This is a genomic window from Jeongeupia sp. USM3 (genome assembly GCF_001808185.1).
Taxonomy (GTDB): domain Bacteria; phylum Pseudomonadota; class Gammaproteobacteria; order Burkholderiales; family Chitinibacteraceae; genus Jeongeupia.
In genome coordinates this window covers 2,078,900-2,528,776 of the sequence record NZ_CP017668.1, presented here as the reverse complement: position 1 = coordinate 2,528,776, position 449,877 = coordinate 2,078,900, and the positions used below count along the sequence as shown (strand labels likewise).

At 66.0% G+C, this 449,877-nt stretch carries 423 protein-coding genes, 5 tRNA genes, 2 other RNA genes, 1 pseudogene and 1 riboswitch (2 of these 432 only partly in view); of the genes and pseudogenes, 192 read left to right on the top strand and 239 right to left on the bottom strand.

Annotated elements, in window-relative coordinates:
• From BJP62_RS11925 to BJP62_RS11915, 3 genes are all read left to right on the top strand, one after another.
• A protein-coding gene (locus BJP62_RS11925) for an FMN-binding negative transcriptional regulator (protein ID WP_070532669.1) crosses the window boundary here: on the top strand, nt 1-97 show its 3' portion. The gene continues 488 nt to the left of window position 1, outside the view; the window shows 97 of its 585 coding nt (coding positions 489-585); the start codon falls outside the window, past its left edge; it ends in the stop codon at nt 95-97.
• Nucleotides 98-257: 160 nt separating this feature from the next.
• Nucleotides 258-959, top strand: a complete 702-nt coding sequence (gene aqpZ, locus BJP62_RS11920; protein ID WP_070529863.1) for an aquaporin Z — start codon at nt 258-260, stop codon at nt 957-959.
• Nucleotides 960-1,224: 265 nt separating this feature from the next.
• Entirely contained in the window at nt 1,225-2,103 is an 879-nt protein-coding gene (locus BJP62_RS11915) for a phosphoribosylaminoimidazolesuccinocarboxamide synthase (protein ID WP_070529858.1), read from the top strand.
• Nucleotides 2,104-2,160: 57 nt separating this feature from the next.
• Here the strand turns inward: BJP62_RS11915 and wrbA are convergent, their stop codons facing one another.
• Nucleotides 2,161-2,763: an NAD(P)H:quinone oxidoreductase gene (wrbA, locus tag BJP62_RS11910; RefSeq protein WP_070529857.1), complete on the bottom strand. Its 603-nt coding sequence runs from the start codon at nt 2,761-2,763 to the stop codon at nt 2,161-2,163.
• Nucleotides 2,764-2,946: 183 nt separating this feature from the next.
• On the opposite strand from wrbA, the gene BJP62_RS11905 reads away from it, so the two are divergent.
• Nucleotides 2,947-3,567: a hemolysin III family protein gene (locus BJP62_RS11905; RefSeq protein ID WP_070529856.1), complete on the top strand. Its 621-nt coding sequence runs from the start codon at nt 2,947-2,949 to the stop codon at nt 3,565-3,567.
• A 1-nt stretch (nt 3,568) separates the two neighbouring features.
• On the opposite strand, the gene BJP62_RS11900 is transcribed toward BJP62_RS11905, so the two are convergent.
• Both BJP62_RS11900 and BJP62_RS11895 read right to left on the bottom strand, forming a co-directional pair.
• Entirely contained in the window at nt 3,569-4,813 is a 1,245-nt protein-coding gene (locus tag BJP62_RS11900) for a hypothetical protein (RefSeq protein ID WP_070529854.1), read from the bottom strand.
• A gap of 234 nt (nt 4,814-5,047) precedes the next feature.
• Nucleotides 5,048-6,172 carry a diguanylate cyclase gene (locus BJP62_RS11895; protein WP_070529851.1) on the bottom strand — a complete coding sequence of 375 codons (1,125 nt, stop codon included), beginning with the start codon at nt 6,170-6,172 and terminating at the stop codon, nt 5,048-5,050.
• A gap of 126 nt (nt 6,173-6,298) precedes the next feature.
• On the opposite strand from BJP62_RS11895, the gene BJP62_RS11890 reads away from it, so the two are divergent.
• Nucleotides 6,299-7,243, top strand: coding sequence for a carbohydrate kinase family protein (locus tag BJP62_RS11890; protein ID WP_070529849.1), 945 nt, complete (start codon nt 6,299-6,301; stop codon nt 7,241-7,243).
• Nucleotides 7,244-7,291: 48 nt separating this feature from the next.
• Here the strand turns inward: BJP62_RS11890 and BJP62_RS11885 are convergent, their stop codons facing one another.
• The 5 genes from BJP62_RS11885 to BJP62_RS11865 all read right to left on the bottom strand — a co-directional run bounded on the left by BJP62_RS11885 (nt 7,292) and on the right by BJP62_RS11865 (nt 11,887).
• Nucleotides 7,292-8,089 carry a sulfite exporter TauE/SafE family protein gene (locus BJP62_RS11885; RefSeq protein WP_205700892.1) on the bottom strand — a complete coding sequence of 266 codons (798 nt, stop codon included), beginning with the start codon at nt 8,087-8,089 and terminating at the stop codon, nt 7,292-7,294.
• Nucleotides 8,083-8,538: an EVE domain-containing protein gene (locus tag BJP62_RS11880; RefSeq protein WP_070529847.1), complete on the bottom strand. Its 456-nt coding sequence runs from the start codon at nt 8,536-8,538 to the stop codon at nt 8,083-8,085. The genes BJP62_RS11885 and BJP62_RS11880 overlap by 7 nt, the downstream gene beginning before the upstream one ends.
• Complete coding sequence (locus tag BJP62_RS11875; protein ID WP_205700891.1) at nt 8,535-8,834, bottom strand: YkgJ family cysteine cluster protein; 300 nt, start codon at nt 8,832-8,834, stop codon at nt 8,535-8,537. The genes BJP62_RS11880 and BJP62_RS11875 overlap by 4 nt, the downstream gene beginning before the upstream one ends.
• A 43-nt stretch (nt 8,835-8,877) precedes the next feature.
• A complete protein-coding gene (locus BJP62_RS11870; protein WP_070529844.1) occupies nt 8,878-9,639 on the bottom strand; it encodes a TSUP family transporter in 762 nt (253 codons plus the stop codon).
• Between the two features lie 70 nt (nt 9,640-9,709).
• On the bottom strand, nt 9,710-11,887 hold the full coding sequence (locus tag BJP62_RS11865; RefSeq protein ID WP_168163834.1) for a mechanosensitive ion channel family protein: 2,178 nt from the start codon (nt 11,885-11,887) through the stop codon (nt 9,710-9,712).
• 211 nt (nt 11,888-12,098) lie between these two features.
• Between BJP62_RS11865 and BJP62_RS11860 the strand changes: the two genes are divergently transcribed.
• Nucleotides 12,099-12,830, top strand: coding sequence for a glutathione peroxidase (locus BJP62_RS11860; protein WP_070529841.1), 732 nt, complete (start codon nt 12,099-12,101; stop codon nt 12,828-12,830).
• Between the two features lie 311 nt (nt 12,831-13,141).
• Nucleotides 13,142-14,530 carry a dihydrolipoyl dehydrogenase gene (locus tag BJP62_RS11855; RefSeq protein WP_070529840.1) on the top strand — a complete coding sequence of 463 codons (1,389 nt, stop codon included), beginning with the start codon at nt 13,142-13,144 and terminating at the stop codon, nt 14,528-14,530.
• 648 nt (nt 14,531-15,178) lie between these two features.
• Here BJP62_RS11855 and BJP62_RS18100 read toward each other — a convergent pair.
• A complete protein-coding gene (locus tag BJP62_RS18100) occupies nt 15,179-17,305 on the bottom strand; it encodes a peptidoglycan DD-metalloendopeptidase family protein (protein WP_083300889.1) in 2,127 nt (708 codons plus the stop codon).
• A gap of 6 nt (nt 17,306-17,311) precedes the next feature.
• Nucleotides 17,312-19,948, bottom strand: coding sequence for a type VI secretion system Vgr family protein (locus tag BJP62_RS11845; protein WP_070529833.1), 2,637 nt, complete (start codon nt 19,946-19,948; stop codon nt 17,312-17,314).
• A 214-nt stretch (nt 19,949-20,162) separates the two neighbouring features.
• On the opposite strand from BJP62_RS11845, the gene BJP62_RS11840 reads away from it, so the two are divergent.
• The 3 genes from BJP62_RS11840 to BJP62_RS11830 all read left to right on the top strand — a co-directional run bounded on the left by BJP62_RS11840 (nt 20,163) and on the right by BJP62_RS11830 (nt 22,798).
• Nucleotides 20,163-21,353, top strand: a complete 1,191-nt coding sequence (locus tag BJP62_RS11840) for an MFS transporter (protein WP_070529832.1) — start codon at nt 20,163-20,165, stop codon at nt 21,351-21,353.
• 13 nt (nt 21,354-21,366) lie between these two features.
• Nucleotides 21,367-22,308: a GlxA family transcriptional regulator gene (locus BJP62_RS11835; protein ID WP_070529831.1), complete on the top strand. Its 942-nt coding sequence runs from the start codon at nt 21,367-21,369 to the stop codon at nt 22,306-22,308.
• A 115-nt stretch (nt 22,309-22,423) separates the two neighbouring features.
• Nucleotides 22,424-22,798 carry a hypothetical protein gene (locus tag BJP62_RS11830; RefSeq protein WP_070529830.1) on the top strand — a complete coding sequence of 125 codons (375 nt, stop codon included), beginning with the start codon at nt 22,424-22,426 and terminating at the stop codon, nt 22,796-22,798.
• Here the strand turns inward: BJP62_RS11830 and BJP62_RS11825 are convergent.
• Nucleotides 22,790-24,283, bottom strand: a complete 1,494-nt coding sequence (locus BJP62_RS11825; protein WP_070529829.1) for a YifB family Mg chelatase-like AAA ATPase — start codon at nt 24,281-24,283, stop codon at nt 22,790-22,792. The genes BJP62_RS11830 and BJP62_RS11825 overlap by 9 nt on opposite strands.
• Nucleotides 24,284-24,421: 138 nt before the next feature.
• Here BJP62_RS11825 and BJP62_RS11820 point away from each other — a divergent pair, with 138 nt between their 5' ends.
• Genes BJP62_RS11820 through BJP62_RS11810 form a run of 3 tightly spaced genes read left to right on the top strand, consistent with a single transcriptional unit; the run spans nt 24,422 to nt 26,585 of the window.
• Nucleotides 24,422-25,456 carry a sensor histidine kinase gene (locus tag BJP62_RS11820; RefSeq protein ID WP_083300888.1) on the top strand — a complete coding sequence of 345 codons (1,035 nt, stop codon included), beginning with the start codon at nt 24,422-24,424 and terminating at the stop codon, nt 25,454-25,456.
• Entirely contained in the window at nt 25,422-26,171 is a 750-nt protein-coding gene (locus BJP62_RS11815) for a LytTR family DNA-binding domain-containing protein (RefSeq protein ID WP_070529828.1), read from the top strand. Before BJP62_RS11820 ends, BJP62_RS11815 begins: the two co-directional genes overlap by 35 nt.
• Nucleotides 26,172-26,585 (top strand): DUF2721 domain-containing protein, encoded by a 414-nt coding sequence (locus BJP62_RS11810; protein WP_070529827.1) that lies wholly within the window; start codon nt 26,172-26,174, stop codon nt 26,583-26,585.
• A 21-nt stretch (nt 26,586-26,606) separates the two neighbouring features.
• Here BJP62_RS11810 and BJP62_RS11805 read toward each other — a convergent pair whose 3' ends face one another.
• From BJP62_RS11805 to BJP62_RS11785, 5 genes are all read right to left on the bottom strand, one after another.
• Nucleotides 26,607-26,945 carry an antibiotic biosynthesis monooxygenase gene (locus BJP62_RS11805; protein WP_070529826.1) on the bottom strand — a complete coding sequence of 113 codons (339 nt, stop codon included), beginning with the start codon at nt 26,943-26,945 and terminating at the stop codon, nt 26,607-26,609.
• Between the two features lie 57 nt (nt 26,946-27,002).
• Nucleotides 27,003-27,377: a diacylglycerol kinase gene (locus tag BJP62_RS11800; RefSeq protein WP_070529825.1), complete on the bottom strand. Its 375-nt coding sequence runs from the start codon at nt 27,375-27,377 to the stop codon at nt 27,003-27,005.
• 19 nt (nt 27,378-27,396) lie between these two features.
• On the bottom strand, nt 27,397-28,140 hold the full coding sequence (locus BJP62_RS11795; protein ID WP_070529824.1) for a BPSS1780 family membrane protein: 744 nt from the start codon (nt 28,138-28,140) through the stop codon (nt 27,397-27,399).
• 215 nt (nt 28,141-28,355) lie between these two features.
• Nucleotides 28,356-29,549 (bottom strand): acetate/propionate family kinase, encoded by a 1,194-nt coding sequence (locus tag BJP62_RS11790; RefSeq protein WP_070529823.1) that lies wholly within the window; start codon nt 29,547-29,549, stop codon nt 28,356-28,358.
• Nucleotides 29,550-30,893, bottom strand: coding sequence for a bifunctional enoyl-CoA hydratase/phosphate acetyltransferase (locus BJP62_RS11785; protein WP_070529822.1), 1,344 nt, complete (start codon nt 30,891-30,893; stop codon nt 29,550-29,552).
• Between the two features lie 170 nt (nt 30,894-31,063).
• Between BJP62_RS11785 and BJP62_RS11780 the strand changes: the two genes are divergently transcribed.
• The gene (locus BJP62_RS11780) at nt 31,064-31,510 is read left to right on the top strand and encodes a hypothetical protein (protein ID WP_070529821.1); all 447 of its coding nucleotides are present in this window, start codon (nt 31,064-31,066) and stop codon (nt 31,508-31,510) included.
• 68 nt (nt 31,511-31,578) lie between these two features.
• On the opposite strand, the gene aroG is transcribed toward BJP62_RS11780, so the two are convergent.
• From aroG to BJP62_RS11760, 4 genes are all read right to left on the bottom strand, one after another.
• Nucleotides 31,579-32,649, bottom strand: a complete 1,071-nt coding sequence (gene aroG / locus BJP62_RS11775) for a 3-deoxy-7-phosphoheptulonate synthase AroG (RefSeq protein ID WP_070529820.1) — start codon at nt 32,647-32,649, stop codon at nt 31,579-31,581.
• A 146-nt stretch (nt 32,650-32,795) separates the two neighbouring features.
• Nucleotides 32,796-33,242: a Fur family transcriptional regulator gene (locus BJP62_RS11770; RefSeq protein ID WP_070529819.1), complete on the bottom strand. Its 447-nt coding sequence runs from the start codon at nt 33,240-33,242 to the stop codon at nt 32,796-32,798.
• 2 nt (nt 33,243-33,244) lie between these two features.
• The gene (dksA, locus tag BJP62_RS11765) at nt 33,245-33,661 is read right to left on the bottom strand and encodes an RNA polymerase-binding protein DksA (RefSeq protein WP_070529818.1); all 417 of its coding nucleotides are present in this window, start codon (nt 33,659-33,661) and stop codon (nt 33,245-33,247) included.
• A 160-nt stretch (nt 33,662-33,821) separates the two neighbouring features.
• The gene (locus tag BJP62_RS11760; protein ID WP_070529817.1) at nt 33,822-34,136 is read right to left on the bottom strand and encodes a c-type cytochrome; all 315 of its coding nucleotides are present in this window, start codon (nt 34,134-34,136) and stop codon (nt 33,822-33,824) included.
• 115 nt (nt 34,137-34,251) lie between these two features.
• Between BJP62_RS11760 and BJP62_RS11755 the strand changes: the two genes are divergently transcribed.
• The 16 genes from BJP62_RS11755 to queC all read left to right on the top strand — a co-directional run bounded on the left by BJP62_RS11755 (nt 34,252) and on the right by queC (nt 46,921).
• Nucleotides 34,252-35,130, top strand: a complete 879-nt coding sequence (locus tag BJP62_RS11755) for an energy transducer TonB (protein WP_083300887.1) — start codon at nt 34,252-34,254, stop codon at nt 35,128-35,130.
• The gene (gene ruvC, locus BJP62_RS11750) at nt 35,130-35,651 is read left to right on the top strand and encodes a crossover junction endodeoxyribonuclease RuvC (RefSeq protein ID WP_070529815.1); all 522 of its coding nucleotides are present in this window, start codon (nt 35,130-35,132) and stop codon (nt 35,649-35,651) included. Before BJP62_RS11755 ends, ruvC begins: the two co-directional genes overlap by 1 nt.
• A gap of 283 nt (nt 35,652-35,934) precedes the next feature.
• Nucleotides 35,935-36,534 (top strand): Holliday junction branch migration protein RuvA, encoded by a 600-nt coding sequence (gene ruvA / locus BJP62_RS11745; RefSeq protein ID WP_070529814.1) that lies wholly within the window; start codon nt 35,935-35,937, stop codon nt 36,532-36,534.
• Between the two features lie 98 nt (nt 36,535-36,632).
• Nucleotides 36,633-37,238: a phosphatase PAP2 family protein gene (locus tag BJP62_RS11740; RefSeq protein ID WP_070529813.1), complete on the top strand. Its 606-nt coding sequence runs from the start codon at nt 36,633-36,635 to the stop codon at nt 37,236-37,238.
• Nucleotides 37,235-38,275 carry a Holliday junction branch migration DNA helicase RuvB gene (ruvB, locus tag BJP62_RS11735; protein WP_070529812.1) on the top strand — a complete coding sequence of 347 codons (1,041 nt, stop codon included), beginning with the start codon at nt 37,235-37,237 and terminating at the stop codon, nt 38,273-38,275. Before BJP62_RS11740 ends, ruvB begins: the two co-directional genes overlap by 4 nt.
• Nucleotides 38,276-38,341: 66 nt before the next feature.
• Nucleotides 38,342-38,746, top strand: coding sequence for a hypothetical protein (locus BJP62_RS11730; RefSeq protein ID WP_070529811.1), 405 nt, complete (start codon nt 38,342-38,344; stop codon nt 38,744-38,746).
• Nucleotides 38,747-38,874: 128 nt separating this feature from the next.
• Nucleotides 38,875-39,306, top strand: a complete 432-nt coding sequence (locus tag BJP62_RS11725) for a hypothetical protein (protein ID WP_070529810.1) — start codon at nt 38,875-38,877, stop codon at nt 39,304-39,306.
• Between the two features lie 104 nt (nt 39,307-39,410).
• Nucleotides 39,411-40,064 (top strand): protein TolQ, encoded by a 654-nt coding sequence (gene tolQ / locus BJP62_RS11720; protein WP_374749752.1) that lies wholly within the window; start codon nt 39,411-39,413, stop codon nt 40,062-40,064.
• A 43-nt stretch (nt 40,065-40,107) separates the two neighbouring features.
• Nucleotides 40,108-40,494: an ExbD/TolR family protein gene (locus BJP62_RS11715; protein ID WP_083300885.1), complete on the top strand. Its 387-nt coding sequence runs from the start codon at nt 40,108-40,110 to the stop codon at nt 40,492-40,494.
• Nucleotides 40,491-41,354, top strand: a complete 864-nt coding sequence (locus BJP62_RS19215) for a TonB family protein (protein WP_070529807.1) — start codon at nt 40,491-40,493, stop codon at nt 41,352-41,354. Before BJP62_RS11715 ends, BJP62_RS19215 begins: the two co-directional genes overlap by 4 nt.
• Nucleotides 41,355-41,362: 8 nt before the next feature.
• Entirely contained in the window at nt 41,363-42,661 is a 1,299-nt protein-coding gene (gene tolB / locus BJP62_RS11705; RefSeq protein ID WP_070529806.1) for a Tol-Pal system beta propeller repeat protein TolB, read from the top strand.
• 117 nt (nt 42,662-42,778) lie between these two features.
• Complete coding sequence (gene pal, locus BJP62_RS11700) at nt 42,779-43,318, top strand: peptidoglycan-associated lipoprotein Pal (RefSeq protein WP_070532658.1); 540 nt, start codon at nt 42,779-42,781, stop codon at nt 43,316-43,318.
• 99 nt (nt 43,319-43,417) lie between these two features.
• On the top strand, nt 43,418-44,137 hold the full coding sequence (gene ybgF, locus BJP62_RS11695; protein WP_070529805.1) for a tol-pal system protein YbgF: 720 nt from the start codon (nt 43,418-43,420) through the stop codon (nt 44,135-44,137).
• A gap of 94 nt (nt 44,138-44,231) precedes the next feature.
• Entirely contained in the window at nt 44,232-44,879 is a 648-nt protein-coding gene (gene queE / locus BJP62_RS11690) for a 7-carboxy-7-deazaguanine synthase QueE (RefSeq protein WP_070529804.1), read from the top strand.
• Between the two features lie 31 nt (nt 44,880-44,910).
• Nucleotides 44,911-46,245, top strand: coding sequence for a chloride channel protein (locus BJP62_RS11685; RefSeq protein WP_083300882.1), 1,335 nt, complete (start codon nt 44,911-44,913; stop codon nt 46,243-46,245).
• Nucleotides 46,238-46,921 carry a 7-cyano-7-deazaguanine synthase QueC gene (gene queC / locus BJP62_RS11680; RefSeq protein WP_070529803.1) on the top strand — a complete coding sequence of 228 codons (684 nt, stop codon included), beginning with the start codon at nt 46,238-46,240 and terminating at the stop codon, nt 46,919-46,921. Before BJP62_RS11685 ends, queC begins: the two co-directional genes overlap by 8 nt.
• 167 nt (nt 46,922-47,088) lie before the next feature.
• On the opposite strand, the gene rpoH is transcribed toward queC, so the two are convergent.
• The 5 genes from rpoH to ftsY all read right to left on the bottom strand — a co-directional run bounded on the left by rpoH (nt 47,089) and on the right by ftsY (nt 51,533).
• Nucleotides 47,089-47,949, bottom strand: coding sequence for an RNA polymerase sigma factor RpoH (rpoH, locus tag BJP62_RS11675; RefSeq protein ID WP_070529802.1), 861 nt, complete (start codon nt 47,947-47,949; stop codon nt 47,089-47,091).
• Between the two features lie 322 nt (nt 47,950-48,271).
• Nucleotides 48,272-49,168: a permease-like cell division protein FtsX gene (ftsX, locus tag BJP62_RS11670; protein ID WP_070529801.1), complete on the bottom strand. Its 897-nt coding sequence runs from the start codon at nt 49,166-49,168 to the stop codon at nt 48,272-48,274.
• 13 nt (nt 49,169-49,181) lie between these two features.
• On the bottom strand, nt 49,182-49,835 hold the full coding sequence (ftsE, locus tag BJP62_RS11665; protein ID WP_070529800.1) for a cell division ATP-binding protein FtsE: 654 nt from the start codon (nt 49,833-49,835) through the stop codon (nt 49,182-49,184).
• A gap of 46 nt (nt 49,836-49,881) precedes the next feature.
• A complete protein-coding gene (locus BJP62_RS11660; RefSeq protein ID WP_070529799.1) occupies nt 49,882-50,361 on the bottom strand; it encodes a GNAT family N-acetyltransferase in 480 nt (159 codons plus the stop codon).
• On the bottom strand, nt 50,361-51,533 hold the full coding sequence (ftsY, locus tag BJP62_RS11655) for a signal recognition particle-docking protein FtsY (protein WP_070529798.1): 1,173 nt from the start codon (nt 51,531-51,533) through the stop codon (nt 50,361-50,363). The genes BJP62_RS11660 and ftsY overlap by 1 nt, the downstream gene beginning before the upstream one ends.
• 67 nt (nt 51,534-51,600) lie before the next feature.
• On the opposite strand from ftsY, the gene rsmD reads away from it, so the two are divergent.
• From rsmD to BJP62_RS11640, 3 genes are all read left to right on the top strand, one after another.
• A complete protein-coding gene (gene rsmD / locus BJP62_RS11650; protein WP_070529797.1) occupies nt 51,601-52,152 on the top strand; it encodes a 16S rRNA (guanine(966)-N(2))-methyltransferase RsmD in 552 nt (183 codons plus the stop codon).
• 89 nt (nt 52,153-52,241) lie between these two features.
• Complete coding sequence (locus BJP62_RS11645; protein ID WP_070529796.1) at nt 52,242-52,493, top strand: YfhL family 4Fe-4S dicluster ferredoxin; 252 nt, start codon at nt 52,242-52,244, stop codon at nt 52,491-52,493.
• 166 nt (nt 52,494-52,659) lie between these two features.
• On the top strand, nt 52,660-53,724 hold the full coding sequence (locus BJP62_RS11640) for a hypothetical protein (RefSeq protein WP_070529795.1): 1,065 nt from the start codon (nt 52,660-52,662) through the stop codon (nt 53,722-53,724).
• On the opposite strand, the gene BJP62_RS11635 is transcribed toward BJP62_RS11640, so the two are convergent.
• Nucleotides 53,721-54,935 (bottom strand): multifunctional CCA addition/repair protein, encoded by a 1,215-nt coding sequence (locus BJP62_RS11635; RefSeq protein ID WP_070529794.1) that lies wholly within the window; start codon nt 54,933-54,935, stop codon nt 53,721-53,723. The genes BJP62_RS11640 and BJP62_RS11635 overlap by 4 nt on opposite strands.
• A 97-nt stretch (nt 54,936-55,032) precedes the next feature.
• Between BJP62_RS11635 and cysK the strand changes: the two genes are divergently transcribed.
• The 3 genes from cysK to BJP62_RS11620 all read left to right on the top strand — a co-directional run bounded on the left by cysK (nt 55,033) and on the right by BJP62_RS11620 (nt 57,393).
• Entirely contained in the window at nt 55,033-55,965 is a 933-nt protein-coding gene (gene cysK / locus BJP62_RS11630; RefSeq protein ID WP_070529793.1) for a cysteine synthase A, read from the top strand.
• A gap of 91 nt (nt 55,966-56,056) precedes the next feature.
• Complete coding sequence (locus tag BJP62_RS11625; RefSeq protein WP_070529792.1) at nt 56,057-56,347, top strand: hypothetical protein; 291 nt, start codon at nt 56,057-56,059, stop codon at nt 56,345-56,347.
• A gap of 95 nt (nt 56,348-56,442) precedes the next feature.
• Entirely contained in the window at nt 56,443-57,393 is a 951-nt protein-coding gene (locus BJP62_RS11620) for an IS481 family transposase (RefSeq protein WP_070529791.1), read from the top strand.
• An 8-nt stretch (nt 57,394-57,401) separates the two neighbouring features.
• On the opposite strand, the gene BJP62_RS11615 is transcribed toward BJP62_RS11620, so the two are convergent.
• The 11 genes from BJP62_RS11615 to BJP62_RS11565 all read right to left on the bottom strand — a co-directional run bounded on the left by BJP62_RS11615 (nt 57,402) and on the right by BJP62_RS11565 (nt 69,010).
• Entirely contained in the window at nt 57,402-58,535 is a 1,134-nt protein-coding gene (locus BJP62_RS11615) for a M14-type cytosolic carboxypeptidase (RefSeq protein ID WP_070529790.1), read from the bottom strand.
• 76 nt (nt 58,536-58,611) lie between these two features.
• Entirely contained in the window at nt 58,612-59,574 is a 963-nt protein-coding gene (locus tag BJP62_RS11610; RefSeq protein WP_070529789.1) for a Gfo/Idh/MocA family protein, read from the bottom strand.
• Nucleotides 59,575-59,678: 104 nt separating this feature from the next.
• On the bottom strand, nt 59,679-60,365 hold the full coding sequence (locus tag BJP62_RS11605; RefSeq protein WP_070529788.1) for a glycoside hydrolase family 16 protein: 687 nt from the start codon (nt 60,363-60,365) through the stop codon (nt 59,679-59,681).
• A gap of 112 nt (nt 60,366-60,477) precedes the next feature.
• Entirely contained in the window at nt 60,478-61,116 is a 639-nt protein-coding gene (gene metW / locus BJP62_RS11600; RefSeq protein WP_070529787.1) for a methionine biosynthesis protein MetW, read from the bottom strand.
• Complete coding sequence (locus BJP62_RS11595; protein WP_070529786.1) at nt 61,113-62,273, bottom strand: homoserine O-acetyltransferase; 1,161 nt, start codon at nt 62,271-62,273, stop codon at nt 61,113-61,115. Before BJP62_RS11595 ends, metW begins: the two co-directional genes overlap by 4 nt.
• 53 nt (nt 62,274-62,326) lie before the next feature.
• A complete protein-coding gene (locus tag BJP62_RS11590; protein ID WP_070529785.1) occupies nt 62,327-63,352 on the bottom strand; it encodes a glycosyltransferase family 9 protein in 1,026 nt (341 codons plus the stop codon).
• The gene (locus tag BJP62_RS11585) at nt 63,349-64,518 is read right to left on the bottom strand and encodes an O-antigen ligase (RefSeq protein ID WP_070529784.1); all 1,170 of its coding nucleotides are present in this window, start codon (nt 64,516-64,518) and stop codon (nt 63,349-63,351) included. Before BJP62_RS11585 ends, BJP62_RS11590 begins: the two co-directional genes overlap by 4 nt.
• Nucleotides 64,518-65,567, bottom strand: a complete 1,050-nt coding sequence (locus BJP62_RS11580) for a glycosyltransferase family 9 protein (RefSeq protein ID WP_145927190.1) — start codon at nt 65,565-65,567, stop codon at nt 64,518-64,520. Before BJP62_RS11580 ends, BJP62_RS11585 begins: the two co-directional genes overlap by 1 nt.
• Before the next feature lie 22 nt (nt 65,568-65,589).
• Nucleotides 65,590-66,702, bottom strand: coding sequence for a glycosyltransferase (locus tag BJP62_RS11575; protein WP_070529782.1), 1,113 nt, complete (start codon nt 66,700-66,702; stop codon nt 65,590-65,592).
• A complete protein-coding gene (locus tag BJP62_RS11570; RefSeq protein ID WP_070529781.1) occupies nt 66,699-67,889 on the bottom strand; it encodes a glycosyltransferase family 4 protein in 1,191 nt (396 codons plus the stop codon). Before BJP62_RS11570 ends, BJP62_RS11575 begins: the two co-directional genes overlap by 4 nt.
• Nucleotides 67,886-69,010, bottom strand: a complete 1,125-nt coding sequence (locus BJP62_RS11565; RefSeq protein WP_070529780.1) for a glycosyltransferase family 4 protein — start codon at nt 69,008-69,010, stop codon at nt 67,886-67,888. The genes BJP62_RS11570 and BJP62_RS11565 overlap by 4 nt, the downstream gene beginning before the upstream one ends.
• A gap of 17 nt (nt 69,011-69,027) precedes the next feature.
• Between BJP62_RS11565 and BJP62_RS18470 the strand changes: the two genes are divergently transcribed.
• Nucleotides 69,028-69,282: a hypothetical protein gene (locus BJP62_RS18470; protein ID WP_145927189.1), complete on the top strand. Its 255-nt coding sequence runs from the start codon at nt 69,028-69,030 to the stop codon at nt 69,280-69,282.
• A gap of 5 nt (nt 69,283-69,287) precedes the next feature.
• Here the strand turns inward: BJP62_RS18470 and asnB are convergent, their stop codons facing one another.
• Genes asnB through BJP62_RS11535 form a run of 6 tightly spaced genes read right to left on the bottom strand, consistent with a single transcriptional unit; the run spans nt 69,288 to nt 76,422 of the window.
• On the bottom strand, nt 69,288-71,108 hold the full coding sequence (gene asnB, locus BJP62_RS11560; protein WP_070529779.1) for an asparagine synthase (glutamine-hydrolyzing): 1,821 nt from the start codon (nt 71,106-71,108) through the stop codon (nt 69,288-69,290).
• 1 nt (nt 71,109) lies between these two features.
• Nucleotides 71,110-72,093 (bottom strand): glycosyltransferase family 9 protein, encoded by a 984-nt coding sequence (locus BJP62_RS11555; protein ID WP_070529778.1) that lies wholly within the window; start codon nt 72,091-72,093, stop codon nt 71,110-71,112.
• Nucleotides 72,090-73,187, bottom strand: coding sequence for a glycosyltransferase family 4 protein (locus tag BJP62_RS11550; RefSeq protein ID WP_070529777.1), 1,098 nt, complete (start codon nt 73,185-73,187; stop codon nt 72,090-72,092). Before BJP62_RS11550 ends, BJP62_RS11555 begins: the two co-directional genes overlap by 4 nt.
• A 19-nt stretch (nt 73,188-73,206) precedes the next feature.
• Complete coding sequence (locus BJP62_RS11545; RefSeq protein WP_205700890.1) at nt 73,207-74,343, bottom strand: glycosyltransferase family 4 protein; 1,137 nt, start codon at nt 74,341-74,343, stop codon at nt 73,207-73,209.
• Complete coding sequence (gene rfaQ / locus BJP62_RS11540) at nt 74,340-75,425, bottom strand: putative lipopolysaccharide heptosyltransferase III (RefSeq protein WP_070529776.1); 1,086 nt, start codon at nt 75,423-75,425, stop codon at nt 74,340-74,342. The genes BJP62_RS11545 and rfaQ overlap by 4 nt, the downstream gene beginning before the upstream one ends.
• Nucleotides 75,418-76,422 (bottom strand): NAD-dependent epimerase/dehydratase family protein, encoded by a 1,005-nt coding sequence (locus BJP62_RS11535; protein ID WP_070529775.1) that lies wholly within the window; start codon nt 76,420-76,422, stop codon nt 75,418-75,420. Before BJP62_RS11535 ends, rfaQ begins: the two co-directional genes overlap by 8 nt.
• A gap of 79 nt (nt 76,423-76,501) precedes the next feature.
• Between BJP62_RS11535 and BJP62_RS11530 the strand changes: the two genes are divergently transcribed.
• Nucleotides 76,502-77,257, top strand: coding sequence for a glycosyltransferase family 2 protein (locus tag BJP62_RS11530; RefSeq protein WP_070529774.1), 756 nt, complete (start codon nt 76,502-76,504; stop codon nt 77,255-77,257).
• A 28-nt stretch (nt 77,258-77,285) separates the two neighbouring features.
• On the opposite strand, the gene msbA is transcribed toward BJP62_RS11530, so the two are convergent.
• The 19 genes from msbA to mraZ form a co-directional block, all read right to left on the bottom strand.
• Nucleotides 77,286-79,022, bottom strand: a complete 1,737-nt coding sequence (gene msbA, locus BJP62_RS11525; RefSeq protein WP_070529773.1) for a lipid A export permease/ATP-binding protein MsbA — start codon at nt 79,020-79,022, stop codon at nt 77,286-77,288.
• 191 nt (nt 79,023-79,213) lie between these two features.
• Nucleotides 79,214-79,936, bottom strand: a complete 723-nt coding sequence (locus tag BJP62_RS11520; protein WP_070529772.1) for a 16S rRNA (uracil(1498)-N(3))-methyltransferase — start codon at nt 79,934-79,936, stop codon at nt 79,214-79,216.
• Between the two features lie 6 nt (nt 79,937-79,942).
• Nucleotides 79,943-80,128 carry a hypothetical protein gene (locus BJP62_RS11515; RefSeq protein ID WP_070529771.1) on the bottom strand — a complete coding sequence of 62 codons (186 nt, stop codon included), beginning with the start codon at nt 80,126-80,128 and terminating at the stop codon, nt 79,943-79,945.
• Nucleotides 80,129-80,149: 21 nt separating this feature from the next.
• The gene (gene lpxC / locus BJP62_RS11510; protein WP_070529770.1) at nt 80,150-81,064 is read right to left on the bottom strand and encodes a UDP-3-O-acyl-N-acetylglucosamine deacetylase; all 915 of its coding nucleotides are present in this window, start codon (nt 81,062-81,064) and stop codon (nt 80,150-80,152) included.
• 166 nt (nt 81,065-81,230) lie between these two features.
• On the bottom strand, nt 81,231-82,397 hold the full coding sequence (gene ftsZ, locus BJP62_RS11505) for a cell division protein FtsZ (RefSeq protein WP_070529769.1): 1,167 nt from the start codon (nt 82,395-82,397) through the stop codon (nt 81,231-81,233).
• 48 nt (nt 82,398-82,445) lie between these two features.
• Nucleotides 82,446-83,699: a cell division protein FtsA gene (gene ftsA, locus BJP62_RS11500; protein WP_070529768.1), complete on the bottom strand. Its 1,254-nt coding sequence runs from the start codon at nt 83,697-83,699 to the stop codon at nt 82,446-82,448.
• Between the two features lie 50 nt (nt 83,700-83,749).
• Nucleotides 83,750-84,568 (bottom strand): cell division protein FtsQ/DivIB, encoded by an 819-nt coding sequence (locus tag BJP62_RS11495; RefSeq protein WP_070529767.1) that lies wholly within the window; start codon nt 84,566-84,568, stop codon nt 83,750-83,752.
• Nucleotides 84,569-84,770: 202 nt separating this feature from the next.
• Nucleotides 84,771-85,682 (bottom strand): D-alanine--D-alanine ligase, encoded by a 912-nt coding sequence (locus tag BJP62_RS11490; protein ID WP_070529766.1) that lies wholly within the window; start codon nt 85,680-85,682, stop codon nt 84,771-84,773.
• Between the two features lie 10 nt (nt 85,683-85,692).
• On the bottom strand, nt 85,693-87,099 hold the full coding sequence (murC, locus tag BJP62_RS11485) for a UDP-N-acetylmuramate--L-alanine ligase (protein WP_070529765.1): 1,407 nt from the start codon (nt 87,097-87,099) through the stop codon (nt 85,693-85,695).
• Entirely contained in the window at nt 87,096-88,148 is a 1,053-nt protein-coding gene (murG, locus tag BJP62_RS11480) for an undecaprenyldiphospho-muramoylpentapeptide beta-N-acetylglucosaminyltransferase (RefSeq protein WP_070532652.1), read from the bottom strand. Before murG ends, murC begins: the two co-directional genes overlap by 4 nt.
• A 134-nt stretch (nt 88,149-88,282) precedes the next feature.
• Complete coding sequence (gene ftsW / locus BJP62_RS11475; protein WP_070529764.1) at nt 88,283-89,470, bottom strand: putative lipid II flippase FtsW; 1,188 nt, start codon at nt 89,468-89,470, stop codon at nt 88,283-88,285.
• A 4-nt stretch (nt 89,471-89,474) separates the two neighbouring features.
• Nucleotides 89,475-90,878 carry a UDP-N-acetylmuramoyl-L-alanine--D-glutamate ligase gene (gene murD / locus BJP62_RS11470; protein ID WP_070529763.1) on the bottom strand — a complete coding sequence of 468 codons (1,404 nt, stop codon included), beginning with the start codon at nt 90,876-90,878 and terminating at the stop codon, nt 89,475-89,477.
• Between the two features lie 8 nt (nt 90,879-90,886).
• A complete protein-coding gene (gene mraY / locus BJP62_RS11465) occupies nt 90,887-91,972 on the bottom strand; it encodes a phospho-N-acetylmuramoyl-pentapeptide-transferase (protein ID WP_070529762.1) in 1,086 nt (361 codons plus the stop codon).
• A gap of 2 nt (nt 91,973-91,974) precedes the next feature.
• A complete protein-coding gene (murF, locus tag BJP62_RS11460) occupies nt 91,975-93,339 on the bottom strand; it encodes a UDP-N-acetylmuramoyl-tripeptide--D-alanyl-D-alanine ligase (protein WP_236943603.1) in 1,365 nt (454 codons plus the stop codon).
• Nucleotides 93,336-94,832, bottom strand: a complete 1,497-nt coding sequence (locus BJP62_RS11455; RefSeq protein ID WP_070529761.1) for a UDP-N-acetylmuramoyl-L-alanyl-D-glutamate--2,6-diaminopimelate ligase — start codon at nt 94,830-94,832, stop codon at nt 93,336-93,338. The genes murF and BJP62_RS11455 overlap by 4 nt, the downstream gene beginning before the upstream one ends.
• Nucleotides 94,820-96,700 carry a penicillin-binding protein 2 gene (locus BJP62_RS11450; RefSeq protein ID WP_236943602.1) on the bottom strand — a complete coding sequence of 627 codons (1,881 nt, stop codon included), beginning with the start codon at nt 96,698-96,700 and terminating at the stop codon, nt 94,820-94,822. The genes BJP62_RS11455 and BJP62_RS11450 overlap by 13 nt, the downstream gene beginning before the upstream one ends.
• A 4-nt stretch (nt 96,701-96,704) precedes the next feature.
• The gene (gene ftsL / locus BJP62_RS11445) at nt 96,705-97,007 is read right to left on the bottom strand and encodes a cell division protein FtsL (protein ID WP_070529760.1); all 303 of its coding nucleotides are present in this window, start codon (nt 97,005-97,007) and stop codon (nt 96,705-96,707) included.
• Nucleotides 97,004-97,927 (bottom strand): 16S rRNA (cytosine(1402)-N(4))-methyltransferase RsmH, encoded by a 924-nt coding sequence (rsmH, locus tag BJP62_RS11440; RefSeq protein WP_070529759.1) that lies wholly within the window; start codon nt 97,925-97,927, stop codon nt 97,004-97,006. Before rsmH ends, ftsL begins: the two co-directional genes overlap by 4 nt.
• Complete coding sequence (mraZ, locus tag BJP62_RS11435) at nt 97,924-98,349, bottom strand: division/cell wall cluster transcriptional repressor MraZ (RefSeq protein ID WP_236943601.1); 426 nt, start codon at nt 98,347-98,349, stop codon at nt 97,924-97,926. The genes rsmH and mraZ overlap by 4 nt, the downstream gene beginning before the upstream one ends.
• Before the next feature lie 248 nt (nt 98,350-98,597).
• Between mraZ and BJP62_RS18700 the strand changes: the two genes are divergently transcribed.
• Nucleotides 98,598-98,765: a hypothetical protein gene (locus BJP62_RS18700; protein ID WP_168163833.1), complete on the top strand. Its 168-nt coding sequence runs from the start codon at nt 98,598-98,600 to the stop codon at nt 98,763-98,765.
• 71 nt (nt 98,766-98,836) lie between these two features.
• Nucleotides 98,837-99,751, top strand: coding sequence for a protein-methionine-sulfoxide reductase catalytic subunit MsrP (gene msrP / locus BJP62_RS11430; RefSeq protein WP_070529757.1), 915 nt, complete (start codon nt 98,837-98,839; stop codon nt 99,749-99,751).
• 7 nt (nt 99,752-99,758) lie between these two features.
• Here the strand turns inward: msrP and BJP62_RS11425 are convergent, their stop codons facing one another.
• From BJP62_RS11425 to glnK, 3 genes are all read right to left on the bottom strand, one after another.
• Nucleotides 99,759-100,235, bottom strand: a complete 477-nt coding sequence (locus BJP62_RS11425; protein ID WP_070529756.1) for a YcnI family protein — start codon at nt 100,233-100,235, stop codon at nt 99,759-99,761.
• Between the two features lie 116 nt (nt 100,236-100,351).
• Entirely contained in the window at nt 100,352-102,118 is a 1,767-nt protein-coding gene (amt, locus tag BJP62_RS11420) for an ammonium transporter (protein WP_145927188.1), read from the bottom strand.
• 27 nt (nt 102,119-102,145) lie between these two features.
• Nucleotides 102,146-102,484 carry a P-II family nitrogen regulator gene (gene glnK, locus BJP62_RS11415; RefSeq protein ID WP_070529755.1) on the bottom strand — a complete coding sequence of 113 codons (339 nt, stop codon included), beginning with the start codon at nt 102,482-102,484 and terminating at the stop codon, nt 102,146-102,148.
• A 254-nt stretch (nt 102,485-102,738) separates the two neighbouring features.
• On the opposite strand from glnK, the gene BJP62_RS11410 reads away from it, so the two are divergent.
• Nucleotides 102,739-102,999 carry an accessory factor UbiK family protein gene (locus BJP62_RS11410; RefSeq protein ID WP_070529754.1) on the top strand — a complete coding sequence of 87 codons (261 nt, stop codon included), beginning with the start codon at nt 102,739-102,741 and terminating at the stop codon, nt 102,997-102,999.
• Between the two features lie 300 nt (nt 103,000-103,299).
• Here BJP62_RS11410 and rnpB read toward each other — a convergent pair.
• The 4 genes from rnpB to BJP62_RS11390 all read right to left on the bottom strand — a co-directional run bounded on the left by rnpB (nt 103,300) and on the right by BJP62_RS11390 (nt 105,692).
• An RNA gene (gene rnpB / locus BJP62_RS11405) (RNase P RNA component class A) lies at nt 103,300-103,790 on the bottom strand.
• 9 nt (nt 103,791-103,799) lie between these two features.
• Nucleotides 103,800-104,279 carry a hypothetical protein gene (locus BJP62_RS11400; protein ID WP_070529753.1) on the bottom strand — a complete coding sequence of 160 codons (480 nt, stop codon included), beginning with the start codon at nt 104,277-104,279 and terminating at the stop codon, nt 103,800-103,802.
• On the bottom strand, nt 104,276-105,322 hold the full coding sequence (gene pyrC, locus BJP62_RS11395) for a dihydroorotase (RefSeq protein WP_070529752.1): 1,047 nt from the start codon (nt 105,320-105,322) through the stop codon (nt 104,276-104,278). The genes BJP62_RS11400 and pyrC overlap by 4 nt, the downstream gene beginning before the upstream one ends.
• 142 nt (nt 105,323-105,464) lie before the next feature.
• On the bottom strand, nt 105,465-105,692 hold the full coding sequence (locus BJP62_RS11390) for a sulfurtransferase TusA family protein (protein ID WP_070529751.1): 228 nt from the start codon (nt 105,690-105,692) through the stop codon (nt 105,465-105,467).
• A 95-nt stretch (nt 105,693-105,787) separates the two neighbouring features.
• On the opposite strand from BJP62_RS11390, the gene BJP62_RS11385 reads away from it, so the two are divergent.
• The 8 genes from BJP62_RS11385 to BJP62_RS11350 all read left to right on the top strand — a co-directional run bounded on the left by BJP62_RS11385 (nt 105,788) and on the right by BJP62_RS11350 (nt 113,656).
• A complete protein-coding gene (locus tag BJP62_RS11385; protein ID WP_070529750.1) occupies nt 105,788-106,444 on the top strand; it encodes a response regulator transcription factor in 657 nt (218 codons plus the stop codon).
• Nucleotides 106,441-107,721, top strand: a complete 1,281-nt coding sequence (locus BJP62_RS11380; protein ID WP_070529749.1) for an ATP-binding protein — start codon at nt 106,441-106,443, stop codon at nt 107,719-107,721. The genes BJP62_RS11385 and BJP62_RS11380 overlap by 4 nt, the downstream gene beginning before the upstream one ends.
• Before the next feature lie 138 nt (nt 107,722-107,859).
• Entirely contained in the window at nt 107,860-108,108 is a 249-nt protein-coding gene (locus BJP62_RS11375) for a hypothetical protein (RefSeq protein WP_070529748.1), read from the top strand.
• A 282-nt stretch (nt 108,109-108,390) separates the two neighbouring features.
• Complete coding sequence (locus BJP62_RS11370; protein WP_070529747.1) at nt 108,391-109,344, top strand: cation diffusion facilitator family transporter; 954 nt, start codon at nt 108,391-108,393, stop codon at nt 109,342-109,344.
• Between the two features lie 39 nt (nt 109,345-109,383).
• Entirely contained in the window at nt 109,384-109,953 is a 570-nt protein-coding gene (locus tag BJP62_RS11365; protein WP_070529746.1) for a CNP1-like family protein, read from the top strand.
• A gap of 11 nt (nt 109,954-109,964) precedes the next feature.
• The gene (locus BJP62_RS11360; RefSeq protein ID WP_070529745.1) at nt 109,965-111,122 is read left to right on the top strand and encodes a sugar diacid recognition domain-containing protein; all 1,158 of its coding nucleotides are present in this window, start codon (nt 109,965-109,967) and stop codon (nt 111,120-111,122) included.
• 118 nt (nt 111,123-111,240) lie between these two features.
• Nucleotides 111,241-112,500, top strand: coding sequence for a GntP family permease (locus tag BJP62_RS11355; protein ID WP_236943600.1), 1,260 nt, complete (start codon nt 111,241-111,243; stop codon nt 112,498-112,500).
• Between the two features lie 13 nt (nt 112,501-112,513).
• On the top strand, nt 112,514-113,656 hold the full coding sequence (locus tag BJP62_RS11350) for a glycerate kinase (RefSeq protein WP_070529744.1): 1,143 nt from the start codon (nt 112,514-112,516) through the stop codon (nt 113,654-113,656).
• Nucleotides 113,657-113,703: 47 nt separating this feature from the next.
• Here the strand turns inward: BJP62_RS11350 and BJP62_RS11345 are convergent, their stop codons facing one another.
• The 7 genes from BJP62_RS11345 to BJP62_RS18465 form a co-directional block, all read right to left on the bottom strand.
• Entirely contained in the window at nt 113,704-113,934 is a 231-nt protein-coding gene (locus BJP62_RS11345) for a DUF4287 domain-containing protein (RefSeq protein WP_070529743.1), read from the bottom strand.
• A 25-nt stretch (nt 113,935-113,959) separates the two neighbouring features.
• The gene (locus tag BJP62_RS11340) at nt 113,960-114,427 is read right to left on the bottom strand and encodes an OsmC family protein (RefSeq protein WP_070529742.1); all 468 of its coding nucleotides are present in this window, start codon (nt 114,425-114,427) and stop codon (nt 113,960-113,962) included.
• Nucleotides 114,428-114,511: 84 nt separating this feature from the next.
• A complete protein-coding gene (locus BJP62_RS11335; RefSeq protein ID WP_070529741.1) occupies nt 114,512-115,054 on the bottom strand; it encodes an NUDIX hydrolase in 543 nt (180 codons plus the stop codon).
• Between the two features lie 122 nt (nt 115,055-115,176).
• Nucleotides 115,177-115,554, bottom strand: coding sequence for a VOC family protein (locus tag BJP62_RS11330; RefSeq protein ID WP_070529740.1), 378 nt, complete (start codon nt 115,552-115,554; stop codon nt 115,177-115,179).
• 216 nt (nt 115,555-115,770) lie between these two features.
• Nucleotides 115,771-116,151, bottom strand: a complete 381-nt coding sequence (locus tag BJP62_RS11325) for a VOC family protein (protein WP_070529739.1) — start codon at nt 116,149-116,151, stop codon at nt 115,771-115,773.
• A gap of 76 nt (nt 116,152-116,227) precedes the next feature.
• Entirely contained in the window at nt 116,228-116,578 is a 351-nt protein-coding gene (locus BJP62_RS11320; RefSeq protein ID WP_083300880.1) for a hypothetical protein, read from the bottom strand.
• A gap of 81 nt (nt 116,579-116,659) precedes the next feature.
• Nucleotides 116,660-117,022, bottom strand: a complete 363-nt coding sequence (locus BJP62_RS18465; protein WP_145927187.1) for a hypothetical protein — start codon at nt 117,020-117,022, stop codon at nt 116,660-116,662.
• Here BJP62_RS18465 and BJP62_RS18460 point away from each other — a divergent pair.
• Nucleotides 117,021-117,218, top strand: coding sequence for a hypothetical protein (locus BJP62_RS18460; protein WP_145927186.1), 198 nt, complete (start codon nt 117,021-117,023; stop codon nt 117,216-117,218). The two genes, BJP62_RS18465 and BJP62_RS18460, sit on opposite strands and share 2 nt — an antisense overlap.
• Nucleotides 117,219-117,365: 147 nt before the next feature.
• On the opposite strand, the gene BJP62_RS18455 is transcribed toward BJP62_RS18460, so the two are convergent.
• The 6 genes from BJP62_RS18455 to proB form a co-directional block, all read right to left on the bottom strand.
• Nucleotides 117,366-117,779: a hypothetical protein gene (locus BJP62_RS18455; RefSeq protein WP_145927185.1), complete on the bottom strand. Its 414-nt coding sequence runs from the start codon at nt 117,777-117,779 to the stop codon at nt 117,366-117,368.
• A gap of 146 nt (nt 117,780-117,925) precedes the next feature.
• Nucleotides 117,926-118,348: a hypothetical protein gene (locus BJP62_RS18450; RefSeq protein ID WP_145927184.1), complete on the bottom strand. Its 423-nt coding sequence runs from the start codon at nt 118,346-118,348 to the stop codon at nt 117,926-117,928.
• 182 nt (nt 118,349-118,530) lie between these two features.
• Nucleotides 118,531-118,977 (bottom strand): GNAT family N-acetyltransferase, encoded by a 447-nt coding sequence (locus tag BJP62_RS11310; RefSeq protein ID WP_070529737.1) that lies wholly within the window; start codon nt 118,975-118,977, stop codon nt 118,531-118,533.
• A gap of 204 nt (nt 118,978-119,181) precedes the next feature.
• Entirely contained in the window at nt 119,182-119,535 is a 354-nt protein-coding gene (locus BJP62_RS11305) for an MmcQ/YjbR family DNA-binding protein (RefSeq protein ID WP_070529736.1), read from the bottom strand.
• A gap of 261 nt (nt 119,536-119,796) precedes the next feature.
• Nucleotides 119,797-120,327 (bottom strand): hypothetical protein, encoded by a 531-nt coding sequence (locus BJP62_RS18445; protein WP_145927183.1) that lies wholly within the window; start codon nt 120,325-120,327, stop codon nt 119,797-119,799.
• Between the two features lie 113 nt (nt 120,328-120,440).
• Entirely contained in the window at nt 120,441-121,556 is a 1,116-nt protein-coding gene (gene proB / locus BJP62_RS11295) for a glutamate 5-kinase (RefSeq protein WP_070529734.1), read from the bottom strand.
• Between the two features lie 340 nt (nt 121,557-121,896).
• On the opposite strand from proB, the gene BJP62_RS11290 reads away from it, so the two are divergent.
• Genes BJP62_RS11290 through BJP62_RS11280 form a run of 3 tightly spaced genes read left to right on the top strand, consistent with a single transcriptional unit; the run spans nt 121,897 to nt 123,702 of the window.
• Entirely contained in the window at nt 121,897-122,517 is a 621-nt protein-coding gene (locus BJP62_RS11290; RefSeq protein ID WP_070529733.1) for a sulfite oxidase heme-binding subunit YedZ, read from the top strand.
• Nucleotides 122,486-123,256, top strand: coding sequence for a threonine/serine exporter family protein (locus BJP62_RS11285; protein WP_070529732.1), 771 nt, complete (start codon nt 122,486-122,488; stop codon nt 123,254-123,256). The genes BJP62_RS11290 and BJP62_RS11285 overlap by 32 nt, the downstream gene beginning before the upstream one ends.
• Nucleotides 123,253-123,702 carry a threonine/serine exporter family protein gene (locus tag BJP62_RS11280; RefSeq protein ID WP_070529731.1) on the top strand — a complete coding sequence of 150 codons (450 nt, stop codon included), beginning with the start codon at nt 123,253-123,255 and terminating at the stop codon, nt 123,700-123,702. Before BJP62_RS11285 ends, BJP62_RS11280 begins: the two co-directional genes overlap by 4 nt.
• Nucleotide 123,703: 1 nt before the next feature.
• Here BJP62_RS11280 and BJP62_RS11275 read toward each other — a convergent pair whose 3' ends face one another.
• The 3 genes from BJP62_RS11275 to BJP62_RS11265 form a co-directional block, all read right to left on the bottom strand.
• A complete protein-coding gene (locus BJP62_RS11275) occupies nt 123,704-124,096 on the bottom strand; it encodes a DUF1641 domain-containing protein (RefSeq protein ID WP_083300877.1) in 393 nt (130 codons plus the stop codon).
• Between the two features lie 22 nt (nt 124,097-124,118).
• Nucleotides 124,119-125,309 carry an NAD(P)/FAD-dependent oxidoreductase gene (locus BJP62_RS11270; protein WP_070529730.1) on the bottom strand — a complete coding sequence of 397 codons (1,191 nt, stop codon included), beginning with the start codon at nt 125,307-125,309 and terminating at the stop codon, nt 124,119-124,121.
• A 95-nt stretch (nt 125,310-125,404) separates the two neighbouring features.
• Complete coding sequence (locus BJP62_RS11265; RefSeq protein ID WP_070529729.1) at nt 125,405-126,340, bottom strand: LysR family transcriptional regulator; 936 nt, start codon at nt 126,338-126,340, stop codon at nt 125,405-125,407.
• A 110-nt stretch (nt 126,341-126,450) separates the two neighbouring features.
• Here BJP62_RS11265 and BJP62_RS11260 point away from each other — a divergent pair, with 110 nt between their 5' ends.
• From BJP62_RS11260 to BJP62_RS11250, 3 genes are all read left to right on the top strand, one after another.
• A complete protein-coding gene (locus BJP62_RS11260; protein ID WP_070529728.1) occupies nt 126,451-127,683 on the top strand; it encodes a D-amino acid dehydrogenase in 1,233 nt (410 codons plus the stop codon).
• Nucleotides 127,684-127,699: 16 nt separating this feature from the next.
• The gene (locus tag BJP62_RS11255) at nt 127,700-128,053 is read left to right on the top strand and encodes a RidA family protein (RefSeq protein ID WP_070529727.1); all 354 of its coding nucleotides are present in this window, start codon (nt 127,700-127,702) and stop codon (nt 128,051-128,053) included.
• A 183-nt stretch (nt 128,054-128,236) separates the two neighbouring features.
• Nucleotides 128,237-129,139: a transporter substrate-binding domain-containing protein gene (locus BJP62_RS11250; RefSeq protein WP_070529726.1), complete on the top strand. Its 903-nt coding sequence runs from the start codon at nt 128,237-128,239 to the stop codon at nt 129,137-129,139.
• A 636-nt stretch (nt 129,140-129,775) separates the two neighbouring features.
• Here BJP62_RS11250 and BJP62_RS11245 read toward each other — a convergent pair.
• Both BJP62_RS11245 and BJP62_RS11240 read right to left on the bottom strand, forming a co-directional pair.
• Complete coding sequence (locus BJP62_RS11245; protein ID WP_070529725.1) at nt 129,776-131,164, bottom strand: DUF2252 domain-containing protein; 1,389 nt, start codon at nt 131,162-131,164, stop codon at nt 129,776-129,778.
• A gap of 25 nt (nt 131,165-131,189) precedes the next feature.
• Nucleotides 131,190-132,212, bottom strand: a complete 1,023-nt coding sequence (locus tag BJP62_RS11240; protein WP_070529724.1) for an adenosine deaminase — start codon at nt 132,210-132,212, stop codon at nt 131,190-131,192.
• Between the two features lie 174 nt (nt 132,213-132,386).
• Here BJP62_RS11240 and BJP62_RS11235 point away from each other — a divergent pair, with 174 nt between their 5' ends.
• Nucleotides 132,387-133,175, top strand: coding sequence for an SDR family NAD(P)-dependent oxidoreductase (locus tag BJP62_RS11235; RefSeq protein WP_070529723.1), 789 nt, complete (start codon nt 132,387-132,389; stop codon nt 133,173-133,175).
• A gap of 21 nt (nt 133,176-133,196) precedes the next feature.
• Here the strand turns inward: BJP62_RS11235 and BJP62_RS11230 are convergent, their stop codons facing one another.
• A complete protein-coding gene (locus BJP62_RS11230) occupies nt 133,197-133,934 on the bottom strand; it encodes a dienelactone hydrolase family protein (protein ID WP_070529722.1) in 738 nt (245 codons plus the stop codon).
• A gap of 261 nt (nt 133,935-134,195) precedes the next feature.
• On the opposite strand from BJP62_RS11230, the gene BJP62_RS11225 reads away from it, so the two are divergent.
• Entirely contained in the window at nt 134,196-136,427 is a 2,232-nt protein-coding gene (locus BJP62_RS11225; RefSeq protein WP_070529721.1) for a glycosyltransferase, read from the top strand.
• Between the two features lie 53 nt (nt 136,428-136,480).
• Here BJP62_RS11225 and BJP62_RS11220 read toward each other — a convergent pair whose 3' ends face one another.
• The 4 genes from BJP62_RS11220 to ptsG all read right to left on the bottom strand — a co-directional run bounded on the left by BJP62_RS11220 (nt 136,481) and on the right by ptsG (nt 140,394).
• Nucleotides 136,481-137,368, bottom strand: coding sequence for a Rho-binding antiterminator (locus BJP62_RS11220; protein ID WP_070529720.1), 888 nt, complete (start codon nt 137,366-137,368; stop codon nt 136,481-136,483).
• 39 nt (nt 137,369-137,407) lie between these two features.
• Nucleotides 137,408-137,731, bottom strand: coding sequence for an arsenate reductase (glutaredoxin) (arsC, locus tag BJP62_RS11215; protein WP_070529719.1), 324 nt, complete (start codon nt 137,729-137,731; stop codon nt 137,408-137,410).
• Nucleotides 137,728-138,525 carry a 5'-methylthioadenosine/S-adenosylhomocysteine nucleosidase gene (locus BJP62_RS11210; protein WP_070529718.1) on the bottom strand — a complete coding sequence of 266 codons (798 nt, stop codon included), beginning with the start codon at nt 138,523-138,525 and terminating at the stop codon, nt 137,728-137,730. The genes arsC and BJP62_RS11210 overlap by 4 nt, the downstream gene beginning before the upstream one ends.
• A 105-nt stretch (nt 138,526-138,630) precedes the next feature.
• Nucleotides 138,631-140,394 carry a PTS glucose transporter subunit IIBC gene (gene ptsG, locus BJP62_RS11205; RefSeq protein WP_070529717.1) on the bottom strand — a complete coding sequence of 588 codons (1,764 nt, stop codon included), beginning with the start codon at nt 140,392-140,394 and terminating at the stop codon, nt 138,631-138,633.
• A gap of 25 nt (nt 140,395-140,419) precedes the next feature.
• Between ptsG and BJP62_RS11200 the strand changes: the two genes are divergently transcribed.
• On the top strand, nt 140,420-140,641 hold the full coding sequence (locus tag BJP62_RS11200; RefSeq protein WP_145927182.1) for a hypothetical protein: 222 nt from the start codon (nt 140,420-140,422) through the stop codon (nt 140,639-140,641).
• Here BJP62_RS11200 and ptsP read toward each other — a convergent pair.
• The 7 genes from ptsP to ylqF all read right to left on the bottom strand — a co-directional run bounded on the left by ptsP (nt 140,638) and on the right by ylqF (nt 146,821).
• Complete coding sequence (gene ptsP / locus BJP62_RS11195) at nt 140,638-143,187, bottom strand: phosphoenolpyruvate--protein phosphotransferase (protein ID WP_070529715.1); 2,550 nt, start codon at nt 143,185-143,187, stop codon at nt 140,638-140,640. The genes BJP62_RS11200 and ptsP overlap by 4 nt on opposite strands.
• A gap of 207 nt (nt 143,188-143,394) precedes the next feature.
• Entirely contained in the window at nt 143,395-144,000 is a 606-nt protein-coding gene (locus tag BJP62_RS11190) for a 5-formyltetrahydrofolate cyclo-ligase (RefSeq protein WP_070529714.1), read from the bottom strand.
• A 14-nt stretch (nt 144,001-144,014) separates the two neighbouring features.
• Nucleotides 144,015-144,212, bottom strand: a non-coding RNA gene (ssrS, locus tag BJP62_RS11185) — 6S RNA.
• A 64-nt stretch (nt 144,213-144,276) separates the two neighbouring features.
• Entirely contained in the window at nt 144,277-144,582 is a 306-nt protein-coding gene (locus BJP62_RS11180; RefSeq protein WP_070529713.1) for a cell division protein ZapA, read from the bottom strand.
• A complete protein-coding gene (gene zapB, locus BJP62_RS11175; protein ID WP_070529712.1) occupies nt 144,579-144,779 on the bottom strand; it encodes a cell division protein ZapB in 201 nt (66 codons plus the stop codon). Before zapB ends, BJP62_RS11180 begins: the two co-directional genes overlap by 4 nt.
• A gap of 39 nt (nt 144,780-144,818) precedes the next feature.
• Nucleotides 144,819-145,652 (bottom strand): cobalamin-binding protein, encoded by an 834-nt coding sequence (locus BJP62_RS11170; protein WP_070532624.1) that lies wholly within the window; start codon nt 145,650-145,652, stop codon nt 144,819-144,821.
• A gap of 239 nt (nt 145,653-145,891) precedes the next feature.
• Complete coding sequence (ylqF, locus tag BJP62_RS11165; RefSeq protein ID WP_070529711.1) at nt 145,892-146,821, bottom strand: ribosome biogenesis GTPase YlqF; 930 nt, start codon at nt 146,819-146,821, stop codon at nt 145,892-145,894.
• A 339-nt stretch (nt 146,822-147,160) separates the two neighbouring features.
• On the opposite strand from ylqF, the gene BJP62_RS11160 reads away from it, so the two are divergent.
• Nucleotides 147,161-147,655, top strand: coding sequence for a peroxiredoxin (locus BJP62_RS11160; protein WP_083300875.1), 495 nt, complete (start codon nt 147,161-147,163; stop codon nt 147,653-147,655).
• A 57-nt stretch (nt 147,656-147,712) separates the two neighbouring features.
• On the opposite strand, the gene BJP62_RS19040 is transcribed toward BJP62_RS11160, so the two are convergent.
• The 11 genes from BJP62_RS19040 to BJP62_RS11105 all read right to left on the bottom strand — a co-directional run bounded on the left by BJP62_RS19040 (nt 147,713) and on the right by BJP62_RS11105 (nt 157,238).
• Nucleotides 147,713-148,090: a type IV pilin protein gene (locus tag BJP62_RS19040; protein ID WP_070529710.1), complete on the bottom strand. Its 378-nt coding sequence runs from the start codon at nt 148,088-148,090 to the stop codon at nt 147,713-147,715.
• Nucleotides 148,091-148,102: 12 nt separating this feature from the next.
• The gene (locus tag BJP62_RS11150) at nt 148,103-148,597 is read right to left on the bottom strand and encodes a PilX N-terminal domain-containing pilus assembly protein (RefSeq protein WP_070529709.1); all 495 of its coding nucleotides are present in this window, start codon (nt 148,595-148,597) and stop codon (nt 148,103-148,105) included.
• Between the two features lie 7 nt (nt 148,598-148,604).
• Nucleotides 148,605-149,360 (bottom strand): PilW family protein, encoded by a 756-nt coding sequence (locus tag BJP62_RS11145; protein WP_070529708.1) that lies wholly within the window; start codon nt 149,358-149,360, stop codon nt 148,605-148,607.
• On the bottom strand, nt 149,357-149,869 hold the full coding sequence (pilV, locus tag BJP62_RS11140; RefSeq protein WP_145927181.1) for a type IV pilus modification protein PilV: 513 nt from the start codon (nt 149,867-149,869) through the stop codon (nt 149,357-149,359). The genes BJP62_RS11145 and pilV overlap by 4 nt, the downstream gene beginning before the upstream one ends.
• Complete coding sequence (locus tag BJP62_RS11135; RefSeq protein ID WP_070529706.1) at nt 149,866-150,384, bottom strand: GspH/FimT family pseudopilin; 519 nt, start codon at nt 150,382-150,384, stop codon at nt 149,866-149,868. Before BJP62_RS11135 ends, pilV begins: the two co-directional genes overlap by 4 nt.
• On the bottom strand, nt 150,381-153,482 hold the full coding sequence (locus tag BJP62_RS11130; protein ID WP_083300873.1) for a PilC/PilY family type IV pilus protein: 3,102 nt from the start codon (nt 153,480-153,482) through the stop codon (nt 150,381-150,383). Before BJP62_RS11130 ends, BJP62_RS11135 begins: the two co-directional genes overlap by 4 nt.
• 409 nt (nt 153,483-153,891) lie before the next feature.
• Nucleotides 153,892-155,166 (bottom strand): glutamate-1-semialdehyde 2,1-aminomutase, encoded by a 1,275-nt coding sequence (gene hemL / locus BJP62_RS11125; protein ID WP_070529704.1) that lies wholly within the window; start codon nt 155,164-155,166, stop codon nt 153,892-153,894.
• A gap of 146 nt (nt 155,167-155,312) precedes the next feature.
• A complete protein-coding gene (locus tag BJP62_RS11120; RefSeq protein ID WP_070529703.1) occupies nt 155,313-155,774 on the bottom strand; it encodes a CYTH domain-containing protein in 462 nt (153 codons plus the stop codon).
• 14 nt (nt 155,775-155,788) lie between these two features.
• Entirely contained in the window at nt 155,789-156,211 is a 423-nt protein-coding gene (locus BJP62_RS11115) for a CopD family protein (protein ID WP_070529702.1), read from the bottom strand.
• Nucleotides 156,211-157,044, bottom strand: coding sequence for a M48 family metallopeptidase (locus tag BJP62_RS11110; RefSeq protein WP_070529701.1), 834 nt, complete (start codon nt 157,042-157,044; stop codon nt 156,211-156,213). Before BJP62_RS11110 ends, BJP62_RS11115 begins: the two co-directional genes overlap by 1 nt.
• Nucleotides 157,045-157,073: 29 nt before the next feature.
• On the bottom strand, nt 157,074-157,238 hold the full coding sequence (locus BJP62_RS11105) for a rubredoxin (RefSeq protein ID WP_070529700.1): 165 nt from the start codon (nt 157,236-157,238) through the stop codon (nt 157,074-157,076).
• A gap of 63 nt (nt 157,239-157,301) precedes the next feature.
• On the opposite strand from BJP62_RS11105, the gene BJP62_RS11100 reads away from it, so the two are divergent.
• The 4 genes from BJP62_RS11100 (at nt 157,302) to BJP62_RS11085 (ending at nt 160,319) form a co-directional block, all read left to right on the top strand.
• A complete protein-coding gene (locus tag BJP62_RS11100) occupies nt 157,302-158,123 on the top strand; it encodes a hydroxymethylpyrimidine/phosphomethylpyrimidine kinase (RefSeq protein ID WP_070529699.1) in 822 nt (273 codons plus the stop codon).
• Between the two features lie 112 nt (nt 158,124-158,235).
• The gene (locus tag BJP62_RS11095; protein WP_070529698.1) at nt 158,236-159,171 is read left to right on the top strand and encodes a GyrI-like domain-containing protein; all 936 of its coding nucleotides are present in this window, start codon (nt 158,236-158,238) and stop codon (nt 159,169-159,171) included.
• Entirely contained in the window at nt 159,171-159,743 is a 573-nt protein-coding gene (locus BJP62_RS11090) for a chloramphenicol phosphotransferase CPT family protein (RefSeq protein ID WP_070529697.1), read from the top strand. The genes BJP62_RS11095 and BJP62_RS11090 overlap by 1 nt, the downstream gene beginning before the upstream one ends.
• Before the next feature lie 72 nt (nt 159,744-159,815).
• Nucleotides 159,816-160,319, top strand: a complete 504-nt coding sequence (locus BJP62_RS11085; protein WP_070529696.1) for a DUF1993 family protein — start codon at nt 159,816-159,818, stop codon at nt 160,317-160,319.
• Between the two features lie 39 nt (nt 160,320-160,358).
• Here BJP62_RS11085 and BJP62_RS11080 read toward each other — a convergent pair whose 3' ends face one another.
• Together BJP62_RS11080 and parC are read right to left on the bottom strand one after the other, a co-directional pair.
• The gene (locus tag BJP62_RS11080; RefSeq protein ID WP_070529695.1) at nt 160,359-160,874 is read right to left on the bottom strand and encodes a M15 family metallopeptidase; all 516 of its coding nucleotides are present in this window, start codon (nt 160,872-160,874) and stop codon (nt 160,359-160,361) included.
• Nucleotides 160,874-163,234: a DNA topoisomerase IV subunit A gene (gene parC, locus BJP62_RS11075; RefSeq protein ID WP_070529694.1), complete on the bottom strand. Its 2,361-nt coding sequence runs from the start codon at nt 163,232-163,234 to the stop codon at nt 160,874-160,876. The genes BJP62_RS11080 and parC overlap by 1 nt, the downstream gene beginning before the upstream one ends.
• A gap of 207 nt (nt 163,235-163,441) precedes the next feature.
• On the opposite strand from parC, the gene BJP62_RS19185 reads away from it, so the two are divergent.
• The gene (locus BJP62_RS19185; RefSeq protein WP_083300871.1) at nt 163,442-164,350 is read left to right on the top strand and encodes a methyl-accepting chemotaxis protein; all 909 of its coding nucleotides are present in this window, start codon (nt 163,442-163,444) and stop codon (nt 164,348-164,350) included.
• Between the two features lie 9 nt (nt 164,351-164,359).
• Here BJP62_RS19185 and BJP62_RS11065 read toward each other — a convergent pair whose 3' ends face one another.
• The 5 genes from BJP62_RS11065 to BJP62_RS11045 all read right to left on the bottom strand — a co-directional run bounded on the left by BJP62_RS11065 (nt 164,360) and on the right by BJP62_RS11045 (nt 170,407).
• Nucleotides 164,360-164,833, bottom strand: a complete 474-nt coding sequence (locus BJP62_RS11065) for a GNAT family N-acetyltransferase (protein WP_083300870.1) — start codon at nt 164,831-164,833, stop codon at nt 164,360-164,362.
• The gene (locus BJP62_RS11060; RefSeq protein WP_070529692.1) at nt 164,830-165,735 is read right to left on the bottom strand and encodes a phosphotransferase; all 906 of its coding nucleotides are present in this window, start codon (nt 165,733-165,735) and stop codon (nt 164,830-164,832) included. The genes BJP62_RS11065 and BJP62_RS11060 overlap by 4 nt, the downstream gene beginning before the upstream one ends.
• A gap of 148 nt (nt 165,736-165,883) precedes the next feature.
• On the bottom strand, nt 165,884-167,857 hold the full coding sequence (parE, locus tag BJP62_RS11055; RefSeq protein WP_070529691.1) for a DNA topoisomerase IV subunit B: 1,974 nt from the start codon (nt 167,855-167,857) through the stop codon (nt 165,884-165,886).
• Between the two features lie 320 nt (nt 167,858-168,177).
• Nucleotides 168,178-169,533: a tRNA uridine-5-carboxymethylaminomethyl(34) synthesis GTPase MnmE gene (gene mnmE / locus BJP62_RS11050; RefSeq protein ID WP_083300869.1), complete on the bottom strand. Its 1,356-nt coding sequence runs from the start codon at nt 169,531-169,533 to the stop codon at nt 168,178-168,180.
• The gene (locus BJP62_RS11045; RefSeq protein ID WP_070529689.1) at nt 169,523-170,407 is read right to left on the bottom strand and encodes an AraC family transcriptional regulator; all 885 of its coding nucleotides are present in this window, start codon (nt 170,405-170,407) and stop codon (nt 169,523-169,525) included. Before BJP62_RS11045 ends, mnmE begins: the two co-directional genes overlap by 11 nt.
• A gap of 114 nt (nt 170,408-170,521) precedes the next feature.
• Between BJP62_RS11045 and BJP62_RS11040 the strand changes: the two genes are divergently transcribed.
• Complete coding sequence (locus BJP62_RS11040; RefSeq protein WP_070529688.1) at nt 170,522-171,166, top strand: HAD-IA family hydrolase; 645 nt, start codon at nt 170,522-170,524, stop codon at nt 171,164-171,166.
• A 66-nt stretch (nt 171,167-171,232) separates the two neighbouring features.
• Here the strand turns inward: BJP62_RS11040 and yidC are convergent, their stop codons facing one another.
• Genes yidC through rpmH form a run of 4 tightly spaced genes read right to left on the bottom strand, consistent with a single transcriptional unit; the run spans nt 171,233 to nt 173,644 of the window.
• Nucleotides 171,233-172,888 carry a membrane protein insertase YidC gene (yidC, locus tag BJP62_RS11035; RefSeq protein ID WP_070529687.1) on the bottom strand — a complete coding sequence of 552 codons (1,656 nt, stop codon included), beginning with the start codon at nt 172,886-172,888 and terminating at the stop codon, nt 171,233-171,235.
• Between the two features lie 15 nt (nt 172,889-172,903).
• Nucleotides 172,904-173,128: a membrane protein insertion efficiency factor YidD gene (yidD, locus tag BJP62_RS18085; protein ID WP_083300868.1), complete on the bottom strand. Its 225-nt coding sequence runs from the start codon at nt 173,126-173,128 to the stop codon at nt 172,904-172,906.
• The gene (rnpA, locus tag BJP62_RS11030; protein ID WP_070529686.1) at nt 173,125-173,490 is read right to left on the bottom strand and encodes a ribonuclease P protein component; all 366 of its coding nucleotides are present in this window, start codon (nt 173,488-173,490) and stop codon (nt 173,125-173,127) included. Before rnpA ends, yidD begins: the two co-directional genes overlap by 4 nt.
• 19 nt (nt 173,491-173,509) lie before the next feature.
• Nucleotides 173,510-173,644 (bottom strand): 50S ribosomal protein L34, encoded by a 135-nt coding sequence (rpmH, locus tag BJP62_RS11025; RefSeq protein WP_070529685.1) that lies wholly within the window; start codon nt 173,642-173,644, stop codon nt 173,510-173,512.
• Between the two features lie 236 nt (nt 173,645-173,880).
• Here rpmH and dnaA point away from each other — a divergent pair, with 236 nt between their 5' ends.
• The 3 genes from dnaA to gyrB all read left to right on the top strand — a co-directional run bounded on the left by dnaA (nt 173,881) and on the right by gyrB (nt 179,225).
• The gene (gene dnaA / locus BJP62_RS11020; RefSeq protein ID WP_070529684.1) at nt 173,881-175,275 is read left to right on the top strand and encodes a chromosomal replication initiator protein DnaA; all 1,395 of its coding nucleotides are present in this window, start codon (nt 173,881-173,883) and stop codon (nt 175,273-175,275) included.
• A gap of 220 nt (nt 175,276-175,495) precedes the next feature.
• Nucleotides 175,496-176,602, top strand: coding sequence for a DNA polymerase III subunit beta (dnaN, locus tag BJP62_RS11015; RefSeq protein ID WP_070529683.1), 1,107 nt, complete (start codon nt 175,496-175,498; stop codon nt 176,600-176,602).
• 211 nt (nt 176,603-176,813) lie between these two features.
• The gene (gene gyrB, locus BJP62_RS11010) at nt 176,814-179,225 is read left to right on the top strand and encodes a DNA topoisomerase (ATP-hydrolyzing) subunit B (RefSeq protein ID WP_070529682.1); all 2,412 of its coding nucleotides are present in this window, start codon (nt 176,814-176,816) and stop codon (nt 179,223-179,225) included.
• A 188-nt stretch (nt 179,226-179,413) separates the two neighbouring features.
• Here gyrB and BJP62_RS18435 read toward each other — a convergent pair whose 3' ends face one another.
• The 5 genes from BJP62_RS18435 to BJP62_RS10995 are packed head-to-tail and all read right to left on the bottom strand — an operon-like array spanning nt 179,414 to nt 188,889.
• Complete coding sequence (locus BJP62_RS18435; RefSeq protein ID WP_145927179.1) at nt 179,414-181,237, bottom strand: hypothetical protein; 1,824 nt, start codon at nt 181,235-181,237, stop codon at nt 179,414-179,416.
• Between the two features lie 28 nt (nt 181,238-181,265).
• Nucleotides 181,266-183,689, bottom strand: coding sequence for an ATP-binding protein (locus BJP62_RS18080; protein WP_083300867.1), 2,424 nt, complete (start codon nt 183,687-183,689; stop codon nt 181,266-181,268).
• Nucleotides 183,690-183,709: 20 nt separating this feature from the next.
• Nucleotides 183,710-184,543 (bottom strand): phosphoadenosine phosphosulfate reductase family protein, encoded by an 834-nt coding sequence (locus BJP62_RS11005; protein WP_070529681.1) that lies wholly within the window; start codon nt 184,541-184,543, stop codon nt 183,710-183,712.
• On the bottom strand, nt 184,515-187,973 hold the full coding sequence (locus tag BJP62_RS11000; RefSeq protein ID WP_070529680.1) for a hypothetical protein: 3,459 nt from the start codon (nt 187,971-187,973) through the stop codon (nt 184,515-184,517). The genes BJP62_RS11005 and BJP62_RS11000 overlap by 29 nt, the downstream gene beginning before the upstream one ends.
• The gene (locus tag BJP62_RS10995; protein WP_070529679.1) at nt 187,966-188,889 is read right to left on the bottom strand and encodes a DUF4007 family protein; all 924 of its coding nucleotides are present in this window, start codon (nt 188,887-188,889) and stop codon (nt 187,966-187,968) included. Before BJP62_RS10995 ends, BJP62_RS11000 begins: the two co-directional genes overlap by 8 nt.
• Nucleotides 188,890-189,481: 592 nt before the next feature.
• On the opposite strand from BJP62_RS10995, the gene BJP62_RS10990 reads away from it, so the two are divergent.
• Complete coding sequence (locus BJP62_RS10990; RefSeq protein WP_070529678.1) at nt 189,482-190,462, top strand: IS481 family transposase; 981 nt, start codon at nt 189,482-189,484, stop codon at nt 190,460-190,462.
• 427 nt (nt 190,463-190,889) lie between these two features.
• Nucleotides 190,890-191,501 carry a bifunctional 2-polyprenyl-6-hydroxyphenol methylase/3-demethylubiquinol 3-O-methyltransferase UbiG gene (locus tag BJP62_RS18070; protein WP_145927178.1) on the top strand — a complete coding sequence of 204 codons (612 nt, stop codon included), beginning with the start codon at nt 190,890-190,892 and terminating at the stop codon, nt 191,499-191,501.
• Nucleotides 191,502-191,618: 117 nt separating this feature from the next.
• Here BJP62_RS18070 and BJP62_RS18430 read toward each other — a convergent pair whose 3' ends face one another.
• A complete protein-coding gene (locus BJP62_RS18430; protein WP_168163832.1) occupies nt 191,619-192,518 on the bottom strand; it encodes a hypothetical protein in 900 nt (299 codons plus the stop codon).
• Between the two features lie 732 nt (nt 192,519-193,250).
• Between BJP62_RS18430 and BJP62_RS10980 the strand changes: the two genes are divergently transcribed.
• The 12 genes from BJP62_RS10980 to BJP62_RS10935 all read left to right on the top strand — a co-directional run bounded on the left by BJP62_RS10980 (nt 193,251) and on the right by BJP62_RS10935 (nt 209,067).
• Complete coding sequence (locus tag BJP62_RS10980) at nt 193,251-193,889, top strand: TnsA endonuclease N-terminal domain-containing protein (RefSeq protein WP_070529676.1); 639 nt, start codon at nt 193,251-193,253, stop codon at nt 193,887-193,889.
• Complete coding sequence (locus tag BJP62_RS10975) at nt 193,870-195,831, top strand: Mu transposase C-terminal domain-containing protein (protein WP_070529675.1); 1,962 nt, start codon at nt 193,870-193,872, stop codon at nt 195,829-195,831. Before BJP62_RS10980 ends, BJP62_RS10975 begins: the two co-directional genes overlap by 20 nt.
• A gap of 2 nt (nt 195,832-195,833) precedes the next feature.
• A complete protein-coding gene (locus tag BJP62_RS10970; RefSeq protein ID WP_070529674.1) occupies nt 195,834-196,868 on the top strand; it encodes a TniB family NTP-binding protein in 1,035 nt (344 codons plus the stop codon).
• Entirely contained in the window at nt 196,868-198,844 is a 1,977-nt protein-coding gene (locus BJP62_RS10960; RefSeq protein WP_083300863.1) for a TniQ family protein, read from the top strand. The genes BJP62_RS10970 and BJP62_RS10960 overlap by 1 nt, the downstream gene beginning before the upstream one ends.
• A 148-nt stretch (nt 198,845-198,992) precedes the next feature.
• A complete protein-coding gene (locus BJP62_RS18065) occupies nt 198,993-199,814 on the top strand; it encodes a WYL domain-containing protein (RefSeq protein WP_083300862.1) in 822 nt (273 codons plus the stop codon).
• Nucleotides 199,799-201,247 (top strand): Wadjet anti-phage system protein JetA family protein, encoded by a 1,449-nt coding sequence (locus tag BJP62_RS18695; protein WP_168163831.1) that lies wholly within the window; start codon nt 199,799-199,801, stop codon nt 201,245-201,247. The genes BJP62_RS18065 and BJP62_RS18695 overlap by 16 nt, the downstream gene beginning before the upstream one ends.
• Nucleotides 201,240-201,911 (top strand): DUF4194 domain-containing protein, encoded by a 672-nt coding sequence (locus tag BJP62_RS10950; protein ID WP_070529670.1) that lies wholly within the window; start codon nt 201,240-201,242, stop codon nt 201,909-201,911. The genes BJP62_RS18695 and BJP62_RS10950 overlap by 8 nt, the downstream gene beginning before the upstream one ends.
• The gene (locus tag BJP62_RS18050; protein ID WP_083300858.1) at nt 201,898-204,423 is read left to right on the top strand and encodes an ATP-binding protein; all 2,526 of its coding nucleotides are present in this window, start codon (nt 201,898-201,900) and stop codon (nt 204,421-204,423) included. Before BJP62_RS10950 ends, BJP62_RS18050 begins: the two co-directional genes overlap by 14 nt.
• Nucleotides 204,424-204,476: 53 nt before the next feature.
• Nucleotides 204,477-205,310: an SbcC/MukB-like Walker B domain-containing protein gene (locus tag BJP62_RS10945; RefSeq protein ID WP_168163830.1), complete on the top strand. Its 834-nt coding sequence runs from the start codon at nt 204,477-204,479 to the stop codon at nt 205,308-205,310.
• The gene (locus BJP62_RS10940) at nt 205,307-206,503 is read left to right on the top strand and encodes a Wadjet anti-phage system protein JetD domain-containing protein (protein WP_070529668.1); all 1,197 of its coding nucleotides are present in this window, start codon (nt 205,307-205,309) and stop codon (nt 206,501-206,503) included. Before BJP62_RS10945 ends, BJP62_RS10940 begins: the two co-directional genes overlap by 4 nt.
• Nucleotides 206,504-206,782: 279 nt before the next feature.
• Complete coding sequence (locus tag BJP62_RS18425; protein WP_145927175.1) at nt 206,783-207,046, top strand: hypothetical protein; 264 nt, start codon at nt 206,783-206,785, stop codon at nt 207,044-207,046.
• Nucleotides 207,047-207,108: 62 nt separating this feature from the next.
• Nucleotides 207,109-209,067: an RNA-binding domain-containing protein gene (locus BJP62_RS10935; protein WP_070529667.1), complete on the top strand. Its 1,959-nt coding sequence runs from the start codon at nt 207,109-207,111 to the stop codon at nt 209,065-209,067.
• Nucleotides 209,068-209,120: 53 nt separating this feature from the next.
• Here the strand turns inward: BJP62_RS10935 and BJP62_RS10930 are convergent, their stop codons facing one another.
• The 3 genes from BJP62_RS10930 to BJP62_RS10920 form a co-directional block, all read right to left on the bottom strand.
• On the bottom strand, nt 209,121-209,597 hold the full coding sequence (locus tag BJP62_RS10930) for a peptidylprolyl isomerase (RefSeq protein WP_070529666.1): 477 nt from the start codon (nt 209,595-209,597) through the stop codon (nt 209,121-209,123).
• A 122-nt stretch (nt 209,598-209,719) separates the two neighbouring features.
• Nucleotides 209,720-211,918: an OsmC domain/YcaO domain-containing protein gene (locus BJP62_RS10925; protein WP_070529665.1), complete on the bottom strand. Its 2,199-nt coding sequence runs from the start codon at nt 211,916-211,918 to the stop codon at nt 209,720-209,722.
• 390 nt (nt 211,919-212,308) lie between these two features.
• Nucleotides 212,309-213,301 (bottom strand): cyclase family protein, encoded by a 993-nt coding sequence (locus BJP62_RS10920; protein ID WP_083300857.1) that lies wholly within the window; start codon nt 213,299-213,301, stop codon nt 212,309-212,311.
• A 119-nt stretch (nt 213,302-213,420) separates the two neighbouring features.
• Here BJP62_RS10920 and BJP62_RS10915 point away from each other — a divergent pair, with 119 nt between their 5' ends.
• Complete coding sequence (locus BJP62_RS10915; RefSeq protein WP_070529664.1) at nt 213,421-214,311, top strand: LysR family transcriptional regulator; 891 nt, start codon at nt 213,421-213,423, stop codon at nt 214,309-214,311.
• A 111-nt stretch (nt 214,312-214,422) separates the two neighbouring features.
• Here the strand turns inward: BJP62_RS10915 and BJP62_RS10910 are convergent, their stop codons facing one another.
• Nucleotides 214,423-215,670: a DEAD/DEAH box helicase gene (locus BJP62_RS10910; protein WP_070529663.1), complete on the bottom strand. Its 1,248-nt coding sequence runs from the start codon at nt 215,668-215,670 to the stop codon at nt 214,423-214,425.
• A 251-nt stretch (nt 215,671-215,921) separates the two neighbouring features.
• On the opposite strand from BJP62_RS10910, the gene BJP62_RS10900 reads away from it, so the two are divergent.
• Nucleotides 215,922-216,800, top strand: a complete 879-nt coding sequence (locus tag BJP62_RS10900; protein WP_070529661.1) for a DMT family transporter — start codon at nt 215,922-215,924, stop codon at nt 216,798-216,800.
• Nucleotides 216,801-216,897: 97 nt separating this feature from the next.
• On the opposite strand, the gene BJP62_RS10895 is transcribed toward BJP62_RS10900, so the two are convergent.
• The 3 genes from BJP62_RS10895 to BJP62_RS10885 form a co-directional block, all read right to left on the bottom strand.
• Nucleotides 216,898-217,392 (bottom strand): GNAT family N-acetyltransferase, encoded by a 495-nt coding sequence (locus BJP62_RS10895; RefSeq protein WP_070529660.1) that lies wholly within the window; start codon nt 217,390-217,392, stop codon nt 216,898-216,900.
• Between the two features lie 18 nt (nt 217,393-217,410).
• On the bottom strand, nt 217,411-218,649 hold the full coding sequence (locus tag BJP62_RS10890) for an MFS transporter (protein ID WP_070529659.1): 1,239 nt from the start codon (nt 218,647-218,649) through the stop codon (nt 217,411-217,413).
• Between the two features lie 227 nt (nt 218,650-218,876).
• Nucleotides 218,877-219,653, bottom strand: coding sequence for an exodeoxyribonuclease III (locus BJP62_RS10885; protein WP_070529658.1), 777 nt, complete (start codon nt 219,651-219,653; stop codon nt 218,877-218,879).
• Nucleotides 219,654-219,798: 145 nt separating this feature from the next.
• Between BJP62_RS10885 and pyrE the strand changes: the two genes are divergently transcribed.
• The 11 genes and pseudogenes from pyrE (at nt 219,799) to ppgK (BJP62_RS10835) (ending at nt 231,928) form a co-directional block, all read left to right on the top strand.
• Complete coding sequence (gene pyrE, locus BJP62_RS10880) at nt 219,799-220,440, top strand: orotate phosphoribosyltransferase (protein WP_070529657.1); 642 nt, start codon at nt 219,799-219,801, stop codon at nt 220,438-220,440.
• Nucleotides 220,441-220,467: 27 nt separating this feature from the next.
• Nucleotides 220,468-221,052 carry a DUF4124 domain-containing protein gene (locus BJP62_RS10875; RefSeq protein WP_083300856.1) on the top strand — a complete coding sequence of 195 codons (585 nt, stop codon included), beginning with the start codon at nt 220,468-220,470 and terminating at the stop codon, nt 221,050-221,052.
• A gap of 86 nt (nt 221,053-221,138) precedes the next feature.
• A pseudogene (gene ppgK / locus BJP62_RS19025) lies at nt 221,139-221,873 on the top strand (polyphosphate--glucose phosphotransferase); the annotation flags it as partial.
• 61 nt (nt 221,874-221,934) lie between these two features.
• The gene (locus BJP62_RS10870) at nt 221,935-222,375 is read left to right on the top strand and encodes a substrate-binding domain-containing protein (RefSeq protein WP_070529655.1); all 441 of its coding nucleotides are present in this window, start codon (nt 221,935-221,937) and stop codon (nt 222,373-222,375) included.
• Nucleotides 222,376-222,794: 419 nt separating this feature from the next.
• Nucleotides 222,795-224,075: a carbohydrate porin gene (locus tag BJP62_RS10865; RefSeq protein ID WP_070529654.1), complete on the top strand. Its 1,281-nt coding sequence runs from the start codon at nt 222,795-222,797 to the stop codon at nt 224,073-224,075.
• Between the two features lie 184 nt (nt 224,076-224,259).
• Entirely contained in the window at nt 224,260-225,879 is a 1,620-nt protein-coding gene (locus BJP62_RS10860) for an alpha-glucosidase (protein ID WP_083300855.1), read from the top strand.
• 1 nt (nt 225,880) lies between these two features.
• Nucleotides 225,881-226,990 (top strand): ABC transporter ATP-binding protein, encoded by a 1,110-nt coding sequence (locus tag BJP62_RS10855; protein WP_070529652.1) that lies wholly within the window; start codon nt 225,881-225,883, stop codon nt 226,988-226,990.
• 119 nt (nt 226,991-227,109) lie between these two features.
• Nucleotides 227,110-228,306 carry a maltose/maltodextrin ABC transporter substrate-binding protein MalE gene (gene malE / locus BJP62_RS10850; RefSeq protein WP_070529651.1) on the top strand — a complete coding sequence of 399 codons (1,197 nt, stop codon included), beginning with the start codon at nt 227,110-227,112 and terminating at the stop codon, nt 228,304-228,306.
• Nucleotides 228,307-228,412: 106 nt separating this feature from the next.
• Nucleotides 228,413-229,933: a maltose ABC transporter permease MalF gene (malF, locus tag BJP62_RS10845; RefSeq protein WP_070529650.1), complete on the top strand. Its 1,521-nt coding sequence runs from the start codon at nt 228,413-228,415 to the stop codon at nt 229,931-229,933.
• 10 nt (nt 229,934-229,943) lie between these two features.
• Nucleotides 229,944-230,834, top strand: a complete 891-nt coding sequence (gene malG / locus BJP62_RS10840) for a maltose ABC transporter permease MalG (RefSeq protein WP_070529649.1) — start codon at nt 229,944-229,946, stop codon at nt 230,832-230,834.
• A 290-nt stretch (nt 230,835-231,124) separates the two neighbouring features.
• On the top strand, nt 231,125-231,928 hold the full coding sequence (gene ppgK / locus BJP62_RS10835; RefSeq protein WP_070529648.1) for a polyphosphate--glucose phosphotransferase: 804 nt from the start codon (nt 231,125-231,127) through the stop codon (nt 231,926-231,928).
• 136 nt (nt 231,929-232,064) lie between these two features.
• Here the strand turns inward: ppgK (BJP62_RS10835) and BJP62_RS10830 are convergent, their stop codons facing one another.
• From BJP62_RS10830 to bcsA, 6 genes are all read right to left on the bottom strand, one after another.
• Nucleotides 232,065-233,186: a BamA/TamA family outer membrane protein gene (locus BJP62_RS10830; RefSeq protein ID WP_070529647.1), complete on the bottom strand. Its 1,122-nt coding sequence runs from the start codon at nt 233,184-233,186 to the stop codon at nt 232,065-232,067.
• A gap of 4 nt (nt 233,187-233,190) precedes the next feature.
• The gene (locus BJP62_RS10825) at nt 233,191-234,171 is read right to left on the bottom strand and encodes a hypothetical protein (RefSeq protein ID WP_145927174.1); all 981 of its coding nucleotides are present in this window, start codon (nt 234,169-234,171) and stop codon (nt 233,191-233,193) included.
• A gap of 84 nt (nt 234,172-234,255) precedes the next feature.
• A complete protein-coding gene (locus BJP62_RS10820) occupies nt 234,256-235,881 on the bottom strand; it encodes an SPOR domain-containing protein (RefSeq protein WP_070529646.1) in 1,626 nt (541 codons plus the stop codon).
• The gene (locus BJP62_RS10815) at nt 235,878-236,855 is read right to left on the bottom strand and encodes a glycosyl hydrolase family 8 (RefSeq protein ID WP_168163829.1); all 978 of its coding nucleotides are present in this window, start codon (nt 236,853-236,855) and stop codon (nt 235,878-235,880) included. The genes BJP62_RS10820 and BJP62_RS10815 overlap by 4 nt, the downstream gene beginning before the upstream one ends.
• Complete coding sequence (locus BJP62_RS10810; RefSeq protein WP_070529645.1) at nt 236,852-239,065, bottom strand: cellulose biosynthesis cyclic di-GMP-binding regulatory protein BcsB; 2,214 nt, start codon at nt 239,063-239,065, stop codon at nt 236,852-236,854. Before BJP62_RS10810 ends, BJP62_RS10815 begins: the two co-directional genes overlap by 4 nt.
• Entirely contained in the window at nt 239,065-241,377 is a 2,313-nt protein-coding gene (gene bcsA, locus BJP62_RS10805) for a UDP-forming cellulose synthase catalytic subunit (protein ID WP_236943599.1), read from the bottom strand. The genes BJP62_RS10810 and bcsA overlap by 1 nt, the downstream gene beginning before the upstream one ends.
• 246 nt (nt 241,378-241,623) lie before the next feature.
• On the opposite strand from bcsA, the gene mnmG reads away from it, so the two are divergent.
• From mnmG to glmU, 14 genes are all read left to right on the top strand, one after another.
• Complete coding sequence (gene mnmG / locus BJP62_RS10800; protein WP_070529644.1) at nt 241,624-243,528, top strand: tRNA uridine-5-carboxymethylaminomethyl(34) synthesis enzyme MnmG; 1,905 nt, start codon at nt 241,624-241,626, stop codon at nt 243,526-243,528.
• A gap of 8 nt (nt 243,529-243,536) precedes the next feature.
• Nucleotides 243,537-244,193: a 16S rRNA (guanine(527)-N(7))-methyltransferase RsmG gene (rsmG, locus tag BJP62_RS10795; protein WP_070529643.1), complete on the top strand. Its 657-nt coding sequence runs from the start codon at nt 243,537-243,539 to the stop codon at nt 244,191-244,193.
• Between the two features lie 20 nt (nt 244,194-244,213).
• Entirely contained in the window at nt 244,214-244,999 is a 786-nt protein-coding gene (locus BJP62_RS10790; RefSeq protein ID WP_070529642.1) for a ParA family protein, read from the top strand.
• A 27-nt stretch (nt 245,000-245,026) separates the two neighbouring features.
• Complete coding sequence (locus BJP62_RS10785) at nt 245,027-245,878, top strand: ParB/RepB/Spo0J family partition protein (protein WP_070529641.1); 852 nt, start codon at nt 245,027-245,029, stop codon at nt 245,876-245,878.
• Between the two features lie 202 nt (nt 245,879-246,080).
• Entirely contained in the window at nt 246,081-246,452 is a 372-nt protein-coding gene (locus tag BJP62_RS10780) for an ATP synthase subunit I (RefSeq protein WP_070529640.1), read from the top strand.
• Nucleotides 246,453-246,454: 2 nt separating this feature from the next.
• A complete protein-coding gene (gene atpB, locus BJP62_RS10775) occupies nt 246,455-247,249 on the top strand; it encodes a F0F1 ATP synthase subunit A (RefSeq protein ID WP_070529639.1) in 795 nt (264 codons plus the stop codon).
• 84 nt (nt 247,250-247,333) lie between these two features.
• Nucleotides 247,334-247,615, top strand: coding sequence for a F0F1 ATP synthase subunit C (atpE, locus tag BJP62_RS10770; protein ID WP_070529638.1), 282 nt, complete (start codon nt 247,334-247,336; stop codon nt 247,613-247,615).
• Between the two features lie 45 nt (nt 247,616-247,660).
• Entirely contained in the window at nt 247,661-248,131 is a 471-nt protein-coding gene (locus BJP62_RS10765) for a F0F1 ATP synthase subunit B (RefSeq protein ID WP_070529637.1), read from the top strand.
• Between the two features lie 7 nt (nt 248,132-248,138).
• Complete coding sequence (locus BJP62_RS10760) at nt 248,139-248,675, top strand: F0F1 ATP synthase subunit delta (protein ID WP_070529636.1); 537 nt, start codon at nt 248,139-248,141, stop codon at nt 248,673-248,675.
• A 10-nt stretch (nt 248,676-248,685) separates the two neighbouring features.
• Nucleotides 248,686-250,227: a F0F1 ATP synthase subunit alpha gene (atpA, locus tag BJP62_RS10755; RefSeq protein WP_070529635.1), complete on the top strand. Its 1,542-nt coding sequence runs from the start codon at nt 248,686-248,688 to the stop codon at nt 250,225-250,227.
• A 29-nt stretch (nt 250,228-250,256) separates the two neighbouring features.
• On the top strand, nt 250,257-251,126 hold the full coding sequence (gene atpG, locus BJP62_RS10750) for a F0F1 ATP synthase subunit gamma (RefSeq protein ID WP_070529634.1): 870 nt from the start codon (nt 250,257-250,259) through the stop codon (nt 251,124-251,126).
• Nucleotides 251,127-251,165: 39 nt separating this feature from the next.
• Nucleotides 251,166-252,545, top strand: a complete 1,380-nt coding sequence (atpD, locus tag BJP62_RS10745; protein ID WP_070529633.1) for a F0F1 ATP synthase subunit beta — start codon at nt 251,166-251,168, stop codon at nt 252,543-252,545.
• 11 nt (nt 252,546-252,556) lie between these two features.
• A complete protein-coding gene (locus BJP62_RS10740; protein WP_070529632.1) occupies nt 252,557-252,985 on the top strand; it encodes a F0F1 ATP synthase subunit epsilon in 429 nt (142 codons plus the stop codon).
• Between the two features lie 138 nt (nt 252,986-253,123).
• Complete coding sequence (gene glmU / locus BJP62_RS10735) at nt 253,124-254,497, top strand: bifunctional UDP-N-acetylglucosamine diphosphorylase/glucosamine-1-phosphate N-acetyltransferase GlmU (protein ID WP_070529631.1); 1,374 nt, start codon at nt 253,124-253,126, stop codon at nt 254,495-254,497.
• On the opposite strand, the gene BJP62_RS10730 is transcribed toward glmU, so the two are convergent.
• Nucleotides 254,498-255,400, bottom strand: a complete 903-nt coding sequence (locus BJP62_RS10730; RefSeq protein ID WP_070529630.1) for a YihY/virulence factor BrkB family protein — start codon at nt 255,398-255,400, stop codon at nt 254,498-254,500. It abuts the gene before it with no gap.
• A gap of 267 nt (nt 255,401-255,667) precedes the next feature.
• On the opposite strand from BJP62_RS10730, the gene ychF reads away from it, so the two are divergent.
• The gene (ychF, locus tag BJP62_RS10725) at nt 255,668-256,759 is read left to right on the top strand and encodes a redox-regulated ATPase YchF (protein ID WP_070529629.1); all 1,092 of its coding nucleotides are present in this window, start codon (nt 255,668-255,670) and stop codon (nt 256,757-256,759) included.
• Between the two features lie 58 nt (nt 256,760-256,817).
• Here ychF and BJP62_RS10720 read toward each other — a convergent pair whose 3' ends face one another.
• A complete protein-coding gene (locus BJP62_RS10720) occupies nt 256,818-257,726 on the bottom strand; it encodes a carbohydrate kinase (protein ID WP_070529628.1) in 909 nt (302 codons plus the stop codon).
• Between the two features lie 176 nt (nt 257,727-257,902).
• On the opposite strand from BJP62_RS10720, the gene BJP62_RS10715 reads away from it, so the two are divergent.
• The 4 genes from BJP62_RS10715 (at nt 257,903) to BJP62_RS10700 (ending at nt 261,626) form a co-directional block, all read left to right on the top strand.
• Nucleotides 257,903-258,577: an OmpA family protein gene (locus tag BJP62_RS10715; RefSeq protein ID WP_070529627.1), complete on the top strand. Its 675-nt coding sequence runs from the start codon at nt 257,903-257,905 to the stop codon at nt 258,575-258,577.
• Between the two features lie 135 nt (nt 258,578-258,712).
• Complete coding sequence (locus BJP62_RS10710) at nt 258,713-258,985, top strand: oxidative damage protection protein (RefSeq protein ID WP_070529626.1); 273 nt, start codon at nt 258,713-258,715, stop codon at nt 258,983-258,985.
• A 73-nt stretch (nt 258,986-259,058) separates the two neighbouring features.
• On the top strand, nt 259,059-261,137 hold the full coding sequence (gene ppk1, locus BJP62_RS10705; RefSeq protein ID WP_070529625.1) for a polyphosphate kinase 1: 2,079 nt from the start codon (nt 259,059-259,061) through the stop codon (nt 261,135-261,137).
• A 21-nt stretch (nt 261,138-261,158) separates the two neighbouring features.
• On the top strand, nt 261,159-261,626 hold the full coding sequence (locus tag BJP62_RS10700) for a histidine phosphatase family protein (protein ID WP_070529624.1): 468 nt from the start codon (nt 261,159-261,161) through the stop codon (nt 261,624-261,626).
• Between the two features lie 309 nt (nt 261,627-261,935).
• On the opposite strand, the gene BJP62_RS10695 is transcribed toward BJP62_RS10700, so the two are convergent.
• The 5 genes from BJP62_RS10695 to BJP62_RS10675 all read right to left on the bottom strand — a co-directional run bounded on the left by BJP62_RS10695 (nt 261,936) and on the right by BJP62_RS10675 (nt 266,467).
• Nucleotides 261,936-263,129 (bottom strand): heme biosynthesis HemY N-terminal domain-containing protein, encoded by a 1,194-nt coding sequence (locus tag BJP62_RS10695; protein ID WP_070529623.1) that lies wholly within the window; start codon nt 263,127-263,129, stop codon nt 261,936-261,938.
• On the bottom strand, nt 263,126-264,160 hold the full coding sequence (locus BJP62_RS10690) for a uroporphyrinogen-III C-methyltransferase (RefSeq protein WP_070529622.1): 1,035 nt from the start codon (nt 264,158-264,160) through the stop codon (nt 263,126-263,128). The genes BJP62_RS10695 and BJP62_RS10690 overlap by 4 nt, the downstream gene beginning before the upstream one ends.
• Nucleotides 264,157-264,852 (bottom strand): uroporphyrinogen-III synthase, encoded by a 696-nt coding sequence (locus BJP62_RS10685; RefSeq protein WP_257785868.1) that lies wholly within the window; start codon nt 264,850-264,852, stop codon nt 264,157-264,159. Before BJP62_RS10685 ends, BJP62_RS10690 begins: the two co-directional genes overlap by 4 nt.
• Before the next feature lie 79 nt (nt 264,853-264,931).
• The gene (hemC, locus tag BJP62_RS10680; RefSeq protein WP_083301054.1) at nt 264,932-265,861 is read right to left on the bottom strand and encodes a hydroxymethylbilane synthase; all 930 of its coding nucleotides are present in this window, start codon (nt 265,859-265,861) and stop codon (nt 264,932-264,934) included.
• Between the two features lie 150 nt (nt 265,862-266,011).
• Nucleotides 266,012-266,467 (bottom strand): Lrp/AsnC family transcriptional regulator, encoded by a 456-nt coding sequence (locus tag BJP62_RS10675; RefSeq protein WP_070529619.1) that lies wholly within the window; start codon nt 266,465-266,467, stop codon nt 266,012-266,014.
• Between the two features lie 128 nt (nt 266,468-266,595).
• Here BJP62_RS10675 and BJP62_RS10670 point away from each other — a divergent pair, with 128 nt between their 5' ends.
• On the top strand, nt 266,596-266,889 hold the full coding sequence (locus BJP62_RS10670) for a DUF1127 domain-containing protein (protein ID WP_168163828.1): 294 nt from the start codon (nt 266,596-266,598) through the stop codon (nt 266,887-266,889).
• Between the two features lies 1 nt (nt 266,890).
• On the opposite strand, the gene BJP62_RS10665 is transcribed toward BJP62_RS10670, so the two are convergent.
• The 4 genes from BJP62_RS10665 to BJP62_RS10650 all read right to left on the bottom strand — a co-directional run bounded on the left by BJP62_RS10665 (nt 266,891) and on the right by BJP62_RS10650 (nt 272,003).
• Complete coding sequence (locus BJP62_RS10665) at nt 266,891-268,198, bottom strand: dicarboxylate/amino acid:cation symporter (protein ID WP_070529617.1); 1,308 nt, start codon at nt 268,196-268,198, stop codon at nt 266,891-266,893.
• A 261-nt stretch (nt 268,199-268,459) separates the two neighbouring features.
• Entirely contained in the window at nt 268,460-269,803 is a 1,344-nt protein-coding gene (locus tag BJP62_RS10660; protein WP_070529616.1) for a sigma-54 dependent transcriptional regulator, read from the bottom strand.
• Entirely contained in the window at nt 269,800-271,623 is a 1,824-nt protein-coding gene (locus BJP62_RS10655; RefSeq protein WP_070529615.1) for an ATP-binding protein, read from the bottom strand. The genes BJP62_RS10660 and BJP62_RS10655 overlap by 4 nt, the downstream gene beginning before the upstream one ends.
• Nucleotides 271,620-272,003, bottom strand: coding sequence for a hypothetical protein (locus tag BJP62_RS10650; protein ID WP_070529614.1), 384 nt, complete (start codon nt 272,001-272,003; stop codon nt 271,620-271,622). The genes BJP62_RS10655 and BJP62_RS10650 overlap by 4 nt, the downstream gene beginning before the upstream one ends.
• Before the next feature lie 146 nt (nt 272,004-272,149).
• On the opposite strand from BJP62_RS10650, the gene BJP62_RS10645 reads away from it, so the two are divergent.
• Nucleotides 272,150-272,677 (top strand): hypothetical protein, encoded by a 528-nt coding sequence (locus tag BJP62_RS10645; RefSeq protein WP_145927172.1) that lies wholly within the window; start codon nt 272,150-272,152, stop codon nt 272,675-272,677.
• A 45-nt stretch (nt 272,678-272,722) separates the two neighbouring features.
• Here the strand turns inward: BJP62_RS10645 and polA are convergent, their stop codons facing one another.
• Nucleotides 272,723-275,515 carry a DNA polymerase I gene (gene polA, locus BJP62_RS10640; RefSeq protein WP_070529612.1) on the bottom strand — a complete coding sequence of 931 codons (2,793 nt, stop codon included), beginning with the start codon at nt 275,513-275,515 and terminating at the stop codon, nt 272,723-272,725.
• Between the two features lie 76 nt (nt 275,516-275,591).
• Between polA and BJP62_RS10635 the strand changes: the two genes are divergently transcribed.
• The 4 genes from BJP62_RS10635 (at nt 275,592) to BJP62_RS10620 (ending at nt 279,221) form a co-directional block, all read left to right on the top strand.
• The gene (locus BJP62_RS10635) at nt 275,592-276,326 is read left to right on the top strand and encodes a TIGR00730 family Rossman fold protein (protein WP_070529611.1); all 735 of its coding nucleotides are present in this window, start codon (nt 275,592-275,594) and stop codon (nt 276,324-276,326) included.
• Between the two features lie 65 nt (nt 276,327-276,391).
• Nucleotides 276,392-276,757, top strand: a complete 366-nt coding sequence (locus tag BJP62_RS10630; protein ID WP_070529610.1) for a DUF2782 domain-containing protein — start codon at nt 276,392-276,394, stop codon at nt 276,755-276,757.
• Nucleotides 276,758-276,837: 80 nt separating this feature from the next.
• Nucleotides 276,838-277,776 carry a homoserine kinase gene (locus BJP62_RS10625; protein ID WP_070529609.1) on the top strand — a complete coding sequence of 313 codons (939 nt, stop codon included), beginning with the start codon at nt 276,838-276,840 and terminating at the stop codon, nt 277,774-277,776.
• 62 nt (nt 277,777-277,838) lie between these two features.
• Nucleotides 277,839-279,221 (top strand): FAD-binding oxidoreductase, encoded by a 1,383-nt coding sequence (locus BJP62_RS10620; RefSeq protein ID WP_070529608.1) that lies wholly within the window; start codon nt 277,839-277,841, stop codon nt 279,219-279,221.
• Between the two features lie 177 nt (nt 279,222-279,398).
• Here the strand turns inward: BJP62_RS10620 and BJP62_RS10615 are convergent, their stop codons facing one another.
• From BJP62_RS10615 to gloA, 4 genes are all read right to left on the bottom strand, one after another.
• Entirely contained in the window at nt 279,399-280,196 is a 798-nt protein-coding gene (locus BJP62_RS10615) for an inositol monophosphatase family protein (protein ID WP_308417864.1), read from the bottom strand.
• A 167-nt stretch (nt 280,197-280,363) separates the two neighbouring features.
• Entirely contained in the window at nt 280,364-282,766 is a 2,403-nt protein-coding gene (locus BJP62_RS10610) for a phosphoketolase (protein WP_236943598.1), read from the bottom strand.
• Between the two features lie 277 nt (nt 282,767-283,043).
• Nucleotides 283,044-284,444: a sodium:proton antiporter gene (locus BJP62_RS10605; protein ID WP_070529607.1), complete on the bottom strand. Its 1,401-nt coding sequence runs from the start codon at nt 284,442-284,444 to the stop codon at nt 283,044-283,046.
• 35 nt (nt 284,445-284,479) lie between these two features.
• A complete protein-coding gene (gene gloA / locus BJP62_RS10600; protein WP_070529606.1) occupies nt 284,480-284,869 on the bottom strand; it encodes a lactoylglutathione lyase in 390 nt (129 codons plus the stop codon).
• Between the two features lie 175 nt (nt 284,870-285,044).
• Here gloA and BJP62_RS10595 point away from each other — a divergent pair.
• The 3 genes from BJP62_RS10595 (at nt 285,045) to BJP62_RS10585 (ending at nt 286,978) form a co-directional block, all read left to right on the top strand.
• Nucleotides 285,045-285,120, top strand: a tRNA-Lys gene (locus tag BJP62_RS10595).
• A 48-nt stretch (nt 285,121-285,168) separates the two neighbouring features.
• Nucleotides 285,169-285,244: transfer RNA gene (locus BJP62_RS10590), tRNA-Lys, on the top strand.
• A 78-nt stretch (nt 285,245-285,322) separates the two neighbouring features.
• On the top strand, nt 285,323-286,978 hold the full coding sequence (locus tag BJP62_RS10585) for an LTA synthase family protein (RefSeq protein WP_070529605.1): 1,656 nt from the start codon (nt 285,323-285,325) through the stop codon (nt 286,976-286,978).
• 649 nt (nt 286,979-287,627) lie between these two features.
• Here the strand turns inward: BJP62_RS10585 and BJP62_RS10580 are convergent.
• From BJP62_RS10580 to BJP62_RS10570, 3 genes are read right to left on the bottom strand one after another with little or no spacing between them, the layout of a single operon-like run.
• A complete protein-coding gene (locus BJP62_RS10580; RefSeq protein WP_070529604.1) occupies nt 287,628-288,524 on the bottom strand; it encodes a Dyp-type peroxidase in 897 nt (298 codons plus the stop codon).
• The gene (locus tag BJP62_RS10575) at nt 288,521-289,099 is read right to left on the bottom strand and encodes a YqiA/YcfP family alpha/beta fold hydrolase (RefSeq protein ID WP_070529603.1); all 579 of its coding nucleotides are present in this window, start codon (nt 289,097-289,099) and stop codon (nt 288,521-288,523) included. The genes BJP62_RS10580 and BJP62_RS10575 overlap by 4 nt, the downstream gene beginning before the upstream one ends.
• Entirely contained in the window at nt 289,099-290,073 is a 975-nt protein-coding gene (locus BJP62_RS10570) for a quinone oxidoreductase (RefSeq protein ID WP_070529602.1), read from the bottom strand. The genes BJP62_RS10575 and BJP62_RS10570 overlap by 1 nt, the downstream gene beginning before the upstream one ends.
• 270 nt (nt 290,074-290,343) lie before the next feature.
• Here BJP62_RS10570 and BJP62_RS10565 point away from each other — a divergent pair, with 270 nt between their 5' ends.
• The 3 genes from BJP62_RS10565 to BJP62_RS10555 all read left to right on the top strand — a co-directional run bounded on the left by BJP62_RS10565 (nt 290,344) and on the right by BJP62_RS10555 (nt 293,513).
• On the top strand, nt 290,344-292,341 hold the full coding sequence (locus BJP62_RS10565) for a ribonucleoside triphosphate reductase (RefSeq protein ID WP_070529601.1): 1,998 nt from the start codon (nt 290,344-290,346) through the stop codon (nt 292,339-292,341).
• Nucleotides 292,342-292,510: 169 nt separating this feature from the next.
• On the top strand, nt 292,511-292,696 hold the full coding sequence (gene nrdD / locus BJP62_RS10560; protein WP_070529600.1) for an anaerobic ribonucleoside-triphosphate reductase: 186 nt from the start codon (nt 292,511-292,513) through the stop codon (nt 292,694-292,696).
• A 70-nt stretch (nt 292,697-292,766) separates the two neighbouring features.
• Entirely contained in the window at nt 292,767-293,513 is a 747-nt protein-coding gene (locus tag BJP62_RS10555) for an anaerobic ribonucleoside-triphosphate reductase activating protein (protein WP_236943597.1), read from the top strand.
• A 715-nt stretch (nt 293,514-294,228) separates the two neighbouring features.
• On the opposite strand, the gene BJP62_RS10550 is transcribed toward BJP62_RS10555, so the two are convergent.
• Nucleotides 294,229-295,920: a SulP family inorganic anion transporter gene (locus tag BJP62_RS10550; protein WP_070529599.1), complete on the bottom strand. Its 1,692-nt coding sequence runs from the start codon at nt 295,918-295,920 to the stop codon at nt 294,229-294,231.
• Nucleotides 295,921-296,362: 442 nt separating this feature from the next.
• Between BJP62_RS10550 and katG the strand changes: the two genes are divergently transcribed.
• Nucleotides 296,363-298,552: a catalase/peroxidase HPI gene (katG, locus tag BJP62_RS10545; RefSeq protein WP_070529598.1), complete on the top strand. Its 2,190-nt coding sequence runs from the start codon at nt 296,363-296,365 to the stop codon at nt 298,550-298,552.
• 201 nt (nt 298,553-298,753) lie between these two features.
• The gene (locus tag BJP62_RS10540; RefSeq protein ID WP_070529597.1) at nt 298,754-299,917 is read left to right on the top strand and encodes a nitronate monooxygenase family protein; all 1,164 of its coding nucleotides are present in this window, start codon (nt 298,754-298,756) and stop codon (nt 299,915-299,917) included.
• A gap of 168 nt (nt 299,918-300,085) precedes the next feature.
• On the opposite strand, the gene BJP62_RS10535 is transcribed toward BJP62_RS10540, so the two are convergent.
• Nucleotides 300,086-300,161: transfer RNA gene (locus BJP62_RS10535), tRNA-Thr, on the bottom strand.
• Between the two features lie 167 nt (nt 300,162-300,328).
• Here BJP62_RS10535 and BJP62_RS19245 point away from each other — a divergent pair.
• From BJP62_RS19245 to BJP62_RS18025, 5 genes are all read left to right on the top strand, one after another.
• Nucleotides 300,329-300,829, top strand: coding sequence for a prepilin-type N-terminal cleavage/methylation domain-containing protein (locus BJP62_RS19245; RefSeq protein ID WP_070529596.1), 501 nt, complete (start codon nt 300,329-300,331; stop codon nt 300,827-300,829).
• A gap of 74 nt (nt 300,830-300,903) precedes the next feature.
• Entirely contained in the window at nt 300,904-302,595 is a 1,692-nt protein-coding gene (locus tag BJP62_RS18030) for a phosphoethanolamine transferase (protein WP_236943707.1), read from the top strand.
• A 22-nt stretch (nt 302,596-302,617) separates the two neighbouring features.
• Entirely contained in the window at nt 302,618-303,229 is a 612-nt protein-coding gene (locus BJP62_RS10520) for a fused MFS/spermidine synthase (RefSeq protein ID WP_070529594.1), read from the top strand.
• Nucleotides 303,229-303,870, top strand: a complete 642-nt coding sequence (locus BJP62_RS18415; protein ID WP_145927170.1) for a hypothetical protein — start codon at nt 303,229-303,231, stop codon at nt 303,868-303,870. The genes BJP62_RS10520 and BJP62_RS18415 overlap by 1 nt, the downstream gene beginning before the upstream one ends.
• Nucleotides 303,855-304,745: a spermidine synthase gene (locus BJP62_RS18025; RefSeq protein ID WP_168163827.1), complete on the top strand. Its 891-nt coding sequence runs from the start codon at nt 303,855-303,857 to the stop codon at nt 304,743-304,745. The genes BJP62_RS18415 and BJP62_RS18025 overlap by 16 nt, the downstream gene beginning before the upstream one ends.
• Before the next feature lie 25 nt (nt 304,746-304,770).
• On the opposite strand, the gene cysN is transcribed toward BJP62_RS18025, so the two are convergent.
• The 17 genes from cysN to pyk all read right to left on the bottom strand — a co-directional run bounded on the left by cysN (nt 304,771) and on the right by pyk (nt 328,240).
• Entirely contained in the window at nt 304,771-306,213 is a 1,443-nt protein-coding gene (gene cysN, locus BJP62_RS10505; RefSeq protein WP_070529591.1) for a sulfate adenylyltransferase subunit CysN, read from the bottom strand.
• 171 nt (nt 306,214-306,384) lie between these two features.
• Nucleotides 306,385-307,311 (bottom strand): sulfate adenylyltransferase subunit CysD, encoded by a 927-nt coding sequence (cysD, locus tag BJP62_RS10500; RefSeq protein ID WP_070529590.1) that lies wholly within the window; start codon nt 307,309-307,311, stop codon nt 306,385-306,387.
• A gap of 302 nt (nt 307,312-307,613) precedes the next feature.
• The gene (gene rsfS, locus BJP62_RS10495) at nt 307,614-307,985 is read right to left on the bottom strand and encodes a ribosome silencing factor (RefSeq protein WP_070529589.1); all 372 of its coding nucleotides are present in this window, start codon (nt 307,983-307,985) and stop codon (nt 307,614-307,616) included.
• Between the two features lie 7 nt (nt 307,986-307,992).
• Nucleotides 307,993-308,628 carry a nicotinate-nucleotide adenylyltransferase gene (nadD, locus tag BJP62_RS10490; protein ID WP_070529588.1) on the bottom strand — a complete coding sequence of 212 codons (636 nt, stop codon included), beginning with the start codon at nt 308,626-308,628 and terminating at the stop codon, nt 307,993-307,995.
• A gap of 197 nt (nt 308,629-308,825) precedes the next feature.
• Nucleotides 308,826-310,082 carry a glutamate-5-semialdehyde dehydrogenase gene (locus BJP62_RS10485; RefSeq protein WP_070529587.1) on the bottom strand — a complete coding sequence of 419 codons (1,257 nt, stop codon included), beginning with the start codon at nt 310,080-310,082 and terminating at the stop codon, nt 308,826-308,828.
• Between the two features lie 381 nt (nt 310,083-310,463).
• Complete coding sequence (locus BJP62_RS10480; RefSeq protein ID WP_070529586.1) at nt 310,464-311,237, bottom strand: serine protease; 774 nt, start codon at nt 311,235-311,237, stop codon at nt 310,464-310,466.
• A 69-nt stretch (nt 311,238-311,306) separates the two neighbouring features.
• On the bottom strand, nt 311,307-311,870 hold the full coding sequence (locus tag BJP62_RS10475) for a hypothetical protein (protein WP_070529585.1): 564 nt from the start codon (nt 311,868-311,870) through the stop codon (nt 311,307-311,309).
• A 164-nt stretch (nt 311,871-312,034) separates the two neighbouring features.
• A complete protein-coding gene (locus tag BJP62_RS10470) occupies nt 312,035-313,336 on the bottom strand; it encodes an ATP-binding protein (RefSeq protein WP_070529584.1) in 1,302 nt (433 codons plus the stop codon).
• A gap of 288 nt (nt 313,337-313,624) precedes the next feature.
• A complete protein-coding gene (rstA, locus tag BJP62_RS10465; protein ID WP_070529583.1) occupies nt 313,625-314,350 on the bottom strand; it encodes a two-component system response regulator RstA in 726 nt (241 codons plus the stop codon).
• Nucleotides 314,351-314,393: 43 nt separating this feature from the next.
• Nucleotides 314,394-315,764 (bottom strand): exopolysaccharide Pel transporter PelG, encoded by a 1,371-nt coding sequence (gene pelG / locus BJP62_RS10460; RefSeq protein ID WP_070529582.1) that lies wholly within the window; start codon nt 315,762-315,764, stop codon nt 314,394-314,396.
• Nucleotides 315,764-317,284, bottom strand: a complete 1,521-nt coding sequence (pelF, locus tag BJP62_RS10455; protein WP_070529581.1) for a GT4 family glycosyltransferase PelF — start codon at nt 317,282-317,284, stop codon at nt 315,764-315,766. The genes pelG and pelF overlap by 1 nt, the downstream gene beginning before the upstream one ends.
• The gene (locus BJP62_RS10450; protein WP_070529580.1) at nt 317,281-318,255 is read right to left on the bottom strand and encodes a lipopolysaccharide assembly protein LapB; all 975 of its coding nucleotides are present in this window, start codon (nt 318,253-318,255) and stop codon (nt 317,281-317,283) included. The genes pelF and BJP62_RS10450 overlap by 4 nt, the downstream gene beginning before the upstream one ends.
• The gene (locus BJP62_RS10445; RefSeq protein WP_145927169.1) at nt 318,252-319,580 is read right to left on the bottom strand and encodes a PelD GGDEF domain-containing protein; all 1,329 of its coding nucleotides are present in this window, start codon (nt 319,578-319,580) and stop codon (nt 318,252-318,254) included. The genes BJP62_RS10450 and BJP62_RS10445 overlap by 4 nt, the downstream gene beginning before the upstream one ends.
• Nucleotides 319,564-320,127, bottom strand: a complete 564-nt coding sequence (locus BJP62_RS10440) for a penicillin-binding protein activator LpoB (RefSeq protein ID WP_070529578.1) — start codon at nt 320,125-320,127, stop codon at nt 319,564-319,566. Before BJP62_RS10440 ends, BJP62_RS10445 begins: the two co-directional genes overlap by 17 nt.
• Nucleotides 320,128-320,316: 189 nt before the next feature.
• Nucleotides 320,317-323,967 (bottom strand): tetratricopeptide repeat protein, encoded by a 3,651-nt coding sequence (locus BJP62_RS10435; RefSeq protein WP_070529577.1) that lies wholly within the window; start codon nt 323,965-323,967, stop codon nt 320,317-320,319.
• The gene (locus tag BJP62_RS10430) at nt 323,936-326,659 is read right to left on the bottom strand and encodes a bifunctional glycoside hydrolase 114/ polysaccharide deacetylase family protein (protein WP_070529576.1); all 2,724 of its coding nucleotides are present in this window, start codon (nt 326,657-326,659) and stop codon (nt 323,936-323,938) included. Before BJP62_RS10430 ends, BJP62_RS10435 begins: the two co-directional genes overlap by 32 nt.
• 150 nt (nt 326,660-326,809) lie before the next feature.
• Nucleotides 326,810-328,240, bottom strand: a complete 1,431-nt coding sequence (gene pyk, locus BJP62_RS10425; protein ID WP_070529575.1) for a pyruvate kinase — start codon at nt 328,238-328,240, stop codon at nt 326,810-326,812.
• Between the two features lie 316 nt (nt 328,241-328,556).
• On the opposite strand from pyk, the gene BJP62_RS10420 reads away from it, so the two are divergent.
• Nucleotides 328,557-330,722 (top strand): cellulose biosynthesis cyclic di-GMP-binding regulatory protein BcsB, encoded by a 2,166-nt coding sequence (locus BJP62_RS10420; RefSeq protein ID WP_070529574.1) that lies wholly within the window; start codon nt 328,557-328,559, stop codon nt 330,720-330,722.
• On the opposite strand, the gene BJP62_RS10415 is transcribed toward BJP62_RS10420, so the two are convergent.
• A complete protein-coding gene (locus BJP62_RS10415) occupies nt 330,723-331,400 on the bottom strand; it encodes an isochorismatase family protein (RefSeq protein WP_070529573.1) in 678 nt (225 codons plus the stop codon). It abuts the gene before it with no gap.
• Nucleotides 331,401-331,458: 58 nt separating this feature from the next.
• Nucleotides 331,459-332,325 carry a pirin family protein gene (locus BJP62_RS10410; RefSeq protein ID WP_070529572.1) on the bottom strand — a complete coding sequence of 289 codons (867 nt, stop codon included), beginning with the start codon at nt 332,323-332,325 and terminating at the stop codon, nt 331,459-331,461.
• A gap of 120 nt (nt 332,326-332,445) precedes the next feature.
• On the opposite strand from BJP62_RS10410, the gene BJP62_RS10405 reads away from it, so the two are divergent.
• Nucleotides 332,446-333,354, top strand: coding sequence for a LysR family transcriptional regulator (locus BJP62_RS10405; protein ID WP_070529571.1), 909 nt, complete (start codon nt 332,446-332,448; stop codon nt 333,352-333,354).
• 53 nt (nt 333,355-333,407) lie between these two features.
• Here the strand turns inward: BJP62_RS10405 and BJP62_RS10400 are convergent.
• From BJP62_RS10400 to BJP62_RS10390, 3 genes are all read right to left on the bottom strand, one after another.
• Nucleotides 333,408-333,483: transfer RNA gene (locus BJP62_RS10400), tRNA-Ala, on the bottom strand.
• Between the two features lie 58 nt (nt 333,484-333,541).
• On the bottom strand, nt 333,542-336,283 hold the full coding sequence (gene secA / locus BJP62_RS10395) for a preprotein translocase subunit SecA (RefSeq protein ID WP_070529570.1): 2,742 nt from the start codon (nt 336,281-336,283) through the stop codon (nt 333,542-333,544).
• 149 nt (nt 336,284-336,432) lie between these two features.
• Nucleotides 336,433-337,317 (bottom strand): M23 family metallopeptidase, encoded by an 885-nt coding sequence (locus tag BJP62_RS10390; RefSeq protein WP_070529569.1) that lies wholly within the window; start codon nt 337,315-337,317, stop codon nt 336,433-336,435.
• 27 nt (nt 337,318-337,344) lie between these two features.
• On the opposite strand from BJP62_RS10390, the gene BJP62_RS10385 reads away from it, so the two are divergent.
• Both BJP62_RS10385 and BJP62_RS10380 read left to right on the top strand, forming a co-directional pair.
• On the top strand, nt 337,345-337,791 hold the full coding sequence (locus BJP62_RS10385) for a DciA family protein (protein ID WP_070529568.1): 447 nt from the start codon (nt 337,345-337,347) through the stop codon (nt 337,789-337,791).
• A gap of 290 nt (nt 337,792-338,081) precedes the next feature.
• Nucleotides 338,082-338,906, top strand: coding sequence for an undecaprenyl-diphosphate phosphatase (locus tag BJP62_RS10380; protein WP_070529567.1), 825 nt, complete (start codon nt 338,082-338,084; stop codon nt 338,904-338,906).
• Between the two features lie 37 nt (nt 338,907-338,943).
• On the opposite strand, the gene cyoE is transcribed toward BJP62_RS10380, so the two are convergent.
• From cyoE to BJP62_RS10360, 4 genes are read right to left on the bottom strand one after another with little or no spacing between them, the layout of a single operon-like run.
• Nucleotides 338,944-339,846 carry a heme o synthase gene (cyoE, locus tag BJP62_RS10375; RefSeq protein ID WP_070529566.1) on the bottom strand — a complete coding sequence of 301 codons (903 nt, stop codon included), beginning with the start codon at nt 339,844-339,846 and terminating at the stop codon, nt 338,944-338,946.
• A complete protein-coding gene (locus BJP62_RS10370; protein ID WP_083301050.1) occupies nt 339,809-340,819 on the bottom strand; it encodes a heme A synthase in 1,011 nt (336 codons plus the stop codon). Before BJP62_RS10370 ends, cyoE begins: the two co-directional genes overlap by 38 nt.
• Complete coding sequence (locus BJP62_RS10365; protein ID WP_070529565.1) at nt 340,807-341,301, bottom strand: hypothetical protein; 495 nt, start codon at nt 341,299-341,301, stop codon at nt 340,807-340,809. The genes BJP62_RS10370 and BJP62_RS10365 overlap by 13 nt, the downstream gene beginning before the upstream one ends.
• A complete protein-coding gene (locus tag BJP62_RS10360; protein ID WP_168163826.1) occupies nt 341,298-341,969 on the bottom strand; it encodes an SURF1 family cytochrome oxidase biogenesis protein in 672 nt (223 codons plus the stop codon). The genes BJP62_RS10365 and BJP62_RS10360 overlap by 4 nt, the downstream gene beginning before the upstream one ends.
• Here BJP62_RS10360 and BJP62_RS10355 point away from each other — a divergent pair.
• Nucleotides 341,968-342,165: a DUF2909 domain-containing protein gene (locus BJP62_RS10355; protein WP_070529563.1), complete on the top strand. Its 198-nt coding sequence runs from the start codon at nt 341,968-341,970 to the stop codon at nt 342,163-342,165. The genes BJP62_RS10360 and BJP62_RS10355 overlap by 2 nt on opposite strands.
• Here the strand turns inward: BJP62_RS10355 and BJP62_RS10350 are convergent.
• The 6 genes from BJP62_RS10350 to coxB are packed head-to-tail and all read right to left on the bottom strand — an operon-like array spanning nt 342,162 to nt 346,580.
• Nucleotides 342,162-343,031 carry a cytochrome c oxidase subunit 3 gene (locus BJP62_RS10350; RefSeq protein ID WP_070529562.1) on the bottom strand — a complete coding sequence of 290 codons (870 nt, stop codon included), beginning with the start codon at nt 343,029-343,031 and terminating at the stop codon, nt 342,162-342,164. The two genes, BJP62_RS10355 and BJP62_RS10350, sit on opposite strands and share 4 nt — an antisense overlap.
• The gene (locus BJP62_RS10345; RefSeq protein WP_070529561.1) at nt 343,028-343,213 is read right to left on the bottom strand and encodes a DUF2970 domain-containing protein; all 186 of its coding nucleotides are present in this window, start codon (nt 343,211-343,213) and stop codon (nt 343,028-343,030) included. The genes BJP62_RS10350 and BJP62_RS10345 overlap by 4 nt, the downstream gene beginning before the upstream one ends.
• Nucleotides 343,210-343,710, bottom strand: coding sequence for a cytochrome c oxidase assembly protein (locus tag BJP62_RS10340; protein ID WP_070529560.1), 501 nt, complete (start codon nt 343,708-343,710; stop codon nt 343,210-343,212). Before BJP62_RS10340 ends, BJP62_RS10345 begins: the two co-directional genes overlap by 4 nt.
• Entirely contained in the window at nt 343,707-343,808 is a 102-nt protein-coding gene (locus BJP62_RS19015; protein ID WP_236943596.1) for a cytochrome oxidase small assembly protein, read from the bottom strand. Before BJP62_RS19015 ends, BJP62_RS10340 begins: the two co-directional genes overlap by 4 nt.
• Nucleotides 343,801-345,444: a cytochrome c oxidase subunit I gene (ctaD, locus tag BJP62_RS10335; RefSeq protein ID WP_070529559.1), complete on the bottom strand. Its 1,644-nt coding sequence runs from the start codon at nt 345,442-345,444 to the stop codon at nt 343,801-343,803. The genes BJP62_RS19015 and ctaD overlap by 8 nt, the downstream gene beginning before the upstream one ends.
• 23 nt (nt 345,445-345,467) lie before the next feature.
• Complete coding sequence (coxB, locus tag BJP62_RS10330) at nt 345,468-346,580, bottom strand: cytochrome c oxidase subunit II (RefSeq protein ID WP_083300839.1); 1,113 nt, start codon at nt 346,578-346,580, stop codon at nt 345,468-345,470.
• A gap of 222 nt (nt 346,581-346,802) precedes the next feature.
• On the opposite strand from coxB, the gene BJP62_RS10325 reads away from it, so the two are divergent.
• The gene (locus BJP62_RS10325) at nt 346,803-347,570 is read left to right on the top strand and encodes a DUF2189 domain-containing protein (RefSeq protein ID WP_070529558.1); all 768 of its coding nucleotides are present in this window, start codon (nt 346,803-346,805) and stop codon (nt 347,568-347,570) included.
• A gap of 45 nt (nt 347,571-347,615) precedes the next feature.
• On the opposite strand, the gene BJP62_RS10320 is transcribed toward BJP62_RS10325, so the two are convergent.
• From BJP62_RS10320 to BJP62_RS10300, 5 genes are read right to left on the bottom strand one after another with little or no spacing between them, the layout of a single operon-like run.
• Complete coding sequence (locus tag BJP62_RS10320) at nt 347,616-348,887, bottom strand: FAD-binding oxidoreductase (RefSeq protein ID WP_070529557.1); 1,272 nt, start codon at nt 348,885-348,887, stop codon at nt 347,616-347,618.
• An 11-nt stretch (nt 348,888-348,898) separates the two neighbouring features.
• On the bottom strand, nt 348,899-350,359 hold the full coding sequence (locus tag BJP62_RS10315) for an NAD-dependent succinate-semialdehyde dehydrogenase (protein WP_070529556.1): 1,461 nt from the start codon (nt 350,357-350,359) through the stop codon (nt 348,899-348,901).
• 31 nt (nt 350,360-350,390) lie between these two features.
• A complete protein-coding gene (gabT, locus tag BJP62_RS10310) occupies nt 350,391-351,674 on the bottom strand; it encodes a 4-aminobutyrate--2-oxoglutarate transaminase (protein ID WP_070529555.1) in 1,284 nt (427 codons plus the stop codon).
• A 47-nt stretch (nt 351,675-351,721) separates the two neighbouring features.
• Nucleotides 351,722-353,050: a glutamine synthetase family protein gene (locus tag BJP62_RS10305; RefSeq protein ID WP_070529554.1), complete on the bottom strand. Its 1,329-nt coding sequence runs from the start codon at nt 353,048-353,050 to the stop codon at nt 351,722-351,724.
• Nucleotides 353,047-353,799 (bottom strand): gamma-glutamyl-gamma-aminobutyrate hydrolase family protein, encoded by a 753-nt coding sequence (locus tag BJP62_RS10300; protein ID WP_070529553.1) that lies wholly within the window; start codon nt 353,797-353,799, stop codon nt 353,047-353,049. Before BJP62_RS10300 ends, BJP62_RS10305 begins: the two co-directional genes overlap by 4 nt.
• Before the next feature lie 331 nt (nt 353,800-354,130).
• Here BJP62_RS10300 and BJP62_RS10295 point away from each other — a divergent pair, with 331 nt between their 5' ends.
• Together BJP62_RS10295 and BJP62_RS10290 are read left to right on the top strand one after the other, a co-directional pair.
• The gene (locus BJP62_RS10295; protein ID WP_070529552.1) at nt 354,131-355,597 is read left to right on the top strand and encodes an aldehyde dehydrogenase family protein; all 1,467 of its coding nucleotides are present in this window, start codon (nt 354,131-354,133) and stop codon (nt 355,595-355,597) included.
• Nucleotides 355,598-355,675: 78 nt separating this feature from the next.
• Nucleotides 355,676-355,751, top strand: a tRNA-Met gene (locus BJP62_RS10290).
• Between the two features lie 86 nt (nt 355,752-355,837).
• On the opposite strand, the gene msrA is transcribed toward BJP62_RS10290, so the two are convergent.
• From msrA to BJP62_RS18020, 11 genes are all read right to left on the bottom strand, one after another.
• Nucleotides 355,838-356,335, bottom strand: a complete 498-nt coding sequence (gene msrA, locus BJP62_RS10285) for a peptide-methionine (S)-S-oxide reductase MsrA (RefSeq protein ID WP_070529551.1) — start codon at nt 356,333-356,335, stop codon at nt 355,838-355,840.
• A 1-nt stretch (nt 356,336) separates the two neighbouring features.
• Nucleotides 356,337-356,777 (bottom strand): peptide-methionine (R)-S-oxide reductase MsrB, encoded by a 441-nt coding sequence (msrB, locus tag BJP62_RS10280; protein ID WP_070529550.1) that lies wholly within the window; start codon nt 356,775-356,777, stop codon nt 356,337-356,339.
• 94 nt (nt 356,778-356,871) lie between these two features.
• Nucleotides 356,872-357,606 carry a LytTR family DNA-binding domain-containing protein gene (locus BJP62_RS10275; protein ID WP_070529549.1) on the bottom strand — a complete coding sequence of 245 codons (735 nt, stop codon included), beginning with the start codon at nt 357,604-357,606 and terminating at the stop codon, nt 356,872-356,874.
• A complete protein-coding gene (locus BJP62_RS10270) occupies nt 357,603-358,652 on the bottom strand; it encodes a sensor histidine kinase (protein ID WP_070529548.1) in 1,050 nt (349 codons plus the stop codon). Before BJP62_RS10270 ends, BJP62_RS10275 begins: the two co-directional genes overlap by 4 nt.
• 4 nt (nt 358,653-358,656) lie before the next feature.
• Complete coding sequence (locus tag BJP62_RS10265; protein ID WP_070529547.1) at nt 358,657-359,895, bottom strand: hypothetical protein; 1,239 nt, start codon at nt 359,893-359,895, stop codon at nt 358,657-358,659.
• Nucleotides 359,892-360,563: an outer membrane lipoprotein-sorting protein gene (locus BJP62_RS10260; RefSeq protein ID WP_236943594.1), complete on the bottom strand. Its 672-nt coding sequence runs from the start codon at nt 360,561-360,563 to the stop codon at nt 359,892-359,894. Before BJP62_RS10260 ends, BJP62_RS10265 begins: the two co-directional genes overlap by 4 nt.
• Before the next feature lie 415 nt (nt 360,564-360,978).
• Nucleotides 360,979-362,373 carry an ABC transporter permease gene (locus BJP62_RS10255; RefSeq protein ID WP_070529545.1) on the bottom strand — a complete coding sequence of 465 codons (1,395 nt, stop codon included), beginning with the start codon at nt 362,371-362,373 and terminating at the stop codon, nt 360,979-360,981.
• Between the two features lie 18 nt (nt 362,374-362,391).
• Nucleotides 362,392-362,781: a DUF2306 domain-containing protein gene (locus tag BJP62_RS10250; protein WP_070529544.1), complete on the bottom strand. Its 390-nt coding sequence runs from the start codon at nt 362,779-362,781 to the stop codon at nt 362,392-362,394.
• Complete coding sequence (locus tag BJP62_RS10245) at nt 362,778-363,488, bottom strand: ABC transporter ATP-binding protein (protein ID WP_070529543.1); 711 nt, start codon at nt 363,486-363,488, stop codon at nt 362,778-362,780. The genes BJP62_RS10250 and BJP62_RS10245 overlap by 4 nt, the downstream gene beginning before the upstream one ends.
• Before the next feature lie 195 nt (nt 363,489-363,683).
• The gene (locus BJP62_RS10240; RefSeq protein WP_070529542.1) at nt 363,684-364,526 is read right to left on the bottom strand and encodes a methylated-DNA--[protein]-cysteine S-methyltransferase; all 843 of its coding nucleotides are present in this window, start codon (nt 364,524-364,526) and stop codon (nt 363,684-363,686) included.
• 697 nt (nt 364,527-365,223) lie between these two features.
• Nucleotides 365,224-367,551, bottom strand: coding sequence for an extracellular solute-binding protein (locus tag BJP62_RS18020; RefSeq protein ID WP_168163824.1), 2,328 nt, complete (start codon nt 367,549-367,551; stop codon nt 365,224-365,226).
• Nucleotides 367,552-367,833: 282 nt separating this feature from the next.
• Here BJP62_RS18020 and pncB point away from each other — a divergent pair, with 282 nt between their 5' ends.
• On the top strand, nt 367,834-369,057 hold the full coding sequence (pncB, locus tag BJP62_RS10230) for a nicotinate phosphoribosyltransferase (protein WP_070529541.1): 1,224 nt from the start codon (nt 367,834-367,836) through the stop codon (nt 369,055-369,057).
• Between the two features lie 76 nt (nt 369,058-369,133).
• Here pncB and BJP62_RS10225 read toward each other — a convergent pair whose 3' ends face one another.
• On the bottom strand, nt 369,134-369,724 hold the full coding sequence (locus BJP62_RS10225; RefSeq protein WP_070529540.1) for a nucleoside triphosphate pyrophosphatase: 591 nt from the start codon (nt 369,722-369,724) through the stop codon (nt 369,134-369,136).
• Nucleotides 369,725-370,028: 304 nt separating this feature from the next.
• Here BJP62_RS10225 and BJP62_RS10220 point away from each other — a divergent pair, with 304 nt between their 5' ends.
• Nucleotides 370,029-370,403: a hypothetical protein gene (locus BJP62_RS10220; protein WP_070529538.1), complete on the top strand. Its 375-nt coding sequence runs from the start codon at nt 370,029-370,031 to the stop codon at nt 370,401-370,403.
• Between the two features lie 81 nt (nt 370,404-370,484).
• Here the strand turns inward: BJP62_RS10220 and fosX are convergent, their stop codons facing one another.
• From fosX to rlmH, 3 genes are read right to left on the bottom strand one after another with little or no spacing between them, the layout of a single operon-like run.
• A complete protein-coding gene (gene fosX / locus BJP62_RS10215) occupies nt 370,485-370,892 on the bottom strand; it encodes a FosX/FosE/FosI family fosfomycin resistance hydrolase (RefSeq protein ID WP_070529537.1) in 408 nt (135 codons plus the stop codon).
• Nucleotides 370,893-370,906: 14 nt separating this feature from the next.
• On the bottom strand, nt 370,907-371,548 hold the full coding sequence (locus BJP62_RS10210; RefSeq protein ID WP_070529535.1) for a glutathione S-transferase family protein: 642 nt from the start codon (nt 371,546-371,548) through the stop codon (nt 370,907-370,909).
• Nucleotides 371,549-371,550: 2 nt separating this feature from the next.
• Nucleotides 371,551-372,021, bottom strand: coding sequence for a 23S rRNA (pseudouridine(1915)-N(3))-methyltransferase RlmH (rlmH, locus tag BJP62_RS10205; protein WP_070529534.1), 471 nt, complete (start codon nt 372,019-372,021; stop codon nt 371,551-371,553).
• A 52-nt stretch (nt 372,022-372,073) separates the two neighbouring features.
• Here rlmH and BJP62_RS10200 point away from each other — a divergent pair, with 52 nt between their 5' ends.
• The 3 genes from BJP62_RS10200 to BJP62_RS10190 all read left to right on the top strand — a co-directional run bounded on the left by BJP62_RS10200 (nt 372,074) and on the right by BJP62_RS10190 (nt 376,060).
• Entirely contained in the window at nt 372,074-372,814 is a 741-nt protein-coding gene (locus tag BJP62_RS10200) for a pseudouridine synthase (protein WP_236943593.1), read from the top strand.
• 96 nt (nt 372,815-372,910) lie between these two features.
• Complete coding sequence (locus BJP62_RS18855) at nt 372,911-374,860, top strand: glycoside hydrolase family 19 protein (protein ID WP_083300836.1); 1,950 nt, start codon at nt 372,911-372,913, stop codon at nt 374,858-374,860.
• Nucleotides 374,861-375,028: 168 nt separating this feature from the next.
• Nucleotides 375,029-376,060, top strand: coding sequence for a zinc-dependent alcohol dehydrogenase family protein (locus BJP62_RS10190; protein WP_070529530.1), 1,032 nt, complete (start codon nt 375,029-375,031; stop codon nt 376,058-376,060).
• 1 nt (nt 376,061) lies between these two features.
• Here BJP62_RS10190 and BJP62_RS10185 read toward each other — a convergent pair whose 3' ends face one another.
• Nucleotides 376,062-377,246: an MFS transporter gene (locus BJP62_RS10185; protein ID WP_070529528.1), complete on the bottom strand. Its 1,185-nt coding sequence runs from the start codon at nt 377,244-377,246 to the stop codon at nt 376,062-376,064.
• A gap of 102 nt (nt 377,247-377,348) precedes the next feature.
• On the opposite strand from BJP62_RS10185, the gene BJP62_RS10180 reads away from it, so the two are divergent.
• Nucleotides 377,349-378,227, top strand: coding sequence for a LysR substrate-binding domain-containing protein (locus BJP62_RS10180; RefSeq protein ID WP_070529527.1), 879 nt, complete (start codon nt 377,349-377,351; stop codon nt 378,225-378,227).
• Nucleotide 378,228: 1 nt separating this feature from the next.
• Nucleotides 378,229-378,798, top strand: a complete 570-nt coding sequence (gene cobU / locus BJP62_RS10175; protein WP_070529525.1) for a bifunctional adenosylcobinamide kinase/adenosylcobinamide-phosphate guanylyltransferase — start codon at nt 378,229-378,231, stop codon at nt 378,796-378,798.
• 150 nt (nt 378,799-378,948) lie between these two features.
• Here cobU and BJP62_RS10170 read toward each other — a convergent pair whose 3' ends face one another.
• Nucleotides 378,949-379,377, bottom strand: a complete 429-nt coding sequence (locus tag BJP62_RS10170) for a GNAT family N-acetyltransferase (RefSeq protein ID WP_070529523.1) — start codon at nt 379,375-379,377, stop codon at nt 378,949-378,951.
• Nucleotides 379,378-379,556: 179 nt separating this feature from the next.
• On the opposite strand from BJP62_RS10170, the gene BJP62_RS10165 reads away from it, so the two are divergent.
• A complete protein-coding gene (locus tag BJP62_RS10165; RefSeq protein ID WP_070529521.1) occupies nt 379,557-379,751 on the top strand; it encodes a DUF3079 domain-containing protein in 195 nt (64 codons plus the stop codon).
• 39 nt (nt 379,752-379,790) lie between these two features.
• Here BJP62_RS10165 and BJP62_RS10160 read toward each other — a convergent pair whose 3' ends face one another.
• The 5 genes from BJP62_RS10160 to BJP62_RS10140 are packed head-to-tail and all read right to left on the bottom strand — an operon-like array spanning nt 379,791 to nt 382,765.
• Nucleotides 379,791-380,054 carry a hypothetical protein gene (locus tag BJP62_RS10160; RefSeq protein ID WP_070529518.1) on the bottom strand — a complete coding sequence of 88 codons (264 nt, stop codon included), beginning with the start codon at nt 380,052-380,054 and terminating at the stop codon, nt 379,791-379,793.
• A 30-nt stretch (nt 380,055-380,084) separates the two neighbouring features.
• A complete protein-coding gene (cobS, locus tag BJP62_RS10155) occupies nt 380,085-380,831 on the bottom strand; it encodes an adenosylcobinamide-GDP ribazoletransferase (protein WP_070529517.1) in 747 nt (248 codons plus the stop codon).
• The gene (locus BJP62_RS10150; protein WP_070529516.1) at nt 380,825-381,427 is read right to left on the bottom strand and encodes a histidine phosphatase family protein; all 603 of its coding nucleotides are present in this window, start codon (nt 381,425-381,427) and stop codon (nt 380,825-380,827) included. The genes cobS and BJP62_RS10150 overlap by 7 nt, the downstream gene beginning before the upstream one ends.
• Nucleotides 381,424-382,464 carry a nicotinate-nucleotide--dimethylbenzimidazole phosphoribosyltransferase gene (gene cobT, locus BJP62_RS10145; RefSeq protein ID WP_070529514.1) on the bottom strand — a complete coding sequence of 347 codons (1,041 nt, stop codon included), beginning with the start codon at nt 382,462-382,464 and terminating at the stop codon, nt 381,424-381,426. Before cobT ends, BJP62_RS10150 begins: the two co-directional genes overlap by 4 nt.
• Nucleotides 382,465-382,513: 49 nt before the next feature.
• Nucleotides 382,514-382,765, bottom strand: a complete 252-nt coding sequence (locus BJP62_RS10140) for a hypothetical protein (RefSeq protein WP_070529512.1) — start codon at nt 382,763-382,765, stop codon at nt 382,514-382,516.
• A gap of 63 nt (nt 382,766-382,828) precedes the next feature.
• Nucleotides 382,829-383,020: riboswitch (cobalamin riboswitch) on the top strand.
• A gap of 141 nt (nt 383,021-383,161) precedes the next feature.
• Between BJP62_RS10140 and BJP62_RS10135 the strand changes: the two genes are divergently transcribed.
• Entirely contained in the window at nt 383,162-384,982 is a 1,821-nt protein-coding gene (locus BJP62_RS10135; protein WP_070529510.1) for a TonB-dependent receptor domain-containing protein, read from the top strand.
• Nucleotides 384,983-385,048: 66 nt separating this feature from the next.
• Here the strand turns inward: BJP62_RS10135 and BJP62_RS10130 are convergent, their stop codons facing one another.
• Entirely contained in the window at nt 385,049-385,657 is a 609-nt protein-coding gene (locus BJP62_RS10130; RefSeq protein ID WP_070529508.1) for a GGDEF domain-containing protein, read from the bottom strand.
• Between the two features lie 76 nt (nt 385,658-385,733).
• Here BJP62_RS10130 and waaC point away from each other — a divergent pair, with 76 nt between their 5' ends.
• The 10 genes from waaC (at nt 385,734) to BJP62_RS10080 (ending at nt 397,383) form a co-directional block, all read left to right on the top strand.
• The gene (gene waaC, locus BJP62_RS10125; protein WP_070532590.1) at nt 385,734-386,696 is read left to right on the top strand and encodes a lipopolysaccharide heptosyltransferase I; all 963 of its coding nucleotides are present in this window, start codon (nt 385,734-385,736) and stop codon (nt 386,694-386,696) included.
• Nucleotides 386,693-387,961 carry a lipid IV(A) 3-deoxy-D-manno-octulosonic acid transferase gene (gene waaA / locus BJP62_RS10120; RefSeq protein WP_070529506.1) on the top strand — a complete coding sequence of 423 codons (1,269 nt, stop codon included), beginning with the start codon at nt 386,693-386,695 and terminating at the stop codon, nt 387,959-387,961. Before waaC ends, waaA begins: the two co-directional genes overlap by 4 nt.
• A gap of 98 nt (nt 387,962-388,059) precedes the next feature.
• Entirely contained in the window at nt 388,060-390,678 is a 2,619-nt protein-coding gene (locus BJP62_RS10115; protein WP_083300834.1) for a bifunctional diguanylate cyclase/phosphodiesterase, read from the top strand.
• Between the two features lie 104 nt (nt 390,679-390,782).
• Nucleotides 390,783-392,504, top strand: coding sequence for an arylsulfatase (locus tag BJP62_RS10110; RefSeq protein WP_070529502.1), 1,722 nt, complete (start codon nt 390,783-390,785; stop codon nt 392,502-392,504).
• Nucleotides 392,504-393,469 (top strand): formylglycine-generating enzyme family protein, encoded by a 966-nt coding sequence (locus BJP62_RS10105; protein WP_070529500.1) that lies wholly within the window; start codon nt 392,504-392,506, stop codon nt 393,467-393,469. Before BJP62_RS10110 ends, BJP62_RS10105 begins: the two co-directional genes overlap by 1 nt.
• Nucleotides 393,470-393,488: 19 nt before the next feature.
• Complete coding sequence (locus tag BJP62_RS10100) at nt 393,489-393,836, top strand: 2Fe-2S iron-sulfur cluster-binding protein (RefSeq protein ID WP_236943592.1); 348 nt, start codon at nt 393,489-393,491, stop codon at nt 393,834-393,836.
• A 98-nt stretch (nt 393,837-393,934) separates the two neighbouring features.
• Complete coding sequence (locus BJP62_RS10095; RefSeq protein ID WP_070529497.1) at nt 393,935-394,948, top strand: sulfate ABC transporter substrate-binding protein; 1,014 nt, start codon at nt 393,935-393,937, stop codon at nt 394,946-394,948.
• Nucleotides 394,949-395,154: 206 nt separating this feature from the next.
• Nucleotides 395,155-395,790 (top strand): peroxiredoxin, encoded by a 636-nt coding sequence (locus BJP62_RS10090; RefSeq protein ID WP_070529496.1) that lies wholly within the window; start codon nt 395,155-395,157, stop codon nt 395,788-395,790.
• Between the two features lie 188 nt (nt 395,791-395,978).
• Complete coding sequence (locus BJP62_RS10085) at nt 395,979-396,791, top strand: EAL domain-containing protein (protein WP_070529494.1); 813 nt, start codon at nt 395,979-395,981, stop codon at nt 396,789-396,791.
• Nucleotide 396,792: 1 nt separating this feature from the next.
• Nucleotides 396,793-397,383, top strand: a complete 591-nt coding sequence (locus BJP62_RS10080; RefSeq protein WP_070529492.1) for an alpha/beta hydrolase — start codon at nt 396,793-396,795, stop codon at nt 397,381-397,383.
• 6 nt (nt 397,384-397,389) lie between these two features.
• Here BJP62_RS10080 and BJP62_RS18850 read toward each other — a convergent pair whose 3' ends face one another.
• Nucleotides 397,390-397,638 (bottom strand): hypothetical protein, encoded by a 249-nt coding sequence (locus tag BJP62_RS18850; protein ID WP_205700887.1) that lies wholly within the window; start codon nt 397,636-397,638, stop codon nt 397,390-397,392.
• Nucleotides 397,608-398,867 (bottom strand): PLP-dependent aminotransferase family protein, encoded by a 1,260-nt coding sequence (locus BJP62_RS10075; protein ID WP_205700886.1) that lies wholly within the window; start codon nt 398,865-398,867, stop codon nt 397,608-397,610. The genes BJP62_RS18850 and BJP62_RS10075 overlap by 31 nt, the downstream gene beginning before the upstream one ends.
• 123 nt (nt 398,868-398,990) lie before the next feature.
• On the opposite strand from BJP62_RS10075, the gene BJP62_RS10070 reads away from it, so the two are divergent.
• The 3 genes from BJP62_RS10070 (at nt 398,991) to BJP62_RS10060 (ending at nt 404,137) form a co-directional block, all read left to right on the top strand.
• Nucleotides 398,991-400,640: an amidohydrolase gene (locus BJP62_RS10070; RefSeq protein ID WP_070529491.1), complete on the top strand. Its 1,650-nt coding sequence runs from the start codon at nt 398,991-398,993 to the stop codon at nt 400,638-400,640.
• Nucleotides 400,641-400,707: 67 nt separating this feature from the next.
• Nucleotides 400,708-402,399: an MFS transporter gene (locus tag BJP62_RS10065; RefSeq protein WP_070529489.1), complete on the top strand. Its 1,692-nt coding sequence runs from the start codon at nt 400,708-400,710 to the stop codon at nt 402,397-402,399.
• 124 nt (nt 402,400-402,523) lie between these two features.
• A complete protein-coding gene (locus tag BJP62_RS10060) occupies nt 402,524-404,137 on the top strand; it encodes an MFS transporter (protein WP_070529487.1) in 1,614 nt (537 codons plus the stop codon).
• Between the two features lie 109 nt (nt 404,138-404,246).
• Here the strand turns inward: BJP62_RS10060 and BJP62_RS19240 are convergent, their stop codons facing one another.
• The gene (locus BJP62_RS19240) at nt 404,247-405,716 is read right to left on the bottom strand and encodes a methyl-accepting chemotaxis protein (RefSeq protein WP_070529485.1); all 1,470 of its coding nucleotides are present in this window, start codon (nt 405,714-405,716) and stop codon (nt 404,247-404,249) included.
• Between the two features lie 233 nt (nt 405,717-405,949).
• Between BJP62_RS19240 and ssuE the strand changes: the two genes are divergently transcribed.
• The 8 genes from ssuE to BJP62_RS10015 all read left to right on the top strand — a co-directional run bounded on the left by ssuE (nt 405,950) and on the right by BJP62_RS10015 (nt 413,357).
• Entirely contained in the window at nt 405,950-406,546 is a 597-nt protein-coding gene (gene ssuE / locus BJP62_RS10050; protein WP_070529484.1) for an NADPH-dependent FMN reductase, read from the top strand.
• 97 nt (nt 406,547-406,643) lie between these two features.
• Entirely contained in the window at nt 406,644-407,576 is a 933-nt protein-coding gene (locus BJP62_RS10045) for a sulfonate ABC transporter substrate-binding protein (RefSeq protein ID WP_070529481.1), read from the top strand.
• Between the two features lie 5 nt (nt 407,577-407,581).
• Complete coding sequence (locus BJP62_RS10040) at nt 407,582-408,511, top strand: sulfonate ABC transporter substrate-binding protein (RefSeq protein WP_070529479.1); 930 nt, start codon at nt 407,582-407,584, stop codon at nt 408,509-408,511.
• Between the two features lie 23 nt (nt 408,512-408,534).
• Nucleotides 408,535-409,686: an FMNH2-dependent alkanesulfonate monooxygenase gene (gene ssuD, locus BJP62_RS10035; RefSeq protein ID WP_070529478.1), complete on the top strand. Its 1,152-nt coding sequence runs from the start codon at nt 408,535-408,537 to the stop codon at nt 409,684-409,686.
• Between the two features lie 11 nt (nt 409,687-409,697).
• Entirely contained in the window at nt 409,698-410,468 is a 771-nt protein-coding gene (gene ssuC, locus BJP62_RS10030) for an aliphatic sulfonate ABC transporter permease SsuC (RefSeq protein WP_070529476.1), read from the top strand.
• Nucleotides 410,469-411,065: 597 nt separating this feature from the next.
• Nucleotides 411,066-411,869: an aliphatic sulfonates ABC transporter ATP-binding protein gene (gene ssuB, locus BJP62_RS10025; protein WP_070529474.1), complete on the top strand. Its 804-nt coding sequence runs from the start codon at nt 411,066-411,068 to the stop codon at nt 411,867-411,869.
• Between the two features lie 108 nt (nt 411,870-411,977).
• Complete coding sequence (locus BJP62_RS10020) at nt 411,978-412,193, top strand: molybdopterin-binding protein (protein ID WP_070529472.1); 216 nt, start codon at nt 411,978-411,980, stop codon at nt 412,191-412,193.
• Nucleotides 412,194-412,256: 63 nt separating this feature from the next.
• Nucleotides 412,257-413,357 carry a porin gene (locus tag BJP62_RS10015; RefSeq protein WP_070529471.1) on the top strand — a complete coding sequence of 367 codons (1,101 nt, stop codon included), beginning with the start codon at nt 412,257-412,259 and terminating at the stop codon, nt 413,355-413,357.
• Nucleotides 413,358-413,403: 46 nt separating this feature from the next.
• On the opposite strand, the gene BJP62_RS10010 is transcribed toward BJP62_RS10015, so the two are convergent.
• On the bottom strand, nt 413,404-414,465 hold the full coding sequence (locus tag BJP62_RS10010; RefSeq protein ID WP_070529469.1) for a hypothetical protein: 1,062 nt from the start codon (nt 414,463-414,465) through the stop codon (nt 413,404-413,406).
• Nucleotides 414,462-415,856 (bottom strand): diguanylate cyclase, encoded by a 1,395-nt coding sequence (locus tag BJP62_RS10005; RefSeq protein WP_070529467.1) that lies wholly within the window; start codon nt 415,854-415,856, stop codon nt 414,462-414,464. The genes BJP62_RS10010 and BJP62_RS10005 overlap by 4 nt, the downstream gene beginning before the upstream one ends.
• Nucleotides 415,857-416,111: 255 nt before the next feature.
• On the opposite strand from BJP62_RS10005, the gene BJP62_RS10000 reads away from it, so the two are divergent.
• From BJP62_RS10000 to BJP62_RS09985, 4 genes are all read left to right on the top strand, one after another.
• Nucleotides 416,112-417,119, top strand: a complete 1,008-nt coding sequence (locus BJP62_RS10000; protein ID WP_070529465.1) for a sulfate ABC transporter substrate-binding protein — start codon at nt 416,112-416,114, stop codon at nt 417,117-417,119.
• 160 nt (nt 417,120-417,279) lie between these two features.
• A complete protein-coding gene (gene cysT / locus BJP62_RS09995; protein WP_070529464.1) occupies nt 417,280-418,113 on the top strand; it encodes a sulfate ABC transporter permease subunit CysT in 834 nt (277 codons plus the stop codon).
• A 76-nt stretch (nt 418,114-418,189) separates the two neighbouring features.
• On the top strand, nt 418,190-419,068 hold the full coding sequence (cysW, locus tag BJP62_RS09990; protein ID WP_083300833.1) for a sulfate ABC transporter permease subunit CysW: 879 nt from the start codon (nt 418,190-418,192) through the stop codon (nt 419,066-419,068).
• A gap of 11 nt (nt 419,069-419,079) precedes the next feature.
• Nucleotides 419,080-420,126, top strand: a complete 1,047-nt coding sequence (locus tag BJP62_RS09985) for a sulfate/molybdate ABC transporter ATP-binding protein (protein ID WP_070529460.1) — start codon at nt 419,080-419,082, stop codon at nt 420,124-420,126.
• A 131-nt stretch (nt 420,127-420,257) separates the two neighbouring features.
• Here BJP62_RS09985 and BJP62_RS09980 read toward each other — a convergent pair whose 3' ends face one another.
• A complete protein-coding gene (locus BJP62_RS09980; RefSeq protein ID WP_070529458.1) occupies nt 420,258-420,533 on the bottom strand; it encodes a hypothetical protein in 276 nt (91 codons plus the stop codon).
• Nucleotides 420,534-420,793: 260 nt separating this feature from the next.
• On the opposite strand from BJP62_RS09980, the gene BJP62_RS09975 reads away from it, so the two are divergent.
• The gene (locus tag BJP62_RS09975) at nt 420,794-421,198 is read left to right on the top strand and encodes a YidB family protein (RefSeq protein WP_070529456.1); all 405 of its coding nucleotides are present in this window, start codon (nt 420,794-420,796) and stop codon (nt 421,196-421,198) included.
• A gap of 216 nt (nt 421,199-421,414) precedes the next feature.
• On the opposite strand, the gene BJP62_RS09970 is transcribed toward BJP62_RS09975, so the two are convergent.
• From BJP62_RS09970 to BJP62_RS09955, 4 genes are read right to left on the bottom strand one after another with little or no spacing between them, the layout of a single operon-like run.
• Complete coding sequence (locus tag BJP62_RS09970) at nt 421,415-422,443, bottom strand: glycosyltransferase family 2 protein (RefSeq protein WP_070529454.1); 1,029 nt, start codon at nt 422,441-422,443, stop codon at nt 421,415-421,417.
• Nucleotides 422,433-422,828: a GtrA family protein gene (locus tag BJP62_RS09965; protein ID WP_070529453.1), complete on the bottom strand. Its 396-nt coding sequence runs from the start codon at nt 422,826-422,828 to the stop codon at nt 422,433-422,435. The genes BJP62_RS09970 and BJP62_RS09965 overlap by 11 nt, the downstream gene beginning before the upstream one ends.
• 22 nt (nt 422,829-422,850) lie before the next feature.
• Nucleotides 422,851-424,905, bottom strand: a complete 2,055-nt coding sequence (locus BJP62_RS09960) for a DUF2298 domain-containing protein (protein WP_070529451.1) — start codon at nt 424,903-424,905, stop codon at nt 422,851-422,853.
• Nucleotides 424,902-426,920: a DUF2298 domain-containing protein gene (locus BJP62_RS09955; protein WP_070529449.1), complete on the bottom strand. Its 2,019-nt coding sequence runs from the start codon at nt 426,918-426,920 to the stop codon at nt 424,902-424,904. Before BJP62_RS09955 ends, BJP62_RS09960 begins: the two co-directional genes overlap by 4 nt.
• 307 nt (nt 426,921-427,227) lie before the next feature.
• Here BJP62_RS09955 and BJP62_RS09950 point away from each other — a divergent pair, with 307 nt between their 5' ends.
• Nucleotides 427,228-427,488, top strand: a complete 261-nt coding sequence (locus BJP62_RS09950; protein ID WP_070529447.1) for a YkgJ family cysteine cluster protein — start codon at nt 427,228-427,230, stop codon at nt 427,486-427,488.
• A gap of 45 nt (nt 427,489-427,533) precedes the next feature.
• On the opposite strand, the gene BJP62_RS09945 is transcribed toward BJP62_RS09950, so the two are convergent.
• The 5 genes from BJP62_RS09945 to BJP62_RS19180 all read right to left on the bottom strand — a co-directional run bounded on the left by BJP62_RS09945 (nt 427,534) and on the right by BJP62_RS19180 (nt 431,999).
• Nucleotides 427,534-429,663: a TonB-dependent siderophore receptor gene (locus BJP62_RS09945; RefSeq protein WP_083300830.1), complete on the bottom strand. Its 2,130-nt coding sequence runs from the start codon at nt 429,661-429,663 to the stop codon at nt 427,534-427,536.
• Nucleotides 429,664-429,721: 58 nt separating this feature from the next.
• The gene (locus BJP62_RS09940) at nt 429,722-431,287 is read right to left on the bottom strand and encodes a PepSY domain-containing protein (RefSeq protein ID WP_070529443.1); all 1,566 of its coding nucleotides are present in this window, start codon (nt 431,285-431,287) and stop codon (nt 429,722-429,724) included.
• Nucleotides 431,288-431,548, bottom strand: coding sequence for a hypothetical protein (locus tag BJP62_RS09935; RefSeq protein WP_145927164.1), 261 nt, complete (start codon nt 431,546-431,548; stop codon nt 431,288-431,290).
• On the bottom strand, nt 431,545-431,796 hold the full coding sequence (locus tag BJP62_RS09930; RefSeq protein ID WP_070529439.1) for a hypothetical protein: 252 nt from the start codon (nt 431,794-431,796) through the stop codon (nt 431,545-431,547). Before BJP62_RS09930 ends, BJP62_RS09935 begins: the two co-directional genes overlap by 4 nt.
• A 68-nt stretch (nt 431,797-431,864) precedes the next feature.
• Complete coding sequence (locus tag BJP62_RS19180) at nt 431,865-431,999, bottom strand: hypothetical protein (protein ID WP_257785843.1); 135 nt, start codon at nt 431,997-431,999, stop codon at nt 431,865-431,867.
• 87 nt (nt 432,000-432,086) lie between these two features.
• Between BJP62_RS19180 and BJP62_RS09925 the strand changes: the two genes are divergently transcribed.
• From BJP62_RS09925 to BJP62_RS09910, 4 genes are all read left to right on the top strand, one after another.
• Nucleotides 432,087-432,707 (top strand): transcriptional regulator, encoded by a 621-nt coding sequence (locus BJP62_RS09925; protein ID WP_070529437.1) that lies wholly within the window; start codon nt 432,087-432,089, stop codon nt 432,705-432,707.
• A gap of 59 nt (nt 432,708-432,766) precedes the next feature.
• Nucleotides 432,767-434,104 carry an amino acid permease gene (locus tag BJP62_RS09920; protein WP_083300829.1) on the top strand — a complete coding sequence of 446 codons (1,338 nt, stop codon included), beginning with the start codon at nt 432,767-432,769 and terminating at the stop codon, nt 434,102-434,104.
• Between the two features lie 61 nt (nt 434,105-434,165).
• The gene (locus BJP62_RS09915) at nt 434,166-435,452 is read left to right on the top strand and encodes a serine dehydratase subunit alpha family protein (RefSeq protein ID WP_070529435.1); all 1,287 of its coding nucleotides are present in this window, start codon (nt 434,166-434,168) and stop codon (nt 435,450-435,452) included.
• A gap of 76 nt (nt 435,453-435,528) precedes the next feature.
• Nucleotides 435,529-435,915, top strand: a complete 387-nt coding sequence (locus BJP62_RS09910; RefSeq protein ID WP_070529434.1) for a Rid family detoxifying hydrolase — start codon at nt 435,529-435,531, stop codon at nt 435,913-435,915.
• A gap of 45 nt (nt 435,916-435,960) precedes the next feature.
• On the opposite strand, the gene BJP62_RS09905 is transcribed toward BJP62_RS09910, so the two are convergent.
• Both BJP62_RS09905 and BJP62_RS09900 read right to left on the bottom strand, forming a co-directional pair.
• Complete coding sequence (locus BJP62_RS09905; protein ID WP_070529432.1) at nt 435,961-436,551, bottom strand: glutathione S-transferase; 591 nt, start codon at nt 436,549-436,551, stop codon at nt 435,961-435,963.
• The gene (locus tag BJP62_RS09900) at nt 436,548-438,182 is read right to left on the bottom strand and encodes an EAL domain-containing protein (protein WP_205700885.1); all 1,635 of its coding nucleotides are present in this window, start codon (nt 438,180-438,182) and stop codon (nt 436,548-436,550) included. The genes BJP62_RS09905 and BJP62_RS09900 overlap by 4 nt, the downstream gene beginning before the upstream one ends.
• Before the next feature lie 233 nt (nt 438,183-438,415).
• On the opposite strand from BJP62_RS09900, the gene BJP62_RS09895 reads away from it, so the two are divergent.
• The 10 genes from BJP62_RS09895 (at nt 438,416) to BJP62_RS09850 (ending at nt 448,935) form a co-directional block, all read left to right on the top strand.
• On the top strand, nt 438,416-439,567 hold the full coding sequence (locus BJP62_RS09895; RefSeq protein ID WP_070529431.1) for an imelysin family protein: 1,152 nt from the start codon (nt 438,416-438,418) through the stop codon (nt 439,565-439,567).
• Between the two features lie 166 nt (nt 439,568-439,733).
• Nucleotides 439,734-441,131 (top strand): di-heme oxidoredictase family protein, encoded by a 1,398-nt coding sequence (locus BJP62_RS09890; protein ID WP_070529429.1) that lies wholly within the window; start codon nt 439,734-439,736, stop codon nt 441,129-441,131.
• 17 nt (nt 441,132-441,148) lie between these two features.
• Nucleotides 441,149-442,150: an imelysin family protein gene (locus BJP62_RS09885; protein WP_070529426.1), complete on the top strand. Its 1,002-nt coding sequence runs from the start codon at nt 441,149-441,151 to the stop codon at nt 442,148-442,150.
• Nucleotides 442,150-443,241, top strand: coding sequence for a DUF1513 domain-containing protein (locus BJP62_RS09880; protein ID WP_070529424.1), 1,092 nt, complete (start codon nt 442,150-442,152; stop codon nt 443,239-443,241). Before BJP62_RS09885 ends, BJP62_RS09880 begins: the two co-directional genes overlap by 1 nt.
• A gap of 112 nt (nt 443,242-443,353) precedes the next feature.
• Nucleotides 443,354-444,088 carry a MotA/TolQ/ExbB proton channel family protein gene (locus BJP62_RS09875; protein ID WP_070529422.1) on the top strand — a complete coding sequence of 245 codons (735 nt, stop codon included), beginning with the start codon at nt 443,354-443,356 and terminating at the stop codon, nt 444,086-444,088.
• Nucleotides 444,088-444,501: a biopolymer transporter ExbD gene (locus BJP62_RS09870; RefSeq protein WP_070529420.1), complete on the top strand. Its 414-nt coding sequence runs from the start codon at nt 444,088-444,090 to the stop codon at nt 444,499-444,501. Before BJP62_RS09875 ends, BJP62_RS09870 begins: the two co-directional genes overlap by 1 nt.
• 307 nt (nt 444,502-444,808) lie before the next feature.
• Nucleotides 444,809-445,666: a fructosamine kinase family protein gene (locus BJP62_RS09865; protein ID WP_070529418.1), complete on the top strand. Its 858-nt coding sequence runs from the start codon at nt 444,809-444,811 to the stop codon at nt 445,664-445,666.
• Nucleotides 445,667-445,714: 48 nt separating this feature from the next.
• Nucleotides 445,715-447,790, top strand: a complete 2,076-nt coding sequence (locus tag BJP62_RS09860; RefSeq protein ID WP_070529417.1) for a site-specific recombinase — start codon at nt 445,715-445,717, stop codon at nt 447,788-447,790.
• On the top strand, nt 447,753-448,358 hold the full coding sequence (locus tag BJP62_RS09855; protein ID WP_205700884.1) for a 2OG-Fe(II) oxygenase: 606 nt from the start codon (nt 447,753-447,755) through the stop codon (nt 448,356-448,358). Before BJP62_RS09860 ends, BJP62_RS09855 begins: the two co-directional genes overlap by 38 nt.
• A gap of 70 nt (nt 448,359-448,428) precedes the next feature.
• A complete protein-coding gene (locus BJP62_RS09850) occupies nt 448,429-448,935 on the top strand; it encodes a glycine zipper 2TM domain-containing protein (protein WP_070529414.1) in 507 nt (168 codons plus the stop codon).
• A 59-nt stretch (nt 448,936-448,994) separates the two neighbouring features.
• Here the strand turns inward: BJP62_RS09850 and BJP62_RS09845 are convergent, their stop codons facing one another.
• On the bottom strand, nt 448,995-449,877 hold the 3' portion of the coding sequence (locus BJP62_RS09845; protein WP_070529413.1) for a Na/Pi cotransporter family protein. It continues 806 nt past the right edge of the window; only the last 883 of its 1,689 coding nucleotides appear in the window; its start codon lies off the right edge, out of view; the stop codon is at nt 448,995-448,997.

Below are 449,877 nucleotides of genomic sequence, written 5' to 3'. Positions count from 1 at the left end.
GTCGCAGAACCGCAGCGAGGCCGACCGCCGCAATATTGCCGACCGTCTCGGCGACGCCGAGCTCGCGGCGATGGTCAGGCAAACGCTCGGTGCCTGACCGGCGCGCCTGTCGAGCGCGACGACCCGCCCCATGGCGACAGCAAGGTAAAAATCACAATCATGTCAGGATAAATCTGACAGATCAGTCAACATAATTGGCCTATCTTGTTTCCCTTCGCGGCGCGCCTGATCGCGTCCACTGACAACAAGGGGGAAACATGTATCCGCTCAAGAACCGCATGGCTGCGGAATTCATCGGCACGTTCTGGCTCGTGCTCGGCGGCTGCGGCAGCGCCGTGCTCGCCGCGGCCTTTCCGCAGCTCGGGATCGGCTTTGCCGGCGTCGCGCTCGCCTTCGGCCTGACCGTGCTGACGATGGCGTACGCGATCGGCCACGTCTCCGGCTGTCACCTGAACCCGGCGGTGTCGCTCGGCCTCGTCGTCGCCGGCCGCTTTCCGGGCAAGGAGTTCGTGCCCTATGTGATCGCCCAGGTCCTCGGCGGGATCGCCGCCGCCGCGGTGCTGTATGCGATCGCCAGCGGCAAGGCCGGCTTCGATCTGGCCGGCGGCTTCGCGTCGAACGGCTACGGCGCACACTCGCCGGACGGCTACAGCCTGACGGCGGCGCTGGTCTGCGAAGTGGTGATGACCGCCATGTTCCTGTTCGTGATCCTCGGCGCGACCGACAAGCGCGCACCGGCCGGCTTCGCGCCGATCGCGATCGGTCTGGCACTGACCCTGATCCACCTGATCAGCATTCCGGTCACCAACACCTCGGTGAACCCGGCGCGCAGCACCGGCGTCGCGCTGTTCGCACAAGGCTGGGCGATCGACCAGCTGTGGCTGTTCTGGGTCGCGCCGCTGGTCGGTGCGGCAATCGCCGGCGTGGTCTATCCGCTGGTGGCCGGCAAGAGCGAGTAAGAACGGCCACCCTGCCGGCTGCGCTCGCTTGCCGTACTACGCGTACTGTCTGCCAGCACCGTTTCACTGGGTTTGCGCCCGGCAGGAAGTGCCCTTGGGGCATTAGCCGCTCCAAGCGCGGCGCCCTTGCCCACGCCCCGACGGCCCCGCCCTCGGGGCGTTTTGCCGTCCCGGCCCGCGCCGTCTCCGGCCGGGCGGCATGCGGCACCGGCCGGAATCGGGCAAAATACGGCTTTTGCCGCCGAGCCCGCGCCAAGGAAACATGATGTCCAGCATCACCTCCACCGACCTCAAGAGCCTGAAGAAGATCTACTCGGGCAAGGTTCGCGACCTGTACGAAATCGATGCCAAGCGCATGCTGATGATCGCAACCGATCGCCTGTCGGCGTTCGACGTGATCCTCGAGGAGCCGATTCCGGAGAAGGGCAAGATCCTCACCGCGATCTCGAACTTCTGGTTCGACAAGTTCAAGGCTCTGGTGCCGAGCCACTTCACCGGCGAGCGCGCCGAGGACGTCGTCAGCTTTGAGGACCTGCCGCAGGTCGAAGGCCGCGCGGTCGTGGTCAAGCGGCTGAAGCCGGTGCCGGTCGAGGCGGTCGTGCGCGGCTATCTGGCCGGTGGCGGCTGGAAGGACTACAAGGCGACCGGCGCGGTCAGCGGCATTGCGCTGCCGGCCGGTCTGGTCGAGGCGCAGCAACTGCCCGAGCCGATCTTCACCCCGAGCACCAAGGCCGCCGTCGGCGACCACGACGAGCCGATCTCGTTCGAACAGACCGCCGACCTGATCGGCCCGGAACTCGCCGCCAAGGTGCGCGACACCGCGATCCGGCTCTACAAGGCCGCGGCCGAATTCGCCGCCACCCGCGGCATCATCATCGCCGACACCAAATTCGAGTTCGGCCTCGACGACGACGGCACGCTGTGCCTGATGGACGAGGCGCTGACGCCGGATTCGAGCCGCTTCTGGCCCGCCGACCAGTACCGGCCGGGCAGCAACCCGCCGTCGTACGACAAGCAGTTCGTCCGCGACTGGCTCGAGAGCACCGGCTGGAACAAGCAGCCGCCGGCCCCGGCCGTGCCGCGCGACGTCGCCGAGAAGACCGCCGCCAAGTACCGCGAAGCGCTCGACAAGCTCACCGCCTGACCGGCTCGGACGACAAAAAGCCCCGTGACCGACGGGGCTTTTTTCATCCCGGCAAGGTCACGCCGTCAGCTTCTTCGCAAGCCCGGCGACGTGACGCCCCTGGAAGCGGGCAATGTCTAGTTCGTTGGCCGACGGAGCACGACTGCCGTCGCCGCCGGCGAGGGTGCTCGCACCGTAGGGGCTGCCGCCGGTGATCTCGTCCATCCTGGTCAGCCCGGCGCACGAGTAAGGCACGCCGACGATGACCATGCCCTGGTGCAGCAGCGTGGTGTGGAACGAGGTGATCGTCGTTTCCTGGCCGCCGTGCTGGGTGCCGGTACTGGTGAACACGCTGCCGATCTTGCCGATCAGCCCGCCGCTCATCCACAGGCCGCCGGTCTGGTCGAGGAAGTTGCGCATCTGCGCACACATATTGCCGAAGCGCGTCGGCGTGCCGAAGATGATCGCGTCGTAGTCGCCAAGCTCACCCGGCGACGCGATCGGCGCAGCCTGGTCGAGCTTGGCGCCGGCCTTTCTGGCCACCTCTTCGGGCACCAGGTCGGCGATGCGCTTGAGCGTCACCTCGACGCCGGCGACTTCGCGCGCGCCCTCGACGACGGCCTGCGCCATCGTTTCGATATGGCCGTACATCGAGTAGTACACCACCAGGATCCTGGTCATTGCGTTCTCCGTTCGGGCAGGGTTCGAACCAGCTTAGAGCCTGTTCATGATCTTAGAACCGCCGGCGCGACTTTGCGGGCCGCAAGCGGCCGTGCAAGGGACGGGGGCGCCGGCGGTCGTGGGAATTTCCACGGTGCAGCGTCATCGCCAGCGGTTATGCTCTCGGCTTCGACCGGAGGAACCATGTACCGCGGTGAACGTTTCAACAGCTACAGCCACCTGCTCGGCACGCTGCTCGCCATCACCGGCCTCGTCGTGCTCGTCGTCGTCGCCAGCCTCTACGGCAATGCCTGGCAGATCGTCAGCGTCAGCATCTACGGCGCGACGCTGGTCCTGCTCTACGGCGCATCGACGCTCTACCACTCGATCCGCCACCCCGGCGCCAAGAAGGTGCTGCAGAAATTCGACCACTGCGCGATCTACCTCTTGATCGCCGGCAGCTATACGCCGTTCTCGCTGGTGACGCTGCGCGGCCCCTGGGGCTGGGCGCTGTTCGGCATCAGCTGGGGGCTGGCGCTGATCGGCATCGTCCAGGAGCTGCTGATCGGCAAGCGCACGCGCGTGTTCTCGCTGATCATCTACGTGCTGATGGGCTGGCTGATCCTGATCGCGATGAAGCCGCTGGAAATGGCCCTGCCGGCCGGCGGCATGGCGTGGCTCGTCGCCGGCGGCGTGATCTACAGCGTCGGCATCGTCTTCTTCGTCCTCGACGAGAAGATCCGCCACGGCCACGGCATCTGGCACCTGTTCGTGCTTGCCGGCAGCATCTGCCACTTTTTCAGCATCCTGCTCTACGTCGCCTGATTCACAGGAAGAAACGCAGCGTCGCCGTACCGTAGACGAAAACGACGGCGGCCACCGCATAGAGCGCGCCGGTCAGCGCCTGCACGGTCGGAGGATCGTCGTCGCGGTACAGCAGCAGCAACGCGAACGGGATCATCATGTAGCGCTGCTCGATCAGCCACGACGGCAGCAAGGCCAGCACGCTGAACAGCGCGATCACGTACAGCTCGGGCCGGCGCTCGGCCCGCGCCAGCCAGTCGAGCGCAGCCAGCGCGATCGGCGCGAAGAACAGCAGCTTGACCGGCAGCGACGACGACAGCAGCGTCAGCAGGCCGTTGCGCAAAAAGTACTCGGGCTGGATCGCGTTGTACGGGTGGCTGTTCTGGAATCCGAACAGGTAAACCACCAGCAGGCCCGCCAGCAGCAGCGGCACGAAGCCGTGCCGGCGCGCGTACGCGAGCGTCGCGGGCAGCTGGGCGATCACGCTGGGCAGGAAGAAGATCGCGTACAGCAGCAGCATGAAGAACACATTGCCGGCAAACAGCCCGGAGAGCTGGTGCGCGCCACGATCACCGACCGCGACGCCGCCGTTCCAGAGCACGAAAACGGCAAAGCCGGCCAGCACCAGGCCGTAGACGCCGCCGCCGGCCAGATGCCTGTTCAGCGTGTCGCGGCACCAGCGAAAACCGCTGTCCCGGCAGTAGGCCAGCACCGGCACCGCCAGCAGCCAGACGACGTTCTGCTGCCGCACGCAGATGCTCAGGCCCAGCACCAGTGCCGCCGCGATGCCCCGGCCGCGCAGCGCCAGCCACAGCCCGCCGGACACCAGCAGCAGCGACAGCACGTCGGTATACGCGAGATAGAAGTACGGCAGAAAGATCGGGAAGAACGCGAACTGCACGAGCCGCTGCGGCGACAGCGCACCGAAGCGCTCGCGCAGCAGCAGGGCGTAGACGAGCACCAGCATGACGCCGAACAGCGTGCTGATGCCGCGCACCGCCGCGAGCGAGTACGCGCCGAGCGGCCAGCTCAGTGCCGCGACCAGCAGGTGGTAGCCGGGAATCGTCGTCAGCCGCGGATCGACGCTGAATTCGCCGAGCAGGAAACGGCGGATCTGCGCCTCGTGGACGACCTCGTCGCCGACGATGACGCCGTTGCGGCAATACAGGTAGGCCAGCGCAATGATCAGGCACAGCATCAGCGCATGGCGGCGGCGTTCCGAGTGCAGCACCGCCAGAAGGCGTTGCCGCGGTTCGCTTGCTTGCATCGGGTCACTCCATTCGTTGGGCCGCGACAATGCCAATGGCATTGACGCGGAGTGACCGACAATCTAAACAAGCCGGGCCGTTTTCCACAGGCCGCAGCACCGCGACATGCGGCGATGGCGACGGCCGGCCGTTCCTGGCCGGCGGACGTACGCCGCGGCGCCCCCGGTGTTGGTGCAATGCATCAAACGACACCGCCCGCAAAAGCGGGCGGTGTGGTGATGGCTGGCGCGCGATCAGGTCCGCGCGACCATGAAGCCCGATGCCGGGCCGTCGGTCGCCGGGCGCAGCCGCGACTGCGCCTGGCCGTACAGCACCGGGAAGTCGGCGCCGTCATTCGGGTACATTGTCAGGCTGACGCCGGCCGACACGCGGATCGCGATGTCGTCGTAGTCCGAAACGATGGTCGTCAGCGCTTCGCGCAGCTCCATCAGCAGCGTCTGCAACTCGGCCTCGTCGCGGTGCGGCGCCAGGATGCAGAAGCTGTCGCCGCCGATCCGGCCGAGGCTGTCCTCGGGACGCAGGTGGCTGCGCAGTGCCGCCGCGCAGGTCCGCAGCACGTGGTCGCCGCCGGCGTGGCCGTAGCGGCTGTTGATCGCGTGCATCCGGTCGATGTCGACCAGCAGCAGGCCGAGCGTACGCTCGTGCTTGCGCGCGCGGCGTAGCTCGCGCAGGCAGATTTCCTCGAAACCGCGGCGGTTCAACGCCCACGTCAGCACGTCGTAACGCGCCAGCCGCGCCAGCCGGCCGCGCAGCTTCTGCGCCACCAGCTGCGGCCACAACAGCGCCTGAACCAGACCGAACAGCATGCATTCGAGCACCAGCGCCTCGCCACCGGCCCACCAGCCCGGCTGGCCGAAGGCCCAGAGGAACAGCGCGGCCAGCCAGTAGCCGGCGTGCAGCACGCACGCCGCCGCCAGCACCAGCCGCGGCCCGCCGGCACGCTCCTCGGCGAACGGGATGCGCAGCAGCTGCAGCCGCAGCACCGCCAGCGGCACGATCGCGACCGACAGTGCCAGCATCACCGGCACTTCGCTGCCGAACAGGCGCTGCCAGGCGACACCGAACAGAAAGGCAAGCAGGGCACAGCCGATCGCCGGTGCCCAGTGCGGCGTCCTGAGCAGGTGGCGGCGCAGTGCAACGTTGACGAGCGCCTCGGCAAACGCCCATGCGGCGACGGCGAGCGGCGCCATGCCGAGCGCGGCGAGCAGCGCGGTCAGCCCGGTCAGCGCACCGGCCAGCGCCAGCGGCCCGAGGCCGGATTCATGCTGGCTGTTGCCGAGCAGCACCAGCTGGCCGGTGACGAGCAGGCCCAGCGCCAGAGCAGCAAACACCAGTAGATTGGACAGGGAAATCAGCATGAAATAAAAAGTCCTACAGGAGCTGCAAGCTTAACAAAGCGGCCATTGCCGGGGAACCCGGCACGACGAACCGGCCACCGCCGCCGACAGGTGGCATAATCGGCGCGTTTTCAAACGGGAAATGCCATGTCCACCTTGATTTGCGGCTCGGTTGCCTATGACACCATCATGGTGTTTCAGGATCAATTCAAGCGCCACATCCTGCCCGACCAGATCCATATGCTGTCGGTGTCGTTCCTGGTGCCGGAAATGCGCCGCGAATTCGGCGGCTGCGCCGGCAATATCGCCTACTCGCTGAAGCTGCTCGGCGGCGATCCGCTGCTCATGGCGACCGTCGGCAGCGATTTCGGCCCGTACGCACAGCGGCTCGACAACCTCGGCATCGCCCGCACCCATGTGCGCGAGCTGCCCGAGCAGTTCACCGCACAGTGCTTCGTCACCACCGACCTCGACGACAACCAGATCGCCGCCTTCCACCCCGGCGCAATGGGGCTGGCGCACCTGAACCGGCTCGAGCATGTCGAGGTCCCGGTCGAGCTGGCGATCATCGGCCCGGACAGCAAGCAGGCGATGACCGAGCGCGCCGAGCAGCTCGCCAGCGCCGGCATTCCGTTCATCTTCGACCTCGGCCAGGCTTTCCCGCTGTTCGACGGCGACGAGCTGCGCCGGATGATCGAGCTGGCGACCTATTTCGCCGCCAACGATTACGAGGCCGAAGTCATCTCCCAGCGCACCGGCCTGTCGCTCGGGCAGATCGCCGGCCAGCTCAAGGCGCTGGTCGTGACCCGTGGTGCCGAGGGTGCGCACGTCTACGCCGACGGCGTGATCCACGAGATCCCGCCGGTCAAGGCTGCGGCCGTCGTCGACCCGACCGGCTGCGGCGATGCATTCCGCGCCGGCCTGCTCTACGGCATCGTCCACGGCTGGGACTGGCCGGCCACCGGCCGGCTGGCCTCGCTGCTCGGCGCGCTGAAGATCGCCCAGCGCGGCGCGCAGAACCACCGGTTCACCGCCGAGTCGATTGCCGCCGATTATCAGGCGGCATTCGGCGCGCCGTGGCCGGGGCAGTAAGCAAGTCGCGATGAACAACGCCACCCTCGGGTGGCGTTGTTCATGGTGTCAGACCAGAGTCAGCAGCATCTTTGTCGCCAGCACGATCAGCAGCGCGGCAAAGCACTTCTTCAGCACCGGCACCGGCAGCCGGTGCGCCAGCGCCGCACCGACCCTGGCCATCGGGAAGCTGGCGATGACGATGCCGGCGAGCGCCGGCAGGTAGACGAAGCCGGCGCTGCCCGAAGGCAGGTCGAACGCGCCCCAGCCGCTGGCGACATAGCCGGCGGCGCCGGCGAGCGCGATCGGCAGCCCGATCGCCGCCGACGTGCCGATCGCTTCGCGCACCGGCACATTGCACAGCGTCATGAACGGCACCGACAGCGAGCCGCCGCCGATGCCGACCCAGCTCGATACCGCGCCAATCACCCCGCCGACGCCGCCCATCCCCGTCCTGCCGGGCAGGCCGCGGCTCGGCTTGGGCTTGAAGTCGGCGAGCATCTGCGCACCGACCAGATAGGCGAAGCCGACGAAGAACCACTTGAGCGCCACGCCGGAAAACTGCCCGGCCAGCTGCGCGCCGACAAAGGTGCCGACGACGATGCCCGGCGCAATCGCCCGGAACACCGGCCAGCGCACCGCGCCGCGCGCCGCGTGGGCGCGCAAGCTCGCGACCGACGTGAACACGATCGTCGCCAGCGAGGTGCCGAGCGCCAGATGCTGCTGGTGCGTTTCGGGCAGGCCGATCAGGTGGAACACGAACAGCAGCCCCGGCACGATGACGAGGCCGCCGCCGACGCCAAGCAGGCCGGCAAGCAGGCCGGCGACGACGCCGAGCGCCAGGCAGGCGAGCAGCGCGATCAGCATCCGATCAAGGCCCTGATCACCGTCCACTCGGCTTCGGTCACCGGCGTGATCGACAGCCGGTTGCCACGCTTGAGTACCTGCATTCCGGCCAGCTCCGGCTGGGCGCGCATCGCATCGATGCCCAGCAGCCGGCCCTTGGCGACGAAACGCACGTCGACCTGCTGCCAGCGCGGCGCCTCGGGCGTCGATTTCGGGTCGTGGTACTTCGATTCGGGGTCGAACTGGGTCGGGTCGGGATAGGCGCTGCGGCAGACTTCGGCAAGCCCGGCGACGCCGGGTTCGGCGCAGCTCGAGTGGTAGAACAGCACGCCGTCGCCGACGGCCATCGCGTCGCGCATGAAGTTGCGCGCCTGGTAGTTGCGCACGCCGTACCAGCCGACCTGGCCCAGCCGCTGCAGGTCGTCGATGCCGACATCGTCGGGTTCGGATTTCATCAGCCAGTAGTTCATGTTTCTCCCTCGCGCCGGACGGTGAGCAGCGGAATGAGCTTGCGCTGCTCGAGGCAGTCGTGATCGCCCAGTTCGTACTCGCGGCAGATCAGCGGCCGCACCGCGTAGATCGAGCACCGCATGGTGTTTCTATCCAGTGCGGCGCACCAGCCGTCGTCCGCCCGGCGCAGCACTTCGCCGCCCCAGTCGTCGCCGGCGATGAATTGCGGCGGTACGTCGTCGTCGCCGGCGAGCAACAGCACCTCCAGCCGGCAGCAGCAGGCCTTGCAGGTACTGCAGGAAAGGTCATCGCTCATCGGCCCCATTGTACGGGGCTGCGGCGCGGCACGCGCAGCCTGGCTACCGGATCATGTCCCACGACAGCTTCGCGAGCAGCACCAGCGCCAGCGTCAGGAACAGCCGGCGGATCCAGGTATTGCCGCCCTTGAGCGCCAGCACGCTGCCGACCTGCGCACCGGCGATATTGGCGATCGCCATCGGGATCGCGTAGCCGAACAGCACGAGCTTGGCCGGGATGAAGAACGCCAGCGAGGCGAAATTGGTCGCCAGGTTGACGACCTTGGCCGACGCCGACGCGCGGACGAAGTCGAAATGGAAACAGCGGACGAACAGGAAGATCAGGAAGGAGCCGGTGCCGGGACCGAAGAAGCCGTCGTAGAAGCCGATCGCCATGCCGATCGCCATGCCGATGAACAGGTCGCGCCGGGTGAGCGGCCGGCCGGCATCCTCGCCGCCGAATGCCGGCTTGAACCAGGTGTAGGCGAGCATCAGCGCCAGCAGCACCGCGACCATCGGCCGCACCGAGTCGGCCGGCAGCAGGTGGATCGCCCGGGCGCCGAGGTAGGCGCCGGCAAAGGCCGCGGCAGCGCTCGGCAGCAGCACGTGCCAGTCGAGCTTGACCCGCCGGGCGTAGCGCCACGTTGCCGACAGCGTGCCCATCGCCGCGGCGAACTTGTTGGTGCCCATCAGCATCGCCGGCAGTTCGCGCGGCAGGATGGTGAACAGCCCGGGAACGAGGATCAGCCCGCCGCCGCCGACGGCGGCGTCGATCATCCCGGCGATGAACGCCAGCGGCAGCAGGAACAGCAGCTCTTCGGGCATGAGGGGCGGCGACCGGAAGCAAAATCGTATTGTGAATTAGTTCCGTCCCGCACCGGAATGGGGCCAAGCCCTAATCCGCGGCGGGCGGCGGCGCCACCGGCGGCGGGTCGAAGTGCACGTCCATCTGCGGGAACGGCATGCCGATGCCCTTCTCGTCGAACTTCCTTTTCAGCCGCAGGTTGAATGCCCGCGCAACGTCCCACTGCGACAGCGGCCGGGTCTTGAACCGCGCGCGGACGATGACGGCGCTGGCGTCGAAGCGGTCGAGCCCCTGCACCTCGATCGGCGCCAGCAGCTCGCGCCGCCAGCGCGCGTCGCCGCGCATTTCGGCGCCGACCTCGCGGACCGTCTTCATCACCAGATCGAGGTCGGCGTCATAGCCGACACCGATATCGAACACCGCGTAGGAAAACTCGCGGGCGTAATTGGTCACGCTGGCGATCTGGCTGAACGGCACCGAGTGAACGGCGCCCTTGGCGTCGCGCAGCTTCACCGTGCGAATCGTCAGCCCCTCGACCGTGCCGGCGTGACCGCCGACGTCGATGTAGTCGCCGACGGCGATCGTATCCTCGATCAGGATGAACAGCCCGGTGATCAGGTCCTTGACCAGCGTCTGCGCGCCGAAACCGACCGCGAGGCCGATGACGCCGGCGCCGGCGATCAGCGGGGTCACGTCGATGCCGAGGTTGGCCAGCGACAGGATCGTCGCCACCACCAGGATCGTGCCGAGGATGGCGTTGCGGAACAGCGGCAGGATGGTGCGGGCGCGGGTGCTCGCCGACTTGCCCTTGCGGTTGCCGCCGCCGTTCATGCTTTCGTCGATCAGCGTATCGAGCAGGATCCACAGCAGCCAGGCGACCAGCACCGTCATCGCGATGCCGCCGAAGATGTCGTCGAGCGTCCGGCCGCGCAGCTTCAGCGCGCCGATCTCGAACAGCGACAGCCCCCACAGCCGGGTGAACAGCTCGGCAAACACCAGCCACAGCCCGGCAAGGCAGAGGTTCTGGCCGAACGCCAGCAGCCGGCTCAGATACGGTGAACGGCGGCGGTGCCGGCGCGCGCGCGATGCGGCGAACCGGCGCTGCAGGAAGGTCGAGACGAGGAAGGTGCCGAGCATCAGCAGGATGCTCAGCGCGGCGCTGTTGAGCGTGTTCTCGAGCCGGCCGGCGTTGACCAGCGTCTTGAACGCCGACAGCACGCACAGCAGCAGCACCGGCAGGTGCCAGAGCGCGGCGACGAACTGCAGCGTCTCGGTCAGCGCCTTGCCGGCATGGCGGTGCGAATACGGCCGGTTCTGGATCAGGTGGCCGATCGGCCGGCGGAAGGCGACCGCATAGGCGGCGGTCAGCACGATCGTCGCCAGATCGGCCTGCGCCGCCAGCAGACCGGCGAGGTTCGGCCCGAACTCGATCTTGATCGCCGGATTGCCGAAGGCATCGGCCAGCGCCGCCGCCATGCCGATCAGCAGCAGCAAGTGCCGGCTCCGCACGATCAGCACCCGCACCGCCGGCCGGCGCAGCCCGGTGGCTCGCAGCGAGAACAGCAGCACGCACAGCGCCGAGAACAGCGCGCCGGCCAGGATCGCATAGGCGAGCAGCATCGCCAGCAGGCCGCCGAGCGTGGTCTTCAGGTGGACGAGATAGAGCGTCAGCGCGAACGCCAGCGCCCACGGCGCGATGCGCTGCCAGACGAACAGCAGCAGCTCGCGGGTGCGCGGGTGCGCCGGCAGTTCAGCGCCCAGCCCCAGCACCTTGCCGATGCGCCGGCCGATCCAGCCGAACGCCAGCGCCGTCGCCATCCAGATGCCCAGCGCCAGCGCGAAGTCGCCGGAAAAGCGCCACGGGTCGATGGCCTGCTCGGCGATGCGCTGGCGCAATTCGCCGGCACTATTACCGATCAGCGCGCGCCAGCGCAACAAAGGCCGGAATCCGCTGTCGAACTGGTTTCTCAACACATCTATTTGCGCATTGAACCAGCCCAGCATCCCACCCTTTTCAGCCTCGGGCAGCGACGCGGCAACGGCACTCGCCGACGTCCGCAGCGCGCGCAGCTCGGCGATCAGCGCCTGCCGCTGCGAGTCGTTCTCGAGCGTCCGGATCACCGTGTCGAGCGAGGCATCGAGCTCGGCCGTCGCGACTGCCGACGCCGCCGATGCAGCCGGCTGCGCCGTGCGCCCCGGCAGTACCGCTGCCTGGCTTGCCATGGACAGGAACAGACAGAGTATCGCCAGCCAGTTCAATACCCGCACGGGCACTCCTTGCGATCGGATCAAGCGCCGATGATCCCACCGGCCGGCCGCCGGCGAAAGCGACGGATGCACGACGATCCGGCTTCGACTTGATAGCAATCAACAATCGATTTGTTGAAATCATTAAATTAGACGTATCGTAACAAGGTCAGGATACTTCACCCATCGCTGCACGACGCAGCCTACCCGCCTCAACAACAGGAGTTTAGACATGCTGCAAAACCGTGAAGGTCAACGCGTCCCCAACGTCACTTTCCGCGTCCGCGAAAACAATGAATGGAAGGACGTCACCACCGACGACCTCTTCAAGGGCAAGACCGTGGCGCTGTTCTCGCTGCCGGGTGCGTTCACCCCTACTTGCTCCTCCACCCACCTGCCGCGCTACAACGAACTCGCTCCGGCGTTCCGCGAAAACGGCGTCGACACCATCCTCTGCGTCTCGGTCAACGACACCTTCGTGATGAACGAATGGGCCAAGGATCAGGAAGCGCAGAACATCGTGATGGTGCCGGACGGCAACGGCGAGTTCACCGAGGGCATGGGCATGCTGGTCGACAAGATGGATCTCGGCTTCGGCAAGCGCAGCTGGCGCTACTCGATGCTGGTGAAGGACGGCGTGGTCGAGAAGATGTTCATCGAGCCGCAGAAGGAAGGCGACCCGTTCGAAGTCTCCGACGCCGACACCATGCTCGACTACATCAACCCGAAGGCCAAGAAGCCGGATCAGGTCGTGGTGTTCTCCAAGGTCGGCTGCTCGTTCTGCGCCAAGGCCAAGGCGCTGCTGACCGAGCACGGCTACGACTACGTCGAAGTGCCGCTGGACAACAAGATCCGCGGCAAGGCACTCGGCGCCGTCTCGGGTTCGATGACCGCCCCGCAGGTGTTCATCAACGGCAAGCTGATCGGCGGCCACGAACAGGTCGAGCGTTTCCTCGCCAAGTAATGGCATCGCCCGGACATCGCTCCGGGCGTTCTCGCCGCTTTTCACGGGCCGGCACCGCCGGCCTGTGCCGCCCCACAGCGGCTCATGCCCCAGGGGCGCATCCTGCCGGGCGCAAATCCGGCGCAGCGGTGCTGGCAAGGCGTACGCACACGTCCCGCAGGGGCTCCCTGCGGTCGCCACAGTCCGCGTCGTACCGCAACGCAAGTACAAGTCTGCAGGATCGTCCCCTTAGTCGGCGAACCTGATGGGGTTGCCCCAGCCTCATCCGGTACGACGATTGACCCGACCCGAATAATGATAAGGAGCGCTGTATGAATACGATCGCCATCGACGTTGCCATCCTCGGTGCCGGTACCGCCGGCCTCGCCGCCTACCGTGCCGCCAGGGCCGCGGGCAAGACCGCGCTGCTGATCGAGGGCGGCCCCTACGGCACCACCTGCGCCCGCGTCGGCTGCATGCCGTCCAAACTGCTGATCGCCGCCGCCGAAGCCGCGCACGAGCTGCGTCACACCGCGCCGTTCGGCGTCCGCGTCGACGGCGACATCGTCATCAACGGCCGCGACGTGATGGACCGGGTCAAGCGCGAACGCGACCGCTTCGTCGGCTTCGTGCTCGAAAGCGTCGACGGCATCCCCGCCGCAGACAAGCTGCGCGGCTACGCCCGCTTCGTCGACAACCTGACGCTGCAGGTCGACGACCACACCACGGTGAAAGCCGGCCGCGTCGTTATCGCCACCGGCTCCAGCCCCAGCATCCCCGAGCCGTTCAAGGTCTTCGGCGACCGCCTCGTCGTCAACGACGACGTGTTCGGCTGGGACGCGCTGCCGCGCCGCGTCGCCGTGTTCGGCCCCGGCGTGATCGGCCTCGAACTCGGCCAGGCGCTGGCCCGGCTCGGCGTCATCGTCCGCGTCTTCGGCGCCCGTGGCGGCGTCGGACCGCTGAGCGATCCGGCAATCCGCGACTACGCCCGCACTGCCTTCCAGCAGGAGTTCTACCTCGATCCGGACGCGAAGATCGAAGCGATGGCGCGCGATGGCGACGAAGCGGTGATCTCGTATGTGAACCTGAATGGTGAAACCGTCACCGAGCGTTTCGACTACGTGCTCGCCGCCACCGGCCGCAGCCCCAACGTCGCCGGCCTCGGGCTGGAAAACACAGGCCTTGAACTCGACGCGCGCGGCGTGCCGCTGTTCGACCGCGACACGCTGCAATGCGGCAACAGCCCGGTGTTCATCGCCGGCGACGCCAACAACATCCTGCCGCTGCTGCACGAAGCCGCCGACGAAGGCAAAACCGCCGGCAGCAACGCCGCCAGCTACCCGGACGTCAAGCCCGGCCTGCGCCGCGCGCCGATCGCCGTCGTGTTCAGCGACCCGCAAATCGCCATGGTCGGCGCCCGCTTCGCCGACCTCGAACCTGGGTCATTTGTCACCGGCGAAGTCAGCTTCGAAAACCAGGGCCGCAGTCGGGTGATGCTGAAAAACCGCGGGCTGATGCACGTCTACGCCGACAAGACCACCGGCCGCTTCCTCGGCGCCGAATGGACCGGCCCGCGTGCCGAAAACATCGCCCATACGCTGGCGTGGGCGGTGCAGATGGGGCTGACGGTCGAGCAGATGCTGGAGATGCCGTTCTATCACCCGGTGGTGGAGGAAGGGGTGAGGACTGCACTAAGGGACGTAGCGGCGAAATTGGTATAAAAAAAACGGCGGGATATTCCGCCGTTTTTTGACAATACAATTACAACTGTCAAAATATTCTTTGATTTATCACTACTCGCATTTTCTAATTGATTTAACCGCATTGCGATATGGTCTAAATACTGCATCCGTTATAACCGGTTTTGATACCGTCGCGAGTTCCTCGTAAGCAACCCCCCCCCCAGCACAGCGATATCGACCCCTGGACCAATAATTCTTGCGTTATAACAAAGACCTTGGCCAGTTAATCCATTTCGATATTCGACAGAACATTGGCTAACGGCCTCGTATATGATAAATCTATCTAGTTTAGATGCCATTGCAGGAGTGGCTGCACTACTTTTCACTCCGCCAACATACCAAAATTCTGGGTCTGCCCCTGACAAATCAATTTCATCCTTACTTGGCCTACTGATATTTGGACTAAATTCATCAACCAGTCCAAACTCAATAATCGGCCTAAAAGCCAATGACGTCCCCAAATAATAAAATCTGTAACCAGACTCACCACCACCCTTTCCAACCTTCTTCCACAACTTTGAATTCAAATTCAAAGAAATCCCAGAGTAGCAAGGAACAATGTTATTGTTTTTTGCACATACAGATCCCGAGATGAGCACCAAATACACCACCATCATTGCCAACAGCCTATTTGGCATCGAGTACGACCTCCGAAATTCTTTTTGTTTGCTTGATGCGCTCATCCAATCCATTTTCAAATCCATTCAAAGCCATCGTAACTTTTTTTATTGCAACATCAGTAACATCGTTAGCTGAAATTAACTTGTTCATAGAGCGATAGCCAGCCCGTGCAGCACCTCGATCCCAGTAAAATCCACCTGCGTCTATGCAGTTATTGGGAACTGTGCTGAGTCTTTGTGGATCTGATATGTCGGCGATATCCTTATAATTCAAGGTGTGCCAAGCTAACGCTTGCTGCAATGACACACGTCGCCACCCTCTATATATCCAGTACCCGTTGTGATTCAATCGACCAGTCAACTGCTTCATACCACGACCTCGATACTTCACCCCATCTGGAGCTGGGCCGTTTGCCAAGTTTGCGTTATTGTTATACTTGTGAAACCACTTATCATTTATGTCGCTATAAAATCCATTCGTTTCTGGTTGAACACTAGGATGATTTGGATTTCTTGAAGGCGTTACGGATGTTTCCTGCATACGCGCTAGAAAAAAAGACTCAACAGCTCCTTGACCCAAAAAATGCGTCAATCTTGTTTTATTACTCGACACTAAATATTTAGAAACAACCCAATTTATCGCAACTCTATACTTCTCTTTTAATGCGGCTGGATCCGGCGTCTCACTCTTGTTGTATAAGGCATCTGGATACACCCGTGCCAATTCAGCTGAACTCAACCAAGAGCATTTTCTGAAAATTTCTATAAATGCGGCGGGATGAAAATGCCAATGTACATTTTCGATACCCAAACCGGCTTCCTCCCAGAAGCATAAGCTCTCAATATGAGCACAAAAGCCTAAGTATTCCGCTTCATCCATGGGCTTATCGAGCAGATCACTCTTTTTCTTGAGCCAACGGTAGCGTGCATCTACCGAGTTCTTTTCCCATTCGGTAGGAAACTTGCAAATAGAGTGTCTCAAGAGTTTATTTATTGTTTCGTTATTTAGCGCAGCTTGCACCTGTGCAGAATTTAGTTTTTTCTCTTTGTTGGTTATCCAGTCACTAATTTTCGATGAGTTGCATTGACTATCGGGCGTCGAATCATCATCAACCAAGTTCCATCCAAGCCAGTGAGGAAAATCAGCATCGCTAAATTTTGTAACCCCAACATTATTAATATTGGCCCAGCCAGATCCTCCGGGATAACTTATTTTTCGCCAATGTGGAACTGTTCCCGCCAGAATAGAAGTTTCATGTAATGAATTGATAACCCGACCAAAACGCAACAATTCATACGCTGCACTTGGTGCAATATTATTTGCATCTGCCAGCTTTGTTGCCTTCTTGTGAATATTGTACTCGTATTCTTTATCTCCATCCGGCAATATCTCTCCAACTGATTGAAAACCACTAGGGGCCTGCTGATTTTTTTGACGAGTATGCATATTGCATGCGCCTTTATCAAAACTCATGCTAATCCATAAAGGGTCGGTAGAAGTGTACGTAGGGGCACCTATGCCATCCTTTGCATTCCAACCCGGATCGTTGGCAAAGAATTTTGTACCCACAGGCAAATAGAAATGGATATCGCCATAGACAATATGGCTGCGTCCGTCTTTACTTATATCAAGCAAACCGGAAGTTCGACCCACTATTCTTTTTAAATTTTTGTCATCACAAATCACTTCCAAATGCATGGCATTCTTGCCATTACATACACCCACACTCCCCAAGATATCTTTACGATTAACAGGTTGCTTTTTCTTCAGGAATACTTGTTTTAGGTGCATGTAAATCGAATAATATTCGATACCCCCTTCAGGTCCTTCGCCAATCTCTGTTTTATGTTTTATCACGACACAACCGTTGTTCGTCGCGCCCTCATACTTCAACGGGGCTTGATCTGCATCTTTGGATTCTCTGACAAAAACAACCTCGCCATCAGCGATCGCGCGAACAGGCTCCGCCTTGCCACCAGCATCGGTATGTGCAATATGTTGTCCGCCATGCCAAGCCAGCTTATCGGAAATAGGGTAGTTTCCGCCGGACGAAAGCGGCATTAATGCCTCCAGCCATGCATGGTCCGGGGTGGTTCCTTGAGCAATTTTTAAAATTGGTGGACTGATAATCATTGTTCACTACTCGGAAAATATAAATTTGCCAGATGGCTTAAAATCACTAATTGGGTAATTCGGAAGCGGAACATTCAAATTGGCAGGCCCACTGAAGCTGTGATCGGCTCCTTTCACATCCACCTTCCCCGGGCAGTGAATCTCGATATTTCCGCCCTTGAGCCGGATGTAGCCGCCCCCCGCCGTTAGCAGGATTTCCTCGCCGGCCACGACGTGGATGTTCTGGTTCGCGGTCTGCTGGATGTCCTTGGCCGCGTTGATCTCGACATTGTCGCTCTGCGCCTGAACCTGCACCTTGCCTTTGGCGGCAATCAGCTTCAGTGCGATCTGGTCCTTCACACCACTGACAAACAGGCTGATGTGCTCCCCGACGTTGTGCAGCCAGCGTCTTCCTGAAGTCTGCTGGGTGTCGCGCTGGGCGATCAGGTCGAGGTTGCTGCCGGCAGCGATGGCCTGGCTGTTCGGGGTGGTCTGGGCGAGGCCGGCCGGGGCGCTGATGACAATCAGCGGCTGTTGGCCGGCTTGGTCGCCACTTTTGTCTTTGCCGGTATTCGTGCCGTTGGCCCAGTTCTTCAGCGCTTCCTTGAGGTGGTGCAGGTGGCCCTGCTGGATCTTGCTGGCCTTGGCGTTGTTCTTGATCGTTTCGGGGCCGGTTTCGACGGTATCGGCGAGCTGGTGGGTGGCGACGTCGCCGAGGCTGCTGGCGAGCTCGAACGCGGCGTCGAGCTGCGATTGGGCTTGGGATCGGTCGAGCTGGTTGCCGCCGGCACCGTTGGCGGCTTCAGTCGTGATCAAGAGGCCGTTGGCGGCGCGGATCGCGCCGTGCCGGTCGGTGCGCAGCTCGAAGCCTTCGCCGCGGGGCGTGCCCTTGCCGTCGGAACGCGGGTGGATCAGGAAGCCCTGGTTGAGCTGGGTCTTGCCGTGTTCGGAGCTGAGCTTGGTACGGACTTCGCCCAGGGTATCGTCGAACAGCAGTTCGCCGTACTGACCGCCACCGTGTTCCTTGGTCTTGATGCCGGAGAGGGTCTTGTTCGCAGGCAGTGAGCCGGCACCGCTGAACGCCGGGACCGGGTGACTGCCGTTGTAGACGACGCCGGTGACCAGCGGCCGGTCGATGTCGCCTTCGAGGAAGTCGACCAGTACTTCCTGACCGACGCGCGGAATGAACTGGTGCCCCCAGCCGGCACCGGCCGAGGGCATGGCGACGCGCAGCCAGCAGCTGCTCTTGTCGTCGAGGTTCGCGCCGTACTCGGGGTGTTCGGCTTGCCGCTGCCAGTGGAACTGCACCTTGATGCGGCCGAGCTCGTCGGTGTGGACTTCGCCGGCCGAGTTTGAGTCGGCGGAACCGCCTTGGGGCCCGACGACGGTGGCAGTCTGCACGCCGCGGCTGGTCGGTTTGCCGTGTGGTGCATAGTCCGGCGTCAGCGGGATGCCGCGGCGCTGGGCGTCGAAGTCGGTGCGGAACGGCGCGTCGTTGGCCGGGTTGGTCGTTTCTGCCGGGCTGCCCAGCACGGCTTTGGAGAGCTGGCTGACCAGATCGCCGGGCAGGTTGTTGCGCGCCTGTACCCGTTGGCGGGTAATGGTGAATTGTCGGTCTTCCGGCGCATCGAAGTCGTGCGCCGGGTGGTTGTCGAGCTGGAACCATTCGCCGACGTTGAACTGCCTTACCGTGCCTTCGCCGCTGAACTGCTTGCTGGCCTTGTCGTTGGCCTGCTGGCGCAGCTGGGCATAACGGCCGAGGTCTTCGCCATCGCTGCCGTAGTACAGCGTTTGCGGATCGTAATCTTCAAGGCTCTGGCTGGCCTGACGAGCGCCGTCGCCGTGGTCGATCGCACTGTCGTCGTCGGCCGTCAGCGTGCTGACCGGCTTGTAGTCGAAGCTGGCGAGGCTGACCTTGCTGGTGCCGAGCTGGCGTTTGGAGTCCCAGCCGGTGATGGTGTCGTCGGCTTCGGTCGCGTCGGCGCGATGGAAGCGCACCTTTGACTGTGCCGCGGCGTCGAGCTGGTATGGATCGTCGAAGCCGATCAGCGTCGTCACCGGCACTTCACCGCCGGCAAAACCGAAGCGGTAGGCAATGCCTTCTTCAGCCAGTAATCGGCTGACGAAATCGAGGTCCGATTCGCGATACTGCAGACAATACGACCGAGGCGGATAGGTCTTGGCCAGATCGAACTGCAGCGCGAAGCTGGCCGCCAGCAGCGGATTGTTCGCCTGGTGCTCGGCGACGATCGCCTTGACGATGTCGGGAACCGAAAGCGACTGGAACACCCGGCTGGTCTTGCGGTGCCGCAGCAGTGCCAGCGGCGGTTCGATCGTCAGGCCGTAGCGGGCAAAACCGCCGTCCGAACCCAGCGACTTCACCTTGGTGACCACCCCGGTCAGCACCTGCGTGCCACCGTCGGCGGTGTGGATGTCGACCTCGACCGCTAGCCCGAGCAGCGACTTCAGCTCCAGCCCGGCATCGGCCGACAGGCACTCCAGCGTGTAGACGTACGGCTTGCTGAGTTCGGCCTCGCCCTCGAGCACGTGCGGCAGCAGCGTCTCCGGCACCGGGCCGCGGCCTTCGGCGAAGTGCAGCGACAACAGGCGCTGGTCCTGGTTGAACGCGGCGGCGAACGACGCGAGCAGGCTGGAAAGGTCCATCAGGGTGGTCGCAAGTGAAGGGTAAGCTTGCGATTATCGGTAATGCTGATTTTTTTCGTCAATCAGATAAAGACGAACGAAAGCATTTGCAGATGAGCAGTAAGTACAATCCGGCAGGCATGACCGGCTCCACTGGCAGGATTTGATGCACACTTGTCATATCCGCCAACCGGGTGGGTGCCACACTGGCCGCATCCATCCACAGGAGCCCACCATGTCCGAGCCCCGCCACAATGTCCGCACGCTGGCGATCTGCCAGGGTCTGTACACCGCCGCGATCTCGATCGACCTGACGCTGACCGGGCTGGCCGGCTACGCGCTCGCCGCAGACAAGCGCCTGGCGACCTTGCCGTTCACGATCATCATCGTCACCGCCGCGCTGACGGCGCTGGTCGCCGCATCGCTGCTGAAGAAGCTGGGGCGACGGCGCGGTTTCGTCATCGGCGCCGCCGCCGGCATGCTCGGCGGGCTGATTTCGGCGCTGGCGATGTTCCGCCACGATTTCGTGCTGTTCTGCGTCGGCACCGCCGGCATCGGCGTGTTCCAGGCATTCGCGCAGTACTACCGGCTGGCGGCGGCCGACGAATCGCAAGGCGACGCCAAGGCGCGCGCGATCGCGACGGTGATGACCGGCGGCGTGCTCGCCGCGCTGTTCGGCCCGCTCTTGGCCAAGAGCGCACAGGGCTGGTTCGCCGCGGTGCCGTTTGCCGGCGCCTACCTGCTCGCCGCAGCGCTGGGGCTGGCGTCGCTGCTGTTGCTGCTGCGCTACCGCGAGCCGGTGCACGACGGGGCCGAAGCCGTCGTGCACGAACCGCCCCGCCCGCTGCGCGACATCGTCGGCCAGCCGGTCTTCGTCGCCGCGATCGCCAACAACCTGATCGCCTACGCGGTGATGGTCTGCGTGATGACGGCGACGCCGCTGGCGATGCTGGCCTGCGGCTTCAACGTCGCCGACGGCGCCGGCGTGATCCAGTGGCACATGCTCGGCATGTTCGCGCCGGCCTTCGTCTCGGGCCGGCTGATCGGCCGCTTCGGCGTGCTGCCGGTATCGCTGTCGGGCGCCATGCTGCTTGCCGCCAGCGCGGTGCTCGGCCAGGCGTCGACGTCGCTGCCGGCGTTCTACGTCGCGCTGATGCTGCTCGGCGTCGGCTGGAACTTCATGTTCGTTGCCGGCACCACCCTGCTGGCGCAGTCGTACCGGCCGAGCGAGCGCGCCCGCACGCAGGGTAGCAGCGAGTTCGCGACCAGTTGCGCCGCCGCGATCGGCTCCTTCATTGCCGCACCGTGGCTGCAGCGCTACGGCTGGAGCGCGCTGAATGCCGCGGTCCTGCCCTTGCTGCTCGTCCCGGTGCTGGCGACGCTGTACTGGCGCTTCGCACCGCGACCGGCCGCCGCGGCCGCCTGACGAGGTCCGCGCCATGACCCGCCACGTCGTTTTCGTTCTCTACCCCGACGTCAACGTGCTCGATGTTGCCGGGCCGCTCGAAGTGTTCTCGCAGCCGGGGCGCAACGGCTTCGTCACACCGGCGCCGTACCGGACCACGCTGGCGTCGGTCGACGGCGGCCCGGTCAGGAGCTCGGCCGGCGCCGAGTTCGCGACGGTGAAACTCGATTCGCTCGCCGGCATCGACACACTGATCATTCCCGGCGGCCAGCCGAGCGCGCCGGCGGTATCGAAGGCACTGCACGCGTGGGTGCCGCAGGTACGCCGCGTTGCCAGCGTCTGCACCGGCGCACTGATCCTCGCCGCCGCCGGCGTGCTGACCGGCCGCCGCGCCACCACGCACTGGCAGTACGCGGCACAGCTGCAGGCGATCGACCCGGGCATCGCCGTCGATACCGATGCGATCTACATCAACGACGGGCCGGTCTGGACATCGGCCGGCATTTCCGCCGGCATCGATCTGGCACTGGCGCTGGTCGAGGCCGACCTCGGTCACGCGGTGGCGATGCGCGTCGCCAAGCAGATGGTCGTCTTCCTCAAGCGGCCGGGCGGCCAGTCGCAGTTCAGCGCCGCACTGGCCGCACAGAGCCGCGATGCCGGCTTTGCCGAGCTGATCGCCTGGATCACCGCACACCCCGGCGCCGACCTGCGCGTCGATGTGCTCGCGGAACGGATGAACATGAGCCCGCGCAGTTTCGCGCGCCATTTCGTCGCCGCAACCGGCCAGACCCCGGCCGCCGCGGTCGAAGCGCTGCGGCTCGACGCAGCGTGCAGGCTGCTGACCGAGACGGCCCTGCCGCTGAAGCGCGTAGCGCTGGATGCCGGGCTCGGCGATGCGCAGACGCTGCGGCGCGTGCTGCTGCGGCATCGCGGCGTCAATCCGCAGGACTACCGCCAGCGTTTCGGCTGCACCTGAGCGCGCGGCAAGATCGCGCCGGCCTGCGCAGAATCAAGGCGGCACCGGTAGTAATACCGCAACCTCCGTCGGCTAGGATTTGTCTACCGTCAAACCCCAACAAGAGGAGTCCGCGATGCAAGCACTTGCCAGCGCCATCGGCCACGGCCGGCTGCAGGCCGTCATCGACGACTTCGTCGACACCCTGAAACGGCATCCGTGGTTCGCCGCGATCAACGACCGGATACCCGAGTTCGAAACCCTGCGCCGCAAGCTGCTGGCGTTCTGGTACGCGGTACTCGACGGCGAAAGCTACCGCTTGCCGCCGGCACTGCCGCATTTTGCGGCCATCGACGACCATCCGGTCAGCGAATGCGAATGGCAGACCGTCAACGCCCTGTTCGCCGCGTCGATCGACCGCCATCTTCCCCCGCACCTGGCCGAGCCGTGGCGCCTGCGGCTCGACCTGCTCGCCCAGTCGCTGCCGCTGAGCCGCAAGCCATCATCCTAAGCCGCGCCGGTACTGCACCGCCTCGGCAATGTGTGCCGCCGCGATTGTCTCGGCACCGGCGAGGTCGGCGATCGTCCGCGCCACCCGCAGCACCCGGTGGAAGGCCCGCGCCGACAGCTTGAGCCGGCTCAGCGCCGCCTGCAGCATCGCGCGGCCCGCCTCGTCCATCGCGCAATGGACGTCGATGTCCTTGCCGGCCAGCGCCGCATTCGCCTTGCCCTGCCGGGCCGCCGCGCGCCGGTAGGCGCGATCGGTACGGCCGCGCACCACCTCGCTGGCCTCGCCGTCGGGCGCCGCCAGCAAGGCCGTGTCGGGCAGCGCCGGCACCTCGACGATCAGGTCGATCCGGTCCAGCAGCGGCCCGGACAGCCGGCCGCGGTAGCGCGCCAGCTGTTCCGGGGTGCAGCGGCACGCCTTCTGCGGATGGCCCAGATAGCCGCAAGGGCACGGGTTCATCGCCGCAACGAGCTGGAAGCGCGCCGGAAAACACGCCGAATGCGCGGCCCGGGCGATGTGGACCTCGCCGGTTTCGAGCGGTTCGCGCAGCACCTCGAGCACCTTGCGGTCGAACTCGGGCAGTTCGTCCATGAACAGCACGCCGTGGTGCGCCAGCGAGATTTCGCCGGGCTGCGGCACGCTGCCGCCGCCGACCAGCGCCACCGGCGACGAAGTGTGGTGCGGGCTGCGGAACGGCCTCAGCCCGAAACGGCGGACGTCGAAGCCCGACCGCGACAGCGATTGCACCGCGGCGATGTCGATCGCCTCGTCGGCGTCCAAGGCCGGCAGCAGGCCGGGCAGGCGCTGCGCCAGCATCGACTTGCCGGTACCGGGCGGGCCGACCAGCAGCAGCGAATGCCGGCCGGCCGCGGCGATCTCGAGCGCGCGGCGCGCCTGCACCTGGCCGCGGACGTCGACCAGGTCGGGCTGTGGCTCGGCGGCAACGGCCTGCACGGCGACGGCCGGCGCCAGCGCCTCGCCGGTCGCGAAATGGCGGCACACCTGCAGCAGGTGTTCGGCGGCGAGCACGGTCGCCCCCGGATACAGCGCGGCCTCGCCCGCGCAGCCCGCCGGTACGATCAGCGTCCGCCCGGCCTGCGCCGCCGCACGGGCCAGCGCCAGCGCGCCGCGCACCGGCCGCAGGTCGCCGGCCAGGCCGAGTTCGCCGGCGAACTCGTAACCGGCCAGCCGCTCGGCCGGGATCTGCCCGCTGGCGGCGAGCAGGCCGATCGCGATCGGCAGGTCGAACTGGCCCGACGACTTCGGCAGGTCGGCCGGCGCCAGGTTGACGGTGATCCGCCGCGCCGGAAATTCGAAACCGGCGACGCTCAGGGCCGCACGCACGCGCTCGCGCGCCTCGCGGACCTCGGCGTCGGGCAGGCCGACCAGGGTGCACGCCGGCAAGCCGTTGGCGAGGTGGACTTCGACGGTGACCGGCTGCGCAGCAAGGCCGAGCAGCGCACGGCTGTGGATCAGGGCAATCGACATCGGAACATTCCGGAATGGCTACAGGATTTCGCGCGGATTCGACCGACGAGCGGTACAGGCCGACCGCAAAGCAGGCAAAAAACCGACGAACGGCGGGTTTCGTTATAGTTGAAGCTTTCGTGCCCGTGCCAAGTCCTTGTGAGCGCCCAAACCGTCATCGACGAGTTGCCCGACTTCCGCTCGCCCAGCGTGATGTTGCACGCCCTCGTCTACTCGCACCTGCTGCTGCTGCTGCACACACTGGCCGACCTGCCGCGCTGGACGCACTGGAGCATGCGCGTCGCCAATTCGGCGATCTGGGTCGAGCTGGTGCTGCTGCCGTCGCTGGCGATCCTCGCCGGGCTGGCGCCGACGCTGGCGCGGCTGCCGTACCGGCTCGGCGTATCCATCGTCTGTGCCGTGACGGTCGGCTGCGGCTGGATCGGCCGTGCGCTGCTGATGCCGATCCAGTCGCAGCCGAACGCGCAGTTCGCCCCCGAGCTGATGATCCTGCTGTCGACGCTGGGCTTTCTGTGGCTGTTGCAAATGCGCCACCGCGCGCTGGTGCCGCGACTGGCCGAGGCGCGGCTGTCGGCACTGCAGGCGCGCATCCGGCCGCACTTCTTTTTCAACAGCCTCAACGCGGTACTGTCGCTGATCCGCTACGAACCGGCCAAGGCCGAAGAGGCGCTGCAGGACATCGCCGACCTGTTCCGCGTGGTGATGAAGGACAACCGCAAGCTGGCGCGGCTGGTCAGCGAGGTCGAGGTCGCCGAGCGCTACCTGAACATCGAGATGATCCGCCTCGGCAACCGGCTGCAGGTCGACTGGCAGATCGACGACATGCCCGAGAATGCCGCAGTGCCGCCGCTGGTGTTGCAGCCACTGCTCGAAAACGCCATCTATTATGGGGTCGAGCCCCTGCTCGAACCGCCGCCGATCCAGATCCGCATCACCCAGACGCGCGAACGCGTCCACCTGATCGTCCGCAACGCCTTGCCCGGCAACACGGTGCGCGTGCGCGAAGGCAACGGCATGGCGCTGGAAAACATACGCGAACGACTGCTGCTGCACTTCGATACCGAGGCCAGCCTCACGACCGAAGCCGGCAGCGACTATTATCAAGTACACATCTTGCTGCCCTACCGGGAGATTTTGCATGACGACGCCGCTGCGCCTTTTTCTCGTCGATGACGAACTGCCGGCCCTGCGCCGATTGCAGGACGTGCTGGTCGACTGTGCAGACGAGTGCCCGCACGAGATCGTCGGCACCGCCACCAACGGCATGTCCGCGCTGAGCCAGCTGACCGACGCCGACGCAGACGCCGCCATCATCGACATCCAGATGCCGCAGATGAGCGGGATCGAGCTGGCCCGCGAGCTGCAGTCGCAGGAGCATCCACCGGCGGTGATCTTCGCGACGGCGTTCGAGGAATACGGCGTCGCCGCGTTCGAGGTCCGCGCAATCGACTACCTGCTCAAGCCGATCCGCCGCGAGCGGCTGATCGAGGCGCTCAAGCGTGTCGACCAGGCGCGGCAGGCGCGCAGCGAAGCGGCGCCGTCGTCGCACGCGCGCAGCCACTTCAGCGTCACCGAACGCGGCCGGCTGCACCTGATCCCGGTGTCCGACGCGCGCTACCTGAAGGCCGAGCAGAAATACATCACGCTCAAGACCCGCGAGCGCGAATACCTGCTCGAGGACTCGCTGACCCGGCTCGAGGAAGAATTCGGCAGCCAGTTCGTCCGCATCCACCGCAACTGCCTGATCGCGACCGACGCCCTCGCCGGTTTCGAGCGCGCGGCGTCGAACGGCGGCGAAACGCACTGGGTCGCGGTGCTCAAGGACCTGCCCGAGCGGCTCGCGGTCAGCCGGCGCCAGCAGCACGTGATCAAGGACTTCAAGAAGTAGATGGATGAACTGAGTCTGGCGACGCCGTCGCTGCTGTTCCCGGCGATTTCGCTGCTGATGCTCGCGTACACCAACCGCTTCCTCGCGCTGTCGACGATCATCCGCCAGCTTTACGACACCCACCGGCGCAATCCGCACGTCAACAACCTGCGCCAGATCGGCAACTTCCGTCGCCGCGTTGCGCTGATCCGCGGCATGCAGGCCTTCGGCGTCGTCAGCCTGTTGTCGTGCATCGTCTCGATGGTGCTGGTGTTCTTCGGCCACGCCGGGCCGGCGCAATTCCTGTTCATCGCCAGCCTGGCACTGATGGTGCTCTCCCTGCTGCTGTGCCTGGCCGAGGTGCTGATCTCGGACGCCGCGCTGAACATCCTGCTGCAAGACATCGAGCAGGACTTGCGCAGGCTCGACCGCTAGGACCGGCTGCGTTCGCAGGCCCTAGGCCGGCAAGGGGTTCATGATTGCGGCCGGATGGTCGGCAAAATGGCCATCGCCATAGGCGCGAACCACCTCGGCGATCACGACCTGAAATCCCCTGTACCAGCGCCGGTACTGGCGTTTGGCCTCGATGTGCTGCGGATCGCGCATCAGCGCCTGCAAGCCGCCCAACGCGTGCCAGTAGTAGACGACGCACGTGCGACCGTTGTACGGATTTTCCCAGTACTCCTCGCCGGCGAAGTCCGGGTGTGCGCGCGCTGCCGCTGCGATCAGCGGGTCGAGCCGGTCGAACTCGGCGTCGTACTGCTGCTTTTCGAAAATGAAAGTGCTCGAATACACGACGCGCTCCGGGCAAAAGCGCGCAGTGTATCCATTTCATCGGTCGTCAGTAAAAAATCAGCGACCGAACAGCGCCAGCCCCCACATCAAGGCCAGGTTGACCAGGCAGACGAGCTGCGCCGCGCTGCCCAGATCCTTGGCGCGCTTGGCCAGATGGTGCTTTTCAAGCGAAGTGTGGTCGACGGCGGCCTCGATCGCCGAGTTGAGCAGTTCGACGATCACCGTCAGCACATGGCTGCCGACGACGACCGCGCGCGCCCATGCCGGCAGCGGCAGCGCGAAGGCGGCGACGATGCCGGCCACCGCCAGCATCGACACCTGCCGGAACGCCGCCTCGTTGCGCCAGCCGGCGCCGAGGCCGTCGAGCGAGTAGCCGAGCGCGTTGACCACGCGCGAAAACCCGCGCTTCCCCTTGAACGGACTTTCCTTCATTCCCTGCTCCAGCAAGCGATCAGCGCGTTTCGAACACGTCGGCGTAGGCGGTGTAATTGGTCAGCAGCACGACCGGTATCAGCACGATCAGCCCGAGCATCATCGGGATCATCGCGACGATCGCCAGCCCGGTGAGGATGGCCGACGCCAGCAGCACCGGCTGCCAGTTGCGCCAGAAGCCGACCAGCGACAGCTTCATCGCTTCGCCGGCCGGGATGCCGTGCAGCATCACCAGCGCCGGGGCGAAGAAATAGCTGCTGTAGACGACGAGCATGCCGATCAGCCCGAGCAGCACGACCAGCCAGCCGGTGCCGCCGATCTCGGGCTGGTCGGTCAGCGTCTTGGCATTGCGCCACGCCTCGAAGGTTTCGGTCAGGCCGAACACATAGAGCAGCGCCACCAGCAGCAGCGCGACGATCATCACGCCGATCAGGTAATACAGGCCGACACGCAGCAGCTCGCGCGGGCGCTGGCGGAAGCCGGCGAAGACGTCGCCGATCTCGGGCGTCCGTCCTTCCCTTGCCCCCTGCGCCGCCCACATCAAGCCGCCGAGCAGCACCGGCGTCAGCACGGTCGAGACGACATTGACGAAGGGCAACAGCGACAGGCCCATGACGATGACGACGAAGACCAGCGAGATCAGCAGCCACTGCAGCCAGTTGGCACGGAACAGCTGCGCGGCGTCGACGATCCAGCGCCAGCCCTGGCCGACGGGCAGGCGGCGTGCTTCGGGCGCGCTGTCGATGACGATTTCGTTTTCCATGGTCTCTCCTTGTTGTTTTGCGGCGCCGTGGGCGCGGGCTTCACCAGACCGTGTGCGGCCGGGCTTTGTTCCCAGTTTAAGGGGAGTTGCCGCGACAGTCCGCAGGGATGCGACCAGCCTGCGGTCAGTGTGGCGGGCAATGATGTAATCACGATGAAACCCGCAAGCGCAAAAAAGCCGGCGAACGCGTCGCCGGCCGTGTGCTGCGATGCCGGTCAGCCGGCGATGCAGGCGCGCGAGGCGCGGGCGATCACCAGTTCCTCGTTGGTCGGGATCACGTAGACGGCGACCTTGCTGTCCGGCAGCGAGATCCGGCGCGGTTCGCCCGAGCGGATCTTGTTGGCGGCCTCGTCGATCTCGACGCCGAGCCAGCGCAGCTGGCGGCAGACGGCAAGACGCACGTCGGCGCCGTTCTCGCCGATGCCGGCGGTGAACACCAGCGCGTCGAAGCCCTCGAGCGCGGCGGCGAGCGATGCCGCCTCACGCGCAACCTTGCTGACGAAGTAGGCGATCGCCAGCTTGGCGCGGTCGGTGCCGCTGTTTTCCAGGTCGCGCATGTCGCTCGAGATGCCCGACAGGCCCAGCAGGCCCGATTGCTTGTACAGCAGGTCTTCGATCTGCTTGGCGTCCATCTTCAGATGGTTGATCAGGTGCAGCACGACGCCGGCGTCGATCGAACCGGTGCGCGTGCCCATCGGCAGCCCTTCGAGCGCCGTGAAGCCCATCGTCGACGCGATGCCCTTGCACGCCTGCAGCGCGGCCATCGACGAACCGTTGCCAAGGTGGGCGACGACAGTGCGGCCTTCGGCCGCCTTGGTATCGACCTGCGGCAGCACGCTGGCGATGTAGTCGTACGACAGACCGTGGAAACCGTAGCGGCGGATGCCTTCCTTGACCGAGAACTCGTACGGCAGCGCGTACAGCTGGTTCAGCTCGGGCTGGCCGGCGTGGAAGGCGGTGTCGAAGCAGACGACCTGCGGCACGTTCGGCAGCAGTTCGGCCATGATCTTGATCGGGGTGATGTTGTGCGGCTCGTGCAGCGGCGCCAGCGGGATCAGCTTCTCCAGTTCGGCGATCACTTCCGGCGTCACCAGTTCCGGCTTGGAGAAACGCGTGCCGCCGTGGACGACGCGGTGGCCGATCACGCCGATCTTGCGGCCGGCGGTCACGGTCTCCAGCCACTTGAGGATGTGGCGCAGCGAGGTGTCATGGCTCTTGGGCAGGTCGGCCGGCAGGTCTTCGTCGACGAGCTTCTTGTCGGCCGCATCCTTAGCGGTGAAGTGCGGCGTCACGTAGATGCCTTCCATCTGGCCCTTGTACAGCAGCACCGGGTCGGCCGGCGAGTTTTCGAACAGCGAGAACTTGATGCTCGACGAACCTGCATTGATGACGAGGAGAAGATCGTTCATTTAATGGCTTCCTTTGGCATGCGCCACCAGCGCCATGACGGCGGCAGAGGCAAGACGGGACTTCACATCGTCGGCACGGCTGGTCAGCACGATCGGAACGCGCGCTCCCAGCACGATGCCGGCGGCTTCGGCCCCGGCGAAATAAATCATCAGCTTGGCCAGCATGTTGCCGGCCTCGATATCGGGCACGATCAGCACGTCGGCCTCGCCGGCGACCGGCGACTCGATGCCCTTGGCCTGCGCCGCCAGCTTCGAGACGGCGTTGTCGAACGCCAGCGGCCCGTCGAGCACCGCGCCGGTGATCTGGCCGCGGTCGGCCATCTTGCACAGCAGCGCCGCATCGAGCGTCGACGGCATCTTGTCGTAGACCGTCTCGACCGCCGACAGCAGCGCGACCTTGGGCCGCTCTATGCCCAGCACGTGCGCGAGGTTGATCGCGTTCTGCGTGATGTCGACCTTGGCACCCAGATCCGGCGCGATGTTGATCGCCACGTCGCTGACCAGCAGCGGCCGGCCGTACGCCGGCACGTCCATCACGTAGACGTGCGACACGCGCTTGCCGGCACGCAGCCCTTCCTTGGCCATCACCGCGCGCATCAGCTCGTCGGTGTGCAGCTTGCCCTTCATCAGCGCCTGCGCCTCGCCGCTGCGGCACAGCGCGACGGCGGCTTCGGCCGAGGCGACGCTGTGCTCGGTATCGACGATGCGCAGGCCGGCAACGTCCAGCCCCTCGTGGTCGGCCACGGCGCGGATCTTCGCTTCCGGACCGACGAGGATGGGCGTGATCAGCCCCGCTTCGTACGCCTCGAGCGCGCCACGCAACGAGGCGTCGTCGGTCGGATGCGCCACGGCGGTCGGCACCGGCGGCAGCTCGGCGGCACGGGCGCGCAGATTACTGAAGACGTGGTACTGGCGCAATGTAAGTTGTGGCGGTTCGTCGAAGCGGTTTTCGCGCCTCACCGTCGGCGGAATCAGCGTGATCGGCCCCGACGCGATCACCTCGCCGTCCTGGTTCTCGCAGCGGCAATCGACCACGACCTGCCGGCTAGCCGGATCCTTTTCCTGCACCGTCAGCGAAATCGACAGCGTGTCGCCGTCGCGGATCCAGCCGAACGACTGCATCGAATGCCCGGCCAGGATCGAACCGTTGCCGGGAAAGAAATTCGTCGCCGTCGACGACAGCAGCGAGAACGCACCGATCGCCGGCGCCTGCAGCCTGCCGCCGATCTCGCGCGAACCGGCGATCAGCGCGAACAGGGTAAGATCGCCGGGCTTGACCACGTGCGTGCGCGTGTAGCGCATGCCGGGCTCGATATCGTCGAAGAGGATGTTTTCCTGGGTCATCGGGCTATCCTGTCTGGCGGGGTGGGAATGCGAATATGCCCACATCGTAGAAAGGTCGTTGTTGCACTGCAATTACAATTGATCCGTCGCCCACGTTAATGACAGAACCATTGACCCATCTTGGCCCAGATCAAGGGCTGCCGGGGTCCGGCCGCGTAGATATTCCCACCATGAGCACCGAGAGCACGACCCATCTGATCTGCGCACCGGACTTCGACGACCCGGCGACCGTCGCCGCACTGTGCGCGAGCCCCGGTGCGCACGTCGACGCCGACGCGGTACTGCTGACGCTGCGGCAAGGCGACGGCAGCGAGCGGCATGTCGGCGCACCGGACGCCGGCACGCTGGCCTGCTTCACCGTCGCCGTCGGCGACCCGGTCCAGCCCGGCGAACTGGTCGCGCTGATGGACATCGTCGAGGCGCCGACCGGCTGGCTGTTCCCGCCGGCCGGCACGGTGGCCGCGGACACGCCCGACACCGACTGGCTGACCGTCTCGACCGCCGCTGCGCGGCTGGCGGCGCGGCTCGGCGTCGATCTGGCCGAGCTGCCGGCCGGCGACCGCATCGACGTCGCCGACGTCGAACACTACGTGCGCGAGCGGCTGGCGCGGCGCTGACCCCGCGGCATCGGCCAGAATGCAAAAACGCCCCGCAATGCGGGGCGTTTCGTCGGTAGCGTAAGCAGTCAGGCGCCGAGCTTGGCCAGCGCACGGCGGCGCAGTACGGCCTCGGACAGTTCGGCCAGCGAGGCTTCGGTGTCGGGCCAGCCGATGCAGGCATCGGTGATCGACTGGCCGTAGCACAGCTCCTTGCCGTCGACCTGGTCCTGGCGGCCTTCGACCAGGTGCGATTCGATCATCACGCCGAAAATCGCGGCGTTGCCCTCGCCGATCTGCGTGGCGACGTCGGCCGAAACTTCCATCTGCCGACGGTAGTCCTTGCGGCTGTTGGCGTGGCTGAAGTCGATCATCACCTTCTGCGCCACGCCGGCGGCGGCGAGGTCGGCCATCGCGGTACGGACGTGGTTGGTGTCGTAGTTCGGTTCCTTGCCGCCGCGCAGGATGATGTGGCAATCCGGGTTGCCGGCGGTGGCGACGATGGCCGAGTGGCCCATCTTGGTCACCGAGAGGAAATGGTGCGGCTGGCCGGCGGCACGGATCGCGTCGATGGCGATCTTCATATTGCCGTCGGTCCCGTTCTTGAAGCCGACCGGGCACGACAGGCCGCTCGACAGCTCGCGGTGCACCTGCGACTCGGTCGTCCGCGCACCGATGGCGCCCCAGCTCATCAGGTCGGCCATGTACTGCGGCGTGATCATGTCGAGGAACTCGCCGGCGGTCGGCAGACCGGTGTCGTTCAAATCGAGCAGCAGCTTGCGGGCAATGCGCAGGCCGTCGTTGATGTTGAAGCTGCCGTTCAGGTACGGGTCGTTGATCAGGCCCTTCCAGCCGACGGTGGTGCGCGGCTTCTCGAAGTAGACACGCATCACCACCTCGAGCGTGCCGCTGAACTTTTCACGCAGCTTCAGCAGCTTCTGGCCGTACTCGAGCGCGGCCCGGGTATCGTGGATCGAACATGGCCCGACGATGACGAGCAGCCGGTCGTCGCTGCCTTCGAGGATGTTGTGGATCGCCTGGCGCGATTCGAATACCGCGGCCGACGCGGTCTCGGTGACCGGGTATTTTTCCAGCACCGCCACGGGCGGCAGCAGTTCTTTGATCTCGCGAATACGGACGTCGTCGGTCTGGTAATGCATGGTGGATCCCTGAGCGTGGCGGCACGCTGGCCTTGATGCAGCGCGGTATTTTTTGTGGAACGCTTAGGGTAGCGCCTTCGCCATGGCCGAACAAGGGCGTTGCAGCCGAAACAGGGAAAGGCCCGACACTGGTCTTCGGGACGCGGTCAGCGCGGTTCGCGGCAGTCGGCGCAGACGCCCTTGATGGTGATCTCGAGCGCCTCGGCGGCAAAGCCCTGCGGCAGCGCGACCGGCAGGTCGGTGCGGAACGATTCGATGCAGTAGAAACGGCCGCAGACACGGCAGTGGAAGTGGGCGTGACGGTGTTGCACCGTCGCGACCGAGAAGCGCCAGACCCGGTCGTCGCCGGCGAGCTTGTGGGCCAGCCCTTCGTCGGTCAGCCACTCGAGCACGCGGTAGACGGTAACCCGGTCGATCACCGGGTCGAGGCGCTCGACGACATCGAGATGCGACAAGGGCCGCTGCGCCGACAGCAGCGTCGACAGCACGCGCAGGCGCGGCGTGGTGGCGCGGGCGCCGGTCCGGGCGATCAGCTCGCGCGCCGGGTCGAGCGTGTCGGCCTCGGCGGCGGGCGGCACGGCCCGCACGCTCATGCTCAGTCGGCGAACTGCTTTTTCATCCGCTCGCGGCGCTCCTGCGCTTCGAGCGACAGCGACGCGGTCGGCCGCGCCAGCAGCCGGCCAAGGCCGATCGCTTCGCCCGTGTCCTCGCAGTAGCCGTAGGAGCCGTCGTCGAGCTTCTTCAGCGTCGACTCGATCTTCATCAGCAGTTTGCGTTCGCGGTCGCGGGTGCGCAGTTCGAGCGCGTATTCTTCCTCGAGCGTCGCGCGGTCGGCGGGATCCGGCGTCGCTTCCTGCTCCTGCAGGTTCTGGCTGGTCTGGCTGGCGTTGGCCAGCAGCTCGGCCTTGTTCTTCAGCAGCAGTTCCCGGAAGAACTCGAGGTGATCCGGGTTCATGTAGTCCTCTTCCGGACCGTTCCAGCTGAGGATGTCTTTCTCGGTGAGTTTGGCCATCGTCGTACTCGCTTATTCTAGAACCCAGCGGCGCGGCCGCTTACAAAGACATGACGCGCCAAATGGGCAGGCAGCTTAATCAAGTCGAGTGTCCATTGCAATAAGACATTTTATTGCCACACAACGTTCGCGCCCAGGACATGGCGCGGTCTGCCGGCGCTTATTTCTGCGCCAGTATCCACTGCACGATCACCTTGAGATCGGCGTCGCTGATCTGTTGCGGCGGCATCGCCACCGGCCCGCCCCACTTGCCCTTGGTGCCGGCGCGCACTTCCTGCATCAGCATCGCCTCGGCACCCTTCTGGCCGCGGTAACGCGCGGCGACGTCCTTGTACGACGGGCCGACGATCTTGTGATCGACGGCGTGGCAGCCAAGGCAGTTGTACTTTGCGATCAGTTTGCTGCCATCCACGGCGGCAAGAACCGGGGTACAGGACAGCGCCAGCAGGATGGAAACGATACGAACGGGCTTCACGGCAGAGACCTTGCACGGTTGTCTTATCAGAGCATCTTAGCAACAGCCAAAACGCTTGGATACTGGGGCCCATGCTACACTCGGCCGGTTTATTCAACGGGGTTCGGGCTGGCGCATGGATCGCATGCAACGCTTCATGACGACGGCGATGCTGCTGTCGCTACTGACGCACGCGGTGGCGATCTTCGGCATCAAGTTCGTCATGCCCGAAATCAACCGGCATTTCTCCGAACAGCCGCTCGAAGTCGTGCTCGTCAACCAGCACACCGAGACCGCGCCGAGCAAGGCCAAGGTCCGGGCGCAGGAAAACGTCGACGGCGGCGGCAATACCGACGCCAAGCTGCACGCCGCCAGCCCGCTGCCGGTGCTGAGCAACCGGGCGTCGGTCGAACTGCAGCAGCAGTTGTCGAAGCAGCAGCAGCTCGAGGCGCAGCAACAGGCACTGCTCGCGAAGTTGCGTGCCGGCGGCCTGCTGGCAGCGCCGACCCGGCAGGCCGACCAGCACGACAATACCGAGGCCCGTGCCGGGCAGAACGACAAGCCGGCGCAGGTCGCGCGCGCGCTGTCGGGCATCGCCGGGCGGATCGAGCAGCAGGTCAGCGCCTACGAGGAGAAGCCGCGCAAGGCCTTCATGACGACGCCGGCGATCAAGGCTGCCACTGCGGTCTGGGAAGACCAGTGGCGCCAGACGATCGAACGCATCGGCACCCTCACCTACCCGAGCGACGGCGCCGGCAACAAGCTCTACGGCAGCCTGCAACTATCGGCCGAGATCAACACGGACGGGACGCTGCGTGCCAGCAAGGTCGAGCGCTCGTCGGGCAATCGGCGGCTTGACGACGCCGCGCTGAGAATCCTCCAGCGCGCGGCGCCGTTTGCCCCCCTGCCCAAGGGGCTGCGCGACGGCGTCGGCCAGCCGGCGACGGTGCTGGTGATTTACCGGACCTGGACCTTCGGCCGCAACGACACGCTCAAGTCAACGGTCGCGCAATAATGCGCATCCTCGGCATCGACCCGGGCTCGCGGATCACCGGGTTCGGCCTCATCGACGTCAGCGGCCAGAGCCGGCAATACGTCGCTTCGGGCTGCATCAAGACCGGCGGCGGCAGCCTGCCCGAACGCGTCCGGGCGCTGCTCGACGGCCTCGCCGAGGTCGTCGCGACCTACCACCCCGAGATCGCCGCGGTCGAACAGGTCTTCGTCAACGTCAACCCGGCGTCAACGCTGATGCTCGGCCAGGCGCGCGGCGCCGTACTGGCGGCGCTGGTGCATGCCGAGCTGCCGATCGCCGAATACACCGCTCTGCAGGTCAAGCAGGCCGTGGTCGGCAACGGCCACGCCGGCAAGGACCAGGTCGGCCAGATGGTGCAGCGGCTGCTGCGGCTGTCGGGCGTGCCGCAGGCCGATGCGGCCGATGCGCTCGCGGTCGCATTGGCACACTCGCAGCATGCCGGCGGTGCGGCGGCGCAGCTCGCCAAGCTCGGGCTGACGGTCAAGCGCGGCCGGCTCGCCTGACCCCGTCCCGCTGGGCCACTGCGGCGGCGCATTTCGTCCTCGTCCGATGCGCTGGACCCCGCAAGGGGCTGCCTGTCGGGGCGTCCTCACGGACCACATGCCCGTTCCGGTTTCGCCCAGGGAGACTGCCTGCGGGATGTCCTCGCTTCGGGCGGAAACGCACTGTCTTGCCTCGTTCGCCCACTGGAACAGGCGCCGATCCGCTCAAGGCAAATGCAACGATCGTTCTATAAAATGACCGGCGACGTTATACTGCGCCTTTGCGTCTGACCGAGCCCGCACGATGATCGCCCGCCTGACCGGAACCCTGATCGAGAAACAACCGCCGACGCTGGTCGTCGATGTCGCCGGCGTCGGCTACGAGCTCGACGTGCCGATGAGCACGCTCTACGTGCTGCCGGCGATCGGCGGCCGGGTCGAACTGTTCACGCACCTGGTCGTGCGCGAGGATGCGCAGCTGCTGTACGGCTTTGCCAGCCGCGCCGAGCGCGACCTATTCCGCCACCTGATCCGGATCAGCGGCATCGGCGCCAAGATCGCGCTGGCCATCCTCTCGGGCATGAACAGCGACGAGCTGGCGCTGGCCGTCGCCGGCGAGGATGTCACCCGGCTGTCCAAGGTGCCCGGCATCGGCAAGAAGACCGCCGAGCGGCTGATCCTCGAACTCAAGGGCAAGCTCGGCAGCCTGCCGACCAGTTCGGCCGTCGCGGCCAGGCTGCCGACGCCGCTGTTCGGCGACGGCCCGTCCGGCGACATCGTCAACGCGCTGCTGGCGCTCGGCTACAACGAGCGCGAAGCGGGCGCCGCGCTGAAAACGCTGCCCGACGACGTCGACGTCAGCAACGGCATCCGCCTGGCGCTGAAGGCGCTGGCCAAGCTGTAAGTCGCCTGGTTCCGTCCGGGCCGTGTCATTTTCTGCGTTTCATGCCGGCAGCCGACACCGTTAGGCTCCGTGCTTTGTCGTCATCGACCGGGTTTCCGATGTCCTTCCGCCACCTCGGCCTCGCCGCCGCCGGCCTTGCCGTTTTCCTGCTGGTGCTGGGCCTGCTCGGCACGCCGCTGCAGCAGCATTTCGACGCCACGCTCTCGAACTGGCTCTACGACCGCCAGCCGGTACTGGCCGCACGGCTGCTCGGCTGGACCGGCAGCTTCTGGGGCTCGCTGGCGATCGCGATCGCCGCCGGCCGGCTGCTGCGTGGATCGGGCCGGATCGCCTGGCCGGGCCTGCCGCTGCTGCTGCTCGCGAGCTGGCTCGTCAATGCGGCGATCAAGTTCGGCGTCAACCGGCCGCGGCCGCAGCTCGAGCACCTGATGTCGGTGCACGGGCCATCGTTTCCGAGCGGCCACGCGATGGCGGCGATGACGCTGTTCGGCGCACTCGGCTGGCTGCTGGCGCGACGCCGGCCATCCGGCCGTGTCGCGATTGCACTCGCCGCCGCCGCGCTGGTGCTTGCCGGCGGGCTGGCACGGCTGGTGCTCGGGGTACACTACGGCAGCGACGTGCTCGCCGGCTATGCGGTCGGCACCGTACTGCTGGCCGTCTACTTCCACCTCGGCGCAAACGCGCCGGCGAGACCGTACCGATGATCGAAACCGACTCCCTTTCCGCCCTGCCGCCCGAACGTGTCGTCACCGCCAAGACGGTGTCGCAACAGGAGGAACAGCTCGAGCGCGCGCTGCGGCCGAAGCTGCTCGACGAGTATGTCGGCCAGAAGAAGGCACGCGGCCAGCTGGAGATCTTCATCGAGGCGGCCAAGAAGCGCGGCGAAGCGCTCGACCACGTGCTGCTGTTCGGCCCGCCGGGGCTGGGCAAGACCACGCTGGCGCACATCATCGCCCGCGAGCTGGGCGTCAGCCTGCGCCAGACCTCGGGACCGGTGCTCGAGCGCGCCGGCGACCTGGCGGCGATCCTGACCAATCTCGAACCGCACGACGTGCTGTTCATCGACGAAATCCACCGGCTCAGCCCGGTGGTCGAGGAAATCCTCTATCCGGCACTCGAGGACTTCCAGATCGACATCATGATCGGCGAAGGCCCGGCGGCGCGCTCGGTCAAGCTCGACCTGCCGCCGTTCACCCTCGTCGGCGCGACCACGCGCGCCGGCATGCTGACCAACCCGCTGCGCGACCGCTTCGGCATCGTCGCCCGGCTCGAGTTCTACACCGCCGACGAGCTGACCCGGATTGTCGAGCGCTCGTCCAGCCTGCTCAATGTCGAGATGGATGAAGGCGGCGCCTTCGAGGTCGCCCGCCGCTCGCGCGGCACGCCGCGGATCGCCAACCGGCTGCTGCGCCGGGTGCGCGACTTTGCCGAGGTGAAGCACGACGGCAAGGTGACCCGTGACGTCGCCGACGCGGCGCTGCAGATGCTCGACGTCGACCACGCCGGCCTCGACGTGATGGACCGCAAGCTGCTCTCCGCGGTGATCGAGAAGTTCGGCGGCGGCCCGGTCGGCCTCGACAACGTCGCCGCGGCGATCGGCGAGGCCAGCGACACGATCGAGGACGTGCTCGAGCCCTATCTGATCCAGCAGGGCCTGCTGCAGCGCACGCCGCGCGGCCGCATCGCCACGTCGTCGGCCTACCTGCACTTCGGGCTGAATCCGCCGGGCGAGGCCGGCTGACACCGGTCAAGGCACGACTTACACTCCGCCTGCGCGATCCCTTGATCGCGCCACATGGAGAACACAATGAAAAACATCCTCTGCGCGCTCGGTCTCGCGATCGGGCTCGCCGCCCCCGCCTGGGCCGACATCCTGCGCGACCCGCCGAAGATCGAGATCGCCGCACCGGCCAATGCCGAGCAGGTCAGGACCGCGATCATTACCGCCGCAACCAAACGCAAATGGCAGGCCAGCGAAGTGGCGCCGGGCCGGATCGAGGCGTCGATCACCGTCCGCGGCCGGCACATGGTCAAGGTCGCGATCGCCTACGACAGCCAGAGCGTGGCGATCCGCTATCTCGACAGCGCCGACATGGACTACGAGGCCGCCGAGGGCCGGAGCTATATCCACGGCAACTACATCAAATGGACCGAGACGCTGGCCGGCGACATCCGCAAGCAGCTCGCCGCCAGCCAGATCGCCGTCAACTGATCCGCCGCCGGCAACGCCGGTCGGTGTGAATTTTTCCGGCGCCGCATGACGAACGTGAGTTTCCTCACATCGGGACTTAAATCGGGGTCTCCAAGCGCTTACAATTGCAGCGACACTTGGAGACCTCAATGAAACACATCCTCATTGCCCTGTGCCTGCTGCTCGGCCTGTCCGCCCCCGCACTGGCGCGGCAGGGCCTGATGCAGGATCCGCCCAAGCTCGCCATCACCCAGAGTCTCGATGCCGACCAGGTAAGGTCGGCCATCGTCGCCGGCGCCGCCAGCACCAAGTGGCAGACCCGCGACGTCGCGCCGGGCCGGATCGAGGCGACCCTCGACGTCGGCAGCGGCAAGCACATCGCCAAGGTCACGATCGAATACGATACCCAGACGGTGCAGATCCGTTACCTCGACAGCTTCAACCTCAAGTACGAGACCGTGAGCGACGGCCGGGTCTTCATCCACCCGAACTACAACAAGTGGACGGCCTCGCTGGCAGCAGCGATCCGCAGCCAGCTGAACCAGCAGGCCCAGACCGTCACCACGCCGCTGGCGCAGTAAGAACCTGTTCACGCGCGAACGGAACTCGCGCAGCCCGACGGGGACGAACCCGTAAGCCGCCCTGCCAAACCCCAACCCCGGTAAAACCGATGCCCAATCAAGACCTGTCGATTCTCGAACTCGTGCTGCACGCCAGCCTCGTCGTCCAGCTGGTGATGGCGATCCTGGTGCTGCTGTCGCTGATGAGCTGGTGGCACATCTTCAGCAAGTATTTCACCGTGTCGAAGGCCGCCAAGGCCAGCGAACTGTTCGAAGACCGCTTCTGGAGCGGCTCGGACCTGAACGCGCTGTTCGAGCAGACCAAGCGCGGTCACTCGGTCGGGATGGAGAAGATCTTCATCGCCGGCTTCTCCGAATTCCTCAAGCTGCGCCAGAAGGGCGGGATGGAGCTGTCCGACGTGATGGAGGGCACCCGCCGCGCCATGCGCGCCGCCTGCCAGCGCGAGCTCGACTGGCTCGACAAGCACACGTCCTTCCTCGCCTCGGTCGGCTCGGTCTCGCCGTACATCGGCCTGTTCGGCACGGTCTGGGGCATCATGCACGCGTTCCGCGGGCTGGCGAACGTCGGCCAGGCGACGCTGGCAACCGTCGCCCCGGGCATCGCCGAGGCGCTGGTTGCCACCGCCATCGGCCTGTTCGCGGCAATTCCGGCCACCGTCGCGTACAACCGCTTCGCCCACGACGTCGACGCGCTGGCCAACCGCTTCGACACCTTCATCGAAGAGTTCTCCAACATCCTGCAGCGTCAGGCTCGTTAAGGGGAGCCCGATCATGGCCAGAACCCGAAGACCGCGCCGTTCGATGAACCAGATCAACGTCGTGCCGTACATCGACGTGATGCTGGTGCTGCTGGTGATCTTCATGGTCGCGACGCCGATGATGCAGGCGCCCGGCGTCGTCAACCTGCCCACGGTCGGCAAGTCCGATCAGGAAGCCAGCGTCGAGCCGCTGCGCGTCGAGATCGGCGTCGAGGGCGAGCTGACGCTGTCGGACGCCGGCAAGAGCGAGACCGTCGCCGATGCGCAGGCGCTCGTTGCGCTGGTGCAGGACAAGCTGGCCGCCAAGGCCGACCGGCCGGTGGTGATCGCCGGCGACAAGTCGGTCCGCTATGAAACCGTGATGGCGACGATGGACGCGCTCAAGGCCGCCAACGTCGCCCGTGTCGGCCTGCTGGTGCGCCCGAAGTGACCGACCATCGCCAACGCCACCCCGAGGAGCGCCGGACGCTGGCCTTCGTGCTGGCCGCGGCCGTGCACGTGCTGTTCGCGCTGTTCCTGATGGTGTCGGTGCAATGGCAGACCAAGAAGCCCGAACCGGTCGAGGTCGAGCTGTGGGGCGGCCCGCCGCCGGCGCAGCAGCCGGTGCGCGAGGACGTCAAACCGCAGCCGAAGGCCGAACCGACCCCGCCGCCGGTCAAGCCCGACCCCAAGCCCGAACCCCAGCCGGACAAAAAGGCCGACATCGCGGTCGACAAGGTCAAGCCGACGCCCAGGCCGACACCGACCCCTGCACCGAAGCCGACGCCGCAACCCACGCCGACGCCCGCTCCAAAACCCACGCCGGCGCCCAAGCCGACGCCCGAGCCGAAGAAGGCCGAAACCAGGCCCGAGAAGCCCAAGGCCAGGCCGCAGTCGGAGTTCGACCAGTTGCTCAGTACCAGCAACAACACTCCGAGTGCCGGCGCCAAGCCGGGCGGCAAGGGCAGCAACCCGAACGCAACGGTCAATACCGGCCCGGGCAGCGGCAGCGGCACGAGCCCGATCGCCGGCAAGGGGCTCGGCGACTACAACAACAAGGTCGGCCAGCTGATCCGTTCCAAGCTGGTCTACCCGGACGACAAGGGCAATCCGACCGCGGTGCTGAAAATCAGCGTACTGCCCGACGGCAGCATCAGCAACGTCAGCGTCAGCCGTTCCAGCGGCGTTGCCGCCTACGACGACGCGGCGCGGCGCGCGGTGCTGGCACTCGGCAAGATGCCGCCGCTGCCCGAAGGCCAATCGTTCTCGACCCACCGCGAGTGGACCATCAATTTCCGCCTGAAAGACTGAGGAGCCGTATGCCTACCTTCCAGACCCCGCTGCAGCGCCTGACCGCCTGGCTGTTCGTTGCCGCGGCGCTGCTGTTCACGATGATGCAGGCGCGCGCCGCCGACAACATGACGATCGAGGTCGTCGGCGCCGGCGCCAGCCAGTACCCGATCGCGATCGCGCCGTTCCAGTCCGAGCAGACGCTGCCACAGGGGCTGACGCCGGTCGTCGCTGCCGACCTGACCCGCTCGGGCCTGTTCAAGGTCATCGGGGCCGGCGATCTCGCGCCGGTGCCGTACGCGCCCGAGCAACTGAACCCGGCACTGCTGGCCGGCCGTGGCGCGCAGACCGCGCTGATCGGCAGCGTGGTGCCAAACGGCGACAGCTTTACCGTCAAGTTCTGGCTGGTCGACCTGTCGAACAAGAACGTGCTGCTCGCGCACCAGCTGAGCGCCCGTGTCGGCCAGTCGCGCCGCGTCGCGCACCAGATCGCCGACATGGTCTACCAGAAACTGACCGGCGAACCCGGCGCGTTCAACTCGCGCATCGCCTACGTCGTCAAGCGCGGCAAGCGCCACGAGCTGCAGGTGTCCGACGCCGACGGCTACAGTGCGCAGACGGTGCTCGCCAGCAACCAGCCGATCATGTCGCCGAAATGGTCGCCCGACGGCGGCCGCCTCGCCTACGTGTCGTTCGAGGAGCAGAAGCCGATCGTCTACGTGCAGGATCTCGCCAGCGGCAAGCGCTGGAAAGCCGCGGCGTTCAAGGGTTCGAACTCGGCGCCGGCGTGGTCGCCGGACGGCCGCCAGCTCGCCGTGGTGCTGACCAAGGATTCGGGCAGCCAGATCTACCTCGTCAATGCCGACGGCAGCAACCCGCGCCGGCTGACCAACACCGGCGACATCAATACGGAACCTTCGTTCACGCCCGACGGTCGGAGCATCGTGTTCACGTCGGACCGTGGCGGCAGCCCGCAGATCTACCGGATGCCCGTCTCGGGCGGCGGTGGCGAGCGGCTGACGTTCCAGGGCGCGTACAACGCGTCGGGCAAGGTCAGCCCGGACGGCAAGTCGATGGCGCTGATCACCCGCACCGGCAAGGGCTTCCAGGTCGCGGTGATGGACATGGCCAGCCGGCAGATCCAGGTGCTGACCGATACCGGCTCCGACGACTCGCCGAGCTTCGCCTCGAACGGCCGGATGATCCTGTACGAAACCGGTGCGCGCGGCACGCTCGCCGCGGTATCGGTCGACGGCCGGATCAAGCAGCGCCTGAAGGCGCAGAACGGCGACGTGCGCCAGCCGGCCTGGGGACCGCTGCTGCGCTGATGTCCGCCGGGAATCGGGCTGGCGGGAATCTTTCCGTCGCCCCTGAACCGGCTTTCCCCTATGCTGGCCGCATGTATCGCGGCGTTTAGCCACCCCCAACCCGACAGGGAGATGAAGATGAAGAAAGTTGCACTGTCCGTCCTGATGACCGCCCTTCTGGCGGCGTGCTCGAGCACGCCGCCCGCAGATCCGAACGCCGGCAAGACCACGGCGCCGGTCACCGGCAGCGAGACCAAGCCGGCAACCGTCGACCTGACCCAGGGCAGCGACCTGAACAAGGGCAACAACCCGCTGACCGATCCGAACAACATCCTGTCGCAGCGCCGCGTCTACTTCGACTTCGACTCCTTCGTCGTCAAGTCGGACTACCAGGCACAGCTGGCCGCGCACGCCAAGTACCTGCTGGCGAACAAGGATGCCAAGCTGATCATCCAGGGCAATACCGATGATCGCGGCACCGCCGAGTACAACCTCGCGCTGGGCCAGAAGCGCGCCGAAGCGACCAAGAAGGTGCTCGCTGCGCTGGGCGTGCCGGAATCGCAGCTCGAAAGCGTCAGCTTCGGCGAGGAAAAGCCGCTGGAGCAGGGCCAGACCGAGGCCGCCTGGTCGCGCAACCGTAACGCCAACCTTGTCTACAAGGGCGAATCGGCGCAGTAAGCCTGCGCCCGGGCGGCCTTGTGCCGCCCGGCAAAACCGCCTAGGCTAGCCGGCGTCGCCACGATGCCGGCTTTGTTCATTCTAAAGACGCCACCTGCCATGAAACGCCTTGTCGCCCTGATCGCCTTCGCCTTTGCCACCACCGCCCACGCCGGCCTGTTCGACGACAACGTCGCGCGCCAGCAGATCTCGGACCTGCAGCAGGACAATGCCAAGCAGAACACGCGGCTGAACCAGCTCGAGGCCAGCAACAAGCAGATGCTCGGCCTCCTGGGCCAGATCGAGTCGCTCAAGCAGGACATTGCCAACCTGCGCGGCCAGATCGAGGTGCTGCAGTTCAACCAGGATCAGGCGGGCAAGCAGCAGAAAGACCTGTTCACCGACCTCGATACCCGGGTCCGCAACATCGAGCAGGCCAAGCAGCAGCAGAAGGCCGACGCGCAGCAGGCCAACCAGCAGTCGCTCGACAGCGCGATCGCGCTGTCCAAGTCCGGCAAGCACAAGGATGCCGTCGCCGCGCTCAAGCAGTTCGTCACCGCCAACCCGGGCGACCCGAACGTGCCGACCGCGCAATACTGGATGGGCAACAGCTACACCGCGCTCAAGGATTACAAGAACGCGCGCTTCGCCTATGCCGAAATCGTCAACAAGGCGCCCGACCACGCGCTCGCACCCGACGCGCTGTTCGGCCTCGCCGTGTGCGCCAACGCCCAGGGCAACAAGAAGGAGGCCCGTGGCTTCCTGCTGCAGCTGATCGAGAAGTACCCGCAGTCGGAAAAGGCCGAGACGGCCAAGAAGGCCCTCGTCAGCGTCAACTGACTTCATCACCGCAGCGGCCCGGCCGCTGCCGTTTCCGCCGGACAATCCGGTCTGGAAACCAACCGCCGGATTGTGAATCCGGAATGGAACCGCCATGAACCCCGCTACGCTCCGGATCACCGAGATCTTCTATTCCTTGCAGGGCGAGACCAGCCGTCTCGGCCTGCCGACCGTTTTCGTCCGCCTGACCGGCTGTCCGCTGCGCTGTGGCTATTGCGACAGCGCCTACGCCTTCCACGGCGGCAAGACCATGGGCTTCGACGACATCCTGTTTGAGATCGCCCGTCATGGCGCCAGTACCGTCTGCGTCACCGGCGGCGAGCCGCTGGCGCAGAAGCACAGCCTCGCCTTCCTGACCGCCTTGTGCGACGCCGGCTACAGCGTCAGCCTGGAGACCAGCGGTGCGCTGCCGATCGAGAACGTCGATCCGCGCGTGTCGCGCATCCTCGACATCAAGACGCCGGGCTCGGGCGAACTGGCCAGGATGCACTGGGCCAACCTCGACGCGCTCAGGCCGGGCGACGAGGTCAAGTTCGTGCTCTGCGACCGCAGCGACTACGAATGGGCGCGCGATCTCGTGCGCGAGCGCAAGGTCAACGACCTTGCCCCGGTGCTATTCTCGCCGGTATGGGAAACGCTGCCGCCGGCCGATCTGGCGGCATGGGTGCTCGAAGACCGTCTGCCGGTGCGGATGCAGGTGCAGCTGCACAAGATACTCTGGGGCGAAAAGCCCGGCGTCTGATTCTCCCCAACCCAACGCAACGGGAGCACACATGACCGTCAATCTGACGCTGAAACGCTGGCTGGTGCGCTTGCGGCACCTGCCGCAACGCAGCCGCGGCACGATCGCGCTGTGGATCGGCGCAGCCGCCGTCGGCGTGCTTGCGGTGATGCTCGCCAAGGCCGCCGAATGGGCGTTCGCCGGCTTCGATACGCTGACGACGCGCTGGTTCTGGTGGCCCTTCATCTCGCTGCCGCTCGGCGGCATGGCCATCGTCTGGCTGATGCGCCGGATCGGCCCCGGCGCCGAGGGCAGCGGCATCCAGCAGGCGATGGCGGCGCTGCACGTCGCCGACCAGCCCGAAATCGCCGGCAAGCTCGTCAACCTCAAGCTCGCCGCGACCAAGTTCGTCTGCATCGTCGCCGGGCTCGGCTCGGGCTTCGTGCTCGGCCGCGAAGGCCCGACGGTACAGATCGGCGCGAGCATCATGTACGCCTGCCGCAAGCTGTTCCCGCTCGGCGATGCCGCTTTCCGCCGGCAGCTGATCCTCGCCGGCGGCGCCGCCGGCATCGCCGCGGCGTTCAACACGCCGCTGGCCGGCATCGTCTTCGCGTTCGAGGAGCTGGCGCGCTCGGTCGAGGAAAACACCAGCGGCAAGATCCTCGGCGCGGTCATCCTCTCCGGGGTGGTGTCGATGGCCTTTCTCGGCAGCTACACCTATTTCGGCCACATCAAGGTGCCCGGCTTCAGCCTCAGCATCCTGCCGCCGCTGCTGCTGATTTCGGTCGTCGGCGGCCTGCTCGGCGGCGCCTTCTCGTGGCTGTGCGTCAATCCGACCCGCTGGCTGCCCGATCGCGTGCAGCTGGTCCGCGCCACGCGTCCCTACCTGTTCGTCGCCTGCTGCGGCCTGCTGATCGCCGTCTGCGGTCTGGCGGCGCCGATCTTCGGCAGCGGCGCCGAAGTCACCAGCAAGGTCGTCGCCGGCGAGGCGACGCTGGCGTGGTACTACCTGCCGCTGAAGTTCATCGGCCTGCTGTCGACCTATCTGACCGGGCTGCCGGGCGGCATCTTCGCGCCGTCGCTGTCGCTCGGCGCCGGTCTGGGCAGCTGGTTCCTGCCCATGGTCGATCCGGCATCGCACATCAAGCTGGTCGCGATCGGCATGACCGCGGTGCTGGCCGCCGTGACCCGGGCGCCGCTGACGTCGGCCTTCATCCTGATGGAGATGACCGATGGCCACGAGATGGTGATCTCGATCATGGCGACGGCGATGATCGCGTCGACCGTCGCCCGCATCTTCAAGACCAACTTCTATCACGACCTCGCCGAGCGCGCGCTCGCCGCCGTCGCACCCATGCCTGTTCTGGAGCACAAGAAACATGACTAGACCCGCCGTGATCCTGCTGTCGGGCGGCCTCGATTCCGCCACCTGCCTGGCCATCGCCAGGGACCAGGGCTTTGCACCGTACTGCCTGTCGTTCAACTACGGCCAGCGCCACAATGCCGAGCTGAAGGCCGCCGAACGCGTCACCAGGGCGCTCGGCGCCGTCGAGCACCGCGTCGTCACCATCGACCTGGCGAGCTTCGGCGGTTCGGCGCTGACCGATGCGAACATCGCCGTCCCCGAAGAAGCGCCGCAGCAAGGCGAGATCCCGCTGACCTACGTGCCGGCGCGCAATACCATCCTGCTGTCGTACGCGCTGGCGTGGGCCGAGGTGCTCAAGAGCGACGACATCTTCATCGGCGTCAACGCCGTCGACTATTCGGGCTACCCGGACTGCCGGCCCGACTACATCGCCGCCTACCAGGCGATGGCACGGCTGGCGACGCGCACCGGCGTCGAAGGCTCGCCGCTGACGATCCACACGCCGCTGATTTCGCTCTCGAAGGCCGAAATCGTCCAGACCGGCACCCGGCTCGGCGTCGATTACGGCCTGACCGTGACCTGCTATCAGGCCGATGACGACGGCCGCGCCTGCGGCGTCTGCGATGCCTGCCGGCTGCGCCGCGAGGGCTTTGCCGTCGCCGGCCTGCCCGACCCGACGCGCTACCGGCCGGCCTGATTCCGGCCGCAGCGCAAAACAAAAGGGCACCCGAGGGTGCCCTTTTCATTGCTGCATTTCGTGTAAACGGTCAAAAATCCAGCATAGCGATGCTGGCAAGGCGCGAGAGGCTCAGACAACGAGTACGGCAAGCGAGGGCAACGCGGCCGGCAGGATTTTTCATCCGTTTACGCAGCCACCGGCAGCAGCGCCCCGCGCATCTTCTGCAGTGCCTTGACCTCGATCTGGCGAATCCGCTCGGCCGAAACGCCGTACTCGGCGGCCAGCTCGTGCAGCGTCAGTCCCTTGCCTTCGTCGGCCAGCCAGCGCGTTTCGACGATGCGGCGGCTGCGCGCGTCGAGCGTCTCAAGCGCTTCGCGCAGGCCGTCCGACTGCAGCCGGTCGTGCGCGCGGCGCTCGATCTGCCGGGTCGGCTCGGCATCGTGGTCGGCCAGCCAGTCGATCGGAGCGAAACCGCCCTCGTCGTCGTCGTGATCGGCCATCAGCGCGATGTCCTGGCCGGTCATCCGGGTTTCCATCTCCAGCACTTCTTCGGGCTTCACCCCGAGGTCGTCGGCGATTTCCTTGGCCTGTGCGTGCGTCAGCGCGGCAAAGCTCGATTTCATCGAGCGCAGGTTGAAGAAGAGCTTGCGCTGCGCCTTGGTCGTCGCGATGCGGACCAGACGCCAGTTGCGCAGGATGTACTCGTGGATTTCGGCCTTGATCCAGTGCACGGCGAACGAGAACAGCCGCACGCCGCGATCGGGCTCGAAACGCTTGACCGCCTTCATCAGGCCGATATTGCCTTCCTGGATCAGGTCGGCCTGCGGCAGGCCGTAACCGGCATAGCCGCGCGCGATCGACACCACGACGCGCAGGTGGCTCATCACCAGGCGGCCGGCGGCCTCGAGATCGCTTTCCTTCTGCAGGCGCGTGGCGAGTTCGACCTCTTCCTCGGCGCTCAACATCGGAATCGCGTTGACACGATGGATGTAACTTTCAATGCTGTCACCGCCGGTGATCACCGGCAGGGCAAGGCTGTTCCCCATTCGTTCACTCCTGTCTTGCTGACGTTGCCCACGCAACGTCCATGATATTAGCACTCGTATCGTTTGAGTGCTAAAGGCACTTCGGGTTCCGTTGATTCAAGCATGCAGCATGCCCAAGTGCACGGCAATTATGCCAATCGGGCCCATTGCCTGCGACTATGTGGGTACGAACACGCCAGGCACCTGTCCACAGCAGGCAAGCGAGCCAAAGCAGTTTGGCCCCGTCCGGAGCGCAAAAACCGGCGTGTACGAGTCGTACATGAGGATTTCGAGCTCCGGACGGGGCCAAAATGTCAGGCGCAGCCGCCTGACGGGGGCAGGTTCAGCGGTAGCGCCGCAGATGGCGCCACACGGCAAACCACGCACCGGCAAGGCACAGCAGCATCGTCGTCGCGCAGACGACGGCGAGTTCGAGCGGTCCCGGCAAGGCCAGCCCGAACGGCTGGCCGTAGGCCGCGGCCAGTTCGCCGACCGCCGGGTTCAGCCAGGCGATCGCGGCGGCGGCAATGCCGCAGCCGGCCAGGCCGCCGAGCACCCCCTGGATCGCCGCGCTGTAGTGGAAGGGCCGGCGGATGAAGCTGTCGGTCGCGCCGATCAGCTTGGCGACTTCGATTTCCTCGCGCCGCGTCAGGATCTGCATCCGGATCGCGTTGCCGGTCACCAGCACCAGCGCCACCGCCAGCAGCAGCACGACCGCCTGCAGCGCGTGGCGGCCGAGCGAAATCGCCTTCTCCAGCCGCGCCGCCCATGCCGAATCGAGCTGCACCGTATCGACGCCGGGCTCGATGAGCAGGCTCTGTTCCAGCGCCGTCAGCTGCACCGCCGGCACGTCGCGACGCGCGGTCAGCACGAAGGCGTCGGGCAGCGGGTTGTCGGACAGCCCGGCGAGCAGGTCGCCGCTGCCGATCGCCGTTTCCATCGCCTTCAGCGCGTCGGCCTTGGGCACGAAGCGCGTCTGCGCCAGCCGGCCGTCCTTGGCCAGCTGTGCACGCAGCGCGCCGATGTCGGCCTCGGGCTTGAGGAAAACCGTCAGTTGCGGCTCGACCGGCATCTTCGCCGCGACATTGCCGACGCTGGCGAGCACCAGATACAGCCCCAGCGGCAGGCTGGCGACAAGGCCGATCACGGCCAGATGCAGCAAGGTCGCCAGCGGCTGCCGGAGCAACGCGCCGACGGTGCGGGACAGCGCAAGGCCGTGCAGACGGAACCAGTGTTTCATCGTTTCTCTCCGTTCAGGCGCCGAACTGGCCGTTCTTCAGCCGCAGGATGCGCCGGCCGTAGTCGGCCATCAGCGTTTCGTCATGCGCCGAAATCACCAGCGTCACGCCGACCTGGTGGAACGATTTGAACAGCTCGAGGATGTCGTGTGCGTAGTCGCGGTCGAGGTTGGCGGTCGGCTCGTCGGCGAGCAGGATGGACGGGCGGTGCACGACCGCACGGGCGATGCACAGGCGCTGCTGCTCGCCGCCGGACAGCGCGATCGGGTTGAGTTTTTCCTTGCCCGACAACCCGACCTTGTCGAGCGCCGCCAGCACCCGCCGTTTCACTTCGCGGCCGTCGAAACCGATGATGTCGAGCGGCAGCTTGACGTTCTCGTACACCGAGCGGTCGAACAGGATCTTGTGGTCCTGGAAGATCAGCCCGAAGTGGCGCCGCACATACGGCAGGCTGCCGCGTGACGCGCGCGCAAGGTTCTGGCCGTTGACGAGTACGGTGCCGGCGGTCGGCTTTTCGATGCCGGCAATGAGCTTGAGCAGGGTCGACTTGCCGGCGCCCGAGTGGCCGGCGAGGAAGACGAGTTCGCCCGGCTGGATGTCCATGCTCAGGCCCTTGAGCGCTTCGAGTCCGCCGGGATAGCGTTTGGTCACTTGCTGGAATTGGATCATCGGTCCGCCTTGGAAAGGATCACGGAGTCTGAACGGAGGAAGGCGTTCACAGGCTGCCCGAGGTCTGCGCCACCGACCAGCTGAGCCGGCGCAGACGCCAGCCGAGCTGCACGTCGCCGCCGGTATCGAGGTCGAAGCCCAACCGGGTCAGCACCCGCGCCGCCGCGCCGTCGGACCGCAAGGTCCGGGCCAGCAGGACGCGTGGCGAATGCTGCGTAAACAGCCGGTCGATGAAGGCACGGCCGGCTTCGACACCGAAGCCGTTGCCGCAGGCCGCCGGCAGCAGCCACAGCCCGACATGCGCTTCGTCTCGCTCGAACCGCGCGCCAGCGCAACCGACAGCTTGCCGGTCGCTGCGACGGCAGATCGCCATCCCGGTCGCGCCGCCGAACAGCTCGCCGCGGCGCAGCTCGCGCAGATAAGCTGCCACGCCACCGGGCAGCGGCAAGGCCGCCAGCGCGTCGGCATCACCGTCGCCGAAGGGCCGCAGGATCAGCCGGGCGGTGAGCAGCGTCGGCTGGCGCATCAGTCGAACAGCGCGTCGACGTAGTCTTTCGCGACGAAGGGGCGCAGGTCGTCGATGCTTTCGCCGACGCCGACGAAGCGCAGCGGGATGCTGCGCTCGCGCGCGATCGCGGCGATCACGCCGCCCTTGGCGGTGCCGTCGAGCTTGGTCAGCACCAGCCCGGTCAGGTCGAGTGCATCGTCGAAGGCCTTGACCTGCGACAGCGCGTTCTGGCCGGTATTGGCGTCGAGCACCAGCATGGTTTCATGCGGCCCGGTCGGATCGGCCTTCTGCACCACGCGCTTGACCTTGCGGATCTCTTCCATCAGGTGCAGCTGCGTCGGCAACCGGCCGGCGGTGTCGACGATCACCACGTCGACGCCGCGTGCCCTGGCGGCATTGACCGCATCGAACGCGACCGCGGCGGCGTCGCCGCTGTCCTGCGCGATCACCTGCACGCCGTTGCGCTCGCCCCAGACGACGAGCTGTTCGCGCGCGGCGGCGCGGAAGGTGTCACCGGCGGCAAGCAGCACCGATTTGCCCTGCGACTGGAAGTACTTGGCGAGCTTGCCGATGCTGGTCGTCTTGCCGGCGCCGTTGACGCCGGCGACCATCAGGATGAAGGGCTTGTGGCCTTCGACGCTGAGCGGCACCTCGAGCGGGCCGATCAGCGCATTCAGGCTGTCCTTCAGCGCGCCCTTCAGTTCGATCGAATCCTTCAGCCCCTTGAGCGACACGCGCTCGCGCACGTCGTCGAGCAGGTGCGTGGTGGCGTTGACGCCCATGTCGGCGGTCAGCAGCACCGTTTCGAGTTCCTCGTAGAGTTCCTCGTCGATCTTGCCGCCACCGAACAGGCCGGCCAGGTTCTTGCCAAGCTTGTCGCGCGTCTTGGCCAGCCCGGCCTTGAGCCGCTCGGCCCAGCTGAGTCTGGGCTTGTCCTGCGGCTGTACAACGGCCGCGGCAGCCGGTGCAGCAGGCTCGGCGGCGAGCTGGACCACGGCGATATCGGCCGCGGCGCTCGACGCCGGCGTCGCGATTTCGGCGGGTGGCGCCGCGACGACGGGGGCTGGAGCCGGCGCTTCGGCGGGCGCGGGCTGCGCTGCTTCCGTCGCCTCGGGTGTTGCGGGAGCCGGCAGCGCTTGCGCTTCGGGCGCGGCCTCGGCCGGCTTTTTCTTGCGGAAGAAACTGAACATGGGTTTTGAGATTGGCGCTGATTGGCGGAAAATGCTTGATTTGCCGCGATTTTAACGCTTCGACCCCATGGCAGCCCAGCAGAAAAACCAGCTCCGCATCATCGGTGGCGAATGCCGCCGCCGCATCGTGCATTTTCCCGACGGCGACGGCCTGCGCCCGACGCCGGACCGCGTGCGCGAAACGCTGTTCAACTGGCTCGGCCAGGACCTGACCGGCAAGCGCTGTCTCGACCTTTTCGCCGGCAGCGGTGCGCTCGGCCTCGAGGCGGCGTCGCGCGGCGCCGCGCGCGTGGTCATGGTCGAAAAATCGCGGCCGGCGTACACGGCGCTGGTCGCCAACCGCGACCTGCTCAAACTGAACCGCACCGAGCTCGTCAATGCCGATGCGGCCGCCTGGCTGGCGCGCAGCGGCGACGTGTTCGACATCGCCTTTGTCGACCCGCCCTATGCCAGCGGGCTGCTGCAGCCGACGCTGGTCGCGCTCGCGCCGCGTCTGGCGCCGGGCGCCCGCGTCTACGCCGAAGCGGCCGACTGGACCGGGCTCGACCTCGCCGGCTGGGACGTGTTGAAGGAAGGCCGCGCCGGTACCGTCCACTACCGGCTGCTGGCGCCGGCGTGACCATTGGCATTGTCCCTCGCCGCCCAAAGTGGGACAATTGCGCGAAGCTGTTGTTTTCTAACTGATTTTCGAAACGGAAGAACCGCACCATGTCGTTGATGATTACCGACGAATGCATCAATTGCGACGTCTGTGAACCGGAGTGCCCGAACAGCGCGATCTCGCAGGGCGAAGAAATCTACGAAATCGACCCGAACCTGTGCACCGAGTGCGTCGGCCATTACGACGAACCGCAATGCCAGCAGGTCTGTCCGGTCGACTGCATCCCGCTCGACCCGGACAACAAGGAGTCCAAGGAAGTGCTGATGCAGAAGTATCTGGTCATTTCGGGCAACGCCTGAGACCCGCCGTCCCGGAAAAGCCGCGCAATGCGCGGCTTTTTTCATTGCAGCGCCCGCAGCGCGGTGTGACATGGATGGCGCATCCGCGCCGACGAACGGCCGGCCCGGTTTACCGGCACCGGGGCGCTCTTTATGATCGCCGCTGTCTGTATTGATTCCGTATCCCATGTCGGCTCCGCAGCATCCGCGCACGTTCAACCTGCGCGCCGAAATCGACCAGACCCTTGCGGTCGCCGCCACACTGACCCACTCGCAACCGGCCGAAGCGCTGGCGCTGGCGCAACAGGCCCGGCAACGCGCCCATGCCATCGCCTATCACGCCGGCGAGGCGCGGGCCTGCCTGCAGGCCGGCCGCGCCGGCTTTGCCGTGCCCGACGGCGAGGACGCGCATCCGGCCTGCCTGGACGCGGCTGCGCTGGCCGACGCCCTCGGCGACCGGTTGCTGTGGAGCGAGGCGATCCATCTCGCCGCTGAAACCCACTACGGCCTCGGCCGCTACCAGCAGGCCGAGGCGCACTGGCTGGCGCTGCTCGAACGCGGCCTCGCCGACGGCCCGGCACTGGCCCGGCTGCTCGGCTACCTCGGCATGGCCAAGCTCTATTTCATGCTGGTCGCCCCCGAACCGACCGCAGCGATGCTCGACAAGGCCAAACGTGCGCTGCCGCAGGTCGACCGGCTCGACATCTGCTTCGGGCTGCACATCAATATCGCCGCCCACCACTACCGCTGCGGCAACGACGACGCGGCCGGCGCCGAACTGGCCGAAGCCGAGGCACTGTTGCCCCGGCTGGGTTTCTGCGAGTTCGAACCCGAGCTCTACTATTACCGCGGCTACCTGCTCAAGCGCCAGGGGCGGCTGGTGGCGGCCCGGCGGCAGTTCGAGCGTTCGCTCTCGCTCAACGGCAGCGCCCACAACCACTGGGGCAAGGTCGTCAATCTGGTCGCCCTCGGCGAAACCTGTCTGGCGCTGGCCGAGCCGCACGCGGCCGACCATTACCTGCGGCGCGCGCTCGACGGCGCGGTGCAGCTGGGCTCGCCGTATCTGGAGGCCGAATGCCACGCCGCACTGGCCCGCGCCAGTGCCGACGTCGGCTACACCCACGGCGAGTTCGCCCACTGGCAGCGCCACTTCGCGCTGATGACGCGGCTGGAGCAGCGCGACAACGCCGCCGACCGGGCCGACGCGATCGCCCAGCTCCGCGCGCGGATCGACGCGATCGAAACCGCCTAGGCGGCCAGCCGCGCCGCCTCGATCGCGCGGATCCGCGCCGCGCGCACCGCCTGCGGGATCTTCGCCTTGTCGGTGCAGCCCTGCGCGATCTCGCCGGCATTGACGGTATTGGCCGCCGCGAGCTGCAGCCGCAGCCAGCCGGGCTGCGGATAGTCGCAATCCTCGAAGTCGAGCCGGCCGCGCGCGTCGGCAAGGCAGGCGTCGAGGAACTCGTCGAAGCGTGCCGGCTTGCGGAAGGCGTCGCAGCGGGTGAACAGGTCGAGCGTCGTGTCGGCGCGCAATTCCCTGGCCCGGTGCACGTGGGTATGGTCGCGGCAGACCATCACCGCCAGATCGCGGCAATCACTCGGAACGCGCAAGCGCTCGCACAGGCGCTCGACGACCTTCACGCCGCGGCCTTCGTGGCCGTAATGGCTCGGCAACACGTCGCCCGGCGTCAGCGGCTTGCCCAGATCGTGGCACAGCGCGGCAAAGCGCGTGCTCAAAGGCCAGCCCCGCGCGGCGGCGTAGTCGAGCACCATCATCACGTGCACGCCGGTGTCGACTTCCGGATGGTAGTCGGCGCGCTGCGGCACGCCCCACAGCGCGTCGAGTTCGGGCGCGATCCGCGCGAGCGCACCCGCTTCTCGCAGCACCGTGAACATCCGGCTCGGCGCATCGCTCATCAGCCCCTTGGCGAACTCCTGCCAGACGCGCTCGGCGACCAGATGATCGACCTCGCCGCCGTCGACCATCTGCCGCATCAGCGCCATCGTTTCCGGCGCGACGGCAAAATCGAAACGCGCGGCGAAGCGTGCCAGCCGCAGGATGCGCACCGGGTCTTCGACAAAAGCCGGCGACACGTGCCGCAGCAACCGCGCCTGCAGGTCGGCACGGCCGTCGAACGGGTCGAATACGGTGCCGTGCTCGTCCTCGGCGATCGCGTTGATCGTCAGGTCGCGCCGCGCGAGGTCTTCGTCGAGCGTGACGGTCGGATCGGCGAACACCGTGAAGCCGCGATAGCCGTGACCCGACTTGCGCTCGGTGCGTGCCAGCGCGTATTCCTCCTGCGTGACCGGATGCAGGAAAACCGGGAAGTCCTTGCCGACGGCGCGATAGCCACGGGCTTCCATCTCGGCCGCGGTGGCGCCGACGACGACCCAGTCGACATCCTTGACCGGCAGGCCGAGCAGGCGGTCGCGCACGGCGCCGCCGACCTTGTAGATCTGCATAGTGTCTGGTGTTCTTTGCTTATCAGACTTCAATTGTATCGGGCTGACATGCTGAGGCTACAATCTTCGGGTTACTCCTTGAGACAGGAACACCGCCATGAAGATTGCCAACGACGTCACCGCGCTGATCGGCAACACGCCGCTCGTCAAACTCAACCGCGTCACCGCCGGCTGCGGCGCCACCATCGTCGCCAAGCTCGAGTACATGAACCCGAGCCATTCGGTGAAGGACCGGATCGCCGTCGCGATGATCGACGCCGCCGAAGCGGCCGGAACCATCAACGCCGACACCACCATCGTCGAGCCGACCTCGGGCAATACCGGCATCGGTCTGGCCATGGTGTGTGCGGCGCGCGGCTACAAGCTGGTGCTGACGATGCCGGAAACCATGTCGAAGGAACGCCGCGCGCTGTTGCGCGGCTACGGCGCCGAGCTGGTGCTCACCCCGGGCCCGGACGGCATGGGCGGCGCGATCGCCAAGGCCCGCGCCATCGTCGAGGCGGGCACCAACCACTTCATGCCGCAGCAGTTCGAAAACCCGGCCAACCCGGAAATCCACCGCAAGACCACCGCCGAGGAGCTGTGGAACGATACCGACGGCCAGATCGACATCCTGATCGCCGGCGTCGGCACCGGCGGCACGATCACCGGCGTGTCCGAAGTGATCAAGGCCAGGAAGCCGTCGTTCCAGGCGATCGCGATCGAGCCCGACGCCAGCCCGGTGCTGTCCGGCGGCGCCAAGGGCCCGCATCCGATCCAGGGCATCGGCGCCGGTTTCGTCCCGGCGGTACTGAACACGCAGTCGTACGATGAAGTGATCCGCGTCAGCAACGACGACGCCTTCGCCACCGCCAAGGCCATGGCCACGCAGGAAGGCATCCTCTGCGGCATCTCGGCCGGCGCGGCAACCTGGGCCGCGATCCAGGTCGCCAGGCGCCCGGAAAACGCCGGCAAGCTGATCGCGGTGATCATCCCGTCGTTCGGCGAGCGCTATCTGTCGACCAAGCTGTTCGAGGGCCTGACGGACTAGGATGCCGTCCGGCGGCGCCCGGAGGGCTTGCCATCAAGTTGTGCAACTTCCAGTCGATATTGATTGGAAGTCATCTTGAAGGAACCCCGTCGTGGCCGCCGTATCACCGCTCGGTTACGAGCACCCCGTCCTCCGTACCGATCCCGTTGCCGCGGTACACGAACCGCAACGCGCACCGCGGTCGCTGGCTGCGTATCGCGCGGTCGGCCAGGGCTGGAACGGGGTCGAGCGCCGCAGCGGAGACGACCGGCGCGACGGCGAGGACCGGCGCCAACAGCAGCAGCAGGCGCTGCTCGACACCCGCGGCCGGCAGGATCGCCGCACCGGCGGTCGCCGCGCGACCGACGCCGTCGTGGCGACGTCGGTCTCGGTCCGCGTCTAGCTGTGAAGGTTCAATAGGTTGTTTCGGGTGTTCACCCGGAGAAGTTCTGCGAGACTGGAAATCGCCAAACCCCCAGTCACAGAACAAGACACCGGATGAACACACATAAGAATGCCCGACTGACGTATCTGCGTCGCCTGGAAATGGTTCAGGACATCACCGAGCATGGTTTGTCGACCGCGGCGGCGGCGGCACGCCATGGCGTAAGCGCGGTCACCACCCGCAAGTGGCTGGGCCGCTATCTGGTCGGCGGCGCGGCTGCCTTGCTCGACAAATCCTCGCGTCCCGAGCGCTCGCCACGTGCCATTGCGCCCAGCGTTGCCCTGACGATCATCGAATTGCGTCGCAAGCTGTTCCTGCAGGCTCGCATCGCAAGCTATATCGGCGTGTCCAAAGCAACCGTCAGTCGCGTGCTGCGACACGCAGGGCTATCGCGGTTAAGCGACCTGCAGCCCGCAGAGCCTGTGCAGCGCTACGAGCGCGAAACGCCCGGCGAACTGCTGCACGTCGACATCAAGAAGCTCGCCCGCTTCGAGCAGGTCGGCCATCGCATCACCGGCGATCGTCGCCAGAACAGCCGAAACAGCGGCTGGGAATATCTGTTCGTGGCGATCGACGACCATAGTCGCATCGCCTTCACCCGACTCTACCCCGACGAGCGCCGCGCCAGCGCCATCGACTTCCTGCGTGCGGCCAACGACTACTTCAAAACGCTGGGCGTACCGCTCCAGCGCCTGATCACCGATAACGGGCCCGCCTTCCGCTCCCATGACTTCGGCCGCGTTTGCGTTGAACTGGGCATTAAGCAGAGGTTCACCCGCGCCTACCGACCGCAAACCAACGGCAAGGCCGAGCGCTTCATCCAGTCCGCGCTGCGCGAATGGGCCTACGGCCAAACCTATCAACACTCGGATGAGCGCGGCGCAGTCCTGAGGTATTGGAATCATTATTACAACTGGCACCGTCCGCATCACGGCATCGGCTGCCACGTGCCCATGTCCCGTCTCTCAGCAACGAAAAACAACGTCTTGACTCTTCACATCTAGCCCCGCACTCAGCGCGAGCGGTCGACCACCGCCCACAGCGGCGCCAGCACCGAGGCGCCGAACTGGCGCGAGCGCTCGCCGTTCCAGCCGACCTCGGGTACCGGCCTGTCGAACGTGTCCTTGAACGGCATCTCGATCGTGTACGCGAGGCAGCCGAAGGTCTCGCCGACCCACTTGGTCGCGATCGTCAGCGTCTCGGGGCCGAACTTGCCGTTCTCGTAGCCGTGCACGGTCTGGAAATCCGGGCTGGCGGTCAGCCATGCGGCGTTGAACACCACCTGCAGTTCGGCCTGTCTGGCCGAGAACGACGGGATGTCGTCGCAGCCGGAGACGAAGTTGTGCGGAATCGCCTCGTCGCCATGGATGTCGAGGAAGACGTCGACGCCGGTCTGCTGCATCAGTTGCCGCACCCACCCCACTTCGGGGCTGCGCTCGGGCGACGGCGTCGCCCATTCGCGGTTCAGGTTCGCGCCCATCGCGTTGGTGCGCAGGTTGCCGCGCACGCTGCCGTCGGGGTTCATGTTCGGCACGACGTAGAACACCGCCTTCTCGAGCAGTGCCCGGCCGAGCGCGTTCTGGGTGTCGAGCAGCGCCTCGAGAAAGCCCTCGGCAAACCACTCGGCCATGCTCTCGCCCGGGTGCTGGCGCGCGATCAGCCAGACCTTGCGCTTGCCCGGGGTGTCGACGCCGATCCTCAGCGCATCGAAATCGTGGCCGTCGGGCGTAACGCCGAGCGGCAGCAGCTCGGCCCACGGCGACGCTTCGAGCGCGCCGCCGAGCAGTTGCTGGTGGCGCTCCCACGAATACGGTTCGAAGTAGGCGAACCAGATCGCGTCGTGCCGCGGCGTATGGCGGATCGTCAGCGTCCGGCCGTCGTAGTCGGTCGGTACGCGGAACCAGTTTTCGCGGTCGTACGAGGCGACCGCATGGTAGTCGGGCCAGCCGTCCGGGTACGCCGAGTCCGCGGCATTGCCGATGTTCAGCACGCAGTCGGTACCGCGCGCGCCGGACACGCGGAAATGGAACCACTGGCTGAACGGCGACGCATTGTCGGGCCGCAGGGCGAGGCGGATGTTGGCGGGGTCGGTCGCGTCGATGACGTCGATCGAACCGGAGTCGAAATGGCTGCTGATGCGGATCATGCGAAGCTCCCTCGGTATTCGGTGCAGACCGAAATTCTACGCGGCCCGCGGTGCCGTCCACACGGTCATTCTCGCCTCAGTCCTCGAACGGGTAGACCAGCCCGAGACCGGCGCGCGCGGCGTCGACCAGCGCGATCATCGCGCGCGAATGGTCATGGGTGACGACCGGGCTCTCGAGCTGGCCTTCCTTGATCAGCGCGCCGAAGTGCGCGGTTTCGTAATTGAGGCCGCTGCCGGTCATCGGCGCTTCGAGTTCGACCTTGCGGCCATCGGCGTAATGGATCGTTGCACGAACCGGATTCCACCATTTCTCGTGCAGCACGATATGGCCGGCAGGGCCCGACAGCAGCGCGTCGCCGCTGCCGGCGAGGTCGATGCCGCTGTAGAGCTGGGCGATGCCGCGCTCGTGCCGGGCGTTGACGCTGGCAAAGGCATCGACGCCGCCGTCGAGCCGGCCGAGCACCTGCACGTCGCGGACCGGACCGAGCCAGTCGACCGCGAGGAAGGCGCTGTAGATGCCGATGTCGAGCAGGCTGCCGCCGGCCATCTCCGGATCCCACAGCATGTGTTCGCGCGGCACGCCGGGGTTGGCGAAGCCGGCGCGCACGAAGCCGACCGGGCCGACGGGGTCGAGCGCCAGATGCTCGCGCAGCTTGCGGTACAGCGGATAGAACGGCGGCTTCATCGCCTCCATGAACAGGCGCTCGTGCTTGCGCGCGCAGGCCAGCACCGTTTCGAGCTCGGTGGCGCTGATCGCGGCCGGCTTTTCGCACAGCACGTGCTTGCCGGCGGCAAGTGCCTGGATCGCCAGCCGCGCGTGGCTGGTGTGCGGCGTGGCGATGTAGACGGCGTCGACATCGCTCTTCAGCAGCCCTTCGAGGCTGGCGTAGGCGGCACCGCCGAACTCGCGTGCAAACGCGTCGGCCTTGTCGGTATTGCGGTTCCAGACCGCGGCGAGCGTCGCGTCGGCGACGTGACCCAGACCCTGCGCAAAGCGGCGGGCGATGTTGCCGCAGCCGAGTATGCCCCAACGTATCATCTGTTTCTCCTGACGGCAGCCGCGCGGGCGGGCCGGGCTTGCCGTCTCGTGGCGGGTGAAGCGAATCCCGGTGGGACCGTTCGTCCGCGCCGGGGTTCACCGCGTCAGCGGGGGCGCGGCGTGAAGCGGAAGGCGGTGACGACGATCTCCGGCGGCCGGACCTGCGGCGCGCGGCCCTCGAACAGCCAGTAGTTGATCATCACCGGCAGCGGCCGCTGCGGGATCATTGCCTGCGGATTCTCCGGCGCGTGGCGCCAGCGCGCCAGTACGGTCTGGCCCTGACTCACCTCGAAGTCGACGGCGGTCGGCAGCCAGTCGAAGCTGAAGCGCACCGGGCCGGCGCCCGGCCTGACTTCGAAACCGTGATGGCGCTTGCCGAATGCCGGATCGGCCGGCCAGACGGTAAAATTACCGTTCGGATGATCCGGATTTCCCCAGCGGGCGATCTCGATGTCGATCTCGTTCGTGCCGTCGATGGCCGTGCCATAGCTGGCGTAATTGAAGAAGCCGAGCACGAGCTCCGGGCCGAGCTCGGGCAACTGCTCGATTTCGAACTCGTAGCGGCCGAAGCCGAGCGCCCGGCCGAGCACTGCCTCGGCACAGGTCCATTGTCCGTCACGCTTAACGATCGCCAGATGCATCCGGCCCTGCTCGTCGTGCCAGACGTTGCGGTTGTCGAACTGGTTCGGCCCCGGGCCGCCGTGACGGCGCTGCGACTGCCAGTTCAGCTCGCCGAGCTGGGGTCCGGCGCAAGCGGCCAGCAGTACCGCACACGGCAGCGCCAGCCACATCCGACCGGCCCCGGGAGGCCGGAGGCCAGATACCCCGTTCGCCACGTTCGCTCCTTGCCGATGCCTGCGCAGCCGCTTCCGGCGCAACGACGGACGGTGCGCGAACGGGGGCCTAGCTCCTCGTCTCGCGCTCGAACCGCACCAGTGCCAGGTTGCCCAAGAGGTTGGGCATGAATTCGACGCGCTTGCCGTTGGCGAGCACGACGCGGCCGGTGTTCTTCATGCCGAGCTTGATCAATAGCCGATCGAAGTCGCTGACGGTGCAGAAATGGATATTCGGCGTGTTGTACCACTCGTACGGAATCGTTTCCGACACCGGCATCCGCCCCTGCAGGATCTGCCAGCGGTTTTCCCAGTAGCCGAAGTTCGGGAAGGTGACGATGCCGGTGCGGCCGACGCGCGCCATCTCGGTCAGGATGCCCTCGATGTTGTGCATCGCCTGGATCGTCAGCGACAGCACGACGTAGTCGAAGCTGTCGTCGTCGAACTGCGCCAGTCCGACCTCGAGGTTGCTCTGGATCACGTTGACGCCGCGCGAGATGCAGGCGACGACGCCGTCGACGTCGATCTCGACGCCGTAGCCGCGCACGTCCTTGTGCGTTGCCAGCCACGACAGCAGCGCGCCGTCGCCGCAGCCGAGGTCGAGCACGCGCGAGCCGCGGGCGATCCAGTGGCCGATCTGGTTGAGGTCGGGACGCAGTTCGGGTGCGGCGGCGGCGGCCTTGGCAGCAGGATTGATGGCGGTGCTCATGCGCGGGCCTCCTGCGGCAGCGGGTTGACCTCGTCGGCGATGCGCGCGAGATAGCCGCGCATCAGCGCGTGGTAGGGCGCGTCCTCCATCAGGAAGGCGTCGTGGCCGTGCGCCGATTCGATCTCGGCGTAGCTGACGTCCTTCTTCGCGTCGAGCAGCGCCTTGACGATCTCGCGCGAACGGTCTGGCGCGAAGCGCCAGTCGGTCGTGAACGAGACGACCAGAAAGCGCGCCTGCGCCTGGCGCATCGCCTCGGCCAGGTCGCCGCCGTAGTGCCGTGCCGGGTCGAAGTAGTCGAGCGCCTTGGTCATCAAGAGGTAGGTGTTGGCGTCGAAGTAGTCGGAGAACTTGTCGCCCTGGTAGCGCAGGTAGGATTCGATCTCGAACTCGACGTCGTAACCGAACTTGTACTCGCCCGAGCGCAGCAGCCGGCCGAATTTCTCGCCCATGCCGTCGTCACTGAGATAGGTGATGTGGCCGAGCATGCGCGCCAGCCGCAGCCCGCGGCGCGGCACGGTGTTGAAGCCGTAGAAGTCGCCACCGTGGAAGTCCGGATCGGTGATGATCGCCTGGCGGGCGACGTCGTTGAAAGCGATGTTCTGCGCGGTCAGTTTCGGCGCCGATGCGATCACCAGCGCGTGGCGGACGCGCTCCGGATGGGTGATCGCCCAGCGCAGCGCCTGCATGCCGCCGAGGCTGCCGCCGATGATCGCCGCGAACTGGCGGATGCCGAGCCGGTCGGCCAGCATCGCCTGCGTCTGCACCCAGTCGGCCACCAGCAGCACCGGAAAGCGCGAGCCATAGGGCGTGCCGGTCTCCGGGTCGATGCTCGCCGGCCCGGTCGAGCCGTGACAGCCGCCGAGGTTGTTGACGCCGATGACGAAGAAGCGGTCGGTATCGATCGGCTTGCCCGGCCCGATCATGTTGTCCCACCAGCCCGGCGCCTTGTCGTCGGCACGATGGCGGCCGGCGACGTGGTGATGGCCCGACAGCGCGTGACAGATCAGGATGGCATTGGACGCATCGGCATTGAGCGTGCCGTAGGTCTCGTAGACAAGCTCGAAGCGCGGCAGCGTGGCGCCGCTGGCGAGCTGGATCGGCGCGTCGAAGACCGCGGTTTGCGGCGCGACGATGCCGACGGATTGACGGTCGGGCATGGCGGGCGATGGGAGGCTAAAGATCGAAGTCTATCGACCCGGCGTTCCCCCGGCTAGTCGGCCACGCCACACAGGCGCCGGTGAGCGGCAAAGACCATGTCGACGCTGATCGCGTTCACATCGCGTTCCTCGGTCTGGAGGATTTCGTGCGGCACGCCCCACGGCGCCCACGCTGCGGCATTGCTGTTGCCGAACAGCGCGACGACCGGTTTGCCGAGGCCGGCGGCAACGTGCATCGCGCCGCCATCGGCGGTGATCACCTGATCGCACAGCTGCATCGCCGCCATCAGCCCGGCCAGCGACATCGTTCGGATCGGCTGCAGCGGCAGGCCGGGGCAGGCAGCCACCAGCGCCTGAGCCTTGTCGTCGTCGCCGGGATGGCGCGGATCGTCGGCGGCACCGGGCGACCACAGGATCACCAGCCGGCATGGCCCCGATGCGGTCAGCCGTCGCGCGAGTTCGGCCAGCCGTTCGACCGGCCAGCGCTGCTTGACCTTGCGGGCGCTGAGCTGCAGCGCGTACACCGGCACGCTGCCGTCGATGCCGTATTCGGCCCGCAAGGCGGCGACACGGCCGGCATCGGCAAACAGCCGCAGGGGGCCGGGCGACGCATGGATGCCGAGCGGTGCCAGCAGCCGGTGCAGCCGTTCGACCAGATGCTCGCTGCCGAATTCCGGTGCAGGCACCAGATCGGTGATGCGCGGGTGGCCGGGCCGGCCGGCATCGCACAGCGCGACGATGCGCTTTGCGCCGGACAGCGTTGCCCACTGCAGCGGCCGCTTGTCCCATGCCTCCTTGGCGACGATCGCGATATCGTAGCCCGCACGGCGGATGTCCAGCACCGTGCGGATGCGTTCGGCGATCACCTGCCACGCGGACTCGCCGGCATCGCGGTGATGCAGCTTCTTGTAGCGGTAGACGCGCGCGACGTCCGGATTGCCGTCGAGAATCGCCCCGTTGTAACTGTTGACCAGTACGTCGACCTGCCAGCCCGGCTGCGCGGCGAGCGCCTTGATCAGCGGCGTGGTCAGGATCAGGTCGCCGATATTGTCGCGACGGATCAGCAGCACGCGGGTCACGGTTTCGTCTCGAAGCGCGCCGACTGCGCCAGCGCGATACCGGCAAACAGGCCGAGCGGCGCCCACGCCAGCGGTTCGGTCATGCCGAGCACGCCGTAGAAGCCGACCAGACCCAGCAGCGCCGCTTCGGCCAGATGGTCGCCTACGCGGCTGCGTTGCCACAGCAACCAGACGCTGCGCAGCATGATCGTCAACAGCAGCGCGGCGCCGGCCAGGCCCGTCGCAAAAGCGACCTCAAGCCAGATGTTGTGCGGGTGGGTGGCTTCCTTCCACACCCAGTCATCGTGCTTGGGCGCCTCGGCGGCGAAGGTCTTGCTGAAGTTGGCATTGCCGTAGCCGTGGCCGAGTAAGGGCGCACCCTTGATCATGGTGATGGTTGGCTTCCACAGGAAGTCCACCCGACCAGAGGAATCGGTCTGGCGCAACTTGGCTTCGACGTACTGATAGGTTTGCGGTGCGAACTGTCTGGTCAGCTTGGCCGATACAATACCTGTCGCAATCACAACCCCCGCCAGCACCAACAGGCCATTGCGGCTCAGATGCCGCCAAGCGAACAGCGGGACAACCACGGCCAGTACCAGCCAGGCACCGCGGAATCCCATCAGCGCGATCGCGATGATCTGCAACACAAGCAAAAGTGCAGCAAGCCCGGTCCAGAACCGACCCAGCTTGCCGATCAGTGCCAGCAGCAAAAACGGCAAGAAAACGAGGAACCGGAAGCCGTAGTCGCGATTGAACAGACTGGCCTGCAATGCCCCCCATAACTGATAGACCGACCAGGCATACAGCACCGTCGTCAGCGCCGACGCGACGACCCCCAGCCTCAGCTGCGTCCGGGTATCGAAGTACGATGCGACGGCCAGTATCGACAGCAGCAGGACCGACGGGGTCAGTACGCTGCGGATGTATTCGGTGCGGCTGTCGGCCCAGCCGTCGGTGATGACGAGCGAGGCGGTATTGAGCGCGAAGTAGCCGGCCCAGGCCGCAGCCAGCCACGGATCGACCTTGGGACGATTGCGGTAGAGCGCCACGAGCGACAGCAGCAGCAGCAGGCCCAGGCTGGTGTTCCGCAGGCCCGGCAGCGCGGTATTGGCCATCAGCGGCATCAGCATCACCAGCAGCGCCAGCAGGCCGTAGGCGATCGGGTTCTTGTTGATTACCAGCATCACGTCTCCGGCATCATGCGGCGCACCGTCCGCAGCAGTTGGTCGAAATAGTCGTCACGGTCGTAGACGCCGCATTGCCCGAACCCCGCCGCGCACCGGCCGGCCTTGGGCAGGTAGTTGCACGGCACGCAGGGCATGGCCTTGAACACGATCCGGCTGGCGGCGCCCGGGTGGGCGGTATGCACCGGCAGGTCGTGCGACATCGCGGCAATGTGGCCGTCGGCGAACAGTTGCGCCAGGTGCGAGACGAAGCTGTCGACGGTGATCACCGCCGGCGCATGCCTGAGCACGTAGAGCACGTCGTTCAGCGTCGGCGTGATTTCACAGGCGATGCCGAGTGCGGTGTAGTCGGGCATGGTCGCGTCGCCGGGGCCGAAGAAGGCACGGACTTCGACGCCGGGCAGCGCGGCGACCAGCCGGGCCAGAAACGCCGGCGGCATCGTCTGGAACGACGCGCCGCTAGGAAACACCGCCAGCGTCGGAACCGGCAGCGGCGACCGGTAATCGCCAAGCGCCTTGCCGATGTTCGCTTTCAGTTCGTCGACCGTCGCGTACAGCGCACGGCCGAGATCGATTTCGCTGAAGCCGTGGTATTCGGCCAGCGGTGCCCACATCTTGATCGCGTAGTAATCGGGCGCTTCGCGGCGCCAGCGGGTGTTGCCGATCAGGCGCCTGTCGGTCAGCCAACGCGCCAGCCGTGCCGCGCCGCCCGGTGGCTGATAGCCGGTCGATGCCAGCCGGCGGCGCTCGGCGAAATTGTTGATCCAGTCCGGGCCGAACCAGTTCTTGTACGCCGAACCGAGCGTCGTCTTCGCGGCGCTGGTGTAAAAGCGCGGGTGCGCCGAGCCGTTGCTTTTGTCGATCGGCAGTACCTTCGCCCACGGCAGCAGCGCCTGGATCAGCGGCGCGGCGAGCGAGCGCGGATAGCAGACCACATCGTCGGCGAAGATGCCCGGCTTGAGCGCGTGCAGCGCCGCCATGCCGTATGCGGCCATGATGGCGTCGCCCTGACCGCCCTGCATGATGACCGACTTCACTGCTCGTTTCATGAACAACCCTGAGATAGTGGATCTAGCCGCCCGCGGCGGCGGCGCAATACGCGTCGAAATCGGCGGCGATGCGCGACCAGCCAAAACGCGCGCGCACCATCGCGGTTGACGCGGCAATCACGTCGTTGCGCTCCGGTGCATCGAGTGCGCGCAGGATATCGCCGGCCAGCCCGGCCGCGTCAAGCGGATCGCCGATCAGGAAGCCGGTTTCGCCGTCGACCAGATACTCGGGCATGCCGCCGCGCCGCGACGCCAGCACCGGCATGCCGGCGGCCATCGCTTCGATCGCGACCATGCAGAACGGCTCCTCGAACAAGGACGGGACGACGACCAGATCGGCCGCACGATATGCGGCCTGCATGCCTTCGGGCGCCAAGGAGCCGGCAAACACGCCATCGCCGAGTCGGTCAACCGCATCGCGGACCTTGCGCACGTAGTCGGCGCGCTGCCCCGTGAGCTTGGCCGGATCGCTCTCGCCGACCAGCAGCAGCCGGCAGCGTGCAGCCAGTTCGGGCGATGCGAGGAAAGCATTGGCCAGCGCCAGCGCGCCCTTTTCCTCGGAGAAGCGCCCGGCGAACAGCACCGTGCGCTTGTCGCTCGGTGGCAGCGCCAGCGGCGCCTGCGGCGGCGCGTCGAGGTCGACGCCGTTGGCGATCACGCGGATGTCGCGTGCCTTGCTGTTGACCGCGTACCAGTCCTGCAGATAGCGGCTCGGTACGACCAGCTTGTCGTCGGCGGACAACGTCGCCGCCGGCTGCTCGTTGTGCATGTGCAAGACCAGCGGCAGACCGCGCGCGCGGCGCTTGATCTCGGCATAGGTGCTGATCGAATTGTGGACGTAGACCAGTTCGGCACCGCTGCGGCGCGCCTGTGCCAGTACCCGGTCGGCGTAGCCGTAGGGGTCGAGCTTGGTCCATTTCTGGAACAGCCGCTTGTACGTCCGGCCGATCTGCACCCGGTGGATGCGCAGCCGCTCGGACACCTGCTCGTCGACCGCGTAGCCGGGCTGGTGCGTGCAAGCGATCAGCATGTCGTGCTGCGTGCGCAGCCCCACCTGATACATCCACCACTCGACCGCGGCACTATGGCGCGGCGGCACCGGATGGATCGGCGCACACGTCATCAACAGCTTCACCGGGCGGCTCCGGCGGGCGCGTCGCCGATCGTCGCATCGATGGCGTCGGCAATCCGGTGCGCCCGGGCTTCCCAGCTGTACTGCAGCGCCAGTTCGCGCGCTTGCGCGGCCAGCCTTGCGGCAGTTTCCGGCCGCTCCAGCAGCGCGTTGATGCCGTCGGCCATCGCTTGCGGCGACGCAGGCGCAACCAGCCAGCCGGATTCGCCATGCACCAGCACTTCGCGGATCGACGGCAGGTCGGCGACGACGATGGGCTTGGCCATCGCCATGTATTCGAACAGCTTCAGCGGCGAGGTATAGCGGCTGGCGATGCTGGTATCAGAAAGCGGCAGCAGGCAGATGTCGTGTTCGGCAATCAGTGCGAAGCGCTTCGCCGGCGCGATCGTGCCGATGAAATCGATCCTGCCGCTGACACCGAGCATGGCAGCCTGCGCACGCAGGTCGTCGATGCGCTCGGCATTGCCGCCGGCAATCGTCAGCCGCGCACCGTCGACATGCTGCATCGCCTCGATCAGCGTCGGCACGCCTTTCCATGGATGCAGGCTGCCCAGATACAGCAATCGGGCCGGCGTCGAGGGCGACCACGGCACATCGCGGAACCCGGCATTCGCCGCCGTCAGGTCGACGCCGTCGGCGGCGACCCAGGCCGGCGTGTTCACCCGGTAGTCGCGGCGCACGTCGTCGATCAGCAGCTGCGTCAGCGCGAACAGCCCGGCGGATTGGCCGTAGACGTTCGCCTCGCGCTCGCGCAGCTTCGCGTGCTTGGCGGCCTCTTTGCCGCGCAGCTGCGGATGATCCTCGCGGTAGGTCTGGGCGAAAATCTCGTGCGTTTCGAAGAACAGCTTCACGCCGGGGCAATGCACCAGCAGGTAGTCGGCCAGCTTGAGGTTGCGTACGAACACCGCGTCGACGCGATGGCGCCTGAGCCAGCGCACCGCCTGGATGAAGAACGGCAGGTTGCTGTTGACCGGGAAGAACCAGCGACGGCGCCAGTCGATCTGCGGATGCAGGATCACCCCGGCGGCCAGCGGCCGGCCGAGGATGGCCTGGGTGTCGAACGTTGCCGTCGGCGTGACCAGATCGACCATCACGCCGACCCGCGCCAGCGCATCGACGTTCTGCAGGATCTGCAGCGCCTCGACGTCACCGCCGGGCACCGGGTGCGGATCGATATAGGCCAGCCTCATGCCCGATCTCCCTGCGCATCGCCCAGCGCGGCCAGCAGCCGCTGTGCCGATTGCGTCCATGTGTACCGGCCGACGATGCGCGCTCTCGCGCGTTCGCCGATCGCCCGGCCGCGGTCGGGCAGCGCCAGCAGTTGTCGGACCGCATCGGCGATCGCGGTCGCGTCGCCGGGGCTGACCAGCACGCCGCAGCTGCCTTCGTTGCCGACGACCTCGGGGATGCCGCCGATATGGCTGGCGATCACCGGCAGTCCGCACGCCATCGCCTCGGCAATGGTGATGCCGAAGGCCTCGTCGCCGATGCTCGGGAATACACCGGCGTCGGCTGCCGCATACCAGTCGGGCAGGACCGCGTGCGGCTGCGGCGGCACGAACAGCACGCGTCCGGCCAGACCCAGCCGCTGCGCCTGCGCCTTCAGTTCGTCAAGTGCATCGCCGCCGCCGATCAGCAGCAGCCGCGCCTTCACGTCGGTCAGTTGCGCCAACGCGTCGATCGCGACCCGGATGCCCTTCCAGCCGACCAGCCGGCCGGCGAAGGCCAGCACGAACTCGTCGGCGCCAATGCCCAATTCGGCGCGCTTGGCGCTAGCTGCCAGCGGGCGGAAGTGGCCGACGTCGACGCCGTTGTAGATCACCTTGGGGAAGCGCTTGTAGTGGTGCTGCAGCTGCCAGGCATTGAAATGGCTGCAGGCCATCCACGCGTCGATACGCTTGGCGAGCTTGCGGTCGCCGCGGAAGAAATCGGTGCCGCCGCTCATGAACGCAAAACGCGTCCTGCTGCCTTGCGGCATCAGCATCGGCCAGAAGAAGTCGAACGGTTTGGTCAGCACGACCCAGTCGAGGTCGAGCCCGGCGACGGCCTGCCTGGCGTTGCGCGCCATGCTGTACCGCTCGGCCAGACGGCGGAAGCGGCTGCCGAAGTTCGGGAAACGCTCGCGCGAGCGGAAGGCGAAGGTGTGCACGCCGATGTCGCGACCACCAAGATCGGGGCGGATGTCGCCGTTGCCGCCGATCACGTGGACTTCGTGACCGAGATCGGTCAGCGCCGCAGCCAGCTGCCACACGGCGGTCTGCACGCCGCCGAACGACACCGTCGCGGTGACGTCGATAAAGCCGATTTTCATCGCAGTTCCGTATCCAGTTGCTTCAGAGCCTGTTCATGATCTTTTCGCGTCAGCGTTCGGGACAGTACCGGATGGCGCGCAAGGCGCCGGACGCGCAGCGGTACGAGTACCGCAAGCGGCTGGCAACGCCGAGCACCGCCGGTACTGCCCCGAACCCGGAGGGCCGGGTCGGAAAAAACGCATTCACTGCGTTGTACGCCTTGCCAATAACCGGCTATTGGCTGTGTCGTCCGCCTGGTGACTGCGCTTTTTCCGACCCGGCGCTGACGTGAAAAGATCATGAGCAGGCTCTCAGTTGCGCCAGCGACGCGTCGAGCATCAACAGCTGCAACACCTGTTCGGCGTAGCGGCCGTGGCCTTCGCGATAAGCGGCGACCAGCGTATCGATGGCGACGGCGTCGAGCAAGCCGTCGCTGTTTACGGCCAGCCGCGCGCCCAGCCCGGCGTAGCGGTCTGCGAGATCGGTCTGCAGCCAGTGCGTCAGCGGCGGGTTGAAGCCGCGTTTTTTCTGCAGGAAGGGGTTCAGCGCGTCGGGCAGCCCGGCCATCGCCGGCGCCAGCAACTGCTTGGCCGGATCGGTGAAACGCTTGGCCGCCGGCTGCGCCAGCACGCTGGCGACGAAATGGTGGTCGAGCAGCGGTGCGCGGCCTTCGAGCCCGTGCGCCATCGTCACGAGGTCGGCCTTGCGCAGGATGTATTCGGGCAGGTAGTTGGCCAGATCGCGGTTCAGCAGCGATTCAACCGGGCTCGTCGCCGCCACACCGTCGCGCCAGTAGTGCGCGCGTGCCGGCCGGGTCGGCATCAGCGCGGCGCGCTGCTGCGGGCCGAAGCCCGAGAAGCGCAGGCTGTACGCGTCGTCCCACGAGAGGCCCGCCTCTTGCGCCAGCTTGTTGCGGCCGAGCACGTCGGGCTTGTACGGCAGTGGCAGCCGGAAACCGCCGCGCCAGCTCGAGCGCAGGTGCTGTTTGTAGCGTTTGTAGCCGGCGAACAGCTCGTCGCCGCCGTCGCCGCACAGCACGACCTTGACCTGCTCGCTGGTCTGGCGCGACAGATACCACATCGGCAGCGCCGACGGATCGGCGAACGGTTCGTCGAGCGTCGCGACGATTTCGTCGAAATCGGCGGCAATGGAGTTCGGCACTTCGATGCGTTCGTGCCGCAGGCCAAGGTGTTTGGCAATGCCGGCGGCCGCATCGGATTCGTCGAGCGTGCTGCCGGCGAACGCGGCGGTATAGGTGCTCAGATCGTTGTGGCCTTGCGCGGCGAGCCGGCTGGCGATCACGACCGAATCGACGCCGCTCGACAGGAACACGCCGACCGGCCGGTCGGCGACGGTACGCAGACCGATCGCTTCGTCGAGCAGGGCCAGCGGCTCGCCTTCGCCCGCTGCCGGTTGCCAGTACGGCCGGTTTTCGAGCTTGCCGCTGTCGAGGTCGTAGCGCAGCAGGTGGCCGTTTTCGAGCCGGCGCAGGCCGGTGAAGATCGTCCGCGGCGCCGGGATGTAGCGGTGTGCCAGATAGGCAGCAAGGCCGTCGGCGTCGAGTGTGCGCGCCGCGGCCGGCACCAGCGGCATCACCCCGCGGACCAGCGAGCCGAAGGCAAAGCGGCCGTCGTCGCCGTGGTGGTAGATCAGCGGCTTGAGGCCGAGCCGGTCGCGCGCCAGCCACAGCGTGCGGCTGCGCCAGTCGAGGACGGCCAGCGCGAACATGCCGCGCAGCTTCGGCAGCAGCGCCTCGAAGCCCCAGCGCTCGTAGCCGCGCAGGATGAATTCGGTGTCGGAACGGGTGTTGAACACGACGCCGTCGCGCACCAGCGCCGCCGCGTCGTCCTCCCAGCCGTAGACCTCGCCGTTGTAGCAGATCCAGATGTCGCCGGCGTCGTTGCGCATCGGCTGGTCGGCTTCGGGGCGCGGGTCGCGGATCGACAGCCGCCGGTGCAGCAGGCCGTATTCGGCATCGGCGTCGCTGCGGCTGCCGTCGCGATGCCAGCCGATCACGTGTGCGGCATCGGGGCCGCGGCGGCGCAGGGCGTCGATCGACGCGTCGATGGCCATCTTCGGCAGGGCGTCGGGGAGGAAGAAACCGGCGATGCCGCACATCTCAGGCGTCTCCGAGTCGTTGTCGGACCGCGGCCCAGACCGTATCGACGCCGATGTCGGCCATCGGCGCATCGCGGCGCGCGCCCTCGCCGGCATCCGGGTGTTCGAGCACGGTCAGCGCCGGGTGCTGCAACGGCGCGAGCAGGTAGCCGGGGTGGAAGGCGTGGTACATCGCGATCATCGGCACGCCGAGCGCGCCGGCGAGGTGGGTCGGGCCGGTATCGACGCCGACGTAGAGCGCCAGCCGTGCCATGATCGCGGCGTTCTCGCGCATCGTCACCGTGCCGGCCAGCACGCTGACGCGATCCGATGCCAGTTCGGCCTCGAGCTTCAGCGCCGCGTCGCGGCCCTCGGGACCGCCGAGCAACACCAGCTGCACGTCGGGATAGCTGGCGAGCAGGCGTCGGGCCAGTTCTGCAAAATGCGCAAGCGGCCAGTCGCGGTAGGCCTTGGCCGGGAAGCTCTGCAGCTGCAGGCCGACCAGCCGCCGGCCGGCGACCCACGCGTCGGCCCTGATGGCCTCGGCCCCTGTCACCGTGTACGCGAGTCGCCAGTCATCGACAGCCAGATCCAGCGGTGCGAGCAGCATGGCGCGTTCCTGCTGCGCCGGTGTCGGCTTCGACGGCGGTGGCACCAGCGTCACGTTGGCCGCAGCGGCGCCCGTACCGAAGGCGACGACCTTGCGCGACACCCGCGCGGCGTAATCGGTGAATTCGCTATCGTCGCCGTAGACCAGCGCCAGATCGTAGTGCTTCAGCCCGAAGCGGCCGCGCCACGGCGCACTGCGCTTGGAGATCGTCGCCAGCCGGTCGATGAAGGACAGGTGCTCGAGCACCTCGGCACGGCGATGGTGGGCCATGACGGTCAGTTCGGCGCCCGGATGTGCGGTCTTGAGCCGGCGCAGCACCGGCGTCACCAGCAGGGTGTCGCCGAAGCGCGCGACGACGATGACCAGGATGCGCTTGATCGGAACGTGTCTGCTCATCGGGCGATGGCGGCACCGAACACCGCTTCCATCCGGTCGAGCATGCGCTCGAGCCCGAAGGTGGCACGCGCATGCGCCAGCCCGGCGGCCGCGTAGCGCTGGCGCTGTGTCGCATCGCCCATCAAGGCGGCCAGTGCCTCGGTCAGCGCCGCGGCATCCTGCGGCGGCACCAGCGTGCCGGTCTGGCCGTCGAGCACCGCTTCGGCGATCGCGCCGACCGGGGTGCTGACGACCGGCAGCCCGCACGCCATCGCCTGCATGATGCCCTGCGGCACGCCTTCGTTGCCGTAGGACGGCAAGGTGAACAGATCCATTGCGGCCAGCCAGTCGGGCACGTCGTCACGGTTGCCGGCGAACACGACGTTGGTCCAGCCGGCCTCGGCCACACGGCGCTCGAGATTCTGCCGCTGCGGGCCGTCGCCGACGACCAGCAACTGCCAGTCCGGAAAGCGTTCTGTCAGCGCCGGCCAGGCATCGAACAGGTAGCCGTGGCCCTTCCAGTTGCGCAAGGTCGCGAGGATGCCCAAGGTCGGCTTGTCGGCCAGGCCGAGCTTGGCGCGCGCGGCGCTGCGGCTCAGCGGCGGCGTGAAGCGCTCGAGGTCGACGCCGGTCGGGATCGACGTCATCCGGTTCAGCGGAAAGCCGTTGTCGCGGTTCAGCGTCCTGCGCAGCCGCTCGCCGGTGGTGACGATGTGGCGGGTCGCGTTCAGGTAGAGCCAGCGCGTGGTCGCGCTCTTGTTGATGTCGGTCGACACATGGCGGGTGCGCACGGTCGGCGGCATGCCGGACAAGGTCGCGCCGGCAACGGCGGCCAGCCAGGCATCGGTCGAGCTGTGGGTGTTGATCACGTCGAACTCGTGCTTGTGCTGCGCCAGCCAGCCGCGCATCGCCAGCAGGCTGCCGACACGCTTCTTTTCGATCGGCAGCGCCACCGCCGGAATCCCGCGTTCGAGCGCGGCCGGGTAGATGTTCGAGTTCGGGCAGGCGAGGATGGTCACCTGGTGGCCGCGAGCGAGCATGCCGGCGGCCTCGGTCAGGATGCGGATCTCCTGACCGCCCCAGCCGCACGATGATTCGGTATGCAGAATGCGCATCGGGTTCTCTTCGGGTTTTTCAGGTCTGGGCCAGCAGGCGGGCGTAGAGCGCTTCGAGCTCGCCGGCCATGCGCGCCAGGGTATAGGGTTCGGCGGTCTTGCGCGCGGCCTGGCGCAAGGCGGGCCATTCGTCGCGGCGCGCCAGCCAGGCGCCGACCGCGCTGCGATAGCCTTCGATGTCGAGCGCGTCGTTGGTCCAGCCGTTCACGCCCTCGCTGATCCATTCGGCAGCACCGCACATCGGGCTGGTGAACACCGGCAGTCCCGATGCGAACGCCTCGACGCAGACATTCGGGAACGGATCGTACAGGGTCGGCAGGATCAGCGCGTCGGCCGCGCCGTACACCGGCTTGACGTCGGCGACACCGCCGAGGAAGCGCACCCGCGCGGCGATGCCGAGCTCCTGCGCCTGCTTCTGATAGCGTCTGGCATGCTTGTCGGCACCGGCGATCACGAGATGGACATCCCGGTAAGGCACGATCGCGGCCAGTGCGGTCGCGACACCCTTGCGTGCAAAGCCGGAGCCGACATAGGCGAGCAGCGGCGCATCCTGCGGCACGCGCCATTGATCACGCATCGCCTTGCGGTGACTTGCCAGATCCGGGTGGAAGGCGTCGGTATCGACGCCGTTGTAGATCAGTTCGAGCTTGTGGTCGGGCACGGCGAAGCGGTCGGCGATCTCGTCGCGGACCAGCCTGGAATTGCAGATCACCGTCCTCAGCGCCGGGTGCCGGAACATCTCGGTCTCGGCCAGGCACACATAGCTGTGGTAGGGGCTGAAGAAGCGGATCAGCCTTGCCGGCAGCCCCTGCACGCGCGACAGCTGTTCGAGCCAGACCGCATGGACGCCGTCGCCGGCGCGGAAGATCGTCGCACCGGGAATGCGCTCGTGGCTCTGCACCAGATCGAAGTCCTTGAGACGCTTCTGCACCGCGTGGGCAAAGCCGCGGTCGCGGCCGAGCCGGCCCGAATAGCGCGGGTTGATCGTTTCGCTATGCCAGCCACTGTCGCCCTGCTGCCACTGCCGTGCCAGCAGGGTCACGTCGAGCGCGCCGCGGCTGGCGAGCGCATCGAGCGCGCGCGCGACGAAGCGCTCGGCACCGCCGTGCGGGTTGTACTTCTGCCGGACGATCGCCAGCCGGATCGGCGCCGTCACCGGTCCACCTCGGCGAGCAGCTCGTCGAGTTCCGCCAGCACGCGCTCGGGCCTGATCGCGGTCAGGCAGTCGCTGACCTTGCTGCCGCCGCAGCCGTCCTGCCCACAGGGGCGGCAGCTGAACGGCTCGGTGATCAGCCGGTGCGGCGAGCGCCACGGTCCCCATTCGATGTCGCCGGACGGGCCGAACAGCGCCACCGCCGGCGTCCGCAATGCCGCGGCGAGGTGCATCGGCACCGAATCGACGCCGACAAAGGCGCGTGCGCCGGCGATCAGTGCGCCGAGCTCCTTCAGCGACAGCTGGCCGGACAGGTCGGCGACCGGCCGCGCCAGTCTGGCCCTGAGCTGAGCGATCCAGCCGAGTTCCGCCTCGGACGGCGCGCTTGAGAGCACCACGGTATCGCCGCGAGCGGTCAGCGCGTCGACCAGCGCAGCCACGTGCGCGACCGGCCAGGTCTTGAACAGCCAGCGCGAGGTCGGGTGGATCAGGATGTATCCGCCACGCGCCACGCCCTGCCCGGCGAGCTTGGCGGCGACCGACGCTTCGGCATCTGGGCCGGCGACAAAGCGCAGCGCCTTGCTCGCCTCGCTCGGCTGGATGCCGATCCGCCGCAGCGCGTCGAGATGGATGTCGACGGTGTGGCGGCGGTTGCCGCCGATGACCGGATAGCGTGCGCTGAACGACTTCGCCCACGTCTTGCTGGCGCGTGCGCCGTTCTTCTTCACGTTCGGCGCCACCGAGACACGCGGCTTGAGCAAGCGTGCCAACCGCGCACCGTGCCAGTGGTCGGTCAGGTGGACGATCAGGTCGTAGTCGCGCGACTTCAGCGCCTTGTACACCCCCCAGTAGCGCGACAGCTGCGCCAGCGGGCCCAGCTTGCGCCAGTCGCGGCCGATCGTGTGCACCGTGCGCACGTGCGGGTGCAGGCTCAGCATCTCCTGCGTATCCGAATACACCAGCGCGTCGATCTCGATGCCCGGATGCGCCTCGGCCAAGGTGCTGAACACCGGCCCGGTCAGCAGCACGTCGCCGTGATGGCGCAGCTTGATCACCAGCGCACGACGGAACGGCGCATCAGACACCGTGGTAGTCCTTGAACCACGCAACGAAACGGCCGAGTCCCTCGTCGAGCGAAATCCGCGCGATGGGGCCGACGACGGCTTCGAGCGCCCGCGTGTCGGCGTAGGTTTCCGCCACGTCGCCGTCCTGCATCGGCAGGTAGTGCTTGTTCGCGGTCACGCCGAGGTGCTTTTCCAGCGTGGCGATGAAGTCCATCAGCGGCACCGGGTTGTTGCCGCCGATGTTCAGTATCCGGTACGGCGCCCAGCTGCTGCCGGCCTTCGGCTGCATCACGTCGAAGTTCGCGTCCGGCGCCGCCGGCCTGGCGAGCAGGCCCTCGATGCCGTCGATGATCTCGTCGATATAGGTGAAATCACGGCGCATCCTGCCGTGGTTGTAGACGTCGATGGTCTCGCCGCGAACGATCTTCTGCGCGAACTTGTAGTACGCCATGTCCGGCCGGCCCCACGGACCGTAGACGGTGAAGAAGCGCAACCCGGTCACCGGCAGACCGTACAGGTGGGCGTAGCTGTGCGCCATCAGCTCGTTGGCGCGCTTGGTCGCCGCATAGAAGCTGACCGGGTGGTCGGCCGAATCGGTTTCGGCGAACGGCAGCTTGCGGTTGCCGCCGTAGACGCTCGAGCTGCTGGCAAAGATCAGCTGGCCGACCTTGCCGTGCCGACAGCCTTCGAGCACGTGGGTAAAGCCGACGAGGTTGGCATCGCTGTACGCGAGCGGCGCCTCGAGCGAATAACGGACACCGGCCTGTGCGGCCAGATGCACGACCGCGTCGTAACCGCCGTCGCGGATCAGCGCGACACAGGCCGGGTCGGCCAGGTCGCGTTCTTCGAACGAGAAGCCGGCCAGCGGGCTCAACTGCGCCAGACGCGCGCGCTTGAGTGCCGGATCGTAGTAACTGTTGACGCTGTCGATGCCGTGCACGGCATGGCCGGCGGCCAGCAGGCGCTGGCTCAGGTGCAGGCCGATGAACCCGGCTGCGCCGGTGACGAGAATCTTCATGGGGATGACCGGTTGGTGCCGGGCTTGTGGATATCCCGGCGTTTGTCCGATTATATCCAGTTTTCAGCCCCGCCTTCCCATGCCAGCAGCAACCCTGGGCGTCGCCCTGATCACCAAGAATGCCGAAGCGCGGCTGGCCGAATGCCTGTCGGCGCTGGCGTTCGCCGACAAGATCGCCGTGCTCGACTCGGGCAGCAGCGACGCAACCGTGCAAATTGCCGAAGCCCATGGTGCGACTGTCGCCGTCTCGAGCGACTGGCCCGGTTTCGGCGTGCAGAAGAACCGCGCGGTGGCGCTGCTCGACACCGACTGGGTGCTGCTGATCGATGCCGACGAGGTCGTCTCGCCGGAGCTCGCCGCGTCGATCCGTGCCGCGATCGCCGGGCCGCAGGCCGACGTCTACCGGCTGAACCGGCTGTCGAGCTTCTGCGGCCACTGGATGCGGCATTCGGGCTGGTACCCGGACTGGATTCCGCGCTTGTTCAAGCAAGGCAGCGCCCGCTTTTCGGACGATCTGGTGCACGAACGGCTGGTATTCGACGGCCCGGCCGCCGCGCTGGCCGGCACCTTGCTGCACTACTCGTACGAAACGCATGCCGACGTGCTGCGCAAGCTCGATGCCTACTCGGAGGCCGGCGCGCACCAGCGCCATGCACGCGGCGAAACGGCATCGGTCGCCAAGGCCGTCGGCCGCGGACTGTGGGCGTTCATCCGCACCTGGGTGATCAAGCGTGGCTTTCTCGACGGCGCCGCCGGCTTCCAGGTTGCGGTATTCAATGCCGAAACCGTCTACTATCGCTTCCTCAAGCTCGCCGCGCTGAACCGCCGGGACTAATGCCCGACGGCCAGCGCCGTGCGGCCACTCAGGCTTCGTGGAACTGCACCGCGTGCATCTGCGCGTACATGCCTTTGTGCTCGATCAGCTCGGCATGACCACCGACCTCGACGATGCGCCCCGACCGCATCACGACGATGCGGTCGGCGTTCTCGATCGTCGACAGCCGGTGGGCGATCACCAGCGTCGTGCGGTTCTTCATCAGGTTCTCGAGCGCCGCCTGCACCTTGCGCTCGGACTCGGTATCGAGCGCGCTGGTCGCCTCGTCGAGGATCAGCACCGGCGCATCCTTGTAGATCGCCCGCGCGATCGCCAGGCGCTGGCGCTGGCCGCCCGATAGCCGGACACCATTCTCGCCAAGCAGCGTGTCGAAACCCTCGCTCATGTTTTCGATGAATTCGGTCGCGAATGCCGCGTCGGCCGCCGCACGCACGCGTACCGGATCCGGCGCGGCATCGCCGTAGGCAATGTTGGCGGTCACGCTGTCGTTGAACAGCACGACATCCTGGCTGACCATGGCGAACTGCCGGCGCAGGTCGGCGAGCCTGTAATCGGTCAGCGGCACGCCGTCGAGGTCGATCTCGCCGCCAGTCGGCTCGTAGAAACGCGGCAGCAGGTTGGCGAGCGTCGTCTTGCCCGACCCCGAGCTGCCGACCAGTGCGACGGTCTCGCCCGGTGCGACCTTGAGGTCGATGCCGGACAGCGCCGGCTTGTCCGGATCGCCGTAGTGGAATTGCAGCCCGCGGATATCGATCTCGCCCTTTGCGCGCTCGATGCCGCGCGTGCCGGTATCGCGTTCGGCCGCTTCGTCGAGCACGCTGAATACCGACTCCGCCGCCGCCATGCCCTTGTGGAACTGCTCGTTGATCTTGGTGAGGTTCTTCACCGGCTGCTGGATCGCCATCATCGCGACCATGAACGACACGAAGGCGCCGGCGGTCAGCGCGCCGGTCTGCGCGCGCAGGCTGGCGAAGTAGATGATGATCGCCAGCGTGATGCCGATCAGCAGCATCACCAGCCCCGAATTGGCGCCCGAGGTGGCGTTCTGCTTGACCATGATGCTGCGCATCCGGTTGTTGATATTGAAGTAGCGCAGCCGCTCGTACGGAAAACCGCCGAAGATCTTCACCACCCGGTGGCCGGACAGGCTTTCGTCGAGGATGCGCGTCATCTCGCCCATGGTTTCCTGCGACGAGCGCGACAGCTTGCGCTGGCGCTTGCCGACGATGCGGATGCTGGCGGCGACGCCCGGCAGCAGGATCAGGCACAGCAGCGTCAGTTGCCAGTCGTGGTACAGCATCACGCCGAGGAAGGCGACGATCGAGAAGCTGTCGCGCACCAGCACCGTCAGCACCTGCACGCCGGCGTTCATCACGTTGCCGATGTCGAAGGTGATGCGCGACAGCATCACGCCGGTCGAACTCTGGTCGTAATAGCGCGTCGGCAGCTTCAGGTACTGCTCGTACATCTTCTGCCGCAAATCATGCATCACCCGCGCCGACAGCCAGCCGCTGGCGTAGTCCGAACCGAAGTTGGTCACCAGCCGCAGGATCGCTAGGCCGAAGATCTGCGCCGGCAGCACCCACGCGGCAGTATGCGCCAGCGAGTGCGCCTGCAGGTTCTGGTCGACCAGCGGCTTGAGCAGCACGGCCAGGCCGGCGTCGACACCCGCGGCGAGGATCATGCAGACGATGGAGCCGGCGATTACCGGCCAGTAGGGACGGATCTCGCCGAGCAGGCGCGTGTACAGCAAGCGGTTGTTCATGCTTTGCCTGAGAGGGAGCAAAGCCCGATTATAGCTCGACGGCCGGCCAAGCTTACGATGCAAACCGGCCCGCCGTCCGTCGCAAGCAGCCCTCCGCGGCGTGAAGCGCAGCGCAGGAGCCGGAGTGGACGTACAGTCCAACGAGGATTCCGGGCAGCGCACGGGCCCCGGTCAGGGCTTGACCGCTGGTTTCAGCCGTCGCCCCAGCGCGCCTGTGCCAGCGCCAGCAGCGCCGGGCCGGCGGTTTCGGTGCGCAGGATGCGCGGGCCGAGCACCAGCGGCGTGAAGCCGGCCGCGATTGCCAGTTGCTCCTCGGCACCCGAGAGCCCGCCTTCGGGGCCGACCAGCATCGCGACGCTGCCGGCCCCCTCGGGCAGCGTGCGGAACGGCACGGCGCCGACCGGCGACATCAGCAGCCGCAGCTCGAGCGCCGGCAGGCCGGCCAGCGCATCGGCCAGCGGCGCGACCGGATCGATCTGCGGCACGCGGGTGCGGCCGCTCTGCTCGCACGCGGCCGCGGCGACGGCGCGCCAGTGTGCGAGCCGCTTCCCGGCACGTTCACCGCTCAAGCGCTGCTGGCAGTACTGGCTGTAGACCGGGACGATGCGGCTGACGCCGAGCTCGGTCGCCTTCTGCACCGTGTAATCCATGCGCTCGGCGCTTGAGACCGCCTGCAGCAGCACGGTCTGCAGCGGCGATTCGCGCTCGACCGGATCGTGGGCGCCGATCTCGACGTCGACATTGCGCTTGCCCATCGCCGTCACCGTCGCCGCGAACTCGCCGCCGTGGCCGTTGAACAGCGTGATGGACTCACCCGGCTGCATCCGCAGCACCTGGACGTGGCGGGCCAGCGATTCGGGCAGCGAGAGCGTCTCGCCGCTGGCGAGCTGCGAATCAAGAAAGAAACGGGGCATGGGGATTCAGAGCCAGAAGATGCGTTCAGCCACGAGGCCGATGAAGAACAGCAGCAGCAGTGCCAGCGTCGCCGCGATCACCCGGCAAAGGAAAACCAGCCAGTAGCGGTCGCGCGTGCGCAGGTAGCGGAACACCGACCAGCCGGCGAGCACGACGGCCAGCACGAACAGGATGCGCAGCACGGCGAACATGGCACGCCCCTTCCGGCCGGATCAGATGCCGACCGGCGGCAGCGCGTGGAACGAGCTCGGCACGTCCTCGTCGCGCTCGAAGCTGACGAACTCGTAGCTGTCCGGGTCGTCGAGCAGTGCGCGCAGCAGCTTGTTGTTCATCGCGTGGCCGGACTTGTAGCCGGAGAACGCGGCGATCAGCGGATGGCCGAGGATGTACAGGTCGCCGATCGCGTCGAGCACCTTGTGGCGGACGAACTCGTCCTCGAAGCGCAGGCCGCCGTCGTTGAGCACGCGGTACTCGTCGATGACGACGACCGAATCCATGCTGCCGCCACGGGCGAGGCCGTTGGTGCGCAGCATCTCGACCTCGTGGATGAAGCCGAACGTCCGCGCGCGGGCGATCTCGGACACATAGTTGGTGTTGGCGAAATCAAGCGTGATCGTCTGCGCCGACTTCTTGAACGCCGGATGCTGGAAGTCGATCTTCAGCGACACCTTGTAGCCGTCGTGCGGCTCGAGTTTCACCCACTTGTCGCCCTCGACCACCTCGACCGGCTTCTTGACGCGGACGAAACGCTTCGGCGCCGCCTGGTCGACGACGCCGGCGCTCTGCAGCAGGTAGATGAACGGCGCGGCCGAGCCGTCCATGATCGGCATTTCCGGCGCGTCGACTTCGACGACGACATTGTCGACGCCGAAGCCGGCAAACGCCGACATCAGGTGCTCGATCGTGCCGACACGGACGTCATCATGGATGAGCGTCGAGGAGAGTCGTGTGTCGTTCACGAGCGAGGGCCCGACCCTGAACGGTGCCGAATCGGGCAGATCGGCGCGGTGGAACACGATGCCGGAATCGACGGGGGCAGGCTTCAGCACGAGCGTGACACGCTCGCCCGAATGCAGGCCGACACCGACCGCACGGACCGTGGTTTTCAGGGTTCGTTGCTGAAACATGGATTGCCTTGGCCTAACGGATTCATGCCAACGATTCTAGCAGCCCCGGGTCATGGGCTGGATTGATCGTCGCAATGTTCCCGATTGCCGTTATCTACCGATGACGGGCGCGCGCCGGCTCGCCGCCCTGCACCTGCAGGGCGGTCTGCGCGTTCGCATGCCTACCTCAGTCTGCCTGACGACGCAGGAAGGCCGGGATATCCATGTCGACGTTGCCGACCACCGAGCGCGTGTCGGTACCGCCGCTGCGGCGGTTCGGGCGCATGCCCGGCGGCAGGTCGAAGGCGCTCCAGTCGTCGATCGCACGGTTGTCGGTGCCGGTCTTCAGCGGCTGGCTGGCGACGACCTGCATCACCGGCTTGCTGCTTTCACGGCTACCCAGACCGGTAGCGATCAGCGTGACGCGCAGCTGGTCGCCCAGGCTGTCGTCGTACACCACGCCGTGCTTGACGACCGCATCTTCGGCCGCGCCGGCTTCGACGATCTCGCGCACCTGGCGGATTTCGCTCTTTTTCAGCGTCGACTTGCTGGCGCTGATGTTGACGAGCACGCCGCGGGCGCCCTTGAAGTTGATGTTGTCGAGCAGCGGGCTGCGGATCGCTTCCTCGGCCGCCTCGACCGCGCGGTTCGGGCCGGCAGCGTGAGCGGTGCCCATCAGCGCCATGCCCATTTCCTGCATCACGGTCTTCACGTCGGCGAAGTCGACGTTGATCAGGCCCGGGTAGTTGATGATCTCGACGATCGAGCCGACCGCGTTGCGCAGCACGTCGTCGGCGGCGCGGAACGCTTCGTCGATGGTGACGTCGTCGCCGAGCACTTCCTCGAGCTTCTGGTTCGACACGACGATCAGCGAGTCGACATAGCGGCCGAGCTCGTCGATGCCGGCCTGCGCGACCTTCTGGCGGTTGCCCTCGTCCAGACCCGGCTTGGTAACGACGCCGACGGTCAGGATGCCCTTCTCGCGCGCGACCTGCGCGATCACCGGTGCCGCGCCGGTACCGGTACCGCCGCCCATGCCGGCGGTGATGAACAGCAGGTCGGCACCGTCGATCAGCTCGCCGAGCTGCTCGCGGTCCTCCTCGGCGGCCTGGCGGCCGATGTCCGGGTTGCAACCTGCGCCAAAGCCGCGCGTCAGTTCCTGACCGAGCGCAACGATGTGTTCGGCCTTCGACAGCTTCAGCACCTGTGCGTCGGTGTTGGCCGAAATGAACTGCACGCCGGCGAGTGCGTGCTCGATCATGTTGTTGATTGCGTTGCAACCGGCGCCACCGACGCCGATCACCTTGATGTTGACGGCGTGTGCGACGTCGTGGACTTCGATACTCAGTGCCATGATGACTCTCCTTCTTGACCCGATTCTAACTTACTGACCCGAAACTGACTAAAAATTATTCTGGAACCACGCCTTCATGCGGCCCAGAATGTCCCCGAACGATCCGTCCTTGGCCTTGCCGGCCGGATTCTTGTGGTATTGCTCCCTGGCCAACAACAGCAGGCCGACCGCGGTCGAATAGCGCGGATTCTTGACGACCTCGGCCAGACCGCCGACGTATTTCGGCAGCCCGAGCCGGACCGGCATGTGGAAGATTTCTTCGGCGAGCTCGACCATGCCCGGCATCAGCGAGGCGCCGCCGGTGATGACGATGCCGGAGGACAGCCGGTCCTCGAAACCGTTGCGGCGCAGCTCGGCCTGCACCAGCGCGTAAAGCTCCTCGATCCGCGGCTCGACGACTTCGGCCAGCGTGTGCCGGCTCATCTGGCGCGAGCCGCGCTCGCCGACACCGGGCACCTCGATCATCTGCTGCGGATCGGTCATGTGCCGCAGCGCGACGCCGTGCTGGATCTTGATGTTCTCGGCCTCGGCCGTCGGCGTGCGCAGCGCCATCGCGATGTCGTTGGTGATCTGGTCGCCGGCGATCGGAATCACCGCGGTATGGCGGATCGCGCCGCCCATGAACACCGCCAGGTCGGTCGTGCCGCCGCCGACGTCGACGAGGCAGACGCCGAGTTCCTTCTCGTCGTCGGTCAGCACCGACGTTGCCGACGCCAGCGGCTGCAGCACGACCTCGGCAATCTCGAGGCCGCAGCGGCGCACGCACTTGGTGATGTTCTGCACCGCCGACACGGCGCCCGAGACGATGTGGACATTGACATGCAGCCGCACGCCGGACATGCCTAGCGGCTCCTTCACGCCTTCCTGGCCGTCGATCATGTATTCCTGCGCCAGGATGTGCAGCACCTGGTGGTCGGTCGGGATGTTGACCGCGCTGGCGGTCTCGATCACGCGCTGGACGTCGGCGTCGGTGACCTCCTTGTCCTTGATCGCGACCATGCCGTCCGAGTTGATCCCCTTGATGTGGCTGCCAGCGATGCCGGTGAACACTTCGCGGATCTTGCAGTCGGCCATCAGCTCGGCCTCGCCGAGCGCGCTCTGGATCGCGCCGACGGTCTTCTCGATGTCGACGACGACGCCGCGCTTGAGGCCGCGGCTGGTCGCCGAACCGAGGCCGACGACGTTCAGCATGCCGTCGTCCTGGATCTCGGCAGCGACGGCGACGATCTTGGATGTCCCAATATCGAGCCCGACGATGAGGTTGTTCGCGTCTCTACTCACAGCAGCCTCTTTCTTACTCATTCAATTCAAAACAGGCCGGCGCCGCAGCACCGGTCACGGATTCGTTCCCGCTACGCCGAAGCGCTGCGGGGCTTGGGTTTCACTGCCGGCATGCTGGCCGCAGGCTTCGCGGCAGCCGGTCTGGCCGCGACGGGCCTGGCACCCGGCTTGGCCGTCTCCTCGGGCTTGTACGCCGGCAGCCGGACGGCAAAGCCGTTCGGGTAACGCAGGTCGACATATTCGAACGGATGCTTCTCGGCGATCAGCGCCAGCGAGTTCGGATACGCTTCGGCAAAGCGGCGCACGCGCTCGACCGCGTCGTCGCGGCCGACCTCGACGACGACGCCGTTGTCGAGCTGGAAGCGCCAGGCGCGCCGTGGCGACAGCCACAGGTGCGTCGGCGCCTTCTGCAGCGGCGCCATCGCGTCCGTGAGCACCCGGTAGCCTTCGACCATCAGCTTTTCGGTGCCTTCGGGCCCTTCGAGCACCGGCAGCGCCTCGTTGCTGGCGGCGTCGAAACGCTCGCCGTAGGTATTGAGCAGGGCGATCGAACCCCAGCGGGCATACGCGCGCTGCTCCTCGATGCTGACTTCGAGCCGGTCCGGCCAGCGCCGGCGCACGTTGACCTCGCGCACCCACGGCAGCTTCTCGAACGCCTGGCGCGTCTTGTCGAGGTCGAGCGTGAAGAACGTCCCCTTCAGTTCGTTCCGGATCACGTACTGCAACTGTTCCTTGGTGACATGCGACAGCTCGCCGTCGATCTTGACCTGGCGGACCGGGAACAGCGGCGAGTGGATCGTCAGAAACACCAGCGAATAGAACAGCAGCAGCACCGCCAGCGCGGTGAGCAGGTTGGCGAACCACATCAGCAGTTGCGGCCTATCCCACATTCGAACCTCGGCATGGCTGCTGCGCGTGCGCCATACGGCGTCGTGCGCTGCTCGTCATCCTCACGTACTCGCGTACGCTGCGGTGACTGCGCTGCTGACTCCTTGTCTGGCGCCCGCTCGCGACGCCCTGACGAGGTTCTCTTGTTGCTGGAATCACGTTTCCTCTCTGTTCACAGTTGGCAAACGGTCTGGGCAGGCATGTTCATTCAGCCTCCAGCGTCGTATCGAGGATCTGCAGCACCAGCTGCTCGTAGCCGATGCCGGCTTCGCGCGCGCACATCGGGAACAGGCTGTGGCTGGTCATGCCCGGCGCGGTGTTCGGTTCGAGCAGGTAGACCTTGCCGTCGGCGTCGGTCAGGAAGTCGATCCGCGCCCAGCCGGTCGCGCCGAGCACGCGGTAGGCGGCTTCGGCGAGCACGCGCGCCTGCGCTTCGGCTTCGCCCTGCAGACCCGGGCAGGTGTAGACGGTGTCGTCGCGGAAGTACTTGGCGTCGTAGTCGTAGAACTCAGTCGCCGGCTCGATCTTCACCGTCGCCAGCGCGCGGCCGTCGAGCACCGCGCAGCTGTATTCGCCGCCGGACACGGCCTGCTCGACCATCACCAGCGGGTCGTACTTGGCGGCTTCCTCGTACGCGGCCCGGATTTCGTCTGCTGTGCGGCACTTGGTGACGCCGACGCTCGAACCGCCGTTCGACGGTTTAACGAACACCGGCGAGCCGAGCTTCGGGATCACCGATTCGAAATCGCTCTGCGCGTCGAGCAGCAGGTAGGCCGGCACCGGCAGGCCGACGGCCTGCCACATCAGCTTGGTGCGCCACTTGTCCATGCCGATCGCGCTCGCCATCACGCCGCAGCCCGTGTACGGAATGCCGAGGTATTCGAGCGCGCCCTGGATCGTGCCGTCCTCGCCGTCGCCGCCGTGCAGGATCAGGAAGGCCCGGTCGAACCCCTCCTCGTGCAGCGCCTCGAGCGGTTTTTCGGCCGGATCGAACGCATGGGCGTCGACGCCCTGGCTGCGCAGTGCCTCGAGCACGCCACGGCCGCTCATCAGCGAGACTTCGCGCTCGCTCGATTCGCCGCCCATCACCACGGCGACCTTGCCGTATTGCTTCATTTCAGCCATTTCAGTTCTGCACCAGTTTGCCGGGAACGGTGCCGATCGAGCCCGCCCCCATCGTGATCACCACATCGCCGTGCTTCGCGGCCGCGACGATGGCGGCCGGCATGTCGGCGATCTGCTCTACAAAAATCGGTTCGACCTTGCCCCCGATACGCACCGCACGCGCCAGCGAACGGCCGTCGGCGGCGACGATCGGCGCCTCGCCGGCGGCGTAGACCTCGGCCAGCAGCAGGCCGTCGACGGTGCCGAGCACCTTGACGAAGTCCTCGAAGCAATCGCGCGTGCGGCTGTAGCGGTGCGGCTGGAAAGCCAGCAGCAGCCGGCGTCCCGGAAAGGCGCCGCGCGCCGCGGCGATCGTCGCGGCCATCTCGACCGGGTGGTGGCCGTAGTCGTCGACCAGCGTGAACGTGCCGGCGTCCGGGCCGTCGGGCAGCGCCTGGCAGGCGACCTCGCCGTAGCGCTGGAAGCGCCGGCCGACGCCCTGGAACGTCGCCAGTGCGCGCTGGATCGCATCTTCGGACGCGCCGACCTCGAGGCCGATCGCGATCGCCGCCAGCGCGTTCAGCACGTTGTGCTGGCCCGGCATGTTCAGCGTGACCGGAATCCGCCGGGTCTCGCCGTTCTCCCAGACCGCGTCGAAACGCATCTGGCCCTCAAACGGGACGATATTCTCGGCGCGCAGCATCGCGTCGGGGCCGGTGCCATAGGTCGTCACCGGGCTGGTCACGCGCGGCAGGATTTCACGGACGTTGTCGTCGTCGACGCACAGCACCGCGCGGCCGTAGAACGGCAGGTGGTGCAGGAAATCGACGAAGGCCTTCTTCACGTTGTCGAAGTCGTGGCCATACGTGTCCATGTGGTCCTGGTCGATATTGGTCACGACCGAGATCATCGGGCTCAGGTAGAGGAAGGACGCGTCGCTCTCGTCGGCCTCGGCCACCAGATAGTCGCCGTGGCCGAGCCGGGCATTGCTGCCGGCGGCGTGCAGCTTGCCGCCGATGACGAAGGTCGGGTCCATGCCCGCGGCTTCGAGAATGCTGGCGGTCAGGCTCGTCGTCGTCGTCTTGCCGTGGGTGCCGGCGATCGCGATGCCGCGCTGCAGCCGCATCAGTTCGGCGAGCATCAGCGCACGCGGAATCACCGGGATCTTGCGCGCACGCGCCTCGACCACCTCGGGGTTGTCGTCCTTCACCGCGCTCGAAATCACCACCACGTCGGCATCGGCGACGAAGGCCGCGTCGTGGCCCTTGTGGACGACGGCGCCGGCCGCCTGCAACCGCTGCGTCGCGGCATTGCTGCCAAGGTCGGTGCCGCTGACGGCGAAGCCCTGGTTGGCAAGCACCTCGGCGATGCCGCTCATGCCGACCCCGCCGATGCCGACGAAGTGGATCCGTTTGACCTTGTGTTTCATCTTGCCAGTTCCTCGATCACCGCCACGACCCGTTCGGTCGCGTCGGGTTTGGCGAGCTGCCGGGCCTTCTGGGCCATCGCAAGGCAGCGCGCACGGTTTGTTTCTTTCAGCAGCGCCGCGAAACGCTCGGCGCCGAATTCGCTTTGTTGCAGCAGCACGCCGGCGCCGGCATCGCTGAGATAACGCGCATTGCCGGTCTGGTGGTCGTCGACCGCGTGCGGGAACGGCACCAGCACCGCCGCGGCACCGACGCAGGCCAGCTCGGACACCGTCAGCGCGCCGGCACGGCACAGCACCAGATCGGCATCGGCATAGGCGCCGGCCATGTCGCCGATGAAGGCGGCGCACTCGGCGGCAACGCCGGCCGCGGCGTAGTTGGCCTTCAGGGCGTCGATGTGCTTCTCGCCGGCCTGATGGATCACCACCGGCCGTTCGGCCTCGGGCAGCAGCGCCAGCGCCTTCGGCACCTGTTCGTTGAACACCTGCGCGCCGAGACTGCCGCCGACGACCAGCAGCTTCAGCGGCCCGCTTCGACCGGCGAAACGCTGCGCGGGTTCGGCGACCGCCGTGATCGCATCGCGGACCGGATTGCCGACGCAGTCAAACCGCGGCGGTGCTGTACGGAACGCCGACGGAAACGCGAACAGCACGCGGCTGGCGAGCTTCGACAGCGCCTTGTTGGTGAGGCCGGCGACCGAGTTCTGTTCGTGCACGACCAGCGGCAGCCACAAGAGCCGCATCGCCAGACCGCCTGGGAAACCGGTAAAGCCGCCGAAGCCGATCGCCACGTCGGGGCGGTGGCGGAAAATGGTCCGCAGCGAGCCGTACAGCGCTTTCAGCTGCACCCACGGCTGGGCCAGCTTCTTCACGAGCCCCTTGCCGCGCACGCCGGTAATGGCCAGCGTTTCGAGCGGGATGTCGTGCTGCGGCACGATGCGCGTTTCCATCGCCCCGGCCGCGCCGAGCCAGACCACATCCCAGCCGCGTTCGCGCATCGCCTTGGCCACGGCGAGTGCCGGGAAGATGTGGCCGCCGGTACCGCCGGCCATGACGAGCAGGGTGCGCCCGGCACGAGCGGGTACGGTAGAAAGCGGCTGTGCCGTGACCGCGGCCTGCCGCGATTTCGCCCGACTGACAAAAGCGAGAATCAGTATGACCAGCACTACGAGGGTCAGAATCCAGCTCATACTTTCCGCCCCCGCATCAGCTGCCTGTTCTCGTAGTCGATGCGCATCACGACGCCGAGCGCCAGCAGGTTGGCGACGATGCCCGAGCCGCCGAACGACAGCAGCGGCAGCGTCAGGCCCTTGGTCGGCAGCAGGCCCATGTTCACGCCGATGTTGATCACCGACTGCACGCCGATCCAGATGCCGATGCCCTGCGCCACCAGCGCCTGGTAGGCGCGGTCGAGCTTGGCCGCCTGCACCCCGATCATGAAGCAGCGGAACACCAGGAAGGCGAACAGGCCGACGACGACGACGACGCCGAGCAGGCCGAACTCCTCGGCGATGATCGCCATCAGGAAGTCGGTGTGCGCTTCGGGCAGGTAGGAGAGCTTCTCGACGCTGGCACCGAGGCCGACGCCGTGCCATTCGCCGCGGCCGAAGGCGATCAGCGAGTGGCTCAGCTGGTAGCCCTTGCCGTACGGGTCCTGCCACGGGTCGAGGAAGCCGAGCACGCGCGCGCGCCGGTAAGGCGAACTGGCGATCAGGCCGACGAAGCCGATGCCGAGCAGCACGATCAGTCCGGCAAACAGCCGCCAGTTGAAACCGCCGAGGAACAGCAGGCCCATGGCGATCGCGGTAATCACCGCGAACGCGCCGAAGTCCGGTTCGAGCAGCAAGAGGCCGCCGACGATCAGCATCACGAACAGCATCGGCAGCAGGCCCTTGGTGATGCTGGGCCAGAAGTCGCCGCCCATGAACGCCGCCTTGCGCACCGTGTAGTCGGCCGCGTAGAACGCGACGATCAGCTTCATCAGCTCGGACGGCTGCAGGTTGATCACCACCAGGCCGAGCCAGCGGCGGCTGCCGTTGACCTCGCGGCCGATGCCGGGGATCAGCACCAGGATCAGCAGCAGTACGCCGAGGATGAACAGCAGCGGCGCGTACTGCTGCAGGGTCCGGGTCGAGACGCTGAAGGCAAAGAAGGCCGCGACCACGCCGACGACGAGGAAGATCGAGTGCCGGATCAGGAAATAGGTGCTGCGGAAACCGGTGTCCTTGTCGACCTCGGCCATCGCGATCGACGCCGAGTAGACCATCACCAGGCCGATGGTCAGCAGCAAGAGCACGCACCACAGCAGCGCCTGGTCGTAGGCGGCCATGCTGGGGCGGATGCGCTTGAGGGCCCGGTAGAAGATCGCTTTCATCGCGTCAGCCTTCCAGACCCCGCACGGCGGCGATGAACACTTCCGCGCGGTGGTGATAGTTGCGGAACATGTCGAGGCTGGCGCACGCCGGGCTCAATAGCACGACATCGCCCGGCTCGGCGAGGTTGGCGGCCATCTGTACGGCCATCTCGAGCGTCGGCACCTGCAGCACCGGCAGGAAGGCCTCGCCGTCGTCGTTGGCGTCGACAAACGCCGACATCGCGTCGTTGAGTACCCCGGCGATCTGCGGGCCGTCGCGGCCGATCAGCACCACGGCACGGCAGATGCGCTCGGACGCCGTCTTCAGCGGCGTGAAGTCCTGGCCCTTGCCATCGCCGCCGGCGATCAGCACCACCGGCCGGCTCATGCCCTTGAGCGCGGCTTCGGTCGCGCCGACGTTGGTGCCCTTCGAGTCGTCGTAGTAGCGGACGCCGGCCTTCTCGGCGACGAACTCGACCCGGTGCGGCAAGCCCTTGAACGCCTTGAGCGCGGCGATCGACAGCGCGCTCGGCAGGCCGATCGCCCTTGTGAGCGCCAGCGCCGCGAGTGCATTGGCGGCATTGTGCAGGCCGGCCAGCTGCAGGTCCCCCGCCTTCATCAGCGTGCGCTCGCCGAGCTTGAGCGCGACGTCGTCGCCGTCGGCAACAAGGCCGTACTCGCTCGGATTGCGCGGCGCGTCGGTACCGAACCAGACGATGTTGCGGCCCGGCTGCGTCATGCCGCGGCACCAGCCGTCCTCGCGGTTCAGCACCATCACACCGAGGCCGTTGAAGATCCGTGCCTTGGTCTGCGCGTAGTCGCGCATGCCGTCGTAGCGGTCGAGGTGGTCTTCGGTGACGTTGAGCACGACGGCCGCATCGGGCGTCAGCGAATTCGTCGTTTCGAGCTGGAAGCTCGACAGCTCGAGCACCCAGATGTCCGGACTGCCGCTGCGGCCTTCCCACTCGGTCAGCGCATCGAGCACCGGCAGGCCGATGTTGCCGGCAACGACGGTCTTCAGCCCGGCCTGCTCGCACATCTTGCCGACCATGCTGGTGACCGTGGTCTTGCCGTTGCTGCCGGTGATCGCCAGCACGCGGGCGCCGCTGCCGCGGATCGCGCGCGCGAGCAGTTCGACGTCGCCGGCGACTTCGACACCGCGGTCGATCGCACGGGCGATCTCGGGCGTCGCCAGCGGCACGCCGGGGCTGACGACGAGCAGCTCGGCGTCACGGAAGGTCGCGTCGGTGAATGCGCCGAAGCGGGTCTCGACAGCGGGCAGCTCGGCGGCCAGCGTGTCGGCGCCGGGCGGCACGTCGCGGCTGTCGGCGACGGTGAGCCGGGCGCCGTGGCGCGCGAGCCAGCGCACGCACGACAGCCCGGTGATGCCGAGCCCGACGACGATGATGTGTTTGCCGTTGAAATCCATGTCGTCTCCTAGCGCAGCTTCAGCGTCGCCAGGCCGACAAGGACCAGCAGCATGGTGATGATCCAGAAGCGGACGACGACCTGCGTCTCCTTCCAGCCCTTGAGTTCGTAGTGGTGGTGCAGCGGCGCCATCCGGAACACGCGCTTGCCGGTCATCTTGAAGCTGGCGACCTGGATCATCACCGACAGCGCTTCGACGACGAAGACGCCGCCCATGATCAGAAGGACGATTTCCTGCCGCACGACGACCGCGACGGTGCCGAGGCCGGCACCGAGCGCCAGTGCGCCGACGTCGCCCATGAACACCTCGGCCGGATAGGCGTTGAACCACAGGAAGCCGAGCCCCGCGCCGGCCATCGCCGCGCAGAAGATCACCAGCTCGCCGGCGCCGGGTACGTGCGGAACGCCGAGGTAGGTGGCGAATTTGATGTTGCCGGCGACGTAGGCGAAGATGCAGAACGCACCCGAAACCAGCACCGTCGGCATGATCGCGAGGCCGTCGAGGCCGTCGGTCAGGTTGACCGCGTTGCTGGTGCCGACGATGACGAAATAGGTCAGCACGCAGAAGCCGATCGCGCCGAACGGGTAGAGGATTTCCTTGTAGAACGGGATGATGAAGCCGGTCTGCGCCGGCAACTGGCCGACGTTGACGAGGAACAGCCCTGCGCCGATCGCGATCGCGGACTGCCAGAACATCTTGGCCTTGGCGCTCAAGCCCTTCGGGTTCTTCAGCGCAACCTTCTTGTAGTCGTCGACGAAGCCGATGATGCCGGTCGCCATCGTGACGATCAGCACCAGCCAGACGTACTTGTTGGCCAGATCGCCCCACAGCAGCGTCGTCAGGCCGATCGACAGCAGAATCAGCGTACCGCCCATCGTCGGCGTACCGGCCTTGACCAGATGCGTCTGCGGGCCGTCGCTGCGCACCGCCTGGCCGACCTTCATTTCGGTCAGCTTGCGGATCACCCAGGGCCCGAGCACCCACGAGATCGTCAGCGCGGTCATCGTCGCCAGCACCGCGCGCAGCGTGATGTAGTTGAAGACATTGAAGGCGCGGATCGATTCGCCGAGCCATTGTGTCAGCCAAAGCAGCATGACTAGTTGTTTCCCTGTTCGTTGACGAGCGCGTCGACGACGCGCTCCATGCGCATGAAGCGCGACCCCTTGACCAGCACCACCGCATCCGGCCCGGCTTCGGGCCCGAGTTCGGCGAGCAGCGCGGCCAGCGTGTCGAAATGCCGGCTGCCGAACGCCGTGGCGGCCTCGCGCATCTGTTCGCCGAGCGTGAACAGCGCCTGCACGCCGGCCGCCTTGGCATAGGCACCGACCTCGGCGTGCCGCGCCGGCGCGTCGGCACCGACCTCGCCGATATCGCCGAGCACCAGCAAGGTCCGCTTGTGCTGCTCGGCGCCGATACGCACCAGCACGTCGATCGCGGCCTTCATCGAATCCGGATTGGCGTTGTAGCTGTCGTCGATCAGCAGCGCGCCCGAGCCCGCCTGCTTGCGTTCGAGCCGGCCTTTTACCCCCTGGTATGCGGCAAGGCCAGCGGTACAAATCACAAGCGGCACATCCAGCGCCAGCGCCGCGGCGGTCGCGGCGAGCGCGTTGCGGACGTTGTGCATGCCCGGCACGCCAAGCTCGACCGGCGCTTCGCCGGCCGGGGTCTCCAGCGTGAAACGGCTGCCGAGCGCGCCGGCAACGACCCCGGTCGCGCGGACGTCGGCAGCGGCGCCGAGGCCGAAACCGGTCTGCGACCGGCCGGTGGCGAGTTCGCGCCACAGCGGCGCGTAGTCGTCGTCGGCATTGAGAATCGCCGTGCCGCCGGCGACGAGGCCGGCGAAGATCTCGCCCTTGGCGCGCGCGACGCCTTCGACCGAGCCGAGCGCCTCGAGGTGCGCGGCGCCGGCGTTGTTGACCAGCGCGACATCGGGCCGCGCCATCCGCGTCAGATAGTCGATCTCGCCGAAATGGTTCATGCCCATCTCGACCACCGCATATCGGTGCTGCGGTCGCAGGCTCAGCAGCGTCAGCGGCACGCCGATGTGGTTGTTCAGGTTGCCGCGCGTCGCCAGCACCGCCTCGGAGCCGGCATGGGCGGCGAGGATGGACGCGGTCATTTCCTTGACGCTGGTCTTGCCGTTGCTGCCGGTGATCGCGACCAGCTTCGGCGCGATCACGTCGCGCCAGTGGCTCGCCAGTTCGCCGAGCGCCTTGAGCGTGTCGGCAACGACGATGCGGTTGCCCGCACCCGCGGTCTCGACCAGCACCGCGGCCGCGCCCTGCGCCAGCGCGGCATCGGCAAAGTCGTGGCCGTCGAAACGCTCGCCGCGCAGCGCGACAAACAGGTCGCCCTCGCGGATGTCGCGGCTGTCGGTGGTGACACGCGCGAACGCCGCCGCCGCGTCGCCTTGAACGGCGCCACCGACGGCCTGCGCTGCATCGTGCAACGTCAGCATCATGGTGTTTTCCTTGTCAGCGCCGCCTGCGCCTGTTCGACGTCGTCGAAATGGTGGCGGACGCCGTGGATTTCCTGGTAGGTCTCGTGGCCCTTGCCGGCGATCAGCACGACGTCGCCAGCGCCGGCGAGGTCGATCGTCGCGGCGATCGCGCGGGCCCGGTCCGATTCGATCGAATAGTTGGCCAGCCCGCTGCCGTCGACGCCTTCGACGCCGGCAATGATGTCGTCGATGATCTGTTGCGGCGGCTCGGACCGCGGGTTGTCGCTGGTGATCACCGTCGCGTCGGCGAGGCGGCAGGCGATCTCGCCCATCAGCGGCCGCTTGCCGCGGTCGCGGTCGCCGCCACAGCCGAACACGCAGTAGAGCCGCCCACCCGCCGGCATCGCCTCGCGCAGCGTCGTCAGCGCCTTGTCGAGCGCGTCCGGCGTATGCGCGTAGTCGACGACGACCAGCGGCTGCCGACCGCCGCCGAGCCGCTGCATCCGTCCCGGCGCCGACACGATCGCCTCGAGCGCGGCAACCGCGTCGGACAGCGTCACTTCGGCGGCCAGCAGGACGCCGAGGCAGGCCAGCAGGTTGTAGGCGTTGAAACGGCCGACCAGCGACGAGCGGATCATCGCCGTGCCGGCCGGCGTGACGACGTCGAGCACCAGCCCGGCGAGCGTCGCCTCGATCCGGCTCGCGCGAATGTCGCCGGCATCAATGCCGTAGCTCAGCACGCGCGGCGCGGTCGTCGTCTTGAGCAGCGCATGGCCGAACGCGTCGTCGGCATTGATCACTGCCGCCTTCAGACCCTGCCAAGCGAACAGTCTGGCTTTTTCGGCGCCGTAGGCTTCGAGCGTGCCGTGGTAGTCGAGGTGGTCGCGCGTCAGGTTGGTGAACACGGCGATGTCGAACGCGACGCCGTGTGCACGCGCCTGCGCCAGCCCGTGCGAGCTGACTTCCATCGCGACATGGCCGGCACCGGCGTCGCGGAACCGCGCCAGCCAGTGCTGCAGCGCGACCGGGTCGAGCGTCGTGTGCGTCGAGCTTTCCAGCGCCGGATAGATGCCGTTGCCGAGCGTGCCGAGCACGCCGGTCCGGTGGCCGAGCCGGGTGAACGCCTGACCGAGCCAGTTGGCGATCGACGTCTTGCCGTTGGTGCCGGTGATGCCGACGACGGTCTGCGCCGCGCTCGGATAGCCGAGCAGGTGGGCCGCGACGATGCCGGCCTGCGCCCGCAACTGCGGCACGGCCAGATTCGGCACCGTCCATCGCGCCTGCCAGGCAAAGTCGCCGCCTTGCGGATCGTCGATTTCCCACAGCACCGCGCCGGCGCCGGCGTCGATCGCCGCCTGGATGTACCGGCGCCCATCGGCGTACTCGCCCTGAAAGGCAAGGAAGACGTCGCCGGGCTGGATCTTGCGACTGTCGGCAACGACACGACGGCCAGCGGCGATCGCATCGATCGCCGTGAAGTCGAGCGCGGGCAGCGGCCAGCTTATGGGACCCATGCTTCGTCCTCCCTGGTGTCCTGAGGACTCGGCAGCAGAATGTTGTTGGTCGGTGCGTCGGGCGGAATGCCCAGCAGCCGCAGGGTGCCTGCGACGACGCTGGAGAACACCGGTGCGGCGACCGCGCCGCCGTAGATGCTTTTCTTGATGTCCGGTTCGTCGATCATCACCGCGACGATCAGCCGCGGGTTCGATACCGGCGCCAGACCGACGAAGGAGCCGACGTATTTCTTGTCGGTGTAGCCGCCGCCGCTCTGCTTGCGCGCGGTCCCGGTCTTGCCGGCGACGCGGTAGCCGACGACCTGCGCCCGTGTCGCGGTGCCGCCGGGCTGGGTGACCTTTTCCATGTAGCCGCGGATCGTCCGTGCTAGCTCGGGCGAGATCACCTGCTTGCCCGGCATCGGCGCCGTCTGCCTGATCAGGCTGACCGGGTGCTCGATGCCGTCGGTGGCGAAGATCTGGTAGGCCTTGGCCATCTGCATCAGGCTGACCGACAGGCCGTAGCCGTAGCCCATGGTGCCCTGCTCGATCGGGTACCAGGTCTTGAACGGCCGCAGCTTGCCGGCCGATTCGCCCGGGAAGCCCAGGCCCGGCCGCTGGCCGATGCCGGCGGCGTTGAGCATGTTCCACTGCGTTTCGCGCGGCATCGTCAGCGCCACCTTGAGCGAGCCGATGTTGCTCGAATGGACGATGATGCCTTCGGGCGTCAGCACGCCGTAGTTGTGCGTGTCCTTGATCGTGAAGCCGCCCATCGACAGCGCGCCGGGCGAGGTATTGAACGTCGTCTTGGCGTTGATCGTGCCGGCCTGCATCGCCGCGGCGATCGTCAGCGGCTTCAGCGTCGAACCCGGCTCGTACAGGTCGGTGATCGCGCGGTTGCGCTTCTTCGACGGATCGATCCGTTCGCGGCTGTTCGGGTTGTACGACGGCGAGTTGGCCAGTGCGAGGATTTCGCCGGAGCGCGCGTCGAGCACGACGATGCTGCCGCCGACCGCGCCGAAGTCGCTGACCGCCTTGTTCAGTTCACGGTAGGCGAGGTACTGGATGCGCCGGTCGATCGACAGCGCCAGCGTCTCGCCGTCCTTCGGCGGCACGATGGTCGAGATGTCCTCGACGATGTAGCCGCGCCGGTCGCGGATCACCGTGCGGCTGCCGGTCTGGCCCGACAGCAGCTTGTCGCGCGCGAGCTCGAGCCCTTCCTGACCGTGGCCGTCGATATTGGTATAGCCGACGATCTGCGCCATGATCTCGCCGGCCGGGTAGTAGCGGCGGAACTCGGCCTGCGCGTAGACGCCGGGGATGTTCAGCGCCATGACGTTCTTGGCGTCCTGCGGGTTCATCTGCCGGCGCAGCCAGACGAAATCGGGCCGGCTGGGCTTGCCGTCCTTGTCCTTGATCACCTCGCCCTTGCCGGTGCGGCGCGGCTCGGACAATTTCTTCACCACGTCGGCGACGGGCATGCCGAGCGCACGCGCCAGCTTACCGACCTCGTCCTGCGACAGCGGCACCGGGTCCTTGTCGTTCTCGGGCTCCCAGTCGGCCGGACGCGTCTGGCCGTTCGGCAGCAGCGCGATGCTGCGCGGGCTGGCCCAGACCGACTGGACCGGGGTCGAGATCGCCAGCGGCTCGCCGTTGCGGTCGGTGATCATGCCGCGGTTGGCCTCGAGCCTGAGCGTGCGCGTGTAGCGCGCATCGCCCTGGCCCTGCAGGAACTCATCGTTGAACACCTGCAGCCACAGGCCGCGGCCGAGCAGGATTGCGAACAGCCCCATCAGCCCGGCGACGACGAACCAGACCCGCCAGCGCTCGAGCTTGAGCTGCTGGCTGTAGCGCTTGCGCGCCTGGGTCGGCGGGATCATCCGGTTCATTGCCTCAGCCTGCCGGGGAGTGTTTCGGGCGCGGGACGACCTGCCCTTGCGGCAGGATCACCTGGGTGCGGTTGGCGGCCGGCAGCTGCATGCCGAGCTTGGCCGTCGCCTCGCTCTCGATGCGCGAGTGCATCGCCCAGGTGCTCTGCTCGAGCTGGAGCTGGCCCCACTCGACGTCGAGCTTGCGGGTGGCCTGCTCTTCCTTCTGCAGCTCGCCGTAGAGCTTGCGGGCGTTGGACTGGCTGGTGACGACCGACAGCGCGCACGCGATCAGCACGGCGAGCAGGAACAAGTTGAGGCGGGTCATGCCGCGGCCTTTTCCGCCACGCGCAGGATCGCGCTTCTGGCGCGCGGATTGTCCGCGACCTCGCCGGCGCTGGCCCGGGCCGGTTTGCCGATCGCCTTCAGCGGCGACGGCGGGATGTCGGCGGCGCGGATCGGCAGCCGGTCGGGCAGGTCATGCCGGCTCTGGTCCTGGATGAAGCGCTTGACGATCCGGTCTTCGAGCGAGTGGAACGCGATCACCGACAGCCGCCCGCCGGGCGAGAGCCTCGCCAGCGCCTGCGGCAGGATCAGCGCGAGCTCTTCAAGCTCGCGATTGACGAAAATCCGAACAGCCTGGAAGGTACGCGTCGCCGGGTCCTGGCCCGGCTCACGGGTGCGGACGGCGCGCGCCACGAGCGCGGCAAGTTCGCCGGTGGTGGACAATGGCCGCTCGCTGCGACCTGCAACAATCGCTGCTGCAACCTGTTTAGCAAACCGCTCTTCGCCATAATCCCTGATGACCTCCGCAATGTCTTTTTCGTCGGCGCTGTTCAGCCAGTCCGCGGCGGTCTGGCCGCGGGTGGTGTCCATGCGCATGTCCAGCGGCGCGTCGAAGCGGAAACTGAAGCCGCGACTGCCGTCGTCGATTTGGGGCGAGCTGACGCCCAGGTCGAGCAGTACGCCGTCGACCGCCGGCACGTTCAGCGTGTCGAGCGCACGTGCGAGCGCCGCAAAACCGTCATGCACGATGGTGAAGCGCGGGTCGTCTATCGTCTGCGCCTCGGCGATCGCGTACGGATCCTTGTCGAAGGCGATCAGCCGGCCGTTGGGACCGAGCTTCGAGAGGATCAGGCGCGAATGGCCGCCGCGGCCGAAGGTGCCGTCGACGTAGATACCGTCCGCGCGGATGTTCAGCGCGTCGACCGCTTCGTGAAGCAGGACGGTTTTATGGATGAAGCTCACAGCACGATGCCTTGCATTTGGGTTTCAAGATCGGCCGGCGACAGGTTGAATACCGCCTGATTCTTCGCCGACCATTGGCCGTCGTCCCAAATCTCGAATTTGTTGCCGATGCCGACGAAGGCGATTTCCTTTTCCAGCCCGGCGAGCTGCCGCAGCCGCGGCGCAATCAGGATGCGGCCGGCGCCGTCCATGTCCATTTCTTCGGCATGGCCGACAACCAGGCGGCGGATTTGCGACTGCGCACCGGACAATTTGTTCAGTTCGTCGCGCACCGGCGCCCAGTCGGATTGCGGATAAAGCAGCAGGCAGCGATCGGGGCTCACCGTCAGCACCAGCCGGCCCGCGCTGCGCGCGAGCAGCAGTTCGCGATGCCTGGCCGGAATCGCCAGACGTCCCTTGCTGTCGAGGTTGAGGGTTGCCACGCCGCTGAACATGAGCCTTGTCTCGTTCGGGGAAAAAATCCACTTTCGCCCACTTTTTCCCACTTTCGCCCACTATAGCAGCAATTAAAAACCCGCCACAAGGGCGGGTTTGGGGTTTCCCGTTTTGATACAATCACTTAGCCGCGTTTAATGAGCGCAGCATCAGTCCGAGAAAATCAAAGCATAATTAACCAGATACCGGCCATATCTTAAAGTGCCACTTTAACTTGGCTCCCGCTTGGTCGCCCATGTTTGGTAAACCCCTCCGATTCGTCCTGCTCGCCCTCGCCGTGCTGCTGCTCTGGCGCATGCTGTCGCCGGCCTGGCGATCCGAAGCGCATCGCGGCGTCCGGATTGCCGCGCGGGTCTTGCTCGCCGGCGCGCTGATCGCGCTCGGTGCGCACTTTTTGCGCTAGCCGGACTCCAAGCACCGTCAGATTCGCGTCGCCACCGCGACCAAGCTGAATCACGGACCTGGAGACCAGGCATGTCGCACTTGCCCATTCTGCCGTCGGACATCACCGCCGAATCGCTCTACCTCGACCGGCGCCGTTTCCTGCAGGCCACCGGCGGCCTGATCGCCGCCGCCATGCTGCCCGACGCCGAGGCGGCGGCGCTGGCAGCGCAGCCGAGCCGCTTCAGTACCGGCGAGGAAAAGAACAGCTGGGAGCAGATCACCGGCTACAACAATTACTACGAATTCGGTACCGACAAGGGCGACCCGGCACGGCATGCCGGCGCGCTGAAAACGCGGCCGTGGACGCTCCGGGTCGAGGGCGAATGCGAGGCGCCGAAAACCTTCGACATCGACACGCTGCTGAAGCTGGCGCCGCTCGAAGAGCGGATCTACCGGCTGCGCTGCGTCGAAGGCTGGTCGATGGTGATTCCGTGGGTCGGCTACCCGCTGTCGTCGCTGCTCAAGCAGGTCAGGCCGACATCAAAGGCCCGGTACGTCGAGTTCGTGTCGCTCGCCGACCCGAAGCAGATGCCCGGAATACGCCGGCCGGTGCTCGACTGGCCGTATACCGAGGGTCTGCGGATCGACGAGGCGGTCCATCCGCTGGCGATCCTCTGCCTGGGCCTGTACGGCAAGCCGCTGCCGAACCAGAACGGCGCGCCGGTACGGCTGATCGTGCCGTGGAAGTACGGCTTCAAGAGCGCCAAGTCGCTGGTGAAAATCGTGCTGCGCGACACCCAGCCGGCGACCGCGTGGAACAAGGCAGCGCCGAACGAGTACGGCTTCTATTCGAACGTCAACCCCGAGGTCGACCACCCGCGCTGGAGCCAGGCCAACGAGCGCCGGATCGGCGAGCTGCTGCGGCGCAAGACGCTGCCGTTCAACGGCTATGCCAGCGAGGTCGCCGGCCTGTACAAGGGCATGGACCTGAAGAAGTACTTCTGAGCGCGGCTCAGTGGTGGTGGTGACCGCTGCCGGCCGCCGGTGCGAGTTCGAGCACCGGCGCCGGATGTTCCGGCTCGGCCTGGCCCGCTACAGGAATGCCGGTCCAGCCGATCTTGCGCTTGCCGCACCACTGCTCGACCTTGAAATAGAGCTTGCCGGCTTCGGCCGGCAGGCTCAGCAGCATCGCGAACTCGTCGAACTGCGTGTCGGGCAGCGTGCCGCCGTGCCAGCGCACCGCGGTGACGCGCTGGTCCGCCGCGGTCTCGATATCGAGCTTCCAGCCCGCCCTGGCCGCCGGCTTGGCCATGGTCACGCCGGCGGGCACGATCACCCGCAGCCCCGTCGTCGCGGCGCCGTCGCAACCGTGCGCAACCTGAAACACCGCCTTGTAGTCGCTGCCGGCCGGCGCGTATTTCTGCTGCAGCATCACATGCGCTTGGGCGCTGCCGGCGAGCAGCGCCAGCACCACGGCGGAACGGATCATCGCGCTATTCCTTGAAAGGGATCCGCGAGTCTAGCCGCGAATGCGCCGATGACCGGTCATCGGCGGCGAACGTAAAAAAGCCCGCCTTGCGGCGGGCCGTCGAAGCATTGCAACGATCAGAGATTGTAGGCCTTTTCGCCGTGGCTGGTGACGTCGAGGCCTTCGCGCTCTTCGTCCTCGCGGACACGCAGGCCGATGACCAGGTCGACCAGCTTGTACGCGACGAGCGAAACGATGCCCGACCACAGGATCGTGACGCCAACGCCGATCGCCTGGATCTTGACCTGGTTGCCGATCGAATAGCCTTCGGCCACCTTGTTGGCGACGTAGTCCCACACGCCGGTGCCGCCGAGGTCCGGCGAGGCGAACACGCCGGTCAGGATCGCGCCGAGGATGCCGCAGACGCCGTGGACGCCGAACACGTCGAGCGAATCGTCGGCGCCGAGCAGGCGCTTCAGGCCGTGCACGCCCCACAGGCCGGCGACACCGGCGATCAGGCCCATGACCAGACCGCCGCCGACGCCGACAAAACCGGCGGCCGGGGTGATGACGACGAGGCCGGCGACGGCGCCCGATGCGGCACCGAGCAGGGAGGGCTTGCCCTTGAGCAGCCATTCGGCAAACAACCACGACAGTACGGCGGCAGCGGTGGCAACCCAGGTGTTGACGAAGGCGAGGGCGGCGGTACCGTTGGCTTCGAGCGCCGAGCCGGCGTTGAAGCCGAACCAGCCGAACCACAGCAGCGAGGCGCCGATCATCGTCATCGTCAGGCTGTGCGGCGCCATCGCTTCGCGGCCGAAGCCGACGCGCCTGCCGACCATGAAGGCACCGACCAGGCCGGCAACGGCTGCGTTGATGTGGACGACGGTACCGCCGGCGAAGTCGAGGTCACCCTTCTGGAACAGCAGGCCCGCGGTCGCGTTGGCGGCATCGGCGGCGGCTTGCGAGGTGTACGCATCCGGACCGGCCCAGTACCAGACCATGTGGGCCATCGGCAGGTAGGCGAAGGTGAACCACAGCACCATGAACACCAGCACGGCCGAGAACCTGGCGCGTTCGGCGAACGACCCGACGATCAGCCCGCAGGTGATGCACGCGAACGCGCCCTGGAACACGACGTAGACCAGCTCGGAGACGCCGACGCCCTTGCTGAACGTTGCAGCGATCGAATCCGGCGTCACGCCCTTGAGCATCAGCTTGGAGAAGCCGCCGAAGAAGGCGTTACCTTCGGTGAACGCCACCGAATAGCCGTAGATCACCCACAGCACCGCGATCAGCGAAAACACCACGAACACCTGCACCAGCACCGACAGCATGTTCTTGCTGCGCACCAGGCCGCCGTAGAACAGCGCCAGACCCGGGATCGACATCAGGATCACCATGCTCGCCGCGACGATCAGCCATGCGTTGTCGCCCTTGTTGACGGTCATCGTCGGCGCGGCGGCCGGTGCTTCGGCGGCGACGGCTTCGGCGCTGGCCGGTGCGGCGGCCGGCACGGCCACGGCGATCTCGACGCGACGTGCCTCGTTCGCGTCACCGCCGCCGGTCGTCACCGCCGGTTTTTCCAGGCTGATCTGCGCATCGGCCAGACCGGCCTTGACCAGCAGGTCCTTGACCGCCAGCGCGCGCTGCTTGGCCAGCTCGGCATTGGCCGCGGCGTCGCCGCGCTCGTCGTGGAAGCCGGCGATGCTCAGCACGACCTTGCCGTCCGCCTTGGCGAAATCGACCAGCGGCTGCGCCGCCGTCGCCGCGTCGGCGGGCAGTTCGGCCTTGCCGGTCTCGAAGTACAGTTTGGCGGCTGCCGGAGCATCCGCCGCCAGCGCCGCGCCGGCGAGCATCAGCCCGCACAGCAGCGCCATGAATCTTGCCAGCCAGGTTTTCATGCTTCTCTCCTTCCCGCGTCTTTTTAGTTAGATGGCCGCTTCGCCGGTTTCGCCGGTGCGGATGCGCACGACGTGCTCGAGATCGAAGACGAAGACCTTGCCGTCGCCGATCTTGCCGGTGTTGGCGGCCTTTTCGATCGCTTCCAGCGTCGCGTCGAGCTGGTCGTCGGCAATCGCGACCTCGAGCTTGACCTTGGGCAGGAAGTCGACGATGTACTCGGCACCACGGTAAAGCTCGGTGTGGCCCTTCTGACGGCCGAAGCCCTTCACTTCGATGACCGTGAGCCCCTGTACGCCGATCGCGGACAGCGCCTCACGCACTTCATCGAGCTTGAACGGCTTGATGATGGCGGTGACGAATTTCATGGGAGACTCCTTGGAAACAGGACGATGACGTAGAAGGTCTAGCAGAAAGCGTGCCAATCGCCGGGAAACACGATGGCCGGCCCGGATCACCGGTGCAGCCGTTGCAAACGCACCGACTCGGCGCAGCCGACGCGGGCTGCACCATGCCGGCGCACCGCCTCGGTGCCTGCGCCGGGACGCAACTTCGCCGCCACGGCGCGGTCTACCCATCTGCTAGACTTCGAGCCTGCCCAGCCCAATACGGAGAGAAAGCCATGCTGAAAGAAAAATTCTTCGACGAGATCTCCAGCAAGATTTCCGAAGCGATCGCCGCCAGCCCGGCCAAGGACGTCGAGAAGAACGTGCGCGCGATGATGGCGAGCGCGTTCACCCGCATGGACCTCGTCACCCGCGAGGAATTCGAGATCCAGCAGGACGTGCTGGCGCGGACGCGCGAGAAGCTCACCGAACTCGAAGCCCGGGTGAATGCGCTGGAAGGGAAGCTGCTGGCCGGCAACCCGCAAGACGCCCTCTGAGGCGTGCGCAGGCTGCTGCGCGACCGAATCCCTGCGTCGTGCGCGCCTCGCAATCCTCATGGACAACACGTCCATTCCGGTTGCTGCGGTGCTGACTCCTTGGCCTTCGGCCGCTCGCGACGCCTGCCCGCGCTCCAGCCGCAGGCTTTGGTTTCACTTCGGGCGACGTCAAGTGTCTCGCTCGCCCGCTGAAGCAGCTCGGCCCCTTGTGGCGCACGGTATGCATGCTGCGCCGCTGAATAAGCCGCTGAACAGACGTAAAAAAGCCGAGGTTTTCACCTCGGCTTTTTTGTTGCGATCGGGCGAAGCCGGCCTGTAAGCCGGGTTCTGTTCGCACGGCGAACCGTGCGCGACCGCCATTCCTCTAGGCGCAGCGTTACCACTGCACTCAAGCAACCTACCCGCAGGCTCGACGGGCCGCCTCAACGCCTGCTGCTTGGTCTTGCTCCGGATGGGGTTTACCCTGCCGGCGACTGTTGCCAGCGCCGCGGTGCGCTCTTACCGGCCCCTTGCGGGGCTTCCCCGACGGGAACACCTTTTCACCCTTGCCTGTACGCGGTCCCGATCGCTTCAACCGACCGTTCAACCCGACCCACCCAGTCTGCAAGCACCCTGAGTGGGTGGACTTTGCGCCGCTTGCGCGCCGCGAAGTCCCCGCCATCGGCGGTTCAGCTCTCTGTTGCACTTTCCGTCGCCTCGCGGCGCCCGGCCGTTAGCCGGCATCCTGCCCTGCGGAGCCCGGACTTTCCTCCCCCCCGATTGCCCGGGGCGGCGACGATCCGGCCGGCTTCGCGGCGCCATTATCCCGCGTTCAGCACCTCGCCGGCAAACGGAAGTCCGCCGGCCTCGGCCAGCGCACGCGCCAGCGCCAGTTGCCGGGCGCGGCCGCGGCGGGTTGCGCGGCGGTGGGAGAAGGCGAAACGGCGGCCGCCGTCGCCCTCGACCAGCACCCACAGCGTGTCCGGACCGACGAGGTTCGGGTCGGTTTCGAGCACCACCTGCCGGTAGTTCGACACCGGCTGGCGGCGGGTATACACCGGCACGATGCCGAGCAGCATCGTACGGCGCACGAACTCGTTGCCGCTGAGGCGGCGCTCGCTCGGCAGCGCCCAGAACACCGCGGCCAGCGCGAGCATCGTGTACCAGAACAGGCCGAAGAAGGCGCGCTCGAAGTGATCGGGCGCGATCAGCGGCTGCCCCCACCAGCCGGCCAGCGCCAGCACGGCGCCGGACAGCCACCAGCCCGGCCGGGCGATGTCGCGGGCGACCAGTGTCGTCACGCTGCGTGGTCCTGCAGGCGCCAGCCCAGCGTTTCGCCGGCGCGCAGCGGCACGACGTCGTGCTCGCCGAACGGGTAGGCGGCCGGCACGGTCCAGCTTTCCCTGACCAGCGTGACGGTGCCGGTGTTGCGCGGCAGTTTGTAGAAGTCCGGGCCGTTGAAGCTGGCGAAGGCTTCGAGCGCATCGAGCTTGCCGACCGATTCGAACGCCTCGGCGTAGAAGCCCAGCGCCGCGTGCGCCGAGTAGATGCCGGCACAGCCGCACGCGGCTTCCTTGGTGTGCTGCGCGTGCGGCGCGCTGTCGGTGCCGAGGAAGAACTTGCTGCTGCCCGATGTCACCGCGGCCAGCAGCGCCCTGCGGTGTTCTTCGCGCTTGAGCACCGGCAGGCAGTAGTGGTGCGGGCGGATGCCGCCCTGGAACAGCGCATTGCGGTTCATCAAGAGGTGCTGCGGCGTCACCGTCGCGCCGACGTTGTCGCCGGCGGCGAGGACGAATTCGGCGGCCTGGCGGGTGGTGATGTGCTCGAAGACCACGCGCAGGGTCGGCAGCCGCGCGAGCAGCGGCGCCATCACCCGGTCGATGAACGCCGCCTCGCGGTCGAACACGTCCACCGACGGGTCGGTGACTTCGCCGTGCACCAGAAAGGGCAGGCCGACTTCGGCCATTTTCTCCAGCGCCGGCATCACGCCGTCGAGCGCCGACACGCCGGCCTCGGAGTTGGTCGTCGCGCCGGCCGGGTAGAACTTCACCGCGTGGACGAAACCGGACGCCTTGGCGCGGGCGACCTCGTCGGGCGTCAGCGCCCCGGTCAGGTACAGGGTCATCAGCGGCGTGAAGTCGCTGCCGGCCGGCAGGGCCTTGAGGATGCGGTCGCGGTAGGCGGCAGCCAGCTCGACCGTCGTCACCGGCGGCTTGAGGTTGGGCATGACGATGGCGCGGGCGAACTCGCGCGCCGTGTGCGCAACGACCGACGCCATCAGGTCGCCGTCGCGCAGGTGCAGGTGCCAGTCGTCGGGGCGGGTGATCGTGAGTTGAGTCGTCATTGGAAACCTTTGCAAAAGTGGCTGCGCCAGCAAATCGCTGTGTCGGGCGGTGCTCGAAATCCTCATGGACGGCATGTCCATTCCGGTTTCTGCGCGCCTGCCTCCTTGCGCTTCACCGGCTCGCCGACTTTTTCAGCGCTCCCTAGCGCTTGCGGATCAGGAAACGGAATTGGGCTTCGACCGCCGTCGATTCGAGCAGTTCATGGCCGGTCTGGCGGCAGAAGGCGGCGAAATCGGTCGGCGTTGCCGGGTCGGTACAGGTGACGGACAGCGTCTGCCCCGATGCCAGCGTCGCCAGCGCCTTTTTGGTGCGCAGGATGGGCAGCGGGCAGTTGAGGCCGGAGAGGTCGATGGTCTGGTCGGCGGTCATGGCAGCGGCGCAGGTACAAAAGCATATTGTACCGCGCCGGCTGCCCGCGCCGTGCCGGCGGTGAAATAATGGTGGCAGGAAACCGGAGAACACGAATGCGCATCCTGCTGGTGGAAGACGACCCCCTGCTCGGCGACGGCGTGCAGGAAGGCCTGCGCGACGCCGGCTGGACCGTCGACTGGATCGCCGACGGCGAGGCCGCGCGCACGGCGCTGCAGGCCGACACGGCGTTCAATGCGCTGGTGCTCGACCTGGGCCTGCCGCGGCTGCCGGGGATCGAGCTGCTGCGCTGGCTGCGCGGCGCCGGCATTGCGCTGCCGGTGCTGGTGCTGACCGCACGCGACGGCGTCGACGACCGCATCGCCGGGCTCAACGCCGGCGCCGACGATTACCTGATCAAGCCGTTCGCGCTCGGCGAGCTCGACGCCCGGCTGCACGCGCTGGTCCGCCGCGCCAACGGCCGGGCCGAGGCCGAGATGAGCTGGCGCGACCTGCGCTTCGACGCCGCCAGCCTGACCGCCCGCCGCGGTGACGACGTCGTCAGCCTGACGTCGATGGAGGCGCGGCTGCTGCACCTGCTGCTGTCGGCGCGGCCGCGCTACCTGTCGCGCGAACAGATCGAGGTGCGGCTGTACGGCTGGCTCGAATCGGGCGAGAGCAACAGCCTCGACGTCCACCTGTCGCACCTGAGGAAGAAGCTCGGCGCCGGCAGCATCGAGAACGCCCGCGGCCTCGGCTGGCGGCTCGCATGAAGCCGCGCTCGCTGCTGTGGCGGCTCGGTGCCTCGCTCGCCGTCGCCGTGCTCGCGCTGTGGCTGGTGATGGTCATCGGCGTCGGCCTTCAGGTCCGCCACGAAATCGGCAAGGCGCTCGACCACCAGCTCGAATGGAATGCCCAGCTGTCGCTGGCGGCGTTCACCGACGACCCGGTCGCGCTGCCGACGGTCGACCCGCACCGGACCGCCTTCGCGCTGTACGACGACCAGGGCCGGCTGCTCGAGGCGAGCTCGTCGCCGCCGCTGCCCCGGCTGCCGGCTGGCCGGCACGAGATCGATTTCGACGGCCAGCGCTGGGTGGTCCGCGTCGCGACGTCCACCCATCACGCGATGGTGCTCGGCGAGCCGCAGCTGGTGCGCGACTACACCGCGCTCGACACCGCCGGCGATCTGGCGCTGCCGATGCTGGTCGTGCTGGCGCTGCTGCTGCCGCTGGTGTTGTGGCTGGTCTGGCGCGGGCTGCAGCCGGTGCGCGATTTTGCCGATGCGGTCGCCGCGCGCACGCCCGAACGGCTCGAGCCGCTGGCGCAGCCGGCGCCGCCCGAGCTGCTGCCGCTGCAGGGGACGCTGAACCGGCTGTTCGACGAACTCGGCGCCGCATTCGCGCGCGAGCGGCGCTTCACCGCCGACGCCGCGCACGAGCTGCGCACGCCGCTCGCCGCGGTCCAGGTCCAGCTCGAGGTCGCCGAACGCGCGCGCGACCCGGAGCGGCGCGAACGGGCAACGGCCCAGGCGCTGGCCGCATGCAACCGCGCCAGCCGCCTTGTCGACCAGTTGCTGGCGCTGGCCCGGCTCGAGCAGCACGGCGCCGCGCGGACGCTGGCACGCGAGCGGATCGACTGGCCGGTGCTGTGCGAGACACTGTTCGCCGAGCTCGACGCCGCCGGAATCCCGCCGCCGCTGCTGCAGTTGCACGCGCCGTCGCCGCTGCTCGGCGATTCGGCACTGCTGACCGTGCTGCTGCGCAATCTGATCGACAATGCCCGCCGCTATGCCGGCCCGCAAGCCACGGTGACGGTGCGGATCGCCGCGCACACGCTGACCGTCGACGACGACGGTCCCGGCGTCGACGCCGGCATGCAGGCCAGACTGGGCGAACGTTTTTTCCGCCCGGTCGGCCAGGCGCTGCCCGGCGCCGGGCTCGGCCTGTCGATCGTCGCCCGGATCGCCGACCTGCACCGCGCCGGACTCCGCGCCGGCAATCGCGACGGTGGCGGCTTTGCCGTGCAGATCGTCTTCCCGCTACCGGCCTGAGCGTCCCGTCGCGGCCGGGCAGCACGCTGGCGGAGTGCTCGCGGCCCGGCAGCCGGCCGGGCAATACGGTTGCTACAAGCAACATAATGCATTGTAAAATACCGTACTTTGGTTCAGACCGGTCCCGCTTCCACCCGAATGTCCAAGTTATTTTCCCGCTGTTTCTGGATTCTCGTCGTTTCCTGTGCGATCGCCGGCATCGTCGGTGCAGATGACTTCATCTTCAACGTGTCCCCCGGAAAGGACCTGCTGCCGATCGGTGTCGAGGTCATGGCGGCGATCTCCTTCGTGATCAGCATCATCACGCTGATCACGCTCTGGGGCGTGTGTGCCGCGATCAGGAAAGAGCTGGAACAGCTCAACAAGAACCTGAATCCGGACCGATAGGACTGCAGCCATCCGGCCGGAGCGCAAGCACCGCCGGATCGGCATGCCACCCGCCGGTGGTTGTTTCGGGCCCCGGTGCCCAAGGGCTGTCGTCACGCGTTTCGCGGCTGCGCCGTGCCGAAGGCCAGCGACAAGGCACGCGACGTGCCCTTTTGCAGGTAATGACGAGTGGTTGCCGGGGACGCAGCGGCGGGGCTGTTTTCGGCTCGGCCCTGCGGCTTCGGGGCATCTCGGGCCCCGTGCGGTGTCGCCAGGCCCTAGACTTCGGAATACGGAGGCCCCATGACGCCCGACCACGACCACGACCACGACCACGACCACGACCACGACCACGACCGGCACGATCATCGCCACGGCGCCGGCGCATCGCAACGGCGGCTGCTGCTGGCGCTGGTGCTGACCGCCGGCTTCGCGCTGGTCGAGCTCGGCGGCGGGGTGTGGGCCGGTTCGCTGGCGCTGATCTCCGACGCGGGCCACATGTTCACCGACAGCGCCGCGCTGCTGCTGGCGGTGATCGCCAACGTGATCGGCCGCCGGCCGGCCGACGCGCAGCAGTCGTACGGCTACGCCCGTGCCGAGCTGATCGGCGCGCTGGTCAACAGCCTGGCGATGATCGCGCTGATCATCTGGATCGCCGTCGAGGCGGTCAGCCGGCTGGTGGCGCCGCAGCCGGTCAACGGCGGCGGGGTGATGCTGATCGCGGTGATCGGCCTGCTGGTCAACCTCGTCTCGGCGTGGCTGCTCGCCGGCGACGCGCACAACCTCAACAGCCGTGCCGCGCTGGTCCACGTCCTCGGCGACCTGCTCGGCTCGGTCGCCGCCATCGTCGCCGGCGCGGTGATCTGGTTCACCGGCTGGCTGCCGATCGACCCCATCCTCTCGGTTGCCGTGTCGCTGCTGATCCTGCGTTCGACCTGGCGGCTGCTGCGGCAGTCGACGCACGAGCTGATGGACGGCGTGCCCGGCCACCTGAACCTGGCCGAGATCGGCGCGGCGATCGCCGCCGAGCCCGGCGTGATCGAGGTCCACGACCTGCACGTCTGGCCGCTCGGCGGCGGCCGGGTCGCGATGTCGGCGCACCTCGTCGTCGCGCAACCCGAACAATGGCCGGGGCTGCTGCTGCGGCTGACGCGGATGCTGAGCGAGCGCTTCGGCATCGGCCACGCGACGCTGCAGCCGGGCTGGTTCGTCCATCCGCCGGGCAAGGTGATCCCGATCCGGGCCGGGCAACGCTGACGTGTGCTAGCATCGCCAGCGTTATCCGGAGTCCCGCTGATGAAACGCCTCGCCCTGATCGCCGCCTGCCTTGCCGCTTCCGTCCACGCCGCCGAGTACAACAACCCGCAGACCGCGGGCGACAACACCGGCCTCAACATCATGGACATGCTCAAGGACAAGGAGCAGCCGGCGCCGGCCGAAAAACCGTTCGACCGGCCCGAACTGTCGTCGCTGAAGCAGTGGGCGCCGTTCACCGTCAACTACGAATCGCGCCGCAACAGCTTCTACATTGCCGTCGACTCGATCACCGTCAGCCCCGACGACAAGCTGGTGCGCTACGCCGTCGCCGTCGTGCCCAAGGGCGGCGTCTGGAACGTCACCTACGAGGCGATGGACTGCAGCAGCGCGCAATACCGCGTCTACGCCTACGGCAGTGGCGACGGCCAGTGGCAGGACCTGAACCGCAAGTGGCAGAAGGTCGTCAAGGCCAACTACAACGCCTACTCGGGCGAGCTGCTCGACGACTTCTGCCGTTTCAACGATCCGCTGGCGCAGGACGACATCCGCAAGGGCTTCGGCCTGAGCCGGGCCCAGAAGCCGGTCGTCAACCCCGGCGGCAACTACTAGGACCGGCTGTCATGAGCCGGCTCGACCCGGCGCTGGCGCAGGAGATCGTTGCGCGGACGATGCGCATCATCGCCTGCAACGTCAACGTCATGGACGAGGGCGGGACCATCGTCGCCAGCGGCCACCCCGAACGGATCGGCCAGTTGCACGAAGGCGCGCTGCTGGCGCTGGCGCAGGCACGCACCGTCGAGATCGACGGCGCCACGGCCGAGCGGCTCAAGGGCGTGCGCCCCGGCGTCAACCTGCCGCTGTCGAGCGAAGGGCGCATCGTCGGCGTCGTCGGCCTGACCGGCGAGCCTGGCGCGGTACGCCAGTTCGGCGAGCTGGTGCGCGTGACCGCCGAAATGACGCTCGAGCAGGCGAGGCTGACCCGGCTGCTGGCGCGCGACACCCGGCTGCGCGAGGAGCTGGTGCTCGAGCTGACCCGCACCGAAACACCCGATGCCCGGCTGACCGACTGGGCCCGCCAGCTCGGCATCGACCTGGCCGCGCCGCGCGTCGCCGCGGTGATCGAAATCGACAGCAGCGAGCTCGGCGTCGACGCCGCCTTCAACGAGCTGCAGCGGCTGCAGACGCTGCTGACCACCCCCGAGCGCGACAACCTGATCGCCACGGTTTCACTGTCCGAAGTCGTCGTTCTGAAGCCGGTGGTCGAGCGCGCCGGCCGCTGGGATTTCGAATCGCACCGCGACCGCGTCTGGCAGCTGCTGGCACGGATGCGCATCGAGAGCCCGCTCGGCGTGCGCATCGCGCTCGGCAACTACTTCGCCGGTGCCGGCGGCCTCGCCCGTTCGTACCGCACCGCGGCGACGACGCTCAAGCTCGGCCGCCAGCGCGACCCGGATGCGCGGGCGTATTTCTACCAGGACCTGGCGCTGCCGGTACTGCTCGAAGGCCTGCACCAGAGCTGGCAGGCCGCCGAGCTGGCGCGGCCGCTGGCGCAACTGCAGCGCGCCGATGCGCGCGGCCAGCTGCGCGAGACCTTGCTCGCGTGGTTCGCCAACGACATGCACCCCGGCCGCACCGCGCAGGCGCTCGGCATTCACCGCAACACGCTCGACTACCGGCTGTCGCGCATCGCCGATGCGACCGGGCTGACTCTCGAGCACACCGACAACCGGCTGCTGCTGTACGTCGCGCTGCAGCTCGACCTGACCCGGCCGGCTTGATTCCCATCAAACCTCCGAAAAATACCGAAAACCCATCGGCATAGTTCGTGCAATTGCACGTAGTGTAGTCGGAATCCGCCGACTACCATCGGCTCCACAACACATGGGAGTCGATATCATGGAAGTCTCTACCCTCGGCGCGCTGGCGGCGCTCGTCGTCGCCATCGGCCTGATCCTCAAGAAAGTGCCGCCGGCCTACGGCATGATCGTCGGCGCCTTGGTCGGCGGCCTCGTCGGCGGCGTCGACATCTCGGCCACGGTCGAGCTGATGATGGGCGGCGCCAAGGGCATCATCCCCGCGGTGCTGCGCATCCTCGCTGCCGGCGTGCTCGCCGGCGTGCTGATCGAATCGGGCGCGGCCGCGGCCATCGCCGAAACCATCGTCAAGAAGCTCGGCGAAACCCGCGCGCTGCTGGCGCTGGCGGTTGCGACGATGATCCTGACCGCCGTCGGCGTGTTCATCGACGTTGCGGTGATCACCGTCGCGCCGATCGCACTGGCGATCGCCCGCCGGGCCGACCTGTCGAAAATGGCGATCCTGCTGGCGATGATCGGCGGCGGCAAGGCCGGCAACGTGATGAGCCCGAACCCGAACGCGATCGCCGCGGCCGACACCTTCCACCTGCCGCTGACCAGCGTGATGGGTGCCGGCGTGATCCCGGGCCTGTTCGGCCTGGTGGCGGCGTATTTCATCGCCAAGCGGCTGATCAACCGCGGCAGCAAGGTGCAGGAATCCGAGGTGATCCAGCACGACCACGGCAGCCTGCCGTCGTTCGGCGCGGCGCTGGTCGCACCGGTCGTCGCCATCGTGCTCCTGGCGCTGCGTCCGCTGTTCGGCATCAAGATCGACCCGATGATCGCCTTGCCGCTCGGCGGGCTGATGGGCGCGCTGGCAATGGGCAAGTTCAAGAACAGCAACAGCTACGCCGTTGCCGGCCTGGGCCGGATGGCGCCGGTGGCGATCATGCTGCTCGGCACCGGTACGCTTGCCGGCATCATCGGCGCCTCGCACCTCAAGGTCGTGCTGATCGACGTGCTGCAGGCGTCGGGCCTACCGGCCTACGTGCTGGCGCCGGTGTCCGGTGCGCTGATGTCGCTGGCGACCGCGTCAACCACCGCCGGTACCGTCGTCGCTTCGCAGGTGTTCAGCAGCACGCTGCTCGAGCTCGGCGTGCCGGCACTCGCGGCCGCGGCAATGATCCACAGCGGTGCAACGGTGTTCGACCACATGCCGCACGGCAGCTTCTTCCACGCCACCGGTGGCGCGGTGAACATGAGCATCACCGAACGCCTCAAGGTCATCCCGTACGAAACCGCCGTCGGCCTCGTGATCACCATCGTGTCGACGCTGATCTTCGGCGTGTTCAAGATCTTCTGACAAGGAGCGAAGCATGAAAATCGTCATCGCCCCCGATTCGTACAAGGAAAGCCTGTCGGCGCTCGACGTCGCGATCAATATCGAGGCCGGCATGCGCGAAGTCTGGCCCGACGCCGACTACCTGAAGCTGCCGGTTGCCGACGGCGGCGAAGGCACCGTCGCCGCGATGGTCGACGCGCTGCACGGCAAGCTGGTGCACACCAGCGTGACCGGCCCGCTCGGCGACTGCGTCCAGGCGTTTTACGGCCTGTCCGGCGACGGCCGGACCGCCATCATCGAAATGGCCGCCGCCAGCGGCCTGGCGCTGGTGCCGCCCAGCCTGCGCAATCCGCTGCAGACGACGAGCTACGGCACCGGCGAGCTGATCCGCGCCGCGCTCGACGCCGGCGCCCGCCGCTTCATCATCGGCATCGGCGGCAGCGCGACCAACGACGGCGGCGCCGGCATGGTGCAGGCGCTCGGCGCCCGGCTGCTCGACCGCGACGGCCGCGAACTCGGCTTCGGCGGCGGCGCGCTGGCGCGGCTGGCGCTGATCGACGTGGCCGGGCTCGACCCCCGGCTCAAGGACTGCCATATCGACGTCGCCTGCGATGTCGACAACCCGCTGACCGGCCCCAAGGGTGCCTCGCACGTGTTCGGCCCGCAGAAGGGCGCAACGCCGGAGATCGTCGCCCAGCTCGACGCCAACCTCGGCCACTACGCCAGCGTGATCGGCCACGACCTCGGCATCCACGTCGACACCGTGCCCGGTGCCGGCGCCGCCGGCGGCATGGGCGCGGCGATGCTCGCGTTCTTGGGCGGCACGCTGCGGCCGGGGATCGAGATCGTCATGGAAGCGGTCGGCCTCGACGCCATTGTCGCCGATTGCGACCTGGTGATCACCGGCGAAGGCCGGATCGACAGCCAGACGATCCACGGCAAGACGCCGATCGGCGTCGCCCGCGTCGCCAAGCGCCACGGCAAGCCGGTGATCGGCATCGCCGGCTGCCTGGCGCCCGACGTCGGCGTCGTCCACGCGCACGGCATCGACGCGGTGTTCAGCGTGCTCTACCACGCTTGCTCGGTCGACGAAGCACTCGCCAAAGCGGCCGACAACGTCCGGCTTGCCGCGCGCAATATCGCCGCGGCGCTGCAGATAGGCCGCGGGCTGGGCTGATCCCGGTACGCTTCGCAAAACGGCGCCCGCGGGCGCCGTTTTTTCGTTCAGGCATCGCCCTCGCGCCGGATGCCCTTGAGCAGCGCGTAAACCGCCATTGCATGACCGTGACCGAGCTCGAAGTCGGTCTTCAGCCAGTCGACGATCTGGCCAGCCTTCACCCCGGGCTTGAGCACGCCGTCGACCGCAAAACCCCGGGCGTCGGCCAGACGGCGGAAGTCGTCGGGCGACTGGCCGGTCTTGGCGCGGATATTGTCGAGATAGCTTTGAAACGACATGCAACACTCCCTGGCGGTCACCACTTCAGTCTAGGCAAGGCTCGCAGCGCACCTCGGTGCGCACCGAATTGGCGATGTAGCACGCCGCATGCGCATCGTGGTGCAGCCGGCCGATCTCGTCGCGGCTCGGCAGGCGGTCGCCGGAGAACAGCACGTCCGGACGCAGCGTCACCACCGTCATCGCCGTCTTGCCCTCGGCATTCGGGCCCATTTCGCCGACCGCGTGGTCGACGTAGCAGTCGACGCAGAAACCGCGTTTGGCGGCAATCGACAGGAACCACAGCATGTGGCAGCTCGACAGCGATGCGACGAACGCCTCCTCCGGATCGACCGCCGCCGCGTCGGACATCGGCAACGGCACGACATGCGGCGACGACGAACCGGCGACCTCGATGCCGCCGTCGAAACGCAGCGCATGCCGCCGGCTGTAACGGTTGCCGAGAAAATCCTGATCGCCGCGCATCCAGATCACTTCGGCGGTGTACTGCGCCATTTGCATTCCTCCCGGTTCAAAACCGCCGCCGGACGGGGGCGGGGCCGGTTCTCCATCAGTTCTCTATCGATGCTGCCCGACGATCTACAGCAGCCCTTTCAGCCGCAGCAGGCCGAATGCCGCCACGGTGACCGAATCGCGGATTTCGCCGGCGATGATCATCCGCTCGAACTCGGCAACCGCAACGCTGCGGCTGATCAGTCCTTCCTCCTCGGCCTCGGGCTCGGCGCCGACGTGGGTCAGCCCGGTGGCGAGAAAAACCCGGTACGCCTGTGTCGTCAGCCCGTAGGCGAGGAACAGCGGCCCGGCGTCGACCCAGTGCCCGGCGACGAAACCGGTTTCCTCGCGCAGCTCGATTTTCGCGGTTTCGAGCAGATCGCCCCTGGCCGCTTTGGCCACGCCCTGCGGCAGCTCCCAGTAGCGGCCCTGCACCGGATAGCGGAACTGCTCGACCAGCAGCACCCGGCCATCGGCGACGGCGGCGATCACGGCGAAATCGTCCTTCTCGACCACGCCGTACAGACCCTCGGCGCCGCCGGGCCGGATGAAACGGTCCTCGCGCACGCGCAGCCACGGGTTTTCATAAACGATGTCGCTCGACAACGGCGTCAGTTCGGACGAAGGCACGGCGAACTCCCTGCTTGCGCTAAGCAGGCGATTTTGCGCCGGAATGCCGCGCGGAGATACCCGCACGGCGGTGGCCTGCCCGTCGCCTCGGCCCCTCGACAAGCACGGCAAAACGCCCGCTTTCACGGCGCGCGCGGCGCATCACCCCCGGGGCCGGACGACATGAGCCCGATGCTGCAACCGAACGGGTCCACCAGCATGGCGGCCCGCGCACCCGGACCGGTGACGATCGGGCCGCGGTAAAGCCGTGCCCCGCGGGCCTGCAGCTGCGCGATCGACGCCTGCAGGTCCGCCACCGTCCAGTACACCGTAGTACCGCCAACGCCGCCCGGGCACTTGCCGTCCGCAGGGTGGAAGCCGAGGCTCACGCCCGGGCCGCGCACATAGGCGTAATGCGCGTTCTCGTATTCGACGTCGGCCGACAGCAAGGCCGCATACCACCGGGCCGCGGCGTCGATATCGGCAACAAACAGCACGACGGATTCAACAGCCTTGAACATCGCGGTATGCCCCTCCTGCGTGGCCGCACGATTTGAAGTTGATGTCTGCAGCAGGCGGCCTGCCAGCCGGTCACCGGCCGGATCTCGCCGCGACGTTTTCGTGGCGTTGGCGATCGTCGTCCGGCGGATTCTCCGACCTTTCAGCCTCTGCCCTGCAGGGTTTTGGGCCGCGATTCCCGCCCGGCGCCAAGCCGGCACGGCCGCGCCCGCGCGGGTTTAATTCACGGATGCTGCGTCAGCATGCAGCGCAATGCAGTTGCCTTCGCTATCTTCAAACTCTGCCACCCAGCCCAGATCACCAATGGGCGTCTTGGGATAGGTGATGCTTCCCCCGGCCGACACCGCTTTGGCCAGCGTGTCATCAATGCTGGCGACCCCGAAATAGATCCGGGCGCCCTGTTTTCCCGGCAGATAGCTGGCCCCCCGGGCAAGCGCGCCGCTGATCCCGTTCGCCCGCTGATCCGCCGGAAAAAACGCCATGTCGTTGCCATCCACCGCAAGGCGTTCCAGCTCGTGGCCGAATACCGCTTCGTAAAATGCAATGGCCCGTTCCAGATCGCCGACCGGGATTTCAAAGTGCACAACAGGATTCTTCATGGATTACTCCGGCATTGTTGGCCTGGCATCAAAATGATCGGCAGGATGAACCTGGTGATCAACCGCTTGGCGAAGCTCAAAGCAGATCAAGCAGATGGCATGATTTCCCGGTCTGGACGCTTCTCAGCTCAATGACGTCCAGATAATTCCGTCCGGACTTCGATTTGTACTCGGCGATGACATCGGCGGATACGATGCCGTTCGTTCTGATTTCGGGGGGCAGTTCATTCAACACGCCGTTCTTGTTCTTTGAAGTCAGAACGTACTTGTTTTTCGCCAGATCACAGCGAGTGAGGATTATTTCCTTTCCTTCAAGCTTTATTGTTCCCGAGTACACATCCGAATAGGTTTCCGCGTGCGCACTCACGGGCGCGAGACCGATGAGCGCTGTTAGCGCAACAGAAAAAACAGTCCATTTCGTTTGCATCGTTAAGTACCTGACGAAGATAAAGCGCCGCCCGCTTGAGGGCGATTCGGCGGCTGGAAGGGGCTGGCTTTGACTGCCATGTTAGCTTGCATTATCAGAGCGCCCATGGGTTGAACGGCGAATGAACTGCCAGGAAATAGCGCCGGCAGCCAGCGCGCCAAACAAATAAGACATGCACATGCCAAGATAAAGCGATATAGCAAGACCAGCATCCCATGACGGGGTCCGCAATGCGGGAAAAACCACGACGATATGGTTGGCAACAGGAACCCAAAACCACAGGGAAAACCATGGCAAACCGAGTACGGCAAGCCATACGACAAAGACAGCAAGAACAGGTGTGATTTTTTGTAGATACACCATGCGCTGAAGCTTTCGATATGTGACGAAAACGATACCCAAGAAAGGCAGGGTCACCGCGAAAGCGATAGCGACGGCGTTCATGAGCTACCTGACGTTAAAAATAGCCGGACGCCAAAGGCGGTCCGGGTTGATTGACATGTCAGGTCTAAGCCTGATTCGTGATCACCTTGAACCCGACAATGATTGCGCCAATAACGGCGGCTTGCAAAAACACTTTCTTCAATTTCTTTTTCTTTGCCGGTTGTTCGTTGCTCGGGAGTTTCTTGAAATCGGCTGAGTTTATGATTGCGTAATAAATCGCAACAAGGAGAAGGGCGGTAACAAAAAAACCGGTCGCGAGCACAGGGATTGACATTCAGTTTAGGCCTACCATTTGAGCTCAGCGGCTACCGTGCCCGCTGGAGCGAAGGGTTTGAGGGTTGGTTCACAGCAGCTTGTGACCGACCGAAGCAAGAGCACTGACAACGGTGAGTGCAACGCCAATACCAAAGGTGCCGAGCTGCCACCAGAATAAAGCCCAAGTTCTTGAACCGAGCCGCTGATAAAGAGCCCGGTGTTCTTCAATTGCTGACTCAGCAGCGCCTTGTTCTCTGAGCTTTGCCGTGAACATGGTTGCACGAAAATCTCTGAGCCGGTTGACTACGACCGCGATGCCAAGCGCAAAGGACGCTGACAAGAGAAGCAGAGATAAAGAGAACGTGCACTTTTGCCAACCTACGGGAGCGAACCCTTTATTTAGTAGCAGGGTAACCTGAAAGCCAATGGTTGCCACAGTGAGACCAAGAATGAGATTGATGACATAAGTAAGCTGACCAATGGTGACCGTTTGCCAACGCATGAAACTGTCGCTTGTACTTTGCTGCCCCATGAATCGTGGCCCTTTAGCGTTGGAGGTAACGGGCGGCCGGAGCCACGTAGTGGCGAAGGGAACCCAAAGCTTAGCTTTGGGCCGTCCGGCTGACCGAAAGGTTAGGTGCCTGTGGCTTAATGCGCCCAGCAGTTGTTTTTGTTGTGCAGAAATACATGACTGTTTCCACTGCGATCCATCGCAACACCAGCGCTGCCCCACGGGAAGCAAGCTAGGCCACTAGTTTGCCCTAGCTTGCTTGTAAGCCACTGAGAACAAGCGTGATGCTCATCACTTAGCTCTGCATTGGGGAAAGTAAAGAAACAGCTCACCAGAGCTCCCCGCTCAAAACGCAGCTCCAGGAGAACCGGCAGGCCGTTGTCAACGAGTTGGACTGAAGCGAACTGGCAGAGGACAGATTTACCGAGAACAATAACTTGTTGTTCCGGTTGAACGGTGAATGCTGCCGTGAGCTCATTAAGTTTCAAGCGAGAGCTGATGCGGAAGCTCTCAATCTCGACGCTTCCGTCATTTAGATCAATTAAAATTGGCGAGTTCATAGCGCCTAAAAAAATTAAACACCCTAAAAAGCGTGTTTAAACGCACCACATGGTGCAATAAATTTATCGGCGTCACTGCGGGCCGCATATTGCTTGTCCGTCGCTGTGTTATCGCCCCCTAACGGCACTGAAAAACACACCATGCCGGTGCATAACCCGGACTTCATTCCATTCCGGCCGAACTAAGTGCCGACGTGCGCCGCGGCGCCGTTGAGCTTGTGCTCCATTCTCAGCACGCAACCCTGTTCGCCGACCGGATCGAAACCGAGCTTTTCGTAGAACTTCTTCGCCGAGTTGCCGTTGAACACGCAGAGGCGCACGGCGTCGAGGTTCCTGGCCCGGGCCAGCGAGATCGCGTGGTCGAGCAGGCGGGTGCCGATGCCGTTCCGCTGCACTCTGGGGATGACCTGCAGGTCGTTGATGTACAGGTGGTGCTGGCCGAAGCTGAGGCGGATCACCGCAACGCGTTCGCCGCCGTCCAGCACGACGTAGTTGTCGGTTGCCGCCAGACCCGTCGAACAGGCTGCGTCGTTCCACTCGATCCGGTGTTGTGCATAGTGGTACGCCATGTTCTGGCGGGTCACTTTCTCGATGAACGGATAGTCCAGACTGCTCGCTGCGCTGATCATAGAACTCCAGGGGCCAAAGGGCGGAAACCGTCATCGCCCGGCATGGCCGCGACGGAATCGCTTACTGTACATCACCAATGAAATCAGCATGAATCTTGTTTTCATCCAGATATGCATGTAAGCATCGTCATGGCCGGCAGAGACCAGCCCGGCGCATCAACGCCATGACGGCATGCACCCACCGCCGGGCATGCCGGGGCTTATTCAGTCCGGTCCACGTGCTGTCGCCTTTCCGGGACGCGTGATCGCTCTGGTATACGACCACGCAATCAGCTCTTGCAGGTAGTCGGCAGGGACGGCGCTGACATTCACGATGGTGACCCAGTGAAATCGGCCCATGTAACGGGCAGGTTTGATACCGGGTACGTCGGTCAGCTCCAGGAAGCGTTCAGGGGTTGTGCGGATACTGAAACGCCACTGTTCCGGTTCGCTGGTCTTGAAGTACGCAAACTTCTTGCAGCCCGAGTAGTAGACGAGGACGTTGCTGGGTGGCCCGAACAACTTTGACGAAGCACCGGGGTAGCGACTGCAATGCATTTTGACAGCGTCAACATCCATTTTCGATCCCTGAGTGGCTTAACGAATGAAAGGGGCTTCCCCGTCGCGAGACTGCGGCGCAAGCCGCCGGCCGTGCACGCTGCCAATGATGGCATTTCCAGCGCGCAGCTTGGGCCGAATCCGTGATGCTCAACGCGCCAGTCCGATGACCAATTGATCGCATTTTCGCCCAATGCCGGGCTTCATTTTATATAGCCCGACCTACACTGCTCGCCTCGCTGATCACGGGGCGTCAATGCCAACGGACAGATCACCACTCCGTCAAATGACAATAGGCATATAGATTACGTTTGGCTTTCCATTCAAATATGGCATGAAATATTCGGTTGAATATGTCGACACCCCATAACCAACCATATCGTCATATATTTTACTTGTTGTGTCAGCGTCATAAATAATCATTCCAACCGCTGAAAATGCAAAAGTAAAAAGGCTCTTGGTACGAATCTGCACCTGACGCAGCGCATGGTTTCTGACCAATGCGACCGCAGCAATTTCGTCGTACTTTATTCCAAAGGCCGGCTTGTACATCTTCTGTTCTTTGTCGAACTTGAGGAAACTCAGGCCGACATCGCTTTGCACGACGATGCAATCGAAAGCAAGCTTTCCTTCTGTGCCAGTAATGCAGGGTGCCTGAGTTTTTACATTTTCCTTCTTCAATCCGATATCGGCGTATGATTTTCCGCTACCAATATTATCCGTCGCAATTTGATACGGGCTGGCTGCACAGCCCGTGAGTAATGCAGCCACAAGAATTACAAATATTCTCTTCATGAAATTTGGCAAAGCCATTGAAATAAAATCATTCGACAATCGCACGCTGATCCAGGCATCGTTCCTTGCAATGCCGGATCAACAGCAATACAAAAAAATCGCGCTGAACGCGCTTCCTGCGCGACGAGACCTTACAGCAGCACCAGATTGTCCCGGTGCACCAGCTCCGGTTCGTCGATATAGCCCAGCGTGGCCTCGATCTGGCCGGTCGGCTGGCGCAGGATGCGTTTGGCGTCCTTGCTCGGGTAGTTGGCGATGCCACGGGCGAATTCGAGGCCGTCCGGGCCGACGACACGGACGATTTCACCGCGCGGGAAGTCGCCGTCGATGCGGGTGACGCCGATTGGCAGCAGGCTGGAGCCCTTGTCGAGCATGGCGCGGCGCGCGCCTTCGTCCACATGCACGCGGCCGTGGATCTGCAGGTGGTCGACGATCCACTGCTTCTTGGCCGCCAGCGGCGTGGTCTGCGAGATCAGCAGCGTGCCGATGGCTTCGCCGGCGGCGAGCCGGGTCAGCACCTGCGGCTCGCGGCCGCTGGCGATCACCGTGGCGGCACCGCTGCGGGCGGCGCGCTTGGCTGCGACGATCTTGGTATACATGCCGCCGGTCCCCACCGACGAACCGGCGCCGCCGGCCATCGCTTCGAGCTCGGGCGTGCCGGCAATCGCCTGGTTGACGAACTGCGCATCCGGGTTGCTGCGCGGGTCGGCGGTGTACAGCCCCTGCTGGTCGGTGAGGATGATCAGCGCGTCGCCTTCGATCAGGTTGGTGACCAGCGCGCCGAGCGTGTCGTTGTCGCCGAACTTGATCTCGGCGGTAACGACGGTGTCGTTCTCGTTGATGATCGGGATCACGCCGAACGACAGCAGGGTGAGCAGTGTCGAGCGTGCGTTCAGGTAGCGGGTGCGGTCGGCCATGTCGTCGTGCGTCAGCAGCACCTGGGCGGTTTTCAGTCCGTGCTGGCGGAACGCGCTCTCGTAGCCCTGCGCCAGCCCCATCTGGCCGACGGCGGCGGCGGCCTGCTTTTCGTGGACGGCGGTCGGCTTTTCGCTCCAGCCCAGCCGGGCGACACCTTCGGCGACGGCGCCGCTCGAGACCAGCACGACTTCCTTGCCCTGCTTGGCAAGCTCGGCGATTTCCTCGGCCCAGCGCGCCAGCGCTTGGTGGTCGAGCCCGCGGCCTTCGTTGGTGACGAGGCTGGAGCCGACCTTGATGACGAGGCGGTGGGCGGACTGGACGATGGTCATGGCGGTGGCGGGCGCGGGAAAAGAAACGATTATAAGGTCTGTCAGATCGGCGCGGCTGCAACGACCAAGCCATAGGGGCACGGCAGATGAAAAAGTGCCAAGCGTGTCCGGCGGGTCGCCCCCGTGGGCCCGCCCAGCAGGCAGGCCAGGGCAGCCCGCTTTCGCCGCTAAGCGCAGGCGCCCCGCAGAAAGTACCCTGGGGGTGAACCGGAATGGACATCGGGTCCATAAGGACACCCCGACAGCAAGCCCCCTTGCGGGGCTCGGAACACCGGACGGCAGCGAGATGCGCAACCGCCCGATGGGCGGAACCGCTGCACACCGACAAGGCCCAAGCACCATGATCCGACACCTGAAAATCGCCGTTTTCCTGATCTGCCTGCTGCCGCTGGCGCGGCTGGTCTGGCTGACGCCCGGCGCGGTGAACCCGGTCGAGTTCGTCACCCGCTCGACCGGCACCTGGGCGCTGGTCGGCCTGCTGCTCACGCTGGCGGTGTCGCCGCTGCGCCAGCTCACCGGCCGCAACGAGCTGATCCGCTTCCGCCGGATGCTCGGGCTGTTCGCGTTCTTTTACGCCTGCCTGCACTTCACGACCTGGTTTGCGCTCGACCACTTTTTCGATGTCGCGGCGATGTGGCGGGATATCTACAAGCGGCCGTTCATCACCGTCGGCTTTACCGCCTTCGTGCTGCTGATCCCGCTGGCGGTGACGTCGAACGACGCGATGGTGCGCCGGCTCAGGCGCAACTGGGGCCGCCTGCACAAGCTCGTCTACCCGATCGCGATTCTCGCCGTCGTGCACTTCTGGTGGCTGGTGAAGCGCGACATCACCGAGCCGGCGACCTATGGCCTTGTTTTGGCGCTGCTTTTGCTGTGGCGGCTTGATCGTTGGCAAAAACGCCGCAATGCATCCGGTCCACAATCGAAGCATGGACGTGCGACTGCCTCATCCCCCCCCTGATCCGGCCCGGATCGCCAAGCTGGCGCTCGACGCCGCGGTGCTGGTGCACCAGAGCGGCGGCGATACCGCGCGCACCACGGCCACGCTCGATCGCGCCGCGCGCGCGCTCGGCGCCGGCCGCGTCGACGCGATCGTCTCGTCGCTGAGCCTCGGCGTCACCGTCAGCGTCGACGGCCGGCAGGAAACCGCGCTGCGCCGTGCGCCGCACATGGGGGTCAACTTCCGCGTGCTCTCCGGCGTCAGTCGCGCCGTCAACGCGCTCGAAGCCGGCCGTGTCGGCGCCAACGGCTTCGCCACGCTGCTCGACGACCTTGAAAGTTATCCACACTACTATCCGGCTTGGCTGGTGGCCGTGTTCGTCGGCTTCGCCTGCGGCGCCTTCGCGGCGCTGTTCCACGGCGACCTGATGGCGGTGGCGGTCACCAGCGTCGGCGCCGCGCTGGGCATGCGCGTGCGCCAGCTGCTGGCGCAGCGCCACTTCAAGCCCTTCGTGTTCGCGCCGGCGGCGGCCTTCGTCGCGACGCTGGTCGTCGGTCTGCTGAAATCGCTGACCGGCACGCCCGAAGCGGCACTGGCGGCGTCGGTGCTGTTCCTGATTCCCGGCGTGCCGCTGATCAACGGCGCGGCCGACCTGCTCAGCGGCAGCTACCTGAACGCGCTGGTGCGGCTGACGATGGGCGCGGTCTTCGTCGTCGGGCTGGCTTTGGGGATGAGCGTGGCGTTGAGGATCGTCGCATGAGCAGCTGGCTGATCTCGCTGTGGGCCGCGCCGGCGGCGCTCGGTTTCGCGCTGCTGTTCAACGCGCCGCCGCGCGCGCTGTGGGCCGCCGCGGTGCTGGCGGTGATCGGCCGGCTGCTGCGCGACGTGCTGATGCACACCGGCATCGACATCACCCTCGGCACGCTGCTGGCGGCGCTGGCGATCGGCGGGCTGGCCGAGCTGTGGGCCCGCCGCGCGCGGCTCGCCGCGCCGGTGTTCGCGATCTCGGCGGCGATCCCGATGGTGCCCGGCGTGTCGATGTACGAGGCCGTGCATGCGCTGATGAAGCTCTCCGGGCTCGCGGCCGGGCAGTCGGGCGAGGCCTATCTGGTCGACGCCGGCAGCAGCATCGTGCGCGCGGCGATGATCCTGCTGGCGCTGACGATCGGCATTGCGATGCCGTCGCTGCTGATGCGGAAACGCTAGGTTAGCACTGCTTTCCGATCGCGTTCAGCGTTCTGAGTGCCAATGCCACTCCGCGGCGGGTGTCCGCTTCACGAAGCAGCGACAGCAGGCCATAGAGACTGGGGGGAGCCTCCTCGGCACTGGTTTCGGCCTTGGCCATCCGCACCGCATTGCCAAGACTCCAGGACACAGCGGTCGCATCCTCGAACAAACCGGCCAGCTTTTCCACCAGGGCCGAATCCAGCAGGTCGACCAGGTCGGAAACCAAAGCGAGGACGTCGACGATATTGTCCATGCGCCCGCCGTCCAGCAGCGGTTGCAGCTTGTTCAGCAGCGCTTCGAGCCCTGCGTTGTGATCGGGCTTCAGCATATTGACGCTGGCACTGATGACCGGCGACTCATTGAGGGCATCCATGGATTTTCCTTCCTGTGCAGGATCAAAGCATTCCGCGCGCCACGGCCCAGTACAGGCCGCGGTTGAATCCATTGCGCAGCAGGCCGCCGAGTTTGCTCGGCGGCGTCGGCAGAACGTCATGCGCATAGTCGTACCACAAGGGCATCCCCGCATTCAGCCCCATTTGCGCTACCGCCTGAACGCGTCCGTCGTACACCGCGCCGGGCGCCCCCAGGCGGATTTCGGCGGTGATGTTGTTGGCGATCACGGGTGCCTGATTGTGGCAGGCGCCTCCAGCCTTGCTGACAGGCAGGTCCACCGTGTCACCGATGACATAGACACCCTCGAGTCCATAGACCTGTAGCGTTTCATGATTGGTCGGCAACCAGCCTTCGTGATTCTCGGCCTGTGATACGCCACTCTCGAGCACCACATCCACCGCACGAATCGGCGGAGTCGCCATCAGGATATCGAAGGGCTGCTCGTCCCCTTCTTCGGAATAGGCAACGCGCCGGTCCGGATCGACCCTGCTCAGGGTGAAGCCGCGCTGGAAACGGATGTTTTTCTGCTCGAAGACGCCTGGCAGAATCTCGCCGGTCGGTCGCTGCAGGAACAGACAGTTGCGCAGGAGCTGGGCGGTGGTGGGGTAGGTGTAAACGATCTCGACCTTGTCCCGCACACCACGGCGACGCAGGAAGTCATCCAGCATCAAGGTCGTTTCCACCGGCGCGATGCCGCATTGATGCGGAATGTTGGGCGTCTTGGGAAAGGACACCGTGATGAAAATCCGGCCTTTTTCAATGGTACTCAGGCGCTGCGCCAACTGACGTGCCGCCTGGTATTGATAGAAGTGGTCGCCGGCCTCCTTGAGGCCGTCGATGCGTTCGGGCGCCGGAACGCAGCCTGTGGCGATGACGAGAAAATCATAACCGTAACGTTTGCCGCTGCGGGTCTGCACGTGCTGCCCGGAGAAGTCGAAACGGGTGACTTCGTCGACTTGAAATTCGATTTCCGGGCGCAGCAATGAACGCTCCGGGCGCTTCAATTCCTCGTGAAAGAACTGATTGAAGGCGACATACATGAAAGCGGGTTTGTAAAAATGATCCGGCGAATTCGAAAGCAAGGTAATGCGCACCTCGCCGCGCTGAATCTCCGGATACAGTTTTTTGACCAGTTGATTGGCGAGCATCGTGCCGCCAACACCGCCGCCGACGATAATAATCCGCTTGCCCATTCTTCACCTTCCTAGGCCAAAGTTCGATCACACTGGGTGTGAAAACAGCCTAGGTTGGAAATGAGCAAGTCGCCAGTCAGCTTTGCTTCCTTGGCTTATCCGCAGGGCTTGGCCTGGTTCCCGGCGTCGATAACGCGCGCCACCAGTTCGCCCGCCCGTGCCGCAAGCAGCTCGAGCAGCGTGCTCAGGGCATGCGCCGGGGTTTCGTCGGCGCGGGTCAGCGCGTAGAGCGTCATCGGCAGCGCCGGTGCCAGCGGCCGGATCATCGTCGTCGCTGGGTCGGCACCGAGCGCGGTGAACGGGTCGACGATCGCCACGCCGGCACCGGCCTCGACCAGCGCACGCGCCAGTGGATAAGTCTGTACGGCGATGCGGATGCGCGGCGGCGGTTCGACCACGGCGAGATGATGTTCGAGCAGTGCCGACAGCGGGTCGTCGGTCGACAGCCCCACCAGCGGCGCGTCGGCGAGCTCTTCCAGCGCAAGCGGCGTGCCGGCGGCTGACCCAGCCCAGAAGCCGTCTGGCGCCAGTGCGACCAGCGCGCCGGAAGCGATCGTCCGCACCGCCAGCCCCGGGTGGCCGGGCTGTTTCAGCGTCAGGCCGACGTCGAGCTCGCGCATCATCAAGCCCTGGACCAGCTCGCGGGTGTGGTGTGTGGATAACTCGCAGGAACTCTGTGGATATCGTGTTAGCCAGCTGGTCATAAGCTGTGGAAGAAGCGACAGTGCCAGCGCCGGCGTCGCCCCCACCCGCAGCATCCGGCCCGGATTGCGCCGCAGGTTCTGCGCCAGCCGCCGCACCGACTGCAGGCTCTCGCTGACCTTGGCGATTTCGCGCTCGAGTTCGATCGCCTCCGGCGTGGCCTGCAGCTTGCCGCGCACGCGCAGGAACAGCGGAAATCCCAGTTGCTGTTCGGCGTGCTGCAGCACCTTGGTCACCGCCGGCTGCGACACGTGCAGCAGTTGCGCCGCGCCGCTGACCGATCCGCTCTGGCGGATCGCCTGGAACACCTCGATATGCCGTAGCCGCATTGCCCATAACCTTTGCTTATACAAAGGCCATGTTTATTCATTATCGCGGCGCTGTCACTGCGGATTAACGTGAATGTCATCGAGGGACATTCAACGGGCATTCGCAAGGCATGGCACAGATCTGCATCATCGGCGGCGGCGTGATCGGGCTGGCAACGGCGTGGGCGCTGGTGCGCGACGGCTTCGAGGTCACGGTGATCGAGGCGCGCGAGCACGTCGGCACCGAAACGAGCTACGCCAACGGCGGCCAGTTGTCGTACCGCTACGTTGCGCCGCTGGCCGACGCCGGCGTGCCGCTGAAGGCGCTGGGCTGGCTGGGCCGCGACGATGCACCGCTGCGGCTGCAGCCGCGGCTCGATCCGGCGCAGTGGCGCTGGCTGGCCGCCTTCGTGCTCGCCTGCCGCGGCCCGGTCAACCGCCGCAACGGCGCGCACCTGCTGCGGCTGGCGCTGCAAAGCCAGGCCACGCTGGCGCAATGGCTGGCCGGTGACGGCCTCGGCGATTTCGGCTGGCGCCGCAACGGCAAGCTCGTCGCCTTCCGCGACCGCGCCAGTTTCGAGCACGCGGCGCGGCATCTGGCCGACCCGGCGGCGCAGCAGGTGCTGGGCGCCGACGACTGCTTGCGGCTCGAACCGGCGCTGCCGGCAGGCGCCTTTGTCGGCGGCGTCCATACGCCCGACGAGGAAGTCGCCGACTGCCACGCCTTCTGCCTGCGACTGGCCGAGAAGCTGCTGGCGTCGAACCGCTGCACGCTGCTCACCGGCCGGCGCGTCTCGTCCATCGTCCACAACGGCCGCAGCGCGCACGGGGTGATCGTCGATGGCGATTTCCTGCCGTTCGACCACGTCGTCATCGCCGCCGGCCACCGCAGCGGCGCGCTCGGCCTGCCCGGCATCCGGCTGCCGCTGTATCCGCTCAAGGGCTACAGCCTGACCCTGCCGGTCGGCGCCGGCCACACGCCGCCCGAAACCAGCATCACCGACTACGACCGCAAGATCGTCTACGCCCGGATCGGCGCGCAATTGCGCATCGCCGCGATGGTCGACATCGTCGGCTTCGACGCCTCGCCCGACCCGCGGCGGCTGGCGGTGCTGCGGGCGCAGGCGCGCGAGAGCTTTCCCGGCGCCGGCGACCACGATGCCGCGATCGAATGGGCCGGGATGCGCCCGGCGACGCCGACCGGCGTACCGCTGATCGGCGCCACACCGTACCGCAACGTCTGGCTCAACGTCGGCCACGGCGCGCTCGGCTTCACGCTGGCCTGCGGCAGCGGCCAGATCCTCTCCGACCTGATCACCCGGCGCGCGCCGGCAATCGACCTCACCGGCCTCGCCGCAGCCTGAACCAAGGAAATCCCGCATGTCCCTGACCCGCATTGCCGGCAATGATCGCCTTTCCGGCGCCGTGATCGCCGACCGCTTCGTCTTCCTGTCCGGCCAGGTGCCGGCCGGCGACGGCAACATCGTCGAGCAGACCAAGGAGGTGCTGGCGAAGATCGACGCCCTGCTGGCCGAGGCCGGCGCGCACAGGGACGACATCGCCAGCGCGACGATCTACCTGAAGGACATCGCCGCCGACTTCGCCGCGATGAACCGTGTCTGGAGCGCCTGGCTCAGCCCGGGCAAGGCGCCGTGCCGCACCACGGTGCAGGCCGAACTCGCACGGCCGGCGGTGCTGGTCGAGATCACCGTCACCGCCGTCAAGCCGCAGTAACCGTTCCACATGAAACGCTGCCTGCGCCTTGCCTGATTACAGCACCAGGCCTGCCCCAAGGGGCCTGCCTTCCGGCGCAGCCGCGCGAGCAGCACGGCAAGCGGGTACAACACCGCCAGCAGGATTTTGTTAGTCGCTCTACACAACCAGGCCACGGGCCGCTACACCACCGGGAGTCCACGCATGAACAAGTTTGTCCTGACCACGCTGACCGTCTCGACCCTCGTTGCCAGCCTCGGCTGTGCGGCGGCCGACGAGCTGAGCGGCACGCTGAAGAAGATCAAGGAATCGGGAACGATAACCCTGGGTTATCGCGATGCCTCGATCCCGTTCTCCTATCTGGGCGACGGCAGCGGCCGGCCGATGGGCTACTCGGTCGAACTCGCCGCCAAGGTGGTCGATCAGTTGAAGAAGACGCTCGGCATGCCCAACCTGCAGGTGAAGTACAACCTCGTCACCTCGCAGACGCGGATTCCGCTGGTGCAGAACGGCACCGTCGACCTCGAATGCGGCTCGACCGGCGTCACCGCCGAGCGGCAGAAGCAGGTCGATTTCTCCTACGGCTTCATCTATGTGAAAGGCCAGCTGCTCACGCACAAGGACAGCGGCATCCGCGACTTCAAGGACCTGAAGGGCAAGAACGTCGTCACCACCGCCGGCACCACCAACGAGCGCTACCTGAGGAAGCTCAACGCCGACGAGCAGATGAACATGAACGTGATCAGCGCCAAGGACCACGGCGAGGCCTTCCTGATGCTGCAGTCGGGCCGGGCGATGGCGTTCTACATGGACGACGCGCTCTTGTACGGCGAACGCGCCAAGGCCAAGGCGCCGCACGACTGGATCGTCGTCGGCACGCCGGCGTCGCGCGAGATCTACAGCTGCATGGTGCGCAAGGACGACGCGCCGTTCCGCGATCTGGTGAACGGCACGATCGCCGGCGTGTACAAGTCGGGCGAGATCAACAAGATCTACCAGCGCTGGTTCCAGGAACCGATCCCGCCCAAGGGCATCGACCTCGAGTTCCCGATGACGGCGGAGCTGAAGGAGATCATTGCTAGGCCGACGAGCGAGCCGGCGAAGTAATCGGCTTGAAGGCTTGAAGCAGCAGCGCCGCCGGTTGGCGGCGTTGTTGTTGGTGCAGGCGGGCTTGGGAGGCTGATGTCGCTGCGTTTGGCGCCTGCGGCGCGGTTGTAAAGGCGTTTACATGCGCGTTCCGCCGCGCGGACGGGAAGGGAGCTTTGTCTCGCCAAAGCCCCCTTCACCCCAAAGGCGCCCCGCGCCCTGCGGCCCTCCGGGCTGCCCTCGATCGGTCGCGAGCCAAGCCATAAAGCCGGCTCGTCTCGCTCCACTCCTCGGCGCTGGCGAACGGGATGAAAGGCAGCGCACGATTCACCGAAACTGGTTTGCCTCACATCTGCTCACTGCCGGTTGCATGCCGCCCAGATCCCCTCAGTAGCGCCGAGCAGCGCAAGTCGGCACGGGGTAGTCGGGGATCGCTGTTTGAGCGCAGCGAGTTTGCGATTCCCGCCGTGGCGACTGAGCAGCACAGGGCACCCCGAAGGGGCGCGGATGCGGGGTCGCCTTTTCTTTGGGCACTTTCTTTTGGCGAAGCAAAAGAAAGTGCCACGTCCGCCGGGCGGAACCGGCAATCAAGGTCTTTACCCGCGCCGAAGGCGCTAAACACCTCAGCGGCCTGAGCAAACCGCAGCCACCCCCACCTCACTCCTCCGGCAACTGCACCGGCAACCGCCCGTCCGCAATCGCCTTCCTGAACAGCGCATAGTCCGCCTCGGTCTGGTCGGCATAAGCCAGCGCGTAATCGGCAATCGCATTGTCGAAGGCATCGCTGCTGCCCAGATAACCGGCAATCTCGGCCGACAGCCCGCTGGCCTTGGCATGCGCGCGCGCCAGCGTCCAGCCGCAGGAGCCGATATAGGCCTCGAGCATGTCGGCATCGTAGGTCTCGAGCCGCGCCGACAGCTTCATGTCGCGCAGCTGCCGCACGTAGAAGTGCCGCCCGGTCGGGCCGACCAGCCAGCCGAGGAAGAAATCGCTGGTCGCCTGCATCAGCCGCTGGCCCGACACGACGCGCTGGCCCTGGTGCGGGTACGGCGCCGGCGGCAGCACGCTGGCGAGCACCGATTCGCGCGCTTCCTTCAGCTGCAGGAACAGCGGCTGGTCGTGCTCGTCCATCAGCAGGATCACCAGGCAGCGCGTGCCGACGCTGCCGACGCCGACGACCTTGAAGGCGATGTCGACCATCCGGTAGCGCGACAGCAACTGGCGCCGGTCGTCCTGCAGGGTACCGAGGTACTGCGCGTAGCTCGGCTGCATGATGTCGAGCATGTCGGCGGCCTGGCGCATCACGTCGTCGTCGGGCAGCAGCGAATGCTCGTTGTTGAGGTGGAAGATCACCGGCGGGTTGTCGACGAGTTTCAGCGTGCCGTCGACCTCGGTGGTGATCTTCGGCAGCAGCCGGTCGTGGGTGCGGCGGCGCGCCTTGGCAGCGCTCTGGTCGAGCTTGGCGTGGATCGCCGGGTCGGCAACGGCGCCCTTGAGCGCATCGAAGCCGATCTTCTCGCACCACAGTTCGAGCTCGCTCATCCGCGCGTACCCGGCCATGCGGATCCGGTAGCTCTGGACCAGCGTGCGCACTAGGTCGCGCGCGCGCGCGTCGCTCAGGCCGCGCTCGCGCGCCGCCAGCACGGTGCTGACGGCCAGCCGCTTGATGTCCCACTCCCACGGCCCCGGATGCGTCTCGTCGAAATCGTTGATGTCGAAGACGAGGTTGCGTTCGGGCGTGGCGAACACGTTGAAGTTCATCAGGTGGCAGTCGCCGCAGATCTGCGTCGCCAGACCGGTGTCGGCGCTGCCTTGCAGATCGAACGCCTGCAGCAAGGACGTACCGCGGAAGAAGGCGAACGGCGACGCCTGCATCCGGCCGTAGCGCAGCGGCACCAGTGCCGGCACCCGGCCGGCGCTCGATGCCTCGATCAGCGCGACCGGATCGCGCGCGCGCTGCGGCCAGTGCGCATGGGCCGAACGCGGCACCCTGTCGCGGATGGCCTTGCCGATGCTCTGGCGGTGCTTGCGGCTGATGTTGCCCATGGCGGTATCCGCGGGTGAGGGTGGGTCAGGCCGGCTCGGCGGCCAGCGTGTCGATGTCCAGATACCAGCGCGATTTCTCGGCGTCACTCATCCAGCTCGCCTCGATGCCGTTCTTCGCCAGCCGGACCAGTTCGGCGCGCGTCAGGTCCAGCGCATCGGCACAGGCCAGCCAGTTCTGGCCGACATAGCCGCCGAAGTAGGCCGGATCGTCCGAATTGATCGTCGCCACCAGCCCGCGCTCGAGCAGCGTGCGCAGCGGATGGTCGGCCAGCGTGTCGAACACGCGCAGCTTGACGTTCGACAGCGGGCACACGGTCAGCGGCATGCGCCGCTCGGCCAGATAGGCGACCAGCGCGTCGTCCTCGAGCGCGCGCACGCCGTGGTCGATGCGGGCGACGTCGAGCAGCCGGATCGCCTGCCAGACGTAGTCGGCCGGGCCTTCCTCGCCGGCATGGGCGACGCGCGCCAGGCCGAGCTGCTTGCACTGGGCGAACAGCCGTTCGAACTTCTCCGGCGGATGGCCGCGCTCGCTCGAGTCGAGGCCGACACCGTCGATCTGCTCGAGATAGGGCAGCGCCTGCTCGAGCGTGGCAAAGCCCGCTTCTTCGGACAGGTGGCGCAGGAAGCACAGGATCAGCCGGAAGCCGATGCCGAGCCTGGCCTCGCCGTCGAGCAGTGCGCGGCGGATGCCGGCCAGCGCGGTCTCGAACGGCACGCCGCGCTCGGTGTGCGTCTGCGGATCGAAGAAGATCTCGACGTGGACGACGCGGTCGGCGTGGGCGCGTTCGAGGTAGGCCCAGGTCAGGTCGTAGAAATCGGCCTCGGTCAGCAGCACGCCGGCACCGGCGTAGTACAGGTCGAGGAAGGACTGCAGGTTGTGGAAATCGTAGGCGGCGCGCAGCGCGTCGACATCCGGGTATGGCAGGGTCACGCCGTTGCGCTGCGCCAGCTCGAACATCAGCTCGGGTTCGAGCGTGCCCTCGATGTGCAGGTGCAGCTCGGTCTTGGGCAGGCGGCGCAGCCAGTCGGCGCGGGCGGAATCGGACATCGTGTACTCCATGGGCATGGCCCTGCGAGTTTAGCCCATCAGGCCCGCCCGCTTCTGTAATGACTTCACGCGATGGCCGGCCGGAAAAACCGCCGGCGGATTGACATTTCTGCGTACCGGCCGGCCGCGGCACGCGCTAGATTGGCGGCATCGAACCCGCCGCAAGGACGCACCATGCCCAACGCCCTCAGTTACACCGAAGTGCATTACGCCGACCTCGCCGGCCAGCGCGTGCTGGTCAGCGGCGGCGCATCCGGCATCGGCGAGGCGCTGGTCGAGGCTTTTCTGGCGCAGGGCGCCAGGGTGGCTTTCCTCGACATCGACGATGCTGCCGCCAACGCGCTGCTGGCGCGGCACCCGGACGCGCCGATGCAGTACCTGCATTGCGACGTCCGCGACGTCGCCGCGCTGCAGGCGGCGATCCACGAGGTCGAGTCGGTCTGGCATGGCGTCGACGTGCTGATCAACAATGCCGCGCGCGATGACCGCCATACGCTCGACAGCCTCGACGCCGCCTACTGGGACGACGCGATGGCCACCAACCTGCGCCATCACGTGTTTGCGGTCCAGGCGGTCGTCCCGGGCATGCGCGCCCGGCAGGCGGGCACGATCATCAACATGGGGTCGATCGCGTGGATGCGCGGCAACCCGACGATGCCGGCGTACACGACGGCCAAGGCGGCGATCCACGGGCTGACGCGCACCCTGGCCCGCGACCTCGGCCCGGACGGCATCCGCGTCAACAGCATCGTCCCCGGCGCGATCCGCACCGACAAGCAGGTGCGGCTGTGGCAGGACGCCGGCACGCCGGAGATGGAGCAGCGCTTTCTCGACCAGCAGGCGCTGAAGTTCCGCCTCGACGCCAGCGACTGCGCGCACATGGCGCTGTTCCTCGCCTCGCGCGCCAGCCGCGGCTGCACCGGCCGGGATTTCGTCGTCGACGCGGCGCTGTCGATCAACTAGCCGCGCCGCATCGGATCACGGTCAGCGCAGCGTGCGGCCGAACAGGTCCAGCGCGAGCCGGTAGCCGGTCAGCGCCAGCTGCGCGTCGTAGCGCTCGCCCTCGTCGCGCATGAAGGCGTGCTGGCCGTTGAACTCGTGCCAGCCGAAGTCGAGGCCGGCATCGGCCAGCTTCTGGTAGACCTGCGCACGGCCGGCGGCCGGAATGTGCGGGTCCTGCTTGCCCCAGATCATCAACAGCTCGCCGCGGATCTCGGCCAGCCGGTCCATGCTGTGCTGGCCCGGGCCGTTGGGGATGGTGTCCGAATGCAGGTCGGTCGCGTAGAAGCACGCGGTCGCCGCGATCTCGGGCTGCAGCGCGGCGCGGAAGGCCAGATGGCCGCCGATGCAGAAGCCCATCGCGCCGGCGTGGCCGTCGTACCACGGCTGGGCCGCCAGCCAGCCCAGCATCGCCCGGTTGTCGCTGTCGTAGTGCTCGGCCGGCTTGGCCGCCTTGTCGGCGTTGCCCTTGTCGCGGCCGGCGTCGTCGTAGGCGAGCACGGTCCCGGCCGGATTCAGCTCGTGGAACACCTCGGGTACCAGCACCGCATAACCGTGGCCGGCGATCAGCCGCGCCGCGCGCTCGATCGGCCCGGTCTGCTGGAAGATCTCCGAGTAGAACAGCACCGCCGGATACCGGCCTTCGCCGGTCGGGCGGTGGACATAGGTGCGCATGCTGCCGGTTGCGGTCGGCAGGTCGACAAAGTGGCTCTGGGTGATCACGGGGCGGGCTCCATGGGTGGACGGTCCCCGAGTGTAGGGCCGGAACGCGCCGCGCGCACCTGCCCGCCGTCCGGCCACCGATTCCGGCCGGCCGGCGCTCCCGCCTTGCCGGCTGTCGTTTGAGGCGCAAAGCACCGGCACCGGTGCTAGCGTGAATCTCATAAGTTAGAAAGTCCGCCATGGCGGTGCCTCGCGCCGCCGACGATAACGACCCGCCGCGGTCGTCGGACAAAGCGGCACGGGTCATGCAGGAGCCGCATCATGAGCAAAGGCATCCGGTACGAGCAACTGCGCCCGGCGCAAATCCTCGTCGTCATCGCCTACCTGGTCGTCGCCGTCATCTACCTGAGCTGGCGGCCGACCGTGTTCAACCCGCAGGCGCCGGTCTTCTCGGTGCTGCTCTACGTCGCCGAGCTGTACGGTTTCGTCACCGCGCTGCTGCACCTGGTAATGACGTGGCGGCTGGCCGACCGCGAGATGCCCCCGGCACCACCCGGGCTGAGCGTCGACGTGCTGGTCCCGACGCTGAACGAGTCGGTCAACCTCGTCCGGCGCACGCTGCTCGCCGCAATCGAGATGGACTACCCGCACAAGGTCTGGCTGCTCGACGACGGCAACCGGCCGGCAATGGCGCAGCTCGCAGCCGAGCTCGGCTGCGGCTACCACGCACGCGGCAGCAACGAGCACGCCAAGGCCGGCAACCTCAACGCCGGACTGGCGCAGAGCCGGGCCGACTTCGTCGCGGTGTTCGACGCCGACCACGCGCCGGCACGGCGCTTCCTGGTCGAAACGCTCGGTTACTTCAACGATCCCGAGGTGTCGTTCGTGCAGACGCCGCAGGACTTCTTCAACCTCGATTCGTACCAGCACCGCAAGGACAGACAGACGACGGTCTGGACCGAGCAGTCGCTGTTCTTCCGCGTGATCCAGCGCGGCAAGGACTACTGGAATGCCGCGTTCTTCTGCGGCAGCTGCGCGATCCTCCGGCGCTCCTCGCTCGATGCGATCGGCGGCTTCGCCACCAGCACGGTCACCGAGGACCTGCACACCTCGCTGAAGCTGCACAAGGCCGGCTTCTCGTCGGTCTACCACCCGCATTCGCTGGCATTCGGCATTGCGCCGGCGTCGATCATCCCGTTCATCAAGCAGCGCATCCGCTGGGGCCAGGGGGCGATGCAGATCTGGCGCCGCGAGGGCGTGCTGTTCGCGCGCGGGCTGACGTTCGCGCAGCGGCTCAACTATGTCGCGTCGATGAGCACCTATTTCGACGGCTGGCAGAAGGGCTTCTTCTACATCGCGCCCATCGTCGTGCTGACGACCGGGCTGTCGCCGATCTCGAGCTTCAGCGAGGGCTTCCTGATCCGCTTCATCCCCTACATTGTGCTGACCTTCTTCATGTACGAGGAAATCAGCCGCGGCTACGGCCGGACGCTGATCATCGAGCAGTACAACTTCGCACGTTTCTGGGCATTCGCCTGGGCGACGCTGGCGATGATCCGCGGCAAGCTCAAGTTCACCGTCACCAGCAAGTCGGTCGCCGGCGGCGGCTACCGGCGCTTCGTGCTGCCGCAGTTCCTGATCCTGGTGCTGTCGGTCGTCGCGGTTCCGGTCGGCCTGGCGATGTACGCGTACTTCGGCAAGCTGCCGCTCGACGGGCTGATCGCCAACTCGATCTGGGCGGTGATCAACGGCGGGCTCGCACTGCTGATGCTGCTGTTCACCCGCGCCAGCAGCCAGAGCCGGCGCAACGAGTACCGCTTCCCGATCCCGCTGCCGGCCCGGCTGCGCTTCCCCGGCGGCGCGACCACCTACGGCACGATCGACGACATCTCCTCGTCGGGCTTCCGGCTGTACGCGCAACTGCCCGATGAAGTACGCAACGGCACCGAGGTCGACGGCGAACTCTACCTGCCGTCCGGCACGCTGCCGATCCGCGCCAACATCGCCGCGACGATCCGTGCACCGTCGCAACGGCCGGGCGAGCCCGGCTACATCAAGGCGATCGGCTGCGTGTTCGACTGGAAATCGGCGGCCGAGCGCGACCGGCTCGACCTGTTTCTGTACGGCTCGGACCTGCAATGGCAGGTGCAGTCGCTGACCGAGCGCAGCCGCACGCCGCTGCAGTTCCTCGGCGACGTGTTCCGCGGCAGACGCGCGAACCACGTCGGCAGGCGGCAGTGGACCACGGTGCTGTACAACGACGGCCAGGGGACCAGCGTCGGCAAGAAGGTCGGCCTGCTCAGCCGCGACCTGCTGCTGACGTTCTCGCCACTGCCCGCCGGCGTGCACGAGGTGACAACGATCACCCGGACCGGGCTCGAGCGGATCCAGGTCGGCACCGATACCGAAGTCGTCTACGACAGCCCGGTCGCACCGATCTACGGCCATGCGCTGGCGCCGTCGGCCGTGCCGCAGCCGAGGACGATCGACGAGGCGCCGCGGCCTGCCGTCGGCGGTCTGGCCGGGCAGGCCGGGATGCTGCGCCGCCTGTAGCGGCGGCCGACAACCTGTGACTGAGACGGCGTCGCTGTGCGGCGCCGCCTTACTCAGCGCAAGGCCACGTGGCCGAAGCGCGCACCCGGCGTCAGCGGCGTCAGCGCACGGATCCGGTCGAAGCGCACCTCGACCTCGCCGTCGTGCGTGCCGAGCACCAGGTACTCGGCGTGACCGTGATCGCGGATGTCCTGCGCCAGCCCGGTCGTCGATTCGCCGCCGACCAGTTCCAGGTGCAGCTTGTAGCGCCCCATGCAGGCGATCTCGAGGTAGTCGAGCGCCTCGCACGATACCTGCTGGAACTCGCCATGGCCGTCCATGGTCCGCAGCGCCGGATTCAGCGTATACGTGCCAGTCAGCGCCGCCTTGGCCAGCACATGGCCGGCCATCGCCTTGCGCACGTCGGCGGCGGTGAAATCGCCGTCGACCGCGATTCGGTCGATGTCGAGCGCGTACAAGGTGAACACATAGCGATGCGCCAGCGCGTCGTTCCATGGCGGGCAGGGCCCGTCGTAACCGTGGTACTGGCCGGCCATCGCCGAATCGCCGGCGAACCAGCCGCTGTAGTCGTTGACGCCGTGCCGGCCCAGCGGCGCCGTCGCCGGCTTGCCGTGCGCGACGACACCGTCGGCCTGGCTGCCGGCGGCAATCTCAGAGGTCTTCGCCGGCATGTCGACCAGCACCCAGTGGACGAACTCCGTGCGCGCCAGGCTGGCGGCCACCTCGCGGCCGGAACGGTTAACGTCGTCGCCGCTGCTCGGTGCGTCGGGATCGTGCACGATCAGCGCGAACGAACGCGTGTCGAGCGGCACGTTGCGCCACGCCAGATGCGGGTTGCGGTTGGCCGACAGCGTCAGGTGCCGGGTCGCGTCGGGCACCGCAAAGGCAAACTCGCCGGGGATCGGGGCGCCGTCATGAAACGAATCACTCCACAACTTCATCGCCTTCTCCTTGTCTCTCGCGTGAGTGGAAATCCCAACTTAGTCGAGCAGCGCCAGCACCGCCTCCGGCGGCCGACCAAGCGCGGCGCGCGCATTGTCGGCGACGACGATCGGCCGCTCGATCAGCCGCGGGTGCGCGACCATCGCCGCCAGCAGTGCCGCATCGTCGAGCGCCGGGTCGTCGAGGCCGAGTTCGGCGTACTCGGCCTCCTTGCGCCGCATCAGCTCGCGCGGACTCAGCCGCAGCAGCGACAGCAGGTGGCGCAGGGTGGCCACGTCCGGCGGCGCCGTCAGGTACTCGATGACTTCGGCTTCGACACCGCGCGACTTGCTGCAGCGCGGGTTGTGATAGATGGTGATCATGGCTGTTCCGTTTCGACTTTGCCGGCCGCCGGCCGCAGCAGCGCCGGAACCGGCCCGGCCGGCCGGTAGCGGGCAACCAGCGCGGCGACGAAGTCCTGGCAGGCGATCGCCGTCGCGACGTCGTGCGGCGAAGCGTTGACGATGTTGTTCGATACCACGCGTGCACACAGGAAGGGCACGCCGTACTGGCCGCACACCTGTGCGGCCGATGCCGCCTCCATTTCCTCGACCAGGGTGCCGTAGCGGGCGTGGAAGTGGGCGATCCGGTCGAGCTCGTTGTTCCAGACGTCGGACGAACCGATCACGCCGTCGACGACGCGGCCGGCGGCATAGCCGTCGGCACCGGCGCGCGCCGCCGCGAGCAGGTCCGGATCGGCATCGAACGACATCGGCACCGGCATGGTGAAATCGGCGCTCTCGCTCCGGTCCATCAGGTCGAGCGGCCGCCACGCCAGCGTGTCGCTGCCGCTGCCGGTGTCGCGGAATGGGCTCTGGAATGCGCCGAGGTGGATCACCCGGGTACCGAGGACCAGATCGTTCGGCCGCAGCTGCGGGTCATGGCCGCCGGCCGTGCCCTGGTTGATCAGCGCGGCTGGCGCATAGCGCTCGAGCGCGATCGCCGTCGCCGCCGCGGCATTGCTCATGCCCATGCCGGTCCGGCTGACGACGACCGGCGTGCCGGCGAGGCGCCCGCGCCAGAACGTCCAGCCGCCGACGGTTTCGCACTGCACCTCGCTCAAGCGCGAGACCAATGTTGCGACTTCGACCTGCATCGCGCCCTGGATCACGATCATCGGGGTTCTCTCTTCGGTGCGGGACAACCGCCAGTCTATGCCACCGGCGGCGCAACGTAAAAACGGCGCGCCGATGGCGCGCCGTTTTCAGGGTCGTACAAGTGCTTACTTCAGCAGCTTGGCGACGTGTTCGGCGTCGGCGCCGAGGATCAGCTGCACGACCTTGTCGCTAACCGGCATGACCGCAATACCGGCTTTCTCGAGCTCGGCCTGCTGCAGCAGCGCCAGATCCTTCAGCGTCACGCGGACACGGGTCACCGCCACCGCCTCGGCCTCGTGCAGGTTGGCCTTGCCGCCGAGCAGCCTGAGCACGGTTTCGGCCTTCTGGCGCGTGGCATCGCCGACCGGCGCCACGGTCGCGGCCGCAACGGCGGCAGGTGCGGCGGCCGCCGGTGCGACGGCCGGACCATCGGCTTCGGCACCGGCGGTCTTCAGGTAGGCCTGCATGTCGGTCTTGAGGTTCTCCGAACGGGTACCGAAGATCGCCTGCATATTGTTGCCGACCTGCATGACGCCGGCGGCACCGAGCGACTTGAGCTTGGCCTGGTCGACCCGGGCCGGATCGGCAACCGAGATGCGCAGGCGGGTGATGCACGCGTCGAGCGACTGGATGTTCTTGCGGCCACCGAAGGCCAGCACCAGTTGCAGCGACATGCCCGAACGGTCACCCTCAACCACGCCCGCCGACGCCACGTCTTCGTCCTCGCGACCCGGGGTCTTGAGGTTGAAGCGGGTGATGAAGAAGCGGAACACCGCGTAGTAGATGACGAAGTAGATCGGGCCGAGGATCAGCGTCCACCACCAGTTCTGCGCGTACTTGCCGAAGGCGTTGAACAGCAGGAAGTCGATGCCGCCCTGCGAGAACGTGAAGCCCATGTGCATGTTCAGCGTGTTGGCGATGAACTGCGCGGTGCCGACCAGCAGCGCGTGGATCACGTAGAGCTGCGGCGCGACGAACAGGAAGGAGAACTCGATCGGTTCGGTGATGCCGGTCAGGAACGAGGTCAGCGCAGCGGCGACCATCATGCCGCCGACCTTGACCTTGTTCTCGGGCTTGGCGCAATGCCAGATCGCGATCGCGGCGCCCGGCAGGCCGAACATCTTGAAGAAGAACGCGCCCGAGAGGATGCCCGCGGTCGGGTCGCCGGCGAAGAAGCGGTTGATATCGCCGTGGACGACCTGGCCCGCCGCATTGGTGTACGAACCGATTTCGAAGAAGAACGGCACGTTCCAGATGTGGTGCAGGCCGAACGGTACGAGCATCCGCTCGACCACGCCGTAGACGGTCGCCGCCGAGCGCGGATCACCGGCCGCGGCCCAGTGCGAGAAGATGTCGATGCCGTGCTGGATCGGCGGCCAGATGAACGACAGGATCACGCCGACGATGATCGCGGCGATACCGGTAACAATCGGCACGAAGCGCTTGCCGGCAAAGAAGCCCAGGTAGGACGGCAGTTCGATCCGGTAGTAGCGGTTGAACAGGCCACCGGCGACGGCGCCGATGATGATGCCGCCGAACACGCCGGTCTCCATCGACTTCATGCCCATCACGGTTGCCGGCTCGATGCCCCAGAACGCCGCCATCACGCCCATGGTCGCGATCATCACGACAAAACCGACCACGGCGGCGACGGCCGAAACGCCGTCGTTCTCGGTCAGACCGAGCGCGACGCCGACGGCGAAAATGATCGGCAGGTTGCCGAAGATCGCCCCGCCGCCCTGCGCCATGATCTGGTTGACGATGTCGGGGATGAAGGAAAAATTGGAACTGCCGATACCGAGCAAGAGGCCGGCTACAGGTAGCACGGCTACCGGCAGCATCAGCGCCTTGCCGATCTTCTGCAGAAAGGCAAATGCGGCATTGATCATGTTTTGCTCACTCCTATGCGAGTGTGTGCTGAAGATCGACGAGGTCGTCTTCGACTTCTTTTTTATACACAAGGCGCCGGGATACGGCGCCTTTCTCGCGTTCGCCGACAACAACGAACGACAGGCCCGCGCGGGTGTAGCGGCCGCGCGGGTAACTGTAGGTTTAGAGCGGTCAACAAAACCCGGTGAAACGGAGCCGGCAAGGCGCGCGAAACGCAGCCAGCAGGGTTTTGCTAGTCGCTCTTAGCCGGCCGCCTTGCCCAGGCGCTCGCGCACCTCGGTTGCGGTACCCAGCTGAAGCACTTCGGCAGCCAGCTTCTCGCAGTCGGCCTTGGACAGCCGGCGCACCATCGCCTTGATCGCCGGGATCGCCGGCACGCTGACCGACAGCTCGTCGACACCGATGCCGATCAGCAGCGGCACGGCCTGCGGATCGGAAGCGATGCCGCCGCAGACGCCGACCCACTTGCCTTGCGCATGCGCGCCCTTGACCGTCATCGCGATCAGTCGCAGCACGCCCGGATTCAGCGCGTCGGCCTGCTTGGCCAGCTTCGGGTGGCCGCGGTCCATCGCCAGCGTGTACTGGGTCAGGTCATTGGTACCGATCGAGAAGAAATCGGCTTCCTTGGCAAAGAGTTCGGACATCACCGCGGTCGACGGCACTTCGACCATGATGCCGACCTTGACGTCGGCGGTGACGGCAAGCTGCGCCTTTTCCTCGGCGACGATGGCCTTGGCGGCGCGCAGCTCGTCGAGCGTGGCAATCATCGGGAACATGATGTGCAGCTTGGAGAACGGCGCCGAACGCAGCACCGAACGGATCTGCACGCGGAACATCTCCGGCTCGGCCAGGCACAGCCGCACGCCGCGGATGCCGAGGAAGGGGTTTTCCTCGGCCGGCATCGGCAGGTAGGGCAGCGGCTTGTCGCCGCCGACGTCGAGCGTGCGGACGACGAAGGTCCGTTCGGTGCCGAGCGCCTTGGCGATGTCCGAATAGATCTGCGTCTGTTCTTCCTCGGTCGGCGCATCGGCACGGTCGAGGTAGAGGAATTCGCTGCGCAGCAGGCCGACGCCTTCGCCGCCGAGCTCGACGCCCTGCTTGGCTTCGTCAAGACCGCCGATATTGGCGACGACTTCGACATGGTGGCCGTCGGTGGTCACCGGCGCCTGATGCGCGGCGGCGAGTTCTTCGGCACGCTGCTTGGCGAGCTTGACCTGCGCTTCGCGGATCTGCGCGACTTCGGCGTCGGACGGGTTCTTGCGCAGCGAGCCCTTGCTGCCGTCGAGGATCACCGCGGTGCCGTTGGCGAGCTGCAGCGCGTCCTCGTCGATGCCGCAGATCGCCGGAATGTTCAGCGAACGGGCAAGGATGGCAACGTGGCTGGTCGCGCCGCCGCCGACGGTGGCGAAACCCAGCACCTTCTCGCGGTCGAAGCTCGCGGTGTCGGACGGCGTCAGGTCTTCGGCGATCAGGATCGCGTTGTCCGGCAGCACGAGTTCGGCTTCCTTGACACCGGCGATGATGCGCAGCACGCGGCGGCCGACGTCGCGGATGTCGTTGGCGCGGCCGGCAAGCACTTCGTTCGTCAGCGCCGCGAGCTTGTCGGCGTAGGTCGAGAACGCGGTCCGCCAGGCAAAACCGGCGCTCTTGCCGCTGCTGATGCCGCTGATCGCGATATCGAGCAGGTCCGGGTCTTCGAGCAGCTCCTGGTGCGCGGCGAAGATCTCGGCCTTCGACGCGTCGGTGATTTCGTTCTTCAGCGCCTCGAGCTGATGGCGGGCTTCCTTGAGCGCCGCGTCGAGCTTGGCCCGTTCGACCTGGGCGTCACCGCCCTGTTCGGCCACGTCGATCGCCTCCTGGCGGATCTGGAAGATCTGGCCGACGGCGAGGCCCGGCGAAGCGGAAACGCCGAGCAGCACGTTCGCGTCGCCCGACTTCGGCTTGACCGCCGGTACGGCCGCACGCTTGGTCTTGGCCAGGTGTTTCTGCGCGGCCGGCGAGATGATGCCGCCGACTTCCTCGCCCGAACCCTGGGTGATCATTTCGGCGACGGCCTTGGCCGCGGCCGCGGCATCCGGACCGGCAGCCCTGACGCGGATCTCGTCGCCGTACTGGACTTCGAGGCCCATGATCGCGACGACCGATTTGGCGTTGGCATTCTCGTCGCCGCGGACGAGCTTGACCGTCGACGTGAAGGTCTTGGCAAGGTTGGCGACGACGGCGGCCGGACGCGCATGCAGGCCGGTCGGGTTCGGCACGCGAACCGGCGCCGATTGCGCTTCGTCGCTCGCCGCCGCAGCGGCGGTCGCGGCAGCCGGGGCACCGGCCAGTTCCAGCGTCAGCGCGACGGTCTGGCCGGCACGGACGAAGCCGCTGGCCGGGACGAAACGCGCAACGCGATCGCTGTTGGTGATGACCATCTGGGTCAGCAGGCTGCGGGCCTTGCGGCTGACGGTATCGCCGTCGAACTCGATCAGTGCCTGGCCGGCGCTCACCGTATCGCCTTCCCTGACCTGGGCCTTGAAGCCTTCGCCCTTGAGCATCACGGTGTCGAGGCCGATATGGATCAGCACCTCGATCCCGCTCTCGGTCGTGATCGTGACTGCGTGCATCGCCGAGTGCAGCTGGGTGATCTTGCCGGCGACCGGCGACAGCAGCACGTTCGACGTCGGGTCGATCGACACCCCATCGCCAACCATTTTCTGGGCAAATACCGGATCCGGCACTTGTTCGATCGGCACCAGCAGGCCGCTCAGCGGCGCGAGAAGCTCAAGGCGATGGGATGCAGTCATATCGACAACCTCTAGTTGATTTTCAACGGATTCTGTTTTTCGAATCGCGATAGCAGTTTATGCCAACGGATTATGTCATTCGCCCCCGATTTTAGAGTGCGAGCCCGTTTCCAACGTGTGAAATTTTGCGCTTGCCGAGTGTAAAACCGCGACGATGTTTGATCTAAGTCGGTTTTCACCTTATTGGCAATGCCAAACCGATTTAGCTCAGCATATTTTGCGGAACACGCCGGACTCGGTGATCAAGAGGTCAAGGCCCAGATCCCAGCGGTCGGCGGGCAGCGCATCGACGCGCTGGCAGTCGAAGGCGATGCCGACCAGCAGCGGCCGGCGCCACTGCCGGCGGGCGCGGCGGAAGTGGAAGGTCGTGTCGTAGTAGCCGCCGCCCTGGCCGAGCCGGCGCAGCTGCCCGTCGACGCCGACCAGCGGCACGAACACGATGTCGAGTTCGCGCGGCGGGCAATGCTCGGCGTGGCGAGGTTCGGGGATGCCGTAGGCGCCGAGCTGCCAGACCGCATGCTCGTCGAAACGCACGAACGAGAGCTTGCGGCCGCGGCGCGGCACGAGGGGCAGGTAGACGCGGCAACCGTGGTGCCGGGCGGCAAGCATCAGCGGCCAGGTCGAGCATTCGCTGCCGGTCGGCACGTAGGCGGCAAGCCGGCGGCCGCGGCGCAGCAGGCCGGCCTTGCGTGCCCAGAAGGCGATCTGCCTTGCTGCGCTGTGACGTTGCGGGGGATTCAACGCGGCACGGCGCTGGCGCAATTCCTTGCGCCAGTGGGCTTTGTCGTCGGGGGGAAGGTGAACGTGAGTCACGTCAGCCTGGAGAGGGGCTTCCCGCGAGTGCCGTTTCGGTCCGCATCTTGAACCCACAGGTTCAAGGGGCCACCGGCCGGGTACCATCAGGTGCGTTCGGCAAGTACCGGAGTACAGGGAACACGCGCAACAGGCACACCTTAAAAGCTGGCGACCGGGTAACAGCTTATCGGTTCAAAGAATCTGGACCGAAACGAACACCGCAGGAAAGCGAGGGGTGAGACCGACTGCGTCTTTGACTACCACTGTAGCCGCCGGCGCCCGGTGCATCTTGATCTAGAACAAGGCTGTCTGATCCTGGAGCACCGCGTCGATCGCCGAATTCATGGCTGTGATTCTACGCTGGTACGCGCCGATGTCAAAACCGCCTGCCTGCACATGCAGGTATTCATGGGCGAGGTTGAGCGCCGCCATGATGGCGATCTTCTCGATGCCGACGACCTTGCCGCCGGCGCGGATCTCGACCATCTTGGCCTCGAGCAGCGCAACCGCCTGCTTGAGCGTTTCCTCCTCGTCGGCCGGGCAGGCGACGCGGAATTCGCGGCCCATCACGACGATGTCGAGCTGACGGGTGGCGTTCATTGTTCATCCTCCGGCAACTTGCTCAGGATCGCGGCGACCCGGTTGCGGGCACCGTCGACCTTGGCCTGCAGCTGCTGCTTGTCCTGCTGCAGCGCAAGCACCTGCTGACGCAGCACGCGGTTTTCCTCGCGCAGCGCCTGGCACAGGCTGACAAGCTGGCCGAGCTTGTCCTCGAGACTGGCGAATTCGGCATCCATGGTCGTGTCGGCGGCAAAGTTAACAGCTGCGATTCTATGTCATTTCCTCGGGCGCCGCGCAGCGTCGATCAGCCCGCACAGCGTGGCCACCCCGTCGACCAGGCGCGGACCGGGCCGCAGCAGGCGGTCGTCATCGAGCGGCTTGAGCTGGCCGCGGCGCACCGCCGGCAGCGCCGGATAGCGCCGCCACGCTTGCCAGTCGGCCTTGGCCGAGGTGCTGACGATCAGTTCCGGCGCCTTCGCCAGCACCGCCTCGACACCGACCAGCGGGTAGGGCGCGACGGCATCGGCAAAAACGTTGATGCCGCCGCAATCGCCGATGGCCTTGCCGAGGAAATCGCGATCGGACACCGTCATCAGCGGGTTTTCGCTGATCTGCACGAACACCTTCAGCGTCGAACGGCCCGCATGCTCGGCCTTCAGCGCGGCATAGCGCCGCTGCAGCACGTCGGCCTGACGTTGCGCCTGTTCGGGTCTGCCGAGCAGTACACCGAGCCGGCGCAGATTGTCGGCCACCTCGTCGGGATTGCCCGGCCGGCTGACGAAGACCGCGATGCCCTGTGCACGAAGCCGGTCCAGACTCCGCGCCATCGCCTCGCCGGACCAGGCGACGACCAGATCGGGTTTCAGCGCCATCACCGCTTCGACATTGGCGCCATCGTAGCGGCCGACCTTCGGCAAGCCGGCCACTTCGCCGGGGAAATCGCTGGCGCTGTCGACACCGACCAGCGACCGCGGCGCAATCGCGGCAACCAGCTCGGTCGTACTCGGTGCCAGTGTCACCACCTTGCGGGCCGGCTGCGGCAAACGGACCCGCCTGCCGTCGTCGTCCCGGACTTCGATTGCAGCGTGGGCATTTGCCGCCAGCAGCATGCCCGCCAGCACCAACTTACCCACAGCGAAAAATGAAAGTCGTTTCAAATCAGCGACCTGGATGAAGAACAAGCAAGCCGGACGGATGTGGACAAACCGCCTCAGGCCGAAATCGGCAATTCGGCCACCAAACCATCCACAAGCCCGGGGCCCGGTTCGACACAAAAGAATAAATCGGGCAAACCCATGAAATGAAAGAAAAAAACGGTCTTATCCACAGAAAGGCTCACCCCTTGTTTCTACTCTTGTATTCTTTTTTCAACTGAATCAGTTAAAGACGCTTCTGCTTCCAGACGCTGCAGTTCGGCGACTTCTGCCTGCTCCCTGAGCATGTCATCGGGCGTTTCCAGCGACATCCGGCCGATGGTTGCACCGCGAAATTCGGTCAGCAACAGTTCGGCCGTCTTCTGCGTATCGACACGGTTGCCAGCCAGCACCGCACCGCGCTGGCGGCCGATGCGTTCGAGCAGTTCTTCGACGCCACCATCGAGCGACTTCAGCTTGTAACGGGTCTGCAGGAAAGCGGGATAGCGCTGTCTCAGCGTTTCCAGTGCGAACCACGCCACGTCTTCGTCGTTGTAGGCGTTGCGGCCGACCGAACCGGCCATGGCCAGCCGGTAACCCCAGACGTCGTTCTCGATCTTCGGCCACAGCAGGCCCGGCGTGTCGTACAGGATCATGCCGCTGGTGGTTTCGACCCGTTGCTGGCTCTTGGTCACCCCCGGCGTATCGGCGACATTGGCGATCTTGCGGCTCATCAGCAGGTTGACGAGTGTCGACTTGCCGACATTGGGGATGCCGAGAATCATCGCCCGCAGCGGCTTGGTCTCGCCGGTGCGGTGCGGCGCAAGCTTCAGGCAGCGTTGCGGGATCTGTCTGGCGTCGGACGCCTTGTTGTCGAGGCCGAGCAGCATCGCCGCCCGGTTGGGCTGGGCGTTGAACCAGTCGAGCCAGACGCGGTTGAGCTTGGGATCGGCCAGATCGGCCTTGTTCAGGATCGTCAGCGCCGGCCGGTTCCGGTGCCGGCGCAGCTGCTCGATCATCGGATTGCTGCTCGAGAACGGCAGACGCGCGTCGACGACCTCGATCACGACGTCGACCTTGGCCATGGTCTCGGCGACCTGCTTGCGCGCCGCGTTCATGTGACCGGGAAACCACTGGATCGCCATGACCCCTCCTGAAGCTCAAAAGCCGCGGATTATACGCTTGTTCACAAAGGCATAATGAAATCAACCACTTGGCTTGTGGGTAGATGCAGGGCCGGCTGTGAACAAGCAAAGCCATGGATTCGGAAGCCAAACGCTCCACCACTTGTCCACATCCCTGCTGGCGGTTTGTACCGTCCGCGCGAATGAGGCAAGTGCTTGATGCGACGGTCGAATCCGGCTTGTCCACAGCATTGTGCCACCCTTGTTTCTACTCTTATTTATGCTTCTATCTATATCAACTTAAGGATGTCGGCGCGGTGGTGCAGTACACTGCTGCGCACATCACAGCGCACGGGAACCATGATGAAGATGCGTTATCTGGGCATGGCCGCCGTCGTGGCCATCGTTCTGGCAACGGCTTTCATGCTGACTGGAAAAAAGTCAGCACCAGATGTCAGTTTTACGACAATGGAAGGACAGAACAGCGCGCTGCAATCACTGCGCGGCCAAGTCGTTTTGGTTAATTTCTGGGCGACGAGCTGCAGCGGTTGCATGCAGGAAATGCCCGATCTGATCAAATTGCAGAAAGAATACGGGCCAAAAGGTTACCGTACCCTTGCAATTGCAATGAGTTACGACATTCCGGAATATATCCAGAATTATCGTAGCCAGACCGATCTGCCCTTTATTGTCAGCCACGACAAGGATGGCAGCCTGGCCAAAGCATTCGGTGATGTTGCGCTGACGCCGACGAGTTTTCTGCTCGACAAGAACGGCAAGATCATCAAGCAATACGTCGGCATTCCGGACATGGCCGAATTGAACCGGCTGATCACCGATGCGCTGAATGGCTAGCAGCAAAAAAACCACCGGCAAGGTGGTTTTTTTGTTTTCCGGTCAATGACTTGACGGTCAGTTGACCCAGGTTCCGGTCCGGGTACCGGTATTGTCCAGCGTCTGGGTACCATCATTTGCCTGGGATGTCCCGCTGGTCGGCGTCGCGGTAATGGTGAATGCATTGGCCGTGCCGCAATTGGTCTGGATGCCGTAGAAACTGCTGGTCGGATCGGCAACGCCGCATGTTGTACCGCTGCTGGTATAACGGCCATTGGTGCTGAAATAGCGCTCCAGCGCTTGGGCATGGGCAATCAGTTGTCGCTGTACATCGACGCGGCGGGTTCTGACGACATATTGCGTATAGCTGGGTATCGCAATGGCGGCCAGAATGCCGATGATCGCGACCGTGATCATCAATTCGATCAGCGTGAACCCCCGATCTTGCTTTCTCATTGATTCTATTCCTTACGAAATCGGGCAGACGTAGGCAACGGACTGCAATATGACCACCGACCTCGCATCAATACCCTGACCGCGCCCCATGATGCTGTAAGCCTTGCAGCCCGCCTTGTCGCTGGGCAGAAAGCTGTCGCTCAACTGGTTGACCAGGTATTTTGCCGACGTCGCCTGCCCGGTCACCACGATGGCGTTCTCGGCATTCGTGTCCGACCAGGTGTTCGGCATCGTGTTTGCCGCCGCCGCAGCGCCCATGCCGACGACACTGGCATTGGTGCAGCCGGTCAGGCAGGTGTCGGCATTGTTCTGCAGCAGCGCCTCGCCCTGGCGCAGCGCCTGTTCGGCAGCCTGGTAGGCGCGGTTGCGGTCCATGTAGTTGCCGGTCATCTTTTCGTTCATCGTCGTCGTCCGCATCGCGTTGACGACCAGGATGGTGACGATCACCAGCAGGATCAGCGACACCACGAGCACGAAGCCGTTCTGGCGGCGGGAGTGGACAGTCATGGCGGTCCTAGCGGTTTCTGAGCACGACGGTCGTGCGGAAGGTACGGTAGAGCTTTCTGTCGGTTCCGGATCCGGCGATCGCCTGGCCGCTACAATCACCGACTGCAGCCGGCCTGACGATGCTCGTGTCGGTGCTTTCGCTGCGCAGGACCATGCAGACCTTGACCGCGACGATCTGCGCCGCCGTCTGGCCGCCGCTCAAGCTGCCGACGTAACGGTTGGCGACGCAATCGCGCTGTTTGAAGCTGGAACCGCCGACATTGCTGCCGCAACCGAATTCGGCCGGCGTGGCCGGCACCGCATCGACGTCGTCGACGCCGTACTGGAGCCTGAAATCGGCGACTTCGGTACCGTTGCCGCTGCCGGTGCTTGCAAGCCAGTCGGTCGTATCGCACTGGAGTTTGCCGTTGGCGAAGCCGATTGCCAGCGTCGTGGCGCCGGCCGCTGCCGCGCCGCCCGAGCAATCGATCTGGTTGGTCCCGTCGGCGGTGAACTTCAGCGTGACCGCGGTGCTCGAGCTGCCGGAAATCCGGTCGGCGGGCAGCGCGACGGTCGGGTCGGCGCGGTAACCGGCCTGGCCGATCACGCGTTGCAGCATCGACAGCGCGAAGCGGCCGTCCTCGGACAGATGGTTCTGCATCCGCTGGACCCGGTAGGTCTGCCGCGTCGACATGTAGAGTTCGGACACCGCGAGCAGCACCAGCAGCGAGATGGCCATGGTGACCATCAGCTCGATCAGCGTGAATCCGCGCGAGGACTTCATTCGATCACCGTCGTGTAACTGCTGTTGTAATCGGCCGAATCGCTGGCCTTGCCGCGATCGTCGATCCAGGTGATCGTCAGCGTATAGCGCAGGAAGCCGGCAGACTGGCTGTTGGCCGAGGCCAGCGCGTAGCGCGCACCGGGCAGCTGCGAGCGCAATGCGGCGTTCCACTCGGTCATTTCGCTGCCGACCAGATAGGCCTGGCGCGTCGGATCCTGCATGCCGCAGTTGACGCTGTCCTGGTCGGTGATGTTCTGCTTGCACAGGGCAAAATCCGGCGGCAGCGCGGTCGAACCGTCGGTGCCGCTGCCGAGATAGGGCGTGCGGCTGGCGCGGATCCGGTCGGCCAGATCGGCGCTGAGGTCGGCGGCGATGCCGCGGTAGTAGCTGCTCTGGCCCATGATCAGCGAGCGCGAATGCAGGCCGGCGAGCCCCAGCAGGCCCAGCGCGAGGATCACCAGCGACACCATCACCTCGATCAGCGAGATGCCGCGCTGCCGGCGTTTCACGCGCACACCGTCGAGGTGATGGTCTTGCTGACCCGGCCCGACAGCGCAACGGCGATCTGGTGCTGCTTGTGGCCGCTGACGCACAGCGTGAATGTTGCCGCCGCCTGCGCGCTGCCCAGCGTCGGGTTGAACACCACCGACGTCGCCGAACCGCCGGTCGTGACGGTGACGCCGCGCTGGACCAGGAACTCCAGCACCTTGCTGCTGGTATCGTTGACCAGCCAGCCGCTCGACCAGTCACCGGCCGTCGTCGAACAGTTCGTGGCGCTGGTGCCGGTCGGTTTCGGGCATACCGTCATCGTGCTGCGGCGCTTGATCGCCTCGAGCCTGGCGGTATTGAGCGCGCTGACCAGCATGTCGCTTTGCGACGCCAGCCGGACATCCCTGACCCATTCGACCATGCTCGGTACCGCGACCGCGGCAAGGATGCCCAGCAGCGAGACGGACACCATCATTTCGATCAGCGAGGTGCCGTCCTGCTTGCGGTGCTGGTGTTTGCGGACGTTGCGCATCATTTGATCTCCCGCCAGGTCAGCGTCTCGACCTTGGCACCGCTGGCCGGGCCGAGCAGCGGCTCCTTGGTGCATTTGTCGTTGCCGATGGTGCAGTTGTAGGTGCTGCCGTTGCCGATGGATGCCGGCACCTTGCTCGGGTCGCCGGTGGTCACGCCGGGGGCGGCATTGCCGATGTAGACACCCATCGAGTTGCTTTCGCGCTGCGCGACCACGTGGCCGGCACTGCCGAGGACGCCGCCGGGCTTGTCCGAGGTCACCAGCTTGGAATCGCCGGCGACGTAGGCGATTTCGGTCGGAATCCCGCCGGTTTCGTAGCCGCTGGCATAGGCCGGGCCGCTGCCGAAGCCGATCTGGTCGGCGGTGGTCGAGCGCAGGTCCGGCGTGATGTCGACAAAACTGTACGGCCGGCCGCGCCGGTCGGCCGTGACCGATCCGGTCAGCGGGTTCAGCCCCATGATCCAGCCCTTGCCGCCGGGCAGGCACTGCTCGGTCGATTGCGTGCTGCCGGTACCGAACAGCACCTTGTCGTTGAACAGCATCGGCGAGGTGACCAGCCGTTCGCCGCCCGGCAGGTTGACGTACCAGCCGAGCTTGACGTTGTCGGCCGCCTTGAGGTCGATCGCGTTGGTCGACATCTTCCGGTAGGTGCCGATCCGCCGGCCGCTGTCGTCGAGGCTGGCGGTATCGACGATGGTCTGCGCGACCAGCTTGCTCTGCGCGACGGTCGTGCCGTCGAGCTTGTCGAGCACGCCATAGAGCGTCTGCGTGGTTGTGTCGAGCCGGTCGGCATTGGTCAGCAGCTTGCCGGTACCGAAGACGACCATATTGCCGAGCGAAGTGCCGTCGCTGGCGTTGAGTGCCTGGATGGCCGGACGCATGACGATAGGATGGGTCAGGCCGGCGTCGTAGACCGGATTGCTCACGACCGAGAAGCCGTCCGGGCTGTCGGCGGTCAGGTCGAAGCGCCACAGCTTGCCGTTCAGGTCGCCGGCGTAGACATAGTCGAGCACGCCGTCCTGGCCGTAGTCGACGCCGGCCGGCGCCGACAGGCCCGCGCCGCCCGGCACGTCGATGCGCTTGATCAGGGTGCCGTCGCTGGCGCGGACGATGTAGAGCGCCGAGGTCCGGCTGCCGCGTGTGCCATAACTGCTGTCGTCGTAGTCGGCGTCGTAGCCGTTGTTGAGGATGACGGCCGGCTCGGCGGTCGTGCGCGAGGCGCGGACGTTGTAGATCACCGGTGCGCCGAAGGCGTAGCCGACGTTGGCGTGGCTCTGGTCGGTCCACTCCCACCTGACGGTGCTGGTGGCGCTCGAGAAGTTGGCGGCGCTGGTCGCGTCGATGGCGAAGTAGCCCTGGCCACCCTGGCCCAGTCCGCCGGTCAGGATCGTTTTCCAGGCGCTGCCGAGCCTCACGTCCATCTGCCGCATCGCGCCGTTGACGTGGTAGGTGTGCGGCGTGCCGGCTTCACCGTAGTCGGTGGCGGTCAGCGCCTTCAGGTGCGGGTAAACCGCCGACGGGATGTAGCCCATGATCTCGGTCATGTCGGCGATGCTGAACGCGTGCAGCATGCCGTCGTTGGCGCCGATGAACACCATGTTGCGGCCGGCGTTGGCGTTCTTGAACACGTCGTAGCTGGTCTCGGGCGTCTGGCCGCTCGGCTTGGTGACGACGACGGGCTGGCTGTCGATGATGTCGCCGAGCAGGCCGTTGCTGCGCGTGCGGTAACCGCTGACGGTTTCGCCGCGCAGGAAGCGGACCACGTTCTGCCGTTCGGTGTTGTTGGCACCGAGCGCGTTCTTTTGAGCCGTCGTCATATTGCCGACGACGGTCGACGGGCCGTCCATGAAACTGAACGCCGTCGTGGTGCCGCCGGTGACTTTCGCCGAATGGATTTTCCGGCTTGCCGCCGCTGGAATGATCGCCTTGCCGTTCGGCGTGCATTGCGACGTTGCCGGGTCGAAATTGCCGCTGCCGTCGAGGTTGAAGCAGCGCAATTCGCCGTACCAGCCCTTGGGATTGAATACCGGCTGGAAGACCTTGTTGCCGACCGATACGGTTTCGCTTTGCGTCGCGACGCCGCCGGCGTTGGAGATCGAATCGACGATGTCGGCAACGGCGTTGCCGAGTGCGACGGTCAGCGCATTCTCGTCGCCGGCCGGGTAGTACTTGCCGTGACCGACGATCGCCGTGGCATTGAGTACCGGGTCGTTGACGTCGAAACCGACGGTATAGGTGGTGAGGTTCTGCTTGAGGAACTTGGGATCGTCGAAGCTCTTGCCGTCGAGATCGGTGCCGCCGACGCGGAAATCGGCGTCGTAGGCGTACATCGCCACATCGCGGATCGACCGGCCGTATGTTTCGTCATCGCTGGCGTTGCCGTAGAAGCGGTTGGCGCTGGAACCGCTGGCTGCGCCTTCGAGCGTGGCCGGACAGGTGACCGACGAAACGGTGTTGGTGTTCTGGCAGATCTGGAACGACCGGCTCTGTGCCCGGTCGGCGCTGTCGTAGCTGGTGTAGTCGATGACCGACTTGCCGCCGACGCCGGGCAGGGCATTGTCCTTGGTCGACTGGCCGTCGGTGACGACGATCGCGAAGTTCTTCTGGCAGCGGTACTGGATCGGGCTGGTATAGGTGCCGTTGCTGGTGTTCCTGGTCTTGCCGTAGAAGCTGCTCTGGCCGCCGAAATAGCGGGTGATCTCGACCATGGCCTCGCCGAGCGGCGTCCAGGTCGAATCGCTCAGGTTGCTGATCGAGGTCAGCAGCGTGTCCTTGTCCGAGCCGATCGGCGCCTGCAGCACGCCGGAGGTGCTGGTGCTGCGGGTATCGAACGAGAAGATGCCCCAGCGCAGGTTCGGGTTGTCCTCGATCAGCTTGGTGGCGACATCCTTGGCGATGTCCATCTTGATCTTGTCACCGCCGCTGCGCGGGCGATCGCCCATGCTGCCCGAGTTGTCGATGTGCAGCAGCACGTTCGGCGTCACCGTCGACGACAGCGTCGCCGGCAGCGCCGGGTACGGTTCGGCCGCGAATGCGCTGTGCGCCAGTGCCGGAAAGGCCAGGGCCATGCCGTAGCGCAGTGTGTTGAATCGAAATCGCATCTCGGCTCCCGAACCGCTCTCTGTCCGCCGGGGCGTCCCCGATGAATCAGTATTTTCTGATGTGCTGATGTTACCGGTCGGCTGAACATTAGCATTTCATCATATGCAGCCGTGTTTCCAAGCTACAACACGGTTTCCGGGGCCGGTCGGGAGCATGACGACCGGCCCCGGAAGGCCGCCGGAAGGTGGCGACTGACGGTCGTGATAAGCCGGGTTTCTGCGGTTATAGCGCGGAAGCCGCGCAGGGCGTGATCGGGTGAATACCCATCAGGTACTGACCCGATGAGTCAGCATCAAACTGAACGCCGGCGGAGCGAGAAGGGGGAAACGGTGGCGGTTTCAGCCGTTCACCGGCTGACCGGTGGCAGGGCCGCCGGGTGGCGGCCCTGCCCGGGCGACGGGCGCGCGATCAGGCTTTGAAGATGCGCGCGGCGGCGGCGATCGTCGCGTCGATATCGGCATCGCTGTGGGCGGCGGAGACGAAGCCGGCTTCGAACGCCGACGGCGCGAGGTAGATTCCCTCGGCGAGCATTGCATGGAAGAAGGCGTTGAAGCGCGTCCGGTCCGATGCCATCACGTCGGCAAACGACTGTGGCGCCGTGGTGCTGAAGTAGACGCCGAACATGCCGCCGACGCTTTGCGCCGAGAACGCGACGTCGGCATCGCGGGCCGCGGCGCCGAGGCCGTCGGCCAGCGCGGCGGTTTTCGCGGAAAGTTGCTCGAAGAAGCCTGGTGCGCGGATCGCCTGCAAGGTGGCAAGGCCGGCGGCGACGGCGACCGGGTTGCCCGACAGCGTGCCGGCCTGATAGACCGGGCCGAGCGGCGCCAGTCTGGCCATGATGTCGGCGCGGCCGCCGAATGCCGCCAGCGGCATGCCGCCGCCGACGACCTTGCCCAGGCAGGTCAGGTCCGGCGTCACGCCGTGCAGCCCCTGCGCGCAGTCGAGGCCGACACGGAAACCGGTCATCACCTCGTCGTAGATCAGCACCGCGCCATGGCGCTCGGTCAGCGAGCGCATCGCCGCGACGAAGCCGGGCGATGCCTTGACCAGGTTCATGTTGCCGGCGACCGGTTCGACGATGATTGCGGCGATCTTGTCGCCTTCTGCTGCGAACAGCGCTTCCAGCGCGGCGACATCGTTGTAGGGCAGCACGATGGTGTCGGCGGCGACGGCGGCCGGCACGCCGGCGCTCGACGGGTTGCCGAAGGTCAGCAGGCCCGAGCCGGCCTTCACCAGCAGGCTGTCGGCATGGCCGTGGTAGCAGCCTTCGAACTTGACCAGCTTGTCGCGGCCGGTGAAGCCGCGTGCGAGCCGGATCGCGCTCATCGTCGCCTCGGTGCCGCTCGATACCAGCCGGACCTGTTCGATCGACGGCAGCATCTCGCACAGCAGGTCGGCGAGGTCGATCTCGCGCTGCGTCGGTGCGCCGAACGACAGGCCGTCGCGTGCGGCGGCGATCACCGCATCGAGCACCTGCGGATGCGCGTGGCCGAGGATCAGCGGCCCCCAGGAGCCGACGTAGTCGATGTAGCGCTGACCGTCGGCGTCCCAGACGTAGGCGCCTTCGCCTTTCTTGAAGAAGCGCGGCGTGCCGCCGACCGAGCCGAAGGCGCGCACCGGCGAATTGACACCGCCGGGGATGTGCTTCTGCGCGGCGTCGAAGAGTTGTTCGTTCTGGGTCATCATTCAAATCCTTGTGGTCACAACCACAGTGAAAACATGCAGTGCGGTGAACAAAGTTCAGCGGATGCTGGCAAGGCGTACGAAGCACAGACAGTACTGGTCGGTACGGCGGGCGAGTACAACGCAGCCAGCAGCGTTCACCGCACTCACCAGCGGCAGTACGGCTTTTCTGACAGCGCGCTGTTGTAATAGCGCGGGTCGGCGGAGACCTCGGCGCCGAGCCAGCCGGGCCGCTCGAACGTGGCGTCGACCGCGTCGAGTTCGACTTCGGCGACGATCAGCCCGGCATTGTCGCCGTGGAATTCGTCGATTTCCCACAGCAGCGCGCCGACGCTGAGCAGGTGCCGCGTCTTGTCGAGCACGTTCGGGCACAGCGCCAGCATCGCCTCGGCGTCGGCCTGCGGCACCGGGTATTCGAACTCGGCGCGCGCGATGCCCTGGTTCTTGCCCTTGATCGTCAGGAAGCCCGCATCGCCTTTCAGGCGCACGCGCACGGTGCGTTCGGGATCGGTGCACAGATAGCCCTGGGCAATGCGCGTCGACGTGGTGACGGCGCTGCGCCAGGCATCGCTGGCGAGCAGGAATTTGCGTTCGATTTCGATCGCCATGGCGGGCCTCGGCTTCAGAAGGGTTTGACGACGACGAGGATGACGATGGCGAACAGCGCCAGCACCGGCAGCTCGTTGAACACCCGGTACCAGCGGTGGCTGCGCGCGTTGCGGCCGGCGGCGAAATCGCTGCAGAGCTTGAAGCACCAGCCGTGGTAGCCGATCAGCAGCATGACCAGGGTCAGCTTGGCGTGCATCCAGCGCCAGCCCGGGCCGGCGTAGAAGTCGTAGCTCGCCCAGGTCGCGAGCCCGAAGCCGAGCGCCAGTACCGCCAGCGGCGTCATGAAACGCAACAGCTTCTTTTCCATCAGCGCCAGCCGGGCAATTTCGGCAGGCTCGGTCGCCATCGCGTGGTTGACGAACAGCCGCGGCAGATAGAACAGCCCGGCGAACCAGCTGGTGACGAAGATGATGTGCAGTGCCTTGAACCAGAGCATCAGCGTTTACCGTACTGTTTGGCCGCGGTCTGGTACAGCGGCTCGACCTTGGGGATCTGTGCCTGCAGGTCGCGGATCCGCGTGTTCGACGACGGGTGGGTCGACAGGAACTCGGGCGAACCGCCCTGCGACGCGGCGGCCATCTTCTGCCACAGCGTCACCGCCGCCTGCGGCTTGTAACCGGCGCGTGCGGCGAGCTCCAGCCCCATCACGTCGGCCTCGGACTCGTGTTCGCGGCTGTTAGGCAGCGTGTAGCCGACGGCGATCAGCTGGTCGCCCAGGCCGAGCAGCGCGTCGTATTTGCCGTTGGTAACGATGGAGATCCCCTGCATCGTGAATTGCTTGTTGGCTTCGCTGCTCATCCGCTCGCGTGCGTGTTCGCGCAGCGCGTGGGCGATCTCGTGGCCCATGATCTGGGCGATCTCGTCGTCGGACAGCTTGAGCGCGGTGATGATGCCCGAATAGAACATGATCTTGCCGCCGGCCATGCAGTAGGCGTTCAGCTGCTTGCTCTGCTCGACGTTGACTTCCCACTTCCAGCCCGGCGCGTCGGGCCGGAACACCGCGGTCTGCGGAATCAGCCGGGCGGCGATGCCGCGTACGCGCTGCGTCATCGCCGCGTCGGTATTGAGCTTGCCGCCGCCCTTGGCCTTGTTCAGCGTCTCGACGTAGGCCTGCGCGGACATCCGTTCGACGTCCTTCTCGGACACCAGCATGCTCATGCTCTGCTTGCGGGTGATATTGGTCGCGCCGGCGCCGGTGGTGCTGACCTGCTGGCAGCCGCCGAGCAGCACGGCGGTGGCAACGGCGAGCACGGAAAATTGGCGTTTCATCGCGGTTTCTCGTTGGTGACGGGCGAGGTTCAGATCTCGATCATCTCGAAATCGTCCTTGCGCGCGCCGCAATCCGGGCAGGTCCAGTTCGGCGGCACGTCGTCCCAGGCGGTACCCGGGGCGATGCCGTCTTCGGGGCGGCCATCGGCCTCGTCATAAATAAAGCCGCAAATCAAACACATATACTTTTTCATCGGGTCGCATCTCGAGCGTCGTTTAGAATCGGAATTCTACCCCAATCGTTTCCGTGTCCCGCCATGAATGCCGTCCCTCCGCTCGTACTCACATTTGCCGCCAACGATCCGTCGGGCGGCGCCGGGGTATCGGCCGACGTGCTGACGCTGGCGGCGCTGGGCTGCCACGCCTTGCCGGTGATCACGGCGCTCACCGTGCAGGACAGCACCGGCTTGCAGGAGTTTCAGCCGGTCGACCCGGAATGGCTGCACGACCAGGCGCGCTACGTGCTCGAGGATGCCGAGGTCGACGCGATCAAGGTCGGCCTGGTCGGCAGCATCGAAAACCTGACCGTGCTCGCCGAGATCGCCGCCGATTACCCGGACGTACCGCTGATCCTCGACCCGGTCGTGCCGCGGACGCTCGGCGACGAGATGGCTGTCGACGAATATGTCGGCGCGCTGCGCGACCTGCTGGTGCCGCACTCGCTGATCGTCACGACCAACCAGCACGGTGCACGCCTGCTCGCCAGCGACGATGCCGACGAGCAGGAAGACCTGCCGCTCGACGCTGCCGCCAACCGCATCGTCCAGCTCGGCTGCGAGTATGTCCTGATCACCGGTTCGCAGGCGCCGACGCCCAAGGTCGTCAACGCGCTGTTCAGCGGCAACGGCCGGATGCGCACCGACAGCTGGGAGCGGCTGCCCGGCCATTTCCACGGTGCCGGCGCAACGCTGTCGGCGGCGATTGCCGGCGCGCTCGCCAACGGCGTCGAGCTCGGCCAGGCGGTGCGCGATGCACAGGAGTTCACCTGGCAGACGCTGAAAAACGCCTTCCGTCCCGGCATGGGCCGGCCGCTGCCGGACCGGATGTTCTGGAGCCGCGGCGAAGACGGCAAGGACTGAGCCGCGACGTTTCACGTGAAACGTCGCCGGTACGCCGGGGGCTAGTCGTCGCGCGGCGCTTGCGGCATGCTAAGGTCTTGACCTTATGCCTTGGCCAGCCAGGAAAACCGCGATGAACGCCCCGGTTCCGAACTACATTCCCGTCGTGTCCCGTCAGCCGCACCGGTTGATCCCGTGCCCGCGACTGGAGCGTGCGGTCGACCGGATGATGCGCGATCTCTCGTCGCCGCTGACGCTGGCCGATCTCGCCGACGCGGCGCACTACTCGCCGTGGTACCTGGTCCGCCGCTTCCAGAACCGCTACAACACGACGCCGCAGGCCTTCCTGTGGAAAACCCGGCTCGAGACCGCCGCATCGCTGCTGCACTGGGCGCCGCATCTGCCGATCGGCGAGGTTGCGCGCCAGGTCGGTTTCTCGTCGGCGGCGACGTTCAGCCGCGCCTTCCACCGCGAGTTCGGTTTTACCCCGAGCGCCTGGCGCAAGGGCGAACCCGAAACGCGAGACTGGCTCAAGCAGACGCTCGGCCCCAAGAGTTACCAGCCCGGCGGCCGGATCGCCGGGACCGACGCCGATTACGTCTGGTCGTTCGACGAGATCGCCGCGAAAATCACAGTCGAGGAATGGCCGACGATGCGCTGCCTGTACCAGCGCGAGGTCGGCGACTATGGTTGCCACCTGAACGAGATGTGGATCCAGTTCGGCAACTTCTGCCACCGCAACCAGCTCGACAAGGACTTCTGGTACGGGCTGATCTGGAACGACCCCGGCACGACCCCGGCAGGCCGGCGCCGCTACGACACCGCAGTGCGGATCGAACCCGGTACGCGGATCCCGCGCGGTTTCGGCGAATGCAGGCTGCACGGCGGCCGCTGGGCGGTGTTCAGCTTTACCGGCCCGACCGACGACATCGGCCCGCGCTGGCGCGACCTGATGCACGTGTGGTTCCCGCGCGCCGGGCTGACGCCCGATCCGGCAAGGCCGCGGATCGAACGTTACCGCGCCCACTTCGGCGACGGCCAGATCGACCTCTGTCTGCCGGTGCTGTGATGCTGCCGCAGGTGATCGTGCTCAACGGCTGCAGCTCGGCCGGCAAGTCGTCGCTCGCCCGGGCGCTGCAGGAGCGGCTGCCCGTGCAGTATCTGTACTTCGGCATCGACCACGTGCTCTCCAGCCTGCCGCAATCGGACTGGCAGCGCATGTGCCGTGGCGAAGCGATAGGCCGCGCCGGTTACGACTGGGCGGCGCTGGTGCGCGGCTACCACTACTGCCTGCCCGGGCTGCTGCAGGCCGGCAACCGGCTGATCATCGACAACGGCTGGTGCGAGCGCGACGAAAAGCGCGAGCTGCTGACCGAGCTGGCCGGCTATGCGACGGTGCTGGTCGCAGTGCGCTGCGATCCGGCGATCGCCGCCGAACGCGAAGCGGCACGCGGCGACCGCGCCGCCGGGCTGGCCGCGTGGGAAGCGCCGCGGGTGCATGCCGACTGGGATTACGATCTCGACGTCGATACCGGTGGCGACAGTATCGCCGACTGTGCCGATTCCCTCGCGGCGAGGCTCGTCGAAGCCCGGCACTGGCGGGCCGCCGCCGACAGCCTCGAGCGGCTCAACCTGGGCTGAAGCGCCTCCCCTGCCGGGCTAAGATGAAGCTCCGTCGCTCCGGCCGGCCGGGGCGCTGTTCGAGGAGTCGTCATGTCGCCCAGTTACTTCCAGCTGTCCGTTCCGGTCTACGTCCGCATGCTCGGCAACCTGTCGCACCTGCTCGACAAGGCGCTCGCCTACTGCAGCGAGCTGCAGATCGACGAAGCGGTGCTGCTGCAGAGCCGGCTGTTTCCGAACATGTACCCGCTGCTCAAGCAGGTGCAGATCGCCACCGACCAGGCCAAGGGCAGCATCGGCCGCTTGTCCGGCATCACGCCACCGAAATTCGACGACAGCGAAACCGGCTTTGCCGAGCTGCGCGAGCGCATCAACGCAACGCTGAGCTATCTCGAATCGGTGCCGGCCGATGCGCTGGACGACACCGCAGGCAAGACGGTCACGATGCCGTGGATGCCGGATCATCCGATGCAGGGCGAGTTCTACCTGCTGAACTTTGCGCTGCCGAACGTGTATTTCCACATCACGACCGCCTACAACATCCTGCGCCACAACGGTGTGCCGCTCGGCAAGAGCGATTTCATCGGCGAGATCTGAGCGCGTTGCCATGAAAAACCGGCCTTTAAGGCCGGTTTTTCATGGCTGGTAGCACCAGTGCCACGGCTCGTAGATATAGCCGTTCGCGTTGCCGCGCGGAAACGACAGCGTGAAACCGAAGCGGATGGCGTGCAGCTGCAGCCACGCGTAGGCTGCCGTGGTATCGAACGCTTCCTCGAGCACCGGGCCGCCCGGTTCGTAGACATCGACGGCGCGGCCGGTATGGTGTTCGCTGCAACCGGGGGGCGCCAGCCGTTCGAGCACGGCCGCGATCGTCTCGCCGCGGTCGAGCTTGGCCCGGATCAGTTCGGCCTGGCGGTCTATGCCGCGCCAGGCCGATGCAATGCGCAAGGTCACCCCGTCGGCAGCCGCAGCCGCCTGCATCGTCTGCCATGCGTTTCGCGTCGCCGGCGTCAGCCGCCATTCGCGGCCGTCGTCACCCGTTTCGGCGACCACCAGTTCGTCGGCGTCGTCATACAGCGTCAGGCGTTTTTCGGCGAGCACCGACTCGGCGATACCGAGCGATTGCCAGGTTGCGGCGAGCGTCGGGCTCATCAGAAGCCCGGCAGCTTCAGCGCGATCGGCTTGCCCTTGCGCGCGCGCTTGCCGACGTACGGCGCCATGCCGTTGGCGTCGAGGATCAGCTCGGTCACCTTGCCGCCACGGCCGGCGCCGGTCAGCCTCAGCGTTTCGCCGTCGCAGACGGTGAGGCCAGCGAGCTCGTCCTTGTCGTCGAGCGCCATCGTGATCACGCCACGGCCACCGCCGGCCAGCTGCTTGAATTCTGCGTACGGGAACAGGTGCAGCTTGCCGGCCTTCGACAGGCAGGCAACCAGCGACGTTTCACGTGGAACAAAGGTCGCGAGCTTGAGGACGGTTTCGCCGTCGTCGACGCTGATGAAGCTCTTGCCGGCCTTCTGCCGGCTCAGCAGGTTGTCGAACTGGCAGGCAAAGCCGTAGCCGGACGAGTTGGCGATCACCAGCCATTCGTCGTTGCCGGCGGTGAACAGCTGGACGATGCGGCTCTTGGCGGCCAGATCGACCAGTGTCGTCACCGGCACGCCGTCGCCGCGTCCGCCCGGCACCACGGCGGCCTGGATCGTGTAGACGCGGCCGTCCGAGCCGATCAGCGCGACGTTGTCGACGGTGCGGCATTCGATCGCCGCAAGCAGTTTGTCGCCGTCCTTGAAGCTCTGGCTTGCCAGCTCGATGCCGTGGCCCTGGCGAGAGCGGATCCAGCCCTTCTCGGACAGGATCAGCGTCGTCGCCTCGTCGACGACCGACACCTCGATCACGGCTTTTTCGGCCTGTTCGATCAGCGTCCGGCGCGGGTCGGCGTACTTCTTGCGATCGGCTTCGATTTCCTTGACGACCAGTTTCTGCATGGCGGCAGCGTTGCCGAGCAGGTGTTCGAGTCCTTCCTTTTCCGTCTTGAGGTCGGCGAGTTCCTGCTCGATCCGGATGCCTTCGAGCCGCGCCAACTGACGCAGGCGGATTTCGAGGATGTCCTCGGCCTGCCGGTCCGACAGGTCGAAGCGCGCGATCAGCGCGGCCTTCGGCTCGTCCGATTCGCGGATGATGCGGATCACCTCGTCGATGTTGAGGAAGACGATCATCCGGCCTTCGAGGATGTGGATGCGGTCGTCGACCTTGCCGAGCCGGTGTTCGGTGCGACGGCGCACCGTGTCGAAGCGGAACGAAATCCACTCGGCGATCAGGTCGCGCAGGCTCTTCTGCCCCGGCCGGCCGTCGCGGCCGATAGCGACGATGTTGATCGACAGGTTGGTTTCCAGCGAGGTGTGCGCCAGCAGCAGCGTCATCAGCTCGTCGGCATTCTGGCGCGACGACTTCGGCTCGAACACCAGCCGCACCGGCTGGTCCTTGCCCGATTCGTCGCGGACGCGGTCGAGCGACGACAGCATCAGCTTCTTGGTCTGGTCCTGCTCCTGCGTCAGTGCCTTCTTGCCTTTCTTGACCTTCGGATTGGTCAGCTCCTCGATTTCTTCCAGCACCTTTTGCGACGACGTGCCGTGCGGCAGCTCGGTGACGACGATCTGCCACTGGCCGCGCGCGAGGTCTTCCTTCTCCCAGCGCGCCCGGGTCTTCAGGCTGCCGCGGCCGTTCTCGTACGCGGCGACGATGTCCTTTTTCGGCGAAATGATCTGGCCGCCGCCGGGCAGGTCCGGGCCCTGGATGTATTCGAGCAGCGCCGCGGTATCGAGGCCCGGCTGGCGGATCAGCGCGATGGCCGCATCGGCGACTTCGCCGAGATTGTGCGGCGGGATTTCGGTCGCCATGCCGACGGCGATGCCCGACGCGCCGTTGAGCAGCAGCATCGGAAGCCGTGCCGGCAGCAGCACCGGTTCGTCGAAAGCGCCGTCGTAGTTCGGAATGAAATCGGTCGTGCCGGCGTCGAGTTCGGACAGCAGCAGCTCGGCGATCGGGCTCAGCCGCGCTTCGGTGTAGCGATAGGCGGCGGCGCCGTCGCCGTCGCGCGAACCGAAGTTGCCGTGGCCGTCGACCAGCGGATAGCGCAGCGAGAAATCCTGCGCGATCCGTACCAGTGCGTCGTACGCCGACTGGTCGCCGTGCGGGTGGAATTTACCGAGTACGTCACCGATGATCCGCGCCGACTTCACCGGCTTGGACGTCGCGGTCAGTCCCATCTCGTGCATCGCGTACAAGAGCCGGCGCTGCACCGGTTTCTGGCCGTCCTCGGCCTGCGGCAGCGCGCGGCTCTTGACGACGCTCATCGCGTATTCGAGGTAGCTGCGCTCGGCGTACAGGCCGAGCTGGACCGATTCGCCGTCGTCGGGCGCCTGGGCTGAAACGGTGGCGCTGACATAGCGGCGGTTGCCGCCGTCGTCGGCGGCCGGTGCGGTTTCTGGGGCGGTCAGTTCGTCGAAGTCGGACATGGATGGCACGGAAGATGAATCAAGCAGTGCGCATTGTAGCCCGAGCCTTGCCGACGTTTCACGACCGTTCCACGTGAAACATTGGCGCTGGCGGGCGCAGCGGGCCGCTGTGGCCGATTGGGCAACATATCAGGCGGTCCTGATGCGTCGGGCATCTTGATCGCGGCATACTGCTGTTTCGAGACGACGCGCGCGCTAAGGGAAGACATGTTGGGCGAATGGTTTGGCAGCAAGGCCACGCAGACGCAACTGCAGGACGAGATCAGGACGCTGCGGGCCGAGAACGCGCGGCTGAAGGCACTGGTCGACAAGCATGAACGCGATACGACCTTCCTGAGCCAGATTGCCCCGGCCCGTGCCGAACCGCCGCTGCTGCGGCTGGCACCGGTACTGGCACGACACGACGATGAAATGGCCGCGGTTGTCCGGATGCTGGACGGCGTGGCAGGCGAAGCATCTGCCTTGCGCGAGCAGGCCGACGGACTGAGCGCGCGGACCGGCCACGGCGCAACGGCGGTCGAAACGGCGCGCGACAGGCTGGCCGGGCTCGACACCACCACATCGCGCTGCCGCGACGATATCGATGCGCTCGATGCGCAATCGTCCGACATCACCCGTTTCGTGCAGATGATCAAGGAGATCGCCGACCAGACGAATCTGCTGGCGCTGAACGCGGCGATCGAGGCTGCGCGGGCCGGCGAAGCCGGGCGAGGATTTGCCGTCGTTGCCGACGAGGTACGCAAACTCGCCGAGCGCACCGGAACGGCGACCAGCGAGATCACCGGTCTGGTCGCGGCAATCCGCCAGCGGACCGGCGACGCGCGCGACGGCATCACTACGCTGGTGGCCGACGTCAACGCCAGTCTGGTCCAGGTCGGTGAGGCGAGCGCGGATCTCGGCGCGCTGCGCGAGGACGCTGCACGCGTCTCGCAGGCGAGCCTGCACGCGACGCAGCAGGCCGAGGCGATCGGCCGGCACTTCGGCGCGCTGGCGGGCCGGCAGCGCGTATTCCGTGCGCTGATCGATCCGTCGGCAGCCGTGCCGGACGGCCGGGATGGCGACATCGCCCGGCGCTGGCGCGGCGGCGATCATGACGCGGTGTCGGCGCTGGGCTGACCTCCCCTTCTAAAGGCGCTTCGTCATCCGGAAGCGTTCGATCCGTACGCCCTGCCGTTCGACCCATTCGGCTTCGACCAGTGTATAGCCCAGCCAGAGCAGCCGCGGCCGCAGCAGGCGGCTGGCTTCGGTATGCAGCTCGGTCGCGCCGCGCTCGCGGGCAGCGGCCTCGAGCGCGCTGATCAGCAGCGAGCCGATGCCCTGGTCGATCCGGTCGTGACGGACATAGAGCATGTCGAGGTGATCCGGTGCCGGGCCGAGGCTGCCGAACCCGACGATCACCCCATCATCGACCGCCACCAGCACCAAGTTGTCGGGATCGACGATGCCTGCAGTGAGGTGTGCGGGATCGGGAACCGCCGGCGACCAGGCGGCGCATTCGGCTTCGCTGTAGGCGGCGCGGCCGGCACGGCGGACCGACTCGTGCAGCAGCGTCGCCAGTGCCGCCGCATCGGCGGTTTCTGCGGGGCGGATTTCGATCATTGTTGCCCGATCTCGGTGTTGAAGGCGGCTAGCTTGCGCTCGAACCAGGCGTCGTCGCGCCAGCCGGTGAATTCGGCGTGCTTGATGTCGTCCCACAGGCTGAACAGCCAGCGCCTTGCCGGCCAGCCGTCGGCGGGCGGCACCTGATCGAGATAACGCGCGAGCAGGCCGAGATCGGGCCGCGCATCCGGCAGGTGGAACAGGTCGAGTTCGCGATGGGCGAAGCGCGCGCCGGCCGGATCGATCACCGCGACGAGACGCCACGTCTGCGGGTCGACCAGGTAGTTGCCGGCGTGACCGTCGTCGTGGATGAAGGCCGGGGGATCGCCAGCCAGCGGTGCGAGCAGCGTGTCGGCATGATCCAGCGTGGCCAGTAGTCGTGCCTTGAGACCGGCGTCGAACCCGCCGGCACCTTCGAGAAAGGCCCGCCGTCCTTGCAGATAGGCGTGGTAGCTCGCGGCGAAGCTTGCATGATGGCTGCCGTCGATATTTTCGAACGCATCGGCGGTCTGCGCGTGCCAGTGCCGCTGCAGCGCGACGATGTCGGCGGCGAGCGCGTCGGCGAATTCGGCCGGGGTTTCGCTTGCGTTGACGCCGGCGACGAAGTCCATCACGAACGCATCCCAGCCGTGTTCGGCGGCCGTTTCGAAATGCAGCAGCCGCGGCACCGCGATCGCTGCCGGCGTGGCGGCACGCAATGCCTGCATCGCACGGGCTTCGTGGCGGGCGAAGCCGGCAATCCGGAAGCGCTTGACCACGCGCAGCGTACCGCTGGCGAGCCGGACGATGCAGACCTGGCCGTAGAAGCCGTCGATGACCCTGTCGACCTCGGGGACTTCGCCGAACCAGTCGGGCGAGCGCGTTTCGAGCCAGTCTGAGATGGCGGGTTCCAGCACGGTCATGGCATCGTCCGTAGATGCGAAACCGCTACGATAACGCGGCCATGCCGGTTCCGTTCATGTGACGGGCAGATCGGCAAGCATGGCAAAACGCGGCCGAAACGACGACGCCCCGTGGCCGGGGCGTCGTTCGCATCGGGGGGCTGCCGGCTCAGAGGTCGGCTTCGACCTCGTTGCCGCGCGCCTCGAGCCAGGCACGGCGGCTGCTGGCCTCGCCCTTGCCCATCAGCATGTTCATCAGCTCGCGCGTGTTCAGCGATACGTCGTCGGCGACGCCGACGCGCAGCACCCGGCGGGTGTCCGGGTTCATCGTCGTTTCGAACAGCTGTTCGGCGTTCATTTCCCCGAGGCCCTTGAAGCGCGAGATGCTCCACGCGCCCTCGCGGACCTTCTCGGCGCGCAGCTTGTCGAGCACGGCGCCGAGTTCGCCGTCGTCGAGCGCGTAGAACTTGCGCGGCGGCTTCTGCTTGCCGCTGCCGGCGACGTCGACGCGGTACAGCGGCGGCTGGGCGACGAAGACGTGGCCGGCGTCGATCAGCCGGGGGAAATGCCGGTAGAACAGGGTGAGCAGCAGCACCTGGATATGGCTGCCGTCGACGTCGGCATCGGACATGATGATGATCTTGCCGTAGCGCAGGTTGCTCAGGTCCGGCTTGTCGCCCGGGCCGTGCGCGTCGACGCCGATTGCCACCGCGATGTCGTGGACTTCGTTGTTGGCGAAGATCTGGTCCTTGTCGACTTCCCAGGTGTTGAGCACCTTGCCGCGCAGCGGCAGGATGGCCTGGAAGTCCTTGTCGCGGCCCAGCTTGGCCGAGCCGCCGGCCGAATCGCCCTCGACCAGGAACAGTTCGCAGCGCTCGCTCTCGTCCGAGGCGCAATCGGTCAGCTTGCCCGGCAGCACGGCGACGCCGGACGATTTCTTCTTCTCGATCTTCTGTGCGCCCTTCTGCCGGCTTTGCGCTGCACGGATCGCCAGTTCGGCGAGCTTTTTCCCCAGCTCGACGTGCTCGTTCAGCCACAGCTCGAACGGCGACCTGACCATGGTCGAGACGAGCTTGAGGCTGTCGCGGCTGGTGAGCTTGTCCTTGGTCTGGCCCTGGAACTGCGGGTCGAGCACCTTGGCGCTCAGTACGAACGAGCAGCGGCCGAACAGGTCTTCGGGCAGCAGCTTCACGCCCTTGGGCAGCAGGCTGTGAAACTCGATGAAGGTCTTCACCGCCTGGAATACGCCGTCGCGCAGCCCCGATTCGTGCGTGCCGCCGGCCGGGGTCGGGATCAGGTTGACGTACGATTCGCGGTTGACCGGGCCTTCGGCATTCCAGGTGAACGCCCACGCGCAACCTTCGCCCGGCGCGAACGTTTCGTCGTCGCCGTCGGCGTATTTTTCGCCGCGCAGGATCGGCGTCAGCGTCTCGTAGCTGGCGAGCTGTTCGCTCAGGTAGCCGGTCAGGCCGTCCGGGTAGGTCCACTCGCGGCGGAGGAACTCGCCGCTGGCCTGCTCGACGTCGAGCACGACGACGAGGCCGGGCAGCAGCACCGCCTTCGATTTGAGCAGGTGTTCGAGTTCGGCCTGCGGAATCGCCGGCGAATCGAAGTACTGCGGATCGGGCTTCACGGTGACGGTGGTGCCGGTGTCCTTCTTCGCGGCGCTGCCGGTCACGGTCAGCGGCTCGACGACGTCGCCGCCGGCAAACACGATCCGGTGCTGTGCGCCGTCGCGCTTCACGTCGACTTCGAGCCGGGTCGACAGCGCATTGGTCACCGAGACGCCGACGCCGTGCAGGCCGCCCGAGAACGCGTAGGCGCCGCCGTCCTTCTTGTCGAACTTGCCGCCGGCGTGCAGTTGCGTGAACACCAGCTGTACCGCCGGCACGCCCTCTTCCGGGTGGATGCCGACCGGAATGCCGCGGCCGTCGTCGGACACGCGCAGGCTCTGGTCGCGCCACAGCGTCACGCGGATCGTCTTCGCGTGACCGCCGAGCGCCTCGTCGGCGGCGTTGTCGATCACTTCCTGGCAGATGTGCAGCGGGTTGTCGGTGCGGGTGTACATCCCCGGCCGGTGCCGGACCGGGTCGAGCCCCTTGAGGACCTTGACCGCGGATTCGTCGTAGCGTGGCGTGCTCATGGTTTCACGTGAAACATTGGATGCGGCGAGTCTAGCAAGCCGTACCGGATTGAAGAAGGCGGATTATTCAGCGCCGGTTGCGCGCTGCCGTACTGCCACAGTCGCCGGCTGCCGTTCGGCAGGCGACGGGGCCCCGGCCGGAGATTGGGCGAGTGGTGGCCATTTTCCGTCGATGGCGTCGCAACGCGGAAAAAACCGTTCCGGCTATTTTGATCGATCTGTCGCGATCTTCGGCGAAAACGAGGACATGCTTTGTTCGAGTTCTTGTCGTTTTATGTGGTTAAAATCGTTAAATTCAGACTAAATATCGATAACATCGCTTATTTGCCAATGCAAAAACGACTGAAAATCACCCCGAGCAGGTCGTCCGAGCTGAATTCGCCGGTGATCTCGCTCAATGCGTTCTGTGCCAGCCGCAACTCTTCGGCGAACAGCTCGATCTGCAGGTAGGCGGCTTCGGCGCTGTCGAGGTGGTCCTGCGCGCGGCGGATCGCATCAAGGTGGCGCTCGCGGGCGATGAACACCGCCTCGCTTTCGCCCTGCCAGCCGACGCGCGCGAGCAGCGCCTGCCGCAGTGCCGCGAGGCCGAGACCGGCCTTGGCCGAGACGCGGATCTCGTCGGCCGTGGCGGCGGCTTCGCCGCTCGGGCCGTCCCCGGTCAGGTCGATCTTGTTGAACACGCGCAGTACCGGCAGCGTGGCCGGCAGACGTTCGAGAATGGCCCGGTCGTGCGCGGTCACGCCTTCGCGGCTGTCGAGCAGCAGCAAGGCCAGGTCGGCGCGGTCGATCGCGGCCCAGGTGCGTTCGATGCCGATCTTCTCGACCACATCGTCGGTGTCGCGCAGGCCGGCGGTGTCGATGATGTGCACCGGCACGCCGTCGATGGACAGCAGCTCGCGCACGGTGTCGCGGGTGGTGCCGGCGATGTCGGTGACGATGGCGACATCGTCACCGGCCAGCGCGTTCATCAGGCTGGATTTGCCGACGTTGGGCTGGCCGATCAGTACGATGTGCGCGCCTTCGCGCAGCAACCTGCCCTGGGTTGCGGTGGCGAGTACCGCCTGCAGTTGCGCGGCGATGCCGGCGAGCTTGCCGCGCGCGTCGGCGGCCTCGAGGAAGTCGATGTCCTCCTCGGGAAAGTCGAGCGTCGCTTCGACCAGCATCCGCAGGGTGATCAGCTGGTCGACGAGCTGGTGGACTTCGCGCGAGAACGCGCCGTCGAGCGACTTGAGCGCCGAGCGCGCCGCGGCTTCCGATTGTGCGTCGATCAGGTCGGCGACGGCTTCGGCCTGCGCGAGGTCGAGCTTGCCGTTCAGGAAGGCGCGCTTGGAAAACTCGCCGGCTTCGGCGTGGCGGGCGCCGAGCGCGATGCAGCGCTTGAGCAGCATCTGCAGCACCACCGGGCCGCCGTGTCCCTGCAGCTCGAGCACGTCCTCGCCGGTGAACGAGTTCGGCCCCGGAAACCACAGGGCGATGCCCTCGTCGAGCACGCTGCCGTCGGCCGCCCTGAAGCGGGCGAAGTGCGCATGGCGTGCGGTGAGCGGGCGGCCGATCAGCGCCTGCGTCAGCGCCGGTAGGCCGGGGCCGGACAGGCGGATGACGCCGACGCCGCCGCGCCCGGGCGCGGTGGCGACGGCGGCGATCAGTTCGGGATTCTTCATGGCTTCAGTGTTCATGGACGTGATGATACGGGCTGGCCCTGCTGCCGTCGCGCAGGTGGTAACGGCGGCGGAATGCCGCCGGCGTCATCGCCTTGTGGCGGCCGAAGGTCCGGTAGAACTGCGCGGGGCTGGGAAAGCCGCTCTGCTGGGCGACGATCTCGACCGGCAGCCGGGTGCTGATCAGGAGGTCGCAGGCGTGGCCGATGCGCAGCTCGGCCAGATAGGCGCTGACGCTGCCGAGCGGCTGCAATGCGAACAGGCGCTTCAGCGTGGCGACGCTGGTACTGGCGGCACCGGCCAGATCGGCCAGCCTGAGCGGTTCGCGGTAATGCCGGTACAGGTACGCCAGTGCGGCGGCCAGGCGGGGCTCGTCCGGCGGCGGCGCCACCGCGGCGCCGAGCCGGCGGACATCGCCTGCCTGGTGCAGCCGTTCGAGCAGGGTCAGCAGCGCGGTCAGCCGCGCCGGGCCGCGGGCCAGCCGCAAGGCGCTGAACAGCGGGTCGGCGGCGGCGGCGCAGGCCGGGCCGAACACCAGGCCGGCATTGACGCCGGCCAGCCAGTGCGCGAGATCGCGCAGCTCGGGCAGCAGCGCTGCGACGCTGTCGAACCACTCCGGCCTGAACTGGATCACTTCGACCTCGTGATGCCGGCCGTCGCTGCGCGGCTCGGCGTGCCAGGTATGGGGCTGGTTCGGCGCGATCAGTGCGAGATCGAGGTCGCCGAAGCGGTCGACATCGTTGCCGATGTAGCGCACGCCGCGGGCATGCCGGGTCAGGGTCAGTTCGAACTCGGGGTGGTAGTGCCACTGGAACGGCACGCGTTCGACGTCGAGGTATTCAAGGCGCCAGAGCTGCTCGCCCGGGTAATCCAGATGTTCGCGTATCAGCATGAGCAAAATGTAACGCCGTGGATGAGCTGATTGTAGAGAAGGTTGCGCTGCTTGACGACGTCCGGCCGGCCCGGCGGCGGTACGCTAGCGTCATTCATCGGACGGAGATTCACCATGACCACCTGGCATGCCCGGGCCCTGCTGCTCGACATGGACGGCACCCTGATCGACTCGACGCCGGCGGTCGAAAAAGGCTGGACCCGCTGGTGCATCGACCACGGCATCGCGCCGCAGTCGGTGATCGACATCTGCCACGGCTGCACGTCCGAGTACGTGCTCGGCAAGGTCGCGCCGCATCTGGACGTTGCGACCGAGAATGCGGTGCTCGACGGCTACGAGATCGAATACGCCGCCGAGGCGGCGGTGCGTCCCGGCGTCGCCGCGCTGCTGGCGGCGCTGCCGTCCGATCGCTGGGCGCTGGTCACGTCGGCCGGGCGCGAGGTCGCGCTGACGCGTTTCCGGCTGGGCGCGCTGCCCTGGCCCGGCGTGGCGGTGGTGGCCGAGGACGTGGATCAGGGCAAGCCGTCGCCCGAGCCGTATCTGCGTGCGGCCGCCGCACTCGGTATCGACCCGCAGGACTGCATCGTGTTCGAGGACGCCGCGGCCGGTGTTGCATCGGGTCTGGCGGCCGGTTGCCGGGTCGTCATCGTCGGCGATCACGTGCCGATGCAGCCGGGCGTGATCGGCCGGATCGCCGATTTCGCCGCGGTCACGCTGCAGCTGCAGGGCGACGCGCTGCAGCTGACCTTGCCGGCCTGAATGCCCCGGCCATGAAAAAAGCCGCCCGGGGGCGGCTTTTTTTCGCGGGTGCGCTCACGAAAAGCGTCACGAATTCTTCGCGTGCTTCTCTTCGTTTTCGACCTTGCGGGTGATGTACCACTGCTGGGCGATCGACAGCACGTTGTTGACCACGTAGTACAGCACGAGGCCGGCCGGGAAGAACAGGAAGAACACGCTGAACACCAGCGGCATGATCTTCATCATCTTCGCCTGCATCGGATCCGGCGGCGGCGGGCTCAGCTGCTGCTGGATGAACATCGTCACCGCCATCAGCACCGGCAGCACGAAGTACGGGTCCTTGGCCGACAGGTCGTGGATCCACAGCGCCCACGGCGCCTGGCGCAGCTCGACCGCAGCGATCAGCGCCCAGTACAGCGCGATGAACACCGGAATCTGCACCAGCATCGGCAGGCAGCCGCCGAGCGGGTTGACCTTCTCGGTCTTGTACATCTCCATCACGGCCTGCTGGAACTTCATCTTATCGTCGCCGTGACGCTCCTTCAGCTGCTCCATGCGCGGCGCGAGCTTGCGCATCCTCGCCATCGAACGGTAGCTGGTCGCGGCGAGCGGATAGAACAGCGCCTTGATCAGGATCGTCAGCAGGATGATGGCCCAGCCCCAGTTGCCGACGACCTTGTGGATCTGGTCGAGCACCCAGAACAGCGGCTTGGCGAAGATCGTGAAGATGCCGTAGTCCTTGACGAGGTCGAAGCCCGGCGCGATCTGGTCGAGCACGCGGGTTTCCTGCGGGCCGACGAACAGCTCGACGGTCTTGTTCAGCGTCGCGCCCGGTGCGATCTGCGGCAACGTGGCCACCACGCCGGCCGAATACAGCCCGCCCGGCACGGCCTTGAGCTCGTAGCTGCACGCGGTGTCGCCGCAGATCGACGGCTTGTCCTTCGGCGAGGCAATCCAGGCGCTGGTGAAGTAGTGCTGGACCATCGCAACCCAGCCGTCCTTGGCCGACTTCTGGTACTCGGCTTCGTTCTTGTCGAGCTTGGCGAAGTCGACCTTCTGGAACTTGCCCGCGTCGGTGTAGACCGCCGGACCGGTGAAGGTGTGCGTACCGAACATGCCGGTGCTGGTGCCTTCCGGCGCCTTGCCGTCGCGCAGCAGCCGGTAATAGGCTTGCGCGGCGAGCGGCTTGCTGCCGCCGTTGGCAATCTCGTAGCGCACGTCGACGACGTAGGAGCCGCGCTTGAAGGTGTAGATCTTCGCGACCTTGACGCCGTTGGGGCCGGCGGCATCGAGCCGCACGTCGATCTTGTCCTGGCCTTCGGCAAGCGCGTAGCTCGCCTGCGTGGTGGTGAACACGCTCTTGTGCGTCGGCAGGCCGTCACCGATCAGGCCGGTCTGCGCGACATAGGTATGCGCGCCGTTTTCCTCGAGCAACACGAAAGGCTTGGCCGGATCGTCGATCGCGCCGTACTTGTTCAGCACGACCTGACGCAGGTCGGCACCGTTGGTGTCGATCTCGGCAGTCAGCAGGTCGGTCTTCACCGTGACCCGCGCGCCGTTGGCGAGCTTGCCGGTTTCGGCCTGTGCGGCGGCGGCGGCCGCTGCCGGCGAGGTGGCGGTCGCCGGTGCGCTGGCCGCAGGCGGCGTGTTCAGCTGCGGATATCGTTTCTCCATCCACTTCTGCCAGAAGAAGAGGATGCCGAACGAGACCGCGATGAAGAGAATCAGTCTTTTGGTGTCCATCGTGTACTCGGAAAGTCAGGGGACGGGGTCGTGACCACAGCCGCCCCACGGGTGGCAGCGGCAAAGCCGGCGAATTGTAAGCCACCCGCCGCGCCCGGCGCCATGTTTAACAATTGCCTCGATCGCGTAGTGCGAACACGACGGTGTATAGCGGCAGCGCGGGCCGATCAGCGGGCTGATGCACCATTGGTAGAACCGGATGATGCCGACGGCCAGTGCGCTGAACGGGCGCCTGCTCATGGCGCGTGCCTGGCGCGCTGCTTGCGGAACAGCGCCAGCAGCGCCTGCCTGGCCGCCGCACCTTCACCGCGGCCGAAAGCCCGGCGCGAACGGACGACCAGATCGAGCCCGGCGAGCTCGGCGGCGTTGAGCCTGAACACCTCGCGCGTGCTGCGGCGGATGTAGTTGCGCACCACCGCCCGCTTGTCGGTCTTGCGGCCGACGACCATGCCCAGGCGCGCATGCGTCAGGCCGTTCGGCCGCGCCAGCACCTGGAAATAATCGTTGCTCGCCGACGAGCGCAAACTAAAAACGGATGAATAATCATCCGTTTTCAGCAGGCGCAGGACCCGCGGGAAGCCGTAGCGAAGAGCGGGCGCCATGCCGGCGCTTCCTGGCTGCTTAAGCCGACAGGACAGCGCGGCCTTTGGCGCGGCGCGAGGCGATCACATTGCGACCGCCGTTGGTCTTCATGCGGGCGCGGAAACCGTGGGTGCGCTTGCGGCGGATAACGGACGGCTGGAAAGTACGTTTCATGACTAGAATTCCTGAGCGGACAAAATCGACAGTAAACCATTGATTCCACAATAAAGCCAAGGTCTTGTCAACCCTTTCGTCGGCTGTGTGGGCGGGATGCCTGTGGATAACTTAGCCGTCTCAGGGTAGAATCCAGCTGATCCATCATCACTTCGCCATCGGCTTCGCACCGGCTCGCCCGCCTGAATTCATGCTTCCGGCGCGGCCCGCTATCGTCGCGAGGCTGGCCCCCTTCTATGTCCGCGCTCGAAAATTGCTGGGCCCACTGCCTGACCGAACTCGAAGGCCGCCTTGGTGCCGACCAGTTCCGCATCTGGATCCGCCCGCTGGTGGCCGAGCCCCATGACGACGCGCTCAACCTGATCGTTCCGAACCAGATTTTCCTGCAGTTCATCCGTGACCGCTTCCTCGGGCTGATCGAGGAGGCCGCCGCCGGTTTCTGCGGCGGCGAAGCGCCGGCCATCTCGCTCAAGGTCGGCAGTGCCGCGCGCAAGGCCGCGCCAAGCCCGGCGGCCGCCGCGCCGGCGGTGGCGCGCCGGCCAAGCAGCAACCCGGCCAATCCGGCGCCGGCGCCCAAGCCGGTGATCGCCGCTGCCGCTGCCAACCACGAAACCACGCGGCTCAACCCGAACTTCACCTTCGAGACGCTGGTCACCGGCAAGGCCAACCAGCTGGCGCGCGCCGCCGCACAGCAGGTCGCCGAGCACCCGGGCGAGAGCTACAACCCGCTGTTCGTCTACGGCGGCGTCGGCCTCGGCAAGACCCACCTGATCCAGTCGATCGGCAACCTCGTGCACCAGCGCAATCCGGCGGCGAAGATCCGCTACATCCACGCCGAGAAGTACGTGACCGACGTGGTCAAGGCGTATCAGCACAAGGCCTTCGACGAGTTCAAGCGCTACTACCACTCGCTCGACCTCCTGCTGATCGACGACATCCAGTTCTTCGTCGGCAAGGACAAGACGCAGGAGGAGTTCTTCTACCTGTTCAACGCGCTGGTCGAAGGCCACAAGCAGATCATCCTGACGTCGGACCGGATTCCGCGCGAGATCGAAGGCCTGCAGGAGCGGCTGACGTCGCGCTTCTCGTGGGGGCTGACCGTCGCGATCGAGCCGCCGGAGCTCGAGATGCGCGTGGCGATCCTGATGAAGAAGGCCGAGCGCGAGAACTTCAAGCTCGATTCGACCGTGGCGTTCTTCGTCGCCAAGCACATCCGCAGCAATGTGCGCGAGCTCGAAGGCGCGCTCAAGCGCGTGCTCGCGTACTCGCGCTTCACCAACCAGCCGCTGACGCTCGACGCGGCCAAGGAAGCGCTCAAGGACATCCTCGCCGCCGGCAACCGGCTGATCTCGGTCGAGAACATCCAGAAGACCGTTGCCGACTTCTACAAGATCAAGGTCGCCGACATGCACAGCAAGAAGCGCACGCGCGACATCGCCCGGCCGCGGCAGATCGCGATGACGCTGACCAAGGAGCTGACGCAGATGAGCCTGCCGGCGATCGGCGACGCTTTCGGCGGCCGGGACCATACGACGGTGCTGCACGCCTGCCGCACCGTCGACGACCTGCGGCAGAAGGACCAGGAGCTCGGCCACCAGTACGGGGTATTGCTGCAGATGCTGCGCAGCTGATCGGTACGCCATTCGGCGGCTGCGCTCGACGAAGCCGGCGTCGGGCGGTGCTCGCAATCCTCATGGACTTTGTGTCCATTCCGGTTGCTGCGCTCCGTCCTCCTTGGCTTCGCCTTCGCTCGCCGGCCGACTGGCGCAACGATGCCGGCCATCAGAAGCCGCTGATTTAAGGTAAAATTCGGCGGTTACACCTCTAACAATTTTTCGCGGATGGGATGTCATGCAACTGTTGCAAGCTGAACGCGATGCGCTGCTCAAACCGCTCGCCACGGTCACCGGGATCGTCGAGCGCCGTCACACGCTGCCGATTCTGTCGAATGTGCTGATCCGCAAGGCCGGTGACACGCTGTCGTTCACCGGTACCGATCTGGAGATCCAGATCGAGAGCCGTCAGAGCGAAGGCTTTTCGGGCGACGACTTCGCGATCACCGTGTCGGCCAAGAAGTTCTCCGACATCCTGCGTGCGATTCCGGACAAGACCGTCGTCAGCCTCGAAGAGGCCGACGGCCGGCTGACGCTGAAGGCCGGCAAGAGCCGCTTCCAGCTGCAGACGCTGCCGGCGGGCGATTTCCCGACCCTGGCGGTTGACACCAACCTCAAGGCGACCTTGCGCATGCCGCAGGGCCAGCTGAAGGCGCTGCTCGGCCGCGTCCAGTACGCGATGGCGCACCAGGACATCCGCTACTACCTGAACGGCCTGTTCGTCGTCACCGAAGGCAGCCACCTCAAGCTCGTTGCGACCGACGGCCACCGCCTCGGCTTTGCCTCGACCGAGCTGGCCACGAGCTTCGACAAGAACGAAGTGATCCTGCCCAGAAAGACCATCCTCGAGCTGTACAAGCTCTTGGGTGACGTCGACGACGAAGTGGCGATCGACATCGCCGGCAACCAGGTCAAGTTCAGCTTCGGCACCATCGTCATCCATTCCAAGGTCGTCGACGGCAAGTTCCCCGACTACAACCGGGTGATTCCGCAGAACAACGACAAGCTGCTGACCATCGACCGCACCTCGCTGCTGTCGTCGCTGCAGCGCGCGGCGATCCTCTCGAACGAGAAGTTCCGTGGCGTCCGGCTGGTGCTGACCGAGGGCCTGCTGAAGATCCTCTGCAACAACAACGAGCAGGAAGAGGCGCAGGAAGAAGTCGAAGTCGCCTATCAGGGTGCGCCGCTGGATATCGGCTTCAACATCCAGTACCTGCTCGACGTGCTGACCAACCTGAGTGCCGAAACGCTGCACTTCAGCTTCGGTGACGTGAACTCGTCGGTGCTGGTGACGATTCCGGACAACGAGCACTTTAAATACATCGTCATGCCGATGCGTATTTAAGGTGGCCGCATAAGAATGACCCTGCTTGCTCACTCCTTGTCGCGCGGTACTCGCCCTCCTCACGGACATCCGGTCCGTTCCGGTGGCTGCGTTCCGGGCTTCGCGATTGAGCCGCGCACGGCCACTTTTCTGCTCCATTTCAGCGCCTGACAAGCCGCGCTGAACCAGGCCGGGGGCAACCTTGGCCTTTTTGCATTTTCAGAGACACGACATGAGCGACCTTTCGAACGAGCAGAACGGCCAGGACTACGGCGCGGACAGCATCCGCATCCTCAAGGGGCTGGAGGCCGTGCGCAAGCGCCCGGGCATGTACATCGGCGACACCCAGGACGGCACCGGCCTGCACCACATGGTGTTCGAAGTGCTCGACAACGCGATCGACGAGGCGCTGGCCGGCCACTGCGACACGATCCGGGTCGTCATCCATGCCGACAACTCGGTTTCGGTCGAGGACAACGGCCGCGGCATTCCGACCGCGATCAAGGAAGACGACGAGTTCAAGCGCTCGGCCGCCGAAATCGTCATGACCGAGCTGCACGCCGGCGGCAAGTTCGACCAGAACAGCTACAAGGTCTCCGGCGGCCTGCACGGCGTCGGCGTCTCGGTCGTCAACGCCTTGAGCGACTGGCTGCGCCTGACCATCCGCCGCGACGGCCACGCCCATAGCATGGAGTTCCGCCGTGGCGAGCGCGTCGATCCGCTCAAGATCATCGGCACCACCGACAAGCGCGGCACCGAGGTGCACTTCCTCGCGTCGGAAGAAACCTTCGGCGTGGTCGAATTCCACTTCGAAATCCTCGCCAAGCGGATTCGCGAGCTGTCCTTCCTCAACAACGGCGTCAACATCACGCTGATCGACCGCCGTCAGGGCAAGGAAGAGAACTTCAACTACACCGGCGGTGTCAGCGGCTTCGTCGAGTACATGAACCGCAACAAGTCGGTGCTGCATCCGCACATCTTCCACGCCATCGGTGAGAAGGACGGCATGACCGTCGAAGTGGCGATGCAGTGGAACGACACCTATCAGGAATCGGTGCAGTGCTTCACCAACAACATTCCGCAGCGTGACGGCGGCAGCCACCTGACCGCGCTGCGCCAGGTGATGACGCGCACGCTGAACCAGTACATCGAGCAGGGCGATTTCGCCAAGAAGGCCAAGGTCGAGACCAGCGGCGACGACATGCGCGAAGGCCTGACCTGCGTGCTGAGCGTGAAGATGCCCGACCCGAAGTTCTCCAGTCAGACCAAGGACAAGCTGGTGTCGAGCGAGATCGGCCCGGTCGTGTCCGAAGTCATCAGCCAGGCACTGGCCGACTTCATGCTCGAGAATCCGAACGATGCCAAGATCATCTGCGGCAAGATCGTCGAAGCCGCGCGCGCGCGCGACGCTGCGCGCAAGGCGCGCGAACTGACCCGCCGCAAGGGCATCCTCGACGGCATCGGCCTGCCGGGCAAGCTGGCCGACTGCCAGGAACGCGATCCGGCGCTGTCCGAACTCTATCTGGTCGAGGGTGACTCCGCCGGCGGCTCCGCCAAGCAGGGCCGCGACCGCAAGTTCCAGGCCATCCTGCCGCTGAAGGGCAAGATCCTCAACGTCGAGCGCGCGCGCTTCGACAAGATGCTGTCGAGCCAGGAAGTCGGCACGCTGATCACCGCACTGGGCTGCGGCATCGGCAAGGACGAGTTCAACATCGACAAGCTGCGCTACCACCGCATCATCATCATGACCGACGCCGACGTCGACGGCTCGCACATCCGCACCCTGCTCTTGACCTTCTTCTACCGCCAGCTGCCCGAGCTGGTCGAGCGCGGCTACATCTACATCGCCCAGCCGCCGCTGTTCAAGCTCAAGCACGGCAAGAGCGAGACCTATCTGAAGGACGAGGCCGAGCTGAAGCAGCACCTGCTGCGCGCCGCGCTCAAGGACGCCGAACTGCTGCCGGGCGAAGGCCGCCCGGGCATCGGCGGTGACGCACTGGAAACGCTGGCCAAGCAGTACTTCGTCACTGAAGCGGTGATCGAGCGCGAAAGCCGCTTCCTCGACCCGAGCATCCTGCAGGCGCTGCTGGCGATCGAACCGATCACGCTGGGTTCGGAAGCCGAAGCGCAGGACGGCGCCGCCCGCCTCACCGCGGCGGTCAACCACCCGGCGTTCACCATCGAAGCCGACGCGCTCGAGGAAGGCTGGCAGCTGAAGATCGAACGCAAGCTGCACGGCGTGATCACCATGCAGTACATCGACGACGACTTCATCCAGAGCGGCGACTACGCCCAGCTGAAGAAGACCGCGCTCGCCCTCGCCGGCCTGCTCGGCCCGGACGCGCAGGTACGCCGTGGCGACAACCGCCAGAAGGCGCCGACGTTCAAGGATGCGCTCGACTGGCTGATCGGCGAAGTGCGCCGCAACGTCTCGATCCAGCGCTACAAAGGCCTCGGCGAAATGAACCCCGAGCAGCTGTGGGAAACCACCATGGACGTCAACGTCCGCCGCCTGCTCAAGGTCAGCGTCGACGATGCGATCACCGCCGACGAGATCTTCACCACGCTGATGGGCGACCAGGTTGAACCGCGCCGGCACTTTATCGAGCAGAATGCGCTGGTGGCGCGGAATATTGATATCTGATATTGTAGGATCCCATCGAAATCTAGATTTTTCCCAAATTTCTAGATTTTTGAGATGTCTTGAGTCGTGTAAGCATGGCTCAGAAAAGCCCCTGTAGGGGCTTTTCTTTTGGCTCTAATTCAGCCTTCAGCATAGGCCGACGTCGATATTTGGCCTTCCAGCAGGCATATCTCACCACTGTACCAAATTCAATGGTCTACAGTGATATCTGGTACTAGAAGTGTAATCTCGACGGAGCATTTTTCCATTTCCGTATTTTCACCAGCTTGAAGCAACTTCAATTTTAACTCCCCTCCTGCTTCATTCATCACCTTCTTTTCGCCTAGAGTAAATTGCTTGGTTTCTTGTAGTGCTTGCATGCAATTTTTTATTTTTTCTGGAATTACCTCTTCACCATAGTTTTCGCGAATGGTTTTCAGTGCCCAATCTTTAAACTCATCGGATAAGACAACCGATTTTCCTACGTCTCGCTTTCCTGTGGGTTTCTTTACTTCGGAGTAGGTAAGTAGCGCGGAAATAAAAAAATCTTTGGGGGAGTTACGTTCTTGCGAAAACTGCTTGGCGTCTTTCCAACGAAGCTTTGCCTGTAGTGCAATTGCTGGAGGTGGATCTATTTGTGTTCCAACTCTGCCTAAGGTACGCAAAACTTCTTCCTTCACTTCTTGAGCAAAAATTTCATTCATAAGAGCAATGCGTTTATATTTCTTGCTCTGTAACTCTTGAATTGTATGCGTGACAATATCATCTGCTTGCCAAGTCAACATCGTATAGATCGTGCCTTTCTTATTGTCACTGCACAAAAGATGGCGGATACCGCCATTATGTTTCCCATATAGCTTTTGCTCTGCAAGATCCTTGTAACTATTATAGTTTGTTGCATTGGCACCAACACACAGAACAGATTTGGTTAACTCGCACCTTTGCAGATCACATGCGGGGGTAATAATTAGAAAATACTTCTCATTTTCTATATCAGTCAATACCTCACCAAACCGAATGGATGCATCAGATTTAATGGGGGGGGCAAAAACGACCTCTGCGAACATACTTGATAGAGATCTACCCTGTTGTATTTGTCCTGAAAATCCTATGGATTCAGTTTTTAGGCAATTCTGCAGCGTGCTCGGGAGAGCAATTCGGCGTGTTTTTGCTGCCAGTGCCTCTGAGAAAAGCCACGTCAAATATTCCGGAATTGGCTCCTCCTCTGCATCCAAGCGAGCCAGATCTAGCAACCGCAGATCGTGAACTTCAAGATCATCGCACTGGTCTTTGAATTCCTCGATTGCCCCTTCCGCTGCTTCAACCAAGTTTTCAATGACAGCTTCTAAAGCCTTATTTGCAACATACGCAGTAGTCTTTCTTGAAATCCGATGGTCCAGCACCTCTATTGAAATGTCGTGTTTCCGCAGGACATCAAAAAAAGAAGTTCTAGATCTAACTATGCCCCGAACTTTCTGCTGAATTTCTAATTCAGCACGAGAGGACATGATAAAAAGCAATTTTACTTGTTTTAATGCTTCGGCATGCTTCGTAATTCTTTTGAATGCATCCTCATCTCTTTCGTCATCTCCCAAATAGAAATCGACAAATGCTATATCCGCAGAAGAGAGTGATGGAAGGGCGCTTTCCATGTCGGAAAAGACCCTGACATTATCAGAACCACACAGGATTTTTAGTTTGTCGGCTACTAATTGCGGAGTGCTTTTTTGTCCTTGAAGATTTAGGATGGCTTTTCCAAAAAGCAAGCCTAAATTTGCCAAAGGATGTGCGTTGGTAGTATGTGCGGCCCAAAGTTTTACTATTACAGCGTGATCACTGGTTGCTTCTGTGAGAAGCTCGTCCAGGCCGGGGCCTTGGCCGTTATGTAATATCATTCTTAATGCATTTTGAGCTTCGTCGCTATCTGCAATATGCTCCACCCAATTACTTTTATCTTCCAAATCTAGAGCGCCGGGCACCGGAGGACCAAAAGCATCATCGACAACAACAGCATTCCCAAGCACAAATGTCATCTCTTCTTTCCTGTCACCATCTGCGTTTTTAAGCCTCTGCGAATGAAATGCTAAATGTTCTATACATTCCATCGGCATCTGGGCCAATCAGTTGTAGCGTGGCATTATTTTCTTCTGCAAGTTTTCGTGCAATAAACAACCCTAGGCCACGCCCATCCCGTGGGGGTTTTGAGGTTACAAACTGGTCGAAAATTTCGTCAGCCCTATCTTCTGAAATTCCCGGGCCATTATCAGAGAGGCGTATTTCTCGTTCAATGCGATCCAGCTGAATGGAAATTTCCCCCTGTTTTGATTTGTCAAATCGATTCGATAGCCAGTAAAATGAATTACTTAGTAAGTTGTCAAGAATTTGCAGTAGTTGACCCTTTTCAATTTTTTCACGCCACTCTGATTTTCCACTTGAAACCTCGTTAACATGGAGCGAAATTTCATGCCTTTCAGCTTTTGTTTGATGGAATTCAGCAAGAATCATTACAACATCTTTAATGTTTTCGAGTTGGCGAATTTGGCGCCCTGGAATACTTAACTCATCAAGGATACGGACACGTTTTTCAAGCGTTTTGAGTTGAGCCTGTACTACATCTGGAGAGAGATTTCCGGCTGCTACAGCCTTCAGGGTATCTTGGGTAATTCTCGAAAGTTCGTGAGCGATAAATTCCAACATCAAACCGACCCCGGCGAGATGGATATACCCTTCCATGTCTTTTTCAAAGTTGCGAATACGTAGTTTTGCGCGTTCCCACGCCTCGCTCACTTCTTCAAGGTGATGCATTACTTTTGCCACATTTTGGCTTTCGCTCGGGGTACTCTCACTGATTTTTTGAAGAGTAGCAACAGCGACCTCTTTGGAAGTAGAAATGCGCTTCTCTACGTCCTCAGCCACCTGTTCTATTGGAGAGTCACACTCGCGTTCGACTTCTTCCAAGAATGGTCTGCAGTATCCGATAATGACATATCGAAGTAGCCGCCGAAGGGCCTCCTTATCAAGCGTATCGCGAAAACCCTCGCGATTTGTCTGATCTTGTAGCAAGGGATTAGCAATTGAAGACAAACGAAGGTAGCCAGCGATTTGAGCGCGATTTAATTTAAAAGCCCCGGATGCTAAAGCTTTTTTGTCTAGTGCAAGCCAATCATCGGATCTTTCTCCGTATGGATACACTCGGTACCCATCGCGATATACCAAAAGACCGCCACCCCACTGATTAAGGAATACCTCAATGAGGTTGGTATACAGTTCTGAATCGCGCTTTCTAATTCTACCGCGATTAAACCAATAGAACTTCATCTCCCATGGGCCGAGATGGTTTAGTGCATGTGCAACAATTTCCGCATCTACCAATAAAGGCTTTTGCCCATTTTTCTTCTTCGCACTTACCTCTTCTCTGACGCACGACCTAAGATGGTCGCTTTTTATTGTGACTGTCTTTTCCCGGTGATGCTCTAAATAATTAACGCTAATGGTAAGTTCGGGCTCGTTGTTGTTGGTGTACCGTAACTTTGCATCGACTATCGCATCACAGTATTTGAGAGGCTCGCGGTCAAGAATCGGTACTGTAACAGGGTTACCCTGATATCGAACCTTAATGAACTTATTGGCTGTCAGGCTTTGAAATGGATCCGCAATTTTGGCCAAATCTTCTTTGGCGATTCTTTGAATTTTTTCTAAAGACCAGTCACCTTTCAGATCTCTAATGAAAATTTCTGTTCCAGAACGAGATACTTCGTCAACTTCACAGGGATAACTGAATGGCTTGAAGTCGAGAATTGGGTCGTTTGCGTTAAGCGTTGGGTCTTGGGCTGCTGGCCGCCAATCCATTCGAAGGCGATGCCATTCTTTGTCATGGGTTTGTTTTGTTTTGAGAGTGATATAATGCCCAAGACGCATAGCTGAAAGACGACCGATGCCTTTTTCGCCCAGGGGAATCTTAGTATTAGTGTGTGTGTACTGAAGCCTAGAGCTATTACCTACAGTAGCTTTAATCAGCTTCTTTTTTTGCTCCAGACGAGTTGGGGTGCCGACAGTTAGGTAGTCTCCAGACAGTAATTTCAAAGACATCCCGCTGCCAGTATCTATTATCGCTATTCGGCTAGATTGAAGATATGCAACCTCTAAGTTTTCACGTATTTCGTAGAGCGTTTTTGGTTTTCCATAGTGCTTTTCAAAGCGCTCCTTCGACCAATCCGTAGCTTTTGAATCCCAGTAAGCTGAAATTGACTCATTGAACTCGTCGATATCGAATTCAGCTTCTGCACCCATGGATTCATAGCTTTCTACTAAGCCCTTGAGCTGCATATAAGCGGAATACTGCATTCCTATGCAGATATCTATCAAAACGGATGGGGACTCCGCATCTAGCGAATTTTTAACAAGTTCGTAGAGTGCGATAGCATCTGAGCTAATCAGCTCCTCCCCAAGTTCTAAGAGTACGCGTGCTTTGAATTCAAATGCCATATGTGTTTAGCTTTTTATGGTTATAACTGACAGACCAAGCAACCTTGGTCGTCATCCTCATCTGCTACTTCTCCAGATTCCGCTTGAGAAAACACTTCCATCAAAGTTGCATTCTCTTTTCGTGCAATCCGTCGTTCAAAACGAATGATGTGCTCTCGCTTGATCTGCTCCACCCGCTCTGGCTTCTCAAGCTCCGCCAGACTTTCCCCTTGGCTCCACGTGAAGAAATTGCCGGTTTTCTCGTAGGGACGCTCGTATTCCTTCGCCTTTTCATAGAGATCTGGGTACGTCTCCTTCAAGCGGACCCATTCGATTTTCTGCTGGTAGAAGCAGAAGTAGCATCCAGAACGGGTTCGGCCCCACTTGGTATAGGGCGGCATACCGACACCGGACACCTGCAAGATTTCTTCGATGTCCCGCAGGATCAAACCATCCTCTCGGAAGGGGTAGACTGGGGTGATATTTGGCTTGTGGCTGATATAACCGCTCCGGTTTTCTTCGGCCCGCAGCCCAACATAGTTGATGACCTCATCATCGCCGCAATAGTCCTCAAAGGGCTTGAGCTTCAGCATCCGCGTACACCAGCGGCGATGGTTCGAGGGAATCATGCCGCCGTACATTTCATACCAGTGGTCAAAACCAATGTCGGCGTTCAGCCGCACGACCTCTTTACCAAGATAGTTCGAGATACGTTCCAGATACTCGTAGGTCTCAGGAAGCTCCTTCCTCGTGTCGCTGAAGATGTACTCCATCTCAGGAACACGGTCGCGCATGTAGAGAGCTAACGCGGCGCTGTCCTTGCCACCCGACAGGCTCAAAATATGCCTAACCCGCTTTTCGCTCACCTGCGGCATCCTTTTCATTTCCTACAGCTTGTTGCAACTCGGTCAGCGCTTGTGCGAGTGCGGCAATCGCTTGGCCTCGGTTTCCGGCTGCTTCCTGCATGACTGAAGCAGCAACCGATTTCGCCATCTGCTTGGCCTCGTCGCTCGCCGCCACGAATACAGAGGTTTCTTCCCCGCTGGGCAAGGTCATGGTGACCTCAAGGAAGCGCTCCCCTGCTCGCTTATTTGTACCGCTCTGGCGCACCAGCTTTATCCAGCGCTTGTAATGGCCACACAGTTCCAGCAGTGATTGCTTGAACCGTGGGAGTGTCTCATCACGCCAAGTGTCCAGTGGGCGCTCCACCAAGAGGCCAGCCACCGAGTCCAACCACTTCTCATCGGTGAGTGTAAGGTTCGTGCAGCGTAGTATAAAGCTTTTCAGCTTTGCTTCGGCCAAGTCAGTAACTGCTTCAGCGCAGTCGTGTTGCAATTGTGCTCGGATTTGTTTGAGCCCACCCGACAGGGAAAATCCTTCCGTGAGCGCCCGGATCACATCATCCTGTAAACGACGTTGCGTCAGACTGATTTCAACAAGCACGTCGGTCAGCCATTTTTCAAATGAGATATCTTTCGTCTTGGATGGGCCAAAGTGTTCAGGCAACTCGACAGTAAGTAGTCTGATCGGGTCAGTTGCTCGTAGCACAGACGTACGCACTAGCTTGGCATCTGGGGAGATAGCTACAGTACCAGCCGAATATTCACTTAGCCTGGATACCCAGCGGATCATCGTACGGGCGATTTCGATGTAGCTTAGCGCTCCATAGGGCTCAAACCCGACCGCTGCCAGTGCATTCCGATAATCATGGAGAAGCGCTGTACTTTCGTTACCAACTGGCAATTCACGCAGCTCAAATTGCTTGGGGTTACGAAACATTCGGGCCAAATGCTCCGCAGTCAATTCCAGTACAAACGTGTTGCGCTCGAAGACCGCGCACGAACGGCGGCGGGTCAACAGGTACATTACAATCCAGACCCCTGCAGGGCCAGCCCGTAAGCCTAATGGAGGCTGCGCCAATGCTGTCAGCACCTGCTGAAAATTCGGGCGCTCGCTGCTAGACAGCACATCACCGATAGCTATCCACACCTGCCGGATATCAGTCTTGGCACCCGCCTTGGGCTCGTGTACCTGCCAGGCACCATCCTTCGCCTCCGTAAGTAACCCGGTGTTCAACAGCAATGTCGACGCTATCAAACGCTCCGGTGGGAACTCGTTATCTTTAAAGAGGGGAGCATCAAAATTTCCAGCTATTAACTTTTCGAACAGCTTTTGTCGACCAAGCACAATCGCAGGGGATGGATTGTCTTTATTGATGAGCTCGTTGACGATTTTCGGCGAACGAGGGAATACCTGATCAAACAACCAGGATGCCACCCGGCTCAAGTTCATGCGCTCGCCGTCAGGAACCAACTTGCCGCAATGGTGAAAGCCAGGACCGGATTGACCCACCGGAAACAATAGTTCGGAAAGTACTTTTTGCTGTACCTTCTCGCGGGAGGCTCCAAGACGAACGTCAACGTAACGGTTGGTCCAAGGGTCAAGACGGCGCGTATTTACCAGTTCTTGTACCAAACACCATGTTGAGTATTCGACCAATGCTTGTTTGGCATCCTTAGACAGGGGCAGCAAGCAAGTCAGCACCAAGGGATCGGAAACTTGTGCCACTTTCTGGGCAACCAAGGGCTGCTGTGCAGAGACAGCTTGGTCGGCCAAAATGACGTGTAGTTCTCCATCCGGCCTAAGCTCATTTTCCAAAGGCTGCTTGCGCTGAGGCCATGCATCTGGCGTTGCAATCACAGCTGACAGCGTCCGGATGACCCCGGTTTTATCGTAGTGTCTGCTCGCAATCACGGGATGGCTTGAAGTCAGGCGGTGCAGCCCAAGAACCAATAGTTCAGCCTCTGGCTTATCAGCTGCCTGCTCATACACAGCCTCGATATTGACCGCTTCGGAAACGGCTAGCGCGTATTCGTTAGTTTTGCGCCGATGCAGTAGCAACTCTCGGTCTACCAAGCGCTCAAGTGCTTGCCCAATTACTGAAGCATCGAAAGCATAGCCAAGTGCGAACTGAAGCAATGGCAGAGAAATAGGCTGCCTTAGCGTTGACTGGGCCAACTCGAGGACAGCAATCGTTTTGAACACAGCCATGTCAGCCGCGTGCGTGCTCTCCACCTGATCTGCAACAGTGCGGGCGAATGTCCAGCGGCGCTCCATGGCCAGATCGCGGAAGCGCAGCGAATGGCCACTGGCGAGGAACTCGAACACCTCAGGCAATCCCAACCATGAAGAGGCGTCGACCAAACTGCTAGATGCGAACCCACGTAGGCCAAATGGCTCGTGTCCACGCAAGAAGGCGTGGAAAGAGCGCTCGCTTTGGCCATAGCGTTTTGACACAACAGCCATAGCTGCTACCGTCAGCGGATGGAGCGGGTAGAGGCAATACGGTTTAGCGAGAATTTCCGCGTCCGTTTTACTGTTGAAACGCAGAAGTTGCTTCTGCTGTGCTTGCTCATACAGTGCTACAGCGCGCTCGCGAATGGCAGTATGTTCGAGAATAGTTGGCTTTACACCAAGTGCATGAGCAGCAAACAACGCATAACGTTCGATAGGTTCGTCGAAAGCAATTTCCTCGAACCGCGCCGCCACCTTATGCCACTCATCTTCCAATGATCGCCCAACCCCACGAGCATACTCACTGAAATGCTGGTGCAGCATCGTGATGACAGCCAATGTATCGTCCTCTGGCCGGCAGGCTAGCTCAGCTACACGCTGTAACGCCATCAAGTCGCCTTCTTCCGGACGTAGAGCCGCGTGTTCGACAAATTTGCCCAGCTCATCGATAAGCAACAACACGCCGGTGTAGCCTTGGCTAAGCGCTGCACCTATAAAGTCCTGCAGCAGAGCTGTAACATTGGCGCTAAAACTCAAACCGTCATATTGGCCTGCAGCAAGATCGATCCTTTTGCGCAGCGTGGTTACCGGTCGTGTCTTGCTCCAGCGCTCGCTCACTTTGAGTATCTCTCTCGCAAGTGCTTCGCCAATGGAAGATCGCGACCCCACTATTGCCAATGGCAGACGATTAGACTCGGCATCGAAATGTAGCGCTGTAATAGGTGCAACCCGAGCCAAGCGCGGCAGGATGGAATCATGCACACCTGCTTGCATGAGGTGCGCAATCAGCAGGCCAAGGGCTGACTTACCGCTGCCATATGGCCCGACAATTTTCCAAGCGCGCTGTGGACGTTTTTGCGCGAACGTTTCGCCAACGAGCTCTAGGACCGAGATCGCTGCCGGCGTGATCAAGTAGCTATCAAGAGCCCGCGGATCGGTAAGATCACGATCCAATGCGATCGACCGCATAAAACGGCCATCAAGCTCAAGGTGATCAATCAACTCAGACATGTGCGCTTACCTCCGCGCGTTGCTTCTGTGGGAAAAGGTACGCAGTAGGTACCCGATTCAGGTCGAGAATGATGGTTTGTGTATCAGCGGTATCAATAAACCGAAGCGCTCCCGTCAGCGTATGCTGCGCAGCCTCGTCAAGGAACAGGCGAAGCTGGAGCTCATCTAGGCGAAACACGGTGCCAGGGCTGAATTGCCCATTCAAGCACGCCTGCATGGAAACGCTTCTAGTGCCTTCGCCAGCTTGCCGAGACAGAAAGTCCACTAGAGCAAAAGCAAACGCACGGGCGCTGAGGCCCACCGGAGGATGCTGAGCTACAACAAACTGGGTACGCGTTGAATCGTCCCTAACGGTTTGAAGCAAACCCAAATTTTGAAGCGGGCTCCATGAAGTATCGTCACCGCTCTTCTCGTCTTGGTAATAGGTTTGGCAAAGAATATTGGCGTGCACTTCCAAAGTACTCAATACCAAGCTACGACTCAGAAACTGCCCCCGCTCCTTCAATCGTTCAACCAACAGTTGTTTGTCGAACCGACTTAGCGCATTGCTGCCAAAGACCAGACCCCAGGCGGCAAGGTTGCCACGGGTGCACAGCCACCAATGCAGTAACCACAAGGACTCTTGGTTTTCCAAGTAGGGGTCGAGGCCTTCCGGGCCTAGCAGAAGACGCCCCAACGGGCCGGGCTCTAAACCCCCTTGCTCACCCGCTCCAACGACGCCCATCGACTCCCCCCAGAACAGGATCGAGCGCACCATGTTGCGGCCTATCCCCAGGACTTGCGTTGCTTTTTCGTCTTCTTTGAGAACACGCGCGTCCGCGAGAACGGCGTTGTACAGTTTGGGAAGCCAGCCGTACCGGCAGATAAAGGACTCGTGCCCAGAAAAACGTTCGGCACGTTCGTGTTGTGTGCTCATCGAATGCCCCTTGTGTGCGTGGCCCGTGTAGATGGAGTTGAGTCCGGGGCCGTTGGAGCTTCTGCTCGCTGCAAGATAATGTGCTTGGTTTCTGTGTCAAAGTAGAGATCGACTGCGTCGCCCTCTCGGAGGCCTGCGTTGCGCAATAGTGCTTCGTTCAACACAACGCGCCCCAATTTTTGTATTTTTTTGGTATCAAGCAAGACTTTTTTAGACATTTCTATGCCTATCTCATACCTTCGGATAATCTAAAATTTTACCTCCTCTAGGAGCGCACCAGAAGGGAAAACCCACACTTATTGCGACTCAACGGCCACAAAACCACAATCATTCACATGTGATCTGCATAACGTCACCATGAGCACACCACAAGACGACTCCGAAGCGGCCAAACATCGGTATGCGCTAGCGCTTGAAGCGCAAAAATGGGACTACCGAAAACAGGAACTGCAGTATCTTGAGGCCGGACAGCACATTCGCTCTCTAAATGTTGGGTTTCGTCTGATTGGCTTCCAAAGCGCAGCTGGCCACTCTTCCAGGCACGCGCGCTTTTGCGTACCTTGATCACTCAGTCTGTCAATGCGAGCCAGCCATGAGCCACCGCCTGCACAGCAATGCCCGCACCACACCGCTCACCCGCGAGGAAATCCGCCACTCCAGCCTCTCGCAGCGCGAGCTGATGCTGCGCTACAGCGTCGGCAAGGACACCATCCGCAAATGGCAAACGCGCGACGAATTCACCGATCGGTCGCACCGCCCGCATACCCTGCACACTACCTTGTCCCAGACGCAGGAAGCGCTGGTGCTGATTCTGCGCACCACCTTGCTGCTGCCGCTCGATGACCTGGCCGCGGTGGCCCAGCGTTTCATCAACCCGAACGCCACCCGATCCGGCATCAACCGGCTGCTGGTGCGCGAAGGCGTCGGCAACCTCAAGACACTGCAGGCGCAACTGCAGCCGGAAGAACCCGCCGCGCCCTCCAAGGGCTTCAAGGACTACGCACCGGGCTACTTCCATTTGGACATCAAGTACTTGCCGCAGATGCCCGACGAAACCTCGCGCAGCTACCTGTTCGTCGCGATCGACCGGGCCACCCGCTGGGTGTTCCTGCACATCTACCCGGATCAGTCCGAAGCCAGCAGCGTCGACTTCCTGCAGCGCCTGTACAAGGCGGCGCCGATGAAAATCGAGAAACTGCTGACCGACAATGGCAGCCAATTCACCGATCGCTTCACCAGCAAAGCCAAGACCCCGAGCGGACGGCACGTGTTTGATCGCCGTTGTGCAGCCTTGGGGATCGAGCATCGGCTGATCCCGCCGCGCACGCCGCAAATGAATGGCATGGTCGAGCGTTTCAACGGCCGGATCAGCGAGCTGGTGAAGCAGACCCGCTTTGCCAGTGCAGCGGAATTGGCGCAGACGTTGGACGATTACCGGAACGCCTACAACCATCACATCCCGCAAAAAGCGCTGGGCTTCCGGTCACCGATCGAGTCGCTGAAAATGTGGCAAACAGAGCGACCGGAATTGTTCAAGAAAAAAATCTACAAACAAGCGGAACCCGACATCTAAACCAGCTGATGTGGCAGATCCCGGGCATGTCCATCGCAATCACAGGAGGACTCTGGTATGGGGCCTCACTGGCCGATGCTGAAATTACACGCGCCTTGATCTTGTCTTTTGCTGCCTTGGTTAGTGCGCTGACCGTGATTGTCCTCTGGCGCTTGCGATCAATCATTGGGCGTAACCTTGCGGCGCAACGGGCCTTCCAAGGCGCAGCCGACACCTCAAGCAGGTGGAACAAGACCGTCATTAGCTGTTGGACAGTAGCACTGGCGTCTGCTGTGATACTGAGCGTGCTTGGAGCTTTCAATCCAGGCAAAGTAGGCAAAGGAACCAAGCCTGAAGACGCTCCACCGCCCGCGCTTACCTCTCCGACAGCATCTCTTACGCAGAATTCACGCTGCAGCAAGTCGACAAGTACGGCAAAAGGATCATCATGTCCTTAATGCCTTGGCATGCATACGACACATCTAGCCATGGCTACTTCGAAAGCTATGAAAAACTGCAATTTGCGCGGACGCACCGCGCCTTCTTACGATATTTGCCCCTGCCCGGAGGAAAATGCTTGGATGTTGGTGCAGGCTCAGGACGAGATGCTGCTGCTTTGGCAAGACGCGGGTACCAAGTAACGGCCGTTGAACCCAGCATCGGTTTACGCACCTTAGCGATGCGGGCCCATCCCGACCCCCGGATTCATTGGATCGACGACAGTCTGCCCGAACTGAATGTCGTTATGGGATTGGGTGAGAGGTACGACTTCATCTTGCTCAGTGCAGTGTGGATGCACATTCCTTCTCCACAAAGAAAGCTCGCACTGAGGCGGCTGATCCAATTGCTCTCCGATGGCGGGCGGCTTGCCATGACACTTCGACTGGGTGAGCCCAGCCCTGAACGGGTAATGCATACAGTATCGGTGGAAGAGATCTTGACACTAGCCAATGAGCTGGGGCTAACCATCATATATAAAAGCCGCATCAATAAAGACTCCTTAAAGCGAAATTCCGTTGCATGGAGAAAAATTGTCCTTTCGACCTCCCTCCGCGTTTGAGTCGTACTTAGCTTTAGAGTCTAGTTCCTTCCATCAAGGACCCAACCGCTCAAGTTGTCGGCGGTACGACATTGGATGCCGAGCAAGTAATCCGCGCAGGCATCTTGGCCTGCTTGTTCATTTTTCCCTGCGGTTCTCGTCAGGTTTTGGTTCCGATTCAATTCCTAAAAAGCGATGAAAATCGCATAGTGTTATTCCTGCTGCCTTGAACGGAGGCTCATCACCGAACTTCGTTTTTTCTTCCAAACCCAAGTTGTGGCGGTAGAGAAATAGGCATATCGCTGTTAACCGGACTGATGCTGTCGCTTTGGAGGTGGCCGGCGGTACATCTTTCAACACGTTACTACAAGCAAGATACAGGCGTTGTGCTGCGCCTGATGGCCCTTGTGGGCGACGCAAAGAGGTGATGTTTCGCTCCATCGGAAAGAACAGCGGATATTTCCTTCGTAGTTTAGCCGCTAATAAATCTGTATTGCCATACAAAACGATGTTGCCGGAGTGGTTTTTTATTTTTATGTATTTATTTATATGGTGCGATATTTTATCAGCGAATTGCATTGCTCTTAATTTGTCATCGTTTTTGTCAATGGAAAAAGGAAAGGCAAATCCACTATTCAAATCGACAATTACAGCGATGAGCAAAAAAGCGTTGCTTCTGCCGGGAGTAAAAATCTCGAGAATCAGCTTCTCGGGGTGGGCGGCGAGAAGGGGGGCATCCAAAATTCCTGGCTCGAACTCTGCCAAGGCTTCGGCCTGCTCCGGCGAAAGCGTCAAGATTTCGTTTTCCTGAAGACGATGCAACAACCAACGGATTCTGTCTTGCCGGGTCGTCAGGCCTGCGTCATTGAGGATTTTTTGTGCGGTTGGACCGGAGCACGGTGGTGACAAAACTTTCCCGATGCGAGCGCAGCCCCACGTTGGATGCGTCTCTACGATTTTGAGGATCGAAGGTGTCCGGGAGTCCGGCGTTTCGATGTCACCGGGTTGCTTGAAATAGCCTTCAACGACGTCGTCCACCCACCTGTAATACGTTGCCCGCGAGATTCCGAGGCGCTCGCATGCGGTCTCGATACCGGTGGTGCCGCAAGCGAGCAAGAACCGTTTCAAGTCATTCACATCACTAAAATGCATTTCGCTACCAAAAAATAATCTCACAGATATTTATAGATTACGTGGTTTTTGGTGGCCGACAAGGCTATTCGACAAAACTTGCAAAGTGCCTTGCTCTGTTTCTTCGTTGATGGGAGCGGTTTAACGCGACTTCTTGTCTCAGGACGCCTAATGGTTCGAGAAAAAGAGAGTGCTTGGATTGGATGGAAGTGCCAGAAGCGATTCAATCCTCGATTCTCGGTGCAAGCTGCATGTATTGCGCCGTTTTGAGGAGTGATTAGAATTGAATTTTGGATTAAGCGTTGTGAGACGAAGTGGGGCTGGAACCCAGCCCTAGCCTGCTCGTTGGCACGAGTATCCCAAACTTCCCTCAGAGGAGAGAAAAACCGAACAGATAGAAATGCAAAGGGCCAACCCCAAAAGGCCGGCCCCGGTGCAAACAGCAACAACAACTGCTCTAGACAAGCTGAATTCTCTGTCGCTGCTCCTGCCCCGGTCAAGGCTTCTTCCCCTAAAGCTCGTCAAAAACGGTCAGCGTTCCGCTGAACGGCGGTTTCGTTCGCTCTAATTTTGGCGTTCTTCAAACTGATGCATGGTGGTGCAGGGGCTCGCTTTGCCTGCGCTACCGGGAGCAAGGCAATGAGAGTGCGTAAAGTCGTGACGCGCCGCGGGCGAAACATCCGCGGCTATTTTCCTTCGGTCAAACTGGGCCGGATGGTGGCCTGGGAGTCGTTACTGGAGCGGGATGCCATCCTGCTGGCAGAGCTTTCTCCGGGCGTGATTCACTATCAAGAGCAGCCCGAGGTCATCTCGTACTGGGATGGCCATCGGCAGCGCGACTATGTGCCAGACCTAGCCATCACGCTGTCGGATGAGAAGGTGATTCACATCGAGGTCAAACCCAGCAGCGAGCTGGCCAAGCCCAGCCTGCGGTCCAAGTACGGTGCGATCGCCGCGCACTATCAGAGAACAGGAACCCGTTTCCGGATTCTCACCGAGCTCGAAATCCGCCGAGAGCCGCGCTTCGGGAATCTGCAGATGCTGGCTGTGTATGCCCGGCACGGTTTGTGGCAGTGCCCGGATCATTCAGAGCTTGTCCGGCTGCTCAATGATCGTGCTTCGTTGGTATTGGCCGAGTGGGACGATCTGCTGGGCAGGAGCACGACTTTTCGGCTGATCGCGGCAGGCCTGCTCACCTGCAACCTGGAACAACCGTTCTCGCCTGAGTCCGTCGTGGCCCTGGCCCAAGGAGGCTGCCATGCAACGGTTCTCCTTTAAACGCGGGCTGCGTTTTCTTGAGGGGCAGTTGGGGTGGGAGCTTCAGCGTCGTCTCGCCACCGGCAAGATCCAGTTCATCTCCGACGATGGCGAGATCCTGAATCTTACCAACGAGGAACTGTTGGCGCGCTGGCAATCTCAAGCGTGGTTGATCGACGAGCACTCGCTAGCTGACCTCGGAGGCGCAATCTATCTGGTGACGCCACGTGATCTGGGTACTTACCCGGCGGCGCAGCAGTTGATCGCGAAGCGACGCCTGCACTATCTGCATTGCGTTCAGCCAGAGTCGCGACCGTACAACCCCAAGGCATGGGCCACCCTGATCAAGGTTGCTGCTGACAGCCTTGGTGATACCCATCCGCCGTGCTCATCCTCCGTCGCCGAGTGGTGGCGGCGGTACCGCAGTACCAAGGACATCCTGACGCTGATTCCTCACAATCGGGCCTCGTCCGCTCATCTCCGTAAGCCTGAATACCGAATTTTCGAGGAGGTACTGGCATCGTCCTACCTCACCAAGGAAAAACCGCCGAAGCTGGCTGTGGTCGAGGCGGTTTATCGACATATTGATGCCGTCAACAATGGCCGGCCGGCCGAGGCAAGATTGAAGCGGCCCGCCCGTTCGACCATTTATCGATGGTTCGACAACCTGCAGCAAGACTTGGTTGATCTGGCTCGCGAGGGAGCGGAAGCCGCCCGCATGAAATACCGTGCTGCAATCGATACCGTGAAAGCCAAGTCGATTCTCGAACGCATTGAGATCGACCACACGCCGATTGATCTAATCGTGATTGATGGTGCAACGGGGTTGACGCTCGGCCGCCCATGGCTGACCTCCGCCATTGATCACTACTCGCGGATGGTCGTCGGCTTCTACCTGAGCCTGAATCCACCTTCCGGCTACAGCGTTCTGCAATGCCTCCGTTTCGCGATCCTGCCCAAGCAGGAGATGCTGGCCCGCTACCCGGACATCAGGCAGCCCTGGCCGGCCTGCGGCATTCCGTTACTGATTGCGGTCGACAACGGTCCGGATTTGCATGCGGATGCCGTGGCGCGTGCAGCACTGGAACTGGGAATCAATTTGCTGTTTTGCGGTAGCAAATGCCCCTTCCAGAAAGGTGCGATCGAGCGGTTCTTCCGCACGCAGAACACTGGATTCGTTCATCAGACCCCTGGAACCACCTTCTCCAATACGGCTGATCGTGGCGACTACGTTTCTGAGAATGAAGCTGTGGTCGATATGGAAAGCATGACTCATATCGTTACCAAGTGGCTCGTTGACGTTTACAACGTTACCCCCCATCGAGGAGCTGGTGGCCGGCCGCTGGATTTGTGGAACGAATCCGCGAAGCAAAAGATCGTCGAACTGCCGGTCAATCCGCAAGAGCTCGACATCGTGATGGGCATGGCCGCGACGCGGACGCTGTTTCACTACGGTATCGAGCTGGAAGGGTTGCACTACAACAACGATCTGGTTCAGCAAATCCGCCGACGCTACGGCAACAACCCCAAGGTCGACATTCGCTACTTTCATGACGACGTCGGCTACATCCAGGTGCTTGATCCGGATGACAAGGTCTATCTGCGTGTTCCGGCCAAGGCGCTCGATTACGCCAATGGGCTGTCCCGGGACATGCATCGCGCAATCCGCGAGCATGCGCGCCAAAAGTTTGGCGAGCACGTGCTATCCCCGCAGCTATTGCAGGCCAAACAAGAGGTGCGGGACCTCATTCAGCAGAGTGTTACGGCCAAGAAGATGGGCCACCGCAAGGTGGCAGCGCGCAAGCTGCAACCGGATAGTGGCTCCATTCTGAGCGGCAAGGATCCATTGGCTGCAGCCCTTCGGCCGATCAAGCCTGCGAAGGTACAGCCCCCCGAGGACCTACCGTCGGGACTGGACGACGAGCTGCCGGATTTCGGCGGTGACGAACGAGGGAGGAAATGATTATGGATCCCTTCGACATGATGCGGCGCTTTGCCCCCAAGACAAATCATGAGCTGCCTGAGGGACTAGGCTACAAGTTGCTGATTCAGCCCATCCTCCATCAGCGTTTCCAGAGCGCGATGTTCCAGATCGCCGAACAGCATCATCGGCGGCGCCAATACGGACAGGCCGATGGCTTGCTGATCACCGGGCTTTCGGGGGCTGGAAAAAGCACGATCATTCATACCTACTGCAATGAATTTCCGCGTACGTATGAGGCGCAACGCACGGTGATTCCAGTGTTGTTGGTTCCGGTGCCTTCATCGCCAACATCACGCAGCCTTGCTGCCGCAATACTCGAGGCGATGGGGGATCGCAAATCGCATGTTGGCACTGGCCCGGAAAAAACCACCAGGCTGCGCGAGTTGTTCCAACGTTGCGGCGTCGAAATGCTGTTCCTCGACGAGTTCCAACACTTACTGTTTGCCCCCAACGCGAATGCATACCGTGATGTGATCGACTGGCTCAAAAACTTGCTGGAGGGAACGCATACCGGTCTGGTCGGTTGCGGCCTGCCTATCGCAGAACAGGCCGTCAAAAGTAATGAGCAGCTGACTCGGCGGTTTTCGCCTGTGTTCTCGATTAAACCCTTCAGTCAGGATGTAGAGGACGACTTCAAAGAATACCGAGGCATCCTGAAGGTGCTGGAGACTTGCCTTCCCTTGCCATCTGAGGTGCCGCTATTTGAGGCCAACTTGGCCCGGCGTATGCATGTCGCCAGTTACGGCCTCCTGGATTACACGATAAAAATTCTGGAGGGGGCCGTTTCCGCAGCTGGCCGTGCGGGGATCAAGAGCATCGCGCTGGATGTTCTGGCTGCAGGGTTTCGCGAGCGCGTGTGGCGGGACGTGCCGGATCGGCTGAATCCCTTCCATCCGGAGTCGCCGTTACGGCCGCTGGACCAGTATGGCGAGGTGTTTTTCCAGCACACGCAGCTGGATACCACTGGTTCGCCGGTTGCCGCCAAGCTTGGTCTACGGTCGAAGCGAGGGACGTGATGCAAGCATCTTATGTTGTGCCGCATATCCCTGATTTACTGCTGCGACCGCATCCTGCCCGTGGTGAAGGCCCGCAGGGCTACCTGCTGAGACTGGCGGCGGCCAATCTGCTGACGCAGCAGGATCTGAAGCAGATGGGATTGTCGTTTCATCCCGATGCGCTGCGGCAGTTCCAGCTTCTGCCCGATGCGGCGCTGTTTCCGGAGCTGCATGCACATGTGGCGCGGATGGCCTCGCTGCAGGCAGCCTCTCCTCAGGTCTGGAACCAGCAGCAAGCACGGTATTGCCCGTGCTGCCTGGCCGACGAGCCGACCTGGCAAGCTGGCTGGGAACTGCTGTTCTTCGATGTTTGCCCCAAGCACTGGGTCTGGCTGGTCGACCGGTGCAGCAGTTGTGGCCAGTCGCTCTCCTGGCATCGCGACGAGATACTGCGTTGCCAGTGCGGTGCCGACCTACGGCAGGAGCGAACGGAGCGCGCGCCCTGGCATATGGGATTGCTGAGCGCGGCGATGCAACAGCTACTGAATGGCCAAGCCGTGGAGGCTCGGCCTTACAGCTATCCGCTCGCCGGGATGAAGCTGGATCAGCTACTTCGTTTGATCCGCTACGTGGGCGCCTACCTCGACCCGGATGCCGGTCCCAAGCCCCTGAAAATCCGCCACGCCGGCGGTATCGAAGTGTCGTGGCCGATCACCTCGCTGGCCGCAGAGATTCTGTTCGACTGGCCGCGGAGTTTTCATCTCGCATTGGGCCAGCTGCAAGGTGTCCACAGTGAGCAAAAAGCCGGGCTGAACGTGGTATTCCAGAATGCCTACGCCTATTTGTATCAGGGCGGCTTGCGCGAGGCGGTCTTCAGCCCGGTGCGCGACGCCTTCGAGTCATGGCTGACCGAGCACTGGAAGGGCGGGTTGGCTCGGCGCAATCGGCGGCTGGCCGTCGAGCTGTTGAGCGACGTCCAGTGGATTCCGGGCAAAGCCGCCGCGGACCGGTTGGGGATTTCAATGGCGCGCCTGCGTCACCTGATCCGGGAGGGATTGCTGGAGGGCCAGGAGTCGGTGAGCACGAAGGGGCGGCATTTCCTCATGGTCCGCAAGGACCAACTCGATGTCGTCGAAAACGAACTGGCCGGCGAAATTACTTTGAAGAAGGCGATCGAGATCTTCGGACTCAACAAAGCCAGGCTACAGCGCATCCTGTGCTTGTTGTTTCCGTCTGCCCGGCGCGTAAACGATCAACCCTATCTGCCCTGGTGCATTTCCAGCAGCGAAGTCTATGCCTTGGCCGAGCTGGGCGAGGACCTACCCAAGCTGGGGCAGCTGGACGATCACCACATCACCTTCGCACAGGTCCTGAAATACTGGCAGTGGAACGCCGACGAGGTTGTGTCACTCGTCGAGGCAGTCAAAGCCGGGGACACGGTGATCGAAGGACTTTGGCCCCAGGCCAAGGGGATCGGTCGTTGGGTGTTCCATCGTCAGCGGCTACAAGCTTGGCATCAAACGCTGGAATCAGGCCGTGCCAACTGGATCAGTGTTCCCGAGCTCGCAAAGGTCTTGGGCGTGAAGCAGCAGGTGGCCTACTGGCTTACGCAGAACGAGTACATCCGTGCGCACAAGCTGGGGACCAACAAGGATATTGGCTCCAGGATCCGGAAGGTGGATGTGGACCGTTTCCTGCTCACGCACATATTCGGTACCGAGGTCGCCGACCGGGTCGGTCGTACCTCACGCAAGGTGATGCGCATGCTGGCCGACCAAAACATCTATTCCTTGCATGGTCCCAGTATCGAAGCATGCAGGCAGCTCGTATATAGGAGAACACCGGAACTGGATCGATTCATCGAGCGCCACGGTGCAGGCATTGATCCGACACGCTGGCGAGAGTCCGTTCGCAAGCGCCAGAACGCTTGGGACCAAATCGTCCGCGAGCAAGAGCAGCCGTTTCCGGAGGGGGATTTCAGGTTGGAGCCGCCTTGAAGTACCGATTGGGCTGAATGGAGACAACGAGTCTGCGGTGCTCAACGCTCGAACGAGGGTGACAGGCCGAACTGATGACCGAAAAGCGACTCGTTTTCGGTAAGGGATTATGTTACGATTTTTCGTATCATACGATTGGTCGTAACATATGAGAGAAGAAGCCCTTCGTGCTGACCGTTTGCGTCTGTTGACCCTCTTATTGCTGTGGGAAGGATTTCTCGGCAATGCGCGCCTGCGCGAAGTGGCTGGGCTAAGCAAGGTTCGGGCTAGCGAGTGGATCAAGGATTTTCGATTTGAGCGGCCCGGTTGGACCCTCTGGGATAGTCGTCAGCGCGTGCACCTTGTGACACCTGTTGCCTATCAGGCGACAGCGGGGGAAATGGAGGCGTTCGGTATCGGCCGTTACATTGCACTTGCCGGCTCGCCGGCTGATGAGTCAATCGTGAATGGATTGCCGACCTTTGGCCGCCCATCTCCTGAGGTGTTCGCCGCGCTCCGCCAAGCGATTAAATGCCGAGGTGAAGTTCTGCTCACCTACTTGTCCCTTAGCAATCCAGCTCCTCATGCTCGCCGCCTCTTTCCGCAGGCTTTAGTGTTTACTGGCCAGCGCTGGCATGTTCGCGGCTACTGCGTTGATCATCAGGACTATCGCGACTTCAACCTCGGCCGCATTGTTACAGCCAAGGCCTCAATGGAGTCAGCGTCACCAGTGGTGAACGACGCCGCATGGGACACCTTAGTACCGATCAGATTGGAAGCACATCCTGATCTTTCACATGAACAGTCGCTCGTTATTCGCCACGAGTATTTTGCCGGTACGGCCAGCCGAACCGATCACTGCCGGGCCGCACTCCTGAAGTATGTGGTTAATGCCATGTGCATTGCTGTTGACCCGGCACATGAGCAACCGCCGAAGTACCTTTTGCATCTGCAGAATCGCGAGGAGTTGGCGCCATGGCTATTTCCCTGAACGGACGTTCCACGGCATCGCTGTTCTCCCGTCTGCCAACTCGGTTCTTTGCTCCGCTGGCTTCAGTCTCGCGTGAGCGGTATTGGACCGTCCTCGTTGAGTTGCTGGATCGTCGGTTCGGCCCAGATGCGCCAATGCCTCCGGTGCAGGGTTATCCGGTGCGGGTGATTCAAGACGACATCGCCGCAATGCTCGAGGGCATGGACTACTGGGATGAGGACGCCGAAAGCGAAGACGCCAGGCCAATCAACGACCGAGCTCGTTCGGTACTGAACCGGCTGGTTGACTGCGGGTGGCTGCGGCACGAGCAGATCGGTCTCGTATTCACCATCAGCATGCCACGCGACGCGCTCGAATTTTTTACGCTGCTGCTGGACTTTGCCAGTAACCGTACGTTGTTTGCTGGCGGCAAGGTCAAGACGATTCGGCTCGCGCTCGACAACGTGATGGCCGAGCCGAAAGGGGATTTGCTGCATGAAGCGGCCAGCATGACTCGCAGCTTGCTGGAGTACATCCGCAACATCTGTGCGGACGTTCGCGATCTGTCACGGGATCTGCAGTCGCAGGACAGTACCGCCGCCTATGCGCAACTGTTCTTTACCGACCTCGTTGTCGGCAAATTCATTGGCGACTACGGTGTGCTGCGAACCCATGACCACCCGCTGGCCGAGCGCGCAGCGATCGTGCGAATTGCCGAGGAGTTGGCGTCGCGGCGCGACCTGTATGACCGGTTGTTGCCATGGTACGTCGAGCACGAAGGCAAGGGAGAGGTCGCGCGCGGCGAACGGGCACTGCAGCGAGACCTGACCCGTCTGATGGATATGGCGCACGTCGACGACTATCTCGATCGCCTCGATACTGAACTGAACGCGGCAATACGGCGCGCGAACACCTATCTGGCGTATGCCGTGCGTGTGCATCAACACAATGAAGCCGTGATCGATGCGGCGCTTACCAGGCTGCTCGCCGGTGGCGGCGCACCGGCCCCGTTTGGCGAAGGGTCGCTCATGGGGCCGGGCCGTTTGGCCGAGCCGCGCAGGCAGACGGCGCCACGGGCACCAAACAAGATCCGTACCACGACGATGCGTCCGGAAGAGCGAGCCCGGCTCAACCTGAACCGGGCGGCCCAGGCGCGGCGCAGCATGACGGATCTGGCGTTTGCGACGCTGGTTCGACAAAAGCTCGGCGACGCCGTGTCCATCGACGATACGGCATTCAATGGCCCGGACATCCGTGAAACCTTGGCCTTGCAGAGGTTGCAGCGCTTGGCAAGCCTCGCACATTCCGACTCGCTGGCGTTTCGGCTGCAGGCGCGTAGTCAGGCGCGGGGCTTTGCGCTCATCTGCATCGATAACCGCGAATCCGAGCATGCGCTTCAGAGCGGCGCGCGATTCCGGATCGAGCAACCTAAACGAGGCAAATCCAATGTTTAACCAGTGGCAGCAACTTGCGGAGGCATCGGGCTGCTTCGATGCCGTGGATTTCGAACGGGCGGCCTACCGGCTGATGACCGATCAGGTCATTTACCGCGATGACCATGGCTGCCAACAACTGTACTTCCTGATTGAACGGTATGAAAAAGCGTTGCAAAAGGTGCTGGAACCGTTTGGCGTCAAGTTGCGCGTCAATCCCGAGCACAACTATGCGGTCGCGTTGCCGACCCATGAACGGCAGACACCCGTACCGAGCAAGCTGACAGTGCTGGCGCTCGTGTTGCTTAAGCTCTATCACCTCGGCGCACAGCACAACGGGTTCAATGATCAGGCTGAAATCGAGTGTGACCTGCCAAGCCTTCAGCAACTCTATGTCGAAGTGACGGCCGGTGAGTTGCCGCGTGTCGCTGAACTCGACGACATGCTGCGCCATTTCAAGCGTTGGGGCATTGCCCGGCGCGTGGCCGTGACCTCGGATGTCGGTGATGCCGGTGCACAGCCTTTTGTCATCATGATTCGTCCGGCCATTCTGGACGTACTCGGTGAAGGTGCGCTGGCACGACTGGCCGGCTGGCAAGCGGGGCGCGGCGAATCGGTAACCGGCGATAACACCGCGGCTGGTGCCGACAACGACAACATGGAACCGACCGATGAAGCAGCTTGAACGTGTATTGCTGGTGCAGTTTTTTCTGTTCGAAAAACAAGAATTCGAGCTCGGCAAGTTTGTCGGCATCTTCGGGGCCAACGGTAGTGGCAAAAGCTCGCTGATGGACGCCATCCAGATTGCGATGCATGGTGCCGACTCCAATCGCATCCGCTTCAATGCGCAGGCGGGCGAGGGAAAAACCTCGGATCGCACCATCAACACCTACTGCCTGGGCCGGTTGGGCGAGGATGAGTACGCCCGTGACGAGGCCCTGACCTATATCACGCTGGTCTGGCGCGACGAGCAAACGGGCGAGGCGACCAGCACCGGGGTGTGTGTACGGGCGTCGCGTGAGCGTGACAAGCACGACGTGCTGGGTCGTTACGTATTGCCCGGCAAGGCCCTGACGCTCGCCGATCACATCACCTTGGTGAACGGGGACGAAATGCCGACGCCGTATGCCGATTTCCGCGATCGGCTTACAACGGAAGCAGTCCGGCTCGGCCACCAGGAGGTTTTGTTCGATTCAGCGACCCGCTACGTCCAGGCCATGTTGTACGCGCTCCGCCCGGCCAGTGCGGTGATTCATCCGGATGCGTTTCAGAAAGCCCTGTCGCTGGGCCTCAACATGCGCTTTGACAAGTCGGTCGATCGCATCGTGCGCGAGGACATGCTGGTCGCAAAACCCACCAAAATCGAAAAATTCCGCGAGCTGGTCCACACCATGGGCAAGCTGCGCCAACTGATCAAGAGCATTGAAACCAAGATCGAGGATGGTAAAGGCGTTGAGCAGAGCTTTGCCGCGCTCGACAAGGTCGAACAACAACGGGCCGCGTACGGCACCCTGCTGGCTGACATCGACGAGCAGATCGCCGATGAAGCGCTGCAGGCCGCAGAAGTGGCGGAAACAACGTTGCGCGGTGAACTGGTGGCCAACCAGGCTGAACTTAAGGGCACCATTGAGGCGCGTAACGAGGCGGATTTGAATTGGCAAACAGCGACGGCGAGGCTCAATGCGGACGTCTCTCGCCAGCAGCGCATTGTCCTGCAAGGCAAACTCGAACAGCAGAACGCTCATACCGTCAAAACCCACAACGCCTTCGTGTCTGGACTCAACGCCATCCAGACCAGACTGGAGTCATTGCGCACCCAGTTCGGCAACGATATCGGCGATCAAATTGATCAGGCCGATCTGGCGATGAATCCGCTGCTCGCTCACCCTCTTGATACGCCTGCAGAAGGGCTAACGTGCGCGGTGGAAACGGCACAGCAGGTGTTGGCCCAGGGGTACCGGCTGGCGACGGAGCGCAACGTGCAGCTTGCCAACCGCCTTCACGAGATCGAGGCGGAGCAGGCCGCAGTCGAACGCGGTCTCGAACGTGTCCGGACCGGCAAGCGCCCGCTCGATCAGCGCGCAGATAGCTTGCGCCTCGCGCTGGCGGATGCGGGCATCAACGCGGTTCCCGTCTGCGATCTGATCCAGATTGCAGACCCTGAGTGGCAACCGGCGATCGAATCCTATCTGGGCAGCAACATCGATGCTTTGCTGGTCGAGGGGGATTCCACTACCGAGGAAGCCGCGTTTAGGGTTACCCGCAACCAAAAAGGGTTGTTCGGTACCAAGGTTGTGCTGGCCAGCCAGCAACGCGCGCCCAAGACGCCGGGCGCCGACTGGGTTGCGACGATGGTCGCGGGGCAACACCAGGCGGCTAGGTGGTTCATTCAGGGCCTGCTCGGGGAGCTGGTGCAGGCGGACGGTGAAGCCGATGCGCTAGGAAAGCCGCGTGCATTGACCCGGGATTTCATGCTCAAGACCCATGGCGTGTTCGAGCGGCTCAGGCCCCTGGCGGCTCATCAATTGCGCATCGGTTATGCCGACGTGGCGGCCGAGAAGTGCCGGCTGGAAACCGATCGCGACGCGTTGAAGGACGAGAAGCGCCGCGCTGAAGCGCAACAGAAAGAGTTGACCGTGTTGCTGGGCTTGATCGCGACGATCGCCACCACGACCACGCTGCCGGACGATGTCGCCACGGCGCGCAGTGAGGTGGTACTTGCTAATGCCGCCGTGGCTACGCTCAAGGCGGATCTGGCCAGGATGTCGAACGCTGAGGAGGAAACGCTGCAGGCCGATGTCAAAGCTGCATTCGATCTGCTTGAGCAACACCGGAGTAAGGAAACGACCCTGATCTCGACCATCGGCGGGTTAGTACGCGATGTGGATCATGCAGAGGGCGCAACCAAAGCAGCCACGATGCAGGCCACAGCATGTCGTGCTGCGGCGAAGGCGTTGACCGAACGGGGGGATTCTCACCCGAATGGGCAGCAACACAATGGGATCGGATGCTTGAGCTTTATGCGACCGATTTTGCGGCCATGCGCGCCCACTGCAACCAGCGAGGTCATGATCTCAAGGTCGCGGGTGATAAGGCGAAGAATTCGGCTAACAATGCGTTTCACGCATTCGTTACCAAACATGGCGAAAATGTCTCGGCCAACGCGGTGGACTGGCACGCCCAACGGGCATGGCTGAATGAGACGGTCGATAAACTCAGTGATTCGCAGCTCTCTCAGTACCGGGAGCAGATGGACCAGGCCTACGAGAAAGCCCAGGAAACGTTCCGAATCAACGTCGCGATGGAGTTGCGCAACAACATCTCGGAACTCGACAAGCGCATCAACAGTTTGAATGCCGTTCTGCGCACCTGCCCGACCTTCAGCAATGGTGAACGCTATCAGTTCAAGCGAACGATCCGTCCCGTGCACAAGCCGCTATTTGAGTTTCTGGAGCGAATCGAACAATTCGGCCCGGGGCAGGATTTACTGGGGGGCGCTGGCGATATGCCCGACACGTTCCATGCGCTGCTCGACGAGGCCAGCGACACCACCGGTAAAAAGAGCCCGCTCGAAGACTACCGCGAGTTCTATGACTTCGATATCGAAATCCTGCGCGAAGATCCGGAAACGGGGGAGCGTAAGCGGATTGGACTGTTGAGCAAACGCGCCGGCTCCGGATCGGGCGGCGAGCACAGGGCACCGCTGTATGTGATCGCCGGTGCGGCCATGGCCAGTGCCGCACACCTTGGTGGCAAGGGGCGTGATGGCTTGGGTCTACTATTGCTGGACGAGGTCTTTGACAAGATGGACATCGTCAATACCGTTGCCACCATGCGCTACTTCAACGACCTCGGCCTGCAGGTGATCATGGCGGGACCGGGGGACAAGATCGGCATTCTGAATGCGTTCATGCATCGCTACTACAGCATCGACCGCGACATTTTGCATCTCGAGGCGCACGGTCATTCGCTGACCGAAGAGATGCGGCGTGATTCCCGCGCGGATCTGCTGGCCTTCGATGACAACCAGGAGATGCTGCAGGCCGAAATCGCCCGCCTGACTACCGCCGAGGCTGTTGCATGATTCCGCTCAGCAGCCAGATCCTCGCCAAGTTGCTTGAACGCGAAGAAAAAGCGCGTGCTGGCGTACGGTCGGCGCCGGTCGCGCTGACGAACAAGGACCTTGCCGACTACCGCAATGGTCGGGTGTTGCTGCAAGCCGTTCAGTTCGAGCACGATCTGACTGTTTTGCAGCAAGCGGACGTGATCGCGATGGAACGTGATCGCGGCGGTCTGATCTGCCGGATCACGGTTAGGGATTACGTTGCATTGGCAGCCGCGCTCGGCCTGCCAACCCGCAGTGCATTGCTGGACGAGGCGACCAGCGTGCTTGGTCCGTTCCTTGCGGCACACCCGGTGATTGGTGCAGTGCTGGCGCGCTGGCGGGGGCTAGGCAAAGTCCGGGGCACCGACGTTGGCGACGTACTCGACTGGCAATCGGCGTGTTTGGCGCTCACCGAGGTGCAACTGGCCGGTGATGTGCTTCGCGATGTGCCGATCCGGGCGTTGAGCACCAAGCTGTACAAGGATTCCAAGCGACTTGAGCGACTCGCGCCACTGTTGGACGTACTGCTTCAAGGTGATGTCGATGCAGAAGCCCGTTACCCCGATCTGGTCTGGCAGGAGCTGGGGCTGATACGGGATGCACAACCCGCCCGGTTGGCAGGCAGGGTCACCGTACGACGGCTGCGAAATTCGGGTGTACTGGACAGCCCGTATGGCGCCTTCGATCCAGAGTCAGTGCGTGAGCTCGTCGACGTTCCCAGTGGTGTATTGACCATCGAGAATCAGGCCAATTTTCATGCGGCCGCCCGAGCTGGTGCTGATGAGCCGGTCCTGTTGATGTACACGGCAGGCATGCCAGGGCCCGCATGGTTGGCCATGTATGAGCGCCTGCTTGGGAGCATTCCGGTCGGCGTGCCCATCAGGCATTGGGGAGATGTGGATGAAGGCGGATTCCGTATTGCCAGTTACTTGGCGGCTGCCGCTGAACGTGCCGGGCATTGTCTGGAGCCGGAGTTAATGCACCCGGATCAGGTGCCTGAAGAAATGCGTCGCCCTGCATCTGCCGGCACGTTGGCGCGGATGGCAAAGTATGCGGAAATGGTGGGGTGGTTCGCAATTGCACAACGCGTGCAGAGTGCGGGATTCACCATGGAGCAGGAGGCAATGCTGTGGCGAAGCGATGAGACTATGAGCAGTGTCGCTGCTGCTTGAAGCGGGTTACATGCCCTGAGCATGCAGGGTAGAGTATCCCGACAGATCATTGCTCAGAGTGAAATTCTGGATTTGACCACCACCCTGCCTGCGTAATTGTTGACCAAAGGCGTAAGTAAGCGTCCGCGTGTAAGCGGCGAAATGCGCAGGTGAGGATTATCTATAAATTTGGGATGTTTTTGCCGATCTTGTCCGATTTTCGGCTAGTAAGTCCTTGATTTATAGGACCTCCACTCTAAGGGTGAACGGGATCCTACAGTTCATTACTCGGTAATGCTCATGAAGCCAGAAGCTGAAGTCAGAAAAATAATTGACCAGAAGCTTGAAAAGTTCGGCTGGATCGCTCATGGCATGGAACTGCTCAATTTTTCTGTGAGAGTGATGGTACGCGAATACATCACAAACACCGATCCGGCTGCCTACTTGCTGTTCGTCAACGGTAATACGGTCGAGGCAATCGCGGCCAAGAAAGACAATGCCACCGAACCCCCCTCTTTCACCGGAAGCAAAACCGAGCACTGCGCCAATGCCGTGCCCAAATGATGCAAGGACAACATGCCATTGCGCTTTTTGAAGTCGTGAGGTCGTAAGACGAAGGAGGTTGCATGAGTCTGCAATGGAGTGAGGGTGGCTTGGCTGGGCTCGCTGAGGCGTGCGATCTGGAATGCAAGTCTGCGCAAGGACGTGGTGGCCGCGGCGAGTTACCCGAAGATTTTTGGAAAACCTATAGTGCGATGGCCAATACCGATGGTGGCATTATTTTGCTCGGTGTGCAGGAAAAGCCGCGTGGTACGTTTAAGGCAATCGGGTTGGCCGACGTTGAACGGGTGCGTAAGGCGCTGTGGGATAACCTGCATAATCGTAAGCAGATCAGCGCCAATCTGCTGAGCGAGGCCAATGTCCAGCCAATCCTGATCTCAGGCAAGACCGTGCTGCAAGTTCACGTGCCGCGTGCGCCGCGACAAAGCCGTCCCGTGCACTTGGGTACCAATCCGTTTGGTGGTACTTGGTTGCGCCGGTACGAAGGTGACTACGCGGCAGACGATGAAACGGTGCGACGTTTGATGGCCGAGCGGGTCGAGGATTCGCGCGACGAGCGCGTATTGAAGCATTTCGATTTCAATGACTTAGACATGGATACGGTGGCGGCTTACCGCAATCGCTTTGCGGCGGTAAAGCCGGGCCATGTGTGGAGCGATTTGCCGTTGCCGGAGTTTCTGGAGCGGATCGGCGCTTGGGGCAGGAACCGCGACGATGGTTATAGCGGCTTGCGGCTGGCCGGCCTGCTGATGTTCGGCCGCGCTGAGGTAATCCGCGATGCAGCGCCGCATTACATGGTCGACTATCAGGAACGGCCAGAAGCCAAGACCGAGAAACGCTGGGTTGACCGACTGGTGCCCGATGGCACATGGTCGGGCAATGTGTATGACTTTTTTCGCCGGGTCTATCAGAAGCTCACCGCTGATCTGAAAGTGCCGTTTCAGTTGCAGGATGGTCAGCGTGTTGACGATACGCCGGTGCACGAAGCTCTGCGCGAAGCGCTGGCCAATACGCTGATTCACGCCGATTACTCGGGTCGGGTGTCCATTCTGGTCGTCAAGCGGCCGGACATGTTCGGCTTTCGCAACCCGGGGCGCATGCGCATTCCTCCTGAGCTGGCGATTCAAGGCGGCAATAGCGATTGCCGCAACCGCCGCTTGCAGACCATGTTCCAGCTGGTTGGTTATGGCGACCATGCCGGATCGGGCTTGCCGAAGATATACAGCAACTGGGCAGGCCAACACTGGCGCAGCCCGGTGCTCTACGAGCAGCCGGAGCCGGAACAAACGCTGATGGAACTGCGTATGAGTAGCTTGGTGCCAGAACAGGCGGTGAGCGATCTGGAAGCACAGTTCGGTGAGCGTTTCCGCGTGCAGCCCGAGTTGGCAAGGCTGGCCCTGATTACCGCGCAGGTGGAAGGCATGGTCAGCCACGACCGCCTGAAGCAGATTTCCACCGATCATCCCGCAGATATCACCAAGATGCTGAGTGGGCTGGTACGCGATGGGTTGTTGCTGTCCGAGGGCTCCGGTCGGGGCATGGTGTATTTCTTGCCAGGGCAACTGCGAACCATGGCAACGGTCTTTGAACAGGCTGACCAAGCGTCGACAGAAGGTGTCATACCACCGGAGCTAAAAGTCATACCACCGGAGCTAGTCGCAATAACTCCGGAGTTATCGAGTGAAACACCGGAGCTTGGCCACCATGCCGGTGTCTCCTATCTCGATTGGGAGACGATTCCGGCCGACGTACAGACCCAACTGCTTGAATTGGCCAAGCCAGTATCTGAACAGGGGCGCGTGGCTCCTGAGATATTGCGCAACACCATCCTTACGTTATGCACTGCGCGCTATCTGGGCTTGCGTGTGCTGGCAAAGGCGCTGGATCGCGATCCAGACGATCTACGCAAACGCACGCTGGCAGGCATGGTCAAGAGTGGCGCACTGCGCACTGCATATCAATCGCTGCGGGACCCGCGACAAGCGTATACCGCCGAACCTATTGACGACATCGCGTTGCTGTAACAAAAAAGCCCTCCGCAATGGAGGGCTTTTTTCTGGCAAAAACCACAACCGGCTCAGTGATGATGCCCGTGCTCGCCATGCACATGCTGGTGGGCGATTTCCTCGGCGCTGGCTTCGCGCACGTTCAGCACCTTGATGCCGAAACGCATGGCCTTGCCGCACAGCGGGTGGTTGCCGTCGAGCAGTACGACCGGGCCTTTGATCTTGGTGACGAAGTAGTAGCGCGGCTCGCCGTCCGGGCCGGGGCGCTGGAGCTGGCCGCCGACCTTGATGCCGGGCGGGAAGTCGGCCTTGGGCATGCTGGTGACCAGCGCTTCGTCGCGCTCGCCGAACGCATCTTCGGCGGCCAGCGCCACCGTAGTCTGGAAACCGGCTTCCTGGCCTTCCAGTGCGGCTTCCAGCTTGGGGAACAGGTTGTCGTAGCCGCCGTGCAGGTAGGCCATCGCTTGCTTGCCGTCGTCGTAGACGAGGCCGTCGGTGCCGGTGACTTTCAGGCTCAGGGTGACGGCGGTGTTCTTGGTGATCTTCATGAGGCGTACGGGCTGAGTGGAAGGCCGAAAGGGTCGCGCTTCTGCCCGGGGGTGTCAACCCGGAGCGACGGGCCGCGCTGGCGGTCATTGCGGGCTTGTGACCCGCAATGACCTGCGCTGCGTTAGCGGGCTGCGGCCCTGGCGCGCGCCGCGTGCAGTTTGCGGTAGCTGTCGATCAGCCGCTGGTGCCGGTCCAGCCCTTCCAGCTTCATGCTCGTCGGCGTCAGGCCGTAGAAGCGCACGCTGCCGTTGACCGACCCGAGCACCGCGTCCATGCGCTCGTTGCCGAACATCCGGCGGAAGTTGGCTTCGTAGTCGGCCAGTTCCATCTCGTCGTCGAGCAGCACTTCGAGCACCACGTTCAGCGCCTGATAGAACAGCCCGCGTTCGAGCGTGTTGTCGTTGTACTGCAGGAAGGCGCCGACCAGATCGTGCGCTTCGGCAAACTGCTGCAGCGCCAGATGAATCTGCAGCTTCAGTTCCAGAATCGTGAGCTGGCCCCAGACGGTGTTTTCGTCGAATTCGATGCCGATCACCGTGCCGATGTCGGTGTATTCGTCGGTGTCGCATTGCTCCAGCTTGTCCAGCAAGGCCGCCAGCGCGGCGTCGTCCAGCGTGTGCAGGTTCAGGATGTCGGCGCGCAGCGGCAGCGCCTTGTTGGTGTTGTCCCAGACCAGATCGTCGACCGGATAGATTTCCGAATAACCCGGCACCAGGATGCGGCAGGCGGTGGCGCCCAGCTGGTCGTACACCGCCGTGTAGACCTCCTTGCCGAGGTCTTCGAGGATGCCGAGCAGCGTTGCGGCTTCGTCGGCGTTGGAGTTCTCGCCGTGGCCGGAGAAATCCCATTCGACGAAGTCGTACTGCGATCTGGCGCTGAAGAAGCGCCACGACACGATGCCGCTGGAATCGATGAAGTGCTCGACGAAGTTGTGCGGCTCGGTCACCGCGTGGCTTTCGAAAGTCGGCCGCGGCAGGTCGTTCAGGCCTTCGAAGCTGCGGCCCTGCAGCAGTTCGGTCAGGCTGCGTTCGAGTGCGACCTCAAGGCTCGGGTGCGCGCCGAACGAGGCGAACACGCCGCCAGTGCGCGGGTTCATCAAGGTCACGCACATCACCGGGTACACGCCGCCCAGCGATGCATCCTTCACCAGTACCGGAAAGCCCTGTTCTTCCAGCCCCTGAATGCCGGCGACGATGCCGGGGTATTTGGCGAGCACGTCGGCCGGCACGTCGGGCAGGGTGATTTCGCCTTCGAGAATCTCGCGCTTGACCGCCCGCTCGAAGATTTCCGACAGGCACTGCACCTGCGCCTCGGCCAGCGTGTTGCCGGCGCTCATGCCGTTGCTGACGAACAGGTTTTCGACCAGATTGGACGGGAAATACACGACCTCGCCATCCGACTGGCGCACGTAGGGCAGCGAACAGATGCCGCGCGCGGTGTTGCCCGAGTTGGTGTCGTACAGGTGCGAGCCCTGCAGCTCGCCATCGGGGTCGTAGATGTCGCGGCAGTAGTCGTCGAGGATTTCCACCGGCAGCGCGTCATCCGGGCCGGGCTGGAACCAGCGCTCGTCCGGGTAATGCACGAACGGCGCGTTGGCGATGTCCTCGCCCCAGAAGCTGCCGGCGTAGAAATGGTTGTTGCTGATGCGCTCGATGTACTCGCCCAAGGCCGACGCCAGCGCGCTTTCCTTGGTCGACCCCTTGCCGTTGGTAAAGCACATCGGCGAGTGCGCGTCGCGGATGTGCAGCGACCAGACATTGGGGACGATATTGCGCCACGAGGCGATCTCGATCTTGATGCCCAGATTGGCCAGCACGCCCGACATATTGGCGATGGTCTGCTCGAGCGGCAGATCCTTGCCGGTGATGTAGGTGCTCGCCTCGGTGTCCGGATTCAGCGTCAGCAGCGCCTGGGCGTCGGCGTCGAGATTGGCGACCTCCTCGATCACGAACTCGGGGCCGGCCTGCACGACCTTTTTTACCGTGCAGCGCTCGATCGAGCGCAGGATGCCCTGGCGGTCCTTGGCGGAGATGTCTTCCGGCAGCTCGACCTGGATCTTGAAGATCTGCTGGTAGCGGTTTTCCGGGTCGACGATGTTGTTCTGCGACAGCCGGATGTTCTCGGTCGGAATGTTGCGGGTATTGCAGTACAGCTTCACGAAGTAGGCCGCGCACAAGGCCGACGACGCCAGGAAGTAGTCGAACGGCCCCGGCGCCGAGCCGTCGCCCTTGTAGCGGATCGGCTGGTCGGCGATCACCGTGAAGTCGTCGAACTTGGCTTCCAAACGAAGCTTGTCGAGAAAGTTGACCTTGATTTCCATGCAAAAACCCCAGAATGGCGCACTCAATTTGGCCGCCATTATCCGGGTTTTCCCGGTCGTAACCCGGTGTATTTCGGCACGGCCTGCGCCGCGATCCGCTCGGGCGACGTTCGGCCGGTACGCCCAGGGTGCGGCCGTGTCAGCAGCCGGGCAAGCGATTGCCTGACGATGTCGGCCGAGATCTCCACCGCCGGGACCGTACCGCGGTTTTCGAGCCGGTGCGTGGTGTGCCTGTCCTCGGGCCAGCCCACGCGCGGCGCAACAGACCGGCCGGGGCGCCGGGCGCGATGCGGGCGACGCGGGAACAACCGTTGGCGCTGCGGTCATACAGGCCGGGCGGATTGATCAACCGCAATGCGGTGTTCATGGTGTCGTTCCCTGTGTCGGCGTTCATCGGATCGGCAGCGCGATCGGGCGGATCGGCGCGGCATCGGCGCCACGGAATTTCAGCGAGGCACCGACAAAGGCGAACTGGTAGACCTTGTCGCGCGACAGCGCTTCCAGATTGACCAGTTCGATGATCGGCGCGCCCTGTTGCGCCAGCAGATAGGTGTGCAGCGGCAGGTAGTTCTCCGGCACCTCGGTCGGGAAGGTCTCGAAGCTGAGGTTGTCGGCGCCGACAACCATGGCGCCGCCGTCCTCGATCAGGAATTTCGCTGCATCCAGCCCGAGGCCCGGCGGCTTGGCCATATAGGCCTGGGCATTGTCGTAATTGCGCATCCGGCCGGTGCGGATCAGCACCACATCGCCCTGCTGCAGGCTGACCGCCTGTTTTTTCAGCGCCTCGACCAGATCCTTGCGCGTGACGCGGTAGTTGTCCGGCAGCATCGCGATGCCCTTGGCGGCCGGCACGTCGATCAGCACGCCTCGGGCGACGATGGGGGGCAGCTTCTCGGCGCCGGTGACGTTCCAGCCGCGATCGCCGAGGTGGTCGCTCGCCTTGTAGCCGTTCCAGATCTTGCCGTTCAGGCCGAAGTGGTTCAGCGCGTCGATATGCGTGCCCATGTGCGCATACATCGACACCGCCGAGCCGCTGTAGCTCACATGGCGGTTCATCGGCTCGCCGACCTTCATCGGATCGGCGATCACGTTGCCGTGCGGCGTATGCGTCATCCACATCTGGTACGGCGGGTCGCCGGCTTCCTGCCAGCTGGGCATGCCGACGAAATAGTCGACCGCGAGGTCGTAAACCTGCTCGCCGGATACGCGCGCCATGATGGCGGCGCGCGAGGCGGGCGTGATCAGGTTGAGGCGGCCGATTTCATCGTTGGCGCCCCAGGGGCTGATGCCGACTTCCTGCGCCGCGTGGGCGACGCCGATCAGCCCGAACATCAGCGCGGCGAGCTGGCGGGCGGCATGGCGTGGCGGGGTCGACTTGAACATGGCAGTACTCCTGCAGGGTGGGGTCTTCCGCTCGGGAAGGCATGCGCCCATGGTATTGCCAGCCAGATCGGAGATAATCTCGGCAATTCTTGAAACATATTCAACCAACAGGAAAATATATGGATTTGCTTGCGGCCATGCGCACGTTTCGCCGGGTGGTCGAGCTGGACGGATTCAGCAAGGCCGCCGTCGATCTCGGCCAGTCCGCCGCCGCCGTCAGCAAGCAGGTGCGCCAGCTGGAGTCACGCCTCGGTACGCTGCTGATCCTGCGCACGACGCGGCGGATGAGCCTGTCCGAAGCCGGCATCGCCTATTTCGCCGAATGTTGCCGGCTGCTCGACGAGTTCGACGCGCTGGAGCACGCCACCGCCGCCGGCGCGGATGCCGTCGGCGGCCGGCTGCGGGTGAATGCGCCGCTGTCGTTCGGGCTCAAGGTGCTCTCGCCGCTGCTGGCGCAGTTCATGACGCGGCATCCGCAGCTGAAGATCGACCTGACGCTGGAGGACCGCCTGCTCGACGTGATCGGCGAGGGCTTCGACGTCTCGCTACGCATCCGCTCGAGCCTGGCCGATTCCTCGCTGGTCGCCCGCCGGCTGGGCGAGGTCGGGCAGATCATCTGCGCCGCGCCGGCGTATCTGGCGGCGCGCGGCACGCCGCGCAGCGTCGCCGAATTGCGCGATCACGACTGCCTGGCCTACCGGCTGGCCGAGCACCCGGGCAGCTGGCGGCTGGAAGGGCCGGACGGCAGCGCCAGCATGGCATTCCCGGCGCGCCTTGCCGTCGACAACAGCCTGATGCTCGCCGACATGCTGCAGGCCGGGCTCGGCATCGGTGCGCTGCCGTCCTTCATCGCCTTGCCGCTGCTGGCGAGCGGCGAACTGCAGCGGGTGCTGCCGGAGCACGCGATGGCCCGGCGCGGCATCTATGCGCTGTATGCCAGCAACCGGCATCTGCAGCAGAAAATCAGGGTCTTCGTCGATTTCCTGGCCGCGGCGCTGCAGCCGGCTTGAGCGTGGCCGGCAGCGGTACCGGCCACGCCTTTTGAAGGCGGCAAGTCCGCCGGGCAAAGCAAAACGGGCGCCGCGGCGCCCATTTTTTTCAAATCGGATACTCACGGAAGCTCAGGTCTTGCCGGCGGCCTCGCGCAGCTTGTCCTTCTTGCTCTTGCGTTTGCCCTTGATGCCGCCGGTGCCGTCCGGGTCGGAGACGCTGGCGGGCGCGGTATCAAGCGGTTCGAAACCGGCAATCCGTTCGCGCGGTACGCGCTGCTGCTGGCGTTTTTCGATCAGCCGGAAGTGCGCTTCGGTCGCGGCGCTGACGAAGCTGATTGCGACGCCCGCTTCGCCGGCGCGGCCGGTGCGGCCGATCCGGTGCACGTAGTCGGTCGGCGAGCGCGGCAGGTCGTAGTTCACCACGACCGGCAGTTGGGCGATGTCGATGCCGCGTGCGGCGACGTCGGTGGCGACGACGACCTGCCAGCGCGCGGCCTTGAAGTCGGCGAGTACCTGCTCGCGCCGGCCCTGGCTGAGTTCGCCGTGGAACGGCGCCGCGTCGATGCCGGCGCGGTAGAGCTTGTCGGCGAGGTTGTCGGCGGCATTCTTGCTGGCGACGAACACCAGCACCTGCCGCCAGCCGTTCTCAAGAATCAGCTGGCGCAGCAGCGCCGTACGGCGCGTCGGGTCGACCTCGATCGCGCGCTGGGCGATTTGCGCGGCGCGGGCGGCTTCGGGTTCGATGTCGATCCGTGCCGGATCGTGCAGCAGCGCGTCGGTCAGCTTTTGCACCGCGGGCGGGAAGGTCGCCGAAAAGCATAGGTTCTGCCGCGTTGCGGGCAGCAGCGCGAGGATGCGGTCGAGCTCGTCGGCAAAGCCGAGGTCGAGCAGCCGGTCGGCCTCGTCGAGCACCAGCGTCGCGACGTCGGCGAGCTTCAGCGCGTTGTGGTCGACCAGGTCGAGCAGCCGCCCCGGCGTGGCGACGACGATGTCGGCGCCGCCGCGCAGCCGCAGCATCTGCGGGTTGATCGATACGCCGCCGACGGCGACGACGATCTTCAAAGGCTCGGCGATGTGTTCGCAGATGTCCCGCAGCGTGGCACCGACCTGCGCGGCGAGTTCGCGCGTCGGCACCAGCACCAGCGCGCGCAGCCGGCGCGGCTTCTCGCCCGCGCGGGCCGCTTGCTGCACGCGCTGCAGCAGCGGCAGCGCGAACGCGGCGGTCTTGCCCGAACCGGTCTGCGCCTGCGCCCGCACGTCGCGTCCCTGCAGGACCAGCGGAATGGCCGCGGTCTGGATCGGCGTCGGCGCGAGGAAGCCGTGCTCGCGGGCGGCATGGACTAGGGCCGGCGAGAGGCCGAGGCGGGTGAAGGGCATGGCGGTATCCGGTGGGGCTGCGAGCGCGGAGTCTAGCGCGTTGTGGCCGGCGCCGTACGCCCCGGGGCGGCGTTTTCGGCGTCACGCCGGCGTGAAAAGTCGCCAGCGCCTGCCTGCATCGTCGTCGCGATCGCCGCCGGCCGCAAGAAACGGCTGGCGGCGCGGCGGCCGATCGCTGATGCTGTCGACATCCGGCCGCCGCCGGCGCGCATGGCGCGTACAGCCGCCGGCCGGCGATCACGGAGTCCCCGATGCCCCCCGTCTTGCTGATGCTGTTGCTGGCCGCGCTGTGGGGCGCGTCCTTCCTGTTCATGCGCGTAGCCGCACCCGCGCTCGGCGCGGTGTGGCTGATCGGCTTGCGCGTCGTCGTTGCCGCGCTGTTCCTGCTCGTGGCGGCGCTGGCGACGCGGCGGGCGCTGCAGCGTCCCAATGTCCGCCACTACCTGGTGCTCGGACTGTTCAACACCGGCCTGCCTTTCCTGTGCTACGGCTTTGCCGCGCTGAGCCTGCCGGCCTCGCTGATGGCCATCCTCAACGCCACCGCGCCGATCTGGGGCGTGCTGGTCGGCTGGCTCTGGCTCGGCCAGCGGCCCGGCGCAACGGTGTTTGCCGGGCTGGCGCTCGGCGTTGCCGGTGTCGCGGTGCTGGTCGGCGGTGGCCGTTTCGATGCTGCGGCACAGCCCGCGGTCGTCGCCTGCCTGACGGCGACATTGGGCTACGCGATCGCCAGCCATTACAGCAAGCGCCACGCGCAGGGCCTGACCGCGTTCGAGGCCGCACACGGCAGCATGTGGGGCGCGGCGCTGTGGCTGGTGCCGCCCTTGTTTGCGGCACCGGTCCCGGCCGCACCGGTGCCACAGGTCTGGCTGGCGGTGCTGGCGCTCGGCATCGCCTGTACCGGCGCCGCCTATCTGCTGTACTTCCGGCTGATCGCGCTGATCGGCGCGGCGCAGGCGCTCACGGTGACGTTCTTGATTCCGGTGTTCGGCGTGCTCTGGGGCGCGCTGTTCCTCGGCGAGCGGCTGGGGCCGGGCGCGTTCGGCGGGGCCTTGCTGGTACTCGCCGGCACCGCGCTGGTCACCGGCTTCGTGCCGGCGCGGCTGAAACGCAGCCGGATGCCGCCCGGCTGATGGGCGCCGCCAGCCAGGCGCAGCGGTGCTGCGTGCGAACGCGCCGTCCCACAGCGACGCTATTGCAATACGGCCAGCAGGGCTTGTCGGCGGTTTTCTAGAGCCGGCGACCGACGATGACGAGATCGCGCTCGATCCCGTCGAGCAGCGCCACGCCGGGCAGCCGGCCCCAGGTGGCGAAGCCGAAGCGCTCGAACAGCGCCAGGCTCGGCGCGTTGTGGCCGAAGATGAAGCCGAGCAGCGTGTCGACGCCGATCGCCGGCGCATGCGCGATCGCGGCGGTCAGCAGATGGTTGCCAAGTCCCCGGCCGCGCTGGGCTTCGTCGACGTAGATGCTCAGCTCACAGGTCTTGTCGTACGCCGGGCGGCCGTAAAACGACGAAAAGCTCAGCCAGCCGGCGATCCGGCCGTCGACCTCGACGACCCACAGCGGCCGGCGGCCGGCCGTGTGCTCGAAGAACCACGCTTCGCGGCTGGCAACGCTGACCGGCTCGAGATCGGCGGTGACCAGGCGCGACGGCACGGTGCTGTTGTAGATCGCGACGATCTGCTCGAGGTCGGCACGGGTGGCAAGGCGGTGCTGGTAAGTCATGGCGGGTCTCATGGTGGATCAGCCGACGTCGAGCTCGCGGATGCGCGCGCGCATCGCCCACACCAGCAGCACGCCCGGCACGCCGACGGCGACCGAGAACACGAAGAAATCGGCCCAGCCGAGCTGGGTGACGAGGTAGCCGGCCGCCGGGCCGACGTAAACGCGACCGAACGCCGCCAGTGCCGACAGCAGCGCGTACTGGGTGGCGGTAAAGCGCGGGTTGCACAGGCTCATCAGCAGGGCGACCGCCGCCGTGGTGCCCATGCCGCCGGCGAGGTTCTCGCAGGCGATCGCCGCGAACAGCAGCGTCGGGTCCGGGACGCCGCCGGTGGCGATCAGCCAGTAGCCGAGATTGGTCAGCGCCTGGGCGATGCCGAACACCAGCAAGGACCGGTACAGGCCGAGCTTGACCATCAGCGTTGCGCCGACGAAGCCGCCGACGATGGTCGCGATCAGCCCGAACACCTTGTTGGCCTCGCCGATCAGCGTCTTGCTGTAGCCCATGTCGAGCAGGAACTTGGTCGACAGCGAGCCGGCGAACGCATCGCCGAGCTTGTACGCGATCACCAGCGCCAGCAAGAGCCAGGCGCCGCGGCGCGAGAAGAACTCCTTCCACGGCTCGACCACGGCCTCCTGCAGCGTTTTCGGCGCGCGCGCCTCGGTCTGCGGTTCGGGCGAGATGAAAGTAAACACCGCCAGCGCTGCGACGATCGCCGCCATCACCCAGTAGGTCTGCTGCCAGTTGAAGACGGTATCGGCAAGGATCAGCGCGCCGGCGCCCGACGTCAGCATCGCCATCCGGTAGCCGAACACGCCGACCGCCGCCGCCGCGCCGCGTTCCTCGTGGTGGGCGAGTTCGGTACGGTAGGCATCGATCGCGATGTCCTGTGTCGCCGAGAAGAACGCGACCAGCAGCGCCAGCACCGCGTAGGTCATCAGGTGCTCGGCCGGGTTCAGCCCGCCCATCGTCGCGATCGCCGCGGCGAGCAGCAGCTGCATCGCCATCATCCAGCCACGACGCCGCCCCGGCGGGATCGGAAAGCGGTCGAGCAGCGGCGACCAGAGGAATTTCCACGTGTACGGCTGGCCGACGAGGGTGAACCAGCCGATGGTCTTGACGTCGAGCCCGGCGTCCGACAGCACCGCCTGTAGGGTCGAGCCGGTCAGCGCCAGCGGCAGGCCCGAGGCAAAGCCGATGAACATCGCCGCAGCGATGCGGCGGTTGGTGAAGACGGCGAAGTAGTCGCGGAAGGCCATGGGAAACCGGAGGGATGGGCTGGTTGGCGGCTATCTTACGCTGCCCAGCCCAAGCCGCCTAAGGCGGCGCGGTGTGCCGGGGGCGCGGCAGCGGGCAGTGCGCGGCGAATAGATTCCTGCTGGCAAGGCGCGCGAAACGTCCCACGGGGACTTCCTTCGGTCGCAACAGTACAAGCGAGTACGGCAAGTGAGCGCAACGCCGCCAGCAGGGATTTATTCGTTGCGCTTCAGAACGAGTAGTCGTAGTCGATGATCAGCGGCGCATGGTCCGAGAACTTGACGTCCTTGTAGACGAAGCCCGATTTCGCGGTGGCGGCCAGTCCCGGCGTGGCGACGTGGTAGTCGATGCGCCAGCCGACGTCCTTGGCGTAGGCCTGGCCGCGGTTGCTCCACCAGGTGTAGCCGGCCACATCGGGGTAGAGCGTGCGCCAGACGTCGACAAGCTTGAGTTCGGAAAACACTTCGCCGATCCACTTGCGCTCCTCGGGCAGGAAGCCCGAGTTCTTCAGGTTGCCCTTCCAGTTCTTCAGGTCGATTTCGTTGTGGGCGATGTTCCAGTCGCCGAGCACGACGACGTCGCGGCCGGATGCGGCCAGCTCGGCCAGGTGCGGCCAGAACCTGGCCATGAAGTCGAACTTCACCTGCTGGCGCTCTTCCGAACTCGAACCCGACGGCAGGTAGAGCGAGATCACCGACAGATTGCCCCAGCGCGCCTCGATATAGCGGCCCTCGGCGTCGAATTCGGCAATGCCGAGACCTTCGATCAGTTCGTCCGGTTCGCGGCGGCAGTACAGGCCGACGCCGCTGTAACCTTTCTTCTCGGCGTAGTGGAAGAAGCCGCGGTAGCCGTCGGGCGCGCGCATCGCGTCGGACAGGTCGGACCCCTGGGCCTTGAGTTCCTGCAGCGCGACGACGTCGGCGCCCGATTCGCGCGTCAGCCAGTCGAGAAAGCCCTTGTTGCAGGCCGAGCGGATGCCGTTGAGGTTGGCGCTGACGATACGCATTGCTGCTCCTTGAACTGCGCATTCGGGCCGGCTTGACCCGCGTGATATGCTGTTTTTCGTCACATGGCACCGAAAATGGTCAGCCTTTAGCTTACGTTGGGCTGAATTTTCGCTGCCGTATTACCATTGAAACAGGAGTAAAGCCATGTCCGACTTCCGCCGGGAATTCATCGAATTCGCCGTGGCACAGAACGTGCTTTTGTTTGGCGAGTTTATCACCAAAGCCGGGCGTACCTCGCCGTACTTCTTCAACGCGGGGCTGTTCAGCGATGGCGCTTCGGTCGGCGAGCTGGCGCGCTGCTATGCGCAGGCCGCGCTGGCTTCGAAGGTCGAGTTCGACGTGCTGTTCGGGCCGGCCTACAAGGGCATCGTGCTGGCGGCGGCAACGGCGGTGAAGCTGGCCGAGGCCGGCCACAACGTGCCGTTCGCGTTCAACCGCAAGGAAGCCAAGGATCACGGCGAAGGCGGCGTGCTGGTCGGTGCGCCGCTGAAAGGCAAGGTGCTGATTATCGACGACGTGATCTCGGCCGGCACCAGCGTGCGCGAATCGGTCAACCTGATCCGCGCCCACGGTGCGGAACCGGCCGGCGTGCTGATCGCGCTGGACCGGATGGAACGTGGCCAGGGCGCGCTGTCGGCGGTGCAGGAAGTCGAGCAGCAGTTCGGCATTCCGGTGGTCCCGATCGCGACGCTGAACGATCTGGTCGGGTATCTGGAAAACGGTGAAGGCATGGCCGACAAGCTGGCCAGGGTTCGCGAATACCGCGCCCAGTACGGCATTTCATAAGCCGGGGGCGTACAAGAGGGGGATGCAATGCGTGGGGTGGTTCTGGGTGTGATGCTGGTGGCATTGGCGGCGCAGGCGGCGCCGCTGTACCGCTGGGTTGACGACAACGGCAACGTGCAGTTCAGCGACAAGCCCCCTGCCAATGCGCCCAAGGGCGGCGTCGCCGAACTCGACAAGCGCGGCGTGGTCAAGAAAGGGCCCGAGAAGGCGCTGAGTGACGACGAGCGCGCGCGCCAGCAACTGGAAGCCCAGATGCGCAAGGATGCGCAGCGGCGCGACAAGGCGCTGCTGCAGTCGTTCTCCAGACCCGAGGAAATCGACCTGCTGCGCGACCGGCAGGTCGATGCGCTGCAGGGCGCGATCCAGACCAACAAGGTCCGCCGCCAGAGCACCGAACAGCGGCTGGCGCGGCAGCAGCAGCAGCAGCAGCGGCTGCTCAAGGCGAAGAAGGCCGTGCCGGCCGACCTCGACGCCGAAATCGCCGTCAGCCAGAAAGAGCTGACGGATATTGATGCGGATACCAACACCAAGCTGACAGAGATTGAAGGCGTCAAGCGCCGGGCCGATTCGGACAAGAAACGCCTGCAGGAGCTGCGCAGCGCCTCGCGTTGACCCAGGACAGCGGGGATGAGCGCGCGGCTTGACTTTGGCGCTGTCGCCGGCAAACTTCCGCCCAGGAACGGGACAGGGAGCAGGGCATGGACAGCGCAGCACCGGTAGCAGTACTGGGCATCGACATCGGCGGTACCGGCATCAAGGGCGCACCGGTCAACGTGGCGACCGGCGAGCTGCTCGCCGAGCGCCACAAGATCGACACGCCGCAGCCGTCGACGCCCGAAGCGGTCGGTGCGGTGGTGCGCCAGCTGGTCGAGCATTTCGGCTGGACCGGCCCGGTCGGCTGTACCTTTCCGGCCATCGTCCACAACGGTGTGACGCTGTCGGCGGCCAATGTCGACAAGACCTGGCTCAACGCCCCGGCCGAGCGCATCCTCGCCGACGCGACCGGCCTGCCGCTGACGCTGGTCAACGATGCCGATGCCGCCGGCCTCGCCGAGGTGCAGTTCGGCGCCGCCCACGGCCGCGGCGGCAAGGTCGTCGTCATCACGCTCGGCACCGGCATCGGCTCGGCGCTGATCGTCGACGGCCGGCTGATCCGCAACACCGAGTTCGGCCACCTGATCTTCCCGAAGGACGCGATCGCCGAAAAATACTGTTCGGCCAGGGTCAAGGAAGACCTCGACCTCAAGTGGAAGGACTACACGCCGCGGCTCAACGAGTACCTGTGCCATCTGGACCTGCTGCTGTCGCCGGATCTGGTGATCATCGGCGGCGGCATCAGCCGCAAGGCGGACAAGTTCATCCCCGACCTGACCGGGCTGCGCTACGAGGTCGTGCCGGCCGCGCTGCAGAACAACGCCGGCATCGTCGGCGCGGCGGTCGAGGCGGCGCGCTGCGCGGCACCGGCGGATCGCGCTGCTGCACGCGCCGCTCGAGATGAACTTTGCCGCGCAGCGCCGGCTCGGCTTCCTGCTCGGCCTCAATGCCGCCGGGGTCGAGGCGCGGCCCGACTACCTCGTCTGCGGCGGGCTCAACCCGTCCGCTGCCGCTGCGGCGACGCGTGCCTTGCTGGCGCAACCCGAACCGCCGACGGCGATCGTCGTCGACAACAACGTTTCGGCGCCGGGCGTGATGAACGCGCTGCGCGAGGCCGGCCTCGTGCCGGGGCGCGACATCTCGGTCATCGTCTTCGGTGGCCTGCCGGCGCATTACCCCGACGTCGTCAGCGCGGTGCTGCAGCCCGAGCCGCGCGAGGCCGGCCGCACGCTGGCCGAGCTGATGCTCGCAAGGCTGAACGGCCGTCCGGCGGCCGAGCTGACCCGGCTGTGGAAACCGGTGTTCGTCGCCGGCGACACCGACGCACCGCTGCCGGGCTGACCGCCGTTCGTCGGCAGGCCGGACGCTGCCGCCGGCGTCCGGCGCCCTCCTTTCCCGCCCGCTTTTGCATCGCCATGCCGTTTCCCGCCACTGGCCCGGCCGTCGCCGATGCCCCCGCCGCTGCGGTTTTCCGCGATGTGGGTGTCATGTTCCGCCGTGCCTGGGCGGTGCCGGATCACGCTCTTCAAACCGTTTTGGATTTGTTGCAACATAGGGGTTTCGATGTAGTGTGATTGTTCACATTACGAAATTATTATCGCCTCGCCAACAAGCCAAACCGGTTTGATTCAAGTTTCAATCCGGTTTGAGCTGCGGTATGGCGCGGCGATAGCGGTCTTCTCGTAGTGAACTACGAACTTTCGTCGCCAATGACTACAACATGAACGCGCGGCCCGGTCACCGGGCCACAGGAGTGGATGATGGCTCAGCGACGAATTCTCTCGTACCTGATCGCGGCGTGTGCCGCAGGCCTTGCGGCCGCAGCGCAGGCCGACGGCCTGCCGATCGATTTTCACGGCTATGCCCGCAGCGGAATCGGCAGCGCCGTCAATGGCGGCGGTTCGATGACCTGTTTCGCGCTGGCCGGCGCCGGTTCGAAGTACCGGCTCGGCAACGAGTGCGAAACCTATGCCGAGCTGGCGTTCGGCGGCACCGCGTACGAGAAGAAGGAAACCGGCACCAAGTTCCGCATCGAATCGATGCTCGCCGTCTCGGCCAAGCAGTTCCAGGACTGGGAAAGCGACGCCAACGACGCGGCCGAGTTCGCCTTCCGCCAGATGTACGTGACCGCCGAAGGCGTCGGCCTTGGCGACACCAAGGTCTGGGCCGGCAAGCGCTACTACGACCGCCACGACGTCCACATGATCGACTACTACTTCTGGGACAACTCGGGCCCGGGCGCCGGGATCGAGAACATCGACGTCGGCATCGGCAAGCTCGCCTACGCCTGGCGGCAGAACACCGTCGAGACCTCGGACACCAGCGTGCAGAACCTCGACCGCAAGATCGGCGTGTCGGGCCACGATTTCCGCCTCTCCGGCATCAAGGTCAACGAGGGCGGCGAGCTGACCCTCAGCGTCGATTTCCGCTTCGCCAACAAGGCCGACCAGGACAACGGCACGGCGACCGACGGCCAGGCGTTCAACATCATGCATACACAGGCCGACGTGTTCGGCGGCTTCAACCAGGCGGCGTTCCAGTTCCAGCGCGGCGACATTGCCGACTCGTACGGCTATCCGAACGTCACCGCCGACAAGAACGACAAGACCTACCGTTTCGTCGAGCAGATGGTCTGGCAGCCGAAGAACTCGAACTGGTCGGGCCAGCTCGTCGCGCTGTGGGAAAAGAAGGACAAGGTGCAGGCAGGCGCGGGCCAGACGTGGATCTCGCTCGGCGCGCGGCCGGTCTATGCGTTCACCGAGCACCTCGCCGGCGCGCTCGAGGTCGGCTATGACCAGGTCAAGCCCGAGGACGGCGATACCCGCTACCTCGCCAAGGCGACCGCGGCCTTCCTGATCCAGCCGCAACCGGGTTACTGGAGCCGGCCGCAGCTGCGCCTGTTCGCGACCTACGCCAAGTGGAACGATGCCGCGCAGGCCGCCGCCGGCAACAGCGTCAACAACCCGCTGTCGTTCAACGGCCCGTTCGGCGACCGCCTCGACGGCCTGACCGTGGGCGCCCAGGCCGAAGCCTGGTGGTAATCGCGACTTACAAAACCCTGCTGGCTGCGTTGTGCTCGCTTGCCGTACCAATTTGTACTGTCTGCGCTTCGCACGCCTTGCCAGCACCGTTTCACTGGGTTTTGTAAGCCGCTCCAGCCGTTGCACCGTTCCGACCGGCATCGGTGCAGCGTTCTCTCTCTAGTCAGCAGTGATGGGTATCGCAATGAAACAAGCTTGGTGGCGTGGCGGGGTGATCTACCAGATCTATCCGCGCAGTTTTGCAGACAGCAACGGCGACGGCGTCGGCGATCTGCCCGGCATCATCGACCGGCTGCCCTACGTCGCCAGCCTCGGCGTCGATGCGATCTGGATTTCGCCGTTCTTCAAGTCGCCGATGAAGGATTTCGGCTACGACGTCGCCGATTTCCGCCAGGTCGATCCGCTGTTCGGCTCGCTCGCCGATTTCGATGCGCTGGTCGCCCGTGCCCATGCGCTCGGCCTCAGGGTCATCATCGACCAGGTGCTGTCGCACACTTCGGACGAACACGCGTGGTTTGCCGAGAGCCGCCAGAGCCGCGCCAGCGCCAAGGCCGACTGGTACGTCTGGGCCGATCCGCAGCCGGACGGCACCGCACCGAACAACTGGCTGTCGGTGTTCGGCGGCCCGGCGTGGCAGTGGGATACCCGCCGCTGCCAGTACTACCTGCACAACTTCCTCGCCAGCCAGCCCGACCTGAACTTCCATTGCCCCGAGGTGCAGGACGCGGTGCTCGCCGACATCCGCTTCTGGCTCGAACGCGGCGTCGACGGCTTCCGCTTCGATGCGTGCAACTTCCATTTCCACGACCGCCTGCTGCGCAACAACCCGCCGGCGGCCAGCCGCGACACCAAGACCGTCAGCGCCGACAACCCCTACGGCTACCAGTCGCACCGTTTCGACAAGTCGCAGCCCGAGAACCTCGCCTTCCTGCGCCGCGTGCGCGCGCTGCTCGACGAATACGGCGCGATGAGCGTCGGCGAAGTCGGCGACGACCACAGCCTGCAGCTGATGGCCGCGTACACCGCCGGCGACGACAAGCTGAACATGGCGTACAGCTTCAACCTGCTGACCGCCGAGTTCTCGGCCGGCTACATCCGCCGCCAGGTCGAGGAGCTCGAAGCCGCGATCGTCGATGGCGGCGGCTGGGGCTGCTGGACCGTCGGCAACCACGATTCGATCCGCGTGCTGACCCGCTGGGGCCGCAACACCGGCAACCCGCGCTTCGCCAAGACCATGCTCGCGATGCTCCTGAGCCTGCGCGGCGCCGCCTGCCTGTATCAGGGCGAGGAGCTGGGCCTGCCCGAAGCCGAGCTGCGCTTCGACGAGCTGCAGGACCCGTACGGCATTGCGATGTGGCCCGAATTCAAGGGCCGCGACGGCTGCCGTACGCCGATGCCGTGGCGGCACGACGCGCCGAACGCCGGCTTTACCGCCGACGCGCCGTGGCTGCCGGTACCCGACGTGCACGCGGCTCGCGCCGTCGACGTCCAGGACGGCGACACGGCCTCGACGCTGGCGTTCTTCCGCAGCTTCATTCCGTGGCGCCGCGAGTGCGCCGAGCTGGTCGGCGGCGACATCGCCTTTATCGACGCCGCCGAGCCGGTGCTGGCGTTCACCCGCAGCGATGTCGCCGGCACCGTCGTCTGCGTGTTCAACCTGGCCGATGCGCCGGCGACGTTCGCGCTGCCGTTCGACGCGATGCCGCTCGCCGGCCACGGCCTCGACGGCGCGGTGCAGGACGGCCGGACGCTGAAACTCGACGGCTTCGGCGGCTGGTTCGGCGTCGTGACGAAGGAGCGCTGACATGGCCACGGTGACGCTGAAGCAGATCAGGAAACAGTTCGGCGAGGTGACGACGCTGCACGGCATCGACCTCGACATCGTCGACGGCGAGTTCGTCGTCTTCGTCGGCCCGTCGGGCTGCGGCAAGTCGACGCTGCTGCGCACGATCGCCGGGCTCGAGGACATCAGCGCCGGCGAGCTGGCGATCGACGGCGTGCGCGTCAACGATCTGCCGCCGGTCAAGCGCAGCATTTCGATGGTGTTCCAGAGCTACGCGCTGTATCCGCACATGTCCGTATTCGAGAACATGGCGTTCGGCCTCAAACTCGCCGGCATGAGCAAGACCGAGTACACGCCGCCGGTGCTGCGCGTCGCCAGGGTGCTGCAGATCGAGCACCTGCTCGAACGCAAGCCGGCCGCGCTGTCGGGCGGCCAGCGCCAGCGCGTCGCGATCGGCCGTGCCATCGTCCAGAAGCCCAAGGTCTTCCTGTTCGACGAGCCGCTGTCCAACCTCGACGCCGCGCTGCGCGTGCAGATGCGCATCGAGATCGCCCGGCTGCACCGCGAACTGGGCGCGACGATGATCTACGTGACCCACGACCAGGTCGAGGCGATGACGCTGGCCGACCGCATCGTCGTGCTGCGCGCCGGCCGCATCGAGCAGGTCGGCACGCCGATCGCGCTGTACCACGAACCGGCCAACCTGTTCGTCGCCGGTTTCCTCGGCTCGCCGCAGATGAACTTCGTCACCGGCAGCATCGTCCGCTGCGACGCGGGCGGCGCCGACGTGGCACTGCCCGACGCGCAGCAGGTCCGCGTTGCCGTCGATTGCGCCGGCGCGCAGCCCGGCGACAAGGTGACGCTGGGCGTACGCCCCGAGCATCTGGCGCTGGTGGCCGACGGCAATGCGATTGCCGCGGCGGCGATCGCGATCGAACACCTCGGCGACGCGTCGGTGCTCTACCTGCAGGCTCCGGGCACCGGCGAGACGCTGTCGGCGCGGCTGCCGGCGCTGACCCGGATCGCCGAGGGCGAAGTGTGCAGGCTCGGTTTCCAGCCCGAGCACGGTTATCTGTTCCGCGCGGATGGCACAGCTTTCCGCCGTTTGAATCCCCTGGCCGGCAGCCACTGACAGACCGCGTACGGCTGGCACCGCGGCCCGCAAGCCGCCCTCGCCAGCACCGCTTAGTCAGTGGCTCCCGGGCCGAATCCATCGCCTGTTAATAGGCTGTATTAGAGAGGAGTTAGCAGATGAACATTTTGGGTCGATTCGTGCTGTCGTCGCTCACCGTTGCGGTCGCCGGGGCGCTCTGTGCGCCGGCCGCCGTCGCCGCCGAGCCGGGCAAGCTGCTGATCTGGATCAACGGCGACAAGGGCTACAAGGGGCTCGCCAAGGTCGGCGAGGGGTTCACCAGAGCCACCGGCGTGCAGGTCGTCGTCGAACGGCCGGAAGACGCCGCCAACAAGTTCCAGCAGGCCGCGGCCGCCGGCAAGGGCCCGGACATCTGGATCTGGGCGCACGACCGCCTCGGCGAGTGGAAGACCGCCGGCCTGCTGTCGCCGGTGACGCCGGGCAAGAAGGTCAGGGGCGAGATCGACGATCTGGGCTGGAAGGCGTTCACCTCGGGCGGCAAGACCTGGGGTTATCCGATCTCGATCGAGTCGGTCGCGCTGATCTACAACAAGGCGCTGGTGCCGGTGCCGCCGAAATCGTTCGACGAGGTGATCGCCATTGACAAGAAGCTGGCCGCGCAGGGCAAGAAGGCCATCCTCTGGGACTTCACCAACACCTACTTCACCTGGCCGCTGCTCGGCGCCGGCGGCGCCTATCCGTTCAAGCAGCGCGCCGACGGCACGTATGACCCGGCCAATACCGGCGTCAACAACGCCGGCGCCGTTGCCGGGGTCGACACGCTGATGAAGCTGATCAACGGCGGCGTGATGCCCAAGAGCGCGTCGTACGCCGACATGGACGCCGGCGTGAACCAGGGCAAGGTCGCGATGATGATCACCGGCCCATGGGCGTGGGACAACCTGAAGAAGAGCAAGATCAACTTCGGCGTTGCGCCGATTCCGGCGGTGAACGGCAAGCCCGGCGCGCCCTTCGTCGGCGTGATGGGCGCGATGATCAGCCAGGCCAGCCCGAACAAGGAGCTGGCGGTCGAGTTCATCGAGAACCACATGCTGACGCTCAAGGGACTGAAGACCGTCAACGCCGACGTGCCGCTCGGCGTGCCGGCCAACAAGGCGTTCTACAACGAACTGAAGGCCGATCCGAACATCCAGGCGACGATGGCCAGCGCCAAGAACGGCGGGCCGATGCCGAACAACCCGGAAATGGGCAAGTTCTGGTCGACGATGGAAAGCACGCTGAAGAACGTCACCCAGGGCCGCCAGGGCGTCAAGGCCGGGCTCGACGCCGCGGCGGCGCGGATCACCGCGAAGTAACACCGCGGCCGGGTGGCCGTGAACCGGGTTCCACGAGAGAGCGGATCCCCCGGTGCGTCGTGAGCACGTGCGCACCGGGGTGCATTCGCATAGGAAAGATGTAGACATGCAACGATCGAATTTGCGCCTGGGCTGGATGGTTTTCGGCGCGCTGGCCTTCCTCATCGGCCTCTATCTGGTGTTCCTGATCCAGCGCGCCGGCCACCCGATGCTGGCGCTGGGCAGCGCGGGCCTGCTCGGCGTCACCACCTGGGTGTTCACGTCCGAGCGCGCCTACGCGTGGCGCTACCTGTATCCGGGCGTCGCCGCGGTGCTGGTGTTCGTGCTGTTTCCGGCGCTGTACACGGTCGGCATCGGCTTCACCAACTACAGCTCGACCAACCTCTTGAGCTACGAGCGGGCGACCGCCTATTTCCTCGACCAGAAGTACGCCGGCAGCGGCGAGCAACTGGGCCTGTCGCTATACCCGGTCGATGCCCGCTTCATCCTGAGGGTCGAGAACGAGGCCGGCCAGGCCTGGCAGACCGAGCCGCTGTCGCTGCGCGATGCGGGTGCGCGTACCGTCGCGCTGCAGCCGGCCGCACGGCCGCCGGCCGGCGACAAGGCGCCGCTGAAGGACGTGATCGCGCATCAGGCGGCGCTGAAGACGCTGGCGCTGATCCTGCCCGCCAGCCGCGACGAATATCGGCTTTCCGGGCTGAGCAAGGTCGCCGCGATGGCGCCGCTGTATGCGCGGAACGCCGACGGTTCGCTGACCAGCCGCCAGGACGGCAGCGTGCTCAGGCCCGATTTCGACACCGGCTTCTATACCAGTGCCGGCGGCGAGCGCGTCGCGCCGGGCTTCAAGGTCGGCATCGGCTTCGGCAACTTCGAGCGCCTGTTCACCAGCCACGAGTTCCAGGGCCCGCTGGTCAAGATCTTCGTCTGGACCGTGGTGTTCGCCTTCCTGACCGTGGTGTTCACCTTCGTCGTCGGCTTCGTGCTTGCCTCGCTGCTCAACTGGGAAGGGCTGCGCTTTCGCGGTGTCTACCGCATCCTGCTGTTCCTGCCTTACGCGGTGCCGGGCTTCATCTCGATCCTGATCTTCCGCGGCCTGTTCAACGAGAACTTCGGCGAGATCAACCTGATCCTGAACGGCCTGTTCGGCATCAAGCCGAGCTGGTTCTCCGACCCGCTGCTCGCCAAGACCATGCTGCTGCTGGTCAACACCTGGCTCGGCTATCCGTACACGATGCTGCTGTGCATGGGCATGATCAAGTCGATCCCGGCCGACCTGTACGAGGTGTCGGCGATCAACGGCGGCGGCATGTGGACCAACCTGACGAAGATCACGCTGCCGCTGATCATGAAGCCGATCATGCCGCTGCTGATCGCGTCGTTCGCGTTCAACTTCAACAACTTCGTGCTGATCTCGCTCTTGACCGGCGGCCTGCCCGACTTCACCGACAGCATGGTGCCGGCCGGCGCGACCGACATCCTCGTCTCCTACACCTACCGGATCGCCTTCCAGGATTCGGGGCAGAACTTCGGTCTGGCGGCGGCGATCTCGACGGTGATCTTCGCCCTGGTGGCGGTGCTGTCGGTCGTCAACCTCAAACTCACGCGCGTCAACGCGTCCGCCAAATAAGGAGCGCAGCATGGCCATGGTGCTCGACAAAACCCACCGGCTCAAAGTGATCGCCGCGCACGCCGGGCTGATCGGCTTTCTGGCGCTGACCCTGTTTCCTTTCCTGATGATCGTGTCGATCTCGCTGCGGCCGGGCAATTTCGCCGCCGGCAGCCTGATTCCGGACCAGATCAGCTTCGAGCACTGGAAGCTCGCGCTCGGCATCGGTTACACCGACGCGAGCGGCCGCTGGGTCGCGCCGCCGTTCCCGGTGCTGCGCTGGCTGTGGAACTCGATCAAGATCGCGACGATCAGCGCCGCGGTGATCCTGCTGCTGTCGACGACGTGCGCGTACGCGTTCGCGCGGCTGCGCTTTGCCGGCCGCAGGCTCGGGCTCAACATCCTCTTCCTGATGCAGATGTTCCCGGCCGTGCTGTCGCTGATCGCGATCTACGCAGTGTTCGATGCGATCGGCAGCTACGTGCCGTGGCTCGGCATCGACAGCCACGGTAGCCTGGTCCTCGCCTATGCCGGCGGTCTGGCGCTGCACATCTGGACGATCAAGGGTTACTTCGACACGATTCCGGTCGAAATCGAGGAAGCGGCGCGCGTCGACGGCGCCAGCCACTTCCAGGCCTTCCGCTACGTACTGCTGCCGATGGCGGTACCCATCCTCGTCGTCGTGTTCCTGCTCGCCTTCATCGGCGCGATCATCGAATACCCGGTCGCCTCGGTGCTGCTGCACCAGGAGCAGAACCTGACGCTGGCGGTCGGCTCCAAGCTCTTCCTCTATACGCAGAACTACCTGTGGGGCGACTTCGCCGCCGCGGCGATCCTGTCCGGGCTGCCGATCACGGCGGTGTTCCTCCTGGCGCAGCGCTACATGATCAGTGGGCTGACCGCCGGCGGCGTCAAAGGCTAAAAACCCGGTGCATTCGGCGGTTGCGGCTGCGCAGCTTGTCCTCGTCCGCTGCTCGGAATCCTCATGGACATGGAGTCCATTCCGGTTCCTGCGCTACGGGCGAGAACAATCTGCTTTGCCTCGCTCGCCGACTGCACCGGGTTTGGCTTGCGATGCGCGTACTCCGTCGCAAGCCGTTTCCGATTCAGGTCGCACACGCTGTCTGACGCGGTTGTCCGGCGGCTCATCGCCGCGCCGCACCCCGAAGCGGTGCTCTTCCCCTGCAGACCCGTTTTTCCCAGGACTCACTCATGGTTAATGCATCCAATCCCTCCGCCGTGCTCGGCATCGACATTGGCGGCACCGGCAGCAAGGGCGCGCCGGTCGACGTGGCCACCGGCCGCTTGCTGGCCGGGCGGCACGTGCTGGCGACGCCGCAACCGGCGACGCCGGCGGCGGTCGCTGAGACCTTGCGGCAGATGGTCGCGCACTTCGGCTGGGCCGGCCCGGTCGGCTGTACCTTACCGGCCATCGTCCATGACGGCGTGACCTTGTCGGCGGCGAATGTCGATCCGTCCTGGGTCGGCGCGCCGGCGCAGCGGCTGCTGGCCGAGGCGGTCGGGCTGCCGCTGGTGCTGTTCAACGACGCCGACGCCGCCGGTTCGGCCGAGGCGCGCTTCGGTGCGGCGCACGGGCGCGGCGGCAAGGTGCTGGTGATCACGCTCGGTACCGGCATCGGCTCGGCGCTGATCGTCGACGGCCGGCTCGTTGCAAATACCGAGCTGGGCCACTTGCGCCATCCGGGCACCGAGTCGGCCGAGAAGTCGTGCTCTGCCAGGGTCAAGACCGACCAGAACCTCGGCTGGGACGAATACATCGCGCGGCTGAACGGCTATCTGCAGTATGTCGAACTGCTGCTGTCGCCGGACCTGATCATCATCGGCGGCGGCATCAGCCGCGACCACGCCGACTTTCTGCCGCGGCTGCAGTTGCGCTGCCAGGTGTTGCCGGCGCAATTGCAGAACGACGCCGGCATCGTTGGCGCGGCGATCGAGGCGGCGCAGGCGCTGGTCAACCCGGCCGACGTCGGTTGCGAGCACCGCTCAGCACGGTGAAGCGCAGGAACCGGAGTTTATTGATTGCCGGGATTCCGATCACGGCAGTTCTTGGCGAGCAGCCCTAGAACGCCGCGATGCAGGGCTCAGCGCATGCGCCGCGATCAGCGGTGCGCAGCACGACGACGGTCGGGTTTTAGAACGCTTCGTTGATCTGGAAATACACGCCGGCGGTGTCGCGGCCGACGCCGAGGTCGAGCCGGACGTTGACGCGCGGCTTGAACTCGAAGCGGTAGCCGATGCCGACGGTCGGCAGCCACGGCGCGTCCTTGCCGAGCCCGCTGACCGAGTCGGCGAGCGTGCCGGCGCCGCCCCAGAACACCACGCCGTGACGGCCGGTGATGTGGTGGCGGTATTCGAGCTGCGCCGAGACGACGTTCTTGTCGCGGTACTGGCCGAGGAAGTAGCCGCGCATCCGGTTGCCATTGCCGAGCTGCGACATCATCGTCCACGGCACGTCGCCCCAGGCCAGATGGCTGTAGACGTCGAGCGCCAGCACGTCGCGCTCGCCGACCGGGTGGTAGTAGTCGTAGATCGTTTCCAGCGTCTGGAAACGGTTGTCGCTGCCGAGCCCCGGCGCGTAGAACGCCGCGTTGAGCTGCAGCGCCTGGCCGTACTTCGGGTTGGGAATGAAGTCGCGGCTGTCGTAGTAGAAGTGCGCGGTGATCCCCGATGCCAGCACCGACGGGCCGTCCTTGTCCGAGTCGATCGCGCTGCCGGCTTCGACCTCGTTCGCGTGCGTCTGCGTCAGGCTCCAGCCGGCGCCGACATAGGTGTTCGGCGCGATCCGGCGCAGGATCTTCGGCGCCAGCGAGAATTCTTCCTTGGTGTAGTCGTGCTTGTTGGCGTCGTCGCTGCCGGCATCGTAGCCGACGCCCCAGTACGCGGTCGGCAGGTTGACGATCATCCCGGTCGCCTGGAAGCGCCAGTCGTCGTTGCCGAAGAAGGTGTTGTTGTCGAAGCCCAGCCCCATTGCACCGACCGAACTGACGAAGCCCTTGAGCGTCAGCGTCGACAGCTGGGTCCCGGCCTCGGTGCCGGGCGGCTTGTACAGCCCGACCGCGGCCATGCCGATGCCGACGCCCATCTCCGGGTTGTAGAACGGCCCGGGCAGCACGCCCCAGTCGATCCCCTTGCTCAGGTCGACTTCCTTCGATGCGCCGAGCTTGGTCAGCGTGCGGTCGAGCCAGCCCGCTTCGTCGGCGTGGGCAAGGCCGGCAAGCAGCGTGGCGGTCAGGGCGAGTGCGCGGTAGTTCATCGGGTCAGAAGCGGTAGAAGGCGCTGAGAATGTAGCCCTGTCGCGCGCCGAAGGCGAGTTCGGCCAAGAGGCTGATATTGCGGTTGACCGCCCAGTGGACGCCGGCCAGTCCGTTCCACGGATTGGCGATCTTCTCGTCGATGCTGAAGTTGACCTTGGTGTCCTCGCCGAGATCGGTTTCCGACGTCGGCAGCGTCGCCGAGCCGGTGATCGTCACCGTGGTGTGCAGGTAGGTCGCGCCGACGTAGGTCATCGCCGCGCCGTACTCGCCGAGCTGCCAGTTGACGCCGACGCGCGGCGCGATGTTCAGGCTCTTGGCGTCGGTGTCGGACATCGAGACGTCCGACACCGTGTAGGTGATCGGCAGCGAGAAGAACAGCCGGTCGAGGTTGCCGACCAGGGTGACGCCGAAACCGTACGAATAACCGTCGTAGTTGGCGCGCGCGGTGGCGTCGAGCGTCTTGCCGCACCAGTCGGGCTTGCGGCGGCCCGAGCAGCGGTCGAGCCCGGTGATGAACTGTACCGCGTCGTCGGCCTTGATCGACAGGCCGATGTCGCCGCCGCCCTTGATGTGGCCGGCAATGCCGTAGACGTTCATGAACGGGAACAGCCACGCGCCGACCTGGACCTGCTCGGAGTGGTTCTCGAGTGTGCTTTTCGGGAAGGCGACGAAGCCGGCCGAACGCAGCGGCTTGTCGTTGAGCGACACCTTCAGGTTGCTCAGCAGCATGTTCTGTTCGGTGTAGTAGTACGAGAAGCCGACGTCGTACGGGTTCGGCAGCGCGATGCCGCGGTCGACGACGCGCTGGGCGAAGAACGGCAGCGCCCGGTCCCACTTTTTCGGCGGCGTTGCGCCGTCCTCCGGTGGCAGCGGCGTGACGTTGCCCTCGTAACCCAGGTTCGGCAATTCGACGGCCGATGAGGGCTCGGCCGCCAGAGCCGACTGCATTGCACACAGCAACAGGATCGACAGCAGTTTTCTCATTGTGATGCACATGTCGCCGGTGGGCGCGGGAAGCGCGATGGCAGCGATGTTAGCCTGCTGCCATCCGCTTGTCTGCCGGGGATGTCAGCGGCCCAGCATGCGGCGGGTTGCGGAGGCGTCGGCGATCTCGCGCAGCGGCCCGCCGAGTTCGCGCACCTTGGCGCGCAGCGCCGCCGGCGGCAGGCTCAACACCAGCCCCTCGGCGCTGGCCGTGTCGCCACCGGCGCGGTACAGGGCCTCGAAGGCCTCGGCGGCAGCGGGCAGATCGCCAAGGCCGTACAGATTCCACGCCGCCAGTGGCGCACACTGCTCGGCCGGCACGCCGAGCGCCCGTGCCTGCGCCAGCGCGGCCTGACTGTCTTGATAGCGTTTGTCGGCGCTGGCGTCGCGCGCGCGCGCGAACGCCAGCTGGCCGAGCAGGGTGTCGCTGCGCGGGTCGGCAGCCAGCGCCGGCTCGGCCAGCAGGGCGACGACCGCATCGTTGCGCCCCTGCCGCTGCGCGACCGATGCGAGCCCGTACAGCGATTCGCTGCTCGCGTCGCCGGAGGCGATCGCCTGCGTAAACCAGAGCTGTGCCGCGGCATCGTTGCCGGCGTTGAACGCGGCCCAGCCGGCGCGTACGGCGCCGGCCGGATCGCTGCGCTGGTGGATTTCATTGGCGAGCCCCGCCGGCACGTCGCCGCTGGTCCATGCGGCGAGCCGGCGCTGGTAGCGCAGCGTGGCGAATTCGGCGTCGCTGGCCGGATCGCGCAGCCCCTTGCTCGCCTCGACTTCGATCAGCGAATCGACGTCGGCCGCATCGAGCTGCGTCTGCGCTTTCTGCAGGCTGGCAATGCGCACGTGCGCCGGCTGGCAGCCGGGGAACAGCTGCCGGTAGAGCGCGAGCGTGCCCGCGGTATCGCCGCGCGCCGCGCGTGACTCGGCCAGCCGCCACAGCACGTCGGGCCGTTCGCAGCCGGCCAGCGCCGGCCTTGCCGCGACCAGCCGTTCGAGCGCGGCCGGGTCGTCGAGCGCTGCCTGCAGCGCCGCCTGATCGCCGAGCCGCTGCCGCTCGTTGCGCAGCGCCTGCGAAGGCTGCCCGTCCTGCCGGATACGGGCGTCGAACTCGTCGAGCCGGCCGGCGTGCAGCAGCGCCCACAGCGGCCGCTCGTCGCGGCCGCGCGCCGGCACGGCCGGCCTGGCTTCCGGCGCCGCTGCCGCCGTGGCAGGAACGACCGGCGCCCTGCGCAGCGCGGCCTGCTCGGTGTATTCGATGTCGGCGCCGTTGCCGCGCTGGCGTACGCTGGCGTTCTGCGGCTTCTGCTGCCGGTGGAGCAGGTTGGCCTGGGCGATGCTGTTGCCCGACTGCGACTGCGACTGCGACTGCGACTGCGACTGCGACTGCGACTGCGACTGCGGGGCGACCGCGGCTTCGGGGCGGTAGACGGCCACCCGGACGAAGGCCTGCGGGTAGCGTGCGCGCAGCCCGGCCAGCGCCCGGCCGGCCTCGGCCGGGTCGGACCAGTAGCCGGCGCGCAGCACGTAATAGTCGCCGCGGCGCTCGACCCGCGTGTGCGGCACGCCGGTCAGCGCCGCCTGAGCCACCAGCAGCGATTCGGGCCGGGTGGACGACAGCAGCTGGACCGCGTAATAGTCGCGGCCCTGCCGTGGTGCGTCGGCGTGGACGGCGGTGGCGCCCAGCGCCGCCAGCAGCGGAATCAGTCGTTTCAACGGCGCATCTCCCTTGCGGCCTGCCGGCTGAGCAGATCGAGCACGGCCGGATAGTAATCGCGGTTGCTGCCGTCGCCGAACCGGTGCTTGCGGACCAGTGCCTCGATCGCGTGGATGCCGGCTTGCGCGTCGTCCGGGTCGACCGTGTTGCCGTCGAAATCGGTCCACGCCGGCAGATGGTCCGGGTGGGCGTCCCAGAACGCGATGAACGGCTGCATCCGCTCGGGCGTATCGAGGCCGGCCCACGCCAGATAAAGCGGGACCCGCAAGGCATTGTAGCCATACTGACGCGACATCGCCGGCGCCGGCGGGTCGCCGGCCAGCAGCCAGTCCGGCGGCAGTTGCCACTGGCCGAAGCGGCCGGCGGCGAGCAGCGCCAGCCCGCTCCGGCGCAGTGCGGCCCAGACCGGCGAGCGGTCGGTGCGGGTGAATTCGGCAAAGGCCGGGAACAGCCAGTACGACGGGTTGACGATGACGCCCTCGGGCTTCTCGAAACCCTGTGCGGCCGGCAGCAGCAGCGGGCCGAAGCGCGACGGCCTGATCAGCCTGCTGCGCACGTCGGCGAGGATCTTCAGCGCGTCGGCGCGGTAGGCCGGCTGTTTCCAGCGCTGCGCGCCGCGCAGCAGCGCCCAGGCGATCAGCAGGTCGCCGTCGCTGGCGTTGTTGCGGTCGCCGACCTTGCCGCCGTCGGTGTCGGGTTTCCACTGCCATGAAAACAGTGCGTCGCCGCGCGTCTGCAGCCGCGTTTGCGTCCATTGCCAGACGCGGCCGAAGGTGGCACGGTCGTCATGGGCGACGGCGAGCAGCAGCGTGTAGCCCTGGCCCTCGCTGTGGCTGATGCCGCCGTTGCCGGTGTCGACCACCCGGCCGTCGTCGGCGACGAAGCGGGTGACGAAATCGTCCCAGCGCGCATCGCCGGCATGGGCGGCGAGCGGCAGCAGCAGGCTCAGCGCGAGCAGCCAGCGACGGATCACTGCTCTTCCTCGACGCCGGCGTGGTGACGCAGGTGGAAGCGGCGCAGCAGCTTGACGGTGACCAGCGCGAGCAGGCCGACCAGCACCAGCGTCAGCGCCAGCCAGACCAGCGGATGCTGCGAGAACGCGTAGCCGATCCGCCCGGTCACGCCGATGCCGCCGACGTCGTACTGCGCGCCGACGCGCTGGCTGACGATGCCGGGCTCGCCGATGCGCAGCAGGCTGACATCGTCGCCGAGCCGGTCCCAGTTCGCCGGCTCGATCAGCTCGGCGCTGCCGCGCGCCAGCTCGGCCGGGCTGCCGGCGACGAAGACCGTCGCGGTGCGGTCGCCGTCGAGCGGCGAGCGGTACTGCATCGCCAGCAGCTGGCCGGCGAGCATGGCGTCGGCCTTGATGCCGGTGCTGGCGACGGTCGCCGCATGCGCATCGCGGCCGCCGGTCCAGCGCGCCCACTGCCGGCTCCACCAGCCCTCGCCCTGCGCGGTATCGACAACCGGCTGGGTGAACTGCATCGGCCGGCCCGGATGCCACGGTGCACCTTCGAGCAGCGCGGCCGGCGGCCGGGTGCCGACGACCAGCAGGTGGCGGTCGGCCGGCGGCGTGTCGAAACCGATATGGGCGGCCGGCAGCGGCAGGCCGTGCTTCTGCGCCAGCTTGCCGAGCAGCGTCCACGCCGCGGCGATGCTGTCGCTGCTGCGTTCGGTGACCTGCACGCCGAGGTCGGCGCCGTCCGGCTGCACCGCGTACGGGAACGCCGTGCTCGCCAGCCGGCTCAGGTCCGGCAGCCGGGCAAAGTGCGAGACCGCTGGCAGGGTCAGCGTGCTGTCGTCGAAGATCGTCAGTTGCAGGTTCTCGGTCTGCAGCAGCTGGCAGCTGCCGCTGACCAGCGGCGTCATCCGCGGCTGGAAGGCGATCGTGTTGTCGCCGGGGCGGAAGGCGCGCAGCGGGATTTCCAGCCGGTAGCGCTCGACCGTGCCGCCCTTGTCCTGGTCGAGCGGGATCACCTGGACGAACTGGCCGTTGACGAAGACGTTGAGCACCGAGTCGGCGCGCAGCTTGGCGCCGACCGCGTAGTTGAGCGCAACGCCGACGGTGCTGTTTTCCGGGCCGTAGAGGTCCGGCGGCAGCCGTAGCGTCGCCTCGATCGCTTCCGGATACAGCCCCCTGGCGTTGCGGGTGGCAAAGCCGAGGTCGCGCAGCGTGTAGCTGCCCGGCTTGGCGATCTGGCCGGCGTATGGTGCGAGCCTGGGCAGCGAGAGTTCGGTGACCGCGAGTTCGGCCTGGCGCGGCAGCTGCCGCCCGGCGACGGCGGCGACGGCCTTGCCGACCTCGGCGGCATCGCGGCCGGTGGCGATCAGCAGCACGCGTCGCGAATCGCCCGGCCGCGGGTAGACGCCGAGAAAGCCCGATTTCACCTTCGCGGCCAGCGCCGGGTCCAGATACGGTTTCAGCTGCGCCAGCGTGCCGACCAGCATCGCGTCGCCATCGCCGAGGACCGCCGGATCGAGCCCCGGCACGGCGCCGTCACCGCGACCGGCCGCGACCGAGCGGTGCTGCACCGCCAGCGGCTGGTAACGCAGCCGCAGCGCGGCGCCCTGCGTCAGTTGCGCGCCCCAGCCGAGCTCGTTGGCACCGGGCTGTGCGGCGGTGACGATGGCGAGCTTGCGGTCGTGCCACTGCGCCGGGTCGAACACCGCGGCCAGCCGGTCGAGCGTCGGCGCCTGCGCCTGCAGCTCGGTGTCGATGCGCAGCGTCGACTGCTGGACGTCGATCTCGCTCCACAGCTCCGGTGCGGCCGGGTCTTCGCACTGCAGCGTGTAGTGCTGCGCGGCGGCAAAGGTCAGCCGGTTGTAGCCGGGTTTGAGCTGCGCCAGCGGCAGGCGGATGTCGGCGGCGATTTCGGGCTGCTTCGGCGACAGCGGCAGCTGCGCGATCACCCGGTCGTTGAGCTGGACGACGAGCTGCGATCGCTCGCCGAGCAGCGCGGTCGAATTGGTCGCGACCAGATGCAGCGTCGCGCTCTTGACGGTTTCGCGCGCCCCCAGCGGCAGCACCAGCGTCTGCTGCCCGGCCGCGCCGCTGAGGCGCAGCGGCCGGGTGCTGCCGCTGAGTTCGGCCAGCGGTACATCGCGGCCCTGCCGGCCGGCACTGGCGAAAGCGCCGTTCGAAGCGACCAGCAGCGCCAGCCACAGCCAAATCATCTTTTTCATCATCCTGCCCATGCCCACTGCCAGATCCGTTGACCCTGCCGCCGGATGGCGCCGGTGGCGAGGGGAAGCCGGCACCACAGCGCGGTACCGGCGGTTTGCAAAATCGAGAGGTAATGCGAGAACGCGTAGCGCACGCCGAGCTGCGTCAGCAGCATCAGGCTGGCGAGGATGCCGATCTTGCGCGCGCGCTGCCGGCGGTAGTCCTGCCAGCGCTGGCTGTCGCCGTGGACCAGCGCGACGACGTCGGCGACCTGCGCCACCGCGACGTCGGCGAACTCGATGCCGAGCGTGTGCTGGCGGTCGTCGAGCGGCCGGGCGTTGTGGATGCGCGCCGACAGGTGGGTGTAGCGCCGCAGCGCCGGGTTGTAGATCGCGATCACCGCGCGGTCGCTGCCCCCGTGCTCGCCGCCCCCACGTGCGCCGCCAAAGCCGGCCGGCAGCAGCGCGCTCTGCACCAGCAGCCGGGCGCCGCTGGCCGAGAGGTCGTCGACGCGGCAGGGCAGGTGCACGCCGCTGCCGAACAGGATCAGCTCGGCGTCGAGGTCGGCCGGCATCCGCGGGTTGGCGCGGCGCTGGCGCCGCTCGAACAGCGCGCCGATCGCCGCGTTCAGCAGCAGCAGGTTCAGCGTGTTCCACGCCAGCGTCACCAGCACGATGTCGCGTTCGAGCGGAAAGCTGATGAAGCGCCAGACGCCGACGCCCATGCCGACCACCACCGCAAGGTAGACGAGGTAGAACGGCGTCGACAGCTGCGAAACGAAATCCTCGTCGAGCTGCTCGCCCTTGGGTGTGACGTTGAACGTCGGCGCGCGCGGGTTGCGGAACACCTTGAAGATCGCCGGCAGCGAGAACATCGACTGCAGGAGCTCGTACAGCTCGGACACGAAGGCCCAGCGCACCTTGCCGAACAGGTAGTCCGACACCAGCATCACGCCGATCACGTGCGGCAGCGCGTAGGCGAGGAAGTCGCCGAGCGTCGCCTTGTAGATATGCAGGCCGAACAGCAGGAAGGCCAGCGGCGCGAGCAGGAACATCAGCCGCGCGTAGCCGAAGAACCAGAAGAAAGAGCTGGAGAAATAGCACAGCCGCTGCCACAGCTTCAGCCCCGGTACGCGCAGCGGGTTCTTCAACAGGAAGATCTGCACCATGCCCTGCGCCCAGCGCACCCGCTGGGTGATGAAGCCGGTGAAGGTTTCCGGCTGCAGTCCCGAGATCAGCGGCGTGCCGAGGTAGACGCTCTTGTAGCCGCGCGCGTGCAGCTCGAGCGCGGTTTCGGCGTCCTCGGTGATCGACGTGCCGGCGATGCCGCCGACCTCCTCGAGGCAGCGCCGGCGCAGCACCGCGGCCGAGCCGCAGAAGAACGCCGAGTTCCAGAAATCCAGACCGTGCTGGATCACCGAATAGAACATCTCGTTCTCGGACGGAATCCGCCCGAAGATGCGCAGGTTCTTTTCGATCGGGTCCGGATTGATGAAGAAGTGCGGTGTCTGCACCAGGAAGAGCTTCTCGTCGCGCAGGAAGAAGCCGACGGTCTGCTCGAGGAAATCGACCGTCGGCACGTGGTCGGCGTCGAGGATGACGATCAGCTCGCCGTGCGACTCCTTCAGCGCGGCGTTGATGTTGCCGGCCTTGGCGTGCTCGTTGCGCGCCCGCGAGATGTAGTGGGCGCCGTGGCGCTGGCACAGCTTGCGCAGCCACTTGTGGCGGGCGATCGCGTCGAGCGCCTTGGCCTGGTCGGCCTGGCCGCGCTTCTGCACGGTGCCGCCGTCGTCGAGCAGGTAGACCCTGAGCTTGGCCGCCGGGTAGCGGATGTTCATCGCCGCGCGGATCGTCACCTCGAGCAGCTCGGGCGACTCGTTGTAGGTCGGAATGTAGACGTCGACGGTCGGCAGCAGCGCCGGGTCGTCGGGCAGCGGAACCGGCCTGCGCCTGAGCGGTCGGATGTTGACGAAGATGCCCAGCAGCGCGACGACGATGCCGTACAGCTCGGCCACGTAGAGCAGCAGCGCCACCGTGGTGTCGAGCACGCCGTCGAGGACCAGCGTGTTCGTCGTGCGCCAGTACACGTAGCGCAGCGTCAGGAAGGCGGCGAGGAACAGGAAGAACGCACGGTAGCGTTCCGGGTGGCCGAGACGCCGCAGGCCGAGCAGCAGCACGACGATCGCCACGGCCAGCCACAGCTGCGCGCGGGCGTCGACATTGGCCGCCACCAGCACGCCGCCGAGCGCGCACAGCCCGGCCCAGATCCACAGCAGGCCGCGGTTGCCGAGCGGGTCGAGCATCGCATGGATGTGTTTTGTAAGTATTCTCATTACATAAACTTCTGATGTACATGCTGTTCGGGTAATCTGGCGGCGATGATAAATCAAAACCCTGATTTGTTGTGGTTTTCGATATTTACACTTACAAATAATCTTTCTTTTTTCTTTCTGTTTGCGCGACCGGGGTGGCCGGATGGTACCGGCGGCGGCGCAGGCCGCGCTGCCGGGCGGGTCTGCCCTAAGTGACTGTTATCGCGTAGAATATTGCCCCCATACCCCTGTCAGCGAGCCTTCCCCATGCTTTATCCCACCCGTTACGACGTCATCGTCGTCGGCGGCGGCCACGCCGGCACCGAGGCCGCGCTTGCCAGCGCGCGCATGGGACGCAAGACGCTGCTGCTGACGCACAACATCGAAACGCTGGGACAGATGAGCTGCAACCCGTCGATCGGCGGCATCGGCAAGGGGCATCTGGTCCGGGAGGTCGACGCGCTCGGCGGCGCAATGGCGCTGGCGACCGACCTCTCCGGCATCCAGTTCAAGACCCTGAACGCCAGCAAGGGCCCGGCGGTACGGGCAACGCGCGCGCAGGCCGACCGCGTCCGCTACAAGGCGGCGATCCGCCACGTGCTGGAAAACCAGCCCAACCTCGACCTGTTCCAGCAGGAAGTGTCCGACCTGCTGCTCGACGGCGACCGCGTCGTCGGCGCGGTCACGCAGATCGGCATCCGTTTCGAGGCCGGCGCCGTGGTGCTGACCGCCGGTACCTTCCTCGGCGGCAAGATACACGTCGGGCTCGAGAACCACGTCGGCGGCCGCGCCGGCGATCCGGCGTCGATTTCGCTGGCGGCGCGCCTGCGCGAGCTGCAGTTGCCGGTTGGCCGGCTCAAGACCGGCACGCCGCCGCGCATCGATGGCCGCACCATCGATTTCTCCAGGCTCGAAATCCAGCCCGGCGATACGCCCGAGCCGGTGTTTTCAAGCAGGGGCAACCTGGCCATGCATCCGCGGCAGCTGCCGTGCTGGATCGCGCATACCAATCTGAAGACGCACGACATCCTGCGCAGCGGCTTCGACCGCAGCCCGATGTTCACCGGCAAGATCGAAGGCGTCGGCCCGCGTTACTGTCCGTCGGTCGAGGACAAGATCAACCGCTTTGCCGACAAGGACAGCCATCAGGTCTTCCTCGAGCCCGAAGGCCTCGATACCCACGAGTACTATCCGGGCGGCTTTTCGACCAGCCTGCCGTTCGACATCCAGATCGCCGCGCTGCAGTCGATGGCCGGGCTCGAGAACGCCCGCATCCTGCGTCCCGGCTACGCGATCGAGTACGACTATTTCGACCCGCGCGCGCTGAAGCAGTCGTTCGAGTCGAAGGCGATCGCCGGGCTGTTTTTCGCCGGCCAGATCAACGGCACCACCGGCTACGAAGAGGCCGCGGCGCAGGGCCTGTTCGCCGGGCTGAACGCCGCGCTGTACGCGAGCGGCGAGGCTGCCTGGACGCCGGGACGCGATCAGGCCTACCTCGGCGTGCTGGTCGACGACCTGACCACGCTCGGCGTTACCGAGCCGTACCGGATGTTCACCAGCCGCGCCGAATTCCGGCTGCAGCTGCGCGAAGACAACGCCGACCTGCGCCTCACCGAAACGGGCCGCAAGCTGGGCCTGGTCGGCGACGAACAATGGGCGCTGTTCTGCGCCAAGCGCGACGCGGTCGAGGCCGAGCTGCAGCGGCTGCGCTCGACCTGGGTCAACCCGCGCATCCTCGACGCCGCCGAGGCCGAACGCGTGCTCGGCAAGGCGATCGAGCGCGAATACAGCCTCGCCGACCTCTTGCGCCGGCCCGAAGTCGGCTATGAAAGCCTGATGAGCCTCGAATGCGCACGGCCCAGGGACGGCATGCTGGTCACCGATCCGCTGGTTGCCGAACAGGTCGAAATCCAGGTCAAGTACCAGGGCTATATCGAGAGGCAGCAGCATGAAGTCGCCAAACGCGATACCCTCGACGACGTGAAGCTGCCGGCCGATCTCGACTATTCCGCCGTGTCCGGGCTGTCGAAGGAAGTGCAGCAGAAGCTCACCCAGCACCGCCCGGAAACGCTCGGCCAGGCCGGCCGCATTTCCGGCATTACCCCGGCAGCGATCGCGCTGCTGCTCGTACACCTGAAGAAGCTCGCCGGTCGTGCGGGCCAAGCCGCCTGAGAACAAGAATGATCGAAGCCCAAGCTCCCCAACTGGCCGGTACGCTGTCGGCCGGCCTCGCGCAACTCGGCCTGTCGCTGGACGATGCCCAGCGCGCGCTGCTGCTCGACTACGTTGCCCTGCTCGACAAGTGGAACAAGACCTACAGCCTGACGGCGATCCGCGAGCCCGAACGGATGGTGCCGCACCACCTGCTCGATTCGCTGGCGCCGCTGGCGCATTTCCGGGCCGGCACCAATGCGCGCATCCTCGACGTCGGCTCGGGCTTCGGCACGCCGGGGATTCCGCTCGCGATCGCCCGGCCGGACTGGCAGCTGTTCCTGCTCGACTCGAACCACAAGAAGACGACCTTCCTGCGCCAGGCCATCGTTGACCTCAGGCTCGCCAATGTCACCGTCGTCACCGAACGCGTCGAGGCTTTCCGCCCCGAGGCGCCGTTCGACGTGATCACCAGCCGGGCATTCTCGGATCTGGCAGAGTTCGTCAAGCTCACCCGCCACCTGCTGCGCGACGGCGGCGAATGGGCGGCGCTCAAGGGCGTGTACCCGCACGAGGAAATCGCCCTGCTGCCGGCCGGCGTCAAGACCGCCGGCGTCGATACGCTGAACGTGCCGGGCATCGATGCCGAACGGCATCTGGTGCATCTGGTCGTCGGTGACAACTGAATCGGTATGAGGCAAAGCGCATGAAGGTACTGGCGATCGCGAACCAGAAGGGCGGTGTCGGCAAGACGACGACGTCGGTCAATCTGGCCGCCAGCCTCGCCCATCTCGGCAAGCGCGTGCTGCTGGTCGACCTCGACCCGCAGGCGAACGCGACGATGGGCGCCGGCATCGACAAGGCCAGACTCAAGCACACGATCTATACCCTGCTGATCGGCGAATCGACGGTGCGCGACACGATCGCGCAGTCCGAATCCGGCCGGTTCGACGTGCTGCCGGCCAACCGCGAGCTCGCCGGCGCCGAGGTCGAACTCGTCGACGCCGAGCACCGCGAGACCCGGCTCAAGTCCGCACTGGCCGAGCTTGTCGACGACTACGACTTCGTCATCCTCGACTGCCCGCCGGCGCTGAACCTGCTGACCCTGAACGGCATGGTCGCCTGCGATTCGGTGATGATCCCGATGCAGTGCGAGTACTACGCGCTCGAAGGGCTCTCGGACCTCGTCAGCACGCTCAAGCGCATCAAGCAGAACCTCAACCGCAGGATCGAGATCGAGGGGCTGCTGCGGACGATGTACGACCCGCGCTCGACGCTGGCGCAGCAGGTCTCCGACCAGCTGGTCAAGCATTTCACCAGCAAGCTCTACCACACAGTGATTCCGCGCAATATCCGCCTGGCCGAAGCGCCGAGCTACGGCCGGCCCATCCTCGCCTACGACAAGTCGAGCAAGGGCGCGCAGGCTTATTTGCAATTGGCCGAGGAATTGCTCGCGCGGCATAATGCCCTCGATCCGGCGCCCGTCCTCTAGGGCGCCTTCATATGCCGACGGGACGTGATGGTCAGTAAAAAACTCAAGGGCCTTGGTCGGGGTCTCGACGCGCTGATGGGCGACGCGGCCGCCAATGAAACACTGGCGACGCTGCCGCTCGACAGCCTGCAGCCGGGCCGCTACCAGCCGCGCAAAATCATCGACGACGACGCGTTGCGGGAACTGGCGGACTCGATCCGTGCCCAAGGGCTGATGCAACCGGTGCTGGTACGGCCGGTCGACGGTGACGCGCTGGCCGAGCCGCGCTACGAAATCATCGCCGGCGAACGCCGCTGGCGTGCATGCCGGCTCGCCGGCCTGTCCGAGATCAGCGCGCTGGTCCGCGAGGTCGGCGACGACACCGCGGCGGCAATGGCGCTGATCGAGAACATTCAGCGCGAAGACCTGAATCCGCTTGAAGAAGCGCAGGGGCTGGCGCGGCTGATCGACGAATTCGGCATGACGCACGAAGCGGCGGCCGAAGCGGTCGGCAAGTCGCGTGCAACGGTGAGCAATCTGCTGCGGCTGCTGCAACTGGCCGAGCCGGTGCAGAGGCTGCTGCTCGACGGCGCGATCGACATGGGTCACGCCCGCGCGCTGTTGCCGCTGGAAACGCTGGCCCAGCTCGACGCGGCGCAGACCGTCGCGCTCAAGGGCCTGTCGGTGCGCGAAACCGAAGCGCTGGTGAAGCGCCTGGTCGACGGCGTACCGGCCAAACCGCAGCATCGTCCCGACCCGGACGTCGCACGGCTCGAGGAAGAGATCGCCGGCAAGCTCGGCGCCAAGGTGTCGATCCGCCAGGGCAGGAAGGGCGCCGGGCGGATCAGCATCGCCTATGCCAGCCTCGACGAACTCGACCGGCTGCTGCAGCGGTTCTGAATCGGTCGCACCAAAGTTGTGCGCCGCAACTCTGCTCTAGATCAAGAACGGGCAGGGGGGGAGGGGGGAATATCTAGTCGACTACATATCGATTTAAGTAGTTGACTACATGTGCGTGCAAAAACGCCTTCGTCGTCAATGGGTAAAATTGACGTGTATCAACGCAGCTCCGTATAATCGCGGGGCTTTGCTGGCGGTGAATATGGTCGCGCAGGCACAAATCAAGGGCGTGATCCGCCTCAAACTGGGGATCACGCTGGTAGTGATGCTGCTGTCCTACCTCTTATGGGGGCGCAGCGCGGGAATTGCAAGTGGTTTGGGGGGCGCGATCGCGCTGGCTGGCTCGATGTTGTATGCACGCATCGCCTACCAGATGACGTACGGCCCGCCGGCCGCGCTGATGCGGCTGCATTTCGCCGCGGAGGCGGCGAAGATGGCGTGGACCATCATCGCGTTTGCCGCGGTATTCGTTTTCTACCGGCAGGTTGCCTGGATGTGGTTGTTTATCGGTTACATCGCCGCAACGAGCGCCTACTGGTTCGGGCTTTTGATTCAATTTAACGGCAAAAAATAACCATGGCTGCAGAACACCACGCTCCTCCGGCGAACGCCACCGAGTACATCCAGCATCACCTCACGTTCAACCAGACCGCCAGCGGCTTCCACCTGGATACCTTCTGGATCTCGCTGTTCCTCGGCTTCCTCTTCGTCGGCATCTTCGCCTTCGTTGCACGCCGTGCCACCAGCGGCGTGCCGGGCAAGCTGCAGAATTTCGTCGAGCTGATCGTCGAAATGGTCGACTCGCAGATCAAGGATGCCTTCCACGCCAAGAGCAAGGTCATCGGCCCGCTGTCGCTGACGATCTTCTGCTGGGTGTTCCTGATGAACGCGATGGACTTCCTGCCGGTCGACCTGCTGCCGTGGATCGCCAACCACGTCTTCGGCATCTATTACCTGCGCGCCGTGCCGACCGCCGACGTCAACCTGACGTTCGCCATGTCGATCTCGGTGATGTTCCTGATCATCGGTTTCTCGATCAAGGCCAAGGGTTTCGGCGGCTGGATCAAGGAAATCTTCACCGCACCGTTCCACGCTTCGGGCCCGGTGGGCACCGTCCTGCTGGCACCGGCCAACTTCGTCATGCAGATGGTCGAACTGTTCGCCAAGCCGATTTCGCTGTCGCTGCGTCTGTTCGGCAACATGTATGCCGGCGAGCTGATCTTCATCCTGATCGCACTGCTGCCGTTCTGGATCCAGTGGGTGCTCGGCGCACCGTGGGCGATCTTCCACATCCTGATCGTGACGCTGCAGGCCTTCGTGTTCATGATGCTGACCATCGTTTACCTGAGCCTCGCCGTCGAGGATCACTAAGAATCGGGCCGGGCAGGCATTGCCTGTCCGGCACGTGTTTTTCTCCATCCCCAACCTCAACCATCCTTCTTGGAGTTAATAAAAATGGCTGTTGCTGAAATCGCTTCCGTACAAAGCTTCACCGTGATCGCTGCCGCGATCATCATCGGTCTGGCTGCCATCGGTACCGCTCTGGGCTTCGCTATCCTCGGCGGCAAGTTCCTCGAGTCGTCGGCTCGCCAACCGGAAATGATCCCGGTTCTGCAAACCAAGCTGTTCATCATCGCCGGTCTGCTGGACGCGATCTCGATGATCGGCGTTGGTGTTGCCATGCTCTACACCTTCAACAACCCGTTCCTCGGTGCGGTTCTGGCAGCGGCTCAGTAATTCTCTAAGCCCCCGCTTTAACCTTTAACCTGGAGGACGTTCAGCGTGGATATCAATATGTCCCTGCTGGGTCAGATGATCACTTTTGCGATCCTGATCCTGTTCACGATGAAGTTCGTATGGCCTCCGCTGACCCGGATGATGGACGAACGCGCGACGCGCATCGCCGACGGCCTGGCCGCCGCCGATCGCGCCAAGCAAGACTTGGCCAATGCCGAAAAGTCGTCGGCCGACAAGCTGCGCGAAGCCAAACAGCAAGCCGCTGAAATCATCGCCCAAGCCGAGAAGCGCGCTGCGCAGCTCGTCGACGAGGCGAAGGATGCAGCCAAGCTCGAAGGCGATCGCCTGGTCAAGGGCGCGCAGGCGGACATCGAACAGCAGGTTCAACAAGCCAAGGAAGTGCTGCGTCAGCAGGTCGCCGACCTCGCCGTCGCCGGTGCGCAGAAGATTCTCAAGTCCGAGATCGACGCGACCAAGCACGCCGCGCTGTTGAACACTCTCAAAGCGGAACTGTAAGACAGCCATGGCAGAACTCATCACCGTCGCTCGACCCTATGCCGAAGCCGTGTTTCGCATCGCGAAAGACGCCGGTACGCTGGGCCAGTGGTCGGACGTGCTCGGCAAGCTGTCCCTGATTGCTCAGGATCCGCTCGCCGACGACGTCGTGGCCAACCCCAAGTATTCCGCTGCTCAGGTTCAGCAGTTGCTCGCCGGGCTTTTGGGCGGGAACGTCGGCGATGAGGTGAACAACTTCATTGCCGTCGTACTGGAAAACCGCCGCTTCACCGCGCTGCCGCAGATTTCGTCGCTGTTCGAAACCTACAAGGCCGCCGAAGAAGGTGAGGTCGAGGCCGACATCGTTTCGGCCTTTCCGCTCGATGATGCGCAAGTGGCCGAGCTCAAGAACGCGCTGGCAAACCATCTGCAACGCAAGGTGGCTGCACAGGTCAGCGTCAATCCCGACTTGATCGGCGGCGTCAAAGTGACGGTCGGCGATGTGGTGATTGATGCGTCCGTGGCCGGCAAGCTCTCTGCCCTTGCGACGAGCCTGAAGAGTTAGGAGATTTTTAATGCAACTCAATCCGTCTGAAATCAGTGAACTGATTAAAGCCCGGATCCAGAATCTGGCCGAAGGCGCCGAAGCCCGTACCACCGGTACGGTCGTTTCGGTCACCGACGGTATCGTTCGCGTGCACGGCCTCTCCGAGGTGATGCAGGGCGAGATGCTGGAATTCCCGGGCAATACCTTTGGCCTCGCGCTCAACCTCGAGCGTGACTCGGTCGGCGCCGTGGTGCTGGGTGAATACACCCACATCAAGGAAGGCGACGAGGTCAAGTGTACCGGTCGTATTCTCGAAGTACCGGTCGGCCGCGAACTGATCGGCCGCGTGGTGAACTCGCTCGGCCAGCCGATCGACGGCAAGGGCCCGCTGGGCACCACGCTGACCAGCCCGATCGAAAAGATCGCGCCGGGCGTGATCGCGCGTCAATCGGTCGACCAGCCGCTGCAAACCGGCCTGAAGGCCATCGACACCATGGTGCCGATCGGTCGTGGCCAGCGCGAGCTGATCATTGGCGACCGCCAGACCGGCAAGACCGCGGTGGCGCTGGATGCGATCATCAACCAGAAGGGTACTGGCGTCACCTGCGTGTACGTCGCCATCGGCCAGAAGGCATCGTCGATCGCCAACGTGGTGCGCAAGCTCGAAGAGCACGGCGCCCTTGCCCACACCATCGTCGTCGCCGCTGCGGCGTCCGAATCGGCTGCGCTGCAGTACATCGCCGCCTACTCGGGTTGCACGATGGGCGAGTACTTCCGCGACCTCGGCGAAGATGCGCTGATCGTGTACGACGACCTGTCGAAGCAGGCCGTGGCCTACCGTCAGATCTCGCTGCTGCTGCGCCGTCCGCCGGGCCGTGAAGCCTACCCGGGCGACGTGTTCTATCTCCACTCGCGTCTGCTGGAGCGTGCTGCTCGGATCAACGAGCACGAAGTCGAGAAGCTCACCAATGGTGCCGTGAAGGGCAAGACCGGTTCGCTGACCGCGCTGCCGATCATCGAAACCCAGGCAGGCGACGTGTCGGCCTTCGTTCCGACCAACGTGATCTCGATCACCGACGGCCAGATCTTCCTGGAAACCGACCTGTTCAACGCCGGTATCCGTCCTGCGATGAACGCCGGTATCTCGGTGTCGCGCGTCGGCGGTGCAGCGCAGACCAAGGTCATCAAGAAGCTCGGCGGCGGCGTGCGTCTGGCACTGGCCCAGTACCGTGAACTGGCTGCGTTCGCGCAGTTCGCTTCCGATCTGGACGAAGCCACCCGCAAGCAGCTCGAACGCGGCAAGCTCGTGACCGAACTGATGAAGCAGGCGCAGTACAGCCCGCTCAAGGTGGCCGAGCTCGGCGTGACCCTGCTCCTGATCAACAAGGGTGTGTACGACGACGTCAAGGTCGAACGTGCGCTCGCTTTCGAAGCGGCTTTCCTGTCGTACCTGAAGGCCAACGCTGCCGAGGCACTCGCACGCGTCGAAGAGAAGGGCAACCTTTCCGAAGACGACGAGGCGACCATCCTCAAGGCTGCGGCAAGCTTCAAGTCCGGCAACGCCTTCTGATTCGAAACTGATTAGAGAGGAATCGAATCATGGCAGGCGGTAAAGAGATCCGGACCAAGATCAAGAGCGTCAAGAACACGCAGAAGATCACCCGCGCCATGGAAATGGTGGCGACGTCCAAGATGCGCCGTGCGCAGGAGCGCATGCGTGGTGCCCGGCCTTACGGTGAAAAAATCCGCAAGGTCACGGCCCACCTGAGCGCTGCGCTGGTGGACTACGCGCATCCTTTCCTTCAGTCGCGCGACACCGTCAAGCGGGTTGGTTTCATCGTCGTCACGTCGGACAAGGGTCTGTGCGGTGGTCTGAACACCAACGCACTGCGCCTGACGCTGAATGCGATGAAGGAATTGCACCAGAACGGTGTGGAAATCGCCGTCACCGCCATTGGCAACAAGGGCTTCGGCTTCATGAACCGCAACGGCGCGAAAGTGATTTCGCACGTTGTGGGTCTGGGCGACACGCCGCACGTCGAGCAGCTGATCGGACCGATCAAGGTCATGGTCGACGCTTACGTCGCCGGCGAAGTGGACGAGGTTCGCCTCGTCTACACCAAGTTCGTCAACACCATGAGGCAGGAGCCGACTGTCGAGCAGCTGCTGCCGCTGTCCGGCGAGGCCATCGGCCAGCCGGACCACGGCTACAACTGGGAATACCTGTACGAGCCGGATGCCAAGACCGTCATCGACGATCTGATGATCCGCTACCTCGAAGCGCTGGTTTACCAGGCCGTAGCGGAAAACATGGCGTCCGAGAATGCAGCCCGGATGGTGGCGATGAAGGCAGCGACCGACAACGCCGACAAGGTGATCGGCAATCTGCAACTGCTGTACAACAAGACGCGTCAAGCCGCGATTACGAAAGAACTTTCGGAAATCTGCGCCGGCGCTGCAGCGGTTTAACAGATCGCCAACCCGAATTTACTGATTAGGAACCCTAAGATGAGCCAAGGGAAAATCGTACAAATCATTGGCCCGGTGGTCGACGTGGAGTTTCCGCGCGACAACCTGCCCAAGGTGTATGACGCGCTCAAGCTCGCCGACCAGGATCTGACGCTGGAAGTCCAGCAGCAGCTTGGTGACGGCGTCGTGCGCGCGATCGCCATGGGTACGACCGATGGCCTGAAGCGCGGCCTGCTGGTGGACAACACCCACGCACCGATCTCGGTGCCGGTGGGCAACGCCACGCTGGGTCGCATCATGGACGTGCTGGGCAACCCGATCGACGAAGCTGGCCCGGTGCAGACCGAAGTCCGCCGCGCGATCCACCAGCCGGCACCGAAGTTCGACGAGTTGAACCAGTCGATCGACCTGCTGGAAACCGGCATCAAGGTCATCGACCTCGTTTGCCCGTTCGCCAAGGGCGGCAAGGTCGGCCTGTTCGGCGGCGCCGGCGTCGGCAAGACCGTCAACATGATGGAACTGATCAACAACATCGCCAAGGCACACTCGGGTCTGTCCGTGTTTGCCGGCGTGGGCGAGCGTACCCGCGAGGGCAACGACTTCTACCACGAAATGAAGGACTCCAACGTCCTCGACAAGGTGGCGATGGTGTACGGCCAGATGAACGAGCCGCCGGGCAACCGTCTGCGCGTGGCCCTGACCGGCCTGTCGATCGCCGAACACTTCCGTGACGAAGGTCGCGACATCCTGTTCTTCGTCGACAACATCTACCGCTACACGCTGGCCGGTACCGAAGTGTCGGCGCTGCTGGGTCGTATGCCGTCGGCGGTGGGTTACCAGCCGACGCTGGCCGAGGAAATGGGCGCCCTGCAAGAGCGCATCACCTCGACCAAGAGCGGTTCGATCACGTCGATCCAGGCCGTTTACGTCCCTGCGGACGACTTGACCGACCCGTCGCCGGCCACCACCTTCGCCCACCTGGACGCAACCGTCGTTCTGTCGCGTGACATCGCCGCACTGGGTATCTACCCGGCGGTCGACCCGCTCGACTCGACCTCGCGCCAGCTCGACCCGCAAGTCGTCGGCGACGAGCACTACCAAGTCGCGCGCGGCGTGCAGCAGACGCTGCAGAAGTACAAGGAACTGCAGGACATCATCGCGATTCTGGGTATGGACGAGCTGTCGCCTGAAGACAAGCTGGCCGTGGCCCGTGCGCGCAAGATCCAGCGCTTCCTGTCGCAGCCGTTCCACGTGGCCGAAGTGTTCACCGGCTCGCCGGGCAAGTACGTGCCGCTGAAGGAAACCCTCAAGGGCTTCAAGGGCATTCTCAACGGCGATTACGATCACCTTCCGGAGCAGGCCTTCTACATGGTCGGCGGCATCGAAGAAGCGATCGAAAAAGCCAAGACCTTGCAATAAGGGGATAGCCGATGGCCATGACCATGCACGTGGACGTGGTGAGCGCCGAGGAACTGATCTACTCCGGTACCGCCGAGTTCGTCTCGGCGCCTGCCGACAAGGGCGAGATCGGTATCCTGCCGCGGCACGCGCCGCTGCTCACCCGGGTGCGCCCCGGTGCGCTGCGCATCAAGCCGGCCAACTCGAACGATCCGGACGTCGTCCTGTTCGTGTCGGGCGGCCTGCTTGAAGTGCAACCGCACGTGGTGACGGTGCTGGCCGATACCGCGATTCGCGGTACCGACATCGACGAAGCCAAGGCACTCGATGCCAAGCGCCGTGCCGAGGAAGCCCTCAAGGGCAAGACCGGCTCGGTCGACTTCGCGATGGCGCAAGCCGAACTGCTCGAAGCGGTCGCGAAGCTCGCGGTCGTCGAGAAGCTCAAGAAGCGCGGCCACTAAGCGTCCCTGACGCCCCAAAAGAACCCCGGTCATCGACCGGGGTTTTTCTTTGCCGCCGCTGCGGGGCGGACCCGATACCGCGCGGTCACGCGGCGGCGCTACAATGCAGCCATTCTTTCTTGCCGATTCAGGATCGTCATGACCCATCCGCTCAACGTCGTCGTGCTCGCTGCCGGTCAGGGCAAGCGCATGTATTCGAAACTGCCCAAGGTGCTGCACCAGATTGCCGGCAAGCCGCTGGTCGGCCATGTGCTCGATACCGCGCGACAGCTGCTGCCGGCCAGACTGGTCGTCGTCCACGGCCACGGCGGCGAGCTCGTCCAGCGCGCCTTCGAAGGCCAGGCCGATCTGGCATGGGCGCACCAGGCGCAGCAGCTCGGCACCGGTCATGCACTGGCGCAGGCGCTGCCGCAGCTCGAAGGCGGCGTGACCTTGATGCTGTACGGCGACGTGCCGCTGACCCGCGTGGCGACGCTGCAGGCGCTGCTCGCCGCGGTCGACGGTGGCAAGCTCGGCATCCTGACCGACATCCTCGACGATGCGAGTGGCTACGGCCGCATCGTCCGCAACGCCGCCGGCGAAGTGCAGGCCATCGTCGAACAGAAGGATGCGACGCCGGCGCAGGCGGCGATCCGCGAAATGAACACCGGCATCCTTGCGCTGCCGACCGGCCGGCTGGCCGGCTGGCTGGCCGAGCTGAAGAACGACAACGCCCAGGGCGAGTACTACGCGACCGACCTGATCGCGCTGGCGGTGCGTGACGGCGTGCCGGTCGCGACGGTGCAGCCGCAGGACCACTGGGAGGCCGAGGGCATCAACAACAAGGTGCAGCTCGCCGCGCTCGAACGGATCTTCCAGCAGCAGCAGGCGCACGCCCTGCTGACCGCCGGCATCACGCTGCGCGACCCGGCGCGCTTCGAGTTGCGCGGCACGCTCGAGCACGGCATGGACGTGGTCGTCGACGTCAACTGCGTGTTCGAAGGCAAGATCGTGCTCGGCCACGACGTCAGCATCGGCGCCAACTGCGTGCTGAAGAACGTCACCATTGCCGACGGCGCGGTGATCCACCCGTTCTGCCATCTCGAGGACGCGGTGATCGGCGCCGGCAGCCTGATCGGCCCGTATGCGCGGCTGCGCCCCGGGGCCGAGCTGGCCGAGAACGTCCACGTCGGCAACTTTGTCGAGGTGAAGAAATCGGTGATCGGCGTCGGCTCCAAGGTCAACCACCTGAGCTACATCGGTGACACGACGATCGGCCGCGACGTCAACGTCGGCGCCGGCACGATCACCGCCAATTACGACGGGGTGAACAAGTTCCGCACGGTGATCGAGGACGAGGCGCGCATCGGTTCGAACAACGTGCTGGTCGCGCCGGTGACCATCGGCGCGCGCGCAACGACCGGCGCCGGCTCGGTCATCGGCAAGAACGCGCCGGCCGGCGAGCTGACCGTTGCCCGCGCCAGGCAGGTGACGATTCCGGGCTGGCAGCGTCCGGAAAAGCCGAAGAAGTAATCAGTCGGCATCCTCGGCCGCCTTGTGGTGGCGCGGCGGGATCGGCTCGGCGTAAAGGTTGGGCCGGATCGGCACGCCGCGTGCCTCGGCGACCGCTTCGGTCAGCTCGGCGCCGAGCAGCAGGATCAGCGCCGAGTAGTAGACCCACACCAGCAGCACGACGACGCTGCCGGCCGGGCCGTAGGCGCCGCCGACGTCGCTGTTGGCGATGTACAGCCCGATGGCGACCTTGCCGAGCAGGAACAGCGCGTCGGTCAGCGTGGCGCCGACCAGCGCGTCGCGCCACGCGATCTGCGCGTCGGGCAGTATCTTGAAGATCGCCGCGAACACGAAGATGAACACCGCGGTCGAGATGCCCGCTTCGATCCCCTGCCACAGCAGCGTGCTGCCGGGGACGAAGAGGCGGATCGCCGTGCTCGCGCTGAACGAGATCACCAGCAGGAAGGCGACCGCGAGCAGCAGGCCGAGCGCGTTCAGCCGCGAGCGCAACCAGCCGAGCACCGCGGCGCCGGGCTTGGCCCGCAGCCCCCAGACCCGGTTCAGCGCGCCCTGCAACTGGGTGAACACCGCCGAGGCGCCGACCAGCGTGATGCCGAGGCCGATCAGTCCGGCAAGGTTGCCGACGTCGGGCCGGCTACTGGCGTTGCGGATGACGATGGCCACCGCATCGGCCGCCTTGGGCCCGACCATCTCGTTGAGGCCCTCGACCAACCGGCCCTGGTAGTCGGCGCTGAGCGAGGCGACGACCCACAGCAGCAGCACCAGCAGCGGCGCGAACGACAGCGCCGAGTAGAACGCCAGCGCGGCGGCGCGCGTCATCAGCTCGTCGTCGAAGAAACCGTCGACGGTCTTCTCGATCACGCGTCTGACGAGCAGGTACAAGGCGTGAATCCGTGCCCACATTCGGCAGTACTCCGGTCGATTGCAGTTACCAGCTTAAGCGCCGGTCCGGTTGAAATCGAGTGGGCCGCTGTCGCCGGGGAGTGCGCGGCTCCCGGCGTGTCCCGCGGCACCAGGGCGTCGTGCTGCGGGCCTCCGCTTTTCGTGCGGCGCCGGCCTGGCCGCTGCGGCCGAATACCGTCGGGATTGACGGCCGGGAATGCTACAATCGGCGTTTTTCCCGCCCCGCGCCCCGTGCGCAGGGGCCTGATCGATCAAGGATTTTTCCCGATGAGCCTCAAATGCGGCATCGTCGGCCTGCCCAACGTCGGCAAGTCGACGCTCTTCAATGCTTTGACCCGCGCCGGTATCGAAGCCGCCAACTACCCGTTCTGCACGATCGAGCCCAACGTCGGCATCGTCGAAGTGCCGGACCCGCGCCTGGGTGACCTCGCCGGCATCATCAATCCGCAGAAGATCGTCCCGGCCATCGTCGAGTTCGTCGACATCGCCGGTCTGGTTGCCGGTGCGTCGAAGGGCGAAGGCCTCGGCAACCAGTTCCTCGCCAACATCCGCGAGACCGACGCCATCGTCAACGTCGTGCGCTGCTTCGAGAACGACAACGTCGTCCACGTCGCTGGCCGCGTCGACCCGATCGACGACATCATCGTCATCGGCACCGAGCTGGCGCTCGCCGACCTCGCGACGGTCGAGAAGTCGATCCAGCGCGACGGCAAGAAGGCCAAGAGCGGCGACAAGGACGCGATCGCGCTGGTCAAGGTGCTCGAGAAGCTGGTGCCGCACCTGAACGAAGGCAAGCCGGCACGCTCGGCCGGGCTGTCCGATGACGAGAAGCTGATCATCAAGTCGCTGTGCCTCTTGACGATCAAGCCGGCGATGTACGTCGCCAACGTCGCCGAAGACGGTTTCGACAACAACCCGCTGCTCGACAAGGTCCGTGCCCACGCCGAGCTTGAGGGCGCGCCGGTGGTGGCCGTCTGCGCCGCGATCGAGTCCGAGATCGCCGAACTCGACGACGCCGACAAGGCCGAATTCCTCGCCGAACTCGGCCAGCAGGAACCGGGGCTGAACCGGCTGATCCGCGCTGCCTACCAGTTGCTCGGGCTGCAGACCTACTTCACCGCCGGGGTGAAGGAAGTTCGCGCCTGGACGATCCACATCGGCGACACCGCACCGCAGGCCGCCGGCGTGATCCACACCGACTTCGAACGCGGCTTCATCCGCGCGCAGACGATCTCGTTCGCCGACTTCATCCAGTACAAGGGCGAACAGGGCGCGAAGGAAGCCGGCAAGATGCGAGCCGAAGGCAAGGACTACGTCGTCAAGGACGGCGACGTGCTGAACTTCCTGTTCAACGTCTGAGCGTTCGCAACAGGATTAAAAAAAGGAGCCGCTGGCTCCTTTTTTGTTTTCGGCCCGTTCAGGCCGATGCAGCGGTCAGCGCCTCGACCTCGTCCCAGGTCGCCGCGTACGCACCGGCATGGCTGGCGGCCAGTGCGGCGGCGGCGGCGGCGTGGCGCAGGTGGGTGGCGATTTGCGCGTCGGGCGCGTGCAGCACGCTCGCCATCCAGCCGCCCATGCTGGCATCGCCGCAGCCGACGGTGTCGATCACGTCGACCCTGAACACCGGCTGGTCGATCACCGCATCGCCATGCAGCCAGCGCATGCCGTCGGCGCCGCGGGTCAGCAGGATTTCGGCCTGCGGTGCGATCGCGCGCAGGCTGGCGAGCCCGCTGTCCGGGGCCTGGCCCGGGAACAGCAGGCCGAGGTCTTCGTCGGAGACCTTGATGTAGCTCGCCAGCGCCGCGAGCGTGCGGAAGGTATCGGCGTAATGCGGTGCCTGCATCGGCTCGCGCCAGTTCGGGTCGAAGGCGATGCGCTTGCCGGCCGCCGCGGCGGCCTTCGCCACGTCGACCAGCCGTTCGGCCAGCGGCTGGCGCGCGAGGCTGATGCAGCCGAACTGGACGATTTCGGCGGCGGCCAGCCAGCCTTCGGGCAGTTGTGCCGGGTCGAAGGCGAGGTCCGATTCGCCGACGAAGAAGTACCGCGGCGGCCGCGTCGACGGCACCATCGCCAGCAGCGGCGCAGCATCGGTGCGCTGGATGAAGCGAGCGTCGAGCCCGGCTGCGTGCGACAGGCGGGCGAGTTCGTCGCCGAACACGTCGCGGCTCAGCGCGCCGCCGTAGCCGGTGGCGATGCCGAGGCGGCTGGCGACGCGGGCGACGTTCCAGCAGGCGCCGCCGGGCTGGGCGAGCCAGCGCTCGTCGTCCTGGCGGATGAAGTCGGTCAGGGCTTCGCCGAACACGACGAAACGGGGCAGGGCGGACATCGGCGGGCTCCCGGAAGATGATGCGGCCATGCTGCCAGAGCGCCGCGGCTGCGGGTAGTAGGACGAACGCCTGCCCTGCGCAACGTCAAGCGCTGCGGATGTGACCTTTGCCGCATCGTTGCGGCTATCGATTTGCCATAATGGCACCCTGATTCTTGACCCTTGGAGAAAGCCTGATGCGCAAGTCCCTGATTATCGCCCCGCTGATGGGCGCGCTGTTGCTGTCCGCCTGCGCAACCAACGATCTCGGCGACAAGCGTGACCTGAGCAACACCGAGATGGGCGCGATCATCGGTACGCTGGGTGGCGCGGCGATCGGCGCGGCGGTCAATCACAACAACCGCGGCAAGGGTGCGCTGATCGGTGCGGTCGGTGGCGGCCTGGCCGGCGGCGGCATCGGCTACTACATGGACACCCAGGCCAAGGACCTGCAGAAGCAGCTGGCGCCGGAAATCCAGAAGGGCGAGATCACCGTGCAGAAGCAGTCCGACAACACGCTGCTGGTCAGCATGACGTCGAACACCGGCTTCGACAGCAGTTCGGCCGTGATCAAGCCGGGCTACACGCCGACGCTCGACAAGATCGCCAAGGTCGTCAACCAGTACGGCAAGACGTCGATCACCGTCGTCGGCCATACCGACAGCAGCGGCAAGGCCGACAAGAACATGGTGCTGTCGCAGCAGCGTGCGCAGGCCGTGACCGATTACTTCATCGGCCGCAACGTCAATCCGGTCCGCCTGCAGGCGATCGGCAAGGGCATCACCGAGCCGCGCGCCGACAACGCCACGCCGGCCGGCCGTGCGCTCAACCGTCGCGTCGAATTGTGGATCGTGCCGGTTCGCGCCGACTGATCGCAGCGGAGCAGGCCGGAAAAAAAAGCGCGGCGATGCCGCGCTTTTTTCATGCCGGCGTGCCGGGGCCGCCGGCTGTCATCACCCGTCAACACAGGTATGATGGAATGTTTCGCCCCATTGGAGAACGCCCCCATGAGCCGCATGGTCCACTGTGTCAAACTCGGTCGCGATGCCGAGGGTCTCGACTTCCCGCCGTTGCCCGGTGAAATCGGCAAGAAACTGTACGACAACGTCTCGAAGGAAGCGTGGGCGGCGTGGGTGAAGCACCAGACGATGCTGATCAACGAGAACCGCCTCAACCTCGCCGATCCGAAGGCACGCCAGTACCTGCAGCAGCAGCTGCAGAACTACTTCTTCGGTGCCGGTGCCGACGAAGTCGCCGGTTTCGTGCCGCCGAGCGCGTAGTTCCGCAGGCCGCCCGGTGCGGCCTGTTTCCATTCTCCGGCCGCAGAAGCGGCGCGATCGACGAAGTGAGCCCATGATCTACAAGCCCGCCGACAATCAGTTGATGCTCAACCGCGAGCTCGGTCTCCTCGAGTTCAACCGCCGCGTATTCGCGCAGGCCGAGGATGTCAGCAACCCCTTGCTCGAGCGCTTGAAGTTCCTGTGCATCGTCTCGAGCAACCTCGACGAATTCTTCGAGGTCCGCGTCGCCTGGCTGAAGGAAAACATCCGCCAGTATCCGACCCGGCTGCTGCCCGAAGGGCTGACGCCGCAGCAGGCGTTCGAGCTCCTGGCGCGCGAGGCGCACGACGTCGTCGAGCGCCAGTACCGGCTGTTCCGCGAAGTGATGCTGCCGGCGCTGGCCGAGGAGGGCATCCACTTCCTGCGCCGCAGCCTGTGGAACGAGGCGCAGCGCGCCTGGGTCAAGGACTACTTCTTCCGCGAGCTGATGCCGGTGCTGACGCCGATCGGGCTCGATCCGTCGCACCCGTTTCCGCGCATCCTCAACAAGTCGCTGAACTTCATCATCGAGCTCGAAGGCCGTGACGCCTTCGGCCGCAACGCCGAAATGGCCATCGTCCAGGCGCCGCGCATCCTGCCGCGCTTCGTGAAGATGCCCAGGGAGGTCAGCGGCGTCGAGCACGGCTTCGTCTTCCTGTCGTCGATCCTGCATGCCCATGTCGACGAGCTGTTCGTCGGCATGAACGCGCTCGGCTGCTACCAGTTCCGCGTCACGCGCGATTCGGACCTCAGCGTCGACGACGACGACATCAAGGACCTGCGCGCGGCACTCGAGGGCGAGCTCTCGCAGCGGCCGTTCGGCGACGCGGTGCGGCTCGAAGTCGCCGACAACTGCCCGAAGCATCTGCAGGATTTCCTGCGCCAGCAGTTCGGCCTCGCCGAGATCGACGTCTACCGCGTCGGCGGCCCGGTGAACCTGGTGCGGCTGATGCAGGTGCCCGACCAGGTCGACCGGCCGGACCTCAAGTTCGAACCGTTCATGCCGGGGCTGCCGGCCGAGTTGCGCAAGCAGCCCGACATTTTCGCGGCGATCCGCCACGGCGACATCCTGCTGCACCATCCTTTCCAGAGTTTCACGCCGGTCATCGATTACCTGCAGCAGGCGTCGACCGATCCGAACGTCGTCGCGATCAAGATGACGATCTACCGGACCGGCAGCGAGTCGGCGCTGATGGACGCGCTGGTCGAAGCGGCGGCGCGTGGCAAGGAGGTCACCGTCGTCGTCGAGCTGATGGCGCGCTTCGACGAAGAAGCGAACATCAACTGGGCGGCCAAGCTCGAACGCGCCGGCGCCCACGTCGTCTACGGCGTCTACGGCTACAAGACGCATGCAAAAATGCTGCTGGTCGTCCGGCGCGAGGACGGCAAGCTGCGCCGCTATGTCCACGTCGGTACCGGCAACTACCACCCGCGCACGTCCAAGCTCTATACCGACTTCGGCCTGCTGACCGCCAACGACGAGATCACCAGCGACGTCAACGACATCTTCATGCAGCTGACCGGCCTTGGCCTTGCCGGCGACCACTTGCGGCTGTGGCAGGCGCCGTTCACGCTGCAGCCGAACATCCTCAAGGCGCTCGACCGCGAGATTCTCGCCGCCCGCGCCGGCCGCAAGGCGGTGGTGATCGCCAAGATGAACGCGTTGCTCGAACCGACGGTGATCGAGAAACTCTACGAGGCGAGCCAGGCCGGCGTGACGATCCACCTGATCGTGCGCGGCGTCTGCGCGCTGCGGCCGGGCATGCCGGGGCTGTCGGAGAACATCAAGGTACGCTCGATCATCGGTCGCTTCCTCGAGCACCACCGGGTGTTCTACTTCTATAACGACGGTGCCGAGGACGTTTACCTGTCGAGCGCCGACTGGATGGGCCGCAACCTGTTCCGCCGGATCGAGATCGCCTTTCCGGTGCTCTCGCCCAAGGTCAAGCGCCGGGTGATCCGCGAAAGCCTGCGCCCCTATCTGGTCGACAATGCGCAGGCGTGGGAAATGCTCGCCGACGGCCGCTACCGGCGCAAGAGCGCGCGTGGCGGCAAGCGCCGCAACGCGCAGCTGAGCCTGCTGGCCGAGCTCGGCGCCAAACAGCGGACCTGAGCAGGCTGGGGGAAACCGACGATGGAACAGCTGATCCTGTGGCGCCATGCCGAGGCCGAAGACGGCGGCGACGATCTGGCGCGGACGCTGACGCCCAAGGGCCGCAAGCAGGCGCAGAAGGTCGCCGCCTGGCTGAAACCCTATCTGGCCGGCCAGCGCGTCCGCGTGATCGCCAGCGCGGCCCGGCGGGCGCAGGAAACCGCCCGGACGCTCGGCGTCGAGATCGAAACCAGCGCGCTGCTCGATCCGGCCGACGGCCAGACCGGCCATTACCTCGAGGCCGCCGGCTGGCCGCAGGGGCCCGATCCGGTCGTCGTGCTGGTCGGCCACCAGCCGGTGCTCGGTCGCGTCGCCGCACTGCTGCTGACCGGCCGCGAGCAGGACATGCTGCTGAAAAAGGGCGGTGTGGTGTGGATCGAGCTGCGCCGGCGCGGCGGCAACAACGAGTACACGCTGCGCGCGGCGATCAGCCCCGAGCTGCTCGGCTGACGAACGTCAGAACTTGCTCCGGCTGCCGGCATCTCACCGCTGAGTAGTCCCGATCGAGAGTGAGTGCCGGCGATGAAACCACCACAAAGTCCGGGGCAGGGTGAACCTGCCCGTAGTGCACGCAAGAGTGACTTCCTGACCCGGCATCGCGACGATGCGGCGTTTTCGTGGATCTGCTGCGCGCCAGCGCAACCGCAAACGGCGCCGGGCAACGGGAAGTCGGTCAAACGTGGCCAGCCGGGCTGAGGTCCGGCATGCAAAAAAGCCCTCCATGCGGAGGGCTTCGTTTTTTCGGGCGCTGCCGACGGCTCAGTGGCCCACCGCCAGCGCCAGGCTGGAGCGGTAGTGGCGGTTGGCCTCTTCGGGGCGTTCCAGTCTTTCGAGCAGCGCGGCCAGCTCGGCGTGCGCCAGCGGGCCCGGCGATACGGCGATGCTCGCCTCGAAATAGGTCTGCGCCTTGCCCCACAGCGCCCGCGCCGTGCACAGCCGGCCGAGCGTGAGCAGCAGTTTCGGGTCGTTCGGATGGCTCTTGAGCCAGGTTTCGGCCTGCTGCAGCTGCGCGATCAGCGCATCGCCCTCGAGACCGAGCGTGCCGTAGCGCTCGGCCAGCTCGCTCGACCACTGCTGCGCCAGCGCGGCTTCGATCGCGTCGCGGGCCGCGGCCGGTTCGCCCTGCGTGGCATAGGCGTCGGCGAGCGCGGCGACGAGTTTCGGCGCGGTGCGGTCGGCCACGGGCAGCTTCTGCCACCAGTCCCTGAGTTCGCGCGGCGTCTTCGGCTGCCGGTGCAGCACGTTCCGGTACGCCTGCAGCCGGATCGCCTGCGCCTGGCTGGCGTCGAGCGCGTCGCTCCGGGCGAGCTGGTCGACCAGCCGGACGATGGCGTCGGCGTTGTCCTCGCGCTGCCGCAGCTTGAGTTCGAGCTTGAGCATCGCGGTCAGTTTCGGCGAGATCATCCGCGCCTCGGCCAGCGCCGTTTCGGCGTCCTGGTTGCGGCGCTCGTCGAGATAGAGCTCGGCCATCGTCATCGCCAGCGCCAGATGGCGCGGCCCGAGCCGTTCGCGCAGCTTGGCGAAATACTGGTCGCGCTTGACGAAGTCGCGCATCAGGTGCGCCGCGCGTGCGGCGAGCAGGCCGTTGACGGCGAAGGCGGCGCTGTCGTGGCTGGCGGCAAGGGCTTCGCCGGCCAGCCGTTCGGCGCGCTGGTAGCGCCCCTCGAAGAAGGCGATCCGCGCATCGCGCTCGAGCTGGACCGACGCATCGCGCGCCTTGCGCAGCCGGAACGCCTTGACCCGCCCGGGCAGGCCGCCGAGTTCGGCGATCACCCGGGTCAGCAGGTACAGCACCGCGACCAGCGCGATGATGCCGACGATGAAGACGTTGAGCGAGATTTCGACCCGCCACGGCGGAACGAACAGCAGCGCGTAGCCGGTGTTGAACTGGGCGAACAGCGTCAGCCCGACCGCGAGCGCGAACAGCACGATCAACCACAGGAGTGCTCTCACGGCTTGGTCCTCTCGGTGGCGAGCCGGCCCTGGCGCACGGCGGTTAGGCTGGCGGACAGGTCGGGCAGCTTCAGCGCCAGCGTTTCGCGCGACAGCGCGTCGAGCGCGGCGGTCGCGTTGCGCGTTGCCGCGGAACTGGTGTCGAAGTACTGCTTCAGGTAGTCGCTCGCGGCCTTCAGGTCGGCGCGGAACGCGACCTCGTTGCGCATCAGCAGCGCGGTGCGTGCATCGAGCAGGCGCAGCTTGATGTTCTCGCGCAGGAAGAACGCCTCGTTCGGCGTCAGCAGCATCGCGTCGGGCTTGTCGATCCGGCGGATCTGGATCAGATGGCGGAATTCGTGCCACAGCTCGTTGCCGAAGCGCTGCAGCGCGTTGGCCGGCGCCGATGCATCGGCCTTGGGCTTGGGATCGCGGTGGCCGTCGATCGCCAGCGGCAGCCGGTCGATGCCGGCGACCAGCGTGTCGAGCCGCGCGGCGATGCCGACGACGTCGAGATAGGGCTGGGTCTTCAGCTGGTCGATGTCGTGGCTGATGCTCTTGCGCAGGCCGATCAGCTCGGGCCGGTTCAGCACGGCGAGCTTCTGGTCGATCGCGCCCAGCGCGACCAGCGCGGCGTCGACATTGCCGGCGAGCTGCAGCTGCTGGCTGGCGAAGGCGAGCGTCTGTTCGGTTTCGGCCAGCACCCGCTGCGTCTCGTTGCGCGTCAGCGCCTCGTACATCGACGACAGCGCGGCCTGCTGGCTCTGGGTTTCGTTCTGCCTTGCCGACACCAGCGCGAGCTCGCGCTCGAGCGCCTGGCTGCGCAGCTGGGCCTGCGCTTCGCGCTCCTGCGCGCCGCGCAGCTGGCGCTGGCCCTGCGCGAGTTCGCGGTTGACCTCGGTGCGCAGCGTTTCCATCGCCTGCTGCTGGCTGTACCAGACGCCGCCGGCAGCGGCGAGCGCGAGCACGGCGACGATCAGCGCCGGCGAGACAGCGGGCAGGCGGCGGCGCGGTGACGTCAGCGCCGAAGGAAGGTCTTGTTCTTGGTTCATGGCTGCAGGTCCGCGAAATGATGGCAGAGCGAGGCAAGGGTTGCGGCGTCGCCGCCGGCGCAGTGCACGACGCGCGTCGCGCCGTGCTCGTGCAGCGCGGCGACGATGCGCGGGTGCGGCGCAAAGTACAGCAGCGATTGTAGCCGCTCGCGCGCGGCGCCTCCAGCCAGCGCGTACAGCTTGGCCGCGGCTTCCGAGCTGCTGACCAGCACCGCGTCGACGCCGGCGTCGAGCAGGCGGGCCAGACCGGCGTCGTCGAGGTCCGGTGCGGTGCGGCGGTAGGCCGCGACGACGGTCAGCGCCGCGCCCCTTTGCACCAGCGCGTCGGGCAGGATCTCGCGGCCGCCGTCGCCGCGGACGAGCAGCACGCGCCGGCCGGCGAGCCGCTGCATGCCGGCCTCTTGCAGCAGGCCTTCGCTGTCGTGCTGCGCCGGCGGCGAGATCACCGTCGTCGCGCCGAGTTCGCGCGCGCGCGCGGCGCTGCCGGGGCCGACCACGGCGACCGGAATGCCGGCCGGCCAGCCGCGGCCGAGCTGCGCGAAGGCGAGGTCGAGCGCGGTCGGGCTGACGAAGACCACCAGGTCGAAGGTTTCGAGCGCGGCCAGCGCGGCCTCGAACGGCGCCGGATCGGCGGGCGGGACGATCTCGAGCAGCGGCTGCCGGATCGCGGTGCCACCCTGCGCTTCGATCAGCGCCGCCAGCGTGCCGGCCTGCGCCCGCGGCCGGGTGACCCAGATGCGCCGGCCGGCCAGCGGCCCGGTGGCGGCGTGCTTAATGGTCGAGGGCCTTGAGGATGTCGCCGGCGCCCTCGCACATCAGCAGGTCGGCGACCTGGCGGCCGAGGCCGTCGGCGGCGGCTTGCGTGCCGTTGGATTCGGCGTAGACGCTGTGGCTGCCGTCGGGCATCGCCACCAGGCCGCGCAGCCGCAGGAAGCCGCCGTCGTCCTCGGCAAAGGCCGCCAGCGGCAGCTGGCAAGAGCCGTTCAGCCGGCGCGAGAGCGTGCGCTCGGCGGTGACGCAGGCGGCGGTCGCTTCATGGTTCAGCGGCGTGAGCAGCGCCTTCAGGTCGTCGCGGTCGGCGCGGATCTCGATGCCGAGCGCACCCTGGCCCGGCGCCGGCAGGCTGATGTCGGCGCTCAGTTCGGTGCGGATCCGGTCGGCGAAACCGAGGCGCTTGAGCCCGGCGGCGGCGAGGATCAGCGCATCGAACTCGCCGGCGTCGAGCTTGGCGAGCCGGGTACCGACATTGCCGCGCACCGGCCTGAACACGAGCTGCGGGTAGCGGGCGCGCAGCTGCGCTTCGCGGCGCAGGCTGGCGGTACCGACGACGGCGCCTTCGGGCATGGCGTCGAGACTGGCGTAGCGGGTCGAGACGAAGGCGTCGCGCGGGTCTTCGCGCTCGGTGATCGCGGCAATGGCAAAGCCTTCGGGCAGCACCATCGGCACGTCCTTCATCGAATGCACGGCGAGATCGGCGCGGCCGTCGGCCAGCGCTTCCTCGAGTTCCTTGACGAACAGGCCCTTGCCGCCGACCTTGTTCAGCGTCTTGTCGAGGATCTGGTCGCCCTTGGTCGTCATGCCCAGGAGGTCGATCTCGGTACCCGGCAGCAGCGCGGCCAGCCGGGCCTGGATGTGCCGCGCCTGCCACAGGGCGAGCGGGCTTTCACGGGTGGCGATGACGAGGCGGGTGGGGGTGGACACGGCGGTGCTCACAGTGGAATCGATACGCCGATTCTACCACCGGCCCCGGTGCGCATCGTCGGCCCGCCCGATGCAGCCGCTTTAGAATTGATTCTAAATTTCGGGCCGGGAGGCCTGAAGCCGCCGCCCCGGACCGAGCCGTAGCGAAGCTCAGCCGGCCGGGGCGGCGATCGCGCGCGCGATCGGCCTCGAGAGCACCAGCGATGTCGTCAGGTTGCCGAAGGCGGCCAGCGTGTCGACGACGACTTCGAGTGCCTCGGGCCGGGCAATCGCGCAGCGCAGCATCAGGCAGTCCTCGCCGGTGATGCGGAAGGCCTCGAGCACTTCGGGCATCGCCTCGCACTGCGCCAGCAGTTGCGGCAGCCGCGCGTGGTCGCTGCGGACGCGGATCAGCGCCAGCAGGCCGTAACCGGCCTTCTGCAGGTTCAGCCGTGCGCCGTAGCCCTCGATCACGCCGGCGTCCTCGAGCTTGCGGATGCGCTCGCTCACCGCCGGTTGCGACAGGCCGATGCGCTTGCCGAGCGCCGACAGGCTCTGGCGCGCGTCGCGCTGCAGCGCGTCGAGGATCTTCCAGTCCTTGCTGTCGAGTGGAAGCGATGGATTCATGGTGTGTCCCGCAAAAAAGCGATGGTTCAAAGGAAAACCGGGCCGATTTCGAATGGCCGTGCATTCAGCGCCGCCGGCCGCGGAAATATCCTTTTGTCATCGTGAACGAAGGCAGCGGGGCGGACAAGATGGACTGGCAGAAACTGGGTTCAGGCTGGCCGGCGCGGCGCGGCCCGCACGGCGACGATGGCCGTATCGGGGCAGCGGGGGCGATGGGCAGGCTGTGGGCGAACTGGCAGCGGCGGCGCAGGCTGGCAAGGCAGCTGGCCGAGCTGCGCGGGATGTCGGCCTACCAGCTGGGTGACCTCGGCGTCAGCGGCGGCGACCTCGCCGCGATCGCCGCCGGCACCTTCGAGGCGCCGGTGTCGCGGGCGAAAAAAAACCCGGCAGACATCGCCGGGGGAAAGGAGGTATCCGGGTGAATCAGGCGCGGTCGAGGCCGAGCGCCGGTGCGACCGGCGGCGCTTCGGCGTCGCTGCGTTCGCCGCCGAGCACGCGGTTCAGCTGCGCGGTGTCGAGTTCGTTCTCCCAGCGCGAGACGACGACGGTGGCGACGGCGTTGCCGATGAAGTTGGTCAGCGCGCGGGCTTCGCTCATGAAGCGGTCGATGCCGAGGATCAGCGCCATGCCGGCGATCGGGATGCTCGGCACCACCGCCAGCGTCGACGCCAGCGTGATGAAGCCGGCACCGGTGACGCCGCTGGCGCCCTTGGAGGTCAGCATCGCCACGGCCAGGATCATCAGCTGCTGGCTCAAGGTCAGGTCGGTATTGGTCGCCTGGGCGATGAACAGCGCCGCCATCGTCATGTAGATGTTGGTGCCGTCGAGGTTGAACGAGTAGCCGGTCGGCACGACAAGGCCGACGACCGACTTCGAGCAGCCGAGCTTGGTGAGCTTGTCCATCAGCCGCGGCAGCGCGCTTTCGGACGAACTGGTGCCGAGCACGATCAGCAGTTCTTCGCGGATGTAGGCGATCAGCCTGAGCACCGAGAAGCCGCAGGCTCGGGCGATGCCGCCGAGCACCAGCAGCACGAACAGTCCGCAGGTCAGGTAGAACGCGCCCATCAGCTTGGCCATCGGGATCAGCGACGCGACGCCGTACTTGCCGATCGTGAACGCCATTGCGCCGAAGGCGCCGACCGGGGCGAGCTTCATGATCATGTTGACGACCGAGAACAGCACCTGCGAGATCTTGTCGTTCAGCTCCAGCAGCTGCTGGCCGCGCTCGCCGATGCGCGACAGGCCGAAGCCGAACAGGATCGCCAGCATCAGCACCTGCAGGATGTTGCCCTCGGCGAAGGCGCCGGCAACGGTGCTCGGGATGATGTGCATGATGAAGTCGACCGTGCTGCTGCCGTGTGCCTTGGCGGCGTAGCCGGCAACCGCGCTCTGGTCGAGGTGGGCGACGTCGGCGTTGAAGCCGGCGCCCGGCTGCAGCAGGTGCGAGACGATCAGGCCGATGACCAGCGCGAACGTCGATACCACTTCGAAGTACAGCAGCGCCTTGCCGCCGACGCGGCCGACCTTCTTCATGTCCTGCATGCCGGCGATGCCGTGGACGACGGTGACGAAGATCACCGGGGCGATGATCATTTTCACCAGCTTGATGAAGCCGTCGCCGAGCGGCTTGAGCGCCGCGCCGAGGCCGGGATCGAAATAGCCGAGCAGCACGCCGGCGACGATGGCGGCCAGCACCTGCACGTAGAGCACCTTGTAGAAAGGCTGTTTCATGGTAACGACTCCTGGGACGGTTGATCGCCGGTTGGTGGCGCCGCGTAGTCGGAAAACGCGGGCTACGGCCTGGGTCGTTACTGTGCAAACGGCGTGCCAGCCGCCGATTGTGGTTTAATTCATTGATATGAAACGATTTGTCCGGATTGTGGCGAATTTGGCAGCGTGTGGAATTCCGCCATCGGCATGCCGGAGTGTGTGGAAAGCCGCTCACCGGTTTGGTAGTCGTGGTTCGGGCAATCCGTTATTGCACCGGCAGAATCAGCCCTTGCGGAAGGCGTCCGGGTCGATGCCGTGGCGGGCGAGCTTGTCGTACAGCGTCTTGCGCGGCAGGCCGAGCAGCTCGGCGGCGCGGGTGACCTGGCCGCCGGTGTCGCGCAGCGCGCCCTCGATGATCCGCCGTTCGGCACGGTCGACCTGTGCGCTCAGCGATGCCGGCGCGATGTCGTCGGCGACTTTCGGCGTGCCTTCGGGCAGGCCGAGGCAGAAGCGCTCGGCGACGTTCTTCAGCTCGCGCACATTGCCGGGCCAGTCGTACGCCTGCCAGCGCGCCAGATCGCCGGCGCTCCACGCCGGCACGGGCCGGCCGAAGCGGGCCGCCGCCTCGAACAGGAAATGCCCCATCAGCAGCGCGATGTCGTCGCGGCGCTCGCGCAGCGGCGGCAGGTCGAGCGTGACGACGTTGAGCCGGTGGTAGAGGTCGGCGCGGAAGCGGCCGGCGTCGCTTTCCGTTTTGAGGTCGGCCTTGCTCGCCGCGACGATGCGCACGTCGACGGCAATCGCCGCGTTGCCGCCGAGGCGCTCGACCTTGCGGTCCTGGATCACCCGCAGGAGCTTCACCTGCAGCGCCAGCGGCATGCTCTCGATTTCGTCGAGGAACAGCGTGCCGCCGTCGGCGTACTCGATCTTGCCGATCCGCCGCCTGGCCGCGCCGGTGTAGGCGCCGGCCTCGGCGCCGAAGACCTCGGCCTCGAAGACGTTCTCGGGCAGCGCGCCGCAGTTGAGCGCCACGAAAGCACCCTTGCGGCCGCTGGCGACGTGCAGCGCCCGAGCGACCACTTCCTTGCCACAGCCGGTCTCGCCGTTGACGAGCACGTCGATGCCGACCGGCGCGACCGCCGAGATCGTCTGCCGCAAGGCCTGGATCGCCGGGTTCTGGCCGATCAGCAACTGTTCGAGCGGTTCGCCGAGCCGGGCGCGCAGCCGCTGGTTGTCCCACGCCAGCCGGCGCTTTTCCAGTGCGCGCCGCACCTGCTCGACCAGCCGCTCGGACGTGAACGGCTTCTCGATGAAATCGTAGGCGCCGTCGCGCATCGCGCCGACCGCCATCGTCACGTCGCCGTGGCCGGTGACGAGGATCACCGGCAGCGCGCGTTCGAGCGCCAGCAGCTCGCGCAGCAGCGCCAGCCCGTCGCGGCCCGGCAGCCGGACGTCGCTGACGACGACGGCCGGGCGCTCGCCTTCGGCGATGGCGTCGAGCAGCGATTCGGCGTCCGGATGGCCGCGCACGGCGAAACCGGCGAGCCTGAGTGCCTGCTCGCTGCCGCGGCGGACGATGGGGTCGTCTTCGACGAGATGGATGGATTGCGGAAAGTCGTCGGTCATGGCGTGGGCAGGGTCAGGGTGAAGATCGCGCCGCCGTCGGGTGCGTTGGCGGCGGCGAGGCTGCCGGAGAAACTCTGCACGATGGTGTGCGAAATCGCCAGCCCGAGGCCAAGCCCCTTGCCGACCGGCTTGGTGGTGTAGAAGGGCTCGAACAGCCGTGCCAGCGCCTCGGGGGCGACGCCGGCGCCGTGATCGCGGATCCGCAGCCTGACCGTGCCGTCGCCGCTGCCGGCGTCGACCGCGAGTGCGGGGGCGGCCTGTCCTTCCATCGCGTCGAGGCCGTTGCGCAGCAGGTTGACCAGCACCTGTTCGAGCTGCAGCGCGTCGGCACGGACGGTTTCGTTGCCGACATCGACGTCGATCCGTGCATTCAGCTCGCGCCGGCGCGGTTCGACCAGCATCAGCGCATTGGCGAGCGCGTCGGCCAGCCGCACCGGTTCGAGCCGGGCCGGCTCCTTGCGCGCGAAGGTCTTGAGCTGGCCGACGATGCGGCCCATCCGCTGCGCCAGCTGGCTGATCAGCCCGAGGTTCTCGCGCGCCTCGGCCGTTTCGTTCAGCTCGAGCAGCCTGGCGGCGTTGTCCGACAAGGTCGTCAGCGCCGCGAGCGGCTGGTTCAGCTCGTGGGTGACGCCGGCGGCCATCTGCCCGAGCACGGCGAGCTTGGCGGTCTGCACCGCGTTGTCGCGCGCGCGGCGCAGCAGCGCTTCGGTGCGTTCCAGCTCGTGGATGCGCTCGGTCAGCGCCTCGTTGGTGATCACCAGATGCTCGGTCTGCTCGGCGATGCGCGCTTCGAGCGCGGCGTGCGCGGCGCGCTGCGCCTTCAGCGACTCGCGCCGCTCCTCGATCCGCCGGCGGCGCTGCTGCGCGAACAGCCACAGCGCGGTGACGAAGGCGAGGCCGAAGCCGAGCGCCGCCGCCTGCGACAGCGCCGCGCGGCGCACCTCGACGGTATTCGACAGCAGCAGCAGGTGCCAGCCGAGCGGGCCGACCCCGGCGGTGCGCACCATGTACTCGCGCCCGTGCTCGGGGCCGGCGATGCGCAGCCGCTGCGGCCGTTCCGCGCTGCCGTCGAGCGCCTGGCTGGCCGACAGCGGCTGCAGCGCCTGTTGCGGGTACTGGCGCGTGCGTGCGAGCCGGTCGCGCGCGGCGACTGATAGCGGGCTGAGCGTGTGGTAGCGCCATGCCGGGATCGCCGACAGGAACACCACGCCGACGTCGTCGGCGACCAGCAAGGGGTCGGCGCCGCCGGGCAGGGTCACCTCGTATTGCGCAAGGCTGACCTTGACGACGACGACCCCGGCGATGCGGCCGTCGCGTTTCAAAGGTGCCGACAGGTAGTAGCCCGGCGCCAGGCTGGTGGTGCCGAACGCGTACATCCGGCCGGGGCGGTCCTGCATCGCTTCGCGGAAATACGGCCGGTAGTCGAAGCGCCGGCCGACGAAGCTCTGCCTGTCCTGCCAGTTGCTCGCCGCCAGCGTCGTGCCGTCGGTGGCGATCAGGTAGGCGGTGGTGACCTGCGCGCGCTCGCTGAACGCTGCGAGGTAGCGGTTGGCGGCGGCGATGCGCGCCGGGTCGGCGGGCGACGCCAGCGCGTCGGCCAGCGTCGTTTCGAGCGTCAGCAGCTGCGGCAGCCGCGCGTACTTGTCGAGCAGGCTGTCGAGGCTGCGTGCGTAGAAGTCGAGCCGCTTGCGTGCCTCGGCATCCTGCGCCGCCAGACCGCGATCGAGCAGCCAGACGTAGGCGGCGGCCGCGACCAGCGCGGCCGGGATCAGCGTCAGCACGACCCAGAGCAGCCTGCGCGCCGGTTTGAGCCGGTTCATCTGGCGACGGCGCGGAACTGCACGACGTTGCCTTCCGGGTCGATGCCGTCGCAGACGGTGAAATCGCCGAAGCGCCATTCGGTGTCGGGCAGCAGGCCGCCAAGGCAGGCGGCGACGGTGCGCGCGTTGACGAGGCTGGCCACGAAGAACACCGGCTTGATCGCGGTGTTCTCGCGCGGACGCGGCGGCGTATCGACGACGATCGTCGCGGCAATCTGCTCGGGCACGCGCTGGATCACCAGCTCGTAGCCGGGCGTGTTCAGCACGATGTAGTGCGCTTCGGCATGGCCGATGTCCATGTCGAGCACGCCGGCGTAGAACGCCGCGACGCGTTCGATGTCGACGGCGTACAGCACGGTGCCGGCTCTGAGTTTGCTCATGATTCGGACCTCCTGACGCCAAGCCTATGCCAATTCGCCGGCGCAGACCATGCGTCAAAGCCCTGAAATGGCTGTGGCATGATGGCGCGCGATCAATGACCTTTCTTCAGGAAGAACCCATGGTTTTTGCCGCTCGTTCGAGCATCATGCTGGCGATACTGCTGCTGCAAGGCTGCGCGGTCGAATTGTTCAAGGACCCGAATGCGCACACCGTTGCGGTGGCGGATGCCATTACTTATGCCATTGCCGACCACAACGGCAGTGCCGCGTCGTTTCGCGAGGCCGAACGTGAGCGAATCCCGGTGTCACACCAATACGGGGGACTGTGTTCGGCCGGCGAGCTCGCAAGCTTTACGCCGCGCGACCTGCAGTTGCTGTGCCGCCCGGCCTACTCGGGCGGCGGCTCCCGGTGCCGGAATGCGCAGGGTTGCGTGGCACTTCAGCTCGATCCGTCGGTGTGGTCGGATCCGGAAATGCGCGGTGTCGTGACGCGTGCGCTGCGCGACCCGTGCCGCTTCATTCCTCCGTCCGGCATCCGCGACGAGTATTGGGCCGGGTTCTTCAATTTGCAGAACCTAAACCGGGCAATGCTCAACTGCGATTCGGGCCGGCTACCGTATCGCAAGGTCGTCATCCAGTCCGGGGCCGACGAGCATACGGTCGAGATCGACTGACCCAACTCCGGCAAACGGGGGCGGATCAGCATGTGGTGCAGCGGATCAGTGCGCCTCGTCCCAGTTGTCGCCGACGCCGACCTCGGCGACCAGCGGCACCGCCAGTTCGGCGACCTGCGCCATCTTCTTCGGCAGCTCGACCCGGACCAGTTCGACCTCGTCGGCCGGCGCTTCGAGCACCAGTTCGTCGTGGACCTGCAGTACGAGCTTGCTCTTGAGCTTCGCGTCGCGCAGCCAGGCGTCGACGGCGATCATCGCCCGCTTGATCAGGTCGGCGGCGGTGCCCTGCATCGGTGCGTTGATCGCGGCGCGTTCGGCGCCAGCGCGGCGGCCGGCGTTGCTCGACTTGATCTCGGGCAGCCACAGCCGGCGGCCGAACACCGTTTCGACATAGCCCTGCTCGCGCGCCTGCACCCGGGTGCGCTCCATGTAGGCGGCGACGCCGGGGAACTGGGCGAAGTAGCGGTCGATGAAGGTCTTGGCGGCGCTGCGGTCGATCTCCAGCGCGGCGGCGAGGCCGAAGGCGCTCATGCCGTAGATCAGCCCGAAGTTGATCGTCTTGGCGTAGCGGCGCTGTTCGCTGCTGACTTCGAGCGGCGAGACGCCGAATACTTCGGACGCGGTCGCGCGGTGGATGTCCTGGCCTTCGGCAAAGGCCTTGAGCAGCGCCTTGTCGCCCGAGAGGTGCGCCATGATGCGCAGCTCGATCTGCGAGTAGTCGGCCGACACCAGCTTGCAGCCCGGCGGCGCGACGAAGGCTTCGCGGATCTTGCGGCCTTCGGCGGTGCGGATCGGGATGTTCTGCAAATTCGGGTCGTTCGACGACAGCCGGCCGGTTGCGGCGACGGCCTGGCTGAAGTTGGTGTGCACGCGGGAGGTAGCAGGGTTGACCATCGTCGGCAGCTTGTCGGTGTACGTCGACTTGAGCTTGGACAGGCTGCGGTTCTCGAGCAGCACCTTCGGCAGGGGGAAGTCCTTGGCCAGCTCGGTCAGCACGTCCTCGTCGGTTGACGGCGCGCCCTTGGGCGTCTTCTTGATCACCGGCAGGCCGAGCTTTTCGAAGAAGATTTCGCCGATCTGTTTCGGCGAGCCGAGGTTGAACGGCTGGCCGGCGAGCTCGTACGCCTGCTGTTCGAGCTCGATCAGCTTCAGGCCGATCGCGTGGCTCTGGCGGTTGAGCCGGTCGGCGTCGACCAGCATGCCGTTGCGCTCCATCGTGAACAGCACGCCGCGCACCGGCATTTCCAGCTCGCGGTACAGCTTCTCGAGCTGCGGCTGCTGCGCCAGCTTGGCGCTCAGCGATTGAGCCAGCCGCAAGGTGATGTCGGCGTCTTCGGCGGCGTAGGCGGTCGCGGTATCGACGCCGACTTCGTCGAAGCCGATCTGCTTGGCACCCTTGCCGGCGACGTCCTCGTACTTGATCGTCGTCTCGCCGAGCTCGCGCATCGCCAGATCGTCCATATTGTGACGCTCGTGGCTGGCGAGCACGTAGGACATCAGCAAGGTGTCGTCGGCAATGCCGGCCAGCGCGATGCCGTGGTTGGCGAACACGTGCTGGTCGTACTTGAGGTTCTGGCCGAGCTTTTTGTGATCGGCCGATTCGAGCCACGGACGCAGCTTTTCCAGCGTGGCGTCGAAAGGCAGCTGCTCGGGCGCTTCGGTGCCGCGGTGCGCCAGCGGCAGATAGGCGGCCTCGCCCGGCGTGACCGAGAACGAGATGCCGACGATCTTTGCGCGCATCGGGTCGAGGCTGGTGGTTTCGGTATCGACCGCGACGACGTCGGCGGCCAGCAGCTTCGCCAGCCACGTGTCGAGCTGGGCGTCGGTCAGGATGGCTTCGTAGTGTCGCTCGACGGCCGGCGCGGCCGGCTGCGCGGCGGGCGTGCCGGCGGCTTCGGCGCCCGGCGTCGCCGGGCTGGACTGGGTTGCCAGCGGCTTGCCGAACAGGTCGCCGGCCGGTGCGGGCGCCGGTGCGGCAAGCTTGGCGTCGGCCTCGCGCAGCCAGGTGCGGAAGTTGTAGCGCTCGAACATCGTCTTGAGCGTGTTCCAGTCCTCGGTGCCGGGGGCGAGGTCGGCGATGCCGTTGGGCAACTCGGTGGCGAGGTCGACGTCGGTCTTGATGGTGACGAGTTCCTTTGCCTTCGGCAGCCAGTCCAGGCTGTCGCGCAGGTTCTGGCCGACGACGCCCTTGATCGCTTCGGCGTTGGCGATGATCGCGTCGAGGTTATCGTACTCGGCCAGCCACTTGGCGGCGGTCTTGTCTCCGCATTTGGGCACGCCGGGGACGTTGTCGACGGCATCGCCCTTCAGTGTCAGGAAGTCGACGATCTGGTCGGGCCGGACGCCGAACTTGGCGAACACGCCGGCTTCGTCGAGCACTTCGTCGGTCATCGAATTCTCGATCCGCACGTGGCCGTCGACCAGCTGGGCCATGTCCTTGTCGCCGGTCGACATGATCGCCGTCATGCCCTGCGCGGCGGCCTGCCGCGCCAGCGTGCCGATCACGTCGTCGGCCTCGACGCCGTCGACGATCAGCATCGGCACGCCGAACGCCGCAACCGCCTCGTGGATCGGCGCAATCTGCACGCGCAGCTCGTCCGGCATGCTCGGCCGGTTGGCCTTGTACTCGGGGTAGAGGTCGTCGCGGAAGGTCTTGCCCTTGGCGTCGAACACGCAGGCGATGTAGTCGGCCGGCGTGGTTTGCCGCAGCTTCTTGAGCATATTGATGAAGCCGTACAGCGCATTGGTCGGCGTGCCGTCGGGCGCCGAGAGTTCGCGGATCGCGTGGAAGGCGCGGTAGAGGTAGGACGAACCGTCGATCAGGAGCAGGGTGGGCATGGCGTATCCGCAGGCCGCCGCCCGGCATGGGCGCGGCTATATTTTGTAAACAGGTTCTCAGCAGGAGGTGCGTGCGATGAATCTCAAGGACAAGCTGCCGCATGTCGTCGACTCGCAGATCGACGCCGAGCTTCAGGGCACGCGTGCCCGGGAGGCGTGGCGGGTATTCGGGATCATGGCCGAATTCGTCGAAGCGACCGAGCGCCTGCAACGGATCCAGCCGGCGGTGTCGATCTTCGGCTCGGCACGCATCGGGCGCGACCACGCCTATTATAAGCGCACCGAGGAGATTGCCCGGCGGCTGTCGGATGCCGGCTTCGCGGTGATCTCGGGCGGCGGGCCGGGGCTGATGGAGGCGGCGAACAAGGGCGCCTACGACGGCGCGAGCCCGTCGGTCGGGCTCAACATCCAGCTGCAGCACGAGCAGAGCAACAACCCGTATCAGGACGTCAGCCAGAGTTTCCGCCACTTCTTCGCGCGCAAGGTGATGTTCGTCAAGCACGCCAGCGCCTACGTGGTGATGCCGGGGGGCTTCGGCACGCTCGACGAGCTGACCGAGGCGCTGACGCTGATCCAGACCGGCAAGTCGCGCAAGATGCCGATCATCCTCGTCGGCAGCGACTTCTGGTCAGGGCTGATCGACTGGTTCCGCGTGCGCCTGGTTGCCGACGGCATGATCAATGCCGCCGATCTGGACCTGGTGCAGCTGATCGACGATCCGGCGGCGATCGTCGAGGCGATCTTCCGCTTCTTCGAGACGCGCGGCTTCGAGATGTCGCCCGCAGAGCGCGAAATGCAGTTCAGCCTGTGAGCCGGGGCGGTGCTTTCGGTAGAATGCCCGGAAGAACACGGCCCGCCGGGCCGGGGGGAGCCCTGATGAAATCCATGCTGACCAGCCTGATGCTGCTCGCCAGCGGCGCAACGATGGCCGAGCTGCCGCCGATCGATCCGCCGCCGCCGCCGCCGCAATCGGTACCGGCCGAACAACTGCCGCCGGTGACCAAACCCAAGGCCAACAAGGCGGTCGGCGAGCCCGAAGTGCGCATCATCGAGAAGGCCGACGCGACGATCGCCGAGTACCGGATGAACGGCAGGCTCTACATGATGAAGGTCACGCCCAAGGTCGGCGCGCCGTACGTCCTCTATGACCACGAAGGCAACGGCCAGTTCGACCGGATCGACGGCGCCGATTCGGGCGGTGCGCGCCTGTCGGTGCCGCAGTGGACGCTGTTCTCGTGGTAAGCATGCCGGCCGCCGCTCGTCGGCAGCGGCCCGCTTGCGTACACTCCGCCCCTCACCCGTCCGCGCCGTACTGAATCCACATGTCCGTCTTCACTACCGTCACGCCCGATGAAATGGGCGCCTTCCTCAAGCGCTACGCCATCGGCGGTCTGGTCGAGCTCAAGGGCATCGCGGCCGGCATCACCAATACCAATTACTTCGTCACGACCACGCACGGCCGCTACGTGCTGACCCTGTTCGAGACGCTGCGGGCCGACGAGCTGCCTTACTACGTCAATCTGCTCGCGCATCTGGCGCAGCACGGCATCGCCGTCGCCGGGCCGATCGCCAACCACGACAATGCCTTCGTCGATACGCTGAACGGCAAGCCGACGCTGCTGGTCAACTGCCTGCCCGGCGCCGTGATCGATACGCCGAATGCCGCACAGTGCCGCGAGGTCGGCGAGATGCTGGCGCAGATGCATCTGGCCGCGCGGCATTACCGCGGCCACATGGCCAACCCGCGCGGCGCGGCGTGGCGCGAGTCGGTCGCGGCCGAGGTGTATCCGTTCATGCCGGCCGACGATGCGGCCGAACTCGCGGCCGAGGTCGCGTCGCTGGCAGCGCAGGACTTCGCCGCCTTGCCGGCCGGCGTCATCCACGCCGACCTGTTCCGCGACAACGCGCTGATCGACGGCGACCGCGTCGGCGGCTTCATCGACTTCTACTACGCCTGCAACGACACGCTGGCCTATGACGTCGCGATCACGCTCAACGACTGGTGCGTGCGGAACGACGGCGACATCGACGCCGACCGTGCCCGCGCGCTGCTCGCCGGCTATCAGGGCGTCCGGGCTTTCGAGCCGGCCGAGCTTGCCGCGTGGCCGCAACTGCTGCGCGCCGCGGCGGTGCGCTTCTGGGTGTCGCGGCTGTACGATTTCCACAAGCCGGCTGCCGGCGAGATGACCTTCGCCAAGGACCCGGGCCACTTCCAGCGCGTGCTGCGGCAGCACGTCGCGCGCACGGATTTCTGGCTTTAAAATCAATGTAACGATGATTCTGGATCGCCGGCTGCTGCCGGCGATCTCGTTTGGAGACGACGATGTCGTTCATGACCGAACTCGCCGCGCTGCTCGACCCGGCCGGCATCCTCACCGGCGCACAGATCGACGGCTATCTGCTCGACAACCGCCGCCGCTACCACGGCGCCGCGCAGGCGGTGGTGCGGCCGCGCTCGACCGCGGAAGTCGCCGCGGTGATGAAGCTGGCGCACGCGCACGGCGTGCCGGTGGTGCCGCAGGGCGGCAATACCGGCAACTGCGGTGCGGCGACGCCGGACGACAGCGGCACGGCGATCGTGCTGTCGCTCGAACGGATGAACCGCATCCGCGAGGTCGACGCCGACAACAACACGATCACCGTCGATGCCGGCACCGTCGTCGCCGACGTGCAGGCCGCCGCGCGTGCCGCCGGCAGGCTGTTTGCCGCCGACTGGGGCGCGGTCGGCTCGGCGCGGATCGGGGGTGCGCTGGGGACCAATGCCGGCGGCGTCAACGTGCTCCACTACGGCAATATGCGCGAGCTGACGCTGGGGCTCGAGGTCGTGCTGGCCGACGGCACCGTCTGGGACGGGCTGCGGGGCCTGCGCAAGGACAACACCGGTTACGATTTGAAGCAGCTGTTCATCGGCTCGGAAGGCACGCTCGGCGTGATCACCGCTGCGGTGCTCAAGCTGTCGCCGCTGCTGTCGGCGCAGGCGACCGCGCTGGTCGCGCTCGAGACGCCGGACGCCGCGGTGACCCTGCTGCGCGGACTGCAGGACCGGGTCGGCGAACGGGTGACGTCGTTCGAGCTGGTGTCGCGCCGCTGTTGGGAACTGCTCGCCGAACACTGCCCCGAACTGCCGCAGCCCTTCGATGCACCGCCGGCGTGGACCGTGCTGGTCGAGCTGTCCGACGGCGGCAGCCCGGCGGCGCTGACCGAGCGGCTGGCCGAGGCGCTGTTCGACCTCGGCCACGAGGAGGTGCTGCTGGCGCAGAGCGTGACCGAGGCGCAGGACTTCTGGCGCCTGCGCGAACACATCCCCGAGTCGCAGCGTCGCCGCGGTGTGAGCATCAAGCACGACATCGCCGTGCCGGTCTCGCACATCCCGGCCTTCATGACCGAGGCGGAAACAGCGCTCAAGGCCGCATTTCCCGACCTCGACCTTGTCGCTTTCGGCCACGTCGGCGACGGCAACCTGCACTACAACGTCTTCCTCGGCGACCTGTCGAAAGCCGTCTACGAGCGCGAGCCGGCGGTCAACGCCGTCGTCTATGCGGTGGTCGCCAAGCATCAGGGCACGATCAGCGCCGAGCACGGCGTCGGCCAGCTCAAGCGCGACCAGCTGCCGCTGTACCGCAGCGGGATCGAGCTGGACCTGATGCGGCGAATCAAGGCCGCGCTCGATCCGCAAGGGATCATGAATCCGGGCAAGGTGCTCTAAACCTGTCCCATTCGGCGGCTGCGCCTGCGCATCTCGCTTTCGTCCGATGCTCCGAACCCCGCAAGGGGGCTACCTTCGGGTCGTCCTCATGGACTTAATGTCCATTCCGGTTTCTGCGCTTCGGGCGTAAGCGATCTGCTTTGGCTCGCGCGCCGACTGGAACAGGTTTGATTGCTGTCAGCGGTTCTGAGTCGCCCACTGATGCCAAACGTCGAACGCTTGCGGGTGGCGGGCGGCGACGGCCGAGCGGGTCCACGGGTCGCAGTCCCAGTAGCTGCGGCCCTTGAGCGTGCCGAGCACGCAGCCGGCCTCCTCGGCGATCAGCGCGCCGGCGGCGTAGTCCCACAGCCTTTGCGCGCCGTGCAGCATCAGGTCGAAACGGCCGGCGGCGAGGTAGCACCAGTCGAGCGTCGCGGCGCCGTAGTTGCGCTGGCTGGTGAACGGCGCGACGGTGACGATGCGCACCGGCAGGTGGCCGCCGAGGTATTTCGGTTCGACCGCGGCGATCGAATCGGATATCCGCACCGGTTCGGCCGGGGCTTCGAGCCGTTCGCCGTTCAGCCAGGCACCGGCACCGCGCCGGGCGGTGAAGCATTCGTCGAGCACCGGCGCGTAGATCGCGCCGTATTCGGAACGGCCGTGCCGCCATAACGCGATCGACACGGTGAAATAGGGCAGGCCGTGGGCGAAGTTGCTGGTGCCGTCGATCGGGTCGACGATCCACAGCCCGTCCGGATTGGCGTCGAGCAGCGCCTTCTGGTCGGCCGCGCACATTTCCTCGCCGAGCACCGGGTAGGGGGCGATCTCGGGCAGCGCCCGCATCAGCCAGGCCTGGCTGGCGAGGTCGGCCTCGGTGAGCAGCGTGCCGTCGTGCTTGCGGCGCGCGGTGACCTGGCGGAAACGCGGCATGATCTCGCTGGCCGAGACGTCGCGGGCGCAGTCGGACATTCGGGCAAGCAGGTCGGTATCGGACACGGCGGACTCCTTGATTCAAACACCAGTTTGCCTGCCGCCGGCCGTTGCCGGCAATCCCCGGTCCCGTCACCCCGGGCGAACTGGCAGACAGCCAAAAAAAACAGCCCGCACGGGGCGGGCTGCTTGATGTGGTCGACCGGGGCGACGGCCCCGGCGTCGAACGGGTCTCAGTACGGCCAGACCCAGTTCTTCACTTCCGGCATGTCGTCACCGTGCTCGGCGATGTACTGACCGTGCTCGACCAGCTTGTCGGCAAACTTCTGCCGCACGTGGGCGCCGATCTTGGACAGCTTCGGCACGCGGTCGATCACGTCGATCGCCAGGTTGAAGCGGTCGAGCTGGTTGACGACGACCATGTCGAACGGCGTCGAGGTCGAACCTTCTTCCTTGTAGCCGCGCGCATGGATGTTGCTGTGGCCGTTGCGGCGGTAGCACAGGCGGTGGATCAGCCACGGGTAGCCGTGGAAGGCGAACATGATCGGCTTGTCGGCGGTGAAGATCGAATCGAACTCGCGGTTCGACAGGCCGTGCGGGTGCTCTTCCTTCGGCTGCAGCGTCATCAGGTCGACGACGTTGACGAAGCGGATCTTCAGGTCCGGGAAGTGCTGGCGCAGCAGGTCGGTTGCGGCCAGTGCTTCCATGGTCGGGATTTCACCGGCGCAGGCCATCACCACGTCCGGCTCGCCGCCGTCGTCGTTCGACGCCCAGTCCCAGATGCCCAGGCCCTTGGTGCAGTGCTTGATCGCCTGATCCATGGTCAGGTACTGCAGCGCGGGCTGCTTGCCGGCCACGACGACGTTCACGTAGTGGCGCGAACGCAGGCAGTGGTCGGTCACCGACAGCAGGGTGTTCGCGTCAGGCGGCAGGTAGACGCGGATCACTTCGGCACGCTTGTTGACGACGTGGTCGATAAAGCCCGGATCCTGGTGCGAGAAGCCGTTGTGGTCCTGACGCCAGACGTGGCTGGTCAGCAGGTAGTTCAGCGACGGCAGCGGCTTGCGCCAGTTGATGTGGCGGGTGGTCTTCAGCCACTTGGCGTGCTGGTTGAACATCGAGTCGACGACGTGGATGAACGCTTCGTAGCAGCTGAAGAAGCCGTGGCGACCGGTGAGGTTGTAGCCTTCGAGCCAGCCCTGGCAGGTGTGCTCGGAGAGGATTTCCATCACGCGACCGTCTTGCGACAGCGTGTCGTTGTGTTCGTCTTCCGGCAGGTAGTCGGCGAACCAGGTCTTGCCGGTTTCCTCGAACACGTTGTTCCAGCGGTTCGACGCGGTTTCGTCCGGGCCGACGATGCGGAAGTTGCGCTGCTCTTCGTTTTCCTTCATCACGTCGCGCAGCAGCTTGCCCATTTCACGGGTGGCTTCGGCGTTGACGGTGCCCGGCTTGTCGAACTTGACTTCGTAGTTGCGGAAGTCCGGCATGCGCAGGTCTTTCGAAGCCTGGCCGTGGACGACCGGGTTCGAGCCCATGCGGTGCTGCGCCTTCGGTGCAAGCTCGGTGAGTTCGGCCTTGACCGAGCCGTCGGCGTTGAACAGCGTTTCCGGCTCGTACGACTTGAGCCAGTTTTCCAGGTTGTGGACGTTTTCGGCGTCGATGTCCGAGAACGGCACCTGGTGGCTGCGCCAGTAGTCCTCGACCTTCTTGCCCTTGATTTCCTTCGGACCGGTCCAGCCCTTCGGCGTGCGCATCACGATCATCGGCCATTGCGGGCGGGTGATCGGCTTGCCGGCGGCGATCTCGGCCTTGGCGGCTTCGCGGATTGCGTTCAGCTCGTCCAGGCAGGCGTCCATCGTCGCAGCCATCTTCTGATGGATGTCGTGGAAGGTCGCGTGCTTGTCGTTGAAGGTTTCGTGCTTCAGTTCGACGAAATGCGGCTTGTAGCCATAGCCTTCGAACAGCTTGGTGATTTCTTCCTTCGACAGACGCGCCAGCACGGTCGGGTTGGCGATCTTGTAGCCGTTCAGGTGCAGGATCGGCAGCACGAAACCGTCGTTGACCGGGTGCAGGTACTTGTTCGAGTGCCAGCTGGCCGCGAGCGGGCCGGTTTCGGCTTCGCCGTCGCCGACCACGGCGATCACGACCTGGTCCGGATGGTCGAACGCCGCGCCGTAGGCGTGCGAGACCGAGTAACCGAGTTCACCGCCTTCGTGCATCGAGCCCGGGGTTTCCGGGGCGACGTGCGACGGAATGCCGCGCGGGAACGAGAACTGCTTGAAGAGACGCTGCATGCCGCCTTCGGTGCGGTCGATGCTCGGATAGAACTCTTCGTAGCTGCCTTCCAGCCAGGTGTTGGCCACCAGACCCGGGCCGCCATGGCCAGGACCGGTGATGTAGATCATGTTCAGTTCGCGCTCTTTGATGAGGCGGTTGGCGTGAACGTAGATGAAGTTCAGGCCCGGCGTCGTGCCCCAGTGGCCGAGCAGGCGGGGCTTGATGTGCTTGCGCTCCAGCGGCTCCTTCAGCAGGGGGTTGTCGAGCAGATAGATCTGGCCGACCGACAGGTAGTTTGCGGCCTGCCAGTAGCGGTGCATCTTGTCGAGGAGGTCTTGGGAAAGCGGTTGTTGAGCCACGTGTTCACCTCATTGCTGATAGAAATGGAGCGTCGGCACACCGGATGCCGACGGTTGCTAACGAGTATATGCGGTCCGGCTGACGGGCCTATGACCAAGGTCAAAGGCGGGCGGTGTCAATACGGCGCTACCCGTGCGTGGAGCAACAAGCTTCTACCGTTTGTCGTGTAATGACAAGTGGGAATAATTCTAAGTTCAACGGAATGTCGGAGACAGTGACAAAAAGCCCGCCAGCAAGGCTGGCGGGCTTTTCCGGGGCGGCGACCGCGGCCGGCGCTCAGTAGTGGAAGAACACCAGCGAGGTGATCACGAAGCACGGCAGCAGGATCACGACCGACCAGAGCATGTAGCCGAAGAAGCTCGGCATCTTCACGCCGCGGTCCTCGGCGACGGCCTTGACCATGAAGTTCGGCGCATTGCCGATATAGGTCATCGCGCCCATGAACACCGCGCCGGCCGAGATTGCCAGCAGGGTCGACGCCATCGGCCCCATCATGTGCGCCGCGTCGCCGTGGGCGAGGTTGAAGAACACCAGATACGTCGGCGCGTTGTCGAGGAAGCTCGACAGGATGCCGGTCATCCAGAAGTACATCGAGTCGATCGGCGCACCGCCCGAATCGCTGACCAGCCGGACCAGCGACGCGAGCTGGCCGGCCTCGCCGGCGCGCAGGATCGCGATCGCCGGCGCCATCGCCAGGAAGATGCCGATGAACAGCTTGGCGACTTCGAGGATCGGGTCCCAGTTGAAGTCGTTGCCGGCACGGATCTGCTTGGGGGTGAACTTCAGCGACACCAGCGCGATGACGATCAGCAGCACGTCGCGGACGATGTCCTGCAGGCCGACTTCGGTGCCGAGCACGTGGAAGTCGATGCCCGGCTTCCACACGCCCGACATCACCACCGCGGCGACGACGGCGGCAATCAGCAGGAAGTTGAACTTGCCGTAGAGCTTGATGCCGGAGTCCGGCGTCGGATCGACCGCCTTGACCTCGTCTTCCTTGCTGTAGAAATGGCGGTCGATGAAGTAGAACAGCGTCAGCAGGATCGCCGAATTGAGCGCCACCAGCGGCAGCATGTGCTCGAGCGTCCAGAAGAAACTGATGCCCTTGAGGAAGCCGAGGAACAGCGGCGGATCGCCGATCGGCGTCAGCCCGCCGCCGATGTTGGCGACGAGGAAGATGAAGAACACCACGACGTGGACATTGTGCTTGCGGTTGTCGTTGGCCTTCAGCAGCGGACGGATCAGCAGCATCGCCGCGCCGGTCGTCCCCATGATCGACGCGCACACGGTGCCGAGCGCGAGGATCGCGGTGTTGACCTTGGGCGAGCCGTGCAGATTGCCCCAGACGAGGATGCCGCCCGAGACCGTGTACAGCGCGAACAGCAGCAGGATGAAGGGGATGTATTCGTCGATCAGCGCGTGCGCGACGACGCCGGTGGCGGCACCGCCGCCGAAGGTCAGCGCGAACGGCACCAGGAAGGCCAGCGCCCAGAATGCCGAGATCTTGCCGAAATGCGAGTGCCAGAAGTGCGGCGCCAGCAGCGGGAACAGCGCGATCGACAGCAGGATGCCGACAAAGGGCAGCATCCAGGCGAGGCTGAGCTGGGCGCCATCGACGTCGGCGGCGTGGGCCAGCGCCGGCAGCGCGGCGAGCAGCAGGGGAAGGAGTCGTTTCATGTCGTCCGGGTCGGTCGGTGCGGCCGCGGGCCGCGTTACTGGGTGTGCTTCTGGATGAACTCGATCTTGTAGCCGTCCGGATCCTCGACGAAGGCGATGACCGTCGTGCCGTGTTTCATCGGGCCCGGTTCGCGTACGACCTTGCCGCCCCTGGCGCGCACGGCCTCACAGGTCGCAACGATGTCGTCGGTTTCGATCGCGATATGGCCGTAGGCGTTGCCGGGCTCGTAGGCCGCGGTATCCCAGTTGTGGGTCAGCTCGAGCACGGCGGTATCGGCCTCGTTGCCATAGCCGACGAAGGCCAGCGTGAAGCGGCCTTCCGGGTAATCCTGACGGCGCAGCAGGCGCATGCCGAGCACTTCGGTATAGAAGGCCAGCGCGCGGTCGAGATCGCCGACGCGCAGCATGGTGTGAAGAAGGCGCACGGTGGGTTCTCCTCGGATAGGGGCGGATTGGAAGCGTAAAAGTTTAGCCCGATGTGAGTATTGCCATACAGCGGCATATTGCCGCGGCATTTTTGTCGTGGCCCGGCCGATTCCTGACGGATCAGGGTTGACAGGGAACGTGGTCCGCCATTAAGATGCGCGTCTTGTTTTGGAAGGGTCGTTAGCTCAGTTGGTAGAGCAGCGGACTTTTAATCCGTTGGTCGCAGGTTCGAGTCCCGCACGACCCACCATCCAGAACTTGACAAGCTGGCAATTGCTTCTATATAGTTGCCGCTCTCGGGCTGTTAGCTCAGTTGGTAGAGCAGCGGACTCTTAATCCGTAGGTCGAGTGTTCGAGCCACTCACAGCCCACCAGTTTCACCAGAAAAGCCAGTCGAAAGACTGGCTTTTTTGCGTTTGGCCACCGCAAGGCAGGTGGCAGCGGGAAAGGAAATGCAAGGACTGCAGCACTGGACACTCAAACTGGCGCGACTGGCGGGGCCGTACGCGCTGCTGCTGGCCGGCCGGCTGCTGATCGACACCGACTGGGCGCCGTCGCGGCTGCTGTTTTCGCTGCTCGTCTACCTGGTCTTCGCGATCATCCTCAACCGCTGGGCCTCGGTCGGCGCCGCGCTCGGCCTCGAGGGCTTTCTGACCCATGCCAGCTGGGCCAAGGAGGCGCTGACCGGCGAGACGCTGGTCGCGCGCGATGTGCTCGAGGTCTCGCAGGGGGCATCGCTGGCGAGCTATCTCGGCTGGGAAATGATCGCGTTCGCGGCCCTGTTCGTCGTCGCGCTGGGCGTCGGCCTGTGGAAGCGGCCGCGGTTCTCGTGGTGGCGGCTGGCGGCCGGGCTGGTCCTGCCGGCGATGCTCGGCCTGCGGCTGGGCGACGCCGGCGCCGCGTCCAAGGCGGTCAGCACCACGCTGGCCGAGGTGTTCCGCGCACCGTACCTGTCGTACAACTTCAACGAGAACGCCAAGCAGAACGGCATCATCGCGCATCTGTACTACACCGCCGAGAGCATCAAGCTGCCGCGGCGCGGGCCGCACGCGTTCTACGACAACCCGCCGGCCGTGCTCGACCCGGCGCCCGAACCCGATGTCGCGCTGATCCTGTGCGAGGCGTGCTTCACCACCGCCGACGACCGCTTCCGCACGCCGATCGCCGAACTGACGACGCAGGGCTTCGTCCAGTCGACCGCGATCAGCCCGGTCTACGGCGGCGGCACGTCGGAGGCCGAGTTCGAGCTGCTCGCCGGGCTGTCGTCGCAGGTGCTGCCCGGTGTCGACTACCAGAACTTCGGCCCAGACTACCGCGACGGCGCCGAATCGCTGGTGTCGCACTTCAATGCCGCCGGTTATTTCACCGCCGGCATCCACAATTTCTACGGCTCGTTCTGGAAGCGCGACACCGTCTACAAGCGTTTCGGCTTCGACGAACAGCATTTCGTCGAGACGATGGACTGGCACACGCGGACCTGGCCGTCCGACGCGCTCTTGTACCGGCGTGCGCTCGACGTCTACGCGGCCCGCCCGGCGAAGCAGAAGCAGTTCCTGTTCCTGGTGACGGTGATGACGCACGGCGCCTACCGCAGCAGCGACGACGGCGAGACCGACTACCGCAAGCGGCTCGGCGCGGCCGTCGCCGAGATGCAGAAATTTGTCGCCGAGCTGGAAAAACGCGCGAAGAAGCGCAAGCGGCCGCTGACGGTCATCGTCGTCGGCGACCACAAGCCGTCGCTGACCGCGGTCTTCCACCGCAAGGGCGTGTTCGACGCGAGCTATTTCCGGACCACCGGTGCGAGCAATGGCGACTTCCGTTTCGCCTACAAGCTGAGCCCGATGCAGTACCGCGTTCGCGGCGAGGTGCCGGTGTTCATCAAGACCAGCGGCAAGGGCAATGCCGATCCGGCCGCGATGGCCGGGCGCGTCGCCGAGCGGCCGATGTTCTGCTTGTCGAGCGAGGTTGCGCGCTTGGCGAGTGGCAACGACCGCTTCTGGCCGGCGCTGGCCGGGATTTGCGAGCGCAGCCCGGACGCGCTGTCGAAGCACGGCAGGGTGTGGCAGACGGTGTTTCCGTTGCCTTTGTATGCGGAGCGGTTGTTCTAGGCGTTTGTGGCGTTTTCGGAGGTGCTGTGTTTAGCGCCGTCGGCGCGGTGTGAAAGGCGTTGATTGCCGGTTCCGCCCGGCGGACGTGATACTTTCTTTTGCTTCGCCAAAAGAAAGTATCCAAAGAAAAGGCGCCCCCGCATCCGCGCCCCTTCGGGGTACCCTGCGATGCTCGCAAAGCACGGCGGCTGCGCAACTCGGCCTGCGGCCTCAAACAGTGCTCGCCGAAACCCCGTGCTCCGCTGTGCTTCTCGGCGCTTCTGAGGGGCCCGGGTGGTATGCAACAGGCAGTGAACAAACACGTGGCAAACCAATTGCGGTGAAAAGTGCGCCGCCTTTCATCCCGTTCGCCAGCGCCGAGGAGTGGAGCGAGACGAGCGGTTTGATCGCTTGGCTCGCGACCGATCGAGGGCAGCCCGGAGGGCCGCAGGGCGCGGGTCGCCTTTGGGGTGAAGGGGGCTTTGGCGAGACAAAGCTCCCTTCCCGTACGCGCGGCGGAACGCGCATCAAAACGCTTTTACCCGCGCCGTAGGCGCTAAACGCCCACTTGTGAGTCCGCCGGGCGGAACCGGCAGTCAACGCCTTTAACACCGCGCCGAAGGCGCTGATCGCCAGTCTTCAATGCACGGATCAGCCAAGCGCCAGCCTCTTAACCCAGTGCCACCAGCCTCTCGACACTCGGCGCAAAGAACGCGCCGCCGCTGACGGCGCGGGTGTAGTTGAGCAGGTGGTCGACGCGGCCGTCGCTGGTCGGCGAGATCATCCGCGCGAGCATCTTCTCGAAGATCGTCGGCGTGTGGCAGTAGCTGGCGAAGTACAGCCCGCGCTCGCCGCCCGGCGTGCCGTAGGGCAGCGAGTGGCGCAGGATCGCCAGCTCCTCGCCGTCTTCCTCGATCACCACGCGGCTGATGTGCGCGGTCGCCGGTTTTTCGTCGTCGTCGAGCTCCTCGTCGGCGTCCTTGGTGCGGCCCATCACCGCTTCCTGCTGCTTCACCGGCAGCTTCTGCCACGAGTCGAGCCGGTGGACGTAGCGCTGCGTATGGATATAGCTGCCGCCGGCCCAGTCGCCGTCGGCGACCAGCGCGACGGCGGGGCGTTCGTCGGCGTCCGGGTTTTCGGTGCCGTCGACGAAGCCGGTCAGGTCGCGCCCCTCGTGACGGCGGAAGGCGGCGACATTCTCGACCGGTTCGAGCCAGCCCGACAGCGCGTCGACACAGGCGTCGGCGAGGTCGAACAGCCGGTCCTGGTGTTCGCCGCGCAGGTGGATCAGCACGTCGGCGTCGCTGGCCGGTGCGGCGTGGACGGCGCCGGGAATGCGCGGAAACGCGCGCAGTTCGGCCGGGCGCGGGCCTTCGAACACGTCGCCGAACGCTTCGGCGCCGATCGCGACGACGCCGAGGCAGCCCTGTGCCGCCAGCCGCGCCGGCAGACCCGCCAGGCATTCGCGGCTCCTGGCGTCGATGCGCCGGCCGAGGCGGCGGCGCAGCAGGACGAAATAGGCGTGCGAGGAAGCGAGCGGCAGGATGCCCGATTGCGGTGTGGTCATGCTTGTCCTTGTGCAAAGTCCCAGATGGCGGGCAGCCATTCGGGGTAGTTCCGGAAGCCATGGTCGCCGCCGTCGATGACGGTTTGACGGCAACCGGCGTATTTGTCGACCGCTTCACGATAGTCGAGGACTTCGTCGCCGGTCTGCGCCAGCAGCCAGTAGCGGCGCGGATCGCTGACCTCGCGCTCGAGCGATTTCAGCGCCGGTGCGAACGAGGCGTCGATCACATGATATTCGCCGGTCTGGTAGTTGCGCTGCGGGCCGAGATGGTGCTTGAGCAGCGCGTACGGCCGGACCGCCGGGTTGATCAGGATCGCACGGCTGCCGTACTCCTCGGCGGCCCAGGTCGCGAAATAGCCGCCGAGCGAACTGCCGATCAGGCAGAACGGTTCGCCGTGCAGCCGCTCGATGGCGCCCTCGAGCGCCGCGCACGCCGCCAGCGGGTCCATCGGCAGCTGCGGGCAGTGGAAGTAATCGGCGAGGCGCTGTTCGGCCATCCACACGGCGGTGTCCTGCGCCTTCAGCGAGAAGGGGCTGGACAGGAAGCCGTGCAGGTAGACGAGGTGGACGGTCATCAGGGCAGCAGCAGCGTCGAGCCGGTGGTGCGGCGCGCTTCGAGCTCGCGGTGCGCCAGCGCCGCCTCAGACAGCGCGAAACGCTGGCCGATCTCGGCGGCGACGAAGCCGCGCGCGACTGCAGTGAAATAGTCCTCGGCGGTATCGAGCAGCTCGTCGCGCGTTGCCGTGTAGTGGCCCAGCGACGGCCGGGTCAGGAACAGCGAGCCTTTCTGCGCCAGCAGGTTGGGCGAGAACGGCGGCACCGCGCCCGAGGCATTGCCGAACGACACCAGCATGCCGCGCGGTGCGAGGCTGTCGAGCGAGCCATCGAAGGTTTCCTTGCCGACGCCGTCGTAGACGACAGGCACGCCGGCCCCGGCGGTGATCTCGCGCACGCGGGCGGCGAAGTCGTCGACGCGGTAGTCGATCACGTGGTCGCACCAGTGACTCGCCCGTGCGCATTTGTCGACGCCGCCGGCGGTGCCGATCACCGTGGCGCCGAGCGCGCGCGCCCACTGGCAGGCGATCTGGCCGACACCGCCGGCGGCGGCGTGGATCAGCACCGTCATGCCGGCCTTGACCGGAAAGGTGCGCTTGAGCAGGTACTGCGCGGTCATGCCGCGCAACAGCGTGCCGGCGGCGATGTCGTCGCTGATCGTGTCGGGCACCGGCACCAGCCGGGCGGCCGGGACGATCCGGTGCTGCGCATACGCGCCCGGTGCGCCGCCGGCATAGGCGACGCGGTCACCCTTGCGGAATTCCTTCACGCCGTCGCCGACGGCTTCGACCACGCCGCAGGCTTCCTGGCCGAGGCCGCTCGGCATCGGCAGCGGGTAGAGGCCGCTGCGGTGGTAGGTGTCGATGAAATTGACGCCGATCGCGGTCTGGCGGACCAGCACTTCGCCGGCGCCGGGGGCGGCCAGCGTGATCGTTTCCAGCTGCAGCACGTCGGGATCGCCGTGCCGGTGAATGCGGATGACTTGCGTGTCCATGGGGTATCCAGCGTGTAGTCCAGAACGGCCGATTACATTCTAGCGAGGTCGCGCCGCGCGCGTCCGGCATTAGTCACAGAGCATACGCCGAAGCGGCGGCCGTATCGGCCATCCCGGCGTCATCGGCAAGCCGGGCCGGGGTGGTTCTTGATGTGGGTCAAGGGCTGCCGACTTGGGGCGGCGGCATCGGGTTGAACACAATATATTGTGTCCATTCGCAGCATATGCACCATATGTTGATAAATTGTTGATAAAAAGTTGATAAGCCCGATGACTCCCACTCCCCAGTACGTGATCAAGCGCGATGGCCGCATCGTCGCTTTCGACGCCGAGAAGATCGGCCGCGCCATCGCCGCCGCCGGCCGCGCCAGCGGCGAGTTCGACACCGACTGGGCGCATGCGCTCGCGGTGACGGTGCTCAATCATCTGTCCGCCGACACGACGCCGTCGATCGAGGCGATCCAGGATGCGGTCGAGGAAACGCTGCTCGGCGCCGGCCACCTGAAGACCGCGCGCGCCTACATCGCCTACCGCGAGGCGCATTCGCGGCTGCGTGCCGACACCCGCACCGTCGTCGACGTCGGCGCCAGCATCAACGAGTACCTCGACCGCTCGGACTGGCGCGTCAACGCCAATGCCAACCAGGGCTACAGCCTCGGCGGGCTGATCCTCAACACCAGCGGCAAGGTGATCGCCAACTACTGGCTCAACCACGTCTACCCGCCCGAAGTCGGCGAGGCGCACCGCTCGGGCGCGATCCACGTCCACGACCTCGACATGCTCGCCGGCTACTGCGCCGGCTGGTCGCTGCGCGTGCTGCTGACCGAAGGGCTGAACGGCGTACCGGGCAAGGTCGAGGCGACGCCGCCCAAGCACATGAGCAGCGCGGTCGGCCAGATCGTCAACTTCCTCGGCACCTTGCAGAACGAGTGGGCCGGCGCGCAGGCGTTCTCGTCGTTCGATACCTATATGGCGCCATTCGTCCGCGTCGACGGCCTGTCGTATGTGGAGGTCAAACAGCATATCCAGGAGCTGATCTACAACCTCAACGTGCCGAGCCGCTGGGGCACGCAGACGCCGTTCACCAACCTGACCTTCGACTGGGTGTGCCCGGACGACCTGAGGGAACAGATCCCCTACATCGGCGGCAAGGAAATGCCGTTCGCCTACGGCGACCTGCAGGCCGAGATGGAGATGATCAACCGCGCCTACATCGAAGTGATGATGGAGGGCGACGCCAAGGGCCGCGCGTTCACGTTCCCGATCCCGACGTACAACATCACGCCGGATTTCGACTGGGATCACCCGAACACCGAGCTGCTGTTCGAGATGACCGCCAAGTACGGCCTGCCGTACTTCCAGAACTTCCTCAATTCCGAGCTGCAGCCGAACATGGTCCGCTCGATGTGCTGCCGGCTGCAGCTCGACCTGCGCGAGCTGCTGAAGCGCGGCAACGGCCTGTTCGGTTCGGCCGAGCAGACCGGCTCGCTCGGCGTGGTGACGATCAACTGCGCGCGGCTGGGCTTTGAATTCCGCGGTGACGAGGCCGGGCTGTTCGCCCGCATCGACGCGCTGATGGAGATCGGCAAGACCTCGCTCGAACTCAAGCGCAAGGTGATTCAGCGGCTGATCGACAACGGCCTGTATCCGTACACCAAGCGCTACCTCGGCACCTTGCGCAACCACTTCAGCACGCTGGGGGTCAACGGCATCAACGAGATGATCCGCAACTTCAGCGGCGACGCGTTCGACATCACCGACCCGCGTGGCCACGCGATGGCGCTGAGGCTGCTCGACCACATCCGCGCGCGGATGACCGAATTCCAGGAGGAAACCGGCCACCTGTACAACCTCGAGGCGACGCCGGCCGAAGGCACGACCTACCGCTTCGCCCGTGAGGACAGGAAGCGCTATCCGGACATCATCCAGGCCGGCACCGCCGCGCAGCCGTACTACACCAACTCGAGCCAGCTGCCGGTCGGCTTCACCGACGACCCGTTCGAAGCGCTGTCGCGCCAGGACGAGCTGCAGCGCAAGTACACCGGCGGCACCGTGCTGCACCTGTACATGAACGAGGCGGTATCCAGCGCCGCGGCGTGCAAGGCGCTGGTGAAGAAATCGCTGTCGAGCTTCCGCCTGCCCTACCTGACCGTGACGCCGACGTTCTCGGTCTGCCCGACCCACGGCTACCTCGCCGGGCACCACGAGTTCTGCCCGAAGTGCGACGCCGACCTGCTGGCCAAGAAGCAGGCGGCCTGCTGCAAGTAAACCACCCCCAAGCCCTGCTGGCTGCGTTGTACTCGCTTGCCGTACGGATTTGTACTGTCTGCGCTTCGTACGCCTTGCCAGCACCGCTTCGCTGGGCTTGTGCGTGGTTTACATATGAAAACGGCCAGCCAGCATGGCTGGCCATCGTTGACCAAAAAAGGAGAACACCATGACCGACCTCTCGATCCAGACCCAGCTCGCCACCGCCGACGTGCAACTGCGCGACGAAGAACGCACCCGCTGCGAAGTGTGGACCCGCGTGATGGGCTATCACCGCCCGGTGACCAGCTTCAATACCGGCAAGCAGGGCGAGTTTGCCGAGCGCACCTTCTTCAACGAGCCGGGCCGTGATTGATCTAACCCGGCGCGCTTCAACGAACCGGGGCGTGATTGATCCGGCCGAGCCTGCTTCAACGAAGCGGGCCGTGGCTGAAGCCGCAACGGTCGCGCATCACAGCCGCGACCTGCCGAACCCGCCGAAGATCGGCGGGTTCGTGCCGTTTTCGAGCTGCGACTATCCGGGCGAGCTGGCCTGCGTGGTCTTCCTCGCCGGCTGCCCGTGGCGCTGCCACTACTGCCACAACCCGCACCTGCAGGCGCGCAAGCAGGTGCCCGGCGTACCGGTCTGGGCCGAGATCCTCGTCTGGCTCGAACAACGTCGCGGCCTGCTCGACGCGGTGGTGTTCTGCGGCGGCGAGCCGCTCGCCGAGAAGCACCTGCCGGCGATGCTGCGCGACGTGCAGGCGATGGGCTTCAAGGCCGCGCTGCACACCGGCGGCGCCTACCCGGCACGGCTGGCGCACTGCCTGCCCTATCTTGATTGGGTCGGTTTCGACGTCAAGACGGGCTTTGCCGATTATCTGCAGGTGACCCTCGTCCCACGCAGTGGCGACCCGGCGCGGACGTCGCTGCAGCAGCTGATCGAGTCGGGCGTCGCGTACGAGTGCCGGACGACGATCCACCCGCAGCTGCACGACGACGCGGCCTTGCTGGCGCTGACCGACACGCTGGCCGGACTTGGGGTACGGGATTACGCCTTGCAGCGCTACCGGCCGCAGGGGGTCGAATCGGCGCTGCTGGGGAGCAACCCCTTGCCGGCGGGGTATCCGGCGGCGGAGACGGTGGCGGAGATTGCAGGGAAGTTTGCGCGGTTTTGCGTGCGGAACGATTAGCACTGCTAGGGTTAAGCGCCTTCGGCGCGGTGTGAAAGGCGTTGATTGCCGGTTCCGCCCGGCGGACGTGATACTTTCTTTTGCTTCGCCAAAAGAAAGTATCCAAAGAAAAGGCGCCCCCGCATCCGCGCCCGCTTCGCGGGTTCCCTGCGCTGCTCGCCGAACGCGGCGGGAATCGCAAACTCGCTGCGCTCAGACAGCGATCCCCGAAGGCCCCGCATTCGGCTGTGCTGCTCGGCGCTACTGAGGGGGTCCTCACGGTATGCAACCGGTCAAAGAACGGAATGACGTAACCAGTTGATTGCGGTGGTTGGCTGTTAACCTGATTCATCAGGTCTTCAAGGTGTCGCGGACCAAGCGCCGTAGCTCGAAAATAGCGGCCTTTTACCTTGAACCAAACCACCATGCGATAGCCAAACGGTACGGGATCAGCATGCCGCCCCGATCCCCTCAGTAGCGCCGAGCAGCGCAAGTCGGCACGGGGCTGTCGGGGATCGCTGTTTGAGCGCAGCGAGTTTGCGATTCCCGCCGTGGCGACTGAGCAGCACAGGGCACCCCGAAGGGGCGCGGATGTGGGGTCGCCTTTTCTTTGGATACTTTCTTTTGGCGAAGCAAAAGAAAGTATCACGTCTGCCGGGCGGAACCGGCAGTCAACGCCTTTCACACCGCGCCGAAGGCGCTAAACGCCAAGCCTTGCTCTGCAAGCAGCTTGTCGCTACCCCCCGCACCCCGTCTCCGCACAATACGCCGCCAGCGCCGCATGCCGCGACGGGTAGAAGCGTATGCCGGTGCTCTCGACCGCGATGCCGCGCTGGCGCAGCCATTCGAGCATCTGCGCCGTCCGCCCCGCCAGTGCCAGCACGATGCCGCGCTCGGCCAGCTGTTTCTGCAGCTCGCGCACCGCCATCGCGCCGGTCAGGTCGACGTCGCCGATCGACACCGCGTCGATCACCACCCAGCGCGGCTGCTGCTCGTGCACCAGCGCCTGCAGCCGCTGGCGGAAGTAGTCGGCGTTGAAGAAGGTCAGCGGCGATTCGAAGCGGTAGATCAGCAGCCCGGGCACCGGCTTTGCATCCGGGTAGTGGGCCAGCTCGTAGAAGCCGTCGTGACCGCCGATCCGGCCGAACAGCTGGTCGCTCGGCCGGGCGATCTGGGCGAGGAAGCGCAGCAGCGCCAGCCCCACCGCCATCAGGATGCCCGGCATGACGCCGATGATGACGACGCCGAGCAGCGTCGCCAGCGCGATGTTGAACTCGGCGCGGCTGTAGCGGCGCAGCGCGATCAGCCCGCGCAGGTCCATCAGTCCGATTGCCGACGCGATCAGGATCGCGCCGAGCGCGGCGATCGGCAGCACGGCGAGCGGCTTGGTCAGCACCAGCAGCACCAGCAGCAGCGCGCCGGCGCCGACGATCGACACCATCCGCGTCTGGCCGCCCGCGGCGTCGTTGACCGCGGTGCGCGAATCGGCGCCGCTGATGGCGAAGCCCTGGCTCAGCGCCGAGGCGACGTCGGCGGCGCCGAGTGCGAGGAATTCGCGGTTGGCGTCGATGTCGTAGCCGTTCTTGGCGGCAAAGCTGCGGCCGGTGAGCATGGCGCTGCTGAACGAGATCAGCGCCAGCGCTGCGGCGGCTGGCACCAGCGTGCCGAGTGCCTCGTGCGGCAGCGACGGCCAGACCAGCCGCGGCAGCCCCGACGGCAGCGGGCCGACCACGGCGATGCCGTACTGCGACAGCGTGAACAGGCCCGATGCCAGCGTTGCGCCGGCCATTGCCACCAGCGCTGCCGGCCCGCGCGGCACCCGGTACTTGACGGCGAAGTAGGCGGCAATCGTCGCCAGCGACAGCGCGAGCGTCGGCCAGTGGACGCGGCCGAGCTGCTCGAGCAGCGACAGCAGCTGGCCGATCACGTCCTTGCCGGCCAGTGTCAGCCCGGAAATCTTGCCGAGCTGGCCGATGACGATGTTGATCGCCACGCCGTTGAGCAGGCCGGCGAGGATGGGTCTGGAGAGGAAGTCGGCCAGAAAGCCGAGCCGGAAGCGGCTGGCGAGCATGCAGAACAGCCCGGCCATCAGGGTCAGGCTGACTGCCAGCCCCATGTACTGCTCGCTGCCGGGGACGGCCAGCGGCGTCAGCGTTGCGGCGATCATCGCGCACGTTGCGGCATCGGGGCCGACGACGAGCTGGCGCGACGAGCCCATCAGCGCGTAGACGATCATCGGCAGGATGGTGCTGTACAGCCCGACGATGGGGCTGAAGCCGGCGAGCTGTGCGTAGGCGACGCCGACCGGCAGCGCGACCGCGGCGACCGACAGCCCGGCCTGGACGTCGGCGCGCCAGTGCCGGCGCGGGTAGTTCATCAGCTCGGGCAGGCCCGGCATCACGCGGGACAGAACGGTACTCAGGATCATTGCAGGCGCATCGGGCGGGGGACAAACCATCATACCTGCTGCCGGCGCTTGTCCGTGCCGGCGGGATCGGCTAACAAACAGGAGATAGTCCACGGCTATTCATAGTGAATAAATATTTAATTTCAGTATGTAATTGCGTTTGACAATAATCAGAGCCACGCCACCGCTGGGAGTGCACGATGAAGCAACTGATCGACTGGGCCGACATCTGGGCCCATTACAGCGGCTGGTACTGAACGTACCGGCGGCTTGCCAGTCCCAGCTACGGCCGGTCCGCAGGCGTCAGCCGATGCCGGCGGCCCTGTTCGACCCGGCACCTGCCATCCATCCGCATCGCCCGACCGCCGGCAGGCCGACAGTTCAAACCGCGAGCGCCTCATCCACGCCAGGGCCCTTACCTGGCGGCGTTCATTTCCGTCAGTGCAATCGTTGGAGGAATACGATGAACAGCAGCGTCAACACCCAAGGCAAGTGTCCGGTCATGCACGGCGCGCAGACCAAGCTGGTTAGCGCCGGCCCGTCCAACCGCGACTGGTGGCCCAACCAGCTCAACCTGGGCATCCTGCACCAGAATTCGTCGCTGTCCGACCCGATGGACCCGGCGTTCAACTACGCCGAAGCCTTCAGGCAGCTCGACTACCAGGCGCTGAAGCAGGATCTGGTGGCGCTGATGACCGACTCGCAGGACTGGTGGCCGGCCGACTACGGCCACTACGGCGGGCTGATGGTCCGGATGGCGTGGCACGCCGCCGGGACCTACCGCGTCGGCGACGGCCGCGGCGGTGCCGGCAGCGGCATGCAGCGCTTCGCGCCGCTGAACAGCTGGCCGGACAACGTCAACCTCGACAAGGCGCGCCGGCTGCTGTGGCCGGTCAAGCAGAAGTACGGCAGGCAGATTTCGTGGGCCGACCTGATGGTGCTCGCCGGCAACGTCGCGCTCGAGTCGATGGGCTTCAAGACCTTCGGCTTCGGCGGCGGGCGTCCGGACGTGTGGGAGCCGGACGAGAGCACCTACTGGGGCGCCGAGAAGACCTGGCTCGACGACAAGCGCTATTCCGGCGACCGTGATCTGGAAAACCCGCTCGCCGCCGTGCAGATGGGGCTGATCTACGTGAACCCGGAAGGCCCGAACGGCAATCCGGACCCGGTTGCCGCGGCGAGGGACATCCGCGAAAGCTTCGGCCGGATGGCGATGGGCGACGAGGAAACCGTCGCGCTGATCGCCGGCGGCCATACCTTCGGCAAGACCCACGGCGCCGGCCCGGCGTCGCACGTCGGCGCCGAGCCCGAAGCTGCCGGCCTCGAGGCGCAGGGGCTGGGCTGGCACAGCAGCTTCGGCAGCGGCAAGGGCGCCGATGCGATCGGCAGCGGTCTGGAAGTCGTCTGGACCACGACGCCGACCAAGTGGAGCAACAACTTCTTCTGGAACCTGTTCGGCTACGAATGGGAGCTGACCAAGAGCCCGGCCGGTGCGCACCAGTGGACCGCCAAGGGCGCCGGCGCAACGATTCCGGACCCGTTCGACCCGGCCAAGAAACGCGTGCCGACCATGCTGACCACCGACCTGTCGCTGCGCTTCGATCCGGCCTACGAGAAGATCTCCCGCCGCTTCATGGAGCACCCGGACGAGTTTGCCGACGCCTTTGCCCGCGCCTGGTTCAAGCTCACCCACCGCGACATGGGGCCGCGTGCGCGCTACCTCGGCCCGGAAGTGCCGGCCGAAGCGCTGATCTGGCAGGACCCGATCCCGGCGGTCGACCACCCGCTGGTCGACGAATCGGACGTTGCCGCACTCAAGGCCAAGGTGCTGGCGTCGGGGCTGACCGTGCCGCAGCTCGTGTCGACCGCCTGGGCATCGGCGTCGACCTTCCGCGGCTCGGACAAGCGCGGCGGTGCCAACGGCGCCCGCATCCGGCTGGCGCCGCAGAAGGACTGGGACGTCAACCAGCCGGCGCAGCTGGCGGCGGTGCTCAAGACGCTCGAAGGCATCCAGCAGGCATTCAACCAGTCCGGTGGCAAGAAGGTCTCGCTGGCCGACCTGATCGTGCTCGCCGGCTGTGCCGGCGTCGAACAGGCGGCGAAGAACGCCGGCCATGCGGTGATGGTGCCGTTCTCGCCGGGCCGCATGGATGCCTCGCAGGAGCAGACCGACGTCGTTTCGTTCGCGCCGCTCGAGCCGGTGGCTGACGGCTTCCGCAACTATCTCAAGGCGCAATACGGCGTGCCGGCCGAGGAACTGCTGGTCGACAGGGCGCAGCTGCTGACGCTGACCGCGCCCGAGATGACCGTGCTCGTCGGCGGCCTGCGCGTGCTGGGTGCCAGCGACAGCCAGCACGGCGTATTCACCGAACGGGCCGGCACCCTGAGCAACGACTTCTTCGTCAACCTGCTCGACATGGGCACGGTGTGGCAGCCGGTGTCCGATGCCGCCGACGTGTTCAAGGGAAGTGACCGCAAGACCGGCGCTTTGAGATGGACCGCGACGCGCGTCGACCTGGTGTTCGGTTCCAACTCGCAGCTGCGGGCGCTGGCCGAGGTCTACGCGTCGAGCGACGCGCAGGAGAAGTTTGTCCGCGACTTCGTCGCCGCCTGGACCAAGGTGATGAACGCCGACCGCTTCGACCTCGCCTGATACCGCTGCGCCGAAACGCAAGCCACTCCGGAAACCGGCCGCAAGGCCGGTTTTCCTTTGGCGGGCCGGCGTGAATCGTGCCATCTCATGCCCCTGTCCTGAACGCCTTGATGCAGATCAAGGTCGGCGGGGAGGCTGCACGTCAGACTTGCTGCACTCATAAAGGGGCATTGCCCCAACGAACTGAAACAGGATACCGGCATGCTTGCACATCATTTCAAACCGCTGATCATCAAGGGCAAATCGCTCTTGCCCATCGTCCAGGGCGGCATGGGCGTCGGCGTCTCGGCGCACAAGCTCGCCGGCGCGGTCGCCTGCGAGGGCGGCGTCGGCACGATCGCCTCGGTCGACCTGCGTCACCACCACCCGGACCTGCTGGCGCAAAGCGAAGCCACCAAGGACCAGGCCACGCTCGACGCGCTGAACCTGACCGCGCTTGACCGCGAAATCCGCATGGCCAAGGACACCGCACAGGGCCGCGGCATGATCGCCGTCAACGTGATGAAGGCCGTCGACATCCACGCGCAGTACGTGCGCCAGGCGTGCGAATCCGGCGCCGACGCCATCGTCATGGGCGCCGGCCTGCCGCTCGACCTGCCCGAGATGACCGCCGACCACCCGAACGTGGCGCTGATCCCGATCCTGTCCGACAGCCGCGGCATCGCCGTCGTGCTCAAGCGCTGGATGAAGAAGGGCAAGCTGCCCGACGCCATCGTCATCGAACACCCGGCGCACGCCGGCGGCCACCTCGGCGCCGCGACGATCGAGGGCGTCCACGACGAGAAGTTCGAGTTCGAACGCGTGCTCGCCGAGACGCACGAACTGTTCGCCAAGCTCGAAATCGACCCGATCCCGCTGATCGTCGCCGGCGGCATCAACAGCCACGAGAAGGTTGCGCACCTGCTCGGCTGCGGCGCCAACGCCGTCCAGCTCGGCACCGCTTTCGCCGTCGCCGAGGAAGGCGACGCGCACATCAATTTCAAGCACGTGCTCGCCGGTGCGCAGAAGACCGACGTTGTCGAATTCATGTCGGTTGCCGGCCTGCCGGCCCGCGCGGTGAAGACACCGTGGCTCGCCAAATACCTGAAGATGGAAGCCAAGGCCCAGGCCAACGCCAAGGCCGACCCGCGCCGCTGCACCCAGTCGCTGAACTGCCTGTCGGTCTGCGGCTTCCGCGACGGCCTCGCCAAGATCGGCCAGTTCTGCATCGACCTCAAGCTCGCGGCCGCCGTGCGCGGCGAGGTCAACCAGGGCCTGTTCTTCCGCGGCTCGGAAAACCTGCCCTTCGGCAGCGCCATCCGCCCGGTCAAGGAACTGATGGACTACCTGCTGACCGGCCACAGGCCGGCCGGGCTCAGCGCCTGAGCGTCCTGCCCGACGAGGTAAAAGCACAAAGCCCGCGAATGCGGGCTTTGTTGTTGGCGCCGACTGCGACGCCGGACGTCAGTAAGGTGACGATTTTTGTCACTTTTACTTTGCTGCCGAACGGCAGAAAAGCAAAAGGCCCGCATCGCTGCGGGCCTTTTCTGTACCTGGTGCCGTTGAAGTGAATCGAACACTCGACCTACTGATTACGAATCAGTTGCTCTACCGACTGAGCTACAACGGCAACGGGCCGGATTATACGGAAAACCGGCCCCGAGACCAAGGCCCGCGCGCAGAAATGTGCAAAGTGCACGCCGCTGGCACAGCACTTGCTTATGTACTGGCACGCGCCAAGTGGCTGCGTGAAGTGGCCACCCAGGCTATCCCTTCAAAGAAGTTGGAGAAGAGCAAATGAAAAAGATGCAACAGGGCTTCACCCTGATCGAACTGATGATCGTTGTTGCGATCATCGGTATTCTGGCTGCGGTGGCGATTCCGTCGTATCAGAACTATACCCGCAAAGCCGCGTTTACTGAAATCATTCAAGCTGCTGCACCGTACAAATTGGCGATTGCTGAATGCTATGCGACGCAGGGTGACTTGACTCAATGTACTGCTGGTGCAGGTGGCGTTCCCGCAAATATTACTGGTGGCACGGGTGTTGTGGGCAAAGTTGAGGTTGCTGCCGCAGCCGGTGCAGACGGTACGGTAAAGGTTACCGTCATCCCGCAAGCTAAGAAAGGTTTGGCTACCGGCGATACATACATCTTGGCCGGTGATGCTGTTGCGGTAACGGGCGCTGGTGGCGAGAAGAACCTGGTTTGGGATGTAGACTCCACGTCGGGTTGTATTGCCAAGGGCTACTGCAAGCGCAGCGCAGCTACCTCGGTCTCTGCTTCGGCCTCGCCGTAATCTAGACGCGTTCATTCAAAAGCCCTCCTGCTCAGGAGGGCTTTTTTTGTATCTTGGAGAGTGACTTGAATCGAGTGACGGCCTTTCGATATGCCGGCATTGCCGTTGCTGGTATGTTTGTCGCAGTCAACGTCGCGACTTATTGTTTGTCAGACATATCATATAGCGAATTTCCACTATGGACGATCTCTCTGTTCGTTCTTCTCTTTGTGATTTCAGTGATTGGTCAATGGAAGTACATTGCATGGGTTCTGGCGCCGGCTGCATTGCTCGCACCATTTGAGGCATTTTATTTGTGGTACTATCGAAGACCCAGTTCTTCACATTTGTACGGCATTCTGGCCGAAAGCAATTTTGCGGAAATCGTAGAGTTCCTCTCCCCGTGGGGAAGTCTGTTTTGCCTGTCTGTTTTCACATGTGGCGCGTTCGGGGTGATCTGGTTATGCCAATGGGCGGGGACATGGCGTGTGGCACGCAAGAGGTTGCGGTTGGCCTTGTTTCTGCTAAGTGCCAGTGCGTTGGTCGGCGTGACATTGGCACATGAAATAACAATGCTTCCTCAAGAACTAGGACTGTCGTCGGATGCACTGTCCGACAAAATGTCAAATGATGTGTTTGTTGATGTAAAAAAGACTTACTTCCCGGGTATTTACCTGAGACTCTGGGGCTATGTCGATGAACGACGAAACATGCAGCTGGTGATGCATGAAAAAGCGGGCTTCAAGTTCAATGCTAGATACGTCGGGTCAGAAAAGCAGATTGTTGTATTGATCATTGGCGAGTCGAGCAGAAAAGATCGCTGGTCATTATACGGATACCAACGAGAAACAAATCCGGAGCTGGCCAAAATCAAGAATTTGGTAGTTCTTCGTGACATGGTGACACCGTGGGATTCGACACGAATGTCGGTGCCCGTGATGATTTCAAGAAAGCCGGCATTGTCCTCCAGCATGGTTTTCCCTGAGAAGAGCGTCGTTTCCTTGTTTGGAGAGGCGGGGTTTCACACCTATTGGATCTCTAACCAGCAAACGTATGGTCGTTATGACTCTCCAATTACGCAGTTCGCAGGAGAAGCCAACGAACGCTTCTATTTGAATCCGGCTGAATACAGTGGTCCGGGCAGCATGGACGGTGTGCTGGTAAAAAAATTGGAGGAGATATTGGCACGGAAGCAGCAGCGAGTTTTTGTGGTGCTGCATATGTTGGGGAGTCACTGGAACTATAAACATCGCTATCCGAGTGAGTATGATGTTTTTCGACCTTCTCTCAACGATGTTGGCGACGTTGCACTGCAAAGCGCTTCTTCTCGGCAAGAGGTTAGCAATAGCTTTGACAATACTATTCTATATACTGACCGAGTTTTGTCAGATGTGGCAAAGCTGCTTTCTGCACAAAAAAACCCTGCCTTTTTTTGGTACGCATCAGATCATGGTGAAGATTTGCAACAAACAGATTGTGCTTTGCGTGGTCATGGAAACTCAACTCGCGGCAGTTTAGAGGTTCCCTCTATCATTTATTACAATCAGGCTTTTTACGATATCAGTGTTGGCGATGTAAATCTGTTGCAGAGTAATGCAAGTAAAAAAATATCAACCCAGTCTGTATTTTATGGCTTGTCGTGGTTGGCTGGCGTCCGTGCTGCAAGCCTGAGTAGTGACAAGGCGTTGTCGGAGATGGGTTTCAAAGAAGAAAAACGTATGGTAAATGGGAAGCGAGCGGTGTCTTATGACGAAGCCGTGTCCAATTTACAGTGCCAGCCTCTCTAGGTATCAAAGTCCGGAGATTGAAATGAAAACGACTCGCGTAGCCATTCCGATGTCCGTCATATCTGCATTCATGTTGTCAGGTATTTCAGGCTTGATGTATCAGGTTTGTTGGCAACGGTTGCTGTTTACCAATTTTGGTGTTGATGTTCACTCAGTTACGGTTCTGGTCTCGGCATTCATGGCCGGATTGGGCATTGGTGGCTGGGCTGGTGGCCGAATTGCCGATAAAGCCGGGCGTTGGTGCCTTCACGTATTTGTCGGCGTAGAGTTGGCATTGTGTTTGCTGGGCCTGATTAGTCATCGTGCCATTCTTTGGGTTGGTGAAGTCACGCCTCTCGATAGTATGTGGTTGCCTGGGATGGTGAACTTTATTCTACTACTACCGCCGACATTTCTTATGGGAATGACATTGCCACTATTAACTACGTACTTTGCAAAAAACAAGAGTGAAGTCGGGTCGGCGATTGGTGGGCTTTATACGATAAATACCGTAGGTGCGGCAGCGGGCGTTGTCTTTGCCGGGTTTATTGCGTTCAATTTCATGACAATTGCCGATGTAATCCGAGTGGCTGCCTTAGGCAATTTCATAGTTGCAATTGGGATGGTGATTTATCTGAGCAAGGAGAAGGCGTGATGCCTGTATTTCTGGCCTTCTGGAGTGGGTTTACCAGCCTGAGTTTGGAAATTGTTTGGTCCAAACTTGTCGGGTTCAGATTGTTCTCGTTGCCGCAAGCATTCAGTATCGTCCTGCTATCTTATCTGCTTGGGATTGCTGCAGGCTCTTGGATTGGAAGAAGGTGCTGTTCAGGTAATTCTGATCTGATGCTGGTTTCGGCAAAATTTCTGGTCATGGCTGGCGTCATTGATATTTTGACGCCTTTTTTTTACCCGATCTCGGTCGAGTTGTGGCCGGTTTTGCCAACGACCATGGTGTTGATATTTGTTGGAGCAATGCTCAAAGGCGTTGTTTTTCCGATTGCGCATCATCTCGGAAGCATGAATGCCGAAAAAACCAGTCTGGGGCGGTCCATCTCTAACGTCTATTTTGCAAATGTGCTAGGTGCGACATTTGGTCCCGTGTTTGTGGGGTTTTTTTTGTTGGATTTTGTAGGGATACAAAAAGCATTCGTGCTGCTTGGTGGTAGCCTGGTCTTGCTGGGTGTGTATATTTTTTATCGGCAGAAAGCATATATAAATTCCATCGGTGCTTGTGCTGCTTTGCTCGTGCTTCTTTTCTGGGGGGGGTATCACCGTCAGTCTTGCTGCCTTCTTTAATCAGAAACGAGCATGGTGCACAGGAGCCGCTAGTCCATCTCATCGAAAATCGTTATGGCATCATATATACGCTTGGAAATCTTGGCGCTGGAGATGTTATCTTCGGTGGTAATGTGTACGATGGCAGAATCAATACGGATGTTGCTCTGAATAGCAATAAAATTGATCGAGCGTACGTTAGTTATCTCTTAAGACCAGAAGCAAGCAATATACTCGTCATAGGCCTAAGTGGCGGGGCGTGGGTAGAGGCTGTTCGTCATTTTCCACATGTGAAAAAAATTGATGTTGTCGAGCTCAACCCCGGCTATGCGGAACTAATTAAAAGGTATGCATCGGTAGCAGGGTTGCTAGTTGATGAAAAAGTGAACTTGTATTTTGCCGATGGCAGAAAATGGCTTCATGCCTCGAATGAACAGTATGACATCATATTAATGAATACTAGTTTCCATTGGCGAGCCTATTCGAGCAATTTACTGGGGATGGGCTTTGCTGAAATTGTCAGGGCTCATCTAAAGAAGGACGGGGTTTTTGCGTTCAACAGTACCTGGTCACCGGATTCAATCGCGACCGCCTCCAGTACATTCAAATATACATTCCAGTATCGGAACTTTATTTTTGCTAGTGACAGCTCTCTGGAGATACCGATTGCTACAGCGACGATGGAGGCTCTTCTTGGAAAAATTGACTGGACGACGAGCGGTAATTTTCGTGAGGAAGTTGATTATTCCAAGACCCTCGCAAAGATTATTTCGAGCGAGCCGATACTGAATGTTACGGATGTTGAGCAGAAAAGCGGGCGTCGCTTGCGTGTCATTACCGAAGAAAACATGCTGACGGAATTCAAATACGGTAGATCGCTACTAAGCGTTGAATAAAGAAACGGGCCATCGGCCCGTTTCTTTATTTTTCATGATGTCTCGCTGTTATGTCCAACGTTTCCCAATGCGGAAAATACTTCCGCACCAGCGCATTCAACTCCACCTCAAACGCCCGCAACCTCGTCAGCTCATCCGCATCACTGCTCACACCCTGCGATTCGGCTGCCGCGACGATCATTCCCGCACCGGCGGTCGCGTTGGAAAGCCGATCAATCACGATGAACGAACCGGTGCCGCGGCAGGCGGTGTAGGGGTCGAAGACGACCGGGGCGCTGGTTTCGAGGGTGACAAGGGCGATTTCGTTCAGTTGCAGTGAATCGACCGACACTTTGGCGAGCGTGTTGACGTCGATCCGGTGCTCGATTCGGCTGACGCGGCCGTAGACGCTCTTGCCGGCGAGCTTGAACTGGTATTCCTTGCCGACCAGCAGCGGCGCTTCGTTCATCCACACGACATGGGCACTGAACGCCGAGGCAACTTGCGGTTGTGCATCCTGCGCGCGCACCAGCAGATCGCCGCGGCTTACGTCGATTTCGTCTTCGAGCGTCAGCGTGATCGCCTGGCCGGCGAAGGCCGCGGGCTGTTCGCCCTCGTAGGTGACGATGGCCTTGACCTTGCTCGACTTGCCCGACGGCAGTGCGACGACTTCGTCGCCGGGGACGACGTGACCGGCGGCGATGGTGCCGCAGAAGCCGCGGAAGTCGAGGTTGGGGCGGTTGACGTACTGCACCGGCAGCCGGAACGCGTCGAGCTTGGCGTTCTTGCTGACCTGCACGCTTTCCAGCAGGCCCATCAGCGTCGCGCCGTCGTACCACGGCGCGCGGGTCGAGGCGTTGACGACGTTGTCGCCCTTGAGCGCCGAGATCGGCACGAAGCGGATGTCGTCGATCGCCAGCTCTTCGGCGAACTTGAGGTACTCCATCTTGATCTCGTTGAAGCGTGCCTCGCTGAAATCGACCAGGTCCATCTTGTTGACCGCGACGATGACATGCTTGATGCCGAGCAGCGAGACGATGAAGCTGTGGCGCCGCGTCTGCGTCTGCACGCCGTAGCGGGCGTCGATCAGGATGATGGCCAAGTTGCTGGTCGATGCGCCGGTTGCCATATTGCGGGTGTACTGCTCGTGGCCCGGGCAGTCGGCGATGATGAATTTGCGCTTCTCGGTGCTGAAATAGCGGTAGGCGACGTCGATGGTGATGCCCTGCTCGCGCTCGGCCTGCAGGCCGTCGACCAGCAGCGCGAGGTCAAACTCTTCGTCGGTGGTGTTGTACTTCTGGCTGTCTTTCTTGATCGCGGCCAGGTGGTCTTCGAAGATCAGCTTCGAATCGTGCAGCAGCCGGCCGATTAGCGTCGATTTGCCGTCGTCGACGTTGCCGCAGGTGATGAAGCGCAGCAGGTCCTTGTTCTCGTGCTGCTTGAGGTAAGCGAGGATGTCGCTGGCGATCAGGTCGGATTGGTGGGACATGGTCGGTTCCGTAATTCCGTGTATTCGAGCCAAACTTGTTTAGCCACGCCGCGAGCGGCGTCAGGCCAAGGAGTCAGCACCGCAGCCACCGGAACGTACAAACGGTACGTGAGGATGGCGAGGAGCGCGCGACGCCGGCATGGCGCCGCGCAGCAAGTGGATGGGCAAGTTTTAGAAGTAGCCTTCCATTTTTTTCTTCTCCATCGACCCGGCGCTGTCGTGGTCGATGGTGCGGCCCTGACGCTCGGAGGTGGTGGTCAGCAGCATCTCCTGGATGATTTCCGGCAGGGTCTGCGCCTTCGAGATCACCGCGCCGGTCAGCGGGTAACAGCCCAGCGTGCGGAAGCGCACCCATTCCTTGCGGATCGTCGCCTTCTGTTCCGGCGTCAGGTACTGCAGGATGCGGTCGTCGTCGATCATCACCAGCGTGCCGTTGTAGTCGACGACTTCGCGTTCGGCCGAGTAGTACAGCGGCACGATCTCGATGTTCTCGAGATAGATGTATTGCCAGATGTCGAGCTCGGTCCAGTTCGAGATCGGGAATACCCGGATCGATTCGCCCTTGTCGATGCGCGAGTTGTAGATGTTCCACAGCTCGGGGCGCTGGTTCTTCGGGTCCCAGCGGTGATTCTTGTCGCGGAAGCTGTAGACGCGCTCCTTGGCGCGGCTCTTTTCCTCGTCGCGGCGCGCGCCACCGAAGGCGGCGTCGAAACCGTACTTGTTCAGCGCCTGCTTCAGCCCCTCGGTCTTCATCACGTCGGTATGCTTGGCGGAGCCGGCGGTGAACGGGTTGATGCCGGCCTTCACGCCTTCCTCGTTCACGTGGGTGATCAGGTTCCAGCCCTCGGCCTTCTGCTTGTCGCGCAGCTTGTACATGTCCTGGAACTTCCAGGTCGTGTCGACGTGCATCAGCGGAAACGGTGGCTTGCCCGGCGCGAACGCCTTCTTGGCCAGGTGCAGCATCACCGCCGAATCCTTGCCGATCGAGTACAGCATCACCGGGTTGTCGAACTCGGCCGCGACCTCGCGGATGATGTGGATCGACTCGGCTTCGAGCTGCTTGAGGTGAGTCAGCCTCGCTTCACTTACAAGGTTCATGGTGCTCCACGGCGGGCCCGCAACGGGCCGGGACAATACGGAATAAGGCCGAATCTACCGTAATAAAACCAGCGCAGAAAGATTCGCTGGTTATAAGGATATGGGAAGCGTTCTCCATGCAAAGCGGCCCCCCAAACGCTGCCGGCTGCGTTGTACTCGCTGGCCGTACCACGTGTCCCGTTGCGAGCCTGGGGCGTCCCTGCGGGGCGTTTCGTACGCCTTGCCAGCCGCTCTTTCGTCCGGACGGCAGGCAGCAAAAAGCCCGGCTGGGCCGGGCTTTCGGGGGTGGATCGCGGTGGCGATCAGACCGCGGTCCAGCTCTTGCCGAGCGGGTTGAAGGTCGGCTTCTGGCCGCCCCACAGCTGTTCCAGATTGTAGTAGTCGCGTACCGCCGGCAGCATCACGTGGACGACGAGTTCGCCGGCGTCGACCAGCACCCAGTCGCCGCTTTCTTCGCCTTCGGTGCCGACGATGTCGTAGCCCTTGGCCTTGAGTTCGACGGCGACGTTGTTGGCGAGTGCGCGCACCTGGCGGTTGGAGTCGCCCGAGCAGACGACCATGCAGTCGAACAGGTCGGTCAGTTCGGTGGTATCGAGGGCGAGGATGTCCTTGCCCTTGATGTCTTCGAGCGCCGCAACGGCCACGTCGCGCATCGCTTGGGTCAGTTCGTTCATGCTTTTCCTAGGAAGTAGTCCGGTAGAGGCCGCTGGCGGCGAGTTCGGCGTGGATCGGCGTCAGCGCCGACACATCGTCGCCGCGCGCGAGTCTGTCGCGCAGTTCGGTTGACGAAATCGTCGTCAGCGGGCTCGGTAATCGGCTGATTTTACCGCGAGCCAGCGCTTCGGGTGCGGCTGTTACCAGCCGTTTGGCATATTCACGGCCGATTTCGCCGGACAACCGGTCGAATTCGAAGCCCGGCCGGGCCGCAACGACCAGGTGGCCAAGCTCGAGCAGTTCGCGCCAGCGGTGCCAGCCCGGCAGGCCGGCGAGCGAGTCGGCGCCGATCAGCCACACCAGCAGCGCGTCGGGCTGCTCGGCCTGCAGCTCGGCCAGCGTGTCGACGGTATAGCTGTAGCCGGTGCGCCGCACTTCGCGGTCGTCGGCGACGAGGCCCGGTTCAGCGGTGATCGCCAGCCGCACCCAGTCCAGCCGTTGTTGCGGCGACACGCGCAGTTCGGCGCGGTGCGGCGGCAGGCCGGTCGGGACCAGCCGGACTTCGGGCAGCGCGAAGGCGTCACGCAGGCAGCGCGCGAACGCGAGGTGGCCGTTGTGGATCGGGTCGAAGCTGCCGCCGTAGATGCCGAGGGTCTTCATCATTTTCCCAAAAAAACGGCCCGCCATACGGCGGGCCGATGCGTATCTCACGGGGTGAGGACCTATCCCAGTAGGCGAGCGAGCCAAGGCAGTTTGATCTCGCCCGGAGCGCAGAAACCGGAATGGACATGTGGTCCATGAGGATTTCGAGCACCGGACGGGGTCAAAATGCGAAGGCGCGGTCGCCTAATGGGATGGGTTCAGACGCGAACTTCGCCGTCGCCGAACACGATCCACTTCTCGCTGGTCAGCCCTTCGAGGCCGACCGGGCCGCGGGCGTGGATCTTGTCGGTCGAGATGCCGATCTCGGCGCCAAGGCCGTACTCGAAGCCGTCGGCGAAACGCGTCGATGCATTGACCATCACCGACGCCGAGTCGACTTCACGCAGGAAGCGCCGCGATTTGGTGTAGTTCTCGGTGACGATCGCGTCGGTATGGTGCGAGCCGTAGCTGTTGATGTGGTCGATCGCCTCGTCCATGTCGGCAACGACCCTGATCGCCAGGATCGGCGCCAGGTACTCGGTCGCCCAGTCATCAATGGTCGCGGCGACAATGCCCGGCAGGATGTCGCGCGTCGCGGCGCAGCCGCGCAGCTCGACGCCCTTGGCGCGGTAGATCTCGGCCAGAGGCGGCAGGATCAGCTCGGCGACGGTGGCGTTGACCAGCAGCGTTTCCATCGTGTTGCAGGTGCCGTAGCGGTGCGTCTTGGCGTTGTCGGCAATGCGGAGCGCCTTTTCCGGATCGGCCTCGTCGTCGATGTAGACGTGGCAGATGCCGTCGAGATGCTTGATCACCGGCACGCGCGCATCGGCGGCGATCCGCGCGATCAGCCCCTTGCCGCCGCGCGGCACGATCACGTCGACGAACTCGGTCATCGTGATCAGCTCGCCGACCGCGGCGCGATCGGGCGTCTCGACGATCTGCACCGCTGCGGCCGGCAGGCCGGCGGTTTCAAGGCCTTCCTTGACCAGCCTGGCGATCGCCTGATTGCAGTGGAAGGCCTCGCGGCCGCCGCGCAGGATCGTCGCGTTGCCGGACTTGATGCACAGGCCGGCGGCGTCGGCGGTGACGTTCGGGCGGGCTTCGTAGATGATGCCGATCACGCCGAGCGGCACGCGCATCTTGCCGACCTGGATGCCGGAGGGCCGGTACTTGAAGTCGCCCATATTGCCGATCGGATCGGGCAGTGCGGCGATCTGGCGCAGGCCTTCGGCCATGGTCGCGATGGTCTTGTCGCTCAGCTGCAGCCGGTCGAGCAGTGCGGCGTCGAGGCCGTCGGCACGCGCCTGGTCCATGTCCCGGGCATTGGCGGCCAGCAGCGCTGCGGCCTCACGGACGACGGCGTCGGCAATCGCTTCGAGCGCACGGTTCTTGGCGCCGGTACTGGCCTTGGCCATTTCACGGCTGGCGGCGCGGGCCTTGCGGCCGACGTCGTGCATGTATTGCTTGATATCCATCGCGGCATACTCCAATCGGCAAAGCGGCTGTGCGAATCCGAGGCGGCGTCACGCGGTGCTCGGCAACACCCCAAGGGTGCTTCCTACCGGGGCGCCCTCATGGACATACAGTCCATTCCGGCTGCTCCGCTCCGGGTTCCTTGCCTCGAATCCGCTCGCTCGCTTTGAATTTTCCCTGAGCCGATTGTACCGAAAACGCCGGTGAGCCAATACAAGCCCGGCCCAGTCGGCGAGCGAGCCAAAGCAGGCCGGCCTCGCCCGAAGCGCAGGAGCCGGAATGGACGTGTGGTCCATGAGGAGGGTCCGAAGCTAGCCCCTTGCGGGGGCGGAGCATCGGACGGGACCAAAAAATGCGCAGGCGCAGCCGCCGAATGAGTCGGGCTAGGGGCGTTCGGGCAGTTGCAGGACGGTCACCGCGACGTTGTCGGCCTTCTTGCGGTTGAACCAGTCCGGGGCCGAGCTCTGCACCGCAACCAGTTGCGGGCCGTCGGCGGTGTCGATGAACAGCGGCGAGCCCGAATCGCCCGAGAGCGTATCGCAACGGTGGTAGAGCGTGCTGTTGCTGCGGAAGCGGGTGATCGTGCAGCCGCGGTGCGCGGTGAGGATGTCGTCGTGGTCCTCGGCAAAGCCGGCCTGCGTGGCGCGATAGCCGGCGTCCTTCAGCGCTGCGGTCAGCGCCTGGCGATCGCCCCTGAACAGCGGAAGCGGCGCCGGTGCGGTGCCGTCGGCGCGCTCGAGCTTGAGCCAGGCGATGTCGTAGCGCGCGGCCGATGGCTGGATGTAGACGTCCTCGCCCTTGTAGACGAGGCCGGCGCGGAATTTCGGGTGGAACACCTGGCCGACGACGCGGTAGCGCGCCTGGTAGCGACCCTTGTGGAAGCCGGCCTTGAACCACTGGCCGGCGTCGATCTTGCCCTTGTCCATCAGAAAGCAGTGCGCGGCGGTTACGGCGAGGTCGGGGGCGACCAGGGTCGCGGTGCAGGTGCTCTCGGCGCGGGTTTCGAGTCGGCCGATCGCCGCGTACGGTGGCGCGTACGGTGCGGTGATGGCGATGCGGTCATCGCGGCCGAAAAAAAGCGCTTTCTGTTCGCGGGTCAGGTCGGCGTGGACGGGCAGGCTCAGCGCGAGCACAAGCAGGGAAACGAGGTGACGCAAGTTCGGTGGTCCTGAAATGCAAAAACGGGGACAGTGTCCCCGTTTTTTCGTACTTGGGCGAGCCAGTGATTACTTGGCAGCCGATGCAGCCGAAGCAGCCTTCTTGGCTTGAGCCTTTTGAGCGGCCGAAGCGGTCGAAGCAGCCTTCTTGGCCTGGGCCTTTTGTGCAGCCGAAGCGGTCGAAGCAGCCTTCTTGGCCTGGGCCTTTTGTGCAGCCGAAGCGGTCGAAGCAGCCTTCTTGGCTTGAGCCTTTTGTGCAGCCGAAGCGGTCGAAGCAGCCTTCTTGGCTTGGGCCTTTTGTGCAGCCGAAGCGGTCGATGCGGCCTTCTTCGATTGAGCCTTTTGTGCGGCCGAAGCGGTCGAAGCAGCCTTCTTCGATTGGGCCTTTTGTGCAGCCGAAGCGGTCGAAGCAGCCTTCTTGGCCTGGGCCTTCTGTGCAGCCGAAGCGGTCGAAGCAGCCTTCTTGGCCTGGGCCTTCTGTGCAGCCGAAGCAGCCGACGCGCCCTTCTTGTGTGCGTGCTTTTCAACCTTCACAGCCTTGACGCTGGAAGCCGGCGAAGCTTCGGCAGCGATGCCGGCAGCAGCAGCGGTAGCGAACACACCAGCAACGAGAACGGCGAGCAGTTTTTTCATGATGTCTGTTTCCAAGTAAGAAGAACACGTCTTGTGTTGGGGGCGATTATGCGAACCCTGCCTTACAGGGTCGATGCGCGCTTGGTAGCGACGTGTAACGCCGTGTACGCCGGGCCATGCCGGCAATTGCTGCGAAAAGGGGACGTGCAGGGCTGAGGCGGGGTTTAGAGCTTGCCGGCGTCGCGCAGCGTCGTCGGCCACGACAGCACCAGCCGTGCGCCGCCGATCGGTGCGTCGGCGATGCTCAGGTCGCCGCCGTGGCCGCGCATGATCATCGCGACGATCGCCAGACCGAGGCCGAAGCCGCCGCTGTCGCGGTTGCGGCTGCCTTCGAGCCGCTCGAAGGCCCTGACCAGGCGCTTCCTTGCTTCTTCGGGAATGCCCGGGCCGTCGTCGTCGACGATCAGCCGGGCGGTGCCGTCGGCCCAGGCCAGGGTCACCTCGACCCGACCGCCACCGTAGCGCCGGGCGTTGCTGACGAGGTTGCCGAGCGCGCGCGACAGGTAGTAGCTGTCGGCGGCGAGCCAAGGTGCCCTGACCGGTGTCGCGTTGGTCAGCGGGATCGCGTTGCCGGCAACGCTGAGCTCGTCAAGCTGGCGCGACAGCCAAGGCAGGATCTCCAGCGGCAGCAGCTCCATCGTCAGCTTGCTTGCCTCGAGGCTGCGCAGCGTCAGCCATTCCTCGATCAGCGTGTCGATATTGTCGAGGTCGCGCTCCATGCCGGCGGCGACGTCGGGCGTGCCGGCGCCGGCCTTCAGCGCTTCGAGCCGGTAGCGCAGCCGTGCCAGCGGCGTGCGCAGGTCGTGCGAGATCGCGTCGATCATTGCCTGCCGGCCGGCCGACAGCTCCTCGACATCGTGCGCCATCCGGTTGAACGTTGCACCGAGCGGCGCCAGCGGTGAGGCCTCGTCGAGCGAGACGCGGACGCTGAAATCGCCGGTGCCGACCTTGCGGCTCTGGCGGATCATCGCCAGCAGGTCGCGCCAGAACGGCCGCAGCCACAGCCAGGTCGGCAGCCCGAGCGCCAGGCACATCAGCGCCAGCGCGACGACGTCGGGCCACGAGACATTGTCGAGCCGCTCGAGGTAGGACACCGGGCCGAGCACGACCATCAGGTCGGTTTTCGGAATCCGGTGCAGGTAGAGGCCGGCGTCGGCGATCAGGATGATGTCGCCCGACGCGAGCGCGACGCGGTTGTCCGGGCTCAGCACGTAGGCGTCGAGCGCCTCGACCTGCACCGGCACCGGCAGCTTGCCGCGCAGCCGGCTGATCTCGTCGTGCCACAGCGACTGCGGCAGGTCGCCGAGTTCTTCCTCGATGATGGTGATCGTCGACTGGAAGATGTCGGTCAGGTAGCGCTGGTTGGTGCGCTCGAGCATGTGCTTGTAGAACGACCCGACCAGCAGCGCCGCGCCGAGGAAGCAGATGACGACGGTCAGGTAGAACCGCAGGAACAGCTTACGCATCGCTTCATTCCACCGTGCATTCGGCCGCAGTCAGCGCGCCTCGCCGTCGTGCTGACTTCGCTGCGCGTTCACGGCCGGATACGCGGCGGAATGCCGTCTGTTCATCAGGGTGAACAGATCTGCCGCGCAGAACCGCATCGGAGCGAGTTGTCAGGCGGGTGTGCGTCGGGCGCAGCGAACCGGTAGCTGGCGCGAAGGCTGCACCGCAGCCACCGGAATGGGCTGTTTGCCCATGAGGATGGCGAGGAGCACCCGACAAAGCCAGGTGCCGGTGCAGCAAGCCGGGCACTACTCTTGCCACCAGATGTCGGTGGCGAAGAGGTAGCCCTTATGGCGGATCGTCTTGATCTTGCGCGGCTCGTGCGGGTCGTCGTCGAGCTTCTTCCGGAGCCGCGAGATCGCGACGTCGATGCTGCGGTCGAGCCCGTCGTAGTCGATGCCGCGAAGCTTTTTCAGCAGGTGGTCGCGCGACAGGATGTCGCCGGCGTGGCTGGCGAGTTCCCACAGCAGGTCGAAGTCGCCGGTCGACAGCCCGAGCGGTTCGCCCTGGTAGTTGGCGCTGCGGTTGCGCGAATCGACGGTGAGTTTGCCGAAGTTCAGCGTGCTGCGCTCGCCGGCGGCGGCCGGTGCGGCGGTCAGCGTCGCACTTGTCGGCGTGGTGCGCAGGTGGGCGCGGATCCGTGCGAGCAGCACCGCCGGCGGCGTGGTCTTGACCACGTAGTCGGACGCGCCGATCTCGAAGCCGAGGATCTGGTTCATGTCGCTGTTGAGCGAGGTCAGGATCACCACCGGACCGGTGTAGAACTCGCGCAGCTCGCGGCAGATCGTCAGCCCGTCCTTGCCGGGCAGCATCACGTCGAGCAGCACCAGCGCCGGCGGGTTGGCGCGGACGCGCTCGATCACGTCGTTGCCGTCGGCAACGTGGTCGACGTCGAATTCGAACGAGCGCAGAAAGCCACCGATCAGCCCGGCGAGCTCGGGGTCGTCTTCGACGAAGAGGATGGTCTGGGTCATGCGGAATCCTTGCACCCGCCAGGTACGGCGGTGTGCGTCGAGTTTACCGCAGCATGAAGGTTTCGTACTCGAGCCGGTCGAGCTTGCGGTTGAGCAAAAGCAAACCGACGGTGACGCAGAGCAGCAGCGCCAGCGCGAAGCCGTAGCCGTACCAGCTCGAGCCGAGTTCGATCGACAGCCAGGACAGCAGCGCGTTGGCGACGACGAACAGCGCGGTCAGCCCCAGCACGATGCGGCGCGCGTCGAGGTAGAAGAACACGTTGAGCACCGCGAGCAGCGCAACCTGCAGCCCGGCGGCGAACACGTCGACATAGAGCAGCGGCAGGTACAGCGGCGACAGGCCGAGCCAGGCGAAGATGTCGCCGGCGAGCATGTAGGTGACCAGCATCGCCAGCCCCTGGATCTTGGCGATCTCGGCCAGCCCCTGGCGGATCGAGAACACCATCTCGTTGCGGTAGGTCTCCAGCTGGTCGAGCGAACCGCCCTCGCGCACCGCGTCGTAGAAGCGGTTGTAGTAGTCGACGAAGTCGGTCTCGATCCGCACCAGAAAGACCGCCATGCCCGGAATGATCGACAGGTAGGCGATGAAGATCGGGAAGTCGTAGATCGGCGATGCGCGCAGCGGCCCGATCACCGCCTGGCTGGTGCTCGGTGCGAACCAGAAAATGAACTTGTCGATCCAGATGCCGAGGTTGTAGAAGAGGCCGGTGAACACCAGCGTCGGGTACATCCGGCCGCGGCGCAGGAAAGCGAGCGAGATCAGCCGCCCGGACGGATAGTGCTGCCAGACGAGGAACCACAGCCCGCCGGCGAGCAGCGTATGGCCGACGACGAAACCGCCGAGCAGCCCTTCGAGCCCCCAGGGCCGCAGCCACAGCGCGACGAGCACGGTGGTGCCGTAGCCGAGCGCGAACAGCAGCACGATGGCCAGATAGCGCTTCATCCCCGAGAGGAAGACCGCGGCGATCCAGATCAGGCACAGCAGCACGAAGCCGTTGAGCATCAGCAGCCGGTAGCCGAGCGGCGCGCTGGCGAAGGCGGTGAAGCACAGCAACAGCGCGAGCACGCCGGCAACGGCCAGCGTGACGAACTGTGCGCCGACGAAGCTCGGCAGTACGTGGTGGTCGAGCTTCTGGTACAGCCGGTCGGCGATGTAGCGGGTGAACGCCAGCTGCAGCGGGCCGGTGACGATCAGGCTGGCGGCCAGCAGCCAGGTGACCGAGACCTGGAACTGCTCGATCGCGATCTTCGGCACGACGACCGACAGGCTCATCAGGCCGATCAGCTGGACGCCGATGATCGACAGGATCCACGGCCCGGCGCTGATCAGCCCGGCGTAGGCGTAGGCCTGCAGCTGGCCGAGGTAGCTTTCGCGCCGCAGCAGCTTGCGCAACTCGAAACCGATGCCGGCCATCAGGCGGTCTCCACGGCGAAGGCGGGGGCGTACAGCTCGCGGTAACTGGCGAACATCCGGGTCTGCGTGTAATAGCGTTCGACCCGGGCGATGCCGGCGGCCTGCGCCGCGTGCCAGTGGTCCGGTTCGAGCAGCTCGAGCGCGGCGGCGGCGAGCGCCTGCGGGTCGGCGACGCCGACGACCCGGCCCGAGGCGCCGAGCGCCTCGTCGTCGTCGCCGTGGCCGTAGACGAGCTGCCGGCACGAGCCGACATCGGTCGACACGGCCGGCACGCCGGCGGCATAGCCTTCGAGCAGTACCAGCGGCAGCGCTTCGGAAATCGAGCTGAGCACGACGACGCCGACCTTCGGCAGCAGGGCGTCGATGCGCTGGAAGCCGAGGAAGCGCACCTTGTCGGCGAGGCCGAGGCTGGTCGCGAGCTCGCGGCATTCCTGCGCGTACTCGGGTGCCTCGTCTTCGGGGCCGGCGATCCACGCCTCGGCGTCGGGCCGGCGGTTGACGACGGTGCGCATCGCGCGGATGAAGGTCTTGACGTCCTTGATCGGCACGACCCGGCCGATCAGGCACAGCACCGGCGGGATCGCGTCGCCGCGCTGCGCGCGCAGCGGCGCCAGCCGGTCGAGGTCGATGCCGTTCGGCACCGAGCGGGTCCGGGCGGCGTCGGCGCCGTCGCGCACCTGCCGCTGGCGGTTGGCCTCGTACAGCGCGACGATCTCGTCGGCGGCGTGGTAGCACTGCCGGCCGATCTGCTCGAAAAAGCGGATCCACAGCTCGCGGAAATAGCCGATCCGGCTCGCCTCGCGTTCGAACACATTGCGGTTGTCGCGGATCCAGTCGCTCTGGTACAGGTCGATCTTGCGCTCCTTGGTGTAGATGCCGTGCTCGGACAGCAGCAGCGGCTTGCCGGTCCGGCGCTTGAGCAGCGCGCCGAGAAAGCCCGCGTAGCCGGTCGAGACCGTGTGGTAGAGCCTGGCCGGCGGCAGCCGCCGGGCGAGGTCGGCGAGCAGCCAGACCGGTGCGTGCATTGCGCGGACGGTCCAGAAATAGTCGACGAAGGACGGGTCGGTCGAGCGCTGCCGGTACTGCTCGCAGATGAATTCCCACGCGACCTCGCTGTAGAGGAAGTCGTGCCGGGCCATTGCCCCGTCGAACAGCCGTTCGAGCATTTTCCCGAGCGCTTCGGGCGAGGTGTCGATGTCGTTCGGGCTGTGGAAGTGCGCATGCGCCCTGGCGACGATGTCGAGCTCGGCCGCGTCGCCGCGGCGCGCCCGCGGTTTCTCGTTGTGCTGCGTGTCGTGCAGGTAGCTGCAGCTCAGCCAGGCGACGTTGCCGGGCAGCGGGTACTTCATCTCGCCGTAGTCCTGCCGGCGGCTGCCGAGGAAGACGAGGCCGAAGGTGAGTTCGGGAAAGCCGCGGATGATCTGGTTGACCCAGCTCGAGACGCCGCCGCTGACATAGGGAAACGTGCCCTCGAGCAGCAGGCAGACGTCGACCGGCCGGGTCGGGTGGTCGGTGATCATCGGCGGCTCCAGTAACGGACGACCGGCTGCAGCGTGTCGTTGACGTGCAGCGGGTTCAGGCTCGGGAACAGCGCGCGCATCGCGGCGAAGTCGCGGCGCGCGTAGGCCAGCTCGGCCAGGTAGGGAATCAGTTTCACGTGCGGATAACCGAGGATGCTCGCGGTTTCGAAGGCCTCGCGCGCCTGCGGCAGGTCGCCGTTGTCGAGGGCGAACTTGCCGCGCAGCATCCACAGCTCGGCGGCGCGCGGCTGGATGTTCAGCGCCTCGGCCAGATAGCGCTCGACCTCGCCGCTGGCGAAGGCGCGGACGTCGCCCTGCGCGAGGTCGTGGTAGATCAGTTCCCAGTACAGGAAGGCGAGGTTGCGCGCCGCGTCGAGGCGGCCGTCGCGGTAGTGTCCGAGCGCGGCGTTGATCTGGCCGTCGAGGCGTTTGGCCTCGCGCTCGAGCATGCCGTAGGCGAGCAGGCGCAGATCCTCCTCGGGGTCGTCGAGCAGGTCGCGCAGCAGCTCGCTGGCGTGGCGGCTCGGCATCGACTTGAGCGTGAGCAGTGCCGACAGCCTGGCGTCGGCCGGCGCCTGCGGGTCGGCGAGACGCATCCGCACGCCGCCCATGCCGTAGTTGATCGTTGCGCGCTTGCGGCTGCTGCTGAATACCGGTGCCGGCAACACCCGGAACGGCGGCGGCGCGACGGTACGGCGGCCGCGGATGCCGAGCCATGCGGCCAGGCTCAGCGCCGGTATGCCGATGCCGGGCAGGAACAGCGCCGCCAGTGCGAGCAGTGCCAGCGTCAGCCGCCGGGGCCGGCGCAGCCCGGCGGGCATCAGCCACCATGCCAGGGCGATCTCGGCCAGCGCGATCGCCGCGTGCGGCACGGCGACGGCGGTACTGGCATCGCCGATACCGGTGATCAGCAGCGCCAGATCGAGCGCCGGCAGGACCAGCCAGAGTAGCAGGCAGGCGGCGACCTTCACGCGGTGGCCCTCGTGCCTTCGTGCAGCAGGCCCTGCAGCTGGATCCATGCATCGGGCTTGGACAGCGAGACGCAGTGATGGCTGTAGCCGGCCTGCACCAGCGACTTGCCGAAGCGCTCGCGGACCAGCGCTTCGATCCGGTTGACGTAGCCGTCGACGACGGCGAGCGTCGACAGCGGCATCAGCGTGATCAGCGCCCGGGTCGGCCGGTCGTCGATCGCCCACTGCTGGTCGAGGCCGCGCTGGCTGCGCCTGACTTCGTTGAAAATGTCCTGCTGCTGCGAACCGGGCGCGAAGAACTGCACGACGATGGTGCTGGTCAGCCCGCTCTCGCGGCGGACGCGCTGCAGGTTGAAGAGTTCGTAGGCGAAGTCGGGCGGGCAGTCGGGCAGGGCCTCGAGCAGCGGCGCGGCCAGCTCGCGCACCGAGACCTGCTCGGCGTAGTACGCCGACAGCACCGAGATCATCTGCAGGGTGTCGTCGTTGAGCGCGAAAAACGGCATGCGCTTGATCGCCAGCACGCCGATCTGCACGCCGATGCTGTTGCGCAGCGGCACCGCGACCAGCAGCCCGGTCTCGACATCATGCAGGCCGTCGGTCTGCACGTGGCAGAGCGTGCGGTGGCGGATCGCGTAATCGAGCAGCGCATCGTCGCTGCGGTAGTTCGGGTCGTTGCCGATCACCGCGACCGGTTCGGCGACGAGCTCGCCGTTGCGCCACTCGAACAGCGCCGCGGCCTCAAGCTGGCAGAACTGCGCCATGAAATCGAGGAAGGATTGCGCAACCGGCAGGCCGCCGCCTTCGTCGCTCGCATCGAGCAGGCCGCGCAGCCGCGCCAGCGCGTCGCGCAGCGTCACCGGCCGGCTGATCAGGTTCTGCTCGAGCCGCTCGTGCGACAGCCGCAGCAGGTGGTGCTGGCGCGCGAGCCGGTCCAGCCGTTCGTCGATGTAGCCGTTGAGCTCCTCGACCCGGCGCACCCGGGTCCGCCAGACGCCGCTGTACTCGCCGGCGATCATCACCATGATTAGCCCGCCGATGAAATAGGCCGGCGGGATCGGCTGGCCGCGCATCAGCAGCGGCCACGTCAGCAGCAGCAGCGCCGACGCCGCGAGCCCGGGCAGCATGCCGTAGCGCAGCGCGACCAGCAGCGGCACCAGCCACAGCCACGGGAACGGCGAGGTGACGCCGTAGGGATCGTGCGGCGCGTATGCATGGCCGATCGCGAGGCCGATCGCCGGCATCGCCAGCGTTTCGGCCCACTGCCACCAGGGCCGACGTGCCTGGGCGGTGTGGATGCGCCAGTGCCACTTAGCGGTTTTCAGCACCCGAGTTCTCCGACAGCGGCAGGCCGTTGACGATGTCGCGCATCAGCTTCTGGGCGACGGCGGCGAGGCTCTCGCGCGAGAAGCCGCTCTTGCCGCCGACGCCGCTCCAGACGACCTGGCCGGTCTGCAGGTCCCAGACGGTCAGGCTCAGCCCGACCGCCGGCTCGCCGTCGACGCCGACCTTGTAGCGCCATTCGTCGACGCTGCCGCCGATCGCGTAGCGCAGCTGCTCCTTGCGCGCCCAGTCGCGTGCGGCTTCGAGCGCGGCGCGCTCGTCCGGCGCCAGCAGCGTCTCCTTCGACAGCCCGGCCGGGTAGACGCGCAGGTCGGCGATGCCGCGCTGGTGCAACAGCGGCTGCAGGATGGCCTCGGCGCGCAGGCCGGCCAGCGGCGTCTCGGTGTGGTTGACGATGGGCAGCATCGCCCATTGCGCCTTCGCCGGCAGCGGCGCGGATTTCGAGACGTCGACCACGGCGCAGGCGGTCAGCCCGAGCACGAGGCACAGCGCGGCCAGCCGGCCGATCAGCGAGGTAAGGGGTCTGTGCATGATGATCCTCTTCGTTGGTTTAGATTCGTCGTGCCGCATCGCTGGAGCGGCTGGCAAAGCTGGCTGCGTCGTATTGCCGTACATCTTGTTGCGACCGCAGGGCGCCCCGCGGGACTTTCGTACGCCTTGCCGGCACCGTTGCACCGGGTTGGCGCCCGGCAGGCCGTGCCCCTGGGTCAGCCGCCGCCCTTAGAACAGCCATTGGTAGTACATGCCGAGGTCCAGGCTCGCGTCGCCGCGATCCGTATTGCTGCGCTGGACGTAGAGCGTCATCCGGTCGCCGCCGAACACGCTGCCGCCGACGCCGAACAGCCCGCCGTACTCGGTGCCGCTGACCGAGTGGTAGCCGACCGACAGCAGCCCGTACGGATTCCAGCTGCGGCGCGGCCAGGCCGCGGTGTCGATGTCGTAGCCGAGGGCGAGCGTCGTGCGCTGGAAGTCCTCGGGCAGCAGCGCCCGGGCGCTGACGGTCTCGGCGGCAAAGTCGGCCGGCAGCTGCACGCCGGTGTCGCGCGCGCCGGTCCGCATCGTCTGCGACATCAGCTCGGCCGACAGCAGCCCGGCGAAGCGCCAGCTGAGGCTGGCGAGCAGCTCCTGCTTGTCGCCGAGCCGGGTGCCGTCCTGCAGCGCATAGCGGGCGAGGTTGACCCGCAGCTGCGCCGACAGGTCGCTGCGCAGCCGGTAGCGGGCACCGAGAGACAGCCGGTCCTGCCGGCCGAACAGCGTCAGCCCGACGGTGTCGTCGGTCGGCTCGTGCAGCGCGGCCTCGAGCAGCCAGTCGATGCCGCCGGCGCGGTCGGCCCAGTGCAGCATCGCGCCGGTGTCGTCGCCCCAGGCGCGGCGCTGCAGCAGCGAGACCGACCAGCGCGCGTCGCCGGCGTTGCGCTCGGCACCGACTTCGGACACCGTCAGCACCAGCAGGCCGTTGTTCTGCCGGTAGCCGGTCGGCGAATAGGTGTACGGCGTGTCGGACAGCTGCATCGACAGGCGCAGCGTCGGCGTCAGCGCGACCTCGAGGCCGACGACGGTGCGCGTGCCCTTGAGCGTGTCCTGCAGCAGCCGGTCGACCTGCACGGTGGCCCGGTTCGGCCGGTCGAGCAGCAGTTCGGTCTCGAGCGCCAGCTGCAGCGCGTCGTTGTCCGGCGCGCCGTCGGCGGCCGCATGCGCCAGCGACTTGGCCAGCGGCGCCTGGCCGGCAGTCTGCGCGAGCAGCGCGGCGTCGGCCGGCTGGGTCGCCACGCCGTCGCGTTCGAGCAGTTGCGCGATCGCCGCCTCGTCGCCGCGGACCACCGCGCTGATCCGCGCCAGATAATGCGGATCGCGCAGCTGCTTCGCGTAGCGCCGCCAGTACCAGTAGCGGGCGCGGGCGTTGTCGTCGCGCCCGGTCAGCCAGGAGTAGACCAGCTCGTCGACCGCGGCGTTGTCCGGGCTGCCGGGCGCCTGCGCACTCAGCGCGGCGAACAGCTGGCGCTCGGCCGTGTCGAGCCGCTCGAACATCAGCGCCAGCCGCAACCGTGCCTGCAGGGTATCGAGCTTGCCGTCGGGCTGTCTGGGCCGGTTCTGCCACGCGTGCCGGCGGATCCGCCATGCCAGATCGGGGTTGCCGGCCTGCTCGGTCAGGTCGGCGTAGTTGAGCAGCCAGACGAAATCGCCGCCGCGTTCGGCCAGCAAGCGCCGTTGCCAGGTCAGCGCCTGCCGGACCCGGCCGAGCGACTGCCAGCCGGCGGCGACGGCCTCGGCGAGCGCCGGGTCGGCGGCGGCCGGTGCCTCCAGCCGCGGCAGCAGTCCGGACAGCGTCTGGGCGTCGGCCTGCTGGACCAGCAGCCAGATGAGGCCGACGCGGGCGGCGCTCAGCCCGGGATCCAGCGCCAGCGCGGCGGTATAGTCGTCACGCGCGGCCGCCAGCGCATGGGTCTGCTGGTGGTGGCGTGCGCGTAGCAGCAGGAAATCGGTGTCGCCGGTGAGCCGCTGTCGCTGCGCGGCACTCAGAGCGGTCAGCCGTTGCCGGACGGCGGCCTGATCGCCGCGGTCGAGGTCGGCGGCCAGCAGCTGGTTCAGGTAGCGGGGTTCGCCAAAGCGCAGCCACGCGGCCTCGGCAACGGCGCGACGGCCGGCGGTGTCGCCGGGCGGCAGCAGTGCCAGCAGCCGGTTGGCGTCGACGTTCTGCCACTGGGGCATGCCGGGCAGGTGCCGGTACGCTTCGCGGGCGACGTCGTCGTGCTGCAGCTGCCAGGCCAGGTCGCCGAGCAGCCGCCAGTAGTCGCCGTCGGCATCGCTCGCGGCCGGCCGGGCGTCGGCGAGTGCACGATACGCACCGTCGAGGTCGCCGCGGCCGTAACGCAGCGCAGCCAGCGTCCGGGCCCAGCCGACGCGCTGGCCGAAGGTCGTCAGCAGCCGCTGGTAGGTGGCGATCGCGCCGGCGTCGTCGCCGCTGCGCTGGCGCAGCAGTGCGGCGCGCTCGAGCAGGCCGGGATCGGGGCGGGTTCGGAAATGCGTTTCGAGGAAACGGATGCCGGCTTCGGGGCGGCCCAGCCGCTCGTACAGTGCGGTCAGTTGGTCGAGCTCGGTTGTCGAGAGCGGATGCCGGCGTGCCTCGCGCTCCCTGGCGAGCAGCAGCGCCTCATCGTCGAGCAGTCCCGGTGCGAGCCGCAGTATCGCCAGCCAGGCGTCCGGGTCGTCGCTGCGCTCGGCCAGCTTGCGCCAGGCGGTCAGCGCGATCTGCGGCTGGCCGTTCCATTCGGCGACCTGTGCATAGCGCTTGAGCCAGCCGTCGTCGCCGGGGACGGCCTTGAGCGCGGCGGTGGCGACCGCGAGCGCGTCGTCGAGCTTGCGGTTGCCGACGAAGACCTCGAAAGCGAGCCGGAACGATTCGTCGTCGAAGGCGGCATCCGGTGCCGCAGCGGTGCGCATCGGCGCGGCGTCGCGCCATGCCGGGGCATCGGCGGCGGCCAGCCGGAAGCGCTGGCTGTCGAGCCAGGCCATCCGGACCAGCCGGCGCACGTAGCGTTCCGCCGCATCGCCGTTGCCGGCGGCACGGGCCAGCCGGGTCAGCGCCAGCAGCACGTCGCGGTCGTCGAGCAGCCCGGCGCCGTGGGTGTCGGCCGCGACGAGCGCTTCCTTGAGCAGATTGCCCGACTGCAGCGTGGCGATGCCGGCAAGGAAGAAGCGCTTGCGGTTGTCGGCCGAGCGGCTGGCGGCCTGCGCGGCGAAATAGCGCGCCGCCGCTTCGCGGTAGCGGCCGTGGGCAAGGGCGAAGTCGCCGGCGGCGGCCTGCCAGTGCGGCGCGCGGCCCGGCTCGTGCTCGGCGAGCAGCAGGTACAGCGCCGGCAGCCGTTCGGGCGCATGGACCTTGAGCCGCGCGATCAGCCAGTCGGCCTCGCTGCCGGGCTGCGGCGCGGCCGCCATGTCGCCGAGCAGTTGCCGCAGCCTCGCCTGATTGGCGTCACGCGCCGGCCCCGGTGGCTGGGTGACGGCGCGGGCTTCGGCGATCTCGATGCGCAGGCGCCGGCTTTGCTGTTTCAGCTTGGGGTCGGCGTGCGTGTCCCAGGCCGCGAGCAGGGCTTCGGCATCGCTGTAGCGCTGTTGCTGGAGATAGCCGTTGACCAGCGCCCGACGGACCTGGTCGTCGTCCGGGTGGGCCTGCAGCAGCGCGCGCAGGTAGTCGACCGCAACGGCGTCGTTGTCGCGGGCGCCGGCCAGCCGGCTCAGCGCCGAGTCGTTGGTGTGCAGCACGTAGAGGGTGCCCGCCGTCACCGCGATCAGCGCGGCGATGGTCCACGGCGAGATCAGCCGCGCCCTCGCGGCCGGCTCAGCTGCAGCGGACGTCGATCTGGGCGGCATGGCGGTTCAGCGTGTAGCGTTGCACGGCGGCCTCGCGCTTCGGTGCAACGACGTGGTTGTCGGCGCGTACCGTGCAGCGCGCGGCATTGGCCAGCGCGAACGTCAGCGGCCGGGTCGAGTCGAGCGTGAAATCGAGCCGGCCCGGCTGCGCCCGCCAGCGCCCGAGCACGCCGCTGGCGTCGACGAGATAGGGCGTCGCCGGCGGCGCGGGCCGCAGCGCGAGGTAGGCGTCGTCGTCGGCCAGGTGGACATAGCGTTCGTCGCCGTGGTCGGCGAAGCCGGCAATGTTGCGGCTGGCGGCGAGGTCCGGATAGCCGAGGCCGGCCGGAATGCGGACGGTGCGCAGCGCGCCGGCGTGGATCGCGTAGCCGCCGTCGTCGCGGGCGACCGTCGCCGAGAAGAACGCCTGCGCCCGCTCGATGTACTGCGACGAAAACAGCGGGTTGATCGGCCGGGCGATCGCCCAGGCGAGCGCCTGGTGCACCGCGTCGAGCGAGGCGCGCTTGCTCGCGGCATAGAAGTGCAGGTAGACGTTGATCGGCTTGAACCGGCGTGCGCCGTCGGTCATCTCGAAGGTTTCGATCACCTGGCGGTAGCCGTAGAACGGGCCGGTCCAGTTGTTCGTGTAGACGTTCTCGTTCTGGTTCGGCGCGAAGATCTGCAGCTCGCCGCCGAAGGGGAGGCCGACGGGGGCGACGGCGGTCAGCGACGGCAGGTGCCGGGAGATCAGCGTGTCGCCGCCGTTCATGTTGAGCACGCCGGCCTTGCGGGTCATCGCGACGGCGTCGGGCATCGGCTTGCAGTCGCCGGTCCACAGGAAGACCTTGACCCGCTTGCCCGGGGGCGCGAGCCGGGTGTTGATGTAGTCGATCGAGCCGGCGATCTCGCGGTTCAGGTCGAAGTCGTAGCCGGGAATCTCGAGGTGGTAGTCGTCGGCGTTGTCGGTGTTGACCTTGCCCCACTGGAACGGGTGCGAAAACGAGTGGCTGGCGATCTCGACATTCGGCAGCGCAAAGATCCGCCGGGCGACGGCCTCGGCTTCCGGCGCGTCCTTCGGGTACAGCCCATGGGGGCCGACCTCGCCTTCGATCACCGATACCGTCGCCGGCAGGCCGTATTTCTTCAGCACCTCGTTCAGCATCACCTCGCCGGCGAAGCGGCGCCCCGGCAGCTCGGCGCGCGAGACGAAACCGTCGCCGTCGAGGTGCATCAGGAACACGCGGCGGCCGTTTTCGGTCGTGACGTCGGCGACCGGCGCCGGCGGCAGCCGCAGCGCGCGCTGCAGGAAGGCGACCGGGTCGAGCTGCCAGCGGTTGCTCAGGTCGGGCATCTCGCTGCGCAGGTAGGGGTCGAGCGCGTAACCGCCCCACGGCATGATCGCCGCGGCGTCGAAGCGCCGGCCGGCTGCGTCGGTGACGGCCAGCAGCGGCTCGCCCTGCTGGGCGGTCAGGCCGCGAAAGCCGTCGCGCTGCACGCGCGGCTTGATTTCGAAACCGTACAGCGGCGACTGAACGACGATCTGCCGCGCCGGCGACTCGGGCTTGCCGTCGTCGGCGAGTGCCAGCCGCCGTGCCCAGTCGCCCCGGACGTCGACGCCGAGCCCGGCGAACGTCACCCACGGCAGGCCGTCGTCGAGCGCCTGCTTCAGCCAGCCCTGCGCCGCCGGCGACAGCGTGACGCCGTCGAGCCAGCTGACGATGCCGGCATAGCGGCCGGCGAGCGTGCCGGCCGGCAGCGGGCCGTGCAGGTCGACGAACTCCGGCGTCAGGCCGAGGTAGTTGAGCGGCGTCATCAGCATCAGCAGGTCCGAGCGCATCGGCGTCGGGAACTGCCGGCCGTCGTAGAGGAAGAGCACCTTGCGCGGCAGGACTTCGCGCAGGCCGACGCCCATCGTGGTCAGTTGCGGGTCGGTGACCCACGGAATGAAGCCGTCCTTGCGGATCTGCCCGGCGACGCGCCGCGCCTCGGCCCGCTTGTTCGGCGCGACGTAGTCGATCGCGATCACCGGCAGCTTGTAGTCGTCGACGATGGGCTTGAGCTGCTGCCTGAGCCAGGCGCGGTCGGCGTCGCTGACGCTGCGGTAGCGCTTGCTGCCCTGATCCCAGCCCTGGTACAGCGATTCGAACGCGACGCCGGCGAGCGCATCGTGGATCTGCGGCATGACCTCGAAGCCGCGGTTGGCGATCAGCCGGATCTCCGGATAACGCGCCTTGATCGCCCGGATGACCCGGACGAGGCCGTCGGCCTGCGCCTGCCGGGCCGCGGGGGTCTTGGCCAGCCCGACCCAGGAGTCGAGCGTATCGAGGAAAAGCCCGCGGTAACCCTGCTGCCACAGCGGCGTGACCATCCGCTCGACGACGAAGGCCGGCCATTCCGGCTGGCTCTGGTCGACGATGACGCCGCCCCAGGCCGGGTTCCTGCCGAGAATCCAGCCCTGCGGCAGCGCTTTGGCGTAGCTGCGGTCGGCGCTGACTTCGCCGATGCTGACGTAGGCAAACCAGCGGGTGTGGCCGCGGACGGGCGGGGAGGGGAGCTTGGCCGGTTCGACCACGGCCCAGTCGAAGGTCGACAGCGCCTCGAGCGGCGGCTGGTCGCCGTAGTAGAAGGCGACGCTCGGCAGCGCAGCGTGCGCGAGCGGCGGTCCCAGCATCAGGGCCAGGAGCAGGAGGGCGCAGCGGACGGCGGATCGCATAGGCACCGGAGGTCGCGGGTTATTGTAAGAATTTCAACCATTTTGATCGATGGCTGGCGGGGTGGATATACCCAGTTCCCACAATAAACCTAGGCCGGTGCGGCGAATAAATACAACCCTGGACAGTTTCGCCGTCCAGAGTTGTAAATCCTACTTGCCGCTGATCTCGATGATGCGCAGGCTGTCGGCGCCGTTGACGCCGCCGCGTTGCGAGCCGAAGGTCAGCGCGACGCGGTCGCGCGGGCCGACCAGGTTGGCCTTGAGCAGCGCGAGCTGCGCATGCTCGAGCTGCGCCTCGCGATCCTGGCCGACCGCAGCCGGGATCAGCATCGGCTGGACGTGACGGAACAGCGCGAGCTTGCGGTAGGTCTCGAGTTCGAGCGTGAACGCGTAGATCGGGATGTGGTTGTTGTAACGCGACAGCCACAGCGCCGAGGTGCCCGAGTGGGTCAGCGCGACGATGGCCTTCAGCGGCAGGTGGCGGCTTGCGTACAGCGCGGCCATCGCCACGGTCTGGTCGACGCGGTCGAACTGTGCCGCGCCGCGGACTTCGCTGTCGACGCGGCATTCGCCCGAGCGCTCGGCTTCGATGCAGGTGCGCACCATCGCCTCGACCGCCTCTACCGGGTACTTGCCCGCCGCCGATTCGGCCGACAGCATCACCGCGTCGGTGCCGTCGAGCACCGCGTTGGCGCAGTCGGACACTTCGGCGCGCGTCGGCACCGGGCTGGAGATCATCGATTCCATCATCTGCGTCGCGGTGATCGTCAGCTTGCGCATGGCGCGGGCGCGCTTGATCATCATCTTCTGCAGCGCCGGCACCGTGGCGTCGCCGACTTCGACCGCGAGGTCGCCACGGGCGACCATGATGCCGTCGCTGGCGTCGAGGATTTCGTCGAGGTTGGTGATCGCCTCGGTGCGCTCGATCTTGGCGATCAGGCTGCCGCTGCCGCCGGCGGCGCGCAGCAGCGTGCGCGCCATGTACATGTCGGCGGCGCTTTTCGGGAACGACACCGCGATGTAGTCGGCCTTGAGTGCCGCGGCGGTCTTGATGTCTTCCATGTCCTTGGCGGTCAGCGCCGGCGCGGTCAGCCCGCCGCCCTTGCGGTTGATGCCCTTGTTGTTCGACAGCGTGCCGCCGACCAGCACCGTGGTGTAGACCTCGGCACCGCGTACCTCGTCGACTTCGAGCTGGATCTTGCCGTCGTCGAGCAGCAGGATCGCGCCTGCTTCGACGTCGTTCGGCAGCTCCTTGTAATCGAGGCCGACGCGTTCCTGGTTACCGAGTTCGCACGCGGCGTCGAGAATGAACTTGCCGCCCTTCTTCAGTTCGATCTTGTTCTTCTCGAACTTGCCGACGCGGATCTTCGGCCCCTGCAGGTCGGCGAGCACCGCGACGGCGACGCCGAGCTTGTCGGCGATCGCACGGACGGTGCTGGCGCGGTCGGTGTGGTCCTGGGCGGTGCCGTGGGAGAAGTTGAGTCGGACGGTGTTGACGCCGGCCCGGATCAGCTGTTCGAGGACGGCCGGGTCGTTCGAGGCAGGGCCGAGGGTGGCGACGATCTTGGTACCGCGGGGCATGGGTTTACTCCTAGTCATCATCGGGCAATCGGGCCGAGCGCAAGCCTCTGTACGGGCGCGCTATCGGCCAGACTGCCGCAAGGCTACCAGTGTCGCGCCGGTCGCGCTTTGATCTGACAGGGGCTTCCGGCATTTCGGTCCGCCGCTTTGCGATCCGCATCAGGCCGGGGGCAAATCGCCGGGGCAGCTTGTGCGTTTCACCGATGCTTTTTGCCGCTGTCAGTTGTAAGCTGTACTAAAACTCGGCTTTCTATTTTTCCGGCGGAACGGCCGGCCGGGCTGCAAGCACGGCGGCGATGCCGCAGAAAGGCAAACGATGAAACCATTCAAGCAGCAGGCACTGAGCCTGGCCGTTGCCGGTACGGTGCTCCTTGCACCGGCGTTCGCCGGCCCGGTGGCCGACCAGTTCAAGCGCTGGCACGACGAACCGGTCGTAACGCGCAGGGTGGCACTCAGCGATCTCGGGATCACGACCCCGCTGATCCTCAGCGGTGACAGCCAGCGCGATCTTTACCTGCCGGTCCCGGTGTCGCTGCCGATCCGCGATGCGGCGCTGCAGTTCAACGGCAGTTACCTGCGCGGCAACGGCGGCCGCTCGCTGATGCTGCTGAGCGTCGACGGCGAGCCGGTCGTTTCGAACCGTATTACCGACGACCGTGGCGATGCCGCGCAGCGGCTGGCCGTCAACGGCGATCCGCGCAAAAGCGGCTTCCTGCGTTTCGGTATTGGGTGGTCGTCGGTGATTTCCGACGACGAGTGCGCCGACCAGCGTGCGCCGGGCAATGTGCTGCGCGTGCTGCCGGATTCGACGCTGAGCTACAGCTTCGATCCGCGTGGCATCCGCGACCTTGCCACCGCGTGGACCGCGCTGCCGCTGGCGCCGACGCTGCTGGTGAGCCAGCGGGCGCTGCAGGTGCCGGCGTTCGATGCGGCCTGGCGGCTCGGGCTGGCGCTCGAGCAGGCCGGCAAGCGCGTGCAGATCAAGGTGCTGCCGGCGGTCGGCGATCAGGTCGATCTGCGCGGCTTGGCGGTGCCCGAAAGCCTGCGCGGCATTCCGGCGTTTGCGGCGCTGGCGGGCGGCGACCCGGCCCACCGGATCGGCAGCGAGGCCGAACTCGGTGCGCTGCTGGCGCTGGGCCAGAACGGCCCGCTCGGCGCCGATGTGGTCATCCGCGACGACGTGCTGGTACGCCGGCTGCAGACCGCGTTCGACGCACTCGGTACCCAGGTCCAGGCTGCCGCGCCCGATGCAGCCGGAGCCTACACGGCGTGGCGCAGTACGGCATGGCTCGGCACGGCGGTGCTCGACGGCGGCGGCATCCGGCTCGCAACGCTCGGCAGCGGCATGGTGATTGCGGTTGATGCCGCTGCGGGCGTCCAGGCGGCGAACCTGTTCACGTCACAGTGGCGCAGCGTCGCACTCGGCAAGGCGCTGACCGTCCAGGTTGCCTCCGGGCCGGCGCAGGGCGAGTCCACGATCCTGCTGAACCGCTTCGGCACGATGGCCGGAACGCTCGACGTGCTCGGCCGCAGCGACCGCAGCGTCAGCTTCGACCTCGGTGCGGTTGCCGGCAGCAAGCGGCAGCCGGTCGAGTTCGGCTTCAACATCGTCGCCGCGCCGAACGTCGCCGGCGAGGCGCCGGTCGCGTCGGTCTTTCTCAACGACTTCCTGATCGGTTCGGCCCGGCTGAACGCCGACGGCAAGCCGCAGTGGGTGCGCGCAGCGATTCCGCGCCACGTGCTGGCGGCAAGAAACGAGGTCAAGATCAGCTTCCTGCGCCAGCCGACCCGCTTGCGCTGCCACGACCAGGCGACCAGCTATCCGGTCAGCATCCTGCCCGGCAGCTATGTGCGGCTGGACAAGGGGACGCCGTCGGCCGACTTCATCGGCGTTGCCGCCGGCTTTGGCGAAAAGCACGACGTGATCGTGCCGGCCGCCTGGCTCGGCGATGCGCCAACCCGGCTGCGGCAGTTGATCCGCGTTGCCGGCGCCGCCGGCATTTCGGTCGCCGACGCCCGGCTGCAGGTTGTCGGCGCCGGCAAGGCGTCGAGCATAGCCGCGCCTTTCCTTGCACTCGACGTCCCGGTGGGCGACGCCGTCACGGCGGTCAGCAGCGGGCGCCTCGTCATCAACGGCAAGCAGCCCTTGCTCGACCTGTCGACGCTCAACCATGTCGCCGTCGCCGAAGTGGTCAAGGCATCCGGACAACTGGGCATCGCCTACCGGACCGTCGGCGCGCAGGCGCCCTTGCTCGACCGGCCTTTCCGGCTGGCCCGCGGCGACGTCGCGGTGCTCGGCGACGATGGCGTGGTGCTGCAGGTCGACAGCAGGGCGCCGGCCGAGCTCGAGGCGACGAAGGCCGGACCGACCGCGCTGTGGCACGATCTGCCGGCCTTGTGGAAGGGCGTCATCGGCGGCGCGGCCTTGCTGCTGCTCGTGGCGATGTTCCGCCGGCTGCTCCGCAAGAAGCCCAAGGGCTGATCAGCGCTGCGAATCGAGCACCTCGTGGTTCGTGACGACGTCCTGTGCCTTCCGGTAGCTCTCGATCAGCAGCGCGTAGGGCGGGAACACCACGCTGTACGCCGCGGCCCAGTCGGGCGCGTCGGCGCGGTTCCACGTCTGCTGGATTTCGGAGCAGACCGCCGCGGTGTCCAGCGGCACGACGCCGGCCTGGACGATGCGCGCCAGCGTGATTTCCTGCGCCATCTTCGAATACGTGCCCGATGCGTCGATGACGGCAAAGACCTGGTAGCCCTCGTGCACCGCGGCGATGCTCGGGAAGGCCATGCAGACGCTGGTGATCGTGCCGGCGATGATCAGCTGTTTTTTGCCGGTCGCCTTCACCGCGGCGACGAACTCCGGATTGTCCCAGGCGTTGATCTCGCCCTTGCGCGCGACGTACTGCGCGTGCGGCGCGAACTGGTGGACCTCGGGAATCAGCGGGCCGTTCGGACCCTGCGGCACCGATGCGGTGGTGATCACCGGCATCTTCGCCAGCGTGGCGACCTTGGCCAGCGTGGTGACGTTGGCGCGCAGTTCCGGCATCGGCATGTCCTTGACCGTCTGGAACAGGCCGCTCTGGTGGTCGATCAGCAGCATGACGGCGTCGGCCGGGTTGATGACGGGCTTCTGGCCGTTGAAGTTGGCTGGTGTGCTCATGGTGTGCTCCTGGTGGTGGCCCTTGTCGGGCGGAACCGCCGGCCGGTGGCCGGCGGGGTTAGCGGTGCATCTGGCCGAAGCGGCCGCTGTTGAAGTCGGCGATGGCCTTGGCGATTTCGGCATCGCTGTTCATCACGAACGGGCCGTGGCCGACGATCGGCTCGTCGATCGCTTCGCCGCTGAGCAGCAGCAGCGTCGCGTCGCTGTTGGCTTCGATGGTGAGACTGCGGCCGGCCGGGTCGAGTTGTGCCATCTGCGCATCGCGCAGCACGGTGTCGCCGTTGAGCTGAACGGTGCCGTGCAGGACGACCAGCGCGGTATGCCAGCCTTCGGGCACGTCGAGTTCGGCGTGCCTGCCCTGTTGCAGCCGCACGTCCCAGACATGCATCGGCGTGAACGTCCGCGCCGGGCCCTTGCGGCCGGCGAATTCACCGGCGATCACGCGGACCCGGCCGGCGTCGTCCGGCAGCGTGACGGCCGGAATGCTGGCGTCGGTGATCGCCTGATAGCCCGGTGCGGTCAGCTTGTCGCGGGCGGGCAGGTTGACCCATAGCTGGACCATCTCGAGCGCGCCGCCGCTGCGGGTGAATGCCTCGGAGTGGAACTCCTCGTGCAGGATGCCGGACCCGGCGGTCATCCACTGCACGTCGCCGGGGCCGATCACGCCGCCCTGGCCGGTCGAATCGCGGTGGGCCACCTCGCCCTTGTAGACGATGGTGACCGTCTCGAAGCCGCGGTGCGGGTGCTGGCCGACGCCGCGCGGCCGGGTGCCGGGCGGGAAGTCGGCCGGACCGGCGTAGTCGAGCAGCAGGAAGGGGCTGAGCGACGCGCCGTGGCTCTGGTACGAGAACAGCGAGCGCACCGGAAAGCCGTCGCCGACCCAATGGCCGCGCGGGGCGCTGTACACACCGAGTATCCGTTTCATGGTCGTCTCCTTGTGACGAGCGTGTCGTCGATGGGGAGAGTATGGAATCGGGACGACATGCCCGGTAGACTGTAATTTCGGGTGTCAGTGTCCTGTTTATGGAACGATGAAGTGGCGAGCATGCACGATCTGAACGACCTGTATTACTACGTGCAGGTGGTCGAGCACGGCGGCTTCGCGCCGGCCGGCCGGGCGCTCGGCATGCCGAAATCCCGGCTCAGCCGCCGTGTCGCCGAGCTGGAAGGCCGGCTCGGCGTGCGGCTGATCCAGCGCTCGACCCGGCATTTCTCGGTCACCGACATCGGCCAGACCTACTACGAGCACTGCAAGGCGATGCTGGTCGAGGCCGAGGCGGCGCAGGCGGCGATCGACGTCAACCGGGCCGAGCCGCGCGGCGTCGTCCGCATCACCTGCCCGGTGGCGCTGCTGCAGGCGTATGTCGGCTGCATGCTCGCCGACTTCATGGCCGGGAACCCGCAGGTGACGCTGCACCTGGAGGCGACCAACCGGCGTGTCGACCCGGTCGGCGAGGCGATCGACATCGCGATCCGGGTCCGGCCGCCGCCACTCGAGGACAGCGAACTGGTGATGCGGGTGCTGGCCGAGCGCCGCCAGTGCCTGGTCGCCAGTCCGGTACTGATCGACCGTTTCGGTGTCCCGCGCGCGCCGGCCGAACTGGCCGACTGGCCGAGCCTCGCACTCGGCCTGCCGCCGCAGCAGCACGCATGGCGGTTGTTCGGTCCGGACGGTGCGCAGCTCGTCCTGAACCATCGCCCGCGCTTCGTCACCGGCGACATGATCGCGCTGCGCACGGCGGCCGTCGCCGGCGTCGGCGTGGTTCAGCTGCCGGAGATGATGGTCGTCGACCAGCTGGCCGACGGTACGCTGCAGGCGCTGCTGCCGGCATGGGCGCCACGGCGGGAAATCATCCACGCGGTGTTTCCGTCCCGCCGCGGGCAGCTGCCCGCGGTGCGGGCGCTGATCGCCTACCTCGCCGCCCGTTTCGAGGCGCTCGGCGAGGCGCGTTAGGGGACTGCGTACGGGCGAAAAAAAACCAACCGCGAGGGTTGGTTTTTTTTAACTGGTGGACCGAATGAGGATCGAACTCACGACCTCCGCATTGCGAACGCGGCGCTCTCCCAGCTGAGCTATCGGCCCGACACTGGCTAGATTAGCCAAGCCCGCCCGCCAGCGTCAAGCCGGCAGGCAGACGGCATCAGGACAGCTGGCCGTGGCAGTGCTTGAACTTCTTGCCCGAGCCGCAGGGGCACGGATCGTTGCGGTTGACACCGGCATACTTGACGTCGGCCGGCGCCTGCGCGCTCAGCGCGGCGATCGCCGCCTTGATCTGGTCTTCGTCGCCGCTGGCGAGCAGTGCCTCGATGTCGGCGTGCTGGAACTGCAGTGCCGATTCCGGCAGCGCCTGCGGTGCAACCGCGTCGACGTCGGCCTGGCTGCGGACCTGGACGTTCATGACGATCTGCACGACATCGCGCTTGATCCGCGCCAGCAGGTCCGAGAACAGCTCGAACGCCTCGCGCTTGTATTCCTGTTTCGGGTTCTTCTGCGCATAGCCGCGCAGGTGGATGCCCTGGCGCAGGTGGTCGAGCCCCGACAGGTGCTCGCGCCAGTTCTGGTCGAGATGCTGCAGCAGCACCGAACGTTCGAACTGGCGGAAGGTGTCGGCGCCGGCTTCGGCAACCTTGGCATCGTAGGCATTGCGGGCGAGTTCCTGCACGCGCGCCTTGACGCCGACATCGTCGAGGGTGCTGTCGGCCTTGAGCCATTCGGCGACCGGCGCCGACAGGCTGTACTCGCCCAGTGCCTTCTCGAGCCCGGCGATGTCCCATTGCTCTTCCATCGCCTGATGCGGGATGTACTGGGCGACGAGGTCTTCGAAGAAGCCGTCGCGCATCGCGGCGATCGTCGCCGAAATGTCGTCCGATTCGAGCAGTTCGTTGCGCTGTGCGTAGATCGCCTTGCGCTGTTCGTTCGAGACGTCGTCGTACTCGAGCAGCTGCTTGCGGATGTCGTAGTTGCGGCCTTCGACCTTGCGTTGCGCCGATTCGATCGCGCGAGAGACGATGCCGGCCTCGATCGGCTCGCCTTCGGGCAGCTTCAGCCGCTCCATCACCATGGCGACACGGTCGCCGGCGAAGATGCGCAGCAACGGGTCTTCCAGCGACAGGTAGAAACGGCTCGAGCCCGCATCGCCCTGACGGCCGGCACGGCCGCGCAGCTGGTTGTCGATCCGGCGCGATTCGTGGCGTTCGGAGCCGATGATGTGCAGCCCGCCGGCGGCGAGCACCGCGTCGTGGCGGACTTGCCAGTCGGCCTTGATCGCGGCGATCTTTTCGGCCTTGGCAGCGGCGTCGAGCGATTCGTCATGCTCGATGTCCTTGATCTCGCGCTCGATATTGCCGCCGAGCACGATGTCGGTACCGCGGCCGGCCATATTGGTCGCGATCGTCACGACGCCGGCGGCACCGGCCTGGGCGACGATGTCGGCTTCGCGGGCGTGCTGCTTGGCGTTGAGGACGTTGTGGGCGATGCCGTCCTGCTTGAGGATGTTCGACAGCAGCTCGGACTGTTCGATCGACGTCGTGCCGACCAGCGCCGGCTGGCCGCGCGACACGCAGTCCTTGATGTCGGCGATGATCGCCGCGTGCTTCTCGTCGGCGGTCTTGTAGACCTGGTCGTGGCGGTCGTCGCGGACCATCGGCTTGTTGGTCGGGATGATCACGGTCTCGAGGCCGTAGATCTGCTGGAACTCGTACGCCTCGGTGTCGGCGGTACCGGTCATGCCCGAGAGCTTCTCGTACATGCGGAAGTAGTTCTGCAGCGTGATCGTCGCCAGCGTCTGGTTTTCCTGCTGGATCTCGACGCCTTCCTTGGCCTCGACGGCCTGGTGCAGGCCTTCGGACCAGCGGCGGCCCGACATCAGCCGGCCGGTGAATTCGTCGACGATGACGATCTCGCCGTCGAGCACGACGTAGTGCTGGTCGAGGTGGAACAGCGTGTATGCGCGCAGTGCCGCGTACAGGTGGTGCATCAGGCTGATGTGCTGCGCCGCGTACAGGCTGTCGCCTTCGGGCAGCAGGCCCATTTCGGTGAGGATCTGTTCGACCTTCTCGTGGCCGGCTTCGGACAGCAGCACCGAGTTGGCCTTCTCGTCGACCCAGTAATCGCCCTCTTCGGCTTCTTCGCTGGCCTGCTTGACGAGCTTGGGCGGCACGGTGTTCATCGCCAGGTACAGGTCGGTGCTATCGTCGGCTGGGCCCGAGATGATCAGCGGCGTGCGTGCTTCGTCGATCAGGATCGAGTCGACTTCGTCGACGATCGCATACGACAGCTTGCGCTGCACGCGCTCGCCCGGCGAGAACACCATGTTGTCGCGCAGGTAGTCGAAGCCGAACTCGTTGTTGGTGCCGTAGGTGATGTCGCAGGCGTAGGCCTGCTGCTTGGCGTCGTGCGGCATCTGGCCGAGGTTGACGCCGCAGGAGAGGCCGAGGAAGTTGTACAGCTGGCCCATGATGCCGGCGTCGCGCTGGGCCAGGTAGTCGTTGACCGTGATCACGTGCACGCCCTGGCCGGTGATCGCGTTCAGGTAGGCCGGCAGCGTGGCGACCAGGGTCTTGCCTTCACCGGTACGCATTTCGGAAATCTTGCCCTGGTGCAGCGTCAGGCCGCCGATCAGCTGCACGTCGAAGTGGCGCATGCCGAGCGAACGCTTGGCGCCTTCGCGGCAAACGGCGAACGCCTCGGGCAGCAGCGCGTCGAGCTTCTCGCCGTTCTGGTAGCGTTGCTTGAATTCCTCGGTCTTGGCCCGGAGCGCGTCGTCCGACAGCGCCTGGATTTGCGGTTCGAGCGCGTTGATCTGCTTGACGATGGCGCCGTACTGTTTCAACAGGCGATCGTTGCGGCTACCGAAGACTTTTTTCAACAATGTGGAGATCATTTTCCTGCTACCAGCTGACCCGCTGCGAGCCTTGCGGCGCACGCGGGCGTGATTTCATTACGAGAACGGCGGACAGGTTACCCCATCCGCCGTCGGCGTCGTTCAAGGCATCGCCCAATTGTGGGGACGATGTCGCAGTTTATCCATCCCTAGTCGCTCGATACGGTACTACTTGCGATTGCATCTTGCGCATTGCTGACAAAACGCAAGGGATTCTGCGCGATCTGCTTGTAGCGGATCTCGAAGTGCAGATGGGGACCGGTGGAACGGCCGGTGCTGCCCAGGAGGGCGATCGTCTGCCCGGCCGAAACCTGTTCGCCGGGCTTCACCAGCAGTCGGCTTGCATGCGCGTAGCGACTGGACAGGTCGTAGCCGTGATCAAGCTCGACCATATTACCATACTGGGGGTGGGCGGCCGCATAGCGGACCGTGCCGGCCGCCGCCGCCCGGATGGGCGTGCCGATCGGGCCGACGAAGTCGATGCCTTCGTGGAAAGTCTGCCTGCCGTTGAACGGATCGAGCCGCCAGCCGAAGCTCGACGACTGCAGGCCGCTGTGCATCGGCGCGCGCGTCGGCAGATTGTCGCCCAGCGGCGCGGCCAGCCGCAGTTGCGCGAGCGAGAACTGGTCGAGGTAGGCGTCGGCGCGGGTATCGCTGTCGCCGAGCAGCCAGGTGAGCTCGCCGGCGTCGAGCGCGGCGCCCGGCCGAGCGAGGCCGCCGCGCGGCGCCGGCTTGTCCGACAGGAAGGGGGCGACGTCGATGCCGGTCCGGCTGCCGAGCTGCTTGGCGAGGCCGTCGAGCCGGGTCAGCTTGGCCTGCAACTCGCCCAGCCTGACCGCCAGCGCGTCGACGTCGGGCCGAACCGGCTTGGCCAGCGGCCAGCGCGGCTCGCTGTGCTGGCCGCCGGCGAGCGAGGCGATTCCGGCGCCGCCGGCCAGGCCCAGCACCAGCACCGCGAGCAATACCGTCGCCAGTGCCGTCGGTCCGAGTGAAATCGCCCTCGCGAAGCGGCTGGAAACCAGAATAATATTCATGTGTCCCCTTGTTAATCCGGAATGTCCATGTCCTTGTTCGGCCATGCTGGCTTCATCGGCAGCGACCGCGAGCTGCTGCGGCTCTCGGCGCGGGTCAGCGAACTCAACCACCTGCTCGACGCGGTCAGGCGCAATGTGCCGCCCGAGCTGGCGTCGTCGTGCGTCTCGGTTGCGTGGGGACCCGGTGAAACCCTGCTTGTCGGGGTCCGCTCGTCCGCGGCCGCTGCGCGCCTGCGGGTGGCGGCGCCGCAGCTGCGTGACGCGCTGAGCGTGGCGGGATGGCACGCTAGCGCAATCCGCCCACGGGTGCAAGTGGCACTGCAGCAGGAAAAATCCAGAATCAACAAGGACTTGCGCTTGTCCGACACCGCTTGTTCGGCCTTCGAGCAACTGGCCGAATCGCTCGAGGCTGGGCCGCTCAAGGATGCGGTGACGGCGCTGGTGGCGCACCAGCACCGGCGGCAGGGACGCTGACGGCGCCGTCCGTCTCCGCTCGCCGGCGGCATGCCTGCCGGGAATCGCGGGCAAAAAAACGGGCGCCTTGGTCGCGGCGCCCGATATCAGGGAGGAGATGAGCAAAATGCGCGTCGTCGCTAGACGTCCATCGCATAGGAAGTCTGAGTGCGATGACGGCGGCAAGTTCCCGGGCCGTCTGTAAAAATTTTTCCCACCCCGATGGGTGGTGTGTCGTTCACGCCACGTTAAAGCAGCGGCCGCTATAATGCGCGCTCTTGTCGACCTGCACACAAGGGCATTGCCACCGTATGGATATCGTTCTGCTGCTCAAATCGCTGATCATGGGCGCCGTCGAAGGGATCACCGAGTTCCTGCCGATCTCGAGTACCGGCCACCTGATCCTGACCGGCGACCTGCTGAACTTTCTGCCCAAGGCCAAGAGCGATGTCTACGACATCTTCATCCAGCTGGGTGCGATGCTGGCCGTGGTGTGGGAATACCGGGCCAAGATCGGCGAGACGCTCACCGGGGCGGTGCGCCCCGGCTCGGCGCGCAACCTGCTGCTCGCGGTGGTGATCGGTTTCATTCCGGCCGCGATCATCGGGCTGCTGCTCAACAGCAAGATCAAGGATTACCTGTTCGCGCCGATCCCGGTCGCGACGGCCTTCATCGTCGGCGGGCTGATCATCCTGTGGGCCGAAAAACGCCAGCACACGGTGCGGGTGCAGACGGTGGACGACCTCAGCCTGAAAGACGCGCTGATGGTCGGGCTGGCGCAGTGTTTTGCGCTGATTCCGGGAACCAGCCGGTCGGGCGCGACGATCATCGGCGGGCTGTTTCTCGGCCTGTCGCGCAAGGCGGCGACCGAGTTCTCGTTCTTCCTCGGCATTCCGACGCTCGGTGCGGCGTCGATCTACAGCCTGCTCAAGTTCCGCCATGCGCTGGATACGGCCGACTTCGGCGTGTTTGCCGTCGGCTTCGCTGCGTCGTTCGTGTTTGCGTTCATCGCGGTGCGGGCGCTGCTGCGCTTCATCTCGTCGCACACCTTCATTCCGTTCGCGTGGTACCGGATCGCCTTCGGCCTGCTGGTGCTGCTGACGTGGTATACCGGCGTCGTCGACTGGTCGATCTGACCAGCTGCCGTGACAAGCGCCCGACCGGGCGCTTTTTTCATGCCGTCAGCCACTGCAGCAAACGGTCGGCGAGCAGCGCACCGAACAGCCAGCTCAGGTAGGCGATCGAGAAGCGGAACAGGCCGCGCGCCTGCGCGTCGCTTTCCGCCTCGTCGCTGCGGTAAAGCCGCCAGGTGCGACGAATGAAGCTGGCATTGAGCCAGAGCGCGGCGGCGAGGTAGAACCAGCCGGAGAGCCGGATCGCGAACGGCAGCAGCGCGACCGCGGCGAGCATCAGCGCATACAGCAGGATCGCCAGCCGGGTGAACGCCGGACCGTGGGTGACCGGCAGCATCGGCAGGCCGGCGCGTGCATAGTCGTCGCGCCGGTACAGCGCCAGCGCCCAGAAGTGCGGTGGCGTCCAGGTGTAGATGATCAGGAACAGCACGGCGGCCTCGGCCGGAATCGTGCCGCTGACCGCGGCCCAGCCCAGTACCGGTGGCATGGCGCCTGCGGCGCCGCCGATGACGATGTTCTGCGGCGTTGCCGGCTTGAGCCAGCGGGTATAGACGACGGCGTAGCCGAAGAACGTCGCCAGCGTCAGCGCGGTGGTCAGGGCGTTGGCGAACAGCAGCAGCAGCCAGAGCCCGGCGACGGTCAGTGCGACCGCATAGCCGGCCGCTTCGACGTGGCCGATACGGCCGCGCACCAGCGGCCTGGCCGCGGTGCGACGCATGACCGCGTCGCGATCGCGTTCGAACAGGCAGTTGGCGGCGGCGGCGCCCATCGCGACGAAGCCGATCCCGGACAGTGCCAGCAGCAGCCGGGGCCAGTCGGCCGCAGCCGGGGCGGCGAGCAGGCAGCCGACCGCCGCGCAGAAGACGATCAGTGCGACGACGCGCGGTTTGCCGAGCTGCCAGAAATCAGCGAACGATGGAAAGATGAGCGAGCGGCTCAGCATGACGGGCCTCCTGACGGCAGCGGACGACGAGGGTGGTGAGGGCGATCAGCAGCAGTGCGGCACCGCCGTTGTGGGCGACGGCCAGCGGCAGCGGCAGGGCCAGCACGACGTTGGCGACGCCGAGTGCGAGCTGGCCAAGCAATACCAGCAGCAGCAAGGCGGCGTGCATCCGGCTGACCCGCCAGCTTTGCCACGCCGTCCAGGTGACGGCGACGGTCAGCAGCAGCGCGCCGAGCCGGTGCAGCCAGTGGATCGCGGCGAGATGGGACAGCGTCAGCGGTGTGCCGTCGGCGCTCAGCCCGAGCGCGCGGTCCGGCCGCAGTGCCTCGGCAAGGCCGGAAGGCGGTGCAAGGCTGCCCTGGCACGCGGGGAAGCCGTTGCAGGCGAGCCCGGCGTAGTTGGTCGATACCCAGCCGCCGAGCGCGATCTGGACGACGCAAAGCACCAGCGCCAGCATGGCCAGCCGGCGCAGGCCGTCCGTGGGCGTGAGCGCAGGCATGCCGCGTGCGGCCAGCGCGGTCAGCAGCGCGATCAGGGCCATGCCGCCGAGCAGGTGGGCGGTGACGACGGCGGGCATCAGCTTCAGCGTCACCGTCCACATGCCGAGCAGCGCCTGGAAGACCAGCACGGCCAGCGGGGCGATGATCAGGGCCGCCGGCAAGGCATGGCGCGCGCGCTGGCGCCACAGCACGGCACAGGTCGCCAGCATCAGCAGGCCGTAGCCGCCGACGGCGTAGCGGTGGATCATTTCCTTCCAGCCCTTGCCGGGGTCGACGTCGCCGCCGAAACGGCTTTCGGCATGGGCGATCTCGTGCGCCGCTTCGGGCGGCGTGATCCGGCCGTAGCAACCGGGCCAGTCCGGGCAGCCGAGGCCGGCGTCGTGCAGCCTGACCCAGGCGCCGAGCATTACCAGCACCAGTGTCCATGCCAGGGTGAGCAGCAACAGCCAGCGGGCGGTGTTCAGCCTTGCCATGACCTCGCCTCCCCGAGCCCGCGGTTCTGCTTGAGCAGCTTGCCGATTTCCTGCAGCGCCCGTCTGCGCCCGGCATCGTCGGCGAGCTGTTCGGGCCGGTAGCGGACGACGGCATTGCCGTTGGGATCGATCAGGTACAGCCCCGGTGCAGCGAGCTGCGGGTGGGCGGTCAGCACGGTGGCCGACGGGCAGGGCGCGGTGGTTGCCGGGGTCAGACGCCTCGCGGCCTCGCCCTGTGCTTTTTGCAGCTGGCCGGCCGAGAACAGCAGCAGCTGCGTGCGCTCGCCACAGCCGTCGGCACCGACCGCGGCGAGCCGCCATTGTGCGGCCTTGGCTGCGGCGGGTCTGGCGATCAGCTCGCCGAAGCTCTGCCCGCCGGCTGGCCGCCAGTGATCGTAGGCGAGCTGGGCCGAGACAACGGGCAGTGCCGCCATGGTGAACAGCGCGATCAGGACGCCTCGGCCCTTGTTTCGATGCTTCATCGTGCCCCCTTGCGAAAGCGCCACCACAGGATTGCACCGGCCAGCGTCATGCCCCACCAGCTCGCCATATAGGCGAAATGACGCTCGGCATTGAGGAAGGGGCGCGGGATGTCGATAGCCAGCGCAGATTCGAGTGCATAGGCATAGCCGGCCGGCTTCGGCGTATGTGCCCAGCTGGCGAACGCGCCGGCATCGACGTGCTGGAACCGGCTGCCTTCCGGCGGCGTCGGCCCGAGCGTGATGAAGCGCGGCCACGCCGCCATTTCGACCATGGGTGCCGCCGTCGGCACGGCGGCAGGCGGGTGGCCGTCGGCGAGCCAGCCGCGGTTGACCAGCAGCAGGCGGCCGTCGCGCAGCCGGAACGGGGTGACGATCTCGGCGCCGGGCCGGCCCTGCCGTGGCCGCGGTGCGACGCTGAAGCCCAGGCTCGGCAGCCACTGTCCGTCGGGCCGAAACCGTGCGCCCTCGACCGGCAGTGAGCCGCCTCGCCAGATCTTGACCGCCTGCGCCCGTTCGGCCGCTTCGGCCCGATCCAGCTTGTCCAGCCCGCGCCGGCACTGCCAGGCGCCGAGTACCAGCGTCAGCAACACCAGTGCGGCAAGGCCGGCCAGCGCCGGCCGCCGTGTGCTAACGTCAGGCTGTAACGTGACAGGTGCAGGGGCGTTCATGAAACTCGTTGCCATCGTGTTGTTGCTCGTCATCCTGCTGGTGCTCGGGCGGGCCATGCTCCAGCTCGTTCGCGGCCCGGCCGGTTCGCCGAAACTGGTGCGCTCGCTGACGTGGCGGGTGGCGCTGTCGGTCGGGCTGTTCGTGCTGCTGCTGATCGGCTACTACCTTGGCTGGTGGCGGCCGAACGGGGGCTAGAGCCAGTAGACGAAGACGAACAGCAGCAGCCAGACCACGTCGACGAAGTGCCAGTACCACGCGGCGGCTTCGAAACCGAAATGGTGGCGGACGCTGAAGTGGCCGCGCAGTACGCGGACCAGCATCGCTGCCAGCATGATCGTGCCGACGAGCACGTGCATGCCGTGGAAGCCGGTCAGCATGTAGAAGGTTGCACCGTACGCGCCCGATGCGAGCGTCAGCCCCATGTCTTCCCACGCGTGGTGATACTCGTAAGCCTGGAAGCCGAGAAAGATCACGCCGAGCAGCACGGTGATGCCCAGGCCGATCTTGAGGTGGCCGCGCTGTCCTTCGACCATGCCCCAGTGCGCCCAGGTCAGGGTGACACCCGAAGTCAGCAGGATGGCGGTGTTCAGTGCCGGAATGCCGACCGCGGCCATCGGCTGATAGGGCGCCGCGAGTTTCGGCGCGGTCGCCGCAGGCCAGTCGGCGGCAAAGCCCGGCCACAGCAGCTCGTGCGTGCTGGAAAAATGACCGAGCTCGGGAACCGAGATCACCCGGGCATAGAACAGCGCACCGAAGAACACGGCGAAGAACATCACTTCGGAAAAGATGAACCAGCTCATTCCCCAGCGGAACGAATGGTCGACCTGCATGCCGTAGACGTGGGCCTGCGATTCGCGGATCACGTCGCCGAACCAGCCGAACAGCATCCAGACGAGTACCAGCGTGCCGGCGAGCAGCGCCCAGTTGCCGCCGGGCACCCTGTTGATCCAGAACGCGGCGCCGAGTGCCATCAGGAACAGCGCCAGCGAGCCGACGATGGGCCAGCGGGACGGTGCCGGTACGAAATAGTGTGCGTCGTGCACGCCGTTTTCGACATTCATTCTCCACCTCCTTGGGCTGCCACCAGCACGCGGACCAGTAGCAGGATCATCAGGATCAGCACCAGCGCGACGATCAGTGCGGCGGCAATGACCGTACCCGGCTTGAGCCTGGCCGATTCGGCGCCCTTGCGTCCGCGGACACCGAAGAAGCCGGCCAGCACCGCCTTGATCGCCGCCTTCATGTCGGCTGCAGGGTGTAGGACAGCGTGGCGGCACCGAGCTCGTCGGGCAGTTCCTTCGCGACCAGCAGCACAACGGTGACGTCACGGGTTTCGCGTGCGGCGAGCTTGAGCGCATCGAAACAGAAGCATTCGAGCTTCTGCAGCAGCCCGGCTGCGCGCACAGGCGCAAAGCTCGGAATCGCGCGTATCGTCAGCGGCGCGTCACCGGTGTTGGAAATGCGGAAGCGCGCCTTGATGAGGCCGCCGGGCTTGGCCGCGACGACGCGGTCGATCGCTTCGATTTCGACCGGCAGGCCGGCGGCGACGTTGGTGTCGAACTCCAGCCTGAGCGCGGTGGCCGTCGCAGTTGCGAATTCCGGGCGGGCGCGGTCGAGCCCGAGCGCACGGCACAGCGTGTCGTAGAACGGGACCATGGCGTAGCCGAAGCCGAACATTGCCGCGGCGGCCAGGCCGAGCCGGATGGCGATGCGACGGTTGCCCTGCGCGGCGGTTGTCATCCCGCTACCCCGTGCAGGAATTGCCGGGCGATGACGGCGAGAAAGAAGCCGAGTGCGATCAGCGCGAGCAGCAGTGCGGTGCGGGTGTTCCTATTCATGGTCGTGCTCCAGCGACTGCGCGCGCAGGCCCTTTTTCACCAGCGCTTCGTCGGGCGGCGTTGCCCAGGTGTGGTGCGGCGCAGGCGAAGCGACGTCCCATTCGAGCGTGTGGCCGCCTTCCCATGGCCGGGCCGGTGCGCGGCCGACGCCGCCACGGATGGTATGGATCACGTTGTAGAGGAACAGCAACTGGCCGAGGCCGAAACAGAAGGCGCCGACGCTGGCGATGCCGTTGAAATCGGTGAACTGCAGCGGATAGTCGGGAATCCGCCGCGGCATGCCGGCCAGGCCGAGGAAGTGCATCGGGAAGAAGGTGACGTTGAACCAGACCATCGACCACCAGAAATGCAGCTTGCCGAGCCTTTCGCTGTACATGTAGCCGGTCCATTTCGGCAGCCAGTAGTAGGTGGCGCCGAACAGGCTGAACAGCGCGCCGGCGACGAGCACATAGTGGAAATGGGCGACGACGTAGTAGGTGTCGGTCATCTGGGTGTCGATCGGCGCGATCGATAGCACGAGGCCGGAGAAGCCGCCGACGGTAAACAGACAGACAAAACCGATCGCGAACAGCATCGGCGTCTCGAAGCTCATTTCGCCTTCCCACATCGTCGCGATCCAGTTGAACACCTTCACGCCGGTCGGCACCGCGATCAGCATGGTCATGAACATGAAGAACAGCTGTGCCGTCGCCGGCATGCCGACCGCGAACATGTGGTGCGCCCAGACCATGAAGGACAGGATCGCGATCGAACCGACCGCGTAGACCATCGATACATAGCCGAACAGCGGCTTGCGCGCGAAGGTCGGCAGGATCTGGCTGACGATGCCGAATGCCGGCAGCGCCATGATGTAGACCTCGGGGTGGCCGAAGAACCAGAAGATATGCTGGAACAGCACCGGGTCGCCGCCGCCGGCTGCCTTGAAGAAATGCGTGCCGAAATGGCGGTCGGTCAGCAGCATCGTCACTGCACCGGCGAGCACCGGTGCGACGGCAATCAGCAGGTAGGCGGTGACGAGCGAGGTCCACGCGAACATCGGCATCTTCAGCATCGTCATTCCCGGCGCGCGCATGTTCAGCACCGTGGTGACGATGTTGATCGAGCCCATGATCGACGACAGGCCGAGCAGGTGGATGGCGAAGATCGCCAGATCCATGCCCATGCCGGCCTGGATCGACAGCGGCGGGTAGAGCGTCCAGCCGCCGGCAGCGGCGCCGCCAGGGACGAACAGCGAGATCAGCAGCAGCAGCGCCGCCGGTGGCAGCAGCCAGAAGCTCCAGTTGTTCATCCGCGCGAACGCCATGTCCGGCGCGCCGATCATCAGCGGCAGCATCCAGTTCGCCAGACCGGTGAATGCCGGCATGATCGCGCCGAACACCATGATGATGCCGTGCAGCGTGGTCAGCTGGTTGAAGAACTCCGGGTGCCAGAACTGCATGCCTGGCTGGAACAGCTCGGCGCGGATGCCCAGCGCCATGGTGCCGCCGACCATGAACATCGCAAAGGCGAACCACAGGTACAGCGTGCCGATGTCCTTGTGGTTGGTCGCGTACAGCCAGCGCCGCCAGCCGCTGGCTTCCGCGTGGGCTTGGTGGTCCGCGTGCTGCAGGTGCAGGGTTTCGGTCGAGGCGGTCATTGTTTTCTCCATGCGGCGCCTTTCTACTTGCGGGCGAGCTTCACGTCCTTGGGTTGCAGCATGTCGCCGGTCTTGTTGCCGAAGGCATTGCGCTGGAAGGTGATGACGGCGGCGATTTCGGTATCGGAGAGCGCGGCCCACGACGGCATCGCGTTCTTGCCGGTCAGCACCAGATGGACGTGGCCACCGATCGGCCCGTTGGCGACCCTGGAGCCGGCGATGGCCGGGAAAGCCCCGCTGCCCATGCCGTTGGCCTGGTGACAGGACTGGCAGTTGGCCTCGTAGACCTTTTGACCACGGGTGACGAGGTCGTCGCGAGTCCAGACCTTGCTCGGATCGTCGGCCATTGCCTTGGCGGCCGCCTGCTTCTGCGACACGTAGTCCTTGAACTGTGCCGCACTGACGACCTTGACGACGATGGGCATGAAGCCGTGGTCCTGGCCGCAAAGTTCGGAGCACTGGCCGCGGAACGTGCCTTCGCGCTCGGCCTTGAACCAGGTGTCGCGGATGAAGCCGGGAATCGCGTCCTGCTTGACGCCGAAGGCCGGCATTGCCCACGAGTGGATCACGTCGTTGCTGGTGGTGAGGATGCGCACCTTCTGGCCGACCGGTACCACGAGCGGTTCGTCGACTTCGAGCAGGTAGTGCTGGCCCTTCTCGCTATTGCCGCGGTAGTTGTCGATCTGGCCGCGCGGCGTTGTCAGCTTGCTCTTGTAGCCGAAGCCGTAGTCGACGTAGTCGTAGCCCCAAAACCACTGGTAGCCGGTGGCCTTGACCGTGAGCGTGGCGCCGCGGCTGTCCTTTTGCGCCAGCACGACCTTGGCCGCAGGCCAGGCCATCACCGCGAGGATCAGCGCCGGGATCACGGTCCAGAGCACTTCGACGGTGGTGTTCTCGTGGAAGGGGCGGGCCTTGTGGCCGAGCGATTTGCGGTGGCGGAACACCGCATAGAACATCACGCCGAACACCGCGATGAAGATCACGATGATGATCACCATGATCCAGGTATGCAGGTCGGAAATGTCCTGGGCGATGAGGGTTTGCGGTGTCTGGAATCCGGTGCGGCTGTCCGCCGCAGCGGTATGCCATGCCAGCAGCAGACAGGCCGGCGCAGCCGGTATGCGTGATACACGCATGGGTACCTCCGTGGCGGGTGTCACGCCGTTTGCAAGCCAGGGGCTCGCCGGCGTATCGGTTTGCTTTCAACGTAGCAAAGAAAAACGCCGGCACAAGCAGGACGTGCCGCCGGTATCGGCCACCACCGACCATTCATCGGTCGGGCTACCGTAGCCGGCTTGCTATCGACTACATCAAGAAATACCGATGGAGGACTGCACAACGCAGCAAGGAGGCCCATCATGGATCTGCATCTGAGCGGTCTGGACGACCATTTCACGCTGCCGCGGACACGCAAGGTCAATGCGTTGCGGGCATTTTCGTGGCTGTCCCGCGGCTGGCAGGATCTGGCCGCGCACCCGGCGCCCAGTCTTGCGCACGGTGCGTTGATCACGCTGCTGGGCTGGCTCGTGCTGTCGCTGGCGTCGCAGAACACCCACCTGTTCACGGCGTCGATCACCGGCTTTCTGCTGCTGGCGCCGCTGGGGGCCGCCGGGATTTACGAGCTCACCAGCGAGCGCGAGGACGGCCGGACGACGTCGTTCGTGCAGTCGATCCGCGACCTGATGAAGAACGTCAGCCAGCTCGCGTATTTCGGCGTCGTGCTGTTCATGATCGCGCTCGCGTGGGAGCGCCTGTCGGCGATCCTGTTCGCGCTGTTCTACGGCGGCGAGGCGGTCACGCTGAGCACCTTCTTTTCGTCCCTGATCGGCGAGTACGCGGGCTTCACGATCGCATGGCTGATCGGCGGCTTCCTGCTGGCCTGCCTCGTGTTTGCGCTGACGGCGGTGTCGATCCCGATGCTGGCCGACCGCGAGGTCGATACGGTGACGGCGATGATGACCAGTCTGCGTGCCGTTGCCGAGAACCTGCCGGCGATGATCGTCTGGGCGGCACTGATCGTGCTGCTGACGGCGGTCGGCTTCGCGACTTTCCTGCTGGGCTTCGTGGTGCTCTTCCCGCTGCTCGGCCATGCGACCTGGATCGCCTACAAGGATCTGGTCGAATAGTGACGGGCGGTGTGCGATGCGCCTGCGTGTGGGCGCGTTGCTCGCCTAGATGCCGAGCCGGTCGCGTAGGTCGTAGTACCAGCCGCCGAGCGCGGTGAACGGCACCCGCAGCAGGCGTCCGCCGGGGAAAGGCAGGTGCGGCAGCCGGGCGAAGGCGTCAAAGCGCTCGGCCTGCCCCTGCAGCACCTCGGCGAGCAATCGCCCGGCCAGATGGGTGAAGGTGATGCCGTGGCCGCTGCAGCCCTGCGAGTAGTAGATGTTGTGGTCGAGCCGGCCCATCTGCGGCATGCGTGACAGCGTGAGCAGGAAGTTGCCGGTCCACGCGTAGTCGATCCGGACATTGGCGAGTTGCGGAAAGGTCTTCAGCAGCCTGGGGACGATGATCGCCTCGACACGGGCCGGGTCGCGGGCGCCGTAGACGACGCCGCCGCCGAACAGCAGCCGTTTGTCGGCGCTGAGCCGGTAGTAATCGAGCAGGTAGTTGCAGTCCTCGATGCAGTAGTCGTGCGGCAGCAGCGTGTCGGCGAGCGCGCCGAGCGGCTCGGTTGCGACGATCTGGCTGCCGCAGGGCATTGACCTGGCCGCGAGTTCGGGCACCAGAGCGCCAAGGTAGGCATTGCCGGCGACGATGACGAAGCTGGCCGTGACTGCACCGCCCGGCGTGTGCACCACGGGCCGGAAGCTGCGTTCGATCCGGATCGCCGGCGAGGCTTCGAAAATGCGCCCGCCGAGCGATTCGAACGCGGCCGCTTCGCCGAGGGCGAGGTTCAGCGGGTGGATGTGGCCGCCGCCGAGGTCGAGCAGCGCGCCGTGGTAGCGGTCGCTTGCGACGATGCCGCGGGTTTCGGCCCGGTCGAGCAACTGCAGCCGCGTGTAGCCATGGCGCTCCCACAGCGCTTTCTGCCTTTGCAGATGGCCGAACTGCCTTGCGGTGATGGCCGCGAACACGCCGCCGGCCTTGAGATCGCAGTCGATCGCGTATGACGCGACACGCTCGCGGATGATGCGCGCGCCCTCGAACGCCATGTCGCCGAGCGCGCGTGCGGTATCCGTGCCGTAGCGTGCCTCGATCACGTCGATGTCGCGCGAGTACGAGTTGACGATCTGGCCGCCGTTGCGGCCGGACGCGCCCCAGCCGACCCGCTCGGCCTCGATGATGGCGACGCTGAAGCCGGCCTCGGCCAGATGCAGTCCGGCCGAGAGGCCGGTGTAGCCGGCGCCGACGATGCAGACGTCGACGTCGAGCCGGTCGGCCAGTGCCGGCCGCAATGGCTGCGGACGGGCGGTGGCGGCGTAGTACGACGGTGCGTGCGGCATTGCGGCTCCGTTCAGCGGTCGAGTCCGGCGATGCACAGGTACTTGAGTTCGAGGTAATCGTCGAGGCCGTATTTCGACCCTTCGCGCCCCATGCCCGATTGCTTGACGCCGCCGAACGGCGCGACCTCGGACGAGATCAGCCCGGTGTTGACGCCGACCATCCCGTACTCGAGTGCTTCGGCGACGCGCCAGATCCGGCCGATGTCGCGGCTGTAGAAGTAGCTGGCGAGGCCGAACTCGGTGTCGTTGGCGAGCGCGATCAGCTCGTTCTCGGTGTCGAAGCGGAACAGCGGCGCCAGCGGGCCAAAGGTTTCCTCGCGCGCGACCAGCATCGCCGCGCTGGCGTGCCTGACGATGGTCGGCTCGAAGAAGCTGCCGCCGAGCGTATGACGACGGCCGCCGAGCACGACTTCGCCGCCGTGGGCGATCGCGTCGGCGATATGGGCCTCGACCTTGCGCACTGCGGCCTCGTCGATCAGCGGTCCCTGCGTTACGCCGGCGTCCATGCCGTTACCGACCTTCAGTTGTGCAACCTTGGCGGCGAGTTTTTCCGCAAATGCGTCGTAGACGCCGGCCTGCACATAGATGCGGTTGGCACAGACGCAGGTCTGGCCGCTGTTGCGGTACTTCGACGCCATCGCGCCGTCGACCGCGGCGTCGAGGTCGGCGTCGTCGAAGACGATGAACGGTGCGTTGCCGCCGAGCTCCATCGAGACCTTCTTCACCGTGCCGGCGCACTGCGCGAGCAGCCGTTTGCCGGTTTCGGTCGAACCGGTGAACGACAGCTTGGCGACCTGCGGGTTGCCGGTCAGCTCCAAGCCGATGTCGGCCGCCGCGCCGGTGATGACGCTGAACAGCCCCGGCGGAACGCCGGCGTCTTCGCCGAGTGCGGCTAGCGCCAGCGCCGACAGCGGCGTCTGCGACGCCGGCTTCACGATCATCGCGCAGCCGGCGGCCAGCGCCGGGGCGACCTTGCGGGCGATCATCGCGTTCGGGAAGTTCCACGGCGTGATCGCCGCGGTGACGCCGACCGGCTGCCTGAGCACGACGATGCGCCTGTCCGCGCCGTGGGCTGGAATCGTGTCGCCGTAGACGCGGCGTGCTTCTTCGGCAAACCATTCGAGGTAGCTCGCGCCGTAGGCGATCTCGCCGCGCGCCTCGGCGAGCGGCTTGCCCTGCTCGGCGGTGAGGATGGCCGCGAGGTCGTCCTGCCGGGCGAGCAGCAGCCCGGCCCAGCGGCGCAGCACCGTCGCGCGCTCCCTGGCGCTGCGCTGCTGCCAGTCGCGCATCGCGATTTTGGCGGCGGCGATCGCGCGGCGGGTCTCGACGGCACCGAGCTTCGGCACTGTGGCGATCGTCTCGCCGGTTGCCGGGTTGCGCACGGCGATCGTCTCGCCGCTGTCGGCGGCTATCCATTCGCCGGCGACCAGGGCCTGCTGGCGCAGCAGCGCCGGGTTCGTCAGTTGCAGCATGGTGGGGTCCTGTGGCGTGTATGCGCCGATTTTACCGGCCGTGCGCCGCGGTTTCGCGCAACGCCGTTCCGAGCATATCGAGCGCTTCGCCGAGCACGGCGTCTGCGATCGTCAGCGGGCAGAGGAAACGGATCACGTTGCCATGGCTGCCGCAGCCCAGCAGGATCAGGCCGAGATCGAGCGCCCTGTTCCTCGCCTCGGTAACGAAGCCGGGCGACGGCCGGCCGTTCTCGAAAAATTCGGCGGCGACCATCGCACCGATGCCGCGGACCTCGGCAATCTGCGGGACGTCGGCGCGCAATGTGGCCAGCCTGGCCTTGATCGCATCGCCGATCACGATGGCGCGTTCGCACAGCCGCTCGTCGTCGATCACGTCGAGCACGGCCAGCGCGGCGGCGACGCCGAGCGGATTGCCGCCGTAGGTGCCGCCGAGTCCGCCCGGTGCCGGCGCGTCCATGATCCCGGCGCGGCCGCAGACGCCGGCGAGCGGAAAGCCGCCGGCGAGCGACTTGGCCACCGTGATCAGGTCGGCCTCGACGTCGTGGTGTTCCATCGCGAACAGCCTGCCGGTGCGGCCGAAGCCGGTCTGGATCTCGTCGGCGATCAGCACGATGCCGTGCTCGTCGCAGATCGTCCGCAGCGCGCGCAGGAACTCGGGCGGCGCCGGATAGAAACCGCCTTCGCCCTGCACCGGCTCGACGATGATCGCCGCGACGCGGGTCGGCTCGATCGACGTCCTGAACAGGCTGTCGATGCCGGCGATCGCATCGTCGCTCGATACGCCGTGCAGGGGATTCGGGAACGGCGCGTGGTAGATGTCGGCCGGGAAGGGGCCGAAGCCGAGCTTGTACGGCGCGACCTTGCCGGTCAGCGCCAGCGCCAGCAGCGTGCGGCCATGAAAGCCGCCGGCGAACGCGATTACGCCGGGGCGGCCGGTATGGGCACGGGCGAGCTTGACGGCGTTCTCGACCGCCTCGGCGCCGGTGGTGACGAAAAAGCTTTTGACCGGCGCGGTGATCGGCGCCCGGGCATTGAGCTTTTCGGCCAGTTCGACGTAGCCCGGGTACGGCATCACCTGGTAGCAACTGTGCGAACAGCGTTCGAGCTGCGCGGCGACCGCCGCCTGCACCTTCGGATGCAGGTGGCCGGTATTGAGCACGCCGATGCCGCCGGCGAAGTCGATGTAACGGCGCCCCTCGACATCCCAGACCTCGGCGTTGCGCGCGTGCGCGACGAAGACCGTGGTGTTCAGGCCGACGCCGCGCGGCGTGGCGGCCAGCCGGCGTTCGTTCCAGCCTGCATTCGATTCGGACATGCTTCCTCCTGTTGCCCGAGGCAACGCTGATGTGTCGAGTCGTCCGCCTAGACGAACAGCAGCAGGTGGCGACGCTCCCACGGACTGATGACGCGCGCGTATTCGAGGTACTCGGCCTGCTTGACCGCGCAGTAGGCCTTGATGAACGACTCGCCGAGCACGGCGGCGATCGCCGGGTCGGCGCCGAGCGCGTCGATGGCCTCGTCGAGGCCGTGCGGAAACGCGAACGGCAGGCCGTAGGCGTTGCCGGCCAGCGGTGGCGTCGGCGCGAGCCGTTCGGCGATGCCGAGGTAGGCCGCCGCCAGCGTCCCGGCAAGCACGAGGTAGGGGTTGCAGTCGACGCCGGGCAGCCGGTTCTCGATCCGCCGCGCGTCCGGCGACGAGTGCGGCACGCGGATGCCGCAGGTGCGGTTGTCGAAGCCCCACTGGACATTGATCGGCGCGGCGGTGTGCCGCACCAGCCGGCGATAGCTGTTCACATACGGCGCGAACAGCGCGATCAGCTTGGGGAAGTATTTCTGCATTCCGCCGATGCACTGGTGGAACAGCTCGCTCGGCGTGCCGTCGTCGTTCGAGAACACGTTGGCGCCAGTCGCACGGTCGATCACGCTCATGTGCACGTGCATCGCCGAGCCGGGCTCGCTCTCCATCGGCTTGGCCATGAAGGTCGCGTACATATTGTGGCGGATCGCCGCCTCGCGCACGGTGCGCTTGAACAGGAAGACCTGGTCGGCGAGGTCGAGCGCCTCGCCGTGCAGGAAGTTGATTTCCATCTGGCAGGCACCGACCTCGTGGATCAGCGTGTCGATCTGCAGGTGCTGCGCGTCGCAGTAGTCGTAGACGTCCTCGAACAGGTCGTCGTACTCGTTGACCGCGTCGATCGAGTACGCCTTGCGGCCGGTTTCGGGCCGGCCGGTGCGACCGACCGGGGGCTGCAGCGGCAGGTCCGGGTCGCGGTTGACGTCGACGATGTAGAACTCCATTTCCGGCGCGACCACCGGCTGCCAGCCGCGTGCCTCGTAGAGCTGCAGCACCCGGCGCAGCACGTGGCGCGGCGACATCTCGACCGGCCTTCCGTCGTGGTAGTAGCAGTCGTGGATCACCTGGGCGACCGGATCCTTGGCCCACGGCACCAGCCGGATGCTGTCCGGGTCGGGCAGCAGCACCATGTCCGGGTCGGTATCCGGCACGATGTCCTCGGCGTACTCGCCGGTCACCGTCTGCACCAGCACCACCTGCGGCAGCCGCATGCCTTCGTCCTCGCTGAACTTCTCGCGCGGCACGATCTTGCCGCGGGCAATGCCGGTGAAGTCCGGCGTGATGCACTCGACCTCGGTGATCCGGTTTTCGCGCAGCCAGTCGCTCAGTGCACTCATGCCTGCCTCCCGTGTGCTGCCGCCCGTTCGGCGCAGGCCGCGCCGAATGCGCCGAACAGCGCGCTCGACAGCGGGTTGTCGCGAAAGCGCCATTCGGGATGCCACTGCACCGCCAGCGCAAAGCCGGCGCCGTCGACGCGGAAGGCCTCGACCAGCCCGTCGGGCGCATGCGCCTCGGCGACCAGCCGGGCGCCGAGCGTCGCGATCCCCTGCTGGTGCAGCGAGTTGACCCGCAGCGTGCGCTCGCCGAGCAGCGCGTGCAGGCGGCCGCCTTCGACCAGCGTGACCTCGTGCGCCGGCGCGTACATCTCGTCGCGGCTGCCCTTGGGTTCGCGGTGGTCGAGCATCTCCGGCACCGCGTGCACCGCCGTGTGCAGGCTGCCGCCGAAGGCGACGTTGACCTCCTGGAAGCCGCGGCAGATGCCCAGGAGCGGCACGCCGGCATCGACGGCGGCGCGGATCAGCGGCAGCGTCGTCGCGTCGCGCCGCGCGTCGTTGAAATCGCCGGCGACCGGCGTGCCGCCGTAGTGTTGCGGTTCGATGTTCGACGGGCTGCCGCTGAGCAGCAGTCCGTCGATCCGCGCCAGCACCTCGTCGGGCGCAACGGCGTCGCCGAATGCCGGAATCAGGAGTGGCAGCCCGCCGGTGCCGCAGGCGGCTTCGACGTATTTTTCGGCGACCAGATGAAAGAACTGCGTGCCGTTCAGCCACCAGCGGCAGCAGGGAATGCCAATCACGGGTAAGGCCATGATGTATCGGGCCGGACGCGGCATCCGGCTCGCCTCGATGGGATCGAAAGGGCGCGGTGCGAAGCACCCCGCAATCCCAGTCTAGGAAACGTATAAAGATATTGGACAAGCGCCGCTTCGGCCCATCTGGCCACGACAGGTGCGCGAGGCCGTGCGGATGGCGGTTCCCGCCCGGCTTGCATCGGAGTCGGGCGACGGCTTGGCCGCGATGTGGCCGGCAGTACCGGCGCCGTGTCGTGCGACTCCCCCGCCGGCCGGTGCGTCCGCAATCCCGCCGGCAAGACCGCCGAAGCCGTCGGTGCCGACCGTTATTCAACCCCGGGAGACGTTCATGGACACCGACTGGCGGGCCCGCGCCGCGGCGCTGACGATCGAAGGCCGCGCGTTCATCGACGGCCGCTACGTCGACGCCGCGCGCAGCTTCGACACGATCAACCCGGCGACCCGGCAACGGCTTGCGCGCATTGCCGACTGCGGTGAGGCCGAGATCGACGCCGCGGTCGCCGCGGCGCGGCGTGCTTTCGACGGCTGGGCCGCGCGATCGCCCGCCGCGCGCAAGAACGTGCTGCTGCGCTTTGCCGCACTGCTGCGCGAACATGCCGACGAGCTGGCGCTGCTCGAGAGCCTCGACACCGGCAAGCCGGTCCGCCATGCGCTCGGCGTCGATCTCGCGGCGGCGGCGTATGCGCTGCAGTGGTGCGCCGAGGCGATCGACAAGGTCGGCGGCGAGGTCGCGCCGGTCGACCCCAAGCTGCTCGGGCTGGTCACGCGCGAGCCGGTCGGCGTTGTTGCGGCTGTGGTGCCGTGGAACTTCCCCCTGCTGATGGCGAGCTGGAAGTTCGCCCCGGCGCTGGCGGCCGGCAACGCGGTCGTGCTCAAGCCGTCGGAGAAATCGCCGCTGACCGCGATCCGCATCGCCGCGCTGGCGCAAGCTGCCGGCGTGCCCGACGGGGTGTTCAACGTCGTTCCCGGCGGCGGCGACGCCGGCCGGCTGCTGGCGCTGCACGGGGACGTCGACTGCATCAGCTTCACCGGCTCGACCGCGACCGGCCGGCAGATCATGCAGTGCGCGGCACAGTCGAACCTCAAGCGTGTCTGGCTCGAACTCGGCGGCAAGTCGCCGAACATCGTCCTCGCCGATTGCCCGGACCTGCACGCCGCGGCGCGCGCCGCGGCCGACGGCGTGTTCTTCAACCAGGGCGAAATGTGCTCGGCCGGCTCGCGCGTGCTGGTCCAGCGCGAAATCTACCCGGCCTTCGTCGACGCGCTGATCGTGGCCAGCCGCGCTTACCGGCCGGGCGACCCGCTCGAACCGGCGACGCAGATGGGCGCCATCGTCGACGAGAGCCAGTACCGGCGCGTGCTCGGCTTCATCGACGCCGCCCGCGCCGAATCAACGCTGCTTGCCGGCGGCAACGCCGTGCTGGCGGAGACCGGCTATTTCATCGAACCGACGATCTTCGCCTGCGAGCCGGCGCACCGGATCGCGCGTGACGAGGTCTTCGGCCCGGTGTGCTCGGTCATCGTCTTCGACACGCTCGACGAAGCGATCGCGATCGCCAACGACAGCGACTACGGGCTGGCGGCCGCGGTGTGGACGCGCGACCTGAGCACCGCCCACTTGGCGGCAAGGCGGCTGCGCGCCGGCACGGTCTGGGTCAACTGCTATGAGGAGGGGGGCGACCAGAACCTGCCTTTCGGCGGCTACCGGCAGTCGGGCAACGGCCGCGACAAGTCCTTGCACGCGCTGGAGAAATACACCGAGCTCAAGTCGACGCTGATCAAGCTGCATGACTGAGCCGTGGGCATGGGCTGGAACATTTTTTGCTGAAGTCGTTGACAGTGACTCGGCGCTGAAATATACTGGCTTCTCTGTCGCGGGATGGAGCAGTTGGCAGCTCGTCGGGCTCATAACCCGAAGGTCACAGGTTCGAGTCCTGTTCCCGCAACCAGAATACTCGACAAAAAGCCCAAGCTTCTGCTTGGGCTTTTTGCTTTTCGGCGCTCGCCGGCGCAAGGCCGGCGGCATGCCGGGTGGTCAGTCGCGGCGCGGCAGCACCCAGTCCGGGCGCGGGAAGTGGCAGGTGTAGCCGTTCGGGAAGCGCTCGAGGTAGTCCTGGTGCTCGGGTTCGGCTTCCCAGAAGTCGCCGGCGGGGGCGACTTCGGTGACGACCTGGCCGGGCCACAGCCCCGATGCGTCGACGTCGGCGATTGTCGCCAGCGCCTCGCGTCGCTGGGCGTCGCTCCCGAAAAAGATCGCCGACCGGTACGAGCTGCCGCGATCGTTGCCCTGGCGGTCGGGCGTGCTCGGGTCGTGGATCTGGAAGAAGTACTCGAGCAGCCGGCGGTAGGTGATCTGCGCCGGGTCGAAGACGATTTCGATCGCTTCGGCGTGGCTGCCGTGGTGGCGGTAGGTGGCGTGGGCAACGTCGCCGCCGCTGTAGCCGACCCGGGTCGACAGCACGCCGGGCAGCTTGCGGATCAGGTCCTGCATGCCCCAGAAGCAGCCGCCGGCAAGAATCGCGCGTTCGCTCATTTCAGTCTTCCTCCACCTGGTCGAGATAGTCGCCGTAGCCCTGTGCGGCCATCGCGTCGCGCGGCACGAAGCGCAGCGACGCCGAGTTGATGCAGTAGCGCAGCCCGCCCGACTCGCGCGGGCCGTCGTCGAATACATGGCCCAGATGGCTGTCGCCGTGGGCCGAGCGGACCTCGGTGCGGATCATCCCGTGCGTGGTGTCGCGCAGCTCGGTGACATTGGCGATCGGCCGGCTGAAGCTCGGCCAGCCGCAGCCCGATTCGAACTTGTCGCTCGAGGCGAACAGCGGCTCGCCGGAAACCACGTCGACATAGATCCCTGCCGCATGGTTGTGCAGGTATTCGCCGGTGCCGGGCCGCTCGGTGCCGTTCTGCTGGGTGACGCGGAACTGCTCGGGCGTCAGTTGCGCCAGAGCTTCCGGGGTCTTGCGGTACATGGCCATCCTCCTTGCGTTGATGACGAGTATGTGGGGGCCGTGGCGGGTTCGACAATGCCCGCACCCGGCATAGTCGGCACAGACTGCAAAATATGACGGCTCACATCAGCTTGAACTGGTGCGCGTAGCTGCGCGACAGCGGCAGCACCGCGTCGTGCTGTTTCAGGTGCACCTGCTGCCGCCCCAAGAGGTCGCGCTGGATGTGGGCGACGGCGCCAAGGTTGACGATGATGCTGCGGTGGATCTGGGCGAAGCGCGCCGGGTTGAGCTGGAGCAGCAGGTCCTTGAGCGGGGTGCGGATCAGGTGCCGCTCGCTGCCGGTGACGACGTCGGTGTACTTCTGGCTGGCCTCGAAGTACAGCACCTCGTCGAGCGTGACCAGCCGGGTGGTGTCGCCGTGGCCGACGGTCAGCCAGGCCAGCACCGGCGAGGCGGCACGGGGCATCAAGGTCGCCAGCGCTGCGGCGAGGTCGGGCGGCGGCGCGGTCTGGCGCTGCAGCCGGCTCACGCATTGCGCCAGCCGCATATCACTGACCGGCTTGAGCAGATAGTCGATCGCCGCATGCTCGAACGCATGCATTGCGTATTCGTCGTAGGCGGTGACGAAGACGACGCGGGTGTCGCGTGCTGCCTGCGCCACCTGCAGGCCGGTGAGCCCGGGCATGCGGATGTCGAGAAACGCCAGGTCCGGCCGGCGGGCATTGAGCGCGGCGACGGCTTCGACGCCGTTGGCGGCGACGGCGACGATATCGAGCCCGGGCCACAGCGCCTTGAGCCGTTCGGCCAGGCTGGCGGCGAGCAGCGGTTCGTCGTCGGCGATCAGCGCGGTCGTCATGCTTGCGGCTCCCTTTGCAGCGGCAGGGTCAGTTCGGCGATCGCGCCGCGCGGCGGGTTCGGGTACAGCGCCAGCCGACCTTGTTCGCCGTAGAGGCTGGCGAGGCGCTGGCGCACGTTGGCAAGGCCGACACCGTCGCCGTTGGCCTCCAAGGTGAAACCCAGACCGGTGTCGGTCACGCTGAGCCGCAGCAGTCCGTCGGCGGTCGCCTCGGCGCGGACGACGATCTCGCCGCCGGTGATCGCGGCCTCGATGCCGTGTTCGAGCGCGTTCTCGACCAGCGGTTGCAGCAGCAGCGGCGGCAGCAGCGCATCGCGCAAGGCGGCGGGCACGTCGACGCGGTAACGCAACCGTGCCTGCAAGCGAATCGCCGCGATCGCCAGCAGTGGCTCGACGATTTGCAGCTCGTCGGCCAGGTGCGCACGAGGCCGGCGGGTGCGGCCGAGGCTGGCGCGCAGATAGCCGTTCAGGTGGTCGAGCATGGTCTGCGCCAGCGGCGGGTCGGCGACGATCAGGCTGCGGACGTTGGCCAGCGTGTTGAACAGGAAGTGCGGTTCGATCTGCGCCTGCAGCAGCGCCAGTTGCGCGGCGGTTTCGGCCTGGTGCGCGTCGGCGCTGCGGCGCTGTTCGGCGGCGAGCTCGGCGCGATCGCTGACGGAACGGACGTACAGCACGATCACCACGGTCGCGGTGCCGGCGAGCAGCAGGCAACTGACGATCAAACGCCAGTTGGCCAGCGGGTCGGCCAGCCGGCCGCTGATATCGGCGACGCCGAACAGTGCGGCCAGCATGAGGCCGCCCCAGATGCCGACGGGTACCGCGATCACGTGGCCGAGCAGCCTGGGCAGGCCCAGCCAGTTCAACAGCGCGTACTGCGCCCAGATCAGCACGCCGATGGCGTTGGCGATCACCACATTGTCGAACAGGCTGCCTGGGCCACCGAGTGTGGTCAGCAGCAGTGCGATGACCTGGTTGACGACGAACAACAGCGCCAGCTCGTTGCGCAGCGGCCGGTTGAGTTTGCAATGGCGGTGGAGGACGGACATGGGCTCAGAAATAATGGGTCAGCAGGGCTTGCCAGATCTGCCGCTGCGGCAGACCGCCGTAGTTGCTGCGGGCATCACCGGCATCGTACTGCCATTGCAGCGCGACGTCGGTGCTGTCGCCGCGCCAGCGTGTTTCCAGCCACGACAGCCGGCTGTCGTCGCTCAGGTCCTGGCGGACGAAGCCGCTCAGGTCGACGCGCGGCATCAGCACATCCTGCCACTGCGCGTACAGCATCGCGGCGTGGCGGGTGGTCAGGTTCTGGCGTTGCGCCGCCAGTTGCCGGTAGCCGAGGTAAGGGCCGATCGGGCCGGCGCGCAGCGCATCCCAACCGCCGGAGGCGAGCGCGGCGCCGTCGTACTGGTATTCGAGCGTCAGCGTCAGCCTGGTCGCCGCGGTCCACGTCAGGCCGGTGCTGAGCGCGTTGCGGAAGGCTGTGTCGTCGATGCCGAATGCGCGGCCGGCAACGCTGCGCTGGCGGCCGCCGGCCCATTCGGCGTAGACGATGGTCGCGTCGCCGAGCAGTACGCTCCAGTTGAGCCCGAGCTGCGTGGTGTCGCTTTCGTGGTAGAGCAGCCATTGCGGGTTGAGGTTGTCCCCGAAGGAATGACTGAGCGCCAGCAGCCAGCGGTCCTGCGGGTTGCTGGCACCCAGGTCGAGGCTGAACGCGTCATCGCTGGGTGTATCGGCGAGCTTGGGCGAGTACATCGCCGTCAGCGAGCCGCCATCCCACAGCGTCTGGCCGCGCAGCATGACGCTGCCGAGCCGGTTCTCGCGCAGGCTGGCCGGGTTGACCGAGGTGACCGAACGCAGCGCGCCGACCTTGAAGAAGTCGGTCGGGTTGTAGCCGAACCCGGCGCCGTAGCGGGTGTTGATCCGGCCCAGGTCGAGCAGCAGCTCGGTGCGCGGCTGCCAGCCCAGATACGCTTCCTTCAGCATGTTGACGCTGGTCTGGTGGCCGCCGCTGCTGCGCAGGTCGATCCGGTCGGCAAACACGAAGCGCCAGTCGTCGTGAAAGCGCCGGTCGATCCGGCCGTCGAGCGACAGCCTTGCCTCGGCGGGCTGCTCGCCCACGCGGTACTGCGCGTCGGCACCGGCCAGTTCGGCGAGAAAACGCCAGTCGCGCGCGGCCTCGACCTGGTCGGCGGTCTGGTCGGCCAGCTGCAGCGCCGCGTCGTCGTCGGCCGCGGCGGCGCCGGCGAGCAGCGCGCTCGCGGTCACGAGCAACGGTGCGAGGCATTTCATTGCGGCTTGAACCTCGGCAGGAAGTCGCGCTGCAGCCAGCTCTCGGGCACGTCGCGCCACGCGTAGCCGGAAAAGCGCATCACCGTCACCCAGTTCGGGTCGAGGCCGTCGATGATCACCGTCTCGGTCGGCCGGCTGGCGCCGAGCTGTGACTGGTAGCGGCGGTAGTAGGCGGTCTTGAGCAGGCCGCCGCTTTCGGCGAAGAAACGTGCCTTGATCGGCTGCTTGTTCGCCGTGTCGATCCACATCTCGATCCGGTGGTAGGTGACGTCGGGCGCTCTGGCCTTGAGCTCGAGCTTGTACGCGCGGCGCGGTTGCTTGTCGCCGTCGCTGACATCCTCCTCGGCGGCGACGCTGGCGCTGTAGTCACCGGCGAGGTTGACGGTGACGACGTCGCCGTTGGCTGCCTGACCGAGCAGCCGCTGCTGCGGCGAGATGCGGATCGCCGCCTTGCTGGCCGGATCGTAGAACCACAGGTCGTTGCCGCTCTTGAGCATCAGCTTGTCGGCGTCGCGCTTCGGCGCGATGAAGCGCAGCAGGCTGCGGAACTGGCCGCCGTTCGCGTCGGCACGCGAATACACGGCCAGCGTGCTGGTGTCGGTCTGCTTGCCGTTGCGGTACTCGACCAGCGTGGTCGTCAGCCCGAACGGCTTGTCCGGATTGCGCACCGCATCGCTGGCGGCGAGCAGCGCCTGCGCGTCGGGGGCGGCGTGGGCGGGGGGGCGAGCAGGCTAATGGTCAGGATGAGTGCGGATGTATTCACGATTGCCTCGACAACTGAGCGCCATTGGCGCTTTTTTTGGACGCCGGTTTCGCCCGGCGGACGAGATACTTTCTTTTGCTTCGCCAAAAGAAAGTATCCAAAGAAAAGGCGACCCTGCATCCGCACCCCTTCGGGGTACCCTCGCAACCCAGCCTGCCACGGCGGGAGTCGCAAACTCGCCCTGCGGGCTCAGACAGCGGCTCCCGCAACCCCGCGCCTGGCTGCGCTGCTCGGCGCTTCTGAAGGGAAACCCGCCGCGGTCCCTAGCCCACTCAAGCGGTGGCTCAAGGCGTGCAAAACCATGCCGGCTTGACCTTTGTTTACACATGGCGCAGTGCCTCGACGACTTCCAGTTTCGCCGCACGCCGTGCCGGCCACCACGCCGAGACCGCGGCGATCAGGCTCAGGCCGATCGCGGTCAGCACGATCATGCGCGGCTCGCCCCAGACGCGGACGGTCAGCGGCACCGGTTCGACATTGCCCGGCGGCAGCCAGGTCAGTCCGGCGTGGTTGATCAGCCAGGCCAGCGCCAGCGCGACCAGCACGCCGAGGCCGCTGCCGACGAGGCCGAGCAGCATGCCTTCGAGCACGAACAGGCGCCGCACCCCGCCGCGGCGCAGGCCGATGGCGCGCAAGGTGCCGATCTCGGTGGTGCGCTCGACCACCGCCATGCTCATGGTATTGCCGACGGTGAACAGCACGATCACGCCGATCAGAAGCGCGATGAAGCCGAAGATCGCGCCGAACATGCCGACGATCTGGCCGTAGCTCGGGTTCAGTGTCGCGAAGTCGAGCACCGCCAGCGGCTGGTCCGGTGCGACTTGGGCGAGGAGCGCGGCCAGCCTTTGCTGCGCGGCCGGCAGGTCGGCGCTGTGCCGGAGCTGGACGACGATGGCGGTGGCTTTCGGCGCGTCGGCACCGTAGATCAGCCGTTGTGCCGCGCCGAAATGCAGCTGCACGTACAGGTCGTCCAGCTCCTTCACGCCCTGCGCTTCGGCGGCGACGACGTCGAGCCGGGCGACGTTCGGCGCGCCGTGGGCGTTGGCGGCGAGCAGTTCGACCTGGTTGGCCGCGCGGGGCGATCCGGCGTCCGGCACCTCGGCGGTATCGGCGGCGAGCGCGGTGATGTCGGCCGGCGCGTCGGCGCCGTCCTGTTTCGCCGGTTGCGGCGACGGGCAGTGGGCGACCTTGAGCGGCCCGCACAGCTGCAGCACGCGGGCGACGCCGAGGCCGATGACCGCGGCCTGCTCGGGCGTGCCGGTGAGCTTGAGCATTTTCGGCGTCAGCACGAAGCCGTAGTCATTCCAGCGCCGCATCACGTTCTGGTCGTCGATGACGACGCCGTTGCCGATTACGGTGCGCGACACGCCGGCGGCGTAGTTGCCGGCGATGCCGCCGAGGCTCAGCGTCGGCGTCACCACGGTGACCAGCGGCGCCAGCTGTGGGTCGGCCTTGATCGCCGCGATCAGCCGGCTGTAGCCGGCGATGCCGTAGGCCGCCGGGTTGCCGGTGCCGAACAGGAAGTAGTCCTTGTGCTGTACCTGCAGGTGGCCGCTGCGCTGGACGAAGCCGGTCTGCAGGCCGAGGTCGATGTTGCGGGCATAGCCGCCGAACAGCAGGATGGCGATGGCGCCGACGATCATCGCGAACAGTGTGGTGATCGAGCGGCGGCGGTTGCGGGCCAGATTGCGTGCGGCCAGTTGCAATGTGTTCATTTCGGATCTCGTCGGCAATCAGAGGGCAAACAGGGTGTGGTGCAGCCAGCGGTCCGGTCCGAAGATCGCGAACAGCCCGGCGACGACGGTGCCGATATAGGCGCCGATCACGTAGCGGCGGTGCGCGGCGATGTGGCCGGCGCGGACCCGGACGATCGCGGCCCACAAGCACCACAGCACCCACAGCGACAGCAGGTGGATGGGGCCGAAGCCGACGACCCGGCCGGGTGCGGCGCCCAGACCGAACGACGACAGCGCAACGACCAGCATCGCCAGTACCCAGCTGCGTCCGAGCCAGCGGTGGCGGTCGCCGCCCTTGGGCAGCGCCAGCTGCATGCCGCCGGCGAGCATCGCCCAGCCGGCCGTGGCGAGATGGAGCCCGCCGATCGGAGTCAGGATCGTGCTCATGCCGCAGCCCCCTGCAGGTCGCGCTCGATCACGGTGATCGCGCCGTCGCGGATGTGCACGGCGTCGTCGGCCTGCGCCAGCACCTGCGGGTCGTGCGACGAGAACACGAAGCTCACCCGGTAGTCGCGCTGCATCTGCCGCATCAGCGTCAGGATCGCCGCGCCGGTGTGGCTGTCGAGGTTGGCGGTCGGCTCGTCGGCGAGCACCAGTTGCGGACTGGTCGCCAGCGCCCGGGCGATCGCGACACGCTGGCGCTGGCCGCCCGAGAGCTGGTTGGGCCGGTTGCCGGCCTTGTCGGCGAGGCCGACCGCGGCGAGCAGCTCATCGACCCGGCGGCGGCGTGTGTCGCTGGCAACGCCGGTCAGCAGCAGCGGGTACTCGACGTTCTCGAACGCCGTCAGCACCGGCAGCAGGTTGAAGTTCTGGAACACGAAGCCGAGCCGGCGGGCGCGGAAATCGGACAGCGCATCGTCGTCGAGTTGCGCCAGATCCTGTCCGTCGACGACGACCCGGCCGCTGTCGGGGCGGTCGATGCCGCCGATCAGGTTCAGCAGCGTGGTCTTGCCGCTGCCCGAGGGGCCGGACAATACGGTGAAACGGTTGGCGCGGATCTCGAGGTCGACGCCGGTCAGCGCCGGCACGTCGACCTGGCCGAGGCGGTACTGTTTGTCGACCTGGTGCAGGACGACGGGAAAGTCTGGCTGCATGGCAGTGCTCGCAACGGAAGAGGGGCGGCGAACACGATGCACGGCCTGCGTGCATCCTTGAGCCGAGTCGTGTTCACCGCCCTCAATCTAAACGCTGCGGCGCAACAGTACGCCGGCATGTGACGACGCGTTGTGGGCGACGATGAAACGCCGTTGGCGGCGACGAGTTGCACAGGGTCGTGCAGGCCCGATCGCTCAGCCGGCCTGCAGCGCCTCGCGGTCGAGCAACGCCTGCTTGCGCGCCAGCCCCCAGCGGTAGCCGCCGAGGCTGCCGTCGGTGCGCACGACGCGGTGGCACGGGATCGCCACGGCGAGCGGGTTCGCACCACAGGCATTGGCGACCGCGCGTACCGCCGCGGGGCTGCCGATGCGTTCGGCGATGTCGGCATAGGTCGCCGTATCGCCGGGCGGAATCGCCCGCAGCGCCTGCCATACGCGTTGCTGGAATGCGCTGCCGCGGATGTCGAGCGGCAGGCTGGCGCCGATTCCGGGCGCGTCGATCAGCCCGACGACCCGCGCCATCCAGTCCTCGAATTCGGCGTCGCCACCGACCAGCTCGGCCCTGGGGAACACGTCCTGCAGCCGCTGCAGCAACGCATCGGCGGCGTCGCCGAGTTCGATCCGGCAGATGCCGGATTGGGTTGCGGCGACCAGCAGCGCGCCGAGCGAGCACTGGCCGATGCCGAAGCGGATCGTCTCGCCGACGCCGCCGGCCCGGAAGCGCAGCGGCGCCATGCCGAGCGTGGCATCGGCACCGGCGTAGAAACGGCTGGTGGCGTTGAAACCGGCGTCGAATACCGCGTCGGTGACCGAATGCCCGGCCGCCAGCGCGTCCTGCACCCGGCGGGTCCGTTGCGCGCTGGCATAGGCCTTGGGCGTGACACCGGTCAGCGCCTTGAACTGGCGGTGGAAATGCCACGGACTCAGCCCGGCCGCCGCGGCGAGCTCGGCCAGCGGCGGCGGCGTCTCGGCGGCGTCGATCTGCCGGCAGGCGGCAGCGATCAGGGAAGCGATGGAGGCGGCTGCCTTGGCGGACATGAGGGGCTCCGGGGACGGATACGACGCTTATAGCATTGCGCGGCGAGTCGCGGCAGGCTTCCCGGTTCTTGCGGTGTTGGCGGGGCAGGAGAGGGAGATAGCTGAGAGCCGGCTTGGCGTTTAGCGCCTGCGGCGCGGGTAAAGGCGTTTTGATGCGCGTTCCGCCGCGCAGACGGGAAGGGAGCTTTGTCTCGCCAAAGCCCCCTTCACCCCAAAGGCGCCCCGCGCCTGCGGCCCTCCGGGCTGCCCTCGATCGGTCGCGAGCCAAGCCGTGAAACCGGCTCGTCTCGCTCCACTCCTCGGCGCTGGCGAACGGGATAAAAGGCAGCGCATTTCTCAGTGCCGGTTGCATACCGCCCCGATCCCCTCAGAAGCGCCGAGCAGCGCAAGTCGGCACGGGGCAGTCGGGGATCGCTGTTTGAGCGCAGCGAGTTTGCGATTCCCGCCGTGACGACTGAGCAGCACAGGGGACCCCGAAGGGGCGCGAATGTGGGGTCGCCTTTTCTTTGGATACTTTCTTTTGGCGAAGCAAAAGAAAGTATCACGTCCGCCGGGCGGAACCGGCAATCAATGCCTTTACCCGCGCCGAAGGCGCTAACACTCTCACTGCCGCTGCGCCCGACAGCGCAAGCAACGCCCAAAGAAAAACCCGTCCGAAGACGGGTTTGAATATAGAGCGGGTTTTTATTGCTGTTGTTCAGCGGCGCGCGGCGTCGGCCAGCCGGCGGGCGGCGTCGGCGGCGCTCATCCGGTCGTCCTTCCAGTACGCCTCGATCACGTCGAAGAAGCCAAGGCGGACGTCGTCCTGCATCGCCATATTGTGCGCCCACGACGGCACCAGCACGCCCGATTGCGCGGCGCTGGCGAAGTCGCGTGCCGACTGGCGCGAGTAGTCGTCGAAGCGGCCGAGGTCGACGTCGGTGCGTGCCGGGATGTTGCCCTTGTGGAAGTTGAACGCTTCCTGGCCTTCGCGGCTCATCAAGAGCGAGACGAAGTCGCGCTGCGCGGCCGCGCGGTGCGGGTCGGTCTGCTTGAACATCGTCAGCGTGTCGGCGGCGAAGCACCAGTCGCCGCTGCCCGTCGGCGCCGGCCAGCACAGGTAGTCGCTGCCCTGGACCTTGCCGCCCTGGGTGAACTCGCTCTTGGCCCAGTCGCCCATCAGCTGCATCGCGGCGCGGCCGTTCATCACGTCGGCGGTGGCGAGGTTCCAGTCGCGGCCGACCGAGTCGGGCGTGATGTAGGGCTTGAGGCGCTTGAGCGTTTCCAGCGCGGTGATCATCTGCGAGCCGGTCAGCGCGCTGGGGTCGAGCTTGCTGAACGCCGACAGGTAGAACGGCGTGCCGCCGGTGCCGAGCGCAACGGCTTCGAACACGGTGCCGACCTGCCAGCTCTGTTCCGAGTGCGCCAGTGCCGGGATGCCGGCGGCCTTGAGCTTGTCGGCCATCACGAAGAAGTCGTTCCACGTGCGCGGCGCGGAGAGGCCAAGGCGTTTGACGATGCTGGCGTTGACCCACAGCATATTGGTGCGGGCGACGCCGAGCGGCACCGCCACATAGCGGCCGTCGTGCTGGATCATCGCGTCGAATACCGCCGGCAAGGAACTCGACCAGCGCTCGTCGCGGGCGACGTCGCTCAGGTCGGCGCAGACGCCGTCGCGCGCCCAGTTCATGATCTTCACGCCGCCGATCGCCGCGGCGGTCGGTGCGTCGCCCTGCTGGATGCGGCGCTTGAGCGTCTCGGTCGGGTTGGCGCCGCCGCTGGCGTCCTTCCAGTGGTGGCCTTGCGCGTTGAGCAGCGCCTTGATCTCGGACACCGCGCGCGCTTCGCTCGATGCCATCCAGCCGTGCTGGACCTCGATGTCGGCGAGCTTGAAGCGGCCGACGATCTCGAGCACCCTGGCGGCGCGTTCGTCGAGCGCGGTCAGCGACTGGCTGGCGTTGTGCAGCGCCGAGTCGGTCGCCTGCGCCATGCTGTTGATCTGCTCGGCCGACTGCGCCATCGTCGTCGTTGCCGACGACTGCTCGCGCGTTGCGTCGGCGATCTCGCGCACCACGTCGACGACGTGGTTCATCCGTTCGGCGATCTGCAGCATGTGGGTACGGGCTTCGCCGGCGCGCTCGACGCTCTGGCCGACGCGCTGCGAGGTGTACGCCATATTGCTGACCGCGCTCTGGGTTTCCTTGCCGACGGTTTCGATGCGCTTGGCGATCTCGATCGTCGCCTGGCCGGTGCGCTCGGCGAGCTTGCGCACTTCGTCGGCGACGACGGCAAAACCGCGGCCCTGTTCGCCGGCGCGTGCCGCCTCGATCGCCGCGTTCAGCGCCAAGAGGTTGGTCTGGTCGGCGATGTCGCGGATCACGCCGATGATGCTGCCGATTTCCTGCGAGCTTTTCGACAGCCCGTTCATCGTCGTGCCGAGCGAGGCCATCGCATCTGCGACGTGGCCGACTTCCTCGGTGACGCGCTCGACCGCGTGGGCGCTGTCGGCCGACTGGCGGCTGGTGTCGGCAACGGTGGTGTCGACGTCGTTGGCGTGCTCGGCGATGTGGTTGATGCTGACGGTGATCTGCTCGACCGTCGCCGCCGACGACGCGGCGAAGTCGGACTGGGTCCGGGTGTCCTTGGCCATCTGGCCGGTCAGCGCGGTCAGCTCGTGCAGGCTGATCGCCAGCGCTTCCATTTCACGTTGCGCCTCGCGCAGCGCATGCTGCTGGCGGGTGACGAACTGGTTGAAGGCCGCGGCGATCTCGCCGGTATCGCCAGAGCTTTCGGGTGCCCGGACCGACAGGTCGCCGTCGCGGTTCAGCGCGTCGAGCGCATCGCGCAGGCCGGCGATCGGGTTCAGCATGCGCCGCGCCAGCCAGAAGGTGACGCCGCCGAGTGCGGCAAGTGCGACGACGGCGATCGTCCAGGCGATGCCGTCGGGCTGGCTGCCGCCGGCGATGCGCTGGTAGCCGAGCAGAATGCCGAAACCGGCGATTCCGATGGCGCTGGCGACGCCGGCAATGCGTTGGCACATCGACATGGTGTTTCCTCCCATCCATCCGCCTGTCGTTCGGCGAATATCAAATTCTGCTTATGCGGTTCATTCTAACCCCGGGTTTTGCCGCGACGCTTCGAGGATGTAAGCAATGTTGCACGAATGTGACCTTGATCCAAGTCAAACATCATAAAATCACCAGAATGGCGCGAATTTTGTAAGATTTTTGAAAAATTTCATGTCAAATCAATACGATGGGTAAGCCTTGCCATGGCCGCGCTGCGGCGGGCGACTTAGAATCGGCTGCCCGTCCACCAAGGAGGCCCGATGACCGGCCCGGTGATTGCTTCGCTGCTCGATACCGATCTGTACAAGTTCACGATGATGCAGGAGATCCTCCATCATCAGCCCGAGGCCCGCGCCGAATACGGCTTCAAGTGCCGCAACGTGCCCGATGTGCCGCTGGCGCGCTTCAAGGCCGAGATCGACGCCGAGCTCGACCACCTGTGCACGCTGCGTTTCGCCGAAGACGAGCTGGCCTTCCTCGGCGGGCTGCGTTTCATCAGGTCCGACTTCATCGACTTCCTGCGGCTCTTTCAGTTGCAGCGGCATTTCGTCACCGTGTCGGTGCCGGCCGACGAGCCGGACGGGCTGGCCATCTCGATCAGGGGACCGATGCTCCACTGCATGCTGTTCGAGATCTACTGTCTGGCGATCGTCAACGAGGTGTACTTCCGCCATGTCGACGAAACCGCGGCGCTGGCGGTCGGCCGCGAACGCCTTGCCGCCAAGGTGGCGCTGCTGCGCGACTTCGCCCGCCAGCCGGCGCAGCGCTTCGATTTCATCTTCTACGATTTCGGCACCCGAAGGCGCTTCTCGCGCGCCTGGCACGAGGAGGTCGTCGCGACGCTGGCGCGCGAGGCGAAGCCGTATTTCCGCGGCACCAGCAATGTGTTGCTGGCGATGCGCCACGGCCTCACGCCGATCGGCACGATGGCGCACGAGTACCTGCAGGCGTTTCAGTCCTTCGGCTCGCGGCTGCGCGACTTCCAGCGCAACGCGCTTGAGCACTGGGTGCGCGAATACCGCGGCGACCTCGGCATCGCGCTGACCGACGTCGTCGGCACCGACGCCTTCCTGCGCGATTTCGACCTGTATTTCTGCAAGCTGTTCGACGGACTGCGCCACGATTTGGGCGACCCGTACGCATGGGGCGAGAAGGCGATCGCCCACTACCGGACGATGAAGATCGACCCGTCGACCAAGCAGCTGGTATTCAGCGACGGGCTCGACCTGCCGCGCGCGTTCGCACTGTACCGGCACTTTGCCGGCCGCGCGCCGACGAGCTTCGGCATCGGCACCGACCTCTCCAACGACTGCGGCCACACACCACTGCAGATCGTCATCAAGCTGCTCTACTGCAACGGCCAGCCGGTCGCCAAGGTCAGCGACAGCCCGGGCAAGGGCATGTGCGAGGACGTGAATTTCCTCAACTACCTCGGCGACGTGTTCGACCTGCCGATGTCAACCGGATGCGTGCCCGGGCGTTGATACAGGAGAGCGCGGCATTGCCGCGTCGAGCAGCTTGCGGGCGACCTGAGGGTCGCCCCTTTTTTATGCCGTGCGCCTATGCAGCGAGCCGGCCGAGGCCGTGGCGGCCGAGCAGCATGGCTGTCTCGTGCAGCGGCAGGCCGACGACGCCGGTGAAGCTGCCCTCAAGCCGGGCGACAAACAGCCCGCCGAGGCCCTGGATGCCGTAGGCGCCGGCCTTGTCCATCGGCTCGCCGCTCGCCACATACGCGGCGATCTGTGCGTCGCTCAGCTGCATGAAGGTCACGCGGCTCACCGACACGACCACGTCGACGCCGGCTTCGGTGCGCAGGCCGACGCCGGTCAGCACGTCGTGGGTGGTGCCGGACAGTCGCTGGAGCATCCGTGTCGCGTCGGCCGCATCGGCGGGCTTGCCGAGAATGACGCTGCCGAGCGCAACGGTGGTGTCGGCGGCGAGCACCGGCAGCGCTGCGAGCCCCTGTCCGTGCATCGCCGCCCAGCCGGCCTCGGCCTTGGCGGCGGCGAGCCGTTTCACGTAATCCAGCGGGGTTTCGTTCCCGAGCGGCGTCTCGTCGATCTCGGCGACGATGCGCTCGAAGGCGACGCCGGTCTGGCCGAGGAGTTCACGGCGGCGCGGGCTGCCGGAGGCGAGGTAGAGGTCGGTCATGGTGTCCCTGGGTGAATACGGGTTGCGGGTGCAGGAGGCCAATCGGCCCGACGTGTCGCGGTCAATTCGCGCCGATGCCGGATCAATGGCAATCGCGCCATCTTACAAGAAAAGTATTGAAAGGAACAATTGCATATCTTACGAGTTGTTGTTTCATTTTTGCGAATATGCAAGAATGACCTGTCATAATGCGCAATCGCTTTTTTTTTGCCGTGTACTAGAGTGGTTTTGCTGGGGTTGATGTCAAATCGCTCAGCGAACGATTTGTTTGGTCAATTGTCGCTATTTTTAATCGGAGATGGTCATGGCTGGAAAAATCACCTTTTGGGAAGGGAATGGCGCAACGCAGAATCAGGTCGGCAATACGCTGAATGGTGGCGCAAACTACAACATCGACTGCAAGAACGGCGATCATGGCTTCAGCAATGACGAAGCGCGCTCGTTGAGGCTGGAAGGCATTCCCGGCATGACCCTGATCAAGGTCTACGACAGCCCGTCGGCCAGCGAAGGCGACGACTGGGCCAAAATCGTCATCAAGGGGCCGATTCCGGGGGCCGTCGTTGTCGGCAGCTTCAATAGCAGCGCCAATCTGGATGGCGGCAATGTGGTGGTGACCAGTTATTACAAGGATGGCCTGGATGGAAAGATATCGAAAATCCTGATCGATTATCTGGAATGACCGTTGCTGGAATGGCGCGTGAATGCGGCGATCTGAACAGGATTCGGATCGCCGTATAATTCCGCATTGCGGAACCGGTTTTTATTGCCCGCGCCGATATTGCGCCAATCGGTGTGCCAGCGTGCCGGTGTGCAATTCGAACAGATTGTTGTCGTAATCGTAGAAATACAGCGATTGTCCTTCTCCGTCGACGCGCGGCCGTGGCGGCCTGATTTCGACGCCGAGCGCGGCCAGCCGCGCTGCGTAGGCGGGCAGGTCGGCGTCGTCGAGCGCAAATGCAGCGTGGCGGTAGGAGCGTTCGACCGGTTCGCCTTCCATCAGCGCCAGCCACACGCCGCCGAGCACGAAGAACTTTTCGCGCGAGAGCGAAAACTGCCGGTCGTCGCTGTCGTAGACCTCGTCGGCGCCGAGTCCCTCGGTCAGCAGCCGTGCGCTGCGATCGAGGTCGCGGACGATGAAGGTCAGGTGGCTGATGCCGCGTATTGCCATTTCAGGTCGTCATTTCAGTAATACGGTTCGCCGATGCCTTCGGCGGCGAACGCGCGCTGCACCGCCGGCCGCGCCATGCCGCGGGCGAGGAAGGCGGCCAGATGCGGGCGGCTGCGCGCCGGCCGGTGCATGCCGCGCGTCCAGCGGCACAGCATCAGCAGGTAGGCGTCAGCGGCGCTGTAGTGCTCGCCGAGCAGCCACGAGCCGCCGTGACGGGCAAACTCGGCTTCGAGCAGGTCGAGCATCTCGTTGATCCGCACTTCGGCGTGGTGCCGGATGACGTCGGCCTGCGCCGCGTCATCGCACAGCCGTTCGGGGTAGAAATAGGTCAGCGTCTCGGCCTGCAGCGTGTTGGTCAGGTAGACCAGCCACTTGTAGAAGTGCGCCCGCTCCCTGCTGCCCACCGCCGGGGCGAGGCCGGCCTCCGGGTGCCGGTCGACCAGATGCAGGCAGATCGCCGCGGTTTCGAACAGCACCAGAGCGTCGTCGACCAGTACCGGAATCCGCCCGGTCGGGTTCAGCTTCAGGTAGTCGGCCGATTTGTGCGCGTTCTGCGTCCGGTCGACGAGGCGCAGCGTGTGCGCGGCACCCAGCTCCTCGAGGACGATGTGCGGCGCAAGGTTGGCGTTGCCGGGGTAGTAGTGCAGTTCGTACATGGTCACTCCCGATGGTAGGGGTGGTTGTGCAGGATCGAATACGCCCGGTACAGCTGTTCGGCCAGCAGCACCCGCACCATGCCGTGCGGCAAGGTCATCGCCGACAGCTGCAGTAACTGGTCGGCGCGCTGCTTGACGCTGGGGTCGAGGCCGTCGGTGCCGCCGATGATGAACACGGTATCGCGGCCGTCGACGTGCCAGGCCTTCATCTTTTCGGCGAGCGCCATCGTCGTCCAGTTGGCGCCGCGTTCGTCCATCGCCAGCACGCGCGCGCCCTGCGGGATCGCGGCGAGGATGCGTTCGGCTTCCTCCTGCATGACCTGCTGCGGCGTCTTGCTGCCGGCACGCTTGTCCGGCTTGAGCTCGACCAGCGTCAGCGCAAACTCGCGCGGCAGCCGTTTCTGGTATTCGGCGAATCCGTCCTCGATCCAGCCGGGCATCTTGTGGCCGACGGCGATGATGATGAGCTTCATGGCTGTGTTCCGCCGGTAAAATGGGCCGATTTTACGCGCTGCGAGTTCCCCCGTGTCCGATCAGTCCGCCGATCTGCCTTCCGGTCCAGCCTGTGCGCTGCCCGAGCTTGTCCCGCCCGATCCGTGGCAGCCGGCCGTGCTGCACGCGGCGGCGGATTTCGTCGTTGCCTACAAGCCGCCGAACCTGTCGTTCCACCGCGAGCGCGACACGCCCGGCCTGGTCGAGCGCATCCGCGAGCTTTACGGCGCGCCGTTGTGGCCGGTGCACCGGCTCGATGCGATCACCTCGGGGCTGATCGTGCTGGCGACGTCAAACGACGCCGCCAGCGCATTCGGCGAACGCTTTGCCGCGCGCGAGATGGACAAGGTGTATCTGGCGCTGTCCGACCGCAAGCCGGCGAAGAAGCAGGGCATGATCAGCGGCGGCATGGCGGCCGGGCGCGGCGGCAACTGGCGGCTGACGCGCGAGGATGCGCTGTTCGCGAAAACGCGCTTCGTCAGCGCCAGTGTCTCGCCGGGGTTGCGGCTGTATGCACTCAAACCGTATACCGGCCGCACCCACCAGCTGCGGGTGGCGATGAAAAGCATCTCGGCGCCGATCGTCGGCGACACGCGCTACGGCGGCAGCGAGGCCGATCGCGGCTACCTGCACGCGACGCTGCTGGCGTTCGACTGGATTGACGGCGCGCATGCGTTCTACTGCCCGCCCTGTGCCGGCAGCCTGTTCGTGACCGACGCCTGCCGCATTGCACAAGCGTCGCTGGGCAACTTACAAACGGTCTGGTCCGGCTAGGCCGGTTGTCAGCGACGAGCGTTCCGTCGCCATCCGGGGCATATCCTCGCCGGCATGCCGCCGTCCGAGCGGCCCCCGAAGAAAAGGATGGAGACGATGCAATACCACCGCATTGCGGCCGCGCTCGCGGTCGCCGTCACGGCGCATGCCTACGCCGCCTACCCGGCGTGGCAGGAAGGCCAGACTTACACCGCCGGCAGCTACGTGTCTTACAGCGGCAGCGATTACCAGGCACTGGTCACGCATACCGCCTACGTCGGCGCCAACTGGAACCCGGCCTCGACGCCGACGCTGTGGAAGAAGATCGGCAGCGGTACGCCGACCCCCACACCGACGCCGACGCCCGCACCGACGCCCGCACCGACGCCCGCACCGACGCCCGCACCGACTCCGGCGCCGACCCCCGCGCCGACCCCCGCGCCGACCCCCGCGCCGACCCCCGCGCCGACTCCGGCGCCGACCCCTGCGCCAACCCCTGCGCCAACCCCTGCGCCGTCCGGCTGCACCGCCGCGGCGTGGTCGTCGAGCACCGCGTACAACGGTGGCGCGACGGTCAGCTACAACGGCCGCAACTATCAGGCCAAGTGGTGGACGCAGAACAACGTGCCGTCGAGCAGCACCGGTGAAGGCCAGCCGTGGAACGATCTGGGCGCCTGCTCCGGCACGCCGACGCCGACGCCGACCCCGACTCCGACTCCGACTCCGACTCCGACGCCGACGCCGACGCCGACCCCGACCCCGACCCCGACGCCCGCACCGGCGTCGTACAAGCCGCAGGTGAGCTTCATCGCCGCGCCGGCCGGCTACCCGACCGATGCGCAGTTCACCGCCGCCGAGAACGCGTTGGCATCGCAGGCCGGTACCGACGCCGGCGCCATCGCCCGCATCCGTGCCGCGCTGCGCGTGCTGCCCGATACCGAAGTCGAAGCCGTGGTGCCGGGGCGCGCCGCCAATCCGGACAACGTGAAGCGCGTCGAGCGCGTGCTCGGCGAAGCGAAGTTCGATTCGTTCTTCCCGGTGCGCAACATCGGCTACACCTACGTGAACTTCCTGCGCGGCGTGGCCAAGTTCCCGGCGTATTGCGACAACTACGGTGACGGCCGCGATGCCGATGCGATCTGCCGCAAGCTGCTGGCGACCTCGTTCGCCCACTTCGTCCAGGAAACCGGTGCCAACTGGCCGGCGCTGACCCCGGCGACCGCGCGCAGCTATCCGGCGCAGAACAACCCGGTGCTGGCGACGATGCCGCAGAACGAGGCGATCCCGACGTACAAGCAGGCGCTGTGGTACCTGCGCGAGAACGGCTATGTTGAGGGCTCGGCCGTCGGGGCGTACCAGGACTGCTTCCGCGGTACCGGCAGCTCGATCTTCTCGGTCTTCTACCCGTGCAGCCAGAACGCCTCGGGCCAGACGATCGACTACTTCGGCCGCGGCTCCAAGCAGCTCTCGTGGAACTACAACTACGGTGCCTTTAGCAAGTCGCTGTACGGCGACGTCAACGTGCTGCTCGACAATCCAGGTCGCGTAGCGGACACCTGGCTGAACTTCGCCTCGGCGATCTGGTTCGCGGTCTACCCGCAATCGCCCAAGCCGCCGATGACCTGGGTCGTCGACGGCACCTGGGTGCCGAACGCGGTCGACCAGGCCAACAACATGAGCCCGGGCTTCGGCGCCACCGTGCACATCATCAACGGCGGCATCGAGTGCGGCGGCGGTACCGAGAAGTCGCAGGTGCTGAACCGGATCGCGGCGTACAAGGAATTTGCCCGCGAACTGGCCGTGCCGGTGCCGGCCAGCGAGGTCCTCGGTTGCGCCAGCATGAAGGGCTTCCAGCCGGGTTCGGCCGCTGCGACCAAGGCCTACCTCGACAAGAACTGGGGCTACAACGGCAGCAACCCGGGCGGCGTGTCGTGGGCGTGCCAGCTGGTCGACTACCAGATGCCGTTCTCGCTCGCCAATCCGGGTGACTACAAGCAGTGCGTCGACTACATGTTCCGCGGCCAGGTGAAGTACAACGGCCAGATCGTGATCGACAACACCAAGTAATCCGCACCTGCAGATGCAGCAGCGGCGACCTTCGGGTCGCCGTTTTTCATGGCGGTGGCGGGCCTGCCCGATGTAGTTTCGCTTACATCGGTGGCCGGTTGACCTGCATCAATCCGGCCGGGCTTTTGCCGGAGGACGCTGGACAGACCGGATCACGGAGGATCTGTCATGAAAGCGCTGGTTTTTGGCGGCCCCGGCAGGATTTCGCTGGAAGACCGTCCCGACCCCGTACTGCAGCAAGCGGACGATGCGATCGTCCGCATCACCAAGACCACCATCTGCGGCACCGACCTGCACATCATCAAGGGCGACGTGCCGAGCTGTACGCCGGGCCGCATCCTCGGCCATGAAGGCGTCGGCGTCGTCGAGTCCGTCGGCCCGGCCGTCAGCGCATTCAAGCCCGGCGACAAGGTGCTGATTTCGTGCATCACCGCCTGCGGCAAGTGCGAGTTCTGCAAGAAGGGCATGTATTCGCACTGCACGACCGGCGGCTGGATCCTCGGCAACGAGATCGACGGCACGCAGGCCGGGAAGGTGCGCATTCCGCACGCCGACACCAGCCTCTACCCGTTGCCGGCCGGTGTCGACGAGGAAGCGCTGGTCATGCTCAGCGACATCCTGCCCACCGGTTTCGAATGCGGCGTGCTCAACGGCCGGGTTGCCCCCGGCGACACCGTCGCCATCGTCGGCGCCGGCCCGGTGGGGCTGGCGGCGCTGCTGACCGCGCAGTTCTATTCGCCGGCACGGATCATCATGATCGATCTGGACGAGCACCGGCTGCAGGTGGCGCGGCAGTTCGGCGCCACCGACACGGTGGGCAGCGGCGACGCCGCCGGGGCCGTGATGGCGCTGACCGGCGGGCGCGGCGTCGATGTCGCGATCGAGGCGGTCGGCGTGCCGGCGACGTTCACGCTGTGCGAGGACATCATCGCCGCCGGCGGCAACATCGCCGTGCTCGGCGTGCATGGCGTCAAGGTCGAGCTGCACCTCGAGCGGCTGTGGAGCCACAACATCACCCTGCGCACCGGCCTGGTCGATGCGCGCACCACGCCGATGCTGCTCAAGACCGTGGTCGCCGGCAAGCTCGATCCGGGCCGGCTCGTCACCCACCGCTTTGCGCTCGGCGACATCCTCGCCGCCTACGACACCTTCGGCAATGCGGCCGGCAATGCAGCGCTGAAGGTGATCATCGAGGCCTGAGTCAGGCGGCAGCCGGTTCGCGCCGCGTCGCCAGCAGCCAGACGGCGACACCGGCGGCGCTGAACGCGGCGCCGAGCCCGCACACCAGCGGCCAGCCGCCGTGGCTGTAGGCCCACGCCGACAGCAGCGAGCCGCTGCCGCCGCCGATGAAGTAGCAGGTCATGTACGCCGAGGTCAGCCGGCTGCGCGCCTCGGGGCGCAGCCGGTAGATCGCGCTCTGGTTGCTGACGTGCACCGCCTGCACCGCGAGATCGAGCACGAGGATGCCGACGACGAAGGCCGCGATCGAGTATTCGGCAAAGGCGATCGGCAGCCACGACGCCAGCAGCAGCACGAGCCCCTGCAGCGTGGCGCGCTCGCCTTGGCCGCGGTCGGCCAGCCGTCCGGCGTAGCCCGCCGCCAGCGCGCCGGCCGCGCCGACGAGGCCGAACAGGCCGATGCCCACGTCCGAGTAGTGGTAGGGCGCGCTCGACAGCAGGAAGGCCATCGGCGTCCACAGCACGCTGAAAATCGCGAACGACAGCCCGCCGAGCAGTGCGCGCAGCCGCAGCACCGGTTCCTCGCGCAGCAGCGCGAACACCGACGCCAGCAGTTGCGGGTAGCGCAGCGTATTGGGCTCCCTGTGCGTCGGCAGCGCACGCCACAGCGCCAGCGCCGTCAGTACCAAGAGCGGCGCGGCCACCCAGTACACAGTGCGCCAGCTGCCGATGCCGGCGAGCACGCCGGCGACGGTGCGCGCCAGCAGGATGCCGAGCAGCAGCCCGCTCATGATCGTGCCGACGACGCGGCCGCGCTGTTCGGGCGCCGCCAGCGCCGCCGCGAACGGCAGCAGGACCTGCGCAACGACCGAGAACAGCGCCGTCAGCGCGGTGCCGAACAGCATCATGCCGATGTGCTGGGCGCTGGCGGTGATCAGCAGCCCGACCGCGCCGAGCAAAGTCATCGACACGATCAGTGCACGGCGTTCGAGCAGGTCGCCCAGCGGTACCAGCAGCACCAGGCCGATCGCATAACCGAGCTGCGCGGCGGTGACGATCAGCCCGGCGGTGCCGGTCGACACGCCGAAGGTTTCGGCCAGCGTGTGCAGCAGCGGCTGGGCGTAATAGTTGCTGGCGACGGCGAGGCCGGTGGCGAAGGCCATCAGCGCGACCAGTGCCGGCGTGAGTTTTGCGGTCGATGCGGACATTGCTTGCATCCTGAAACATTGAATTGGCAAGCAGTATCCCACTGGCAAGTTCGATCACGCCAATGTATTGTTTTGATCGGATTGATCATTTTTCACGATGCAATGAACCTGCGCCAGATCGAGTACGCCGTCGCGGTTGCCGATTGCGAGAACTTCACCCGCGCCGCCGAAACCTGCCACACGGTGCAGTCGGCGCTCAGCCACCAGATTTCCCGGCTCGAGGACGAGCTCGGCGCGCCGCTGTTCGAGCGCACCTCGCGCCGGGTGCGGCTGACGCCGGCCGGCCGCGCCTTCCTGCCGGCGGCGCGGCAGCTGCTGCACGACGCCCAGCGCGTCCGCGACGAGGTCGCCGCCGCCACCGGGCAGATCCGCGGCACGCTGTCGGTGTCGGTGATCTCGGCGCTGACCGCACCCGACACCGTCGCGCTGCTGGGCGAATTCCACCGCCGCCATCCGCAGGTCGACATCCGGCTCGGCTCGGGGATGAGCGAGGTGATGCTCGCCGACGTGCGCGAACACCGCGTCGACGTCGCCTTCGTCGGCCTGTGGCCCGGCGAGGACATCACCGGCCTCAACGCGCTGCTGCTGTGCGACGAGGCGCTGGTCGCGGTGCTGCCGCCGGCGCATCCGCTGGCCGGCGCGGCCGAACTGAGCCTGCAGTCGCTCGCCGCCGAGCGCTGGGTCGACTACACCGCCGGCTGCGCCGCGCGCCGCCAGACCGACGAAGCATTCGACCGCGCCGGCGTAGTCCGCAGCGTGCATTTCGAGATCGACCACGTCGGCCTGCTCGAGCGCATCGTCCGTCAGGGCCTCGCCGTCGGCATGATGCCGGCCGGATCGGTGACATCGCTGGACGGCATCGTCGCCGTACCGGTCAGCGACGCGCCGACGCGGTGCGTCTACTGCGTCTGGGCGCGCCGGCCGACCCCGGCGGCGCAGGCGTTTGTCGAACTGGTCGTCGACGCGGCCAAGGAGGCATGAGATGGCGACGACACTGATCCTCGGCGGCGCTCGTTCGGGCAAGAGCGCGCTGGCCGAGCGGCTGGCGCTGGCTTCCGGCCGCGACATTGCGGTGATCGTCACGGCGACGCGACATCCCGGTGACGCCGAGATGGCGGCAAGGATCGCCCATCACCGTGCACGCCGTCCGGCGGGCTGGACCACGGTCGAAGCGCCGCTGGCGCTGGCCGACGCGATCCGCCGCGAGGCGACGCCGGGCCGGCTGGTACTGGTCGACTGCCTGACGGTCTGGCTGGCGAACCTGCTGTTCAGCGATGGCGCCGAGCATCCGGAAACCGGCGTGATCGCGTTGCCGGCCCGGCTGGCTGTCGAGCGCGACGCCTTGCTGGCGGCGCTGGCCGAGGTGCCCGGCGACGTTGTGCTCGTCGCCAACGAGGTCGGCCTTGGCATCGTGCCGCTCGGCGCGATCAACCGCGCCTTCGTCGACGAGGCGGGCCGGCTGAATCAGGCGGTCGCGGCGCTGTGCGACAACGCAGCCTTCGTCGCCGCCGGCCTGCCGCTGATGCTCAAGGGTGCGCTGCCGCCGGCTTGAGGCCGGTGCGACGGTTCGATATCACGTCGCCGCCGGCCTGCCGCTGATGCTCAAGGGTGCGCTGCCGCCGGTTTGAGGCCGGTACGACGATCCGATGTCACGTCGCCGAGGGTCTGCTGCCGGTACTCAGGGGCGCGTTGCCGGCCTGAGTCAGCGGGCGGCGTAGGCGTTCGGCACCATGATTTCCATCATCGTGTCCGGATACGCCGGCGGGGTGAAACCGTACTTTTCGTACAGCCCGTGCGCGCTGCTGGTGAACAGCATGAAGCGGCGCAGGCCCTGCAGGCGCGGATGCGCGATCACCGCGTCCATCAGCCGCCGGCTGTAACCGTTGCCGCGCTGCGGTTCGAGCACGAACACGTCGAGCAGGTAGGCGAAGGTCGCGTAATCGCTCACCACCCGGGCGTAGCCGACCTGCGCATCGCCGACGAACAGGCCAAAGTTCAGCGAGTTGGCGACCGATTCGCGCACCAGTTCGAGCGGTATCCCGCGCGCCCATTTCGACTCTTCGGCGAGGAAACGGTGGATGAGCGCGATGTCCTGTTCGGCAGGATCGGTACTGATGCGGACTGACGGCATGGGCGGCTGGCCTCGATTGCTGCGCTTACGATCGGATTTAAGTTGCAATAAACAATTACAAACCAGCCCGTCACATGGTTGCGCTAGTAAACTACTATCCAGGCTTGCGCATCAGATTCCAATCCAGCGGGGCGGTTGCTGCTGGCGGCAGCACGCTTCGCAGCACGGGCACAGATTAAATGGCAAAACCTTTTCCGGCCCGGCCGGCTCACCCGGAACGCATCTGCTGGGGCTGCGACAAATACTGCGCGACCTCGGCCATGCGCTGTGGCAACGGCTCGTCGCGGACACAGCACCCGATCGAAATTTTTGGCGACGACTGGCTTGACGATGCGCCGGACGAGCCAGGGACGGAATCGGCCAAGCGCGACTGAGTCTCGCCGATTCCATGCCGGCGCTCCGGGCGGCGGAGCTCAGTAATCCGGCTCGCCGTGGGCGCTGAGGATGTAGTCGTGGCGCGTCGGGTCGAGCTGCTGGGCGACGTAGGGCTGCAGCGCGGCGATGTGGCCTTCGTTGAGGATGTACGAGAGCTGCATGTGCGGGTCGGGCTTTTTCTGTTCCTTGGCGAACAGGCCGAGCAGGAAGGCGGTCGTGACGGTGTCGGCAACCGGCAGTTCGCCGACAAGCGCGCCGTCGAGGCCTTTTTCCCAGACTTCGATGATGCGGACGATTTTCATGGTGGTCTTCCTCGGGCTGGGGGGAGGGGATTATAACGCCAGGCTGCCGAACAGCGTCGCCAGTACGCCGGTCAGCAGCAGTGCGGTTTCGGTGATCTCGACGCCGGCGCCGAGGCAGTCGCCGCTGACGCCGCCGAGCCGGCGCTTGAGCCAGCGGCGGTAGGCCCAGACGATGAACGGCGCGGCGAGCAGCGCCGGCGCCAGCAGCAGCGACATCGTCACCAGCAGGCCGGTCCAGAACCACACGGCGTTGCTGCGATCCCAGCCGAACTGTTCGGCCATGCCCGGCGCCAGCGGCGGCAGCGTCTGCCAGCGGAACACGCCCCAGCGCGCCCAGGCCGGGGCAAGGACCAGCAGCCACCAGTGGCCAAGCCGGCAGACCAGCATCAGCAGCACCAGCTTGGCGGCGCACTGCAGCACCAGCACCAGCACGCCGAAGCTGCCGACATGCGGGTCCTTGACGACCGCGAGGAAGCGTTCCCGGTCGCGGTGCGCGGCGCCGAGGCCGTCGGCGAGGTCGGCGAGGCCGTCGAGATGCAGCCCGCCGGTGATCCATGCCCAGCCGGCCAGCCCGACCAGCGCGGCCAGCCACGGCTGCAGCGGCGCGAGCAGTGCGACCGGTATCGTCAGCAGCACGCCGATCAGGAGGCCGACCGCCGGGAACCAGCCGACGGCGCCGGCGAGCAGCTCGGGCTTGAAGTCGCGGACCTGCGGCGTCGGCAGCCGGGTGAGGAACTGCACCGCGAGCACCGGGCTGCGCCAGTCGAAGCTCAGCATGGCGCCTCCAGCTCCATCGCAAGCAGCACCGGCGGGTAGTCGGGCGTCCACCAGACGCTGACATGGGCGGCGTGGCCGGGCCAGAACTGGCCGTGGCGTGTTGGCGGCAGGCCGAGCCAGCGCAGCAGCAGCGCCTTGATCACGCCGCCGTGGGTGACGAGCAGGTGGTGGCCGTCGTTGGCACCGGCCAGCCAGCGGCGCAGGCCGGCGTCGATCCGGGCGGTGAACGTTGCCCAGTCCTCGCCGCCGGGCAGTGCCGCGGTCGGGTCGGCCTGCCAGCGTTGGTAGGTCATCGCGTCGGCATCGGTCAGGCCGGCGACGGCATGGCCGTTGAGCGCGCCGCAATCGAGTTCGGCAAATGCCATATCGACGTGGCACTGCAGTGCGCGCTGCCTTGCGGTGTCGGCGGCGAAGTCATGGCAGCGCGCGAGGCCGGACGTCGCGACCGCGCGGATCGGGTCGGCGGCATCAAGCCCGTCCCGGCGCTGCCGCAACTGCTGCCAGCCGAGCGGCGACAGCGGCGCATCGTGCCGGCCGATCAGCCCGGCGGGCGTTGTTTCGCCATGACGCAGCAGGGTCAGCCTGTGGCCGCTCATTGGCCGTCGCTGACGCCGGCGCTGGCGAAGGTCGCCATGTCGCGGTGCAGCGCCAGCGCGCTCTGCAGCAACGGCAGCACCAGCGCCGCGCCGCTGGCCTCGCCGAGCCGCAGCCCAAGGTCGACCAGCGGTTCGAGCCGCAGTGCCGCCAGTAGCGCGCGGTGGCCGCGCTCGTGCGAGCAGTGGCTGGCGAGCAGCCAGTCGCCGACGGCCGGGTCGTCGCGCACGGCGACCAGCGCGGCGGCGGTGCTGATGAAGCCGTCGAGCAGCACCGGCACGCCGGCGTGGGCGGCGGCACTGTAGAAGCCGGCGAGCGCGGCGATCTCGAGTCCGCCGACCTCGGCCAGCCATTCGCGCGCATTGCCCGCGCCGGCGGCCCGGGCGCGTTCGACCGCGTCGGCGACGACGGCGACCTTGTGGAGACGACGCGCGTCGTCGATGCCGGTGCCGTTGCCGACCGCGTCGTCGGCGCTGATGCCCGCGAGCGCGACGGCCAGGCAGGCCGCGGCGGTGGTGTTGGCGATGCCCATCTCGCCGCCGACCAGCAGGTTCTTGCCGCGGCCGATGGCCTCGAGCGCCGATTCGCGGCCGATGTTCCACGCCAGCGTCGCTTCGGCGACGCTCATCGCCGCCTCGCGGCGCAGGTTGTGCGTGCCGCGCGCGACCGGCGTGCGGAACAGCGGCGCGACCGTCTGCGCCGGGTAGGGGTAATCGTGGGCGACGCCGACGTCGATGATGCTCAGCGCGGCGCCGGCTTCGCGCGCCAGCACGTTGATCGCGGCGCCGCCGGTGACGAAGTTCGCGACCATCTGCCCGGTGACTTCCATCGGAAACGCCGATACCCCTTCGGCGGCGACGCCGTGGTCGGCGGCGAAGACGACAATGGCCGGCTGCAGCCTGAGCGGCACGACATTGCCCTGGCGCGCGGCGAACCAGACCGCCAGCGCCTCGAGCCGGCCAAGGCTGCCCGGTGGCTTCGTCAGCGTGTTCTGGTGCGCGAGCGCGGCGGCGGCGATGGCGGGATCGATCTTGGACATGGCGGTGGGCGTGGGAAACGGTTTAAACCGACAGGCTAGCACGCGGCGGTCAGGCGCGGCCGGCCACGCCGATCGCTTCCTCGAGCCGGGCCCGCGCTTCGGCCAGATCGGCCGGATCGCGCGAGCGTGCCGCGTCGGCCAGCGCGTCGTAGGCGGCGTCCCACAGCTCGTACAGCGGGCCGTCGCTGTTCTCGCGCTTGATCAGCGTGTAGTCGAGCGCGGCCTCGATCGAGTCGAGGTGCTTGTGCAGGCCGCCGGTTTCGAAGGTTTCGATCGTCGGGCCGATGGGGGTGACGCTCATGGTGGGCTCCCGTGTCCGGATACACCAGTCTAGTCCGGCCGGGGCATGCCGGGTGCATGGTACAATCCGCGCGCTTTCGCAAGGTGCCCCCTCGGGGGTGAAACGGGAATCAGGTGAGGAGTCGTCTCCAAGGCCTGAGCTGCCCCCGCAACGGTAAGCCGCAATGAACGCGCCCATCACGCCACTGTCGAGTCGACGGGAAGGCGGGCGCCGGAGCGGCGAGCCCGGAGACCGGCCTGCGGATTCGACGAAACGGAGGGCCCGGGGTGCGGCCGTCAGGATTCGCGGCGCCGTGGCGCCGCGTTGCATTGCGCGTCTTCCGTTGTTTTGCCCAAGCCTTGAGGCGGCGCCAGCCGCCATCGCGTTCGCGTGGGGCGAATGCTACGGAGTGATGTGATGTTGCAAGCCAGATTGCGGTGCCTGCCGCTGTTCCTGTCCGCCGGTTTTGCCTGTGCCGCGGATGTTCCCAGTTTCGATGCCGACCCGGTGATCGTCACCGCGACCCGCGTCGCCTCGCCGCGCTCGTCGCTGTCGAGCGACACCACGGTGATCAACGCCCGCGAGCTGCAGCAAGCCGGCAACAAGACGCTCGGCGAAGTGCTGTCGCGCGTGCCGGGCGTCGAATTCGCCCGCACCGGCGGCCTTGGCCAGCCGGCCAGCCTCTACCTGCGCGGCGCCAATGCCAACCAGACGCTGGTGCTGCTCGACGGCCAGCGCCTCGCGCCCGGTGCCGACGGCTCGAGCGCCTTCGACACGATCCCGGTGTCGATGATCGACCGGATCGAAATCGTCCGCGGTTCGGCGTCGGGCCTGTACGGCGCCGACGCGGTCGGCGGCGTGGTGCAGATCTTCACCAAGAGCGGCAAGGGTGCGCCTGCCGGCAGCGTCAGCGTCGACGCCGGCAGCGACCGGACCTTCGGCGGCAGCGCCAATGTCGGCGGTACCGTCGGCGACACGCGCTTCTCGGTGTCGGTCGATGCGCACAACAGCGACGGCTTCAACCTGACCAAGCCGAAGAGCATCTATTACGAAGCCGACCGCGACGCCTGGCGTCAGCGCAGCGCCAATGCCAACCTGAGCCATTTCTTCGGCGACAACGTCGAGGTCGGCGTGCGCGGCACCTATGTCGACACCCAGGCCGACTACGACGGCGGCGCCTACGACCAGGACCCGCTCAGCCACCGGACCCAGTCGGCCGGGGCAGCGTACGCCAACGTCAAGGTCAACGACTGGTGGCAGAGCAACTTCCTCGCCGGCGTCGGCCGTGACCGCTATGTGACCGACAGCAGCTATCCAAGCAATACCGCGACGACGCAGCAGCAGTTCCAGTGGACCAACATCCTCAAGAGCGGCGTCGGCCAGTGGCTGATCGGCGCCGAGTACCTGCGCGAATCGCTCGACAGCACCACCGAGTACGACCAGACCACGCGCTACAACAGCTCGGTGCAGGCCGGCTGGCAGAACGACTTCGGCCCGCACCACCTGCAGGGCAACGTGCGTTACGACGACAACAGCCAGTTCGGCGGCAAGACCACCGGCGGCGTCGGCTACGCATGGCGCTTCGTCGAGGGCTGGCAGCTGTTCGCCAACGCCGGCACCAGCTTCCACGTGCCGTCGTTCGTCGACCTGTACTACCCGTCGTGGCCGGGCTTTGCGCCGGCGTCGAACCCCAACCTCAAGCCCGAGGAAGGCCGTTCGGTCGACGGCGGCCTGCGCTGGCAGAGCGGCAACTGGCGCGCCGACGCGACGGCGTTCTACAACCGCATCGACAACCTGATCACGCTCGACGCCAACTACACGCCGCAGAACGTCAATGCCGCACGCATCCGCGGCCTGACGCTGAACGGCAACGGCGCGCTCGGCGCGTTCGAGCTTGGCGCCAACGTCACCTGGCAGGACCCGGAGAACGAGGACACCGGCAAGCAGCTGGCGCGGCGCGCCAAGGTCTACGGCGGTGCGACGGTTGCGCAGACGATCGGCGACTGGCGCTGGAACGCCAGCTGGCAGGCGGCCGGCAAGCGCTACGACGACCAGGCCAACACCAAGCCGCTGGCCGGTTACGGCAAGCTCGACCTCGGCCTCGAGTACCAGATCGCCAGGCAGTGGCGCGCCAGCGCGCAGCTGCTGAACGCGTTCGACCGCGATTACGAGCTGGCGCAGTACTACAGCACCGGCGGGCGGATGTGGTTCGTCAAACTGAGCTACAGCGGCCAGTAAGCGGGGCCGCGCGTCCGATCGCAGGGCCGGCGTCACGCCGGCCTTTTTTCATGCGCGCCGCCGTGCTCAATGGCCGGTGTCCTGCTGCCGTTGCGCGGCGGCCCGCGCCTCGTCGGCGGCGATCAGCAGGTCGTCGGCGGTGTCGGCCTCGCTTTCCAGTGCCGCGGCGCCGATCGCCACCGTCACCGGCACCACGCGGCCGTCCTTGAGCGTGACCGAGCTCGACGCGATCGCCGCCTCGAGCCGCGCCGCGGCGACCTGCGCATCGGCCAGCGTCGCGTCGGGCAGCAGGATGGCGAACTCCTTGTGCGAGAAGCGGCCGATCAGGTCGAAGTCGCGCACGCAGCCGAGGCAGGCGGCGGCAATGTGGCGCAGCAGCCGGTCGCCGGCGTCGTAGCCGTAGTGCTGGTTGAACCAGCGCAGCCGCTCGGGTTCGACCAGCAGCGCCGACAGCGGGTAACCGGCGCGCTGGCAGCGGTTGACCTCGCGCGCCGCGGCGTCGAGGAAGCGGGCGCGGTCGGGCAACTGGCTCAGCGTGTCGACCCCGCCGTTGGCCGGCGGCGCGTCGGGCGCGCTGCGTGCGCCGGCGCGCTGCCATGCGAGCAGCAGCATCAGTGCGACAAACCAGCCCAGCGCGGCGGTCCCCCAGGCGATGGCGATCCAGCTTTCGGTCATGGCGGTGCTCCCGCAGGCGTTTGGAACAAGTGTAGACCGGGTGCAGGCTTACGCCGCAGCCTCTACAATGCCGGCCATGTCGAAATTGCTGCTCGTGCGCCTGTCTTCGATGGGCGACATCATCCACACGCTGCCGGCGCTGACCGATCTGGCGCGCGCCCGGCCAGGCATCCGGCTGGACTGGGTCGTCGAGGAGGGGTTTGCCGCGCTGCCGCGGCTGCATCCGTCCGTCGACCGGGTGATCCCGTTCGCGCTGCGCCGCTGGCGCCGCATGCCGCTGGCGCCGGAGACGCGCGCCGAGGTTGCCGCATTGCGGCAGGCGCTCGCCGCACCGCAATACGGGCGCGTCGTCGACGCGCAGGGGCTGATCAAGAGCGCGATGGTCGCGCGGCAGGCCGGCGCGCCGGTCGCCGGCTACGACTGGGCCAGCGCGCGCGAGCCGCTCGCCTCGCTGGCCTATGCCGACGCGTATCCGGTGCCGCGGGCGTTGCACGCGGTCGAGCGCACCCGGCGGCTGTTTGCCGCCGCTTTCGATTACCGTATCGACACGCCGCCCGATTACGGGCTGGCCGTGCCGGCGCTCGCGCAGCCGTGGCGTCCGGACGGCGCGTATGCGGTGCTGCTGACGGCGACCAGCCGCGCCGACAAGGAATGGATGGAGGCGAACTGGATCGCGCTCGGGACCAGACTCGCCGCCGAGGGGCTGGCGTGCGTGCTGCCCTGGGGCAGCGATGCCGAGCGCGAACGCGCCGAGCGGCTGGCCGCGGCGATGCCGAATGCGCTCGTCGCGCCGAAGCTGGACCTGGGCAGTGCGGCCCGGCTGCTTGCCGATGCGCGCGTCGTCGTCGGCGTCGACACCGGGCTCGCGCATCTGGCCGCGGCGGTCGCGACGCCGGTCGTGGCGATCTTCTGCGCGTCGGACCCGGCGCTGACCGGCGTGCTCGCCGGCAGCTACGCGGTCAACCTCGGCCGGCGCGGTGCGGCGCCCGATGTCGACACCGTCTGGGCGGCGACCACGCAAGGGCTGGCGGCGCGATGAGCCGCTGGCTGTACTCGCTGCTGGTCTGGCTGGCGACACCGCTGATCCGCGCCTACCTGCGCCGGCGGGCGAAAAAACAGCCGGCCTACCTCGAACACTGGGGCGAGCGCTGGGCGCGCTACGGCGGTCCGGCGCCGCAGCCGTACGACTGCTGGCTGCACGCGGTCTCGGTCGGCGAAATGCGCGCCGCCGCGCCGCTGGTCCGGGCGCTGCACCGGCGCGGCGCACGGCTGCTGCTGACCTGCATGACGCCGACCGGCCGCGAGACGGCAACCGAACTCTACGGCGGCCTGGGCGACGGGACCGACATCGTCTACCTGCCCTACGACTCGCCGGCGGCGGTGCGGCGCTTTCTGGCGCGGTTTTCGCCGCGCTGCGGCCTGCTGCTCGAAACCGAACTGTGGCCGAACCTGATCCACGCCTGCGCGGACGCCGGCGTGCCGCTGCTGCTCGTCAACGCGCGGCTGTCGGCCAAATCGGCCGCCGGTTACGCGCGGGTGCGCCGGCTGGTCGCCCCGGCCCTGGCGCGACTGGCCGCGGTGCTGGCGCAGGGCGCCGACGATGCCGAACGGCTGGCGCTGCTCGGCGCCCGCCACGTCAAGGTCTGCGGCAACCTCAAGTACGACAGCACGCCCGACGCCGCGGTGGCCGAACGCGGCCGCGGCTGGCGGGCGCATCTCGGCCGCCGGCCGGTGCTGCTGGTCGCGTCGAGCCGCGACGGCGAAGAGGCGCTGCTGCTCGATCACATCGACGCGCTGCCGCCGGACACGCTGCTGATCATCGTGCCGCGGCACCCGCAGCGCTTCGACGACGTCGCCGCGCTGGTCGAGGCGTGCGGGCTGGGCCTTCTGCGCCGGCGCGACTGGCACGATGCGCCGGTGCCGGCGACGACCCGGGTGCTGCTCGGCGACAGCATGGGCGAGCTCGCCGCCTGGTATGCGTGCGCCGATGTCGCGCTGATCGGCGGCTCCATCCTGCCGTTCGGCAGCCAGAACCTGATCGAGGCATGCGCGCTCGGCTGCCCGGTGCTGCTCGGCCCGTCGACGTTCAACTTTGCCGATGCCGCGCGCGAGGCGATCGCGGCCGGCGCCGCGTGGCAGGGGCCGGATGCGCCGGCGCTGCTGCGCGAAGCGGCGCTGCTGCTCGGCGATGCGGCGCGGCGGCAACAGATGGGCGAGGCCGGGCGCGTGTTCTCGGCGACGCACCGCGGTGCGACAGGTAGAGTATTGGCGGAACTCGACCGCTGCCTGCCGCCCGGCCGGTAATCGGGTGTTGTCTGCATTGTGTTGGCGTCGGTGTTCAGCAAGGATGAAAGCTGGCCTTCGGTAAAAACGAATCTGGCTTTCCATAATCTGACCATTTCATGAGACCGGAGACGATGCAGTCGTTCTTTGCCCCGCTGAATCGTCGGGAATGGCGGACGGTGTCGCTGCTGGGTCTGGTGCTGTGCATCGGCGCGCTGGTGCTGCTCGCCTGGGAGAGCTGGGGCGATTATGCGCAGAGCCGGCGCGACACCGAGACCCGCGCCCACAGCGCCGCCGGCATCCTCGAGTCGCACTTCGGCGTCATGCTGCAGCAGAGCAAGGCCAGCATCGACAGCGTGGCCGAACGGCTGCTGTGGGAAGGACGGCATCGCGAGATCGGCGCGGCCGACTACCTCGAAGCGCTGCGCGCGTCGATCAGCGTCGATCCGCAGTCGAACGCGCTGTTCGTCATCATCGACGGCGACGTCTGGATGGTCGACAACCGCGCCCGGATGGAGGGCAGCCTGCCGCTGCAGGCACGCTTGCGCAGCACGCTCGCCGAATCGGCCGGCCACGCGTTCGCGGCGCCGATCCTGCGTCATGGCGAATGGCAGGTGCCGCTGGCCTACCGCTACACGCTGAACAAGAACCGCGAGATGATCGTCGGCGCGCTGGTGCCGTATACGCACCTGCAGCGCATCTTCGCGTGGATGAACAAGGGCAGCGGCGCGATCGGCATCCTGCGCAACGACGGCCTGCCGCTGATGTGCGCGCCGGACACCCGGCTGCACGGCAGCACGACGAAGCTGGCGCTGTCGGCGTCGGCCGTGGCCGAGGCCGCGCAGGATCTGTGCCTGCCGCCGGGGCAGCGCGGCCCGGACATCGTCTACGCGACCGCGGCGTCGGAACAGTTTCCGTTTTTCGTCTATTTCGGCATTCCCAAGCTCAGCTACGAGCGGCCGTGGGTCGAGCGCCTCGGCTGGCGGCTGGCGTCCTTCCTCGTCTACGGCCTGGTCATCGGCCTGTGCGTCGCCGCGCTGCGGCGGCTGGTCCGGCGGCTGATCGACGACAAGCGCTTCTACCGCGAACTGTTCGACACCGTGAACGACGGCCTGCTGATCGTCGAGAACGGCAGGATCAGCAGCGCCAATCCGGCGGCCTGCGCGCTGCTCGGCGTCCACGACGAGGCGCAGCTGGCCGGCCGATCGCCGGTGTCGCTGCTCGACCTCGACGTGACCGCCGACGAGCGCAAGGTGATCGAGGCCGAGATCAATGCGATGCGCAACGGCGGGCGGGGCCGCTTCGACGGCCGTCTGCGGCTGGCCAGCACCGGCGAGGTGTTCGACGCCGAGGTGCGCGGCGCCTCGCTGCCGCATGGCGCGGCACAGCTGCTGGCGATCCGCGACGTCTCCGAGGAGCGCCGGTATCTGGCGCAGCAGGAGTTCCTCGCCAGCCACGATACGCTGACCGAGCTGCCGAACCGCTATGCGCTGATGCGGCGCATCGACGCGCGCATCGCCTCGGCGCCGGCGGTGTCGCTGGCGGTGTGCGTGCTCGACCTGAACCGCTTCAAGGAAATCAACGACACGCTCGGCCACAGCGTCGGCGACCAGGTGCTGCAGGCGATGGGCGAGCGGCTGGCGCAGTGGGCGAAGGGGCGTGACGCCGACGTCGCCCGGCTCGGCGGCGACGAACTCGCGCTGCTGGTGCCCGGGATGGAACGCTGCCTCAATGTCGTCGCCGAACTGTGTGCCGGGTTGACGACCCGCGTCGGGCTGCCGCTTCCGGTGGCCGGGATGACGCTCGAGCTGTCGGCGAGCATCGGCGTGGCGTTCTACCCCGAGCACGGCAGTGAGGCGAACGAGCTGATGCGTTGCGCCGAGGTGGCGATGTACGACGCCAAGACCCGCCGGGTGCCGCACCGCGTCTACGACGCCGATCTCGACGACTACAGCCGCGAGCGGCTGGCGCTGTACAGCGAGCTTTCGCACGCGATCCGCGACGGCGGGCTGGCGCTGCACTACCAGCCCAAGCAGAGCCTGCACGACGGCAGCATCGTCGGGGTCGAGGCGCTGCTGCGCTGGCCGCATCCGCAGCGCGGGATGATCGCGCCGGGCGCCTTCGTGCCGCTGGCCGAGAACACCGAACTGATCCGGCCGCTGACCGCATGGGTGATCGACGCGGCATTGCGGCAGCTGGCCGAATGGCGCCGGCAGGATCTTCACCTGCGCTGCGCGATCAACCTGTCGGCGCGCAACCTGCTCGATCCGGGGCTGGTCGAGTCGATCGAGGCGGCGCTGCTGCGCCACGGCGTGCCGGCCGAGTCGCTCGAGTTCGAGGTGACCGAATCGGCGCTGATGGAAGATCCGCACGCGGCGCTCGAATGCCTGCTGCGCATCCACGCGCTCGGCGCACGGCTGGCGATCGACGACTACGGCACCGGCTACTCGTCGCTCGCCTACCTGAAGCGCCTGCCGGTGCAGACGCTGAAGATCGACCGGACCTTCGTCTCGCAGCTCGCGGTCAGCCAGCCCGACGCGATCATCGTCGGCTCGACGATCACGCTCGCGCACAACTTCGGCCTGACCGTCGTCGCCGAGGGGGTCGAGCAGGCGGCCGACCACGATGCGCTGGTCCGGCTCGGCTGCGACGTGATCCAGGGCTATCTGCTCGCCCGGCCGATGCCGGCCGACGCGCTGGCGAGCTGGATGCTCGAGCGCACCGGGCTGACACGCTGACGCGGTCTGGTTTTCAGGGTTATAAAACCCGGACCACATAGTCTTTTTGTGCATTAAGCGGCGCTGTTACGGTGCGTCCCTGCCTACAACGACAGGGATGACCCATGAACCCGTTCCAACTTCGCCGCTGGCGCCGGCTCGGCAGCGCCAGCCTGATCGCACTGAGCCTCGGCGCTTGCGGCGGTGGCGGCGACGATGCCGCCGTTACGCCGACCCCCGTCCCGACGCCCGCGCCGACGCCGGCCCCGCAGGCCGATGCCCGGCCGAACATCATCGTGATCCTCGCCGACGACCTCGGCTACTCGGACCTCGGCGCCTTCGGCGGCGAGATCAGCACGCCCAACCTCGACGCGCTGGCCGGCGAGGGGCGGCTGCTCACCGACTTCCACTCCGCCGCGACATGCTCGCCGACGCGCTCGATGCTGATGTCGGGCACGACGCATCATCTGGCCGGTCTGGGGACGATGGCCGAAGCGCTGGCACCCCACCAGCAGGGCAAGCCCGGCTACGAGGGCTATCTGAACGACAACTCGCTGTCGGTCGCATCCCTGCTCAAGGATGCCGGCTACCACACCTACATGGCCGGCAAGTGGCATCTGGGGCTGGACGAGGCCCACAGCGCCAGGGCGCGCGGCTTCGAATCGTCGTACACGCTGCTGCAGGGCGGCGGAAGCCACTTTGCCGCGGTGGCCGGCAAGGCGCAGACCTACGATGCGGTGACCTACCGCGAAAACGGCGCCCTCGTGCAGGTGCCGGATAACTTCTTCTCGACCAATTTCTACACCGACAAGCTGATCTCCTACATCGACCAGAACAAGGCCGATGGCAAACCGTTCTTCGCCTACGCCGCCTACACCGCGCCGCACTGGCCCTTGCAGGCGCCCGCCGACTTCATCGACCGTTACAAGGGCCGCTACGACGCCGGCTACGATGCGATCAGGCTGGCGCGGATTGCCAAGCAGAAGTCGCTGGGCATCATTCCGGCCGATTTCGAGGCCAATGCGCCGCTGCCGGCAACGGCCGCCAACCCGCTGTGGAGCCAGCTCAGCGCCGAGCAAAAGCAATCGGAAGCACGCAAGATGGAAGTGTATGCGGCCATGGTCGAGAATCTGGACTGGAACATCGGCCGGCTGATTGCCTACCTGAAACAGACCGGCAAATATGACAATACCTTCATCTTCTTCATGTCCGACAACGGGGCCGAAGGCAGCAACGGCATCTTCGCCAACAACGCCAGCACCGACAACAGTCTGGGCAACTACGGCAAGGTTCTGTCGAACATCCAGTACGGCAAACGCTGGGCCGAAGTCAGTGCCGCGCCGTTCCGCTTGTGGAAAGGCGTGAGTGCCGAAGGCGGCATATCCGTGCCGGCGATCGTGCGCCTGCCCAGCCAGACCGGTCCGCAGCGGGCATTCACGCGTGTCGGCACGGTGCGCGATATTGCGCCGACCTTGCTGGAGCTGGCACAGGTCAAGGATCCGGGCACGAGCTACCAGGGCAGAACGGTGAACCCGATCACCGGCCGTTCCTTGCTGCCGGCGCTGAAAAACCAGGTTGCGGACGTTCATCCCGCCGACGAGATCATTGCCGATGAACTGTTCGGCAGCGCCTACGTGCGCCGCGACAACTGGAAGCTGCTGTGGGTTGAAAAACCGCAGGGACCGGGTGCCTGGCAGCTTTACGATCTGGGACGGGACAGAGCGGAGATCCACGATCTTTCCGCCAGCCGGCCGGACATCGTCGGCGCGCTCAAGGACGGCTGGAAAGACTATGTGGGCAAGAACGGCGTGATCGTCGCGCCGACCAGCGGCCTGCGGGTGCAGTGATGCCGGCGAGCCTGCAGCGCTATCCGGGCAAGCTCGCGTTCGCCGTGCTGGCCATTGTCGCCGGCGCGGCCGGCGCCGCGGACTGCCGGCGCGCGAGCGGGCTGCCCGAGGGCTGGGGCCGCGATGCGCATGCCGGGATGGTGCGCATCGCCGGCGGCAGCTTCACGCCGGGCAGCACCGCCGGCTATGCCGACGAGCGTCCGGCCGGTGCGGTGCGCGTCAAGCCGTTCTGGATCGACCGGACCGAAGTCACCAACGCGCAGTTCGCCGCGTTTGCCAGGGCGACCGGCTACGTGACCGACGCCGAGCGCGCCGGCGCGGCGGCGGTGTTCAAGGTGCCGCCAGAGGCCGAGCTCAACGCCAGACCGTATGCATGGTGGGTCTACACCAAAGGTGCGGACTGGCGCCACCCGGAAGGGCCGGGCAGCACGATCGGCGGGCGCGAGAATCAGCCGGTGGTCCAGGTGACGCAGGCCGATGCCTTCGCCTACGCCCGCTGGCTGGGCCGGACGCTGCCGACCGAGGCGCAGTGGGAATACGCGGCCAGGGCCGGCCGCAGCGACGCCGCGCTCGACCGGGCGCCGCGCGACAAGGCCGGCAAGCCCGGGGCGAACTTCTGGCAGGGCGTGTTTCCCAGCCTCAATACCCGCGAGGACGGCCATCTCGGCCGCGCGCCGGTGGCCTGCTTTCCGGCCAACGGCTTCGGTCTCCACGACATGATCGGCAACGTCTGGGAATGGACGCGCGACGCGTACACCGGACCGCGCCAGCCGCACGGCAACGGCGATCCGTTCGCCAGCGTCGGCACCATGCCGCTGCAGCCCGGTACGCCGGCGCTGATCAAGGGCGGTTCCTTCCTGTGCGCGGCGAACTTCTGCGTCCGCTACCGTGCCGCGGCGCGGCACCCGCAGGAAGCCAACCTGCCGACCGCGCACGTCGGCTTTCGCACCGTCTCCGCCGACTGAGCTGTGCCATCATCGGGGCATGGATGCCCCGATGGTCACGCTCACCTTCATCGTTCCCGACCGGCCGCCGCTCGTCGTCGAAGCGCCGGCCGGCGGCCGGCTGATCGACACCGTCCGTGAACTCACGCGCGCCGGCGCGCTGCCGCTGGCGTGGCGCTGCGCGCAGGGCACCTGCGGCGCCTGCCTGGTCCGGCTCGGACACGCCGGCAGCGGCGGTTGCGTGACGCTGACCGGCATGGAGCGGAACGTGCTGGTCCGCCGCGGCGAGCTGCCCAAGGGGGCGCCGCACGAGCAGCCGGATACCGCCGGGACGCCGCGGCTGGCGTGCCATGTCAATGTCTTACACGACATGACTTTATATATCTAAACACGATAATTTGGAAAAACAATATTATTTCTGGCGATGAAACATCGCTGGCAGACTGGCTTCCGTTCACTCTTATTCCAAACAAACGGGAGCCGCTCATGTCTTATCGCCTGAAACTTACTGGTCTTGCCCTCGCCCTTGCCGTCAGCGCGCCGAGCTGGGCCGCGTCGGTCGAACTGCTCAACGTCTCCTACGATCCGACCCGCGAGCTCTACCAGGACTACAACAAGGCGTTCGCCAAGTACTGGAAGGCGAAGACCGGCGACGACGTGACGATCAAGCAGTCGCACGGCGGCTCTGGCAAGCAGGCGCGCTCGGTGCTCGACGGCCTCGACGCCGACGTGGTGACGCTGGCGCTGGCGTACGACATCGACGAACTCGGCACCAAGGGCAAGCTGCTCAAGCCGGACTGGCAGAAGAAGCTGCCGGACAACGCCAGCCCGTACACGTCGACCATCGTCTTCCTCGTCCGCAAGGGCAACCCCAAACAGATCAAGGACTGGGCCGATCTGGTCCGCAACGACGTCAAGGTGATCACGCCGAACCCGAAGACCTCGGGCGGCGCGCGCTGGAACTTCCTCGCCGCATGGGGCTGGGCGAAGAAGACCTACGGCTCGGACGAGAAGGCGCGCGACTACGTGCAGAAGCTGTTCCAGAACGTGCCGGTGCTCGATACCGGTGCCCGCGGCTCGACGCTGACCTTCACGCAGCGCGGTCAGGGCGACGTGCTGCTGGCGTGGGAGAACGAGGCGGTGCTCGCGGTCAAGGAACTCGGCCCGGACAAGTTCGACATCGTCGCGCCGAGCCTGTCGATCAAGGCCGAGCCGCCGGTCGCCGTCGTCGACAAGACCGTCGACAAGAAGGGCACCCGCAAGGTGGCCGAAGGCTACCTGCAGTACCTGTACAGCAAGGAAGGGCAGGAAATCGCCGCGCAGAACTACTACCGGCCGTTCGACAAGGACGTTGCCGCCAAGTACGCCAAGCAGTTTCCGAGCGTGAAGCTGTTCGACATCGACGACACCTTCGGCGGCTGGACCAAGACGCAGAAGGTCTATTTCGACGACGGCGGCGTGTTCGACCAGATCCAGGCCGCCATCGCCGCCAAGCGCTGAGCCTGTCCCATCAGGTGGCTGCGCCTGCGCATTTTGCCCCCGTCCGATGCTCGGCATCCTCATGGACCCCATGTCCATTGCGGTTCCTGCGCTTCGGGCGGTGCCAAACTGCTTTGGCTCGCTCACCTACTGGAACAGGCGTCAGGTAGTCCTGTTTGATCCGGGCTCCCCCGGCGCCCGTGCCTCACCCTGAACGGAGAACGATCATGAGCTTGCGTCTTGGCGATACCGCCCCCGATTTCACCCAGCAATCCACCGAAGGCGACATCCGCTTTCACGACTGGGCCGGCGACCAGTGGGTCGTGCTGTTCTCGCACCCGGCCGATTTCACCCCGGTGTGCACCACCGAGCTGGGCAAGACCGCCAGGCTCAGGGACGAATTCGCCCGCCGCAACGTCAAGGCGCTGGCGATCAGCGTCGATCCGCTCGAATCGCACCTGAAGTGGATCGCCGACATCAACGACACCCAGCAGACGACGGTGAACTTCCCCATCCTTGCCGACGCCGACCGCAAGGTGTCCGAGCTGTACGACCTGATCCACCCGAACGCGTCGACCACCGCGACGGTGCGCTCGGTGTTCGTCATCGACCCGGCGAAGAAGATACGCCTGACGCTGACCTACCCGGCCAGCACCGGCCGCAACTTCACCGAAATCCTCCGCGTGATCGACTCGCTGCAACTGACCGAATACCACAAGGTCGCGACCCCGGCCGACTGGCAGCAGGGCGACGACGTGGTGATCGTGCCCTCCTTGCAGGACGAGGCCGAGATCGCCCGGCGATTTCCGAAGGGCTATGTCGCCGTACGGCCGTATCTGCGGCTGACGCCGCAACCGGCGTGACGAACAAAACCCTGCTGGCGGCGTTGCACTCACTCGCCGTACTGAACGTACTGTCTTCGTTTCGTGCGCCTTGCCAGCACCGCTACGCTGGGTTTTGTCCGTCACACCCGCTTCCAGCTGTTTGAACCGTTTCTTGTCTCCTCTTCAGTGCCGGCTTTGCCGGCCTCTTTTTTCTGCAAAGTGATGCGATGAATTCTCCGCTCGAGTCCTGGTTCAAGCGTCTGCCCGTGCCGGCCAGCGTCCGCGAGGACTGGCCCGGCGCCAGCTTCGGCATCGAGGCGGCACGCGGTGTCGTCGTCCGGGCGCTCGGGCTGTCGCTCTCGAGCATGTTCCAGCCCATCCACGCGCCGGACGGCAGGGTGGTCGGCGAGGAGGCGCTGCTGCGCGCCGCGGTGCGCCACAAGCCGCTGCCGCCGCTGACGGCGTTCGAGCATGCCGAGGCGCAGGGCAAGCTGGTCGCCTTCGACCGGCTGTGCCGGACGCTGCACCTGCTCAACGACGCCAGCCACGCCGACCGCGCGGCGACGCTGTACCTGAACGTCCACCCGAAGCTGCTGACCGAGGTCAGCGACCGCCACGGCGCGGTGTTCCAGGACATCCTCGAAAGCCTGTCGTCGACGCCGTCGCGCATCGTGCTCGAGATCGGCGAGGACGAGATCGCCGAGGCCGACATCAACCGGGCCCGTGCCGCGCTGCAGAGCTACCGCTCGCGCGGCTACCGGATCGCCATCGACGATTTCGGCCGCCGCCACGCCAACCTCGACCGGCTGTGGCAGCTCGAGCCCGACGTGATCAAGCTCGACCGGCTGCTGATCTCCGAGGCCGAAACCTCGCCGCGGCTGCGCCGCGCCCTGCCCAAGCTCGTTGAACTGCTGCACGAACTCGGCGGCCAGGTCGTCGTCGAGGGCATCGAAACCGACACCCAGAAGCAGATCGCCATCGATGCCGGCGCCGACGCGCTACAGGGCTTTCTGCTCGCCGAACCCCGCTGGAGGGGCTGATATGGACCAGATTGCAGGCTGGCTGGCCGCCGGCAACAGCATCGTCGTCGTTCCCGGCTGGCGCGATTCGGGCCCGGCGCACTGGCAGAGCCGCTGGTGCAGGCAGTATCCGGCGATGGCCCGCGTCGTCCAGCACGACTGGGACGTCCCGAGCGCGCGCGACTGGGTCGACGGGCTCGAGACGACCGTCGCACGGGCGCCGGGGCAGGTGATCATCGTCGCGCACAGCCTCGGCTGCGTCACGCTCGGCCACTGGGCGGTGCTGTCGCGGCACGCGGCACGCGTCGCCAGTGCGCTGCTGGTCGCGCCGGCCGACGTCGCCCGCGAGGAGGCGCCGGCATCGTTCGCGACCTTCCTGCCGCTGCCGGCGGCGAAGCTGCCCTTCGTCAGCGCCGTCGTCGCCAGCGACAACGACCCGGTCTGCAGCGCGGCCCGGTCGATGACGCTGGCGCGCGACTGGGGCAGCCGCTGCGTGCTGCTGTCGGGCCTCGGCCACATCAACGCCGACTCCGGCCTCGACGACTGGCCGCTGGGGCTCAAGCTGCTGGGCCAGCTGATCCCGGCTGCCGTGCCGCAGCGGCTGGCGGCGTGATGCTGCTTACCCGAGGCCGGCCCAGGCCGCTTTCAGCGTCATGACCGCCTCGGTGATCTGTGCTTCGGGAATGCCGGCAAAGCCGAGAATCAGCCCGTAGCGCCCCGGTGCGCCGGCAGCGCTGTCCGGCAGCCACAGCGTGCTGAGCGCCGCAATCTCGATGCCGGCGGCGTGTGCGGCGCCGATCAGTGCCTGCTCGCGCGCCAGGCTGGGCAGCCGGATCGTCACATGCAGGCCGGAGGCGACTTCGGGCATGGTGCCGATATGCGCCAGATGCGTCTGCCAGGCCGCGCGCAGCGCATCGCGGCGGGCGCGGCCGGCACGGCGCATCCGGCGGATATGCTGCTGGAAATACCCCCCGAGATGAAGCCGGCCATGACGGCCTGGTCGTTCATCGGCGGCTGCCTTGCCGACATCGTGCGCAGCAGCGTCAGGTGCTCGACCAGTTGCGGCGGTACGACCATGTAGCCCAGACGCAGCCCCGGATACATGACCTTGGAAAACGACCCCACATAGATGACGCGGTTGCCGCGGTCGAGTGCGGCCAGCGGCGTGAGCGGCGTGCCGCTGTAGCGGTATTCGCCGTCGTAATCGTCCTCGATGATCCATGCATGCCGCGATTCGGCCCAGCGCAGCAGCGCCAGCCGCCGCGCCGGCGACAGCGTTGCGCCGGTCGGATACTGGCACGAGGGGCTCACATAGGCCATGCGCGCGCCGGGCACGCCGGCCAGCCGGGCGGTGTCCAGCCCCTCGGCGTCGACGCCGATGCCGTGCATCCGGACTCCGAGGTAGGCAAACGCGCCGGCGGCGGCCCAGTAGCAGGGATTCTCGATCACGACCTCGTCGCCGCTGCGCAACAGCAGCGCCACGCAGAGGATGATGGCCTGCTGCGCGCCGAGCGTGACCAGCACCTGTGACGGATCGCACTGCAGGCCGCGGGCCTGGTGCAGGTAGCGCGCGATCAGTTCGCGCAGTTCCGGGTCGCCGGCCGGATCGCCGTAGCCCATCCGTGCGACCGGGCGTTGGCGCCAGAAGCGCGCCTGCAGCCGCGACCACTGCCCGAACGGGAACAGGTCGATCGCCGGCACGCCGATCCGGAATGCGCGCGGCGGTCCGTCGTGTACCAGATGCTGGTCGAACTGCTGCACGACGGGCTGGCGCAGACCAATGTGGACCTGCGGGGTCGTGACGGCCTCCGGTTCGTCCCGTCCGGGCGGGTGCCGGTCGAGTGTGGCGATGTAGGTGCCGTCGCCGGTGTGCGTTTCGACGAAGCCTTCGGCAAAAAGACGCTCGTAAACATTCACGACGGTATTGCGCGAAACGCCGAGCAGCGCGGCCAGTTCGCGCGAAGCGGGGAGCTTGCAGCCGCTGCTCCCGGGGGTGTCGATGATCAGTGAACGCAAGGCGGCGTATAGCTGTCTGGCGCGCGGCTGCCCCGGCTCGAGGACGATGCCGGTCAGCTCGAACGGTAATGACGGTTTCAAATTGGCACCATGATTTCTGCTCGTATTGGCTCTTATTCAAGTCCAATACTGGGCATAGGATGCAAGCCATGCAAGCCTGGCCCGCAACAGGGGCCGGGCGTTGAACATGCAAAGGAGACCATCATGTCAGCAGGCCAGACCGTCATCTATGGCGCCAGCAAGATCATCACCATGTGCCCGTCGCAACCCGAGGCCAGCCACGTCGCGGTCAGGGACGGCCGCATTCTCGGCGTCGGCACGCTCGAAGAGCTGCAGGGCTGGGGCGAGCACACCGTCGACAACCGTTTTGCCGGCAAGGTCATCATGCCGGGGCTGATCGAGGCGCATTCGCACGCGACCGGCGGCGGCATGTGGCAGTTTCCCTATGTCGGCTACTACGACCGCCCCGACTACACCGGCAAGGTCTGGCAGGGCTGCCGATCGTTCGACGAGGTTGTCGCGGTGCTGCAGGAGATCGACCGCAATATGGAAGACCCGGACGCGCCGCTGATCGCCTGGGGCGTCGACCCGATCTATTTCGGCAGCGAAAAGCTCGGCCGCGAGCACCTCGACCGCGTGTCGACGACGCGCCCGGTGGCGGTGATCCACATGAGCATCCACCTGATGGGCGCCAACACCGCAGCGCTGAACGATTGCGGCATCTTCGACGACAGCACGGTCGAGGGCGTGGTCAAGAACGACGACGGTACGCTGCACGGCGAACTGGTCGAGTTCGCCGCGATGGGGCCGATCCTCGACAAGTACGGATTCTGGGACGAACTGACCACCGAAACGGCGATCCGCAACTTCGGCCAGGAAGCGTTCCGTGCCGGCTGCACCACCGCCGCCGACATGGGGCTGACCGATTTCAGTAACCCGGAGCTGACCGCCAACTACATCCGCACTACCGGCGAGGACGGTTTCCCGATCCGGCTGATCGTCGCCTACGGCCCGCCCTTCGTGAAGAAGCCCTTTGTCGAAGCGGTCGAATTCGCGCCCGAAGTGATGAAGCACGGCCACGACAAGATGCTGTTCGGCCCGATGAAGATCTTCCTCGACGGTTCGATCCAGGGCGGTTCGGGGCGCATGCTGTCGCCGGGCTATTACCAGACCGGTCACAACGGCGCATGGAACGCCACGCCGGCGCAGGTCGACGAGCAGGTGTTCGAGATCATGAAGCGCGGCTACCAGGTGCACTGCCACTGCAACGGCGACGAGGCCTCCGAGGCCTTCATCAGCGCGGTCGGGAAGACGCTGAACCGGATTCCGGCCGTCGACCACCGCGCCACCATGCAGCACGGCCAGATGCTGCGCGAGGACCAGTTCAAGCGGATGAAGACGCTGGGCATGTGCGTCAACCTGTTCAGCAACCACATCTACTACTGGGGCGACCAGCACTACGCCAAGACCATGGGGCCGGAGCGCGCCAACCGCATGGACGCCTGCGGCAGTGCGCTGCGCCATGGCGTGCCGTTCGCCTTCCACAGCGACTGCGGCATCACGCCGATCAATCCGCTGTTCACCGGCTGGTGCGCGGTCAACCGCGTCACCGCGACGGGCCGGGTGCTCGGCGAGCGCGAGCGGATTTCGGTGCAGGACGCGCTGTACACGATGACGGTCGGCGCCGCGTACTCGATGAAGCTCGATCACCTGATCGGCAGCATCGAATGCGGCAAGTTCGCCGACTTCACCGTGCTTGAAGAAGACCCGCTGGCCGCGGACCCGATGCACCTCAAGGACATCAGGGTCTGGGGAACGGTGCTGGGCGGGCGGGTCCAGCCGATCGCCGGCTGAGCGTCCAGCCGCCGCGCCACACCCGCCGGGGCTGGCGTGGCGGCGTTACCGATAGAGAGGTTTCATCATGGCTACGACAATGACGAGCGCGCCGATGGCGCGCGACACCGCGCCGCCCGGCGCGGCGGTATCCGGGCTGGCCAAGTGGCTGCCCCTGCTGGTGCTGTGCCTGGCCCAGCTTTCCACATCCGGCGACAACGCCACGCTGAGCATTGCGACCGGCGCGCTGGTCAAGGACCTGAATGCGTCGATGGATCTGGTCAGCATCGCCAACGCGATGTACTCGCTCGCGGCCGGTTCGCTGATGGTCGCCGCCGGCATGATCGGCCTGATCATCGGCTGGAAAAAAACCTTCCGCATCGGCTGTGCGCTGCTGTTCTGTGCCGAGCTGACGGCGTTCTTCTCGCCGAACATGGAGGTGTTCACCTACGGTGCGCGGCTGCTGTCGGGGATCGGCGGCAGCTTCATGATTCCGTCGGTGCTCGGGCTGGTCGCCAGCAACTACAAGGGCCGTGACCAGGCGGTGGCCTTCGGTGCCATCGGCGCCGCCAGCGGCGTGTCGTTCGCCGCGGGCCCGATCATCTGCGGCCTGCTGGTCGACCATCTGGGCTGGCGCTACGCCTTTGGCGCGATCGCCTGCCTGGCCGTGGTGATCTTCGCCGGCTCGTTCATCGTCCCGACCCCGGCCAGGCCGGAGCGCAAGGTCGCCTTCGACCTGCCGGGCGTGCTGCTGACGGTGATCGGCCTGTTCAGCCTGATCCTCGGTTTCCTCAAGGTGTCGAGCTGGGGGCTGTTCACGCCGTTCAACGCACCGTTCACGATCGCGGGCCTGAGCCCGGCACCCTTCCTCGTGCTGTTCGGCCTGGTCGTGCTGGCGCTGATGCTCAAGTGGGAACGTCACCGCGAAGCGGCCGTCGGCAGTGCGCTGATCCCGCTGTCCTTCCTCGCCACGCCGCAGGTGCGCAACGGCCTGTACCTGACCGCCTTCATCTTCCTCGCCTACGGTTCGGGCATTTTCGTCACGGTCAGCTTCGTCCAGGTCGTCGCCGGCCTGAGCGCGATCCAGACCGGCCTGATGATCCTGCCGTTCGCGCTCGGCGTCGTCGTCTGCTCGCTGGGACTGCCGGTGGTCTGGAAGAACGCCAACCCGCAACGGATGTGCCGCAGCGCACTGGTCATTGGTACCGTCGGCTCGGTCGCCTGCATTTTCGGCTTCGGACCGTCGAGCTATACCGCCATCGTGCCGTTCGGCATGTGCCTGATCGGCGTCAGCATGGGCATCGTGTCGGCATACTCGAGCTACATCGTCACCAGCGCGCTGCCGCCGCGCGATGCGCAGCAGTCGGGCGGCGTGCAGGCCACTTCGCGCAACGTCGGCCAGGCCATCGGCGTCGCCGTCTGCGGCATGGTGATGCTGACGGCGATCACCATGAGCGTACAGAGCGCGGCCCGCGACGATGCCCATCTGAGTACCGATACCCGGGCCAGGGTCGCCAACATCACCGTGATCCCGTATCTGAGCGACGCGAAGTTCGCCAGCCTGATGCTCGACCACGGGATTGCCCGCCGTGACGTGCCGGAACTGACCGATGTGTACAAAACCGCCAGGCTGAACGCGACCCGTGCGGGTATGGTGGCAACGGCGGTGATGACCGTGCTGTTCCTGTTCGGCACCCGCAACCTGCCGTCGAAGCCCAAGGCCGAACCGGGCCAGCCGGCGGTGGACGAGTGGCGCAAGGCGAATCATGCTTCCGCGTAAATCAGACCCGGCAGGGCGGGCCGGACCGCCGCCCCGGCCGGACCCGGCCTGAGACGCCACGCACGCGCCCGTTCGACGGAGCGCGTGCGTTGTCGCATCCGGCCGTCGTGCAAGGGGACTAACCATGAGCCACGAACCGCTTTCCGCCCCGTCGGGGCGTTTTGCCGTCTGGTTGCCGCTGTTGATCCTGTGCCTCGCACAGTTTCTCGCCTCGGCCGACAACGTAACGCTGAGCATCGCCACCGGCGTGCTGATGCGGGACCTGGGGGCGTCGCTGGCGCTGGTCAGCAAGGCCAATACGATGTACCCGCTGGTGGCCGGTACCTTCATGGTGGCCGGCGGCATGCTCGGCATCATGCTGGGTTGGAAGCGCACCTTCCGGATCGGTGCGCTGATCTACCTCGTCGCCGAGCTCTGTGCGGCGCTGGCGCCGTCGATGGGCTTCTTTGCCTTCGTCGCCCGCACGCTCGCCGGCATCGGCGGCAGCTTCATGATTCCGGCGGTATTCGGGCTGATCACCAGCATCTACGCCGGCCGCCGTCAGGCCGTCGCCTTCGGTGCGCTCGGGGCGGCCAGCGGCGTGTCGTTCGCGCTCGGCCCCATCGTCTGCGGCCTGCTGCTCGAAGGGGTAGGCTGGCGCTGGGCGTTCGGCATCCTCGCCGGGGTCATCGTGCTGATCCTGCTGTGTACGCCGCTGATCCCGACGCCGCCGAGGCAGGACCGCGGCATGCGTTTCGACCTGCCCGGCTTCGTGCTCTCGACCCTTGGCCTCTTCCTTGTCGTCTTCGGCCTGCTGCAGGTGTCGGCCTGGGGGGTGCTCACGCCGTTCGCCCCGCCATTCACCATTCTGGGCTGCAGCCCGGCGCTGTTCCTCGTCGCGGCCGGGCTGGCCGTGCTGGCGCTGATGCTGCGCTGGGAGCGCCATCGCGAGGCGAGCACCGGCAGCGCGCTGATTCCGCGCATCTTCCTGCAGGCGCCGCAGGTGCGCGCCGGCCTGTACCTGACTGCCTATATCTTCTTTGCCTACAGTTCGGGCATTTTCGTCGTCGTCAGCTTCGTGCAGATCGTCACCGGGCTCGATGCGATCCACACCGGCCTCCTGATCGTGCCGTTCGCGATCTGCCTGTCCGCCTGCTCGCTCGGCCTGCCGGTGCTGATCACGCAGCGCAACCAGCGCCGGCAATGCCGGGCCGGCCTGCTGCTCGGCATTGCCGGCGCGGTCGTCACCGCCGCCGGGATCCGGGGCGAGGGCTTCAGCACGGCCATTGTCGTTGCCGGGCTGTGCCTGATCGGTGCCAGCATGGGGACGATTGCCGCCAATGCACCGTTCCTGGTGACCAGCGCGCTGCCCGAGCGTGATGCGCAGCAGTCCGGCGGCGTGCAGGCTGCCGCACGCGACATCGGCCAGGCACTGGGCGTGGCGATGGTCAGCATGGTCATGCTGACCGCGGTCACCGTGGGCATGAAACGGGTCACCGGCGAAGACATGGCGCTGAGTACGCAGGCCCGCGCTGTCGTCACCCGGCTCGCCGTCATTCCCTTTACCAACGACGGCGGCTTCCGCACGCTGATGGCCGGCGCCGGCGTGCCGTCGGCCGACCTGCCCTCGCTGGCCCGTCACTACCGGGCCTCGCGCGTCCGCGGGGCACAGGCCGGCATTCTGGCGATGGCGCTGATGACGCTGCTGTTCCTGCTCGCGACGCGGCGCATCCCCGGCGGGGCGCATAAGCGCGGCTAGCCCGATCCCCCCGGCGGCGTCGGGCTGCCCGGCCGCTGCGGCCTGCGTTTCGCAGGCCCGGCGCCGTTGTACCGGACGTCGTCAGCCGCGACGCAGGCGCAGCGGTCGCTCAGGCGCGCAGCGTGGCGTTGAGCCGCTGCACCGCGGCGTCGAGCGTTTCGACCGCGCCGGCGATCGCGGCGCCTGCGTCGCGGCTGGTTTCGAGGTCGGTGCGCAGCGCGGCAAGGTCGCCGGCCAGCGCGCCGACCCGTTCGGCCTGCAGCGTCTGCACCTGTGCGACGTCGCCGGTCAGCGTGGCGAGTGCACCGGCGCTGCGGCTCAGCGCCTGCATCTCGCGCTCGGCGTCGACGGCGCGTCCGCGACTTTCGTCCAGCCTTTGCGTGCCGCTGCGCATCGCCGCGACCGCGTCGTCGGTGATCGTGACGATCGCGGCGATCTGCCGGCCGATGTCGAGGGTGGCGCCGCCGGTGCGTTCGGCGAGTTTGCGCACCTCGTCGGCGACGACGGCAAAGCCGCGCCCCGACTCGCCGGCGCGGGCGGCTTCGATGGCCGCGTTCAGCGCCAGCAGGTTGGTCTGGTCGGCAATGTCGCGGATCACCGCGATGATCTGGCCGATCTCGCCGCTGCGCGCGCCGAGCGTTTCGATCGCCTGCGCCGAGCGGGCGACGACGCCGGCGGCGTCGTTGAGCCGTGCCAGCGCATCGCCGACCGCGGCGCTGCCGGCCTGCGCCTGCGCGCCCGCACGGTCGGCCTCGCTCGCGGCGTCCTGCGAGCGTGCGGCGGCGTCCTGCGCCAGACGGCTGATGTCGTCGACCAGCTCGGCCATCCTGACGCCCTGACCGGCCTGGTGCGCCATGGTGTTGCGGATCGCCTGGCTGCGGCTGCTGATCGCTGCGGATTCGTTCGATGCCGCCTGCACCGCCTGTATCGCTTCGGCGAGCATCGTTGCCAGAGCGGCGCGGCCGAGTTCGGTTTCGCGCTGCGCCGCCCCGATCTGCGCCAGGCTCTGCGCCTTGGTCGATTCGAACATCCACGCGATCGCCGCCAGCACCACGGTTAGGCCGATCAGCGAGCGCGCCTGCAGCCCGGCGTGCACGCTGTCGGGCAACGGGCTGGCGGGCAGCGCCCAGCCCTGCGCGTGCGCGGCGGCGAACGCGCCGATGCCGGCGAGCGTGGCGCCGCTCCATGCAAGGCCGGTGACGCGGCCGCCGACGAAGGTCGCCGCGACCGGCACCAGCAGGAACCACGGTACCGACGACGACGCGATGCCGCCGTTGACCCAGCACATCCACACGACCATGCCGAAGAACACCGCGATCACCGCCTCGCGCACCAGCGCCAGCGGGGTGCCGAGCTTCATCAGCAACGCCACGCTGCACATCAGCGCCCCGGCGGTGAGGATGCCGGCCCCCATGGCCGGATGGCCGATGCGGAAGTAGTGGATCGAGAACACCGGCACGACCAGTGCGGCGAGCACGGCCATGCCGGCGACGTTGCGTGCGCGGCTCCATGCCAGCGCCGACTGCCGCAGCGTGTCAGGAATGAACCATTCGAACAGCCTGCCGAACCCTGCGCCCATTGCCCGTTCTCCCCGTGGAATCGCCCGAGTGTAGGCGAGCGGGCGTGCCGGACCATCAGGGCTGGACCTGACAACGCAGTTGGACCGGCCCATCCCAAGGGCATTTCGCTTACATCCTGACGGCGGTGTTGTTTTCCGGTTATCAGCGGCGAACCAAATGGTATTTTTGGTTATAAGTTGGTCAAGTTAAATTCCATCTGGTTAATAAGGCGATCACGCCAGAGGAAATCGCGATGTCGACCATCGTCACTTTGTCAGGCAGCCCGAGTGCGAAATCGTGCTCGCACGGTCTGCTGGTCCGGGCGTCCCGGCTGCTCGAATCGTACGGCATCACCATCCGGCCGTTCACGCTCGGCGACTTCGACGCCGAGGCGCTGCTGTACGGCAAGTTCGACGACCCGGCCGTCGTCGCCTTCCAGCGGGCCGTCGCCGACGCCGACGGGCTGATCGTCGCCACGCCGGTCTACAAGGCCGCGTACAGCGGCGCGCTCAAGCTCTTGCTCGACCTGCTGCCCGAGCGCGCGCTGCACCGTCACGCGGTGCTGCCGCTGGCCACCGGCGGCAGCCCGGCGCACATGCTCGCCGTCGACTACGCGCTGCAGCCGGTGCTGACCTCGCTGAAGGCGCGCCACATCGTCGGCGGCATCTACGTGGCCGAGCGCGAGCTGAGCTGGCGCGACGACGGTTACCTCGAACTCGACGCCGAGATCGAGCAGCGGCTGACGCAGGCCGTGTCGCGGCTGCTGGCCCACCTGCCCGACCCCGGCCAGGTGCTGCTGCACCCGGACCAGTTGAACCAGCAGATCCGCGAAGCACGCATCAGCGTCTGAGCGCAAACGGCAAGGCCGACTGTGCCCGCTCGCCGTACCAGGCCGTACCGCCGCGACCGAAGGAAGCCGGCACCCCGATACCAACAAGGAGAACACCATGAAACGCCTGCTCGTTACCGCCGTCGCCGCATTCGCCGCCGCGGCCCTGTCGACCACCGCGCTGGCCGAGACGCTGCGCATCGGCTACCAGAAAGCGGCCAGCCTCTTCGTGCTGCAGAAAAGCCAGGGCACGCTGGAGAAGAAGCTCGCGCCGCTCGGCGCGACGGTGAAATGGGTCGAGTTTCCGGCCGGCCCGCAACTGCTCGAAGGGCTGAACGTCGGCGCGATCGACGTCGGCTATGTCGGCGAAGCGCCGCCGATCTTCGCGCAGGCCGCCGGTGCGCGCTTCGTCTACATCGGCAACGACCCGGCCGCGCCGGCGGCCGAGGCCATCGTCGTGCCCAAGGGCTCGGCGATCAAGTCGGTGGCCGAACTGAAGGGCAAGAAGGTCGCGCTCAACAAGGGCTCCAACGTCCACTACCTGCTGGTCAAGGCGCTGGAAAAGAACGGCCTGAAGTACGGCGACATCCAGCCGGTGTTCCTGCCGCCGGCCGACGCCCGCGCGGCGTTCGAGCGCGGCTCGGTCGACGCCTGGGTGATCTGGGACCCGTTCCTCGCTGCGGCGGAAAAGCAGATCGGCGCCCGCGTGCTCGCCGACGGCCGCGATACCGTCAACAACTTCGCCTTCTACCTGGCCGAGCGCGGCTTTGCCGAGAAGCACCCGCAGATCATCAAGGCGCTGTTCGACGATACGCTCGTGCAGGGCCGCTGGCTGCAGGACAACCGCGGCCAGGCCGCGGCAATCATCGCGCCGCAGCAGGGACTGCCGGCCGACGTGGTCGAACTGGCGCTGTCGCGCTACCGCTACGGCGTGACGCCGCTGACCGCGCAGGTCGCCGCCGAGCAGCAGAAGCTCGCCGATGTGTTCTACGAACTCAAGCTGATTCCTAAGCCGATCAGGGTCCGGGACGCGCTGGTCTCGCAGCGGTGACCGCCATGCTGAACAAACTCGTTTCGCTCGCACTTGCCGGGCTGGTTGCCGCCGGCAGCTTGCAGGCCGCCGAGCTGCACATCGGCTACCAGAAAAGCTCGCTGAATCTCATCGTGCTGAAAAGCCGCGGCACGCTGGAAAAGCAGCTCGCCACCCAGGGCCATACGGTCAAGTGGACCGAGTTCCAGGCCGGGCCGCAGCTCTTGGAAGCGCTGAACGTCGGCAGCGTCGACTTCGGCATGACCGGTGACACGCCGCCGGTGTTTGCCCAGGCCGGCGGTACCCGGCTTGTCTATGTCGGCTTCGAGCCGCCGAAGCCGCAGGCGTCGGCGCTGCTGGTCCCGGCCGATTCGCCGATCCGCTCGCTGGCCGAGCTGAAGGGCAAGCGCATCGCGCTGCAGAAGGGCTCGAGCGCGCACTGGCTGCTGATTCGCGCCGTCGACAAGGCCGGGCTGCGTTGGGACGACATCCAGCCGGTGTGGCTGACGCCGTCCGACGCCCGCGCCGCGTTCGAGTCCGGCAAGGTCGACGCCTGGGCGATCTGGGATCCGTATTACGCCGCCGCCGAAAAGGCGCTCAGGCCGCGGGTGCTGACGACCGGCGCCGGCCTCGTCGCCAACCAGAGCTTCTACCTCGCATCCAAAACCTTTGCCGAGCGGCAGGGCAAGTTGCTGCAGACGGTGTTCGACGCACTGTCGGACAACGATGACTTCCTCGAGCAAAAGCCGAAGGAAACCGCGCAGATCCTCGCCAGGGCCGTCGGCCTTGACGCGGCGACCTTCGACACCGTGGTCCAGCGCCGGCCGAGCTTCAGGGTGACCTGGCTCAACCCGCAGGTCGTCGCCGAGCAGCAGCGCATTGCCGACCGCTTCGCCGATCTGAAGCTGATTCCCAAGTCGGTCACCGTCAAAGACATCGTACTTGCGCCGCAGTGAGCGGCGCAGCTGGAGAACGCATCATGAAGTTGTTCTGGTTCCTGCCGACCCACGGCGACAGCCGTTACCTCGGCACCACGATCGGTGCCCGCACCGTCGACCACGCCTACCTGAAGCAGATCGCCCAGGCCGCCGACCAGCTCGGTTTCGAAGGCGTGCTGATCCCGACCGGCCGCTCTTGCGAGGATTCGTGGGTCGTCGCCTCGTCCTTGGCGCCGCTGACCGAGCGGCTCAAGTTCCTCGTCGCGATCCGTCCCGGCATCATTTCGCCGACGGTATCGGCACGGATGGCGGCAACGCTGGACCGGATCAGCAACGGCCGGCTGCTGATCAACGTCGTCACCGGTGGTGATCCGGATGAACAACGCGGCGACGGCAGCTTCCTGACCCACGCCGAGCGCTACGAGGTCACCGACGAGTTCCTGAACATCTGGCGCGGCGTTGCCGCCGGTGAAACGGTCAACTTCAGCGGCAAGCATCTGACCGTCGAGAACGCCAGGACGCTGTTCCCGCCGGTACAGAAGCCGCACCCGCCGCTGTTCTTCGGCGGCTCGAGCGAGCCGGCGATCGATCTCGCTGCCGAACACGTCGACGTCTACCTGACCTGGGGCGAACCGCCCGAGGCGGTGGCCGAGAAGGTCGCTCAGGTCCGTGCCGCCGCCGAGGCGAAGGGACGGACCGTGCGTTTCGGCATCCGCCTGCACGTGATCGTGCGCGAAACCAGCGCGGAGGCCTGGCAGGCCGCCGACAAGCTGATCTCGCACGTCACCGACGAGACCATCGCCGCGGCACAGCAGGCGTTCGCGCGCTTCGATTCGGTCGGCCAGCGCCGGATGGCCGAGCTGCACGGCGGCCGGCGCGACAATCTGGAGATTGCGCCGAACCTGTGGGCCGGCGTCGGTCTGGTGCGCGGCGGGGCAGGTACCGCGCTGGTCGGCAGCCCCGACGAAGTCGCCGCGCGGATCAGGGAATACGCCGACCTCGGCATCGAGCACTTCATCTTCTCGGGCTACCCGCATCTCGAAGAGGCGTACCGCGTCGCCGAGCTGCTGTTCCCGCTGCTGCCGCTCGATCACGCCAAGCCGGCCGGCAGGGTCAACCTGAGCGGGCCGTTCGGCGAGGTGATCGCCAACGACATCGTGCCGCCGGCGCCGCGCCTCGTGGCGCAGAGCTGAGGAGCAAGGCGATGAGCGTAACGACGACTTTCGCGCGCCGTCTGGCGCCGTGGGCGGTGCCGGCGCTGCTGCTGCTGGCGTGGCAGTGGTTCGCCACCCACGGCGTGCTGACCAGCCGCATCCTGCCGGCGCCGAGCGCGGTGTTCGACGCTGCGGTCCGGCTGGCCGAATCCGGCGAGCTGTGGGCGCACCTGAAGGTGAGCTTCTGGCGCGCCGCGGCCGGCTTCGGCATCGGCGGCGGCCTCGGGCTCGTGCTCGGGCTGATCACCGGTTTGTCCAAACGCGGCGAGCTGCTGCTCGACACCACGGTGCAGATGATCCGCAACATCCCGCCGCTGGCGCTGATCCCGCTGGTGATCCTGTGGTTCGGCATCGACGAGGCCGCCAAGCTGTTCCTCGTCGCGTTCGGCACGCTGTTCCCGGTCTACATCAACACCTATCACGGCATCCGCTCGGTCGACACCGGCCTGGTCGAAATGGCGAAAAGCTACGGCCTGCGCGGCTGGCCGCTGTTCCGCGACGTGATCCTGCCCGGCGCGCTGCCGAGCATCCTCGTCGGCGTGCGTTTCGCATTGGGTTTCGCGTGGATATTGCTGATCGTCGCCGAAACGATTTCGGCGAGCTCGGGCGTCGGCTATCTGGCGATGAACGCGCGCGAGTTCCTGCAGACCGATGTGGTGGTGCTGGCGATCCTCTTGTATGCGGTGCTCGGCAAGGGCAGCGACGTCGCGGCGCGGGGGCTGGAGCGGGTGTGGTTGAGGTGGCATCCGGCGTATCAGTGAGGTTGGCGGAGCGTTGGGGCAATGCGGTTCAGCGCCTTCGGCGCGGGTAAAAGCGTTTATATGCGCGTTCCGCCGCGCGAACGGGAAGGGGGCTTTGTCTCGCCAAAGCCCCCTTCACCCCAAAGGCGCCCCGCGCCTGCGGCCCTCCGGGCTGCCCTCGATCGGTCGCGAGCCAAGCCATGAAACCGGCTCGTCTCGCTCCACTCCTCGGCGCTGGCGAACGGGATGAAAAGCGGCGCACTTTTCATCGTAACGGGTTGTTCGTGTGTTGATTCACTATCGATCGCATACCGCCCCGATCCCCTCAGAAGCGCCGAGCAGCACAGCCGAACGCGGGGTTTCGGGGCCTGGCTGTCTGAGCCCGAAGGGCGAGTTCAGGACCCCGCCGCGTTCGGCGCGCAGCGCAGGGAACCCGCGAAGCGGGCGCGGATGCGGGGTCGCCTTTTCTTTGGATACTTTCTTTTGGCGAAGCAAAAGAAAGTATCACGTCCGCCGGGCGGAACCGGCATCAATGCCTTTACCCGCGCCGCAGGCGCTTAAAAAGTGAAGCGCTCAACAAATCCAGCAATCGCCGGCAAACCGGCACAGGAGCATCCGATGACCTCTCCCCACCTCGACCCCGCCCTCGGCGTCGCGCTGGCCATCCGCGGCCTCACGCGCCGCTACGGCGAACAGACCGTGCTCGACCACCTCGACCTCGACATCCGCGCCGGCGAATTCGTTGCCGTCGTCGGCCGCTCCGGTTGCGGCAAGTCGACCTTGCTGCGGCTGCTGGCCGGGCTCGATGCGCCGACGTCGGGCGACGTGCGTGCCGACGGCAGTCCGCTCGATACCGGCCATTTCGATACCCGGCTGATGTTCCAGGACGCGCGGCTGCTGCCGTGGAAAACCGTGCTCGCCAACGTCGGCCTCGGCCTCAAGGGCGACTGGCAGCCGAAAGCGCATGCAGCGCTGGCCGAGGTCGGTCTGGCCGAGCACGCCGGCAAATGGCCGAGCCAGCTCTCGGGCGGCCAGCGGCAGCGCGTCGCGCTGGCGCGGGCGCTGATCCACGAACCGCAGCTGCTGCTGCTCGACGAGCCGCTCGGCGCGCTCGACGCGCTGACCCGGATCGAGATGCAGCAGCTGATCGAGCGGCTGTGGCGCCAGCACGGCTTCACCGTGCTGCTGGTGACGCACGACGTCGAAGAGGCGGTGGCGATCGCCGACCGGGTGCTGCTGGTCGAGCAGGGCCGGGTCGGCCTCGATCTGCACGTGCCACTGGCACGGCCGCGCCGTCGCGGCGACGTGCAGTTCGCCTTGCTGCAGGAGCGCCTGCTGGCACGCGTGCTGCAACAGCCCGACGCGGCACAGCCCGAACCACTGCCGCCGATTGCACCGAGCGCCTTGCGCTGGGCGCTGTAATCCTGACGTTGTTTTGTTGTTGTTTGGAATAACAAACAAAAATCAAATTACTTTGGGTGATATAAGGCGCGCGTTAATCTGGCGCTGCCAACCCAACAGGAGAACACCATGAGCATCCAGTCGATCAATGTCCGCAACCAGTTCCGCGGCACCGTGAAGGAAATCATCGAAGGCCCGGTGCTGTCGGAGGTCGATGTCGCGACGCCGGCCGGCATCGTCACCTCGGTGATCACCACCCGCTCGGTCAAGGAGCTCAAGCTCGCGCCGGGCAGCGAGGTCATTGCCTTCGTCAAGGCGACCGAAGTGTCGATCGCCACGCTGTAAGCACCGGACAGGCACGGCCGTGCGCCACATCGCCGGCCGTTCAAAAAAATACAGGGAGATCCAATGAAACGTACCGTTCTATCCGTCCTGCTCGCCACCACTTTCCTCGGCGCCGCTGCGGCGCAGGCCGAAGTCACCGTCTACGGCTCGATCCGCGAATCGCTCGAATACGACCAGCTCAAGGATGCCGGCGGCAAGGACTACCGCGGCGAAGTCCAGCTGATCGACCAGTCGTCGCGCTTCGGCTTCAAGGGCTCGGACAAGCTCGATATCGGCGGCAAGGTGATCTGGCAGATCGAATCCGCGATCAAGACCTCCGGCAACGGCGGCACCGGCAACACCACCTGGGGCGGCCGCAACACCTTCGGCGGCTGGCAAGGCGACTGGGGTACCCTGCGCTTCGGCAACTACGACAGCGCCTACAAGACCCTGCTGACTTCGTCGGACCTGTCGAGCCTGTTCGACAACTACGCCGACACCGCCGACTACAAGGGCAAGGGCGCCGTGTATGCCCAGCTCAACAGCCGTCTGCAGAACTCGGTCAGCTACGATTCGCCGAAGTTCGGCGGCTTCCAGATCCGCGGTTCGTGGGGCCTCGACCAGAACGCCCAGACCAGCACCAATGCGCCGGTCTACACCGCAGCGGCACTGTACAGCGGCTACGGCTTCGTCGGCGGCCTCGGCGGCTTCTACGCGAAGGACCGTACCTTCTCGCAAGCCACCGGCGTCAGCAACGCCGACAACAGCATCACCGCAACCACCGACGGCGCCGCGACCTGGGCGACCAACCTGGCGCTCGGCTACAAGTTCGACTTCGGCCTGCAACTGGGCGCGGGCTGGGAACACGTCGACAGCGACGACGGCAAGACCGGCACCGACTGGGAAAACTACGCCGTGGTCGGCAACTACAAGTTCGGCCAGTTCGAAGTCCAGGGCGTCTATGCCTGGTCGGACGAGCTGCTGGGCCAGGCCGACAACAGCGGCGCCCAGGCTTCGCTGGGCCTCGTCTACTACGCGACCAAGCAGACCCGGTTCTACACCTACCTTGTGAACATCGACAACGATGCCAAGGGCAAGTTCAAGAACAACTCGGGCTCGCTGACGCCGGACTTCGTCGACCAGGACGGCTACGCGTTCTCGGTGGGCTTCCGCACCGACTTCTAAGCACGACGGTCTTACTGGACTTCAAACCGGGCACCGCCCGGTTTTTTCATGCGCGCGACAGTGCCAGCCGCAAGGCAAGCACGTGGCTGCGCGTCTCGAGTCCGGCAAGACGGGCCTGTCTGGCCGGCGACCAGCGCGGTTCGGCGGCGATGCCGTCGCCGAGCGCGTCGAGTTCGTGCAGCCGTGCCAGCGCCGTGGCGAAGTCGCCGCCGTTCCGGGCCAGCGCGACCAGCCGGTGCAGCAACTGCCGGTGCAGCGCGATCAGGCCGGCGCGCTGCGCCAGCGTGCGTCCGGCGAGGTAGTGGACACTGGCAACGCCGGGGCGACCGGCGGCTTCGCAGGCCTGGCCCAGCGCCAGACAGGCATGCGCCTCGCCCCAGACGCTGAGATTGTCGGCGTGCGCCCGGTGCGCCGCGCTCAACGCCGCCAGCGCGCCGTCGACATCGTTGCGGGCAAGGCAGACGAGGCCACGGTAGTAGTGGACTTCGGCGGCCCAGACCTTGTTGCTCACCTTGGTCTGCAGCAGCGCGTCGGCCTCGGCCAGCACGGCTTCGGCGCGCTCGTAACGCTGCAGCCGGTAGGCATCGCCGGCGACATTGATCAGCGCCTCGCAGCACAGCCGGTCGTGGCCGATCGGCCGCGCCAGCGTCAGCGCGAGCTCATGGTGGCGCAGCGCGGCTTCGCCGTCGCCGAGCGCCACATAGGCCTGGCCGACGCCGAGGCAGATGCGGGCGCAGTGGTCGCGGTCGCCGTTGTCGTGCGCGAGCGCCAGGCATTGCGACCAGGTGTCGAGCGCCGCGGCGATATCGCCGCCGGCGTAGCGGGCCCGGCCGAGCTCGATCAGTGCCTCGCTGCGCGCACGCGCGTGCCCGGCATCGCGGAAGCACTCGGCCGCGTCGCGGAACGCCTGCTGCGCGGTGCGCAGCCGGCCGACGTGCTGCCAGGCGTGGCCCAGCGTCACCAGCGCCAGCCCCTCGAGCCGGATGTCGCTGCACTCGCGCGCCCGCGCCAGCAGCGCCTCGACCTCGACCGGCGGCGGCGGCGAGCCGTTTTCGGCCGCGGCGGCGACCGGCTCGAGTTCGGCCAGCAGCGCGGCGCGCGGGTTCATACCGGCGCCTCCTCGGCCAGGCTGACGCGGTTGCCGCCGCTGCGCCGGGCCAGATAGCGGGCCAGATCGGCGCGGAACAGCAGTACTTCGGCGGTGTCGCCGGGCTGGCAGCCGGCACAGCCGATGCTGACGCTGACCGCGAGTGTCGGGTGCAGCGCGGTCCAGTCATGGCGCTCGACCTGCTGGCGCAACTGCTCGGCCAGCCGTTCGGCGCCGGCGGTGTCATAGCCGGGCAGCGCCAGCAGGAATTCGTCGTCGCCGGCGCGGGCGAGCAGCTCGCCGTCGCGCCGCTCGGTGCGCAACAGCGTTTCGACGGCGGCGAGGATCCCGTCGCCGACCGGGCCGGCGCGCTGGGCACGCAGCTCGGCGTAGCGGTCGACGGCGATCTGCAGCAGCGCAAGCGGCCGCTGGGCGGCGATCAGCGCCGGCAGCCGGGCGTCGAATGCGGCGCGGTCGAGGCAGGCGTCGTCGTCGTCGGGCCGGCCGCGCAGCTGCGACAGTTCGATTTCGGATACCAGCAGCTCGAGCCTGAGTGCAACGGCGTTCAACCGCCGGTTCGGCTGCGCCGGCGCGGGCGGCAGCGGCGCGAGTGCCGCGTCGAGGTGCTCGACCGCGCGGGCCAGGTCGCCGCCGGCCTCGAACAGCGCGGCAAGCTGACGGTGCAGCGTGCGGTCGAGCGGCTGCCGTGCCAGCGCGGTCGCCAGTTCGCCGGCGCGCGTACGCGCGGCCGCATCGCCGCTCAGCTCGACCAGCTGGAGCCGGCAGCGCAGCTCGCCGATGCGTGCGCCATCGTCGCGGTAACCCTGGGCGGCCCTGGCGTAATGCGCGGCGGCAGCGGCGCGGCGTTCCGCGGCGAGCTGCAGCCGGGCGATCTGCTCGTTCAGCCTGGCCTCGCCGGATGCGGCATCGGGGAGCGCGGCCAGCGCCTGGTCGAGCGCCAGGGTCGCCGACGGCGACTCGCCCAGCGCATACAGGTCGGCGGCGATGCCCAGCGCGGCATGGGCGCGCAAGGTCGCGTCGCCCGTCACGCGGGCCAGTTGGTCCGCGTGCTGGTCGAGCCGCAGCGCCAGTGCGGCGTCGCCGTGTTCGCGCCCGGCGGCCGCGAGTTCGAGCCAGAGCGCCACGGCGACCCTGGCCTGGGCCGGCTCCAGGTCGATCGCGGCAACCCCGGCCTGGCCTGGCGCGAGTGCCGCATCGAGCGCATCGAGCCAGGCGTCGAGCGCCGCGGCCGGCCGCGCCTCGAGCATCAGGCTCCGGCCAAGCCAGAGCCCGACCTCGGCGCAGCCCGGCAGTGCGCGCAAGGCATCGCTGGCCGGCGTCTCGCGCGCAAGCGCGCGCTGCGCTTCGCGAAGCGCTTGCCGGTCGGCGGCGGTATATGGGGCGGGGGACATGGCGGAGGGGGAAACCGGAACGAATGAGCCATCCTGCCAATCCAGCTTGCGAAGATCAAGTAATGTAACGAAAGGAATTGAAAGCTGTTGGGCCTGTGCCATGCCGGCCGGCTGGCGGTGGCACCTGGACCGGGCGGGAAAGCTGAACTTTCCTTATTCCAAATCCATCGTTATGGGTTAACGGATCATTCTTTGGCGCTATATGAGCGTCGGGCATAATCGCCCGATCGACTTTTTGTCCCGACGGATCCGACCATGCGCAAACTCCTCCCCGCCCTGCTGCTTTCCGTGTTCGCAAGCGCCCCGGCGCTGGCCGACGTGACCTTGCTGAACGTGTCGTACGATGTGATGCGCGACTTCTACAAGGATTACAACCCGGTCTTCGCCAAGTACTACCAGGCGAAATTCAACGACAAGGTGACGATCCAGCAATCGCACGGCGGCTCGAGCAAGCAGGCGCGCTCGGTCATCGACGGCCTCGAGGCCGATGTGGTGACGATGAACCAGAGCACCGACATCGACGCGATCGTCGACAAGGGCCGGCAGATCAACGCCGGCTGGGAGAAGAAGTACCCGAACGAGGCAGCGCCGTTCAGCTCGCTGCAGGTACTGATCGTCCGCAAGGGCAATCCCAAGGGCATCAAGGACTGGAACGACCTGGTCAAGCCGGGCGTGCAGGTGATCGTGCCGAACCCGAAGACCTCGGGCAACGGCCGCTACACCTTCCTTGCCGCCTGGGGCTATGCGACCAAGCAGCCGGGCGGCAACGACGCCAAGGCGCGCGAGTTCGTCACCGGCGTGTTCAGGAATGTGCCGGTCCTCGACGCCGGTGGCCGCGCGGCGACGACGACCTTCATGCAGCGCAATATCGGCGACGTGCTGGTGACGTTCGAGAACGAAGCCGAAATGATCGCCCGCGAATTCGGTCGTGGCGGTTTCGAAGTCATCTACCCGAGCGTCTCGATCGACGCCGACCTGCCGGTTGCGGTGGTCGACAAGGTCGTCGACAAGAAGGGCACGCGCAAGGCGGCCGAGGCCTACCTGCAGTACCTGTGGAGCCCGGAAGGCCAGGAAGTCGCCGCGCAGAACTACCTGCGTCCGCGTGACAAGGCCGTTGCCGCCAAGCACGCCAAGCAGTTCCCGGCGGTGAAGCTGTTCGGCATCGACGAGTTCGGCGGCTGGAAGGTGGCGCAGAAGAAGTACTTCGATGACGGCGGCATCTACGACCAGGTCGCGGCGACGATCGCCAGCAAGGGCCGCTGATAAAACCCTGCTGGCCGCGTTGTGCTCGCTTGCCGTACTACATCGTACTGTCTTCGCTCGCACGCCTTGCCAGCACCGCTCCGCTGGGTTTTCTCAGCGGCTTTAGCGGTAGCGCATCGGACCTGACTGCCACAAGCCAATAATTCAAAAAGGGAAAGGCATGGCCTTCAAACAACACAGCGTGCTGCCGGGCTTCAAGCTCTCGCTCGGCTACACGCTGCTCTATCTCTCGCTGATCGTGCTGCTGCCACTGGCGGCACTGATCATCAAGACTTCCGACCTCGACTGGGCTGCGTTCTGGCAGGTTGTGACCGAGCCGCGCGTCGTCGCCTCGTACAAGGTGACCTTCGGCGCGTCGCTGATCGCCGCGCTGATCAATCTGGTGTTCGGCCTGCTGATCGCCTGGGTGCTGGTGCGCTACCCGTTTCCGGGCAAGCGTTTTGTCGACGCGCTGGTCGACCTGCCATTCGCACTGCCGACGGCCGTTGCCGGTATCGCGCTGGCAACGATCTACGCGCCGAACGGCTGGATCGGCCAGTGGTTCGAGCCGATGGGGCTGAAGATCGCCTTCACGCCGCTCGGCATCGTGCTGGCGCTGACCTTCATCACGCTGCCCTTCGTCGTGCGCACGGTGCAGCCGGTGCTGCAGGACCTGGAAAAGGAACTCGAGGAAGCGGCCGCCAGCCTTGGCGCGACGCGTGGCCAGGTGTTCCGCAAGGTGATCCTGCCGACGATCCTGCCGGCGCTGCTGACCGGTTTCGCGCTGGCGTTCGCCCGCGCGATCGGCGAGTTCGGTTCGGTGATCTTCATCGCCGGCAACATGCCCTACGTGTCCGAAATCACCCCGCTGATGATCATTTCCAAGCTCGAACAGTACGACTACCTCGGCGCGACGGCGATCGCCTGCGTGATGCTGGCGGTGTCGTTCGTGCTGCTGCTGGTGATCAACGGTCTGCAGTGGTGGACCGCCAAACGACTCGGACGGAGGAAGTGAAGATGCCCGGGTCAATCAAATCCGCTGCCGGCTGCAATCGGACCGGCAACCATCGATTCGGACGGAGGAAATAAGCATGGCGGGTGGAGTCAACAACGCGCCGCGTTCGATCGTGACGACCGAAACGCGCCCGGTCCGCATCCTGCTGACCGGCATTGCCCTGGCCTTCATCGGCATCTTCCTGGTCGTGCCGCTGGTGTCGGTCTTCGTCGAGGCATTCCGCCAGGGCTGGCAGCTGTACCTCGCGGCGCTGGTCGAGCCCGATGCGGTGTCGGCGATCAAGCTGACCTTGATCACCGCGGCGATCGCCGTGCCGCTGAACCTGATCTTCGGCCTGACGGCGGCATGGTCGATCGCCAAGTTCGAGTTCCGCGGCAAGAGCTTCCTGATCACCCTGATCGACCTGCCGTTCGCAGTGTCGCCGGTCGTCGCCGGCCTGATCTACGTGCTGCTGTTCGGCGCGCAGGGCTGGTGGGGGCCGTGGCTGGCGGAGCACGACATCAAGATCATCTTTGCCGTGCCGGGCATCGTGCTGGCGACCGTGTTCGTCACCTTCCCCTTCGTCGCGCGCGAGCTGATTCCGCTGATGGAAGCGCAGGGCAGCGACGAGGAGCAGGCGGCGATGGTGCTCGGTGCCAGCGGCTGGCAGATGTTCTGGCGCGTGACGCTGCCGAACATCAAGTGGGGCCTGCTGTACGGCGTGATCCTCGCCAATGCGCGGGCAATGGGCGAGTTCGGCGCGGTGTCGGTCGTCTCGGGGCACGTGCGCGGCCAGACCAACACGATCCCGCTGCACGTCGAGATCCTTTACAACGAATACAACTTCGTCGCCGCCTTTGCCTGCGCCTCGCTGCTGGCCCTGCTGGCGCTGGTGACGCTGGCCGCCAAGTCGTGGGTCGAGTGGCGCACCGAGCGTCTCGCCGCCGAAGACCGCCGCCACGCGACCGAAGAATAGGAAACGAAACCATGAGCATTGCAATCAACGGCATTTCCAAGCGCTTCGGTGATTTCGTCGCGCTCGACAACCTGCAGCTCGACATCGCCTCGGGCGAACTGCTGGCGCTGCTCGGCCCGTCGGGCTGCGGCAAGACCACGCTGCTGCGCATCATCGCCGGTCTGGAAACGCCGGATCAGGGTCAGATCCTGTTCCACGGCGAGGACGCGACCGATACCCACGTGCGCGAGCGCCAGGTCGGTTTCGTGTTCCAGCACTACGCGCTGTTCCGCCACATGACGGTGTTCGAGAACGTCGCCTTCGGCCTGCGCGTGCGGCCGAAAAAGACCCGGCCGAGCGAGTCCGAGATCAAGCGCAAGGTGCATGAGCTGCTGAGCCTGGTGCAGCTCGACTGGCTGGCCGACCGCTATCCGGCGCAGCTGTCGGGCGGCCAGCGGCAGCGGATCGCGCTGGCGCGGGCACTGGCGGTCGAACCCAAGGTGCTGCTGCTCGACGAGCCGTTCGGCGCGCTCGACACCAAGGTGCGCAAGGAGCTGCGCCGCTGGCTGCGCCGGCTGCACGACGAGATGCACATCACCAGCGTCTTCGTCACCCACGACCAGGAAGAAGCGCTCGAAGTCGCCGACCGCGTCGTCGTGATGAACAAGGGCAGGATCGAGCAGATCGGCACGCCGGAGCAGGTGTACGATGCGCCGGCGACGCCCTTCGTCTACCAGTTCCTCGGCGACGTGAACCTGTTCCACTCGCGGGTGCACGACGGCTGGGCCGAAGTCGGCGCGGCACGCTTTGCCGCCGAAGCCGGCGACAGCGACAAGGCGGTCGTTTACGTGCGCCCGCACGAGATCGAGCTGTCGCGCGTCGCCACCGACAAGGCGATTGCCGGCGTCATCAGCCACTCGCGCCTTCTGGGCGCCACGGTGCGGCTCGAGGTCGATGTCAAGGATGCCGAGGTGGTCGAGGTCGAGCTGACGCGCGAGCGTTATCAGGAAGGCGGCTGGCAGGTCGGCGAGGCGGTGTGGCTCAATCCGCGCGAGGCGCGCGTCTACCCGGCCGGTTGATCCGGAAGCCGGGCCGAGACGGCGGACCAGGGTCCGCCGTCGTCGTTTCCGGACGCAAAAAACCCCACCGTGAGGTGGGGCCAAGGCCCGAAAGACCGAAGGGCGAACGGTCTGCCGGGCGGCGGCTCCGCTTACTTGGCGGCCGATGCGGCGGAGGCGTGCTTCTTCGCCTGTGCCTTCTGTGCGGCCGACGCCGCCGACGCGTGGTGTTTCTTGGCCTGCGCCTTTTGCACGGCCGATGCGGGCGATGCCTTCTTCTTGGTGGTTTTCTTGCTGGTCTTCTTGACCTGCTTGGCGTGGGCGGCCGAAGCACCCTGCGCCGAAACGGCTTCGGCGAAGGCCGGGGTGGCGAAGACGAGGCCGGCGGTGGCGGCGAGGGTCACGAGCGATGCGGTCAGCTTGTTCATGGTGGGGATCTCCTTGGGTTCCGCCGCGGTCGGTGCGGCGACGGAGTCAGCATCTCACCCCGGGCGCAGCCGGTCTGTGAGCCTTGTGCGGTGCTGTGTGTCGATGTGTTGGCGCGGTCAACCGATTCGGGCGGCGGGCGTTTGCCGCCGCTTCGGCCGTGATTTGCGGCAGGGCGGCGCAGCGGCTGTCATCTCGCGCGACTATGATGCAAGGATGACCTGGCCGCATCGGGCGGCCTCGTGAACGTGGGGAGAATGGCATGGGACTTCTGGATCAACTGACCGGCGCACTCGGTGGCGGCAATCAGGAGGAAGGCGCGGGCGGGCTGCTCGGTGCGCTCGGCCCCTTGCTCGAACAGCAGGGCGGCATTTCCGGGCTGGTGGAGAAATTCCAGCAGGGCGGCCTGGCCGAGGTTGCGCAGTCGTGGATCTCGACCGGCCAGAACCTGCCGGTTTCGGCCGAGCAGATCCAGTCGGTGCTCGGCAGCGACGCCGTCTCGCAGATCGCGTCCAAGCTTGGCATCGACCCGCAGCAGGCCGCCGGCCAGCTGTCCGAAGCACTGCCGCAACTCGTCGACCAGCTCACGCCGAACGGCGAGGTGCCGCAGGGCGGCGACCTGCTGGCGCAAGGGCTCAACCTGCTCAAGGGCAAGCTCTTCGGCTAGAACCCGGGCCATTGGGCGGCTGCGCCGTTGCATTTTGCTGCCGTCCGATGCTCGGAACCCTGCAAGGAGGCGACCTTCGGGGCGTCCTCATCGACTGCCTGTCCATGCCGGTTCCTGTGCGTCGGGCGGAACCCAACCGCGTGGGCCCGCTCGCCCACCGGCCCAATCGGTGTATTTGCAAAAGACGCCTCTGGGCGTCTTTTTTCCTGGGGACGTTCAGCGCCCGTCGATCAGGTTGCCGCGTTCGTCGTATGGCAGTTGCCGCAGTGTGGCGGCCGCCTGCACCTCGTCGACGCGCGACGGCCGCAGCGATTGGGTGAAGTACAGCGGCCGCTGCTTGGTTTCGTTGAAGATCCGCCCGAGGTACTCGCCGAGCACGCCGGTGAAGAACAGCTGCACGCCGCCGAGGAACAGGATGGTCACCATGATCGTCGGGTAGCCGTGGACCGGGTCGCCCCAGATCAGCGTCTTGGTGATGATCCAGATGCCGTAGGCGAAGGCGAACATCGCCGTTGTCAGTCCGAGGTAGGTCGCAATCTTGAGCGGGCCGATCGAGAACGCGGTGATGCCCTCGAGCGCGAAGTTCCACAGCTTCCAGTAGTTGAACTTCGAGGTGCCGGCGGCGCGCGGATCGCGGCGGTACTCGATCGCGCGGGTCTTGAAGCCGACCCAGGCGAACAGCCCCTTCATGAAGCGGTGCTGTTCCCTGAGCTGCAGCAGCGCGTCGACGGCACGCCGGCTCATCAGCCGGAAATCGCCGGTGTCGCGCGGGATGTGCACGCGCCCGGACATCCTGTTCATGGTCCGGTAGAACGCCGCGGCGGTTGCCTTCTTGACCCAGCTTTCGCCGTCGCGGACCGTCCGTCTGGCGTAGACGACGTCGTAGCCGGTCTCCCATTCGCGCAGCATGTCGCGGATCAGCTCGGGCGGGTCCTGCAGGTCGGCGTCGATGATCACCATCGCGTCGCCGCGGGCGTGGTCGAGCCCGGCGGTCATCGCGATCTCCTTGCCGAAGTTGCGCGACAGGTCGATGCTGGCGACGCGTGGGTCGCTATCGCACAGCCGCTCGATGATCGCCTGCGTGCGGTCGCGGCTGCCGTCGTTGACGAAGACCATCTCGCAGCGGTAGCGGGGCAGCGTGTCGAACAGCGCGCTCATCCGCGCATGGAACTGTTCGAGTACCGCCTCCTCGTTGTAGGCGGGGACGATGACCGAAATCAGTGGCAGAACTGCGTCAGTTTTCATGTCGGTGCTCCCGGAACGCCCAGAACCGGCTGCCGCCGAAGTTCCAGACAAGGCCGATGCCGGTGGTGATGACCTGGGCGACGAAGTACTGCCAGCCCAGCGTATGAACGAGAAGCGTCATCAGTGCGGCGTTGAGACACCAGCCGACACCGACGATGGTGAAGTACTTGCTTGCTGCCTCGGCATGCGACTTGCCGCTCCTGAACGTGTACCTGTAGTTCAGCGCGTAGTTGGCCAGGCTGCCGAGGATGTAGCCAATGCTCGACGCCACCGCCGCCTTGATGCCGAGCTGCTCGACGCCGAACCACAGCGTCGCGTACTGGATGCCGGTGCCGACAAGGCCGACGGCGGCGAAGTGCAGGAACTGGTGGTGGAGCTTTTTCATCGGTCTGGCTCGGATCGGGTACTCAGCGGCGGACCCACAAGCCGGCCGGTGCCTGTCCGGCGGCGCTGGTCGGCTGCCAGACGTAGCCGGCGGCAATCGCCTGCTGCAGCTGCGACCAGGCCTGCGGGTTCTGCGCATCGCGCGGATTCCACACGATATACCGGACATTCTTCGCCGTCAGCCAGGCCAGCGGGTCGGCCAGCGTCGCAGCGTAGAAGCCGCGGATCGCGTCGCGGGTGATCCAGACTTCGGGGGTGTTGCCGTGCCAGGTGATCAGGTGCGACGGCCAGCCGAGCAGCGACGGTTTGGCGGTGAAGGCGGCGACGATATTGCTGTCGGTGTACGCATCGCCATAGACGTTCTCGAGCACGATGCCGTCGGGCTGGCGCGCCAGCGCCGCCATCAGGTCGCGCATGGCCGGGTCCTGCGTGTAGACGGCGGTGGCGTCGAGCCGGCCGCGGTCCGTCGGGCTGGCGTTGGCAAGGTAGCGGACATTGTCCCAGGCGTAGGTCAGCGTGATCAGCGCCAACGCCGCGGCGACGATCACCCTGACCCAGCGGCGCGGCTGGCCGAGCAGCAGCGCGCCGAGCAGCGCGAGTCCGCCGGTCCAGATCCAGCCCCACCACTTCATCACCGTGTTGGTGCGCTCGAAACGCCCGCCGGACGGATCGTCGACGAAGACGAACTCCGCCAGCAGCAGCAGTGCGCCGAAAGCCAGCGCCGCGTAGAGCGTGAAGCCGCGCGTGCGCCATTGCGTGGCACCGGCGACGAAGGCGAGCACGATCAGCAGCAGCAGTGGCCATTGCAGGGTCAGGTACTGCAGCAGCGGTGCGTGGTCCATTGCCGCGACCAGCCGGATCGGCGTAGCCAGCGACTTGGTCGCGAATCCGGCAAGGAAAGGGTAGAGCAGCAGGAAGGCCGCGGTACCGCCGGCGACCAGCGCCGGCCAGTCGGTGCCGGGTGCGGTGGCCGCATCGGCCGGGGCATCGGCATCGGCTTGCGGGCGGCGCTGCCGCCACGCGGCCCAGCCGGGACCATGACGCCACGCGGCCCAGCCGGCAATGAGCAGCGCCTGCAGCGGGAAGACCCAGGTGTTGGTGGCGATCGTCACCGGCACGGTCAGGCCGATCAGCGCGGTGTTGACCCGGCGCGAGCCGCTGCCGGTCTCGACCATCGCCATCAGCGCCAGCGCCAGCAACAAGAGGAAAAAGCCGCCGAGCGGCGGATGGTAGTCGCCGACGAAGTACTGGTAGCCGAAGTTCTCGAGCGGCAGTTCGCGCGCTTCGAAGCGCGATTCGCGCGGGTAGAGCGAGTGGCCGAGTTCGGTATCGAGGCGCTGGTCGTAGAGGCCGACGAAGCGCGCGCTCGCCCACATCCGGTCGTTGACCTCGGCGTTCGGGTTGTTGACGTCGCCCTGGCGCACCAGATGCACGACGGGGCTGGCACCGGTGGCGCCGAGCAGCAGCGTGACGACGAGCAGGATTTTCAGCCCGCGCGTGGCGATGAAGCGGCTGGCGATGTCCCACGCCAGTGCCGCGCTCATCGCCATCAGCAGCGGCATCGCCAGGTTGTAGGTGAGACCCGGCCTGATTGCGAACAGCCGGCCCATCAGTGCCGCGCCGTAGTGCTGGAACGCGTAGTAGAAGTCGAACACCCGCGGCGTGAACCAGTGGTCGGGCGGCGGCAGCGTCGCGCCGGGCAGGTAGTTGCCGATGAAGAACAGGTCGGTGACGCGTTCGCTGGTCGGGTAGATCGACGGGTAGAACCACTTCCACATCAGCCCGTAGCCGACGAAGGCCCAGAACAGCAGCTCGCTGCGCATGAAGCCGGCGGTTTTGAGCCTGTCCTTGTCCCACCACAGTGCCAGGAGCGCGATCGCGGTCGTGAACGGCCACAGTCCGGCCAGGCGGCCCCAGCCGTGGAAGTGTTCGAGGAAGAAGCAGGCCAGCGTGATGCCGAGGACGCCGGCGGCGCGGGCGACGTGGAACGACGGGATCAGCCGCGAAACCACGGCCGAGACGGCGGCGAAGTGGACGAGGATCAGCGCCAGCGTCAGCGCGTAATAGATCAGGGTCATTGCGTTACGGTCCTTTGGGGCGTACGGACGAACACGCCGTACTCGTCGGCGCCGGCCTGCCAGAGCGGCTGCCATTGGTAATCGGGGGCGAGGGCCGCCTTGAGCCGGGCCAGTGCGGCCGTGCCGCGCCCGGTGTCGAAGCGGCTCCAGACGACGTAGTCGACGTGCTGGCCGAGCAGCCATGCCCGGGCCGCCGGATGCGTGCCGGCGTAGATCGCGCGCACCGCATCGCTGCGCTCGGCGATGTAGGCCGGATTGCCGCGCCATTGCGCGACATGCGTCGGCCAGCCGAGGGCCGACGGCTTGCCGGCGAACAGCGCGAACGCGCCGCTCGGGCTGTAGGCCGTGCGGTCTGCACTTTCGAGCACCAGCCCCTGCGGCTGCGCCCTGAGCCAGCCGAGAATGGCCCTGTTGGCGTCATCCGCCTTGAGCCAGGCGTCGCCGGCAAGCTGGCCTTGGTGCGGCCGCGGGTTGTGCCACCAGAACTGCAGCTGCGGCAGCACGAAGGACAGCGACGCCGCCAGCGGCACGACCGTGGCGATCCGGCGCCAGCGTGCCGCACTGCCGAGGTTGATCGCCGCCAGCCAGACGACGGCGCCCGGCCACAGCCACGACCACCACTTGAGCACGGTATTGAAGCGCTGCAGCCGCTCGCCCAGCGGATCGTCGACGGTGACGAGCTCGGACAGCGCCAGCATCGCCAGCACGCCGATCGTGCTCCACCACGCCAGCCGCGCGCGCGGCCCCTGCGTCAGCGCCAGCGCGGCGAGCAGCAGCACCGGCCACCACAGCAGCAGCCATTCGCCCGGCGGCGAATACTCGAACGGCGCGGTCAGCACGATCGGCGTGCGCAGTCCGGCCAGTGCGAAATAGCTCAGGAAGGGGTAGAGCAGCGCCAGCGCGGCGGCGGCACCCGCGGCGGCCGGCAGTACCGGACAGGCGAGCTTGCCGCGCCAGCGGTACAACAGCCAGCCGGCGACGAGCAGCGCCATCGGCGGCAGTACCCACGCGTTGGCGGCGATGCTCAGCGCGACGCTGGCGCCGATTGCCGCGGCCGCAACGCCGGTACCGGCGGGTTCGTCGCCGCCCTCGTCCGTGGCGGGCCGTTCGATCCGCGCGATGAGCCCGAGCACGAACAGCAAGAGCACGAAGCCGGCGAGCGGCGGATGCACGTCGCCGAGGTAGAGCAGGTAGGACGGCGTTTCGAGCGCCAGCTCCATCGCCGGTGGCGCATCGGGCGGGAACAGCTTCTGGCCCGGCACCGAGTTCGACAGCCGGTCGTACAGGCCGATGAAGCGCGTGTTCGCCCACAGCCGGGCGACCGACGCCGACTGCGCCGCCGCCGGCGTGGCATCGGCGGCGACGTAGAGGACGTTGAGCAGCGGCGCGACGCCGGTGCCGCCGGCGATGACGGTTGCGACGATCAGGCCGCGCACGGCGTTCGATGCGACGAAACGCCGCGCGATGCTCCACGCGAGGCTGCCGATCAGGCCGAACAGCAGCGCGCTGCCGAGATTCATCGCGTGGCCGGCGGAGAGGTTGAGCCAGCGCCCCATCAGCGCGACCGCATAGTGCAGGAAGGCGTAATAGCAGTCGAAGACCGCGCCGGGCAGCCAGCGGTCCGGCGGCGGCAGCACGGTCCCGCCAAGGTAGTTGCTGATGAAGTACAGGTCGGTCAGGTGCTCGCTGGTCGCGTCGATGTCCGGCCAGCCCCAGCGCCATGCCAGCGCGACGAGGAAAGGCACGGCGAACGGCAGCTGGGCCAGCCAGAAGCCGCGTTCGCGCGCCGGGCGCCAGACCAGCGCGACCGACACCGCGGTCGACACAGGCCACAGCCACGCCAGCCGGCCGAGGCCGATGAAGTGTTCGGTGAAGAACAGCACGAGGCACAGCGCCAGAACGCCGCCGGCGCGCGCGAGCTGCACGTCGGGCAGCCAGCGGTGCACGAGGCGCGCCAACCCGGCCAGATTGACGAGCAGCAGCGCGAGCGTCAGTGCAAGGTAGATCAGACTCATCTCTTCCATCCCCGGCGCGGGTCATGGCCCGGCCTGTTTGTCGCGGCTAACAAAACCCTGCTGGCTGCGTTGCGCTCACTTGCCGTACCAGTTTTGTACTGCTGCGACCGACAGGAAGTCCCCGTGGGACGTTTCGCACGCCTTGCCAGCACCGTTGTACCGGGTTTTGTTATCCGCTTCTTATTTGGTAGCGGTTGTTGCTGCCGCTACGCTGGAAGCGAGCTTACAATCAATCGCGCGGCCGCAACAGCCCGCCGCCCGGCAGTACCGCTTGCCCGCGACAGGCGGCTGCGGTTCAATCGCGGCCATGCCGATTTCCTGCCGTCCCGCCTGCGCTGCCTGCTGCATTGCACCGTCGATCACCAGCCCGATTCCGGGCATGCCCGGCGGCAAGCCGGCCGGCGTGCCGTGCGTGCAGCTGACCGACGACCTGCGCTGCGCGATCTTCGCCGACCCGGCAAGGCCGGCGGTATGCGGCGGCCTGCAGGCCGAGGCGGCAATGTGCGGCGCCGACCGGCACCACGCGCTGGCGTGGCTGACCGAGCTCGAGCGCGCGACCGCACCCTGATCGGCCGGGGGAGCCCGGCGCGGTGCCGGGCTTCGGGGGCGTGGTTCAGAAGCTGAATTCGGCGCTGGCCCTGATCGTGCGCGGCGCACCCTGCGTCAGGATGAAGCCGTAGCTCGTCAGCCAGTACGCTTCGTTGGTGACGTTGTCGACGTTGAGCCTCAGCGTCACGTCCTGGCCGCCGACGCGGGTTGCGTAGCGGGCACCGAGATCGAACAGCGTATAGCTGCCGGCGAAGTGCGCGTTGCTGGCCTCGAGCGGCCGCTCGCCGACGTATTGCGCGCCGCCGCTCAGCACCAGCCCGCCGGTGCCCGGCACGGCGTATTCGACGTAGGCATTGGCCTGCGCCTTCGGCGCGCCGTAGGGACGCTTGCCGTCGACGCTGGCATCGCCCGATTCGTTCCGGCCGGCCAGCCACATCGCGCTGCCGAGCAGCGTCCAGTCGCGGCCCAGCGCGGTCTTGCCCGACAGTTCGAGCCCCTGGCTGATTTCGGTGCCGTCCTGCACGTAGACGTTGCCGCTGTTGACGTACTCGAGCCCGCGCTCGAGCCGGAACAGCGCGGCGCTGGCGCTCCAGCCGGCGTTGTCGGTCTTCACGCCGACCTCGTACTGGCGGCTCTTGATCGGGGCCATCACCGTATTGGCGTTGGCGGCCGCCTTCGGTGCGGAGCCGCCCTGCTGCAGCGCCTCGACGTAGCTGCCGTACAGCGAGACGTTCTGCACCGGCTTGTAGATCAGGGCGACGGTCGGCGTCGTCGGCGAGCGGTCGTAGCTGCCGGTCTGCGTGCCGCTGGCGGCGTCGAACGAGCGCTGCTCGTAGTCGGTGTAGCGCAGCCCGACGAGCAGCGACCACTGCTCGTCGAACGTGATGGTGTCGCTGGCGAACAGCGATTGCTGCGTCGTGTCCGACGACTTGCCGAGGTTTTTGTCCATCGCCAGGTCCGGGTTGGCGAAGTCGCCCGGATTGCCGAGGTTGCCGGTGCCGAGGACCGCCTGGTTCCAGCCCGACACCGGCATCTTTTCCGTCAGCAGCTGCCAGCCGGTGCCGAGCACGACCTCGTGCCCGATGCTGCCGGTGTTGAAGCGGCCGGTCGCCATCGCCTGCAGCGTCTGGTACTCGTAGCGCGTGTAGGCGACGTACTGCAGCTCGCCGTAGCCGCCCCGGTTGTCGAGCAGCACGATCGCGCTGTCGGCGTTCTCGCGGTTCTGCTGCGAGTAGCGGTAGCCGGCCTTGAAGTCCCAGCTGTCGTTGATCGCCCACTTCAGCTCGGTGCCGGCGATCTTGTACTCGGTTTCGTAGTAGGTGAACGGCGAGGCGAGCCGGTCGCGGCCGTCGATCGGCGCCGGGATGCCGACCGAACCGGGCGGCGCCATGCCATAGGCGTCGCCGAGCACGACGCCGTAGTAGGCGCCGTCGACGTGGCGCTTCTGGTACAGAGCGTCGGCCGAGACCAGCAGGTCCGGCGTCAGCCGCGCGTCGACATAGACCGATGCCGAATCGCGCTTGATGTTGCCGCCGTCGACGTAGGTGTCGCCCTGTTCGTGGACGGCGTTGACGCGCACGCCGAACATCTGGTCGGTGCCGAAGCGGCCGCCGACGTCGGCGCCGAGCTTGCCGACGCCGTCCGACGCGTAGCCGGCGGTGACGCTGCCGGCGAAGTCGTTGCCGGGACGCTTGTTGACGAAGTTGGCGATGCCGCCGGGGCTGCCGAAGCCGTACATGAAGCCCGACAGCCCCTTGAGCAGCTCGACCTGCTGGTAGTGCTCGAGCGGCAGGTCGCTGGCCCAGTTCGGCACCGCGTAGCCGTCGATCTTGAAGCCGTTCAGCAGGTCGAGCTGCTGGCCGCGGATGCTGATGCCCGACGATTCGCCGACGTAACCGTTGGCGATCGGCGTCACCGCGGCGTCGGTCTTGAAGAGGTCGTTGATCGTCGTTGCCTGCGTGTTCTCGATGTAGTGGTCGGTGACGACATTGAGCGAGAACGGCGTGTCGAGCACGCTGCGGCTGCCGAGCGCGCCGCTCGTGGCCTGGTTGCTGCGGTAGGCGTCGAGCGCGGCGGCGCCGTCGCTGCCGGCGTGGACTTCGACCTTGTCGAGTGTGGTTTCGTCGGCGGCGTGGACGACGGAAAAGGCGAGGCCTAACGCGACCACAAGCGGGCGCATCACTGGGTGGTGCATGGAAACTCCGGGAGGGTGACCGGCTGGCGGCGGCTTGCCGGTGGGGGACTGGGAAAGGTCAGGCGGTCTGGACGGCCGTTGCCGGCCGCGCGGGCGGCGGCAGCGTCCAGACGCTGTTCGCGTCGCCGGTGGTGGCGCGGCGGTGCGTTGCGACGGCCAGCCGCAGGAAGCCGAGGCCCAGTGCCAGCGCAACCGCATCGACGCCGAAGACGATCCATTCGCCGCGCCACGGCGTCGCCAGCAGGTGGTCGCCGGTCAGCACGGCGTTGGCAAGCGGGATCGCCAGCGTGACGAGGCCGGCGGCGGTCAGCAGCTCGATCGCGGCGCGCGCGGGCGGCCGGCAGAACGCCCACGCCAGCGCGGCGAAGAAGGCGCCGAAGCAGGCGGCCTGTTCGGCCGTCGTTGCGCTGATGCCGGCGGACTGCGCGGCGAGCGTCGCGACGAAGGCCGCCGAGATGCCGATGCACGTGCCGATGCACACGCCGACGGTGGCCTGCGCCATGATCCGCGTCCGGCGCGGCTGGTCGGCGTGGCGGCGCTTGCGGCGCGCCTCGATCCACAGCAGGTTGCCCGAATAGAACAGGAAGGCGCCGGCGAGCCCGAGCAGGAAATACAGCCCCTTGACCAGCGCCCCGCCGTAGTTGCCGAAGTGCAGGCCGTACACGACCGACAGGCCGCCGTGGTTGGCGTCGCGCCGGTCGGCAAGCTGGACGTTGAGCACCCGGCCGCTGACCGCGTCGAGCGCCAGCCCGCCGTAGGTGCCGAGCGACTGCGGCATCCGGCCGCGGACCTCGACGACGGCGCTGGCGTCGCCGTAGTTCAGGTAGCGCAGCGCGTCGGGCGCGAAACCCGGCGCGGCGGCGCGGGCCCGGGAGAGCAGCTCGGCCGGCGGCAGCATCGCGCCGGGCCGGCCTGCGGCCGGACGGGCAACCGCGGCCATCGTCGCCGCCGGGACTTCGGCGGCGAGCTTGCCGTCGAAGGCGGCGAAATCGAACGCGGCGAGCACGACCCCGAACAGGCAGAAGATCGCCCCGGTAACTGCGAAGACCAGATGGAAGGGCAGGCTGAGCACGCCGATGACGTTGTGCGCGTCCTGCCAGAAACGCTTTAGGTTCTTGCCCGGCCGCAGCGCGAACAGGTCCTTCTTCAGCAGCGGCAGGTGGACGATCAGCCCCGACACCAGCGCCAGCCCGTAGAGCACGCTGATGATGCCCATCAGGTAGAGGCCGGCCTCGGGAATGCCGAGCGAATAGTGGATGCGGTTGACGAGGTCCGAGAGCCCGGCGCCGTGGTCGACGAGCACGGCCGGGCCGACCGGCGCGTGCCGCCATTCGCCGTCGAACCACCACGCGGAGAGTTGCGGCGAGTGCGAGCCGGGCAGCACCAGCGTCATTTCGGCCCTTGCCGCCGGATGCGCGGCGACGAAGGCGTCGATGGCCGCTGCGGCCTGCGACAGCGCGCTGGCCGGCGCGGTGCGCGCGGCCGGCGACTGCCAGGTGTGCAGCTCCTCGTGGAAGACCGTGATCGCACCGGCGTAGAAGGCGACGAACAGCGCAAAGCCGGCGATCAGGCCGGTCCAGGTGTGCAGCGCCTGGTAGACGCGCAGCGTGGCGGACTTGAACATTCAGTTCGCTCCGTGCCGGACGGCCCACAGCAGGGCGGCGGCGGCGGCGTTGGCCAGCAGCAGCCAGCCGCAGGTGGACCTGACCGAGCGGGTGTTCGCGCTGGCGGCGATCACGCCGACCCAGGCCGGAAAGAACGGCAGCAGCATGACGACGATCGCCGCGCGCCACGGGCCGGGCAGCGCCACCGCGACGGCGGCGAGCACGAAGATGCACAGCGGCAGGCCGAGCACGGTGCCGGCAAGGCAGCGCCAGAGCATCACCGTGCCGCTCCGCGCCAGGCGACGACGTAGGGCAGCGCGACGGTGCCGAGCATCAGCGCGGCGAGCATCGCCATCAGCCCGGCGGCCGTGCCGAGCGCGGCGACCCAGGCGACGGCCGCGGCCGCGGCCAGCGGCAGCAGCACGATGCGCCGGCGCCGCAACGGCACGGCGAGCAGCCGCTGCTGCGGCGAGGTCAGGTAGCTGGCGGCAGCGAGCAGCAGCGTCAGCAGGCAGGCGAGGGCGGACATGGAGACACGTTCTTCGGCAATTGGTTCACGTAAAAGATAACACGAATGATTCTCGTTTATCTATCGGGTCATCCGCCGATGGCGCGATAAATAATTCTCTCCGGCGCCGACGCATCGCGGCCCGCCGGCGCAGGCACGCCCGCAGGCCGCGCCGGCACAAGGTGTCCGGCCGATGCCAACAATTCACGCTTGATCTGGATCAAGGGCTTTCCGCGCTGCCGCGCTGCGCCTGCCATGAGGGGCATATCGTTGCGATAAGAAAACTTTATCGCCGAAGAGAATTTCTCATCATGAAACTCACCCTCGACCTCGAACAGCTCGCCGACTTCCTCGGCCAGGCGCTCGGCCGGCATACCGAAGTGGTGATCCACGACCTGACCGATCTGGCGCATTCGCTCGCGGTGATTCGCAACGGCCACGTCACGCGGCGCGAAGTCGGCGCACCGGCGACCGACCTGACGCTGCGCATGGCGCGCGACTGCCTGCAATCGCGCGGCGCACCGTTCCGGACCAACTACACCGGCAAGACCGTCGACGGCCGCCGGCTGCGCTCGTCGTCGCTGGTGATCCGGGACGATGCCGGCAAGCCGGTGGCGATGATCTGCCTCAACAGCGACGACAGCCACTTCCACGCCGCGATCGACGCTGTCCGCACCTTGCTGCCGGTCTGCGACGACGACAGGGGCGAGGAGCTGTTCTCCAACTCGATCGAGCATGTCGGCGAACAACTGCTGGCCGACGTGCTCGCGAGCTATCCCGTCGCGCCCGGGAAGATGAGCGCCGACGAGAAAAAGGAGGTCGTGCAAAGGCTAGACCAGAGCGGCGTGTTCCTGGTGAAGGGCTTCATCGCCCGCGCCGCCAGCCAGCTGGGGATTTCGGAACCGACCCTATACCGCTACCTGAAAGCCTGATCAGGTCGCGACACCACCACAACAGGCAGAGTCGAATTTCAAACCAAGAGGTAAGCCAAATGGACACAACACTCGATCGGGATGTGGTCGCGCCGCCGACCACCCGTGCCGGCAAGGCCGGCATGAGCGAGCGGCAATGGCAGGACGCCACGCGCTTCGACAGCACCGACTGGGGCTGGGTGATCATGAGCATCGGCATGGCGATCGGTGCCGGCATCGTCTTCCTGCCGGTGCAGGTCGGGCTGATGGGCCTGTGGGTGTTCCTGCTGTCGTCGATCGTCGGCTATCCGGCGATGTATTTGTTCCAGCGGCTGTTCATCAACACGCTGGCGGCGTCGAAGGAGTGCACCGACTACCCGGGCGTGATCGCCGGCTACCTCGGCAAGAACTGGGGCATGGCGCTCGGCGTGCTGTATTTCGTGATGCTGGTGATCTGGGTCTTCGTCTATTCGACCGCGATCACCAACGACAGCGCGTCGTTCATCCAGAGCTTCGGGCTGACCAAGGATCTCCTGTCGCACCACTGGTGGTACGGACTGCTGCTGATCATCGGCCTCGTTGCACTGGCTTCGCGCGGCGAAAAGCTGCTGTTCAAGGTCGCGACCGGCATGGTGCTGACCAAGCTTTGCGTCGTGGCCTTCCTCGGCCTGTCGATGGTGCCGCACTGGCATGCCTCGAACGTCGGCACGCTGCCGGCAACCGGCGAGCTGATCAAGCAGGCGGTGGTGATGCTGCCGTTCACGCTGACGTCGATCCTGTTCATCCAGAGCCTGTCGCCGATGGTGATCTCGTACCGCGCCAAGGAGCAGTCGATCGAGGTCGCCCGTTTCAAGGCGATGCGCGCGATGAACATCGCCTTCGGCATCCTCTTCGTCGTGGTGTTCTTCTATGCGGTGTCGTTCACGCTGGCGATGGGCCACGAGGACGCGGTGCGCGCTTCGCAGCAGAACATCTCGGCGCTGGCGATGGTTGCGCAGACGATGACCGGCCACGACGCCGGCAGCTCGGTCGTCAAGATCATGACGCTGGTGCTGAACATCTTCGCCGTGATGACGGCCTTCTTCGGCGTCTTCCTCGGTTTCCGCGAAGCCTGCCAGGGCATCGCGATGAACGTGCTGCGCCGCGTGGTGCCGGAAGACCGCATCAACACCGGCCTCGTCGCCAAGGGCATCCTGGTGTTCGCGGTGCTGGTGTCCTGGGGCGCGATCGTCCTGAACGCACCGGTGCTGAGCTTCACGTCGATCTGCAGCCCGATCTTCGGCCTCGTCGGCTGCCTGATTCCGGCCTACCTCGTCTACAAGGTGCCGATGCTGCACAAGTACAAGGGCGTCGCGCTCTACCTGATCATCGCCACCGGCATCCTGCTGTGCGTGTCGCCTTTCCTCGCCTTCTCGTGAGTTTCCCCGATTGCCTGCGAACACCGATCAATCACACTCGAACGAGATACGGAGAACCATCATGAAAACGCAACTGTGGCCCGAATTCATCAAGGCCGTGAAACAGGACGTCGCCCCGGCGCTGGGCTGTACCGAACCGATCTCGCTGGCGCTGGCCTGTGCGATCGCCGCCCGCGAGCTCGGCGCCGTGCCCGAACGCATCATCGCGAAAGTGTCGCCGAACCTGATGAAGAACGGCATGGGCGTCACCGTGCCGGGCACCGGCACCGTCGGCCTGCCGATCGCCGCCGCGGTCGGCGCGCTCGGCGGCAATCCGGACGGCAGGCTCGAAGTGCTCAAGGGGCTGTCGGCCGACACCGTTGCCGCCGGCAAGGCGATGCTGGCGGCGCACCGGGTCGAGGTCGGCATCGCCGACGTGAGCAACATCCTCTATGCCGAAGCGCGGCTCGAGGCCGACGGCCACTGGGTCCGCGTGTGCATTGCCGACGCCCACACCCAGGTCGTGCGGATCGAAAAGGACGGCGAGACGCTGTTCGAGGCCGAGTCTGCCGGCGGCGGCGGCGAGGACGGCTACTCGCTGGCCGGCGCGACCGCCCGCGACGTCTACGATTTCGCGACGATGGCGCCGTACGAGGACATCGCCTTCATCCTCGACGCCGCAAGGCTCAACGACGCGCTGTCCCGCGAGGGCATGGGCGGCGAATACGGCCTGCACATCGGCGCCACCCTGCAGCGCCAGATCCACAAGGGCCTGCTGTCCGACGATCTGCTGAGCCGGATCCTGATCCGCTCGACCGCGGCGTCGGACGCCCGCATGGGCGGCGCCACGCTGCCGGCGATGAGCAACTCGGGCTCGGGCAACCAGGGCATCGCCGCGACGATGCCGGTGGTGGTCGTGGCCGAGCACGTCAAGGCCGACGACGAAACGCTGGCGCGCGCGCTGATGCTGTCGCACCTGATGGCGGTGTACGTGCACGGCAAGCTGCCCAAGCTGTCGGCGCTGTGCGCGGTGACGACCGCCTCGATGGGCGCCGCCGCCGGCATCGCCTGGCTGCTGCGCGGCGGTTACGACGCGGTCGCGATGGCGATCTGCAGCATGGTCGGCGACATCGCCGGGATCATCTGCGACGGCGCGTCGAACAGCTGCGCGATGAAGGTCTCGACCTCGGGCACCGCGGCGTACAAGGCGGTGCTGATGGCGCTCGACGACACCCGCGTGACCGGTTTCGAGGGCATCGTCGCGCACGAGGTCGACGCGTCGATCGACAACCTGTGCGCGCTCGCCAGCGGCAGCATGGTGCAGACCGACCGGCAGATCATCGACATCATGGTCCAGAAAAACTGCTGACCCGGTGCCGCGCAGCCGGCCCGCCCGTGCGGCGGGCCGGCATCCTTCCCGAACATCCCTTCCAAGGAGCAAACCGATGAATACCCTGAACTCCCCCCAGGCACCGGCCGCCATCGGCCCCTATGTACAGGCCAAGCAGTTCGGCGATCTGGTGTTCCTGTCCGGCCAGTTGCCGATCGACGCCGCCACCGGCGAGATGCCGGCCAGCGCCGGCGCGCAGGCGACACAGTCGCTGGCCAATGTGGCGCACATCCTTGCCACCGTCGGCCTCTCCGCCGCCGATGTGGTCAAGACCACGGTGTTCGTCAAGGACCTGAACGACTTCGCCGAGATCAACGAAGCCTATGCGGCGTTTTTCGCCGGTACCGGCACTTTCCCGGCGCGCAGCTGCATCGAAGTGGCGCGGATTCCGAAGGATGCGCTGGTCGAAATCGAGGTGATCGCGGGTGTCCGCCGTGATTGAGGCCGAGGCCGGCCCCGGAGAAAAGGATGGCGCCGCCATCCTTTTTTACGTCTTCTGCATCACCGTGGCGAACAGCAGCGACGCCAGCCAACCGTCGAGCCAGGCGATCAGCCGCGGGTAGGGCGACGCGTAGAACCATGCGCGGTCGACATGGGCGAACTGGCGCACGAACGGGAGCAGCGCCGCATCGGCCAGCCCCGCTTGCGCACCGCCCAGATGCGCCCGCTGCGTCAGCAGCGCTTCGAGCCGGGCGAGGAAGCGCTCGCCGCGCTGCCGGTAATGGCTGGCCGGGTGCTCGGGAAAACGCTCGGCATACTTGTAGCGGTCAAGGTCCTGCTTGAAGCCGCCGTCATTGTCGGCGATCAGCGCCAGCGCGTCGGCCCGGCCGGCCAGCCAGTGCAGCGGATCGTTGATCGCCAGCGCCCACAGCATGATGTCGAGGCTTTGTTCGATCACCCGGCCGTCGGGCAGGCACAGCACCGGCACGGTGCCCTTGGGCGAGGCGGCGAGCAGCGCCGCCGGCTTGTCGCGCAAGACCACTTCGTACTGTTCGACGTCGACGCCACTGGCGGAAATGGCGAGTCGTGCGCGCATCGCGTACGGGCAGCGGCGGAAGGTATAGAGCAGTGGTTTCATTGGCTGGTGGCCGGCTGGGCGGGTGTTTCGGCAGCGGCGCGCTGATGGCGGTGCGCGTGGATGAACTCGCCGACCGGCATCGGCCGGCCGAAATAGTAGCCCTGCAGGTAGCGGACATTCAGCGCCTGCAGGTAATCGCGCTGTGCCGCCGTTTCTACGCCCTCGGCGACCAGATCGATGTCGAGCTTGGTCGCCAGCGCCGCCAGCGTGTCGATCAGGTGCGCCGACAGCGTATCGGCGCCGATGCGCTTGACGAAGCTCTGGTCGATCTTCAGCGCGTCGACGGCGAAGCGCTGCAGGTAGTTGAGGCTGGCATGGCCGATGCCGAAGTCGTCGATCGCGACCTTGACGCCGATCGCGTCGAGCTGCTGGAACAGCAGGTCGGTGTCGTCGGTCGGCTCGATCAGTTCGCGCTCGGTCAGTTCGAGCCACAGCTCGACGCTGTCCGGCGGAAACGCGGCGAGGAAGTCGCGGCAATCGTCGAGCAGCCGCGGTTCGCGACAGTGGGCGGCGCTGATATTGAAGCCGATGTGAAAGCGCGGCGGCAGTTCGGCCACATGCGGCGCCAGCGCGGCGGCAACCTGGCGCATCAGCTCACGCGTCATCGGCAGGATCTGGCCGGTTTGCTCAGCCATCGGGATGAACAGGTCGGGGCGGATCAGCCCCTCGCCGGGCAGGTGCCAGCGTGCCAGTACCTCGACGCCCGCCCAGACGCCGTCGTCGGCGTTGACGATCGGTTGCACGAAGGGCTCGAACTGGCCGGCGTCGAGCGCGCGCTGCAGCACGGCGCGCGGCGAGCTCGGCCGGCCGAGCAGCCGGTAGCACAGCAGGCCGCCGAAAAGCCCGACGCCGGCGGTCAGTACCAGCAGCGCCAGATTGTATTCGAGCATGTAGGTCCAGACCGCGCCGTCGGGCGAACCGGCGACCACCGAATACGGGAAGTGGGCCGAGGTACGCGTTGCGGTCGCATGCGGCAGCGGCGGCAGCGGGCCGTCACCGACCCGGCCCTGGCTGTCCATGTGGCTGGCGCCGACCCGGAAGTAAAGCTCGCTGCCCTGCGCCGTCAGTTGCAGCGCGGTCTGCAGGTAACGGCCGTCGACCACCGACAGTATTGCCGCATCGCCGACCGGGCGCCGGACGATCAGCACCGGCACGTCCGGCGTCGTGATGTTGCCCGGCCTGAGCCGCAATCGCCCGTCGGTGTACGCAGCCGCGTCGATCGTTTCGGTGACGGCGCCGAGCAGCGAGGTGCAGTAGAGCTGGCCGCGCAGCGACAGGTTGACCGAACGGACATAGGGGACGGTGGCGACCTGCCGCTGCAGCACGCGTTCGGTACCGATATCGCACGGGCGGCCGGCGTAGAGCTCGACCGCCTTGCCGGCCATTTCTCCGTTGGTGATCATCCGGTCGAGTTTGATGATCGCGTTGTCCGCAACCGCGTCGGCCCGCTGTTGCAGCAGCCAGCGCGCCTGCAGGGCGCCGACGCCGACGCCGAGCAAGGGCAGCGCCAGCGCGACAAGCAGGGACAGTGCCAGCCGCGGCCAGTAGCGTGCAGCACGTGGCTGGGCCGGCGACGGCAGGCCGGTCGCCGGGGCGCCGCGGAGCAGCAGCAGGGCAAGTCGTTTCGGCATGGAAATCCGGGTCAGGGTTGGGGGCGGGATACTTGTTGCCAAGGGCGACCGGGCCGGAAGGCTGCTTAATTCTAGGATGCGGGCGTGTCCTGCCACTGGCAGCATTTGGACTTGCGCTACTCACTTTGTACCGCTTTCTCGCTGCAGGCGCCGGTTTTGTAGGGGTAAATAAGAATGATTATTGATCATTGTCTGGATTAGAATGCCGCCCATCTGATCCGGAGCCCCTGCTGATGTCCTCCCTTCGTCCCCTGTTCGCTTCGCTCGCGCTCGGCGCGGCGCTTTACCTGCCCGCCGCGCTGGCCGCCGACGTGTCCCAGCGCGCGGTGCTCGAGCAGTACGCGGTGATCGCCTCGGCGAGCTACCAGGACAGCCTGGCCGGCGCCAGGGCCTTGCAGGCCGCGATCAACGAATTCGTCGCCGCGCCGAGCGAAGCCGGGCTGGCCGGGGCGCGCCGGGCGTGGATCGCCGCGCGCGAAAGCTACGGCCAGAGCGAGGCGTTCCGCTTCTACGGCGGCCCGATCGACGACGAGAACGGCCCGGAAGGCCGCATCAACGCCTGGCCGCTCGACGAGGCCTACATCGACTATGTGAAGGGCAAGCCCAAGGCCGGCATCGTCAACAACCCCAAGGCCGTGATCAGCGCCAGAAATCTGGCCAGGCTGAACGAGCGCGGCGGCGAGGAGAACGTCGCCACCGGCTGGCATGCGATCGAATTCCTGCTGTGGGGCCAGGACTTCCGCGCCGACGGCGCCGGCGATCGCCCGTACACCGACTACACCAGCGCGGCCAACGCCGAACGCCGCAAGCTGTACCTGCAGACCGTCGCGCAGATGCTCGTCGACGATCTGGCCGCCGTCGCGCAGCAGTGGCAGCCCGACGCGCAGAACTACCGCGCGCGCTTCGTCGCCGGCGGCGACGCCAGCGTCAAGAAGATGCTCACCGGCATCGGCACGCTGAGCCGCGGCGAGCTGGCCGGCGAGCGCATCGAGGTCGCGCTCGACACGCAGAACCAGGAAGACGAGCACTCGTGCTTCGCCGACAACACCCACCGTGACATCGTCAACAACGCCCGCGGCATCCGGAACGTCTGGGAAGGCCGCTACGTGGCGGCGGACGGCAAGGTGATCGAGGGCGCGAGCCTGAAGCAGCTCGTCGCGCAGAAGAACGCCCAGGTCGCCGACGCCGTCAGCGCCGACATGGCGCAGTCGGTGAAGCTGGCAGAGGCGATCCAGCCGCCGTTCGATCGCGAGATCGTCGGCAAGAAGGACGCGCCGGGCCGCAAGCGCGTCGTCGCGGTCGTCGACAGTCTGAAAAAGCAGGCCAAGGGTCTGGTCGAGGCGGCCAGGGCGCTCGGCATCAAGCGGCTGAACACCTCGGTCTGAGCCTGGGAGCGGCTGGCCCTGCTGGTCGTGCTTGCCGTTGTGACCGAAGGAAGTCCCCGTGGGACGCTTCGCACGCCAGCACCGTTGCAGTGGGTTTGCGTAGCCGCTCTTTAAGTACAGCCGTTTCCCGCCCGGCGCGTCCGGGCGTTTGTCATTAGAAAGCGATATGAACAAAGCATGGATACTGGGCGTCGCCGTTGCGAGCGGCGTCACGCTGGCGGCGTACGAGACGGTGTTCGAGGCCGGCGAAGACCTGCCCGGCGGCGTCGCCGCGACGATCGACGATCACGGCAAGAACGCGTTCTCGCTGCCGGCACCGGGCCTGAGCGAGGCGCAGAAGACCGATTTCGTCGTCGGCAATTCGTTCTTCAAGAAGGCCTGGGTCGAGGCGCCGTCGTCGACGACGGCGCGCGACGGGCTGGGGCCGCACTTCATCGCCCGCTCGTGCGGCGCCTGCCACGCGCTCGACGGCCGCGGCGCGCCGCCCGACTTCGACCGCGACATCCAGGCCGAGCAGCCGATGGCGTTGCTGATCCGGCTGTCGGTGCCGGGCACCGACGCGCACGGCGGCCCGAAGCCCGAACCGGTCTACGGCGGCCAGTTCAACAACGATGCGGTGGGCGGCGTGAAGCCCGAAGGGCAGGTGCAGATCCGCTACACCGGGGTGGGCGGGCGCTTTGCCGACGGCACGCCGTACACGCTGCAAAAGCCCGACTACACGCTGACCGGACTCGGCTACGGCCCGCTGCACAAGGACACGATGCTGTCGCCGCGGATCGCGCCGCAGATGATCGGCCTCGGCCTGCTCGAAGCGGTCAGGGTCGACGACGTGCTCGCCAACGCCCGGCGCCAGGCGGCCGAAGGCCGGGGCATCCGTGGCGAGCCGAACTGGGTCTGGGACGCGTTCGCCGGCAAGACCGTGCTCGGCCGTTACGGCTGGAAGGCCAACGTCGGCAGCGTCGCGCACCAGAGCGCCGGCGCCTTCATCGGCGACATCGGCATCACCTCGAAACGCTTTGCGCACGAAGAATGCACGGCCGCCCAGACCGACTGCCGCAGGGCGCCGTCGGGCGGCAGGCCGGAAATCGACGACCGGAAGCTCGCGCAGGTGGTGCTCTACAGCCAGACGCTGGCAGTGCCGAGCCGGCGCGATCCGCAGGACAGCGCGGTGCTGCGCGGCAAGCAGGTGTTCCGCGACGCCAACTGCGTCAGTTGCCACACGCCGAGCTACACGACCGGCCGGCACCCGACGGTTCCGCAGCTCTCGGGCCAGAAGATCTGGCCGTACACCGACCTGCTGCTGCACGACATGGGCGACGGCCTTGCCGACGGCCGGCCCGACTACAAGGCCGGCGGCCGGCAGTGGAAGACGCCGCCGCTGTGGGGGCTGGGACTGGTGCCGACCGTCAACGGTCACAGCCGCTACCTGCACGACGGCCGTGCCCGCGACCTGATGGAAGCGGTGCTCTGGCACGGCGGCGAGGCCGCGGCGAGCCGCGATCACGTGCTGAAACTGAACCGGCAGGACCGCGACAATCTGGTCGCCTTCCTGCAATCGCTGTGATGCCTTCGAGGAATGCCATGCGCCGAATCCTGATCGCGGGCTGCCTGAGCCTGTGCGCCGGGCTGGCCCACGCCGAAGCCGCCGTTCCCGACGCTGCGTTCGCGACCGGCTGGCTCGACAACGCCTACCTGGGGCGCTACCGCAGCGTCGTTGCCGCGAGCGAACGCCTCGACGCCAGCGTCACCGCGCTGTGCGCCGGGCCCGACGCGCGCCGGCTCGATGCCGCGCGCAAGGACTGGATGACGGCAGCGCTGGCGTGGCGGACGATGGACGGCGCGGCGCTCGGGCCGATGGTGCTCGAGCGCACCGGCCGCCGCGCCGATTTCCGCCCGACCCGGACCGCCGAAATCGAGGCGCGCATCGCCGCCGGCGACGGTGTCGATCCGCTCAACGTCGCCGCGCGCGGCCTGCCGGCGGCCGAATACCTGCTGTGGGGCGACCGCGCACCGCAGGCGCAACTGGCCCGGCTGAAGACGCCGGCGCGCTGCGCCTACCTCGCCGGTACGACGACGCAGCTCGTCGCCGACCTGCGCGCGGTCGACTGGCCGCTGTACCGCGGACAGCTGAACGGCGCCGAGGCGTATTTCCGCCGGCAGATGCTGCCCGAGGCGGTCGGGCTGATGCTGGCCGGGCTCGAGGGCACGATCCGGCTGCTGCCGCGCGTCGCCGACGCCGAACGCGACGCGTACGCGCAGTGGCGCAGCGACAGCACGCGCGCCGCACTCGGCGCCCAGCTCGACGGCTTCGCGACCGGCTACTTCGGCGCCGACGGCAAGGGCGGGCTGGCCGCGCTGGTGCGCGAACAGGGCCACGACGAGGTCAACGACACGGTGGCCCGCGCGCTCGCCGCCAGCCGTGCCGCGTGGCGGAAACTGCCGCAGCGGCTCGACGGCGGTTCGGCGGCGCCGGCGCGCAAGGCGTTCACGAACGCGGTCGCGGCGCTCAAGCGCAGCGTCGAGGGCGACGTCGCCGACGCGCTCGACCTCTCGCTCGGCTTCAACGACAGCGACGGCGACTGATGCTGTCGCGCCGCGCCTTCCTGACCGCGCTCGGCGCGCTGGCGCTGCCGCTGCCGGCGCTCGCGTCCGGCCCGGCCCGCACGCTGCTGGCCGCGGCGGCCGACGACGGCGGGCCGTTCTTCGGCGCAACCGGCGGGCCGCTCCTCGGCGCCGCCGGCGGGCTGCTCCCCAGCGCCGCCGGCGGCAAGGCGGTGCCGTTGGCGGGGCGCGGCCACGGCATCGTGCCCGTGCCGGGAACGACGCAGGCCATCGTCGTCGCGCGCCGCGCCGGCTACTGGCTGGCGCGGATCGACTGGGCCGCCGGCGCCCTGCTGCGCGAGGCCGAGGCCGCGCCCGAGCGGCACTTCTTCGGCCATGCGCTGTTGAGCCCGGACGGCACGACGCTGTATACGACCGAGAACGACATCGCCAGCGGCCGCGGCGTCATCGGCGTCTGGGACGCGGCCAGCCTGCGGCGGCGTGGCGAGTTCGGCAGCCACGGCATCGGCCCGCACGAGCTGGTCTGGCTGGTGCCGGGCCGGCGGCTGGCCGTCGCCAACGGCGGCATCCTCACCCTGCCCGAGAGCGGCCGGATCAAGCTCAATCTGGCGCAGATGGCGCCGTCGCTGGCGGTGGTCGACGTCGCCGACGGCCGCCTGGTCGCCGAGCATGTACTGCCGGACCGCACGCTGAGCCTGCGGCATCTGGCCATCGCCGCCGACGGCACGCTCGGCATCGCCATCCAGGCCGAGTCGCCCGACGGCCGGCCGGTCGACGACGCACCGCTGCTGGCGGTGCTGCGCGATGGCGCGCTGACGCTGGCGGCGACCGCGCCGGGGCTCGGCGGCTACGCGGCGAGCATCGCCGCGCACGGCAATGTGTTCGCGCTGACGGCGACGCGCGGCAATGCGCTGGCGCTGTGGGGCAGCGACGGCACGCCGCTGGCGGCGATCGCGCACCCGAAGCCGGCCGGCGTCGCCAGCGACGGCACGCGGCTGTGGGTCAGCAACGAGACCGGGATGATCGCCGAGGCCGACCTGAAGCGGCGCGTGCTCACGCCGCTGCTGACGCGTGCCGGCACCAGGTGGGACAACCACCTGGTCCTCGCCTGAATCGCGCGCGTTCGCCGCTGAAACATTGAGGATGATAACAATTCTCGTTAATATGGCGGACTGAATGCCCGGACTGGCGTCTGCGGCCGAACGAATCGCACAAGGAAACGAGATGGAAACCAATCCCTACGGCATCGCCGCGCTCTGGGCGCAGGGCGATTTCGTCACCCGCAGCGTCGCGATCCTGCTGCTCGTGATGTCGATCGCATCGTGGTGCGTGATCGTGCTCAAGGCGGCACGGCTGGTGAAGCTCAAGCGCCAGGCGAGTGCGGCCAGCAACGATTTCTGGCACCAGCGCGACTTCGCCGCCGGCCTGACCGTACTCGGCGAAACCCGCGCGGCAAACCCGTTCCGCCATCTGGCCGAGGAGGGCGCCGACGCCGTTGCCCACCACGCGCACAACAAGAACGACCTGCACGGCGCGCTGAACGTCAGCGACTGGGTCACGAGCAACCTGCGCCGCGCGATCGACGATGCGCAGCAGTCGATGCAGTCCGGGCTGTCGATCCTCGCGTCGGTCGGTTCGACCGCGCCGTTCGTGGGCCTGTTCGGTACCGTCTGGGGCATCTACCACGCGCTGGTCGGCATCGGCGTATCGGGTCAGGCGACGATCGACAAGGTCGCGGGTCCGGTCGGCGAGGCGCTGATCATGACGGCGTTCGGCCTTGCCGTGGCGATCCCGGCGGTGCTCGGCTACAACGCGCTGGTGCGCGGCAACAAGGCGGTGGCGATGCAGCTGTCGCGCTTCGCCCATGACCTGCACGCCTACTTCGTCACCGGTTCGCGCGTCGGCAGCACGGCCGCGTCGCCGGCGCCGGCGCTGAATGTCGTCAACGGGAGCAAGTGATGTCGTTCGGCAGCCTTGACGACAACGATGACGTGATGAGCGAAATCAACATGACGCCGCTGGTCGACGTCATGCTGGTGCTGCTGATCATCTTCATCATCACCGTGCCGGTGATCAACCATGCGGTGAAGATGGACCTGCCGCGCGCGGCCAACCAGCCGCAGCAGGTCAAGCCCGAGAACATCGCGCTGTCGATCGACGCGACCGGCGCGCGCTTCTGGCAGGGCGAGCAGATCGACGAGGCGGCGCTCGAGGAGCGGCTCAAGACCGCGGCCGAGAAGAAGCCGCAGCCCGAGCTGCACCTGACCGCCGACCGCAACGTCCGCTACGAGGTCGTCGCGCAGACGATGGCCGCGGCGCAGCGCAGCGGGCTCGAGCGCATCGGCTTCGTCACCGACCCGAAGGCGCAGTAAGCGCCCATCCCGTTAGGCGACTGCGGCTGCGCATTTTGGCCCCGTCCGGTGCTTCTCACACCCCGAGGGTGCTTCCTTCGGTCGTCCTCATGGACCACGTGTCCATTCCGGTTTCTGCGCTCCGGGCGGGACCAAACTGCTTTGGCTCGCTCGCCTACCGGAACAGGCTCTTAACCCGCTTCTGCTCACCGCGACGCCCGCTTCAGGCGGGCGTCGGCGTTTTTTTCAAGCCCAAGCGTTTACGCTGCGTATCCGCCTGTCATCGGGCATGCTCGGCAGACTGGCAGGAAGCGACCTGGAGAAAACGATGTGGGACGACATTGCCGCGGCGATCCGCGCCGCCGGTGGCGGCTCGGGCGAGCCCGGCGCCGTCCGGCCGGTCGGCGGCGGCGACATCAATGCCGCGTACCGGTTCGAGCTCGGCGGACGCAGCTACTTCGTCAAGTGCAACCGAAAGGCCGCACTGGCGATGTTCGACGCCGAGGCCGCCGCACTGGCGCAAATGGGCGCGCGGATCCGCGTGCCGCAGGCGCTGTGCACCGGTACGAGCGGCGAGTGGTCCTTCCTGGTGCTCGAATGGCTGGACCTCGAACGCCGCGGCGACGACGCCCGGCTCGGCGAGGCGCTGGCCGGCGTGCACCGGCTGACGATGCCGCGCTACGGCTGGGACATCGACAACGCCATCGGCCGCAGCGCGCAGGCCAACGGCTGGCTGGCCGACTGGGCGGACTTCTGGGCCCGGCGCCGGCTGGCGCCGCAGCTCGGGCTGGCGGCCGGCAATGGTGCGCATTTCCGCGACGGCGAGACGCTGCTCGCGCTGCTGCCGGCGCTGTTCGACGGTTACGCGCCGGTGGCGTCGCTGCTGCACGGCGACCTGTGGTCGGGCAACGCGGCCTTTCTGGCCGACGGCACGCCGCTGCTGTTCGACCCGGCCAGCTATTTCGGCGACCGCGAGACCGACCTGGCGATGACCGAGCTGTTCGGCGGCTTCTCGCCGCGCTTTTACGACGCCTACCGCGCAGCCTGGCCGCTCGACCCCGGCTACCCGGTCCGGCGCACGCTGTACCAGCTCTACCATGTGCTCAACCACTACAACCTGTTCGGCGGGCACTATCGTCATGAGGCCGAGTCCATGATGGGACGCCTGCTCGCCCAGCTGCGCTGACGGCTGCCGCCGCTGCGATAAAATCGACAAAACACCACTGGAAACCGAATGGAAGCCACACTGCGATCGATGGTCAGCGCGCCGACCGACCGCGCGTTCGACCTGTTTCGCGAGCTCGTCGACACGATGCGCCCGCGTGACCATGCCGACGCCGTTGCCGCGAACAACGCGGTACAGGCACTGGCCTACCTGCTCGAACAGTACCCCGACTTCCGCGCCGCGCTGCGCCGCCACCTGCTGCACCTGCTGTCGACGCGCAAGCAGGTCCAGCTCTACACCGACACCGGCATCCTCTCGAACGAGACCTTCTACACCGCGCTGACCCGCCGCATCGGCTACCGCGTGCTGCCGCCGGTGTTCAACCGCTATTCGCTCAAGGACGTGTTCGGCGCGCTGTTCCACAAGAAGACCGACTACGTCTGGCTCGAGTCGATCAGCCGCGATGCGTGGCTGGCGCTCGGCCGGGCGATGCATTTTCACGACGAGACCGACCAGGGCAGCATCAACAAGACGCGGATCCAGGTGCTCGAGGCGATCCAGGTGCTGTCGTGCCGGCTCTCGGCCATCGGCCTCGAGCCCGATCTGGTGCGCAACAATCCGGACATCGAGCGCTTCGAGTCGCCGTTCGTGCGCCAGAACGTCGAAACGCTCGCCTACATCGAGCACTACCGCCGGACGATGATCGACGAGGCGCTGCCCGACGAGGACGTCCGGCCCATCCTCGTGCTGCTCGACCAGTGCGAGGAGTGGCTGACCCGGGCGAAGAAGAGCGCGGCCAAGAACGGCATCTCGGTCGGGCTGACCTACCATCTGGTGCGGATCTACCAGCACATCGAGCGCATGCGCATGCTGCTGATGCTGATCGACCCGGTGCCCAACCCCGAAAAAGCCGAGCTGGTCATCGACGGCCTCGTCGCGCTGGTGCGTGCCGAGAACCGCAAGTACCGGATCCGCGACGTGTTCGCCGAGAACACCTCGCTGCTCGCGCTGCAGGTCACCGAGCATGCCAGCCATACCGGCGAGCACTACATCGCCGAAACGCGCAGCGAATGGCTGGGGATGTTCAGGTCGGCCGCCGGCGCCGGCGTCATCGTCGGCTTCATGGCGCTGCTCAAGCTGCTGACCGCCAAGGCGCACATTCCGCTGCTGCTCGAGGCGATCCTGTTCGGCCTGAACTACGCGCTCGGCTTCATGCTGATCCACATGCTGCATTTCACCATCGCGACCAAGCAGCCGGCGATGACGGCGGCGAAGATCGCCGCGACCATCCACGCCGGCAGCAAGCGCGGCAAGCAGCGCGTCGATCTCGACGAACTGGCCGGGCTGATCGTCAAGGTGGTGCGGACCCAGTTCATCGCCATCGTCGGCAACGTTGCGCTGGCGATGCCGGTGGCGCTGCTGATCGCGATGAGCTGGAACTGGTATTTCGGCGTGCCGCCGGTCGACACCGCCAAGGCCGACCACCTGCTGCACGACCTGTCGCCGATCGCCAGCCTGGCGCTGTTCCATGCGGCGATCGCCGGTTGCTGCCTGTTCCTCGCCGGGCTGATTTCGGGCTACTACGACAACAAGGCGATCTACAACCGCATTCCCGACCGGATCGCGGCGCTGCCGTGGCTGAACTGGCTGGCCGGCGAAAGCCGCGCCAGGCGGCTGGCCAAGTACATCGAGAACAACCTCGGCGCGCTGGCCGGCAACTTCTACTTCGGCATGATGCTCGGCATGATCGGCACCGTCGGCTTCCTCCTGGGGCTGCCGATCGACATCCGCCACATCACCTTCTCGTCGGCCTACCTGTCGTTCGCCGCGGTGGCGTACAACTTCCAGCTCGACTGGCACGTCGTCGCGATGTCGGTGCTCGGCATCGCGCTGATCGGCATGACCAACCTCGCGGTCAGCTTCGGCTTGGCGCTGTGGGTCGCGCTGCGCTCGCGCAAGCTGACCTTCCAGGCGACCAAGCCGCTGCTCGGCGAGCTGGCGCGCCGCTTCGTCCGCAAGCCGGGCGAGTTCTTCTTCCCGGCGCGGGTACCCAGGCCCGCCATGCCCGAACCGCAGCTCGCGCTGCCCGATCATCAGGAGACCGTACGTGAGTGGGTTCGATTGCGTCGTCAACGCGCTGGTTGAGACCGGCTGGCATGTGCAGCCGGGCTTTCTGACCCCGGCCGAGGTCGCCGCGCTGGTCGCGGCGTCGAAAACGCGGCGCGGCGACTTCGCCCGCGCCGGCGTCGGCCGCGCCGGCGGCCACGCGGTCAACGGCGAGATCCGCGGCGACGAGGTGCTGTGGCTCGATGATGCTGGAGAGGCTGACGCGGGGGACCCGGCTGCGGCGGTCGCGCTCGACCGGCTCGAGGCGCTGCGCGGCGAGCTGAACGCCGCGCTCTACCTCGGCCTGGCCGAACTCGAATGCCATCTGGCGGTCTACCCGGAAGGACGCTTCTACAAGCGGCATCTGGACCAGCACCGCGGCGAGGACACCCGCGTCGTCACCATCGTGCTCTACCTGAACCCCGAGTGGGGCGAGGCGGACGGCGGCGAGCTGCGACTCTACCTCGACGACGGTACACATAGCGATGTGGCGCCGCACGGCGGCACGCTGGCGGTATTCATGTCCAACCGCTTCGAGCACGAGGTGTTGCCGGCGCGGCGCGAGCGCTGGTCGCTGACCGGCTGGTTCCGCCGGCGCGCGCTGTGACGTGCTGCACAGCGGCGGCGATATGCGGCGATTAAAATATGGGCAGTTCAAACCATCAGGAGGCAGGATCATGACGACCCGCCGCATTCTCGGCGCGACCACCTTGCTTGCCGCAGCACTGTTCGCGAGCGGCTGCGCCAACACCTCGTCGAACGTCTACAACCGCGACCAGATGATGCAGGCCGCTACGGTGCAGTCGGGCGCGATCGAGAACATCCGCTCGGTGAAGATGCAGGATTCGACCGGTGTCGGCACCGTTGCCGGCGGGGCGATCGGCGGCATCGCCGCCGGCAGCAATATCGGCGGCGGCAACGGCCAGATCGTTGCCGGCATTGTCGGCGCCATCGTCGGCGGCCTTGCCGGCAACGCGATCGAGAAGGGCGTGACCCAGCAGGACGCCTACGAGGTGACGGTCCGGCTCGACAACGGCCAGCGCATGGTCATCGTGCAGAAGGCCGACGCGCCGCTGGCGGTCGGCCAGCGCGTCGACGTGCTGACCGACAACAAGAGCACCCGCGTCGTGCCGGCCGGCAACGGCATCGTGCCGCAGGCAGCACCCCAAACCGCGCCGATCTGATGTGTCGCAGCAACGGCGTCAAAAACGGCCTCGCGGGGCCGTTTTTTTTTGCGCCGAGGCTAGACCCGCCCGGCAAGCCCCTGCCAGGTTTTGCCGGTTTCGTTCGGCCGCGCGCGGCCTTCGTCCGGTGCGCCGCCCTGTTCGAGTACCGGATAGGCGATCGCGCACACGTGCGAGTGGATCCGCCGCAGGTCGCGCAGCACGTCCAGATGCAGCGAGCTCGACGCGATGCTCTCGGGCACGCCGTCGCGCAGCCGCGCCAGATGGGTGTCGGCGGCGTGGCGGCCCAGCTCGCGGATCGTGGCTTTGCCCGCCAGCAGCGCCTGCGCGGTGCGCACGTCGGCCGAAATGAACACCGACTGGGCGCGGTGGAAGTTTTCCAGCACTTCATGGTGAAGCCGGGTCAGCTCGGCGGCGCCGTCGTGCGAGAAGCTCAGCTGGTTGCGGATTTTCTTGCCGGCCAGCTCCATCAGGTTCTTGTCGATGATGTCGCCGATGTGCTCCATGTTGATGACGAAGCCGATGATCGCCATCGCCCGCGCCGCGTCCTGCGGCGACAGACTCTCGCGGGTGATCTCGGTCACGTAGAGCTTGATCGCCTCGTGCAGCCGGTCGACGGCATTGTCGCGGCGGGTGATGTCCAGAATGCGCTGCCGGTCGTCACCGAGCAGCGCCGGCATGCTGGTCCGCAGCATGTCCTCGACGATGTCGCCCATGTGCAGCGCCTCGCGCGTTGCGCAGGTCAGCGCCAGCGACGGCGTGGCGATCGCCGACGGATCGAGGTAGCGCGGCGCATCGGGCTGGTCGGCGGCGTCGCGGTGATCGGGGAAAAGGCGTTCGAGCAGCCGCGACACCGGCCCCAGCAGGCCGATGAAGGCAAGCGCGATGCCGAGGTTGAGCAGCGTGTGGAAATCGGCGACCAGCGCCGCCGGGTCGGGCCAC

Excerpts from the sequence above, each read along its gene's own strand:
- aqpZ (WP_070529863.1), top strand. The coding sequence starts at position 258 with ATGTATCCGCTCAAGAACCGCATGGCTGCGGAATTCATCGGCACGTTC.
- BJP62_RS11915 (WP_070529858.1), top strand. The coding sequence starts at position 1,225 with ATGTCCAGCATCACCTCCACCGACCTCAAGAGCCTGAAGAAGATCTAC.
- wrbA (WP_070529857.1), bottom strand. The coding sequence starts at position 2,763 with ATGACCAGGATCCTGGTGGTGTACTACTCGATGTACGGCCATATCGAA.
- BJP62_RS11905 (WP_070529856.1), top strand. The coding sequence starts at position 2,947 with ATGTACCGCGGTGAACGTTTCAACAGCTACAGCCACCTGCTCGGCACG.
- BJP62_RS11900 (WP_070529854.1), bottom strand. The coding sequence starts at position 4,813 with ATGCAAGCAAGCGAACCGCGGCAACGCCTTCTGGCGGTGCTGCACTCG.
- BJP62_RS11895 (WP_070529851.1), bottom strand. The coding sequence starts at position 6,172 with ATGCTGATTTCCCTGTCCAATCTACTGGTGTTTGCTGCTCTGGCGCTG.
- BJP62_RS11890 (WP_070529849.1), top strand. The coding sequence starts at position 6,299 with ATGTCCACCTTGATTTGCGGCTCGGTTGCCTATGACACCATCATGGTG.
- BJP62_RS11885 (WP_205700892.1), bottom strand. The coding sequence starts at position 8,089 with ATGCTGATCGCGCTGCTCGCCTGCCTGGCGCTCGGCGTCGTCGCCGGC.
- BJP62_RS11880 (WP_070529847.1), bottom strand. The coding sequence starts at position 8,538 with ATGAACTACTGGCTGATGAAATCCGAACCCGACGATGTCGGCATCGAC.
- BJP62_RS11875 (WP_205700891.1), bottom strand. The coding sequence starts at position 8,834 with ATGAGCGATGACCTTTCCTGCAGTACCTGCAAGGCCTGCTGCTGCCGG.
- BJP62_RS11870 (WP_070529844.1), bottom strand. The coding sequence starts at position 9,639 with ATGCCCGAAGAGCTGCTGTTCCTGCTGCCGCTGGCGTTCATCGCCGGG.
- BJP62_RS11860 (WP_070529841.1), top strand. The coding sequence starts at position 12,099 with ATGCTGCAAAACCGTGAAGGTCAACGCGTCCCCAACGTCACTTTCCGC.
- BJP62_RS11855 (WP_070529840.1), top strand. The coding sequence starts at position 13,142 with ATGAATACGATCGCCATCGACGTTGCCATCCTCGGTGCCGGTACCGCC.
- BJP62_RS18100 (WP_083300889.1), bottom strand. The coding sequence starts at position 17,305 with ATGATTATCAGTCCACCAATTTTAAAAATTGCTCAAGGAACCACCCCG.
- BJP62_RS11845 (WP_070529833.1), bottom strand. The coding sequence starts at position 19,948 with ATGGACCTTTCCAGCCTGCTCGCGTCGTTCGCCGCCGCGTTCAACCAG.
- BJP62_RS11840 (WP_070529832.1), top strand. The coding sequence starts at position 20,163 with ATGTCCGAGCCCCGCCACAATGTCCGCACGCTGGCGATCTGCCAGGGT.
- BJP62_RS11835 (WP_070529831.1), top strand. The coding sequence starts at position 21,367 with ATGACCCGCCACGTCGTTTTCGTTCTCTACCCCGACGTCAACGTGCTC.
- BJP62_RS11830 (WP_070529830.1), top strand. The coding sequence starts at position 22,424 with ATGCAAGCACTTGCCAGCGCCATCGGCCACGGCCGGCTGCAGGCCGTC.
- BJP62_RS11825 (WP_070529829.1), bottom strand. The coding sequence starts at position 24,283 with ATGTCGATTGCCCTGATCCACAGCCGTGCGCTGCTCGGCCTTGCTGCG.
- BJP62_RS11815 (WP_070529828.1), top strand. The coding sequence starts at position 25,422 with ATGACGACGCCGCTGCGCCTTTTTCTCGTCGATGACGAACTGCCGGCC.
- BJP62_RS11810 (WP_070529827.1), top strand. The coding sequence starts at position 26,172 with ATGGATGAACTGAGTCTGGCGACGCCGTCGCTGCTGTTCCCGGCGATT.
- BJP62_RS11800 (WP_070529825.1), bottom strand. The coding sequence starts at position 27,377 with ATGAAGGAAAGTCCGTTCAAGGGGAAGCGCGGGTTTTCGCGCGTGGTC.
- BJP62_RS11795 (WP_070529824.1), bottom strand. The coding sequence starts at position 28,140 with ATGGAAAACGAAATCGTCATCGACAGCGCGCCCGAAGCACGCCGCCTG.
- BJP62_RS11790 (WP_070529823.1), bottom strand. The coding sequence starts at position 29,549 with ATGAACGATCTTCTCCTCGTCATCAATGCAGGTTCGTCGAGCATCAAG.
- BJP62_RS11785 (WP_070529822.1), bottom strand. The coding sequence starts at position 30,893 with ATGACCCAGGAAAACATCCTCTTCGACGATATCGAGCCCGGCATGCGC.
- BJP62_RS11780 (WP_070529821.1), top strand. The coding sequence starts at position 31,064 with ATGAGCACCGAGAGCACGACCCATCTGATCTGCGCACCGGACTTCGAC.
- aroG (WP_070529820.1), bottom strand. The coding sequence starts at position 32,649 with ATGCATTACCAGACCGACGACGTCCGTATTCGCGAGATCAAAGAACTG.
- BJP62_RS11770 (WP_070529819.1), bottom strand. The coding sequence starts at position 33,242 with ATGAGCGTGCGGGCCGTGCCGCCCGCCGCCGAGGCCGACACGCTCGAC.
- dksA (WP_070529818.1), bottom strand. The coding sequence starts at position 33,661 with ATGGCCAAACTCACCGAGAAAGACATCCTCAGCTGGAACGGTCCGGAA.
- BJP62_RS11755 (WP_083300887.1), top strand. The coding sequence starts at position 34,252 with ATGGATCGCATGCAACGCTTCATGACGACGGCGATGCTGCTGTCGCTA.
- ruvC (WP_070529815.1), top strand. The coding sequence starts at position 35,130 with ATGCGCATCCTCGGCATCGACCCGGGCTCGCGGATCACCGGGTTCGGC.
- ruvA (WP_070529814.1), top strand. The coding sequence starts at position 35,935 with ATGATCGCCCGCCTGACCGGAACCCTGATCGAGAAACAACCGCCGACG.
- BJP62_RS11740 (WP_070529813.1), top strand. The coding sequence starts at position 36,633 with ATGTCCTTCCGCCACCTCGGCCTCGCCGCCGCCGGCCTTGCCGTTTTC.
- ruvB (WP_070529812.1), top strand. The coding sequence starts at position 37,235 with ATGATCGAAACCGACTCCCTTTCCGCCCTGCCGCCCGAACGTGTCGTC.
- BJP62_RS11730 (WP_070529811.1), top strand. The coding sequence starts at position 38,342 with ATGAAAAACATCCTCTGCGCGCTCGGTCTCGCGATCGGGCTCGCCGCC.
- BJP62_RS11725 (WP_070529810.1), top strand. The coding sequence starts at position 38,875 with ATGAAACACATCCTCATTGCCCTGTGCCTGCTGCTCGGCCTGTCCGCC.
- BJP62_RS11715 (WP_083300885.1), top strand. The coding sequence starts at position 40,108 with ATGAACCAGATCAACGTCGTGCCGTACATCGACGTGATGCTGGTGCTG.
- tolB (WP_070529806.1), top strand. The coding sequence starts at position 41,363 with ATGCCTACCTTCCAGACCCCGCTGCAGCGCCTGACCGCCTGGCTGTTC.
- pal (WP_070532658.1), top strand. The coding sequence starts at position 42,779 with ATGAAGAAAGTTGCACTGTCCGTCCTGATGACCGCCCTTCTGGCGGCG.
- ybgF (WP_070529805.1), top strand. The coding sequence starts at position 43,418 with ATGAAACGCCTTGTCGCCCTGATCGCCTTCGCCTTTGCCACCACCGCC.
- queE (WP_070529804.1), top strand. The coding sequence starts at position 44,232 with ATGAACCCCGCTACGCTCCGGATCACCGAGATCTTCTATTCCTTGCAG.
- BJP62_RS11685 (WP_083300882.1), top strand. The coding sequence starts at position 44,911 with ATGACCGTCAATCTGACGCTGAAACGCTGGCTGGTGCGCTTGCGGCAC.
- queC (WP_070529803.1), top strand. The coding sequence starts at position 46,238 with ATGACTAGACCCGCCGTGATCCTGCTGTCGGGCGGCCTCGATTCCGCC.
- rpoH (WP_070529802.1), bottom strand. The coding sequence starts at position 47,949 with ATGGGGAACAGCCTTGCCCTGCCGGTGATCACCGGCGGTGACAGCATT.
- ftsX (WP_070529801.1), bottom strand. The coding sequence starts at position 49,168 with ATGAAACACTGGTTCCGTCTGCACGGCCTTGCGCTGTCCCGCACCGTC.
- ftsE (WP_070529800.1), bottom strand. The coding sequence starts at position 49,835 with ATGATCCAATTCCAGCAAGTGACCAAACGCTATCCCGGCGGACTCGAA.
- BJP62_RS11660 (WP_070529799.1), bottom strand. The coding sequence starts at position 50,361 with ATGCGCCAGCCGACGCTGCTCACCGCCCGGCTGATCCTGCGGCCCTTC.
- ftsY (WP_070529798.1), bottom strand. The coding sequence starts at position 51,533 with ATGTTCAGTTTCTTCCGCAAGAAAAAGCCGGCCGAGGCCGCGCCCGAA.
- rsmD (WP_070529797.1), top strand. The coding sequence starts at position 51,601 with ATGGCAGCCCAGCAGAAAAACCAGCTCCGCATCATCGGTGGCGAATGC.
- BJP62_RS11645 (WP_070529796.1), top strand. The coding sequence starts at position 52,242 with ATGTCGTTGATGATTACCGACGAATGCATCAATTGCGACGTCTGTGAA.
- BJP62_RS11640 (WP_070529795.1), top strand. The coding sequence starts at position 52,660 with ATGTCGGCTCCGCAGCATCCGCGCACGTTCAACCTGCGCGCCGAAATC.
- BJP62_RS11635 (WP_070529794.1), bottom strand. The coding sequence starts at position 54,935 with ATGCAGATCTACAAGGTCGGCGGCGCCGTGCGCGACCGCCTGCTCGGC.
- cysK (WP_070529793.1), top strand. The coding sequence starts at position 55,033 with ATGAAGATTGCCAACGACGTCACCGCGCTGATCGGCAACACGCCGCTC.
- BJP62_RS11620 (WP_070529791.1), top strand. The coding sequence starts at position 56,443 with ATGAACACACATAAGAATGCCCGACTGACGTATCTGCGTCGCCTGGAA.
- BJP62_RS11615 (WP_070529790.1), bottom strand. The coding sequence starts at position 58,535 with ATGATCCGCATCAGCAGCCATTTCGACTCCGGTTCGATCGACGTCATC.
- BJP62_RS11610 (WP_070529789.1), bottom strand. The coding sequence starts at position 59,574 with ATGATACGTTGGGGCATACTCGGCTGCGGCAACATCGCCCGCCGCTTT.
- BJP62_RS11605 (WP_070529788.1), bottom strand. The coding sequence starts at position 60,365 with ATGTGGCTGGCGCTGCCGTGTGCGGTACTGCTGGCCGCTTGCGCCGGA.
- metW (WP_070529787.1), bottom strand. The coding sequence starts at position 61,116 with ATGAGCACCGCCATCAATCCTGCTGCCAAGGCCGCCGCCGCCGCACCC.
- BJP62_RS11595 (WP_070529786.1), bottom strand. The coding sequence starts at position 62,273 with ATGCCCGACCGTCAATCCGTCGGCATCGTCGCGCCGCAAACCGCGGTC.
- BJP62_RS11585 (WP_070529784.1), bottom strand. The coding sequence starts at position 64,518 with ATGCTGGTAATCAACAAGAACCCGATCGCCTACGGCCTGCTGGCGCTG.
- BJP62_RS11580 (WP_145927190.1), bottom strand. The coding sequence starts at position 65,567 with ATGAAACGAGCAGTGAAGTCGGTCATCATGCAGGGCGGTCAGGGCGAC.
- BJP62_RS11570 (WP_070529781.1), bottom strand. The coding sequence starts at position 67,889 with ATGAGGCTGGCCTATATCGATCCGCACCCGGTGCCCGGCGGTGACGTC.
- BJP62_RS11565 (WP_070529780.1), bottom strand. The coding sequence starts at position 69,010 with ATGAAAATCGGCTTTATCGACGTCACCGCGACGGTGTCGTTCGGCGGC.
- asnB (WP_070529779.1), bottom strand. The coding sequence starts at position 71,108 with ATGTGCGGCATCGCCGGTTTCTTCCTCCCCGACGCCCTGCCGAAGATG.
- BJP62_RS11555 (WP_070529778.1), bottom strand. The coding sequence starts at position 72,093 with ATGAGCAGACACGTTCCGATCAAGCGCATCCTGGTCATCGTCGTCGCG.
- BJP62_RS11550 (WP_070529777.1), bottom strand. The coding sequence starts at position 73,187 with ATGCGCATTCTGCATACCGAATCATCGTGCGGCTGGGGCGGTCAGGAG.
- BJP62_RS11535 (WP_070529775.1), bottom strand. The coding sequence starts at position 76,422 with ATGAAGATTCTCGTCACCGGCGCAGCCGGGTTCATCGGCCTGCACCTG.
- BJP62_RS11530 (WP_070529774.1), top strand. The coding sequence starts at position 76,502 with ATGCCAGCAGCAACCCTGGGCGTCGCCCTGATCACCAAGAATGCCGAA.
- msbA (WP_070529773.1), bottom strand. The coding sequence starts at position 79,022 with ATGAACAACCGCTTGCTGTACACGCGCCTGCTCGGCGAGATCCGTCCC.
- BJP62_RS11520 (WP_070529772.1), bottom strand. The coding sequence starts at position 79,936 with ATGCCCCGTTTCTTTCTTGATTCGCAGCTCGCCAGCGGCGAGACGCTC.
- BJP62_RS11515 (WP_070529771.1), bottom strand. The coding sequence starts at position 80,128 with ATGTTCGCCGTGCTGCGCATCCTGTTCGTGCTGGCCGTCGTGCTCGCC.
- lpxC (WP_070529770.1), bottom strand. The coding sequence starts at position 81,064 with ATGTTTCAGCAACGAACCCTGAAAACCACGGTCCGTGCGGTCGGTGTC.
- ftsZ (WP_070529769.1), bottom strand. The coding sequence starts at position 82,397 with ATGGCACTGAGTATCGAAGTCCACGACGTCGCACACGCCGTCAACATC.
- ftsA (WP_070529768.1), bottom strand. The coding sequence starts at position 83,699 with ATGAGTAAGAAAGAGGCTGCTGTGAGTAGAGACGCGAACAACCTCATC.
- BJP62_RS11495 (WP_070529767.1), bottom strand. The coding sequence starts at position 84,568 with ATGTGGGATAGGCCGCAACTGCTGATGTGGTTCGCCAACCTGCTCACC.
- BJP62_RS11490 (WP_070529766.1), bottom strand. The coding sequence starts at position 85,682 with ATGAAGCAATACGGCAAGGTCGCCGTGGTGATGGGCGGCGAATCGAGC.
- murC (WP_070529765.1), bottom strand. The coding sequence starts at position 87,099 with ATGAAACACAAGGTCAAACGGATCCACTTCGTCGGCATCGGCGGGGTC.
- murG (WP_070532652.1), bottom strand. The coding sequence starts at position 88,148 with ATGGCCGGCGGTACCGGCGGCCACATCTTCCCGGCACTCGCCGTGGCC.
- ftsW (WP_070529764.1), bottom strand. The coding sequence starts at position 89,470 with ATGAAAGCGATCTTCTACCGGGCCCTCAAGCGCATCCGCCCCAGCATG.
- murD (WP_070529763.1), bottom strand. The coding sequence starts at position 90,878 with ATGGATTTCAACGGCAAACACATCATCGTCGTCGGGCTCGGCATCACC.
- mraY (WP_070529762.1), bottom strand. The coding sequence starts at position 91,972 with ATGCTGCTTTGGCTGACACAATGGCTCGGCGAATCGATCCGCGCCTTC.
- murF (WP_236943603.1), bottom strand. The coding sequence starts at position 93,339 with ATGATGCTGACGTTGCACGATGCAGCGCAGGCCGTCGGTGGCGCCGTT.
- BJP62_RS11455 (WP_070529761.1), bottom strand. The coding sequence starts at position 94,832 with ATGGGTCCCATAAGCTGGCCGCTGCCCGCGCTCGACTTCACGGCGATC.
- BJP62_RS11450 (WP_236943602.1), bottom strand. The coding sequence starts at position 96,700 with ATGAACCGGATGATCCCGCCGACCCAGGCGCGCAAGCGCTACAGCCAG.
- ftsL (WP_070529760.1), bottom strand. The coding sequence starts at position 97,007 with ATGACCCGCCTCAACTTGTTCCTGCTCGCCGTGCTGATCGCGTGCGCG.
- BJP62_RS18700 (WP_168163833.1), top strand. The coding sequence starts at position 98,598 with ATGTTTGGTAAACCCCTCCGATTCGTCCTGCTCGCCCTCGCCGTGCTG.
- msrP (WP_070529757.1), top strand. The coding sequence starts at position 98,837 with ATGTCGCACTTGCCCATTCTGCCGTCGGACATCACCGCCGAATCGCTC.
- BJP62_RS11425 (WP_070529756.1), bottom strand. The coding sequence starts at position 100,235 with ATGATCCGTTCCGCCGTGGTGCTGGCGCTGCTCGCCGGCAGCGCCCAA.
- amt (WP_145927188.1), bottom strand. The coding sequence starts at position 102,118 with ATGAAAACCTGGCTGGCAAGATTCATGGCGCTGCTGTGCGGGCTGATG.
- glnK (WP_070529755.1), bottom strand. The coding sequence starts at position 102,484 with ATGAAATTCGTCACCGCCATCATCAAGCCGTTCAAGCTCGATGAAGTG.
- BJP62_RS11410 (WP_070529754.1), top strand. The coding sequence starts at position 102,739 with ATGCTGAAAGAAAAATTCTTCGACGAGATCTCCAGCAAGATTTCCGAA.
- pyrC (WP_070529752.1), bottom strand. The coding sequence starts at position 105,322 with ATGACGACTCAACTCACGATCACCCGCCCCGACGACTGGCACCTGCAC.
- BJP62_RS11390 (WP_070529751.1), bottom strand. The coding sequence starts at position 105,692 with ATGACCGCCGACCAGACCATCGACCTCTCCGGCCTCAACTGCCCGCTG.
- BJP62_RS11385 (WP_070529750.1), top strand. The coding sequence starts at position 105,788 with ATGCGCATCCTGCTGGTGGAAGACGACCCCCTGCTCGGCGACGGCGTG.
- BJP62_RS11380 (WP_070529749.1), top strand. The coding sequence starts at position 106,441 with ATGAAGCCGCGCTCGCTGCTGTGGCGGCTCGGTGCCTCGCTCGCCGTC.
- BJP62_RS11375 (WP_070529748.1), top strand. The coding sequence starts at position 107,860 with ATGTCCAAGTTATTTTCCCGCTGTTTCTGGATTCTCGTCGTTTCCTGT.
- BJP62_RS11370 (WP_070529747.1), top strand. The coding sequence starts at position 108,391 with ATGACGCCCGACCACGACCACGACCACGACCACGACCACGACCACGAC.
- BJP62_RS11365 (WP_070529746.1), top strand. The coding sequence starts at position 109,384 with ATGAAACGCCTCGCCCTGATCGCCGCCTGCCTTGCCGCTTCCGTCCAC.
- BJP62_RS11360 (WP_070529745.1), top strand. The coding sequence starts at position 109,965 with ATGAGCCGGCTCGACCCGGCGCTGGCGCAGGAGATCGTTGCGCGGACG.
- BJP62_RS11355 (WP_236943600.1), top strand. The coding sequence starts at position 111,241 with ATGGAAGTCTCTACCCTCGGCGCGCTGGCGGCGCTCGTCGTCGCCATC.
- BJP62_RS11350 (WP_070529744.1), top strand. The coding sequence starts at position 112,514 with ATGAAAATCGTCATCGCCCCCGATTCGTACAAGGAAAGCCTGTCGGCG.
- BJP62_RS11345 (WP_070529743.1), bottom strand. The coding sequence starts at position 113,934 with ATGTCGTTTCAAAGCTATCTCGACAATATCCGCGCCAAGACCGGCCAG.
- BJP62_RS11340 (WP_070529742.1), bottom strand. The coding sequence starts at position 114,427 with ATGGCGCAGTACACCGCCGAAGTGATCTGGATGCGCGGCGATCAGGAT.
- BJP62_RS11330 (WP_070529740.1), bottom strand. The coding sequence starts at position 115,554 with ATGTTCAAGGCTGTTGAATCCGTCGTGCTGTTTGTTGCCGATATCGAC.
- BJP62_RS11325 (WP_070529739.1), bottom strand. The coding sequence starts at position 116,151 with ATGAAGAATCCTGTTGTGCACTTTGAAATCCCGGTCGGCGATCTGGAA.
- BJP62_RS11320 (WP_083300880.1), bottom strand. The coding sequence starts at position 116,578 with ATGCAAACGAAATGGACTGTTTTTTCTGTTGCGCTAACAGCGCTCATC.
- BJP62_RS18460 (WP_145927186.1), top strand. The coding sequence starts at position 117,021 with ATGAGCTACCTGACGTTAAAAATAGCCGGACGCCAAAGGCGGTCCGGG.
- BJP62_RS18465 (WP_145927187.1), bottom strand. The coding sequence starts at position 117,022 with ATGAACGCCGTCGCTATCGCTTTCGCGGTGACCCTGCCTTTCTTGGGT.
- BJP62_RS18455 (WP_145927185.1), bottom strand. The coding sequence starts at position 117,779 with ATGCGTTGGCAAACGGTCACCATTGGTCAGCTTACTTATGTCATCAAT.
- BJP62_RS18450 (WP_145927184.1), bottom strand. The coding sequence starts at position 118,348 with ATGAACTCGCCAATTTTAATTGATCTAAATGACGGAAGCGTCGAGATT.
- BJP62_RS11310 (WP_070529737.1), bottom strand. The coding sequence starts at position 118,977 with ATGATCAGCGCAGCGAGCAGTCTGGACTATCCGTTCATCGAGAAAGTG.
- BJP62_RS11305 (WP_070529736.1), bottom strand. The coding sequence starts at position 119,535 with ATGGATGTTGACGCTGTCAAAATGCATTGCAGTCGCTACCCCGGTGCT.
- BJP62_RS18445 (WP_145927183.1), bottom strand. The coding sequence starts at position 120,327 with ATGGCTTTGCCAAATTTCATGAAGAGAATATTTGTAATTCTTGTGGCT.
- proB (WP_070529734.1), bottom strand. The coding sequence starts at position 121,556 with ATGACCATCGTCCAGTCCGCCCACCGCCTCGTCATCAAGGTCGGCTCC.
- BJP62_RS11290 (WP_070529733.1), top strand. The coding sequence starts at position 121,897 with ATGATCCGACACCTGAAAATCGCCGTTTTCCTGATCTGCCTGCTGCCG.
- BJP62_RS11285 (WP_070529732.1), top strand. The coding sequence starts at position 122,486 with ATGGACGTGCGACTGCCTCATCCCCCCCCTGATCCGGCCCGGATCGCC.
- BJP62_RS11280 (WP_070529731.1), top strand. The coding sequence starts at position 123,253 with ATGAGCAGCTGGCTGATCTCGCTGTGGGCCGCGCCGGCGGCGCTCGGT.
- BJP62_RS11275 (WP_083300877.1), bottom strand. The coding sequence starts at position 124,096 with ATGGATGCCCTCAATGAGTCGCCGGTCATCAGTGCCAGCGTCAATATG.
- BJP62_RS11270 (WP_070529730.1), bottom strand. The coding sequence starts at position 125,309 with ATGGGCAAGCGGATTATTATCGTCGGCGGCGGTGTTGGCGGCACGATG.
- BJP62_RS11265 (WP_070529729.1), bottom strand. The coding sequence starts at position 126,340 with ATGCGGCTACGGCATATCGAGGTGTTCCAGGCGATCCGCCAGAGCGGA.
- BJP62_RS11260 (WP_070529728.1), top strand. The coding sequence starts at position 126,451 with ATGGCACAGATCTGCATCATCGGCGGCGGCGTGATCGGGCTGGCAACG.
- BJP62_RS11255 (WP_070529727.1), top strand. The coding sequence starts at position 127,700 with ATGTCCCTGACCCGCATTGCCGGCAATGATCGCCTTTCCGGCGCCGTG.
- BJP62_RS11250 (WP_070529726.1), top strand. The coding sequence starts at position 128,237 with ATGAACAAGTTTGTCCTGACCACGCTGACCGTCTCGACCCTCGTTGCC.
- BJP62_RS11245 (WP_070529725.1), bottom strand. The coding sequence starts at position 131,164 with ATGGGCAACATCAGCCGCAAGCACCGCCAGAGCATCGGCAAGGCCATC.
- BJP62_RS11240 (WP_070529724.1), bottom strand. The coding sequence starts at position 132,212 with ATGTCCGATTCCGCCCGCGCCGACTGGCTGCGCCGCCTGCCCAAGACC.
- BJP62_RS11235 (WP_070529723.1), top strand. The coding sequence starts at position 132,387 with ATGCCCAACGCCCTCAGTTACACCGAAGTGCATTACGCCGACCTCGCC.
- BJP62_RS11225 (WP_070529721.1), top strand. The coding sequence starts at position 134,196 with ATGAGCAAAGGCATCCGGTACGAGCAACTGCGCCCGGCGCAAATCCTC.
- BJP62_RS11220 (WP_070529720.1), bottom strand. The coding sequence starts at position 137,368 with ATGAAGTTGTGGAGTGATTCGTTTCATGACGGCGCCCCGATCCCCGGC.
- arsC (WP_070529719.1), bottom strand. The coding sequence starts at position 137,731 with ATGATCACCATCTATCACAACCCGCGCTGCAGCAAGTCGCGCGGTGTC.
- BJP62_RS11210 (WP_070529718.1), bottom strand. The coding sequence starts at position 138,525 with ATGATCGTGATCCAGGGCGCGATGCAGGTCGAAGTCGCAACATTGGTC.
- ptsG (WP_070529717.1), bottom strand. The coding sequence starts at position 140,394 with ATGATCAATGCCGCATTTGCCTTTCTGCAGAAGATCGGCAAGGCGCTG.
- ptsP (WP_070529715.1), bottom strand. The coding sequence starts at position 143,187 with ATGACTGCATCCCATCGCCTTGAGCTTCTCGCGCCGCTGAGCGGCCTG.
- BJP62_RS11180 (WP_070529713.1), bottom strand. The coding sequence starts at position 144,582 with ATGAACGCCACCCGTCAGCTCGACATCGTCGTGATGGGCCGCGAATTC.
- zapB (WP_070529712.1), bottom strand. The coding sequence starts at position 144,779 with ATGGATGCCGAATTCGCCAGTCTCGAGGACAAGCTCGGCCAGCTTGTC.
- BJP62_RS11170 (WP_070532624.1), bottom strand. The coding sequence starts at position 145,652 with ATGCTGCTGGCGGCAAATGCCCACGCTGCAATCGAAGTCCGGGACGAC.
- ylqF (WP_070529711.1), bottom strand. The coding sequence starts at position 146,821 with ATGGCGATCCAGTGGTTTCCCGGTCACATGAACGCGGCGCGCAAGCAG.
- BJP62_RS11160 (WP_083300875.1), top strand. The coding sequence starts at position 147,161 with ATGATGAAGATGCGTTATCTGGGCATGGCCGCCGTCGTGGCCATCGTT.
- BJP62_RS19040 (WP_070529710.1), bottom strand. The coding sequence starts at position 148,090 with ATGAGAAAGCAAGATCGGGGGTTCACGCTGATCGAATTGATGATCACG.
- BJP62_RS11150 (WP_070529709.1), bottom strand. The coding sequence starts at position 148,597 with ATGACTGTCCACTCCCGCCGCCAGAACGGCTTCGTGCTCGTGGTGTCG.
- BJP62_RS11145 (WP_070529708.1), bottom strand. The coding sequence starts at position 149,360 with ATGAAGTCCTCGCGCGGATTCACGCTGATCGAGCTGATGGTCACCATG.
- BJP62_RS11135 (WP_070529706.1), bottom strand. The coding sequence starts at position 150,384 with ATGATGCGCAACGTCCGCAAACACCAGCACCGCAAGCAGGACGGCACC.
- BJP62_RS11130 (WP_083300873.1), bottom strand. The coding sequence starts at position 153,482 with ATGCGATTTCGATTCAACACACTGCGCTACGGCATGGCCCTGGCCTTT.
- hemL (WP_070529704.1), bottom strand. The coding sequence starts at position 155,166 with ATGACCCAGAACGAACAACTCTTCGACGCCGCGCAGAAGCACATCCCC.
- BJP62_RS11120 (WP_070529703.1), bottom strand. The coding sequence starts at position 155,774 with ATGGCGATCGAAATCGAACGCAAATTCCTGCTCGCCAGCGATGCCTGG.
- BJP62_RS11115 (WP_070529702.1), bottom strand. The coding sequence starts at position 156,211 with ATGCTCTGGTTCAAGGCACTGCACATCATCTTCGTCACCAGCTGGTTC.
- BJP62_RS11110 (WP_070529701.1), bottom strand. The coding sequence starts at position 157,044 with ATGAAACGCCAATTTTCCGTGCTCGCCGTTGCCACCGCCGTGCTGCTC.
- BJP62_RS11105 (WP_070529700.1), bottom strand. The coding sequence starts at position 157,238 with ATGAAAAAGTATATGTGTTTGATTTGCGGCTTTATTTATGACGAGGCC.
- BJP62_RS11100 (WP_070529699.1), top strand. The coding sequence starts at position 157,302 with ATGAATGCCGTCCCTCCGCTCGTACTCACATTTGCCGCCAACGATCCG.
- BJP62_RS11095 (WP_070529698.1), top strand. The coding sequence starts at position 158,236 with ATGAACGCCCCGGTTCCGAACTACATTCCCGTCGTGTCCCGTCAGCCG.
- BJP62_RS11090 (WP_070529697.1), top strand. The coding sequence starts at position 159,171 with ATGCTGCCGCAGGTGATCGTGCTCAACGGCTGCAGCTCGGCCGGCAAG.
- BJP62_RS11085 (WP_070529696.1), top strand. The coding sequence starts at position 159,816 with ATGTCGCCCAGTTACTTCCAGCTGTCCGTTCCGGTCTACGTCCGCATG.
- BJP62_RS11080 (WP_070529695.1), bottom strand. The coding sequence starts at position 160,874 with ATGAGCCCGACGCTCGCCGCAACCTGGCAATCGCTCGGTATCGCCGAG.
- parC (WP_070529694.1), bottom strand. The coding sequence starts at position 163,234 with ATGTCCGACTTCGACGAACTGACCGCCCCAGAAACCGCACCGGCCGCC.
- BJP62_RS19185 (WP_083300871.1), top strand. The coding sequence starts at position 163,442 with ATGTTGGGCGAATGGTTTGGCAGCAAGGCCACGCAGACGCAACTGCAG.
- BJP62_RS11065 (WP_083300870.1), bottom strand. The coding sequence starts at position 164,833 with ATGATCGAAATCCGCCCCGCAGAAACCGCCGATGCGGCGGCACTGGCG.
- BJP62_RS11060 (WP_070529692.1), bottom strand. The coding sequence starts at position 165,735 with ATGACCGTGCTGGAACCCGCCATCTCAGACTGGCTCGAAACGCGCTCG.
- parE (WP_070529691.1), bottom strand. The coding sequence starts at position 167,857 with ATGAGCACGCCACGCTACGACGAATCCGCGGTCAAGGTCCTCAAGGGG.
- mnmE (WP_083300869.1), bottom strand. The coding sequence starts at position 169,533 with ATGAACACTGAAGCCATGAAGAATCCCGAACTGATCGCCGCCGTCGCC.
- BJP62_RS11045 (WP_070529689.1), bottom strand. The coding sequence starts at position 170,407 with ATGCTGATACGCGAACATCTGGATTACCCGGGCGAGCAGCTCTGGCGC.
- BJP62_RS11040 (WP_070529688.1), top strand. The coding sequence starts at position 170,522 with ATGACCACCTGGCATGCCCGGGCCCTGCTGCTCGACATGGACGGCACC.
- yidC (WP_070529687.1), bottom strand. The coding sequence starts at position 172,888 with ATGGACACCAAAAGACTGATTCTCTTCATCGCGGTCTCGTTCGGCATC.
- yidD (WP_083300868.1), bottom strand. The coding sequence starts at position 173,128 with ATGAGCAGGCGCCCGTTCAGCGCACTGGCCGTCGGCATCATCCGGTTC.
- rnpA (WP_070529686.1), bottom strand. The coding sequence starts at position 173,490 with ATGGCGCCCGCTCTTCGCTACGGCTTCCCGCGGGTCCTGCGCCTGCTG.
- rpmH (WP_070529685.1), bottom strand. The coding sequence starts at position 173,644 with ATGAAACGTACTTTCCAGCCGTCCGTTATCCGCCGCAAGCGCACCCAC.
- dnaA (WP_070529684.1), top strand. The coding sequence starts at position 173,881 with ATGTCCGCGCTCGAAAATTGCTGGGCCCACTGCCTGACCGAACTCGAA.
- dnaN (WP_070529683.1), top strand. The coding sequence starts at position 175,496 with ATGCAACTGTTGCAAGCTGAACGCGATGCGCTGCTCAAACCGCTCGCC.
- gyrB (WP_070529682.1), top strand. The coding sequence starts at position 176,814 with ATGAGCGACCTTTCGAACGAGCAGAACGGCCAGGACTACGGCGCGGAC.
- BJP62_RS18435 (WP_145927179.1), bottom strand. The coding sequence starts at position 181,237 with ATGACATTTGTGCTTGGGAATGCTGTTGTTGTCGATGATGCTTTTGGT.
- BJP62_RS18080 (WP_083300867.1), bottom strand. The coding sequence starts at position 183,689 with ATGGCATTTGAATTCAAAGCACGCGTACTCTTAGAACTTGGGGAGGAG.
- BJP62_RS11005 (WP_070529681.1), bottom strand. The coding sequence starts at position 184,543 with ATGCCGCAGGTGAGCGAAAAGCGGGTTAGGCATATTTTGAGCCTGTCG.
- BJP62_RS11000 (WP_070529680.1), bottom strand. The coding sequence starts at position 187,973 with ATGTCTGAGTTGATTGATCACCTTGAGCTTGATGGCCGTTTTATGCGG.
- BJP62_RS10995 (WP_070529679.1), bottom strand. The coding sequence starts at position 188,889 with ATGAGCACACAACACGAACGTGCCGAACGTTTTTCTGGGCACGAGTCC.
- BJP62_RS10990 (WP_070529678.1), top strand. The coding sequence starts at position 189,482 with ATGAGCCACCGCCTGCACAGCAATGCCCGCACCACACCGCTCACCCGC.
- BJP62_RS18070 (WP_145927178.1), top strand. The coding sequence starts at position 190,890 with ATGTCCTTAATGCCTTGGCATGCATACGACACATCTAGCCATGGCTAC.
- BJP62_RS10980 (WP_070529676.1), top strand. The coding sequence starts at position 193,251 with ATGAGAGTGCGTAAAGTCGTGACGCGCCGCGGGCGAAACATCCGCGGC.
- BJP62_RS10975 (WP_070529675.1), top strand. The coding sequence starts at position 193,870 with ATGCAACGGTTCTCCTTTAAACGCGGGCTGCGTTTTCTTGAGGGGCAG.
- BJP62_RS10970 (WP_070529674.1), top strand. The coding sequence starts at position 195,834 with ATGGATCCCTTCGACATGATGCGGCGCTTTGCCCCCAAGACAAATCAT.
- BJP62_RS10960 (WP_083300863.1), top strand. The coding sequence starts at position 196,868 with ATGCAAGCATCTTATGTTGTGCCGCATATCCCTGATTTACTGCTGCGA.
- BJP62_RS18065 (WP_083300862.1), top strand. The coding sequence starts at position 198,993 with ATGAGAGAAGAAGCCCTTCGTGCTGACCGTTTGCGTCTGTTGACCCTC.
- BJP62_RS18695 (WP_168163831.1), top strand. The coding sequence starts at position 199,799 with ATGGCTATTTCCCTGAACGGACGTTCCACGGCATCGCTGTTCTCCCGT.
- BJP62_RS10950 (WP_070529670.1), top strand. The coding sequence starts at position 201,240 with ATGTTTAACCAGTGGCAGCAACTTGCGGAGGCATCGGGCTGCTTCGAT.
- BJP62_RS18050 (WP_083300858.1), top strand. The coding sequence starts at position 201,898 with ATGAAGCAGCTTGAACGTGTATTGCTGGTGCAGTTTTTTCTGTTCGAA.
- BJP62_RS10945 (WP_168163830.1), top strand. The coding sequence starts at position 204,477 with ATGGACCAGGCCTACGAGAAAGCCCAGGAAACGTTCCGAATCAACGTC.
- BJP62_RS10940 (WP_070529668.1), top strand. The coding sequence starts at position 205,307 with ATGATTCCGCTCAGCAGCCAGATCCTCGCCAAGTTGCTTGAACGCGAA.
- BJP62_RS18425 (WP_145927175.1), top strand. The coding sequence starts at position 206,783 with ATGAAGCCAGAAGCTGAAGTCAGAAAAATAATTGACCAGAAGCTTGAA.
- BJP62_RS10935 (WP_070529667.1), top strand. The coding sequence starts at position 207,109 with ATGAGTCTGCAATGGAGTGAGGGTGGCTTGGCTGGGCTCGCTGAGGCG.
- BJP62_RS10930 (WP_070529666.1), bottom strand. The coding sequence starts at position 209,597 with ATGAAGATCACCAAGAACACCGCCGTCACCCTGAGCCTGAAAGTCACC.
- BJP62_RS10925 (WP_070529665.1), bottom strand. The coding sequence starts at position 211,918 with ATGGAAATCAAGGTCAACTTTCTCGACAAGCTTCGTTTGGAAGCCAAG.
- BJP62_RS10920 (WP_083300857.1), bottom strand. The coding sequence starts at position 213,301 with ATGTTCAAGTCGACCCCGCCACGCCATGCCGCCCGCCAGCTCGCCGCG.
- BJP62_RS10915 (WP_070529664.1), top strand. The coding sequence starts at position 213,421 with ATGGATTTGCTTGCGGCCATGCGCACGTTTCGCCGGGTGGTCGAGCTG.
- BJP62_RS10910 (WP_070529663.1), bottom strand. The coding sequence starts at position 215,670 with ATGCCCTTCACCCGCCTCGGCCTCTCGCCGGCCCTAGTCCATGCCGCC.
- BJP62_RS10900 (WP_070529661.1), top strand. The coding sequence starts at position 215,922 with ATGCCCCCCGTCTTGCTGATGCTGTTGCTGGCCGCGCTGTGGGGCGCG.
- BJP62_RS10895 (WP_070529660.1), bottom strand. The coding sequence starts at position 217,392 with ATGACTTACCAGCACCGCCTTGCCACCCGTGCCGACCTCGAGCAGATC.
- BJP62_RS10890 (WP_070529659.1), bottom strand. The coding sequence starts at position 218,649 with ATGGCCTTCCGCGACTACTTCGCCGTCTTCACCAACCGCCGCATCGCT.
- BJP62_RS10885 (WP_070529658.1), bottom strand. The coding sequence starts at position 219,653 with ATGCGTATCGTCAGCGCCAACCTCAACGGCATCCGCTCGGCCTGCAAC.
- pyrE (WP_070529657.1), top strand. The coding sequence starts at position 219,799 with ATGTCCGACTTCCGCCGGGAATTCATCGAATTCGCCGTGGCACAGAAC.
- BJP62_RS10875 (WP_083300856.1), top strand. The coding sequence starts at position 220,468 with ATGCGTGGGGTGGTTCTGGGTGTGATGCTGGTGGCATTGGCGGCGCAG.
- BJP62_RS10870 (WP_070529655.1), top strand. The coding sequence starts at position 221,935 with ATGAACTTTGCCGCGCAGCGCCGGCTCGGCTTCCTGCTCGGCCTCAAT.
- BJP62_RS10865 (WP_070529654.1), top strand. The coding sequence starts at position 222,795 with ATGGCTCAGCGACGAATTCTCTCGTACCTGATCGCGGCGTGTGCCGCA.
- BJP62_RS10860 (WP_083300855.1), top strand. The coding sequence starts at position 224,260 with ATGAAACAAGCTTGGTGGCGTGGCGGGGTGATCTACCAGATCTATCCG.
- BJP62_RS10855 (WP_070529652.1), top strand. The coding sequence starts at position 225,881 with ATGGCCACGGTGACGCTGAAGCAGATCAGGAAACAGTTCGGCGAGGTG.
- malE (WP_070529651.1), top strand. The coding sequence starts at position 227,110 with ATGAACATTTTGGGTCGATTCGTGCTGTCGTCGCTCACCGTTGCGGTC.
- malF (WP_070529650.1), top strand. The coding sequence starts at position 228,413 with ATGCAACGATCGAATTTGCGCCTGGGCTGGATGGTTTTCGGCGCGCTG.
- malG (WP_070529649.1), top strand. The coding sequence starts at position 229,944 with ATGGCCATGGTGCTCGACAAAACCCACCGGCTCAAAGTGATCGCCGCG.
- ppgK (WP_070529648.1), top strand. The coding sequence starts at position 231,125 with ATGGTTAATGCATCCAATCCCTCCGCCGTGCTCGGCATCGACATTGGC.
- BJP62_RS10830 (WP_070529647.1), bottom strand. The coding sequence starts at position 233,186 with ATGAACTACCGCGCACTCGCCCTGACCGCCACGCTGCTTGCCGGCCTT.
- BJP62_RS10825 (WP_145927174.1), bottom strand. The coding sequence starts at position 234,171 with ATGAGAAAACTGCTGTCGATCCTGTTGCTGTGTGCAATGCAGTCGGCT.
- BJP62_RS10810 (WP_070529645.1), bottom strand. The coding sequence starts at position 239,065 with ATGAAAAAGATGATTTGGCTGTGGCTGGCGCTGCTGGTCGCTTCGAAC.
- bcsA (WP_236943599.1), bottom strand. The coding sequence starts at position 241,377 with ATGAGAATACTTACAAAACACATCCATGCGATGCTCGACCCGCTCGGC.
- mnmG (WP_070529644.1), top strand. The coding sequence starts at position 241,624 with ATGCTTTATCCCACCCGTTACGACGTCATCGTCGTCGGCGGCGGCCAC.
- rsmG (WP_070529643.1), top strand. The coding sequence starts at position 243,537 with ATGATCGAAGCCCAAGCTCCCCAACTGGCCGGTACGCTGTCGGCCGGC.
- BJP62_RS10790 (WP_070529642.1), top strand. The coding sequence starts at position 244,214 with ATGAAGGTACTGGCGATCGCGAACCAGAAGGGCGGTGTCGGCAAGACG.
- BJP62_RS10785 (WP_070529641.1), top strand. The coding sequence starts at position 245,027 with ATGGTCAGTAAAAAACTCAAGGGCCTTGGTCGGGGTCTCGACGCGCTG.
- BJP62_RS10780 (WP_070529640.1), top strand. The coding sequence starts at position 246,081 with ATGGTCGCGCAGGCACAAATCAAGGGCGTGATCCGCCTCAAACTGGGG.
- atpB (WP_070529639.1), top strand. The coding sequence starts at position 246,455 with ATGGCTGCAGAACACCACGCTCCTCCGGCGAACGCCACCGAGTACATC.
- atpE (WP_070529638.1), top strand. The coding sequence starts at position 247,334 with ATGGCTGTTGCTGAAATCGCTTCCGTACAAAGCTTCACCGTGATCGCT.
- BJP62_RS10760 (WP_070529636.1), top strand. The coding sequence starts at position 248,139 with ATGGCAGAACTCATCACCGTCGCTCGACCCTATGCCGAAGCCGTGTTT.
- atpA (WP_070529635.1), top strand. The coding sequence starts at position 248,686 with ATGCAACTCAATCCGTCTGAAATCAGTGAACTGATTAAAGCCCGGATC.
- atpG (WP_070529634.1), top strand. The coding sequence starts at position 250,257 with ATGGCAGGCGGTAAAGAGATCCGGACCAAGATCAAGAGCGTCAAGAAC.
- atpD (WP_070529633.1), top strand. The coding sequence starts at position 251,166 with ATGAGCCAAGGGAAAATCGTACAAATCATTGGCCCGGTGGTCGACGTG.
- BJP62_RS10740 (WP_070529632.1), top strand. The coding sequence starts at position 252,557 with ATGGCCATGACCATGCACGTGGACGTGGTGAGCGCCGAGGAACTGATC.
- glmU (WP_070529631.1), top strand. The coding sequence starts at position 253,124 with ATGACCCATCCGCTCAACGTCGTCGTGCTCGCTGCCGGTCAGGGCAAG.
- BJP62_RS10730 (WP_070529630.1), bottom strand. The coding sequence starts at position 255,400 with ATGTGGGCACGGATTCACGCCTTGTACCTGCTCGTCAGACGCGTGATC.
- ychF (WP_070529629.1), top strand. The coding sequence starts at position 255,668 with ATGAGCCTCAAATGCGGCATCGTCGGCCTGCCCAACGTCGGCAAGTCG.
- BJP62_RS10720 (WP_070529628.1), bottom strand. The coding sequence starts at position 257,726 with ATGTCCGCCCTGCCCCGTTTCGTCGTGTTCGGCGAAGCCCTGACCGAC.
- BJP62_RS10715 (WP_070529627.1), top strand. The coding sequence starts at position 257,903 with ATGCGCAAGTCCCTGATTATCGCCCCGCTGATGGGCGCGCTGTTGCTG.
- BJP62_RS10710 (WP_070529626.1), top strand. The coding sequence starts at position 258,713 with ATGAGCCGCATGGTCCACTGTGTCAAACTCGGTCGCGATGCCGAGGGT.
- ppk1 (WP_070529625.1), top strand. The coding sequence starts at position 259,059 with ATGATCTACAAGCCCGCCGACAATCAGTTGATGCTCAACCGCGAGCTC.
- BJP62_RS10700 (WP_070529624.1), top strand. The coding sequence starts at position 261,159 with ATGGAACAGCTGATCCTGTGGCGCCATGCCGAGGCCGAAGACGGCGGC.
- BJP62_RS10690 (WP_070529622.1), bottom strand. The coding sequence starts at position 264,160 with ATGAACCAAGAACAAGACCTTCCTTCGGCGCTGACGTCACCGCGCCGC.
- BJP62_RS10675 (WP_070529619.1), bottom strand. The coding sequence starts at position 266,467 with ATGAATCCATCGCTTCCACTCGACAGCAAGGACTGGAAGATCCTCGAC.
- BJP62_RS10670 (WP_168163828.1), top strand. The coding sequence starts at position 266,596 with ATGGACTGGCAGAAACTGGGTTCAGGCTGGCCGGCGCGGCGCGGCCCG.
- BJP62_RS10665 (WP_070529617.1), bottom strand. The coding sequence starts at position 268,198 with ATGAAACAGCCTTTCTACAAGGTGCTCTACGTGCAGGTGCTGGCCGCC.
- BJP62_RS10660 (WP_070529616.1), bottom strand. The coding sequence starts at position 269,803 with ATGACCGACGACTTTCCGCAATCCATCCATCTCGTCGAAGACGACCCC.
- BJP62_RS10655 (WP_070529615.1), bottom strand. The coding sequence starts at position 271,623 with ATGAACCGGCTCAAACCGGCGCGCAGGCTGCTCTGGGTCGTGCTGACG.
- BJP62_RS10650 (WP_070529614.1), bottom strand. The coding sequence starts at position 272,003 with ATGAGCAAACTCAGAGCCGGCACCGTGCTGTACGCCGTCGACATCGAA.
- BJP62_RS10645 (WP_145927172.1), top strand. The coding sequence starts at position 272,150 with ATGCTGGCGATACTGCTGCTGCAAGGCTGCGCGGTCGAATTGTTCAAG.
- polA (WP_070529612.1), bottom strand. The coding sequence starts at position 275,515 with ATGCCCACCCTGCTCCTGATCGACGGTTCGTCCTACCTCTACCGCGCC.
- BJP62_RS10635 (WP_070529611.1), top strand. The coding sequence starts at position 275,592 with ATGAATCTCAAGGACAAGCTGCCGCATGTCGTCGACTCGCAGATCGAC.
- BJP62_RS10630 (WP_070529610.1), top strand. The coding sequence starts at position 276,392 with ATGAAATCCATGCTGACCAGCCTGATGCTGCTCGCCAGCGGCGCAACG.
- BJP62_RS10625 (WP_070529609.1), top strand. The coding sequence starts at position 276,838 with ATGTCCGTCTTCACTACCGTCACGCCCGATGAAATGGGCGCCTTCCTC.
- BJP62_RS10620 (WP_070529608.1), top strand. The coding sequence starts at position 277,839 with ATGTCGTTCATGACCGAACTCGCCGCGCTGCTCGACCCGGCCGGCATC.
- BJP62_RS10605 (WP_070529607.1), bottom strand. The coding sequence starts at position 284,444 with ATGAAACGACTCCTTCCCCTGCTGCTCGCCGCGCTGCCGGCGCTGGCC.
- BJP62_RS10585 (WP_070529605.1), top strand. The coding sequence starts at position 285,323 with ATGCAAGGACTGCAGCACTGGACACTCAAACTGGCGCGACTGGCGGGG.
- BJP62_RS10580 (WP_070529604.1), bottom strand. The coding sequence starts at position 288,524 with ATGACCACACCGCAATCGGGCATCCTGCCGCTCGCTTCCTCGCACGCC.
- BJP62_RS10575 (WP_070529603.1), bottom strand. The coding sequence starts at position 289,099 with ATGACCGTCCACCTCGTCTACCTGCACGGCTTCCTGTCCAGCCCCTTC.
- BJP62_RS10570 (WP_070529602.1), bottom strand. The coding sequence starts at position 290,073 with ATGGACACGCAAGTCATCCGCATTCACCGGCACGGCGATCCCGACGTG.
- BJP62_RS10565 (WP_070529601.1), top strand. The coding sequence starts at position 290,344 with ATGACTCCCACTCCCCAGTACGTGATCAAGCGCGATGGCCGCATCGTC.
- nrdD (WP_070529600.1), top strand. The coding sequence starts at position 292,511 with ATGACCGACCTCTCGATCCAGACCCAGCTCGCCACCGCCGACGTGCAA.
- BJP62_RS10550 (WP_070529599.1), bottom strand. The coding sequence starts at position 295,920 with ATGATCCTGAGTACCGTTCTGTCCCGCGTGATGCCGGGCCTGCCCGAG.
- katG (WP_070529598.1), top strand. The coding sequence starts at position 296,363 with ATGAACAGCAGCGTCAACACCCAAGGCAAGTGTCCGGTCATGCACGGC.
- BJP62_RS10540 (WP_070529597.1), top strand. The coding sequence starts at position 298,754 with ATGCTTGCACATCATTTCAAACCGCTGATCATCAAGGGCAAATCGCTC.
- BJP62_RS19245 (WP_070529596.1), top strand. The coding sequence starts at position 300,329 with ATGAAAAAGATGCAACAGGGCTTCACCCTGATCGAACTGATGATCGTT.
- BJP62_RS10520 (WP_070529594.1), top strand. The coding sequence starts at position 302,618 with ATGAAAACGACTCGCGTAGCCATTCCGATGTCCGTCATATCTGCATTC.
- BJP62_RS18415 (WP_145927170.1), top strand. The coding sequence starts at position 303,229 with ATGCCTGTATTTCTGGCCTTCTGGAGTGGGTTTACCAGCCTGAGTTTG.
- cysN (WP_070529591.1), bottom strand. The coding sequence starts at position 306,213 with ATGTCCCACCAATCCGACCTGATCGCCAGCGACATCCTCGCTTACCTC.
- cysD (WP_070529590.1), bottom strand. The coding sequence starts at position 307,311 with ATGAACCTTGTAAGTGAAGCGAGGCTGACTCACCTCAAGCAGCTCGAA.
- rsfS (WP_070529589.1), bottom strand. The coding sequence starts at position 307,985 with ATGAACGAACTGACCCAAGCGATGCGCGACGTGGCCGTTGCGGCGCTC.
- nadD (WP_070529588.1), bottom strand. The coding sequence starts at position 308,628 with ATGATGAAGACCCTCGGCATCTACGGCGGCAGCTTCGACCCGATCCAC.
- BJP62_RS10485 (WP_070529587.1), bottom strand. The coding sequence starts at position 310,082 with ATGGATATCAAGCAATACATGCACGACGTCGGCCGCAAGGCCCGCGCC.
- BJP62_RS10475 (WP_070529585.1), bottom strand. The coding sequence starts at position 311,870 with ATGAAAAAACTGCTCGCCGTTCTCGTTGCTGGTGTGTTCGCTACCGCT.
- BJP62_RS10470 (WP_070529584.1), bottom strand. The coding sequence starts at position 313,336 with ATGCGTAAGCTGTTCCTGCGGTTCTACCTGACCGTCGTCATCTGCTTC.
- rstA (WP_070529583.1), bottom strand. The coding sequence starts at position 314,350 with ATGACCCAGACCATCCTCTTCGTCGAAGACGACCCCGAGCTCGCCGGG.
- pelG (WP_070529582.1), bottom strand. The coding sequence starts at position 315,764 with ATGGCCGGCATCGGTTTCGAGTTGCGCAAGCTGCTGCGGCGCGAAAGC.
- pelF (WP_070529581.1), bottom strand. The coding sequence starts at position 317,284 with ATGATCACCGACCACCCGACCCGGCCGGTCGACGTCTGCCTGCTGCTC.
- BJP62_RS10440 (WP_070529578.1), bottom strand. The coding sequence starts at position 320,127 with ATGCACAGACCCCTTACCTCGCTGATCGGCCGGCTGGCCGCGCTGTGC.
- BJP62_RS10435 (WP_070529577.1), bottom strand. The coding sequence starts at position 323,967 with ATGCCGCCCAGATCGACGTCCGCTGCAGCTGAGCCGGCCGCGAGGGCG.
- BJP62_RS10430 (WP_070529576.1), bottom strand. The coding sequence starts at position 326,659 with ATGCGATCCGCCGTCCGCTGCGCCCTCCTGCTCCTGGCCCTGATGCTG.
- pyk (WP_070529575.1), bottom strand. The coding sequence starts at position 328,240 with ATGCCCCGCGGTACCAAGATCGTCGCCACCCTCGGCCCTGCCTCGAAC.
- BJP62_RS10420 (WP_070529574.1), top strand. The coding sequence starts at position 328,557 with ATGAAACCATTCAAGCAGCAGGCACTGAGCCTGGCCGTTGCCGGTACG.
- BJP62_RS10415 (WP_070529573.1), bottom strand. The coding sequence starts at position 331,400 with ATGAGCACACCAGCCAACTTCAACGGCCAGAAGCCCGTCATCAACCCG.
- BJP62_RS10410 (WP_070529572.1), bottom strand. The coding sequence starts at position 332,325 with ATGAAACGGATACTCGGTGTGTACAGCGCCCCGCGCGGCCATTGGGTC.
- BJP62_RS10405 (WP_070529571.1), top strand. The coding sequence starts at position 332,446 with ATGCACGATCTGAACGACCTGTATTACTACGTGCAGGTGGTCGAGCAC.
- secA (WP_070529570.1), bottom strand. The coding sequence starts at position 336,283 with ATGATCTCCACATTGTTGAAAAAAGTCTTCGGTAGCCGCAACGATCGC.
- BJP62_RS10390 (WP_070529569.1), bottom strand. The coding sequence starts at position 337,317 with ATGAATATTATTCTGGTTTCCAGCCGCTTCGCGAGGGCGATTTCACTC.
- BJP62_RS10385 (WP_070529568.1), top strand. The coding sequence starts at position 337,345 with ATGTCCTTGTTCGGCCATGCTGGCTTCATCGGCAGCGACCGCGAGCTG.
- BJP62_RS10380 (WP_070529567.1), top strand. The coding sequence starts at position 338,082 with ATGGATATCGTTCTGCTGCTCAAATCGCTGATCATGGGCGCCGTCGAA.
- cyoE (WP_070529566.1), bottom strand. The coding sequence starts at position 339,846 with ATGCTGAGCCGCTCGCTCATCTTTCCATCGTTCGCTGATTTCTGGCAG.
- BJP62_RS10370 (WP_083301050.1), bottom strand. The coding sequence starts at position 340,819 with ATGGCAAGGCTGAACACCGCCCGCTGGCTGTTGCTGCTCACCCTGGCA.
- BJP62_RS10365 (WP_070529565.1), bottom strand. The coding sequence starts at position 341,301 with ATGAAGCATCGAAACAAGGGCCGAGGCGTCCTGATCGCGCTGTTCACC.
- BJP62_RS10355 (WP_070529563.1), top strand. The coding sequence starts at position 341,968 with ATGAAACTCGTTGCCATCGTGTTGTTGCTCGTCATCCTGCTGGTGCTC.
- BJP62_RS10360 (WP_168163826.1), bottom strand. The coding sequence starts at position 341,969 with ATGAACGCCCCTGCACCTGTCACGTTACAGCCTGACGTTAGCACACGG.
- BJP62_RS10350 (WP_070529562.1), bottom strand. The coding sequence starts at position 343,031 with ATGAATGTCGAAAACGGCGTGCACGACGCACACTATTTCGTACCGGCA.
- BJP62_RS10345 (WP_070529561.1), bottom strand. The coding sequence starts at position 343,213 with ATGAAGGCGGCGATCAAGGCGGTGCTGGCCGGCTTCTTCGGTGTCCGC.
- BJP62_RS10340 (WP_070529560.1), bottom strand. The coding sequence starts at position 343,710 with ATGACAACCGCCGCGCAGGGCAACCGTCGCATCGCCATCCGGCTCGGC.
- BJP62_RS19015 (WP_236943596.1), bottom strand. The coding sequence starts at position 343,808 with ATGAATAGGAACACCCGCACCGCACTGCTGCTCGCGCTGATCGCACTC.
- ctaD (WP_070529559.1), bottom strand. The coding sequence starts at position 345,444 with ATGACCGCCTCGACCGAAACCCTGCACCTGCAGCACGCGGACCACCAA.
- coxB (WP_083300839.1), bottom strand. The coding sequence starts at position 346,580 with ATGCGTGTATCACGCATACCGGCTGCGCCGGCCTGTCTGCTGCTGGCA.
- BJP62_RS10325 (WP_070529558.1), top strand. The coding sequence starts at position 346,803 with ATGGATCTGCATCTGAGCGGTCTGGACGACCATTTCACGCTGCCGCGG.
- BJP62_RS10320 (WP_070529557.1), bottom strand. The coding sequence starts at position 348,887 with ATGCCGCACGCACCGTCGTACTACGCCGCCACCGCCCGTCCGCAGCCA.
- BJP62_RS10315 (WP_070529556.1), bottom strand. The coding sequence starts at position 350,359 with ATGCTGCAACTGACGAACCCGGCGCTGCTGCGCCAGCAGGCCCTGGTC.
- gabT (WP_070529555.1), bottom strand. The coding sequence starts at position 351,674 with ATGTCCGAATCGAATGCAGGCTGGAACGAACGCCGGCTGGCCGCCACG.
- BJP62_RS10305 (WP_070529554.1), bottom strand. The coding sequence starts at position 353,050 with ATGAGTGCACTGAGCGACTGGCTGCGCGAAAACCGGATCACCGAGGTC.
- BJP62_RS10300 (WP_070529553.1), bottom strand. The coding sequence starts at position 353,799 with ATGGCCTTACCCGTGATTGGCATTCCCTGCTGCCGCTGGTGGCTGAAC.
- BJP62_RS10295 (WP_070529552.1), top strand. The coding sequence starts at position 354,131 with ATGGACACCGACTGGCGGGCCCGCGCCGCGGCGCTGACGATCGAAGGC.
- msrA (WP_070529551.1), bottom strand. The coding sequence starts at position 356,335 with ATGAGCGAACGCGCGATTCTTGCCGGCGGCTGCTTCTGGGGCATGCAG.
- msrB (WP_070529550.1), bottom strand. The coding sequence starts at position 356,777 with ATGGCCATGTACCGCAAGACCCCGGAAGCTCTGGCGCAACTGACGCCC.
- BJP62_RS10275 (WP_070529549.1), bottom strand. The coding sequence starts at position 357,606 with ATGACGACCGCGCTGATCGCCGACGACGAACCGCTGCTCGCCGCCAGC.
- BJP62_RS10270 (WP_070529548.1), bottom strand. The coding sequence starts at position 358,652 with ATGTCCGTCCTCCACCGCCATTGCAAACTCAACCGGCCGCTGCGCAAC.
- BJP62_RS10265 (WP_070529547.1), bottom strand. The coding sequence starts at position 359,895 with ATGAAATGCCTCGCACCGTTGCTCGTGACCGCGAGCGCGCTGCTCGCC.
- BJP62_RS10255 (WP_070529545.1), bottom strand. The coding sequence starts at position 362,373 with ATGAACACATTGCAACTGGCCGCACGCAATCTGGCCCGCAACCGCCGC.
- BJP62_RS10250 (WP_070529544.1), bottom strand. The coding sequence starts at position 362,781 with ATGAGCACGATCCTGACTCCGATCGGCGGGCTCCATCTCGCCACGGCC.
- BJP62_RS10245 (WP_070529543.1), bottom strand. The coding sequence starts at position 363,488 with ATGCAGCCAGACTTTCCCGTCGTCCTGCACCAGGTCGACAAACAGTAC.
- BJP62_RS10240 (WP_070529542.1), bottom strand. The coding sequence starts at position 364,526 with ATGTCCGCCAAGGCAGCCGCCTCCATCGCTTCCCTGATCGCTGCCGCC.
- BJP62_RS18020 (WP_168163824.1), bottom strand. The coding sequence starts at position 367,551 with ATGTCGATGTGCCAACGCATTGCCGGCGTCGCCAGCGCCATCGGAATC.
- pncB (WP_070529541.1), top strand. The coding sequence starts at position 367,834 with ATGACCGGCCCGGTGATTGCTTCGCTGCTCGATACCGATCTGTACAAG.
- BJP62_RS10225 (WP_070529540.1), bottom strand. The coding sequence starts at position 369,724 with ATGACCGACCTCTACCTCGCCTCCGGCAGCCCGCGCCGCCGTGAACTC.
- BJP62_RS10220 (WP_070529538.1), top strand. The coding sequence starts at position 370,029 with ATGGCTGGAAAAATCACCTTTTGGGAAGGGAATGGCGCAACGCAGAAT.
- fosX (WP_070529537.1), bottom strand. The coding sequence starts at position 370,892 with ATGGCAATACGCGGCATCAGCCACCTGACCTTCATCGTCCGCGACCTC.
- BJP62_RS10210 (WP_070529535.1), bottom strand. The coding sequence starts at position 371,548 with ATGTACGAACTGCACTACTACCCCGGCAACGCCAACCTTGCGCCGCAC.
- rlmH (WP_070529534.1), bottom strand. The coding sequence starts at position 372,021 with ATGAAGCTCATCATCATCGCCGTCGGCCACAAGATGCCCGGCTGGATC.
- BJP62_RS18855 (WP_083300836.1), top strand. The coding sequence starts at position 372,911 with ATGCAATACCACCGCATTGCGGCCGCGCTCGCGGTCGCCGTCACGGCG.
- BJP62_RS10190 (WP_070529530.1), top strand. The coding sequence starts at position 375,029 with ATGAAAGCGCTGGTTTTTGGCGGCCCCGGCAGGATTTCGCTGGAAGAC.
- BJP62_RS10185 (WP_070529528.1), bottom strand. The coding sequence starts at position 377,246 with ATGTCCGCATCGACCGCAAAACTCACGCCGGCACTGGTCGCGCTGATG.
- BJP62_RS10180 (WP_070529527.1), top strand. The coding sequence starts at position 377,349 with ATGAACCTGCGCCAGATCGAGTACGCCGTCGCGGTTGCCGATTGCGAG.
- cobU (WP_070529525.1), top strand. The coding sequence starts at position 378,229 with ATGGCGACGACACTGATCCTCGGCGGCGCTCGTTCGGGCAAGAGCGCG.
- BJP62_RS10170 (WP_070529523.1), bottom strand. The coding sequence starts at position 379,377 with ATGCCGTCAGTCCGCATCAGTACCGATCCTGCCGAACAGGACATCGCG.
- BJP62_RS10165 (WP_070529521.1), top strand. The coding sequence starts at position 379,557 with ATGGCAAAACCTTTTCCGGCCCGGCCGGCTCACCCGGAACGCATCTGC.
- BJP62_RS10160 (WP_070529518.1), bottom strand. The coding sequence starts at position 380,054 with ATGAAAATCGTCCGCATCATCGAAGTCTGGGAAAAAGGCCTCGACGGC.
- cobS (WP_070529517.1), bottom strand. The coding sequence starts at position 380,831 with ATGCTGAGCTTCGACTGGCGCAGCCCGGTGCTCGCGGTGCAGTTCCTC.
- BJP62_RS10150 (WP_070529516.1), bottom strand. The coding sequence starts at position 381,427 with ATGAGCGGCCACAGGCTGACCCTGCTGCGTCATGGCGAAACAACGCCC.
- cobT (WP_070529514.1), bottom strand. The coding sequence starts at position 382,464 with ATGTCCAAGATCGATCCCGCCATCGCCGCCGCCGCGCTCGCGCACCAG.
- BJP62_RS10140 (WP_070529512.1), bottom strand. The coding sequence starts at position 382,765 with ATGAGCGTCACCCCCATCGGCCCGACGATCGAAACCTTCGAAACCGGC.
- BJP62_RS10135 (WP_070529510.1), top strand. The coding sequence starts at position 383,162 with ATGTTGCAAGCCAGATTGCGGTGCCTGCCGCTGTTCCTGTCCGCCGGT.
- BJP62_RS10130 (WP_070529508.1), bottom strand. The coding sequence starts at position 385,657 with ATGACCGAAAGCTGGATCGCCATCGCCTGGGGGACCGCCGCGCTGGGC.
- waaC (WP_070532590.1), top strand. The coding sequence starts at position 385,734 with ATGTCGAAATTGCTGCTCGTGCGCCTGTCTTCGATGGGCGACATCATC.
- waaA (WP_070529506.1), top strand. The coding sequence starts at position 386,693 with ATGAGCCGCTGGCTGTACTCGCTGCTGGTCTGGCTGGCGACACCGCTG.
- BJP62_RS10115 (WP_083300834.1), top strand. The coding sequence starts at position 388,060 with ATGAGACCGGAGACGATGCAGTCGTTCTTTGCCCCGCTGAATCGTCGG.
- BJP62_RS10110 (WP_070529502.1), top strand. The coding sequence starts at position 390,783 with ATGAACCCGTTCCAACTTCGCCGCTGGCGCCGGCTCGGCAGCGCCAGC.
- BJP62_RS10105 (WP_070529500.1), top strand. The coding sequence starts at position 392,504 with ATGCCGGCGAGCCTGCAGCGCTATCCGGGCAAGCTCGCGTTCGCCGTG.
- BJP62_RS10100 (WP_236943592.1), top strand. The coding sequence starts at position 393,489 with ATGGATGCCCCGATGGTCACGCTCACCTTCATCGTTCCCGACCGGCCG.
- BJP62_RS10095 (WP_070529497.1), top strand. The coding sequence starts at position 393,935 with ATGTCTTATCGCCTGAAACTTACTGGTCTTGCCCTCGCCCTTGCCGTC.
- BJP62_RS10090 (WP_070529496.1), top strand. The coding sequence starts at position 395,155 with ATGAGCTTGCGTCTTGGCGATACCGCCCCCGATTTCACCCAGCAATCC.
- BJP62_RS10085 (WP_070529494.1), top strand. The coding sequence starts at position 395,979 with ATGAATTCTCCGCTCGAGTCCTGGTTCAAGCGTCTGCCCGTGCCGGCC.
- BJP62_RS10080 (WP_070529492.1), top strand. The coding sequence starts at position 396,793 with ATGGACCAGATTGCAGGCTGGCTGGCCGCCGGCAACAGCATCGTCGTC.
- BJP62_RS18850 (WP_205700887.1), bottom strand. The coding sequence starts at position 397,638 with ATGCCCGAAGTCGCCTCCGGCCTGCATGTGACGATCCGGCTGCCCAGC.
- BJP62_RS10070 (WP_070529491.1), top strand. The coding sequence starts at position 398,991 with ATGTCAGCAGGCCAGACCGTCATCTATGGCGCCAGCAAGATCATCACC.
- BJP62_RS10065 (WP_070529489.1), top strand. The coding sequence starts at position 400,708 with ATGGCTACGACAATGACGAGCGCGCCGATGGCGCGCGACACCGCGCCG.
- BJP62_RS10060 (WP_070529487.1), top strand. The coding sequence starts at position 402,524 with ATGAGCCACGAACCGCTTTCCGCCCCGTCGGGGCGTTTTGCCGTCTGG.
- BJP62_RS19240 (WP_070529485.1), bottom strand. The coding sequence starts at position 405,716 with ATGGGCGCAGGGTTCGGCAGGCTGTTCGAATGGTTCATTCCTGACACG.
- ssuE (WP_070529484.1), top strand. The coding sequence starts at position 405,950 with ATGTCGACCATCGTCACTTTGTCAGGCAGCCCGAGTGCGAAATCGTGC.
- BJP62_RS10045 (WP_070529481.1), top strand. The coding sequence starts at position 406,644 with ATGAAACGCCTGCTCGTTACCGCCGTCGCCGCATTCGCCGCCGCGGCC.
- BJP62_RS10040 (WP_070529479.1), top strand. The coding sequence starts at position 407,582 with ATGCTGAACAAACTCGTTTCGCTCGCACTTGCCGGGCTGGTTGCCGCC.
- ssuD (WP_070529478.1), top strand. The coding sequence starts at position 408,535 with ATGAAGTTGTTCTGGTTCCTGCCGACCCACGGCGACAGCCGTTACCTC.
- ssuC (WP_070529476.1), top strand. The coding sequence starts at position 409,698 with ATGAGCGTAACGACGACTTTCGCGCGCCGTCTGGCGCCGTGGGCGGTG.
- ssuB (WP_070529474.1), top strand. The coding sequence starts at position 411,066 with ATGACCTCTCCCCACCTCGACCCCGCCCTCGGCGTCGCGCTGGCCATC.
- BJP62_RS10020 (WP_070529472.1), top strand. The coding sequence starts at position 411,978 with ATGAGCATCCAGTCGATCAATGTCCGCAACCAGTTCCGCGGCACCGTG.
- BJP62_RS10015 (WP_070529471.1), top strand. The coding sequence starts at position 412,257 with ATGAAACGTACCGTTCTATCCGTCCTGCTCGCCACCACTTTCCTCGGC.
- BJP62_RS10010 (WP_070529469.1), bottom strand. The coding sequence starts at position 414,465 with ATGAACCCGCGCGCCGCGCTGCTGGCCGAACTCGAGCCGGTCGCCGCC.
- BJP62_RS10005 (WP_070529467.1), bottom strand. The coding sequence starts at position 415,856 with ATGTCCCCCGCCCCATATACCGCCGCCGACCGGCAAGCGCTTCGCGAA.
- BJP62_RS10000 (WP_070529465.1), top strand. The coding sequence starts at position 416,112 with ATGCGCAAACTCCTCCCCGCCCTGCTGCTTTCCGTGTTCGCAAGCGCC.
- cysT (WP_070529464.1), top strand. The coding sequence starts at position 417,280 with ATGGCCTTCAAACAACACAGCGTGCTGCCGGGCTTCAAGCTCTCGCTC.
- cysW (WP_083300833.1), top strand. The coding sequence starts at position 418,190 with ATGGCGGGTGGAGTCAACAACGCGCCGCGTTCGATCGTGACGACCGAA.
- BJP62_RS09985 (WP_070529460.1), top strand. The coding sequence starts at position 419,080 with ATGAGCATTGCAATCAACGGCATTTCCAAGCGCTTCGGTGATTTCGTC.
- BJP62_RS09980 (WP_070529458.1), bottom strand. The coding sequence starts at position 420,533 with ATGAACAAGCTGACCGCATCGCTCGTGACCCTCGCCGCCACCGCCGGC.
- BJP62_RS09975 (WP_070529456.1), top strand. The coding sequence starts at position 420,794 with ATGGGACTTCTGGATCAACTGACCGGCGCACTCGGTGGCGGCAATCAG.
- BJP62_RS09970 (WP_070529454.1), bottom strand. The coding sequence starts at position 422,443 with ATGAAAACTGACGCAGTTCTGCCACTGATTTCGGTCATCGTCCCCGCC.
- BJP62_RS09965 (WP_070529453.1), bottom strand. The coding sequence starts at position 422,828 with ATGAAAAAGCTCCACCACCAGTTCCTGCACTTCGCCGCCGTCGGCCTT.
- BJP62_RS09960 (WP_070529451.1), bottom strand. The coding sequence starts at position 424,905 with ATGACCCTGATCTATTACGCGCTGACGCTGGCGCTGATCCTCGTCCAC.
- BJP62_RS09955 (WP_070529449.1), bottom strand. The coding sequence starts at position 426,920 with ATGAGTCTGATCTACCTTGCACTGACGCTCGCGCTGCTGCTCGTCAAT.
- BJP62_RS09950 (WP_070529447.1), top strand. The coding sequence starts at position 427,228 with ATGCCGATTTCCTGCCGTCCCGCCTGCGCTGCCTGCTGCATTGCACCG.
- BJP62_RS09945 (WP_083300830.1), bottom strand. The coding sequence starts at position 429,663 with ATGCACCACCCAGTGATGCGCCCGCTTGTGGTCGCGTTAGGCCTCGCC.
- BJP62_RS09940 (WP_070529443.1), bottom strand. The coding sequence starts at position 431,287 with ATGTTCAAGTCCGCCACGCTGCGCGTCTACCAGGCGCTGCACACCTGG.
- BJP62_RS09930 (WP_070529439.1), bottom strand. The coding sequence starts at position 431,796 with ATGTCCGCCCTCGCCTGCCTGCTGACGCTGCTGCTCGCTGCCGCCAGC.
- BJP62_RS09925 (WP_070529437.1), top strand. The coding sequence starts at position 432,087 with ATGAAACTCACCCTCGACCTCGAACAGCTCGCCGACTTCCTCGGCCAG.
- BJP62_RS09920 (WP_083300829.1), top strand. The coding sequence starts at position 432,767 with ATGGACACAACACTCGATCGGGATGTGGTCGCGCCGCCGACCACCCGT.
- BJP62_RS09915 (WP_070529435.1), top strand. The coding sequence starts at position 434,166 with ATGAAAACGCAACTGTGGCCCGAATTCATCAAGGCCGTGAAACAGGAC.
- BJP62_RS09910 (WP_070529434.1), top strand. The coding sequence starts at position 435,529 with ATGAATACCCTGAACTCCCCCCAGGCACCGGCCGCCATCGGCCCCTAT.
- BJP62_RS09905 (WP_070529432.1), bottom strand. The coding sequence starts at position 436,551 with ATGAAACCACTGCTCTATACCTTCCGCCGCTGCCCGTACGCGATGCGC.
- BJP62_RS09900 (WP_205700885.1), bottom strand. The coding sequence starts at position 438,182 with ATGCCGAAACGACTTGCCCTGCTGCTGCTCCGCGGCGCCCCGGCGACC.
- BJP62_RS09895 (WP_070529431.1), top strand. The coding sequence starts at position 438,416 with ATGTCCTCCCTTCGTCCCCTGTTCGCTTCGCTCGCGCTCGGCGCGGCG.
- BJP62_RS09890 (WP_070529429.1), top strand. The coding sequence starts at position 439,734 with ATGAACAAAGCATGGATACTGGGCGTCGCCGTTGCGAGCGGCGTCACG.
- BJP62_RS09885 (WP_070529426.1), top strand. The coding sequence starts at position 441,149 with ATGCGCCGAATCCTGATCGCGGGCTGCCTGAGCCTGTGCGCCGGGCTG.
- BJP62_RS09880 (WP_070529424.1), top strand. The coding sequence starts at position 442,150 with ATGCTGTCGCGCCGCGCCTTCCTGACCGCGCTCGGCGCGCTGGCGCTG.
- BJP62_RS09875 (WP_070529422.1), top strand. The coding sequence starts at position 443,354 with ATGGAAACCAATCCCTACGGCATCGCCGCGCTCTGGGCGCAGGGCGAT.
- BJP62_RS09870 (WP_070529420.1), top strand. The coding sequence starts at position 444,088 with ATGTCGTTCGGCAGCCTTGACGACAACGATGACGTGATGAGCGAAATC.
- BJP62_RS09865 (WP_070529418.1), top strand. The coding sequence starts at position 444,809 with ATGTGGGACGACATTGCCGCGGCGATCCGCGCCGCCGGTGGCGGCTCG.
- BJP62_RS09860 (WP_070529417.1), top strand. The coding sequence starts at position 445,715 with ATGGAAGCCACACTGCGATCGATGGTCAGCGCGCCGACCGACCGCGCG.
- BJP62_RS09850 (WP_070529414.1), top strand. The coding sequence starts at position 448,429 with ATGACGACCCGCCGCATTCTCGGCGCGACCACCTTGCTTGCCGCAGCA.